Source organism: Mixta hanseatica (genome assembly GCF_023517775.1).
Classification (GTDB): Bacteria; Pseudomonadota; Gammaproteobacteria; order Enterobacterales; family Enterobacteriaceae; genus Mixta; species Mixta hanseatica.
Map to the genome: position 1 here is coordinate 3,661,049 of NZ_CP082904.1, position 461,373 is coordinate 4,122,421.

The 461,373-nt window shown below is 54.3% G+C and carries 388 protein-coding genes, 20 tRNA genes, 9 rRNA genes, 2 other RNA genes, 3 pseudogenes and 4 riboswitches (2 of these 426 only partly in view); of the genes and pseudogenes, 166 read left to right on the plus strand and 256 right to left on the minus strand.

The window, feature by feature from the left end; translation table 11 throughout:
* The 3 genes from tolC to K6958_RS17425 form a co-directional block, all read left to right on the plus strand.
* On the plus strand, positions 1-602 hold the 3' portion of the coding sequence (gene tolC, locus K6958_RS17415) for an outer membrane channel protein TolC (RefSeq protein WP_249892286.1). The gene continues 877 nt to the left of window position 1, outside the view; 602 of the gene's 1,479 nt are visible here — the last part of the coding sequence; the start codon falls outside the window, past its left edge; it ends in the stop codon at positions 600-602.
* A gap of 197 nt (positions 603-799) precedes the next feature.
* Positions 800-1,459, plus strand: a complete 660-nt coding sequence (locus tag K6958_RS17420; RefSeq protein ID WP_249892287.1) for a DUF1190 family protein — start codon at positions 800-802, stop codon at positions 1,457-1,459.
* A gap of 8 nt (positions 1,460-1,467) precedes the next feature.
* Entirely contained in the window at positions 1,468-2,628 is a 1,161-nt protein-coding gene (locus K6958_RS17425; protein WP_249892288.1) for a glutathionylspermidine synthase family protein, read from the plus strand.
* 43 nt (positions 2,629-2,671) lie between these two features.
* Here K6958_RS17425 and ygiD read toward each other — a convergent pair whose 3' ends face one another.
* Positions 2,672-3,457 carry a 4,5-DOPA-extradiol-dioxygenase gene (ygiD, locus tag K6958_RS17430; protein WP_249892289.1) on the minus strand — a complete coding sequence of 262 codons (786 nt, stop codon included), beginning with the start codon at positions 3,455-3,457 and terminating at the stop codon, positions 2,672-2,674.
* Positions 3,458-3,651: 194 nt separating this feature from the next.
* On the opposite strand from ygiD, the gene zupT reads away from it, so the two are divergent.
* Positions 3,652-4,419, plus strand: coding sequence for a zinc transporter ZupT (zupT, locus tag K6958_RS17435; RefSeq protein ID WP_249892290.1), 768 nt, complete (start codon positions 3,652-3,654; stop codon positions 4,417-4,419).
* A gap of 142 nt (positions 4,420-4,561) precedes the next feature.
* Positions 4,562-4,945: a cell wall hydrolase gene (locus K6958_RS17440; RefSeq protein ID WP_249892291.1), complete on the plus strand. Its 384-nt coding sequence runs from the start codon at positions 4,562-4,564 to the stop codon at positions 4,943-4,945.
* A 54-nt stretch (positions 4,946-4,999) separates the two neighbouring features.
* On the opposite strand, the gene ribB is transcribed toward K6958_RS17440, so the two are convergent.
* A complete protein-coding gene (gene ribB / locus K6958_RS17445; protein WP_249892292.1) occupies positions 5,000-5,656 on the minus strand; it encodes a 3,4-dihydroxy-2-butanone-4-phosphate synthase in 657 nt (218 codons plus the stop codon).
* Between the two features lie 96 nt (positions 5,657-5,752).
* Positions 5,753-5,904: riboswitch (FMN riboswitch) on the minus strand.
* A gap of 146 nt (positions 5,905-6,050) precedes the next feature.
* Here ribB and ubiK point away from each other — a divergent pair.
* Positions 6,051-6,479 (plus strand): ubiquinone biosynthesis accessory factor UbiK, encoded by a 429-nt coding sequence (gene ubiK, locus K6958_RS17450; RefSeq protein WP_249892293.1) that lies wholly within the window; start codon positions 6,051-6,053, stop codon positions 6,477-6,479.
* Positions 6,480-6,531: 52 nt separating this feature from the next.
* Here the strand turns inward: ubiK and hldE are convergent, their stop codons facing one another.
* From hldE to K6958_RS17465, 3 genes are all read right to left on the minus strand, one after another.
* Positions 6,532-7,953 (minus strand): bifunctional D-glycero-beta-D-manno-heptose-7-phosphate kinase/D-glycero-beta-D-manno-heptose 1-phosphate adenylyltransferase HldE, encoded by a 1,422-nt coding sequence (hldE, locus tag K6958_RS17455; RefSeq protein WP_249892294.1) that lies wholly within the window; start codon positions 7,951-7,953, stop codon positions 6,532-6,534.
* Positions 7,954-8,039: 86 nt separating this feature from the next.
* On the minus strand, positions 8,040-10,898 hold the full coding sequence (glnE, locus tag K6958_RS17460) for a bifunctional [glutamate--ammonia ligase]-adenylyl-L-tyrosine phosphorylase/[glutamate--ammonia-ligase] adenylyltransferase (protein ID WP_249892295.1): 2,859 nt from the start codon (positions 10,896-10,898) through the stop codon (positions 8,040-8,042).
* Between the two features lie 20 nt (positions 10,899-10,918).
* Positions 10,919-12,223, minus strand: a complete 1,305-nt coding sequence (locus tag K6958_RS17465) for a CYTH domain-containing protein (RefSeq protein ID WP_249892296.1) — start codon at positions 12,221-12,223, stop codon at positions 10,919-10,921.
* Positions 12,224-12,431: 208 nt separating this feature from the next.
* Between K6958_RS17465 and K6958_RS17470 the strand changes: the two genes are divergently transcribed.
* Both K6958_RS17470 and K6958_RS17475 read left to right on the plus strand, forming a co-directional pair.
* Positions 12,432-13,052 carry a TIGR04211 family SH3 domain-containing protein gene (locus K6958_RS17470; protein ID WP_249894726.1) on the plus strand — a complete coding sequence of 207 codons (621 nt, stop codon included), beginning with the start codon at positions 12,432-12,434 and terminating at the stop codon, positions 13,050-13,052.
* A gap of 189 nt (positions 13,053-13,241) precedes the next feature.
* Entirely contained in the window at positions 13,242-14,477 is a 1,236-nt protein-coding gene (locus K6958_RS17475; RefSeq protein ID WP_249892297.1) for a multifunctional CCA addition/repair protein, read from the plus strand.
* A gap of 51 nt (positions 14,478-14,528) precedes the next feature.
* Here the strand turns inward: K6958_RS17475 and bacA are convergent, their stop codons facing one another.
* On the minus strand, positions 14,529-15,347 hold the full coding sequence (gene bacA, locus K6958_RS17480) for an undecaprenyl-diphosphate phosphatase (RefSeq protein ID WP_249892298.1): 819 nt from the start codon (positions 15,345-15,347) through the stop codon (positions 14,529-14,531).
* A 173-nt stretch (positions 15,348-15,520) separates the two neighbouring features.
* On the minus strand, positions 15,521-15,880 hold the full coding sequence (gene folB / locus K6958_RS17485; RefSeq protein WP_249892299.1) for a bifunctional dihydroneopterin aldolase/7,8-dihydroneopterin epimerase: 360 nt from the start codon (positions 15,878-15,880) through the stop codon (positions 15,521-15,523).
* Positions 15,881-15,987: 107 nt separating this feature from the next.
* Between folB and plsY the strand changes: the two genes are divergently transcribed.
* Entirely contained in the window at positions 15,988-16,587 is a 600-nt protein-coding gene (plsY, locus tag K6958_RS17490) for a glycerol-3-phosphate 1-O-acyltransferase PlsY (RefSeq protein ID WP_249892300.1), read from the plus strand.
* A gap of 402 nt (positions 16,588-16,989) precedes the next feature.
* On the plus strand, positions 16,990-17,277 hold the full coding sequence (locus K6958_RS17495; RefSeq protein WP_249892301.1) for a hypothetical protein: 288 nt from the start codon (positions 16,990-16,992) through the stop codon (positions 17,275-17,277).
* A gap of 50 nt (positions 17,278-17,327) precedes the next feature.
* Here K6958_RS17495 and tsaD read toward each other — a convergent pair whose 3' ends face one another.
* Positions 17,328-18,344: a tRNA (adenosine(37)-N6)-threonylcarbamoyltransferase complex transferase subunit TsaD gene (gene tsaD / locus K6958_RS17500; RefSeq protein WP_249892302.1), complete on the minus strand. Its 1,017-nt coding sequence runs from the start codon at positions 18,342-18,344 to the stop codon at positions 17,328-17,330.
* Positions 18,345-18,645: 301 nt separating this feature from the next.
* Here tsaD and rpsU point away from each other — a divergent pair, with 301 nt between their 5' ends.
* The 3 genes from rpsU to rpoD all read left to right on the plus strand — a co-directional run bounded on the left by rpsU (position 18,646) and on the right by rpoD (position 22,853).
* On the plus strand, positions 18,646-18,861 hold the full coding sequence (gene rpsU / locus K6958_RS17505; RefSeq protein WP_001144069.1) for a 30S ribosomal protein S21: 216 nt from the start codon (positions 18,646-18,648) through the stop codon (positions 18,859-18,861).
* A 121-nt stretch (positions 18,862-18,982) separates the two neighbouring features.
* A complete protein-coding gene (dnaG, locus tag K6958_RS17510; protein ID WP_249892303.1) occupies positions 18,983-20,728 on the plus strand; it encodes a DNA primase in 1,746 nt (581 codons plus the stop codon).
* Between the two features lie 280 nt (positions 20,729-21,008).
* The gene (gene rpoD, locus K6958_RS17515; protein WP_249892304.1) at positions 21,009-22,853 is read left to right on the plus strand and encodes an RNA polymerase sigma factor RpoD; all 1,845 of its coding nucleotides are present in this window, start codon (positions 21,009-21,011) and stop codon (positions 22,851-22,853) included.
* Positions 22,854-22,983: 130 nt separating this feature from the next.
* Here the strand turns inward: rpoD and mug are convergent, their stop codons facing one another.
* The gene (gene mug, locus K6958_RS17520) at positions 22,984-23,502 is read right to left on the minus strand and encodes a G/U mismatch-specific DNA glycosylase (RefSeq protein WP_249892305.1); all 519 of its coding nucleotides are present in this window, start codon (positions 23,500-23,502) and stop codon (positions 22,984-22,986) included.
* Positions 23,503-23,715: 213 nt separating this feature from the next.
* Here mug and K6958_RS17525 point away from each other — a divergent pair.
* From K6958_RS17525 to K6958_RS17560, 8 genes and pseudogenes are all read left to right on the plus strand, one after another.
* Positions 23,716-23,791 (plus strand) — tRNA-Ile (locus K6958_RS17525).
* A gap of 533 nt (positions 23,792-24,324) precedes the next feature.
* Positions 24,325-24,813: a hypothetical protein gene (locus tag K6958_RS17530; RefSeq protein WP_249892306.1), complete on the plus strand. Its 489-nt coding sequence runs from the start codon at positions 24,325-24,327 to the stop codon at positions 24,811-24,813.
* Entirely contained in the window at positions 24,810-25,034 is a 225-nt protein-coding gene (locus tag K6958_RS17535) for a hypothetical protein (RefSeq protein WP_249892307.1), read from the plus strand. The genes K6958_RS17530 and K6958_RS17535 overlap by 4 nt, the downstream gene beginning before the upstream one ends.
* A 436-nt stretch (positions 25,035-25,470) precedes the next feature.
* Positions 25,471-25,836, plus strand: a pseudogene (locus K6958_RS17540) (IS3 family transposase); the annotation flags it as partial.
* A gap of 497 nt (positions 25,837-26,333) precedes the next feature.
* Positions 26,334-26,516, plus strand: a complete 183-nt coding sequence (locus tag K6958_RS17545) for a YdcA family protein (protein ID WP_249892308.1) — start codon at positions 26,334-26,336, stop codon at positions 26,514-26,516.
* Between the two features lie 2 nt (positions 26,517-26,518).
* Positions 26,519-27,111, plus strand: a pseudogene (locus K6958_RS17550) (phage integrase).
* A gap of 12 nt (positions 27,112-27,123) precedes the next feature.
* On the plus strand, positions 27,124-27,696 hold the full coding sequence (locus K6958_RS17555) for a hypothetical protein (protein WP_249892309.1): 573 nt from the start codon (positions 27,124-27,126) through the stop codon (positions 27,694-27,696).
* 489 nt (positions 27,697-28,185) lie between these two features.
* A complete protein-coding gene (locus tag K6958_RS17560) occupies positions 28,186-28,506 on the plus strand; it encodes a hypothetical protein (RefSeq protein WP_491562433.1) in 321 nt (106 codons plus the stop codon).
* A 349-nt stretch (positions 28,507-28,855) separates the two neighbouring features.
* On the opposite strand, the gene K6958_RS17565 is transcribed toward K6958_RS17560, so the two are convergent.
* The gene (locus K6958_RS17565; protein ID WP_249892311.1) at positions 28,856-29,671 is read right to left on the minus strand and encodes a LysR family transcriptional regulator; all 816 of its coding nucleotides are present in this window, start codon (positions 29,669-29,671) and stop codon (positions 28,856-28,858) included.
* Positions 29,672-29,767: 96 nt separating this feature from the next.
* Between K6958_RS17565 and K6958_RS17570 the strand changes: the two genes are divergently transcribed.
* Together K6958_RS17570 and K6958_RS17575 are read left to right on the plus strand one after the other, a co-directional pair.
* A complete protein-coding gene (locus K6958_RS17570; protein WP_249892312.1) occupies positions 29,768-30,712 on the plus strand; it encodes a 2-hydroxyacid dehydrogenase in 945 nt (314 codons plus the stop codon).
* 53 nt (positions 30,713-30,765) lie between these two features.
* Positions 30,766-32,118, plus strand: a complete 1,353-nt coding sequence (locus K6958_RS17575) for an MFS transporter (protein WP_249892313.1) — start codon at positions 30,766-30,768, stop codon at positions 32,116-32,118.
* A gap of 2 nt (positions 32,119-32,120) precedes the next feature.
* Here the strand turns inward: K6958_RS17575 and K6958_RS17580 are convergent, their stop codons facing one another.
* Entirely contained in the window at positions 32,121-32,660 is a 540-nt protein-coding gene (locus tag K6958_RS17580) for a GNAT family N-acetyltransferase (RefSeq protein WP_249892314.1), read from the minus strand.
* A gap of 174 nt (positions 32,661-32,834) precedes the next feature.
* Between K6958_RS17580 and K6958_RS17585 the strand changes: the two genes are divergently transcribed.
* Positions 32,835-33,047 carry a hypothetical protein gene (locus tag K6958_RS17585; RefSeq protein WP_249892315.1) on the plus strand — a complete coding sequence of 71 codons (213 nt, stop codon included), beginning with the start codon at positions 32,835-32,837 and terminating at the stop codon, positions 33,045-33,047.
* Positions 33,048-33,117: 70 nt separating this feature from the next.
* Here K6958_RS17585 and K6958_RS17590 read toward each other — a convergent pair whose 3' ends face one another.
* The 3 genes from K6958_RS17590 to K6958_RS17600 all read right to left on the minus strand — a co-directional run bounded on the left by K6958_RS17590 (position 33,118) and on the right by K6958_RS17600 (position 36,969).
* On the minus strand, positions 33,118-34,551 hold the full coding sequence (locus tag K6958_RS17590; protein WP_249892316.1) for a GGDEF domain-containing protein: 1,434 nt from the start codon (positions 34,549-34,551) through the stop codon (positions 33,118-33,120).
* 301 nt (positions 34,552-34,852) lie between these two features.
* Positions 34,853-36,328 (minus strand): SulP family inorganic anion transporter, encoded by a 1,476-nt coding sequence (locus K6958_RS17595; protein WP_249892317.1) that lies wholly within the window; start codon positions 36,326-36,328, stop codon positions 34,853-34,855.
* Complete coding sequence (locus tag K6958_RS17600; protein ID WP_249892318.1) at positions 36,325-36,969, minus strand: carbonic anhydrase; 645 nt, start codon at positions 36,967-36,969, stop codon at positions 36,325-36,327. The genes K6958_RS17595 and K6958_RS17600 overlap by 4 nt, the downstream gene beginning before the upstream one ends.
* Positions 36,970-37,624: 655 nt before the next feature.
* Between K6958_RS17600 and K6958_RS17605 the strand changes: the two genes are divergently transcribed.
* Entirely contained in the window at positions 37,625-38,353 is a 729-nt protein-coding gene (locus K6958_RS17605) for a purine nucleoside phosphorylase YfiH/LACC1 family protein (RefSeq protein ID WP_249892319.1), read from the plus strand.
* 59 nt (positions 38,354-38,412) lie between these two features.
* Here K6958_RS17605 and K6958_RS17610 read toward each other — a convergent pair whose 3' ends face one another.
* On the minus strand, positions 38,413-39,114 hold the full coding sequence (locus K6958_RS17610) for a response regulator transcription factor (RefSeq protein WP_249892320.1): 702 nt from the start codon (positions 39,112-39,114) through the stop codon (positions 38,413-38,415).
* A gap of 617 nt (positions 39,115-39,731) precedes the next feature.
* Between K6958_RS17610 and K6958_RS17615 the strand changes: the two genes are divergently transcribed.
* Together K6958_RS17615 and K6958_RS17620 are read left to right on the plus strand one after the other, a co-directional pair.
* Positions 39,732-43,193, plus strand: a complete 3,462-nt coding sequence (locus K6958_RS17615) for an ATP-binding protein (protein WP_249892321.1) — start codon at positions 39,732-39,734, stop codon at positions 43,191-43,193.
* Between the two features lie 154 nt (positions 43,194-43,347).
* Positions 43,348-45,363 (plus strand): NADPH-dependent 2,4-dienoyl-CoA reductase, encoded by a 2,016-nt coding sequence (locus K6958_RS17620; protein ID WP_249892322.1) that lies wholly within the window; start codon positions 43,348-43,350, stop codon positions 45,361-45,363.
* Between the two features lie 37 nt (positions 45,364-45,400).
* Here the strand turns inward: K6958_RS17620 and rlmG are convergent, their stop codons facing one another.
* On the minus strand, positions 45,401-46,525 hold the full coding sequence (gene rlmG / locus K6958_RS17625) for a 23S rRNA (guanine(1835)-N(2))-methyltransferase RlmG (RefSeq protein WP_249892323.1): 1,125 nt from the start codon (positions 46,523-46,525) through the stop codon (positions 45,401-45,403).
* An 84-nt stretch (positions 46,526-46,609) separates the two neighbouring features.
* Here rlmG and K6958_RS17630 point away from each other — a divergent pair, with 84 nt between their 5' ends.
* The gene (locus tag K6958_RS17630; RefSeq protein ID WP_249892324.1) at positions 46,610-47,113 is read left to right on the plus strand and encodes a M48 metallopeptidase family protein; all 504 of its coding nucleotides are present in this window, start codon (positions 46,610-46,612) and stop codon (positions 47,111-47,113) included.
* Here K6958_RS17630 and K6958_RS17635 read toward each other — a convergent pair.
* Complete coding sequence (locus tag K6958_RS17635) at positions 47,110-48,795, minus strand: chloride channel protein (RefSeq protein WP_249892325.1); 1,686 nt, start codon at positions 48,793-48,795, stop codon at positions 47,110-47,112. The two genes, K6958_RS17630 and K6958_RS17635, sit on opposite strands and share 4 nt — an antisense overlap.
* Positions 48,796-48,953: 158 nt before the next feature.
* Between K6958_RS17635 and K6958_RS17640 the strand changes: the two genes are divergently transcribed.
* The 3 genes from K6958_RS17640 (at position 48,954) to sstT (ending at position 52,665) form a co-directional block, all read left to right on the plus strand.
* Positions 48,954-49,946: a Gfo/Idh/MocA family protein gene (locus K6958_RS17640; protein WP_249892326.1), complete on the plus strand. Its 993-nt coding sequence runs from the start codon at positions 48,954-48,956 to the stop codon at positions 49,944-49,946.
* A 260-nt stretch (positions 49,947-50,206) separates the two neighbouring features.
* Complete coding sequence (locus K6958_RS17645) at positions 50,207-51,184, plus strand: TerC family protein (protein ID WP_249892327.1); 978 nt, start codon at positions 50,207-50,209, stop codon at positions 51,182-51,184.
* Between the two features lie 242 nt (positions 51,185-51,426).
* Positions 51,427-52,665 (plus strand): serine/threonine transporter SstT, encoded by a 1,239-nt coding sequence (sstT, locus tag K6958_RS17650; protein ID WP_249892328.1) that lies wholly within the window; start codon positions 51,427-51,429, stop codon positions 52,663-52,665.
* 164 nt (positions 52,666-52,829) lie between these two features.
* Here sstT and K6958_RS17655 read toward each other — a convergent pair whose 3' ends face one another.
* The 3 genes from K6958_RS17655 to uxaC are packed head-to-tail and all read right to left on the minus strand — an operon-like array spanning position 52,830 to position 57,202.
* A complete protein-coding gene (locus K6958_RS17655) occupies positions 52,830-54,320 on the minus strand; it encodes a UxaA family hydrolase (protein WP_249892329.1) in 1,491 nt (496 codons plus the stop codon).
* Between the two features lie 12 nt (positions 54,321-54,332).
* Positions 54,333-55,778, minus strand: a complete 1,446-nt coding sequence (locus K6958_RS17660) for a tagaturonate reductase (protein ID WP_249892330.1) — start codon at positions 55,776-55,778, stop codon at positions 54,333-54,335.
* A 14-nt stretch (positions 55,779-55,792) separates the two neighbouring features.
* Positions 55,793-57,202 carry a glucuronate isomerase gene (gene uxaC / locus K6958_RS17665; protein ID WP_249892331.1) on the minus strand — a complete coding sequence of 470 codons (1,410 nt, stop codon included), beginning with the start codon at positions 57,200-57,202 and terminating at the stop codon, positions 55,793-55,795.
* Between the two features lie 422 nt (positions 57,203-57,624).
* Here uxaC and K6958_RS17670 point away from each other — a divergent pair, with 422 nt between their 5' ends.
* From K6958_RS17670 to K6958_RS17715, 10 genes are all read left to right on the plus strand, one after another.
* Positions 57,625-58,929, plus strand: coding sequence for an MFS transporter (locus tag K6958_RS17670; protein WP_249892332.1), 1,305 nt, complete (start codon positions 57,625-57,627; stop codon positions 58,927-58,929).
* A gap of 157 nt (positions 58,930-59,086) precedes the next feature.
* Positions 59,087-59,857, plus strand: coding sequence for a transcriptional regulator ExuR (gene exuR / locus K6958_RS17675; RefSeq protein ID WP_249892333.1), 771 nt, complete (start codon positions 59,087-59,089; stop codon positions 59,855-59,857).
* Between the two features lie 335 nt (positions 59,858-60,192).
* Entirely contained in the window at positions 60,193-60,870 is a 678-nt protein-coding gene (locus K6958_RS17680) for a DedA family protein (RefSeq protein WP_249892334.1), read from the plus strand.
* Positions 60,870-61,244 carry an EnvZ/OmpR regulon moderator MzrA gene (gene mzrA / locus K6958_RS17685; RefSeq protein ID WP_249892335.1) on the plus strand — a complete coding sequence of 125 codons (375 nt, stop codon included), beginning with the start codon at positions 60,870-60,872 and terminating at the stop codon, positions 61,242-61,244. Before K6958_RS17680 ends, mzrA begins: the two co-directional genes overlap by 1 nt.
* Positions 61,245-61,426: 182 nt before the next feature.
* Positions 61,427-61,798, plus strand: a complete 372-nt coding sequence (locus K6958_RS17690) for a DUF1090 domain-containing protein (protein WP_249892336.1) — start codon at positions 61,427-61,429, stop codon at positions 61,796-61,798.
* 42 nt (positions 61,799-61,840) lie between these two features.
* Positions 61,841-62,146 (plus strand): ElaB/YgaM/YqjD family protein, encoded by a 306-nt coding sequence (locus K6958_RS17695; RefSeq protein WP_085069951.1) that lies wholly within the window; start codon positions 61,841-61,843, stop codon positions 62,144-62,146.
* 2 nt (positions 62,147-62,148) lie between these two features.
* Positions 62,149-62,547: a phage holin family protein gene (locus tag K6958_RS17700; protein ID WP_249892337.1), complete on the plus strand. Its 399-nt coding sequence runs from the start codon at positions 62,149-62,151 to the stop codon at positions 62,545-62,547.
* The gene (locus tag K6958_RS17705) at positions 62,544-62,831 is read left to right on the plus strand and encodes a YqjK-like family protein (protein WP_249892338.1); all 288 of its coding nucleotides are present in this window, start codon (positions 62,544-62,546) and stop codon (positions 62,829-62,831) included. The genes K6958_RS17700 and K6958_RS17705 overlap by 4 nt, the downstream gene beginning before the upstream one ends.
* A gap of 205 nt (positions 62,832-63,036) precedes the next feature.
* Positions 63,037-63,429, plus strand: a complete 393-nt coding sequence (locus K6958_RS17710; protein ID WP_249892339.1) for a DoxX family protein — start codon at positions 63,037-63,039, stop codon at positions 63,427-63,429.
* A 195-nt stretch (positions 63,430-63,624) separates the two neighbouring features.
* Complete coding sequence (locus K6958_RS17715) at positions 63,625-64,611, plus strand: glutathione S-transferase family protein (protein WP_249892340.1); 987 nt, start codon at positions 63,625-63,627, stop codon at positions 64,609-64,611.
* Between the two features lie 56 nt (positions 64,612-64,667).
* On the opposite strand, the gene K6958_RS17720 is transcribed toward K6958_RS17715, so the two are convergent.
* On the minus strand, positions 64,668-65,567 hold the full coding sequence (locus K6958_RS17720) for a LysR family transcriptional regulator (protein WP_249892341.1): 900 nt from the start codon (positions 65,565-65,567) through the stop codon (positions 64,668-64,670).
* Positions 65,568-65,700: 133 nt separating this feature from the next.
* Here K6958_RS17720 and K6958_RS17725 point away from each other — a divergent pair, with 133 nt between their 5' ends.
* The gene (locus tag K6958_RS17725) at positions 65,701-66,405 is read left to right on the plus strand and encodes a pirin family protein (protein WP_249892342.1); all 705 of its coding nucleotides are present in this window, start codon (positions 65,701-65,703) and stop codon (positions 66,403-66,405) included.
* A 38-nt stretch (positions 66,406-66,443) separates the two neighbouring features.
* Here the strand turns inward: K6958_RS17725 and dolP are convergent, their stop codons facing one another.
* From dolP to K6958_RS17745, 4 genes are read right to left on the minus strand one after another with little or no spacing between them, the layout of a single operon-like run.
* Positions 66,444-67,016 carry a division/outer membrane stress-associated lipid-binding lipoprotein gene (dolP, locus tag K6958_RS17730; RefSeq protein WP_249892343.1) on the minus strand — a complete coding sequence of 191 codons (573 nt, stop codon included), beginning with the start codon at positions 67,014-67,016 and terminating at the stop codon, positions 66,444-66,446.
* A gap of 13 nt (positions 67,017-67,029) precedes the next feature.
* Positions 67,030-67,617, minus strand: a complete 588-nt coding sequence (diaA, locus tag K6958_RS17735; protein WP_085069938.1) for a DnaA initiator-associating protein DiaA — start codon at positions 67,615-67,617, stop codon at positions 67,030-67,032.
* 14 nt (positions 67,618-67,631) lie between these two features.
* Positions 67,632-68,027, minus strand: coding sequence for a YraN family protein (locus K6958_RS17740; RefSeq protein WP_249892344.1), 396 nt, complete (start codon positions 68,025-68,027; stop codon positions 67,632-67,634).
* Positions 67,985-70,069 (minus strand): penicillin-binding protein activator, encoded by a 2,085-nt coding sequence (locus K6958_RS17745; protein ID WP_249892345.1) that lies wholly within the window; start codon positions 70,067-70,069, stop codon positions 67,985-67,987. The genes K6958_RS17740 and K6958_RS17745 overlap by 43 nt, the downstream gene beginning before the upstream one ends.
* A gap of 61 nt (positions 70,070-70,130) precedes the next feature.
* Between K6958_RS17745 and rsmI the strand changes: the two genes are divergently transcribed.
* Together rsmI and rnpB are read left to right on the plus strand one after the other, a co-directional pair.
* A complete protein-coding gene (rsmI, locus tag K6958_RS17750) occupies positions 70,131-70,994 on the plus strand; it encodes a 16S rRNA (cytidine(1402)-2'-O)-methyltransferase (protein ID WP_249892346.1) in 864 nt (287 codons plus the stop codon).
* Between the two features lie 32 nt (positions 70,995-71,026).
* Positions 71,027-71,404: RNase P RNA component class A (rnpB, locus tag K6958_RS17755), an RNA gene on the plus strand.
* Positions 71,405-71,472: 68 nt separating this feature from the next.
* On the opposite strand, the gene K6958_RS17760 is transcribed toward rnpB, so the two are convergent.
* The 11 genes from K6958_RS17760 to pmbA form a co-directional block, all read right to left on the minus strand.
* Positions 71,473-73,383: a BglG family transcription antiterminator gene (locus K6958_RS17760; RefSeq protein ID WP_249892347.1), complete on the minus strand. Its 1,911-nt coding sequence runs from the start codon at positions 73,381-73,383 to the stop codon at positions 71,473-71,475.
* A gap of 47 nt (positions 73,384-73,430) precedes the next feature.
* Positions 73,431-74,570, minus strand: a complete 1,140-nt coding sequence (locus K6958_RS17765; protein ID WP_249892348.1) for a lactonase family protein — start codon at positions 74,568-74,570, stop codon at positions 73,431-73,433.
* 46 nt (positions 74,571-74,616) lie between these two features.
* A complete protein-coding gene (gene dagF / locus K6958_RS17770) occupies positions 74,617-75,357 on the minus strand; it encodes a 2-dehydro-3-deoxy-phosphogluconate aldolase (RefSeq protein ID WP_249892349.1) in 741 nt (246 codons plus the stop codon).
* A complete protein-coding gene (locus tag K6958_RS17775; RefSeq protein ID WP_249892350.1) occupies positions 75,354-76,475 on the minus strand; it encodes a DgaE family pyridoxal phosphate-dependent ammonia lyase in 1,122 nt (373 codons plus the stop codon). Before K6958_RS17775 ends, dagF begins: the two co-directional genes overlap by 4 nt.
* A complete protein-coding gene (locus K6958_RS17780) occupies positions 76,459-77,592 on the minus strand; it encodes an amidohydrolase/deacetylase family metallohydrolase (RefSeq protein ID WP_249892351.1) in 1,134 nt (377 codons plus the stop codon). Before K6958_RS17780 ends, K6958_RS17775 begins: the two co-directional genes overlap by 17 nt.
* A gap of 47 nt (positions 77,593-77,639) precedes the next feature.
* Positions 77,640-78,284: a DUF4310 family protein gene (locus tag K6958_RS17785; RefSeq protein WP_249892352.1), complete on the minus strand. Its 645-nt coding sequence runs from the start codon at positions 78,282-78,284 to the stop codon at positions 77,640-77,642.
* A 13-nt stretch (positions 78,285-78,297) separates the two neighbouring features.
* Entirely contained in the window at positions 78,298-79,074 is a 777-nt protein-coding gene (locus tag K6958_RS17790) for a DUF4311 domain-containing protein (protein WP_249892353.1), read from the minus strand.
* A 33-nt stretch (positions 79,075-79,107) separates the two neighbouring features.
* Entirely contained in the window at positions 79,108-79,407 is a 300-nt protein-coding gene (locus K6958_RS17795) for a DUF4312 family protein (protein ID WP_249892354.1), read from the minus strand.
* Between the two features lie 2 nt (positions 79,408-79,409).
* Positions 79,410-79,766 (minus strand): glycine-rich SFCGS family protein, encoded by a 357-nt coding sequence (locus K6958_RS17800; RefSeq protein WP_249892355.1) that lies wholly within the window; start codon positions 79,764-79,766, stop codon positions 79,410-79,412.
* A gap of 56 nt (positions 79,767-79,822) precedes the next feature.
* A complete protein-coding gene (locus tag K6958_RS17805) occupies positions 79,823-80,152 on the minus strand; it encodes a glycine dehydrogenase (RefSeq protein WP_249892356.1) in 330 nt (109 codons plus the stop codon).
* Between the two features lie 406 nt (positions 80,153-80,558).
* Positions 80,559-81,899, minus strand: a complete 1,341-nt coding sequence (pmbA, locus tag K6958_RS17810) for a metalloprotease PmbA (protein WP_249892357.1) — start codon at positions 81,897-81,899, stop codon at positions 80,559-80,561.
* A 164-nt stretch (positions 81,900-82,063) separates the two neighbouring features.
* Here pmbA and yjgA point away from each other — a divergent pair, with 164 nt between their 5' ends.
* Positions 82,064-82,609, plus strand: a complete 546-nt coding sequence (gene yjgA, locus K6958_RS17815) for a ribosome biogenesis factor YjgA (RefSeq protein WP_249892358.1) — start codon at positions 82,064-82,066, stop codon at positions 82,607-82,609.
* Positions 82,610-82,715: 106 nt separating this feature from the next.
* Here the strand turns inward: yjgA and mpl are convergent, their stop codons facing one another.
* Positions 82,716-84,071 carry a UDP-N-acetylmuramate:L-alanyl-gamma-D-glutamyl-meso-diaminopimelate ligase gene (gene mpl / locus K6958_RS17820; RefSeq protein WP_249892359.1) on the minus strand — a complete coding sequence of 452 codons (1,356 nt, stop codon included), beginning with the start codon at positions 84,069-84,071 and terminating at the stop codon, positions 82,716-82,718.
* 168 nt (positions 84,072-84,239) lie between these two features.
* On the opposite strand from mpl, the gene fbp reads away from it, so the two are divergent.
* Positions 84,240-85,247, plus strand: coding sequence for a class 1 fructose-bisphosphatase (fbp, locus tag K6958_RS17825; protein ID WP_249892360.1), 1,008 nt, complete (start codon positions 84,240-84,242; stop codon positions 85,245-85,247).
* 71 nt (positions 85,248-85,318) lie between these two features.
* On the opposite strand, the gene K6958_RS17830 is transcribed toward fbp, so the two are convergent.
* Positions 85,319-86,884: a methyl-accepting chemotaxis protein gene (locus tag K6958_RS17830; RefSeq protein WP_249892361.1), complete on the minus strand. Its 1,566-nt coding sequence runs from the start codon at positions 86,882-86,884 to the stop codon at positions 85,319-85,321.
* A 238-nt stretch (positions 86,885-87,122) separates the two neighbouring features.
* Here K6958_RS17830 and K6958_RS17835 point away from each other — a divergent pair, with 238 nt between their 5' ends.
* From K6958_RS17835 to K6958_RS17850, 4 genes are all read left to right on the plus strand, one after another.
* A complete protein-coding gene (locus tag K6958_RS17835) occupies positions 87,123-87,572 on the plus strand; it encodes a DUF441 domain-containing protein (RefSeq protein ID WP_249892362.1) in 450 nt (149 codons plus the stop codon).
* A 101-nt stretch (positions 87,573-87,673) separates the two neighbouring features.
* Positions 87,674-88,204, plus strand: coding sequence for an inorganic diphosphatase (gene ppa, locus K6958_RS17840; RefSeq protein ID WP_103059194.1), 531 nt, complete (start codon positions 87,674-87,676; stop codon positions 88,202-88,204).
* A gap of 252 nt (positions 88,205-88,456) precedes the next feature.
* Complete coding sequence (locus K6958_RS17845) at positions 88,457-88,972, plus strand: DUF2778 domain-containing protein (protein ID WP_249892363.1); 516 nt, start codon at positions 88,457-88,459, stop codon at positions 88,970-88,972.
* Complete coding sequence (locus K6958_RS17850) at positions 88,969-89,256, plus strand: hypothetical protein (protein WP_249892364.1); 288 nt, start codon at positions 88,969-88,971, stop codon at positions 89,254-89,256. Before K6958_RS17845 ends, K6958_RS17850 begins: the two co-directional genes overlap by 4 nt.
* 168 nt (positions 89,257-89,424) lie before the next feature.
* Here K6958_RS17850 and K6958_RS17855 read toward each other — a convergent pair whose 3' ends face one another.
* Genes K6958_RS17855 through tamA form a run of 3 tightly spaced genes read right to left on the minus strand, consistent with a single transcriptional unit; the run spans position 89,425 to position 95,290 of the window.
* Complete coding sequence (locus tag K6958_RS17855) at positions 89,425-89,781, minus strand: gamma-glutamylcyclotransferase family protein (protein ID WP_249892365.1); 357 nt, start codon at positions 89,779-89,781, stop codon at positions 89,425-89,427.
* Between the two features lie 2 nt (positions 89,782-89,783).
* Entirely contained in the window at positions 89,784-93,554 is a 3,771-nt protein-coding gene (gene tamB / locus K6958_RS17860; RefSeq protein ID WP_249892366.1) for an autotransporter assembly complex protein TamB, read from the minus strand.
* Entirely contained in the window at positions 93,551-95,290 is a 1,740-nt protein-coding gene (tamA, locus tag K6958_RS17865) for an autotransporter assembly complex protein TamA (RefSeq protein ID WP_249892367.1), read from the minus strand. The genes tamB and tamA overlap by 4 nt, the downstream gene beginning before the upstream one ends.
* Before the next feature lie 508 nt (positions 95,291-95,798).
* Between tamA and paeA the strand changes: the two genes are divergently transcribed.
* Positions 95,799-97,121, plus strand: a complete 1,323-nt coding sequence (gene paeA, locus K6958_RS17870; protein ID WP_249892368.1) for a polyamine export protein PaeA — start codon at positions 95,799-95,801, stop codon at positions 97,119-97,121.
* 83 nt (positions 97,122-97,204) lie between these two features.
* On the opposite strand, the gene K6958_RS17875 is transcribed toward paeA, so the two are convergent.
* Positions 97,205-97,411 carry a DUF1107 domain-containing protein gene (locus K6958_RS17875; RefSeq protein WP_085069893.1) on the minus strand — a complete coding sequence of 69 codons (207 nt, stop codon included), beginning with the start codon at positions 97,409-97,411 and terminating at the stop codon, positions 97,205-97,207.
* 319 nt (positions 97,412-97,730) lie between these two features.
* On the opposite strand from K6958_RS17875, the gene K6958_RS17880 reads away from it, so the two are divergent.
* On the plus strand, positions 97,731-98,285 hold the full coding sequence (locus K6958_RS17880) for a YtfJ family protein (protein WP_249892369.1): 555 nt from the start codon (positions 97,731-97,733) through the stop codon (positions 98,283-98,285).
* Between the two features lie 7 nt (positions 98,286-98,292).
* Here K6958_RS17880 and cysQ read toward each other — a convergent pair whose 3' ends face one another.
* The gene (cysQ, locus tag K6958_RS17885) at positions 98,293-99,036 is read right to left on the minus strand and encodes a 3'(2'),5'-bisphosphate nucleotidase CysQ (RefSeq protein ID WP_249892370.1); all 744 of its coding nucleotides are present in this window, start codon (positions 99,034-99,036) and stop codon (positions 98,293-98,295) included.
* 327 nt (positions 99,037-99,363) lie between these two features.
* On the opposite strand from cysQ, the gene K6958_RS17890 reads away from it, so the two are divergent.
* Positions 99,364-101,304: a bifunctional 2',3'-cyclic-nucleotide 2'-phosphodiesterase/3'-nucleotidase gene (locus K6958_RS17890; protein WP_249892371.1), complete on the plus strand. Its 1,941-nt coding sequence runs from the start codon at positions 99,364-99,366 to the stop codon at positions 101,302-101,304.
* A 137-nt stretch (positions 101,305-101,441) separates the two neighbouring features.
* Here the strand turns inward: K6958_RS17890 and K6958_RS17895 are convergent, their stop codons facing one another.
* Positions 101,442-101,738, minus strand: a complete 297-nt coding sequence (locus tag K6958_RS17895) for a bacteriocin (RefSeq protein ID WP_249892372.1) — start codon at positions 101,736-101,738, stop codon at positions 101,442-101,444.
* A 228-nt stretch (positions 101,739-101,966) separates the two neighbouring features.
* Complete coding sequence (gene bamJ / locus K6958_RS17900) at positions 101,967-102,587, minus strand: BamJ family beta-barrel-assembly machinery protein (protein ID WP_249892373.1); 621 nt, start codon at positions 102,585-102,587, stop codon at positions 101,967-101,969.
* Positions 102,588-102,803: 216 nt separating this feature from the next.
* Here bamJ and K6958_RS17905 point away from each other — a divergent pair, with 216 nt between their 5' ends.
* Positions 102,804-103,343: an OapA family protein gene (locus K6958_RS17905; RefSeq protein ID WP_249892374.1), complete on the plus strand. Its 540-nt coding sequence runs from the start codon at positions 102,804-102,806 to the stop codon at positions 103,341-103,343.
* Positions 103,344-103,428: 85 nt separating this feature from the next.
* On the opposite strand, the gene rplI is transcribed toward K6958_RS17905, so the two are convergent.
* The 5 genes from rplI to yjfP all read right to left on the minus strand — a co-directional run bounded on the left by rplI (position 103,429) and on the right by yjfP (position 105,865).
* Positions 103,429-103,878: a 50S ribosomal protein L9 gene (gene rplI, locus K6958_RS17910; RefSeq protein WP_085069879.1), complete on the minus strand. Its 450-nt coding sequence runs from the start codon at positions 103,876-103,878 to the stop codon at positions 103,429-103,431.
* Positions 103,879-103,918: 40 nt separating this feature from the next.
* Positions 103,919-104,146 carry a 30S ribosomal protein S18 gene (gene rpsR, locus K6958_RS17915; RefSeq protein ID WP_000135199.1) on the minus strand — a complete coding sequence of 76 codons (228 nt, stop codon included), beginning with the start codon at positions 104,144-104,146 and terminating at the stop codon, positions 103,919-103,921.
* A 4-nt stretch (positions 104,147-104,150) separates the two neighbouring features.
* Positions 104,151-104,468, minus strand: coding sequence for a primosomal replication protein N (gene priB / locus K6958_RS17920; protein WP_249892375.1), 318 nt, complete (start codon positions 104,466-104,468; stop codon positions 104,151-104,153).
* Positions 104,469-104,474: 6 nt separating this feature from the next.
* Positions 104,475-104,870 carry a 30S ribosomal protein S6 gene (rpsF, locus tag K6958_RS17925; RefSeq protein ID WP_038623908.1) on the minus strand — a complete coding sequence of 132 codons (396 nt, stop codon included), beginning with the start codon at positions 104,868-104,870 and terminating at the stop codon, positions 104,475-104,477.
* 209 nt (positions 104,871-105,079) lie between these two features.
* The gene (gene yjfP, locus K6958_RS17930) at positions 105,080-105,865 is read right to left on the minus strand and encodes an esterase (protein ID WP_249892376.1); all 786 of its coding nucleotides are present in this window, start codon (positions 105,863-105,865) and stop codon (positions 105,080-105,082) included.
* Between the two features lie 166 nt (positions 105,866-106,031).
* On the opposite strand from yjfP, the gene K6958_RS17935 reads away from it, so the two are divergent.
* Both K6958_RS17935 and bsmA read left to right on the plus strand, forming a co-directional pair.
* Complete coding sequence (locus tag K6958_RS17935; RefSeq protein ID WP_249892377.1) at positions 106,032-107,963, plus strand: methyl-accepting chemotaxis protein; 1,932 nt, start codon at positions 106,032-106,034, stop codon at positions 107,961-107,963.
* Positions 107,964-108,019: 56 nt separating this feature from the next.
* Complete coding sequence (gene bsmA / locus K6958_RS17940) at positions 108,020-108,352, plus strand: biofilm peroxide resistance protein BsmA (protein ID WP_249894727.1); 333 nt, start codon at positions 108,020-108,022, stop codon at positions 108,350-108,352.
* Here the strand turns inward: bsmA and K6958_RS17945 are convergent.
* The 15 genes from K6958_RS17945 to nnr form a co-directional block, all read right to left on the minus strand.
* On the minus strand, positions 108,326-109,951 hold the full coding sequence (locus K6958_RS17945) for an isovaleryl-CoA dehydrogenase (protein WP_249892378.1): 1,626 nt from the start codon (positions 109,949-109,951) through the stop codon (positions 108,326-108,328). The two genes, bsmA and K6958_RS17945, sit on opposite strands and share 27 nt — an antisense overlap.
* A 143-nt stretch (positions 109,952-110,094) precedes the next feature.
* Positions 110,095-110,829, minus strand: a complete 735-nt coding sequence (rlmB, locus tag K6958_RS17950) for a 23S rRNA (guanosine(2251)-2'-O)-methyltransferase RlmB (RefSeq protein ID WP_249892379.1) — start codon at positions 110,827-110,829, stop codon at positions 110,095-110,097.
* Between the two features lie 75 nt (positions 110,830-110,904).
* Entirely contained in the window at positions 110,905-113,337 is a 2,433-nt protein-coding gene (gene rnr, locus K6958_RS17955) for a ribonuclease R (protein ID WP_249892380.1), read from the minus strand.
* Positions 113,338-113,353: 16 nt separating this feature from the next.
* The gene (nsrR, locus tag K6958_RS17960) at positions 113,354-113,800 is read right to left on the minus strand and encodes a nitric oxide-sensing transcriptional repressor NsrR (RefSeq protein WP_249892381.1); all 447 of its coding nucleotides are present in this window, start codon (positions 113,798-113,800) and stop codon (positions 113,354-113,356) included.
* A gap of 208 nt (positions 113,801-114,008) precedes the next feature.
* The gene (locus K6958_RS17965; protein ID WP_249892382.1) at positions 114,009-115,307 is read right to left on the minus strand and encodes an adenylosuccinate synthase; all 1,299 of its coding nucleotides are present in this window, start codon (positions 115,305-115,307) and stop codon (positions 114,009-114,011) included.
* 156 nt (positions 115,308-115,463) lie between these two features.
* Entirely contained in the window at positions 115,464-115,664 is a 201-nt protein-coding gene (locus tag K6958_RS17970; protein ID WP_085069869.1) for a DUF2065 domain-containing protein, read from the minus strand.
* Positions 115,665-115,893: 229 nt separating this feature from the next.
* Positions 115,894-116,901 carry a protease modulator HflC gene (hflC, locus tag K6958_RS17975; RefSeq protein WP_249892383.1) on the minus strand — a complete coding sequence of 336 codons (1,008 nt, stop codon included), beginning with the start codon at positions 116,899-116,901 and terminating at the stop codon, positions 115,894-115,896.
* 3 nt (positions 116,902-116,904) lie between these two features.
* Positions 116,905-118,146 (minus strand): FtsH protease activity modulator HflK, encoded by a 1,242-nt coding sequence (gene hflK / locus K6958_RS17980; RefSeq protein ID WP_249892384.1) that lies wholly within the window; start codon positions 118,144-118,146, stop codon positions 116,905-116,907.
* A gap of 68 nt (positions 118,147-118,214) precedes the next feature.
* Positions 118,215-119,495, minus strand: a complete 1,281-nt coding sequence (hflX, locus tag K6958_RS17985) for a ribosome rescue GTPase HflX (RefSeq protein ID WP_249892385.1) — start codon at positions 119,493-119,495, stop codon at positions 118,215-118,217.
* Between the two features lie 80 nt (positions 119,496-119,575).
* The gene (gene hfq, locus K6958_RS17990) at positions 119,576-119,890 is read right to left on the minus strand and encodes an RNA chaperone Hfq (RefSeq protein ID WP_249892386.1); all 315 of its coding nucleotides are present in this window, start codon (positions 119,888-119,890) and stop codon (positions 119,576-119,578) included.
* A gap of 101 nt (positions 119,891-119,991) precedes the next feature.
* A complete protein-coding gene (gene miaA / locus K6958_RS17995) occupies positions 119,992-120,942 on the minus strand; it encodes a tRNA (adenosine(37)-N6)-dimethylallyltransferase MiaA (protein ID WP_249892387.1) in 951 nt (316 codons plus the stop codon).
* A complete protein-coding gene (gene mutL / locus K6958_RS18000; RefSeq protein WP_249892388.1) occupies positions 120,935-122,851 on the minus strand; it encodes a DNA mismatch repair endonuclease MutL in 1,917 nt (638 codons plus the stop codon). The genes miaA and mutL overlap by 8 nt, the downstream gene beginning before the upstream one ends.
* A 90-nt stretch (positions 122,852-122,941) precedes the next feature.
* Entirely contained in the window at positions 122,942-124,597 is a 1,656-nt protein-coding gene (gene amiB / locus K6958_RS18005; protein WP_434085175.1) for an N-acetylmuramoyl-L-alanine amidase AmiB, read from the minus strand.
* Positions 124,597-125,073, minus strand: coding sequence for a tRNA (adenosine(37)-N6)-threonylcarbamoyltransferase complex ATPase subunit type 1 TsaE (gene tsaE / locus K6958_RS18010; RefSeq protein WP_249892389.1), 477 nt, complete (start codon positions 125,071-125,073; stop codon positions 124,597-124,599). The genes amiB and tsaE overlap by 1 nt, the downstream gene beginning before the upstream one ends.
* Positions 125,070-126,593: a bifunctional ADP-dependent NAD(P)H-hydrate dehydratase/NAD(P)H-hydrate epimerase gene (nnr, locus tag K6958_RS18015; protein WP_249892390.1), complete on the minus strand. Its 1,524-nt coding sequence runs from the start codon at positions 126,591-126,593 to the stop codon at positions 125,070-125,072. The genes tsaE and nnr overlap by 4 nt, the downstream gene beginning before the upstream one ends.
* On the opposite strand from nnr, the gene queG reads away from it, so the two are divergent.
* Positions 126,592-127,731 (plus strand): tRNA epoxyqueuosine(34) reductase QueG, encoded by a 1,140-nt coding sequence (gene queG, locus K6958_RS18020; RefSeq protein ID WP_249892391.1) that lies wholly within the window; start codon positions 126,592-126,594, stop codon positions 127,729-127,731. The two genes, nnr and queG, sit on opposite strands and share 2 nt — an antisense overlap.
* A gap of 596 nt (positions 127,732-128,327) precedes the next feature.
* Here queG and K6958_RS18025 read toward each other — a convergent pair.
* Positions 128,328-132,245, minus strand: a complete 3,918-nt coding sequence (locus K6958_RS18025) for a hemagglutinin repeat-containing protein (protein ID WP_249892392.1) — start codon at positions 132,243-132,245, stop codon at positions 128,328-128,330.
* Between the two features lie 41 nt (positions 132,246-132,286).
* On the opposite strand from K6958_RS18025, the gene K6958_RS18030 reads away from it, so the two are divergent.
* A protein-coding gene (locus K6958_RS18030) for an IS1-like element IS1A family transposase (protein WP_103215986.1) occupies positions 132,287-132,984 on the plus strand; the annotation gives its coding sequence in 2 pieces (ribosomal slippage) (positions 132,287-132,536 and positions 132,536-132,984; 699 coding nt in all).
* Positions 132,985-133,176: 192 nt separating this feature from the next.
* Here K6958_RS18030 and K6958_RS18035 read toward each other — a convergent pair.
* Both K6958_RS18035 and K6958_RS18040 read right to left on the minus strand, forming a co-directional pair.
* Positions 133,177-133,734 carry a type II secretion system protein N gene (locus tag K6958_RS18035; protein ID WP_249892393.1) on the minus strand — a complete coding sequence of 186 codons (558 nt, stop codon included), beginning with the start codon at positions 133,732-133,734 and terminating at the stop codon, positions 133,177-133,179.
* Positions 133,735-133,819: 85 nt separating this feature from the next.
* Positions 133,820-135,613 (minus strand): glycoside hydrolase family 18 protein, encoded by a 1,794-nt coding sequence (locus K6958_RS18040; RefSeq protein ID WP_249892394.1) that lies wholly within the window; start codon positions 135,611-135,613, stop codon positions 133,820-133,822.
* Between the two features lie 816 nt (positions 135,614-136,429).
* On the opposite strand from K6958_RS18040, the gene K6958_RS18045 reads away from it, so the two are divergent.
* Positions 136,430-136,867 (plus strand): winged helix-turn-helix domain-containing protein, encoded by a 438-nt coding sequence (locus K6958_RS18045; RefSeq protein ID WP_249892395.1) that lies wholly within the window; start codon positions 136,430-136,432, stop codon positions 136,865-136,867.
* A 246-nt stretch (positions 136,868-137,113) separates the two neighbouring features.
* Here the strand turns inward: K6958_RS18045 and K6958_RS18050 are convergent.
* From K6958_RS18050 to orn, 5 genes are all read right to left on the minus strand, one after another.
* Positions 137,114-137,189 (minus strand) — tRNA-Gly (locus K6958_RS18050).
* Between the two features lie 157 nt (positions 137,190-137,346).
* Positions 137,347-137,422, minus strand: a tRNA-Gly gene (locus K6958_RS18055).
* A 157-nt stretch (positions 137,423-137,579) separates the two neighbouring features.
* Positions 137,580-137,655, minus strand: a tRNA-Gly gene (locus K6958_RS18060).
* A 157-nt stretch (positions 137,656-137,812) separates the two neighbouring features.
* Positions 137,813-137,888: transfer RNA gene (locus tag K6958_RS18065), tRNA-Gly, on the minus strand.
* A gap of 150 nt (positions 137,889-138,038) precedes the next feature.
* Positions 138,039-138,581, minus strand: a complete 543-nt coding sequence (gene orn / locus K6958_RS18070) for an oligoribonuclease (RefSeq protein ID WP_249892396.1) — start codon at positions 138,579-138,581, stop codon at positions 138,039-138,041.
* A 152-nt stretch (positions 138,582-138,733) separates the two neighbouring features.
* Here orn and rsgA point away from each other — a divergent pair, with 152 nt between their 5' ends.
* The 3 genes from rsgA to mscM all read left to right on the plus strand — a co-directional run bounded on the left by rsgA (position 138,734) and on the right by mscM (position 144,126).
* Entirely contained in the window at positions 138,734-139,789 is a 1,056-nt protein-coding gene (gene rsgA / locus K6958_RS18075) for a small ribosomal subunit biogenesis GTPase RsgA (RefSeq protein WP_249892397.1), read from the plus strand.
* Between the two features lie 104 nt (positions 139,790-139,893).
* Positions 139,894-140,793 carry an archaetidylserine decarboxylase gene (gene asd / locus K6958_RS18080; protein WP_249892398.1) on the plus strand — a complete coding sequence of 300 codons (900 nt, stop codon included), beginning with the start codon at positions 139,894-139,896 and terminating at the stop codon, positions 140,791-140,793.
* 9 nt (positions 140,794-140,802) lie between these two features.
* Positions 140,803-144,126 (plus strand): miniconductance mechanosensitive channel MscM, encoded by a 3,324-nt coding sequence (gene mscM, locus K6958_RS18085; RefSeq protein ID WP_249892399.1) that lies wholly within the window; start codon positions 140,803-140,805, stop codon positions 144,124-144,126.
* A gap of 41 nt (positions 144,127-144,167) precedes the next feature.
* Here the strand turns inward: mscM and epmA are convergent, their stop codons facing one another.
* Positions 144,168-145,145, minus strand: coding sequence for an elongation factor P--(R)-beta-lysine ligase (epmA, locus tag K6958_RS18090; protein ID WP_249892400.1), 978 nt, complete (start codon positions 145,143-145,145; stop codon positions 144,168-144,170).
* Between the two features lie 399 nt (positions 145,146-145,544).
* Between epmA and K6958_RS18095 the strand changes: the two genes are divergently transcribed.
* The 5 genes from K6958_RS18095 (at position 145,545) to frdD (ending at position 150,577) form a co-directional block, all read left to right on the plus strand.
* Positions 145,545-147,104 carry a methyl-accepting chemotaxis protein gene (locus K6958_RS18095; protein ID WP_249892401.1) on the plus strand — a complete coding sequence of 520 codons (1,560 nt, stop codon included), beginning with the start codon at positions 145,545-145,547 and terminating at the stop codon, positions 147,102-147,104.
* A gap of 186 nt (positions 147,105-147,290) precedes the next feature.
* Positions 147,291-149,081, plus strand: a complete 1,791-nt coding sequence (frdA, locus tag K6958_RS18100) for a fumarate reductase (quinol) flavoprotein subunit (protein WP_249892402.1) — start codon at positions 147,291-147,293, stop codon at positions 149,079-149,081.
* The gene (locus K6958_RS18105) at positions 149,074-149,808 is read left to right on the plus strand and encodes a succinate dehydrogenase/fumarate reductase iron-sulfur subunit (RefSeq protein WP_249892403.1); all 735 of its coding nucleotides are present in this window, start codon (positions 149,074-149,076) and stop codon (positions 149,806-149,808) included. Before frdA ends, K6958_RS18105 begins: the two co-directional genes overlap by 8 nt.
* Positions 149,809-149,818: 10 nt before the next feature.
* A complete protein-coding gene (gene frdC, locus K6958_RS18110; protein ID WP_249892404.1) occupies positions 149,819-150,214 on the plus strand; it encodes a fumarate reductase subunit FrdC in 396 nt (131 codons plus the stop codon).
* 9 nt (positions 150,215-150,223) lie between these two features.
* The gene (gene frdD, locus K6958_RS18115; protein ID WP_249892405.1) at positions 150,224-150,577 is read left to right on the plus strand and encodes a fumarate reductase subunit FrdD; all 354 of its coding nucleotides are present in this window, start codon (positions 150,224-150,226) and stop codon (positions 150,575-150,577) included.
* Positions 150,578-150,581: 4 nt separating this feature from the next.
* Here the strand turns inward: frdD and K6958_RS18120 are convergent, their stop codons facing one another.
* The gene (locus tag K6958_RS18120; protein ID WP_249892406.1) at positions 150,582-152,030 is read right to left on the minus strand and encodes a flagellin N-terminal helical domain-containing protein; all 1,449 of its coding nucleotides are present in this window, start codon (positions 152,028-152,030) and stop codon (positions 150,582-150,584) included.
* Positions 152,031-152,227: 197 nt separating this feature from the next.
* Between K6958_RS18120 and blc the strand changes: the two genes are divergently transcribed.
* Positions 152,228-152,779, plus strand: coding sequence for an outer membrane lipoprotein Blc (gene blc, locus K6958_RS18125; protein ID WP_249892407.1), 552 nt, complete (start codon positions 152,228-152,230; stop codon positions 152,777-152,779).
* Positions 152,780-152,829: 50 nt separating this feature from the next.
* Here blc and K6958_RS18130 read toward each other — a convergent pair whose 3' ends face one another.
* The 3 genes from K6958_RS18130 to efp all read right to left on the minus strand — a co-directional run bounded on the left by K6958_RS18130 (position 152,830) and on the right by efp (position 153,830).
* The gene (locus K6958_RS18130; protein WP_038623848.1) at positions 152,830-152,964 is read right to left on the minus strand and encodes an entericidin A/B family lipoprotein; all 135 of its coding nucleotides are present in this window, start codon (positions 152,962-152,964) and stop codon (positions 152,830-152,832) included.
* A 114-nt stretch (positions 152,965-153,078) separates the two neighbouring features.
* On the minus strand, positions 153,079-153,210 hold the full coding sequence (locus K6958_RS18135) for an entericidin A/B family lipoprotein (protein ID WP_249892408.1): 132 nt from the start codon (positions 153,208-153,210) through the stop codon (positions 153,079-153,081).
* 53 nt (positions 153,211-153,263) lie between these two features.
* Positions 153,264-153,830 (minus strand): elongation factor P, encoded by a 567-nt coding sequence (gene efp / locus K6958_RS18140; RefSeq protein WP_249892409.1) that lies wholly within the window; start codon positions 153,828-153,830, stop codon positions 153,264-153,266.
* Positions 153,831-153,870: 40 nt separating this feature from the next.
* Here efp and epmB point away from each other — a divergent pair, with 40 nt between their 5' ends.
* Both epmB and K6958_RS18150 read left to right on the plus strand, forming a co-directional pair.
* Entirely contained in the window at positions 153,871-154,899 is a 1,029-nt protein-coding gene (epmB, locus tag K6958_RS18145; protein WP_249892410.1) for an EF-P beta-lysylation protein EpmB, read from the plus strand.
* Positions 154,900-155,339: 440 nt separating this feature from the next.
* Positions 155,340-155,768 (plus strand): DUF1090 domain-containing protein, encoded by a 429-nt coding sequence (locus K6958_RS18150; protein ID WP_249892411.1) that lies wholly within the window; start codon positions 155,340-155,342, stop codon positions 155,766-155,768.
* Positions 155,769-155,932: 164 nt separating this feature from the next.
* On the opposite strand, the gene K6958_RS18155 is transcribed toward K6958_RS18150, so the two are convergent.
* The 4 genes from K6958_RS18155 to K6958_RS18170 all read right to left on the minus strand — a co-directional run bounded on the left by K6958_RS18155 (position 155,933) and on the right by K6958_RS18170 (position 159,136).
* A complete protein-coding gene (locus tag K6958_RS18155; RefSeq protein ID WP_249892412.1) occupies positions 155,933-156,280 on the minus strand; it encodes a DUF4156 domain-containing protein in 348 nt (115 codons plus the stop codon).
* A gap of 190 nt (positions 156,281-156,470) precedes the next feature.
* The gene (gene groL / locus K6958_RS18160) at positions 156,471-158,117 is read right to left on the minus strand and encodes a chaperonin GroEL (RefSeq protein ID WP_249892413.1); all 1,647 of its coding nucleotides are present in this window, start codon (positions 158,115-158,117) and stop codon (positions 156,471-156,473) included.
* A 46-nt stretch (positions 158,118-158,163) separates the two neighbouring features.
* Positions 158,164-158,457, minus strand: coding sequence for a co-chaperone GroES (locus tag K6958_RS18165; protein ID WP_103059132.1), 294 nt, complete (start codon positions 158,455-158,457; stop codon positions 158,164-158,166).
* 217 nt (positions 158,458-158,674) lie between these two features.
* A complete protein-coding gene (locus K6958_RS18170; RefSeq protein WP_249892414.1) occupies positions 158,675-159,136 on the minus strand; it encodes an FxsA family protein in 462 nt (153 codons plus the stop codon).
* A gap of 258 nt (positions 159,137-159,394) precedes the next feature.
* On the opposite strand from K6958_RS18170, the gene aspA reads away from it, so the two are divergent.
* From aspA to K6958_RS18200, 6 genes are all read left to right on the plus strand, one after another.
* On the plus strand, positions 159,395-160,831 hold the full coding sequence (gene aspA, locus K6958_RS18175) for an aspartate ammonia-lyase (RefSeq protein WP_249892415.1): 1,437 nt from the start codon (positions 159,395-159,397) through the stop codon (positions 160,829-160,831).
* Positions 160,832-160,945: 114 nt separating this feature from the next.
* A complete protein-coding gene (locus tag K6958_RS18180; RefSeq protein WP_249892416.1) occupies positions 160,946-162,247 on the plus strand; it encodes an anaerobic C4-dicarboxylate transporter in 1,302 nt (433 codons plus the stop codon).
* A gap of 106 nt (positions 162,248-162,353) precedes the next feature.
* Positions 162,354-162,677: a divalent cation tolerance protein CutA gene (gene cutA, locus K6958_RS18185; protein WP_249892417.1), complete on the plus strand. Its 324-nt coding sequence runs from the start codon at positions 162,354-162,356 to the stop codon at positions 162,675-162,677.
* Positions 162,653-164,383 carry a protein-disulfide reductase DsbD gene (locus tag K6958_RS18190; RefSeq protein ID WP_249892418.1) on the plus strand — a complete coding sequence of 577 codons (1,731 nt, stop codon included), beginning with the start codon at positions 162,653-162,655 and terminating at the stop codon, positions 164,381-164,383. Before cutA ends, K6958_RS18190 begins: the two co-directional genes overlap by 25 nt.
* A gap of 75 nt (positions 164,384-164,458) precedes the next feature.
* Positions 164,459-165,037: a division control transcriptional repressor DicD gene (dicD, locus tag K6958_RS18195; protein WP_249892419.1), complete on the plus strand. Its 579-nt coding sequence runs from the start codon at positions 164,459-164,461 to the stop codon at positions 165,035-165,037.
* Between the two features lie 109 nt (positions 165,038-165,146).
* Positions 165,147-165,222, plus strand: a tRNA-Phe gene (locus K6958_RS18200).
* 83 nt (positions 165,223-165,305) lie between these two features.
* On the opposite strand, the gene yghX is transcribed toward K6958_RS18200, so the two are convergent.
* Positions 165,306-166,193 (minus strand): YghX family hydrolase, encoded by an 888-nt coding sequence (gene yghX, locus K6958_RS18205; RefSeq protein ID WP_249892420.1) that lies wholly within the window; start codon positions 166,191-166,193, stop codon positions 165,306-165,308.
* A 197-nt stretch (positions 166,194-166,390) separates the two neighbouring features.
* Between yghX and K6958_RS18210 the strand changes: the two genes are divergently transcribed.
* Complete coding sequence (locus tag K6958_RS18210) at positions 166,391-167,281, plus strand: helix-turn-helix domain-containing protein (RefSeq protein WP_249892421.1); 891 nt, start codon at positions 166,391-166,393, stop codon at positions 167,279-167,281.
* A gap of 364 nt (positions 167,282-167,645) precedes the next feature.
* Positions 167,646-170,039 carry a glucose/quinate/shikimate family membrane-bound PQQ-dependent dehydrogenase gene (locus K6958_RS18215; RefSeq protein ID WP_277614710.1) on the plus strand — a complete coding sequence of 798 codons (2,394 nt, stop codon included), beginning with the start codon at positions 167,646-167,648 and terminating at the stop codon, positions 170,037-170,039.
* A 100-nt stretch (positions 170,040-170,139) separates the two neighbouring features.
* Here the strand turns inward: K6958_RS18215 and K6958_RS18220 are convergent, their stop codons facing one another.
* From K6958_RS18220 to K6958_RS18250, 7 genes are all read right to left on the minus strand, one after another.
* Entirely contained in the window at positions 170,140-171,357 is a 1,218-nt protein-coding gene (locus tag K6958_RS18220; RefSeq protein ID WP_249892422.1) for an MFS transporter, read from the minus strand.
* Between the two features lie 92 nt (positions 171,358-171,449).
* Positions 171,450-172,361 carry a LysR family transcriptional regulator gene (locus K6958_RS18225; RefSeq protein ID WP_249892423.1) on the minus strand — a complete coding sequence of 304 codons (912 nt, stop codon included), beginning with the start codon at positions 172,359-172,361 and terminating at the stop codon, positions 171,450-171,452.
* Between the two features lie 107 nt (positions 172,362-172,468).
* Positions 172,469-173,368 (minus strand): manganese catalase family protein, encoded by a 900-nt coding sequence (locus K6958_RS18230; protein ID WP_249892424.1) that lies wholly within the window; start codon positions 173,366-173,368, stop codon positions 172,469-172,471.
* A 71-nt stretch (positions 173,369-173,439) separates the two neighbouring features.
* Entirely contained in the window at positions 173,440-173,946 is a 507-nt protein-coding gene (locus tag K6958_RS18235; RefSeq protein ID WP_249892425.1) for a ferritin-like domain-containing protein, read from the minus strand.
* A 323-nt stretch (positions 173,947-174,269) separates the two neighbouring features.
* Positions 174,270-174,452 carry a con-10 family general stress protein gene (locus tag K6958_RS18240; protein WP_249892426.1) on the minus strand — a complete coding sequence of 61 codons (183 nt, stop codon included), beginning with the start codon at positions 174,450-174,452 and terminating at the stop codon, positions 174,270-174,272.
* A 327-nt stretch (positions 174,453-174,779) separates the two neighbouring features.
* Complete coding sequence (locus tag K6958_RS18245) at positions 174,780-175,136, minus strand: helix-turn-helix transcriptional regulator (protein WP_249892427.1); 357 nt, start codon at positions 175,134-175,136, stop codon at positions 174,780-174,782.
* Between the two features lie 11 nt (positions 175,137-175,147).
* Entirely contained in the window at positions 175,148-175,729 is a 582-nt protein-coding gene (locus K6958_RS18250) for a TetR family transcriptional regulator (protein ID WP_249892428.1), read from the minus strand.
* 443 nt (positions 175,730-176,172) lie between these two features.
* Here K6958_RS18250 and K6958_RS18255 point away from each other — a divergent pair, with 443 nt between their 5' ends.
* The 3 genes from K6958_RS18255 to K6958_RS18265 all read left to right on the plus strand — a co-directional run bounded on the left by K6958_RS18255 (position 176,173) and on the right by K6958_RS18265 (position 179,734).
* On the plus strand, positions 176,173-177,042 hold the full coding sequence (locus K6958_RS18255) for a nucleoside-specific channel-forming protein Tsx (RefSeq protein ID WP_249892429.1): 870 nt from the start codon (positions 176,173-176,175) through the stop codon (positions 177,040-177,042).
* 461 nt (positions 177,043-177,503) lie between these two features.
* Positions 177,504-178,304, plus strand: coding sequence for a histidine phosphatase family protein (locus K6958_RS18260; RefSeq protein ID WP_249892430.1), 801 nt, complete (start codon positions 177,504-177,506; stop codon positions 178,302-178,304).
* 131 nt (positions 178,305-178,435) lie between these two features.
* Positions 178,436-179,734, plus strand: a complete 1,299-nt coding sequence (locus K6958_RS18265) for an OprD family outer membrane porin (RefSeq protein ID WP_249892431.1) — start codon at positions 178,436-178,438, stop codon at positions 179,732-179,734.
* 77 nt (positions 179,735-179,811) lie between these two features.
* Here K6958_RS18265 and K6958_RS18270 read toward each other — a convergent pair whose 3' ends face one another.
* Entirely contained in the window at positions 179,812-180,450 is a 639-nt protein-coding gene (locus K6958_RS18270; RefSeq protein WP_249892432.1) for an RpiB/LacA/LacB family sugar-phosphate isomerase, read from the minus strand.
* A 325-nt stretch (positions 180,451-180,775) separates the two neighbouring features.
* Between K6958_RS18270 and K6958_RS18275 the strand changes: the two genes are divergently transcribed.
* Entirely contained in the window at positions 180,776-181,960 is a 1,185-nt protein-coding gene (locus K6958_RS18275) for an oligogalacturonate lyase family protein (protein ID WP_249892433.1), read from the plus strand.
* A 4-nt stretch (positions 181,961-181,964) separates the two neighbouring features.
* Positions 181,965-182,291 (plus strand): cupin domain-containing protein, encoded by a 327-nt coding sequence (locus K6958_RS18280; RefSeq protein ID WP_249892434.1) that lies wholly within the window; start codon positions 181,965-181,967, stop codon positions 182,289-182,291.
* Between the two features lie 60 nt (positions 182,292-182,351).
* Here the strand turns inward: K6958_RS18280 and K6958_RS18285 are convergent, their stop codons facing one another.
* From K6958_RS18285 to K6958_RS18305, 5 genes are all read right to left on the minus strand, one after another.
* Complete coding sequence (locus K6958_RS18285; protein WP_249892435.1) at positions 182,352-183,677, minus strand: c-type cytochrome; 1,326 nt, start codon at positions 183,675-183,677, stop codon at positions 182,352-182,354.
* A gap of 11 nt (positions 183,678-183,688) precedes the next feature.
* On the minus strand, positions 183,689-185,470 hold the full coding sequence (locus tag K6958_RS18290) for a GMC family oxidoreductase (RefSeq protein ID WP_249892436.1): 1,782 nt from the start codon (positions 185,468-185,470) through the stop codon (positions 183,689-183,691).
* A 2-nt stretch (positions 185,471-185,472) separates the two neighbouring features.
* Positions 185,473-186,213, minus strand: coding sequence for a gluconate 2-dehydrogenase subunit 3 family protein (locus K6958_RS18295; RefSeq protein ID WP_249892437.1), 741 nt, complete (start codon positions 186,211-186,213; stop codon positions 185,473-185,475).
* Positions 186,214-186,905: 692 nt separating this feature from the next.
* Positions 186,906-187,085 (minus strand): hypothetical protein, encoded by a 180-nt coding sequence (locus K6958_RS18300; RefSeq protein ID WP_249892438.1) that lies wholly within the window; start codon positions 187,083-187,085, stop codon positions 186,906-186,908.
* Between the two features lie 227 nt (positions 187,086-187,312).
* A complete protein-coding gene (locus tag K6958_RS18305; protein WP_249892439.1) occupies positions 187,313-187,525 on the minus strand; it encodes a hypothetical protein in 213 nt (70 codons plus the stop codon).
* A gap of 61 nt (positions 187,526-187,586) precedes the next feature.
* Between K6958_RS18305 and sbmA the strand changes: the two genes are divergently transcribed.
* From sbmA to K6958_RS18320, 3 genes are all read left to right on the plus strand, one after another.
* A complete protein-coding gene (gene sbmA, locus K6958_RS18310) occupies positions 187,587-188,813 on the plus strand; it encodes a peptide antibiotic transporter SbmA (protein ID WP_249892440.1) in 1,227 nt (408 codons plus the stop codon).
* A 162-nt stretch (positions 188,814-188,975) separates the two neighbouring features.
* Complete coding sequence (locus tag K6958_RS18315; RefSeq protein WP_249892441.1) at positions 188,976-189,218, plus strand: hypothetical protein; 243 nt, start codon at positions 188,976-188,978, stop codon at positions 189,216-189,218.
* The gene (locus K6958_RS18320) at positions 189,215-189,769 is read left to right on the plus strand and encodes a helix-turn-helix transcriptional regulator (RefSeq protein ID WP_249894730.1); all 555 of its coding nucleotides are present in this window, start codon (positions 189,215-189,217) and stop codon (positions 189,767-189,769) included. The genes K6958_RS18315 and K6958_RS18320 overlap by 4 nt, the downstream gene beginning before the upstream one ends.
* Here the strand turns inward: K6958_RS18320 and K6958_RS18325 are convergent.
* A complete protein-coding gene (locus tag K6958_RS18325) occupies positions 189,762-191,399 on the minus strand; it encodes a dihydroxyacetone kinase subunit DhaK (RefSeq protein ID WP_249892442.1) in 1,638 nt (545 codons plus the stop codon). The two genes, K6958_RS18320 and K6958_RS18325, sit on opposite strands and share 8 nt — an antisense overlap.
* A 155-nt stretch (positions 191,400-191,554) precedes the next feature.
* On the opposite strand from K6958_RS18325, the gene leuA reads away from it, so the two are divergent.
* Positions 191,555-193,246, plus strand: coding sequence for a 2-isopropylmalate synthase (leuA, locus tag K6958_RS18330; protein WP_249892443.1), 1,692 nt, complete (start codon positions 191,555-191,557; stop codon positions 193,244-193,246).
* Here the strand turns inward: leuA and K6958_RS18335 are convergent.
* The 4 genes from K6958_RS18335 to gltP form a co-directional block, all read right to left on the minus strand.
* The gene (locus K6958_RS18335) at positions 193,204-193,992 is read right to left on the minus strand and encodes an AraC family transcriptional regulator (RefSeq protein ID WP_249892444.1); all 789 of its coding nucleotides are present in this window, start codon (positions 193,990-193,992) and stop codon (positions 193,204-193,206) included. The two genes, leuA and K6958_RS18335, sit on opposite strands and share 43 nt — an antisense overlap.
* Before the next feature lie 161 nt (positions 193,993-194,153).
* A complete protein-coding gene (locus K6958_RS18340; RefSeq protein ID WP_249892445.1) occupies positions 194,154-195,698 on the minus strand; it encodes a methyl-accepting chemotaxis protein in 1,545 nt (514 codons plus the stop codon).
* Positions 195,699-195,990: 292 nt separating this feature from the next.
* Positions 195,991-196,908 (minus strand): N-acetylmuramic acid 6-phosphate etherase, encoded by a 918-nt coding sequence (murQ, locus tag K6958_RS18345; protein ID WP_249892446.1) that lies wholly within the window; start codon positions 196,906-196,908, stop codon positions 195,991-195,993.
* Between the two features lie 159 nt (positions 196,909-197,067).
* Positions 197,068-198,369 (minus strand): glutamate/aspartate:proton symporter GltP, encoded by a 1,302-nt coding sequence (gene gltP, locus K6958_RS18350; protein WP_249892447.1) that lies wholly within the window; start codon positions 198,367-198,369, stop codon positions 197,068-197,070.
* A gap of 510 nt (positions 198,370-198,879) precedes the next feature.
* Here gltP and acs point away from each other — a divergent pair.
* From acs to actP, 3 genes are all read left to right on the plus strand, one after another.
* Positions 198,880-200,835 (plus strand): acetate--CoA ligase, encoded by a 1,956-nt coding sequence (gene acs / locus K6958_RS18355; RefSeq protein ID WP_249892448.1) that lies wholly within the window; start codon positions 198,880-198,882, stop codon positions 200,833-200,835.
* A gap of 130 nt (positions 200,836-200,965) precedes the next feature.
* Positions 200,966-201,274 carry a DUF485 domain-containing protein gene (locus K6958_RS18360; RefSeq protein WP_249892449.1) on the plus strand — a complete coding sequence of 103 codons (309 nt, stop codon included), beginning with the start codon at positions 200,966-200,968 and terminating at the stop codon, positions 201,272-201,274.
* Complete coding sequence (gene actP, locus K6958_RS18365) at positions 201,274-202,935, plus strand: cation/acetate symporter ActP (RefSeq protein ID WP_249892450.1); 1,662 nt, start codon at positions 201,274-201,276, stop codon at positions 202,933-202,935. The genes K6958_RS18360 and actP overlap by 1 nt, the downstream gene beginning before the upstream one ends.
* An 85-nt stretch (positions 202,936-203,020) precedes the next feature.
* On the opposite strand, the gene K6958_RS18370 is transcribed toward actP, so the two are convergent.
* Positions 203,021-203,719, minus strand: a complete 699-nt coding sequence (locus K6958_RS18370) for an LrgB family protein (RefSeq protein WP_249892451.1) — start codon at positions 203,717-203,719, stop codon at positions 203,021-203,023.
* Entirely contained in the window at positions 203,712-204,137 is a 426-nt protein-coding gene (locus K6958_RS18375) for a CidA/LrgA family protein (RefSeq protein ID WP_249892452.1), read from the minus strand. The genes K6958_RS18370 and K6958_RS18375 overlap by 8 nt, the downstream gene beginning before the upstream one ends.
* Positions 204,138-204,244: 107 nt before the next feature.
* Between K6958_RS18375 and K6958_RS18380 the strand changes: the two genes are divergently transcribed.
* Entirely contained in the window at positions 204,245-205,147 is a 903-nt protein-coding gene (locus K6958_RS18380) for a LysR family transcriptional regulator (RefSeq protein WP_249892453.1), read from the plus strand.
* A 27-nt stretch (positions 205,148-205,174) separates the two neighbouring features.
* On the opposite strand, the gene K6958_RS18385 is transcribed toward K6958_RS18380, so the two are convergent.
* The 4 genes from K6958_RS18385 to soxR all read right to left on the minus strand — a co-directional run bounded on the left by K6958_RS18385 (position 205,175) and on the right by soxR (position 209,828).
* Positions 205,175-206,824 carry a Na+/H+ antiporter gene (locus K6958_RS18385; protein WP_249892454.1) on the minus strand — a complete coding sequence of 550 codons (1,650 nt, stop codon included), beginning with the start codon at positions 206,822-206,824 and terminating at the stop codon, positions 205,175-205,177.
* Positions 206,825-207,034: 210 nt separating this feature from the next.
* Positions 207,035-208,384, minus strand: a complete 1,350-nt coding sequence (locus K6958_RS18390) for an NCS2 family permease (RefSeq protein WP_249892455.1) — start codon at positions 208,382-208,384, stop codon at positions 207,035-207,037.
* A gap of 266 nt (positions 208,385-208,650) precedes the next feature.
* The gene (locus tag K6958_RS18395; RefSeq protein WP_249892456.1) at positions 208,651-209,319 is read right to left on the minus strand and encodes a glutathione S-transferase family protein; all 669 of its coding nucleotides are present in this window, start codon (positions 209,317-209,319) and stop codon (positions 208,651-208,653) included.
* Positions 209,320-209,360: 41 nt separating this feature from the next.
* The gene (gene soxR, locus K6958_RS18400) at positions 209,361-209,828 is read right to left on the minus strand and encodes a redox-sensitive transcriptional activator SoxR (RefSeq protein WP_249892457.1); all 468 of its coding nucleotides are present in this window, start codon (positions 209,826-209,828) and stop codon (positions 209,361-209,363) included.
* Between the two features lie 88 nt (positions 209,829-209,916).
* Between soxR and soxS the strand changes: the two genes are divergently transcribed.
* Positions 209,917-210,345 (plus strand): superoxide response transcriptional regulator SoxS, encoded by a 429-nt coding sequence (gene soxS, locus K6958_RS18405; RefSeq protein ID WP_249892458.1) that lies wholly within the window; start codon positions 209,917-209,919, stop codon positions 210,343-210,345.
* A 41-nt stretch (positions 210,346-210,386) separates the two neighbouring features.
* On the opposite strand, the gene dgcN is transcribed toward soxS, so the two are convergent.
* Positions 210,387-211,667 (minus strand): diguanylate cyclase DgcN/YfiN, encoded by a 1,281-nt coding sequence (dgcN, locus tag K6958_RS18410; RefSeq protein ID WP_249892459.1) that lies wholly within the window; start codon positions 211,665-211,667, stop codon positions 210,387-210,389.
* A gap of 542 nt (positions 211,668-212,209) precedes the next feature.
* Here dgcN and K6958_RS18415 point away from each other — a divergent pair.
* Entirely contained in the window at positions 212,210-212,491 is a 282-nt protein-coding gene (locus K6958_RS18415) for a YjcB family protein (protein ID WP_249892460.1), read from the plus strand.
* A gap of 66 nt (positions 212,492-212,557) precedes the next feature.
* On the opposite strand, the gene K6958_RS18420 is transcribed toward K6958_RS18415, so the two are convergent.
* Together K6958_RS18420 and K6958_RS18425 are read right to left on the minus strand one after the other, a co-directional pair.
* Positions 212,558-213,520 (minus strand): ATP-grasp fold amidoligase family protein, encoded by a 963-nt coding sequence (locus K6958_RS18420; RefSeq protein WP_249892461.1) that lies wholly within the window; start codon positions 213,518-213,520, stop codon positions 212,558-212,560.
* A 7-nt stretch (positions 213,521-213,527) separates the two neighbouring features.
* Positions 213,528-214,784, minus strand: coding sequence for an oligosaccharide flippase family protein (locus K6958_RS18425; RefSeq protein WP_249892462.1), 1,257 nt, complete (start codon positions 214,782-214,784; stop codon positions 213,528-213,530).
* A 530-nt stretch (positions 214,785-215,314) separates the two neighbouring features.
* On the opposite strand from K6958_RS18425, the gene K6958_RS18430 reads away from it, so the two are divergent.
* The gene (locus K6958_RS18430) at positions 215,315-215,713 is read left to right on the plus strand and encodes a transposase (RefSeq protein ID WP_249892463.1); all 399 of its coding nucleotides are present in this window, start codon (positions 215,315-215,317) and stop codon (positions 215,711-215,713) included.
* A gap of 919 nt (positions 215,714-216,632) precedes the next feature.
* On the opposite strand, the gene K6958_RS18435 is transcribed toward K6958_RS18430, so the two are convergent.
* From K6958_RS18435 to K6958_RS18450, 4 genes are all read right to left on the minus strand, one after another.
* On the minus strand, positions 216,633-217,598 hold the full coding sequence (locus K6958_RS18435) for a DMT family transporter (protein WP_249892464.1): 966 nt from the start codon (positions 217,596-217,598) through the stop codon (positions 216,633-216,635).
* Between the two features lie 110 nt (positions 217,599-217,708).
* On the minus strand, positions 217,709-218,536 hold the full coding sequence (locus tag K6958_RS18440) for an AraC family transcriptional regulator (RefSeq protein WP_249892465.1): 828 nt from the start codon (positions 218,534-218,536) through the stop codon (positions 217,709-217,711).
* 148 nt (positions 218,537-218,684) lie between these two features.
* Positions 218,685-220,232 carry a methyl-accepting chemotaxis protein gene (locus K6958_RS18445; protein ID WP_249892466.1) on the minus strand — a complete coding sequence of 516 codons (1,548 nt, stop codon included), beginning with the start codon at positions 220,230-220,232 and terminating at the stop codon, positions 218,685-218,687.
* Between the two features lie 161 nt (positions 220,233-220,393).
* Positions 220,394-221,221, minus strand: a complete 828-nt coding sequence (locus tag K6958_RS18450; protein WP_249892467.1) for an AraC family transcriptional regulator — start codon at positions 221,219-221,221, stop codon at positions 220,394-220,396.
* A 233-nt stretch (positions 221,222-221,454) separates the two neighbouring features.
* Between K6958_RS18450 and K6958_RS18455 the strand changes: the two genes are divergently transcribed.
* From K6958_RS18455 to K6958_RS18495, 9 genes are all read left to right on the plus strand, one after another.
* Positions 221,455-222,759 carry an alpha-glucosidase/alpha-galactosidase gene (locus tag K6958_RS18455; protein ID WP_249892468.1) on the plus strand — a complete coding sequence of 435 codons (1,305 nt, stop codon included), beginning with the start codon at positions 221,455-221,457 and terminating at the stop codon, positions 222,757-222,759.
* Positions 222,760-222,840: 81 nt separating this feature from the next.
* Positions 222,841-224,253 (plus strand): melibiose:sodium transporter MelB, encoded by a 1,413-nt coding sequence (gene melB / locus K6958_RS18460; protein WP_249892469.1) that lies wholly within the window; start codon positions 222,841-222,843, stop codon positions 224,251-224,253.
* Between the two features lie 145 nt (positions 224,254-224,398).
* Entirely contained in the window at positions 224,399-225,307 is a 909-nt protein-coding gene (cscK, locus tag K6958_RS18465) for a fructokinase (protein ID WP_249892470.1), read from the plus strand.
* Positions 225,308-225,448: 141 nt separating this feature from the next.
* The gene (locus K6958_RS18470) at positions 225,449-227,068 is read left to right on the plus strand and encodes a carbohydrate porin (RefSeq protein WP_434085225.1); all 1,620 of its coding nucleotides are present in this window, start codon (positions 225,449-225,451) and stop codon (positions 227,066-227,068) included.
* Between the two features lie 32 nt (positions 227,069-227,100).
* The gene (locus tag K6958_RS18475) at positions 227,101-228,474 is read left to right on the plus strand and encodes a sucrose-specific PTS transporter subunit IIBC (RefSeq protein ID WP_249892471.1); all 1,374 of its coding nucleotides are present in this window, start codon (positions 227,101-227,103) and stop codon (positions 228,472-228,474) included.
* The gene (locus tag K6958_RS18480; protein ID WP_249892472.1) at positions 228,471-229,880 is read left to right on the plus strand and encodes a sucrose-6-phosphate hydrolase; all 1,410 of its coding nucleotides are present in this window, start codon (positions 228,471-228,473) and stop codon (positions 229,878-229,880) included. Before K6958_RS18475 ends, K6958_RS18480 begins: the two co-directional genes overlap by 4 nt.
* 31 nt (positions 229,881-229,911) lie before the next feature.
* On the plus strand, positions 229,912-230,919 hold the full coding sequence (locus K6958_RS18485; RefSeq protein WP_249892473.1) for a LacI family DNA-binding transcriptional regulator: 1,008 nt from the start codon (positions 229,912-229,914) through the stop codon (positions 230,917-230,919).
* 117 nt (positions 230,920-231,036) lie between these two features.
* The gene (locus K6958_RS18490) at positions 231,037-232,644 is read left to right on the plus strand and encodes an inorganic phosphate transporter (RefSeq protein WP_249892474.1); all 1,608 of its coding nucleotides are present in this window, start codon (positions 231,037-231,039) and stop codon (positions 232,642-232,644) included.
* Between the two features lie 104 nt (positions 232,645-232,748).
* Entirely contained in the window at positions 232,749-233,054 is a 306-nt protein-coding gene (locus tag K6958_RS18495; protein WP_249892475.1) for a hypothetical protein, read from the plus strand.
* A gap of 184 nt (positions 233,055-233,238) precedes the next feature.
* Here the strand turns inward: K6958_RS18495 and K6958_RS18500 are convergent, their stop codons facing one another.
* The 3 genes from K6958_RS18500 to K6958_RS18510 all read right to left on the minus strand — a co-directional run bounded on the left by K6958_RS18500 (position 233,239) and on the right by K6958_RS18510 (position 235,883).
* Entirely contained in the window at positions 233,239-234,132 is an 894-nt protein-coding gene (locus K6958_RS18500) for an ATP-binding domain-containing protein (protein ID WP_249892476.1), read from the minus strand.
* A 60-nt stretch (positions 234,133-234,192) separates the two neighbouring features.
* A complete protein-coding gene (locus tag K6958_RS18505) occupies positions 234,193-235,035 on the minus strand; it encodes a hypothetical protein (protein ID WP_249892477.1) in 843 nt (280 codons plus the stop codon).
* A gap of 299 nt (positions 235,036-235,334) precedes the next feature.
* Positions 235,335-235,883, minus strand: coding sequence for a single-stranded DNA-binding protein (locus tag K6958_RS18510; RefSeq protein WP_249892478.1), 549 nt, complete (start codon positions 235,881-235,883; stop codon positions 235,335-235,337).
* Between the two features lie 224 nt (positions 235,884-236,107).
* On the opposite strand from K6958_RS18510, the gene uvrA reads away from it, so the two are divergent.
* Together uvrA and K6958_RS18520 are read left to right on the plus strand one after the other, a co-directional pair.
* Positions 236,108-238,939, plus strand: coding sequence for an excinuclease ABC subunit UvrA (uvrA, locus tag K6958_RS18515; RefSeq protein ID WP_249892479.1), 2,832 nt, complete (start codon positions 236,108-236,110; stop codon positions 238,937-238,939).
* Positions 238,940-239,176: 237 nt separating this feature from the next.
* A complete protein-coding gene (locus K6958_RS18520; RefSeq protein WP_249892480.1) occupies positions 239,177-240,241 on the plus strand; it encodes an NAD(P)-dependent alcohol dehydrogenase in 1,065 nt (354 codons plus the stop codon).
* Between the two features lie 35 nt (positions 240,242-240,276).
* Here the strand turns inward: K6958_RS18520 and K6958_RS18525 are convergent, their stop codons facing one another.
* The 4 genes from K6958_RS18525 to dnaB all read right to left on the minus strand — a co-directional run bounded on the left by K6958_RS18525 (position 240,277) and on the right by dnaB (position 243,990).
* Positions 240,277-240,615 carry an MmcQ/YjbR family DNA-binding protein gene (locus K6958_RS18525; protein WP_249892481.1) on the minus strand — a complete coding sequence of 113 codons (339 nt, stop codon included), beginning with the start codon at positions 240,613-240,615 and terminating at the stop codon, positions 240,277-240,279.
* A gap of 2 nt (positions 240,616-240,617) precedes the next feature.
* Positions 240,618-241,034 carry a secondary thiamine-phosphate synthase enzyme YjbQ gene (locus K6958_RS18530; RefSeq protein WP_249892482.1) on the minus strand — a complete coding sequence of 139 codons (417 nt, stop codon included), beginning with the start codon at positions 241,032-241,034 and terminating at the stop codon, positions 240,618-240,620.
* 71 nt (positions 241,035-241,105) lie between these two features.
* Positions 241,106-242,305 (minus strand): amino acid aminotransferase, encoded by a 1,200-nt coding sequence (locus K6958_RS18535; RefSeq protein ID WP_249892483.1) that lies wholly within the window; start codon positions 242,303-242,305, stop codon positions 241,106-241,108.
* Positions 242,306-242,583: 278 nt separating this feature from the next.
* The gene (dnaB, locus tag K6958_RS18540) at positions 242,584-243,990 is read right to left on the minus strand and encodes a replicative DNA helicase (protein ID WP_249892484.1); all 1,407 of its coding nucleotides are present in this window, start codon (positions 243,988-243,990) and stop codon (positions 242,584-242,586) included.
* A gap of 97 nt (positions 243,991-244,087) precedes the next feature.
* Between dnaB and K6958_RS18545 the strand changes: the two genes are divergently transcribed.
* Positions 244,088-245,071 (plus strand): quinone oxidoreductase, encoded by a 984-nt coding sequence (locus K6958_RS18545; RefSeq protein WP_249892485.1) that lies wholly within the window; start codon positions 244,088-244,090, stop codon positions 245,069-245,071.
* Between the two features lie 327 nt (positions 245,072-245,398).
* Here K6958_RS18545 and dusA read toward each other — a convergent pair whose 3' ends face one another.
* Both dusA and K6958_RS18555 read right to left on the minus strand, forming a co-directional pair.
* On the minus strand, positions 245,399-246,445 hold the full coding sequence (gene dusA / locus K6958_RS18550; RefSeq protein WP_434085176.1) for a tRNA dihydrouridine(20/20a) synthase DusA: 1,047 nt from the start codon (positions 246,443-246,445) through the stop codon (positions 245,399-245,401).
* Between the two features lie 360 nt (positions 246,446-246,805).
* Positions 246,806-248,080 (minus strand): conjugal transfer protein TraF, encoded by a 1,275-nt coding sequence (locus K6958_RS18555; RefSeq protein ID WP_434085177.1) that lies wholly within the window; start codon positions 248,078-248,080, stop codon positions 246,806-246,808.
* A gap of 501 nt (positions 248,081-248,581) precedes the next feature.
* Between K6958_RS18555 and zur the strand changes: the two genes are divergently transcribed.
* Positions 248,582-249,097: a zinc uptake transcriptional repressor Zur gene (gene zur, locus K6958_RS18560; protein WP_249892486.1), complete on the plus strand. Its 516-nt coding sequence runs from the start codon at positions 248,582-248,584 to the stop codon at positions 249,095-249,097.
* 86 nt (positions 249,098-249,183) lie between these two features.
* Here zur and K6958_RS18565 read toward each other — a convergent pair whose 3' ends face one another.
* The 4 genes from K6958_RS18565 to K6958_RS18580 all read right to left on the minus strand — a co-directional run bounded on the left by K6958_RS18565 (position 249,184) and on the right by K6958_RS18580 (position 252,124).
* A complete protein-coding gene (locus K6958_RS18565) occupies positions 249,184-249,396 on the minus strand; it encodes a CsbD family protein (protein ID WP_249892487.1) in 213 nt (70 codons plus the stop codon).
* 221 nt (positions 249,397-249,617) lie between these two features.
* Entirely contained in the window at positions 249,618-250,940 is a 1,323-nt protein-coding gene (gene dinF / locus K6958_RS18570; protein ID WP_249892488.1) for an MATE family efflux transporter DinF, read from the minus strand.
* 101 nt (positions 250,941-251,041) lie between these two features.
* A complete protein-coding gene (lexA, locus tag K6958_RS18575; protein ID WP_249892489.1) occupies positions 251,042-251,650 on the minus strand; it encodes a transcriptional repressor LexA in 609 nt (202 codons plus the stop codon).
* Between the two features lie 105 nt (positions 251,651-251,755).
* Complete coding sequence (locus K6958_RS18580) at positions 251,756-252,124, minus strand: diacylglycerol kinase (RefSeq protein WP_249892490.1); 369 nt, start codon at positions 252,122-252,124, stop codon at positions 251,756-251,758.
* A 128-nt stretch (positions 252,125-252,252) separates the two neighbouring features.
* Between K6958_RS18580 and plsB the strand changes: the two genes are divergently transcribed.
* Complete coding sequence (gene plsB, locus K6958_RS18585) at positions 252,253-254,676, plus strand: glycerol-3-phosphate 1-O-acyltransferase PlsB (RefSeq protein WP_249894734.1); 2,424 nt, start codon at positions 252,253-252,255, stop codon at positions 254,674-254,676.
* Positions 254,677-254,751: 75 nt separating this feature from the next.
* Here plsB and ubiA read toward each other — a convergent pair whose 3' ends face one another.
* Positions 254,752-255,585, minus strand: coding sequence for a 4-hydroxybenzoate octaprenyltransferase (ubiA, locus tag K6958_RS18590; protein ID WP_249894735.1), 834 nt, complete (start codon positions 255,583-255,585; stop codon positions 254,752-254,754).
* Positions 255,586-255,634: 49 nt separating this feature from the next.
* Positions 255,635-256,162: a chorismate lyase gene (ubiC, locus tag K6958_RS18595; protein WP_249892491.1), complete on the minus strand. Its 528-nt coding sequence runs from the start codon at positions 256,160-256,162 to the stop codon at positions 255,635-255,637.
* Positions 256,163-256,454: 292 nt separating this feature from the next.
* Here ubiC and K6958_RS18600 point away from each other — a divergent pair, with 292 nt between their 5' ends.
* The gene (locus K6958_RS18600; RefSeq protein WP_249892492.1) at positions 256,455-257,459 is read left to right on the plus strand and encodes a hypothetical protein; all 1,005 of its coding nucleotides are present in this window, start codon (positions 256,455-256,457) and stop codon (positions 257,457-257,459) included.
* Between the two features lie 1,180 nt (positions 257,460-258,639).
* Here the strand turns inward: K6958_RS18600 and malM are convergent.
* The 3 genes from malM to malK form a co-directional block, all read right to left on the minus strand.
* A complete protein-coding gene (gene malM / locus K6958_RS18605; RefSeq protein ID WP_249892493.1) occupies positions 258,640-259,593 on the minus strand; it encodes a maltose operon protein MalM in 954 nt (317 codons plus the stop codon).
* Between the two features lie 95 nt (positions 259,594-259,688).
* On the minus strand, positions 259,689-261,014 hold the full coding sequence (locus K6958_RS18610) for a maltoporin (RefSeq protein WP_249892494.1): 1,326 nt from the start codon (positions 261,012-261,014) through the stop codon (positions 259,689-259,691).
* A 13-nt stretch (positions 261,015-261,027) separates the two neighbouring features.
* Entirely contained in the window at positions 261,028-262,161 is a 1,134-nt protein-coding gene (gene malK, locus K6958_RS18615; RefSeq protein WP_249892495.1) for a maltose/maltodextrin ABC transporter ATP-binding protein MalK, read from the minus strand.
* Positions 262,162-262,498: 337 nt separating this feature from the next.
* Between malK and malE the strand changes: the two genes are divergently transcribed.
* The 3 genes from malE (at position 262,499) to malG (ending at position 266,246) form a co-directional block, all read left to right on the plus strand.
* Positions 262,499-263,692 carry a maltose/maltodextrin ABC transporter substrate-binding protein MalE gene (gene malE / locus K6958_RS18620; protein ID WP_350355798.1) on the plus strand — a complete coding sequence of 398 codons (1,194 nt, stop codon included), beginning with the start codon at positions 262,499-262,501 and terminating at the stop codon, positions 263,690-263,692.
* A 108-nt stretch (positions 263,693-263,800) separates the two neighbouring features.
* The gene (gene malF, locus K6958_RS18625; protein ID WP_249892496.1) at positions 263,801-265,345 is read left to right on the plus strand and encodes a maltose ABC transporter permease MalF; all 1,545 of its coding nucleotides are present in this window, start codon (positions 263,801-263,803) and stop codon (positions 265,343-265,345) included.
* Positions 265,346-265,355: 10 nt separating this feature from the next.
* A complete protein-coding gene (gene malG, locus K6958_RS18630; protein WP_249892497.1) occupies positions 265,356-266,246 on the plus strand; it encodes a maltose ABC transporter permease MalG in 891 nt (296 codons plus the stop codon).
* A gap of 90 nt (positions 266,247-266,336) precedes the next feature.
* Here malG and psiE read toward each other — a convergent pair whose 3' ends face one another.
* The 6 genes from psiE to pgi form a co-directional block, all read right to left on the minus strand.
* Positions 266,337-266,735 carry a phosphate-starvation-inducible protein PsiE gene (psiE, locus tag K6958_RS18635; RefSeq protein WP_249892498.1) on the minus strand — a complete coding sequence of 133 codons (399 nt, stop codon included), beginning with the start codon at positions 266,733-266,735 and terminating at the stop codon, positions 266,337-266,339.
* A 146-nt stretch (positions 266,736-266,881) separates the two neighbouring features.
* Positions 266,882-268,975, minus strand: coding sequence for a YjbH domain-containing protein (locus K6958_RS18640; RefSeq protein ID WP_249892499.1), 2,094 nt, complete (start codon positions 268,973-268,975; stop codon positions 266,882-266,884).
* Positions 268,975-269,715, minus strand: coding sequence for a capsule biosynthesis GfcC D2 domain-containing protein (locus K6958_RS18645; protein WP_249892500.1), 741 nt, complete (start codon positions 269,713-269,715; stop codon positions 268,975-268,977). Before K6958_RS18645 ends, K6958_RS18640 begins: the two co-directional genes overlap by 1 nt.
* Positions 269,712-270,359, minus strand: a complete 648-nt coding sequence (locus tag K6958_RS18650) for a YjbF family lipoprotein (RefSeq protein WP_249892501.1) — start codon at positions 270,357-270,359, stop codon at positions 269,712-269,714. Before K6958_RS18650 ends, K6958_RS18645 begins: the two co-directional genes overlap by 4 nt.
* Before the next feature lie 74 nt (positions 270,360-270,433).
* A complete protein-coding gene (yjbE, locus tag K6958_RS18655; protein WP_249892502.1) occupies positions 270,434-270,682 on the minus strand; it encodes an exopolysaccharide production protein YjbE in 249 nt (82 codons plus the stop codon).
* A gap of 559 nt (positions 270,683-271,241) precedes the next feature.
* Positions 271,242-272,888 (minus strand): glucose-6-phosphate isomerase, encoded by a 1,647-nt coding sequence (gene pgi, locus K6958_RS18660; protein WP_249892503.1) that lies wholly within the window; start codon positions 272,886-272,888, stop codon positions 271,242-271,244.
* A 228-nt stretch (positions 272,889-273,116) separates the two neighbouring features.
* Here pgi and K6958_RS18665 point away from each other — a divergent pair, with 228 nt between their 5' ends.
* The 3 genes from K6958_RS18665 to panS all read left to right on the plus strand — a co-directional run bounded on the left by K6958_RS18665 (position 273,117) and on the right by panS (position 277,611).
* Positions 273,117-274,922: a cation:proton antiporter gene (locus K6958_RS18665; protein WP_249892504.1), complete on the plus strand. Its 1,806-nt coding sequence runs from the start codon at positions 273,117-273,119 to the stop codon at positions 274,920-274,922.
* Positions 274,923-274,973: 51 nt separating this feature from the next.
* Positions 274,974-275,167: riboswitch (Lysine riboswitch) on the plus strand.
* An 86-nt stretch (positions 275,168-275,253) separates the two neighbouring features.
* Positions 275,254-276,612, plus strand: a complete 1,359-nt coding sequence (gene lysC, locus K6958_RS18670) for a lysine-sensitive aspartokinase 3 (RefSeq protein WP_434085178.1) — start codon at positions 275,254-275,256, stop codon at positions 276,610-276,612.
* A gap of 81 nt (positions 276,613-276,693) precedes the next feature.
* On the plus strand, positions 276,694-277,611 hold the full coding sequence (panS, locus tag K6958_RS18675; protein ID WP_249892505.1) for a ketopantoate/pantoate/pantothenate transporter PanS: 918 nt from the start codon (positions 276,694-276,696) through the stop codon (positions 277,609-277,611).
* A gap of 39 nt (positions 277,612-277,650) precedes the next feature.
* Here panS and K6958_RS18680 read toward each other — a convergent pair whose 3' ends face one another.
* From K6958_RS18680 to K6958_RS18710, 7 genes are all read right to left on the minus strand, one after another.
* Entirely contained in the window at positions 277,651-279,276 is a 1,626-nt protein-coding gene (locus tag K6958_RS18680; RefSeq protein ID WP_249892506.1) for a Na/Pi cotransporter family protein, read from the minus strand.
* Between the two features lie 276 nt (positions 279,277-279,552).
* Positions 279,553-283,188, minus strand: a complete 3,636-nt coding sequence (gene metH / locus K6958_RS18685) for a methionine synthase (protein WP_434085226.1) — start codon at positions 283,186-283,188, stop codon at positions 279,553-279,555.
* Positions 283,189-283,397: 209 nt separating this feature from the next.
* A complete protein-coding gene (gene metA, locus K6958_RS18690; protein WP_249892508.1) occupies positions 283,398-284,327 on the minus strand; it encodes a homoserine O-acetyltransferase MetA in 930 nt (309 codons plus the stop codon).
* Positions 284,328-284,661: 334 nt separating this feature from the next.
* A 5S ribosomal RNA gene (gene rrf / locus K6958_RS18695) occupies positions 284,662-284,777 on the minus strand.
* Between the two features lie 91 nt (positions 284,778-284,868).
* Positions 284,869-287,771, minus strand: a 23S ribosomal RNA gene (locus tag K6958_RS18700).
* 307 nt (positions 287,772-288,078) lie between these two features.
* Positions 288,079-288,154 (minus strand) — tRNA-Glu (locus K6958_RS18705).
* A 173-nt stretch (positions 288,155-288,327) separates the two neighbouring features.
* Positions 288,328-289,869, minus strand: a 16S ribosomal RNA gene (locus tag K6958_RS18710).
* Together the 16S, 23S and 5S rRNA genes with 1 tRNA gene alongside form the textbook arrangement of a ribosomal RNA operon.
* 579 nt (positions 289,870-290,448) lie before the next feature.
* On the opposite strand from K6958_RS18710, the gene purH reads away from it, so the two are divergent.
* Together purH and purD are read left to right on the plus strand one after the other, a co-directional pair.
* Positions 290,449-292,038 (plus strand): bifunctional phosphoribosylaminoimidazolecarboxamide formyltransferase/IMP cyclohydrolase, encoded by a 1,590-nt coding sequence (purH, locus tag K6958_RS18715; protein WP_249892509.1) that lies wholly within the window; start codon positions 290,449-290,451, stop codon positions 292,036-292,038.
* Positions 292,039-292,056: 18 nt separating this feature from the next.
* Entirely contained in the window at positions 292,057-293,337 is a 1,281-nt protein-coding gene (gene purD / locus K6958_RS18720) for a phosphoribosylamine--glycine ligase (RefSeq protein WP_249892510.1), read from the plus strand.
* Between the two features lie 48 nt (positions 293,338-293,385).
* Here the strand turns inward: purD and K6958_RS18725 are convergent, their stop codons facing one another.
* The 6 genes from K6958_RS18725 to nudC all read right to left on the minus strand — a co-directional run bounded on the left by K6958_RS18725 (position 293,386) and on the right by nudC (position 297,837).
* A complete protein-coding gene (locus K6958_RS18725) occupies positions 293,386-294,030 on the minus strand; it encodes a DUF1481 domain-containing protein (RefSeq protein ID WP_249892511.1) in 645 nt (214 codons plus the stop codon).
* Positions 294,031-294,113: 83 nt separating this feature from the next.
* Positions 294,114-294,386 carry a nucleoid-associated protein HU-alpha gene (gene hupA, locus K6958_RS18730; RefSeq protein ID WP_085069581.1) on the minus strand — a complete coding sequence of 91 codons (273 nt, stop codon included), beginning with the start codon at positions 294,384-294,386 and terminating at the stop codon, positions 294,114-294,116.
* Positions 294,387-294,574: 188 nt separating this feature from the next.
* Positions 294,575-295,165, minus strand: a complete 591-nt coding sequence (locus tag K6958_RS18735) for a YjaG family protein (RefSeq protein ID WP_249892512.1) — start codon at positions 295,163-295,165, stop codon at positions 294,575-294,577.
* 62 nt (positions 295,166-295,227) lie between these two features.
* Positions 295,228-295,893 carry a deoxyribonuclease V gene (nfi, locus tag K6958_RS18740; protein WP_249892513.1) on the minus strand — a complete coding sequence of 222 codons (666 nt, stop codon included), beginning with the start codon at positions 295,891-295,893 and terminating at the stop codon, positions 295,228-295,230.
* A gap of 2 nt (positions 295,894-295,895) precedes the next feature.
* On the minus strand, positions 295,896-296,963 hold the full coding sequence (hemE, locus tag K6958_RS18745; RefSeq protein ID WP_249894737.1) for a uroporphyrinogen decarboxylase: 1,068 nt from the start codon (positions 296,961-296,963) through the stop codon (positions 295,896-295,898).
* Positions 296,964-297,057: 94 nt separating this feature from the next.
* Entirely contained in the window at positions 297,058-297,837 is a 780-nt protein-coding gene (gene nudC / locus K6958_RS18750; protein WP_249892514.1) for an NAD(+) diphosphatase, read from the minus strand.
* A gap of 137 nt (positions 297,838-297,974) precedes the next feature.
* Between nudC and rsd the strand changes: the two genes are divergently transcribed.
* The 7 genes from rsd (at position 297,975) to thiH (ending at position 304,320) form a co-directional block, all read left to right on the plus strand.
* The gene (rsd, locus tag K6958_RS18755; RefSeq protein WP_249892515.1) at positions 297,975-298,481 is read left to right on the plus strand and encodes a sigma D regulator; all 507 of its coding nucleotides are present in this window, start codon (positions 297,975-297,977) and stop codon (positions 298,479-298,481) included.
* A gap of 250 nt (positions 298,482-298,731) precedes the next feature.
* Positions 298,732-298,831: riboswitch (TPP riboswitch) on the plus strand.
* An 84-nt stretch (positions 298,832-298,915) separates the two neighbouring features.
* A complete protein-coding gene (thiC, locus tag K6958_RS18760) occupies positions 298,916-300,838 on the plus strand; it encodes a phosphomethylpyrimidine synthase ThiC (protein WP_249892516.1) in 1,923 nt (640 codons plus the stop codon).
* Complete coding sequence (gene thiE, locus K6958_RS18765; RefSeq protein WP_249892517.1) at positions 300,835-301,476, plus strand: thiamine phosphate synthase; 642 nt, start codon at positions 300,835-300,837, stop codon at positions 301,474-301,476. Before thiC ends, thiE begins: the two co-directional genes overlap by 4 nt.
* Entirely contained in the window at positions 301,469-302,218 is a 750-nt protein-coding gene (locus K6958_RS18770; protein WP_249892518.1) for a HesA/MoeB/ThiF family protein, read from the plus strand. The genes thiE and K6958_RS18770 overlap by 8 nt, the downstream gene beginning before the upstream one ends.
* Positions 302,215-302,415, plus strand: coding sequence for a sulfur carrier protein ThiS (thiS, locus tag K6958_RS18775; RefSeq protein WP_249892519.1), 201 nt, complete (start codon positions 302,215-302,217; stop codon positions 302,413-302,415). The genes K6958_RS18770 and thiS overlap by 4 nt, the downstream gene beginning before the upstream one ends.
* 1 nt (position 302,416) lies before the next feature.
* Positions 302,417-303,193, plus strand: coding sequence for a thiazole synthase (locus K6958_RS18780; protein ID WP_249892520.1), 777 nt, complete (start codon positions 302,417-302,419; stop codon positions 303,191-303,193).
* Entirely contained in the window at positions 303,193-304,320 is a 1,128-nt protein-coding gene (gene thiH / locus K6958_RS18785) for a 2-iminoacetate synthase ThiH (RefSeq protein ID WP_249892521.1), read from the plus strand. The genes K6958_RS18780 and thiH overlap by 1 nt, the downstream gene beginning before the upstream one ends.
* Positions 304,321-304,505: 185 nt before the next feature.
* Here thiH and K6958_RS18790 read toward each other — a convergent pair whose 3' ends face one another.
* The gene (locus tag K6958_RS18790; RefSeq protein ID WP_249892522.1) at positions 304,506-305,594 is read right to left on the minus strand and encodes a DUF1176 domain-containing protein; all 1,089 of its coding nucleotides are present in this window, start codon (positions 305,592-305,594) and stop codon (positions 304,506-304,508) included.
* 417 nt (positions 305,595-306,011) lie between these two features.
* On the opposite strand from K6958_RS18790, the gene K6958_RS18795 reads away from it, so the two are divergent.
* Positions 306,012-307,322: an MFS transporter gene (locus K6958_RS18795; RefSeq protein WP_249892523.1), complete on the plus strand. Its 1,311-nt coding sequence runs from the start codon at positions 306,012-306,014 to the stop codon at positions 307,320-307,322.
* A gap of 10 nt (positions 307,323-307,332) precedes the next feature.
* Positions 307,333-308,136 (plus strand): substrate-binding domain-containing protein, encoded by an 804-nt coding sequence (locus K6958_RS18800; RefSeq protein WP_249892524.1) that lies wholly within the window; start codon positions 307,333-307,335, stop codon positions 308,134-308,136.
* Here the strand turns inward: K6958_RS18800 and psrA are convergent.
* The 15 genes from psrA to K6958_RS18875 all read right to left on the minus strand — a co-directional run bounded on the left by psrA (position 308,108) and on the right by K6958_RS18875 (position 323,522).
* Complete coding sequence (gene psrA, locus K6958_RS18805; RefSeq protein ID WP_249892525.1) at positions 308,108-309,010, minus strand: L-proline-binding transcription factor PsrA; 903 nt, start codon at positions 309,008-309,010, stop codon at positions 308,108-308,110. The genes K6958_RS18800 and psrA overlap by 29 nt on opposite strands.
* 197 nt (positions 309,011-309,207) lie before the next feature.
* Positions 309,208-313,431: a DNA-directed RNA polymerase subunit beta' gene (gene rpoC, locus K6958_RS18810; RefSeq protein ID WP_249892526.1), complete on the minus strand. Its 4,224-nt coding sequence runs from the start codon at positions 313,429-313,431 to the stop codon at positions 309,208-309,210.
* A 96-nt stretch (positions 313,432-313,527) separates the two neighbouring features.
* Complete coding sequence (gene rpoB, locus K6958_RS18815; RefSeq protein WP_249892527.1) at positions 313,528-317,556, minus strand: DNA-directed RNA polymerase subunit beta; 4,029 nt, start codon at positions 317,554-317,556, stop codon at positions 313,528-313,530.
* A 325-nt stretch (positions 317,557-317,881) separates the two neighbouring features.
* The gene (rplL, locus tag K6958_RS18820; protein WP_038629792.1) at positions 317,882-318,247 is read right to left on the minus strand and encodes a 50S ribosomal protein L7/L12; all 366 of its coding nucleotides are present in this window, start codon (positions 318,245-318,247) and stop codon (positions 317,882-317,884) included.
* A gap of 62 nt (positions 318,248-318,309) precedes the next feature.
* A complete protein-coding gene (rplJ, locus tag K6958_RS18825) occupies positions 318,310-318,807 on the minus strand; it encodes a 50S ribosomal protein L10 (RefSeq protein ID WP_011091858.1) in 498 nt (165 codons plus the stop codon).
* A 346-nt stretch (positions 318,808-319,153) separates the two neighbouring features.
* The gene (rplA, locus tag K6958_RS18830) at positions 319,154-319,858 is read right to left on the minus strand and encodes a 50S ribosomal protein L1 (protein WP_249892528.1); all 705 of its coding nucleotides are present in this window, start codon (positions 319,856-319,858) and stop codon (positions 319,154-319,156) included.
* A 3-nt stretch (positions 319,859-319,861) separates the two neighbouring features.
* On the minus strand, positions 319,862-320,290 hold the full coding sequence (rplK, locus tag K6958_RS18835; RefSeq protein WP_249892529.1) for a 50S ribosomal protein L11: 429 nt from the start codon (positions 320,288-320,290) through the stop codon (positions 319,862-319,864).
* A 150-nt stretch (positions 320,291-320,440) separates the two neighbouring features.
* Entirely contained in the window at positions 320,441-320,986 is a 546-nt protein-coding gene (gene nusG / locus K6958_RS18840) for a transcription termination/antitermination protein NusG (protein ID WP_085069543.1), read from the minus strand.
* Position 320,987: 1 nt separating this feature from the next.
* Positions 320,988-321,371 (minus strand): preprotein translocase subunit SecE, encoded by a 384-nt coding sequence (gene secE, locus K6958_RS18845; protein ID WP_249892530.1) that lies wholly within the window; start codon positions 321,369-321,371, stop codon positions 320,988-320,990.
* Between the two features lie 231 nt (positions 321,372-321,602).
* The gene (gene tuf / locus K6958_RS18850) at positions 321,603-322,787 is read right to left on the minus strand and encodes an elongation factor Tu (RefSeq protein WP_249892531.1); all 1,185 of its coding nucleotides are present in this window, start codon (positions 322,785-322,787) and stop codon (positions 321,603-321,605) included.
* A 112-nt stretch (positions 322,788-322,899) separates the two neighbouring features.
* Positions 322,900-322,975 (minus strand) — tRNA-Thr (locus K6958_RS18855).
* Between the two features lie 5 nt (positions 322,976-322,980).
* A tRNA-Gly gene (locus tag K6958_RS18860) sits at positions 322,981-323,055 on the minus strand.
* Between the two features lie 128 nt (positions 323,056-323,183).
* Positions 323,184-323,308, minus strand: a non-coding RNA gene (locus K6958_RS18865) — RtT sRNA.
* A 43-nt stretch (positions 323,309-323,351) separates the two neighbouring features.
* Positions 323,352-323,436: transfer RNA gene (locus K6958_RS18870), tRNA-Tyr, on the minus strand.
* 10 nt (positions 323,437-323,446) lie between these two features.
* Positions 323,447-323,522: transfer RNA gene (locus K6958_RS18875), tRNA-Thr, on the minus strand.
* Between the two features lie 616 nt (positions 323,523-324,138).
* On the opposite strand from K6958_RS18875, the gene coaA reads away from it, so the two are divergent.
* Positions 324,139-325,089 carry a type I pantothenate kinase gene (coaA, locus tag K6958_RS18880; RefSeq protein ID WP_249892532.1) on the plus strand — a complete coding sequence of 317 codons (951 nt, stop codon included), beginning with the start codon at positions 324,139-324,141 and terminating at the stop codon, positions 325,087-325,089.
* Positions 325,090-325,157: 68 nt separating this feature from the next.
* Here the strand turns inward: coaA and birA are convergent, their stop codons facing one another.
* From birA to pepQ, 10 genes are all read right to left on the minus strand, one after another.
* Positions 325,158-326,120: a bifunctional biotin--[acetyl-CoA-carboxylase] ligase/biotin operon repressor BirA gene (birA, locus tag K6958_RS18885; RefSeq protein WP_249892533.1), complete on the minus strand. Its 963-nt coding sequence runs from the start codon at positions 326,118-326,120 to the stop codon at positions 325,158-325,160.
* A complete protein-coding gene (gene murB / locus K6958_RS18890; protein WP_249892534.1) occupies positions 326,117-327,154 on the minus strand; it encodes a UDP-N-acetylmuramate dehydrogenase in 1,038 nt (345 codons plus the stop codon). Before murB ends, birA begins: the two co-directional genes overlap by 4 nt.
* 327 nt (positions 327,155-327,481) lie before the next feature.
* Positions 327,482-327,597: ribosomal RNA gene (gene rrf, locus K6958_RS18895) — 5S ribosomal RNA — on the minus strand.
* A gap of 201 nt (positions 327,598-327,798) precedes the next feature.
* Positions 327,799-330,701, minus strand: a 23S ribosomal RNA gene (locus K6958_RS18900).
* Positions 330,702-331,008: 307 nt separating this feature from the next.
* Positions 331,009-331,084, minus strand: a tRNA-Glu gene (locus K6958_RS18905).
* Positions 331,085-331,257: 173 nt separating this feature from the next.
* A 16S ribosomal RNA gene (locus K6958_RS18910) occupies positions 331,258-332,799 on the minus strand.
* 375 nt (positions 332,800-333,174) lie between these two features.
* Positions 333,175-333,711, minus strand: coding sequence for a menaquinone-dependent protoporphyrinogen IX dehydrogenase (gene hemG, locus K6958_RS18915; protein WP_249892535.1), 537 nt, complete (start codon positions 333,709-333,711; stop codon positions 333,175-333,177).
* Between the two features lie 16 nt (positions 333,712-333,727).
* Positions 333,728-335,179 carry a Trk system potassium transporter TrkH gene (trkH, locus tag K6958_RS18920; protein WP_249892536.1) on the minus strand — a complete coding sequence of 484 codons (1,452 nt, stop codon included), beginning with the start codon at positions 335,177-335,179 and terminating at the stop codon, positions 333,728-333,730.
* A 23-nt stretch (positions 335,180-335,202) separates the two neighbouring features.
* On the minus strand, positions 335,203-335,820 hold the full coding sequence (locus tag K6958_RS18925) for an IMPACT family protein (protein WP_249892537.1): 618 nt from the start codon (positions 335,818-335,820) through the stop codon (positions 335,203-335,205).
* Positions 335,820-337,151 (minus strand): Xaa-Pro dipeptidase, encoded by a 1,332-nt coding sequence (gene pepQ / locus K6958_RS18930; RefSeq protein WP_249892538.1) that lies wholly within the window; start codon positions 337,149-337,151, stop codon positions 335,820-335,822. Before pepQ ends, K6958_RS18925 begins: the two co-directional genes overlap by 1 nt.
* Positions 337,152-337,336: 185 nt before the next feature.
* Between pepQ and fadB the strand changes: the two genes are divergently transcribed.
* Together fadB and fadA are read left to right on the plus strand one after the other, a co-directional pair.
* Positions 337,337-339,523, plus strand: coding sequence for a fatty acid oxidation complex subunit alpha FadB (gene fadB / locus K6958_RS18935; RefSeq protein ID WP_249892539.1), 2,187 nt, complete (start codon positions 337,337-337,339; stop codon positions 339,521-339,523).
* An 11-nt stretch (positions 339,524-339,534) separates the two neighbouring features.
* On the plus strand, positions 339,535-340,698 hold the full coding sequence (gene fadA, locus K6958_RS18940) for an acetyl-CoA C-acyltransferase FadA (RefSeq protein WP_249894738.1): 1,164 nt from the start codon (positions 339,535-339,537) through the stop codon (positions 340,696-340,698).
* Between the two features lie 78 nt (positions 340,699-340,776).
* Here the strand turns inward: fadA and fre are convergent, their stop codons facing one another.
* Positions 340,777-341,478, minus strand: coding sequence for an NAD(P)H-flavin reductase (gene fre / locus K6958_RS18945; protein ID WP_249892540.1), 702 nt, complete (start codon positions 341,476-341,478; stop codon positions 340,777-340,779).
* Between the two features lie 40 nt (positions 341,479-341,518).
* A complete protein-coding gene (gene ubiD / locus K6958_RS18950) occupies positions 341,519-343,003 on the minus strand; it encodes a 4-hydroxy-3-polyprenylbenzoate decarboxylase (RefSeq protein WP_249892541.1) in 1,485 nt (494 codons plus the stop codon).
* Between the two features lie 205 nt (positions 343,004-343,208).
* Between ubiD and K6958_RS18955 the strand changes: the two genes are divergently transcribed.
* Positions 343,209-343,439: a hypothetical protein gene (locus tag K6958_RS18955; RefSeq protein ID WP_249894764.1), complete on the plus strand. Its 231-nt coding sequence runs from the start codon at positions 343,209-343,211 to the stop codon at positions 343,437-343,439.
* Positions 343,361-343,849 carry a transcription/translation regulatory transformer protein RfaH gene (gene rfaH, locus K6958_RS18960; protein WP_249892542.1) on the plus strand — a complete coding sequence of 163 codons (489 nt, stop codon included), beginning with the start codon at positions 343,361-343,363 and terminating at the stop codon, positions 343,847-343,849. Before K6958_RS18955 ends, rfaH begins: the two co-directional genes overlap by 79 nt.
* 33 nt (positions 343,850-343,882) lie before the next feature.
* On the opposite strand, the gene tatD is transcribed toward rfaH, so the two are convergent.
* From tatD to udp, 9 genes are all read right to left on the minus strand, one after another.
* On the minus strand, positions 343,883-344,662 hold the full coding sequence (gene tatD, locus K6958_RS18965; RefSeq protein ID WP_249892543.1) for a 3'-5' ssDNA/RNA exonuclease TatD: 780 nt from the start codon (positions 344,660-344,662) through the stop codon (positions 343,883-343,885).
* A gap of 81 nt (positions 344,663-344,743) precedes the next feature.
* Positions 344,744-345,502, minus strand: a complete 759-nt coding sequence (gene tatC / locus K6958_RS18970) for a Sec-independent protein translocase subunit TatC (protein WP_249892544.1) — start codon at positions 345,500-345,502, stop codon at positions 344,744-344,746.
* On the minus strand, positions 345,492-346,121 hold the full coding sequence (gene tatB, locus K6958_RS18975; protein ID WP_249892545.1) for a Sec-independent protein translocase protein TatB: 630 nt from the start codon (positions 346,119-346,121) through the stop codon (positions 345,492-345,494). The genes tatC and tatB overlap by 11 nt, the downstream gene beginning before the upstream one ends.
* A 3-nt stretch (positions 346,122-346,124) precedes the next feature.
* Positions 346,125-346,376 carry a Sec-independent protein translocase subunit TatA gene (tatA, locus tag K6958_RS18980; RefSeq protein ID WP_249892546.1) on the minus strand — a complete coding sequence of 84 codons (252 nt, stop codon included), beginning with the start codon at positions 346,374-346,376 and terminating at the stop codon, positions 346,125-346,127.
* A 127-nt stretch (positions 346,377-346,503) separates the two neighbouring features.
* Positions 346,504-348,141: a ubiquinone biosynthesis regulatory protein kinase UbiB gene (ubiB, locus tag K6958_RS18985; protein ID WP_249892547.1), complete on the minus strand. Its 1,638-nt coding sequence runs from the start codon at positions 348,139-348,141 to the stop codon at positions 346,504-346,506.
* On the minus strand, positions 348,138-348,743 hold the full coding sequence (ubiJ, locus tag K6958_RS18990) for a ubiquinone biosynthesis protein UbiJ (protein WP_249892548.1): 606 nt from the start codon (positions 348,741-348,743) through the stop codon (positions 348,138-348,140). The genes ubiB and ubiJ overlap by 4 nt, the downstream gene beginning before the upstream one ends.
* Before the next feature lie 12 nt (positions 348,744-348,755).
* The gene (ubiE, locus tag K6958_RS18995; RefSeq protein ID WP_103060905.1) at positions 348,756-349,511 is read right to left on the minus strand and encodes a bifunctional demethylmenaquinone methyltransferase/2-methoxy-6-polyprenyl-1,4-benzoquinol methylase UbiE; all 756 of its coding nucleotides are present in this window, start codon (positions 349,509-349,511) and stop codon (positions 348,756-348,758) included.
* A 79-nt stretch (positions 349,512-349,590) separates the two neighbouring features.
* Positions 349,591-351,132, minus strand: a complete 1,542-nt coding sequence (rmuC, locus tag K6958_RS19000) for a DNA recombination protein RmuC (protein WP_249892549.1) — start codon at positions 351,130-351,132, stop codon at positions 349,591-349,593.
* Between the two features lie 174 nt (positions 351,133-351,306).
* A complete protein-coding gene (gene udp, locus K6958_RS19005; protein ID WP_249892550.1) occupies positions 351,307-352,071 on the minus strand; it encodes a uridine phosphorylase in 765 nt (254 codons plus the stop codon).
* A gap of 278 nt (positions 352,072-352,349) precedes the next feature.
* Here udp and K6958_RS19010 point away from each other — a divergent pair, with 278 nt between their 5' ends.
* On the plus strand, positions 352,350-353,189 hold the full coding sequence (locus K6958_RS19010) for a dienelactone hydrolase family protein (protein ID WP_249892551.1): 840 nt from the start codon (positions 352,350-352,352) through the stop codon (positions 353,187-353,189).
* Positions 353,190-353,232: 43 nt separating this feature from the next.
* Here K6958_RS19010 and metE read toward each other — a convergent pair whose 3' ends face one another.
* Positions 353,233-355,503: a 5-methyltetrahydropteroyltriglutamate--homocysteine S-methyltransferase gene (gene metE, locus K6958_RS19015; RefSeq protein ID WP_249892552.1), complete on the minus strand. Its 2,271-nt coding sequence runs from the start codon at positions 355,501-355,503 to the stop codon at positions 353,233-353,235.
* A 231-nt stretch (positions 355,504-355,734) separates the two neighbouring features.
* Here metE and metR point away from each other — a divergent pair, with 231 nt between their 5' ends.
* Together metR and K6958_RS19025 are read left to right on the plus strand one after the other, a co-directional pair.
* Positions 355,735-356,658 carry an HTH-type transcriptional regulator MetR gene (gene metR / locus K6958_RS19020; RefSeq protein ID WP_249892553.1) on the plus strand — a complete coding sequence of 308 codons (924 nt, stop codon included), beginning with the start codon at positions 355,735-355,737 and terminating at the stop codon, positions 356,656-356,658.
* A gap of 181 nt (positions 356,659-356,839) precedes the next feature.
* Positions 356,840-357,088 (plus strand): hypothetical protein, encoded by a 249-nt coding sequence (locus K6958_RS19025; protein ID WP_249892554.1) that lies wholly within the window; start codon positions 356,840-356,842, stop codon positions 357,086-357,088.
* 43 nt (positions 357,089-357,131) lie between these two features.
* Here K6958_RS19025 and K6958_RS19030 read toward each other — a convergent pair whose 3' ends face one another.
* Complete coding sequence (locus K6958_RS19030; RefSeq protein ID WP_249892555.1) at positions 357,132-357,977, minus strand: carboxylate/amino acid/amine transporter; 846 nt, start codon at positions 357,975-357,977, stop codon at positions 357,132-357,134.
* A 369-nt stretch (positions 357,978-358,346) separates the two neighbouring features.
* Here K6958_RS19030 and glpT point away from each other — a divergent pair, with 369 nt between their 5' ends.
* Both glpT and glpQ read left to right on the plus strand, forming a co-directional pair.
* Positions 358,347-359,702 carry a glycerol-3-phosphate transporter gene (gene glpT, locus K6958_RS19035; RefSeq protein ID WP_249892556.1) on the plus strand — a complete coding sequence of 452 codons (1,356 nt, stop codon included), beginning with the start codon at positions 358,347-358,349 and terminating at the stop codon, positions 359,700-359,702.
* A 26-nt stretch (positions 359,703-359,728) separates the two neighbouring features.
* Positions 359,729-360,751, plus strand: coding sequence for a glycerophosphodiester phosphodiesterase (gene glpQ / locus K6958_RS19040; RefSeq protein WP_434085227.1), 1,023 nt, complete (start codon positions 359,729-359,731; stop codon positions 360,749-360,751).
* A 57-nt stretch (positions 360,752-360,808) separates the two neighbouring features.
* On the opposite strand, the gene yigL is transcribed toward glpQ, so the two are convergent.
* Positions 360,809-361,609 carry a sugar/pyridoxal phosphate phosphatase YigL gene (gene yigL, locus K6958_RS19045; RefSeq protein ID WP_249892558.1) on the minus strand — a complete coding sequence of 267 codons (801 nt, stop codon included), beginning with the start codon at positions 361,607-361,609 and terminating at the stop codon, positions 360,809-360,811.
* A 48-nt stretch (positions 361,610-361,657) separates the two neighbouring features.
* Positions 361,658-362,650: a lysophospholipase L2 gene (pldB, locus tag K6958_RS19050; RefSeq protein ID WP_249892559.1), complete on the minus strand. Its 993-nt coding sequence runs from the start codon at positions 362,648-362,650 to the stop codon at positions 361,658-361,660.
* Positions 362,651-362,750: 100 nt separating this feature from the next.
* Here pldB and rhtB point away from each other — a divergent pair, with 100 nt between their 5' ends.
* Positions 362,751-363,374: a homoserine/homoserine lactone efflux protein gene (gene rhtB / locus K6958_RS19055; protein ID WP_249892560.1), complete on the plus strand. Its 624-nt coding sequence runs from the start codon at positions 362,751-362,753 to the stop codon at positions 363,372-363,374.
* Positions 363,375-363,640: 266 nt separating this feature from the next.
* On the opposite strand, the gene rhtC is transcribed toward rhtB, so the two are convergent.
* The 3 genes from rhtC to pldA form a co-directional block, all read right to left on the minus strand.
* The gene (gene rhtC / locus K6958_RS19060; protein ID WP_249892561.1) at positions 363,641-364,270 is read right to left on the minus strand and encodes a threonine export protein RhtC; all 630 of its coding nucleotides are present in this window, start codon (positions 364,268-364,270) and stop codon (positions 363,641-363,643) included.
* 125 nt (positions 364,271-364,395) lie between these two features.
* On the minus strand, positions 364,396-366,222 hold the full coding sequence (gene recQ, locus K6958_RS19065; RefSeq protein ID WP_249892562.1) for an ATP-dependent DNA helicase RecQ: 1,827 nt from the start codon (positions 366,220-366,222) through the stop codon (positions 364,396-364,398).
* A 97-nt stretch (positions 366,223-366,319) separates the two neighbouring features.
* Positions 366,320-367,198 carry a phospholipase A gene (gene pldA / locus K6958_RS19070; protein WP_249892563.1) on the minus strand — a complete coding sequence of 293 codons (879 nt, stop codon included), beginning with the start codon at positions 367,196-367,198 and terminating at the stop codon, positions 366,320-366,322.
* A gap of 190 nt (positions 367,199-367,388) precedes the next feature.
* On the opposite strand from pldA, the gene K6958_RS19075 reads away from it, so the two are divergent.
* Both K6958_RS19075 and rarD read left to right on the plus strand, forming a co-directional pair.
* Positions 367,389-367,859 (plus strand): thioesterase family protein, encoded by a 471-nt coding sequence (locus K6958_RS19075; RefSeq protein WP_249892564.1) that lies wholly within the window; start codon positions 367,389-367,391, stop codon positions 367,857-367,859.
* Positions 367,860-367,917: 58 nt separating this feature from the next.
* Entirely contained in the window at positions 367,918-368,817 is a 900-nt protein-coding gene (rarD, locus tag K6958_RS19080; RefSeq protein ID WP_249892565.1) for an EamA family transporter RarD, read from the plus strand.
* Here the strand turns inward: rarD and K6958_RS19085 are convergent.
* The 9 genes from K6958_RS19085 to lptM all read right to left on the minus strand — a co-directional run bounded on the left by K6958_RS19085 (position 368,797) and on the right by lptM (position 376,889).
* The gene (locus K6958_RS19085) at positions 368,797-369,843 is read right to left on the minus strand and encodes an AbrB family transcriptional regulator (RefSeq protein WP_249892566.1); all 1,047 of its coding nucleotides are present in this window, start codon (positions 369,841-369,843) and stop codon (positions 368,797-368,799) included. The two genes, rarD and K6958_RS19085, sit on opposite strands and share 21 nt — an antisense overlap.
* A 101-nt stretch (positions 369,844-369,944) precedes the next feature.
* Complete coding sequence (corA, locus tag K6958_RS19090; RefSeq protein WP_249892567.1) at positions 369,945-370,898, minus strand: magnesium/cobalt transporter CorA; 954 nt, start codon at positions 370,896-370,898, stop codon at positions 369,945-369,947.
* A gap of 144 nt (positions 370,899-371,042) precedes the next feature.
* Complete coding sequence (ysgD, locus tag K6958_RS21280) at positions 371,043-371,099, minus strand: YsgD/CorL family protein (RefSeq protein ID WP_350355818.1); 57 nt, start codon at positions 371,097-371,099, stop codon at positions 371,043-371,045.
* 171 nt (positions 371,100-371,270) lie between these two features.
* On the minus strand, positions 371,271-373,433 hold the full coding sequence (gene uvrD, locus K6958_RS19095; protein WP_249892568.1) for a DNA helicase II: 2,163 nt from the start codon (positions 373,431-373,433) through the stop codon (positions 371,271-371,273).
* Positions 373,434-373,491: 58 nt separating this feature from the next.
* Positions 373,492-374,208: a 5-amino-6-(5-phospho-D-ribitylamino)uracil phosphatase YigB gene (gene yigB, locus K6958_RS19100; RefSeq protein WP_249892569.1), complete on the minus strand. Its 717-nt coding sequence runs from the start codon at positions 374,206-374,208 to the stop codon at positions 373,492-373,494.
* Positions 374,208-375,116 carry a tyrosine recombinase XerC gene (gene xerC / locus K6958_RS19105; protein WP_249892570.1) on the minus strand — a complete coding sequence of 303 codons (909 nt, stop codon included), beginning with the start codon at positions 375,114-375,116 and terminating at the stop codon, positions 374,208-374,210. The genes yigB and xerC overlap by 1 nt, the downstream gene beginning before the upstream one ends.
* A complete protein-coding gene (locus K6958_RS19110) occupies positions 375,113-375,814 on the minus strand; it encodes a DUF484 domain-containing protein (protein ID WP_249892571.1) in 702 nt (233 codons plus the stop codon). Before K6958_RS19110 ends, xerC begins: the two co-directional genes overlap by 4 nt.
* On the minus strand, positions 375,811-376,635 hold the full coding sequence (dapF, locus tag K6958_RS19115; RefSeq protein ID WP_249894739.1) for a diaminopimelate epimerase: 825 nt from the start codon (positions 376,633-376,635) through the stop codon (positions 375,811-375,813). The genes K6958_RS19110 and dapF overlap by 4 nt, the downstream gene beginning before the upstream one ends.
* Before the next feature lie 29 nt (positions 376,636-376,664).
* Positions 376,665-376,889, minus strand: coding sequence for an LPS translocon maturation chaperone LptM (gene lptM, locus K6958_RS19120; RefSeq protein ID WP_249892572.1), 225 nt, complete (start codon positions 376,887-376,889; stop codon positions 376,665-376,667).
* A 168-nt stretch (positions 376,890-377,057) separates the two neighbouring features.
* On the opposite strand from lptM, the gene cyaY (K6958_RS19125) reads away from it, so the two are divergent.
* The gene (gene cyaY, locus K6958_RS19125) at positions 377,058-377,378 is read left to right on the plus strand and encodes an iron donor protein CyaY (RefSeq protein WP_249892573.1); all 321 of its coding nucleotides are present in this window, start codon (positions 377,058-377,060) and stop codon (positions 377,376-377,378) included.
* Between the two features lie 50 nt (positions 377,379-377,428).
* Here cyaY (K6958_RS19125) and K6958_RS19130 read toward each other — a convergent pair whose 3' ends face one another.
* Together K6958_RS19130 and K6958_RS19135 are read right to left on the minus strand one after the other, a co-directional pair.
* Positions 377,429-377,833 (minus strand): hypothetical protein, encoded by a 405-nt coding sequence (locus tag K6958_RS19130; RefSeq protein WP_249892574.1) that lies wholly within the window; start codon positions 377,831-377,833, stop codon positions 377,429-377,431.
* A 20-nt stretch (positions 377,834-377,853) separates the two neighbouring features.
* The gene (locus tag K6958_RS19135; protein WP_249892575.1) at positions 377,854-378,546 is read right to left on the minus strand and encodes a hypothetical protein; all 693 of its coding nucleotides are present in this window, start codon (positions 378,544-378,546) and stop codon (positions 377,854-377,856) included.
* 148 nt (positions 378,547-378,694) lie between these two features.
* Between K6958_RS19135 and cyaY (K6958_RS19140) the strand changes: the two genes are divergently transcribed.
* Complete coding sequence (gene cyaY / locus K6958_RS19140; RefSeq protein WP_249892576.1) at positions 378,695-378,976, plus strand: iron donor protein CyaY; 282 nt, start codon at positions 378,695-378,697, stop codon at positions 378,974-378,976.
* Between the two features lie 55 nt (positions 378,977-379,031).
* Here the strand turns inward: cyaY (K6958_RS19140) and K6958_RS19145 are convergent, their stop codons facing one another.
* A complete protein-coding gene (locus tag K6958_RS19145) occupies positions 379,032-379,409 on the minus strand; it encodes a hypothetical protein (RefSeq protein WP_249892577.1) in 378 nt (125 codons plus the stop codon).
* A 35-nt stretch (positions 379,410-379,444) separates the two neighbouring features.
* Positions 379,445-379,840 (minus strand): annotated as a pseudogene (locus tag K6958_RS19150) (hypothetical protein); the annotation flags it as partial.
* A 49-nt stretch (positions 379,841-379,889) separates the two neighbouring features.
* On the opposite strand from K6958_RS19150, the gene K6958_RS19155 reads away from it, so the two are divergent.
* Positions 379,890-380,036: a hypothetical protein gene (locus K6958_RS19155; protein WP_249892578.1), complete on the plus strand. Its 147-nt coding sequence runs from the start codon at positions 379,890-379,892 to the stop codon at positions 380,034-380,036.
* Here K6958_RS19155 and K6958_RS19160 read toward each other — a convergent pair.
* The gene (locus K6958_RS19160; RefSeq protein WP_249892579.1) at positions 380,033-382,585 is read right to left on the minus strand and encodes a class I adenylate cyclase; all 2,553 of its coding nucleotides are present in this window, start codon (positions 382,583-382,585) and stop codon (positions 380,033-380,035) included. The genes K6958_RS19155 and K6958_RS19160 overlap by 4 nt on opposite strands.
* A 290-nt stretch (positions 382,586-382,875) precedes the next feature.
* Between K6958_RS19160 and hemC the strand changes: the two genes are divergently transcribed.
* From hemC to hemY, 4 genes are read left to right on the plus strand one after another with little or no spacing between them, the layout of a single operon-like run.
* On the plus strand, positions 382,876-383,817 hold the full coding sequence (gene hemC / locus K6958_RS19165) for a hydroxymethylbilane synthase (protein WP_249892580.1): 942 nt from the start codon (positions 382,876-382,878) through the stop codon (positions 383,815-383,817).
* Entirely contained in the window at positions 383,814-384,560 is a 747-nt protein-coding gene (gene hemD, locus K6958_RS19170; RefSeq protein ID WP_249892581.1) for a uroporphyrinogen-III synthase, read from the plus strand. The genes hemC and hemD overlap by 4 nt, the downstream gene beginning before the upstream one ends.
* Before the next feature lie 17 nt (positions 384,561-384,577).
* Positions 384,578-385,717: a uroporphyrinogen-III C-methyltransferase gene (gene hemX, locus K6958_RS19175; protein WP_249892582.1), complete on the plus strand. Its 1,140-nt coding sequence runs from the start codon at positions 384,578-384,580 to the stop codon at positions 385,715-385,717.
* Between the two features lie 2 nt (positions 385,718-385,719).
* The gene (gene hemY / locus K6958_RS19180; RefSeq protein WP_249892583.1) at positions 385,720-386,910 is read left to right on the plus strand and encodes a protoheme IX biogenesis protein HemY; all 1,191 of its coding nucleotides are present in this window, start codon (positions 385,720-385,722) and stop codon (positions 386,908-386,910) included.
* Between the two features lie 858 nt (positions 386,911-387,768).
* Here hemY and K6958_RS19185 read toward each other — a convergent pair.
* The 18 genes from K6958_RS19185 to trxA all read right to left on the minus strand — a co-directional run bounded on the left by K6958_RS19185 (position 387,769) and on the right by trxA (position 403,380).
* Positions 387,769-387,845 (minus strand) — tRNA-Pro (locus K6958_RS19185).
* A gap of 31 nt (positions 387,846-387,876) precedes the next feature.
* Positions 387,877-387,963 (minus strand) — tRNA-Leu (locus tag K6958_RS19190).
* A gap of 16 nt (positions 387,964-387,979) precedes the next feature.
* A tRNA-His gene (locus K6958_RS19195) sits at positions 387,980-388,055 on the minus strand.
* A 59-nt stretch (positions 388,056-388,114) separates the two neighbouring features.
* A tRNA-Arg gene (locus K6958_RS19200) sits at positions 388,115-388,191 on the minus strand.
* Positions 388,192-388,369: 178 nt separating this feature from the next.
* The gene (wecG, locus tag K6958_RS19205; protein WP_249892584.1) at positions 388,370-389,110 is read right to left on the minus strand and encodes a lipopolysaccharide N-acetylmannosaminouronosyltransferase; all 741 of its coding nucleotides are present in this window, start codon (positions 389,108-389,110) and stop codon (positions 388,370-388,372) included.
* 1 nt (position 389,111) lies between these two features.
* On the minus strand, positions 389,112-390,485 hold the full coding sequence (gene wzyE / locus K6958_RS19210; protein ID WP_249892585.1) for an ECA oligosaccharide polymerase: 1,374 nt from the start codon (positions 390,483-390,485) through the stop codon (positions 389,112-389,114).
* Entirely contained in the window at positions 390,482-391,555 is a 1,074-nt protein-coding gene (gene wecF, locus K6958_RS19215; RefSeq protein WP_249892586.1) for a TDP-N-acetylfucosamine:lipid II N-acetylfucosaminyltransferase, read from the minus strand. The genes wzyE and wecF overlap by 4 nt, the downstream gene beginning before the upstream one ends.
* Complete coding sequence (gene wzxE / locus K6958_RS19220; protein WP_249892587.1) at positions 391,552-392,802, minus strand: lipid III flippase WzxE; 1,251 nt, start codon at positions 392,800-392,802, stop codon at positions 391,552-391,554. Before wzxE ends, wecF begins: the two co-directional genes overlap by 4 nt.
* 1 nt (position 392,803) lies before the next feature.
* On the minus strand, positions 392,804-393,934 hold the full coding sequence (rffA, locus tag K6958_RS19225) for a dTDP-4-amino-4,6-dideoxygalactose transaminase (protein WP_249892588.1): 1,131 nt from the start codon (positions 393,932-393,934) through the stop codon (positions 392,804-392,806).
* A 4-nt stretch (positions 393,935-393,938) separates the two neighbouring features.
* Positions 393,939-394,631, minus strand: coding sequence for a dTDP-4-amino-4,6-dideoxy-D-galactose acyltransferase (gene rffC, locus K6958_RS19230; RefSeq protein WP_249892589.1), 693 nt, complete (start codon positions 394,629-394,631; stop codon positions 393,939-393,941).
* On the minus strand, positions 394,609-395,490 hold the full coding sequence (rfbA, locus tag K6958_RS19235; RefSeq protein ID WP_249892590.1) for a glucose-1-phosphate thymidylyltransferase RfbA: 882 nt from the start codon (positions 395,488-395,490) through the stop codon (positions 394,609-394,611). The genes rffC and rfbA overlap by 23 nt, the downstream gene beginning before the upstream one ends.
* An 11-nt stretch (positions 395,491-395,501) precedes the next feature.
* On the minus strand, positions 395,502-396,575 hold the full coding sequence (gene rfbB, locus K6958_RS19240) for a dTDP-glucose 4,6-dehydratase (RefSeq protein WP_249892591.1): 1,074 nt from the start codon (positions 396,573-396,575) through the stop codon (positions 395,502-395,504).
* Positions 396,572-397,834, minus strand: a complete 1,263-nt coding sequence (gene wecC, locus K6958_RS19245; RefSeq protein WP_249892592.1) for a UDP-N-acetyl-D-mannosamine dehydrogenase — start codon at positions 397,832-397,834, stop codon at positions 396,572-396,574. Before wecC ends, rfbB begins: the two co-directional genes overlap by 4 nt.
* Positions 397,831-398,961 (minus strand): non-hydrolyzing UDP-N-acetylglucosamine 2-epimerase, encoded by a 1,131-nt coding sequence (gene wecB / locus K6958_RS19250; RefSeq protein ID WP_277614711.1) that lies wholly within the window; start codon positions 398,959-398,961, stop codon positions 397,831-397,833. The genes wecC and wecB overlap by 4 nt, the downstream gene beginning before the upstream one ends.
* A 57-nt stretch (positions 398,962-399,018) precedes the next feature.
* Positions 399,019-400,050: an ECA polysaccharide chain length modulation protein gene (gene wzzE, locus K6958_RS19255; protein ID WP_249892593.1), complete on the minus strand. Its 1,032-nt coding sequence runs from the start codon at positions 400,048-400,050 to the stop codon at positions 399,019-399,021.
* 28 nt (positions 400,051-400,078) lie between these two features.
* Positions 400,079-401,161, minus strand: a complete 1,083-nt coding sequence (gene wecA, locus K6958_RS19260; protein WP_249892594.1) for a UDP-N-acetylglucosamine--undecaprenyl-phosphate N-acetylglucosaminephosphotransferase — start codon at positions 401,159-401,161, stop codon at positions 400,079-400,081.
* A gap of 287 nt (positions 401,162-401,448) precedes the next feature.
* A complete protein-coding gene (gene rho, locus K6958_RS19265) occupies positions 401,449-402,708 on the minus strand; it encodes a transcription termination factor Rho (RefSeq protein WP_038628983.1) in 1,260 nt (419 codons plus the stop codon).
* A gap of 339 nt (positions 402,709-403,047) precedes the next feature.
* Positions 403,048-403,380, minus strand: a complete 333-nt coding sequence (trxA, locus tag K6958_RS19270; RefSeq protein ID WP_038628985.1) for a thioredoxin TrxA — start codon at positions 403,378-403,380, stop codon at positions 403,048-403,050.
* 117 nt (positions 403,381-403,497) lie between these two features.
* Here trxA and rhlB point away from each other — a divergent pair, with 117 nt between their 5' ends.
* Positions 403,498-404,790, plus strand: a complete 1,293-nt coding sequence (gene rhlB / locus K6958_RS19275) for an ATP-dependent RNA helicase RhlB (protein ID WP_249892595.1) — start codon at positions 403,498-403,500, stop codon at positions 404,788-404,790.
* 7 nt (positions 404,791-404,797) lie between these two features.
* Entirely contained in the window at positions 404,798-406,282 is a 1,485-nt protein-coding gene (gene gppA, locus K6958_RS19280) for a guanosine-5'-triphosphate,3'-diphosphate diphosphatase (protein ID WP_249892596.1), read from the plus strand.
* A 39-nt stretch (positions 406,283-406,321) separates the two neighbouring features.
* On the opposite strand, the gene rep is transcribed toward gppA, so the two are convergent.
* Complete coding sequence (gene rep, locus K6958_RS19285) at positions 406,322-408,346, minus strand: DNA helicase Rep (RefSeq protein WP_249892597.1); 2,025 nt, start codon at positions 408,344-408,346, stop codon at positions 406,322-406,324.
* An 83-nt stretch (positions 408,347-408,429) separates the two neighbouring features.
* Here rep and ppiC point away from each other — a divergent pair, with 83 nt between their 5' ends.
* Entirely contained in the window at positions 408,430-408,711 is a 282-nt protein-coding gene (gene ppiC, locus K6958_RS19290) for a peptidylprolyl isomerase PpiC (protein WP_249892598.1), read from the plus strand.
* 196 nt (positions 408,712-408,907) lie between these two features.
* Here ppiC and ilvC read toward each other — a convergent pair whose 3' ends face one another.
* Positions 408,908-410,383, minus strand: coding sequence for a ketol-acid reductoisomerase (gene ilvC, locus K6958_RS19295; RefSeq protein WP_249892599.1), 1,476 nt, complete (start codon positions 410,381-410,383; stop codon positions 408,908-408,910).
* Between the two features lie 165 nt (positions 410,384-410,548).
* Between ilvC and ilvY the strand changes: the two genes are divergently transcribed.
* The gene (gene ilvY, locus K6958_RS19300) at positions 410,549-411,430 is read left to right on the plus strand and encodes an HTH-type transcriptional activator IlvY (RefSeq protein WP_249892600.1); all 882 of its coding nucleotides are present in this window, start codon (positions 410,549-410,551) and stop codon (positions 411,428-411,430) included.
* On the opposite strand, the gene ilvA is transcribed toward ilvY, so the two are convergent.
* From ilvA to ilvL, 6 genes are all read right to left on the minus strand, one after another.
* Positions 411,431-412,975 carry a threonine ammonia-lyase, biosynthetic gene (gene ilvA, locus K6958_RS19305; RefSeq protein ID WP_249892601.1) on the minus strand — a complete coding sequence of 515 codons (1,545 nt, stop codon included), beginning with the start codon at positions 412,973-412,975 and terminating at the stop codon, positions 411,431-411,433.
* A 2-nt stretch (positions 412,976-412,977) separates the two neighbouring features.
* Entirely contained in the window at positions 412,978-414,828 is a 1,851-nt protein-coding gene (ilvD, locus tag K6958_RS19310; protein WP_249892602.1) for a dihydroxy-acid dehydratase, read from the minus strand.
* A 63-nt stretch (positions 414,829-414,891) separates the two neighbouring features.
* Positions 414,892-415,821 (minus strand): branched-chain-amino-acid transaminase, encoded by a 930-nt coding sequence (gene ilvE, locus K6958_RS19315; protein WP_249892603.1) that lies wholly within the window; start codon positions 415,819-415,821, stop codon positions 414,892-414,894.
* A gap of 18 nt (positions 415,822-415,839) precedes the next feature.
* A complete protein-coding gene (gene ilvM / locus K6958_RS19320) occupies positions 415,840-416,097 on the minus strand; it encodes an acetolactate synthase 2 small subunit (RefSeq protein ID WP_249892604.1) in 258 nt (85 codons plus the stop codon).
* A complete protein-coding gene (ilvG, locus tag K6958_RS19325) occupies positions 416,094-417,740 on the minus strand; it encodes an acetolactate synthase 2 catalytic subunit (RefSeq protein ID WP_249892605.1) in 1,647 nt (548 codons plus the stop codon). Before ilvG ends, ilvM begins: the two co-directional genes overlap by 4 nt.
* A 149-nt stretch (positions 417,741-417,889) precedes the next feature.
* Entirely contained in the window at positions 417,890-417,988 is a 99-nt protein-coding gene (ilvL, locus tag K6958_RS19330; RefSeq protein WP_071883719.1) for an ilv operon leader peptide, read from the minus strand.
* Between the two features lie 332 nt (positions 417,989-418,320).
* On the opposite strand from ilvL, the gene K6958_RS19335 reads away from it, so the two are divergent.
* The gene (locus K6958_RS19335) at positions 418,321-419,841 is read left to right on the plus strand and encodes a YifB family Mg chelatase-like AAA ATPase (protein ID WP_249892606.1); all 1,521 of its coding nucleotides are present in this window, start codon (positions 418,321-418,323) and stop codon (positions 419,839-419,841) included.
* A gap of 63 nt (positions 419,842-419,904) precedes the next feature.
* On the opposite strand, the gene K6958_RS19340 is transcribed toward K6958_RS19335, so the two are convergent.
* Positions 419,905-420,243 (minus strand): MaoP family protein, encoded by a 339-nt coding sequence (locus K6958_RS19340; RefSeq protein WP_103060850.1) that lies wholly within the window; start codon positions 420,241-420,243, stop codon positions 419,905-419,907.
* 122 nt (positions 420,244-420,365) lie between these two features.
* Here K6958_RS19340 and hdfR point away from each other — a divergent pair, with 122 nt between their 5' ends.
* Entirely contained in the window at positions 420,366-421,193 is an 828-nt protein-coding gene (hdfR, locus tag K6958_RS19345) for an HTH-type transcriptional regulator HdfR (protein ID WP_249892607.1), read from the plus strand.
* Positions 421,194-421,331: 138 nt separating this feature from the next.
* On the opposite strand, the gene K6958_RS19350 is transcribed toward hdfR, so the two are convergent.
* The 9 genes from K6958_RS19350 to btuB all read right to left on the minus strand — a co-directional run bounded on the left by K6958_RS19350 (position 421,332) and on the right by btuB (position 429,837).
* A tRNA-Trp gene (locus K6958_RS19350) sits at positions 421,332-421,407 on the minus strand.
* 8 nt (positions 421,408-421,415) lie between these two features.
* Positions 421,416-421,492: transfer RNA gene (locus tag K6958_RS19355), tRNA-Asp, on the minus strand.
* A 73-nt stretch (positions 421,493-421,565) separates the two neighbouring features.
* Positions 421,566-421,681: ribosomal RNA gene (gene rrf, locus K6958_RS19360) — 5S ribosomal RNA — on the minus strand.
* A 201-nt stretch (positions 421,682-421,882) separates the two neighbouring features.
* Positions 421,883-424,785, minus strand: a 23S ribosomal RNA gene (locus tag K6958_RS19365).
* A 170-nt stretch (positions 424,786-424,955) separates the two neighbouring features.
* Positions 424,956-425,031, minus strand: a tRNA-Ala gene (locus K6958_RS19370).
* Positions 425,032-425,143: 112 nt separating this feature from the next.
* Positions 425,144-425,220, minus strand: a tRNA-Ile gene (locus K6958_RS19375).
* Positions 425,221-425,292: 72 nt separating this feature from the next.
* Positions 425,293-426,834: ribosomal RNA gene (locus tag K6958_RS19380) — 16S ribosomal RNA — on the minus strand.
* Between the two features lie 326 nt (positions 426,835-427,160).
* Positions 427,161-428,012 (minus strand): glutamate racemase, encoded by an 852-nt coding sequence (gene murI / locus K6958_RS19385; RefSeq protein ID WP_249892608.1) that lies wholly within the window; start codon positions 428,010-428,012, stop codon positions 427,161-427,163.
* Positions 427,957-429,837, minus strand: a complete 1,881-nt coding sequence (btuB, locus tag K6958_RS19390; RefSeq protein WP_249892609.1) for a TonB-dependent vitamin B12 receptor BtuB — start codon at positions 429,835-429,837, stop codon at positions 427,957-427,959. The genes murI and btuB overlap by 56 nt, the downstream gene beginning before the upstream one ends.
* A gap of 70 nt (positions 429,838-429,907) precedes the next feature.
* Positions 429,908-430,088, minus strand: a riboswitch (cobalamin riboswitch).
* A gap of 121 nt (positions 430,089-430,209) precedes the next feature.
* On the opposite strand from btuB, the gene trmA reads away from it, so the two are divergent.
* On the plus strand, positions 430,210-431,310 hold the full coding sequence (trmA, locus tag K6958_RS19395) for a tRNA (uridine(54)-C5)-methyltransferase TrmA (RefSeq protein WP_249892610.1): 1,101 nt from the start codon (positions 430,210-430,212) through the stop codon (positions 431,308-431,310).
* 334 nt (positions 431,311-431,644) lie between these two features.
* On the opposite strand, the gene K6958_RS19400 is transcribed toward trmA, so the two are convergent.
* Positions 431,645-431,992, minus strand: a complete 348-nt coding sequence (locus K6958_RS19400) for a YijD family membrane protein (RefSeq protein WP_249892611.1) — start codon at positions 431,990-431,992, stop codon at positions 431,645-431,647.
* Between the two features lie 17 nt (positions 431,993-432,009).
* Entirely contained in the window at positions 432,010-432,651 is a 642-nt protein-coding gene (fabR, locus tag K6958_RS19405; RefSeq protein ID WP_085069403.1) for an HTH-type transcriptional repressor FabR, read from the minus strand.
* 193 nt (positions 432,652-432,844) lie between these two features.
* Here fabR and sthA point away from each other — a divergent pair, with 193 nt between their 5' ends.
* Positions 432,845-434,245 (plus strand): Si-specific NAD(P)(+) transhydrogenase, encoded by a 1,401-nt coding sequence (gene sthA, locus K6958_RS19410; protein WP_249892612.1) that lies wholly within the window; start codon positions 432,845-432,847, stop codon positions 434,243-434,245.
* Here sthA and oxyR read toward each other — a convergent pair.
* A complete protein-coding gene (gene oxyR, locus K6958_RS19415) occupies positions 434,228-435,145 on the minus strand; it encodes a DNA-binding transcriptional regulator OxyR (protein ID WP_249892613.1) in 918 nt (305 codons plus the stop codon). The genes sthA and oxyR overlap by 18 nt on opposite strands.
* 140 nt (positions 435,146-435,285) lie before the next feature.
* Between oxyR and K6958_RS19420 the strand changes: the two genes are divergently transcribed.
* A complete protein-coding gene (locus tag K6958_RS19420; RefSeq protein WP_249892614.1) occupies positions 435,286-436,020 on the plus strand; it encodes a glutathione peroxidase in 735 nt (244 codons plus the stop codon).
* A gap of 120 nt (positions 436,021-436,140) precedes the next feature.
* Here the strand turns inward: K6958_RS19420 and argH are convergent, their stop codons facing one another.
* The 4 genes from argH to argC all read right to left on the minus strand — a co-directional run bounded on the left by argH (position 436,141) and on the right by argC (position 440,635).
* The gene (gene argH / locus K6958_RS19425) at positions 436,141-437,514 is read right to left on the minus strand and encodes an argininosuccinate lyase (protein WP_249892615.1); all 1,374 of its coding nucleotides are present in this window, start codon (positions 437,512-437,514) and stop codon (positions 436,141-436,143) included.
* A gap of 89 nt (positions 437,515-437,603) precedes the next feature.
* Positions 437,604-438,815 carry an argininosuccinate synthase gene (locus K6958_RS19430; protein ID WP_249892616.1) on the minus strand — a complete coding sequence of 404 codons (1,212 nt, stop codon included), beginning with the start codon at positions 438,813-438,815 and terminating at the stop codon, positions 437,604-437,606.
* Positions 438,816-438,840: 25 nt separating this feature from the next.
* The gene (gene argB / locus K6958_RS19435) at positions 438,841-439,617 is read right to left on the minus strand and encodes an acetylglutamate kinase (protein WP_249892617.1); all 777 of its coding nucleotides are present in this window, start codon (positions 439,615-439,617) and stop codon (positions 438,841-438,843) included.
* A 13-nt stretch (positions 439,618-439,630) separates the two neighbouring features.
* Entirely contained in the window at positions 439,631-440,635 is a 1,005-nt protein-coding gene (gene argC, locus K6958_RS19440) for an N-acetyl-gamma-glutamyl-phosphate reductase (RefSeq protein WP_249892618.1), read from the minus strand.
* 177 nt (positions 440,636-440,812) lie between these two features.
* Between argC and argE the strand changes: the two genes are divergently transcribed.
* Together argE and ppc are read left to right on the plus strand one after the other, a co-directional pair.
* Positions 440,813-441,961 carry an acetylornithine deacetylase gene (gene argE, locus K6958_RS19445; protein WP_249892619.1) on the plus strand — a complete coding sequence of 383 codons (1,149 nt, stop codon included), beginning with the start codon at positions 440,813-440,815 and terminating at the stop codon, positions 441,959-441,961.
* Positions 441,962-442,204: 243 nt separating this feature from the next.
* Positions 442,205-444,856 carry a phosphoenolpyruvate carboxylase gene (gene ppc / locus K6958_RS19450; protein WP_249892620.1) on the plus strand — a complete coding sequence of 884 codons (2,652 nt, stop codon included), beginning with the start codon at positions 442,205-442,207 and terminating at the stop codon, positions 444,854-444,856.
* A 63-nt stretch (positions 444,857-444,919) separates the two neighbouring features.
* Here ppc and metF read toward each other — a convergent pair whose 3' ends face one another.
* Complete coding sequence (gene metF / locus K6958_RS19455; RefSeq protein ID WP_249892621.1) at positions 444,920-445,822, minus strand: methylenetetrahydrofolate reductase; 903 nt, start codon at positions 445,820-445,822, stop codon at positions 444,920-444,922.
* A 483-nt stretch (positions 445,823-446,305) separates the two neighbouring features.
* Here metF and K6958_RS19460 point away from each other — a divergent pair, with 483 nt between their 5' ends.
* The 7 genes from K6958_RS19460 (at position 446,306) to K6958_RS19485 (ending at position 454,610) form a co-directional block, all read left to right on the plus strand.
* Entirely contained in the window at positions 446,306-448,006 is a 1,701-nt protein-coding gene (locus tag K6958_RS19460) for a type I secretion system permease/ATPase (protein ID WP_249892622.1), read from the plus strand.
* A 45-nt stretch (positions 448,007-448,051) separates the two neighbouring features.
* A complete protein-coding gene (locus K6958_RS19465; RefSeq protein ID WP_249892623.1) occupies positions 448,052-449,395 on the plus strand; it encodes an HlyD family type I secretion periplasmic adaptor subunit in 1,344 nt (447 codons plus the stop codon).
* A 2-nt stretch (positions 449,396-449,397) separates the two neighbouring features.
* Positions 449,398-450,510 (plus strand): TolC family outer membrane protein, encoded by a 1,113-nt coding sequence (locus K6958_RS19470; protein WP_491562426.1) that lies wholly within the window; start codon positions 449,398-449,400, stop codon positions 450,508-450,510.
* 3 nt (positions 450,511-450,513) lie between these two features.
* On the plus strand, positions 450,514-450,762 hold the full coding sequence (locus K6958_RS21390) for a hypothetical protein (RefSeq protein ID WP_491562427.1): 249 nt from the start codon (positions 450,514-450,516) through the stop codon (positions 450,760-450,762).
* Between the two features lie 99 nt (positions 450,763-450,861).
* Entirely contained in the window at positions 450,862-452,079 is a 1,218-nt protein-coding gene (locus tag K6958_RS19475; protein ID WP_249892624.1) for a lipase, read from the plus strand.
* 56 nt (positions 452,080-452,135) lie between these two features.
* Positions 452,136-452,603, plus strand: a complete 468-nt coding sequence (locus tag K6958_RS19480) for a hypothetical protein (RefSeq protein WP_249892625.1) — start codon at positions 452,136-452,138, stop codon at positions 452,601-452,603.
* 255 nt (positions 452,604-452,858) lie between these two features.
* Positions 452,859-454,610 carry a polyurethane esterase gene (locus K6958_RS19485; protein WP_249892626.1) on the plus strand — a complete coding sequence of 584 codons (1,752 nt, stop codon included), beginning with the start codon at positions 452,859-452,861 and terminating at the stop codon, positions 454,608-454,610.
* A gap of 34 nt (positions 454,611-454,644) precedes the next feature.
* On the opposite strand, the gene K6958_RS19490 is transcribed toward K6958_RS19485, so the two are convergent.
* Positions 454,645-457,080: a bifunctional aspartate kinase/homoserine dehydrogenase II gene (locus K6958_RS19490; RefSeq protein WP_249892627.1), complete on the minus strand. Its 2,436-nt coding sequence runs from the start codon at positions 457,078-457,080 to the stop codon at positions 454,645-454,647.
* Between the two features lie 3 nt (positions 457,081-457,083).
* The gene (metB, locus tag K6958_RS19495) at positions 457,084-458,244 is read right to left on the minus strand and encodes a cystathionine gamma-synthase (RefSeq protein ID WP_249892628.1); all 1,161 of its coding nucleotides are present in this window, start codon (positions 458,242-458,244) and stop codon (positions 457,084-457,086) included.
* A 280-nt stretch (positions 458,245-458,524) separates the two neighbouring features.
* Here metB and metJ point away from each other — a divergent pair, with 280 nt between their 5' ends.
* Positions 458,525-458,842, plus strand: a complete 318-nt coding sequence (gene metJ / locus K6958_RS19500) for a met regulon transcriptional regulator MetJ (protein ID WP_038629044.1) — start codon at positions 458,525-458,527, stop codon at positions 458,840-458,842.
* Between the two features lie 92 nt (positions 458,843-458,934).
* Here the strand turns inward: metJ and rpmE are convergent, their stop codons facing one another.
* On the minus strand, positions 458,935-459,147 hold the full coding sequence (gene rpmE, locus K6958_RS19505) for a 50S ribosomal protein L31 (RefSeq protein ID WP_249892629.1): 213 nt from the start codon (positions 459,145-459,147) through the stop codon (positions 458,935-458,937).
* A gap of 216 nt (positions 459,148-459,363) precedes the next feature.
* Between rpmE and priA the strand changes: the two genes are divergently transcribed.
* Positions 459,364-461,373, plus strand: partial view of a primosomal protein N' gene (gene priA / locus K6958_RS19510; protein ID WP_249892630.1) — the 5' portion only. Its footprint extends 186 nt past the window's final position; only the first 2,010 of its 2,196 coding nucleotides appear in the window; its start codon is at positions 459,364-459,366; its stop codon lies off the right edge, out of view.

A 461,373-nucleotide genomic window follows, 5' to 3' on the forward strand; every position in this document is an offset into this window, starting at 1 on the left:
GCATTAGCGGAAATAATCAGGTTGGCCTGAGCTTCAACCTGCCGTTGTACAGCGGCGGCGCGGTCACCTCTCAGGTGAAGCAGGCGCAGTACGCGTTTGTCAGCGCCAGCGAGCAGCTGGAAAGCGCGCATCGCTCAGCCGTACAGACCGTGCGTTCCTCCTTTAACAACGTTAACGCCTCTATCAGCAGCATTGAAGCCTACGAGCAGGCCGTGGTTTCTGCTCAGAGCTCTCTGGATGCGATGGAAGCGGGTTATCAGGTGGGTACGCGTACTATCGTTGATGTGCTGGATGCCACCACCACGCTGTACAACGCCAAGCAGCAGCTTTCGGATGCCCGTTACGATTACCTGATTAATCAGTTGAACATCAAATCTGCGCTCGGCACGCTGAACGAAGAGGATCTGACCGCGCTGAACGCCAGCCTGGGCAAAGAAATCCCGACTTCGCCGGAAACGGTAGCGCCAGAAAACCCGCAGCAGGATGCGGCAGCCGATCGGGGCACCAACCTGCAGGCTGCCGCCGGCCCAAACGGCGCTTCAGCGCCAGCGGCGGCACGTCCCGCAGCGGCGCGTCAGAGCGGCAATCCGTTTAGCCACTAAGCCTGAATCCCGGCCACGAAGTCAGTTAATTTCGTGGCCGTATTCCTCACTTTTGCAGCCGTTTCCTCCCTGTTTTAATCCCTTCTCGCATTTGAACGTATAGCTACGTAAAGATACAGGCACAGCGCTGTCTGTTGCTTCATTTTTAAACCGGTTTCACCTATCCTTTGCGCTACCTTTGGGCAGAGGACTATCCCATGAAACGGACAAAAAATATTAATCGCGACGCCTTCCGTAAGAGCTGGCGCGCTCGTCATCTGACGCCAGTGGCGTTGGCCGTTACTGCCGTTTTTATGCTGGCCGGCTGTGAACAGGCAGATGAAACGGTTTCGCTTTATCAAAACGCCGATGACTGTACCAAAGCCAATCCAGGCCAGAGCGAACAGTGCACCACCGCTTACAACAATGCGCTGAAAGAGGCAGAAAAAACCGCGCCGAAATATGCTTCGCGTGAAGAGTGCGTAGCCGAGTTTGGCGAGGCGCAGTGTCAGCAGGCTCCAGCTCAGGCTGGCACCAATGCGGAAGCACATCAGAGCGGCAGTTTCTGGATGCCGTTGATGGCGGGCTATATGATGGGCCGCATGATGGGCGGCGGCGCAGGTTTTGCCGCCCAGCCGCTGTTTAGCTCGAAAAACCCGGCCAGCCCGATGAACGGTAAGTTCGTCGACGCCAGCGGCCGCAACTACGGCGCCGCGACGCCGGGCCGCACCATGACGGTGCCGAAAACCGCGCTGGCGCCGAAACCAGCCACCACCAGCACCGTGACGCGTGGCGGCTTTGGCGAAACCGTGGCGAAACAGTCGAGCATGCAGCGCAGCAGCGCTACCGGCACCAGCAGCCGCTCGCTGGGGGGCTAACCGGCCTTATGAAACGTATTGCTATTGCAGAACGTCCTGACTGGCGCGCCCGCGCGACCGAGTACGGTTTTGGTTTTCATACCATGTATGACGAGCCGTACTGGTGCGAGGAAGCTTATTATCAGTTTACCCTGGCGCAAATTGATTACCTTGAAGAGACCACCGCCGAACTGCACCAGATGTGCTTACAGGTGGTGGATAAGGTGGTCAACAGCGAAGAGCTGCTGGCGAAATTCCGTATCCCTAAACATACGTGGGACTTTGTTCGCACCTCGTGGAAAACCTCGCAGCCCTCGCTCTATTCACGTCTCGATTTAGCCTGGGGCGGCAGCGGCGACGCAAAGCTGCTGGAAAACAATGCCGATACGCCCACCTCATTGTATGAGGCCGCGTTTTTTCAGTGGCTGTGGCTGGAGGATCAGCTTAAAGCGGGCAAACTGCCGGCGGGCAGCGATCAGTTCAACAGTTTGCAGGAAAAATTGATTGAGCGTTTCGCGGTACTGCATCAGCAGCATGGCTTTGGTCTGCTGCACTTTACCTGCTATCGCGATAGCGAAGAAGATCGCGGCACGGTGCAGTATCTGCAGGATTGCGCCAGCGAGGCGGGGCTGCCGAGCGAATTCCTGTTTATTGATGAGATTGGGCTGGGCGAGAAAGGTCAGTTTACCGATCTCAACGATCAGGTAATCGGTAATCTGTTTAAGCTCTATCCGTGGGAATTTATGCTGCGCGAGGTCTTCTCAACCAAGCTCAACGATGCCGGCGTGCGCTGGCTGGAGCCAGCCTGGAAGAGCATTCTCTCTAATAAAGCGCTGCTACCCATGCTCTGGCAGATGTTCCCTAATCACCCGAATCTCCTGCCAGCTTACTTTGCTGAAGATAATGTGCCCGCCATGGATAAATACGTGGTGAAGCCGTTATTTTCCCGCGAAGGCGCCAATATCCGCATCGTGGACAATGGGCAGGAAATCGCCCGCGTTGATGGCCCGTATGGCGAAGAAGGCATGATTGTGCAGCAGTTTCATCCACTGGCGCAGTTCGGCGACAGCTACACGCTGATCGGCAGCTGGCTGGTGAACGATCAGCCTGCCGGTATCGGTCTGCGTGAAGATCGGGCGTTAATCACCCAGGATCTGTCGCGCTTCTACCCGCACGCTTTTATTGAATAACGGAAACGGGCGGCTCGCGGCTGCCCGTTTTATCGTTCCAGCTTTATCCTACCCGCACTGATAACATGCTCAGCGCCGACATCACGACGCCGTCTACCGGCACGGTGACCGCCTCGTCTGGCTGACGCGCGCCTAATATATACAGCAGCGGCAGATAATGTTCCGGCGTTGGATTAGCCAGCGCAGCGCCCGGATGCTGCATAAAATTCACCAGCGGATGTTCTGTCGCCGGGCCCTGCCAGTTTAGATTATCGCGTACATACTGATTAAAAGCGCTGGCCCACGGATACGCTTCACTATCATCCTGCCAGCGTGCCATACGCAGGTTATGCACCACGTTGCCGCTGGCGACCAGCATCACGCCCTGCTCGCGCAGCGCCGCCAGCTTTTGCCCCAGCTGAAAATGCCACGCCGTCGGCTGTGTCCCATCAATACTCAGCTGCACCACCGGAATATCTGCATGGGGGTACATTTTGATTAAAACGCCCCATGCGCCATGATCCAGCCCCCAGCTCTGGTCCAGATGTACCGCTAACGGCGCCAACGCCTCGGCCACCTTCTGCGCCAGCGCAGGTGAGCCGGGCGCGTCATAACGGGTATCAAACAGTGCCTGCGGAAAACCGCCGAAATCATGGATGGTGCGTGGATTGTTCATGGCGGTCACTGCGGTTCCCCGTGTATACCAGTGGGCAGAGATAGCCACGATAGCCTGCGGTTTTGGCAGCGTTGCGCCCAGCTCGCGCCAGGTTCGGGTATAGTTATTTTCTTCCAGCACGTTCATTGGGCTACCGTGTCCCAAAAACAGCGCGGGCATGCGTAAGAGGGTCATCGCATCCTCAACAGGCGGTGATTCGGTTGAAAAATACCTTACGCGTTTTAGCAGCCTAATGCTGGCGGATAAGCATGACGATCATTTTCAAAATTTTTGACGGTTACTCAGACAAAACTTTACCTAATACCCTCTCGCTTTTTGTCAGAATTTAAATAGTCTTGATAAGAATTATTATCATTCGGGAGATTGTAATGTCAGTTCCTTTACTGCTGACGATTTTGGCTGGCGCGGCAACGTTCGTTGGCGCGTTTTTAGGCGTGATAGGCCAGAAACCTTCCAACCGTATGCTGGCGTTTGCGCTGGGATTTGCGGCGGGCATTATGCTGCTCATTTCGCTGATGGAGATGCTGCCTGCTGCGTTACATACGCCGGGTATGTCGCCGTTGTTAGGCTACGGCATGTTTCTGCTGGGTCTGCTCGGTTATTTCGCGCTTGATCGTTTGCTGCCGCATCAGCATCCACAAGATTTGATGGCGCCCAACCAGCCGCCGCGCAGCCTACGGCGTACGGCGATTTTACTGACGCTGGGGATTAGTCTGCATAACTTCCCGGAAGGCATTGCGACTTTTGTTACCGCCAGCAGCGATCTGGAGCTGGGGCTGGGCATCGCCTTAGCGGTTGCGATTCATAATATCCCGGAAGGCCTGGCGGTTGCCGGTCCGATGTATGCCGCAACCGGGTCAAAAGCACGCGCGCTTTTCTGGGCCTGTATTTCCGGTATGGCGGAGATTTTGGGCGGCGTGTTGGCGTTCTGGTTGCTCGGCCCGGCGATTTCACCGGTGCTGATTGCAGCGATTATGGCAGCGGTAGCCGGTATTATGGTGGCGTTGTCCGTTGATGAGCTGATGCCGCTGGCGCGTGATATCGATCCACACAGTAATCCAAGCTATGGCGTTTTATGTGGCATGACGGTGATGGGTTTTAGTCTGACACTGCTACAAACCAGCGGGATAGGCTAATGATCTTAATCTGAAAATAATCACACGGGCAATGATATATCAATAACATAGTTCCTCGGAGGAATTTTCAAGACCTGTCTGCTATGTTTGCTCTCTGCCGCTTCGTAAACTCCCGTCACCTCTGATTAATGACGGAATTACTATGCTGGTTCAAGGTGCCATTCTTTGCCTGGCTATGAATATATATCATGAAGCGCGTGGGGAACCGCTAAAAGGACAGATAGCCGTAGCATCGGTAACAATGAATCGTGCTAACTGGGATGTGACACAAATTTGTCCGGTCGTTTACGCACCAAAACAGTTTTCATGGACTCACTTAAAGAAAAACGCATTCAGCTATCCAGCAAAAAATGATAAAAGCTGGCAGCGGGCACAACAGATAGCTCACCAGATTGTTAACGGCGAGCTTTCTGATGTGACTAATGGCGCAACCTACTATCACAATCAAACGGTCACGCCCGCCTGGCGCAGCGCATTTTCGCAAACCGCAACCATTGGCAACCATATCTTCTATGCAAAGCGATAAAAAAAGCCGGGATAATTATCCCGGCTTTTTTATTGCTGATAGCGGCAGCGCGTTTTAGCTAGCCTGGCGCGTCTCATGGCTGCGACGGTAAGCGATCAGATCTTCAATCGTTACCAGCGGCATATTATGCTGTTTAGCGAAGACGATCGCTTCTGGCGCGTGGGCCATGGTGCCGTCGTCATTGGTCAGCTCACACAGCACGCCAGCCGGTTTAAAACCTGCCAGCGAAACCAGATCAATGGTCGCTTCGGTATGACCGCCACGTGTTAATACGCCGCCGTCACGCGCACGCAGAGGGAAAACGTGGCCCGGGCGATTGAGATCGCTGGGGCGGGCGTTGTCTGCGATGGCGGTACGAATAGTGGTCAGACGATCCTGCGCGGAAACGCCGGTGGTTACGCCCTGCGCAGCCTCAATGGTCACGGTAAAACCGGTGCCGAAAGAGCTGGTATTGTTCTCTACCATCATCGGCAGATCCAGCAGCTGGCGCTGCTGCTCAGTCAGACACAGACAGACGATGCCGCTGCCATGACGAATGGTTAAAGCCATTTGTTCAACGGTCATGGTTTCCGCCGCGAAAATCATATCTGCTTCGTTTTCACGATTTTCGTCATCGAGGACCATTACACCACGACCTTCGCGTAAAGCGGCGATGGCGCGTTCTACACGCTGTTCCGGCGTGCCAAATTCAGAAAGTAGCGTCTGATTCATGGTAAATTAACCTTATCAATATTGTGGTTACCAGAATCAGGGCGTGCTTGAGGAGTGCATAAAAATAACGCGAGGCGAGCCAGGGCTCGACAGAACCGTTATCCTCTCCCATCCGGACTTTAACCGTCGGCCCCGGAATTGCACCGGATCTGCTGACCTTCCAGTTATGAAACCGGAAGCGCTCGCGGGCTTTCAGCTGATGCTGATTTACCGCCGGTGGGGAATTTCGCCCCGCCCTGAGAATAAGCGAATTTACTATAGCGCCAAACATCCTTTGCGGCAACGTGCAATAGCAGCATATGCTTATGCAACACAGGCAACTGCCATTTTAGGTTTATCCTTTTTCAGACAGGCATTACACTTAAGTTAACTTTGTTGCGACCAGGAAACGGCCATGATTGACCCGAAAAAAATTGAACAACTTGCTCGTCAGGTACATGAAGCAATGCCGAAAGGCATTCGCGAATTTGGCGATGATGTTGAGAAGAAAATTCGCCAGGTCCTGCAGGCGCAGCTGACGCGTATGGACCTGGTAAACCGCGAAGAGTTTGATGTGCAGACGCAGGTACTGCTGCGCACCCGTGAAAAGCTCGCGGTGCTGGAACAGCGCCTGGCGGCCCTGGAAAGCCAAAGCGGAAATACGGCGTCCGCCACCGCGTCCAGCACGCCGGTAACCTCTACCATGCAGAGCTCGCAGACTAATACGGTCACCGCACCGCCGACATCGCCTGCTGCCACTCCGGCATCAGCGGCAGCGACTCCGGCCACCCCGGCATCGCCTGCTTCAGATGATGCGGTGAAAACAGAAGACCCTAACCGCTAATGCTATCGGCAGGCTAAAATTACTTTAGCCTGCCGTTGTGGGTTACTCGTGCTTATGAACGAATCCGCTTGATGATATTGGTGGTAGAAATACCGTCCTCAAAATTCAGCACGCGCACTTCTCCGCCGTTAGCCCAGACCTCTTCACTACCGGCAATCTCTTCCGGTTTATAGTCGCCGCCTTTTACCAGCAGATCGGGCAGAACGCCCGCGATCAGTCGTTGCGGGGTATCCTCTTCAAAAGAGACCACCCAGTCGACCGATTCCAGCGCACCCAGCACAATCATACGGTTTTCCAGCGGATTGACCGGACGGCTGTCGCCCTTCAGGCGTCGGGTTGACGCATCGCTGTTAACCGCCACAATCAGGCGATCGCCCAGCTTACGGGCATTTGATAAATAAGAGACATGACCGGCGTGCAGAATGTCAAAAACGCCATTGGTCATCACCACTTTTTCGCCACGCTGACGCGCCAGCGCCACCGCATCCTTCAGCTGCGCTTCATCCATAATGCCGAAGCCGCTTTCCGGACGGGCATGGATAGCGTTTTCCAGTTCAACCGGCGATACGGTTGAGGTGCCCAGTTTGCCGACCACCACGCCTGCCGCCGCATTAGCGAGGAAACAGGCCGCTTCCAGATCGTCGCCAGACGCCAGCGAGGCGGCCAGCACGCCAATTACGGTATCGCCTGCGCCGGTCACGTCATAAACTTCCTGCGCCTGCGTAGGTAAATGCAGCGGAGCCTTGCCCGGTTGCAGCAGCGTCATGCCGTTTTCAGAGCGGGTTACCAGCAGCGCCGAGAGTTCATAGTCCGCCACCAGTTGCATGCCACGCTCAACAATCTGCGCTTCATCCTGACATTTACCTACCACGGCCTCAAACTCAGAGAGATTCGGGGTCAGCAACGTTGCGCCACGGTAGCGTTCAAAATCAGTACCTTTCGGATCCACCAGCACCGGCACGTTCGCCACGCGCGCCAGCTGGATCATCTGCTGTACGCTGGCCAGCGCCCCTTTCGCGTAATCAGAGAGCACCAGCGCGCCGGAGCGCGGCAGCGCGGCGGCGATACGCTGATGAAGCGGCTCAGGATCGATACCGGCAAATCCCTCTTCAAAATCGAGACGGATCAGCTGTTGGTTACGGGAAAGCACGCGCAGTTTGGTGATCGTCGGGTGCGTTGGCAACGCCACAAAATCGCATTTTACATTAACGTTTTGCAGGCTGACGCCCAGCGCGCGGGCGGCGTCATCAATGCCCGTCAGGCCGATAAGACGCGACGATGCGCCCAGCGCAGCGATGTTCATCGCCACGTTAGCCGCGCCGCCAGGACGCTCTTCGACATTGTCCACTTTCACTACCGGCACCGGCGCTTCCGGCGAAATACGGCTGGTAGGGCCATACCAGTAGCGATCCAGCATCACATCGCCGACGACCAGCACTTCTGCACGGTTAAATTCGGGCAGTGTCACTTTCATTACAGAGACTCCAGACTGCAGTAAAAATATTGCGCGCGATAATAACACAGCTGCGTTAAAACGCTGATTCGCCCATTGCGGTTCTTTTAGCGCTCCGCTGGCATAGTTTGCAGCCAGCGCTGCCAGCTCGCCTGCACCTCCTGCCGCTCACGCATAAACAACGCCATCGCCACGTGCCCGGCCTGCTCCTGCAGCGCCAGATGATGCAACTCGTCGCGCAGCGTAACGTAGGCCTGCGTCAAGGCATCCGCTTCCTGTTGGGATATTTTGCGGTGCCGGGCCAGCAGTTCGAGGATGCGTACGTTATCTGACCATGCCGTTAGCTTAGGCTCCTGCGCCGCATAACACAGCAGCAGATATTGAGTAATAAATTCAATATCGGTAATGCCGCCCTCATCCGCTTTAATATCCCAGCGGCCTTTGTGTTTATGGCTCAGATGAGCATACATTTTTTCGCGCATTTCGCGCACTTCGGTTTGCAGCGTTGCGGCATCGCGCGGTAAGCAGAGGATGTGGCGGCGGATCGCGTCAAAGCGCTGGCTGAGCGCCGGCTCGCCATAAACGATTCGCGCCCTGACCAGTGCCTGATGCTCCCAGGTCCAGGCATCGTTACGCTGATACTCCTCAAACGCGTCCAGCGTGCTGACCAGCATTCCGGCCGAGCCGGAAGGCCGCAAGCGCGCATCCACTTCATACAGAATCCCGGATGAGGTACGGGTGCTGAACAGGTGCATCACCCGCTGCGCCAGGCGTAAATAAAACTGGCGGCCGTCGATAGCGCGTTCGCCATCGGTCACCGCATCAGGCGGACAGTTATGCAAAAAAACCAGATCGAGATCGGAGCTGTAACCCAGTTCCCAGCCGCCCAGCTTGCCATAGCCGACTACGGCAAAGCCGCGATCGCCCTGCTGCAGATGCGATGGTCTGCCGTAGCGCTGCGTCATCATATTCCAGGCCTGCTGCACAACAGCCTGAATAATTGCTTCGGCCAGCCAGGTGAGGTGATCGCTTACTTTCATCACCGGCAGCGTGCCCGCGATATCCGCCGCGGCGATACGCAACTGCTGTACCTGCTTAAACTGGCGCAGCGCTTCCAGCTGTTGCTCTTCATCATCTTCAGGGATACGCAGCAGATACTGGCGCAGCTCATCACGGTAGGCATCCGTTGCGGTGGGCTGATACAGCGTGGCGGGATCGAGCAGCTCATCCAGCAACAGCGGATAGCGCGCCAGCTGGCTGGCGATCATCGGCGAGGCGGCGCACAACCGAATAAGCTGCTTCAGCGCGCCGGGGGATTCCGTTAACAGTTCAAGATAGGTGGTGCGCGTTACCACGCCCAGCAGTAAGGGAATCAAACGCTGTAGCGTGATATCCGCATCGGCGCGAATGCAGACTTCATGCAACAAACGCGGCATCAGCTGATCGAGCGCCAGCCGACCGCGCGGACCAATAGTGCGTTTATCCACATCCTGACGAAACGCCTGCAGCGTACGCGCAAGATGCTGACGGGCCGACTCCTCAAGATGCGCCAGCAGAGCCTGCAGATCGCTTTGCTCAAGCTTATCAAGCCACAGCTCGGTCATGCCCTGGTTTTCGTGTTCTTCCGCACTATCCGGCGTATCCTCGCCGATCAGCTCGTTAAAAATCAGCCGCACCTGCGCCATCTGGTTTTCCAGCGCCTGATGTAGCGTCGCCCAGTCGGCAAACCCCATCGCCCAGGCGAGGCGCGCCTGATTTAACGCATCCGTCGGCAGCGTTTGCGTTTGTTCATCGGCGATGCTCTGTAACAGGTTCTCTAAACGGCGCAAAAACAGGTAGGCTTCGCGCAGCGCATTAGCCTGCGGCTGCGTCAATAGATGTAGCTCTTCAATGGCGGAGAGCGTTGGCAATAGCGCGCGCTGTTGAAGCGTGCGCTCGCGCCCGCCGCGAATAAGCTGGAACACCTGCACAATAAACTCGCTTTCACGAATCCCGCCAGCACCCAGTTTGATATTATCTTTCAGGCCGCGTCGTCGAACTTCACGCGCAATCATGCCTTTCATATTGCGCAGCGACTGAATAACGCTGAAATCAATGTAGCGGCGATAAATAAAGGGCCGCAGCATCTGCTGCAGCTCCTGGCTCCAGCGATCGTCGCTGTTGCCCATCAGACGCGCCTTCACCATCGCATAACGCTCCCAGTCGCGTCCCTGCTCCTGATAATAATCTTCCAGCGCCGCAAAGCTCATCACCAGCGGCCCGCTGTCGCCGAAAGGACGCAGCCGCATATCGACGCGATAAACAAAGCCATCCGCCGTCGGCTGGTCGAGCACTTTGATCAACCGTTGCCCCAGCCGGGTGAAAAATTGCGCATTATCCAGCTCGCGTCGTCCGCCGCGGGTCGAGCCGTTTTCCGGCCAAACAAAAATTAGATCGATATCAGAAGAGAAATTCAGCTCGCCGCCGCCTAACTTGCCCATACCGAGAATCAGCAGCGGCTGCGGCTCACCTGCGGCGTTGCACGGGGTACCGAAATCGTTACAACAGGCCTGCCACAGCCAGTCTCGCGCGGCGACAATCAAGGTTTCGGCCAGCACGCTTAGCTGCTGGAGAGTATCCTGGGTAGCGCTTTCCCCCGTGGTCTGCATCCAGGCGATACGTACCATCATCTGCCGCCGGAACAGACGCAGCTGACGCATTAACGCCGTTTCATCCGTTACCGTTTGCAGCTGTTGGTTGAGCCAGTCGGCATAGCATTGCCATTCATCCGGTTGCGGGGTCTGTTCCGTTAGCTGCTGCCACCACTCCGGATGCTGTTGCAGGCTATCGGCAACAAAATCACTGAAGGCCAGCAGGGCCTGCTGCTGCAGGCTTAGTGACGCAAGCGTACAATCCAGCCGCTCCGCCGTTTTCTCTGCCTGTTGCTGCAACAGTTCGGGCAGCGGTGCGGTTAAGGTTGGCAGCATAGCTTCTCCCTGAAATATGATCAGATATTGCCGTTAAGCCAAAATGCCGGCTGCTTAAGCGCCTGGCGGCACAGCATATCCAGCTGGTGATAATGGCCCGCGTGAATGGCCTGCGCCAGTTGCTGCCAGGACAACAGCCAGCTTTCTACATCCTGCTGCGGATAAGCCCCAGCCAGCAGGCGAACGGCCAACAGCTGACGTGACAGACGCGTCAGTTTATCCAGATACTCGTTATGCTGGCGTATCGTCATGAAGGTTTCCTTCAGATCGGCGGCCACGCGCCCCAGCATAATATCAGCGAAGCGCTTAAAAGAACCCTGGAGCCGGTCGGCATTCTTCTGATCGATAAAAGGACGCCAGCCCGCGTTAATCAACCAGCCGGAAAAGGTAAGCTGAGCATCCAGCCAGCGCGGGCTGTAACATAATGCTTGCGCTGTCGGCGACTCATTTTCCAGCGTTTCAATCAGGTCGGTTAACTTTTGCCGTAGCGCGCTGCTGGCTTTACGCGGCACCAGCGCGCCGAACAGGGAAAAGGTCTGGCGTACCGCTTCCAGCGCTTCCAGAATCGCGTCGCGCGCCGCGGGCTCACCGCGCAACCAAAGCTCTTCGTGGTATTGCCATTGCTTAAGCGCCAGGGTTAATGCCGCCTGCATCCCCTCTTCCACGGTGGATTTGGGTTTGAATTGCAGGATCGGCAGCGGGCGCACCGACTGTTGCGGTTTCCCCTGTGCCAGCCAATAACCGCGCGCCGCTTTGCTCAGGCTGCCGAGACGTAACCCTTCTGCTTTGCCTAATTCAGCGGCAAGCGCCAGCACATCAGCCAGCTCGCCCTGCTTCAGCTCCAGTTCGATCTCCTGAAGCGGCTCGCTGAATTCGCCAGCGCTTACCTCCCCGCGATCCAGAGCCACTTCTATCTGACTGTTGCCCCAGGTAACCAGCCAGCGCTCACGATTGAAATGGGTAGTAAACAGCGGCTTAAGCTGTTGCTGTAAGGCGTTCAGATCGCAACCTTCAGGCCAAATCTCGGCAGGAAGACGCGCGATGTCCAGCTCGGGTTGGGTTAACTCAACGTTATATTCCGGGCGCTGATGCAGGCCGCCCATGCTCTGCCCGGCAGCTTTCAGCGTCATTTCCCAGGATGCGCCGATGCCGCGGATGCGCAGGCCCATATCCCAGCGGCGCAGCTGGTTATCCGGCGTCTCATAATAGATGTTAGTCAACGCCAGCGGCGCGCTGTATTGATGGGGAAAGGCCGCCAGTTGGCTACCCAGTCTTTCTGCCGCCTGCGGCGTGGCAATGAACTTTAACTCGATTTCAATGGTCATAATTTTTCATTCAATCTTTCACTGGCACAGATATCAGGAATAAACCGAAGAGTAATGCAGATAACCTGCTGCTGTCTCTGCTTTATTATGCTTTCGCGAGCCTGGCTGCATCAGTCTGAGACCAGGATAGTTCTCATTCAGATTTTTGCGTAGCCTATCCAGACTGTGCCCTAAAATTTTTCCGGAACAGATGAAAAAACAATATCGAATGAAAAAATCACACTTTATTGGCCTGACTTTGCTGGCTTTCAGCGTTACTGTCCCCGCCCACGCCGAAGAGAAACGGTATATCTCCGATGAATTATCCACCTGGGTTCGTAGCGGCCCGGGCGATCAGTATCGCCTGGTCGGCAAACTGAACGCGGGCGAGCAGGTCACGCTGCTGCAAACCAATAATGCTACCCAGTATGGCCAGATCCGCGATGCGGAAGGTAAAACCAACTGGATCCCGCTGGCGCAGCTGAGTATCGAACCCAGCCTGCGTACGCGCGTACCGCAGCTTGAACAGCAGGTGAAAGATCTGACCGATAAGCTGGCTAATATCGACGGTAGCTGGAACCAGCGCACGGCGGATATGCAGAAAAAAGTGGCGGCCAGCGATACCGTGATTAACGGTCTGAAGGATGAAAATCAGCAGCTACGCAACCAGCTGATCGTGGCGCAGAAAAAGGTCAATGCCGCCAATGTGCAGCTTGATGACAAACAGCGCACCATTATTATGCAGTGGTTTATGTATGGCGGCGGCGTCGCGGGCGTGGGCTTACTGTTGGGCCTGTTGCTGCCGCATATGATCCCACGGCGCAAGCAGAATAATCGCTGGATGAACTAACAAGCCGTCACGCTTTTTTGGCTAACGACGACAGCAGCAGGGCTAATAACGCGCCCTGCTGCTGTCGTGCCCGTAATTCTGCTATTGTTGTGTCAGAATATTCCTTCTGGATATCTCTTTTTGCCGGTCTGGAAGGTTGGCGCCGGCACGCCTGATGATTAATTTGCTGAACTCTGGAGAAACCCCGTAGTGAAAACATACCTTGTCGGTGGCGCGGTTCGCGATGGTTTGCTGAAGCTGCCGGTCAAAGACAAAGATTGGGTCGTGGTGGGCGCTACGCCTGAAATGATGCTGGAGCAGGGATATCAGCAGGTAGGGCGCGATTTTCCGGTCTTTCTGCATCCTGACAGCCGGGAAGAATATGCCCTGGCGCGCACCGAACGTAAATCAGGCAGCGGCTATACCGGCTTTGTCACCTGGTTCGCGCCAGATGTTACGTTGGAGCAGGATCTGCAACGGCGCGATCTGACCATTAACGCCATCGCGCAGGATGAAAACGGCCAGTATATCGATCCTTATCAGGGCCGCGCAGACCTGGAAAAACGCCTGCTGCGCCATGTCTCCGCCGCCTTTATTGAAGATCCGCTGCGGGTGTTGCGCGTTGCGCGCTTTGCCGCCCGCTATGCGCACTTAAGCTTTCGTATCGCCGATGAAACCCTGGCCTTGATGCGTGAGATGACCGCCGACGGCGAGCTGACCCATTTAACCGCCGAGCGCGTCTGGAAAGAGACGGAAAATGCCTTATGCACGCCGAATCCGCATGTCTATTTCCAGGTATTACGCGACTGCGGCGCGCTGGCCGTTCTGTTTCCGGAAATCGATCGGCTGTTTGGCGTACCGGCGCCGGCCAAATGGCATCCGGAAATTGATACCGGCATTCATACGCTGATGACCGTCGCTATCGCCGCTCAGCTGACGCCGGAAGTAGATGTGCGCTTCGCTACGCTTTGTCATGATGTTGGCAAAGGACTTACGCCGCCGGAAAAATGGCCCAGCCATCCAGGCCACGGCCTCGCCGGCGTGCCGCTGGTGGAAGATATCTGCCGTCGTCTGCGCGTGCCGAACGCTATCCGCGATCTGTCGATGCTGGTGGCGGAGTTTCACGATGTGGTGCATACCATTGAAAAACAGACCGCAGAGCGGCTGGTGGCTCTGTTCGATCGTATGGATGCCTGGCGTAAGCCGCAGCGCGTTAACCAGCTGGCGCAAACCAGCGAGGCGGATGCGCGTGGACGTGCCGGATGGGAAAACAATGATTATCCACAGGGACGCTATCTGAACGAGGCATTTCGCATTGTTCAGGCGGTTTCGACCAAAGAGGTCGTGGAGGCCGGGTTCCAGGGGCTGCAGGTGCGTGAGGAGTTGACCCGTCGCCGCATCGTGGCGCTGGAGCAGTGGCAAAAAAATCAGCAACGCCCGCTTTAAGCCATAAAAAAGGAGGCGCATACGCCTCCTTTTTTCGTGCTGGCAAGGGCGTTATACAAACACCATATAAACCGCCGCCGCGACGATAAAACGGTAGATGGCGAAAGGCACGAAAGAGATACGTTTGATGATATGCAGGAACAGCTTAATAGCCAGCAGCGCCACGATAAAGGCGGTGACAAAGCCTACTGCGAACATTGGCAGATCGTCCAGCGTCAGGAAACCCATACTTTTATACAGATCCAGCGCGGTAGCGCCCATCATCATCGGAACGGCAAGAATAAAAGAGAACTCAGAAGCCGCATAGCGACTCACGCCCATTAGCATCCCGCCGGAAATAGTCGCGCCCGAACGGGAAAAGCCCGGCCACAGAGCAAGACACTGAAAGCAACCGATCATAAACGCCTGCAGATAAGTAATATCATCGATACCTGCCGCTTTTGGCTGTTTCGGCTTAAAGAACTCCGCCGCCAGCAGCAGCACGCCGCCGACAATTAACGCATACATCACGTTGATCGGGTTAAACAGCGTTTTGATTTGATCGTGAAAGATCAGGCCGATCGCCACTGCCGGCACCATGCCCAGCAGGATATGGATCAGTGTGAGATGCCCGGTTCCCACGCCTTCATGCTTAACTTCGCCGAAATGGATGCCGATTAAGCCGAACAGCCGCCGCCAGAACATAAAGACTACGGCAAGAATGGAGCCAAGCTGAATAACAACCTCAAAGGTTTCTGCTTTATCTCCTTCAAAACCCAGCAGATGTCCAACAATGATCATATGCCCGGTGGATGAAACTGGGAGAAACTCCGTCAATCCTTCAACAATGCCAAGGATTGCAGCCACCCAAAGCTGATGAATATCTGCCATCAAATGTCCTCTACCCTAATGTTTGAACCATTAAAAAAGCGGACGTCAGGAACGTAGCCGCCAGAAAATGCGCCAACTCAGCGTAACGCCGCGTTTTTGACAGCCATAATGTGGTTCGGTTTCATTGTGATAGCAATCACATTGGATCTATTTCAGAATTGTCCCCGCTAACGCTAACGCTGACGCGTTCCGCGTTCGATGATCACGCCAACCTGCGCCGCTTGCGCGACGGCGCCTGGCTTGCTGAGCTTAATGCGCACCCATGGAGAGGCAAAGCGGCTCATCAGCAGCGTAGCCACCTCCTCTGCGACCCGTTCCACCAGGGCAAAACGCCCCTGCCCGACATGCTCGATGATGGCAGAAGCGACATCCGCGTAGCTAAGGCAATCGTTAACATCATCGCTGGCTGCCGCTTTGCGGTTATCCCATGCCAGTTCGACATCGAAAACCAGCTTCTGCTGGATGGTCTGTTCCCAGTCGTAAACGCCAATCGTAGTGATCACCGACAGCTGTTCAATAAATACGATATCCATGATGGCACTCTCTGTTTTTGCGTTAACCGGATACCACTTCCGGCGAATTATGCGTATTATCCACAGATGATGAGAATAAAACGACCCTTACGAAACGGAACGGTGTTATGAGTGCAATCGCGCTTGGTATGATTATTTTCGCGTATCTGTGCGGCTCCATTTCCAGCGCTATTTTAGTTTGCCGGCTCGCAGGCCTTCCCGATCCACGTCATAACGGCTCCGGTAATCCCGGCGCGACCAATGTGCTGAGGATCGGCGGCAAAGGTGCCGCAGCTGCCGTACTGGTGTTTGACGTTCTTAAAGGCATGTTGCCCGTCTGGCTTGCCTGGACGCTGGGCATTTCGCCAATCTATTTGGGCCTGACCGCCATTGCCGCCTGCCTGGGACATATCTATCCGGTGTTCTTCCGCTTTCGCGGCGGTAAAGGCGTGGCGACCGCCTTTGGCGCCATCGCGCCTATCGGCTGGGATTTAACCGGCTTGATGACCGGCACCTGGCTGCTTACCGTGCTGCTCAGCGGTTACTCTTCTTTAGGCGCTATTGTTAGCGCACTTATTGCGCCTTTCTACGTCTGGTGGTTTAAACCCCAGTTCACCTTCCCGGTAGCGATGCTTTCCTGTCTGATCCTGTTACGCCATCACGATAATATTCAGCGTTTATGGCGTGGGCAGGAGACGAAAATCTGGAAAAAAAGAAATAAAAAATAACACAGGGCGTAGCCACGCTCTGTGTCAGCGCTTTCCGCAGGCAAAATCTTATTAACTTCGCGGCCTATTTTTCTGCGGCCTGGGTAAAGGAAAAGAGTCCTGTCTGAGATATTTCTTCGCGCAAACGCATTACTATTACAATTACGCTGCCTGTAACTTTTCCAGGGCAGAACGGCGCGTGAAATAGAATTAATCGTTACTGTCGCGCTTGTAAAAATAATATGCCTTTTCTGGAATAACCCTTATTGCAAACCCATGTTAATAGCGGTTCTCCATGCTTGGTTATATCCGCATCTGTCTGCTGAGCAACGACACGGCTACTATCTCCCTGATTTTATAAAGCATAACAGGTCACCTCATCATGCGATGAGTATTCAACGGAAGAAAAAAGAGGACACAACAATGAGAGAATTAATTCAACCTGAGATTTTAGCCGTCAGCGGCAGCGGTTTTATCAGCCAGATCGGCGGGCTGGTAGGCGATTTTGTGGGCGACACGGTTTATTCCTTTGTGCCCGCCCTGACAATAAAAATCCCGTTTCTGGGCGATTTTGATATCAGAAAAAGCTTTCCAAAACTTGGCTCGGATATTGGTAAAGGCATCGGGGAGCAGATAGGCAATGGAATCGAATTTATTGGCAGTATGATCCCGATATTTGGCGGCCTCATTAATAAAATCATGGGCAACTAAAACGGTAAATTAAAGATGCTGTTGTTAAACAACAGCATCTGTCAGCATGATTATGCGATGGCCGGCAGCTCAGCCAGCGGCCAACGTGGACGGACGCTAACGCCAAGCTCGCCGCGCGTACCGCCTTTCAAACGCACCATGCCGGCATAGGCGATCATCGCGCCATTGTCGGTGCAAAATTCAGGCCGCGCATAAAACACTTCGCCGCCTCGCGCCTGCATCACTTCAGCCAGTTTCGCGCGCAGCGTACGGTTAGCGCTGACGCCGCCAGCCATAACCAGACGTTTAAAGCCGGTTTGATCCAGCGCCCGCTTGCATTTAATCGCCAGCGTATCCACCACCGCATCTTCAAAAGCGCGCGCGATATCCGCCTGCGTTTGCGCATCATTGCTGTTCTCGCGAATGGTATTCGCCGCAAAAGTTTTGAGGCCGGAAAAGCTAAAGTCCAGGCCTGGGCGATCGGTCATTGGGCGTGGGAAGGTAAAGCGCCCCGGCGTGCCCTGCTGCGCCATGCGTGACAGCATCGGTCCGCCTGGGTAATCCAGCCCAAGCAGTTTGGCCGTTTTGTCGAACGCCTCGCCGGCGGCATCATCAATCGACTCACCCAACAGCGTATATTCGCCAATGCCGGTTACGCCGATCAGCTGCGTGTGCCCGCCCGAGACCAGCAGCGCAACAAATGGAAATTCAGGCGGATTATCTTCCAGCATCGGCGCCAGCAGATGCCCTTCCATATGGTGTACCGGCACGGCGGGAACCTGCCAGGCAAACGCCAGCGACCGACCTATGGTCGCGCCGACTAACAGGGCGCCAACCAGCCCAGGACCGGCGGTATAGGCCACCGCATCAATATCTTTGCCCTGCAGACCCGCCTCTTTCAGCGCGGCCTGGATGAGCGGAACCGTTTTACGCACGTGATCGCGCGAAGCCAGTTCCGGCACCACCCCGCCATAATCGGCATGGACTTTCACCTGACTATAGAGTTGATTAGCGAGCAAACCGGCTTCATCGTCATAAATAGCAATACCGGTTTCATCACAGGATGTTTCAATACCCAGAACGCGCATGGTTGCTTTACCTCTCTGTTGCGGCGCGCAGTGTACCACAGCCAGCCAGCACTCCGAGGCGATTTTCTGGAACGTTCGCCTGTTTTGTGAGCGGAAAATGAAAAAATAGTGAACGCAGCTTTGCGCTATACGCTATACTCCTTCGCCTGCAAAAAACCGGCAGCCGCCTGGGGCTCTGTTGGTTTGAAAAGCGCAATGTTGCTTTACAACGCAGCCGCGATTGTTGTAAAATTCCGCACCATTTTGAAATGAGCTGACGCTGACGTCAGCAAAAGACCGAATTTATCGAGGTGAGAGTTACATGCCGGTAATTAAAGTACGTGAAAACGAGCCGTTCGACGTAGCACTGCGTCGCTTCAAGCGTTCCTGCGAGAAAGCAGGCGTTCTGGCTGAAGTTCGTCGTCGTGAGTTTTATGAAAAACCGACTACTGAACGTAAGCGCGCTAAAGCGTCTGCTGTTAAGCGTCATGCCAAGAAACTGGCTCGCGAAAACGCACGCCGCACTCGTCTGTACTAATTTCCTTCGGAGGCTTCGCGCTTCCACCGCGTGTTAAACGCAGACAGAGTCAAGTTAGAGGCCGTGCTTTCCGGAAGGAAGCGCGGCTTATTTTCGTTTATGAGCGAAGAAAACGGGGCTTATGGCCGGACGAATTCCACGCGTTTTTATTAATGACTTACTTGCCCGCACGGACATTGTGGATCTGATTGATGCCCGCGTTAAGTTGAAAAAACAGGGTAAGAATTTCCACGCGTGCTGTCCTTTCCATAACGAGAAAACCCCTTCCTTCACCGTTAACGGTGAGAAACAGTTCTATCACTGCTTTGGCTGTGGCGCTCACGGCAATGCCATCGATTTCCTGATGAATTACGATCGTCTGGAGTTTGTCGAAAGCATTGAAGAGTTGGCGACGCAACACGGACTGGAAGTGCCCTATGAAGCGGGCAGCGGTCCCAGCCAGCTGGAACGCCATCAGCGCCAAAGTTTATATCAGCTGATGACGGGTCTGGCCGAGTTCTATCAACAGGCGCTGACTCAGCCGCAGGCCGCCGCCGCACGCACCTATCTTAACCAACGCGGATTAAGCGATGAGGTTATCGCGCATTTTGCTATCGGCTTCGCGCCGCCCGGTTGGGATAACGCGCTGAAGCGCTTTGGTCGCAATCCTGACGATCGGCAATCGTTAACGGATGCGGGCATGCTGGTCACCAACGATCAGGGCCGCAGTTACGATCGCTTCCGCGACCGCGTGATGTTTCCTATCCGCGATAAGCGTGGCCGCGTTATCGGCTTCGGCGGGCGCGTATTGGGTGACGGCACGCCGAAGTATTTGAACTCGCCGGAAACCGATATTTTCCATAAGGGCCGCCAGCTGTATGGCCTGTATGAAGCGCAAAAGCAGCATCCTGAACCGGCAAAGCTGTTGGTTGTCGAAGGCTATATGGATGTGGTGGCGCTGGCGCAGTTTGGCATTGATTACGCCGTCGCGTCGTTAGGCACCTCAACGACCGCCGACCATATTCAGCTGCTGTTTCGCAGCACCGATACCGTGGTGTGCTGTTATGACGGCGATCGTGCCGGTCGTGAAGCCGCCTGGCGCGCATTAGAAACCGCGCTGCCTTACATGAACGACGGACGTCAGCTACGCTTTATGTTCTTGCCTGACGGGGAAGACCCGGACACGCTGATCCGTAAAGAGGGTAAAGCGGCCTTCGAGGCGCGGATGGAGCAGGCGATGCCGCTCTCCAGCTTTCTGTTTGACACGCTGCTGCCGCAGGTGGATTTGAGTACCCGCGACGGGCGGACGCGTTTAAGCACCCTGGCGCTGCCGTTGATTAGTCAGATCCCAGGCGAAACGTTGCGCATTTATATGCGCCAGGAGTTGGGCAATATGCTCGGCATTCTGGATGATAGCCAGCTGGAAAAGCTGATGCCAAAACAGGCGGAAAGCGGCGTCCAGCCTGCGGCTCCTCAGCTAAAACGCACAACAATGCGTATACTTGTAGGACTGCTGGTGCAGAATCCGCAGCTGGCGACGATGGTGCCTTCGTTGCAGGGGCTGGAACAGTTAAACATGCCGGGATTGCCGCTTTTTATGGAGTTAGTGAAGAGTTGCATCGCAAATCCTGGCCTGACCACTGGCCAGCTACTAGAGTTATATCGCGGCACAAATTTTAGCCAGCACCTTGAAACTCTGGCGACATGGAACCACATGATCGTTGATGAAGAAGTAGAGGCCATGTTCCAGGACTCCCTGGCAAAAATGTATGACTCCGCTTTGGAGCAGCGGCTGGAAGCCCTGATCGCCCGCTCCAGAACGCATGGACTGAGCCCTGAAGAGCGCGAAGAAGTCCGCTCATTAAGTCAGGCGCTGGCAAAAAAATAGTTACGCGATCGCGCCAGTATTAAGAGACGTACTGGCGCCGCCGATGCATTTCATTCTGCCCGCCACGGTGAGAATGTGTTTTCGGGTCGGCGTGCAAAAGGATAAGCATTACAGTCTCAACAGCAAATTTCAGCGGCTTAAGTGCCGATTTATACTCAGGCAGACCCTGACAGCCGCTACGAGGGCAGCGGCAATAATCCAAACGCCCTCACTGTTATTGTTGGCTTCTTACTAGCCGACCCGACACCAATCAAATTAACAGAAGTGTGGATACCGTCTTATGGAGCAAAACCCGCAGTCACAGCTTAAGCTACTTGTCACCCGTGGTAAGGAGCAAGGCTATCTGACCTATGCCGAGGTCAATGACCATCTGCCGGAAGATATCGTCGACTCCGATCAGATCGAAGACATCATCCAGATGATCAACGACATGGGCATTCAGGTGGTAGAAGAAGCGCCTGATGCCGATGATCTGATGCTGAACGAAAACAGCGCCGACACGGACGAAGATGCGGCTGAAGCGGCAGCTCAAGTGTTATCCAGCGTAGAATCTGAAATCGGACGCACCACCGATCCTGTCCGCATGTATATGCGTGAAATGGGTACCGTAGAACTTCTGACGCGCGAAGGCGAAATTGACATCGCCAAACGTATTGAAGACGGTATCAACCAGGTGCAGTGTTCCGTAGCCGAATATCCGGAAGCGATTACCTATCTGCTGGAACAGTACGATCGCGTTGAGGCGGGCGAATCACGCCTTTCCGATCTGATCACCGGCTTTGTCGATCCTAACGCAGAAGAAGATCTGGCGCCGACCGCGACGCATGTCGGCTCTGAGCTGTCTGAAGAAGAGCGTGCCGATGAAGATGACGAAGATGAAGATGATGACAGCGACAGCAGTGACGATGACAACAGCATCGACCCTGAACTGGCGCGTGAAAAATTCATCGAGCTGCGCGATCAGTATGAAGCGACGCGTCTGACGATCAAAGCGAAAGGTCGTAGCCACGCGGATGCGATTGAAGAGATCCAGAAGCTGTCTGAAGTGTTTAAACAGTTCCGTCTGGTGCCGAAGCAGTTTGACTATCTGGTCAACAACATGCGTGAAATGATGGAGCGCGTGCGTACGCAAGAACGCATCATCATGAAGCTGTGTATTGAACTGTGCAAAATGCCGAAGAAAAACTTCATTACCCTGTTTACCGGTAATGAGACCAGCCCAACCTGGTTCCAGGCGGCGCTGGCGATGAACAAGCCCTGGTCTGAAAAACTGCGCGACGTTGAAGAAGATGTGCAGCGCAGCATGCAAAAGCTGATGCAGATTGAGGAAGAGACCGGCCTGACGATTGAACAGGTAAAAGATATCAACCGTCGCATGTCAATCGGTGAAGCGAAAGCGCGCCGTGCGAAGAAAGAGATGGTTGAGGCTAACCTGCGTCTGGTTATCTCCATCGCTAAAAAATATACCAACCGCGGCCTGCAGTTCCTGGATCTGATTCAGGAAGGCAACATCGGCCTGATGAAAGCGGTAGATAAGTTTGAATATCGCCGTGGCTATAAGTTCTCAACTTACGCCACCTGGTGGATCCGTCAGGCGATTACCCGCTCTATCGCGGATCAGGCGCGCACCATCCGTATTCCGGTGCATATGATTGAGACCATTAACAAGCTCAACCGTATTTCACGCCAGATGCTGCAGGAGATGGGACGCGAACCGACGCCGGAAGAACTGGCTGAGCGTATGCTGATGCCGGAAGATAAAATCCGTAAGGTGCTGAAAATCGCTAAAGAGCCGATCTCTATGGAGACGCCGATTGGTGATGATGAAGATTCGCATCTGGGTGATTTTATCGAAGACACCACTCTGGAGCTGCCGCTGGACTCTGCTACGTCAGAGAGCCTGCGTTCAGCAACGCATGACGTTCTGGCTGGCCTGACCGCACGTGAAGCGAAGGTGCTGCGTATGCGTTTTGGTATCGATATGAACACTGACCATACGCTGGAAGAAGTGGGTAAACAGTTTGACGTTACCCGTGAGCGTATTCGTCAGATCGAGGCGAAAGCGCTGCGTAAGCTGCGCCATCCAAGCCGTTCTGAAGTGCTGCGCAGCTTCCTGGACGACTAAGCAAGCTGACGGCAAAAAAGGCCTCCCATCGGGAGGCCTTTTTTATTGGTTACGCGTCAGGCAGCATTTATCTTCAGGCATTAAAAGGAGTCGATGGCGCGTTTACGTTACCTGTTGCACACGGCGACGATTACCGTCCACGCATCGCCAGCGCCTGCTCCAGTTCCTGATACGCTTCCGTCAATTTTTCCTGCGTAGCGCGATTAAGCCCGCTGGGATTCGGCAATACCCATATTTCCGTATCGCCTACGGTTATATTCTGCCTGCCCCACTCTACTTTGCTCTGACGAAACGCTTTTTTAAACGCGTCCTTACCCAGTACCGCCAGCGCCGCAGGCTGGTAGCGCTGGATTTTTTCAATCAACGTCTTGCCGCCTTCGCGCAGCTCACCGGTAGAAAGCTCGCTGGCCTCTTTCGTTGGCCTTTCTACCAGCATGGTGATACCGCAGCCGGTATCCAATAGCTGAAGCTCTTCTTCCGGCTTTAGCTGCTGTCGGGTAAAACCGGCCAGCCAGAGCGTTTTCCAGAAACGGTTGCCGGGGTAAGCAAAGTGATAGCCGGTGTGAGCCGAAGATTTACCTGGATTGATGCCGCAGAACACCACCCGCAGACCGGGCGCGATAATATCGGTAATGGTATGTTCACTCATCCCTGCTCTCCTGTTATTCATTGGTACCCATTTATTGTGGCTTATTATTATCAACCAGGTCGGGAAGAGATGCTTTTTTGCGACCAGGCTTGTTGCCTAACCAACAGAAAAAGAAATGAAGATTTTTCAATCAATTAAATTGCTGCAAAAAGCACCAACCGGTTAGCGATTGCTGGATTGCCCCGCCAAGTTCCTTTATAATCCCGCCTCACAGGCCCCTTAGCTCAGTGGTTAGAGCAGGCGACTCATAATCGCTTGGTCGCTGGTTCAAGTCCAGCAGGGGCCACCAGATTTTAGCTGTTAAATCAGCAGCTTAGAGCCACCCTTAGGAGTGGCTTTTTTGTTGGGCTTTTATACGTGGCGCCAGATTGGCGCCAGAAGCAAAACCACGCCACTCAGGCCAGCAGCATCAGACCAAGGATAGGGAACGCATGCAAGAATATGCATTCTATGCATGTATAGCTTTATGAGAGTTGACCAACACGATTAAAAAGCTTCAATTTCACTTAGGTCGTGATAGCGCTCGATAAATTTTGCCTGTAACAGAAACGGTAATAACGGCCAGAATGATGGAGAAAAGGCCCAGAAAAATAAGCAACGAAAGTAGAGGATTCAATAAACCTCCTAAACTGGTGAAATCGCTAACCCTGGCGAGCTGCCCGGAGGTTAATACTCGGAGAATAATTTCCGGTATAATTAGAAAGAAAATAATCACTGCAGTAACATAAATCAGCGTTTTTTTAGTTTTCCCCATCTTCTTTCTTGCCCTCGTTGGCGAACATGATCAAAAATTGAGTAAATGATACAGCAAGGAGCTGAGGTATGTCACAGACCTATTTGCAATTGAAGATGCAGGCTAATAAGCAATTAGCTATCGCATTAACTCATTCATTGAAAGATATTCATGCAGATCATATATCTACCATTGAAAAGATAAAGTTGGGTGGACAGCGTCTTATCAATTATGGTTCATGTCTTGTCCCAAATGAATATTATCGCAGCTCTTGTCGTGACACATGGAGAGAGGATAAAAGGTTAGTTCTTGCTTTGGGTGAAATTTATAAAAGAAATGATGTAGCCCTGGATATGGTCGAAATTTATTTTCGTAAAACGCTAACAAAGCTTGGCGATCAAAAAAGCAAAAATCTTGTATCTCACATCCAAAAAGTGTTAGGTAAAGCAGCAGAGCACGCTTCGACCAAAGCCAGCAAATTAGCTTTATCAATGACAATTGCTAACTTAGTGCTTAGCAGCGCAGAATTTAAAAAAATCATATTAGACTTGTCAATTCTTTCTCAACATGGTTTGTGAACGGAACTACGCTTTATGCTAAGGCACAAGTAGCCGCATCAGCCGCTAACACACTAAAATTTCTGGATCATTCATATTATCAAGCTTTGTGCAAAGAAAACATCGAAATGCTTTACTTTCTCATTGAGCCTCAAATGTCTGAAATAATTTACCAGGTAAATTCAGGAGATAACAACGAAGAAAAAATTGCAGATGCTTTATATGAGCTTTTACGCAAATGAAGCGCGCAATCTTATGGATTATTCAGTCATTTTTTTATTTAATACCTGCTGTTATTATTTTGGCCGGCGTTTATGTTTTTGTGCATTTTATCCCTGGTTATGCGGCACCTCTTAGTTTTATTTGGATTATTTTGGTTTCTTTTATATATATAAAATACAATAAATGGTATTGATATCTATTGGGCATTTACTAACACAGCCTGAACGTAAGTCTAATGTAGTTGACGGCCGTATAGCCGTCAATTATATGTTTATTATTTAATATGGATTTTTTCCAAATACACCTGCATCGAACTAATTATCCCTTTACCAGACCAAAGCGGTAAGTCTTTATCCCCCTTTCAACATATCAAACACTACGCGTGCAAAGCCTCTGGCAAGCTCCGGGTTCGACAGGTACTGCATCATCATCTCCTGATGCGCATCATTGCTGTCCATGACGGCACAGCCGGCCTGTGATGCGCTACAGATGGCGTTGTGGCGACGTAAGCGCCCGGAAAATGTCATCGTTCACACAGATCGTGGTGGGCAGTACTGCTCAGCGGATTATCAGGCGCTACTGAAGCGGCATAACCTGCGCGGTAGCATGAGTGCAAAGGGTTGTTGTTACGATAATACCTGTGCGGAAAGCTTCTTCCACTCACTGAAAGTCGAATGTATCCACGGTGAACGCTTTATCAGCCGGGAAATGATGCGGACGACGGTGTTTAATTATATCGTGTGTGATTACAATCGGTGGCGCCGCCACAGTGCCTGTGGCGGACTCAGCCCGGAACAATTTGAAAATCTGAATCTCGCTTAGGGCCGTGTCCACATTACGTGGGTAGGATCAGACTGGCTTATTGCATGTCATCTTGATACCAGTGCATCTGTGCTTTGGCTCACTACAGTGCAAGGCACACACTCCACAAAAGTAATCAATGACTGCGGATTGCTTTTGCAATTGAAAGAAATCTCAAACGGGATTTACTCATCCTCTAAACAGGCCTGCTATAATTCCTGCCTTATACCCCAGGATGCCGCAGCCCCGTTCCTTGTGAAGTTTGAAAAAGCTTTCTATCTAGTGGATGAGTTCAAGGGAGAAACCAACGATGGTATCTGGTTGATTAAAATATAATATTTTCTGAACATCAGGCAAGTTTATCGCCTTCCTGGCGGACGCTTAGGTGTAGAGAATGGCCCAGTATCCTTTGAATGCACCCTATCAGATATTGAGCTTAACAGTAGCGTAATCAGCAAAACAGCATTTACAGAATGAACAAATACGACTTTATACAGAAATAAGTTGAGGCTACGAGCATGAAAAAATTAACGGCAATAATAACGTTAGTATTAGTCTTTTTGGCAACACAGCCATCATATGCACGCAATTACCCATGTTCTGGGAAAAAAGGTGGCGTCTCACACTGCACATCTGATGGCAAATTTGTTTGCAATGACGGCACTATCAGTAAATCAAAACGAATTTGCACAAAAAACTGATTATGGCTTTTTCAGAACTCGCTAATGGCAAGTGGCAGGCTCAGGACTTTCCCAATGGTAGAGATGGGCGGCGTATCCGTCGCTAATTCGCCACTAAGGGGGAAGCCATGGCTTTTGAGCGCCACATCAAGGATCAGGCACAGGATAAGCCCTGGTTAGGAGAGAAAGCAGATAAGCAGCGAGTTACTGACCTTGTTGAAACCTGGTTCAATGCCCATGGAGTCACACTCTCTGACGGCCTCAAGCGTAAGGGGGCGATGGAATTTGCCTGCTTTGCCCTGGGCAACCCTCTCGCTACTGAATTTAACGCCAAGCTTTTTGCAACCTACCGCGAACAACGTTTGAGGGAGAAAATCACACGCTCTGATCGGGTAAAAGCCGTAAACGCGCAGGAATTGCACAGCCTGACGGGCAGTTGTCACACCTACTACGGCATACATTTGCAAGCCACTTTATTATGCGCGGGGGTAACATTCTTGTACTGCAGCGTATCTTTGGACACACTGATATCAAGGTGACGATGCGCTATGCTCATTTCGCACCGGACCATCTCAATGATGCTATTTTACTTAACCCACTAACAAATATGGATTAATCGGTATTCAATATGGAAAACCCAGAATACAAATACAGCTTGCAGGAACTGCTTTGCCTGAAAGTATTCAGCAATACATTGGAAGTAATTCAGTCGGACGCGTTCTGTAGAGCTGTCGTTACATGGGCCGAAAGCGAGATTATGTCTGGAACAAACTCTGAAACACTTCTAATACTGGCCTCGCTGGGACTCGACTCTGTACTTGATAATTTTGAGGTGGAGAAATATCTGCTTATTTACCAACTTGAGCAGAACATTCAAAATCCGCCCCCTCATTTCAGTGCTCTTGTCTGGCTTCGTCTGAAGTTGGGTCAGTTGATAGCATCCTCATCCGCATATGAAGTCGAAAGCCGGCTTTCTTTTTTTACACATTACTTTTTAGACTACCCACCAAGAACTTTCGCCCGTATAACAAATGTTTTATCAAGTTTTTATTGGGAGCTCTACGATGAGGCGATTCCGGTGTTTAGTTCTAAAGCTTCGGAAATGAGTGAAGATAAGCTTTTAGAGCAGGTTAAAGATCGCCTGTTTCCCTTCTATCGCATTCTAAACAACCCCGACTGGATGCAGATATTAGCTCGCTGAACCTTTGATAGTGATTGGCAGCAAAATGGCAGCAGGCCTATTCATACAACACCCAGCAATCTCAAGTGCATTAATACAGCATTAACAGCAGGTCCAACTCCAGCGCATTCATTTCATCTACACCGGTGATTCTACCCGTTCGCCAGTTCTCTCTGCGGGTAACCCGTTACCAATTAAATGGCAGGGTAGGCATTCACCTATCTATTCATTTATCTATTCAAAAAGCGATTCAACATTATGCCTACTCGCTCTGATACGATACGCCGGTTGCTTAGCCTGGGGCCGATGCATGCTCGGCAACTGATTGAAGTAATAAGTGTTAGCCAGCCAACGGTGTCACGTGCATTGTGAGAGATCGGCGATGACATTGTTCGAATCGGGGTTGGCCCATCTATTCAATATGCTCTACGCGATGCCTATCGCGGATTCAGATCTGCGCCCATTTACCGCATTACCGATGAAGGATGCGTTAAGCCTTTTGGCGAGCTAATTCCGGTTCGTCCAGAAGGATTTGTCATGGTACAGACTGATAACGTGAGTCTCCATAGCGACGGGCTGCCGTGGTGGCTGTTTGACATGCGACCACAGGGGTATCTCGGGCGAGCCTATGCATCAACGTATGCGGCTGAGCTCGGCCTGTCGGCGAATCCAGAGCAATGGGCAGACGCCGATGTAATCAGGGCGTTGCTTGCACAGGGGCACGATGCTATCGGCAACCTGCTGGTAGGGGAACAAGCACGAGATCGTTTCCTGAAGATGCCGGACCTACTCCAGTTAAGCGCGCTACTGTGTACCCCGCGCTGGCGCTGAGAGTGCTTGGTGTGGAAACAGAGGTATTGGATTTTGATGGTCAACGTTTCCTTGAGATCCCCCGATTCGACCGCGTTGGCCCACTGGGTTGTATCGGCGTCTTCTCGCTGCGGGCGCTTGATGCGGAGGTCGCCCGTATCATCTCGCGCCGGCCTACGATATTCTGCCTATGGGATTCGCTCCATGCCTTGATACATTACGCCGTCACCTTGACGAGGCCAGATCACGTATCGCTCGCCTGGGATAAAAAGCGAGTTCAACCTTACCGATCCCCTCGTTGAACTTTATCTTCCGGGCGGTGCGTTTTGAGCATCTTTGCTATGTAACGGTTGTTTCCTCTCATTAGCAATTATTTTGTAGGAGCTATAGCCCCCTCACCGCTTTCCGCATGCCATTCTGTTATCGCCTTCAAAAAATGCGCTAAAACCGGATTGGGATTATCTTTGGCATACACCAGGAAATTAAGCGCCTGAATATTCACATCTTCAAGGGTCATAAAGGTCACGTTGGCAAAGCCAAGCGTTTTTGAAGAGGCGGGAACAATAGCGCAGCCCAAACCGGCGTTGACCATTCCCAGAATGGTATGGGTTTGCGCCAGCTGATATTTGTAATCCGGCATTATCTGGTGAAAAACAAATAGATCGGTAATGCGATCGTAAAAATAGCGTGCTTCATCTTTCGCATATAAAAAGAAAGGTTCATGGTTAAAAGCCGCCAGCGGAATTTTACGTTTACGAGCTAAAGGATGATCGCTGGGAAAGGCGGCGATCTGCTTATTCGATACCAGTTCATAGAGATCGAACGTCACGCCTGGCAGCCGCACCGCCATCTCTTTAAGCAGGTTGGGAATAAATGCCCACGAGAACACGGCGGTAAAACCCATCGACAAACTGCCCGTCTCGCCGGCCGCGCTTTGCTGCAAAGAGAGCGCCAGCCGATCGCTTAGCTTCAATATCAGCCGCGCCTCTTTTAACAGCTGCGCGCCCATGGCGGTCAGCTGAACGTGACGGTTATTACGATCGAAAAGGATCACGCCCAGGCTTTTTTCCAGCAGTTGGATCTGACGGCTAAGCGGCGGCTGGGTCATATTCAGTCGCGCCGCCGCGCGACTGAAATTAAGCTCTTCGGCAACCGCCAGAAAACAGTTCAGCTGATGCAGTTCCATTATTCAATTCTTATATCAATGCATACCGGGTTTATATTAGACAGGTATTATTAGGCCGTCCATGCTGGGTCTAACCTTATTAAATGGACTACGCCTATGAAAGACTCCTCGCCCGTTCATATCCTGCTAACGCAGCCGCTGCCGGAGGCTATTGATCGGCAGCTGCTGGCCCGCTATCAGCTTCATCGTCTTTATCAGGCCACCGACGCCAGCGCCCTGCTTGATGACATCGGCCCGCTTATTCAGGGCGTGGTCACCGGCGGAGCGAAAGGCCTGGATAACGCCACGATGGATCGGCTGCCCGCGCTTAAAATCATCGCCATCAGCGGTATCGGTACGGATGCGGTGGATTTAAACCATGCCGCGCGTCGCAATATTGCCGTGACGACCACGCCCGGCGTGCTGACCGATGATGTCGCCGATATGGCGTTTGGTCTGTTGATCGCCACTTTACGTCGGATGAGCGAGGCGGAAATGGTGTTGCGCGCCGGCCGCTGGCCGGAAACCCCGCTGCCGCTGGCGTGTAAGGTCACCGGCGCCAGGCTGGGGATCGTCGGCATGGGCCAGGTAGGCACGGCGATCGCCCGCCGCGCCGAGGCTTTTCGGATGGAAGTGCTTTACCACAGCCGAACGCCGCGCCCGGAGCTGCCGTGGCGTTTTATCGACGATCTGCACGCGCTGGCGCGCGAAGTGGACGTGTTGGTGCTTGCCGCCTCGGCGGACAGCGGCAAGGTGATGATCACCGCCTCGGTGTTGGATGCGCTGGGAAGCGACGGCTTCTTTATCAATATTGCCCGCGGGAAGCTGGTGGATGAGGCGGCGCTGCTTGATGCGTTGGTGCATAAGCGCATTGCCGGAGCTGGGCTGGATGTGTTCGCCAATGAGCCACATGTCCCGGAAGCTTTTTTTACGCTGCCGCAGGTCACGCTGCAACCGCACCGCGCCAGTGCTACTCAGCAGACCCGCCTGGAAATGGGCAACATCGTCCTGCGCAATCTGGCCGCCTGTTTTAACGGAGAGACGCCGCCTAATAAAGTCTGACCTGGCGCGGCGCCCCTTTGACCCTGGCTAAAAAATAAGAGAGCGAGGTAGCTATGAGCAGCAAAGAGCTTGATGTATCCGCCGACCATGCGATGCGTATAGGCCATCACCGTTACTGGGTATTAGCGTTAATTTTTATTATTACGGTTATTAACTACGCCGACCGCGCCACCATGTCGATAGCGGGGACGTCAGTGGTGAAAGAGCTGGGCCTCGATCCGCTGATGCTCGGGATGATCTTCTCCGCTTTCGCCTGGGCCTATGCGCTGGGGCAAATTCCCGGCGGCTGGCTGCTCGATCGTTTTGGCGCCCGCCGTGTTTATGGTTGTAGCCTGTTGTTGTGGTCAATCTTCACCGCTCTGCAAGGCACCGTGGGCTGGATAGGCCTCACCGGCTCGCTGGCGGCCATGACGCTATTCCTGATGCGCTTTATGCTGGGGTTGGTGGAATCGCCTGCCTTCCCGGCCAACTCGCGCATCGTCTCTTGCTGGTTTCCCACGCGCGAACGCGGCGTCGCCTCAGCGCTTTTTAACTCCGGACAGTACATGGCTGTCGTGGTATTTACACCGATCATGGCCTGGCTGACGCATTCGCTGGGCTGGGAGCATGTTTTTGTCTGGATGGGGGCGCTGGGTATTGCGTTGTCGTTGGTCTGGTTCGCTTTTTATCGTGAGCCGCACAGCGATCCGCGTCTGAGCGCGGAAGAGAAAGCGCTGATGAAAGAGGGCGGCGCGCTGGTAGATTTAGAGGCCGATCGCAAAAAGAACGCAAAGCCGACATCGCTACGTGAAATGAAATGCCTGTTTAATAACCGCAACCTGTGGGCGATTTATCTCGGTCAATATTGCATTACCGCCCTCACCTATTTCTTTATCACCTGGTTTCCCATCTACCTTATCCAGGGACGCGGCATGACCATTATGCAGGCGGGCTGGGTAGCGGCGTTGCCGGCCATCTGCGGCTTTAGCGGCGGCATTCTTGGCGGCTACCTGTCGGATGCGCTGATCCGTAGGGGCGTACATCCTTCCCGGGCGCGTAAAACGCCTTTTGTGCTTGGGATGGGGTTTTCTACGCTGCTGGTGTTCGCCAACTTTGTGGATAGCAACAGCGCGGTGATCCTGCTGATGGCGATGGCTTTTTTTGGCAAAGGCTTTGCCGCCGTGGGCTGGGCGGTGTTATCAGACGTGGCGCCCAAAAATATGATCGGCTTGTGCGGCGGCGTTTTTAACGGCATCGGCAATATTGCCGGCATCATCACGCCGCTGGTGATTGGCTACGTGGTCTCGGTTACCGGCTCGTTTGCCGATGCGCTGTGGTTTGTCGCCGCGCACGGCGTGCTGGCGGTCATCGCTTATCTGATGATTGCCCAACGCTTTGAACGGGTGGAGGCGTCCCGCCAGGTTTGAATTTAGCCCTCCGTTGCCGCCGGCCCTGCTGGCGGCAACAGCGCGAAAATCCAGTCATCCTGCCAGCGGCCATTAAGGTAGTAGCTTTCTCGCAGTATCTCTTCCTGCATAAAACCGACTTTTTCCAGCACCGCTTTCGATGCCAGATTGCCGGTGGTAACCGTTGCGATAAGTTTACTGAAACCGAACGCAAAAGCGGCCTGGCAGATAGCCCGTAGCGATTCCGTGCCGTAGCCTTTGCCATGAAAGGCGGCGCTCAACAGATATCCCACCTCGGCACTGTTTTGCCCGCGATCGATAAAGCCGCTTACGCCTACCGGCTCGCCCGAGGTTTTATCCCTTAATACCAGACAAAGCCAATGCTTGCTGCCAGGCTGCCAGCGCGGTAAACGCACGTTAAATGCGACACGACGGATCTCATCGACGTCACGCGGATCGGCCACAAACCGCATGACGTTTCGATCCTGATATAGCGCAAGAAAAAACGGCCAGTCGCTTTCCGTGATGGGATGATAAGTCAGGCGCGGAGAATCGATCTGCATGCTTTGTCCTGTTGGGGAAGCCTGACGAAACCTTAGCAAAAAAACGCTTCAGCAGGAAAATCCACTACCGGGCGGCGCAAAATGCCGCCGCTTATTATCTCTGTTTAGCCGATTGAAAAATACGCAACGGCGTATGATGTATCACAGAAAAGAAACGTGTCCGCCGGAGTATATATGTCTGAGAAAGATCCTGTTGTTGAACGCCTGTCGCTGGAGCTAATGGCTCTGCGTCAAATCGTCCAGATGCTGATTACGTTCGGCAATGTCCCGACCGGCGGCAAACTGAACAAATATCTGGAAAACCTGGCCACTGAAGTGGAACACCGCAACGGTCGGGAAGCCAATAAAGCTATCGCCGATGTGATTCGTACCTATATCCGCTCTTAAGCCCCATCCCTAACTTAATTCTGACCCCGTAGCAGTGCTGGTTAGCTGCTGCGGTTTTTTCGACAGAAAGTCATGCCAGCGCGTCCGTTACCGCACTTTCGCCGACCAACGACGACGTTGTCTGGTTACGGCCGTTGCGTTTCGAGATAAACAGCTGCTTATCCGCAGCAGAAACCAGCTGGTTAAACGATTCGCTTACGCTATCGGTTTCAAGATTACCGCTGGCCACGCCAATACTGACGGTCACGGTCACGGCACTCCCACGCAGCACTATTTTCTGCTGCATAACGCGTTGGCGGATAGTTTCCGCGTGTTCCAGCAGCTGGCCATCGTCTAAATCGAACAGCAGTACTAAAAACTCTTCCCCGCCGAAACGGCACACTAAGCCCGCCTGCCCTACCGCCTGCTGCATACGCTGCGCAACTTCAAACAATACCGCATCGCCCGCATCATGCCCGTAGTTATCATTAATGGCTTTAAAGTAATCGATATCGATCAGCAAAACGCCAGTCAAACGCGCGCGCAGTTCACCGTTTTTTTCCAGCTGATGTAAGCGCTCATACAGGCCTGAACGTGATAGCTGGCGAGTAAGGAAATCATGATTGGCACGCAGCGCCAGCTGATGATTGAGCTGCCTGATGGCATCCATACTAACGGCAACAATCAGCGGACTAATGGCTATCGTCGCCACACCCAGCCGCGCAGAGGCCAGATCGCCCAGCGGCAATAGTCTGTCGTCGCCCTGAATATCCATCACGCCATGCACAACCAGGATGATCTCGCTGATGCCGGTTAACAGCGTAAGTCCGCTGGTCAGCCACAGCGGATAGCCGATGGCGCACCAGATAAGCGCCGGAACGGGAAACGAGAGGCTGCCGCCGCCGCCTATCACCACCGCGGCGCCAAGCGACAGCATCAGGGCCACGATCGGTAAGCACTGTTGCCAGCGGCGCAGCGTTGAAAGCAGCGATGGCCGACGCGGCAGCGTCAACAGAAAGGGCAACAGCAGAACGCCGGTAGAGAACTGTTCGCTCAGCCAGTCGCTCCAGGCCTGCAGAAAGCGCTCGCTAATCAGCAGCCCCTGAGCCACAGCGCCCCAGCTGGCGCACACGGCTGAGGCCAGCAGGCAGGCCGGGAAGATGCTTAGCGCGCTTTTTACCCTGCCCGAGGCGTTAATCAGCCCGGGACGCTGGATCAGCATCGAGACGGCCACCAGGATAAACAGAATATTAGCGCCGTTCAGGGTGAAGGCCGGTAGCGCCCAGCCGGAAAAAAGAGTGTCGTTGAATACCATTGCGCCGTAGCACACCAGGTAGTAGCGCAGGCGGTGCAGCCAGGAGAAACGAACAAAGATAGCGGTCAGCAAGGCATTGATCGGCCAGAACAGCGACAGCTCCGCAGGCTGACGTAAGTGGCTGCCAATAAAACAAAAGAACAGAGTAAAGATAAACAGAATAAGCGCGTTTTTAAGGGGTTTATCTTTATTAAGAAATGTGAATCGCATAGCCGAGCGTACCTGTTGCGTTGCTCTTGTCGTCGTCAGATCATCCATCGGCAGATCGATAAAGACGGCAGATTATCCGTAGTGCCAATGTCATTCTGGCGCAGCGGCGCATCTTATCACGGCGTGTGCCGTCGGCAGGATGAATCTTCTTCAGCCGATAAATAAAACAGGTGCCTGGGGAATGTCTGGCCTCCGCGCTCAGCAGGGAGGCCAGGCAGAAGAGTAAAGCGTCCCGCGCCGAATAGCGCGGGACAGCCGTCAGGGATACGGTTTTGGCCTCTTTCTGCGATCGGCAGACGAGCTATTTCACCGCCACCGGCCATTGATTAAGCCGAATGCCGCGCCGCGGCGCTTTTTCACCGAAGTCTTTTAGCACCGCCTTCACGTCGGGATCGAGATAGTCCACGTTATCGTGATCGACAATTACCACGCTATTCTCCGGAATTTCATCCAACAGGTTTTGTAAACGCGGATTGTGCATAAAGGTCAGATTCTGCTGTAGACGCAGCACGTAGTGGTCATCGTAACGGGTAAGATGCATCGCATTACGATGGCTTTTATAGATGCTGTACAGAATCTGCGTGGCAATCCCTAAACCAATACCGGCCAGCATGCCAAAAGCGATAATGCCGACGATGGTAGTAATAAAGGGCACAAACTGCTGGGCGCCCATGCGGATTTGATCGATAAACAGGCGCGGCGTAGCCAGCTTGTAGCCGGTATACAGCAGCACCGCCGCCAGGCTCGCCAGCGGGATCACGTTGAGCAGTTCGCTGAACCACAGGCCGCATATCAGCAACAGTACGCCGTGCAGCAGGATGGATATTTTACTCTGCGCGCCCACACTGACGTTCACCGAACTGCGCACAATAACCGCAGTAATCGGCAAGGCGCCAAGAAAGCCGGCCAGCGTATTACCGATGCCCTGTGCCACCATCTCTTTGTTCGGCGACGGCGACGGATTTTGCGGACGCAGTTTATTCAGCGCCTGCTGACTTAACAACGTTTCCAGGCTGGCGACCAACGCCAGCGTAACGGCGACAACATACACCGAGGGGTTACGCCACGCCTGCCAGTCAGGCCTTTCCAGCTCGGCGGTTAGCGCGCTGAGGCTGTCAAATTTCGGTAGTGAAATACGCGGCAGGTTGGTAATAAATTCCGGCTGGAGCCGCTCGCCGAATACGGTGGCCAGCCCGCCAAACAGCACGGCGATCAGCGGCCCCGGGATCCAGCTTAGCGCCTTCACTTTTTTCACGACGGGGGTCGTCCAAAGCCACAAAATCAGCAGACCGACCGCGGCAACCAGGATCGCCGATGACGAGAAACTAAACTCACCGCTAAACAGCGCACTCAGTTCGCTATCGCCGCCGGCCCCCAATGCAACCGGAATTTGCTGCATAATCAATAAAATACCAATCGCCGCCAGCATACCTTTGATCACGCTGCCGGGCACCAGCGCAATAAAGCGCCCCGCCCGAAATAGCCCCAGCACTATCTGAATCAGGCCCGCCAGCACCAGCGCCAGCAAAAAGGCGGAAAACGATCCTAATGACGCAATGGATGAGACCACGATAGTGACCAGGCCCGCCGCCGGGCCGCTTACCGCAAAGCGCGATGGGCTAAAAGAGGTAACCACCAGCCCGCCAACCACACCCGTCAGCAGACCAACAAACGGTGGCAGGCCACTGGCCTGAGCAATACCCAGACACAGTGGCAACGCCACCAGAAACACGACAAGGCCGGCAGGCAAATCCTGCCGCAGCGTCTTTAAGTTCATGACGATGTTTCCTCTGCAGATTGCTGAATTAACTCGGTTAAGTGTCCTGACTGCAGATCATAAACGCAGCCGAACAGATCCAGTTCTTTACCGCTACGCCAGGCCTGCAGCACCGGAGCGCTGACGGCCAGGGTAGCAAACTGCGCCAGCACATTGGCTTCGACCAGCTGGTTGTGGCGCGCGCTGTCTGTCTCTCCAGCGGCATGAAACGCCGTCAATCCTTCGGCCAGCGCTTTACGCAGGGCGGCAATACGTCGCGACAGCGGGGAATCTTCCTGCGCCAGCGGGCTTTCCGGCAGCGCGACGGCAGCCTGTACGCCGCCACAGCCATAATGTCCGCACAGCACAATGCGTTTTACCTCAAGGTACTCCAGCGCATATTGCAGTACGCTCATAAAATTATCGTCATCGGTTAACACCATATTGGCGATATTACGATGCACAAATAGTTCGCCTGGATCGGCGCCGGTTAACACCTCCGCCGGTACGCGGCTATCAGAACAGCCAATCCACAGTGAGTGTGGCTTTTGCTGATGTAAATAGCGTTCAAAATAGCGAGGGTTACGCTGCGTTTTTTGTAATGCCCAACTACGGTTTTTCGCTAACAGGGGTTTCAGGGTCGTCAAAATCGTCGTCTCCATTCGGATAAATACAGGCAAACCTGGGCGACAGTTAAACTTCATCAGGAATTACCGGAAAGCTTAAATTAAAGCGCCGGTAAAATAAGCAGTACCACTGTTTATAATAATTAACGGATCGCGAAAAAACAATTACAAGGCCAGAAAGCAAAATGTAATTTTATCTAAAGGCAATGTATAATATGGGTAAATGAGATTATTACTCATTGCCAGGTAATCATAAAAAAACCAAATAAAAAACAATAGCATACATTTGAAATCAATATCATTATACATCAAACAGCACTAATTATCTGCTGTTTGAAAGGTTATAAAAAATAGACGCTCATCTCATTAGTAGTATTGCATCTCAATTTTTAATAGCTTTATCTCATCTTATTTGTCATAAGAAAAAACGATGAAAGGATAATAAATGGCGGCCCTGTTGGGCTGCGCAACAGAAAATAATAACGCGCGCAACTACAATGCATTTATTCGCTCAGCTATGTAAGGTCATATTCTCCTTTGCCATAACCCTGGTGGTTGCCTTAAACACTTTGCGTTTATTTACCTAAAGCCGCGCTAAAAATTATCAGCAAGCCCAGGTAGCCATCGCCAGCGGCATCCTGTTTAATGACGGATATCGCTGGTCAGACGCTGTTCCCTGTAAGGATGATCGATGCAAAATGCCAATAATGTTCGTACCTCTGCGTTGCTTGCTTCGCTTGGCTGGCTGGAGCATGCTTTTTTGCCGGCGGGAATGGCGCCGCCCGAGGAGGCTGCCTGTGGACATCAACGACACAGCCCGACAGTAGTGATGTCTGAAGCCGCATTCCCGCGTAAACAGTGCGAAGCGGACGGGGTGATCGCTACGGGTTCGCGCCCGGTCGCCGTTTATACCGCCGATTGTCTGCCGGTATTGATTGCCGATACGCGGCATCATCATGTTGCAGCGGTACATGCAGGGTTAAAGGGCGCGCTGGCTGGCGTGCTGTCGCAGGCGGTGAATCGGTTATGCGCATTAGGCGCTACCCGTGACAGCCTGTTTGTGGCGATTGGCCCGGCAATTGCGCCCTGCTGCTACGAACTTGGTGAGGATATGTTGCGTACCATTACCGCTAATCCGCGTGTTACCGCCCCGCAATGGTCATCTACGCAGCCGGTTAACCCGCATGCGGTTCGCCCACAGGCCCGGGCAACTAATCAGGGGATTTGGTTTGATCTGCCGGCGTTAGGGCAACAAATGCTGTTGGATATGAAAATCCCGGCAGCACAAATAGAAGTGCTGCCGGTGTGTACTTACTGCAGCGCTGAGTCGCAATCCAGCTATCGGCGGAACGGGCATTTTTCTGACGGCTATGCCCTACGTTATTCCTGGATCCAGCGCCGGGCATCATCGCAGCCTTGAAAGCGTAAACGAATATAGCGCCCGGTTCGCTGGGCGGCGTTAGCCCATGCGAAAAGTGGTCAGGATCGTGACAGTAAATCGTTACTGTATTTAAACAGTTCACTATCGGAACGCAGTCCCAGCTTCCTTAATGCCGACTGCTTTTGTCCGCTTACGGTTTTGCGGCTGCGTTTAAATTTAACGGCAATTTGCGAAACGCTCATGCCGTTAAGAAAACAACGGATCACTTCCACTTCGCGCGGACTGAGCAGCTTCACCTTTTCATACAGGGTGCCCTTTTGATGATTTCCTGTCAGCGGGTTTCTCAGTTCTTCATGAATGACATACAAATCTTCAACTTCATAGGCCATATCGCGAGAAAGCCAGTTCCGCCCCTGGCCGACCTGACGAATCGCCTGGATCATTTCGTTCATATCCTGGCTCTTGCCAATAAAACCTTTCACCCCGGCATTGAGCACCATTTTTACTACCGCCGGGCTTTCCATCGCCGAGGAGATAAGGATATTTAAGCGGGGGTAGTGATTACGTAACTGTTTGATTAGTGCCAGGCCGTCCAGCTCTTTTTCGCCTAATAAGAAATCAAGCACTAACACATCAAGCTGTAAATCCGGCAGCTCGGTAAACAGTTGCTGACTGGAGCCAAAAGCCTTAACCAACATCATATCCGGCTCAGCGTTGATACAAATATCAAACGCCGTGCGAATCATAGGATGATCGTCCAGTAGCGCTACCCGTAAAGGCCGGGCGATCGTTTTCGTCATCTCTTCACTCCTTGAATTATTTACCGATGAGTACGCGCATAAATTAATATGTTCCGCGCCGTCAGAAGACGGCATAAAGGCTTGGTCAGATTTTATTAACCTCTGTCGTTATCGTTTTCATTATTTAATGCGCTTTCTATCCTTCCCTGATTGAGTCGACTCGCATAGCCGTAACGTAATAGATTAATTCTGCTCTCTGGTCTCAACTTACCCTGTGGGCGCAACGTCTTAAACAAGGTATGGAAACCTGAGACAATTCCTGATACTTTTAGCATAAAAATAAAGGTTCTGATAGCCTGTTTCACCCGCAGCGCCAGAGGATGCCATGAGAAATAAACATTGCTACTTAATACAAGAAATGTCTCAAAATAAATAACAGATGATAAATGTCCTGTTTTTTAGGTGGAAAAAAACCTATCATCCTCAGTAAAGTCGTAAATAAAAAACTATCCTGTATAAGAAGTTACTTCCCGCCAATTTTATATTTGTCATGTAAAGCATTCAGGACGACGCTAATGATAAAAAGGAATTTATATTTTTACCTTGTATTATTTATTATTAATAGCCCGGCCCTTGCCCAATTACCACAATTAGAACTGCAGGTGCATACGGACATTGTGCTACCGCCCAAAGAAGAGTTAAAACAATTAAACACTATTAATTATCCCCGACGACTGCGCGTCGGCGTGCCGGGCTCTCCACGTCCTCCGGTTTATAACAATATGGACTCCGGGAAGTTAGCCGGCATTGCCGCTGACTATCTTGCCGCTCTGCAAAAGATGCTGGATGTTGAACTGCAGATTATCCCTTACGCTACGCCAGCAGAGGCGATTCAGGCGCTCAGGAAGCAGCAGCTGGAGTTGCTGGCCTTTTATAATCCGCATCTGCATGGTACCAAAGGCATTATTAACACGCCTTCCTGGCTGCTGGACCGTCCCGTTATTGCGCAGAACGACCGCGCGCCGGTAAACATTAACAGCGCCGTACAGCCGATGATCGCCTGGGCCGAAGCGCCAGAATTTGGTCAGCAGCTTCAACGCGACTTTCCCCACGCCCGCCTGAAGCATTATCGCGATGCGGAACTGGCGCTGGCCGCCGTCGCCTATGGCCAGGCCGATGCGATGTGGGGCAGCGCCGCCAGCATTGAGTTTATTCGCCGCTATGGCTACAGCGGACGCATTAACCTGAGCGCCAGCCGTTCCGTGCCTGATATGGACCTCTCTTTTGGCGTCTCCGCGGCGCAACCGCAGCTGGCTGAAGCGATTGATATTGCGCTGCAGCATATTCCGCTGGCGGGCCGTCTGCGCATCGCCACCAACTGGGGACTCGACTCTACCTTTGTCCTGAAGGCCAATCCGCTGCTGCTTAATGCAGAAGATGAAATTTGGCTGCGCCAGCATCCGGTGATCCCCGTGGTGCCAAACTGGCATATCGCTCCGCTTTCAATGATGAATGATGATAATCAGCCAACCGGGATTGAAGCGGAGCTTCTACAGCTAATCAGTGAAAGAACCGGGGTTAAATTCGTTTATCCCGAATCTTTCGCCACCAGAGACAGTAATGTTCTTGCGCTTCAGCTGGGCGAACTGCAGCCGGAACGTCCCGATCCTCATATGATTTATTCGCGCCCCTATATCGTCACGCCGTGGGTGCTGGTGCAGAGAAATAATGATGATCCAGCCTGGACGCTGTCAGCAATGTCGGGTAAAAGCGTGGCCATTGAAAAACGCAGCCCCATGCGCGCATGGATAGAACAACGTTATCCCGGCAATAAAATTCGTTTAACAGAAAGCGCGCAGCAGGCGTTTGAGCTGCTGGCGAAGGGCGAAGTGGATGCCATTATTCAACCCAAGCTGATCGCTGATTATCAACTCAATAATCATTATGCCGGACATCTTAGGATCAGCCGCACCCTGAGCGATAAGCCTGCGCGCTTTGTTATGGCTACCCAGGCTGAAAACCTGGAGCTTATGCATATTATTGACAAGGCGCTGTTGGATATATCGCGCGAGACGCGGGAAAAAATAGTGCTGTACTGGCAAAACGCCCGCCACGTCGACAGCAATAATTACTGGCAATATTACCGCGGCACCATTATTAAAATCACGCTGGGAGCCGGTCTGCTTACGCTATTGGTATTACTGTGGAACCGCCACCTGCAACGCGTTATTCGCGAGCGCACCCGCGCAGAACAGACGTTAAAAAATCAGTTAACCTTTACCAATACGCTGTTTGATGAATCTCCGGTGGTGATGTATGTTCGCGATCGCCAGATGCGTCTGTTGCACTGCAATAAGGCTTACGTCGACTTTCTGGATAGGCCGCGCGAACAGCTGCTGGGCACCACGCTTGAGGCGCTGCCGGCAGGGTTTGTCATCAATCAGCGCTTTCAGGAAATTTACGCACAGACCTTCGTAGAAGGAAAGCCGCTGGTGCAGGATCTACAGCTGCACTATCAGGGACGCGACTATTACACGCTGCACTGGGCGCTGCCCTATCGCGATCATGCGGACAATATTGTCGGCGTGATTGGCGGCTGGCTGGATATTACCGAACGCTATGAGCTGCTTACCGCACTGGAAAAAGCCAAAGAGGAAGCCGATCGCGCTAATGAGTTCAAAAGCCGCTTTCTGGCGCATACCAGTCACGATATACGCACTCAGCTACATGCCATTATTGGCCTGCTGGAGCTGGAGATGCGCGATTCATCACGGCCGCTTGGGCAAAATATTTCCGCCGCCTATGAATCTGCCACCACCCTGCAAAATCTGATCGGCAATGTGCTGGATTTATCGAAAATCGAATCGGGCGTTTTAGAGCCGGAACCGACGCCTACTAACCTGGTAACGGTAGTGGAACAGCTCTTTGCCCTGTTTCACAGCAAGGCCGAGGCGTGCGGCCTGACATTTAACAAGGCTATCAGCGTGGCGCATCCCTGCGTACTGCTTGATGCCACCATGTTTAACCAGATCGTCGCTAATTTACTCAGCAACGCGCTGAAATTTACCCATGCGGGTAAAGTCGAGATCGCCCTCTATCAGCTGCCAGATGCCAGCAAGCTGGCGGATAAGCGCGGCAGCTATATTCTGAAGGTGAGCGATACCGGCTGCGGCATTAGCCCTCACGAACTGCATAAAATCTTCGATCCTTTCGTTCAGGCCGGCGATCGGAAAAGCCAGCAGGTGGGTACCGGCCTCGGCCTGAGCATTTGCCGCCATCTGGCGCATTTGCTGGGTGGTGAGATCAGCGTCGAAAGTGAGTCCGATGCCGGCTCCGTTTTTAGCTTTAGCTTTTGCGCGCCGCTATGCGAGGAGACCGCAAAAGAGGGCCTGCCAGGCGGGCAGCACGGCCACGGCCGCGCTATGTGCATTCTGGTCGTGGAAGATCATGCCCCAAATCGCCTGTTGCTGACGCAGCAGTTGAAATACCTGGGTCACCAGGTGATTGAAACGGAGCGGGCAAGCCAGGCGCTGGCGCTGTGGGAACGGCAGAGAAACGCTATTGATTTAATCATTACCGATTGCAATATTCCTGATATGGATGGTTTTAGCTTTGTCCGCACCCTGCGTCAGCGTGAAGCGGAACAGGGTTTTCCGCCGGTGGCGATTGTCGGCCTGACCGCTGCCGCGGAAAAAACCATCCAGCAGCGCTGCGTCGATGCCGGCATGAATTGCTGTTTGTTTAAACCGGCGAATATCGAAACCCTGAGCAGCGTTATCGCCACCGCCAACCCTGCGAGCGCGCCGTCAGCGAGCGGCAACGGCCTGCTGGAGCAACTGCTTGATGTCGATCCGCAAGCCTGCGCCAGTCTGATCGGCAGCGCGATTGATAGTCATCGTCAACTGGTCGCTCAACTGCAGCAATGCCAACAGCATGCTGAAATCATTACCCTGGCGCATACGCTAAAAGGCGGAGCGCGCCTGCTTAATGCCGATCGGCTGGAAAAGCTATGCCAACAGTTAGAAGACAGCACAAGCGACGATACTCAGCTTGATGAGCTGCGTCAGAATGTGATTAACGAAGTTCAGGTGCTGGAAGCTACCCTGCTCGCCCGGCTGAAATCGTTAAAGCGGTCCTGACGGTATTAGCGCCTGCCCCGCCTGCCGGGCAGGCGGGCTGCTTTTTTGATATACCTCACAGCCTGACCCGCTGCCGCTTTTCTTTCTTCGTCTGAACGCTACAGTCAACTCATCCGACCACACAACAATAATTTAACATTCAGGTGCGCAGTTTATGTCGATCACCCCATCGCTTTTCGATCCGCTCGATCTTGGCTTTACCCAACTAAAAAATCGCGTTTTGATGGGATCGATGCATACCGGTCTCGAAGAGCGGCCGGACGGCGCGCAGCGGCTGGCCGCCTTTTATGCCGAGCGCGCCGCGGGCGGCGTCGCGCTGATGGTGACCGGCGGCATCGCCCCTTCCCCGGAAGGGGTGGTGGTGGCTGGCGGTTCAGTGCTTAATGCGGAAACGCAGCTGGCGCATCACCGCATCATTACCGATGCGGTCCACCAGCACGATGGAAAGATCGCCTTGCAGATCCTGCATGCAGGGCGCTATAGCTATCAGCCTGCGCTGGTTGCGCCCTCGCCGCTACAGGCTCCAATCAACCCTTTTATACCGCAGGCGCTGAGCCATGAGGCTATTTTGCAGCTGATTAAGGCTTTTGCGCGCTGCGCGGCGCTGGCGCAGCAGGCGGGCTATGATGGCGTTGAAATCATGGGTTCGGAAGGCTATTTGATAAACCAATTCCTTACGCTGCGCACCAACCAGCGCAATGACCAATGGGGCGGCGATTTCGCACAACGTATGCAATTTGCGGTACGCATTGTGCAGGCGGTACGCGCCGCTACCGGAGCGAATTTTATTATTATTTACCGGCTGTCGATGCTCGATCTGGTGCCGGAAGGCAATACGCTGGAAGAGACGATCATGCTGGCGCAGGCGATCGAAGCGGCGGGCGCTACGCTGATCAATAGCGGCATCGGCTGGCATGAGGCGCGTATCCCGACCATCGCGACCTCGGTTCCTCGCGCCGCTTTCGGCTGGGTTACCCGCCGTCTGCGGCAGCACGTCACGCTACCGCTTATCGCGACCAACCGCATCAACCAGCCGGAGGTGGCCCAACGGCTGCTGGATGAGGGCTGCGCGGATATGATCTCGATGGCGCGCCCTTTGCTGGCGGACGCCGCCTTTGTGGCAAAGGCGCAGACCAACCGGGCCGATGAAATCAATACCTGCATCGGCTGTAATCAGGCCTGCCTCGATCAAATCTTTGTCGGCAAGGTAACCTCCTGCCTGGTGAATCCGCGCGCCTGTCATGAAACGCTGATGCCGGTGACACCTGCCGGCCGGCAGAAAAGGCTGGCGGTAGTTGGCGCCGGGCCCGCCGGTCTGGCATTTGCGGTCAATGCCGCCATGCGCGGTCATCGCGTCACGCTGTTTGATGCCGCCAGCACCGTTGGCGGCCAGTTTAATGTGGCGCGCCAGATCCCCGGTAAAGAGGAGTTTAATGAGACGCTGCGTTATTACCGTACTCAGCTGTTGCGCTATCAGGTGGAGGTCCGCACCCACTGTCGGGCGGAGGTGGAGATGCTGCGCGAATTCGACGAAGTGATATTGGCCAGCGGCATCGTGCCGCGTACGCCAGCAATCGAGGGCATCACGCACAGCAAGGTATTGAGCTACCTGGAAGTGCTGCGTGATAAAAAGCCGGTCGGAAAGCGCGTCGCGATTATCGGCGCGGGCGGCATCGGCTTCGATACCGCCAGCTATCTTAGCCATGGCGATGGTGCCAGCAGCCTGGATATTGCTGCTTTTTGTCAGGAGTGGGGAATCGATCGGAGCCTGCAGCAGCGCGGCGGGATAACCACGCCGCAGCCTGGCCGTAGTCCACGTCAGATCTGGCTGTTACAACGTAAAGCGGGCAAGCCGGGCGCGGGGCTGGGGAAAACCACCGGCTGGATCCACCGCAGCAGCCTGCTGGCGCGCGGCGTAGAAATGTGGGGAGGCGTGCAGTATCAGCGCATTGATGATGAAGGATTGCATATTCTGCGCGACGGCCAGGCGCTGACGCTGCCGGTAGATAACGTGATTATCTGCGCTGGTCAGGATCCCGACCGGAGTCTGGCTGCGCCGTTACAGGCGACAGGTAAAACCGTGCATCTTATCGGCGGCGCCGATATAGCGCTGGAACTGGACGCGCGCCGCGCCATCGCGCAGGGAACGGCGCTGGCGCTGGCTATTTAACGTCCGCCGCAGAGAGAACGGGCAAGTTCAGCCCCGGTCAGCGCAGCTTCACTGAACGCAGCACGACAAATTTGTTATTTGACGCGACGGTGGTGCAGTTGCCAAACAGCTTTTTCATCTTACGATAATAATCCAGATGGCGATTGCCTACGATGCGCAGCTCGCCGCCATACTGCAGGCAACGGCGCGCGTCGCGAAACATCTGCCAGGCGATGTGATCGGTAATCGCGCTCTGCTGATGGAAAGGCGGATTACAGAGCACCGCATGCAGACGATCCGCCGGGAAGCCGCTCAGCGCGTTATTGACCTGAAAATGGCTGCGCGCCATATCCTGCGGACGGTTAAGCTCGACGTTCATACGGCTGGAGGCGATCGCCATCCAGGACTCATCGATAAAATGCACCTCCGCCTGCGGATTCATCTCCAGCGCCAGCAGACCAATTACGCCGTTGCCGCAGCCAAGATCAACTATCTCGCCGCTGATATTATCCGGCAGATGCTGCATAAAGAAGCGCGCGCCGATATCCAGTCCGCTGCGGGAAAAGACGTTGGCATGGTTATGAATCTGATACGCGGTGCCATCCAGCGGCCAGCTCAGCGTCTCCGCCTGCGACTTCAGTGCCGGTGCGGTAAAGGTGCTGTAAACCAGGCGCGCTTTTTTCCACGCCAGCGAGGTTTTCGTCGGGCCGAGGATACGTTCAAACAGCTGCAGCGTAGAGGTGTGGATCTCTTTCGCGCGCGCGCCGGCAATAATCACCGTTTCCGGCGTAACCACCGTGCGCAGCTGACGCAGCTGATGCTCCAGCAGCGCCAGGGTGCGAGGGATTTTAATCAACACGCAGGCGGGCGCGGCGGGCAGTGGCGCCATACTATCGAGCAGAATAACCTGATCCTCATCCAGCTGGTTATCGCGCAGATTTTGCCGCGTCGCCTGCTGGCTAATCCATGAGTCGTTAATACTGTAGAGCGGGCGATCCAGCGCGCAGGCGAGCGCGCCGAAGCTGTCATTAAACACCAGCAGCGGTCCCTGCTCCGGCGCAGGCAGCGTTTGCTGCAGCAGATACTCATCGGCCGAATCCCACGCCTGCAGTGGGTTTTCTTCCTGCATGCGCGGGAAGCGATGTAAAGTCAGCGTGCGTTCGCTCAGTTCTAATTGGCTCATGGATTCCTCGGCGTGGTACTATTGCGCATCTTTTCGCCCCGAAAGCGGGGGCGCAGTATACTGCCTTTTTATTCGAGCCGCGTCATGTCGTCGTTAATTTATCTGCAGGGCTATCCTGAAACGCTGCTGCGCCAGGTCCAGACTCTTATCGATCAGCAGCGCCTTGGCGAGGTGTTGCAACAACGCTATCCCGCCATGCACAACATCACCAGCGACAAAGCGCTGTATGATTACACGCTGGCGTTAAAAAACCGCTATTTACGCAACGCCGCGCCGCTGAATAAAGTGGTCTACGACAGCAAAATCCGCGTCATCAAACATGCGCTTGGTCTGCATACTGCGGTCTCGCAGGTGCAGGGCGGCAAGCTGAAAGCGCGGGCGGAGATCCGCGTTGCCACGCTGTTCCGCCAGGCGCCGGAAGCCTTCCTGCGCATGATCGTAGTGCATGAGTTGGCGCATATTAAAGAGAAAGAGCACAACAAGGCTTTTTATCAGCTCTGCTGCCATATGGAGCCTGATTACCATCAGCTGGAATTCGATACCCGCCTCTGGCTGACCCATCAGGCGCTGCTGGGCAACGCCGATTAAATAAATTCTTTTGCCTTTCTAATCAGGCTGGTTTTGGTCAGCACGCCCAGATATTTACGATCCTGCGGATTATTCAATACCGGCAGGCGTTCCAGCGTCACCTGCGCAAAAGCTTCCCATCCCTCACGGATGGTCTGATTGCGGAATACGCAGGGAAACTGCGCGTCCATGACCAGGATCACCGGCGAATCCAGCGTGATTTCATGATCGAGAATTTTGCGCGAGATATCATGAATCGAAACCACGCCAAGAAAATGGCCCAGGTCGTTAATCACATAGACATAGCGCTCTTTTTTCAGCGAGCTGACCGCCAGCGCGCGCCCGACCGACTCATGCGGCTGTAACGCGGCGCCAGGCACAATAAGCTGCTCAATGATGCTGTTATCAAACTCAAGCTTGGCGTCGGCGCGATTAAAATGCTGCGTGACCACCGGATAGGTGCTGGTCGCCTGCAGACGCCAGGCGACCAGCGCCGCCAGTACGGTGGCGATCATCACCGGAAACAGCAGACTGCTATTGAGCGTCATTTCCAGCGCCATCAGCATCGCCATCAGTGGCGCCTGGCTGACCGCCGCCAGCACCGCTCCCATACCCACCACCGCAAACAGCAGCGTATTGCTTACCGGCAGCCCGGCCTGTTGCGCCAGCGTGGCGATAATCACGCCCAGCAGCGCACCGACCAACAGTGAAGGGGTAAACAGTCCGCCCACCGCGTTCGAGCCTACCGATAATGCCGTGGCGCTCATTTTTAATACCAGCAGCAACAACAGCGCGGGCAGCAGATAGTCTCCTGCCATAATTTTTACAATCACTTCATAGCCGTTGCCCAGGATATCAGTAGAGACCAGCGCCAGCGTGCCCACCAGCAGGCCGCCTAATCCAAGGCGCAGCGGCAGCGAGGCTATAGCAGAGAAAAGCTGTCTGCTGCGGCCAATCATTTTAATCAGCAGCCAGCCTAGCAGCCCGGACAACAGGCCGATGGAGACCGTCAGCAGCAGCGCCGTTGGCTCCAGCTGAAACTGGACATCGGCAAAGGGATACAGCGCATTGCGCAGGCCCAGCGACCACATGGTCATCACCGCCGTGGCGGCCGCAATAATTAGCGGGATCAGCCGCTGTAGCGCCGTAATGCCAAAGGCGATCTCCGCCACGAAAATCGCCGAGGCCAGCGGCGCATGATAAACCGAGGCCAGCCCGGCGGCGGCGGCCATCGCCACGATTTCACTATTATTAATGGCGACGGATTTAAAGCAAAAGCGCCCCATCAGGCTGCCACACAGCGCGGAAAGCTGCACCATCGGCCCCTCTTTACCAATTGAGGCGCCGCTGCCGATACTGGCGATCGATGAAAGCGCGCGAAACAGTGAGGTTCTGGTGGGCACCGCGTCCAGCCGGGCGTTAATCACGTCCAGATAGTCGGTTTTACTGGTTTGCTGACGCTCCAGGCTAATGGCATAGCGCAGAAAAAAGCCAGCGACCACGCCGCCCAGCCCGACGATCAGCGGCCAGCAATACCAGGGCCAGACGGTCATCGCCACGGTGATATCGCGATCGGTATGAAACAGTAACTGGTTAATCAGCTCAATCAGATGACGGAAGCCCAGCGTTACCAGCGATGCCGCGCAGCCTACCGGGATCGCGACCAAAATAGTGGTCCAGTTAAGAACATGTTTAACGCTCACATCGCATCCTTCTGTTACGGTTCCTGCCTGCGGGAAAAAGGCCATCATATTGGAAGGCGGATCGCAGGATCAAATCAGCGACGGCGCTTTGCCGTGGCGCAATCCCGCGCCCATGTTAATCTGCTGTTCCTTATTCAGGCTCAGGAGCAGGCATTTTTATGATTCGCTTCGCTATTGTAGGCACTAACTGGATTACCCGGCAGTTTGTCGAGGCCGCGCATCAGACCGGCAAAATGCAACTGACCGCTATTTATTCGCGCACGCTGGAGCAGGCGCTGGCTTTCGCTAAAACCTGCCCGGCCGAGCATCTGTTTATCTCCCTGGAGCAGATGGCGGCCTGCGCTGAGATCGATGCGGTTTATATCGCCAGCCCTAACGCTCTGCACTGTGAACAGGCGCTGCTGTTTATGCGTCATCACAAGCATGTAATTTGTGAAAAACCGCTGGCCTCTACCCTGCAGGAAGCGGAACGGATGATCGCCTGCGCCGCTGATCATCAGGTGGTGCTGTTTGAAGCGTTTAAAACCGCCGCCCTGCCGGGTTTCCAGGTAATTCAGCAATTCCTGCCGCAGTTGGGCCGGCTGCGTAAAGCGCTGTTCAATTATTGTCAATACTCTTCCCGCTATCCGCGCTATCTGAACGGCGAACATCCCAATACGTTCGATCCGCGCTGGTCTAACGGCTCGATCATGGATATTGGCTACTACTGCCTGGCCAGCGCGCTGGCGCTGTGGGGAGAGCCGCAGCGGGTGCAGGCGCAGGCCACGCTGCTGGAGAGCGGCGTTGATGCGCATGGTTCGGTAATCATGCACTACGGCGATTTCGACGTCACGCTGCTGCATTCCAAAGTCAGCGACTCGTATATTCCCAGCGAGATCCAGGGCGAAGCGGGATCGCTGGTGATAGAAAAACTGTCTGAAGTGCAACGCGTGACATTGAATCCACGCGGCGGCGCTGCCCAGGATCTGACGCCTGCGCAGCACAGCAACACCATGCGTTATGAAGCGGAGCAGTTCGCCGGGCTGGTCGCCGGACGGCAGGTTGCCCATCCGGGCCTGGCATTGACACGCAGCACGGCGCGCCTGCTAACTGAAATCCGGCGGCAAACCGGCGTGGTTTTTCCGGCAGACGCCGAAAACAGATCCAGCTAGTGTAAATATTTCAAAATATGACGCCAGATACGTTGCTTATTGCCCTGCGCCCTTCTATCTTTCTTTGCAGCAAAGGGGAGTAACTTGTTAGCCGATCGATCGTCATTACGATGCGTTACGCATCCGGTCATCGGGCAATGCGGAATTTTTTCTGTATTGTAAGTGAGACCTTGCCGGAAGGCAGGGCTTTGCTTGCAATAAACAGCACGGCTGATGTCTTCCGACGTTGGCCGTTTTTGTTTACTGACAGGATATTATTTATGCAAACCGTTGGCACACCGTTACTCTGGGGCAGCTTCGCCGTTGTCGTGCTGATCATGCTGGCGATCGATCTCTTTCTACAGGGACGGCGCGGCGCGCAAACCATGACGCTCAAGCAAGCGGCAGTCTGGTCGCTGGTCTGGGTTTCTGTTTCCCTGCTTTTCGCCACCGCATTCTGGTGGTATCTCGATGGTTCTATGGGCCGTGAAGCGGCGAATACGCAAACCATGGCGTTTTTAACTGGCTATGTGCTGGAGAAAGCGCTGGCCGTGGATAACGTCTTTGTCTGGCTGATGCTGTTCGGCTATTTCGCCGTACCGGCGGCTTATCAGCGTCGGGTACTGATTTACGGCGTGCTGGGCGCGATTGTCCTGCGTACCATTATGATTTTTGCCGGTAGCTGGCTGGTCACCCAGTTTAGCTGGATCCTCTACCTGTTCGGTGCTTTCCTGCTGCTTACCGGCATCAAGATGGCGTTCAGCAAAGAGGATGATGAACATTCAGTCGGCGATAAGCCGGTGGTGCGCTGGCTGCGTAGCCATCTACGCATGACGGATAATCTGGAAGGCGAGAAGTTTTTCGTGCGCCGCAACGGCCTGCTGTACGCTACGCCGCTGCTGCTGGTACTGATTATGGTGGAACTGAGCGACGTTATTTTTGCCGTCGACAGTATTCCGGCCATTTTTGCCGTGACCACCGATCCCTTTATCGTGCTGACCTCTAACCTGTTTGCCATCCTCGGCCTGCGCGCCATGTATTTCCTGTTGGCTGGCGTGGCGGAGCGTTTCTCGATGCTGAAATACGGCCTGGCGATTGTGCTGGTGTTTATCGGTATTAAGATGCTGATTGTTGATATCTGGCATATCCCGGTAGCGATTTCCCTCGGCGTGGTGGGTAGCATTCTTGGCCTGACGCTGCTGATTAACGCCTGGGTTAATCACCGCAACGATCGCAATAAAATCAATAACGCAAAGTAACAAAGCAATATGCTACGGGGCGCTTAGCGCCCCGTTGATTATTCTGCTCAAATGAAATGAAGCAATTGCAATCACTGTCACAATTCCAATAAACAGAAATAAAAAAAGTCGATCCCGTCCTGATAGCCATAATTTCTGCTTTTCCTGCCATCGCATTTCCTTATACTTCCCCAGGCAAACACTCATGCCGTACGTGGCCTGCCCGGCCCCGACGTCCACAATAACTATTCTTGGTTCTGACGATGGAAAAAAGTTCTTCCACGCTGATTGCGCGCCTGTTAGGCGGCAGTCTGGTAAAACAAATTATGATTGGCCTGCTGGCCGGTATCGCGCTCGCCTGGTTCTCAAAAGATACGGCGCTGGCGGTCGGCCTGCTCGGCTCGCTGTTCGTTAACGCGCTGAAAGCGGTAGCGCCGCTGCTGGTGCTGGTGCTGGTCATTGCTTCAATTGCCAACCACAAGCATGGGCAAAAAAGTAATATTCGCCCGATTATTCTGCTTTATCTGCTGAGTACCTTTTTTGCAGCGGTGGTTGCCGTGGTTTGCAGTCACCTCTATCCGCAGGTGTTGACCCTGAGCGCAGCGCAAACGGAGATTACCCCGCCATCCGGCATTGTTGAGGTTTTAAACGGCTTGCTGATGAGCATGGTGGCGAATCCGTTTGATGCGCTTATTCACGCTAACTATATCGGCATTCTGGTGTGGGCGATTGGTTTGGGTATCGCTTTCCGCCACAGCAGCGAGAGCACCAAACAGTTGCTGAACGACGCCTCCGACGCCGTGACCTGGATGGTGCGTATCGTGATTCGCTGCGCGCCGCTGGGTATTTTCGGTCTGGTCGCCTCGATTCTGGCCTCTACCGGCTTTTCTGCGCTGTGGAATTATGCCCACCTGCTGACCCTGCTGATTGGCTGTATGCTGCTGATGGCGTTGGTGTTTAACCCGATGCTGGTGTGGTGGAAAATTCGCCGCAATCCTTATCCGCTGGTGTTTACCTGCCTGCGTGAAAGCGGCGTGACCGCTTTCTTTACCCGCAGCTCGGCGGCGAATATTCCGGTGAATATGGCGTTGGCGAAAAGGCTAGGCCTGGATGAAGATACCTGGTCGGTTTCTATCCCGCTGGGCGCCACTATCAGTATGGCGGGCGCATCCATCACCATTACCGTACTGACGCTGGCGGCGGTGAATACGCTGGGCATTCACGTTGACGTGCCGACCGCCGTGCTGCTTAGCCTGGTCGCTTCGCTGTGCGCCTGCGGCGCATCCGGCGTGGCGGGCGGTTCGCTGCTGCTGATCCCGGTGGCCTGTAATATGTTTGGTATTCCTAATGATGTCGCCATGCAGGTGGTCGCGGTAGGTTTTATTATCGGCGTACTGCAGGATTCGGCGGAAACCGCGCTGAACTCCTCTACCGATATTCTGTTTACCGCCGCCGTTTGTCAGGCGGAGGAGCAGCGCGCGGCAGCGAAGAGTCCCAGCTAAGCGCCTGTGGCTATCACGTAAAAAGCACGGTAAAGAGGCGGCCACTGGGCCGCCTCTTTCGTTAGACTACGTTTCTTTAAAGATCGCTGGAGCACTCTGTCGCTGGGCGCCTCTGGTAAGAGTGGCGCCCGCGCCGGAAGGCCATTGCGTCACTTTTCTATGCCTTACAGCGTGACGCCGCTTTTAAAGATCGCCAACTCGCGGAAATCGTTGCGCTCATTGTTGGTTTGCCTGCCGTTCGCGACCTCAACGATATAATCAACAAAGCGATCCAGCAGCGTCTCCATCGGCGTGTCCAGCACCAGCGGACCGGCGTTAAAATCGATCCAGTGCGGCTTACGTTCCGCCAGTTCGCTATTGGTAGCGATTTTTATCGTTGGCACAAACCCGCCGTAAGGGGTGCCGCGTCCGGTAGTAAACAGCACCATATGGCAGCCCGCTCCCGCCAGCGCGCTGGTCGCCACCGCATCGTTGCCCGGCGCGCTAAGCAGATTTAGCCCCGGCTGCCGCAGACGCTCGCCATACTTCAGCACATCCACTACCTGGCTCTGCCCGGCTTTTTGCGTACAGCCCAACGATTTCTCTTCCAGCGTGGTAATGCCGCCCGCCTTGTTTCCCGGCGAGGGATTTTCATAAATCGGCTGCTGATGAGCGATAAAATAGCGTTTGAAATCGTTGATCATTGCTACCGTTTTCTCGAAAGTCGCCTCGTCGCGACAGCGGCTCATCAGGATGCGTTCAGCGCCAAACATCTCCGGCACTTCGGTCAGGACGGTGGTCCCGCCGTTGGCGATCATCCGATCGGAAAAACGTCCCAGCAGCGGATTAGCGGTAATGCCGGAAAAACCATCTGAGCCGCCGCATTCCAGCCCGAATTTTAATTCGCTCAGCTTTCCTGGCTGGCGCCGATCGTGGCGCATGGTTTGATAGAGCTGATGCAGACGTTCCAGCCCCGCCTCTACCTCATCTTCCTGCTGCTGGCAGATCATAAAGCTAACGCGCTCGCTGTCGTAGTCGCCCAGCGTATCGCGGAACACATCAACCTGATTGTTCTCGCAGCCCAGACCAATCACCAGCACCGCGCCGGCATTGGGATGACGCACCATATTTTGCAGCATAGTGCGGGTGTTCTCATGATCCTGCCCCAGCTGTGAGCAGCCAAACGGATGGCTGAAAAGATGCACGCCATCAATGCCGGCGGCATCGTCGGTTTCACGTAAAAAGCGTTGCAGGATCTGACGCGCAATGCCGTTGACGCAGCCGACGGTCGGCAGGATCCACAGTTCATTGCGTATTCCCACTTCGCCGTTAGCGCGGCGGTAAACCTGGACTTCACGGTCGGCGGCCTGCGGCGGCAGCGTGATAAAATCGGGCTGATAGTGATACTCATCCAGATCGCTGAGGTTAGTGCGCGCATTTTGCGCATGAACATGCTCACCCGCCGCGATCGGCTGCGTGGCGTGGCCAATCGGCAAACCATATTTGATCACATGCTCATCAACGGCGATGGGCCGCAGCGCAAACTTATGTCCGCGGGCTACCGGCTGACGCAACGTAACGGTAACCTCATCCAGCGTCAGCACGCTACCTTCGTCCAGATCGCTGAGCGCGACGGCGACGTTATCGCGCGGCGCTATTTTAATCGCTTGTTGCATAGCCGGTATTCCTCATTGTGGTAATGCCGCCCGCATACCGTGAGCGGTGATATTTTGCAGGTGTTGCGTAACGGCATCGACCAGGCCGGGCTGCTGGCTAAGATCGCACTGCCAGTGCTGCTCATCGCTCAGTACCGCCTGTACCAGCTGCTGCAGCGAGATCGCGCCCTGCGCCTGCTGCGGCCACAGCGTGGCAAAGCGATCCAGCCACTGCGCATCATCCTGCAGGGGATAACGCTCGCCGTTGCGCTCGCCGCAGTAGTAAGCGATCAGCGCCGCCAGCGCGAAAGTTATGCGCGTCGGCCAACGGCCGTTCTGCTGATATCCGGTTAGCAACTGCGGCAGCAGACGCGTACGGAATTTGGTCATGCTATTTAACGCAATCGCCGACAGCTGATGGTGAATGAAGGGGTTACGGAAACGGCCCAGCACCGCATCTGCAAAGCGATGTAGATCCTCAGCCGGCAAATCCAGCGTGGGGATTACCTCTTCGCGCAGCATGGCGTCGATAAAATCCGCGATGCGGCTGTCATTCATCGCCTCGCCGACGGTATCCAGCCCGGCGAGCCAGGCTACCGGCACCATCGCCGTATGCGCGCCGTTCAGGATTGCCACCTTTTGCTCTTTCCACGGCTTGATATCTTCCACCAGCCGGACATTAAGCGGCAGTGCCGTTAGACGCAGCTCATCGGCTACCTGCTGCGGCCCCTGAATAACGAACTGGTAAAAAACCTCGCCCGCCACCAGCAACGGATCGCGATAGCCCAGCGAGTTAAACAGCGCTTCGGCCTCCGCCGCCGGATAACCGGGAACAATGCGATCCACCAGCGTGTTGCAGAAAATATTGTGCTGTTTAACCCAGGCGCTAAACGCTGCGGGCAGCTGCCAGCCTTCGGCATAGCGCAGTACCAGCTCACGCAGCGCGTCGCCGTTATGATCGATCAGCTCGCAGGGCAGAATGATCCAGCCTTTATCCGCGGCGCCGGAAAAATGCTGCCAGCGCGCCCACAGTAACTGAGTCACCTTGCCGGGGAACGAGCGGGCCGGCCGATCTTCCAGCCGATCGTCGGCGTTAAAGGCGATGCCCGCCTCGGTGGTGTTGGAAAACATAAAGCGAATCTGCGCGTCCTGCGCCAGCGCGATAAACGCATCAAACTGCCGATATGGCTGAATTTCCTGATTCACCGAACGGATCAGACGCGGCTCGCTCACCACCTCTCCCTGCGCATTCAGCCCACGGATCAGCGCGGTATAGAGCCCATCCTGATGGTTAAGCGTGTAGTCGGCAGGACGATTGGTTGGCCGCACCACCGTAACGCCGGCGTCCAGGTCGCTGTGGGCATTCAGTAAATCGATCTGCCAGTCGATAAACGCGCGTAGAAAATTGCCTTCGCCAAACTGGATGATGCGCGTGGGATACTGCGCGCCGGGAAAGTTTTTGCGATTCAGTGTTTGCATGACATCTCCGTGCCTTAAAGCTCAATGCCGAAATAGTCGCGGGCATTGTTAAAGCAGATGTTTTTCACCATATTGCCCAGCAGATCGATATCCGCAGGCGCTTCGCCGTTTTCCACCCAGCGGCCAATCATCTGGCACAGCAGACGACGGAAATATTCGTGACGCGTATAAGAAAGGAAGCTGCGGCTGTCGGTTAACATGCCGACAAAGCGGCTCAGCAGGCCTATTTGCGCCAGCTGCGTCATCTGCCGTTGCATGCCGTCCAGCTGATCGTTAAACCACCACGCGGAGCCAAACTGCATCTTGCCCGGCTCGCCTTCACCCTGAAAATTCCCAGCCATGGTCGCCAGCACTTCGTTATCACGCGGGTTGAGGCAGTAAAGAATGGTTTTCGGCAGCGCATTATTGCGGTTTTGCGCATCGAGCAGACGCGCCAGCGGCTCAGCCAGCGGACGATCGTTAATCGAGTCAAAGCCGACATCCGGCCCCAGCAGCTGCAGTTGACGACGATTATTATTGCGTAGCGCGCCGATATGATATTGCTGCACCCAGCCGCGGCGGGCGTACTCGGCGCCCAGCCAGACCAGCACTGCGGTTTTAAACTGCGCCATTTCCTGTTCTGAAGGCAGGCTTCCCTGCAGGCGACGCGCCAGGATCTCATCCAGCGTGGCGTCGTCCGCTTCGGCAAACAGCACCACATCCAGCGCATGATCGGAAACTTTACAGCCGTGCGCGGCAAAATGGTCGAGGCGCTTGCTAAGCGCGCGCCGTAAATCATCGAAGCGGCGGATATCGGTATCCGCTACCGCGCCAAGCTTATGCATGTAGTCGGTAAAGCCTTCTGCTTCAATATTGAACGCTTTATCAGGACGCCAGCTCGGCAATACTTTAATGGTAAAGCTCGTATCCTGCGCCAGGCGCTGATGATGCTGTAAATCGTCTACCGGGTCATCGGTCGTGCCCACCATACGTACGTTCATCTGCTGCATGATGCCGCGCGCGCTAAATTCATCCTGCGCCAACAGCGCGTTGCACTCATCCCAGATGCGATCGGCAGTTTTTTCCGATAGCAGCACGTTGGTGATGCCAAACGGGCGACGCAGTTCAAGATGGGTCCAGTGATAAAGCGGATTGCCGATGGTATGCGGAACGGTGCGCGCCCAGGCGTTAAATTTCTCGCGGTCGCTGGCATCGCCGGTACAGAGCGCTTCCGGCACGCCGTTAGCCCGCATGGCGCGCCATTTATAGTGATCGCCCTTCAGCCAGATATCGTACAGATTGTTAAAGCGGTAGTTATCTGCGATCTGCTGCGGCGGCAGGTGGCAATGATAATCAAAGATCGGTTGATCGGCCGCGTAGTCGTGATACAGGCGGCGGGCGAATTCACTATCCAGCAAAAAATCTTCGGTCATAAAACGGGACATTCCGATCTCCTTTTACATGAACGTTAGCGATGCGTTCACCTGATGGCAGGAAAAGTTATCATACCAATTAAAGCGGCCGCAGCGATTATTTTGCGATACAGCTCACATATTAGACAACTTCACGCCGCAGATTTGACGTTCAACTGCCCTGCAAACCAGTAATCACCTGACATTTCTTGGATTTAAGTATCCCATATTACAAAAATGGTTTTTGTGATGGCATTCAACTTTTAAATCTGTATGACAAGTTATCGTCAGCCCGTCAGATTTTGCTGAGCAGGAATTTTTCTCACAGGTAAGGAAAGGTAAGGGCAAAGATGCGCTTTTGCCCACGAATGCTCTCTGTCCGCAGTTGGCTGCGGCGGATCCGCCATAAAAAACAACAGCGGCACGGCCGCAAACAGAACTGGAAGAGGTATGACATGCGTAAAATAAAAGGGCTACGCTGGTATATGATCGGTCTGGTGACCATCGGTACCGTGCTGGGTTACCTGACGCGTAACGCCATTGCCGTAGCCGCGCCAACGCTGGAAGCACAGCTTCACATCACCACCCAGCAATACTCTTATATCGTGGCCGCCTACTCCGCCTGCTATACCGTGATGCAGCCGGTGGCCGGTTACATCCTGGATATCCTCGGCACCAAAGTCGGCTATGCAGTGTTCGCGATTATGTGGGCGATATTCTGCGCCGCCACCGCGCTGGCAAACAGCTGGGGCGGGCTGGCGATAGCACGCGCCGCGGTAGGCGCCGCCGAAGCGGCGATGATCCCCGCTGGCCTGAAAGCCAGCAGCGAATGGTTTCCGGCCAAAGAGCGTTCTATTGCGGTGGGCTATTTCAACGTTGGCTCCTCTATCGGCGCGATGGTCGCGCCGCCGCTGGTGGTGTGGGCTATCGTCGCCCACAGCTGGGAAATGGCCTTTATCATTACCGGCGTACTGAGCATGATCTGGGCGCTATGCTGGCTGCTGTTTTATAAACATCCCAAACAGCAGAAAAAGCTCAGCGATAACGAACGCGACTACATTCTTTCCGGCCAGGAAGCGCAGCACCAGATCGACAATGGCAAGAAAATGAGCGCCGGTCAGATCCTGCGTAACCGCCAATTTTGGGGCATCGCGCTGCCGCGCTTTCTGGCGGAGCCGGCGTGGGGTACGTTTAATGCCTGGATCCCGCTGTTTATGTTTAAAGTTTACGGCTTTAATCTAAAAGAGATCGCCATGTTTGCCTGGATGCCGATGCTGTTCGCCGATTTGGGCTGCATTGTCGGCGGTTACCTGCCGCCGCTGTTTCAACGGCTGTTTGGCGTAAACCTGATCGTTTCACGCAAGCTGGTGGTAACGATGGGCGCGGTATTAATGATTGCGCCCGGCACCATCGGCCTGTTTACCAGCCCCTACGTGGCGATTGGTCTGCTGTGCGTAGGCGGCTTTGCGCATCAGGCGCTCTCCGGCGCGCTGATTACGCTCTCTTCGGATGTCTTTGGCCGTAATGAAGTCGCCACCGCTAACGGGCTGACCGGCATGGCCGCCTGGACCGCCAGCACCATGTTCGCGCTGGTAGTCGGCGCGCTGGCCGATACGCTGGGCTTCAGTCCACTGTTTGCCGCGCTGGCAGTATTCGATCTGCTGGGCGCAGTAGTTATCTGGACGGTATTGAAAAACAAACCGGCCGCCGAACTGGAGCCGACGCCAGCCACGCCTGTTGCCGAACCGGTACGCAGCTAACCTGCCGCAGGGCGCGCATCTGCTGGTGCGCGCCTCGCTCCCCTTCTCTTTTGCTGACGCAGCGCGCATTTCCATCGTCTCACTCTTTGCAGTCATTGGCCTGACGGCCGGTAAGTGGTATAACAACTTACAGAATATCCCTGCAGGAAACAGACCTATGGAAATCAGCGAACCGCGTCGTCTTTATCAACAGCTGGCCTCAGAACTAAAGAATCGCATTGAAGGCGGACAGTATCAGCCAGGCGATAAGCTGCCGGCGGAACGTTTAATCGCTGAAGAGATGCAGGTCAGCCGTACCGTGGTACGTGAGGCGATCATCATGTTGGAGGTGGAAGGCTACGTTGAGGTGCGCAAAGGTTCCGGTATCCATGTGATTTCCAACCAGCAGAACCACCGCGTCATGACTAACAGTCAGCTGGAGTTTGCTAATTTCGGTCCCTTCGAACTGTTACAGGCGCGTCAGCTGATTGAAAGTAACGTGGCGGAATTTGCCGCAACGCGCGTGACCCGCCAGGACATCGTGCAGCTGATGGAGATCCAGCAGGAGGCGCGCAAAGAAGATCGCTTCCGCGATTCTGAATGGGATATGCGTTTTCATGTACAAATTGCCATGGCGACGCAAAACAGCGCGCTGGCGGCTATTGTTGAGAAAATGTGGCTGCATCGCACCCACAATCCCTACTGGCTGAAACTGCATGAACATATTGACGAACGCTCTATCGGCAGCTGGTGCAATGACCACGATCTGATCCTGAAGGCTCTGATGCGCAAAGATCCCGCCGCCGCCAAACTGGCGATGTGGCAGCATCTGGAAAACACCCGACAGATGTTATTTAATGCCACCACTGACGATTTTGAGTTCAACGTCGACCGCTATATGTTTGCTGAAAACCCGGTTATTCTGCCTGATACCTCCTCTTCCCGCTAAAAAAAGACGCTTTGCCTAACAAAGCGTCTAAAGTCAGCTAAGTTACTTTAGTGTCAGCCAGTGTAAAGCTCCTTTCTGCTAATGATTTTCAACGGTAAAACTCTCAGACAGTGGTAACTTTCCCTGTCTCGTAAAGGTGGATTTTGTTACAGTTATCCGCCTTTTCTTACCCTTTCGCAGCGGGAAAGAAGAACGCTTCGTTTTTATCGCCGCTAAAGGCGACAGACGATTACCCGGCCTGAGGTAGCGGCGACTACAATTAACAAAAACTGCCAGCCTGCCCCCGGCCTCTTTATTGATGGGCCAGTGTTAACAATGAAGTTCAGGAATAATGAATGGATATTTTAAAAGCGCTGTTGCAAGCCTTATGGCAACAAGATTTTGAGACCCTGTCCGATCCGACCCTGGTCTGGGCAATTTATGGCGTGCTGTTTATGATTTTGTTTCTGGAGAATGGCCTGCTTCCCGCCGCTTTTCTCCCCGGCGATAGCCTGCTTATTCTGGTTGGCGTACTGATTGCCAAAGGCACAATGAATTTCCCGCTGACCCTGTTTATCCTCACCACTGCGGCCAGCCTCGGATGCTGGGTTAGCTATATTCAGGGCCGCTGGCTGGGCAATACGCCCACCGTGCAAAAATGGCTATCCCATCTGCCCGCGCAGTATCACCAACGCGCCCATCAGATGTTTCATCGCCATGGCCTCTCCGCCCTGTTAATTGGTCGCTTTATCGCTTTCGTACGTACGCTGCTGCCTACCATTGCCGGCCTTTCCGGCCTGAGCAATACCCGCTTTCAGTTCTTTAACTGGGTAAGCGCTTTCCTGTGGGTCTTCATCCTGACGGTGTTGGGCTTTGCGCTGGGCAAAACGCCGCTTTTCCGCCGTTATGAAGATGAGCTGATGTTCTGTCTGATGCTGCTGCCGCTGGTGCTACTGGTGTTCGGTTTGGCGGGGTCGTTGGTGGTGCTGTGGCGTAAACGCAACGGTAACGGCAAGCAAAAAGGTCAACCCTGATGCAATGGTTACAGCCCCTGTTACGTCAGCCGCTGCGCTGGCTGCTGATCGGATTGCTGGCGATTATCGCCTTTGCGCTGGTGCCGGCCCTGTTTCGTCATGAAAACGCCCTGCAAATTCGCGCGGCCGAACAGGGCGTCACCCTGCCGGACGGGTTCTACGTCTGGCAGAGGTTGAATGCGCAGGGCATTCAGGTGAAAAGCATCACGCCCGCCCAGGACTCGCTGGTGTTGCGCTTTGAATCGCAGGAGCAGAGCCAGGCGGCTCAGCGCGCCCTGCTTAAAATTCTGCCGCATGGTTTTGATATCGCCCAGTTAGATAGCCATGGCGGCTGGCTGAATAAAATTTCGCTACGGCCGCAGTTCGTTGGCTGACCCTGCATAGCGCCCTTCCCCTGCCGCAAATCGGCTTTCTTTATTAACACTTTTGAGCTTTCCGCAAAGAGTGTCTATTCTTACAAAAGGTTATGAGGCGGCATGGCGGCCAGCCTTGTAGCTGCTGCATCTTAACCGTTCACAGGGAACGGCTGAATTTAACAATGGAAGGTCAAGATCGGATGAAATTTCGTACCTCGCTTTTTCTGGCTCTGTTTTCCCTTTCCGGCTTTACCCAGGCCGCTGGCGTCCTCTGTATGCAGAAAGAGAAAAATATTGAGCACGAAATCGCAGTTGCTAAACAACATGATAATCAACGTCGGGTGAACGGCCTCGAACGCGCGCTCACGGAAGTACGCGCCAGCTGCACTGATGAAAAGCTTACGGCGGCCCATCAGGAAAACATTAACGCCAAAAAGCGGGAAGTGGCAGAACGAGAACAAGATCTGAAAGATGCCGAAGAAGATGGCGATAAGGAAAAAATCGCTAAACGCCAACGAAAATTACAGGAAGAGCGCGAAGAGCTTAAAGCGCTTCAGGCTGCTCCCTGGTAACCCATTTACAGCGTACATTGCCTGAGAATAAAGGAGTGTTTCATGTCAAAAGATACTACGTCAGAACACCTGCGCGCCGAGCTGAAGAATCTGGCGGATACGCTGGAAGAAGTGCTGAGCCATTCTACCGATAAATCAAAATCAGAAATGGATAAGCTGCGTAGCAAAGCGCGCGCCGCGCTGGATGAGTCACGCCTGCGCTTGGGTGAAACCGGCGATCGTCTGTCGCAGACCACTCGTGAAGCGGTGAGCCACGCCGATGATTATGTGCGTGAAAATCCGTGGCACGGCGTCGGTATCGGCGCAGCCATCGGGCTGGCCATCGGCATGCTGATTTCGCGTCGTTAATTATGGCCGATTCTCAGCAGAGCCACGGCCCAGGCAAAGGGGTCATAAACATCGGACAGCGTCTCGTCACTACGCTGGTTGGCATGGTAGAAACCCGTGTGCGCCTCGCTGTGGTCGAGCTGGAAGAGGAGAAGGCCAATCTGATACAGATGCTGTTGATGATTGGCCTGACTATGCTGTTCACCGCGTTTGGTCTGATGAGCCTGATGGTACTGGTGATCTGGGCGGTTGACGCACAGTATCGCCTGATGACCATTGGCATTACTACCGCCGTGCTATTTGTACTGGCGCTTATTTTCGGCCTGTGGACGCTGCGTAAGTCGCGTAAATCCACGCTGTTGCACCATACGCGGAAAGAGCTTTCCTCTGACCGTAAAATGCTGGAGGACCGCCAACCATGACGCGAGCTGACCGTGAACAACGTAAAGCGGATCTGCTAATAACTATTCACCAGCAGCGCCTCGATCTGAGTATGGCGCGGCGCGAATGGCTGTTGGAAACCGCCCGTTACGATCGCGGTTGGATGACGCTGTTAAGCCTGCGTAGCTATCTGGCTATCGGCAGCAGCGCCCTGGCGATTTGGTCGGTACGCAATCCCAACTTTTTAATGCGTTGGGCGAAGCGCGGCGTGGGTGCATGGAGCACCTGGCGCCTGATCAAATCCAACCTGCCGCGTAAGCACTAGCGCCTCCTCTGATTGCCTGCAAATAGTGCAGGCAATCAATATCAATTTTCTTGAACTTCTTTGACAGTTTAACTCGCTTACAAATCTTCTCCTGCCCACTTATTATCCTCCTCAGTTACCGAGAGCAGCCAGCAATCGCCTGCAATCATACAGTTTAATCGCTCAGGCGCGTGTCGCCTGGGAAAAAACAACACTGGGGAAAACCATGAAAAAATTCGAAGATCTTGGCCTGTTGGCCGCGCGTATTTTGCTGCCGATCCTGTTTATCGTTTCTGGCTGGGGCAAAGTGACCGGCTACGACACCACCGCGCAGTATATGCAGGCGATGGGCGTACCGGCGTTTATTCTACCGCTGGTTATCCTGCTGGAGCTGGGCGGCGGGCTGGCGATCCTGTTTGGTTTCCTGACGCGTTTTACCGCACTGTTTACCGCCGTCTTTACGCTGCTGACCGCCTTCCTGTTCCACAGCAATTTCGCTGAAGGCGTGAACGCGATGACGTTTATGAAAAATCTCTCTATCGCGGGCGGCTTCCTGTTGCTGGGCATCAGCGGCGCTGGCGCTTACAGCATCGATCGCCTGTTAGGGAAAAAGTGGTAAGTGGTAACTATACGCTAAATAATTCAAGTTGCAGGAAGTCGGCGACGCAGGGAATCCCCGGGAGCTTACTCCTGTAAGTGACCGGGGTGAGCGAGGAATGCCAACGCACAGGCAACTTGAAGTATGACGGGTATATACTTAATCATCTACGGGCGAGGATGGCTGCATTCTCGCCCCTTGCATTTTGGAGGCTTTATGGGACAACTGGTTGATGGCGTCTGGCAGGATACCTGGTATGACACTAAATCGAACGGCGGCCGCTTTAAGCGCTCTGATTCCGCGTTTCGTAACTGGGTGACCGCCGACGGCAGTGCGGGCCCAACAGGAAAAGCGGGATTTATCGCCGAACGCGATCGCTATCATCTGTATGTCTCCCTTGCCTGCCCGTGGGCGCATCGCACGTTGATCATGCGTCAGTTGAAAGGGCTGGAGCAGATGATTTCGGTTTCGGTGGTGCATCCGCTGATGCTGGAAAACGGCTGGACCTTCGCAACCGATTTTCCGGCAGCGACCGGCGATACGCTATATCAGCATGATTTTCTGTATCAACTTTATCTGCAGGCCGATGCCAACTATAGCGGCCGGGTGACGGTGCCGGTACTGTGGGATAAGCAGCAGCAAACCATTGTCAGTAATGAGTCCGCCGACATTATCCGGATGTTCAACTCCGCGTTTGACGCCGTCGGCGCACGCGCCGGTGATTATTATCCCACGGCCCTGCGTGAAGAGATCGATGAGCTGAACGGCTGGATCTACGATACGGTGAATAACGGCGTCTATAAATCGGGTTTCGCCACCTCGCAGGCGGCCTACGACGAAGCCGTAGAAGCGCTGTTTCGTTCGCTGAATCGGCTGGAGCAGATCCTCGGCCAGCATCGCTGGCTGACCGGCAATCAGCTTACCGAAGCGGATCTGCGGCTGTGGACCACGCTGGTGCGCTTCGATCCGGTTTATGTCACCCACTTTAAATGCGACCGCCATCGCATCGGCGACTATCTCAATCTGAACGGCTTTTTACGCGATATCTGGCAAATGCCCGGTATCGCTGAGACGGTAAATCTGCAACATATCCGTCATCACTACTATTGCAGTCATAAAACCATTAACCCCAGCGGCGTCATTTCCGTGGGGCCGGCCTTTGACTGGGATGAGCCGCACGGACGAGATGAACGCTTTTCCTGACCCGCGACAGCTTCACCCGCGATGTTTCTCGTAAAATCTGCGGGTTAGCTGATGGGTTAGCCTTTTTTAGCCAGCAGGCGCGGGATCTCACGCAGGCACCAGGCTTTGGCCTCGCCCATGCTGTCGCGCCGCCAGGCCATAATAATATCGATTTCGCGGGTAGTTTCCGGGCTGACCACGCGCAGACGCCCTTCGGCAATATCCTGTTCTACCAGCGGATAAGGCATGCTGGCCACGCCTAACCCCGCCAGCAGAGCACGGCGCTTATCATCCATGCTGCTGAGCGTTAAGCGCTGCTGTTTATCCAGTAGCTGTACCGTTAGCACCGGCCTTTCACGCGCGGTATCCGCCACCGCGATGCCGCGATATTTTACCCGCGTGGTTTCAGAAAGCGGCTCCGGCTCCTGATGGATCGGATGATCCGGGCTGGCGACGATCACGCTCATAATGCTATAGAGTTTACGGGTATTGATCTCGGTAGAGGCGCGAAAGTGCAGATCCGGCGCCACGACGATATCTGCCCGTCCCTGCTCCAGCCGTTCCCATGCTCCTGCCAGCACCTCGGTAATCAAGGAGATTTGCGTGTTGGCTTTTTCCGACAGCTTCTCTACCAGCGGAAACAGCATTTCGGTCGGCACCAGCGCCTCGGCAACGATGGTCAGATGCGTTTCCCAACCGCGCGCCAGCGCTTCCGCATCGGTGGTGAGTTTATCGGCCGCCTCCAGTAGCACCCGGCCGCGCTCCAGCAGCATGCGCCCCACGTTAGTGAATTTGGTGCGGTGACCAGAGCGATCAAACAGCACCACATCCAACTCTTCTTCCAGTTTTTGCATGGTGTAGCTGAGTGCGGAAGGCACGCGGCCCAGTTCGTCAGCGGCCGCAGCAAAACTGCCGCGCCGATCGATAGCATCCATCACGCGTAGTGCTTCCAAAGTCAGGGCCCGATCTTTTGCCATTGCGCGTCTCTGTCAGTAATTTTGAATATGCCTGGCAGATTAACTGGCTAACAATCCGCCGTCCAGATATTTACCATAGAAACCTGACAGGTGACCTGACAGCATAGACAGGCGCAGGAGAGGTAATCTAACCATGATGAGATCACGCACCGCGCAACAGTGCGGTCAGGCCGATTACGGCTGGCTGCAGGCGCGTTATACATTTTCTTTTGGCCACTATTTTGATCCAAAACTTCTGGGCTATGCCTCGCTGCGGGTACTGAATCAGGAAGTGCTCGCGCCCGGCGCCGCTTTCCAGCCGCGTACCTATCCCCGGGTGGATATTCTTAACCTGATCCTGCGCGGCGAGGCGGAATATCGCGACAGCGAAGGCAATTACTGTCGGGCAAGCGATGGCGATATCCTGCTGCTGTCAACGCAGCCGGGCGTGACCTGGAGCGAGCAGAACGTAAACCGTGATGGGCCGCTGACGCGTATCCAGCTGTGGCTGGATGCCTGCCCGCAACGTGAAAACCCGCTGGTGCAGCAACTGACGCTGACGCCGCAGGAGCCGCATCAGCTGATCGCTTCGCCCGATGGCGAAAACAACAGCCTGCAGGTGCGCCAACAGGTCTGGATCCATCACATTTCCCTGGAGCCGGGGCAAGAGTGGCAGCAGCCGTTACAGGGCGCGCGCGCCTGGCTACAGTCGATTCACGGCCAGTTTCAGGCGCTGTCGGCGAACGGCGAACGGGAAACGTTGGGCTGCGGCGACGGCGCGTTTATCCGTGATGAAACCAGCATTCGTCTGCAGGCGAAAACAGCGCTACGCGCGCTGGTGGTTGATTTGATGAGCTAAGTAAAAAAGGGGCGACGCGCAAGCCGCCCCTGGCAGGATTATTTCAGGATAGTAAAGGCGGTCGTAACGTGCTTCACGCCGCTGACCCGGCTGGCGATATCCGCCGCCGCGCTGGCTTCTTTTTGCGTTACCAGCCCCAGCAGGAACACCTCGCCGTTTTCAGTCGTTACCTTCACGTTAGAGGATTTTACCTGATCGCTGCCCAGCAGCTGCGAGCGTACTTTGGTGGTGATCCAGGTATCGGAAGAGGCGGTGCCCAACGTCACTTTCGGCCCCTGACGGATTTCGTTATACACCTCCGTCGCGCCATCCACGCCCATGGTAATTTGTTTCGCGCGATCCGCCACTTCTGCGCTCGGTGCCTGGCCGGTCAGCAGCACTTTGCCCTGATAGGCGGTGGCCACGACATGCGCATCTTTTTTGATTTGCTGATCTTTCGCCAGCGCGTTGCTGACGCGCAGCTCCAGCGTGCCGTCATCCACCTGAGTGCCGACGGTACGCGGATCGGTGGCGCTCTTGGTCGCTACCGCTGCGCTGCCGACCACAACGGCGGCACAGCCCTGTAATAACAGAGCGGCAAAAATCACTGCCAGTGCAGATAGTGCCTTCATTACATCTCCTTGTTTATTCCTGATGAGGAAACAGGGTGTTATCAATCAAATCACACAGGCAGTTCACGGTCAGCATATGCATTTCATGAATTCTGGCGCTTCTGTGTGATGGAATGCGAATCTCCACATCCTGCGGGCCCAGCAATCCAGCCAGCTCGCCGCCATCATAACCGGTCAGGGCAATAATCGTCATATCACGCGTTACCGCCGCTTCTACCGCCTTAACGATATCGCGGCTGTTGCCGCGGGTAGAGATCGCCAACAGCACATCCCCGGTCTGGCCCAGCGCCCGGACCTGTTTGGCATACACCTCAACGTGCAGCCGATCGTCGCCGATGGCGGTCAACAAAATATTGTCCGCGCTTAGCGCCAGCGCCGGCAGGCTGGGGCGTTCCGCTTCATAACGGTTAATCATGCTGGCGGCGAAATGCTGCGCATTCGCCGCCGAGGTGCCGTTGCCGCAGCAAAGGATCTTATTGCCGTTCAGCAGTGATTGCACCATGGTCATCGCCGCGCGGGAAATGGCGTCGGGTAACGCCTCCGCGGCGGCTATCTGCGTCTGTATACTTTCCGTAAAACAGGCTTTTATTCTTTCCAGCACACTACCACCTGGTTCTAAATGTGGGCTTGAAACGCATCGGGCAGCCAGGTTAGCTGCTGCCCGGTAATGGCGACGATGTCGAAACGACAGTCTACCGTATCGAAGCTGGCGTTGCGCGCCGCCAGCCACAGGGCGGCGCTGCGCAACAGTTTCTGCTGTTTGCGCCAGGTCACGCTGACTGCCGCACCGCCAAAATGCGCGTCGCGACGATAGCGTACCTCGACAAACACCCACTGTCGCCCGTCACGCATAATTAAATCCAGCTCGCCAACGCGATAACGCACGTTGGCGGCGACAAACACCAGCCCCGCCTGCTCCAGATGACGACGCGCTATGCGTTCATAGCGCGCGCCCTGTTGCTGACGGTTTAGCCGGCCGGGACCACCTGTCCCTGACGATACTGGCTCCATGTCAACTTCCTGTTGATAACGCACTCATCCGTGGCGCTCAGCTGACCGGTATTACCGTCAATACGGAAACCGGGCATCTGACGCATTTCGCTAAAGTGGTTAGCCAGCGTCCAGGCGTCAATGCCCATCGCATACAGGCGAACCAGCGAGAAATCATTGTTAAAGCTGCGCGACGCCTGCTGCATCAGCCCTGGATTCGCGCCTGACAGCAGCGGGATATCGCTAAACTGCAGCCCTTCCATCTCCAGACGGAAATCAGGACCGGCGCCTGCCTGGAAGCTGCGCGAGCTGGCGTAGAGCGCCACATTGCTGCGGCTGCTGACGCGCATGGCGATCATCGGCTTAATCAGCTGCAGCTCGCTCTGAGTGGCGACGATATATACCGCATCCACTGCGCCGCCACTGGCGGCGGTCTCAGGCGGCGCGCTGCTCTGCGGCGCCGGGATCGTCAGGCCGGCAATGGTAATGCCCTGCGGCTCGCTGACCGCTGGCGTTACCGGCGTGCCGCTCAGGCTGATGCCCGCGCCGCTGTTGATGCCCTGCTTCAATTCTGCGGTAGAGCCGAACCCCTGCTGCAGCACCGTGCTGCCGCCCAGCGTTTGCCACTCTTGCGCGAAGGCTTTGCTGACGCGATCGCCCAGCGAGCTGCGTGGTACCAACAGCAACGGCATGCGTTTGCCCTGCTGCCAGATATGATGCGCAGCATCACGCGCTTCGTCTTCAGGAGAAAGCGCAAAGTAACAAAGATTCGGATGGTTCTGGATTTTTTCCGGCTCATTCAGCGCCAGCACATTCAGCGGCGTGGAAGCGTCCGCCAGCTGCTGCACTTTTTCTTTCAGCAACGGCCCTACCACCAGCGTGGCGCCATCCTGCTGCGCCTGCGCCAGCACCTGCTGAATCGGCTGCGAGCTGGTGTCATACACTTTTATTTCAGCATTGCCAGCCGGCGCCGTGGCGACGCTGGCCGCTGGCTGAGCGGCGGGCGGCGCGGCTTCGGCGCTGGCCGCGTTATCAGTGCTGGCCGCGCTATCGACCTGTGCGGCGGAAGGGCTGACGACCGCATCGGCATTAGCCGGCGCAGCGCTGTTGTCCGTCGGCGCGGCGCTGTTCTGCGCGCCGTCGCCAGGCAAGGCGATCGGATTTTGCGCGCTGCCGACGGCGGGCGCCGGCGCCGCATTCAGCAGGCCGTTTTTGGCATCATTAAAGCCTTTCTGGATCGCGCTGGCAAAGACCTGCGCCTGACCGCTCAACGGCAGCAGCAGCGCAATCTTGTTGGTGGAGGCGGGCTGTAGATTCTGCACCTGCCCAAGCGCCGTCGGCAGCGTTTTTGCCGCCGGGTTTTGCGGATAGCGCATCTGCCAGTCGCCGATCCCCGCTTTCAGCATATCGGGATCGGTACGGTTCGCCTTATAGACGTTGAGCAGATCGAGCCAGCCCTGCAGCGTATTTTCATCCGCATTAATCGCCAGGCTACTCATCTGCTCTGGCGGCAATTGTGTCAGCGTTTGCCAGGTGGCGTCGATATTATCCTGGTGCGCTTTATCGCTTAACAGCGGCTCCTGCGCGATCAGGATGCGCACCAGATCCAGCGACGGCCGCCCCTGATTGGCGGCAATTTTCAGGCCATAGTAGCGCTGCTGCTGATCTTTCGACATGGAGGATACATCCAGCTTCGCCAGAATTCCCTGCGCGCTGGGGATATCCTGGTTGCCAAGACGCAGCTGGGCGGTCAGCAGCTGTAGCTCCTGACGCTGCGTATCGTTCAGCTGCTGCGGCAGCTGGGTGATTTGCTGGTAAGCCTGGGGATACTTCCCTTCGTTAAGCAGTGCACGTATCGCAAGTAATTGCCAGTCAGCCTTGTTATCATCTGGGCTTTGCTGCACCTGCTGCAGGTAATAGCTGGATGTGCCCGTTGCCGGTCCCTGAATATTTACCGCGGGAGCCTGCGGCGTCTGGCCGGTACAGGCTGCCAAAATCAGCCCCGCCAGGAGAACAGGCACGAAGCGTCCTGCTTTTTTTCGAACGACTTTTGAAGGAAGCATACTGTATCCAGTAAGTTTTTTTCAGGATGCTCAATATTAAATCGGCAATTCGGATGAAACAATGAAACAACACGATCGGGCAGAGATTTCTGCCAGCACGCTCTATATTGTCCCCACCCCAATAGGTAACCTGGGCGACATTACCCAGCGGGCGCTGGCGGTGCTGACAAGCGTCGATCTGGTGGCTGCGGAAGATACACGTCATACCGGACTGTTGCTACAACATTTCGCCATCAATGCGCGGCTGTTCGCATTACACGATCATAATGAGCAGCAAAAAGCGGAGCTGCTGCTGACGAAACTGCAGGAAGGCCAGAGCATCGCGTTGGTCTCTGACGCCGGTACGCCCTTAATCAACGATCCTGGCTATCATCTGGTGCGCCGCTGTCGCGAAGCAGGCATCCGCGTCGTGCCGTTGCCCGGCGCCTGCGCCGCGATCGCCGCCCTGAGCGCCGCCGGTTTGCCCTCCGACCGCTTTTGCTACGAAGGGTTTTTACCGGCCAAAAGCAAAGCGCGCTGCGATACGCTGCGCGCGCTGGCGCAGGAGCCGCGCACGCTGATTTTTTATGAATCAACCCATCGTCTGCTGGATAGCCTGCGCGATATAGTCAGCGAACTGGGTGCGGATCGCTATGTGGTGCTGGCGCGTGAAATCACTAAAACCTGGGAATCGATTCACGGCGCGCCGGTCGCGCAGCTACTCGCCTGGATTGAAGAGGATGAGAACCGCCGTAAAGGCGAAATGGTGCTGATTGTCGAAGGCCACCATGCCGATGAAGAGGCGCTGCCGATCGAAGCGCTGCGCACCCTGGCGCTGCTGCAAAAAGAGCTGCCGTTAAAAAAAGCGGCGGCGCTGACGGCGGAAATCCACGGCGTGAAGAAAAACGCGCTGTATAAATACGCGCTCGAACAGCAAGAAGGATGACAAAACGCTCAGAATGCCCTATCATCCGCGCCGAAGCTGACCAGACAGTCGCCGCTTTGTCGCCGTCCCCTTTCGGGGGAGACGGGCAGAGGGGAGGAAAGTCCGGGCTCCATAGGGCAGGGTGCCAGGTAACGCCTGGGGGGCGCAAGCCTACGACCAGTGCAACAGAGAGCAAACCGCCGATGGCTCATGCGTGAGCACAGGTAAGGGTGAAAGGGTGCGGTAAGAGCGCACCGCGCGGCTGGCAACAGTTCGTGGCACGGTAAACTCCACCCGGAGCAAGGCCAAATAGGGGTTCACAAGGTACGGCCCGTACTGAACCCGGGTAGGCTGCTTGAGCCAGTGAGCGATTGCTGGCCTAGATGAATGACTGTCCAAGACAGAACCCGGCTTACCGGTCAGCTTCACTCTTTAAAAAACCCCGCTTCGGCGGGGTTTTTGCTTTTTACAACGGCGAACTCTGTTAAATACGCAGCGCTTACAGCCGACTCAGGCAATCCAGCGCCACGCTTTTAAAGCTGGCGAAGTCGCTGCTGTCGCGCAGGCGCGTCATTGCGCGTTCGCGCATAAAAGTGACAAACAGATCGTAGATCGCCATCGCCTCTTCATAGTCATCCTTGCTGATGGCTAACAGGAAAATGACATAGGCGGTCTCTTCGCCCCAGACAATGCCCTGCGGCGCCAGCACGGTATAGACCACGCTTTTCTTCGCCATCAGCCCCAGCGAGTGCGGCAACGCTATCCCCTCACCCAGCATGGTGCTGAGAATCGCTTCGCGTTCCTCAACCGACGGGTAAAATGTCTCGTCGACAAAGCCTTCCTGTTCCAGCTGCCGGCACAGCAGGCTAAACAGCTGCGCCTGTTCCATCGGCCGATCGATAATGCAAAAATGGCGCGCGTCGAAGAACCGTTCCAGCATGTAAGGCTTGGTGCGATCCACCAGCACCTGTTTGCCCAACTGCTCCAGCTGATAGTCGGTGGGAAAAGGCGACATCACCACGATCGGTTTGCCCTTCTCGCTTAACCGCACGGTGGAGATCACGAAGTCCTCTTCTATATTTTCCTGCATCTCATATTCGCGCAGCGAAATGATGCGCGTGACGACGATCTGCGGATACTTACGCAGCAGCATCGCCTGAATCATGCGCACGGTTGAGTTGTCGGTATCGCACACCAGCACCACCTGCGGATGACGCTGGTAGCCGACGTTATAGTGGCGTTCCAGCCCAACGCCGATATGCAGCACCAGAAAACCGATCTCGTTTTCGCTGATCACATAGGGCGTGTACTTACTCCAGCTGGAGACCGCCGCCAGCGTCACGTCATACGCCATCGGATAGTGCTGTTTGATATTGGTCAGCAGCGGATTCGGAATGGTTATCTGATAGCGCACGCGGGTGATCATGGTTTTGATATGAGTCAGCAGATCGGCGCGCAGCTGCTGGTCGTTTTGCAGGTTGTAGTTGTAGTGGGTGTTGATATAGCTAAGGATGTAATTCACCAGCGAATCGCCATCGTCGGCGCTGATGGCGCTGGGGGCGATCTCCTCAACCCGTCGGGCGGCGATATTCAGCCGCAGCCAGGCCTCTTCCGCCGGGGAGATAACTTTACCGGTAATCGGGCGCATCAGGTTGATGATATGGCGCGCCGCCGCCTGCACATCGCTGTCCACCTCATCGGCGCTGAAGTCAGAAAGCGGATAGCCTTCGCTAATGCGGCGCACCGCAACGGCGCAGTAAAGGCGCAGGTAAAGCTCGCCTTCGTCAGTCATACGAATATTAAAGCGCGCAAAGCATTGCAGCAGCAGCGGCTGAAGCGTCAGCAGCATGCCGCTGTTGAGCGCTTCCATCTGCAACAGCGGATTTTCACTGTTTTCCTGGGCGATCTGATAGAGCAGATCGGTCAGGCAGGTGCGGATCGCCATCTCGCTGCCGAACAGCTTCATGCCATAGCGTGGACGCGCCTCGATGGTCAACTGATAGCGGCTAAGCCACTCCCTGACCTCCGCCATATCGCTTTGCAGCGTGGCGCGGCTGACAAACCACTCTTCCGCCAGGTCCTCCAGCTTGATGGCCCAGGCGGAGGTAAGAAAGCGCGTCAGCAGATAATGAATACGTACCGTCGAGGTGCGGGGAATGCGCAGATGCGCCGGTGACTGCTGCGTCAGGCGCTGATAGCTTGCCGGGTCGTGAATACGCAGCTGATAGCCCTCGCCGCGGCACAGTACAAATAGCGCGCCGTGGTCGGCCAGCATCTCGTTAAGCATATTAATATCGGTGCGCACGGTGCGCGTAGAGACCGCAAAGCGGCGCGCCAGCTCATCCTGCGGCAGCGTCTCTTTTTGTAACGTATCAAATAATTGAGCCAGTCGCTGGTTTGGAAATCTCACGGCAGCTCTCCCCTGTTGGCAGCGCCTCGGCGCGGCAAATTAACTCATCATGGCACCATCACCATCTGGGACGGCGCGCCAATCGCGGTGTAATCATCGCTAAAACTCAACTTCCCGCTGACGCTGTCGATATGAAAACGCGTAATGTTATCGCTGCGCTGATTCAGTACGTAAAGCGTTTTGCCATCCTCAGACAAGCTCAGCGTGCGCGGATAGTCACCGCGCGTCCAGATATGCTCGATCGGCGTCAGCGTTCCGTCTGCGGCAATCTGAAAATGGCCGATACTGTTATGCAGGCGGTTAAGCACATACAGATGCTGGCCGCGCTTATCTATCGCCAGGCCGGAGGCAAAGCTGGTGCCTTTATAGCCCGGCGGCAGAGAAGAGACCGTCGCGCCCTCGGTCAGTGTGCCCTGTCGCGTATCAAACCGATAATAGGTCAGGGTTGAGGCCTCTTCATTGATCAAATAGATCCCGTTGCCATTTGGCGTAAAAACAAAGTGCCGCGGCCCGGCGCCCGCAGAGGAGGCGGCCAGCCACGGCGGCGTATTCGGCGTCAGCTTGCCCTGTTCGCTGAGCCGATACTGATAAATGCGATCTAATCCCAGATCGGTGCTGAACACATAACGCCCCTGCGGATCGCTGGCGATCATATGGGCATGCGGCCCGTCATGATCGCTGCTGGCAAAGCTGCCTTCCACGGCGGCCTGCGGCCGTGCGGCGCCTGGCGCGCCCTGATGCTGGCGCTGGTCGCTGGCCTGCTCCAGCCCGCCGTCCGCGCGTACCGGCAGCACGGCAACAGAGCCGCTAACATAGTTAGCCACCAGCAGATGTCGACCGTCGGGCGTCAGCGAGAGATAAACCGGACCGCTGCCAGCCGAGCTTACCTGATTAATTTCGCTCAGGCTGCCATCCTCCGCCAGGCGGTAAGCGACGATAATTCCAGGATCGCTTTCGCTGGCGACGTACAGGACTTTTTTCTGCGCGTTCGCCGTCAGCTGTGCGGCATTGCGCAACTGGCTGACCAGGGTTTTCTCACGCAGCGCGCCGTCCGGCGCGATGGTAAAGCGATATACCCCTTCGCCGTGCGGCTGATAAGTGCCGACAAACGCATAAGGCGTCGCCGTCGCCAGCGGCGCAACGCTGAGTAAAGCCATAGACAATGCTGCAATCACTCGTTTACGCATAAAGTTATCCTGGATTCGTCTGCTGTTACGCCGCCCGCGTTCCGGGTTAGCTCAGCAGCTTTTTCGTTATCGCCAGTAGCGTTTTGACATCATCAGGCCGCGTATCGCCAGTGGCTTTATCGATAATAGAGCTATAGATATGCGGAATGATTTTGCTGACGCCCGCTTCCAGCGCAATCTGTAAAATCGCCTCGTAGTTCTCCAGATCGATACCGCCGGTCGGCTCCAGCCAGAAATCGTGCTCGGCGCAGGCCTGCGCCACCGCGACATATTCATCTTTCGCCTTCAGGCCGCCCATCGGAAAATATTTAATTGAGCTGCCGCCCATATCCTTCAGCATGGCGATAGCGGTTGCAACCGGCACTATAGCCTCTGCCGCCTGGGCGCTCAGCGGTCCGGTGGAAATTTTCACTTTGCCCGGTGTTCCGGTAGGCGATACCAGACCGTTCACCACGGTTTGCTGCTGTCCCAGCAGGGCGCGGCTGGTGGCGACGCCGGTAAAAACCTGATTGACGTGCTGCGGCTGGACCTCACGGGAAATCTCGCTGACCATCGCCGACTGACGCGGATCGCCCGCGCCCAGCCCCACGGAAAGGGCATTATCAATCAGCACGGCATACTGACGCATATCTTCGACGGCACGCTCCACGCTGGCGTAGTTTTTCGATAATACGCCAACCAGCACGTGTCCTTCCGCCGCCTGCCAGATGGCCTGCGCGTTATCTTTCGATCCTGCCAGCACGTTCAGGCAAACCCGTTGATGATAAAAGTTAGGTGTCAGCGTCATGCTTGTTTCTCTCCTGTGAGTAAAGCCTTAATGCTCAGAAAAATGGTGTTCAGCTGCTCTGGCGTGACGCTGCGCACGTCCGCCTCGACAATGCCTTCATTAGCTTTGTAGCCGCGGAAATAGATGGCAATCGCGCCGTTTTTCAATGCCTTCACCAGCTCGCCGGTGGTCTGTCCGATAGCCGCCTCGTCAAACTGGAGCTCCGCACGAGCGATATCACGCCCGGCTGCATCCCATACCACGCGCGCGCTAACGCCATCCAGTTCGTTCAGGTTATTGATAAAGGGCGTCATTTTTTCCACCATCTGCGCGCCGCTCTCTTTTTCACGCGTCAGATAGTTTTCAATCGCCTGCGTCAGGCCAAGAATGCCCTCTTTTCCCACCTTCATCGCCCGGCCGATGCCCGACGACTGCCGCTTAACCCATTCAACGTATTGATGTTTTCCGACGACCAGGCCGCTGATCGGCCCTTCTATCGCTTTAGCGCCGCTGTAGATCACCAGATCGGCGCCGCACTGATAGTAGCGCTGCAAATCCTCTTCCGCGGCGGCATCCACAATCAGCGGGAGATGATGTTTACGCGCCACCGTGGCCGCCTGCTCAACGCTCAGATGGCTTTTCTGCACGCAGTGGTGCGATTTGATATAGAGAATGGCCGCCGTTTGCGGTGTGATCGCGGCCGCTAGCTGCTCAGCGGAGCATTCATTGGCGTATCCCGCCTCCACCAGCCGACCGCCGCCCAGCGTTACCATGGTGCCTACCGGCGCGCCAAAGTTAACGTTATGCCCTTTCGGCAGCACGATTTCGTGCGGCACCGTCAGCGGCGCGGCGTGTAAATTATCCAGCAGCCAGGCGTTATCTTTAACAATGACCGCCGCCACCGACTGGGCGATGCCAGCGGAGGCGCAGGAGACCACCAGCGCATTTTCCGCGCCGAGCAGCTTAGCGATATAAGCGCCGGTTTTATCCACCAGATCTTTCATTTCAAAATAGTGGTTCAGGCCATATTTCACCGTATCCACTACGTCTGCCGCCGGCGTGGAAACGCCCAGGATGGTCATGCGCCCGGAAGCGTTAATCACCTGCTTCAGGCTATATTTTTCATAAATCGAAGACATTTTTTGCTTTCCCTTCATCGGTAACCGTCCACTGTCCGGCAACGACCGCCGCCAGCGGGGTAAAATGTGTCTGGCCCTCCAGGGTTTCACCTTCTGAATCCAGCAGCGGGCGCGCCTCATTGCTTAACGTAAACAGGGTAAGATCGGCGTCGAATCCCGGCTCCAGCCGCCCTTTGTGCGTCAGGCGCAGGCCCTCCGCCGCTTTCCAGGTAACGCAGTCGATAATCTGCGACAGCGTCATGCCGATGCTGAAGAATTTCGACATCACGTGCGCCAGGCTCTTCACCGGACCATCGATGCGGTTACGGCAATAGATATCGGAGCTGATGGTATCGGGCAGAATGCCCTGCGCGATGGCGCGACGCGCGACCTCAAAGCTGAAGCTGGCGCTGCCGTGGCCGACATCCAGCCGCACGCCGCGCTGCAGCGCTTTTTTTACCGCCTGGCGCAGTTCGCCTTCCGGCGTCAAAATACGGTTCGGCTTGCCGTTATAGCAGTGGGTAATGATGTCGCCTGCGCTCAGCTGTTCGGCAATCTCATCCAGATTCGGCGGATTATTGCCGATGTGCACCATCAGCGGCAGGCCGCCATTCTCCTGCTGGATCTCTTTCGCCAACTGTAGCGGCCGGATGCCGTTTTCCCCCACCACGCTGCTGCTGATGCGCGCCTTAATGCCAATGATGAAACCAGGCAGGCGCTGTAGCGCAGCGCGCACGGCGGATTTATCGATCTGCTTCAGATCGGCCAGCTCATTCTGCGTGACGATACCGGTGCGGGCGATGTTCAGCAGCGCATAGACCTGCGTTTGCGCTTTACGCGTCAGCTGCCAGAGATCGTCGACGTCAGCCGCGCCGGTACTGCCGGCATCCACTACGGTGGTGACGCCAGTAGCGACGCCGATGTTGTCCGCCTCGTCGTGATAAATCGGTGATTTGGGATAGCAGTGGACGTGTGAATCAATCCAGCCTGCGCTGAGGTAAACGGTGCCGTCCAACAGCCGTTCATCTTTTGCTTGTCCTGATACCTGCCCAACGGCGGCGATTTTCCCATCCTGGATGGCGATATCGACCAGCTGTTCATCAACCAGCCGGGCGCGGCGAATAATCAGATCGAACATGACAACTCCTTCTGGCGGACCTGCCTGCCCGGCAAGCCCGCTGTGGTTTACAGCGCGACCGGGAAGATAGCGCCCAGCACCATCGCGCCAAGTATCGCGCCGCCGGTGATCGGTTTATTCCACAGGTAGAACAGCAGCGCGCCGATCAGCGAGCCAAGGCCAATAGGAATAGAAGCGCCCATCGCAGAGAGAATAATCAACGGCCCGAGGAAGCGTCCGGAGGTGTTGCCTGCCCCCATCATTACATCGGCGCCGTAGGTCGAGTCGCTCTGGTTAATGGTGAATTTACGCGCCAGGATAATGATGTAGCCAATCGCCACGCCGATAATCAGGCCGGTCGCCAGCGACGCGGCAAAGTTAGCCACGGGAAAGATAATGCCCGCGCCAAGCAGCAGCGCCGGCACGCCCAGACCGACGCCGGTTTGAATGGCGCCGCCAATATCCAGAATGCCGACCAGCGAGCCTTCGATAATGCGGGCGAACAGGAAGCTGGCGCCAAAGGCGGCTACCGCGCCGTACGCGCCGGTTTCCATTCCGGCACGCAGCATGGAAACAAAGGCCACTTCGTTAAAGGCGCCGATGCCGTACAGGTAATACATATGCGTACCGGCGAACACGCCGGCGGAAAGCAGGCCAACAAAGATCGGGAAGGACCAGTCGGCGTACCAAAATCCACTTTTAGTCTCGTTCATCGTATGCTCCCGGTTATTTTCCGCTCAGGCTGTTATGGATCATGTCAAGCCAGCCCGGCACGCCCATCTGGAACGATTCCAGCAGTTTCATATCGAAGCCGCGGAAGAAACCGCTCAGCACAAACAGCAGCACGATCGAGACCATCATCACTTTGGTGACTTTGTTCCAGCCGCTCTCTTCCACGCCTTTACCAATCAGGATGCCCAACACCAGGCCCGGTACGGCGTTGCCCATAATCAGCTGCGCCAGCCCGCCGAAAATGGTGGCCCAAAAGCCCGATTTTTTACCGGCGTCAATCGCCGCCAGCCAGAAAATCACCGGCATCACGGTATTAACCAGCAGGTTGGCGGCCGGAACCAGGACCTTAACCGCCGTGACCTGTAGCGCTTCCGGCACCGCCGAGGCAGTTGAATTAAGGAAGGCCACGACAAACATGCCGATGATGCCGCAGGCAATCGCCATTTTTTTCGGATCGTGCAGCGTTTCGGCGACGTTGCGGTTTTTGATCATCAGCGCTGCCGCGCCCCAGTTAGGGATAATGCGGTGGTCAACGTCCTGGGTAAAAGAACCGGCCGCCACTGAGGACGCCCACGCGTTAAAAAAGAAGCCAAGGCCAAAAGAGAAGTGAGAAGCGGGATCGCCTTCACAGGAGTTAAGTTCGCCCAGTGTTCGAAATGCGCCCATGCCTTGAGAGGTTGGCGCATGAAACATACGCGCAGCGCCTGCGCCGACGCCTACGCCGACCAGCCCCCCAATCACCAGCGACTTAAGCAAAATAATTAAAAACATCAGTCTTTCCTTATGTCTTATCGCCTAACGTTTTTATTGCGCGATCGTAAATTCCACCTGGTCGGTATCAATCACGGTCACGTTGACGGTAATTTCCAGCTCTACGCGGTAACTCCGTCGCTCACGCGGCAGAAAGAAAAACAGAAACTTCTCTTTTCTGACGCTCTGCTGCGCACGAATAACTTTTACGTCCTGTGGCTCGATGCGCAGCAAAACTTTTTGTGTGGATTGCAGCACCTTGTGCTGCACATGGCTGAGCGCATCAGCAAATGCCCTGCTTTGCGTATCGCCTTTGCCGCTGACCAGAACCGCAGTGGTAAATTGCTGTTTCATGCTTAGCTGCCGTACTTTTTATTCCAGGCCAGCACCAGCTTCTCGCCCAATTCCTCTTTATCCATAAAGCCGAATCCCAGTACGTTGGCGCCTTCATTAATGGCCGTTACGCCTTCATCGATCGAGCGCATGCCGTGCTTAGCTTTATAACCATATTTATTCGATGCGGTGATTGCGCCCGCGCCACCGCTGCCGCAGAAAGAGATGCCGAAGTCGGCGTTTTCCGCTTTCATCACATCGCCCAGTTTCATATCCGCCGCGACGCCAGGCACCACGACCGCACGACCGCCCGCTTTTTCGATCCCGGCCGCAACTTTTTGTCCTTTACCTAAACGATCGCCAATCACTACGGTTACCATATTGCGTTCCTTCTGTTGGGGTTGCTTACTGCTGGCGGGCCTCGGCCTGCCGCTGATTAATTTGATTTCGCCACTTCAAAATGAACGGAAAGCAGCCAGGCCTCTTCACGCGGCAGGTTGCCGAACAGATCGACCACCTGTTGCGCCAGCCGCATTGATTCAGGAGAGATATCCTCAAACAGTTCGGCTTCAACTTCCGGCAGCGGCTCGCCGGTTAATGAGCGCAGCGCCATCGCGCGTACGTGGGAGGCCAGCATTTGTTGCTGTACCGCATTGGGATAAATCGCTTCCGTGGTAAAGAGTTGCTCTATTTGTTTCTTTACCCGCTCAGCCAGCGCATCAATCTCAGTGTCGCTGACCGGCTTTTGTACCGCACTGTTATTCACCTTTCCCACTCCTGATTGCCTGAATATCCGTTTGTTTCGCGTTGAAAACAAAGTAGCGCTATCTCCGGCGGGTTTGTAGCCTAAATTTTTCCGCCACAAAGTGGAAATAACAGCGCGCTCGATGCGCAACGTCGCAAAATAGTTATTCTGGGCGAAATAATGGCGAAAGGAAGCCATCTCATGCGAGGAATAGCGCCCATTTACGTAAAAAGCAGAAATAAACTGTGGAAGCGGCACAGGAAAAAAACGGCGACGCTCTTAATAATAAGAAAAGATTATGAATAACAGCAGCGGATAAGATTAAATAAGAATTAATTATTTATTAGCATAAATAATAATGAGAATACTTATGATAAAAAATAAAAAAACCGGGCGCGCTATTGCACCCGGCATCTCTGTGTAACTATTATTGCCCGGCGATGCTCATTTCCGGCAGCAGCACAGAACCGCACTGAATATTGCTGCGCGTCTCAATATCGTTGCCGACGGTCACCATATTACGCCACATATCCTTCAGGTTACCGGCAATGGTAATTTCACTAACCGGATACTGAATTTCACCATTTTCGACCCAAAATCCCGCCGCGCCGCGTGAATAGTCGCCGGTGATGCCGCTTACGCCCTGGCCCATCAGTTCAGTTACCACCAGACCTTTGCCCATTTGTTTGAGCAGGTCATCAAAGCTGCTGCCCTGACCGGCGATACGCCAGTTATGGATGCCACCGGCATGGCCGGTGCTTTGCAGCCCCAGCTTACGCGCGGCGTAGCTGGTCAGCAGCCAGGTTTGCAGCACGCCATCCTTCACAATTTCACGATCCTGAGTACGCACGCCTTCGCTATCGAACGGCGTGGAGGCCAGCCCTTTTAGCAGATGCGGTTTTTCTTCAATGGTCAGCCATTCCGGCAGAATCTGGGTGCCCAGCGCATCCAGCAGGAAGGTGGATTTGCGATAGACGCTGCTGCCGCTGATAGCGCCGACCAGATGGCCAAACAGGCCGGTAGCCACTTCCGGCGCGAAAATTACCGGCGCCTTCATGGTGGGCAGCTTGCGCGGCGCCAGGCGCGACAGGGTACGCCGCGCGCACTCCTGACCCACCCATTCCGGCGACTGAAGATCGCCTAAGGCGCGACCAATGGTATAGGCATAATCACGTTCCATATCGCCTTCCGCTTCCGCGATCACACAGCTGGAAAGCGAATGACGGCTGGAGCAGTAGCTTTGCAGCATGCCGTGGCTGTTGCCGAACACCTTGATCCCGACGTGGCTGTTAAAGCTGCCGCCTTCGGTATTGGTAATGCGCTTATCCGCCTGCAGCGAAGCCTGTTCCGCACGCGCCGCCATTTCGATCGCTTTGTCAGGATCGATCTCCCACGGATGGAAAAGATCGAGATCCGGCGCGTCAAAGGCCAGCAGCTCGCGATCGGCCATCCCGGCATAGGGATCGGGCGAGGTGTAACGGGCAATATCTACCGCCGCCTGCACGGTGCGCTTGATCGCCTCACTGCTGAGATCGGTAGAAGAGGCGCTGCCCTTACGATTTTGGTAGTAGACCGTAATGCCCAGCGCGCCATCGCTGTTGAACTCAACGTTTTCTACCTCACCATAACGGGTACTGACGCCAATACCCGTGGTTTTACTGACCGCTACCTCAGCGCCGTCGGTACCTGCTTTCGCCAGCTCCAGCGCCTGGGCTACTGCCTGCTCCAGCACTTTACGTTGTTCTGCAACCTGAGTGAGTATTTTCATTGATCTACCATAATATGATGAGTACGGTCTGCCCTTGCTGGCAGCCAGCCATTGCAAGGCAACGCGCGAGTTGTATCCTTATCTGGAGTCTAACAGAGTCAGAGAACAATTTCGCAGTAGCCGCGTAACCTGTTAGCATTAGCCTCTTTTTCAGGAGCCTGATAATGACGAAACACCCCGAAGAGTGGCTCGATGACGTACCGGATAATCAAGAAGAAGAAGATGAAGAGATTATCTGGGTCAGTAAGAGTGAGATTAAACGTGATGCCGAAGAGCTGAAGCGACTCGGCGCGGAGATGGTCGATCTGGGGAAAAACTCTCTCGATCGCCTGCCGCTGGACGAAGAACTGCGCGATGCGATTGAGCTGGCGCAGCGCATTAAGAAAGAGGGCCGCCGCCGTCAGCTACAGCTGATCGGCAAACTGCTGCGCGCGCGCGATCCCGATCCGATCTACCAGGCGCTGGATAAGCTGAAAAACCGGCATAACCAGCAGGTCGCGCTGTTCCATAAGCTGGAAGCAATGCGCGACCGTCTGGTGGAACAGGGCGACGACGCCATGCCTGAGGTGCTGAACCTCTATCCACACGCCGATCGTCAACAGCTGCGCAGCATGATCCGTAACGCGCAAAAAGAAAAGGCCGCCAATAAGCCGCCAAAGTCGTATCGTCAGATCTTCCAGTATCTGCGCGAACTGGCTGAAACCGCTTAAGCTATCGTCCCTGCAGTAACAGCGTTACGCTCTTTTCTTAAGCGTAACGCTGGCTTGCTGCCGCTCTCCCCCGCCACGCTTTCGCGCCCTAACGTCCGGCTAACGGTTATTTGGCTAAGCGTTCCAGCAGTTTCTGATGAATACCGCCAAAGCCGCCGTTGCTCATAACCAAAATGGTATCGCCCGGATGCGCATGTTTAGCGATCGTCTCTACCAGCGCATCGATATCTGCGCTCCAGAAGGCGGGCTGAATACAGGCATCGGCTACTTCCGCCACCTGCCAGGGAATATGGTGCGGTTGGAACAGAAACACCTCATCGGCACGCCCCAGCGCCGGCGCGATATCGTCTTTACTGACGCCCAGCTTCATGGTGTTAGAGCGCGGCTCCAGCACGGCAAGGATACGGGCGGTGCCGCCTACTTTGCTGCGCAGCGCGGCCAGCGTCGCCAGAATCGCGGTAGGATGGTGGGCGAAGTCGTCATACACTTTAATGCCGTTGGCCTCGCCGCGCAGCTCCAGACGACGACGCGCGTTGATAAATTCATCCAGCGCGCGGCCGGCATCTTCCGGCTTCACGCCGACATGACGCGCGGCGGCAATGGCCATCAGACCGTTATGCATGTTGTGCTCGCCCACCAGCGACCAGTTTACTTCCGCTACGCGTTCGCCATCCAGCCAGGCTTCCCAGCGTGAGGCGTCCGGCGTCAGTTTCTTCGCCTGCCAGCGGCCGTTCTCGCCCACCGTTTCCTGCTCGCTCCAGCAGCCCATCGCCATCACCTGCTTCAGGTTGGTATCGTGTTCCGGCAGCAGGATTTTGCCCTGACCCGGCACGATACGCACCAGATGGTGGAACTGCTTCTGGATAGCACGCAGATCGTCAAAAATATCGGCGTGGTCAAATTCGAGGTTATTCAGAATTAACGTGCGTGGGCAATAGTGAACAAACTTGGATCGCTTATCGAAAAAGGCGCAGTCATACTCGTCCGCCTCAATCACGAAGAATGGGCTTTTTCCTAAAGTTGCGGATACCGAGAAATTTCCCGGCACGCCGCCGATCACAAAGCCGGGTTCCAGCCCGCAGGCCTGTAAAATCCACGCTGTCATGCCTGCGGTGGTGGTTTTTCCATGGGTTCCCGCCACGGCGATCACCCAGCGGTCGCGCAAGACGAAATCATGCAGCCACTGCGGCCCAGACATATAGGGAATATTGCGTTCCAGTACCGCTTCAACGCAGGCGTTGCCGCGCGTCATCGCGTTGCCGATAATGACTAAATCGGGCGCGGGATCAAGCTGACTGGCATCGTAACCCTGAATTAAATCAATGCCTTGGTTCTCCAGCAGCACGCTCATTGGCGGATAAACGTTGGCGTCAGAGCCAGTGACTTCATGGCCCATCGCACGCGCCAGCATCGCCAGCCCGCCCATAAAAGTGCCACAGATACCCAGGATATGAATACGCATAAAAGGTCCGTTTTCGAAAAAGTTCGGGGCACAGTGTAGCGCTGAGCGGCGCGGGAAGAAACGGATTTGACCTATGGTCTTTGTGGTTCATTCCGTTAAACTGCGATGGCATACGTTGCAGCTTTGTACCCTATGCTGCTACTCCATCGAAGATTCAGGGATTGTGTTATGAAAACATTAGGCGAATTTATCGTCGAGAAGCAACACGACTTTCCGCATGCCACAGGTGAACTGACGGCGCTGATCTCCGCTATTAAGCTCGGCGCTAAAATTATCCATCGCGATATTAATAAAGCCGGGCTGGTTGATATTCTGGGCGCCAGCGGCGTTGAAAACGTTCAGGGCGAGCAGCAGATGAAACTTGATCTGTTCGCTAACGAAAAACTGAAGGCGGCGTTAAAAGCGCGCGGCATCGTGGCCGGTATCGCATCTGAAGAAGAGGACGAAATCGTTATCTTCGAAGGCGTGGAAAACGGTAAGTATGTCGTGTTAATGGACCCGCTGGATGGCTCGTCGAATATCGATGTCAACGTTTCCGTTGGTACGATTTTCTCTATCTATCGTCGCGTAACGCCGCCCGGTACGCCAGTCACCGAAGCGGACTTTATGCAGCCGGGCAATAAGCAGGTCGCCGCCGGTTATGTGGTTTACGGCTCTTCAACCATGCTGGTTTACACTACCGGTTGCGGCGTACACGCCTTTACTTACGATCCGTCGCTGGGCGTGTTTTGTCTGAGTCAGGAACGTATGACGTTCCCGGAGAAGGGCTACACCTACTCCATTAACGAAGGCAACTATATTCGTTTCCCACAGGGCGTGAAGAAATACCTGAAGTTCTGCCAGGAAGAGGATAAAGCGACTCATCGTCCTTATACCTCGCGTTATATCGGCTCTCTGGTGGCGGATTTCCACCGTAACCTGCTGAAGGGCGGCATCTACCTCTATCCCAGCACTGCCAGCCACCCAAGCGGCAAGCTGCGCCTGCTGTATGAGTGTAACCCGATGGCCTTCCTGGCCGAGCAGGCGGGCGGCAAAGCCAGCGATGGTAAAAATCGTATCCTTGATTTGCAGCCGGAAGCGTTGCATCAGCGTTGCCCCTTCTTTGTCGGCAACGATGCAATGGTAGAGGATGTAGAGCGCTTTATGCGCGAATATCCCGACGAGCATCAGGCTTAAGCGATAAAAAGGCCGCCAGCATCATGCTGGCGGCCTTTTTCATTATGGCCCGACGCGCCTGCCTGCTGCACTTACTTCGTTATATTTACCCGAAACTGCGACATGCTGCTTACCAGCTGACGCGACTGCTCTTCCAGCGATTGCGTGGCCGCTGCGGCCTGCTCGACTAATGCGGCATTTTGCTGCGCCACTTCATCCATCTGACTCACCGCCTGATTGATCTGCTCGATATCGTGGCTTTGCTCCAGCGATGCGTCGGAAATCTCTTTCATCAGGGCGGTAACATCTTTCACTTCGGTAGCGATAGCATTTATGGTTGCGCCGGCGCGCTGCGCCATGTCGCTTCCCTCTTTCACCCGGCCTTGCGATTCGCCAATCAACTGACGGATCTCTTTTGCCGCTCCCGCGCTGCGCTGCGCCAGATTGCGCACTTCACTCGCCACGACGGCGAAGCCGCGCCCCTGCTCCCCGGCACGCGCCGCCTCTACCGAGGCGTTCAATGCCAGAATATTGGTCTGGAAAGCAATACCGTCAATAACGCCCAGAATATCAGCGATATGGTTGGCGCTTTCAGCAATTTCCTGCATCTTGCCGGTAACGCTGCTGACCACTTCAGCACCCGTTGCGGCAGTAGTGGAAACATTGCGCGCCAGCTGATGCGCCTGCTGCGCATTGTCAGCGCTCTGTTTCACCGTCAGGGTTAATTTTTCCATGCTGCCCGCCGTTTGTTCCAGCGAAGTTGCCGACTCTTCCGTGCGCTGTGACAGGTTAAGATTGCCCAACGAGAGTTCACGGCTGCCTACGTCGATCTGTAGCGAGGCTTCCATCACCCGGCTAACGGAATCAAGCAGTCCCTGCTGCATTTTTCTCATCGCTTCAATTAAGCGCCCCAGTTCATTGCGGCCTGCATCCGGTATCGGCTGCGTTAGATCGCCGATGGCGATATGTTCCAGCTGTTCAATCGCCTGATTCAATGGCTTCAGCAGCACCGCTTTTAACGCCATCCATGCGATAACCAGCAGCGTCAGGGTTAACAGGCCGCAGACGATAATACTGATCCGCATTATCTTCTCATTCAGTTTCGCCTGCTCTACACGTATATTGCTGATTTGATTAGTATCCAGCGCAAAGGCTTCAAATGCCTGTTGATAGCCGCCGGTAGAGGAGGTAAGCACATGCCCTACCAGCTGGTAATAAGCATTGGCGTCTTTATTTTCCAGCGCCCGTAATAAAGGGTCGATGCCTTGTTGCCTGTAACGTTGATAGCTGGTTTCAAGCGCCTTAAGTAGCTCTTTGCCTGTTTCTGTCTCAATATGGCTGGCCGCTACTCTGTCCATCGCCTCTTGCGCTTGTCGGACATAATCAATCACGCGGGCAATATTTTTTTCTGCTTCAGCCAGTTGATTGGTGCTGAGTTGATGAAACGCCGTCGCCGCCGTGGCACGGGCACGAAACAAATTACTGTTATTCTGATAAAGCGGGTCGATGACTTCGCTATCGATATAATCGATTTCTTCAAGAAAATTATTTGATTTTTGCACCGCGCCAAGCCCAATAAAGCTGACGATAAGCAACAGCAACGTAACTGATGTCAGCAGGCAAATTAATGCCATACGCACAGATATATTTTTCAACATAAGATATTTTCCCTAAAAATAATAAAGGCTGAGTTCCTTCGCCTGGAGATTATGGTGAATTATTATTGTTCTCTATAAATATCGGCATAATTAACAAACTCTATAACGGACATAACTTACTAATTTGCGTACTAATGATATTTCTGTGCATTAATTTTTCTGGCGTAGCCGCCGCTCGCCTCCGCCGGTATCCGTTGTTATAGTGTTTTTTCTTTCCTGTCGGGTCATGGAGCGCTACATGACGGCCTTTGCCTCAATATTTATTTTGCTGGTTCTCGGTGGTTTGAGTTTGTTGGTTCACAATACCGCCGTGACGCTCTCCGTCGCGGCGCTGTTGGTGATTAAATTAACGCCGCTGTCGCAATTTTTCCCCTATATCGAAAAGCAGGGGCTAACCCTGGGGATCGTTATTCTTACCATCGGCGTGCTGTCTCCGCTGGTCAGCGGGTCTCTGCCGCCCAGCACGTTGATGAAATCGTTTCTCGACTGGAAATCGCTGTTAGCGATTGCGGTAGGGATCCTGGTTTCCTGGCTTGGCGGACGCGGCGTCACGCTGATGAGCAGCCAGCCGACGATTGTCGGCGGCCTGCTGATCGGTACGATTATCGGCGTTTCCCTGTTTCGCGGCGTGCCTGTTGGCCCGCTGATCGCCGCCGGACTGGTTTCGCTGTTTATTTTCAATAAATAACCGCAGCTGGAGCATTCCGAAAGCGGAAAAAGGGGGCATACTTTCACTGCCAGTTGGCTATAATAGCCGTCACTCACTTATGATGAATGAAGGAAAGCGAGATGAGTTTGAACCTGGTTCCTGCCGGTAAAGACCTGCCAGAAGATATCTATGTCATTATCGAGATCCCGGCCAATGCCGATCCGATCAAATATGAAGTAGATAAAGAGTCTGGCGCGCTGTTTGTTGACCGCTTTATGTCAACGGCCATGTTCTATCCGTGCAACTACGGTTATATCAACCACACTCTGTCTCTGGACGGTGATCCGGTTGACGTTCTGGTGCCGACGCCGTATCCGCTGCAGCCGGGTTCCGTAATCCGCTGCCGTCCGGTTGGCGTACTGAAAATGACCGACGAATCGGGTGAAGATGCGAAGCTGGTTGCCGTACCGCACACCAAGCTGTCTAAAGAATACGATCACATTAAAGATGTGAACGATCTGCCGGAACTGCTGCGCGCTCAGATTACCCATTTCTTTGAACACTACAAAGATCTGGAAAAAGGCAAGTGGGTTAAAGTTGACGGTTGGGATAACGCCGAAGCGGCGAAAGAAGAGATCCGTACCTCTTTCGAACGCGCAGCGAAGAAGTAATACCCATCGGGTGAGCGCTTTCTCACCAGAAGATCAAAAAACACCGTCCCAAAAGGGCGGTGTTTTTTTATTGCCAGCTTAAAATTTCCGCCTGCATGCCTGAACCGACCGGGCGGTAGTGCAGCATCATGTATTCGCTTTTATTTGTGGTTAACACGATCAAAAGTTGATTTTTGCCTGGCCCTTTTTCGGCAATCTGGCAACCGACCCGTTGAAATGTTTTAATGATTTTTTTAAAGCAGGGAGGTTTTTATGGCGTTGCAAGGGAAGTTTGTTATCAATGATGCGGATTACTCTCCATTAATGTTCTATGGGGTTGGAACATTCATGGCTTTCTCCGGAGCAGGACCTTACCGTAATCACGGAGCATGCGCAATGATCCCCAAAAAGGGCCCGGTCCCTGATGGTAAATACTGGATTGTCGCGCGTCCTGCCGGCGGCCCAAGATCCAAAGCCATTACCTGGATGAAAGACGCTTTTAATAGCTTGTACAGCGACAATACCGTTCCGCATTCGGAATGGTTTGCTCTGTATCGGGATGATGGCGTAATTGACGATTATACCTGGATCGAAAGCGTACGCCGCGGAGCTTTTAGACTGCATCCCGGAACACTATCTGAGGGCTGCATTACTCTTGCCCATATTACCGATTTTATGACTATTCGTAATGCGCTGTTACGCGCGCATACCGTACCAGTCCACAATACTGGTTTGCAGGCATTCGGCATTATCGACGTGATTCACTCTGGAGCCAAAGACTGCTTATGAAACTGTTGCTACGGATTATATTTAAGGTCGCTCTGTTTCTTGTCGTCTTTATTGCCTGCGCCCTGGCAGTCCCATATGGAGCACTGACCGACCAGCTGACAAAGAACATGAGCCTGGATATGGCGATAAAAATTTCAGAAGTCGTGCTGGGTGAGACCTACCCGGAACCTTATGAATTTGTTGATAGTTTGATAACTACAGTGCTAAATATCCCGGTGAGCATTATTATCTATGCGTTTTTGATAAAAGTGTTCCGCTATTTTAAAAGGCATAAATCTGTCTGATAAGCCTTATCAGCCTGGAAGGTTTTATCGTTCTGCTTTAAACCCGCTGGAAGTTATCAAGAATATGGTTGATGACGTCTTCTTTTCTGGTAAACAGGATAGCCAGCGAAGCTGTTGAAATTCATTTTGGCAGATATAGGTAAGGCCACCTCCGTTGGAGGTGGCCTTTTATTCACCAGATGAAGCCTCGTCCCGCTGCAACCAGTCGCCGCTTGGGATCTGCGTCAAACCTGCTACCGAACGTTGATACACGTACAACCAGGCGCTGCCGTACGGCGTCTGAATCAGCTGGCGTTTATACTCTCCGCCGCGGGTTCGAAGCGCGTCCAGTTCACCTAAGGTACTGGCATCAATCCGGTAGACTTCACCATACACGGTGCCGTCTCCCGGCACGACGCCAGGATAAAGACCAATGTTGTAAAGATCGTAGCCCGCGATCTGATGATCGCCAAGCCACTGCGCGTTGGTCATCCAGTGACTATTTCCCTGTTTGCGCCGTAAACTGCCGTAGACAATTATTCGCATTGCTAAAACTCAAACTGATAGAGCAAATCGAGTGCCTGGTCAACGCCGGACACTGCTTCCAAATAGAGCTTAGGCATCAGACGATAACGCAGCGTTAAAGTCGCCAGTGAATCAAAGATACCCACTCCATATTTTACTTGTAGACCCGGCAGTACATAACCGCTGACCTGCACCTGCTGGCTATCGCCAACGCCGGCCGTATCAAGGGCAAGATTGCTAACGCCGAAGGTCTCGCCGATTTTACCCACAATTTGGCCACTTTGCGCAACCCCTAAACCAACAAGGGCGGAAGTCAGGGCGTTGCTGTCGCCATCCGCATCCAGTCCCTGCCCGCGCAACAGGTAAGAAAGCGCTTCCTGCTGCGACATCGCCGGATCGGAGAAAATCTCCGCTTTCGGCTCATCCGCCAGCCCGGTTACGCGTAAACCGGCGGTCACATCATCCTCGGTGGCCTCTGGATTACGAATTGCTTCCAGATTGATGTAAGGCTGATCCGGCGGGCCAGCAAATTGCAGTTCGCCTTTACGCACCAGCAAATCCTGACCGTAGGCATGGAAACGGCCGGACGGGATATTAATCTGCCCGTTCAGACCCAGCCCACGCTTATCCTGTACCAGCTTCAGATCGCCGTTCAGCTTCGCCTTCAGGCCGAAAGCGCTAAGGCGGACATCATCGCCAACGTGAATAACCAGATTACTGTTAATCGGAATAGCCGCCGTTTGCGGCGCGATCGGCTTCAGGTTTTCATCCAGCAGCACTTCGTCAGAAGAGACGCCGGCGGCGCTCTCCGGCACCTCCTGGACAATGATGCGCGCCCAGGGCACATCCACCTTGCCGTCAAGCGTAAAGGCGATCGGCGAGGCATCGAATGTCAGGTCGGGCGAAACGTCCATACGTACCATCGGCGGGACGGTTACCCGAACGCGATCGCCGCGGGCGGCAATATGCGCGCGCCAGTTATCCAGTTGGCTCCAGTCGGCGTTGCCGTCAAGGTTAATCTGCCCACGCGCGGTCTGGATCAGGCCATCCAGCGTTGAGCTCATGCCGTTAAACGCCATGGTCAGGTCGGCGCTGGTCAGATCAACCGGCATAAAGCTGCCTTCCACGTCGACGTTACGTAAGCCCAGCTGACCATATACCAGCGGTTTTTGCAGATTACCGCCCAGGCGCAGATTGCTGTTGAGCATGCCGGCGACCTGCTCGCCGCGCATCAGCGCCGGATTAAACAGCGCCAGCGACAGGTTATTGATGTTGATGTTACCGGACAGATTGCGGCGATTTTGCGCATCGCTAACCTGCACCTTGCCGTCGAATTGCCCGTTATTAGCAATACGCAGCAGCCAGTCCAGCTGCGCGTTGCCATCGCGCAGAGCGGCGTTGAGATTGAGTGTATCGAAAGCGATCGGCAATGCGTTGCCCTGCACATCCTGGGTAACTTTCACGCCATTGCCCTTCAGCGCCACCCGCCCGGTCGGCAGCGAACCGTCGCTGTGCCAGCTGACATCGGCATCGCCGCTGAAGACGCCCGCCAGTTGCGTCTCTGGCGGCAGGAAAGGCTTAATCATCGCCAGATCAAAGCGGCTGAGCTCCACGCGCGCATGGCCGTCCGGCCCCGCCTCAATCGGCTGCGGCACGCAGAGCTGAGCGTTCGGGTTGCGCCAGCAGTGCGCGCCGATGGTCGCGGTTTGCCGCGCGTTCTGATAATCGATGGCGATGGCACGGGTTAGCCGCCATTCGCCTACCGGCGTATCAAAGAAGGTGTTATTCAATGAGCCCTGCCAGCGCTGCTGCTGACGATCGAAACTGCCGTTCAGCGCCAGCTGGCCGGAAACCGGATCGCCGTTAACGTTAAGCTTCAGCTGATGTTTTTGCTCGTTGCCGTCGGCATGCAATGTCAGCTGATTAATCGCCAACGCCGCCTGCTTCAGCCGCTCAACGCGCAGCTGCAGCTTACCTGCCACCTGGTCGCTTGATTGCACCTCGCCGTCAAGCCGGACGCGGGCGATGGTCAGCTCCTGCCAGCGCAGGCTGGTGGCAGTGACATCTGCCAGCAGCTGCGGCGCCTGTAGCGTTCCGCGCGCTTTGATGGTGCCTTTCGCGACGCCGCCGAGGCCGGGCAGCGCGTTATCCAGATGCGGCGCATCGATATTGGCGTCCAGGTTAAGCGCATCGCCCAGTTCGCCTTTCAGATTGATATTGTTGCGTCCCAACACCAGCTTGATACCGGGGATATTCCACTGGTTATAGCTGTTGCCGTACAGCGAGCCGTCTGCCGACACCGCATTCTGCCTGACCTTGCCGCGCAGTTGCAGCTCCGGCACACGCATCTGCCAGCTACCGCCGTACAGGCTGCCGCGCGTAGTAATTTTGCCATCCAGCGTGGCGGGCCAGTCAGGATACTGCTGCGCGGTGTTGATGCCGCTCAGTGACAGTTCGCTGCGCCAGCTAATGGCTTTGCTCCAGTCCACCAGCCCGCTCAAATCGGCATGGCCTTTGAGCGCTGACAAGCGCAGCTTATCAAGACTGAACTGCTCGACATTGCCTTTACCGTCCAGCGCCAGATCGGCAGGCGGAATGGCTTCGCCCTTCAGTGCGGTACGCAGCGACATCACATAGTCGGTCGCCTTGCCGCTGAAGCTAAAGTCCAGGTTATCCGCCTGATATTGCACTGCACCGCTCAGCGGCCAGCGCAGCTGTGGGCTGGTCAACTTAAGCTGCAGCGGCAGGCCGACGGTGGCCAGCTCGGTTTGCCCGCTGAGCTGCGCATCCAGCGGGCCGGAGAGGTTAACGCCCAGCTTAAGCTGTTGACGCATGGCGCCGCCGAGCGTCATTTTGATCTTCTCGCCCTTCAGCGGTTCGACATTTAACGTGCCGTTCAGATTGAAATCCACCGGCCAGTTATCAGCCAGCTGCGCCTGACCATTGGCCTTCAGCGCGCCCTGCGGCGAATCAATATCCAGGGTTTGCAACTGCAGCAGGCGATCCTGAGTTTTTGCCTTCAGCAGCAAACGGTTTATCGCCAGCGCGGCATCACCGGTGATGCGTAGCTGCTCGCCGACGATCTCCTGCAGGTCAATATCCAGCGGCAGACGAAAATCGGGCATGTTGGGCAGCAGCGGCTGCGCGAACATCGCCTTCAGCGTTTCGCCCAGCGGTTTTTCCTGCGCCTGCGGCTGCTGAATCTTCGGCTGCACTACCTGTTCGTTAGCGACCTGCGCCGCCTTCGGCAGCGCGATAAGCAGGCTTTGAATACGCGTTGGGGTTAAGGTAAGTGCCCGCTCCTGCCAGTGCAGTCCGGTAGAGAAATCGAGCAGAGAAACTGCGGTATCATCAATTTTGACATTGATATTATGCAAGCTGAGATGGCGTAGCGTAATCGGATACGGCGTACTCATCTCACCGCTGGCGCTCTCCTCTTGCGGCGGCGGTTCGCTGGCTGGCGTCATTTTGCTGCTGTCGACCACCACGTTAAGATCTTTCAGCGCAAGATCGTTAATGCAGAACGCGGAATTTTTCAGGCAACCCAGCTGCAGCGCCAGATGAAATTCGCCAGCGTTAACCGTTACGCCCGGCATCTCATACTGCACGCCTTTTAGCGTCAGGTTGCGCCAGCCGCCATCCACCTGCTGGATAGACAAGCCCGGCACCCAACGCGCCGCGCCGTTCAACAACAGGTGCAGGCCGGGCGTAGTGCCCACCAGCAGCAATACGCCGCCTGTCAGCACCGCTAAAACGATCAGCACCCCAATCAGGACCTTCTTCCATAGCTTCATAGTTCAGGCCCCAGTCCGATATAAAACTGCAATCCATGTTCCTCTTTATCACCAATCGGTCGCGCCAGATCGAACTTAATCGGCCCTACCGGCGATGCCCAACGTACGCCGATACCGGCGCCGGTTTTAAAGTTGCTTTGCTTGATATCATTCACCGCTTCGCCAGAATCGACGAATACCGCCCCCCACCATTTGCCGGTGACGTTGTATTGATACTCCAGCGAGCCAGCCGCCAGTTTCGAGGCACCGGTCAGCTTGCCGTCATCATCGCGCGGAGAGATGCCTTTATATTTGTAACCGCGGATGCTGCGGTCGCCGCCGGCGAAGAAGCGCAGGTCTGGCGGCACTTTTTCAAAGTCGTTGGTTTCAATCCAGCCGAGATTGCCGCGCGCCACAAAGCGATGCCGGTCCGCCAGCGTGCGGATCCAGACGTTTTGCGCCTGTAATACCAGGAAATCGACATCGGAGCCCCAGGTGGTATCGGAAATATCCACCGAATAGCGTTGCGAATCGCCCCAGGTCGGCATCAGCCCGCCGCGCGAGCGGGTGCGGTTAACGCTGACGCCAGGATAGATCAGCATGGTGGTATTAGTGACGTTCGCCTGGGTAAAGTGATCCAGGCTCCAGCGCAGGTTGATGGCTTTTTGCCAGCCGGAGCTGTTATCCCAGTAGCGCGACAGCGCCAGGGTGGTGGAATCCGCTTTGGTGTCGTTAAGGTCGGTGCGCTTCAACCCTCCCTGAACCAGGTAATATTGTTCCAGCGGGCTTTTCAGCAGAGGCACTTTGTAGCTGAAATCAAGCTGCTGCTCAGGCGCGGAGAGGTTAGCGCTAGTGGTCAGGCTGTGCCCGCGCGAGTTAATCCACGGCTTACGCCAGGTGGTTTTTAACCGCGGCCCGACATCAGTTGAGTAGCCGATGCCGGTTTCGATGGTGTTTTCAGTACGCGGCGAGACCACGCCGCTGAGTGGTAAAACCTTATCCGCCGTGGTTTTATCAAACTCCGGCGCCACCACCACTGAATTAAACCAGCCGGTGGCCGACAGGCGGCGGTTTAGCTCGGCCAGGTCGCGCGAGCTGTAATAATCGCCTTGGTGAAACGGTACCAGGTTTTGCAGATACTCTTCACGGATCTGAGAACCTTCAAAGCTCACGTCGCCAAAGCGATAGCGCTTGCCGCTGTCATAATCGAGATCCCAGAAGGCTTCGCGGCGTGCTACCGACACCCCCAGCTGGCTTTTTTTAAAGTCGCCATCAAAATAGCCGTTGCGCAGCGCCAGGTTAGTAAAGCCTTTCTTAAAGCTTTCATACTTGCCGTGATTAAGAATGGCGCCGTTTTGGGGGCGTCCTTCTTTTACCCACTGCTGGTATTCCGCATCATTGCGCGCATCGCCGCGCAAAATAATAGTGCTGCCGGCGATTTTTACCGGCTCGCCTGCAAAAACGCGCGCGATCAATACCGGCCTGCCACCGTTTGCCGGGGCGGGGCGGCTTTCAAAATCGATATCGGGTTCATAGTAACCCAGCGCGTGCAGCCCTTCTTCAATGGCTTTTTTAACGCGCGCGCGAAAACGGCCGTCAGCGGTCACTTCATCGGTATCGATAGTGGAAAGCTGCGCCCTGACGTTTTTTTGTAGATCCCCGGTTAACCCTTCAAGCTGTAAGCGAATATTCGCAGCCTGCGCGCCAGGCGCGGCAATCAGCAAACAGGCTATGCAATAGACATGAAATCGTGGCACGCTTACTCCTGTTAATGTTGCCGAATCCCCCTTTTTCCCAGGGGACAAATAACATCGCGAACCAACCAGCGCTAATGTCGACATCGAGTTTGGTTATCAGCATAGCTTTCCTCCTGCCGTTGCGACTATGCGTCTGGCAGATAAAAAAGCGATGTTAAAGCAAATTTTGCCGTTATTGTCGGCAATGCCGCGCTGCGTTACAACCAACAATGCTGTTAATTCGCGCAATAACGGCAAAAATCGCTGTTTTTCCTCGCCGACAATGGCCGCTTATTTATTAAACAAGATAGCGCAGTAACAGCGCTGGCGGGCTAAGCGGAGCTACTGCTATAATCGTCAGCGGCCGCTTATGCGGCTGTTGTCATCCTTTTCTGCCCCGACCTGCGTGTCGAACCGGCGCAGACATTTTTGGCACGGATAGCTCAGCATAACCGGAAAGTCGCAGTGATGCCGCATCGCGCGCTGCCCAGGCCAAAAATGACAAGTATTAAAAACCAACGGAATCTTTATGTTAGATAGCTTGCTTGTCATACTCGTGTTGATTGCGATCAGCGCCTTCTTCTCTCTGTCAGAAATTTCGCTGGCCGCCGCGCGCAAAATTAAACTAAAACTGCTGGCCGACGACGGCAATATCAACGCGCAGCGCGTGTTGAAAATGCAGGAAACGCCGGGGATGTTCTTTACCGTAGTGCAAATCGGCCTGAACGCCGTCGCTATTCTTGGCGGTATCGTCGGCGACTCCGCCTTTTCGCCCTCTTTTAAAACGCTGTTCGATGGTCTGGTGTCGCCAGAACTGGCGGAGCAGCTGAGCTTTATCTGCTCCTTCACCCTGGTGACCAGCCTGTTTATTCTGTTTGCCGATCTGACGCCAAAGCGCATCGGGATGATCTCGCCGGAAGCTATCGCGCTGCGCATTATCAATCCTATGCGTTTCTGTCTGCTGCTGTTCCGTCCGATGGTATGGTTCTTCAACGGCATGGCCAATATGATTTTCCGCCTGTTTAAGATCCCGATGGTGCGCAAAGACGATATCACTTCTGATGATATTTATGCGGTGGTAGAAGCGGGCGCGCTGGCGGGTGTGCTGCGCAAACAGGAACATGAGCTGATCGAAAATGTTTTCGAGCTGGAGTCGCGTACGGTGCCCTCTTCGATGACCTCGCGCGAAAATATTATCTGGTTCGATCTGCATGAAGAAGAGAGCAGCCTGAAAGAGAAAATTGCGCTGCATCCCCACTCGAAGTTTTTAGTTTGCAATGGCGATATCGACCATATCGTCGGCTACGTAGATTCAAAAGAGCTGCTGCTGCGCGTGCTGGGTAATCAGAGCATGGCGCTGAACAGCGGCCTGCAGATCCGCTCTGCGCTGATCGTGCCGGATACTCTGACGCTTTCTGAAGCGCTGGAAAGCTTCAAAACCGCCGGTGAAGATTTCGCGGTGATCATGAACGAATATGCGCTGGTGGTGGGCATCATTACGCTGAACGATGTCATGACGACGCTGATGGGCGACCTGGTTGGCCAGGGACTGGAAGAGCAGATCGTCGCCCGTGATGAAAATTCATGGCTGGTGGAAGGCGGTACGCCGATTGATGATGTGATGCGTGTACTGGATATCAACGAGTTTCCGCAGTCCGGCAACTATGAAACCATCGGCGGCTTTATGATGTATATGCTGCGTAAAATTCCCAAACGTACCGATTTTGTGAAGTTCGCTGGCTATAAGTTTGAAGTGGTTGATATCGATAGTTACCGTATCGATCAGCTGTTGGTAACGCGTATTGACGAGCGCCCGGCCAGCCTGACGATAAGTAAAGAAGTGGAAGAATAAGAAAAACAGGGCTTCTTTCAGACGGCTCATCCGATGGCGGGCCGCCAGACAGCACAAGGGCGCGTTAATGGCGCCCTGTTTTATTACTGATACTCTGCCTGCAGTCGAAGCACCTGACGGTTCACTTCCGACATGACGCTAAAATGTTGCTTGTCTTTAACGCGCGGAACGAGGATTTTGCCTTTATCAAACTCGAACGCGCCTACATCCTTGATGTAAATCCTTCCTTTAAACAATGTTTTAACATATTTAGCGATCTGGAAAGGATTATAACGCTGAAAAATCTTCATCTTGCTTTCAACTCCTGAAAAATTAATACGCTTCGCCGTTGCCAAAATCGGTACGAGCCCTTGAAGCGCAAAGTGCTAGTAACTATAGATCATCGTCCGTTTCCTGTGTTCCTAAAATTAACTTTTTTTACTGATTTGACACATCATTACAGGACACTCTGTTAATAGAGCCATTCAAACCAGTATAAACCCACTGCCTGAGCTAATTTGTGCAGTCGCCCGCAAAGCTGACAGGTCAACGAGACAGCAGCATAATGGCTGCTTATTATTTCAAAAACATGACCAAGTGGTCGGATCACCTGACAATGCGGAGATAATAATGCGACATGCCCCGCTCGCCCTTGTATTAAGCCTGCTGCTGCCTTTTACCAGCTGCGCCCATGACTTTCTCAACGGCCAGCGCGTCGCGCCGGTAGGCATCAGTGATAAAGGGGAACTTAACTATCAACAGGATGAGTTTAGCTATCGCGCGTGGAATAGCGCGCAGCTGATCGGAAAAGTGCGCGTGGTGCAACATATTGCCGGGCGTTCATCAGCAAAAGAGAAAAATGCCGCGCTGGTGGAAGCGATAAAGCAGGCGCATCTGCCACAGGATCGCTATCAAACCACCACCATTATCAACACCCATGACGCCATTCCCGGCACCGGCATGTTTGTACGCAGCAGCATTGAAAGTAATAAGAAGCAGTATCCCTGGTCGCAGTTTATCATTGATAGCAACGGCAACGCGAAAAGAGCCTGGCAGCTGGAAGATGGCGGCTCTGCCGTGGTGGTGTTAGATAATAACGGCCGGGTGCGCTTTGCAAAAGATGGCGCCTTGACGGTGGAAGAAACGCAGCAGGTGGTCGCCCTGCTGCATCAGCTGCTTAAATAGAGCCGCGTTAAAAAATAGAGACGCGAAAGCCAGGATTGAGGAAAGACTCGCGCGGCGTATAGTCCAGAGGGCGCCCTTTCCAGTCATGCACATGGGCGCCGGCCGCCAACGCCACCGCATGGCCAGCTGCGGTATCCCAGCCGTTCGTCGGCCCAAAGCGCGGATAAAGTTGAGCTTTGCCTTCCGCGACCAGGCAGAATTTAAGCGAGGAGCCAATGGCCACCGTCTGATGTTCGCCCAGCTGCTTCAGATACTCCGTTAGCTCATCGCCATCCTGATGGGAACGGCTAACCACCACCAGCGGCGGTCGCGCGTCACGGATTTTAATCTGCGTTTTTTGTCCGCCCTCTTCTTTCCAGGCTTTGCCTTCTGCAGCGGAATACATCACCCCCAGTACCGGCGCATACACTACGCCAAGTACCGGCTTGCCCTGCTCGATCAGGGCGATATTTACGGTAAATTCGCCGTTACGCTTGATAAATTCTTTAGTGCCGTCCAGCGGATCGACCAGCCAGTATCGCTGCCAGTGCTGACGCACTTCAAAGGCAGGCGGATCCTCTTCGGAAACAATCGGTACCTCCGGCGTGAGCTGCTGTAGGCCCCGAATAATCACGCCGTGCGCTGCGATATCGGCAGCGGTCACCGGCGAATCGTCAGATTTGTGAGAAACGTCGAGCGGAGCCTCGCCATCGTAAACATTCATAATGGCGTCGCCCGCTTCGCGCGCCAGCTGGCAGATTTGCTCTAACATTTTTCACCTCTTTATCGCTGACCGAAGTAAGCCTGACGACAGCGCCAGGGCTTACGGTGATTGATCATGCTGTTTAATCATAGCAGCTGGCGCTCAGATGCCACGCCCGGCGACGACCAGCCCATCTCTTTTACAGATTGTTTAGTTATCAATAGCATAATTCACACATCACTGTCATTACTCTTCCCCTATGGCAACGGTCAACCGCCTGTCGCTTATGCCGATAAAGGATTATTTATCTGTTAGCTGTCACAAATTTATGCGATGAAACGTAACGTTTGCAGATTAATTTGAGAAGTTTGTAGGGATGACTTTCAGGAGGAAAAAATGATTAAGGGCGCTACGCTTCTGGTTTTGGCCACGGTTTCGATTCCGCTTTCCGCCGCGACGGTCGATTTTCGCATTATGGAAACCACCGATCTGCACAGCAATATGATGGACTTCGATTATTACAAAGATAAGCCCAGCGACAAATTTGGCCTGACGCGCACCGCTACGCTTATCGCTGCGGCGCGCGCGGAGGTCAAGAATAGCGTGCTGGTAGATAACGGCGACGTTATCCAGGGCAGCCCGCTGGGCGATTACATGGCAGCGAAGGGGTTGAAGCCTGGAGAGACGCATCCGGTCTATCAGGCGATGAATACGCTGGGCTATCGCGTCGGCAATCTGGGCAATCATGAATTTAACTACGGCCTGGACTATCTACACAAGGCGTTGGCGGGCGCGCATTTCCCTTATATCAACGCCAACATTATCGATGTGGCCACCGGCAAACCGCGCTTTACGCCCTGGCTGATCAAAGCAGAAAACGTTACCGGACGGGACGGGAAAATCTACAGGCTCAACGTGGGCTATATCGGCTTTGTTCCCCCACAAATAATGGTGTGGGATCGGGCCAACCTACAGGGCAAAATCACCGTGGATGATATTACCGAAACCGCCCGCCGCTGGGTGCCGGTAATGCGTCAACAGGGTGCGGACATAGTGGTAGCCGTCGCCCACTCTGGCTTATCCAGCGCGCCTTATCAGGCGCTGGCGGAGAATTCCGTGTGGTATCTCAGCAAAGTACCGGGCATTGACGCCATTATGTTTGGCCATGCTCATGCGATATTCCCCAGCGCCGATTTTGCCGCTATCCCCGGCGCCGATATTAAACTGGGTACGCTCAACGGCGTACCGTCAGTAATGCCAGGCATGTGGGGCGATCACCTTGGGGTGGTAGACCTGACGCTGAACAACGATGACGGTCAATGGAAAGTCACGCAGGCTCGCGCCGAAGCGCGTCCGATTTACGATAAAGCGGCGAAGAAGTCGCTGGCGCAGCAGGACAGCGCTCTGGTGCAGGTGTTGGCCGATGCCCATCGCGCCACGCGTGATTTCGTCGCGCAACCGATCGGTAAATCCGCCGATGTAATGTACAGCTATTTGTCGCTGGTGCAGGACGATCCTACGGTACAGATTGTAAATAATGCGCAGCGTGCTTACGTTGAGCATTTTATTCAGGGCGATCCCGATCTGGCTAATCTCCCGGTGCTCTCTGCCGCCGCGCCTTTTAAAGCGGGCGGGCGTAAAAACGACCCTGCCAGCTATGTGGAAGTAGAGAAAGGACAGCTAACGTTGCGCAATGCTGCTGACCTTTACCTGTACCCCAACACACTGGTAGTGATGAAAGTTAACGGTGAGCAGGTCAAGCAGTGGCTTGAATGCTCTGCCGGCCAGTTTAATCAGATTGATCCGCAACAGCGGCAACCGCAGTCGCTGATTAACTGGAACTACCGCACCTATAATTTCGATGTGATTGATGGGATAAACTACCAGATCGATGTTACCCAGCCGGCTCGCTATGATGAAGAGTGCCAGTTAATTCATCCGCAGGCTTCGCGCATTAAACATCTTACCTGGCAGGGTAAGCCGATTGAGGCCAAGACGACGTTCCTGATTGCTACCAATAACTATCGCGCCTGGGGCGGCAAATTCGCTGGAACCGGCGAAAAATATATCGCATTTTCTTCACCCGATGAGAACCGCTCAATTGTCTCGGCCTGGATTAGCGCACAGACTAAGGCGCAGGGTGAAGTGCATCCACAGGCAGATAACAACTGGCGGCTGGCGCCGATTCAAAGCGCTGTCCCGCTGGATATTCGTTTTGAAACTTCCCCCTCGCCTAAAGCCGCGAATTTTATTTCGCGGTATGGTCGTTACCCACTGCGCTATATTAACCAGGACGATAATGGCTTCGCCATTTACAGAATTGACCTACAAAATTAAAATAATAAAGCCAGCGTTTGCTGGCTTTCAATTATCTTCCTGCTGATATTGAGTAGTTCAGAGCCGATAAGCTTCCATTGCAATTGCACAGGACGATTTATTTCTATAATGAACCCACTGGAATACTCATCTGCCAATCAGGCAGATTTATTTCCAAACAGCTGTTTAATGGCGCTGATGCCATTACTTACAATGCTGACGACACCGCTACCGATGTCGGTAATCGCGCCCGTCACGTTTAAATCCAGCAGTTTGCCAATACCCGCGCCCAACAGCGTGCCCGCTTCGGTCGCATTGGTAACCAGTCCGCCCAGCGAAGTTCCTTTATCAATGATTTTACCAATGGCAGAACCAATATTGCCACCGAGCTTATCAAACATGCCAAAAAGCCCACCGGAGACCTGTTCCATTTCCTTATCGTTTAGCTGACGCATAATAATCCTTCTTTGTATGTTTAGAGTGGTATGATAAATCCTTGTCATTAAGGCAACGAGAGTATAATAAAATTTAATTTCACAAAGCAACCGATGGGCTGTCAGAATAAAGAAATATATAAATAAGCAATAATGCAGCGCGTGCGGAAAAGATGTAGTGAAAATATATTAACATAAAAAAGCAGGCGGTTAATTCCGCCTGCCTTGCTATTATTTAAAAGGCGTGCATCAGATAATATCTAATAATTCTACTTCGAATACCAGAGTGCTAAACGGCGGAATAGACGCGCCCGCGCCACGCTCGCCATAGGCCAGGTTATGCGGAATGGTCAGTTCCCATTTTGAACCTACCGGCATCAGCGTTAACGCTTCAATCCAGCCGGCAATCACGCCGCTTACCGGAAACTCCGCCGGCTCGCCACGCGCGACTGAGCTATCGAAGACCGTGCCGTCAATCAGCTTGCCGGTATAGTGAACACGAACATGATCCTGACGAGAAGGGATCGGGCCGGTACCCTGATTGATGACGCGGAACTGCAGCCCGGATTCGGTGCTGCTCACCCCTTCACGCTGGGCATTTTCCTGCAGGTAAGTTTGGCCTTCCGCTGCCATTACCTGCTGACGTTCGCGACGCACGGCATCGGCACGCTCATGCACTTCACGCAGCGCGCGATGCACAACATCAACCGGTACCGCCGGCGCGTTCCCTTCCAGCGCATCACGCAGGCCCGCTACCATCGCTTCCGGCAGTAATCCCTGCAGGCCGGAATCCAGCAGTTGCTGCCCAACCTGCAAACCAATACCGTAACTCGCTTGCGCTTCAAGGCTGTCAAAAGAAGGGGTCGTCATATTTTATCCTTTCATCAATAAATCAAAAGAGGACGCAGCATAACAGCCTGCGTTGCGGGGGTAAAATCTGCATTCTTCCGATGACTTTTTGTAATGAAAAGGAAACAATAACGCTATCGCAATTTTTATAATCCAGACAGGCACTTTGCGTCTTTTTTGCCCATACTCCATCGAGGAAAGCAACTGCGACGCGCACAAGGTGCCGGAGGTAATATTATGCAAAAGGACATCCATTCTGGCATCCGCTTATGGCTGACCCGCCTCTGGCACTTGCCGGATGGCATTAGCTGGATGCGGCCGCTGCCGCCGGCGCATCGGCGCGGCATTATTCTGGCGCTTATCGTTGTGCTACTGGCTTTTCTCTGGCCGGTCTCCGCGCCGCGCGACGGTGGGCCGCAGCCGACGAACAATAACGAAAGCAAAGAAGTGCCGCTGCAGGCGGAAATTTACGATAACCCGCCGGCAACCCAGTCGGCACAGCCAACCCAGGATAAAGATCAATGGCATAGCTACCAGATTGCCTCTGGCCAAACGCTGGCGCAACTCTTTCGCGATAATAATTTACCGGTGAATGATGTGTTCGCGATGGCGCGCGTTGAAGGCGATGATAAGCCGCTAAGCAGCCTGCACAGCGGACAGCAGGTCAAGATTCGCCAGGATAATAGTGGCGTGGTGACAGGGCTTACGGTAGAGAGTGATAACGGGCCGGTGCTGTTTACCCGTCAGCCGGACGGCTCTTTCTTGCGCGCGCAATAACACGCGGCATAACCCGACGGCAAACTATCAGGCGACAAACAAAAATGCCGGCCCAGGGCCGGCATTTTCATGTTACTGAAAAAACTTATTCAGCAACTACGTTCACGTTCAGCTTAGCAAACACTTCGCTGTGAACCTGGAAGCTCACTTCGTGCTCGCCAGTGGTACGCAGAACGCCGTTCGGCAGGCGAACTTCGCTCTTAGCCACTTCAACGCCAGCTGCAGTTACAGCGTCAGCGATGTCGCGGGTACCGATAGAACCGAACAGTTTGCCTTCGTCACCCGCTTTAGAAGCGATGGTTACGGTGCCCAGTGCGTTGATGCTTTCAGCACGAGCGTTGGCTGCTGCCAGAACGTCAGCCAGTTTGGCTTCCAGTTCAGCACGGCGAGTTTCGAAGAACTCAACGTTTTTCTTGGTTGCCGGCACAGCTTTGCCCTGCGGAACCAGGAAGTTACGAGCATAGCCCGCTTTAACGTTAACCTGATCGCCCAGGCCGCCCAGGTTTGCTACTTTATCAAGCAGAATAACTTGCATTACCTTATCCTCTCAAAGTCGATAATTGGACAGTGGCCGATTACTGATGACGATCAGTGTACGGCAGCAAAGACAGGTAGCGCGCGCGCTTGATAGCACGAGCCAGCTGACGCTGGTATTTAGCGCGAGTACCGGTGATACGGCTCGGTACAATCTTACCGCTTTCAGTGATGTAGTTTTTCAGCGTAGCGATATCTTTATAGTCGATCTCTTGAACGCCTTCCGCGGTGAAACGGCAGAACTTGCGACGACGGAAATAACGTGCCATTTGGCTAGTCTCCAGAATCTATCAATTCAATCTGCTCGGCATGCAGCACAATTTTACTGAGGCCATTGCGCCCTTGATGGCTGCAAATAAAGCCTTCAATGGTAAGCTGCGTGCCGACCGTTATATGTTGAGTAATCACCTGATGCGCCTGACCGCTAATAATTACGGGCATACGGCACCAGGCCTGCCGGAAGAATCCGGCCTCTTCCTGCTGCGAGCGATGCTCAAGCACCAGCTGGCAGTGTGGAATCCCTGACGGACTTATTTTTTGCAACGGTGCCCGACACACAGTGCCAGACAAACGCAGCCGGTTCGCCGTCACGGTCGATTACTCTTCAGAATCCCCGGCATCTGCATCGTCAGAGGTTTCGTTAGCGAAATCTTCACGACGCTCACGGCGCTCGTCTTTCGCTTTAACCATCGGAGATGCTTCGGTTACTGCGTTTTTGGTACGCATAACCATGCTGCGGATAACGGCGTCGTTGAAGCGGAAGTTAGTTTCCAGCTCATCGATCACTTCCTGCGGCGCTTCAACGTTCATCAGAACGTAATGCGCTTTGTGCAGTTTGTTGATCGGGTAAGCCAGCTGACGGCGACCCCAGTCTTCCAGACGGTGAATCTTACCTTCTGCACCAGTGATGGCACCAGTGTAGCGCTCGATCATGCCCGGAACCTGTTCGCTCTGGTCAGGATGAACCATAAAGACGATTTCGTAATGACGCATCGAATTTGCTCCTTACGGATTATTCAGCCTCCTGTCAGGGTCAGCCGTGGCCCATGGAAGCAAGGAACGTTTTAAGTGTACGGCTGAAAAATTGACGCGTAATCATACTGGCCCGGCGGGGGAAACTCAAGCGGGAATCACGGAAAAAACGCGTCGCGCCGGGACAATAGCCGATAGTCGCGGCGGGTCTGCGCGTTAAGGCTGTACTATCAATGGGATGCGAAAAAATCCACCAGCGCGCCCAATGCCTGCGGCGTGATTTTATGTCCTACGCCCGGCTCGGTTAGCCAGGTGAGCCGCTGATCAAGCCGCGCGGCGGTCAGCGCCTGAACCAGCCTCTGGGTTTCCGCCGCCGGCACTACCTCATCCGCTTCGCCATGCCACAGCAGCAGCGGCCGATCCGCCAGACGGCTTAAGGTACGGCTGGGATCGTAAGCTTCAAGCGGCGCCAGACGGCGTGTCAGCTCCGCCTGCTCTGCGGGCGTGCTTGCCTGCAGCGGCGGGAACAGCGTCTGGCTGAGCGACATAAAATAACCCGACCCCATCAGGCTGGCGACGCGGTTAATCTGCGGATAACGCGCCATGGCGCCCAGCGCGGTCATGCCGCCCATTGAGGCACCCGCTACACCGAACTGCCCCTCGGCAATCCATCCTCGCTCCCGCAACGCGGCTTCCAGCTGCGGCAGCTCATCAATGTTGCGGCGCAAAATATCCCAGAAATGGGCCAGCCGGTATGCGTTGTCGCCGCAATAGCGTGAGCCGTGCTCCTCAGCGTCCGGCATGATGACGCGAAAACCGGCCTGCGCCAGCCCAACGGCGGCCCAGGCGTAAACCTCTTTCGAAGAGAGATAGCCGTGCCAGAACAGCACGGTGGGCAAGGCGGTCTCGCGTAGCCCGGCAGGCGCCGCGTGCAAACATTCAATACCGCTAAACGATTCAGTCCTGATGTCGATGCTTTTATCTGACGCAACTTTTCGCTGTGCCGTCGCCTTCATCTTTCGCCCGCCATGTTTAAAAAATAGCCTTTGATTATACGGTATTGCAGCCGTCCTTTATTAGCCCTGAGAAAAAAGATCCTTTCCCTTGCGATTTGTAGGGTAAAAATTCGGCATTTTTGGCCGTTTAACGAGATCCCGGAATATTATCAAAAGGTAAATAAACATGAAGCGTCTCTCACTCAGCCGCGCCAGTTTAGGCGTCAAGCTGTCTGTCATGACCTCTTTAAGCGTGGCTGTACTTTTTTTCATCCTCACGCTGGCTTTAAGTAACAATGCAGCCAAACAGCTGCAGGCTTTGACACTGGAAAATATGCAAAATCAGGTGTCAGGTATCGGCGATATGGCCGGGATGTTTAACGCCACGCTGAGCGAAGAGGTCGCGAATTATACCAACCTGTTTCAAAGCTTTTTGCCAAAAGCGTTCAGCCGCGATGAAAGCTCACGCGTCACGGTAGGCAATTTCTCTACTCCCACTTTACGCGCCGGATCCAACACGCTGAACCTGAATGAAAACGTGGTTGATGACTTTTTAACGCGTACCGGCGCCATTTCAACAATTTTCGTGCGCGACGGTGACAACTACGTGCGTATCGCCACCTCACTGCTTAAAGAAGATGGCACCCGCGCCATGGGCACCCAGCTCGATCGCCAAAGTCCGGCCTATGCTCAGGTGAGTAAAGGCGAAGCGTACCGCGGCCTGGCGACCCTGTTTGGCAAACGCTATATCACCCAATATCAACCGGTAAAAGATTCCAGCGGTACAGTGGTTGGCATCCTGTTTGTTGGCGTCGAGATCGGCAAACAGGTCGCGCTGATGCGCGATAAAGTGTTGGATAAATCGTTTAGCGATACTGGTCGCTTTATGGTGATGAACGGCGCGGCAGGCAGTTCGCAAGGGATCTGGCTGTTCCATCCGCAGGAAGAAGGGAAAATGGCGCGCTGGTCGCCGGAAGCGATGCAGCAACTTACCACGCAGCAGAGCGGTACGCTGGAAACCGTGCAGGATGGCGAACCGCGTATCATTGCCTGGCAGCGCCTGCCCGGCTGGAACTGGATAATTCTTGGCGATGTGGATAAGGATAGCCTGCTGGCGCCGATCACCTCCGCCCGCAACACTTTCCTGCTGCTGGGGCTGGGACTGGTCATTCTGTTTGCCGTTGGTTTTGTCTGGATCACTCGCCGCTGGGTCAGCGTCCCGCTACAGCAGGTAATCCATCTGGCTGAACAGTATGCGGATGGCAATCTACAGGCGACCCTGCAAACCGAGCGTCAGGATGAGGTAGGCCAGCTGATTACCGCTATTAACGGCATCGGCGATGGCCTTGAACGCATTGTTTCCCAGGTACGCGCCGCGGCGCAGGATATTAGCCAGGGCACCGATGCCATTGCCCTCAGCAGTGAAAATATCAGCGAGCAGATTACCCGACAGGCCAGCAGCGTGGAAGAAACTTCCGCCAGTATGGAACAGCTGGGCGCAACCGTGGGCCAGAATGCTGAAAACGTGGCGCAGGCACTACAGCTGGTCGCAGAAGCGGCAGGCGCAGTGCAGCAAGGCGGCGAAACGGTGGCGCATTCGGTGAATACCATGTCGGCGATTAAGGTCTCTTCGCAGAGCATCGCGGATATTACGCATGTGATTGAATCTATTGCCTTCCAGACCAACATCCTGGCGCTGAACGCGGCGGTGGAAGCCGCCCGCGCCGGGGAACATGGCAAAGGGTTTGCGGTGGTAGCGGCTGAAGTGCGTGCGCTGGCAAGCCGTAGCGCACAGGCGGCGAAAGAGATCGATGCGCTGATCACCAACTCCATCAGCAACGTAAATCAGGGGCATACGCTTTCTGAAAAGACGCGCAGCGCAATGGAAAATATTGTTACCCGCATTGAGCAGGTAAAGGCGCTGATGGGCGAAATTAATATCGCTTCGCAGGAGCAGTCAGCCGGGATTGGGCAGGTCAATATCGCGATGACGCAGATCGGTCAGGCAACGCATCAAAATACCGAGCTGGTTGCGCAATCGGAAGAGACCGCGCACGAGCTAAGCAAAAAAGGGCATCATCTGACCGAACTGGTCAGCGTTTTTACGCTGAAAGGCTAACGGAACAGCGGGGATCGCATACACTTTAGCCATCCCCCTACCGTGAGGAGTTTATGATGCGTTACTGGCCTTTACTGCTATTAACCCTGACGTTAAGCGCCTGTAGTACGCTGCGATCAACCCCGGAAGCGCCGCCGCCGCCCACCCAGCAGGCGCAGGAGATTAGCCGGGCGCAAACCGCTAACCTGCCGAGGCTGGGCAGCATTACCAGTAGCACGCGCGGTTCACCGGACGATGCCCAGCGCGAGATTGCGAAAAAGGCCAATCAGGCCGGCGCCGCCTATTATCAGATCGTTGCGCTCAGCGAAACGGTCATGCCAGGCATGTGGTATGCCTCGGCGGTGCTGTATGGCCCGCCCGGCTCAACCGCCGCTGGCACGCAGCAGTAAGCGTTCGCCGACCGTGTCAGCAACGGGCAGAGCGCCGCGCGTATCTAAACAGCGCTGGCACCAGGCATCCGCCAGCGGCGGCTCCAGCGTGGTCAGCAGCTGTTGGCCGGTCGCCAGCAGCAGCAGCTGGCTGGCGATCTCACGCGCCTGCGCCTCCTGTGGCTTACGCAGCCGCAGCCTGAGCTGACGCCAACGGCTGTCGAAATGGCGGTTAAGTCCCTTAACGTCCTCAAACTGAGCAGCCAGCATATCGATTATTGCTGGCTGCTTTTTCAACACCCGCAGTACGTCCAGACACATCACATTACCCGCCCCTTCCCAAATACTGTTTACCGGCGCTTCGCGATAGAGGCGCGGCAGCTCGCTCTCTTCGCAGTAGCCGATGCCGCCTAACGTCTCCATCGCCTGGGCGATAAAGGGCGTCGCGTTTTTACAGATTTCAAACTTGGCTGCGGGTGTAAACAGACGCGCATAAGCGCGCTGCTGCTCGTCCATGGGTTGCGACCAGGCCTGCGCGATACGCATCAGCAGGGCGGTTTGCCCTTCCAGCTGAAGCGCTTGTTGGCACAGCAACTGGCGCATCAGCGGCTGCTCAACCAGCGTTTTTCCCATCACCTGGCGCTGATGCGCGTGGTAGAGCGCAACAGAAAAGGCGCGCCGCATCAGGCTATGGCTACCCAGCGCGCAGTCGAAACGGGTATAGCCGCCCATTTTTAAAATCTGCCGGACGCCTTCGCCCTCCTCGCCCAACAGCCAGCCAATCGCGCCGTCGAACTCCACTTCGCTGCTGGCGTTGGAGCGATTGCCCACCTTATCTTTCAGGCGTTCAATGCGTACCGCGTTACGCGTACCGTCCGGCAACAGGCGCGGCAGGAAAAAACAGCTGATGCCGCCCGGCGCCTGCGCCAGTACCAGATGCGCATCGCTCTGCGGTACCGAGAAAAACCATTTATGACCGATAAGGCGATACGCCTCGCCGCTGCCGCGCGCCGCAATCGGCTCGGCGCGCGTGGTATTGCTGAGCACATCGGTACCGCCCTGCTTTTCCGTCATGCCCATACCGATCAGCAGGCCGCGCTTTTGCGACGCGGGCTGTAGGTGCGCATCGTAACGATCGCTCAATAGCGGCGGCAGCCAATCAGTAAACAGCGGTGGCAGACTGGCCTGCAGCAGCGGCGTAGCGCCAAAGGTCATGGTGATGGGACAGAGTGTGCCGGACTCCACCTGCCCATGCAGAATAAAACGCGCAGCGCGGGCAACGAACGCCCCTGAAGGCGCGTCCGCCTGCCAGGGCAGATTATGTACGCGGTTCGCGCACAGTCCCTGCATCAATAAATGCCAGGCCGGATGAAAGCGTACATCGTCCAGCCGCTCGCCGCGGGCGTCGTAACGCAGCAGTTCCGGCGGAAAGGCGTTAGCCAGCCTGCCCAGTTCCAGCGACTCGCTGCTGCCAAGCTGCTGCCCTACCGATGCCAGCAGATCCAGATCCCACGGCGCGCCAAAGCGCGCCACGGCTTCACGCAGGGGCGTATCGGAAAGAAACAGATTGTTGTTGCTGAGGGGGCGAGGCTGATTAAAAACGCTATGGGTAACAGACATAACCGGGATCTCCACGCGGAAAGCCCGATCGGCCGGCGGCCAGGGCTTCTGAATTATCCTGCAGTCAATTCATTATGCAGAAAGCCGCAGAAGATGCCCGCCGTAGAGAGATGTTTCGGGGCGCTCATCACGCCCCGGCGCGATCAGCCGCGACGCTGACGCACCGCTTCGAACAGGCAGATGCCGGTGGCTACCGACACGTTCAGCGAAGAGACGCTGCCCGCCATCGGCAGTTTAATCAGATCGTCGCAGTGCTCACGCGTCAGGCGGCGCATGCCTTCACCTTCCGCGCCCATCACCAGCGCCAGCGGGCCGGTCATTTTGCTTTCCCATATTTCATGGGTTGCTTCGCCTGCGGTGCCGATAATCCAGACATGGTATTCCTGCAGCAGACGCATGGTACGCGCCAGGTTGGTGACCCGAATCAGCGGGACATTTTCCGCCGCGCCGCAGGCCACTTTCTTTGCCGTTGCGTTCAGCGCAGCAGAACGATCCTTCGGCACGATCACCGCATGCACGCCCGCGGCATCCGCGCTGCGCAGGCAGGCGCCAAGGTTATGCGGATCGGTAACGCCATCCAGGATCAGCAGCAGCGGCGATTCAATCGACGCCAACAGATCCGGCAGATCGCCTTCCTGATACTGCCTGCCGGGTTTTACCTGCGCCACGATGCCCTGATGCACGGCGCCTTCGACCTTACTGTCGAGCCACTGGCGCGTAGCAACCTGAACCACAATCCCCTGCGCTTCCAGCGCAGTAATCAGCGGCTGCAGACGGCGATCGTCCCGGCCTTTCAGGATCCAGACCTGTTGGAAACGTTGCGGATCGCGCTCTAAAAGCGCCTGTACGGCGTGAATGCCGAAAACTACTTCACTCATATGTTATCCGATGCTGGTTACGGGCGGCCCTGCCGCCCTTTGGCCTGCGGCGCGACAGGGATCGCCTGTTACCGCTTATGCCTCTTTTTTCTTTGATGCGCGTTTCGCTTTGGTTGCGGCGGCGATTTTACGCGTTTTTTCTGACGGTTTTTTCGCTTTTTTCTCGCCTTTCGGCTTCGCGGTTTTTTTGTCGCCGCGGAATGCCGCATCCGGCTCGAAATTGGCGTTTTTGCGCATTTCGCGGCGGCGCTTGTTATGACTGCCGGAAGCGCCTTTCTTCGCCTTCTCGCGCGCGGTTTTACCTTCGCCGCGCGGGCTGCGCTGGCTGGAAATCAGCGCAAAGTCGATTTTACGCTCGTCCATATGCACCGCCTCTACGCGCACTTCCACGGTATCGCCGAGACGATAGGTGCGACCGCCCGACTCGCCGATCAGTCGCTGTCCGACGGCGTCAAAGCGGTAATAGTCGTTATCCAGCGTAGAGACATGCACCAGCCCATCGATAAACAGATCGTTGAGACGCACAAAGAAACCAAAGCCGGTAACGCTGGCGATCACGCCGGTAAAGGTATTGCCGACCTGATCCTGCATAAAGTCACACTTCAGCCAGTCAGCTACATCACGCGTGGCTTCATCGGCGCGGCGTTCGGTTAATGAACAGTGCAGGCCCAGCTGCAGCATCTGCTGCATTTCATAGTGATAGCCGCCGGTCGGCGTGCTATTGCCCTGTAGCGTGCCTGCCTGTTGCGCCAGCAGATACTTAATCGCGCGGTGCAGCAGCAGATCGGGATAGCGGCGGATCGGTGAAGTAAAGTGGGCATAGGAGGCCAGCGCCAGACCAAAGTGGCCGCGGTTTTCCGGATCGTAAACCGCCTGCTTCATCGAGCGCAGCAGCATGGTTTGCAGCATCTCATGATCGGGACGATCGGCGATGGTTTCCAGCAGTTCGGCATAGTCCAGCGGCTGCGGCTTGTTGCCGCCCGGCAGCGACAGGCCCAGTTCAGCCAGCACCGAACGGAAACTTTTAATGCTTTCATCGCTCGGGCGATCGTGATCGCGGAACAGCGCAGGCTCGTTATGTTTCTCCACAAAACGCGCCGACGCGATGTTAGCGAGGATCATGCACTCTTCGATCAGCTTGTGCGCATCGTTACGCACGGTGCGTTCCACACGTTCAATACGGCGCTCGGCGTTGAAAATAAACTTCGCCTCTTCCGTCTCGAAAGAGATGCCGCCGCGCTGTGCACGCGCTTTTTCCAGCACCTGATACATACGATGCAGCTCTTCGATATGCCTGACCAGCGGCGCATACTGCTCGCGCAGTTCCGGGTTGCCCTGCAAAATCGACCAGACTTTGGTGTAAGTCAGGCGCGCATGGGAATTCATCACCGCTTCGTAATGCTTATAACCGGTCAGCTTGCCGCTGGCGGAGATGGTCATTTCACAGACCATACAGAGGCGATCCACCTGCGGGTTCAGCGAACAGAGGCCGTTAGAGAGCACTTCCGGCAGCATCGGCACCACCTGCGACGGGAAATAAACCGAGGTGCCGCGATTATGCGCTTCGTTGTCCAGCGGCATGCCGGGACGCACGTAATAACTGACGTCGGCGATCGCTACCCATAAGCGCCAGCCGCCGCCGCGTTTTTTCTCGCAGTAAACCGCATCATCAAAGTCGCGGGCATCTTCGCCGTCGATAGTCATCAGCGGCAGCTGGCGAAGATCCACGCGCCCCTGCTTCGCCTCTTCCGGCACCTCTTCGCGCAGTTTCGCTACCTGCTCTTCTACCTCAGCTGGCCAGACGTGCGGAATTTCATGCGTGCGCAGCGCCATATCTACCGCCAGGCCGGTACCCATATTGTCGCCCAGCACTTCGATAATTTTACCAATGGCCTTAGTGCGCCGCGTTGGGCGCTGCATCAGCTCAACCACCACCACGAAGCCCATACGCGCATTCATGATATCTTCTGGCGGGATCAGGATATCGAAGCTCAGACGGCTATCATCCGGCACCACAAAGCCCACGCCGGCTTCGGTAAAGTAGCGTCCGACAATCTGGCTGTTGCGCGGCTCAAGCACACGCACCACGCGCGCCTCACGGCGGCCTTTACGATCGGCGCCCAGCGGCTGCGCCAGGATTACATCACCGTGCATGCAGAACTTCATCTGCTCGGCGGAGAGGTAAAGGTCGTCCTTTTGCCCTTCTACGCGCAGGAAGCCGTAGCCATCGCGATGGCCGATCACTTTACCGCGCAGCAGATCAAGACGTTCAGGCAGGACATAGCATTGACGACGGGTGAACACCAGCTGACCGTCGCGTTCCATGGCGCGCAGACGACGGCGCAGCGCTTCAAGCTGCTCTTCGCCACTAATGTTCATTTCTACCGCCAGCTCTTCACGGCTGGCCGGTTTTTCGCGTTTTTCTAAATGGGCGAGAATAAATTCGCGGCTGGGAATAGGGTTTTCGTATTTTTCAGCTTCTCTTTCCTGAAAAGGATCTTTTGACATAGCGGTTCCTCCGTTGTCAGTAGCCGGTCAGCGTGGGGATCCCAGGCTCCGGCAATAAAATTTTATAAAGCGGATGGTTATCCTTCACCAGATCGGCCAACGTATAGTTGTCCAGTTCACGCAAAAATTGTTCGGTGGCGGCGTTCAGCGCCTGACGCAGACGGCAGGCGGGCGTAATCGCGCAAACATCGCAGTTCACCAGCTGTAGCGGCTCCATCTGCCGAACAACGTGCCCAACAATAATCTCTGAAGCGGGTTTCCCGAGGCGAATACCGCCATTTTTACCACGAACGGCGGCGACATAGCCCAGACGACTCAGTTGGTTAATGATTTTGACCATATGGTTACGTGACACGCCGTAAGTGTCGGTCACCTGAGTAATATTAGTCATCTGCCCGGCCGGTAACGACGCCAGATAAATCAGCGCACGCAGGCCAAAATCGGTAAAACTCGTCAGTTGCACAGTAACCTCGGTGAATTTCCGGTGAATTTCATCCGTTTAGCATAATTATTATCTAATGATGATAAACCAGCCCATCAGATTCAGGGCAATTTTTTAAGCAAGCCGGATTTCAGGAACAAGCGGTAAGCCAAAAGGATGGGAATAAAGCGCGGTGCGTCTGCAGTAAGCCAGAAGACAAAGGCCGGACAGTGTCCGGCCTTGTGCACAATCAGGCGTCAAACGGATGACGCAGGATCATGGTTTCGCTGCGATCCGGGCCGGTAGAGATGATATCAACCGGCACCTCAGTCAGCTCTTCAACACGTTTGATATAGTCGCGTGCCGCCTGCGGCAGCGCGTCAACGGATTTCGCGCCAAACGTGCTTTCGCTCCAGCCCGGCAGGGTTTCATAGATCGGCTCAATGCCTTCCCAGCCTTCGGCTGCCAGCGGCGTGGTAGTGACTTCACGGCCATCCGGCATACGATAGCCGATACAGATTTTAACTTCTTTCAGGCCGTCCAGCACGTCCAGTTTGGTCATGCAGAAGCCGGAAAGCGAGTTAATCTGCACCGCGCGGCGTACGGCAACCACGTCCAGCCAGCCGGTACGACGGCGACGCCCGGTGGTGGCGCCGAACTCGTTGCCTTTTTCACACAGGAATTCGCCGGTCTCATCAAACAGTTCAGTAGGGAACGGGCCTGCGCCAACGCGGGTGGAGTAAGCTTTGATAATGCCCAGCACGTAATCAACGTAGCGCGGACCAATACCGGAACCGGTAGCGACGCCGCCTGCGGTGGTATTGGAAGAGGTCACGTACGGATAGGTGCCGTGATCGATATCCAGCAGCGTACCCTGAGCGCCTTCAAACATAATCAGATCGCCACGCTTACGCGCGTTATCCAGCAGATCGGACACATCCACCACCATGCTGGTCAGGATATCCGCTACGTCCATGACATTTTTCAGTACGGCATCGTAATCCACTGCGTCTGTTTTGTAGTAGTTCACCAGCTGGAAGTTGTAGAAATCCACAATCTCTTTCAGCTTTGTGGCGAAGGTTTCTTTGTTAAACAGATCGCCTACGCGCAGGCCACGACGGGCCACTTTATCTTCATAAGCAGGACCGATGCCGCGACCGGTCGTACCAATCGCCTTCGCGCCGCGCGCTTTTTCACGCGCCAGATCCATCGCTACATGATATTCCAGGATCAGCGGACAGGCTTCAGAAAGTAACAGACGTTCACGTACCGGGACGCCGCGTTCTTCCAACCCTTTCATCTCTTTCATCAGCGCGGCCGGAGACAGCACAACACCGTTGCCGATGATGCTGGTGACGTTTTCACGCAGAATGCCTGAGGGGATTAAGTGGAGAACGGTTTTTTCACCGTTGATGACAAGCGTATGACCCGCATTATGGCCGCCTTGATAGCGCACAACGTATTTAGCGCGCTCTGTCAGAAGGTCAACAATCTTACCTTTGCCTTCGTCACCCCATTGGGTGCCCAGTACGACAACGTTCTTACCCATTTTATTGAAACCACCGATTGCTTAAAAAAGGATTCTACCACCATGATTTTCCTCTTTCAGCACTTTTAGCATACGATTGCGCAGTTTTTTAACCGCGATCTCGCCAGGCGTTCCCTGCCATTTTGGCTCAGTTTGCAGCCTTTCCTGGATATGGCATTAACTGCCGCCGTGAACACTCAACATGTAGTAGACCACCGCACCGGCGACTACAATCCCACCGCCAAAACGATGCAGCAGACGATCCGGCAATTGCGCCATCGCCAGAATCATGCGCCGCCAGACACGCGGCCACAACATCGGCCCCAGGCCTTCTAATACCAGCACTAACGCCAGCGCCATCCATATTGTTGTATTCATTGTTTCTCAGTCGCAAACAGGCAGAAGCAGGCGATTATGCACACTGGCAGATAATCAGTAAATACGGGGTTGGCTGAAGCGCAGGGAAAAAGCGTGACGGAATATAACAGGAATTTAACGGCTGGATTTCAGTCGGTTAGCGTAGCACCGGCCGCCTTAGGTTATGGGTGCCGGTCTCGTCAGCCGGGCAAAAAAAAGAGCCGACTTGCTGTCGGCTCTTTTCGCAGGCTTAGCGGGTGGTCACACCATCAGGCGATTTCATATAGCGGAAGAAATCGCTGTCCGGGCTGAGCACCATCACATCCTGATTGTTACTGAAGCTTTTCTCGTAGGCGCGCAGACTACGGATAAAGGCGTAGAAGCCCGGATCCTGACTAAACGCATCGGCAAACAGCTTAGCGGTTTCGGCATCGCCTTCACCACGTGTAATCAGAGCCTGACGCTGCGCTTCAGCCAGGGTGCGGGTAACCTGGTAATCCGCCTGAGCGCGCAGTTTTTCCGCCTCTTCCTGACCTTGTGAACGCTGACTACGCGCGACCGCTTCACGCTCGGCGCGCATACGGTTGTAAATAGCGTCGGAAACCTCAGTAGGCAGGTTGATCTGCTTGATACGCACATCGACCACCTCAATACCTAATGCAGCCATGCTGTTCGGGTTAATTGACGGCTCGTTGCTGTTGGTTTCACGCTCTACGCGCGCGGCGGCATGGGCGATAGCGTCATCCGCTGCCGGCGTCTGAACTTCATCGTCACGTCCGGCGCTGCCGGTGTTCAGCGCGTCACGCACGTCGGTGGTCAAGCGTCCACGCGAATCGGTGACGATATCTTTCACATCAAGACGGCCCATCTCAGAACGCAGGCGGTCGCTGAATTTACGCTTCAGCAGTACCTCGGCCTGAGAAACGTCACCGCCGCCGGTCGCCAGGTAGTAACGGCTGAAGTCGCTAATGCGCCATTTGATATAAGAATCCACAATCAGATCTTTTTTCTCTTTGGTCACAAAGCGATCCGCCTGGTTATCCATAGTCTGGATACGGGCGTCGAGCGTTTTAACCGATTCCAGGAATGGAATCTTGAAATGCAGGCCCGGCGCAAACACCAGCGGCTTGTTATCATCATCACGCAAAACTTTACCGAAACGCAGCACGATGCCGCGCTGACCTTCCTGTACCACGAACAATGACGCGTAAAGCACCACCAGCACAACGATAATTAATACGATTAATGGCTTACGCATCGCTTACTCTCTCCCTTCGCGCTGGGTGTCATTGCGCTGTGCGTTCGCACGGCGGCTTTGCATAATGTCGTCCTGCGAGAACGACGAACCGCTGCTAACGCGATCATTGCTGTTTCCAGCCGGCGGCAGTCGCATCAGGCTACTGCTCTCCTGGCTACCGCGCGCGGAGTTGGTTGCACCCTCGCCGCGCATCAGCTGATCCAGCGGTAACACCATCAGGTTATTGTTGTTGCTGTTCACCAAAACCTTGCGCGTATTGCTCAGCACGCGCTCCATGGTTTCGATATACAAACGTTCTTTGGTGATTTCCGGCGCGGCTTTATATTCCGGCAGAATCTTGGCAAAACGCGCCACTTCACCCTGCGCCTCTAACACGGTGCGGGATTTATAGGCTCGGGCCTCTTCCAAAATACGCTGCGCCTGACCGTTAGCGCGCGGCTGGACCTCATTCGCATAGGCTTCCGCTTCGCGTACGTACTGCTCGCGGTTTTCACGCGCGGCAATCGCATCATCAAATGCGGCCTTTACTTCTTCTGGCGGACGCGCCGCCTGGAAGTTAACGTCCAGCACGGTGATACCCATGTTGTAAGGACGAATGGTTTCATCGATCTCACGCTGCGTTTCGCTACGCACCACGGTACGTCCTTCAGTCAGGATACGATCCATACTGGAACGGCCGATAACGCCACGCAGCGCGCTGTCGGTTGCCTGACGCAGGCTGTCGTCGGCGCTGGTTACGGCAAACAGATAGCGTTCCGGATCGGTCACGCGATACTGCACGTTCATTTCAACGCGCACCACGTTTTCGTCCGAGGTTAGCATCACGCCGGAAGCCGCCAGTTCACGTACCGCTTCCACGTTCACGGCGCGCACCTGATCGATAAAGGTCGGTTTCCAGTTCAGGCCCGGCTCAACCAGGTGGCTGAACTGACCAAAGCGCGTTACCACGCCACGCTCCGCTTCTTTAATGGTATAGAAGCCGCTGGCGGCCCAAATCACTACGGCTGCTACGGCCACAATGCCCACCAGCTTGCCGCCGTTACCTGAGCTGCGTGAGTGGTCGCCGCCCTTGTTGCCGCCGCCCAGACCGCCGAGCTTTTTGCTCAGCTTACGGAAGATATCGTCGAGATCGGGAGGTCCCTGATCGCGTCCTCCTTTGTTACCCCCAGAGTTGCCGCCTTGATTATTGCTGCTTCCCCACGGGTCGCGGTCTTGTCCGTTATTCCCGGGCTGATTCCACGCCATGTTTATACTCCATTTATTGTGTGTGCGGTGGTATCCCAGTCCGGGATACGCCTCTCAGGCAACATCAGTCAAACAATATAATCCACCAGCGTCGGCTCCTGTTTGCACAGGCGGCGCCAGTCAACAATCGGCATGCGTATCAACAAGCCTACGCTGCCATCCTCTTCATTCCATTCTTTCTCAATCGCCTGCAGCTGATAAAAACGGCTGCGCAGACGGCCCATTTCGGGAGGCAGACGCAATTGCTGCTGTACGATTTCACCCGACAGCCGTTCGGTCAACGCCTGAAACAGCAGCGGCAATCCCGCTCCCGTTTGCGCAGAGAGCCAGACGCGAACCGGTTGGTTTTCATCATTGCGATCGATGCGCGGCTCAAAGCCGTCCAGCATATCGATCTTGTTCATTACCTGTAGCACTGGAATTTCGTCAGCTTCGATCTCTTCCAGCACCGCCTCGACCGCTTCGATATTTTCATCAAGGCGCACATCGGCGGCATCAATGACATGCAGCAGCAGCGTGGCTTCACGCGTTTCCTGCAGCGTGGCTTTAAACGCGGCGACCAGGTCATGCGGCAGATGACGAATAAAGCCTACCGTATCGGCCAATACCACTTCACCCACGTCGGCGACGTCAATACGACGCAGCGTCGGATCGAGAGTAGCGAATAGCTGATCGGCGGCGTAAACATTCGCCGAGGTAACGCTGTTAAACAGCGTGGATTTTCCGGCGTTGGTATAGCCCACTAACGAGACGGTGGGAATATCCGCTTTGGCTCGCGCCTGACGCCCCTGTTCGCGCTGTTTTTCTACGCGCTCCAGGCGCGACAAAATCTGGCTGATGCGATTACGCAGCAACCGACGGTCAGTTTCCAGCTGGGTTTCACCCGGCCCGCGCAAGCCAATCCCGCCTTTTTGGCGCTCAAGGTGGGTCCAGCCGCGCACCAGACGTGTGGCGAGATGGCGAAGCTGAGCCAGCTCTACCTGTAATTTACCTTCGTGAGTACGGGCGCGCTGGGCAAAAATATCCAGGATCAATCCCGTGCGGTCAATCACACGGCATTCGCATAGGCGCTCAAGATTACGTTCCTGAGCGGGTGACAAAGCATGGTCGAACAGTACCACTGAGGCACCGCTAGCTTTCACCGCTTCAGCGATTTCGACAGCTTTACCTTCACCGACAAAATATTTGGGATGTGGCGCTTTGCGGCTACCGGTTATCACGCGCAGCGCTTCGACGCCTGAGGAAGAGACCAGCGTTTCAAATTCTTGCAGGTCTTCCGTCTCTTTGTCTTGCGAGAACCAGATGTGTACCAGTACGGCCTGCTCACCGGCATCATAACGGTCAAACAAGCTTAAACCTCTCTAATAGATTGACCAAAACGGGGAAGGTCATTAATGCTCTCCCCGTTTTGGCAGAACGATGACAGGGCTTACTCAGCGCTGTCACCGTCTTGCTGTTGTGGCTGCGCTTGCGCTGCCTGATTATTGCCGCCGTGATGATAGTTATTGCTGCTGCCACCCGCATTGTTGCTATGGTGGGAGACTGCACGGGACGGGACAACGGTGGAGATAGCGTGCTTATACACCATCTGGCTTACCGTATTTTTCAACAAAATAACAAACTGATCGAAAGACTCAATTTGACCTTGCAGTTTGATACCATTCACCAAATAAATTGAAACCGGAACACGCTCGCGACGCAGTGCGTTCAGGAACGGGTCTTGTAATGATTGCCCCTTAGCCATTCTATCTTTTCCTTATATGCTTGTTGTTTATTACTGAGAACCCTACGGCTCTAAATACTGCGTAAAAAATTTGCGCACGATAACGGTTCAATTGTACACATTCACCCAAGGTTCGCACCAAGAACCTGTAATACCTTGCTCAGGGCCAGCTCTGGATGTTCGCTGTCAAGCCAGTGAACATTCTGCCAGCCTCTAAGCCAGGTAATCTGGCGCTTGGCGAGTTGCCGGGTGGCGCAAATTCCCCGATAAACCATTTCGTCGTAATTAGTTTCGCCTTCAAGGTATGACCACATCTGGCGATAACCAACACAGCGAATGGAAGGCAAATCCGTATGCAAATCTCCTCGTGCAAACAGCGCACGCGCTTCCGCTTCAAAACCTGAAGCCAGCATTTGCTCAAAACGTAACGCAATACGCTGATGCAACAATTCACGGCTCGCCGGAGCGATAGCAAACTGAACCACGTCGTAAGGCAAGGCCTCACCGGCGGTTTTCGTCAGTTCCGTTAAAGTTTTACCCGAAATGAAAAAAACTTCCAGTGCTCGCGAGAGTCTCTGGGGATCATTCGGATGAATACGAGCACCAGCAACGGGATCGATCTCACATAACTGACGGTGCAGTGTCTCCCAACCCTGTTCACGCGCCGTTTGCTCTATACGTTCACGCACTTCCGGATCGGCCGAGGGCAACGGCGACAATCCTTCCAGTAACGCTTTGAAATAGAGCATGGTTCCACCAACAAGCAACGGAATTCGCCCTTTCGCGACGATCTCCGCCATTTCCGCCAGCGCATCGCGACGAAAATCGGCGGCCGAGTAGGCTTCCGACGGATCGCGAATGTCCAGCAGACGATGAGGCGCCAGCGCCAACTCTTCCGCGGTGGGTTTGGCCGTGCCAATATCCATACCACGGTAAATCAGAGCGGAATCCACGCTAATCAGCTCAACCGGCAAGCGTTGACGTAACGCTATCGCTAACGCCGTCTTACCGGAAGCCGTGGGCCCCATCAAAAAAATTGCCTTAGGCCGGCCCGCCATTTCACTTTCACTCATGCTTCAGAGCGCTTAACGCCGTTTCAATGTCGATCGGTTGTAATAAACCCGGAGGCGGCGATTTCAATAATGCCGGACAGAGCCGTTCGACTTCCGCCAGCAGCGCAATCGCCTGCGAGTGATTCCAGGGCGTAAGCGCTACCTCTGCCTGTCGCGCCAGCCATTGTGCAAGCTGGCCCGAAGCAACATCCTGCTGACGGGCGAGATAGCCTAACAGTTCTGGAATCAAGTTTTGTAAATTTTGTTGGCGCAATGGTAAAGGCACCGCGCGCAGGGTCACATGCTGTCCATCGCTTTGCAAATCAATCCCAAACTGCTGCAGCAATTCAGCCTGTTGTTGCATCGCCTGACGCTCTGGCGCAGCCAATTTTAGCCGTACCGGAATCAGTAGCGGCTGCGGCTTCAGGCCTTCCGTGCCCGGCTCCAGCTGCGCCTGGCGCAGCCAGCGCGCCGCGACCGGCAATGCCACCAGCGCCAGAGCGCCCTGCCGCTCCACCACCGCATAACAATCATGCAATACGGTTAATAATCTGCCCAGGCTTTGACTATGAGCGGGCAACGGCGCCTGCGCGGCGGCACGCGGCGTCTCTTCCACCTGGGGCGTTGGCGTTTGCAGCAGCTGCTGATACAGCGCGCCTTCACGCTGTTGATAGCCCGGCTGCTGCTGCGGCCAGCCTGCCGTACGCGCAGCGCCGCCGCTGGCGGCGCGCGCAGAGGCATCGGCGGATGGCCCGGCGTGGCGGGATATCGAGGCGTCAGCCGGGCGCGAAGCCGCAGGCGTCGGCGGACGTACGGCTTCCGGCTCGGCAGTCGGCGGGCTGGAAAAGTGGTTGCCGCCCGCAGCCGGACGGTTTTCCGGCTGCCAGCGTGGCTGCGCCTCCGCTTCCGCCGTTAGCGGCAGGCTTTCTGCCCCGCTTTCCTGTAGAGCGCACATCACACCCTGATAGATAAAATCATGTACCAGCCGCGACTGGTGAAAACGCACTTCATGCTTGGCAGGGTGCACGTTCACATCTACCTGGTGCGGATCGATATGCAGATAAAGTACATAGGCGGGCTGATGCTCGCCGCCAAGCTTTTCCTGGTAGGCCTGACGAATCGCGTGATTGATCAGCTTGTCACGCATCATGCGGCCATTCACATAACAGTATTGCAGCTCGCTGACCTGACGCGCGCCTGCCGGATCGGCGACCCAGCCGCGCAACAGCAAATCGCCATGCTGCCACTCTATTTTTAACGCATGCTCCATAAAGGTTGCGCCGCAAATCGCGCCCAGACGCCGTAGCTGCTGGCTTTCCTGCGTCGCCGCACGGTACTGCCGCACCAGCTTGCCGTTATGGGTCAACGAGATGGCGATATCAAAGCGCGCCAGCGCGATACGGCGCACCACTTCATCAATATGGGTGAATTCGGTTTTCTCAGTGCGCAGAAACTTACGCCGGGCGGGCGTATTGTAAAAGAGATCCAGCACTTCCAGAGTAGTGCCGACCGGATGCGCGGCCGGTTTTACCGTTACCGTCATATCCCGCCCTTCCGCATAGGCCTGCCAGGCTTCGCTGCGATCGGCGGTGCGCGAGGTTAACGTCAGGCGTGACACAGAGCTAATACTCGCCAGCGCCTCGCCGCGAAAGCCGAGGCTCATAATCGCTTCCAGGTCGTCCAGCGAAGTGATTTTACTGGTAGCGTGTCGCGCCAGCGCCATGGCCAGCTCTTCTTTATCAATACCGCAGCCGTTATCACGTATGCGGATCAGCTTCGCGCCGCCTTTTTCTATATCAATATCGATGCGCGTGGCGCCGGCATCAAGGCTGTTTTCCACCAGCTCCTTCACCACCGACGCGGGGCGCTCGACCACTTCGCCGGCGGCAATCTGGTTAGCCAACTGAGGGGGCAGGATCTGAATGGGCATGGCGCAGTATCCTTAATCGGGCGGAAATGGCGCCAGCCTCCGTAGAGGCTGGCGGGAAACAAAGGGCGCAGGGCGTACAGGCTGGCGTTATCAGGAAGCGGGTATTTTAAGCGTTTGCCCCAGCATAACGTTAGTCGACTTCATATTATTGGCCTGCATTATCGCCTGAGCGCTGACGCCATAGTGTACCGCGATGGCGGTCAATGAGTCACCGCGTACCACTTTATGACGTTGCGGGCCATGATTGGACGCTGCGTTTGTCGTGCCGTTGGTCGGTACTTTTAGCCGCTGTCCTACCCAGACGCTCTGCTTTTTCAGCTTGTTCAGCTGCGTTAGCGTTGCCATCGAAACGCCATAGCGCGCCGCGATACCGGACAGCGTCTCGCCACGCTTTACCACATGACGCATCACCGGGCCGGTATAGCTGACTGAAGAGCTGGCGCTGTTCGCTTCGACTTCAACCGCCGTTGAGGATGCCAACGGGCGGTTTTCCTGCTTTGGGACCGATTGTAGCGGATGCGCCAGGAAATAATTACGCAGGCCACGGTAAATCGACCTGGCAATCTTCTCCTGATACGCGCTGCTGCCCAGCAGGCGCTCCTCCGAAGGGTTACTGATAAAGCCAGTTTCCACCAGCAGTGACGGAATATCCGGCGAGCGCAGCACACCGAGGCTGGCATGTTCGGGGCGTCGTTTATGCAGCGAACCTACCTGCTGGAGCTGTTGAATCACTTTGGTCGCCGCATCATAACCCACGCGCTGTGAATGACCGAACTGTAGATCCAGCACCGCCTGGCTCAGATAGGGATCCGCCTGGCTGTTTGCCAGCAGATCGCCAGCGCCGCCCAGCAGCTCCGACTGTTTCTCATGCTGTTCCAGCCAGTTAGCCATTTCACTGTTCGCGCGCCGGTTTGACAACACCCAAACCGAGGCGCCGCGCGCGCTGCGGTTCGGTGCGGCATCGGCGTGAATCGACACCAGCAGATTGGCGTTTTGCTTACGCGCCACGTCGGAACGCCCCATTACCGAGATAAAGTAGTCGCCATCACGGGTTAACACACCCTTAAACATCGGATCGTCGTTAAGCATTGCTTTCAGCTTGCGGGCGATGGCGATGGTGACATTTTTCTCTTTCAGGCCGTTCATGCCGATCGCGCCCGGATCCTGGCCGCCGTGTCCGGCATCAATCGCAACGATGACCGTATCGCTGGAGACGCTATTGCTCTGGCCCGGCGCAACGCGGCTGTTGGTATTGGATACCGAGGTCACTTTATTGCCATCAAAGGGATTATGCGCCGGTTGAGCAGGCTGAGAGCGGGCGCGTGAAGCGGTGCTGACCGGCGCGCGCGACGCGGCGCTCTGCTTACCGGTAATAGTAAACACCACTTTATAACCATTGCCGTTGCGCTCTGTTTTCGCGCGCGTTTTGCCTGACTGCGTCAATTCAAACACCAGCCGAATGCTTTGATTATCTTTCGGCTGGCTGGTACGGATGCGCTTGACCAGATTATCGCCGCTAAAATTAAGCGGTAAGCCAGCGATCACGCCGGACTGGCGAATATCCAGCACCACCCGATCCGGGTTATGCAACGGAAAAAAGCCATAGACCGGCTGACCGTTAAAGCTCAGCGTTACCGTTGCCTGACTGTTGCCGTTCGATACCTGAATATCGGACAGGTTAGCGGCCAGCGCGGTACCGGATAACAGACACAGCAGCATCAACAGCATAACCTTGATGCGTGCCATTATGCGCGGTCCTTATGGTTCTGCACCTGTGAAACCAGCTGTTCTCCCAGCGGGGAGTGCGCCGCCAGCGTCGCCTCGCGCGCCTGATTAACATAGTTTAGGGTCAGCGACAGATCGGGCTCAGGCAATACGCCCGTGCCCTGCTGCGGCCATTCCACCAGACAGATGGCGTCGCCTGCAAAATAGTCGCGAATCCCCATAAACTCCAGCTCTTCCGGATCGGCCAGACGATAGAGATCAAAATGATAAACCGGCCGGGCAAGCTGCTGATAAGGTTCAACCAGCGTATAGGTTGGGCTTTTGACATTGCCCTGGTGTCCTAACGCCTGTAAAAAGCCGCGACTAAAGGTGGTTTTCCCTGCCCCTAAATCGCCATAAAGATAGATGACCGCCGCGCTGTCGCAGGCGCGGGCCAGATGGGCGCCCAGAGCGAGGGTTGCCGCCTCGTCAGGCAATGCGATAACACAGGTATTCATGCTTTATTGTTTAACATCTCTGGATTAACGAATTGATACAGCTCGGAAAACAGGTCAGTGGCCAGCATGCCGCGCGTGCCATAGCGCGCCGCCACCGCGTCTGCCGTTGCTCCATGTACGACACAGCCCGCACAGGCAGCATCATACAGCGTCAAATGCTGGCCGCACAGTGCGCCAATGATGCCTGACAGCACATCGCCCATGCCGCCCGAAGCCATGCCGGCATTGCCAACATCGGCAAACGCCATTTCCCCGCTTTCGCTGGCGATAATGGTGCCCGCGCCTTTCAGCACGACCACGCCGCCGTAGCGTTTTACCAGGCGCTGAGCTGCAAGTAAGCGATCACTTTCAACTTCCGCCGTTTTCAGGTTCAACAAGCGCGCAGCTTCACCGGGATGGGGCGTAATGATGCGATTCTGACGTTTATCGGGATTGAATGCCAGTAGGTTAAGCGCGTCAGCATCCCACAACATCGGTTTCTGAGAGTTTTCTACCCGACTCAGCGCCTTTTTGCCCCACTCTTTCTGTCCGAGCCCTGGTCCGATCACGATTGCATCCGCCCATTCCAGCTGTTGCTGCAGGGCTTCATCGGTTAGCTCATCCACCATAATTTCCGGACGAGCGCTAAGGATGGGGACAATATTATCTTTGTGAGTAAGCACTCGCACCAAGCCTGCGCCGCTGCGTAAAGCAGCTTCGGCGGTCATGCGGATCGCTCCGGCCGTACCGCGGTCGCCACCCACCACCAGCAGACGACCCTGATCGCCTTTATGCGACGTCGGGCGACGCGGCTTTAACCAACGGGTTAAGGCTGGCGCATCATAGCGCGTCATCGGCGCCTGCTGGCCGCTAAGCCAACCTTCCAGCCCCAGCGCGTGATAATGCAGCTGCCCAACGTAATCGCGCGCTTTACCGGTAATCAGTCCAGGTTTAAGCGCCACCAGCGCCAGCGTCGCCGCGGCCTCTATTACCAAGCCAGGCGCGCTGCCATTGGCGGCAACCAAACCGGAAGGCATATCCACAGAGAATATCGGCGCCGGATGCCGGTTCGCCTTTTCAATCAGCCGATCGTAAGGCGCAGCGGGCGCGCGATTCAGGCCGGTGCCGAGCAAAGCATCAATTATGATCTCCACCTGCTCCGGCCAGACGGCGTCCGCCGCATGAATTTCCCCCCCCGCTTCCAGCCAGCCGTCACGCGCGCTTTGCGCCTCTTCCGGTAGCGGATGGTTGCCGTCGCAGGCCAGCAGCGTGACCTGATATCCTGCCGCCTGCGCCAACCGGGCGATAACGTAGCCATCACCGCCGTTATTACCCTGTCCGCAGAGAATTAACCAGTGTCTGGCGTGCGGCCACTGCTGGCGAACGGTATCAAACACGGCGTTGCCGGCACGCAGCATCAATTCATAAAGCGTGATGCCAAGATTATCAGCGCCTTCGGTTTCCAGCTGACGCAGCGCCTGCGCAGGCCAGACGGAGTGTGGTAAACTGTGGGCGTTTTCTTTCTCAGTATGGTCAGTCATGTCACACCCTCTCGATCTTCAACAGCTTGCTCTGGATATAAAACAGTGGGGATTATCGCTCGGCTTTCAGCAGGTCGGCATTTGCGATACCGATCTTAGTCTGGAAGAGCCGCGTCTGCAGGCCTGGCTGGATAAGCAGTATCATGGCGAGATGGAATGGATGGCGCGGCATGGCATGATGCGCGCCCGCCCGCATGAACTGCTGCCTGGCACCCTGCGCGTAATTAGCGTGCGGATGAACTATCTACCGGCGAAAGCCGCGTTTGCCAGCACGCTAAAAAATCCCCGTCTGGGTTATGTCAGCCGCTACGCTTTAGGCCGCGACTATCACAAAGTATTGCGCAATCGACTGAAAAAGCTCGGCGATTTAATTCGTGAGCGCTGCGAGGCGGTTAATTTCCGTCCGTTTGTCGATTCAGCCCCGCTGCTTGAGCGGCCGCTGGCGGCCAAAGCGGGGCTTGGCTGGACAGGTAAGCACTCACTTATTCTCAACCGCGAAGCGGGCTCCTGGTTTTTCCTCGGCGAACTGCTGATCGATTTGCCGTTGCCGGTGGATCGACCGCAGGAAGAACAGTGCGGTCGCTGCGTAGCCTGCATTACCACCTGCCCGACCGGCGCAATCGTTGAACCTTATGTGGTCGATGCGCGTCGCTGTATCTCTTACCTGACGATTGAGCTGGAAGGCGCGATCCCGGAGGCGTTTCGCCCGCTGATCGGCAACCGTATCTACGGCTGCGACGATTGCCAGCTGATCTGCCCCTGGAACCGTTTTGGTCAGTTAAGCGATGAGGATGACTTTAGTCCGCGCGCCGCGCTGCATGCGCCGCCGCTGACCGAACTTTTTGCATGGGACGAGGCAAAATTCCTGCGTATTACCGAAGGCTCGGCGATTCGCCGTATCGGTCATTTACGCTGGCTGCGTAATATTGCGGTCGCGCTGGGCAACGCGCCCTGGGATGCGGAACATGCTGCGGCGCTCTCCAGCCGTCTGGGTGAAAACGCCATGCTGGATGAGCATATTAACTGGGCGCTGGAGCAGCAAAAGATGAAGCGCGCGGAGAATGCTATCGAAGTGCAGCGGCCCCAGCAAAAACGCCTGGTGCGCGCGATTGAAAAGGGCCTGCCGCGAGATGCATGACTGTTTATATAATCACCCACGGTAAGCTCACAGACTTTTCCACATGCTGTGTATAAAAATAAAAAGCTGTTGTCATTCAACTGAAACAGGAAGCGCAAGAGGCCGCAATAACAAATTGAAATATTATCATCTGCATATATTTCAAAAGGTTATCATGACAATGTAAGCAAACAATAACGCCGGGCGCGCATAACAGATAAACCTAACCTGTGGATAAGTCTGTTTAAACACATTTAGCGAAATGCGTTACTCGCTTGGCTGACGCCGCTTACCGCTGTGGATAACATTCGGGCATCGCATCGAAGGGACACTATTTTTTTCAGTAAGGAATAGGCCAGCCCGAAGGCGTTAACCGGGAATAAACTCTCCCAGGAAACATTCGATAAGGCAGCTAAAAATGAATCCGCGCCCTTCGCTGGTACTGAAGAGGGCACGGATTATGGACGTATTGCCGGGCAAATACAAGCCTATTTTCCTGGCAAAAATTTACCCCATTATTTCTCGGTATCGGCAGGTCAAAAGGAGCCTGTTTGATGCCGGACTCCTTATACCTGCCAGCCCGCCGATAGCGGTGCAACGACCTTAGCGTTTAACGATTACTTTTGGTTCTGCGCTGGCACAAATGCTCCCTCTCCTTTTATCCCGGCGTTAGCCGTAGGTTTAGTAGAGCCAGGACCGTTGAAAAGGCCGGGACTGCCTGACGACCCTATACTGGATACAACTGTGGTGTTCGGGTGAACCGTCGGCCATGTTTTTGCCGGTGAATGCGTATTACTTGCCGGATTTGCTTTAAACACGCCAGCAACGCCAGGCATTGTTCCTAATGTGCCCGCGGACTGAGAAGGTGCCGATCGTGCCGCCGCCGGTACTCCTCCCGTTTTGCTCTGCTGGCCTGTCCGGGTGACATCTGAAGGCGTACCGCCGCCCGTTGCATTTGCCGCAGGTTTAACCGTGCCCTGCCCGGTGAATCCCCCCATACCGCTTGAGCCTGCACTAGTAGTAATCGGTTTAGGTGGCTGAACGGTAGGCCATTTTTTTGCAGTCATTGGCGCGGCGTTGCCTGCCGAATTGTGCTGGTCTGTCCGGGTGGCTTCGGTATGTGTGCCGCTGCCCGGCCTATTCGCTGTAGGTTTAACCGAACCCTGACCGGTGAACCCTCCCATACCGCTTGATGAACCCGGGCTGGTAATGACCGGTTTAGGTATCTCAACTGTCGGCCATGTTTTCCCGGGCTGACCCTTCTTAGGCTGCGTTGGCTTAGCGGGTAATGGCCCCGTGCCCATAGGGCCGTTATTGGTCACGTTCTCTGTCTTTGCATGCCCTGATGGTGGTTTAGAGGTCACTACCGTTGGCTGCACCGGTTTAGATGGCGCTGGCTTAGCGGGTAATGGCCCCGTGCCCATAGGGCCGTTATTGGTTACGTTCTCTGTCTTTGCATGCCCTGATGGTGGTTTGGAGGTCACTACCGTTGGCTGCACCGGTTTAGATGGCGCTGGCTTCGTCGTGCTATGGCCACCATCAGTTACGGAGTGTGAATGCCCAGGCTGAACCGGCGCTGGTATCACAGTGCTATGGCCGCCATCAGTCATGGAGGTTGAATCCCCTGGCTTAGACGGCGCTGGTGCCGCGATGCTATGACCGCCATCATCCGTTGCTGCTGGCTTATTCTTTTTCTTCTTCGAACCCGGTTTATTAATCTTACCTACCGTAAAGGAGATATTATTACCCGCCTCTTTTTTATCTTCAGTGACAGTAGAAATCTGGCCAGCATCCGTATTCAGTTTGCCATTCACCTCGCCTTTTTTAATATCCAGATTAATAGTACCGTGCTGAACTTCTTCATGATAAATGGTATCAAGGATATCCACATAGCCATTCGCCATTGGCGTTCCCTTATAGCTCATACCGCCGCCGCCGCCGCCGTAAGTACCACTGGAATCAATAACGTCCGTTATTTCTGTGACATTCACCGCGCCTTCAGCCGTAACGCTGCCCGTCTGACTGTCTGAGATCAGATGACTTCCGGTCAGATTGACGTCGCCGCCAGTTTCAACATTCAGCTCGCCACTGGTATGGATCCCGCTTTGCTGAGCTACCGTATCATTCAGATGAGCTTCGCTACCGCCGCCGCCATGCGCCGATGCGGTAGGCAATACGCCAGAGGTTGAAATAGCGACACCTACCGAAACGCCCCAGTTTTCACTGCTGGCCGTTGATTTACTGCTGTCCTGAACGGATTGTATCGACAGATTGCCCGCGACATTCACATCGGCCTGACCAGCATTGATATTGGCGCCTTTTAACGTCATATCGTTACCGCTATTCACGGTGACGTTGTTCGCCGTAATAGAGGAGTTGGTGTAACTCACTGAGTCACTGTTAGATCGGCTGTTTGATCCTGAATAATCGATAGAAATACCAGCCCCGGCCCCCGTCAAGCCAACACCACCGCCACTAGAAACGCCTGCAGTATGCGTTGAGCTGGTAGTGGCTTCGCTGAAGGTTGATTCGGCTGCGGTTAAAGAAAAATCTCCACCGGTATTCACCGTCATTTCATTAGCGTTGATATCAACGCCCTTCAGCGCAGTATCCTTATTCGAAGATAAATTAATGGTACCGCCGCGGATATGGTTAATGTTCTCTTGGGTAGCGACAGATGATATCTCTTCTTTGGTTTGCGACCAGCCGATACTTACGGAACTCCCCACCGCATCATTAAGAAGCAGGTTAGAGGCATCACCAGCCACCTGCGCAGTGGTAAGCCCTGCATTAACGCTCATATCCTGCTGTTCCGCTTTTTTACCTAGCGCTTCATATTTATTGGCCGCATCCACCACGGAGCTATGCACCTCACCTTTTATACCGACAAAGGTTTCGCTATAGCTTTCATCATGTTTATGTGTATCGTTATATTTAGTCGATACGATATTTTCAGCAGAAAGATCAGCGGTACCGCTTTCACCAACGCTAAGATCCATACCACCAATATCAAGCGTATTTTTCGCTTCGAGCTCAGCATCATTAGTAAAATTAAAGGCAGCGTTTTTATTAGTGGCGACACTGTCTTTCGTAGTACTTGTGGTGGTTTTAAGCCCGGCCTGGAAACTTCCTGCCGCAGCGGTAGGCGCTGCGCCGGCACGTTTACTGCCTTTATTCGTCAGCTCGGAGTGTGACCCTGCGCTTTCATAATCATCACTATTATGCGCAGAAGAGCCATCCAACGTACTATAGCTCACCTGGTTTTTACCCGTACCTGGCGTATTAGAAGAAAAACCGATAACAAATGATGACTCGGTAACGTTTGTTTCCTTCATATGATGATCTTGCGAGGTTGTGGTGATAATATCATTCCCCGCCTTGATACTGCCGCTGCCGCTGTTATATTCACCTCCGTGGAATATCGCATCTTTTTTAGCATCAATAGTTAATTTTCCGCCAGTATTAACGCCTGCGCTTTTCGCTTCCGCATCGACCGTAGTCGTTTCAGTCATTCGGTGAGACAGAAAACCAAGATCTTCTAATGTACTATTATAGGAAGAAGAAACTTCATGCACATCATTAAAGCTGACGTTGCCTTCCGTAGATTTCAGTACGATCTCACTATCAGCAGAGTCGCCTGCGTTTAAATCAACGGCAGTAATATTAATCTCTTTCGCAACGATATTAATATTATTTCCTGCGGTAAGATCATCAGCGTAGCTACCTATTTGCTGTTTACTCTCATTACTGATCCCCACGCTGGCTATAATATCTACATTTCCTTCATCAGCGATAAGCGCGATATCGTTACCGCTGGTCATCTGACTGCCGCTGTTCGCGATATCGCCATGTTTGCTATGCAGAAGAATATCATTACCTGCCATTATGCCGCTGACCATACCGTTGCTAACCGAAGTGATATCATGCTCCGCGGTCAGTGCTACATTATTTCCTGCGCTTATAACAGCATTATTATTATTAATGGTAGTGGCGGCCACATCTACATTGCCTCCGGCATGAATAGCGGCAGCGCCGGTGACGCTGCCCTGCTCAATATCCTTCAGGGAGTTTTGCGCCAGATAAATATGCGGCATTAAAACGTCAATGCCGTCGACCTGTTCGGTAACAAACCAAACGATATCTTTATCCAGCGAGTTGATTTGTTCTTGCGTCAGTTTTTTACCAACCTCTAACGAGCTAAACGCATCCTCATTGATAATGTCACCAACATTATCAAACAGGTTTTTTACCAGCCCTGCGCCTTCGACTTGATATTTAACCTGAAAATAGTTCCCCACAGACTGATTGATCTGACGGCGAATAAGCTCAGAAATAAAGTAGTTATCGCCAATCACAATAACCGGCTGCTCGGGCGCATAACCTATTTTTTCAAAGAAATACTCGGAGCCATAGAAATCATCCTTATTGTTCATCGCAGGGCGAGTTTCATACATAGGAATGAATTTCGGTCCTGGATCGCCGTCTACTTTTGGCTTGTTATTTATTTTATCATAGAAATCCGGTGATGCTGCCAACTTACTGATTTAGTGTATGATGGTGTTTTTGAGGTGCTCCAGTGGCTTCTGTTTCTATCAGCTGTCCCTCCTGTTCAGCTACTGACGGGGTGGTGCGTAACGGCAAAAGCACCGCCGGACATCAGCGCTATCTCTGCTCTCACTGCCGTAAAACATGGCAACTGCAGTTCACTTACACCGCTTCTCAACCCGGTACGCACCAGAAAATCATTGATATGGCCATGAATGGCGTTGGATGCCGGGCAACTGCCCGCATTATGGGCGTTGGCCTCAACACGATTTTACGTCACTTAAAAAACTCAGGCCGCAGTCGGTAACCTCGCGCATACAGCCGGGCAGTGACGTCATCGTCTGCGCGGAAATGGACGAACAGTGGGGCTATGTCGGGGCTAAATCGCGCCAGCGCTGGCTGTTTTACGCGTATGACAGGCTCCGGAAGACGGTTGTTGCGCACGTATTCGGTGAACGCACTATGGCGACGCTGGGGCGTCTTATGAGCCTGCTGTCACCCTTTGACGTGGTGATATGGATGACGGATGGCTGGCCGCTGTATGAATCCCGCCTGAAGGGAAAGCTGCACGTAATCAGCAAGCGATATACGCAGCGAATTGAGCGGCATAACCTGAATCTGAGGCAGCACCTGGCACGGCTGGGACGGAAGTCGCTGTCGTTCTCAAAATCGGTGGAGCTGCATGACAAAGTCATCGGGCATTATCTGAACATAAAACACTATCAATAAGTTGGAGTCATTACCGGATTCTGCGTAAGCTACCTGGCATCCTGCCAACGGCCCCCATAAATAAGCGACAATTTTAAGATATCTGTAAATTTTCAATTGCAATCCCTGCATGTTAATCAATTGTCCCGCTACGATAATATTCGGGATTGTCCCTTTACATTGACACGTTATATGACCGTTGCGCAAGGCTAATTAATTCATCAATAAGGCGGCACAATAGCCATGCTCATTAACTATTACCCTGTCAGGGAAAATTCTTATAAGGGTAACGCCTTCCCCTATTGAATCATTTATACCATAGCTCTCTTCTTTTCCCTGATAATGGATAACGGCTATATTTTTATTGATGTTATCGCCGCTTAACAGGCCAGACACGCGTGCGGAAAGCTTTGCGGACGGGCAAGAGAGGTAAAAAGCTTCGGTTAACTCATTAGCTGACAAGGCATAACGCTGGTTATACTCTGCTGTATTGGTTAGCGTCAGTTGCTGATGCTGGTATTTAAACAGCGCGGAAGCATTTTTCTGCAATAAACTCATCTGCTTATCTACTTGAGACGAGGTACTTAATGCTTCCTCCGCTAACATTTCATTGTTGCTTATTTTACGCAATTGATAATGGTGATCTTTATAGCTGTTCAGCAACACGATTACTATAGCACTAATAAACAATACGCTGGTTAAACCAGGAAGCAGCTCACCAGATGCCGCACGAAATAATGAAGAATATTTCCAGCTTAGCTTTTTGGCCATGCATTTCCTCATTTTTTTATCATGAAGTAAGAGAGTACTCCTGCCGGTTTAAACCGGCAGGAGTGGCATGGTAGCTTAATAACGCTTAGTTACCGGCGGTAGCGTACGCAGTATGAATAACGCTGGTTGAATATCCTTGCACGCCCGGTTTTCCGCTGGCGCGCAACACTTCAATTTTATCGCCAGCTTTGATCCTGGCGCTGGTAGAGAGTTCTACCCCACCAGTAGCCTCCCGATTTACGGAAGCATAATAAGCGTTACCAGCAAAGGATTCCATTAAGTAATTGCCGTTAAGCAGAACAATATAACGGTTCGCTTTGCTATAAAGCGCCTTGTTTAAGGTTACCGTGACCTTTTCGCTATTGGCAAGGGCGCTTACCGCAACAACCGCATCATCATCGCTATAACGCACATCATCACCGATGGTGATGGTTTGCAGGGCATCCGCGTGGCCTTCTTTATGCAGGGTCAATAAGTCTCCCGGTTTAAATTCATCCGGGGTAAACTGATGAATAATGGTGTTTACATTATCATCATTTTCCACTTTGTAAGAGTAGTAAGCTGTGCCGCCATCAACGGAATAAACGTAATTACCATTCAACTTGACGGTATAGTGATCCTGCATATCTTGATCTGTTGTATAAAGTCGGATTTCTCCGCCTTTTTGATAATCCACCCAGGAAAGCACCGGGCCTTGAGTGACATCAGGAACCGTCAACGCAATGGATTCGCTTATATTACCCTCTGTCTCGCCGCCGGGTTTATTTTCCTCCTGCAGTGCCGAGGCCGCCGCATCGGCAAGGCGTCCTACATATTCAGCCTGCGTGGTTAACGGCAAATTCTGCGTTGACTGGCCTAACGCCCAAACAAAGATACCGCCATAGCCATTTTTTGCCTGCCAGGATGCGCGCTCCAGATTATTTTCCTCTGTTTCAACAAATGGACCTTCAGGCCCCCACTGTTGATTAATCGTGGCGCCTACCAGTACTTTACTTTTATCTCCGATGGCCTTCGCATAGTTTTCCATCGCCACCTGATAGCGGAAATTTTTACCTGCGTCGTAGGTCATTACATTAAAGAAATCGAATAACTTGCTGCTTTTTTTCAGTAAGTTAGTTACTTCACCGTGGTGGGAGGAACGGCTTGGTTCAATATATGAACACTGCTCCATAACTGACGGATTAGCACAATTTTCCGGATCGGCGCCGACATGATATGTTGTCAGGCTAAGCAATTTCTTATTGCCGACCAGTTCACGCAGACGACTAACCAGCGCCAGCAGATTTTGGTTTTCTGTTTCGGTTAAACGGTTGGCCTTTTCAAAGTCGAAATCAATCCCATCAAGGTAAACATCACCGGCGTATTGATAGTTGTTTAAATTGCACGAGCTCTCCCACTCCATTTGGTGGCACTCCCCAACCACCTCCGTCAATTTCAGATTCTTTTTATACACGGGGAAAGGTTTTTCCAGCAGCGATGCCAGGCTCTGAGCAATTTTTTCACGCTGTTCTGGATTATCCAGGTGGCTCCAGATGCTTTCATACGTTTGACCGCCAAAAGCGACCATGACTTTTTTATCGGGATGATCATGTTTCAGCGTAGTCCAACTGACATAAGGTGTCGGCAGGTAGTAGGTATCCCATTCCGGCGGCGTTAAAGCATTTTCTGAGAAAGTGACAGAACCATCAGCAGACCATTCGCCAAAAGAGAGCAGGAAAGTATCTGTTTTAGAGACCGGCAGTTTTTCAGAAAGCTCTGTTGCCGAATAAGAGGTCCACATCGTCAGATAACTTACGACACGATTCTCTGCTGCATGCGTCAAACCCGCTTGCGCGGTAAAAAGGCCGCCAAGCAATAGCGCCATTAATTTTTTATTCATTACATATCCTTTTTATTAATATCCATAATGTTTTTTGATATACCACCAGCTTATAATTGCACTAATTAATAGCGGCGCAATGGCATAAAGAATAGTTTCTATTTGCTACATGTCCTAATCCGGAAAGCGTTATGATCGCCTTATGCTGATATGAGGTGCGTCTTCTCTGGCGTATCCGCCATGAATATAAATAACCTATTACTCCCCAGTGACGCTACATAAACAAACTTAAATAAAGTTAAATTAAGACATTTCGTTTACGCTGCTTCGATCCTAACATCTTAAAACGCGCGACAGGGAACTAATGCTGTAGAGGTAAGGCAATAATGTACAGCGTTAACAACCTTAACCCGCTTTAGCACTCTCTTTGAGCGTCGTGGCCTTAATTAAGAATAACGCAGTTATTTGATATCAACTTACTGTCAATATTATGCGCAACAGCCTATATCAGTTTGATGATTAATTGAGCTATCCACACGGTAAAACGGCTATACCATCAAAACATGCCGATAAAAGCCACCCGGCCAGGCTGCCCGATTCCTTTTCTTTGCAAAAAATCATATAGAGAAAAATTAACAGTAAGTAAGAAAAGGCGCGCAAAAAAAGACAAATCCCTATTGTTACGCTGGGAAAAAATGTCAATATAAATAGCGCACACAATATTTTTCTGTCGTCGCGCTGCGTTAATTATAACTTTTGAGAAAAGCCTGGTAAGCTTAAGCACAGCTTAATATTCATGCTGATAAGCCCATCGGGTAATTTATTATAAACACAACATGCTCAATAAAATAATTATTTGGAAGGAACGATTAAATCATGGGAATAAATGGATCTAAAAAATTTATTATAAACGGAACCGCTATTTTTCTTCCTGATCAAAGGAGCATCGCTTCATTAAATAAAGAAAAAAAGCTTATCCTTTATAATACTGCTTCGCGCTGTTTATTAACGCTGATAGAACATGCCGGGCAAACCGTTTCGCACCAGCAGCTCTATCAGGCAGGCTGGGAATATCATGGCAGAGAAGCAACACCGAATACGCTTTATCAAACCATCTCAGAGATACGAAAGAGTCTCCAACAGGTGGGCCTGGAAAATATCATCTCAACTCAGCCTCGTACCGGTTGGATAATCAATAAGAGCATCGTTATTGTGGAAGTGAATGAAAAAGATCCGGTTGAGTTACCGGCACAACCTAAAAAGTCGTCGTTGCCGTTCTGGAAAGGATTTACCCGCAAGTTTTTTTTCCGCTAGTATCACGCTATTTATACTGCAATGCACAGAAAGTCACCGTACCGTTTGCCAATAACATCATTGCGCAAACGGTATTTTGTTATGTGTAGCGGCCAGAATAGCGGATGAACGGACAATGATGTTTCACGCAAAAGCGCTACGCGAGAAAAGGAATAGAGCTGATTTTTTTAAAAGGAAACTATGTCTGGGGCCGACTTTATGAAAAGCCACATGCGTGAGAGTGGGATTTGAGAAAAAAGAAGAAACTGGAGCGGGAAACGAGACTCGAACTCGCGACCCCGACCTTGGCAAGGTCGTGCTCTACCAACTGAGCTATTCCCGCATAATCTGTGTCTTTCAAGCTGCCACTGTGTTAGCTGCCTTCACTCACCTCAGTCGCTTACTTCAGTAAGCTTCTGCGGATTCGTTCCGTTGCCGCGTTGTTGCAACCCGAAAACCCTGATTAGGATATTCTGTGTTTTTTCAACACCGTTCAAATTTGGAGCGGGAAACGAGACTCGAACTCGCGACCCCGACCTTGGCAAGGTCGTGCTCTACCAACTGAGCTATTCCCGCATAATCTGCGTCTTTCAAGCTGCCACTGCGTTAACTGCCTTCACTCACCTCAGCCACTTACTTCAGTAAGCGCCTGCGGATTCGTTCAGTTGCCGCGTTGTTGCAACCCGAAAACCCTGATTAGGATATTCTGTGTTTTTTCAACACCGTTCAAATTTGGAGCGGGAAACGAGACTCGAACTCGCGACCCCGACCTTGGCAAGGTCGTGCTCTACCAACTGAGCTATTCCCGCATAATCTGCGTCTTTCAAGCTGCCACTGCGTTAACTGCCTTCACTCACCTCAGCCACTTACTTCAGTAAGCGCCTGCGGATTCGTTCAGTTGCCGCGTTGTTGCAACCCGAAAACCCTGATTAGGATATTCTGTGTTTTTTCAACACCGTTCAAATTTGGAGCGGGAAACGAGACTCGAACTCGCGACCCCGACCTTGGCAAGGTCGTGCTCTACCAACTGAGCTATTCCCGCAATCGTAGCCGATTAAAATCTTCATCGGTACGGGGAGCGCATTATACGAGAAAACTTTTGCCCTGCAAGCCCTTGAGGGCAAAAATTTGCGCTTTCGATGCATTTGCTGATTTTAGCGGCAAAATGCCGCTTTTTTAGTCACTCGTGCGGCTACAGCTGTAAAAAATGGCGGCGATAGTAAGCCAGCTCCGCCACTGACTCACGGATATCATCCAACGCCTGATGCGTGCCCGCTTTTTTAAAGCCGGTCAGGATTTCAGGCTTCCAGCGCCGCGCCAGCTCTTTCAACGTGCTGACATCCAGATAACGATAGTGGAACCAGGCTTCCAGCTCCGGCATATATTTAAACAGAAAACGGCGATCCTGGCCGATGCTATTGCCGCAAATCGGCGAAGCGTTAGCCGGCACCCACTGACGCAAAAACTCAAGCGTCGCCAGTTCCGCCTCGCGATCGCCGTACTGGCTCGCCTTAACACGCTCCACCAGCCCGCTTTGCGTATGGGTGCGCACGTTCCAGTCGTCCATCAGCGCCAGCTGTTCAGCGCTCTGATGCACTGCCAGCACTGGCCCTTCCGCCAGGATATTTAAATCGGCATCGGTGACCAGCGTCGCAATTTCAATAATGCGATCGCGTTCCGGATCCAGCCCGGTCATTTCCAGGTCGATCCAGATAAGGTTGTTTTCATTTCCCATGTTTTATCCCGCAGTTGGCACTCTGGTTTATCTGGCTGAACGGGAACCGAGCGCGCAAAGCCGCGCCGCGTTACTCGCCGTAATTCAGCCCAGGGTGTATCATAGACGTTTTGCCCAACAAGGCGAAACCGTCGGAATCCCTGTGAGGAAGAGTGAGTAAAAATAAACTGTCTAAAGGCCAGCAGCGTCGCGTTAACGCTAACCATGAACGTCGATTAAAACAGCGTGCGGATAAGCCTGAACCAGATGACAGCCTGTTTGGTGAAGCGCAGGACGGCATCGTCATTAGCCGCTTCGGCATGCATGCGGACGTTGAAAATAGCGCGGGCGATGTTCACCGCTGCAATATTCGCCGTACCATTCGCTCGCTGGTGACTGGCGATCGCGTTCTCTGGCGCCCGGGCGTCGAAGGCGGCGCAACGGTAAAAGGCATCGTCGAAGCGGTGCATGAGCGCCGTACGGTACTGACGCGCCCCGATTTTTATGACGGCATCAAACCTATTGCCGCCAATATTGACCAGATCATCATTGTTTCCGCCATTGTGCCGGAGCTGTCGCTGAATATTATCGATCGTTACCTGGTCGCCAGTGAAACGCTCGGCATTGAACCACTGCTGGTGCTGAATAAAACCGATCTGCTGGATGACGCAGGGCGCGCCTTTGTGGATGAGCAGATGGATATTTATCGTCATATCGGCTATCGCGTGCTGATGGTTTCCAGCTATGAAAAAGCGGGACTTGCCGATCTGGAAGCGGCGCTTACCGGGCGCATCAGTATCTTTGCCGGTCAGTCGGGCGTAGGCAAATCGAGTCTGCTTAATGCGCTGCTGGGCCTGGAACTAAGCGACCAGACCATCCTGACCAATGATGTTTCCGACGTCTCAGGATTAGGCCAGCACACCACCACCGCCGCACGCCTGTACCACTTCCCTCACGGTGGCGATGTAATCGACTCGCCCGGGGTGCGTGAATTCGGCCTCTGGCATCTGGAGCCGGAACAAATCACTCAGGGTTTTGTCGAATTCCGTGGGTTTTTAGGCGGCTGCAAGTTTCGTGACTGCAAGCATGATACCGATCCGGGCTGTGCGATTCGCGAAGCGGTAGAGAACGGGATTATCGATGAATCCCGCTTTGAAAATTACCACCGTATCCTGGAAAGCATGGCGCAGGTAAAAACGCGTAAAAACTTCGGTAACAGCGAAGACTAATGCTGCAGTTGTGGCATCATCGGCGCGTTAGCCTAAACGGGCTGTCGCTGCTACAATTCGCCCCCTTTTTCTTCAACGTCGTGTGATTAAGCCAGGAGGCTAACGTGTTGGATTCAATTAAACTCGGCCTGAATCATCTGCTCCCTAAAAAGTGGCTCACCGAGCTGGCTGGCTGGGCGGCCGGCAAGCGTGCCGGTTGGCTGACCAAAGCGGTGATTGATATTTTTGTCTGGTTCTACCGGGTCGATATGTCCGAAGCGCAAAAGCCGGACACCGCCAGCTACCGTACCTTCAATGACTTTTTTGTTCGTCCGCTGCGCGATGAAGCGCGTCCGATCGATGCCGATCCTAACCTGCTGGTATTGCCGGCCGATGGCGCCATCAGTCAGCTGGGCCATATTGAAGGCGATACGATTTTCCAGGCAAAAGGTCACTACTATTCTCTGGAAGCGCTGCTGGCGGGCGATCGTCAGATGGCGTCGCAGTTCCGCGATGGCGAATTTGCCACCATCTATCTTGCACCGCGTGATTATCACCGCGTGCATATGCCCTGCAACGGTATCCTGCGTGAAATGATTTATGTGCCGGGCGATCTCTATTCGGTGAATCCGCTTACCGCGCGTAATATTCCAAACCTGTTTGCCCGTAATGAACGCGTTATCTGCTATTTCGATACTGAATTTGGCCCGATGGTGCAGATTTTAGTCGGCGCGACCATTGTCGGCAGTATTGAAACCGCGTGGGCCGGCACTATTACGCCGCCGCGTGAAGGGGTGATTAAACGCTGGAGCTGGCCGGGCGCCGAGGCGGAAGGCGCGGTTGTGCTGCTGAAAGGGCAAGAAATGGGCCGCTTTAAGCTGGGCTCTACCGTTATTAATCTGTTCGCACCGGGTCGCATTAAGCTGGCCGAAAGCCTGGAGGCCGAAACCAAAACGCGTCTTGGCCAGCCGATGGCGATGGCGCTGGCGCGTACCGACGCGGAAACCGTTTTACATCACCAATAAGACTCTAGCGTGCGCCTGATCCTCTGCTTTATTTTCTTTTTGTTTACCCTGCCCGCCTTCGCCGCCAGCGCGCCTGATGCGGCGCAGGTGCGCCAGGAGCTGGAGCAGGCGAAATCCGCCAAATCCATGCCGGCCCAGGCTGAACTGATACAAACGCTGGAATCGGCGTTGAGCTTCCTTGACGCGCGCAACGAATCGCTGGAGCGGGCGAAGCAATATCAGCAGGTCATAGATGACTTTCCTAAGCTGGCGCGCGAACTGCGTCAGCAAATTGCTGGTTTGAATGATAGTACATACTCACTACACAGCGGTATGAGCAGCGCTGAGCTGGATCAGGAGATCTTGCAAATCAGCAGCCAGCTATTGGAAGAGGGACGTCAGGCGCAGCAGGAACAGGATCGCGCCAGAGAAATCAGTGATTCACTGGGCCAGCTGCCGCAGCAGCAAACCGAAGCGCGCCGCGCGCTAAGCGAAAGCGAACGTGGGCTGCAGGCGCCGTCTGCTGCCTCAGGCGCCCTCGCTCAGGCGCAGAGCTATGCACGTCAGGCCGAGTCGGCAGCGTTAAAAGCGCGCGTTGATGAGCTGGAGCTGGCGCAGCTGTCGGCGAATAACCGCCAGGAGCTGGCGCGCATGCGCGCCGAAGTGCATCAGAAAAAAGCGGAGCGGCTGGATGATTATCTCCAGGCGCTGCGCAATCAGCTAAACGGCCTGCGCCAGCATGAAGCGGAACTGGCGCTGGCGCGTACGGAACGATTGGCGGAAAGCAGCGGCAATCTGCCCGCCTCGATCACCGAACAGTTTCACGTTAACCGCGAGCTTTCCGCCGCGCTCAATCAGCAGGCTCAGCGCCTTGATCTGATTGGCTCACAGCAGCGGCAGGCCACCAATCAAACCATTCAGGTACGTCAGGCGCTCAGCACCATTCGCGAGCAGTCGCAGTGGTTGGGCTCCTCTAATTTGTTGGGCGAGGCGCTGCGCGCGCAGGTGGCGCGTCTGCCGGAGATGCCCATCTCGCAGCAGTTAGATAGTGAAATGGGGCAGCTGCGCGTGCAGCGCCTGCATTATGAAGATTTGCTCAGCCAACAGCAGCAGCTGCGCCAGCTGAAGCAGGAAAATGGCGAGCCGCTGACCAGCGAGCAAAACCGTATTCTGGATGCGCAGATAAAAACCCAGCGGGAGCTGCTCGGCTCGCTGATTTCCGGCTGTGATACCTTGATTCTGGAAGTCACCAAGCTGAAGGTGGCGAACAGTCAGCTGGAAGATGCGCTGGGTGAAATTAAAGAAGCGACCCATCGTTATCTGTTCTGGACCGCAGACGTCAATCCGCTCAGCCTCAGCTATCCGCTGGAGGTGGCGCGCGACCTGACGCAGCTGCTGTCGTTGAATACGCTGGGCCAGCTGGGCGGCGCGCTGATGATGATGGTCACCAACCGTGAAACCGTGTTGCCGATTTTGGGCGCGGTGCTGCTGGTTGGTTTCAGCATTAGCTCACGTCGCCATTACAATGCCTTTCTGGCGCGCGCCGCCAGCCGCGTCGGCAAAGTGACCCAGGATCATTTTACCCTGACGCTGCGCACCGTTTTTTGGTCGATTCTGGTCGCCCTGCCCTTACCGGTACTGTGGGCTGCCTTCGGCTTTGGTTTACAGCATGCCTGGCCTTATCCCGTGGCGGTCGCGATTGGCGACGGCGTCACCGCCACGCTGCCGCTGCTGTGGGCCTTTATGATTAGCGCCGCCTTTGCGCGATCTAACGGGCTGTTTATTGTACATTTCCGCTGGCCCCAGCTACGGGTCGCACGAGCGATGCGTTACTACTCGCTCTCTATCGGGCTGATTGTTCCGCTGATCATGCTGCTGATTACCTTCGCTAATCTGGAGGATCGTCAGTTCTCCGCCACGCTGGGGCGCCTGTGCTTTATTCTCATCTGCGGTGCGCTGAGTCTGGTTACCGTCAGCCTGAAACGCGCTGGCATCCCGCTTTGGCTGGATAACGAAGGCAGCGGCGATAACGTTATTAACCGCATCTTCTGGAATATCCTGATCTGTATTCCGCTGGCGGCGGCGCTGGCTTCCTGCATTGGCTATCTGGCCACCGCTCAGGCGCTGCTGGCGCGTCTGGAAACCTCGGTGGCCATCTGGTTCCTGCTGCTGGTGATTTACCATATTATTCGGCGCTGGATGCTGATTCAGCGCCGCCGCATCGCCTTCGATCGTGCACGTCAGCGTCGTGCTGAAATGCTGGCGCACCGCGCGCGAGGCGAGGAAGAAACCACCGCCCAAACGGCTGATGCCGTCGAAATCGATGAGCCGGTTATCGACCTTGATGCCATTAGCGCCCAGTCGCTGCGCCTGGTACGTTCGATTCTGACGCTAATCGCTCTGCTTTCAGTGATTGTGCTATGGTCTGAGATCCATTCAGCCTTCGCGTTTTTGGAAAACATCCGGCTGTGGGACGTCAGCAGTACGGTGCAGGGCGTGGAAAGCCTGCATCCAATTACGCTGGGCTCGGTGCTGATCGCTATTCTGATCTTTATTATTACTACCCAGCTGGTGCGTAATATGCCCGCCCTGCTGGAGCTGGCGCTGTTGCAGCACCTTAACCTGACGCCTGGCACCGGCTACGCCATCACCACGCTGACCAAATATCTGCTGTTGTTGATTGGTGGCCTGATGGGCTTCTCGATGATCGGCATTGAGTGGGCAAAATTACAGTGGCTGGTGGCGGCGCTGGGCGTGGGGCTGGGCTTTGGTCTGCAGGAGATCTTCGCTAACTTTATCTCCGGCCTAATCATCCTGTTTGAAAAGCCGATCCGTATTGGCGACACGGTTACCATCCGCGATCTCACCGGCAGCATTACGCGCATTAATACGCGCGCCACCACCATCACCGACTGGGATCGCAAAGAGATCATCGTGCCGAATAAGGCATTTATTACCGAACAGTTCGTTAACTGGTCGCTTTCCGATTCGGTCACGCGCGTGGTGCTTACCGTGCCGGCGCCGGCGGGCGTCGACAGCGAACAGGTGACCACGATTTTACAACGCGCCTGCGAACGCTGTACTTATGTGCTGGATACACCCGCGCCGGAAGTGTTCCTGGTTGATTTGCAACAGGGCATTCAGCTGTTTGAGCTGCGTATCCATGCGGCGGAAATGGGACATCGCATGCCACTGCGCCATGAGCTGCACCAGCTGATCCTACAGGGCTTCCGCGAACATAATATTGAGATGCCGTTCCCGCCGTTCCAGGTCCGTATGGAGACGGCGGCGAAAAGAAAACCAGCCAGCAACGGCGCGCCCGCGTCACATACGTTTAAATCAGGCGGGCTGTAGCGGTATCGGCAGGCCGTTAATCACGCGCCTGCCGCAAGGCTTTAACAGCGGTCAACCGGGAAAGCGATAACTTCGCTCAGGGATTCCGCTTTCAGCGCCAGCATCACCAGGCGATCAACGCCAAGCGCGACGCCGGAGCAGGCAGGCATGCCGTGTTCCAGCGCGGCCAGCAGATTGTTGTCGATCGGCTGCTGCGGCAGGCCGCGTGCGGCGCGACGGCGATTATCCTGTTCAAAGCGTTGGCGCTGCTCGCGCGCGTCGGTCAGCTCGCGGAAACCATTCGCCAGCTCAATCCCTTTGAAATAGACTTCAAACCGCTCCGCGACGCGATGGTCCTCGGTGCTAATTTCCGCCAGTGCGGCCTGGGTCGCCGGGAAGTGATAAATAAAGGTGGGCTTATCCTGGCCAATCTTCGTTTCCACGCCCAGCATAAACAGCAGCTGCAGCAGCGTATCGCGATCTTCTTCGGCATGCGCTAAATCGCCCACGCCCAGCTTCTCGGCCACTTCTCGCAGCTGCGCCTTATCGGCAGAGAGCGGATCGACCTCCAGATGACGAATAAACGCCTGCTGGTAAGAGAGTGATTCCGCCGGCTGGCACTCCAACACCTGTTGCAGCAGATCGTCCACCTCATTCATCAGGCGATACATATCATAATGCGGGCGGTACCATTCCAGCATGGTGAATTCAGGATTATGGTGACGGCCCGCCTCTTCATTACGGAAGCTGCGTCCCATCTGGTAAATCGGTCCGCTGCCTGCGGCCAGCAGGCGCTTCATATGATATTCCGGGCTGGTCATTAACCAGAGATCTAACCCCTGCGAAGCACCAGGACCGACAAAGCGGGTCTGGAAGGTGACCAGATGAATATCGGTTACCGTTGCCTGACTCATCGCCGGGGTTTCCACCTCCAGTACGCCGCGATCGGCGAAGAAACGTCGAATTTCCGCCAGAATTTTCGCCCGTTTCAACAGGTTAGAGATGGGTGCGCTCGGCTGCCAGCTTGCCGTTTCGCTCATGGGGTTTACTCCTCAGTCAAACAAGGGGATGCAGTCTACTCGTAACGCCGTTGGCAGACAAATTTGCGCTAATAAAATCGACTATTTTTCTTTTTTGCCGCAGCGAAAAATAAACGCCGCCGCTGCCTCCCATTATTGGGTGCCGCGGGCATACAGATTTTTAATCAATGCTTTATCAAGTTTTTCCGAATGCTGCCGATGGTGGGGGGACTCGTTGCGCGAAAACTGGGCTCATATTTAATGCCAGCGAAGGCGGTGTCATCAGCCGCTCTGTTGCAAAGAAATAGCATCAGCCGCTAACGAAGAAGTAACAACCCGACATTCCCAGCATATTGCACTGGGATGAGTGATATTTTTAGCTAGTTGTATTGATCTACTCCATGCAAAGGGATACGGACTATGAGATCGGTAAAGAATATGAAAGTTGGCTTTCGCCTCGGCGCGGCATTCAGTTTAGTAATCTTGCTATTAATAACTGTGAGTGCCACAGCAATAATTAAAATAAATAATATTAATACCGCAGTAGAAAATATCGTTAACGATCGCTATATCAAAGTCAGGCTGGCATTTGACGTGCGCGACGGCGTTAACGATCAAATCAAATACTTGCGCGGCATGGTGATTGATACCAACCGTCCCGAGATGAACCAAAAGCGGTTTGGCCAGCTTGAGCTGGCGACACAGCAAACTAATGAGGCTATTGAAAAAATTTCCCGCCTGCAGGTGACGCCTGTTGGCCAGAAAAAAATTAAGGCGGTAAAAGAGGCCGCGCAGAATTTTGCTGAAGCCAGCCAGCAACTGCTTACCCTGATCCGTGGGGGCAACATTGATGCCGCCGCTGATTATGCACTGCGCAAAATGACCCCGGCGCAAAACGCCTTCCTGGATGTCGTAGTGAAATTTGCTGATTCACAATCCCTACAGCTACAGGGAGAAGGCGCACACGCGGTGGCGGACGCCAACACGGCAATCAACATGACGCTTATCTTCTCTGTGCTGGCCATCGTCGCTGCGGTGCTCCTTGGCTATTTTCTGACCCGCTCGATTGTGCAGCCGCTACGCGCCGCCGTCAGCATTGCGGAAAACGTAGCGGCTGGCGATCTGCGCACGGTAATCAAAGCCAGCTCATCGGATGAAACCGGCCAGCTGATGCAGGCGCTGAAAAAGATGAATGATAATCTTCTGAAAATCGTTACTGAAGTGCGGGCCGGTACCGATCTGATCGCTAACGCCTCCAGTGAAATCTCCGCCGGAAATATGGATCTCTCCTCACGCACCGAGCAGCAGGCCAGCTCGCTGGAGGAAACCGCCGCCGCAATGGAACAGATGACCTCCACGGTTAAGCAGAACGCCGATAACGCCCATCAGGCTAACCAACTGGCGACACTGGCGTCAAAAGTTGCCGTGCAGAGCGGCGATGCGGTGAAACAGGTCGTCAATACGATGGAGACCATCAGTAACTCATCACGCAAAATTGTCGATATTATCAGCGTGATCGATGGCATCGCCTTCCAGACCAATATCCTGGCGCTAAACGCTGCGGTAGAGGCGGCGCGTGCCGGTGAACAGGGACGCGGATTCGCAGTGGTCGCGGCTGAAGTGCGCAGCCTGGCCCAGCGCTCTGCTTCCGCAGCCAAAGAGATCGCACAGCTGATTGAAGATTCGGTTAATAAGGTTGATGAAGGCGGCAGGCAGGTGGCTAACGCCGGCAGCACCATGAATGAAGTATTGACCAGCGTAAAAAGCGTGACGGAAATCATGGGGGAAATCTCCATCGCCAGCACCGAGCAGAGCACTGGTATTGATGAGATTAATGCCACCATTACCCAGATGGACCAGGTGACCCAGCAGAATGCCGCACTGGTTAATCAGTCTGCGGCGGCGGCCCAGGCCATGCAGGAGCAGGCCGCTCAGCTGGCGCAAACGATGCGGGTATTTAAGGTAAACGAAGCTGCCTGACCCCTCTTCACCGCGTTCGCCTTCTGCTCTGGTTTTGCCCGGCGGCAGAAGGCGCATTGCCAATAGGTCGGTTAATCGCATCGCTTTTATCCGGTTAAAACATCGAACACATCAAAATCGCCTTACGTACCCTGCCCTACACTGGCTAACCCGAAAGAGTTACTCCGCGTTCGCAGGGAGGTTTAAGTGCAAAGCATTCAGGCCGATTTAATCATTGTCGGCGCGGGCGGCGCAGGTATACGGGCGGCAATTGCCGCCGCCGCCGCGCAACCGCAGTTGTCCATCGCCCTTGTGTCAAAAGTCTATCCCATGCGCAGCCACACTGTGGCTGCCGAAGGCGGAGCCGCCGCCGTTACTCAGCCCCACGACAGTTTCGATGCCCACTTCCATGACACGGTCGCCGGCGGCGACTGGCTGTGTGAGCAGGATGTGGTGGATTATTTTGTGCAGCACTGCCCGCAAGAAATGATCCAGCTGGAGCAGTGGGGCTGTCCGTGGAGCCGTAAAGAAGACGGCACGGTTAATGCGCGCCGCTTTGGCGGCATGAAAATTGAGCGTACCTGGTTTGCCGCTGATAAAACCGGCTTCCATATGCTGCATACGCTGTTTCAAACCTCGCTTAAATATCCGCAGATTCGCCGTTTCGATGAGCATTTTGTTTTGGATCTGCTGGTGGATGACGGGCGCGTCGGCGGCCTGGTGGCGCTGAATATGATGGAAGGCACGCTGGTGACGCTGCGCGCCAACGCCGTGGTGCTGGCCACCGGCGGTGCCGGACGTGTTTACCGCTATAACACCAACGGCAGCATCGTTACCGGCGACGGCATGGGGATGGCGCTGCGTCACGGCGTTCCCCTGCGCGACATGGAGTTTGTGCAGTACCATCCCACCGGCCTACCTGGCTCCGGCATTCTGATGACTGAAGGCTGTCGCGGCGAAGGCGGGATTCTGGTGAATAAGGAGGGCTATCGCTACCTGCAGGATTACGGTTTGGGACCGGAAACACCGCCCGGCGCGCCCAAAAACAAATATATGGAACTGGGACCGCGCGACCGGGTCTCGCAGGCGTTCTGGCATGAGTGGCAGGCGGGCCGCACCATTTCCACCCCGCGCGGCGAGGTCGTTCACCTCGATCTGCGTCACCTCGGCGCCAAAAAGCTGCATGAGCGGCTGCCCTTTATCTGTGAGCTGAGCAAAGCCTACGTCGGCGTCGATCCGGTTACCGCCCCGATTCCGGTACGCCCGACAGCGCATTACACCATGGGCGGCATTGAAACCGACGCGCGCGGCGAAACGCGCATTAAAGGATTATTCGCTGCCGGCGAGTGCGCTGCCGTTGGCCTGCACGGCGCTAACCGGCTTGGATCGAACTCGCTGGCGGAACTGGTAGTGTTTGGCCGTCTGGCGGGCGAACAGGCGGCGGAACGAGCGTTGGAAACGCCGTCAGGTAACGAACGCGCGTTAGCCGCGCAGGCGAAAGATGTGGAACAGCGCCTGCTGGCGCGCATTAATCAGCCGGGCACCGAACGCTGGTCAGCCCTGCGTGACGAGATGGGCCGCAGTATGGAACAGGGCTGCGGTATCTACCGTACCCCGGAGCTGATGCAGCAAACGATCGCGACGCTGGCGGATCTCAAAACGCGTTACCAGCGCCTGCATATCAGCGACAACAGCAGCGTTTTCAATACCGAGCTGCTTTACAGCCTTGAGCTGGAGCATAGTCTGAACGTAGCCGAATGCATGGCGCACGCAGCCCTGCATCGTAAAGAGTCGCGTGGCGCGCACCAGCGGCTGGATGAAGGCTGCCAGCAGCGTGACGATAAAAATTACCTGCACCATACGCTGACTTTCTTCAACGCCGAAGGCGCGCCGCGCATTGAGACCTCGCCGGTCACCATTACCCGCCTGCCGCCAGCCCAGCGGCTCTATGGCGCACAGGCGGATGCCGTGCAGGCTCAGGAGGCGTCCCATGACTAAACAGCCACCCCTGGATGTCATTATCCAGCGCTATAACCCGGAACAGGACGCCGCGCCGCACGATGAGCGCTTTTCGGTGCCGTGGGATGAGCAGACCTCGCTGCTGGATGCGCTGGGTTATATCAAAGATAACCTGGCGCTGGATCTGGCCTGGCGCTGGTCATGCCGTATGGCGATTTGCGGCTCCTGCGGCATGATGGTCAACGGCATCCCTAAACTCGCCTGTAAAATCTTTCTACGTGATTATCCTGACGGTTTGCGCGTCGCGCCGCTGGCTAATTTTCCGGTTGAGCGCGATCTGGTGGTGGATATGAGCCACTTTATCGCCAGCCTTGAGGCGATTAAGCCCTGGATCATCGGCAATCCACGCGTTCCAGCCCAGGGTGCCAACCGGCAAACGCCGGCGCAGATGGCGCGCTACCATCAATTTTCCGGCTGTATTAATTGCGGTCTGTGCTATGCCGCCTGTCCCCAGTTCGCCCTTAATCCGCAGTTTATCGGCCCGGCGGTCATTGCGCTGGCGCATCGTTACAATCTGGACAGCCGCGACCGTGGGAAAGCGGAACGCATGCCGCTATTGAACGGCGATAACGGCGTCTGGCCCTGTACCTTTGTCGGCTTTTGCTCGGAGGTCTGCCCTAAACATGTCGATCCTGCGGCCGCTGTTCAGCAGGGCAAGGTCGAAAGCGCCAAAGATTATCTGATAGCCCGACTGAAACCGCACTAAGGAGCTGTTAATGATAAGCAAACGCAAACCTTATCTTGCGCCGGTAAAGAGTAGCTGGTGGCGACAGCTGGCTTTTTATCGCTTTTATATGCTGCGCGAAGGCACCGCTATTCCTGCGCTGTGGTTTAGTCTGGAGTTGGTTTTTGGTCTGTACGCTCTGAAAGATGGCCCGGACGCCTGGGCGCGCTTTGTCGATTTTCTCCAGCATCCGGCGACGCTGCTATTAAACCTGATAACGCTGGCCGCCGCGCTGCTGCACAGCAAAACCTGGTTTGAACTGGCGCCCAAAGCCACTATTGTTATCGTCAAAGGGGAAAAGCTGAAGCCGCAGCCGATAATTATCGCCCTGTGGATCGTCACGCTGTTGGTAACGCTGGCCGCTTTGTGGCTGGCGCTGGCAATATAGGAGAAGGCAATGCAACAACCACAACGATCGGATGAGCCGCTGTTTTGGGGGCTGTTTGGCGCAGGAGGCATGTGGGCGGCGGTGGTTTCGCCAGCGGTGATCCTGCTGGCTGGCCTGTTGCTGCCACTGGGCTGGTGGCCCGATGACGCGCTAAGCTATCAACGTATTCAGGCGTGCGCCGCCAGCATCCCCGGGCGCGGGTTGATTTTCCTGGCTATTGTCCTGCCGCTATGGTGCGCGCTGCATCGTCTGCATCACGGCGCGCACGATCTTCAGTTGGCTATTCCCGCCAGCAAATGGTGGTTCTACGGGCTGGCGACGATCCTTACGGTGATAACGGCTATCGGCGTGATAACGCTATAAATCATTACTTAAGCAAAGACAACATCATCTGCGGCTGCTGGTTCGCCTGTACCAGCACCGCATTGCTGGCCTGCTGAATGATCTGCGCTTTGGTCAGATTACTGGCTTCCAGCGCATAATCCGCATCCATGATACGGCTACGCGCCGCGGTGGTCGCCTGGGTCTGCGCCGAGAGCGTCGCCTTAGCCGATTCCAGGCTATTTATCGTCGCGCCATATTCTCCCTGATAGCCGCTCACGGTTTGCAGCGCTTTATCCAGCGCGCCCAGCGCTTTTGCTGCCTCCTCTTTTGGATTAAGGCGAGTCGCAGCCAGCCCCAACGATGCGCTATCGGAAGGCGTCGGTTCAATGGTTTTAGTCTGCAACTCGTCGCCAAAATTGGCGCTGGTAACGATTTGCGTCGGGGTGCTGACCTTAACCTGATCCGTCGGTGTATAGGTTGGCGTCGGCATGTTTCCCCAGGTCATTTTCGCGTTAAATGAACCGTTGCCTACCACCATCACCACCAGATCTTCCGTCACGTTATCAATGCGCACGCGCTCATTGGTATTGGTGCTGGAGACGGTGCCGTCGTTAAAGTCGCCGGTGGTGGCGTCTTCATAACGATCGCCGTCGCCGCTGTAGGTCAGGTTCATCCCGTTATAGCTCTGCGAGGCGCTGCCGTTCAGGCTGTAGGCGCTGCCGCCCTGCAACAGCGTGGCATCATCATAGCTGGCGCCCGGTAAAAAGCCGTTCGCTTCGGTAATCACGCTGCTGTTGGCCTGCGCGGCGTTGGTAATGCCTTTACTTATCCAGGTCGGATCGGGATCGCTACCCTGCAGCGGCGTGCCGACCAGATGTTTGCCATCACGGGTAAATATCTGGATGTCATCGTCGTAAGAGAAAGAGTTGATATCCATCACCACGTTCGTCGCGCCCGCTGGAATATAGGCCAGCGAGACTACGCCGGAGGTAAAACCGTAGCTGGTGCCCGGCACCGGAAATTTGCTGGTGGCGGGCGTAACGTTGCCCAGCTTAACCGGCAGGTCCGCCAGTGCCGGAGCCAGTGGATATTTACCGAAGATTTCCGTATTACTGGCGATCTGATCGATGGTTTCACTAATTTGCTGGAATTCATCCTGCAGACTCTGCCGATCGCTATCTGTTAACGCATCGTTTACCGAGCGGATCGCCAGCTCTTTCGCGCGGATCAGTAGCTGAGAAATAGAATCCAGCCCGCCGTCAGCGGTTTCCGACAGGCTAATGCCATCATCCAGTCCGCGCCCAATCACACTGTCAGCGCCAAGGTTAGCCGTCATGCGATTAGCAATAGCCTGGCCGGCAGCATCATCTTTCGCATTGTTGATTCGTAATCCTGATGAAAGTCGCGCAATAGTCTGGCTAAGCTGCGAGGCGTCCTTTGCCTGATTTTTCAGCACATTGGCTGATAACAGATTGGTATTAATGGTCGCCATGATAAGTCATTCTTTATTGACTGTTATTTGAGTAGAAAGGTTATCGGCGAAGAAGCAGTCGGCTTTAGCAGGTTTACATTGGCTTACCACCAGCGCTGGCGCGACTTTTGCCACCTTTGTTGAATTTTTTACAGTTCACAGCAGGTCGCGCGTTGAAGACCTATACTTAAGCCGTTAGAACTTATCAGGAAAGCGTTATGTCATTATGGAAAAGCTTTATTGCCAGCGTTGGCGCCCTGCTCTCTGTCGCCTGCAGCACCACGCCGCCTAAAAATGTCACGGTAGTGGAAAATTTTGCGGCCGATCGTTATCTGGGGCAATGGTATGAAATAGCCCGTCTCAATCACCGCTTTGAACGCGGTCTGGATCATGTTACTGCGACCTACAGTAAGCGCGACGACGGTGGTCTGAAGGTGATTAACCGCGGCTACAGCCCGCAGAAGCAACGCTGGAAAGAGAGCATCGGTAAAGCTTATTTTACCGGCTCGCCGCAGCGTGCGGCACTGAAAGTCTCTTTCTTTGGACCTTTTTACGGCGGCTATAACGTGATTGCGCTTGATAGCGACTACCGCTATGCGCTGGTATGCGGGCCAAACCACAACTATCTGTGGATCCTGTCGCGCACGCCGCAGCTGGATGGGCCGGTTAAACAGCGGCTAACCGAGCAGGCAAGAGCGGCCGGTTTCCCGGTCGATGAGCTGATCTGGGTAAAACAGGATGGCGCCACGCCGCAGCAGGCTGAGAAGTAAAGCGGAAGGGGAAAATATCGGTACGGAACGCAGGTTCCGCACCGTACAGATTATTGCGCGCCGCGCTGAATCGCCTGACCGCCCGCTTCAACGTCCTCGCCTACGCCGCGCGTGGTGTTGCAGGCAGAGAGCAGAGTGGAGAGAATCAAAGCGGAAAAAATTGCGACAATACTTTTCTTTGACATAGCCATTTCCTTTTTGGTTGCAGTTGAAAGTACAGCAACTAAAGCATAGCCCTAAATTAACAGCTTGCCCGACGTAACATCAGGTAATGGCTCTCTTTCAGAAAGGAAGGAAATTCAGTTTGCTGCGCGGGAGATGGCGCCGCCCAGGTGCGAAACATCTTCACCGAAGCCGCGAAAGGTGTTGCAAGCACTGAGCGCCGTCGTCATCAGCAGCGCGACAGCGATGAATTTTACGATGCTCTTCATTATTTCAATGCTCTCAGAAAAAAGCGCACCCAGCGGATGCGCCTGGTTGCTGCTTATTTTACGCGGGATACATATTCGCCAGAGCGGGTGTCGACTTTGATCACTTCGCCGATCTGTACGAATAACGGCACTTTTACTACCGCGCCGGTGGTCAGCGTAGCGGGTTTGCCGCCAGTACCAGCGGTATCGCCTTTCAGGCCCGGATCGGTATCAACAATTTCCAGCTCAACAAAGTTCGGCGGCGTAACGGCAATCGGGCTGCCGTTCCACAGGGTCACGATGCACTCGGCCTGATCCAGCAGCCATTTCGCATTTTCACCTACGGCTTTCGCATCAGCAGCCAGCTGTTCGAAAGTTTCGTTGTTCATGAAATGCCAGAACTCACCGTCGTTATAGAGGTAAGTCAGGGTCATATCTACGACGTCTGCGCCTTCGGCGGAGTCGGTAGATTTAAAGGTTTTTTCGATCAGCTTGCCGGTCAGCAGACGACGCATCTTAACGCGTGCGAACGCCTGGCCTTTGCCCGGTTTAACAAACTCACTGGATTCGATGGCATAAGGCTCGCCTTCGAACATGATTTTGAGACCGTTGCGAAAATCGTTGCTAGAATAAGTCGCCATAAAGGCCCTCTACAATTAATACTGGTACTTAGCCAAAAAAATGGCACACATTGTAACCCTAAATACCCCATCCAGAGAAGATTGGTTGCAACAACTTGCAGACGTCATCACTGAACCCCATGAATTACTACGCTTTTTAGCGTTGGACGATCATCCTCAGCTGGCTTCCGGAGCGGATGCCCGACGGCTTTTTGCCCTGCGCGTGCCGCGCGCGTTCGCGCAACGCATGAAAAAGGGCGATCCGCACGATCCTCTGCTGCTGCAGGTGATCACCGATCGGCAAGAGTTTATTGATGCGCCTGGCTACAGTACCGATCCGCTGGATGAGCAGAGCAGCGTGGTGCCAGGCCTGCTGCATAAATATCGCAACCGGGCGCTGCTGCTGGTTAAAGGCGGCTGTGCGGTTAACTGCCGCTACTGTTTCCGCCGTCATTTCCCCTATCAGGATAACCAGGGCAATAAGCGCAACTGGCAGCGGGCGCTGGACTATATCCGCGATCACCCGGAGTTAGATGAGATCATTTTCTCCGGCGGCGATCCGCTGATGGCGAAGGATCATGAACTGGACTGGCTGATCGGCGAACTGGAAGCGATCCCGCATCTGAAACGCCTGCGTATTCATAGCCGCCTGCCGGTAGTGATCCCCGCGCGCATTACCGAAGGGCTATGCCAGCGGTTGGCCAGTTCACGCCTGCAGGTGCTGATGGTCACCCATATCAATCATGCGCAGGAAATTGATCGGGCGCTGCGCGACGGCATTGCCATGCTGAAGCGTGCCGGCGTCACCCTGCTTAATCAAAGCGTGTTGCTGCGCGGCATTAATGATGACGCGCCCACGCTGGCGGCGCTCAGCAACGCGCTATTTGACGCCGGAATTCTGCCTTATTACCTGCACGTGTTGGATAAGGTTCAGGGCGCGGCGCATTTTTATGTCTCAGACGAGACGGCGCGCGCCATTATGCGGCAGCTGCTGGCGCTGGTCTCTGGCTATCTGGTGCCGAAACTGGCGCGAGAAATCGGCGGCGAGCCGAGCAAAACGCCGCTCGATTTGCAGCTCCGTCAATCCTGACCTGACGTCCGGTAATAACATTTTTACCGGACGCGCTTCCTTTGTCAGATGTTATGTAATTAATCCCATCATCCTTTTTAAAAATAACGCTATCCTGTTCAATTTTATCTTTCTAATTCGTTAAATATACGCCAAAACTATTAACTCCTATAAGAATTATCTTTTCCACAATAGCGCAGCGCGTTGATTAGGTAATTATTAATAAAAATTAAATAGCCTGCGGCGCCGCTTTTAAGCGACAATAGCTCGTAATATCAATCCAATAGATAAATACGGATTGATGTTAATTATTCATTTAAATAGCGTCAGATTTTTCGGTTAATTATGTTATTAGGGATGATAAAACCTTACCGTTTTCCCGCTGCTGTTCTGTTTAATTTTCCGCTTTTATGAATATCCTCTAAAAATCAGGTTATCAACTATTGGTACAAGGAGTTCCGATGAACAAGCTTGCTCTATTTACTGCTATTTTTTTGGCTGGGACGATCCATATTGCCCATGCCGGCAACAGCGATTGCGCGACTAAACGTAGCGTGCTGGAGAAAGAGCTCGACATGGCTCAGCGCTATGGCAACACTCATAAGGTTAACGGTCTGCAACAGGCGCTGGCCGACGTTAAAGCGCACTGTACCCACGACAGGGTTATCGCCAGCGCGCAAAAAGAGGTGGCCAAACTGGAGCAGAAACGCGCTAAAAAACAGGGCGAACTGCGGGAAGTACAGGCGGATTTAGATGAAGCGCAGGCAAGGGGCCGCGAAGATAAGGTAAAAAAATATCAACGTAAGCTAAGGGAAAAACAGACCGACCTGCAGGAAATAGAACATAACCTCGCGCAGGCGCGCGCTGAACTGGCTGCCCTACGTAAATAACCTCAACGCACGCGCTGTGGTTAATTATAGCGGTTTGATGCGCTGGTGAAAGCTAGCTTATTACCAGTGAGAAATGCGAAAGAGGCGCGAGATAACAGCGTTAAGCCGGCGGGGTTACCGCAGGCGCCGGCATAACGCTACAGATTATGGCTGATAAAAAGCGCTTACGGGCACTTATAGACCTGGCCGGTCATTTTGCTGTCGAGCGGCGCGAAGCTGGACCAGATATTTTGCGTTGGGCTGGTCGCGCCGTAAATCACGTTGCCGCCCATCTCTGCCGCCCGGTTGCGTAAATCATTCGCCGCGCCGCGTAGAGAACTGTTTTCACCGCCAGCGCCGCTCAGCCAGTTGCTCTGGCTACCGGTAATTTCACCCAGGAGCTGACAGGTACTGGCCGGTTGCTGATCGGTAAAGGTGACGCGCTGGCCTGCCGCACTTAGATCTTTGGAGGTGCTACAACCCGCCAGCAGCAACGCTGCTGCAGAAAGCCCCAGCAAGACTTTAATCCGCATGTGATTCCTCATTTATTATCGTCAGTATCCGGTCTGAGCGTATCAGAAAAGAGAGCATTGTCTTAAACATCCCTTGCCACAAACGTTCAGTATAAACCTGCGCGTTTACTTATACCTTTTTCAGCGGCAAAAGAAAAACCCCCTGCCATTTCTGACAGGGGGCTTAGCTACCTCAAGCCGTTGGGGACGATTACATCATGCCGCCCATACCGCCCATGCCGCCCATACCGCCAGCAGCACCTAAGTCGCCTTTGTCTTCTTTCGGCAGGTCAGTCACCATACATTCGGTGGTGATCATCAGGCCAGCGACAGAAGCCGCGTACTGCAGCGCAGAGCGGGTTACTTTGGTCGGGTCCAGGATACCGAAGTCGATCATGTTGCCGTACTCTTCGGTCGCTGCGTTGTAACCGTAGTTACCGTCGCCAGCTTTAACCATGTTAGCTACAACGGACGGCTCTTCACCGGCGTTGGAAACGATCTGACGCAGCGGAGCTTCCATTGCGCGCAGCGCAACTTTGATACCTACGTTCTGATCTTCGTTCTGACCAGTCAGTTCAGACAGTTTCGCAGCAACACGTACCAGGGCAACACCACCGCCCGCTACCACGCCTTCTTCCACCGCAGCACGGGTCGCGTGCAGGGCGTCTTCAACGCGCGCTTTTTTCTCTTTCATTTCAACTTCAGTTGCGGCGCCCACTTTCAGTACGGCTACGCCGCCTGCCAGTTTCGCTACGCGCTCCTGCAGTTTTTCTTTATCGTAATCAGAGGTCGCTTCTTCGATCTGCTGACGGATCTGAGATACGCGGCCCTGGATAGCGCCTTCTTCACCCACGCCATCGATGATGGTGGTGGTGTCTTTGTTGATCACTACGCGTTTTGCCTGACCCAGATCTTCCAGGGTAGCTTTTTCCAGCTCCATACCGATCTCTTCAGAGATCACGGTACCGCCGGTCAGGATAGCGATATCCTGCAGCATTGCTTTACGACGGTCGCCGAAGCCCGGCGCTTTCACCGCAGCTACTTTCACGATACCGCGCATGGTGTTAACCACCAGCGTTGCCAGCGCTTCGCCTTCAACATCTTCAGCAACGATCAGCAGCGGCTTGCTTGCTTTCGCAACCGCTTCCAGTACCGGCAGCAGTTCACGGATGTTAGAAACTTTTTTATCAACCAGCAGGATGAACGGGCTGTCCAGCTCTACTGCGCCGGTTTCCGGCTTGTTGATGAAGTAAGGAGAAAGGTAGCCACGGTCAAACTGCATACCTTCAACTACGTCCAGCTCGTCCTGCAGACCGGTGCCTTCTTCAACGGTGATAACGCCTTCTTTACCCACTTTTTCCATTGCCTGAGCAATCAGGGTGCCGACAGACTCATCGGAGTTAGCGGAGATGGTACCTACCTGCGCGATAGCTTTAGAATCAGAGCAAGGTACGGACAGCGCTTTCAGCTCTTCAACGGCGGCGATAACAGCTTTATCGATACCGCGTTTCAGATCCATTGGGTTCATGCCCGCAGCAACGGCTTTCAGACCTTCGTTAACGATAGACTGAGCCAGTACGGTTGCGGTGGTGGTACCGTCGCCTGCGGTGTCATTCGCTTTAGAAGCGACTTCTTTCACCATCTGCGCGCCCATATTTTCGAACTTGTCTTCCAGTTCGATTTCGCGTGCAACGGAGACGCCATCTTTAGTGATGGTCGGCGAACCGAAAGATTTATCCAGCACTACGTTACGGCCTTTCGGGCCCAGAGTCACTTTAACTGCGTCTGCCAGGATGTTCACGCCGCGCAGCATTTTTACGCGCGCGTCATTACCGAATTTTACGTCTTTAGCTGCCATTTGAAATTTCCCTTAAATTCGTATGTTCGATGTGTTTTTTGCCTAATCAGGCTTCAACGATTGCCAGAATGTCGCTTTCAGAGATAATCAGCACGTCTTCGTTGTCGATCTTCTCGGTTTTAGCGCCGTAACCTTCGTTAAAAATCACAACGTCGCCCACTTTCACATCCAGCGGCTTCACGCTGCCGTTTTCCAGGATGCGACCATTGCCCACAGCCAACACTTCGCCGCGGGTAGATTTAGCCGCCGCGGAGCCGGTCAGAACGATGCCGCCAGCAGATTTGGATTCAACTTCTTTACGCTTGACGATAACGCGATCGTGCAATGGACGAATGTTCATTTGATAGCTCTCCTTTGAGAAGTCCAATCAGTCATTTTAGGGATGAATGCCGGGCTTATGGGCTTCCGGCCTCGTGGCTCAAGAGATAGGGACAACTGCGATCGCTTTCAAGGGGGCAAGAGAAAAAAAATTTTTGTTTGGGATCAATTTGCCGACCCGGCTAAGCCGCTGAAGAAAAAAGAATGGCGGCTGATTGCCGCCATTCCACCGTAAAAATTTAGCGATCGTGATGGTCTTTATCGTGGCCAATACGATCGCTCTCTTTGCGCTCGTATTCGCCTTCCATGGTATAGCCGCTGTCAGGGCCTGCGCCCGGCCCGCGCCAGACGCGCAGATGCGGCATCAGCTTCAGCGTTAAATGTTTTTGCACCGGCGGCAGCAGCAGCAGCAGGCCCAGGAAATCAGTAAAGAATCCCGGCAACAGCAGCAGAAAACCGGCGATAATCAGCGAAACGCTTGTAATCATCTCCGCCGCCGGGCTCTCGCCCTGCGCCAGCTTCTGCTGCATCAGCATAAAATTCTTCACGCCCTGATTTTTCACCAGCGACACGCCGATGGCGGAGGTGAAGATCACCAGCAGCATCGTCAGCAAGACGCCCAGCACGTGCGCAACCTGAATAAACAGGCTGATTTCAATCCAGGCGAATAAAAACAGTATTAATAACGGTAACCAGCGCACCGTATTCTCCTTTAGTCGGGGCGCCACGCCTGCGGCGCAGCGGCGATATTCTTCGGTTCAAACGCGCTCAACCCGGGTGGTCGCGTTTACGGCATAGTTAACTATGGCGCAGTTAAGCTACAGAGATGGGTGCGCAAACGTTAATTTTCAACCAGTATGCTGGATTTTTCCCACCTGCGGCGATTTTGGGATTATGATCAGCCCATAAAACAGATCACCTGTAACGATGCAACCGGCAGCTCTAACAAGAAGGTTCCCATGGCAAATAACATTCGTATCGAAGAAGACCTGTTAGGCATGCGTGAAGTTCCGGCGGATGCCTGGTATGGCGTTCATACTCTGCGTGCGATTGAAAATTTCTGTATCAGTAGCCACAAAATCAGTGATATTCCTGAGTTTGTGCGCGGCATGGTAATGGTGAAGAAAGCGGCAGCGCTGGCCAATAAAGAGCTGCAAACCATTCCCCGTAATATCGCCAACATCATTATTCAGGCCTGTGATGAGGTATTGAATAACGGCAAATGCATGGACCAGTTCCCGGTCGATGTTTACCAGGGGGGCGCTGGCACCTCGGTAAATATGAACACTAATGAAGTGCTGGCCAATATCGGGCTTGAACTGATGGGGCATCAGAAAGGGGAATATCAGTATCTGAACCCTAACGACCACCTCAATAAATGCCAGTCCACCAACGATGCCTATCCTACCGGCTTTCGCATCGCGGTTTACGCCTCCATTCTGAAACTGCTGGACGCGATCGCTCAATTGGGCAACGGGTTTGAGCGTAAAGCGGTGGAATTTGAAACGATCCTGAAGATGGGCCGTACGCAGCTACAGGATGCAGTACCGATGACGCTGGGCCAGGAATTTCACGCTTTTAACGTGCTATTGAAAGAAGAGATTAAAAACATTACCCGCACCGCCGAACTGCTGCTGGAGGTTAATCTTGGCGCCACGGCAATCGGTACGCGCCTGAATACTCCAGAGGGCTATCAGCAGCTGGCGGTAGAGAAACTGGCGGAGGTCAGCAACCTGCCGGTCACCCCGGCGGAAGATCTGATTGAAGCGACCTCCGACTGCGGCGCCTATGTTATGGTGCACTCCGCGCTAAAACGTCTGGCGGTCAAGCTCTCGAAAATCTGTAACGACCTGCGCCTGCTCTCTTCCGGCCCGCGCGCCGGCCTGAATGAGATCAACCTGCCGGAGCTGCAGGCGGGCTCTTCTATTATGCCAGCTAAGGTGAACCCGGTAGTGCCGGAAGTAGTGAACCAGGTTTGCTTTAAAGTGATCGGCAACGACACCACCGTGACCATGGCCTCCGAGGCAGGACAGCTACAGCTTAACGTTATGGAACCGGTGATCGGCCAGGCGATGTTTGAATCTATTCAGATCCTGACCAACGCCTGCTATAACCTGCTGGAAAAATGCGTGGACGGCATTACCGCCAATAAAGCGGTTTGCGAAGCCTATGTGTTTAACTCTATCGGCATCGTTACCTATCTGAACCCTTATATCGGTCACCATAACGGTGATATCGTCGGGAAAATTTGTGCGGAAACCGGTAAAAGCGTCAGGGAGGTGGTGCTGGAGCGCGGTCTGCTGACCGAAGCCGAGCTGGACGATATTTTTTCCGTCCCTAACCTGATGCGCCCGGCCTATAAAGCCAAACGCTATACCGATGAAAATGAAAACTAAACCCGATTGGTAATCCTTTGCAGGCACGTCTGTTCTCTGAACAACGTGCCTTTTTTATTGCCGCAGCATACAAATTATTAACTGCTTTTTATCATTCTTGTAAGGAGTCATATTATGGTGGGATTAGAGCTGATTATCGTCCTGCTGGCGATCTATCTGGGCGCCAGGCTGGGCGGTATCGGCATTGGCTTTGCGGGCGGGTTGGGCGTGCTGGCATTGACGCTGCTCTGCCAGATGAAGCCGGGTGCCATTCCTTTCGACGTCATCGAAATTATTATGGCCGTAATTTCCGCCATTGCCGCCATGCAGGTGGCGGGCGGGATGGATTATCTGGTCAGTCTTGCTGAGCGACTGCTGCGTAAGCATCCGCGCTACGTGACTTTCCTCGCGCCGCTGGTGACCTATTGTATGACGTTGCTGGCAGGTACCGGTCATACCGCCTTTTCTACCCTGCCGGTGATCGCCGAAGTGGCCAAAGAGCAAGGCGTGCGTCCGTCGCGACCGCTCTCGATTGCCGTGGTCGCGTCACAGATTGCGATTACCGCCTCGCCGATTTCCGCCGCCGTAGTCTATTTCGCCGGCATCCTGGAACCACGCGGCATCGGTTATCTGGCGCTGCTGGGCGTCGCCATCCCTTCTACCATGGCGGCGATTTTCGTCGCGGCGCTGGTAACCAACTTTCTGGGTAAAGAGCTGCAGGACGACCCGATCTATCAGGCGAAGCTGGCAAAAGGCGAAGTCACGCTGCGCTGCTCTCAGATATTTGAAGAGAAGCCCGGCGCAAAACGTTCGGTGCTGCTGTTTCTGATCGGTATTGTGGCGGTGATGCTTTATGCTACCGCGATCAGCGAAAATGTCGGCCTGATCCAGAATCCGCTGCTGCCGCGCAACGAAGCGATTGTGGTGTTTATGCTGACCATCGCCACGCTGATCTGCCTGAGCTGTAAAGTGGATACCAGCGCTATCCTCAGCGCCAGCACCTTTAAATCGGGCATGAGCGCCTGTATCTGCGTGATGGGCGTCGCCTGGCTGGGCGATACCTTTGTGAAAGGCCATATCAGTGATATTCAACACCTGGCCGGCGAGCTGTTGAACAACTATCCGTGGATGCTGGCGCTGGTGCTGTTTTTTGCCTCTACCTTGCTCTATTCCCAGGCGGCGACCACCAAAGCCCTGATGCCCGCCGCACTGATGCTGGGCGTTTCGCCGGTCACCGCCGTGGCCTCTTTTGCCGCCGTTTCCGCGCTGTTTGTGTTGCCGACCTATCCAACCCTGCTGGCGGCGGTTGAGATGGATGACACCGGCTCGACGCGCATCGGCAAATTCGTGTTCAACCATTCATTCCTGATCCCCGGCACGCTGGCGATTGTACTGTCAGTAGCGTTTGGTTTCCTGTTCGGGCATCTGTTTTTATAGATCCTGTTGGTAGCCCGGCATCGGCCGGGCTACCTCTGCTTACCGCCTGTCAAAATATCCGCATCGTCCCATGCTATGATTGCTGTTTTATCCTCAGGAGCGAGCCATGACTTTATCTACTGCCGTCATTGTTCTTTGTACCGCGCCCGATAGCGCCACGGCTGGACAGCTGGCCGATAAAGCACTTGCGGCCCGGCTGGCTGGCTGCGTGACTGTCTTGCCAGGCGCGACCTCATATTATGTCTGGCAAGGTCAGCGTGAAAGCGCCAGCGAAGTGCAGATGCTGCTTAAAAGCGATGTGACCCACCAACAGGCATTGATCGATCTGCTGAAAGCGGAACATCCCTACGATACGCCCGAACTGCTGGTGCTGCCGGTACAACATGGAGAGAGTGATTACCTGTCATGGCTCAGCGCATCGCTTCGTTAATCGTTTTATTCGTTAGCGCCTTTCTTTGCCTGTCCGCCCAGGCCGGGCTGTTTGATAACCAAACATCAAGCGGGTTTGTGCCGGTTAATCAGGCTTTCTCTTTTGATTTCAGTCAGCAGGGCGATCGGTTAACGCTGCGCTGGCAGATTAAACCAGGCTATTACCTCTATCGTCAGCAAATCAGCCTGACGGCGAAGCAGGCGAAACTGGCGCCGCTGCAATTGCCGACAGGCCAGCCGCATGAAGATGAGTTTTACGGCAAAAGCGAAATCTATCCGCAAGATCTGACCCTGCCGGTAACCATTGCTGAAGCGGGCGATAACGCCAGCGTTACGCTGCGCTATCAGGGCTGCGCCGCGGCAGGGTTTTGCTATCCACCAGAAACGCGTGAGATCCCGCTGGCGGCGGTCACGGCGGCATCCACGCCGCCGGGCGCTTCTGTCGACGCCGCTATAAAACCCACGGCGGAGAACAGCGCGGCATCCGCCAGCCCGCTGCCCTTCGCGCCGCTGTGGGCGTTGCTGATTGGGATCGGCGTCGCTTTTACGCCTTGCGTATTGCCGATGTATCCGCTGATTTCCGGCATCATCCTCGGTGGCAACCGTCAGCTATCGAGCGGTCGCCTGCTGGCGCTGTCGATGGTTTACGTGCAGGGCATGGCGCTGACCTATACGCTGCTGGGCGTGGTGGTCGCCGCCACAGGCTTACGTTTTCAGGCGGCACTGCAGCATCCATATGTGCTGATCGTGCTTTCGGCAGTGTTTGCGCTGCTGGCGCTGTCGATGTTCGGCTTGTTTAGCCTACAGCTGCCTGCCAGCCTGCAAACGCGCCTGACGCTGTGGAGCAACCGCCAACGCGGCGGATCTCTGCCCGGCGTATTTTTAATGGGCGCGCTGGCCGGCTTAATCTGCTCGCCCTGCACCACTGCCCCGCTCAGCGCGATTCTGCTTTATATCGCGCAAAGCGGTAATTTGCTGGCGGGTGCGGGCACGCTATGGCTGTACGCCCTGGGGATGGGCCTGCCGCTGATTGCCGTTACGCTGTTTGGTAATCGCCTGCTGCCGAAAAGCGGCCCGTGGATGCAGACGGTCAAAGAAGGATTCGGTTTTGTGATCCTCGCGCTGCCGGTGTTTTTGCTGGAGCGTATCATTGGCGATAGCTGGGGGCTGCGTCTCTGGAGCCTGCTGGCCGTTAGCTTTTTCGCCTGGGCATTTATTGTCAGCCTGCAGGCGCGACGCGGCTGGCTGCGCGTGGCGCAGGTTTTGCTGCTGCTGGCGGCGCTGGTCAGCGCCCAGCCTTTACAACAATGGGCTTTCGGCACGCAGGTGCCTGCCACGGCGCATGCCGGCCTGAACTTCACCCGCATCAGCAGCGTCGCGCAGCTGGATACGCAACTACAGCAGGCGCAGGGCAAAATAACCATGTTAGATCTGTACGCCGACTGGTGCGTCGCCTGCAAAGAATTCAGCAAATATACCTTCAGCGATGCCGGCGTGCAGCGGGCGCTAACGTCGATACAGCTGCTGCAGGCGGACGTCACTGATAACAGCCGGCAGGATAGCGCGCTGTTGCAGCATCTACAGGTGTTGGGGCTGCCCACTATTCTGTTTTTTGACGCGCAGGGCAAAGAGATCCCCGGGTCGCGCGTAACGGGCTATCTGGATGCCGCGGCTTTTCAGGCGCATTTGCAGAAACTGGCGCGGTAAACGACACTGGAGTCTGGTTCAATAAACGTGACTGCCGATTTAGCGGCAGAGAAACGCTTACAGGAGAGGTCTTACGTGCAACGTGAACAGGTACTCGACCACGCACTAAATGTACTGGAACATAATGGTCTGGCGGGCACCGTCTCGCTGGAAGAGCTGGCTGGTCAGGTCGCTGTCCCTTATGAGCAACTGCAACGTTTTTGGCCTAATCGCGATGCGTTGCTGTATGACGCCCTGCGCTATCATGGTCAACAGATCGATAACTGGCGGCGGCAGTTGCTGCTGGATGAGAGCCTCAGCGCCGAGGAAAAACTGCTGGCCCGCTATAAGGTGCTGGAAGAGTCGGTCGGCAACGGCCGCTTTCCGGGCTGTTTATTTATTGCCGCCTGTAGTTTTTACCCGCAGCCGGATCATCCGGTGCATCAGCTGGCTGAACAGCAAAAACGCGCCTCCTGGCAATATACCCATGAACTGTTGACGCTGCTGGGCACCGATAATCCGACGCTGGTGGCCGATCAAATGGAGCTGGTGCTGGAAGGCTGTTTGAGCAAACTGCTGGTGAAACGGAACCAACAGGATGTGGCTATCGCCCGTCGTCTGGCGGAAGATGTGCTGCATATCGCGCTTTGTCGTCGTAATGGCGCATTAACTTAACAAGTTTTCACCATAGTGAGTAAAAAGCAGGCGATCGGCCGCATTTCCGTAACTTTTTCACAGAAAGCCGTTGACGCTTATCAGCCTTTACGGTTTAATGCGCCCCGTTGCCCGGATAGCTCAGTCGGTAGAGCAGGGGATTGAAAATCCCCGTGTCCTTGGTTCGATTCCGAGTCCGGGCACCACTATTTAAAGAACCCGCCCTTGTGGCGGGTTTTTGCTTTCCAGCTTCCCTCTCTGTCGCCGTCTGACAATAACGCCCACTCTTCTACGCCAGATAACGGCGAAACCAGGCGATGGTGCGCTCCCAGGCCAGCTCAGCCGCTTTGCGGTCGTAACGTGGCGTAGAATCGTTATGAAAGCCGTGATTTACGCCAGGGTAGATCCAGGCTTCATATTTCTTGCCAGCTGCTTTTAACGCCGCCTCATACGCCGGCCAGCCTTCGTTAATGCGGGTATCCAGCTCTGCATAGTGCAGCAGCAGCGGCGCCTGAATACGATTCACCTCTTCCGCAGGCGGTTGACGACCATAAAAAGGCACCGCGGCCGCCAGTTCGGGCCAGGCCACCGCAGCGGCATTCGCCACGCCGCCGCCATAGCAGAATCCAGTGATGCCGACCTTACCGTTGCTTTGCGGATGCTGCATCAAAAACTCAACGGCAGCAAAGAAATCGTTCATCAGCTTAGTCTGATCGACCTGCTGCTGTAGCTCCCGTCCTTTATCATCATTGCCCGGATAGCCGCCCAGCGAGCTTAATCCATCCGGCGCCAGCGCTATAAAACCCGCTTTCGCCACGCGTCGCGCCACATCTTCGATATAAGGATTCAACCCCCGGTTTTCATGCACCACCACCACTGCCGCAGTTTTCTCCTGAATGGCAGCCGGGCGCACAAAATAGCCTCTGACGGATTGATGCCCATTGGGCGAAGGATAGGTAAGATATTCTGCATGAATATCGGGATCGGTAAATTCTACCTGCTCCGCCAGCGCGTAGTTTGGGCTAAGCATCGAAAGCAGGCTGACAGCCGTCAGGCCGCCGATGGCATATTTTGCCGCCTGCGCAAGAAACTCACGCTTGCTAAGCATGCCATGTGCATAGTGATCGTAAAGCTCCAGCAACTCCTGCGGAAAATCTTCTGCGGTCAGACGTGCCATCACTATCTCCTTGCGTCGGGTTTTGCTCACAATGTAAACAGCGGCCCATAAAAAAAGAAGCGTTATTTATATTAAGGGCGTTTCGCAGACTTTGCTTACAGTGAGCTACATTTTGTTACGCTGAAAATTGCTAAATTAATACCCCTGAAAACTGTATCTAACAAAACTATAACTATCGTTACTTTCTGGGTAAGCAAATGGGCGAGACGCAAAAAACGCAATACATCGCAGATCTTATTGCGTGGATCGAAGATAACCTGACGGAAGAGCTTAATATCGATACCATCGCGCAAAAGTCAGGCTATTCAAAATGGCATATGCAGCGGCTGTTTAAAGAGATGACCGGCCAAACCGTCGCCGCCTACGCGCGTAAAAGACGCCTGACCAAATCAGCCATGGCGCTGCGCTTAACGCGCCTCTCCCTGATCGATATCGCTGTGCGTTACGGCTTCGATACTCAGCAAAATTTTACTCGCGCCTTTCGTCATCACTTTGCCCTGACGCCGCACGCTTATCGTTACGCTGATGAGCTAAATACCGCCGCCTTTCACAGCCGTTTTAATCCGCTCAGAAAGGAAGAACGCCAGCCAGAATTGGTGACGCTGCCTGAGCGCGTAATATATGGCGAAAGCCAGCAGTATCAATGTTTATATGGCGACTTTATCGAGGATAAACAGCAAATCCTGATGCATTATCTGCGTGATTTTATCCGGGAGAATAAGGGAAGCCGGGCGCGAGGTTATATCACGTTACAGTTTACGCCCTGCGCACAGCGCAAAGAATATCATACGGTTAGCCTGATGCGCGGGCTGGAACAGCGAGAGGGCGAATATTCTTTACAGGCGCAGCGAGATATTTTGCCGGGCGGTTTATGGCTGAAACTCGCCTTTCAGGCACACCCGCGTAATTTCAGTGGTTTTATTATTGAAGCCTATTATCGTCACCTGGCGCAACCCGGCCTGACGCGCCGCCCTGGCCAGGATTTTCTCACCCTCGATCTGGCCCGCTGCACCACCGAGCAGTTGGAAGGATATTTCTTTATCCCGGTTAACTACCAACTGCCTAATACGGCTCCGCTGGCTTCTTAAGAAAGGCCTGAGCAATTAACTCTGCCGCCAGGCTTTATTTATCTCTGATTAATCATCGGATATAGCACGCAAAGCATAATATTCAAGCGGAATACGTTCACTTTTTCTACGCAGGGATTGTCAATACAGGACTATTTTTGCCCAAAAATCAGCAACAGCTGCTATATAAAATGCAGTGGATGATAATTCCTGCCAAAAAAGTCCAAACTTGTAACGCTTATTCATATAAAATTTAACGCATCAGGAACATTTGGCTCACAGAAGAGCGCTATCAGGAACACTGAACACCCGTACTTTATCTGCTGGTATACAACCAGACTGGTTGTTTACTTCGGTTTATGGCAACACTCAAGAGGACTAAATTATGGGGAAAGACTCCTCATCTTCACGTGTGATACGGCTTCTCACCGTATTATTCGCTCTGCTTTGCGGCGCGTATTTACTGATTGGCGGCCTTTGGCTCTCAACAATAGGCGGCAGCTGGTACTACGTTATCAGTGGTATCGCGATGCTGGTCACCGCGTTTCTGTTATATCGTCGTCACAGCGCCGCGCTGGTGGTGTACGCCCTGCTGCTGCTGGGTACAGTTGCCTGGTCAGTATGGGAAGCCGGCTTCGACTTCTGGGCGCTGGCACCGCGTACCGACGTATGGGTAATTTTTGGTATCTGGCTGCTGCTGCCGTTCGTCTATCGTGGAATTACGCCAACGCATAGCGGCAAAGCGGGCGCTTCCCTGATGGGTTTGAGCCTGGTTGTCAGCGTTCTGGTGCTGGCGTGGGCGGTATTTAACGATCCGCAGGAAATCAACGGCACGCTGCCAACCGCAGAACAAACTGCGCCAGCTGCGGCGGACACCACTATCCCACCGGGCGACTGGCCGGCCTATGGTCGCGATCAGGCAGGTACCCGTTATTCTCCGCTGAATCAAATCAACGAGAATAATGTAAAAGATCTGCAGGTAGCCTGGACCTTCCGTACCGGCGATCTGAAAACGCCGAACGATCCGGGTGAAATCACTAATGAAGTGACGCCAATTAAAGTTCGTGACACGCTTTACCTGTGTACTGCGCACCAGATCCTGTTTGCGTTGGATGCAACAACCGGTAAAGAGAAGTGGAAGTTTGATCCAGGCTTGAAGCCGAACCCGACTTTCCAGCACATTACCTGCCGTGGCGTTTCTTATCATGAAATCCCTGCCGCTGCCGATGCTGGTACTGCCGCCCCGGCGCTGTGCGCACGTCGTATTATCCTGCCGGTGAACGATGGCCGCCTGTTTGCGCTGGATGCTGAAACCGGTAAGCGCTGCCCGGACTTTGCTAATAACGGCGAGCTGGATCTGCAGCACAAACAACCGGTAACCACCCCGGGTGCCTATGAGCCAACTTCCCCGCCGGTTATCACCGATAAAGTGATCGTTGTAGCGGGCGCGGTAACCGATAACTACTCCACACATGAAGCGTCAGGCGTTATCCGCGGCTTTGATGTCAATACCGGCGCGCTGCTGTGGGTATTCGATCCGGGCGCGAAAGATCCAAATGCCATCCCGGCAGACGGTGAAAGCTTCGTACCAAACTCACCTAACTCCTGGGCGCCGGCAGTTTATGATGCCAAACTGGATATGGTTTACCTGCCGATGGGCGTCTCCACGCCGGATATCTGGGGTGGTCACCGTACGCCGGAGCAGGAGCGTTTCGCCAACACCGTACTGGCGCTGAACGCGACTACCGGTAAGCTGGTATGGTCTTATCAGACTGTCCACCACGACCTGTGGGATATGGATCTGCCGTCCCAGCCGACGCTGGCTGACATTACCGATAAAGATGGCAACACCGTCCCGGTCATCTATGCCCCGGCGAAAACGGGTAACATTTTTGTTCTCGATCGCCGCAACGGCAAACTGGTCGTGCCGGCACCGGAAACTCCGGTTCCGCAAGGTCCGGCAAAAGGCGATCGCCTGTCGCCGACCCAGCCTTACTCTGAGCTGACGTTCCGTCCGAAAGAGCACCTGACGGGTAAAGATATGTGGGGCGCCACCATGTTCGATCAGCTGGTGTGCCGCGTTATCTTCCATCGTCTGCGCTATGAAGGTCCGTTCACGCCGCCGTCTGAGCAGGGCACCCTGGTATTCCCGGGCAACCTCGGCATGTTTGAATGGGGCGGTATCGCCGTTGATACTCACCGTCAGATCGCGATTGCTAACCCGATGGCGCTGCCGTTCGTCTCTAAGCTGATTCCGCGTGGTCCGGGTAACCCGATGGAGCCGCCGAAAGACGCTGCGGGCGGTTCCGGTACTGAAACCGGTATTCAGCCGCAGTATGGCGTACCGTTCGGTGTGGAACTGAACCCGTTCCTTTCTCCGATTGGCCTGCCGTGCAAACAGCCAGCCTGGGGCTATATCTCCGCGCTGGATCTGAAAACCAACGAAGTGGTATGGAAAAAACGTATTGGTACCGTTCGCGATAGCGCGCCGGTTCCTCTGCCGTTCAAAATGGGTATGCCGATGTTGGGCGGCCCGGTAACGACGGCAGGTCACGTATTCTTTATCGCAGCGACGGCGGATAACTACCTGCGCGCTTTCAGCACCAATACTGGTGAGAAGCTGTGGGAAGGCCGTCTGCCAGCGGGTGGTCAGGCAACGCCGATGACCTATGAAGCAAACGGTAAGCAGTATGTGGTAATTGCTGCCGGTGGTCACGGTTCTTTCGGCACCAAACTGGGCGATTACATCATTGCCTATGCGTTGCCGGATCAGAAATAATCTGACCCGCAACGCTGACAAAACCCCGGCCTGGCGCCGGGGTTTTTTTATGTCTGACAGAAAACTTCGGGCATCACCGTAAGATAACGCCGCGACGGGCTCAGGCTTTTCTTCCTGCCCTGCGCAGACGATAAAGGTTATACAGCGCGCCTGCCGCCATCATCGCAGCGGTAGCAAGAAATACCACTCGCATACCCAGCCAGCCGCCGACGATGCCGCCAAACAGCGGCCCGCAGACCTGCCCGACATACTGCGCGGAGGTGGACCAACCCAACGCCCTACCCACCTGCTCATGAGCGACATGATGCCGTATCAAGCTGCCGATACAGGGCAACAGGCCGCCCAACGCTATCCCCATCAAAAAACGCAGCGCCACCAGCTGCCAGGCGCTGTTTATAAACGCCTGCGGGATCAGTAATAACGCGGCGGCGGAGAGACCGCCAATTAATACCGTCCAGTGGCCTATTCGATCGGCCAGCCGCCCTAACCAGGCCGCTGAGATAATGCTGCCCAACGCCGCCGCCGACATCACTATGCCCGCCACCAGCGTGATACGCTGCGCCTGATGAACAAACTGCGCGACATAAAGCGTGACGATTGGCTCTACGGACATATTGGCGAAGATCAGCAGCATACCGGTCAGCAGCATCAGCGGCAGGATCCCTCTACGCAGGTTTAGCCCGCCAGAAGAGGGCGATCGTGACGCCATAGCCGGTCGCGGCGCCTCTTTCAGCAACAGGCTGGTAGCGATAAACGCTAAAAATATCACCGCGCCTGCCAGCCAAAAGGTGGCGCGGATGCCAATCAGCGGTGGTAAAAACCCACCGATTAACGGTCCAGCGACATTGCCCGCCATAATGCCTGAGGAAAGCATGCCTAACGCCCAGCCGGTATGGGCTTTCGGCGTTTGTGAAGCGATAAGAATCGTCGAACCAGAGGCATAACCGCCCAGCAGCCCCGCCAGCAGACGCAGCGCCACCAGTTGCCAGGGTGCATGCGCCATGCCGATCAAGGCCATCGCTACCGCCATGCCTAAGCTGGCGCGGATCAGCATCAGTTTGCGCCCGTAACGATCGGCCAGCCGGCCCCACAGCGGCGCAGTCAGCGCGGCGGTAAAAAAGGTTGCGCCGTAGGCTAAACCCGACCAGCGGGCAATCGCCGCTGGATCGCTGACGCCCAGTTCCGCTACATACAGGGGTAGAAAAGGCAGCAGCAGCGTCATCGCCACCAGCGTAGTAAAAGAACCCGCCATGCATACCCATAAATTGCGTCGCCAGTATTGCGCCGGATCTGTCTCACTGCGTTGAGAACCGCTCATTTTTTTCTCCTTATCGTCAGGCAGCTATGCTAGCAAGCCGCTGGCCTTATCCCGACGATGGCGCAGAAAGTTCTCCAGTTCTCCGCTATTGTTTACGGTAAGAAACAATGCTCAGGCGTTAGCGCCGCCTGAAGTTGCTGACAAAACATGGCTACCAGCGCACGCGGGCGTTCAGGCTGACGTACCACCAGATAGCTAAAGTATTCATCCATCCGCCAGTCAGGCAGCAGGCGCACCAGCCGCTGTTGCTGTTGAGCGGCGCGGGTAATGTAGCAAGGAAGATAAGCGATGCCGGCGCCAGCGATGGCCGCGCTCAGCAGCGCCTCGCTGTTATTGATACGGAAGCGGCTGTGAACATCAATATTGAATTTTTGTTTGCCCTGGCGAAACGGCAAAGAGAGGGTATGCGCCGGGCCGCGAAACAGTAGATAGTCATGGCGCGGCAGCTGCTGTGGATGGGCAATCGGCTTTTGCGCCGCCGGGTAAACCGGGGCGGCGAAAAGTCCCCATTCAATGGGCGCAAGCGGATGAAAAGCGGTTACTGGCGGTGGCGTCTGGCCGACCACAATCGCTAAATCGTAGCGGTCCTGTTGTAAATCAACCGGTCGATCGGTCAGATCAAGATCGACCTGTACATGGATATGCCGGGCAACGAAGGCGTTGAGCGTCGGTACGATACACTGACGGCCAAAATTAACCGGCGCAATGATACTGAGATTACCGGCGGGCTGCTGATGATAGTCTCGGATAAATGCATCGGCGCCCTGCACCTCCTGCAAGGCGCGGGCGCAAAACTGATACCAGGCGCGTCCTACTTCGGTCACCACAATACGTCGGGTGGTCCGCTCCAGCAGCTTAACGCCTAGCCGGATCTCCAGCTGCGTAATCTCTTTACTGATAAAGGATTTTGACAGGCCGAGGCTGTTAGCCGCTTCAGTAAAACTTAAGGTTTCAACGACGCGGGCAAACACCATCATTGCGGTAATATTTTCAAGCGGTTGCATAAGGATCCCCGGCAGCAAGTGACGGATAGCCTGACAAAAAGAGCGGGGAAATACCAGCGGGAGGAGCAGAGAAAAAGCGAGCCGCCCGCAGGCGGCTCAGCAAAGGCTTATTTTTTCGGTGCGAGGTTTTGCGCGTCGTCAGCTAACTGCTGCGAGCCCAGCTCAGCCCCGGTAGTTGGATCGATATCGGGGTTAGAACGGGTACGCAACGCCATGCTTTCAAGAACGGCTTTTTCCTGCTCCGATAGCATCACCGATGCCAGACCGTCGCCGCCGTCAACCGCCGGTTGAGGATTCGCAACGTAATCGAAGTTTTCATCCGAGTTCCAGCTACCGCGTACTTCACCGCCTTCAGACATATTGAAGTAGGTGTTGGCGTACTTCTCAATCGGCGGCAGTTTACCCGGCGGGAAGTTATTACGAATCGAATAGAGCGCTTTCTCGAACGAGATTTGGTGCGCGACTTCGCGCGTCATCAGGAAGCCCAGCGCATCTTTCACGCCTGGATCGTCCGTCATATTGATCAGTCGCTCGTAAATGATTTTGGCACGGGCTTCGGCAGCGATGTTAGAACGCAGATCGGCAGTAACTTCGCCGATGGTATCAATATAGGCTGCGGTCCAGGGTACGCCGGCAGAGTTGGTCAGCGGCGGCCCGCCACCGTACAGCAGCGCGGTGATATGGCTATCGTTACCGTTGCCGGTCAATGAACGATAAAGCTCAGCTTCCTGTTCGGTTCCTTCAGCCAGCGCGCCTTTCGCGCCTTTATTTAGCATCCCTACCAGAGAACCGATAATTTCAAGATGGCTCAGCTCTTCCGTTGCGATATCCAACAGCATATCTTTACGTCCGGCATCGTCATCGCCAAGACCCTGGGTGAAGTAACGGCAGGCGGCGGCAAGTTCCCCCTGCGGTCCGCCAAACTGCTCAAGCAGCAGATTTGCCAGCCCAGGGTTCGGTTCGGCCACACGTACCGTGTACTGTAACTGTTTTACATGTCTAAACATTGCTCACTCCTCTATAGAGGTTGCCAGTACTGGCAACCCCGATGCAGTGAAATGCCATTGCTGGCTTTATATTATTTTTTTGCTTCGGTATCTGGCTGTGCAGAACGCACCATAAACTGCTCGGTAACATCAGGCAGATGGTTCAGAGCCCAGTCAGCCATTGCTTTTTCCTGCTCGCGGATTTGTTCAAATACGCGTGCGCCTTCGCTGTCGCCAGCCAGTTCAGCGGCGGCAATCAGTGAGGTGTAGCAGGCAATTTCAAACTGTTCGAAGACGTAGCCGCTGATCGCGCCTTTTACCACTTCATCGGAGGCGAACATACCGCCCATTGCCTGGCCCATCGCCGCGACTTTCCCCATCATGTCTTTCATGGTGGAGTTAGACGTATCCTGGCGATCGATAACCTGTTGCAGCATCTGCTGTTGCTGGCGGGTTTCTTCGATATGTTGCTGCAGACGCGCTTTGAGATCGGGATAATGCTCCAGACGAGAAGACATTTTTTCCAGCATTTCTTCTGCTTGTTTTTCCATTGCATGCGCGTCACGCAACCAGCTGAGATAGTTTTCCTGATAAGTCATACTTTCACCTCGTGATAAGTGAGTCAGAAAATAAGCCCAACGTAATCAACAAACGCAACGTCAGAATTATCTCTATAAGATTGTTCACTGATAAAAAGTCCAGAGAACTTTAAAATCGATACATAAAAAGCGTAGGCAGCGAAACAGCAATTAACAACCCTAACGCAAAAAAATTTGCGTTATGTTTTTGTTAATGCGATATAAAGCAGAGACTGGAGATATTCAGATTAGTGCCAAAGACAAGAGCCAGAAAATAATAAACCCCCGACGCACTTTGCCAAGCGCATCGGAGGCGATAAATGACGGATTAACCCGCTAACCTGTTAGCTGCCGGAAGGACGACCGCCGCCGTGGCTGTTTTGGCCGCCTTTTTTGCCTGCTTCAGAGGCTTTTTCACGGTCATTCTTGAAATTACCGCCGCTATGCTGACCGCCTTTTTTACCGGCTTCAGAAGCCTTCTCACGGTCTTCGGCGAAATTACCCGGATTGCCACGATGCTGAGTCATAGTATATCTCCTCGTTATTCCGTAAATAATATCCTTGTCCAGTACTTCAGTAATGGAAAAGAATATTCGCGACTACGGGTATAAATCTAGTTGACCAGCGAAAAAACGCAAACGGCAAGCGCAGCGGCAATAAGTTAATGAAATTAAAAAGAAGAACAAGAAAAATCGTCAAACTTGAAAAACTTAATTACAATCCGATGCAAATATTAAATATGCGCGCTTTTGATAACAAACGAAGCGGTAATATGCACCAGGCAGGGATATTTTATGGCAAGGAAATAAGGATGAATTTTATTTTTTATCAGGCCAGCCATTACTAGCCATCAATTATTCACGGCACTTCTGGCGGAATTCGCCGGGCGTCATGCCGTAATGACGCACAAACGTCTTATGAAAAGTATCATGGGAGGAAAAACCATGCTGTACCGCGACATATTCAATCGTGACATTGTCTTCCACCAGCATACGCGCTGAGGCGACCAGGCGCTTTTCGCGGCAGTAAGCCGCCAGCGTTTTCCCGGTAACCGCGTGAAAATAACGCTGAAGATACCATTTCGAATAGCCGGTTTTTTCTGCGCAGTCATCGACGGTGATACGACGATGCGGATTGCTTTCAATCCAGCGCATCAGTTCACGGATCACACCGTAGGTAAACATCTTTTCGCTTGCCGCGCTTACGCTCATGATGTTCTTCCTTATGTTGCAGAGGTATCGGGCTGTAATTCCAGCCGGATAAGATGAAGTAAATTAGAGCGCAGCACGCTTTCATCACTGTCGATCACGCGGTGCATAGCCAGCAAATCCTGTCCCAGCACCAGCGCAATCAAACGCCAGGTGGTGGCCGGTGCGGTATCATGGCAACGCAGTTGATTTTTCTTGATGACGTCGTTGAGCATGCCGTGCCAGAGATTAAGCGCGTACTTAAAAATTTCATGCAGCGCACGATCCTGATGGGCCAGTACCGAAACCTCACGCCAAATTTCAATATCGCGCGTTTTTTTATTGCAGCCGCCCAGCAACGCCAGCACGGCTTCTGTGCCGCTTAATGCTTCGCTGGCCGCTTTATGCTCCGCCGATTTCTCATGAACGATAGCGAGAAAAGCCTGGCATTTTAATTCACTTAAAGAGGCGAAATGGCGGTTGATGTGCCCAACCGCCGCCCCGCTCTCCTGAGCAACCTTACGTGCGGTAACCGCAGCGTATCCTTCGCTTTGCATCACTTTGATTGCGGCATTCAATAATAGCTCTGCCCGCACATCCGCTTTTAAGTAGCCCATTCCTTTGTCCTGTAATTGTTGAACGGCTGCCAGTTTGCATGGTTTTGAACGCACGTTCAATATTTTTTCTGAACATCCGTTCAAAATAGTCTGACACATTCACTTGATCCTTTTATTACCATCGCTTACGAGGATAATCGTTTGCCTTCATGACGGAAGCGATTGCCTGCCAGCAAAAACGCGCTATATGACGGTTTTTTTAAACATACAACGTTTGATCGTGATCTGCATCACAAAACGATTGAATCAAAATGAAACAAACTTTGACAAACGTGAGCAATATCTATTTTCTATCCGCAGGATACAGGCAACCTATGCGGGCTGCCGCGACGTACCCGTACGTCTTCCCCGGAATGGCATATAACAACATACCGTCCAGCAGTGGACACTGATTCTCGGCCTTCTCTGACTCAGCAGAGAGGCCTTTAAGCATGTGGTAACCAATGAAAAATAAAATGTTGATGGCAGGCGCGCTGTTGGCAGCGTCATACAGCGTCACTTCTCAGGCGCAAAGCAACGATGCGACCTATGTATCCGACTGGTGGCATCAGAGCGTTAATGTGGTAGGCAGCAACCATACCCGCTTCGGACCGCATCTGAACAATGACGTTTATCTGGAATATGAAGCCTTTGCCCATAAAGACTGGTTTGATTTTTACGGCTACCTGGATATTCCTAATTTCTTCGGCGCGGCAAACAGCTATCAGCAGGGTATCTGGGATAATGGTTCTCCGCTGTTTTTGGAAATTGAACCACGCTTCTCCATCGATAAACTGACCGGCACCGATCTGAGCTTCGGCCCATTCAAAGAGTGGTATTTTGCCAACAACTACGTTTACGACATGGGCCGCGACAGCAACAACCGTCAAAATACCTGGTATATGGGTCTCGGCACCGATATCGATACCCATACCAAACTGGGACTATCGCTTAACGTCTACGCCAAATATCAGTGGGAAAACTATGGCGCAGCGAATGAAAACAGCTGGGATGGCTATCGCTTTAAGGTGAAATACTTCCTGCCGATTACCACCCTGTGGGGCGGCAACCTGAGCTATATCGGTTTCACCAACTTTGACTGGGGTTCCGATCTGGCGGATAAAACGCCAGGCGCATCTCGTGCCAGCAACTCTATCGCTTCCAGCCATATTCTGGCGCTGGGCTACGACCACTGGCACTACTCGGTGGTGGCGCGATACTTCCATAACGGCGGACAGTGGGCGGATGGCGCTAACCTGAACTTTGGCGACGGTCCGTTTGAAGTGAAATCGACCGGCTGGGGTTACTACCTGGTGGTAGGTTACAACTTCTAATCATGCCGGGGCAGAAGCCGCTGACTTCTGCCCCGCGTTCATTGTATTAGCGCATGCTTATCTTCTCCTGCTTATCATCGCCCATTTCCCTCTGCTGTCGCCATAGCCATCGCTTAATACGCCACGTTGCCGCGAACGGACGTGATTAACTCAGCGCAATACAAACGCATCAATTAGCAAATTTAAAAACGTTTCCATCAAGTAACACCGCTAATTAAAAGTGCATTTTGTTCAGCGCTTTAAATATGAAGCAAGTCACATTGTCGACCATAATAAAATTATTGCCCTTTCGCTTTCCAAATAAGCTGTGTTAGCGTAGCGGCAATATGGATTGTCACTGTTTTCAACAGGCAAAACCTACCTTTATTTCGCGCAGCGTTTAATACGTCTTTTAGCGCGGCATACAAGGTGGGTTTTTTTATGTGTATTGCATAACGACAGACGTTAATCAGGAAGATAAAATGATAAAGTTAATTTTTGCTTCATTATTAATATTAAGCAGCGCCACGGTTTTCAGTGCGGAAAAGGTGCCAGCGCCTGAAAAGAGCAATGAAGAACCTGTCACTATTTGGTTCGTTCGTCATGGCAAAACATTATTAAACACGCTGGATCGCGTGCAGGGATGGGCTGATTCTCCGTTAACCTCCGACGGTAAACGCGTAGCGGAATACCTTGGCGCCGGGCTAAAAGGCGTCACGTTTGACGCCTTTTATTCCAGCGATGCCGGACGACAGCGTGAGACGATGGGAATTATCGTGCGACAACTGGGCGTTAAACATTATCAACTGAACGAGTTAAGCGGCCTGCGTGAAGCCTGCTTCGGCAGCTTCGAGGGCGGTTTTAACCGGGACATGGCCGCCGCTGGCGCCCGTCAGCTAGGATTTAGCGGCCCTGATGTACTGTTCTCGCGCATGAAGGCTGGCACGTTAACAGTAGAAGCGTCAATGAACGCCCTGGCCAGCGCCGATCCCTCCGGGATGACGGAAAGCTATCAGCAGATAAAGCAGAGGACCCAGGCCGCGCTGCATACCATTATTAATAACGCGCTTATGTCACATCAAAAAAATATATTGGCTATTTCATCCGGCACGGCCCTGCAAATTATGATTTCCGATCTGACCGATAATCCACAAAAGAATAAGCCGTTGCCCAACTCGGCGGTGGTGAAGGTGGTTTATCATCAAGGAAAAATCGAAGTTACTGAAATCGGCACTATGAAATATATTGAAGCAGGTAAAAAAACATTACTGCCAACGCGTTAAGACTTCGCATTAACGGCTCTGCCTGACGTAATAATAAAAATTTCAATTATCGCTATTTTATCAGGGCTGATACGCCCTTGCCTTTTATTAAGACTATCGAGGGGAATATGAAAATAAAAAACATGGCTGTTATGGCATTAATATTTCCTGCGCTTAGCCTGGCGCAGGATAACAATAACGCATTATCGCATCCATTATTAAGCGATCCCTTTTTTAGCGACAGTTCACTGACGCTTTCGCTACGTAATTACTGGAAATACCTGAAAGAGGACGCCGCCAATCCTAAAACCGTACATGCCGCCTGGGGACAGGGTTTGACGCTGGACTATAAGTCAGGCTACTTTGCCGATCTTATCGGTTTCGATCTCTCTTACTATGGTGCGGTTAAACTGGGTGCCAGCGATTTTTTTGATACGCGCGGCATCCTGTATAAGGCGGGCCAGGAGAACAAAAAAGGCAACGCGCAGGGCTTTAGCAAATTCGGCCAGCGCTACGTTAAGCTGAAGTTGGGCGACGATAAGCTGAAAAGCGAAATGCATGGCGGTTGGGAAAGCCTGCCCAATTTTGGCGTGATTAACACATCCCTGCGTCTCTCTCCCATCACCTACCTTGGCTGGAATGGTGTTGCCGACCTCGGCGATATGCGGTTGCGCGCCGCATACGTCAGCCGTTCTATCGATCGCAGCTCGCCGCAACAGGTGCATTTTAAAACCAATAACGGTAAGGATATCGATCATATCGCCACCGGTGAAATCATTTATAGCGGCGACGGCCTAACGCTGAAGTACGGCATAGGCGAGAGTGATGGTTATCTGCGTCGGCAGCAGCTTTTTCTCAGCGGTGACGTTACGCCACATCTCTCCGTGGCTAGTCAGCTTTATCTGACCCGTGCGCTTGAGACTTATCGTGCGATGCCCGCGCAGCGGCGCGATTTTGATCGCGGCGCCAATCATTACGCGCTGGAAATGAGCTGGAAGCAGAATAAGTTCCGTTCCCGCTGGGGGCTGGGCTATACCCAGGCAGAGAAAAAAGATGCGGTGGGCTTCTATCCACGTCATATGAGTCGCCACTCCTTCGGCAACTTTATCTCTATGGCCAGCGCCGGCGACGATTACATGCGTGATAAAGAACTGATGGTCGCCACTATGACCGATTATCAGTTCACGCCAGAACTGCTGGCCGGCGTAGCGGCTAATGCCGGCAATATTCGTTACCAGGGATTAAATATACTGAGCGGAGAGATCAGTCTTTACAGCCGTTGGTCGCCATCACATCCGGCGCTGAAAGACCTTAGCGTATGGGTGATGTTTGGTCCGGGCTGGTCTTACAAGAATACAGGCCGCACGCCGCTGCTGCATAACGGCGACTACAGCCGTTCGCATACGCTGTCAGGCGAATTGATTATTGATTACCGCTTTAAGCTGCTGTAAAGCGTGGCGGAAGAGAATAATGAAGGGTTTATAATCAACTATCAGGCCAGCACGTGCTGGCCTGATGCGCGCGGGTATTAGCCCAGCACTTCACGAACAAAGTTTTCGATCTCTTTGTCCTGGCAGTTTTCAAAGAAACACTGCTGGAAGCGTTGGCCGCTGACCGCCGTTTTCACCAGTTCAGGATCAATAGCGCGCAGCGTATCAAGGTAGTTATCTTTTACCACCGCCGCTTTAACCTGGTTCAGAATACCGGCATTACGCACCTGTGGCTCTTTACGCTCCGGCGGATAGCCCTGGCCTTTTTCACCGCTAAAGGCTTTTTCAAAGATAAAGCGCAGGTTCAGCTCGGCACCCCAGCCAAAGCCCTTAGCGAAAGGCAGCGCCAGCGCGTTACCGTTATTGATCTGGGCGAACAGATAGGCATCCGCCGGATCGATGCAGTAACCACAGGCGACGCCCGGATGGATATTCAGCGACATCAGCGCGCCCTGCCCGGTGCCGCAGCCGGCGATAATAAAATCTACCGCTTTTGAATTCAGCAGAATGCTGGCCATAATGCCCAAATGAATATAGGTCAGATGATGATCCTGCTCATCGCTCATGCCCACGTTAAATACCGGATAATCCAGACCGTTAGCGACCTGCTGCAGTTCTTTTAGCACCACGGCGTTTTTTGCCGCCTGGCTGTTCTCCATCATCAGAGCAATTTTCATCGTTTGTCCTCTTGTTACTAGCGCGTTTCGGGCCGGTAGTCTGCTTTCAAAATTATGAAACAGCGTTTCATAATTTAATCTTAGCTGTTCCTTATAAAGATCGCTCTAACTTTTTGCTGTGACTATCTTCACATTCCTTCAGGGCCGCTGCTTTTCGTCCGTGCCTTTTGCGATCTAGTACACATTTTTGTACGGTCAGAAAAATAGTGTGATCCTTCTTACATTTTCTTCAGGCGACACTCGGCAAGCGCCACGAACCGGGTATGCTTTCAAAAATGTGAAACACCGTTTCATTTTCTATTAACCCCTCGCGGGAGGAAAAGCTATGGCCAAGGGGAGTCGTCTGCATCTGCCCTTCTATCGTTTTCAGGATGAGAAGACCGGTGCGGAAATGGTGCGCTTAACGCCGCCGGAAGTGTTATGCCACCGCAACTATTTTTATCAAAAGTGCTTCTTCAATGATGGCAGTAAACTGCTGTTTGCCGGTGAGTTTGATGGCAATCGCAACTACTATCTGCTTGATTTAAAACAGCAGCAGGCCACCCAGCTAACGGAAGGCGCCGGTGATAATACCTTTGGCGGCTTTCTTTCGCCGGACGATCGTTATCTGTTTTATGTTAAAAATGAACGCCAGCTGCGCCGTGTCGATCTGCAAACATTCGAAGAGGTAACGATTTATACCGTGCCGCAGGCATGGGTGGGCTATGGCACCTGGGTGGCGAATAGCAACTGTACCAGCCTGGTCGGTATTGAAATCGATCGCGAAGACTGGGAGCCACTCAGCGACTGGCAGGTTTTTAAAACCTTCTTTGAAAAGAATCCGCACTGCCGTCTGCTGCGCGTCAATTTACGCAGCGGGGAAGCGGAAACCATTCTCGAACAGCGGCTATGGCTGGGCCATCCTATTTATCGGCCTTTCGATGACCATACCGTCGCTTTCTGTCATGAAGGCCCGCACGATCGGGTTGATGCGCGCATGTGGCTGATTGATGAAAACGGCGACAATATGCGTAAGGTAAAAGATCATGCGCCAGGCGAAAGCTGCACTCACGAGTTCTGGGTGCCTGACGGATCGGCGCTGATCTACGTCTCTTATCATAAAGATCGTTCCGATCGCGAGATCTGCCGCTACGATCCGGTCACGCAGCATAATGAAGTGTTGATGACTATGCCCGCCTGCTCGCATCTGATGAGCAATCAGAACGGCACGCTGCTGGTAGGCGATGGCGCCGGTACGCCGGTGGACGTGCAGGATACTAAAGGCTACACCATTGAGAACGACCCAATGCTGTGGCTGTTTGATGTTGCGACACGTCGTCATCGCCCGCTGGCGGCGCATAACAGCTCATGGCGCGTGCTGGACGGCGATCGGCAGGTCACCCATCCGCATCCTTCGTTTACCCCGGACGACCGTCAGGTGTTGTTCACCTCGGATTATGAAGGGCAGCCCGCGCTTTACCTGGCCGCCATCCGCGCTGATTTTTTCAACCAAGCCGCAGATAAGGGATAAAGGTATGTTTACTTTCAGAGAACAAACCCAGGTTGACGATCTGGGCAACGGCGTGACGCGGCGTATCCTGGCGCACGGCGGCGGCATGATGGCGGTAGAAGTCACATTTGAAAAAGATGCGGTGGGTCCGTTGCATCACCATCCGCACGAGCAGCTCACCTACGTCCTGTCGGGGCGCTTCGCGTTTACTATTGATGGCGAAACGCACGAGGTCAGCGCGGGCGATACGCTGTACAAAAAGCCCGATGTAGTTCATGGCTGCGTTTGTCTGGAGCCGGGCGTGCTGCTGGATACCTTTACGCCACAGCGGGAAGATTTTATTAATCCCTGATAAAAAATAACGGCGGCGGCTCCTTGCAGAGATACGCCGCCGTGTCGCTACGGTTCAGCCTTAATGTTCAGCCTGCGGCAGCTTTTCAATATCGACATTGCCCTGCTGTTCGGTGACGAACGATTCTTTACGCACATCGGCTACATCATCGGCGGTAACCGGTTTCGCGGCCTGGTTGCCCCAGCTGGTGCGAATAAAGTTCACCACGTCAGCCACCTGCTTATCGTTCAGACGCCAGCCAAAGCCCGGCATCACGACGGTACTGGGTGCGCCCTGTACGCCCGGCAATGTGCTGCCGGTCAGTACGATATGGATCAGCGAGGTCGGATCGTCCGCCAGCACTACCGGGTTGCCGCGCAGCGCCGGGAAGAAACGCTTATAGCCACGCCCATCGGTACGGTGACAGGCGGCGCAGCTGTCAACATACTCCGCCGCGCCCGCTTTGCTGTCATCGCCTTTCCATAGCGCCTGCGCCACCGCATCATCCGGCTGGAAACCGGTCTGCGACGGATCTTTCGCGCCCAGCGATTTCAGGTAGCGTGCTATCGCCTTAATATCCTCATCGCTCAGATGCTGCAGACTGTGCTCTACCACTTCCGTCATGCCGCCGAAGGCGGCCGTGTCGTCGTTGCGTCCGGTACGCAGGAACTGCGCCAGATCATCCTCGCTCCAGCGCCCTAAGCCGTCACGGTTATCGCCGCGCAGGTTGCTGGCGGTCCAGCCATCAATCGGCGCATTGCTGCCGGCAAGATAATCACTGCCTTTCGCGTCGTTCAGCGCTTTTTCCTGCATGGTAATGCTGCGAGGCGTGTGGCAGGCGCCACAGTGACCCAAGCCTTCCACCAGATAACGCCCGCGCGCCAGTTCGGCATCCTCGCCCGCTTTCGGCTGAAACGCCTTCACATCCGGCGCGAAAATGCCACGCCAGATAGAGAGCGGCCAGCGCATCGACAGTGGCCAGGGAATATCGCTCTCTTTATTCTGCTGCGCGACCGGGGCCACGCCGTGCATAAAGTAAGCGTACAGCGCCTGCATATCCTCGTCGCTTACCACCGCGTAAGAGGGATAAGGCATTGCCGGATAAAGCGTATCGCCATTTTTTGCGATGCCGTGACGTACTGCTTTCTGGAAATCGTCATAGCTGTAGTCGCCGATACCGGTTTTTTTATCGGGCGTGATATTGGTGGAATAGATCGTGCCGATCGGCGTCGCCATCGGCAGACCGCCGGCAAACGGCTGGCCTCCTTTGCTGCTGTGACAGGCGACGCAGTCACCCGCGCGCGCCAGGTACTCGCCGCGCTTAATTAAATCGCCGCCCTGGTTATCAGCCGCCAGCGCGCCAGAGGCGGACGCCATCAGGCACAGCGCCAGTAATACCTTTTTCATCGCCATCATCCTTATGCCTGCACCAGCGGTCCGGGGTTTTTCAGATACTGTTCACGAATCGCCTTCGCCGACCAGTAAGTCAGCGCGGCGACCATACCGGTTGGGTTATAGCCCAGCCCCTGCGGGAAAGCAGATGCGCCCGGTACAAAAACATTCGGCACATCCCAGCTTTGCAAATAGCGGTTCACCGCGCTGGTTTGCGGGTCCTCGCCCATGATCGCACCGCCGTTCATATGCGTGGTTTGATAAACCGTGGTGTCGAAATGGGTGCCCTGCACTTTCGGCGCGCCGATAATCTCTTTCGGGTTCATCGCTTCGGCAATTTTGCGCATTTTGCCGTGCATAAACTGCGACATTTTGATGTCGTTGTCCTGCCAGTCGAAAGTCATGCGCAGCAGCGGCTGACCGAAGGCATCTTTATAGTTCGGATCCAGGTCAAGATAGTTGGTGCGGTAAGACTGGTGTGCACCATGCGCATCCATAGAAACGTGGTGCGTATAGTGATCGGCCACCGCCGCTTTCCACTTGCTGCCCCAGCCTGGCGTGCCCTGCGGCACCGGTAGGCCGGAAATCGGCTTTACGCCCGCCTGGTTCACCCAGAAAGGCGAACCGCCGACAAAGCCGTATTTGCCGTGGTCGAAGTTATCGGCGTTGAAATCATCCACGCCGACGCCAGCGCCGCCCGCGCCGATAAAGTTGTTGGTATGCACATCTTTACCGAAGAACGCCTTAATGGTGGAGATGTTCTGATAGGCAAAGTTACGGCCCACCACGCCTTCGTTGGTAATGGGGTTGTAAGGCTTACCGATGCCGGAAAGCAGCATCAAATGCACGTTATGGAACTGGAAGGCGGAAAGGATGACCAGGTCCGCCGGCTGCTCAACCTGACGGCCCTGCGCATCCACATAGGTGACGCCAGTGGCGCGCTTTTTATCGTCGGTGAGGTTAACGCGCAGCACATGCGAGTTATCACGCAGTTCAAACTTTGGTTCCTGACGCAGCGCAGGCCAGATATTGACGTTCGGCGACGCCTTGGAATACATGTAGCAGGCATAGCCACTGCAGTAGCCACAGAAATTGCACGGCCCCATCTGCGCACCGTAGGTATTGGTGTAAGGCCCGGAAGTATTTGCCGAAGGCAGATCGTAAGGGTGATAACCCACCGATTCCGCCGCTTTGGCAAACAGCTGGGCGGAATAAGTCCGCTTCTGCGGCGGCAGTGGGAAATCATCCGAACGATCGGGCGCAAACGGGTTGCCGCGCCCCTGGCCGACGACTTTGCCTTTGATGCTCCAGGCCGAGCCGGAGGTGCCGAATACCTTTTCCGCCTTGTCGAAAAACGGTTCCAGTTCGTCGTAGCTTACGCCAAAGTCCTGAATCGTCATCCCTTCCGGAATAAAGTTTTTGCCGTAACGCTCTTCGTAATGGCTGCGCATTCGCAGCTCAATCGGATCGACGCGGAAATGCACGCCTGACCAGTGCAGGCCCGCGCCGCCAGTACCGGTGCCGGGCAGAAAGGCCGCCAGCTGACGATAGGGCTGCGCGGTCTGAGAGGGGTTATGCCGAATGGTCACGGTGCTTTTCGACAGATCCTGGAACAGCTTTTTGCGTACGTTATAGGTGAGCTCATCAATCACCTGCGGGTAAGCGCCGTCCGGCCAGGTATCGCGATGCGGGCCGCGCTCCAGCGCCACCACATGCAGTCCCGCTTCCGTCAGTTCTTTTGCCATAATCGACCCGGCCCAGCCGAAGCCGACAATCACCGCGTCTACTTTTTTCATCTGGTTTGCCATGCTTATGCTCTTTCTCCACGAATCGATACCGCCGGGAAGGGATAACGCTCGCCGCGCTCCACCCAGTCCATAAAATCAGCGCGCGCGCCCGGGAAGCCGATTAGCTTCCAGCCCACCATGTGCTGATTGCCGCCGTGCAGCGGATCGCAGAAAAAGCCTTCGCGGGTATTTTGCAGCAGATAAGCAAAGAAAACTTTTGCCGGCAGCTGTTTAAAGCTCGCCTTGTTACTTTCAAAGTCGCCCAGCAGCGCGTCCTGCTGCTCTGGTGTCAGCGCGGCAAAGGCTTTGCCATGCTGCTGTTTCGCCCAGCCATCCGCTTCCGCAATGCCAAGACGATAAATCTGCTGCGGTACCAGCGGCAGTTGATAGCCCAGCTCTTTCGGCGCATCAGGATCGAACGGTCCCTGCATATACCAGTTGTTGCCGATGGCATACGGCGTATTCATCTGACGATCGATAAATTCAGGCACGCCCGCTTCCAGCGCGCCGGGCCCACGTTCGTCAGCCGGAATTAACCGGGCGACGGCCGCTTTGATAAAGGCGAATTCCTCAGCGGAAAACCAGACGGGCTGGTAATCGCGAGCGGTTTGCGGGCCGGCAGGCGGTGCGCTATCGGCAGCCTGTGCCTTATTGCTGAGCCCCAGTGCCCCAATTCCGGTGGTGCCCATCGCCACAGCAGGTGCCAGGGTGATGGTTTTCAGGAGAAAGTCTCTCCTGGAAGTGCTTGTTTTATTTTGCGACATGACATTGCCTTAGCGCTCGTGGGTAACGGCGCAACGATTAATCCTGGTTGTTATTTTAATCATCAGTAATTGAAGGATTTTTCCGGCAGCAAACCATTTGTTACCGGTAACAATGGCGCGCATTGTAACAGCTATTTGGTAAAATATTTAGCTTCGACAAACAAAAAATCTCAACTTTTTTAACATTAAGCTGACATCCTGGGAGCTGAAGCCCACCCGTACGAAAACGTACGCTACGTGTTTTTTGTACAACCAGCTATGGCCGTCGCGTAGTTCATCCGTGCAAAGGCAAACATGTGCAGCCCTGTTAACTTCAGGCGTTCCAGTAACGAACCAAAGCGTACTACTGCTGGCTGACCGGAATAGGCGTGAGCGCGCTGCCAGGGAAAGATTATGTTAATAGCGTCGAATATGCCAAAATTGCGCGACAGAGCGAAAACTGACGAAGGTGAATGGTCAGATAGAGGCGTGGAGTAGCGAGAATCGTTAAATTTAAACATGTTATATATAATATCACCTCTTTTCCGTTTAAAGGAAAAAGAGGTGATATTTAAAAGTTGTTAATATTGCTATATTTTAACGTTTAAAAGCGAGGGTAAAAGGCTGGCCCTGTCGGCTTATACCACGGCAGTACATTATTTATCGGATCAATCACAACATTAGGAGGTATGGTAATAGTTTTTCTACCATTATCATATGCGAGCCCCCCCCAAATAACTACCGACAGCGGAACCAACAGCCTGACCTCCTGGTATTTTAGTGACATGGCCGATCCCGCCCCCGATCAGCGTTCCTGTCAACTGCGCTATATCCCTGTCATTTTGAGATGCCCCAGTCACAATCTCAAGATCATTTTTATTTAACTTTTTCATTTTTATCTCCTCTATAAGATTTATACACAGCGGGCACTACGTTGAATATTATTGTTGCAATTAATGCAAACAATAATTTTATGAAGATATCGTCTATCTCCCGTAGTTTCTTATAAGAGGAAGGATCGGTTAGTAACATTACAAACAGAAAAAATAAATAATTAAAAAAAATCTCCCTCACCATTTTTCTCATCATCCATCCCTCTTTTTCATAAAAAATAACTTTATTAATTTTTATAGTCAATTTTTTTGATTTTTAATTTCGCAATTAATTGTTGATAATATATTATTTTATATCTTTTATAATTAAACGAATTATCGGGCTCTGATGCAGGAGGAAAGCTGGCCATACGCATTGTGTCACCCCAGTATTGTTCTATCTTCCACCTATTAGCTGCGCTGCGAGCAAGAGCATTCAGCGCGCTGTAACGGCTGCTCACAACCCTCCACAGACTGTTAACACCGCCCAGGCTATAACAGAGCTCTTTTCGTGGAGGGCTTATGTTTAGTTGTTTTTTCCCCAGGCCTGGGCTGTTTTTCAGTACGGCGGCACTGTTCAGCCTGGCCGCGATCGTTTGTTGGTTTACCGAAGCGAGCCAGCTGGTGTTTCATCTGGCGGCCTTCTCCGCCTGGGCCGGGCAGTCGCTACCCGATAATGCCTGGCGCTTTGTACAGCCCGGCGAGCTGTGGTTTTATCTCTATTTCGCCCTGATGACGGCGCTGTTCGCCACAGCCTGGTTTATCTTTAGCCCGCATCCGTGGCAGCGCTGGTCGGTGCTGGGCTCGGCGCTGATTCTGTTTATGACCTGGTTTGACGTGCAGGTTGGCGTGGCGATTAACGCCTGGTATGGGCCGTTTTACGACCTGGTTCAGCGTGCCCTAAGTCAAGCGGGCTCGGTCGCACTGGCGGCTTTTTATCAGCAGATCGGCGCTTTTCTCAGTATTGCGCTGATCGCAGTGGTGATCGGCGTGCTTAACGCCTTTTTTATCAGCCATTGGGTGTTTCGCTGGCGTACGGCAATGAACGATCGCTATATGGCGCACTGGCCGCAGCTACGTCACGTTGAAGGCGCTGCACAACGCGTTCAGGATGACACCATGCGTTTTTCCAGCACGCTGGAGGATTGGGGCGTGGGCCTGATCCAGGCAATTATGACGCTGGTGGCATTTTTACCGGTGTTGGTCACGCTATCGAAGCATGTCAAAAGCGTTTCCCTGCTGGGCGATATGCCATATGGGCTGGTAGTAGCGGCTCTGCTGTGGTCGCTGTTTGGCACCACGCTGCTGGCGCTGGTCGGCATTAAGCTGCCGGGACTGGAATTCCGTAACCAACGGGTAGAGGCCGCCTGGCGTAAAGAGCTGGTGTATGGCGAAGATGATCCTCAGCGTGCCGCGCCAGCCACGGTGAAAAAGCTGTTTAGCCGGGTGCGCTATAACTATTTTCGTCTGTGGTTTCACTACCTTTATTTCAACGTTACCCGCATTCTTTATCTGCAGGTTGATAATGTTTTTGGGGTGTTCATCCTGTTTCCGGCGATTATTGCCGGTACCCTAACGCTGGGGTTGCTTCAGCAGATCACCAATGTTTTCGACCAGGTGCGCGCCTCCTTCCAGTATTTAATTATGTCCTGGTCAACGCTGGTATCCCTGATGTCCATTTACAAACGCCTGCGCAGTTTCGAGCGCGTTATAGACGGTAAAGCCGACTCTGCCACGCTGGCTGAATAAGACAATAGAATTACGAGCCGCTACGCAGAATCGATAACTTATTCATTATCCACAGTCGTTTTGCTGTTACTGCCTCAGCAACTGTTCAAAAATAGCTCAGGAGCCGCCGATGTTGACAACCGTCAACATCGGCGGTAAATTAGCCTTTGTCCAGGATGGATAATGAAAAAGCATCCCAATAAACATGTTCAGGCCGCAATTGAGTATGCCTTGCTGTATGGCTGGCATTTTCGCCCCTCGAAAGGGCATGCATTTGGTCGACTGATCTGTGCGATACCCGAGCATAGCGAGCATCAAATCAGCATTTGGTCTACGCCGCGCGTGCCTGAACATCATGCGGAGCAAATCCGCCGCAAGGTAAATAGCTGTGCGGTTGATGTTGCGCCTCACATCAGGAGGAACTGATGGTTTATCACTTTACCCTCACGCTTGCCGGCGTGACTGCCCACACGCCAGGGCTGGAAGATGCGCTTTTTGAATGCGGCTGCGATGATGCCCTGCTCTGTTTTTACGGAAATACGGTTTACCTGGAATTCGATCGTGAAAGCAGCAGCTTTGAACAGGCGTTGCTGAGCGCTATCGCTGATATTGAAAACAGCGCGTTATCGGTACGCGTGGCGTCCGTTGATGCCACGCTGCTGGGCTTGAGCGATATTGCTCAACGCAGCCAGCTGTCACGTCAGGCGATTGCGATGTTAAAAGATGGCACGCGCGGGCCAGGTACGTTCCCGGCGCCGGTCCAGCGGCTTACCGGCTCTTCACCCCTGTGGCGCTGGGCCAGCGTCGCGCGCTGGCTGTATGAAAACGGCAAGCTCAGCGCTGAACTGGCGGAAAATGCCCAGATAATGGAAAACATTAATCTGGCGCTGACGCTACGAGCAACGCCGCAGCGCCAGTATGTGACGCAGCTGGCGGCACGCCTGGCAGAGCGCACCGAACCACGTGGCGTTATTTAAGCGCGGCGAACACCCGCTCAACGGCGTAAGCGCCCGGGTCCTTAACGCCGTTCAGGCTATCCTGATTCAGATAAGAAGAGCGGCCGGCCCTGGCGGCGCTCATGCTGGCCGTCGACTCGGCGCCCTGATGAGCGGCGGCGGCGGCCTCGTTTAACCCTTTCCCCTCGACCAGCGCCTGCAAAGCCGGCTCCAGCGCATCAACCAGCGTTCTATCGCCAATGCGCGCGCCACCGTAGTGTTTCATCCGATCCAGCCCGGCCATCAGCGCCTGCGGCAGAGGTTTGCCCTGTTCCAGCTGCTGTCCGGCCGCGGTAAACATAATCGACATTAATACGCCGCTGGAACCCCCCATTACCACCGCTAACTGTTCGCCCACCAGCGTTAACAAACGCGCTGGCTCATTGAAAGGCAACGCTTGTTGCTGGCTACCCTGTAAAATCTTGCGCGCGCCGGCGGCAAAGGTAGAGCCGGTATCGCCATCGCCCACTTTGGCATCCAGCTTATTCAGCTCGCTTTCAAGATCCACCAGCGTTTGACATACCTTATCCACCACACGCTGTACGGCGGCGTTGGCGGAAGGCTGCGCCTGCGGCGGACGCTTAATCTCTTCGCCTTTTATCGTTGAGGGCGCAACCAGCTGCTCTACGGTCTGCCAGCCGCTGGCCTCTACCGGCGCCTGCAGCGCACGCAGCCGTTCTTCATCCAGCAGTAGCGTCGTTAAAGAAAAACCTTTCATGTCCAGCGAGCTGACCAGCGTCGCCGGACCAATCAGATGGCTCAGTTGCTTTGCCAGGGGTGAACGCAATGCTTCCCGTGCCAGCACGCTCAGTTCCAGCATAGAGAAGCCGCCGAGGTTATTGATCAGTAGCAGCGCCTGTTTATCTTCCGGCACCTTTTCCGCCAGTTTTTCCGCCATGATCTGCACAATTTCCCGACTGTTCTGCGTTTTTAGCGTCGTCACGCCCGGCTCGCCGTGAATGCCCATTCCCAGCTCGCTTTCCCCTTCCGCCACACGATTATCCTGTGGCTCGCCGGGGATATGGCAGGTGGCAAACGCCAGACCGATACTGGCGGTATCCGCGATGGCCTGCTGGGCGCGCTGCGTGACCTCCTCCAGCGAAGCGCCCTGTTCGGCGTAGTAACCGGCCAGCTTATGAATCAATACGGTGCCGGCCAGGCCGCGCGGCTGCGGATTATCCGGCAGCGCAATATCATCTTTTACGATCGCCAATTCGACTTTGTAGCCCAGCGCGCGCGCCTTCTCCGCCGCCAGGCCGAAATTTAGCCGGTCGCCGGTATAGTTTTTCACGATCAGCAAACAGCCTGCTTCGCCGGTGACATTGATAATGGCGCTAAGCACCGCATCCACGCTGGGCGAGGCGAAAACATCGCCGCACACGGCAGCGGTGAGCATGCCTTTGCCTACAAAGCCCACATGCGCTGGCTCATGGCCGGATCCGCCGCCGGAAATCAGCGCTACCTTGCGCTTATCCCAGTCGTTACGCACCACTACGCGAATCCCCTCTCCAGCATCAAGCCGGCTCAGGTTATGGAAAGGCGTGGTCATTAACGCGCCTTCAATCGCTTCGTTCACCAGTTCGCTTTTTTCGTTCATGAAAAACTGACTCATGGTTTCCTCTCTGTGTTGACTCGCCCAGGCACAGCGGCGCAAAACGTTAACTGTAGTTGAAGCTGTCAGGGATTCGACAGCGAATGTCAGTTATGCAGGCGCATGCAGCGGTTAATTGCTGAAAAATGAACAGACCAATTACCAGGGAGGCCTGTATGCTGCAATATCCAAACGAAAAGTATCGCCCTTTCACTCCAATATCGCTGCGCGATCGCCGCTGGCCGGAACACGTTCTGCAACAGGCGCCGCGTTGGTTATCTACCGATTTACGCGACGGTAATCAGGCGCTGGCGGAGCCGATGGACAGTGAACGTAAGCTGCGTTTCTGGGAGCTGTTGTTGCAGTGCGGCTTTCGTGAAATAGAAGTGGCGTTTCCATCCGCGTCACAAACGGACTTTGATTTTGTGCGCCAACTGATTGAAGAGGAACGTATTCCCGAACAGGTCACGATTCAGGTACTTACTCAGGCGCGTGAGGATCTGATTGATCGTACGTTCGATGCGTTACGCGGCGCAAAGCGCGCCACCATACATCTGTATAACGCCACAGCGCCACTGTTTCGCCGCGTGGTTTTCAGACAGAGCCAGGAGGAGATTATTCATCTGGCTGTGAGGGCGACGCAGCGTATTCGGCAACATTGCGAAGCACACCCCGAAACCAGCTGGAGCTTTGAGTATTCGCCAGAGACCTTCTGTTTTACCGAAGCGGAGTTTGCGCTACAGATTTGCGAAGCGGTCGCAGATGTCTGGCAACCCTGCGCCGAGCGCCCCATGATCGTTAACCTGCCTGCTACCGTTGAAGTCAGTACGCCTAATGTTTATGCCGATCAGATTGAACATTTCTGCCGTCACTTTACCTGGCGTCAGGCGGTATGCATTAGCGTTCATCCTCATAACGATCGGGGAACCGGCATCGCCTGCGCGGAGCTGGCACTGCTGGCCGGAGCGGATCGTATTGAAGGCTGTCTGTTCGGTAACGGTGAACGTACCGGAAACGTCGATCTGATTACGCTGGCATTGAATCTTTATACTCAGGGCATCGCGCCGGAACTGAACTTTAGCCAGATGGATCAGATTATTGAGGTGGTCACAGAGTGCAATCAGCTGCCGGTCCATCCACGACATCCCTATGCGGGAGAACTGGTGTTTACTGCTTTTTCCGGTTCGCATCAGGATGCCATTAAAAAAGGTTTTGCCGCGCGGCAGCCTGGCAGTGCCTGGGAAATACCCTATCTGCCACTCGATCCGGCAGATATTGGACGCAACTATGCGGCGATTATTCGCGTTAATAGTCAGTCCGGCAAAAGTGGGGCCGCCTGGATGATTGAACAAAACCATGGTTTGGCGTTACCACGCGCGCTTCAGCAGGATTTTAGCCAGCGCGTACAGTACGAGAGCGATCGCAGCGGCAAAGAGATGACCTTATCGTCGCTGTGGCAGCTATTCCGCCATGCCTATGGTTTACACGATACAATGCCACTACTCTTACACAGTTATAGCACACAAAGCGCCGCCAGCGGTGAGCTGTTGCTTAGCGCCGATCTAATGGTAAAAGGTAAATTAATTGCGGTGACAGGACACGGTAATGGCCTGCTCTCTAGCGCCGTCGATGCGCTACGCAGTGCATTCCATCAAGAGTTAACCATCCTGGACTATCATGAACATACTCTGGGCCAACATAGCGATAGCCGTTCTGCCGCTTATCTGTGCTGTACACTGGCTGACGGCAGCGTAACCTGGGGCGTAGGGATCGATCAGGATGTGGCTCGCGCATCGCTTCAGGCGTTACTCCATGCCTCGGCGGCTCAGCTTTTCTCTGCGTCGCAGCCTGAGTCTGAAAGAAAATAATCACTGGGCGTGCTGCCCATAATACGGCGGAACATAGCGCTGAAAGCACTGGGGCTGTCATAGCCTAGCTCCAGTGCCACGGTCGTTACCGGGTCGCCTTGCGCCAGACGGATCAACGCGGCCATTAATCTTGCCCTTCTAACCCACTCGCTAAAATTCAGGCTGGTTTGCTGGTAGAAACGGCGTGACAGCGTGCGTTCGCTCACACTCAACTGTTGCGCTGCTTTTTTTACCGTCCAATTCTCGCCTGGCTGCGCCTGTATTTGCTGACAAAAAGTTATTAACGCGCCGCTCTGCGGCTGCGGCAAATAAAATGGCAAAGCGGGCAAAACACGAATTTCATCAAGAATTAATTCATAGATACGCTCAGTACGACTGCCAGGGAGACAGGACTCTGGCAGCGATAGTGCGCTGACAATTAGCTCACGAAGCAGCGGAGAAATCTGTACTACCTGACAGCTGGCCGGCAGATCGGCACGGGCTAAGGGATCGATAAACAGCGTGCGCGCCGCCACTTGCCCTGTAATATCAAGAGCGTGTTGCGTACCTGCGGGTAGCCAGACGCCACGGCTGGGCGGCACTACCCAGTTGCCAAACCGGGTATGTACCCGAATCACGCCGCTTAACGTATGGATAAGCTGGGCACAGCTGTGATAGTGGAGAGGCTCTCTGTCGCCGTGTTGGTAGTCGTGCGCCAGCGGCACTAACGGACGGGAAGCGAAAGAGAAATCGATCTGTTTAGTCATTATGTCATGCAAGATTGCAGGAAAACATTACCTTAGCATTTCCTTCTACGTAGATGCATCAGGCTGACGGCATAACCGGAATTCAACCAAATGCCGCTGCCCGGATCACGGACAGATAAAAAGAACGCCCAAAACGCCGGGCAGCGCGCCCGGCGCAGGGATTAACGGAAAACGCTAATCGCTTCGACCAGACGCGTGGCCTGGCGCGTCATACGCCCTGAGGCTTCAGCCCCTTCCAGTACGCGCGCCGCGTTTTGATGGGTGATATCGTCTAGATTTTCTACCGCCAGGCTGACCTCACTCAGGGCGGTCGCCTGCTCTGCCGTGGCGGCGCTAATCTGACCAATCAGCGTGGAAACATCCTGTACCCGTTCTACAATCTCCTGCATGGTACTGCCGGTCTGATTAACCTGCCCGGTGCCGGTTTCCACCCGCAGCACGCTGGTTTCCACCAGCGTTTTGATTTCGCTGGCCGCTTTGGCGCTACGGCTTGCCAGGTTACGCACCTCGCCAGCCACGACTGCGAACCCTTTGCCCTGCTCGCCGGCCCGCGCCGCCTCAACCGCCGCATTCAATGCCAGAATGTTGGTCTGAAAGGCGATGCTGTCGATCACGCTGATAATACTGGCGATCTTTTTCGAGCTTTCCGCAATCTCGCTCATGGTATTAACCATTTCGCGCATCGACGCACCGCCTTTTTTCGCCGCCTCGCTGGTGGTGATGGAAAGCTGATTGACCTCTGATGCGCTCTCTGTATTGCTTTTTACCGTGGCGGTCATTTCGTTCATGGTCGCTGCGGTTTGCTGAACGTTGGCGGCCGCCTGCTCGGTACGCTGACTCAGCTCATCGTTACTGCGCGCCATCGCATCGCTGGCGCTCATCACATTAATCGCCTGTCCGCTGACATCATCCACCAGCCAGCGAAACATCAGGCCAAGCTGGCCGATGGCGCGCAGCGTGGTGCCGACCTCATCTACCCGATCCATCAAATCAACTTTATGGCTATTGCCGGTGGCAACGTTAAGCGCCTGCTGACAAACCCGCTCAAGCGGTCGGGAGATCTGCTGCTCCAGCCAGGCGCTGGCCAGCAATAACAGCAGAGCCATGCCAACGCTGAACATGCCCAGCACGCCCGCCGTCACACCCAATGCCCAGACGCCAGCAATCGTTAACGGCAGCAGCGCCAGCAGCGTAGAGCGAATGCGCCAGCGTAGCGGCATGGTCTTGAAAACAGAACGCCAGCGTCGCCAGCCGCTGTAAACCAGCAGACCCTGATGCAGTCTGCGGCCTTTATGACGCCCGGCACGAAAATCACCGTACAGCGCTTCCGCCTCATCAATTTCCGCTTTGGTCGGTTTGGTTCGTACCGACATATAGCCATGCGCGGCGCCGTTACGCATCACCGGAATAGCATTCGCCCGAACCCAATAGTGGTCGCCATTCTTACGCCGGTTCTTTACCAGCGCCGTCCAGGGCAGGCCCTGCTTCAGCGTGGTCCACATATCGGCGAAGGCTTCAGGCGGCATATCCGGATGCCGCACCATATTATGCGGCTGGCCGTTGATCTCATCTGGGGTAAAGCCGCTCACATCAATAAACGCATCGTTGGCATAGGTTATGTAACTGTTAAGGTCAGTAGTCGACATCAGCGTCGCGTCATCGCTAAACGCAAACTCCTGATGTGTGACGGGTTGATTGTTACGCATGAAATAATTCCTTGAACGAGGCACAAAGCCAGATGCGGTGAATAGATTATATTTTTTATAATTACGGCATTTCACAGGCAGATCTTTAGCGGGGAAAAAGCGGTTTATTTCAATGCAGGTCGCGTTTTAAGCATTACGCCTGGGGCATGCTGAAAAAAGCAGCATAAAAAACCCGGTTAATCAAAACCATAAATTTTTATTTAGAGTAAAAAAATAAATGTTTAAAAGATTAAAAAGCGAGGGATCGGGCAGCTAACCTTTTGGGCCTGTCGGCTAGCCGCCTGGTGGGGAATTACGGTTGTTGAGCCAACGCTTGCTGCAGCGCCTGACGAATGAAGCCCTGATTCTGCGCCAGCAAACGGATAGCCTCGGGCGCTGATAACTGCCCCATCACCATCAGGATGGCGGTTTTGCAATGGCCGTCGCAGGCCGCCAGCGCCGCCCGTGCCGTGTCCGCGTTACAGTCGGTCGCCTGCCTGACGATGTTAATCTGACGCTGCACCAGTTTCTGATTGGTGGCTTCCACATCCACCATCAGATTACCGAACACTTTTCCGCTGCGGATCATCGCGCCGGTGGTCAGCATATTTAACACCAGCTTTTGCGCCGTTCCGGCCTTCATGCGCGAAGAGCCGGTAACCACTTCCGGCCCGACAACCGGCGTTAAAGCAATCTGCGCCACGCGCGCCATCTCGCTGTCAGGGTTACAGGTCAGCGCAACGGTCATAGCTCCCTGACGTTGGGCATAGGCCAACGCGCCCAGCACATAGGGCGTACGTCCGCTGGCGGCAATGCCGACCAGTACATCTCGCTCGGTAAACTGAAGAGCCTGTAAATCCGCCGCGCCCATTTCCGCCTTATCTTCCGCGTTTTCCACCGCCTGTAAAATGGCCTGATGTCCGCCGGCTATTAACCCGACTACTTGCTCACGCGGTGTGCCGAAGGTTGGCGGGCATTCACTGGCATCCAGAATACCCAACCGTCCGGAGGTGCCTGCGCCGCTGTAAATCAGGCGGCCTCCGCGTTGAAACGCGGCGGTAATCGCATCGACCGCCTGCGCTATCTGCGGCACGATAGCCTCGACGGCCAGCGCGACCTTTTTATCTTCATTATTGATAACGCGCAGCATCGCCTCCGTCGTCAGTTCATCAATGTTTTCACTGGCCGGATTGCGGCTTTCAGTGATCATACGTGACAGATCGAGACTCATAGCAACTCCCTTTTAAACCTGATGCAGGAAACCGATTTTAACGCCCTATAATGAGCAACCTACCGCTGGAATGGAACAGTGCATGCCATAACGCTTTGCGGCAGGCAAAAAAAAGCCGCCCGGGCATGATGCCAGGGCGGCGTTAAAGCTAATAGCAACTTAGCGCGCGGTTTGTATCCGCAGCTGCTGCTCATATTCTTCCGCCTGAGCGTTATCGAACTGGTTTTCCCACTTGGCAATAACCAGCACCGCCAGCGCGTTGCCCACCACGTTCAGCGCGGTACGCGCCATATCCATGATGCGGTCGACGCCAGCGATAAACGCCAGACCTTCCAGCGGGATGCCAACGCTGCCCAGCGTTGCTAACAGTACCACAAACGAAACGCCCGGCACGCCGGCAATACCTTTTGAGGTCACCATCAGCGTCAGCACCAGCACAATTTCATCCATCAGCGACAGGTCGATGCCGTACAGCTGAGCGATAAAAATTGCTGCGATGCTTTGGTACAGGGTGGAACCGTCCAGATTGAATGAGTAACCGGTCGGCACCACAAAGCTGGTGATGGCTTTCGGCGCGCCGTAGGCCTCCATCTTCTCCATGATGCGCGGCAGCACCGTTTCGGAACTGGAAGTAGAGTAAGAGAGGATCAGCTCATCCTTCAGAATGCGCATCAGCGTGGTAATTTTCAGCTTACAGAGACGCGCCACCGCGCCCAGCACCACAAAGGCGAAGAACAGGATAGCGGCGTACACCAGCAGCACCAGCTTCGCCAGCGGCCACAGCGAGGAGAAACCGAAGTTGGCGATAGTCACAGCGATCAGAGCAAACACGCCTACCGGCGCATAGCGCATGATCATATGCGTCACTTTAAACATGGTTTCCGACACGGAGCGGAACACTTTCACCAGCGGATCACGATGTTCTGACGGCAGCGATGAAAGCCCCAGACCAAACAGCACTGAGAAGAAGATAATCGGCAACATATCGCCCTTGGCGATCGCCGCGAAAATATTCTGCGGGATCAGCGACAGTATGGTAACAACCAGGCTGTGCGCCCCACTCTGTACCTGTTCAGTCGTCGCTTCATATTTAGAGATATCCACCGTTGCCAGCGTCGACATATCAATGCCGGTGCCAGGCTGGAAAACATTCGCCAGGGTAATCCCTACCACGATGGCAATGGTGGTAATCACTTCAAAGTAAACAATTGTTTTAACGCCGATACGTCCCAGTTTCTTTGCGTCGCCTACACCAGCAATACCCACCACTAAGGTAGAGATAACAATAGGCACAACAATCATCTTGATCAGATGAATAAAGATATCACCGGCGGGCGAGAGGATATTGGTGATTAACCATTCACGATCCTCAGGCTGATTATGCAAAATCGCACCAACGATGACACCCAGCACCAATGCAATCAGTATTTGCCAGGCAAGGCTGATTTTAAAACCTTTCATAGTGTTTCATTTCCTTAACAAACCCTGATTCCGCCTGAGAAGCGCGGACGCTGACACATATAAGGGAAATGGACAAAGTCCGGTAAAATCGAGGGTCATTGATGGTATTACCCGGAAAAGGGCCGTTGATAAGTACCATTATCGACGGGCGAAAAGCAACCTTTGCGACTCTCCGTTTCGTCTGATTGCGTTATCGCACGATAAATGCCTTTAGGTTATCGATTCACTAACTCTATGTTCTAAAAAGTAATATAGGGTATATTTTTAGCATAGCTATGCATTAACGGGCCGATATCGTTTGCTGATTTTTTCAACAATTCATCGCGCTATTACCTACACTTAATCAGACAATAAGAGATTATTTTTTGCCATCTGGCTGATAAAAACCCTGCACTTTTCATCGCGTTTACTATTCCCGTGATCTGTCGCGCAAAAAAGAAACAAAGCGCTGCTCCTCGCTGTCTTTAACCTTTGATTGACATATCATTAACAACTTCAAGGAGATCAGCCATGAGCCAAATAATTAAGCATCCCGTTCCCGCCAGTATTGCGGAAAATACCCTGATTAATGCAGAACAGTACCAGGCAATGTACCAGCAATCGGTACAGGACCCCGATGCGTTCTGGGGCGAGCAGGGCAAGATACTGGACTGGATTAAGCCCTACAGCAAAATAAAAAACACCTCTTTTGCCCCCGGAAATATCAGTATTCGCTGGTATGAAGACGGCACGCTGAATTTGGCCGCTAACTGCCTTGACCGGCATCTGCACGAGCGTGGCGATCATCCGGCGATTATCTGGGAAGGCGATGACGCCAGTGAAAGTAAAACCCTGACTTATCGCGACCTGCATCGCGAGGTTTGCCGCTTCTCTAACGTCCTTAAAGAACTGGAAATCAAAAAAGGCGATGTGGTGGCGATCTATATGCCGATGGTGCCGGAAGCGGCTATCGCCATGCTGGCCTGCGCACGTATCGGCGCGGTGCATTCGGTGATCTTCGGCGGCTTCTCGCCAGAGGCGGTGGCCGGACGTATTATCGATTCCAGCGCGAAGCTGGTGATCACTGCGGATGAAGGCATCCGTGCCGGCCGCACCATTCCGCTGAAGAAAAACGTCGATGACGCGCTAAAAAATCCGGGTGTGACTACCATTAATCATGTGGTGGTACTGAAGCGTACCGGTAATGAGATTAACTGGCAAAATGGACGCGACCGCTGGTGGCACGAGCAGATGAACAGCGCCTGCGCGCATCATCAGCCGGAAGAGATGAACGCCGAAGATCCGCTATTTATCCTTTATACCTCCGGCTCCACCGGCAAGCCGAAAGGCGTGCTGCACACCACCGGCGGCTACCTGGTCTACGCCGCCACCACCTTTAAATATGTGTTTGATCATCACCCCGGCGACGTGTACTGGTGTACCGCCGACGTCGGCTGGATTACCGGTCACAGCTATCTGGTCTACGGACCGCTGGCCTGCGGCGCAACCACGCTGATGTTTGAAGGCGTCCCCAACTGGCCGCAGCCAAGCCGCATGGCGGAAGTGATCGATAAACATAAGGTCACGCTGCTGTATACCGCGCCTACCGCGATTCGTGCTTTGATGGCCGAAGGTGATAAGGCGATTACCGGCACCAGCCGCGCTTCGCTGCGTATTATGGGCTCGGTCGGCGAGCCGATTAACCCGGAAGCCTGGGAGTGGTATTACAAAAAAATTGGCGACAGTCGCTGTCCCATTGTTGATACCTGGTGGCAAACCGAAACCGGCGGTTTCATGATTACGCCTCTGCCCGGCGCCACCGAACTGAAGCCGGGGTCGGCTACCCGTCCTTTCTTCGGCGTTCAGCCCGCACTGGTGGATAACGAAGGGCATTCGCAGGAAGGCGCCTGCGAAGGCAACCTGGTGATCGTCGATTCCTGGCCGGGCCAGGCGCGCACCCTGTTTGGCGATCATGAGCGCTTTGAACAGACCTATTTCTCCACCTTTAAAAATATGTACTTCAGCGGCGACGGCGCGCGACGTGATGAGGATGGCTATTACTGGATCACCGGCCGCGTGGATGATGTATTGAACGTCTCCGGCCATCGCCTGGGTACCGCTGAAATCGAATCTGCGCTGGTTTCCCACGCCAAGATCGCCGAAGCGGCCGTGGTCGGCATCCCTCACTCAATTAAAGGCCAGGCGATCTATGCCTATATCACCCTGAATCACGGCGAGGAACCCTCTCCCGAGCTGTATACGGAAGTGCGCAACTGGGTGCGTAAAGAGATCGGGCCCATCGCCACGCCGGACGTGCTGCACTGGACCGATTCACTGCCTAAAACCCGCTCCGGTAAGATTATGCGGCGTATTTTGCGCAAAATCGCCACGGGCGATACCAGCAATCTGGGCGATACCTCTACGCTGGCCGATCCTGGCGTGGTGGAAAAACTGCTCGAGGAAAAACAGGGGATTACCATGCCATAGCCGACGGGCGGCTCACGGCTGCCCGGCGTAGTCAGCAAGCGATACGGCTAGATCTTCCAGCCGCTAAAAAACAGACGTCATAACACGATAAAAAATCCTGTGAGCTTTTCTTACCTCTGGAGACGCTGTAATGAACGACGCTATCTATGCCCGAATAGAGAACAGCGCGCGCTTTAAACTGCTGGTGCAAAAGCGCCAGCGTTTCGCGCTGATCCTCACCCTCATTATGCTTATTCTGTATGTCGGCTTTATTCTGCTTATCGCCTTCGCACCCAACTGGTTGGGAACCCCGCTACACGAAGGCACCAACGTGACGCGCGGTATCCCTCTTGGCGTCGGCCTGATTGTGATCTCCTTCCTGCTTACCGGCGTATACGTCTGGCGCGCTAACGGCGAGTTCGATCGTCTGACCAAACAGATCCTGAATGAGGTGAAATAATGAACGGGCTGAAACGCTTTGCCGCGGGGCTCGCTCTGCTGTTCCCTCTGCCGCTGCTGGCCGCCGATGCGCTGACCGGCGCGGTGCAAAAACAGGGAACCAACTACCAGGCCATTATTATGTTTCTGGCCTTTGTCGCTTTCACGCTGGGGATTACCTGGTGGGCCTCTAAACGTACCCGCTCGCGCAGTGATTATTATACCGCCGGCGGCAATATCACCGGCTTCCAAAATGGCCTGGCGATCGCTGGCGACTTTATGTCCGCCGCCTCGTTCCTTGGTATTTCCGCGCTGGTTTACACCTCCGGCTACGACGGCCTGATCTACTCGCTGGGCTTCCTGGTCGGCTGGCCGATTATTCTGTTTCTGATTGCCGAGCGGCTGCGTAATCTGGGGCGCTATACCTTTGCCGATGTCGCCTCTTACCGCTTACAGCAGAAGCCGATCCGCACGCTCTCCGCCTGTGGTTCGCTGGTGGTGGTGGCGCTTTACCTGATTGCGCAGATGGTGGGCGCGGGCAAATTGATTCAGCTACTGTTTGGCCTGGATTATCACGTCGCCGTGGTGCTGGTAGGCATTCTGATGGTGCTGTATGTGCTGTTCGGCGGCATGCTGGCCACCACATGGGTGCAGATTATCAAGGCGGTGCTGCTGCTGTTCGGTGCCTCGTTTATGGCGATTATGGTAATGAAATCAGTCGGCTTCAGCTTTAATACGCTGTTTACCGAGGCGATGGCGGTGCATCCCAAAGGCCAGGCGATTATGCGCCCCGGCGGACTGGTTAACGACCCGATTTCGGCGCTGTCGCTGGGGCTGGGGCTGATGTTCGGTACTGCCGGGCTGCCGCATATTTTGATGCGCTTCTTTACCGTCAGCGACGCCCGCGAAGCGCGTAAAAGCGTGTTCTGGGCCACCGGCTTTATGGGGTACTTCTATTTCCTGACCTTCATTATCGGCTTTGGCGCGATCCTGCTGGTAGGCGCCAACCCGATGTTTAAGGATGCTACCGGCGCGCTGATCGGCGGCAATAACATGGCGGCGGTGCATCTGGCGAACGCGGTAGGCGGCAGCACCTTCCTCGGCTTTATTTCAGCGGTGGCGTTCGCTACCATCCTGGCGGTGGTTGCCGGACTGACGCTGGCAGGCGCCTCCGCTGTTTCGCATGACCTGTACGCCAGCGTGCTGCGCAAGGGCCAGGCCAACGAACGCGAGGAGCTGCGTGTATCGAAAATCACCGTGCTGGTGCTGGGCGTGGTAGCTATCGCGCTGGGCATTTTGTTTGAGAAGCAGAACATCGCCTTTATGGTGGGGCTGGCCTTCTCAATCGCCGCCAGCTGTAACTTCCCGATTATCCTACTGTCGATGTACTGGTCAAGGCTCACCACACGCGGCGCGATGGTGGGCGGCTGGCTGGGTCTGTTAACCGCGGTGATATTAATGATCCTCGGCCCGACCGTATGGGTTCAGGTGCTGGGCAATGCCGCTCCGGTGTTCCCATACGAGTATCCGGCACTGTTCTCCATGCTGGTGGCGTTTATCGGCACCTGGCTGTTCTCTGTTACTGACCATTCGGCTCAGGGCGCCCAGGAGCGTCAGCTGTTCCGCGCGCAGTTTGTGCGTTCGCAAACCGGGCTGGGCATCGATCAGGGCAAGGCGCACTGATCGGCTGCTCATCACCTGATTCACTTCGTTACCAACAGGGCCGCTACGGCCCTGTTTTTTTAGCCGTGGGCCATGCGGCCGCGGCCTACTGCGCCGCCCACATTATTTGGCTAATCAGCGGGGCGATAATGACGGTTACCACGCCAGATAGCATCATTACCAGGCTGGAGACCACCCCTTCCTGCTGTCCCAGTTCATACGCGCGTGCGGTACCGGCGCCGTGCGATGCCGCGCCAAAACCGGCGCCTTTCGCCATCCCCTGTTTTACCGCCAGACGCAGAAACAGCACGTCACCGACCGCCATGCCGAATACGCCGGTGATCACTACGAACAACGCCACCAGATCGGGCTGACCACCCACCTGCTTTGCCGCCGCCAGCGCAAAGGGCGTGGTAATGGAGCGTATCGCCAGGCTGCGCTGAATAATCTCCGGTAGCGCCAGCAGGCGCGCCAGCCAGACCGAGCTGCATACCGCGACCAGCGTGGCGGTGAACACGCCTACCGTCAGCGATAGCCAGTGCCGCCGGATAATCGTCTGGTTTTCATAAACCGGTACCGCAAACGCCAGGGTCGCCGGGCCGAGCAGCCACAGCAGCCAGCGGCTCTCGCTGATATAGCTCTGCCAGGAGATATGCATGATTAGCAACATGCCCACCAGCAGCAGCGGCGTCAGCACCAGCGGCATCAGCAGCAACCTGCGCCAGCGGCGATAGAGCCGTTTATTAAGGAAGTAGATGCACAGCGTAGCGATAAAACAGAGCAGGCTAATAATGAGGTTATTCATGGCGCGCCTGCTTACGTTGCGCCAGCCAGATTTCCAGCCGGTAAACCCTGTCGACCACCAGCGCCGTCGCCGCCAGCACCATCATGGTACTTAGCGCGATGACCACGCAGATACGCCAGCCTTCGGTTTTTAGCAGATCGCCATAATTGACTACCGCCACCACTGCCGGGACAAAGAACAGTAGCATTTCCGCCAGTAGCCAGTTGCCGCCCGCCTTCACCCATTTCAGCGGCATAACGCGCAGCGCCAACAGCGCCAGCAGTAGTAGCATGCCAACAATATTGGCTGGCAACGGCAGATGTAGCCAGCTTACCAATTGTTGCGCGCAGATAAACAGACCGATATAGATAGCGACCTGTAACGGCACCTGCAGACGTTGCACCCATGCCGTTTTTTGCGGGCTTAAGGCCACGGCCATAGATCTTCTCTCCTTCTGTTACTGTGATGGCTGTCAGTATACGGCGCTGGCAAAGGGTGAAAAAAATGAATTAAAATTATCCAAACTATGCACAAAAGGAATAGTTCATGGATGTGCGGGCGTTGCGTTATTTTATTGAGGTGGTACGTCAGCAAAGCTTTACCCGGGCGGCTGAAGCGCTATTCGTTACGCAGCCGACCATCAGCAAAATGCTACGCCAGCTGGAAGATGAGCTGAATTGCACGCTGTTGCTACGTGAAGGCCGTCGGTTGCACCTGACCGACAGCGGCCAGGTGGTTTATCAGCGCGGGCTGATGATCCTGCAGGAATTCAAGCAGCTGGAGCTGGAAATTGGCGATATCAACCAGCTAAAAACCGGTGAGCTGCGCCTGGGCGTGCCGCCGATGGTCGGCATGCAAATAGCCGGCTCCGTCTCTGCCTTTCGCCAGCGCTATCCCGGCATCACGCTAAAAATCGTCGAGTCTGGCGGACTGACGGTGCAGGAAGCGGTGCTTTCCGGCAGCCTTGATTTAGCGCTCACCGCCCTGCCGATAGATGAACAGCTGCCGCTGAATACGCTTACGCTGATGCATCATCCGCTCTGCGTGCTGGTGCCGCGCGCCGCACCCTGGCTGGATCGTAACAGCGTCTCCCTGGCGGAAGTTACCCAGCATCCACTGCTGATTTTTAATGAAGAGTTTTCGCTTAATCGCCAGCTAAAGCAGGCTTTTCAGCGCGAAGAGCTGACGCCGCAAATAGCAGTACGCAGCGGACAGTGGGATTTCCTGGCGGCAATGGTGCAGGCGGGAATGGGCGTGGCGATTTTACCGGAACCAATCTGTCAGCGGCTGGACAGGCAATCACTGTTGTGGTTACCGCTGGAATCGGAGCTGGCCTGGACGCTGGGATTACTCTGGCGAGAGGGCAGCTATCTTTCCCGCAGCGCGCAGGCGTGGATTGATTGCTGCCGTGAGTACTGGCCGGGCGACGCGCCCACCCTATCGGTCTAGGCGGACAGGGCTGCCCGCCTGATGTGCTTAATGATCTTTCTCTACCAGTAACGCTTCCAGCAGGTCGAGATCGCGCAGCAATTTCTGCATGGTTTCATTGCTGATTTTCTGCGTGGCGCGCAGATGGTACAACTCGGCGCGCTCGGCGCGTAGCGCGGTAAGACGGAAGCGGCGTTCCAGATCCTCGACGATATGCGCGTTATCCAGATCGCTCTGTCCGTCGGCGCGGCGACGCAGGTTGCCGATAACGCGCGAGCTTACCTCTTTAAGCAGCTCGTTATCCACGTTCTCTTCCGTATCATGCGCCAGACGCTCTTCCATCTTGTACAGGCTTTCGATCGCTACGCCCGCCATGATCGCCCGCGCCTGCTGTAGCTCGCGACGATGCACCGCCTTATCAACACCATCAATGCCGCGCAGCAGCAAAGGCAAAACAATCACGCCGATAAACAGCGAGAACAGAATGACGCCGGTGGCGAGGAAGACCAGTTCATAACGCCCTGGAAACGCATCGCCGTTAGGCAGGAATAAAGGAATCGACAGCACACCGGCCAGCGTAATCGCACCGCGCACCCCTGCCACGGAGGCGATCAATAGCTCACGTGAGCTGTAGCTGCTGAACTCCATCGGCTTTTTGCTCAGGAAACGTTTACTGATCCGCTGCATGGTCCACAGCCAGCTAAAGCGTACCAGCATCAGCGCGGCGTAAATCAGCAGAATGTCGGTAAACAGCATCCACAGCTCAACATTAGGATCGGCGTTGGCTTCGGTAATGGAGGTTTCCAGAATCCCCGGCAGCTGCAGGCCCAGCATCAGGAACACCATGCCGTTAAACACGAACTCCAGCATCTGCCAGACGCTGTTAGCACGCAGACGCATTGCCAGCGGCGCACGGCGCATAATGCCGGAGCGGGTGATCATCATGCCGGCCGCTACTGCCGCCAGGATGCCCGATACGCCCAGGTGTTCCGCAATCAGATAGGAAGCGAACGGCAGCAGCAGCAGCAGTACGGTTTGCGTGGCGGGATCGTCACCGCTCAGACGACTGAACAGACGCAGCGACTTACCAAACAGCCAGCAGACCGCAGCACCTGCCAGCAGACCGCCAATCGCTACTTTCAAAAATTCCACCGTTGCGCCGGAAACGGTAAAGACCATCGTTCCCATCGCCACCGCGACGGCAAACTTCAGCGAAACCAGGCCGGATGCGTCATTCATCAACGCTTCGCCCTGTAGTATCGACATAATCTTTTTGGGAATACGCCCTTCGCCCACAATGCCGGAGAGTGCGACGGCATCGGTAGGCGACAGCACCGCCGCCAGCGCAAAGGCCGGCACCAGCGGAATGCCCGGCACCATCCAGTAGATCAGATAGCCAATACCCACTACCGTAATCAGTACCAGCACTAAGGCCAGTCCCATGATTTCCCGGCCATGATGCAGAAATTCATTAACCGGTGTTTTCCAGCCGTCGGCAAACAGCAACGGCGGAATAAACAGCACCAGAAACAGTTCCGGATCGAAATCCACATGCAGGCCAAAGGTTGGCCATGCCAACAGCGCACCGGCGGCGATTTGCACCAGCGGCAGAGGGATCTGGAACGGAATAATACGGGCAGCGACGCCGGAGAGCGACACCACCAGAGTCATAATGAGAATAGTAAAAAAGATTTCCATGCTTTCCTTATAGCCTCTTCCAACAGGCGTATGTGAATCGATTACCCTGAGGGGGTTCCCCTGTAGCAGTGTAAAACAAAACGTTAAACCTGTTAAAAACAAGGCGTGCGATCGCTACGCTTCAGGATATTTCTCTGTAGATGAAATAAATCAGAGGGAGTTTGATGGAAAGGTAGAGAAAAGCGCGGCCCTGGGGCCGCGCCAGAATCATCAGAGCGCCCAGCCTCCGGCATAGAACGCCACCAGAGCGATAGCGATAATCACGGTGCCGATATTCAGCCGACGCCATTCGCCAGCGAACACTCGGCCAATCACCAGCGAACCGAAGCCCAGCATAATGCCGGTGACGATATTGCAGGTCAGTACGATAAAGACCGCCGTCAGCAGACCGGACATCGCATCGACAAAGTCATTAAAGTCGATTTTCGCCACGTTGCTTAACATCAGCAGGCCAACATACATCAGCGCCGGTGCCGTGGCGTAGGCGGGAACCAGATAAGCCAGCGGCGACATAAACAGGATCAACAGAAACAGCAGACCGACCACGATTGCCGTCAGGCCGGTCTTGCCGCCTGCCGCCGTTCCCGTCGCCGATTCGATATAAACCGCTGCGGGCGATGCGCCGACTAAACCGGCAAAAATGCTGCTGACCGAGTCGGTGGTTAACGCTTTACCGCCGCTGATAATCTGACCCTCTTTATCCAGCAGGTTAGCCTGCCCGGCCACGGCGCGGATAGTACCGGTCGCGTCGAATACTGCCGTCATCACCAGCGCCAGCACGCTCGGCAGCACCGCCGCCTGCAGCGCGCCGCCGATATCCAGGCTGAACAGCAGCGACTCGCCGTTGGCATCGCGCAGGCTGGGCATGGCAAATAAACCTTTAAAGCTAACGGCCGGATCCACCGCCAGGCCGATCAGGGAAATAGCAATAATCGTTAGCAAGATGCCGCCCGGCACGCGACGTTTTTCCAGACCAAAAATGGCTGCCAGGCCGATCAGCGACATGATAACCGGGAAAGAGGTAAAGTGGCCCAACGCCACCGGCAGGCCAGGAGCCGGGTTTTTCACCACCAGGCCGACACCATCCGCGGCGATGAGCAGTAAAAACAGGCCAATGCCGACGCCGGTGCCGTGCGCCACGCCCATCGGCAGATTACGCAGGATCCAGGCGCGAATGCCGGTGGCGGAGATCAGGGTAAACAGCACGCCCATCAGGAAAACCGCGCCCAGCGCAACCGGAATGCTGATTTGCTGTCCCAGCACCAGGCTAAAGGCGGTAAAAGCAGTCAGGGAGATAGCGCAGCCGATAGCCATCGGCAGGTTTGCCCACAGCCCCATAATAATGGAACCGAAGCTGGCGACCAGACAGGTGGAAACAAAAACCGCCGCGGGAGGAAAGCCCGCCTTGCCCAGCATTCCCGGCACCACGATCACGGAATAGACCATCGCCAGGAAGGTGGTTAAACCCGCCAGGATCTCCTGACGCACACTGCTGCCACGCGCAGAAATTTGGAACCAGCCGTCAAGCGAGCGACGCGCGGGTTGTGTTGGAGTCGACATGAAAACCTCATTATTTTTGGATAACAGCCTGCGCGGCGAGCAGAGCGCACCGTTTTTTAATGTCCCTGGATAAATGCTGGCGTTGAAATGAACAGCCGACGCCAGTTAAAAAAGCAAACGATTACTTCGCCGCGCAAATGAGGCCGCAACAGCGGCCTGTAAAAAGGCAAACGATTATCCTGCCTTTGCAGGCATATTTTCAACTGCTATATCTACCCGAACCAGGATAATTCGCAGGAAGAGAGTTTCACGCCGCGTGCAGGCGGCTATTCCGCCGCCAGGTTGAGCTCGCCGCCCTGCTGAATGGCGCGCTGCCAGGCGGGACGACGCATAATATTATCCAGCCAGGCCTGCGTGGCTGGCATATTATCCAACCCGCCACGCGCCGCCAGGCCCTGAATGGGAAAGCTCATTTGAAAATCAGCCAGCGTAAGCCGCTGACCGGCAAACCAGGGATGGCCGGTTAAATGCTGCTCGATAAACTGACGATGCGTGGCCAGTTGCTTATCAATAAAGCCCTTACGCACGCCGTTGCCGAACGCCGCGCCGACGGGACGCAACAGCCAGGGCACCGGCGGCTTGCCCATCCGGCTAAAGATCAGGCGCATCACTACCAGCGGCATCAGCGAGCCTTCCGCATAGTGCAGCCAGTAACGGCTCTGTAGCTTTTCCTCTTCAGTCTGCGGCGTCAACAGCTGCTGGCTATCGTAGCGCTCAGCCAGATATTCCAGAATCGCGCCCGATTCCGCCACCACGCGGTCGCCGTCGCTAATCACCGGCGCTTTTCCCAAGGGGTGCACCTTTTTCAGCGCCTCCGGGGCCAGCATCGTCGCCTGACGCTGATAGCGGCGAATTTCATAGGGCAGTTCCAGCTCTTCAAGTAGCCAAAGGATCCGCTGCGAACGGGAGTTATTCAGATGATGGACAACGATCATGACGGATTCCTGTGGTTAAGCGCCAGCCTCCAGTATAGCGGCTACTCTTCCTCGCGCTGCGGATCGAGCAGGATCGCGCCGGTGCCTTTTTCCGCCAACCGGTCGCCGGGGTTACGCAACGGGCAGTCACGCATCGATAAACAGCCGCAGCCGATGCAGCCGTCCAGATCGTCACGCAGATGCGTTAAGGTTTCGATCCGTTTTGTTAGCTCGGTGCGCCATTGATCGGTCAACTCCTGCCACGCTTTAGGCGAAATACGCTTATCGGTCGGCATATGCGACAGGCTTTCGCTGACCGTCGCCAGCGGAATACCGATGCGCTGAGCAATTTTAATAATCGCCACGCGGCGCAGCACATCACGACTGTAGCGCCGCTGGTTGCCGCCATTGCGCGTGCTGGCGATCAGCCCTTTCGCTTCATAAAAATGCAGCGCGGAAACCGCTACCCCGCTACGTTTCGCCACTTCGCCTGGCGTCAGCACCGGTTTTGGATAACTGTTTTTTTTCATTTTGCGCTTTACCTCAAGTTAACTTGAGGAATTATACTCCCACCTCATTAACCCGCAACGCGTAAAATCTCATCAGAAGGACTTAGTCATGATGCATAACGACATTATTCATTCTCTGACTGACTGGATTGATCAGAACTTAGATAAAAATTTGTCCATCGATGAAGTCGCTGCCAAAGCAGGCTACTCTAAATGGCATCTGCAACGTATGTTCCGTACCGTCACGAAACAGACGTTGGGTAGCTATATTCGTGAACGTCGGCTAACGCTGGCGGCGGAAGCCCTCACTCTGACCCAGCGTCCAGTGTTTGATATTGCGATGCAGTATGGTTTTGACTCGCAGCAGACTTTTTCTCGTGTATTCCGCCGTCAGTTTTCACAAACGCCCACGGCCTATCGCCACAGTATGCGCCGCCAGAGCGCGCTGCGTCAGCGTTCCGCTAATTATGCTCGTAACGACGTTATCGGCAGCTATGCCCAGCGTACTACCGGCATTTGCTGCCCGGTCAGCGGTTAAAGCCTTGTCAGACATGGCCCGACGCGCCTGCCGGGCCAGCGTTACGCTAAGTCAACCTGCGGATGGCTTTGCAGCAACGGCGACAGATACCATCCGCCGCCCAGCGCTTTGATGTGATACATGGCGGCATCCGCCTGCGCCAGCAAGCCTTCCGCCGATCGCGCATTTTTCCCCATGGCGGCGCCAATACTCAACGACCAAACAATCGGCTCGCCTTCTGGCAAGATCAACGGGTTTTCCATGCTGGCCATCAGATGCTGCACGACGCTGGCTATCTGTTTTGGCTCCGTAATATTACGTAGCAGGATAGCAAATTCATCGCCGCCGAGACGCGCCACCATATCCGTTTTTCTTACCTGCGCGCGCAGCCGCTGGGCAGTGGCGGTAATAATGGCGTCACCTGCCGCGTGGCCCCAGGTATCATTGATCTGTTTAAAGCGATCGCCATCAATAAACAGCAGCGCCAGCCCCTGCCGCTGGGCCGTATCAGCAAAAGCCTGAGTGAGCGCCTCTTCAAAGGCGATACGGTTCGGTAAGCCGGTCAGGCTGTCATGACTGGCCTGGTGCGCCAGATTATCATGTTCACGTTTCATATGACTTTGCCATTCATCCAGTTCGGCCAGCAAACAATTAAAGTCATGGCTGAGCGCATGCAGCTCGGCGATTTCCGCAGCGGGAACCCGCTGACCAAAGGCGCGACGCTGCCGTACATCCTGCGTGACCGCGGTAATACTTTGCAGCGCCTGAATCACACCGGCATGCATCCGCCGCGACAACAAGGAAGCCAGCGTAGCCGTCGTCAGCAGGCTGGCCGCCAGCCAGGCGAGGGTTTTGTAGATATACTGGGTTACCTGACTCACGCTACCGATAAGCCAGATCTGCCCTACTTCTTTCCCGTCGTGGGTGACCGGCATACTTATCGGCTGCGGGAAAAACCAGCGCGCAATCAGGCGATCCAGGCTGCTTTGCCGCGCACGTGAGGCGGTATGCCAACTGGCCAATAACCTTCCCTCTCCGTCATACACCCGTCCGTTGGCTAAACAGCCACGTTCGCCAATTTCCGCTAACGCGGCGCGAACAATTTCGCCATCGCCTTTAATCACCGCCGACTCCACCGTATAGCTTAACGTCGAAGCCAGCAGCGCCAGGTTATTTTCCGCGTAGTTACGTAGCGCGATTAACGAGAGCGTGGATAGCGAGATCCCGGAAATCGACATTGAAATGACAATAATAATCAGATGGATACGCTGCAGCGATTGACGCAGCGTAGGACGCACGGTTAACGCGTCAGCATCGGTAAGATCAAGATGAGGTTTAATCACATCATCCTCCGAAACCGAGGGCGTTTAACCATGCGCAGGACTGCAGACGATGCCTGAGACAGAGGTCAGCAGCAGAGAGCAACCGGATCATAAATAAAGTCCTGAATAGTAGGGGCAGACGCAGCGCTGGCTACATGCGTATCACGGGCGCAGTAAGCGCTAACACCCATGCGCCGGAAAATCCTGACTCAATGTCGCCGGCGGCACAATGTCGCTAACGGTCAGATTCATCCCAAAGCCCACGCATAATCAAAATAAAACATAATAATCAATGATTTACTTTAAGTTTCATCCTGTTATTACTTGTCTGATTAGGACTCATCCTGGCGCGGCGTTTGATACAAATCTGCGGTTAATTTTTCACAGCTAAAGGCGTTTTCACTGGTGTAAATTTTGTTCAAATTTTAAAAACCAGTGATATAATGTGACCCAAGTCACACTTTAGTGCTGCACATTAATGACCGGTAAAGGCTCCCTGACATCTTTATCGCCGTCTTTTTCTTCCAGGCGTCAGGGTTGATAAGAAACAGAGGTTGCATGTTATGGCTACGCTTACCGCCAGCCTTGTTGTAATGCGTTGGGAATTGCTGAGCGCCGTACTGATGTTTTTCGCCAGCACGTTTAAAACAAAATGTCGTCAAACCAGCCATCCGGTAATGGCCTTTGTTTTTAGCGGAATTGGTGTCGGCCTGACCTGCTGGTTTGTCGCCGGGCTGTTAGGCATGTCGTTCAGTATGGAAAATATCAATAACTTCCTGAACATCACCAAAGACGCATTTATTAATATCATGAGCCAGACGCCGCCAGAATGGCCGATGCCCTGATGCTTGTCTGTTAAAAAAGCGAGCTGCCCGGCTCGCTTTTTTTATTATTAACCCAACCGAATGCCGTTATACTTTTTTCAGCATCACCGGCAGCGTGACGTCGGTGACATCGACATCTGACGAACCAACAGGCGTCGGCGGCGTGATATGATCCTGCAGCCACATTTCACCCATCATACGATTCAGACCACGATCGAGACCGGTCACCAGCCCAGCGCCTGGGGTAAAGGTTAATTCGCCGAAAAATACCTGCTCTTCATGGATATACCAGTCGACACGAACGTAATCGAAATCTTTCGCCAGCGTCTTACTCAACGCTAATACGTGCTCCAATTTCGGCATCACCGCATTAAGATCGAGACCGGTATCGCGAATTTTGTACCAGGCTTCGTTCAGGTTATTAACATAGAAGTTCATTGATAACGCAGGATTGCTGCGGTTATAAATGACCTGCAACACATATTCAAATGTCCCGTCCTTTTTATTGAACATGTGGAACTTATAATCGATCGGCGCGCTTTTCCCATCGCCAATATATTTTTCTACCAGAATGCGCGGTTTAATGTAGCGGTAATGAATTTCACGCGCTTCTTCGGAAAAGTCTTTACGCAGCCATTCCTGGCAGCGATTAATAATCAGCTGCTTTTGCAGGCTGTCCGGCTCTTCTAGCAGAATCTCTACCATGTTAGAGCCATGATTAGGCTTCACTACCGTGTTCTTCAGGCCTGGCAAGCTCAACAGCGTCGTCGGATCGCTGGTCTCATGTACCAACGGAATCAGATACTCTTCGCCAATCGCATCAGCAATATAGTCGCGTACCGTGAACTTATCGGAAAGCCTGCCGTAACGGGCGTAGTCGCCGTTAACGAACTTACGATACAGAACCTTCTCATTAAACAGTTTAGGTTCACGGATATTGGGTAGTCTTTTAAATTTACGAAAATAGTGAATGCGGTCCTGGTATGCCCACGGCATTTTCTTAACAAAATAGAGAACGCTTCTTCTTAATTCATCTTTAAACTTAGACATTTTAACCTCATTTGTAAGTTTTGTAGTTGAGTGAGGAAACGTGGATCTTGTGTATGACGCCATGTTTGAAGAAGTAATTCATTACGGTCAGGGACAGAACTTCCGTGATTAAAACGCTCCAGGCTGCGCCAACCAGGCCGAAGCTGGTAATTAATAACCAAGCTAAGGGCACACTGATTAACATCAGACAGAGGATTTTCTTCAACAGATAATTAAAACCTCCTTCTTTGACCATATAACGATATGCGACCGTCCCCATTGACGAAAAGCAGGTTGCTAACGACAACAACGTAATGAGACTTCCCGATTGTGTGTAATCTTCCCCATACAGGGTAATAATGATCTTCTCACCGTAGAGGGATACGATAAGCAGCATCAATAGCGATATAACCATCACATAACCATTCAGACGCGCCGTCAGCTTTAACGCTTTTTCTGACTGCTCTCTGAATATTTCAGTAAAACTTGAGGTAATAATTGCCGCAGGAATAAATATCCATGATGCTGAGATAATATTCGCTGCGTTAAATAACCCAACATCCTTTGCAGTCCCTACGCTGACCAGGAAAAATTGCGCCATTTTTATCTGAATTGAGATAAATATGCTGGAAATAGCTAAAGGCAGTCCGGCATAAATTAAATAACGCAGATAATTGCCGCTTTTGCCGCGCGGCGGTTCTTCATCACTGTAACGCTGATAAAAGCTGTACCGCTTAATCAGATACGGCACCAGCGTAACGGCCACTATTGATAGCGTTAACCACACCGGGCTCAGCTTCAACCAGGCGATGCTAAAGCTGATAGCAAAGCTCAGCAGCATACCTATCGTATTAGCGATGGTATTAAAGCGCGACGCCAGTTGGGCATTGTTAAAAACGCTAAAGGTGTCCTGTGTAACAAACAGCGCCGCCAGAAACGAAGCCAGCGCAAAGGCGAGATAGTTCTCGCGCATGTGGTAGTACATCCATACCAAAAGCGGCAAGGAGAGCAGCAGTAATAAAGCCAAACGCAGCTTTTTGGCGATGGTCATCAGACGCATCCCTTTCTGCGCGCTTTTGCTGATGCGCTTAAACAGAAGGGTTTCAGTGCCAAAAATTGCAATAGTTTGCACCACTGAGAACAGCGATGTTGAAAACGACATCTGACCAAATACCGTGGGTCCAAAAGACTTTGCTACATAAGACGTGACAAAAATTACGCCAAATATGGAAACAAATTTTTCAGATATCATCCAGGCGGCGTTGGACATCACACTGTATTTCATCGACGCATCCTTTGTATTTCTAACTACTCACATATGAAAACGACATCCGTGTTTAAAACGTACAATTACGCACAGTGACTCTGGCGACACAAGATTAAAAACCACATCTCATTAACGGTTATTTTTAATAACCTGTCCTTGCCTATTCCTGAGATTTTTCTCATAGGCTATCTGATAAAAAATGGCCTTTTCAATTTTGTGTAAACGATTTCATAAAAATTATTTTTGATGACAACCCTGGCACAACTTTACCGTTACGCAAGTTCATTTGAACGCGTCAGCATTGTCAAAATCGTTCACCTGACGGGGAAAGAATTTATAACAAAACTGGGTGCTGAGAAAGGTATGGGGGTAAGCCAAAGATAAAATAAGAGAAATCCCATGATGATATTTCTACAGGATAACTTAACTTATTGCTTGCCATTCAAATCGCGCACTTTAAAACGCTGCTTTAATATTCCAGGGGATTAGATCCATTTATTATTGCAGCCGCTCTCATCCATTAATTGATTAGAAAGGTAACAGCATTTATGAGAAAGTCACGATACACCGAAGAGCAAATCACCAATGCGATTAAAGCTTCTGAGTGTGGCGTTAAGGTCAAAGAGATCTGTGAAGATTTGGGGATTTCTGAAGCGACCTTTTATAGCTGGAAGAAAAAGTATGCCGGACTCTCATCTGAAGAAGGAAGAAAAATCAAAGAGTTAGAAGAAAAACTACAGGCCCTTAGCCGGGAACTGCAAATGCTAAGCTCGGATAAAGCAATGCTGCAAAGCGTGGTAAAAAACTTCTTTACGACTAATGATAAGCGGCAAGCAGTTAATTATTTACAGGATACCTTCGAGATCGGTACGCGCCGCAGCTGTCGCCTGCTTGATATTAGCCGTAGCGTTTATCACTATCCTTCCGGGCAGTGTGATAATCACTGAGCAAATATTAACGTATATGCGCAGGATAAGTCTGATAAGCAAAGATGTGTGAAATTAACTAGAATTTTAAGAACCAGCCATTCGTACCATTTTTTCCTGAACTATTTCAGTTTGGGCGCGATCGTTTTTTAGGCTTTCTTTTATCACACTCACATTAAAACCCTTTATTTCAGGTATTTCCCGGCTTACTTTTCTTTACTTATGTAGGAAAAGCAGCCGGGAAGCACTTCAACTCTACTAATCATCTCCCCTTTAACGGACCGTTTTCCTACAATCCAGCTTATCCTTTCCAGATAAATCTGTATCCATGCTCAGGCAAATTTTAACGAATATCAGGGACTATTCACCCTACCCGATCGGCGTCTCATGCAGCAGGCCCATCGCGGCCTTATTAAGCATGGTTAATGATTAAAGCCTTGTAGAGCGCTCAAAAGATCATCTACAGCGATTTTACTTTCATATGACTAATGATTTTTATGGGCGTTTTTTCGCCATCCGCTTCGCTTGTTTGAGCTAACTCAAGCTAACGCTGGCTCGCACTTTGTGTACAAATGTGATGTAGAACACATTAGCGATACAGTAGTAAACATTGACATTCTTACGGCGGGGTTGAAACGTTTTAGCGAAAAATCCGATAGCACTAGTAGGGGGATTTATGGCAAGACAATCAGTTAGTTAGTTGATAAATCACCACAATAACTCGCTTTGCTGGCTTAAGCATAATCTTAATATCAGGGCCAATTTTTATCTACTTCAATATTAGCTCTATTTCAGTGAAAAATTTATTACCTTCGCGGCCTTTTTTCACGTAAACGTTGCCACTTAACGCAAATCTAATCAAAAACAGCCAAAAGCCGCTAAGGGTTTTCTTAAAAAAGCGCAGCCAGCAATATAAACAGGCTGCTTTTCTTCGGGAAAATTAAGAGGAAATATCCAGCGATTTCACTATCGGTTGCGGCTTAATGCGAATAGCAATCAATACGCCAATTATTAAACAGGCAATTCCTGCCAGCGTAAGCAGCGGCGGCCAGCTTTGACGCAGCATAAAAGTATAGGCCAGCCCCGCCAGGGTTTCGAAAACAATCAACGGACCCACCAACACTGTTGGCAGTCGCTGACAGGCTTCATTCCAGCACAATGTTCCCAGCCATGAGCAAAACAACCCAATCGCCAGCATTAAGGGAATAAAGACCTCTGGCCGGGGGCCAAAAGGCAAAGCAAACGTCGGCTGGGTCCAGTTCAGCATCAGGGCCACCAGCAGCCAGCCAAGCAGCGCCAGCGGCAGCGTAGCCACGCCCTGCGCCGTTGCCCAGGTGCCCGGCTTTTTATGAGGATTGGCGCGTAGCCAACGCGCATTGCGCAACGGATACCACGTCCAACAGATCACCGCCATGATCGCTAATAAGATGCCACTCAGATAGCGACTCAGCTCAAGATGATGTGCCGCGCTCTGTAACTCGGCCAGGTTAACGCAGCCTAAACCGATAACGATCAGCAACAGCGCGGGCATTAGCTTGCCCCACGCCAGTCGTCCTTCATGACGGCCGTAAAGCAGATTCGAGGTAATGGTTATCACTACCGGCAGCGTACCGATCAGCATGGTCGATACCGGTGCGCCGGTACGCTGGATAGCGGCGGCCAGGCAGGTGTAATAAAGCAGGTTGCCTATCAGCGTCAGGCGAAAAGCTTCCATCCAGTCGCGTCTTGATAACTGTTTCAGACGGTGGCGATCGTGCCACGCCAGCGCCACGGCAATGATCCCAAAAGCCAGATAGCGTCCGACGGAAAGCAACGTGGCCGGATATTCCGGCACCAGCAACGGACCAATGAAAATCAGTCCCCACATCAGGCCAGCGGCCAGCGCAAAAAGTACTCCTGCAAGCATAGCGGTCTCATTAAAAATTGGATGAGCGGCTATTGTGTCGTAGCTGACGCGAGAAATATTGTAGGAGATTGCGGTCACGGCAGGCGACCCGCCGCGTTGCCGACCGCCGTTTAGCGGCCAGCTATCTGCTTTTGATAGCGAACGGGCGTAATGCCGTAGCGTTGAGCGAAGGCACGCGTAAGATGCGCCTGATCGGTTAGCCCTACGCTCAGCGCAACATCGGCGGCGCATTTTCCCTGCGCCAGCAGGCGCTTGGCCTCAAACAGGCGAAAAGCCATCAGCATTTGGTGCGGCGTAACGTGAAACTGGCGTTTAAACTGGCGCAAAAAGTGAAAAGGACTAAGCGACACCAGCCCGGCCAGCTCCGCCAGCGAGACCGGCTGGGCATAGCTGGCGCGCAAATAGTCGCGCACGATATCGAAACGGTGCCCCTTCTCCTGTACCGTTTTATCGGCAATACGCGCCCAGGGCCGGAACAGATCAACCAGCTGCAGTATCTGTCCATGTGCCGTCAGCGAATCGGGCGCCTGCCACAGCGCGGCGATCGCCTGTGAAAGCCGATAAGCGTTTAACGGATCCGCTTTCACCACCTCGGTAAACCACCAGCCGCGATCCCCCGTTAGCGCCTCCAGCGTCGCAGGATCGATATAGATCATCCGGTAGCGCCAGCCCTCTTCTCCCAGTGATTCGCCGGTATGCAGCTCATCCGGATTCATCATCACCAGCGATTGCGCCGCCGCAATATGGTTGGCGCCACGGTAACGGAAGCGCTCCGCACCAAAATCAATCGCGCCAATGCCAAAAGCCTCATGAGTATGAGGTTCAAAGGCATAACGTGAAATATGAGCCTGATAAAGTTCAACGCCGGGCAGCTCGCTAAGCTGACGAAACTGAGCGCGATCTTTTTCACTGGGAAACTGTTCCGGCACACCCTGCACGCTGGGCTCCTGACAAAAAGAGAAAGAAAGCAGAGCATGGCAGCTGCGCGCGTATAAGGCAAAAGGAGGCTGATGCCAAAGCGCGTTTTTTGCGAAAAGGATCGAAAAGAGAAAGGGCGACGCGCTCCCGCCGCCCTTGTTGATCTGATTAATGCGCCGGCAGCTGGAAGGCCGAAACGGTATTTTTCAGGTAGTTGACCTGTTCTTCCAACGAAGAGGCGGCAGAAGCAGATTCCTGTACTAACGCGGCGTTCTGCTGAGTAACGCCATCCATCTCCGTTACCGCCTGTTCAATCTGCAGAATACCGCGACTCTGCTCGTCGGAAGCGGTAGACACTTCCTGCATCAGCGCGTTTACGCGCGTAACGGAATCGATAATATTGGCGATCGCTTCGCCGGTTTTACTGACCTGCTGCGAGCCCTGGCTAATGCCGGTAACGGAATCTTTGATCAACCCTTCGATTTCGCGCGCGGCGGCAGCGCTGCGCTGCGCCAGGTTGCGCACTTCACCGGCCACCACCGCGAAGCCGCGTCCTTCTTCCCCGGCGCGCGCCGCTTCTACCGCGGCGTTCAGCGCCAGGATATTAGTCTGGAAGGCAATGCTGTTAATCACGGTGGTGATCTCTTCGATTTTACGCGAGCTCTGCGTAATGCCGCTCATGGTGGTAATCACCTGTTTTGAGACTTCATCACCGCTCTGCGCGGCTTTAACCGCCTCTTGCGTCAGGCGCGTCGCCTGATAGACGTTCTCAGTATTCTGTTTCACCGTCGCGCTCAGCTCTTCCATGCTGGCCGCGGTTTGCGTCAGCGCGGAAGCCTGCTGTTCGGTACGTGAAGAGAGATCGATATTACCAGCGGCAATTTCCTGCGATGCATTGGCAACGGAGTGACAGGAATCACGTACCTGACTAATGATCTGGATCAGCGCCAGGCGCATCTGCTCAATGGAGCGCATAACTTCAGAAATTTCAGTACGAGAGGTGGCGCCAACCGGCACGCTATGCTGCAGCTGCCCCTGGGCGATTTTACTGCACTGCTCTTTCGCCGCCAGCAGCGAATCAAGCAGGTACTTTTTCAGCAGGAAATAGATCAGGCCAATAATGAAAATAAACACTACGGCAAACAGTACCAGCATGATCACTGAGAAGTTAAAGTTCTGCTGAGCAGTCGAATTCAGCTGCTTCGCGTAGGCTTCATGGAGCGCCAGTACTTTATCCAGTGCAATTTCATACTGACGATCCAGTTTTGCAACCGTGGTGATTTGGTGGGTGAAACCTGCCTGATCGCCGTTGTTTGCCGCCGCCATCAGCGGTTCAATACCCTGCTGCTTATAGGCCTGCCAGGCACGCTGATATTCCGCCAGCAATGGGGCTTCATTTTCCAGTCGGGGCGCTTTTACGTAGGCAGCGAAGGCGTCATCCATTTTCTGCACCAGCGCTTCTACACCCGCTAGCCTGGCGTTGGCGCTCTCAACGTCGCCTTTCTCCAGCTGCTTCATATATTCCATCAGATGCACACGCAGGTTACGGCTGTGGTTAATCGGATCGATAATTGACAACACCACGCGAATTTCTTTGTTTACGCTGTCGAGTGAGTTGTTGCTGCGTACAAACAGCCAGGCGTTGGTCAGGGAGCTAATTAAAAAAATCGCCAGTAAAGCGATAAGGATGAGTAGGGAAGAGCGTTTGATGGTCATTCAAGGGATCTCTAAATTAAACCGATGCACTCTTTATCGGCTATTGTCAGATTTTTTTTATCTGTTTCCTCACCGATAGCCGCCATTTTCCCGCCATATCGAGCATTTCATTGATCCTTCACAACAAATAATTAAGTGTTGCTTATAACATACCCGCAACTTTAGTCGACTCGCGCCCATTCACGCTGACGCCACTCGCTGGGCGTCTGCTGATAGACTTTGCGAAACAGACGAGAAAACTGCATCTGATCGTTATAGCCCACCGAACAGGCCACCACTTTTACCGGCAGCTTTTTATCCTGTAGCAGCGAGGCGGCCTGCGACATGCGCAGCAGCAACAGATAATGCTTGGGCCCATAGCCAAACTGCTGATGAAACAGGCGGCTCAGATAGCTCCGATCGATACGGCAATAGCGCGCTACATCGACAATATCAAAACGCTTCTGGTAATTGCGCTCCATCCAGCCGATCGCCTTGTCGAGGTGGCGGTTTTCACTGACCGCCGGACGGCAACCGTTCTGCGCATGGTTTACCAGCGCATCCAGCAGCAAGAAGGTTTGTCCGGCGATGCGTAGTACCTGATGCGTCTCCAGCTGAATAAGCTGCCGCATAAGCTGGCACGCTTCCGCCTCATCCGTCTGCGGCCGCGCGCGATAGACCGGCATCGCGCGTCTTAACCCGCAGGACTCAAAGGCGCGGCTGGCAATCAAGCCATCCAGCTCTATCCACATATATTCCCACGGATGATTTTTATCTGCGGTATAGGTGGTGATTTCATGGGGATAGATCAGGAAGGCCTCGCCGGTCTTCACCTGCCAGCTACCGGTTTCGGTAAATAGCGTGCCACCGCCCTGAATCACGTAATGCAGTAAATAGTGCTGACGAACGGCGGGGCCATAGCTGTGTTGGCTCACGCAGGCTTCATGCCCGAACTGGTAAACATTTAATCCCAGATGCGTCATCTCTTCCGGCCGTAAATCTTTCTGCATTTTCGCCTCCGCTATCGGGGTTCACAAATCGACAATTCGGCCTGGCCGCCTGCGGGCAGTATAGGCCAGCGCCGCAGCGCCATAACCTCCGGGTTTCCGCAGTGAGAAGAGGATCACATTTCATTTACAGCTTCGTTTTTTGCCATATGGAAGTCACAAATCAACATATGATGCGCCCGTTTCCTCGCCTACAGTCTGCTCGAACACTTCATTAAAACAGCGCAGGGTGAGTTATGAAAATTACGTTCATTGGAGCGGGGAGTACCGTTTTTGCGAAAAACGTGCTGGGCGATATTCTGGCCACGCAGGCCATATCGGATGTGGATATTGCACTTTACGATGTTGACGAGCGTCGCCTGACCGAATCCTGGAATATGTTGAACAATATCAATCGCAATATTAATCAGGGACGGGCCAGAATAGAGAAATATGTTGGCGTGGATCAACGACGCGCGGCGCTGGCTGGCGCCAGCTACGTGATTAACGCCATTCAGGTCGGCGGCTATCAGCCCTGTACCCTGACCGATTTTGATATCCCCAAAAAATATGGCCTGCGGCAGACCATTGCCGATACGCTGGGCATCGGCGGGATCTTCCGCGCGCTGCGTACGCTGCCGGTAATGTTCGATCTGGCGCGCGATATTGAAGCCTGCTGCCCGGGCGCCTGGCTACTGAACTATACCAACCCGATGGCGTCGCTGACCGGGGCGATGCTGCGCCATACCGGCGTCAAAACGGTTGGGCTGTGTCACAGCGTACAGGTTTGCGCCGAGACGCTGCTGAAATCGGTGGATATGCCCACCGACGGCGTGAAATACCATATCGCCGGCATCAACCATATGGCCTGGCTGCTGAATATTACCCGTCACGGCGAAGATATCTATCCGGAGATCCGCCGTCGTTCCGCTGCCCTGACGCACAAGCATGACGATATGGTGCGCCACGAAATCATGCGCGTCTTCGGCTATTACGTGACGGAATCTTCCGAGCACAACGCCGAATATATGCCCTACTGGATCAAAGGGCGCTACCCGGAACTGATCGATCGCTTCAATATTCCGCTGGATGAATATCCGCGCCGCTGCGTCGAACAGATTGAACAGTGGCGCGAGGTGGGCGAGCGCTTAACGCAAAACCAGTCCCTTACGCATACCCGCACCCACGAATATGCCTCGTGGATTATTGAAGCGATCGAAACCGACCGCCCATATAAAATCGGCGGCAACGTGCTGAATACTGGCTTAATCACCAATTTGCCCGCCGAGGCGTGCGTCGAGGTGCCGTGTCTGGTGGACGGCCAGGGAATTACGCCCTGTTACGTGGGCGATCTGCCGCCGCAGTTGGCCGCGCTTAACCGCACCAATATCAATACCCAGCTGCTGACGATTGAGGCAGCGGTCAGCGGCAAAAAAGAGCATATCTACCACGCGGCACTGCTCGATCCGCATACCTCGGCCGAGCTGTCGATCGATGACACCATCCGGCTGTGCGACGATCTGATCGCCGCTCACGGCGACTGGCTGCCCGCTTACCGCTAATTTCCCCACCTCAACCCTACTCTGCGGCAGAAGTCGATTCATGGCTGTGGCTTCTGCCGCTTAAAAAATGAGGAAAGCAGAATGAGCGTTTCCCTGAAAACAAAAATCAGCTATGGCTTTGGTGCCTTTGGCAAGGATTTCGCCATCGGCATTATCTATATGTATCTGATGTACTACTACACCGACGTAGTAGGCATTTCGGTGAGCATGGTGGCCACGCTGTTTCTGGTGGCGCGTATTCTCGATGCGCTGGCAGACCCGCTAATGGGCTGGATAGTAGAACGCACCCGCTCGCGCTGGGGCAAATTTAAACCCTGGATATTGATCGGCACATTATTGAATGCGGCGGTGCTGGTCAGCGTATTTTGCGCCCATCACTTCTCCGGTACCGGGCTAATCGTCTATATCTGGGTTACCTATCTGCTGTGGGGCTTTACCTATACGATTATGGATGTGCCCTTCTGGTCGCTGGTGCCCTGCATTACCATCGATAAGCGCGAGCGCGAAGCGCTCACGCCCTGGCCGCGCTTTTTTGCCAGCAGCGCCGGTTACCTGACTGGCGTAATCGGTCTGCCGCTGGTGCACTGGCTCGGCGCGGGCGATGAAGGTCAGGGATTTATGCGTTTCACCTTTATTCTGGTGTTCTTTTTTATCCTTTCCACGCTAGTGACGCTACGCAACGTGAAAGAGCGCTACTCGTCATCACACAGCGCGCAGCAGGTCGCACACCGCCTGAGCGATGTGCTGATGCTGATCTACCGTAATAAGCCATTGTTCGCCCTGCTGATTATGGCGCTCTCCTGGAACCTGGCGCATAACATCATTACCTCTTTCGCTATCTATTACTTTAAGTATGTGGTGGGCCGCGCCGATCTTTTTCCGTGGTACATGATGTTCGCCGGCGTGGCTAACCTGCTGACCATTGTGCTGTTTCCGAAGCTGGCGCGGCGCTTCTCGCGGCGCAAACTCTGGATCGCCGCTTCGCTGCTGCCGGTAATGAGCTGTTTCCTGCTGCTGGGCGTCGCGCTATTCGCGCCCCAGAGCGCCAGTCTGATTGCGCTCTCAGGCATGCTGGTCAACGCGGGCGGCGCCTTCTTCTGGGTAATGTTGGTAATTATGGTGGCCGATACCGTCGACTACGGTGACTATGCGCTGGGGGTGCGTATTGAAAGCATCGCCTATGCGGTGCAAACCATGGTGGTAAAAGCGGGGTCCGCCTTTGCCGGGCTGGTTATCGGCGTGATGCTGAGCCTGGTAGGCTACGTCCCCGGCGTGGTCCAGAGCAGCGGCACCGTTGCCGGTATGCAGGTCATAATGGTGGGCGCGCCGCTACTGTTTTTCATAGTGACGCTGTGGGTTTATCGTCGCTATTACCATCTGGACGGTGCGCTGTTGCATCAGGTACAGATTCATCTGCAACAGAAATATGGCGCCGGTAAAGAGCATGAGCCGTCCGCCGCGCCTGGGCGTCTGCCGTTAGGGGCCGCAGAGTAACGTCCTGCCTGCCGGGACCGCCCCGCTGCGGCCCGGTATTATCTCCTCTCACTTAAACGTCAGCTTACAATGGCGCTATCACCCGCCTTAAAAAATGTGCCATGATTAGCTAAATCGGTTTAGCATGATTAGCTAAGAGGAACGCATGACAAAACGTATCTGGGTATTAGGTGACGCCGTGGTGGATCTGCTGCCTGAAGGCGAACAGCGTTTGGTGATCTGTCCGGGCGGCGCGCCGGCAAATGTGGCGGTCGGCATCGCCCGGCTGGGCGGCAATAGCGCCTTTATCGGCTGCGTTGGTCAGGATCCCTTTGGCCAGCTGCTGCGAAAAACGCTGCAACAGGAAAAGGTGGATACCGGCTATCTGCGCACGTCGCCGGAACATCGCACCTCAACAGTGCTGGTTGGCCTGGATGACGAAGGCGAACGTACTTTTACCTTTATGGTGCGGCCCAGCGCCGATCTGTTTCTTACCACAGCGGATTTACCAGTATTTCAGCCGGGCGAGTGCCTGCATCTTTGCTCAATTGCGCTCAGCGCCGAACCTTCACGCAGCGCAGCCTTCACCGCAATCGATCGCATCCACCAGGTGAATGGTTGGGTCAGTTTCGACCCCAACCTGCGCGAAGATCTCTGGCCGGATCCGCAGGAAATGCGCCGCGTGGTCGAGCTGGCGTTACAGAAGGCTGATGTGATTAAGCTTTCGCTGGAAGAGCTCTGGTTCTTCACCGACAGCAGCGATCTGCAGGATGGCATCGCGCGCTTTAGCCAACGCTATCAACCTGCGCTGCTGCTGATTACCCAGGGCAAAGCGGGCGTGACGCTCTGGCAGAACGGCGAGCTCAGCCACTATCCGGCGCCAGAGGTAAAGGTGGTCGATACCACCGGCGCGGGCGACGCCTTCGTCGCTGGCTTACTGGCTTCGCTGATCCGCGATCCTGTTCCGCTCTCCCCGCTTAATCTTCAGCAGGCGATTGCCAGCGCGCAACGCTGCGGCGCGCTGGCAACCACCGCGCGTGGCGCGATGACCGCCCTGCCTTATCAGGATCGTTGATAAAAATAGAAAATTGCTGGCCCGGTCACATTTACTAAACCGGGTTAGCAAGTTTTGTTGATCTACCGGATCCAATTTCAATATTCTCCTGTCGAACCGGTTTAGCAAAAGTTAACCCTCTGGAGAATCCTCTCATTGAACATGTTGCCCCCTTTGGCTGGCGTTGCCGCTTTCACTCTGCTCAACACGCCCTTAGCCTTTGCCGACACCAGCATAGATCAGCTTGCCAATCGCCTTGCCGCTATGGAGGCGCGCCTGCAGGCTGCGGAACAGCGCGCGGCCGATGCGGAAAAACGCGCCCGACAGGCAGAGCTGCGCGTGGCTGATATTGAACGGCAGGCAAGCTCTCAGCCGGGGGCGTTGGCTAACAACGTACGACACGCCGCCGCGAAACCTGGTGCGTCAGCCTCGTCAGTCCCTACGCTAGCGTCTTCAACCGCCGCGTCGGCCTCTTCATCGCCGATGACCACCGACTCGGTGCCCGGTGCACCGGTCAGCACCCCGGCGCAAAGCCTGGAAATCACCGAAGGCTTTGAGTTTCACGGCTATGCACGTTCTGGCCTAATCATGAACGATGCCGCCACCAGTACGCAAAGCGGCCCCTGGCTGACGCCAGCGGGAGAAACCGGCGGCGCGGTAGGACGTCTCGGCAATGAAAACAACACCTACGTTGAACTTAACCTTGAACATAAAACCCGTCTGGCTAACGGCGCCACTACCCGTTTTAAAGCGATGCTGGCTGATGGCCAGCAAAGCTATAACGACTGGACAGCCGATACCAGTAGCCTGAATCTGCGTCAGGCGTTCGTGGAGTTAGGCAGCCTGCCGACATTTACCGGCGCGTTTCATAACAGCACACTGTGGGCCGGGAAACGCTTCGATCGTGATAATTTCGATATTCACTGGCTGGATTCGGACGTGGTATTTCTTGCCGGAACCGGCGGCGGGATTTATGACATACGCTGGAACGATCGCATCCGCAGTAACTTTTCTATTTATGGACGCAACTTCGGCGATATTGAGACGGTAGATAACAATATTGAAAACTATATCGTAACCGCCAATAACTTTGTCGGCCCGTTCCAGTTTATGCTCAGCGGGCTACGCGCCAAAGATAATGAAGAACGCGTGAATAACGGTGATCGCAACGATAACGCCGGCGATACCGGTTTCCATGCGATGGCGGCATTGCATAATGAGAGTTTTTACGGGCTGCGCGCCGGTCAGGCGAAAAGCGCTCTACTGTACGGCCACGGCCTTGGCGCCGAAGTGAAAGGTATCGGCTCGGATGGCAATCTGACGCAAAACGCCAATACCTGGCGTCTGGCCAGTTACGGCACCACCGCTATCAATAACACCTGGAGCTTCGCCCCGGCGCTGCTGGCTCAGCAAAGCCGCGACCGCTATGTGCAGGGTGACGACTATCGCTGGCTAACGTTAAATGCCCGTTTTATACAAGAAATTAACCAGAACTTCGCGCTGGCCTGGGAAGGCAGCTATCAGTATATGGATCTGGATCCGCGAGGCTTTAAAAGCCGTCAGAGCGTTAACGGCAGTTTTTATAAGCTGACGCTGGCACCCACCTTTAAAGTCGGCGATATCGGTGACTTTTTTACCCGCCCGGAGATTCGATTTTTCGCCAGCTGGATGAACTGGGATAGCTCGCTGGATAACTATGCCAGCGACGATGCCTTTGGCAGCAGCAGCTTTAGCTCAGGCGGCGAATGGAACATTGGCGTGCAGATGGAAACCTGGTTCTGATACCGGATAAAAATAACCTGACAGGGGGTAGTATGGATTTCAACAAGGTTGCGCAGCAGCTTTTACCGTTATTAGGCGGCAGGGAAAATATTGCATCAGCCGCGCACTGCGCCACGCGTCTGCGTCTGGTACTGGTGGATGATGCCAGGGCCGATAAAGAGGCGATCGATAAGCTGGAGGGCGTTAAGGGCTGTTTTCGTAATGCCGGACAGATGCAGATTATTTTCGGCACCGGCGTAGTGAATAAGGTCTATGCGGCCTTTATCCAGGCGGCAGGCATCAGCGAAGCGACGAAAGGCGAAACGGCGCAGGCCGCGACGCAGAAGCTGAATCCGGCTCAGCGCATCGCCCGGCTGCTGTCGAATATTTTCGTGCCAATTATCCCGGCGATTGTCGCGTCTGGCGTCCTGATGGGCCTGCTCGGCATGATGAAGACCTATGGCTGGGTTAATGCCGATAGCGCGCTGTTTGTCATGCTGGATATGTTCAGTTCGGCGGCCTTTATTATTTTACCTATTTTGATCGGCTTTACCGCCGCCCGCGAATTTGGCGGCAACCCCTATCTTGGCGCCACGCTGGGCGGCATTCTGACTCATCCGGCATTGACCAACGCCTGGGGTGTCGCGGACGGCTTTAAGACCATGAATTTTTTCGGCCTGGACGTGGCGATGATTGGCTATCAGGGCACGGTATTTCCGGTGCTGCTGGCGGTCTGGTTTATGAGCCTGCTGGAAAAACGGCTGCGCCGGATTATCCCGGACGCGCTGGATATTATCCTGACGCCGTTTCTGACGGTGATCGTCTCCGGTTTCGTCGCCATGCTGATTATCGGTCCGGTGGGACGGGGGCTGGGCGACGGCATTTCGCTGGTGCTCAGCACGCTGATTGCGCATGCGGGCTGGCTGGCGGGGCTGCTGTTTGGCGGGCTCTATTCGGTGATTGTGGTCACTGGTATTCATCACAGTTTTCACGCCATCGAAGCAGGACTGTTGGGCAATCCTGCTATCGGCGTTAACTTTCTGCTGCCGATCTGGTCGATGGCGAACGTAGCGCAGGCGGGCGCCTGTCTGGCGGTTTGGTTTAAAACACGCGATATCAAAGTGCGCAGCATTGTTCTGCCTTCCGCCTTTTCCGGTATGCTCGGCATTACCGAAGCGGCCATTTTCGGCGTGAACCTGCGTTATATGAAACCCTTTATTGCCGGGATCGTCGGCGGCGCAGCGGCGGGCGCCTGGGTGGTAATTAGTCACGTCAATATGACCGCGGTTGGGCTGACGGCGCTGCCGGGCATGGCTATTGTGCAGACCAGCTCACTGGTGAACTACATTATCGGAATGGCTATGGCCTTTGGCATCGGCTTCCTGCTTTCACTGATGCTGAAATATAAAGTAGAGGCCAGCGCATGAAAGAGATCTCTCTGTTAAAACAAACCCTCAAGGCGTTGATGCAGGGACAGCTACGCGCCGCTCAGGATCCTCATCGTCCGGCCTGGCACCTGGCGGCGCCGGTGGGGCTACTGAATGACCCGAACGGTTTTATTCAGTTCGATGGACATTTTCATCTGTTTTATCAATGGAATCCGCTGGCCTGCGCGCACGGCGCCAAGTTTTGGGGCCACTGGCGTTCTGACGATCTGATTCACTGGCAACATGAGCCGATTGCGCTGGTACCGTCGGAGGAGTATGAAAGCCACGGCTGTTACTCTGGATCTGCGGTAGATAATAATGGCGTGCTGACACTGATCTATACCGGCAACGTGAAGTTCCCGGAAGGCCGCACCGCCTGGCAGTGTCTGGCGACGCTGGAAGAAGATGGCAGCTGCCGCAAGCTGGGGCCGGTTATAGCGTTGCCTGACGGCTATAGCGGCCACGTGCGCGATCCAAAGGTATGGCGTCACGACGATGGGCAGTGGTATATGGTGCTGGGCGCGCAAAATCTGGCGGGCGAAGGCAAAGTACTGCTGCTACGCAGCGCAGATCTGCATAACTGGCAGCTGTTGGGCGAAATCGCCGGTAGCCAGCTTAACGGGCTGGGCGAGTTTGGCTATATGTGGGAGTGTCCGGATCTGTTCCGGCTTGGCGACCGCGACATCCTGATTGCCTGCCCGCAGGGGCTGGCCCCTCAGCAGACGCGCTGGCTCAATACCTTTCAGAGTGGCTATTTTATTGGCGAGCTGGATTATCAGCAGGCTCGTTTTGCGCACGGCGAATTTCATGAGCTGGATTTAGGCTTTGAGTTCTATGCGCCGCAAACCACCGCCAGCAGCGACGGCCGACGCCTGCTGTTTGGCTGGATGGGCATTCCCGATGGCGACGAGTTTTACCAGCCCACCCTCGCTTACGGCTGGATCCATCAGATGACCTGCCCGCGCGAGCTCTCACTGGAAGAGGGGCGTCTGCATCAGCGTCCGGCCCGTGAGCTACAGCAGCTGCGCCGTTCACCGCAGACGTGGCAAGGCGCGGCGCATCAGCTGGCACCGCTCGATATCAGCAGCGCCGAGCTGTTGATCCAACCTGAGGGCGCGCTGACGTTGCACTTTGCCGATGCGCTCTGCTTAAGCTGGAATGGCGAGCAACTTCGGCTGTCGCGGCGCAATCCGCGTAGCGGCCTCGAAGAGCATCGCTACTGGCACGGCAGCCTTGCCCAGCTGCATATTTTTTGCGATCGCTCCAGCGTGGAGATTTTTATTAACGATGGCGAAGCGGTGATGTCCAGCCGCTATTTCCCGTCCGCTGCGCCGCAGCTGCGGCTGACAGACGAAACACAGGTCAATTTGCATTACTGGCGGCTGGAAGATGGCGTGATAGTATAATCCCTATCAAGCCATCCTGATGTAGCCAACAGTGAATAAACCAAAACGCGTCACGATCAAAGATATAGCCCAGCTGGCGGGCGTCTCTAAGTCTACCGCCAGCCTGGTTCTCAGTGGACGAGGTAAGGAGCTGCGCGTTTCGGAAGCGACGCGCGAGCGGGTAATGGATATTGCCCGTCAGGCGCACTATCAACCCAGCATTCATGCGCGCGCATTGAACTCCTCCCGAAGTCATACCGTCGGTCTGGTGGTGCCAGAGATGACCAATCAGGGCTTCGCCACCTTTTCCCATGCGCTGGAAACCCTGTGCCGCGACGCCGGGCTACAGCTGTTGATCGCCTGTACGGATGAAAATGCCAGCCAGGAGACGTTAGCGGTGAATAACCTGATCCAGCGCCAGGTTGATGGTTTGATCGTCGCCTCCAGCATGCTGAATGACGCGGAATACCAGAAGATTAATCAGCAGATCCCGGTAGTGCTGTTTGACCGCCATTTAGGCGAATCCACGCTGCCTTTAGTGATCACCGAGGCGGTGGAACCGACCGCCAGCCTGGTGGAAATCGTGGCGCGAGAGGGCTTTGACGAATTCTATTTCTTCGGTGGCCAGCCGCGCATTTCGCCTACCCGCGATCGGCTGGAGGGTTTCCGTCAGGGGCTGGCGCGAGCGGAAATGCCGCTAAAACCGGAGTGGATTATTCATGGCCATTACCACGCCAGCTCCGGTTATGAAATGTTCGCCGAGCTTTATATGCGCCTGGGCCGCGTGCCGCAGGCATTGTTTTGTGCCGCCTGCGGATTGCAGGAAGGCGTACTGCGCTACCTGAGCCAGCATGGCCTGTTGGATCAGCCGATCCGCCTGTGCAGTTTTGACGATCACTATCTGTATGATGCGCTGTCGATAAAAATCGATACGGTGGTACAAGATGAGCGCATGCTGGCCTGGAACTGTTTTGAGATCGTTTCGGGATTAATGGAAGGCGAAACACCGGAAAACCTGCAACGTCATCTGCCGGCGCGACTGAAGTGGCGTAGCGCCTGACTACGTGCGCCCGGTATTATCTGTAATTCGCTCATTTTACCGTTAGGGTCATCGCTCTGTCATATTGCGCACGTAACACTCCAGTGCTGCGATATCACTTCTTTTGCGAGGCCCATCATGAGCGAGAACCAAACCTGGCACGCCGCGTCATCGCCTGCGCCTGCGCGTCCTGATCTGAGCAGTAAGCACAGTAAAAAAACCGCGTTGGCCGTGATCGTCCTGATGGTTGGCGGACTGATTTTTGCCGGCGTGAACCTGTTTGCCGATGTGGAAGAATCGGGGCAAGTGGTGACCAGTTACTTCCCCTTTGTGCTGTTAGGCCTGGCGCTGGTGATTGCGCTGGCGTTCGGATTTGTCAACGGCTTTCATGACACCGCCAATGCGGTAGCCACGGTGATTTACACCCATTCTCTGCCGCCCGGCGCGGCGATCCTCTGGTCCGGCTTATGCAACTTCAGCGGTGTGCTGCTGTCCAGCGGCGCGGTGGCCTTCGGCATTATTTCGCTGCTGCCGATGGAGCTGATGCTGCAGGCAAGCAGCGGCAACGGCTTTGCCATGATTTATGCCCTGCTCTTTTCCGCAATCGCCTGGAACCTCGGCACCTGGTATCTGGGACTGCCCTCTTCTTCATCCCATACGCTGATTGGCTCAATTATCGGCGTCGGCGTGGCGAACGCGATTAATAACGGCCGCAGCGGCATGGAAGGAGTTAACTGGGATCAGGCGTTGAATGTCGCTTATGCGCTGCTGTTTTCACCGCTTATCGGCTTTGCCAGCGCCGCGTTGCTGCTGTTAGCAATGAAAAAATGGCTGCGCAATCGCCAACTCTATAGCGCGCCGGAAGGAAAGCAGCCGCCGCCGGGCTGGATCCGGGCGCTGTTGATCCTCACCTGTACCGGCGTTTCTTTTGCTCATGGCTCTAACGACGGACAGAAAGGCATGGGACTAATTATGCTGATTCTGGTCGGCGCAATGCCGATTGCCTATGCCCTTAACCGCTCGGTGCCGCCTGAACAGATCCCACGTGTCGCGGCACTGGCGCAGATCACCAGCCAGCAGCTGGTTGGGCAACATGCGCAGCCGCCGCAGGATGCGCCGCGCGATGTGCTGATGCAGTTTATGCGCAGCGGCGATAACACCCCACAGGTAGCGCCAGCGCTGGGCGCGATGCTGGATAAGATTGGCCGACAGATTAAGCAATACGGTTCGATGGAGAATATCCCGGCGCAGCTGGTGGCCAATACCCGTAATGATATGTATCTGGCGGCGGAAAGCATTAAACAGCTAAAGGCGGCGAAAGCGCAGTTTCCCGCGGATACGCAAAATAATCTTGATGCGATGAAAAGCGAGCTGGATAACGCCACTCGCTTTATTCCACTTTGGGTGAAAGTAGTGGTGGCACTGGCGCTCGGCCTGGGCACTATGGTGGGCTGGCGGCGTATTGTGATTACCGTTGGCGAGCGGATCGGCAAGACCCATCTGAGCTATGCGCAGGGCGCCAGCGCGGAACTGGTCACGGTGGCCACCATCGGCGCCGCTGACGCCTTTGGCCTGCCGGTTTCCACCACGCATGTTTTGTCATCTGGCGTCGCAGGCACCATGGCGGCTAACCGCTCCGGCCTGCAGATGGCGACGCTGCGCAATCTGCTGATCGCCTGGGTATTGACGCTGCCGGTATCTATTCTGATTTCCGCCCTGCTGTTTATGCTGTTTATTCATCTTTAAAAGAAGAAGGCGCAGCGGAGGCGCTTTTTTCACGCATCAACATGCCTTTCCTTCAGGTAACGATTAATTATCTATACTTTACTTTTAGTTAACAGGAGGCACTGATGGCGGACTTACAACTGATTGATACACTGGAATTAAACGATGATGGCGCGGCAGCCTATAAATATGAAATTTATGGCGCTGATGAATCGACGCCGGAATATGCGCTGATATTTACTCGTCAGAGCGAAGGCGGTGAGTGGCAGCAGCAGGACGGCAAACTTGAGTTTGCCGCGGCGGAAGAAAAACAGGAAGCCAAAAGCGGCACGATGGATTATGGCTCTGGCGACAGCATGCCGGATCTACGTGATTTACGTCAGGAAGCCAAAGAACGCTGCGAACAACACTATCAGGAAAATCAGTCATAGTGGCAAGCAAAACAGGGCGGCCTGAAGTCGCCCTGCTGTATTGCCGAATCGCCGCGATGGATTTCACCAGCTGCGCTTCCAGCACCAATTTAAAGCAACTTATATTGAAAGCCCGCTACGTACATGCAGGACGCTATAATTAAGAAAGGATTTGACCACATCTGAGTTAAGCCTTTGCCAAAAACTAAAAGTAGTTTTTTAAACTTTCAGGTATAAACACTTTATGTTTTGCTCGGGTGATAGCAACATAAAGTACCGAAAGCTCACTATCTATATCTGCGTTAGGGTTATCAAGCACGACAGCATAGTCGGGGGCAATAACAATATTATCCCATTCCTGCCCTTTAATAGCATGGGTGGTTGATATTACCTTAACCGCCTGTTCCACCGGGTAATTATTTTCTGCAATTTTATCAATGAGATCAGTGGTGTAAAAGCCATATTTTTTAAACAATTTCCATGCAAAATAGACGTCTGGCTCTGGATTATCTATCAGGTCGCTTTCCAGAAAAGCAACGTTTGGGCACTTTAAAATATAGGGGTGCGTTATTTTATCCAACTCGCCCTGAGATAAATAAATGATATTATTAATAATAAACTTTAAAGAATTTATTTCAGTTTTGATATGTATTTTATGCCCGGCACGTAGCTCATTATCGGCAATAAAAATTATCTGGCTTCGGGTTCTGGTTAAAATCGCACCGGCCATATTCGGCAGGTTTTGAGACTCATCATAAAAAATTACCTGCGAGCGTAGATTTTGCTGACCACACACTAGATACTGCGGCGGTTGGCTGTGTTTGGCAAGCACCCGATTTGAACAATCGGCGATCGCTTCACCGAAACGGTAACTGGTGGTTAAGGGAAAACGCGGTTTATCGAACAGTCCCATGGAGTTAACTGCGCCGCGCCATTTGAATAACTGCTGGTAGGTATCCCCTACAATGACAATATTACGATCGGTATGATTACGTAATACATTAAAAAACGCGCCGCTTATATCCTGAGCCTCATCGACGATAATATTTTCATAGTCGTCAGGTAAAGTGATAGATGCCGTTAACGACCAATATTTCATAAGGTGCTCATAGGTAGCGCCCTGCTCCAGAGTTGCGCGTCCTGAAGTAAGGTAATCCCATTAGGTTGTCGCCCAGGCTAAAACCTTTTTCCGGGCGGCAGAAGAAAGTATCGCAACGGGTAGATGCACTTCAGCTAGTTGCAGATCCGTTGAGGTACAGAATCGACTTACCGTTTGGGTAATCAAGCGTGCAACAGTATGACGCTTGACCTTATTGCGTCCCAAATCCAGCGAAGCATCAAACCCCACAATATGTTGTAGAGAATAGGGATGCGGAGCATGCTTATTATTAAAAATGGATTTAAAAGGGGCGTACTCTAAAGCATATCGATGGGCTAATGCATCCTGTGTATAGGCTTGTTCAGTAATCTTTAGTTTCGCCTCGGTGATATTCTCACGCAAAAAAGCGGTATAGAGCGTTTTATTATTGCCTAGCTCATCAATCATCAACTTTGAAACGGTAGATTTACCCGCACCAGCAAAAGCATCAACCTGAATGCCTTGATGACAGTGGTTAATAATTTCCGTTTGTTGATTATCAGGCGTAATAGCAAGAGCAGGTATTTTGGAGCGCGCTTTCCTGTTTGCCTTTTGTCTGATTTTAGTTTGAGATTGCGATATTACCGCGCTGAGACTATTTTCTTCAGGTACTTTACCTACTATAAATCGCTCGAGAATTTGTTCTGAAAGTGCATCATCTGAAGAACAGATAAAGGAGATGTAGGATAAAAGTTCTTGTACGTTATCATAGCCGTACGCTTTTTTACTTAGCGATTCATCATGCTGAACAAGCTCTATCCCCAGCTCAAGTAATTTCTGTTGTTCATGCTGGCTAAGCTTATTAACTATCTTTTCCTGAAACCGGCTATTTATTAGAAAAAAGTAAGGGTGTACTTTATGCATAATCGTCCTTAATGAAACACCTTGTGCTTAATTAAACGGCGCCCAGACTTATCTTTTATCGAATGTTTTTCTATTGATATGGACTTTTCTTCAGTCAGCTAGTGTAACGTTAATCACTACAATATAAAGCATAAATTCATCCATAATATCACTGGCAGGACACATAGCTTGCTCGGATTATAAGATTAATGCCATCGCGCCTTCCACGCTGTAAAGGGGTTGCAGGTCAAACTCAAACCATAAAAAACCCCGCTGACGCGGGGCTTAGTGTTACTGCTGACAGCAAACGCACTATAGACTCAGAACGGAATGTCGTCGTCAAAATCCATTGGCGGTTCGTTATTTGCCGGCGCGCTCTGCTGCTGCGGACGAGCAGGTGCCTGGCCGCCGCCGCTGAACTGGCTGCCGCCCTGCGGCTGCTGAGGCTGACCCCAGCCGTTATTATTGCTGTTGCTGCCGCCCATACCGCCGCCTGCCGGCGCGCCTGCGCCGCCGCCCTGACGGCCGCCCAGCATCTGCATGGTGCCGCCAACGTTAACGACCACTTCCGTGGTGTAACGTTCCTGGCCGCTCTGATCCTGCCATTTGCGCGTTTGCAGAGAGCCTTCGATATAAACCTGAGAACCTTTACGCAGGTATTCACCTGCTACTTCCGCCAGTTTGCCGAACAGCACAACGCGGTGCCATTCCGTTTTCTCTTTGGTCTCTCCGGTCTGCTTGTCACGCCAGCTTTCGGAGGTAGCCAGCGTAATATTCGCTACGGCTCCACCATTAGGCATATAACGCACTTCCGGATCCTGACCCAGATTCCCGACAAGAATCACTTTGTTAACGCCTCTGCTGGCCATGTTCGCATCTCCCGATGAGTATTCATTAAGTCTAAACGGTAAATTCTATCACGCTAGCCTGCCCGATCATACTTCCGAGCAAGCTTCCAATAATGAAGATCTTTTTGCACGGTTGCAACAGACTACTGGATATACATTCAGTTATTTTTTGTGCCATAATGACCTGTTTAGTCCTGCCGTATCGTTACGGGCATGGTGAGTCTGCGCTAATCCGGGAAATGTGAATGGATAAGATTGAAGTCCGGGGTGCTCGCACCCACAACCTGAAAAACATCAACCTGATCATCCCTCGCGACAAACTGATCGTTGTCACCGGCCTGTCAGGTTCCGGTAAATCCTCGCTGGCGTTCGATACGCTGTATGCTGAGGGACAACGCCGCTACGTGGAATCGCTTTCCGCCTATGCGCGTCAGTTTCTTTCGCTGATGGAAAAACCGGATGTCGATCATATCGAAGGCCTGTCGCCGGCGATTTCGATCGAGCAGAAATCAACGTCCCATAACCCGCGATCGACCGTGGGCACCATCACCGAAATTCACGACTACCTGCGCCTGCTGTTCGCTCGCGTCGGCGAGCCGCGCTGCCCCGATCACGGCGTACCGCTGGCGGCGCAAACCGTCAGCCAGATGGTGGATAACGTGCTGGCCCAGCCGGAAGGCGCACGCCTGATGCTGCTGGCACCGGTAGTGAAAGATCGTAAAGGCGAACATACCAAAACGCTGGAGAATCTGGCGACGCAGGGTTATATCCGCGCGCGCATCGATGGCGAAGTGTGCGATCTTTCCGATCCGCCGAAGCTGGAACTGCAAAAGAAACACACCATCGAAGTCGTTATCGATCGCTTTAAGGTCCGCGAAGATCTGGCGACGCGACTGGCGGAATCGTTTGAAACCGCGCTGGAGCTTTCCGGCGGTACGGCGATCGTCGCCGATATGGATGACGCCGATGCGGATGAACTGCTGTTCTCCGCTAACTTCGCCTGTCCGATTTGCGGCTACAGCATGAGCGAGCTGGAGCCGCGCCTGTTCTCGTTTAACAACCCGGCAGGCGCCTGCCCGACCTGCGACGGCCTTGGCGTACAGCAATATTTCGATCCTGAGCGCGTGGTGCAAAATGCCGAGCTATCGCTGGCCGGCGGCGCGATCCGCGGCTGGGATCGCCGTAATTTCTACTATTTCCAGATGTTGCGTTCGCTGGCAGAACATCTGAAGTTTGATGTGGAAGCGCCGTTCAATACCCTGAGCGAGAAAGCGCAGCAGGTGATCCTGTATGGATCAGGCAAGGAAAGCATCGAATTTAAATATATTAACGATCGCGGCGATACCTCGGTGCGCCGTCATCCGTTCGAAGGCGTTCTGCATAATATGGAACGCCGCTATAAAGAGACGGAGTCCAGCGCGGTACGCGAGGATCTGGCGAAGTTTATTAGCAACCGCGCCTGCGCCACCTGCGAGGGGACGCGTCTGCGTCGCGAAGCGCGTCATGTTTACGTGGAAGACACTACGCTGCCGACCATCTCAGATATGAGCATCGGTCATGCGATGGACTTTTTCCGCAACCTGAAGCTGAGCGGCCAGCGTGCGAAAATCGCCGAGAAAGTGCTGAAAGAGATTGGCGACCGCCTGAGTTTCCTGGTGAATGTCGGTCTGAACTATCTCTCTATGTCGCGTTCGGCGGAGACGCTCTCCGGCGGCGAGGCGCAGCGTATTCGTCTGGCCAGCCAGATCGGCGCTGGCCTGGTCGGCGTAATGTACGTGCTGGATGAGCCCTCTATCGGTCTGCATCAGCGTGATAACGAACGCCTGCTGGAAACGCTGATTCATCTGCGCAACCTCGGCAATACGGTAATTGTGGTCGAGCACGATGAGGACGCCATTCGCGCCGCTGACCATATTATCGATATCGGGCCGGGCGCCGGCGTGCACGGCGGTCAGGTAGTGGCGGAAGGCACCGCTGAAGAGATTATGCAGGTAGAAGAGTCGCTTACCGGCCAGTATCTGAGCGGCAAGCGGAAAATCGCCGTACCGGAGCAGCGTGTTCCCGCCGATCCCACGAAGGTGCTGAAGCTGAGCGGCGCGCGCGGCAACAACCTGAAAGACGTTACGCTAACGCTGCCGGTTGGACTGTTTACCTGTATTACCGGCGTTTCCGGCTCCGGTAAATCGACGCTGATTAACGATACGCTGTTCCCTATCGCCCAGCGTCAGCTGAACGGGGCGACCATTGCCGAACCGGCGCCTTACCGCGAAGTAACCGGTATGGAGAACTTCGATAAGGTTATCGATATCGATCAAAGCCCGATTGGCCGTACGCCGCGTTCAAACCCGGCGACCTATACCGGCATCTTTACGCCGATTCGCGAACTGTTTGCGGGCGTGCCGGAGTCGCGCTCACGCGGCTATAACCCGGGACGCTTTAGTTTTAACGTGCGCGGCGGGCGCTGCGAAGCCTGTCAGGGCGACGGCGTACTGCGCGTAGAGATGCACTTCCTGCCGGACATTTATGTGCCGTGCGATCAGTGTAAAGGCAAGCGTTATAACCGTGAGACGCTGGAGATTAAATATAAAGGCAAAAGCATTCATGAAGTGCTGGATATGACCATCGAAGAAGCGCGCGAGTTCTTTGATGCCGTGCCTGCGCTGGCGCGTAAGCTGCAAACGCTGATGGATGTGGGCCTTTCCTATATTCGCCTTGGTCAGTCGGCAACCACGCTGTCGGGCGGCGAGGCGCAGCGCGTGAAGCTGGCGCGTGAGCTGTCGAAGCGCGGCACCGGCCAGACGCTCTATATCCTTGATGAGCCGACCACCGGCCTGCACTTTGCCGATATTCAGCTGTTGCTGACGGTGCTGCATCAGCTCCGCGATCAGGGCAATACCATCGTGGTGATTGAGCATAACCTCGACGTGGTGAAAACCGCTGACTGGATTGTCGATCTCGGTCCGGAAGGCGGCAGCGGAGGCGGACAGATATTGGTCGCCGGTACGCCGGAAACCGTCGCCAAATGTGAAGAATCCCATACGGCCCGCTTCCTGAAGCCGCTGCTGGAACAACGTTAATCGACTATACCTCCGCCCCTGCCGCGCTCCGCGTCAGGGGCTTTTTAATCATCTTGCCTCTTTCCAGGGCATTCATGCAGAATCAGGCAAGATTTAGACACTTTCAGGTCTGGTTGCTCTTCCACACGCTGTTATGCTTATTAGCTCTTACTCGCACTCAGGTGCTGAGCGCCCGGTTTAACCGGAGCGGAATGCTTTTCCTCTCGCTTCACAACGGCTTCAATCACAGGAGACACCATGAATATTACGCACGCTTATGCTGCCCAGGATGCGAAATCCAAACTCGCGCCTTTTGACTATAAGCCGCGTGAATTGCGCGCACATGATGTACAAATTGAAGTGTTATTTTGCGGCGTTTGCCATTCCGACCTGCATCAGGCTCGCGATGAATGGAATAACACCCTGTTCCCGGTGGTACCCGGCCATGAAATTGTCGGACGCGTAACCGCCGTCGGCGGCCATACGCAAAAATATAAAGTAGGCGCTCTGGTAGGCGTTGGCTGTATGGTCGATTCCTGTCGCACCTGCCCCAGCTGCCAGGAAGGCCTGGAGCAGTATTGCGAAAACGGTATGGTGCCGACCTATAACGGTCAGGATCGCGAAACGCAGGAAGTGACCTACGGCGGCTACTCCACCAGCATTGTGGTGCATGAAGATTTTGTGCTGCGCGTACCGGAAAACCTCGACCCGGCAGGCGTGGCGCCGCTGCTGTGCGCAGGTATTACCACTTACTCGCCGCTGCGTCACTGGAACGTCGGCCCGGGCAAAAAAGTGGGTATCGTTGGCCTGGGCGGCCTGGGTCATATGGGCGTGAAACTGGCGCATGCCATGGGCGCGCATGTGGTACTGTTTACCACTTCCCCTTCGAAAATTGAAGATGGCAAACGCCTGGGCGCCGATGAAGTGGTGGTTTCTAAAGATCCGCAGCAGATGGCGCAGCACACCAACAGCTTTGACTTTATCCTGAATACCGTCGCGGCTCAGCACGATCTCAACCCGTTTATCAACCTGCTGAAGCGCGATGGTAACATGACGCTGGTCGGCGCCCCGGAAAACGATCATCCGTCGCCGCACGTATTCGATCTGATTTTCAAACGTCGCAGCGTGGCCGGTTCGCTGATCGGCGGCATTGCCGAAACCCAGGAGATGCTCGACTTCTGCGGTAAGCACAATATCACTTCCGATATTGAGCTGATCGCCATGAATCAGATTAACGAAGCCTATGAACGCATGCTGAAAAGCGATGTGAAATATCGCTTTGTTATCGATATTGATACGCTGCGTCAGGAATCTGCCGCATAACAGCCCTGTCGCTGCGGCTTGTCCGCAGCGACAGTTTAGTGATGACCCGCCGCTTTGGTCGCCAGCGCCTGCTGTAGCGACGCATCGACCAGATAGTAAATCTGCGAATCTTTCAGGCCGCCATCCAGATAAAGCGTGCTCCAGTGGGATTTATTTAAATGAGCGCTGGGAAAAACGTCGGCATGCTGTTGGCGCAGCAAATCAGCCAGCGCCGGAGAGGTTTTCAACGATACGGCTGGCCGCCCTTCTGACTCATGCACCATGGCGAATAGCACGCCGTCCGACTGAATTTGCGTTGCCTTCCAGTCATTGTGAACGCGCTGTTCCGCCCCTTCTTTACTCATGCAGTATGACAACAGATCTGAAGTATTCATTGTTACTCTCCTTGCAGCGTGGCGATAATGCGGCGTGAACCGCCGTGTATGCGATGCTCTCCCAGCCAGATCCCCTGCCATGTGCCTAACACCAGACGCCCGCGGTTAACCGGCAGCAGTAGCGAAACGCCAAGCAATGAAGATTTAATATGCGCCGGCATATCATCCGCGCCTTCGTAGTCATGCTGATAAGGCGCGCTTTCCGGCACGTGACGCATAAAGTGCTGCTCCATATCGCTGCGCACCGTGGGATCGCAATTCTCATTTAACGTCAGAGACGCGGAGGTATGCTGTAGCAACAGATGCAGCAGCCCGGTATTAATTTCACGTAGCACCGGCAATTGCTCAACAATTTCATCGGTAACCAGGTGAAAGCCGCGCGCTTTCGCGCCCAGCGCCAGGGTCTGTTGATGCCACATAACGCCACACTCCTTTTTTAAAAGACTTCGTTAAGTGTGCAGCATGTGGCGCAAAGGTAAACCTGCAAAGATTAAAAATTATTTACTGCCGCGAAGGCTTCCGCGACCTGATGAACGTTGTTGCCATTCAGGCCCGCTACGCACATACGTCCGCTGTGAATCAGGTAAATACCAAATTCTTCACGCAGGCGATCGACCTGTTGGGCGCTCAGTCCGGTGTAGCTGAACATACCGCGCTGTTTCAGCAGGTAGTCAAAATTCTTGCCCGGCAGCGCGGCGCTGAGGGCGGTAACCAGTGCCTGGCGCATATCCAGAATCCGCAGGCGCATCGCCTCCACTTCTGCCAGCCAGTTGGCCTTCAGCGCATCATCATTCAGTACGCAGGCCACAACCTGAGCGCCAAAGTTTGGCGGTGAAGAGTAGTTACGACGCACCGTGGCTTTCAGTTGCCCCTGAACGCGCGCCGCCTCTTCCGCATCCGCACAGACGACCGATAGCCCACCGACGCGCTCGCCATACAGCGAGAAGATTTTTGAAAAAGAGTTGCTGACAAGCGCAGAAATACCGGCGGCGGCGATGGCGCGGATAGCGTACGCATCCTCTTCCATACCGGCACCGAAGCCCTGATAGGCAATATCAAGGAAAGGAATGAGCTGCTGCGCCTGCAGCACTTCCACTACGCGATCCCACTGCGCGTCCGTCAGATCGGCGCCGGTTGGGTTATGGCAGCAGGGATGCAGCAGTACTACGCTCTGAGCAGGAAGCGTCTTCAGCGTGGCCAGGAAATCATCGAACTTAACCCCATGCGTTTGCGCGTCATACCAGGGATAGGTATGTACCTCAAAACCGGCACCCGCAAAGATCGCCACATGGTTTTCCCAGGTCGGATCGCTTACCCACACCTGTGACTGCGGAAAATAGCGCTTCAGGAAATCAGCCCCGACTTTCAGCGCGCCGGAGCCGCCCACGGTTTGAATCGTCGCGATGCGTTTTGCCTGCAGCGCCGCGTGCTGCGCGCCAAACAGCAGAGGGGCAATCGCCTGGCGGTAGCTGACCAGCCCGTCCATCGGCAGATAGAGTGATGCCTGCTGCGGCTGGGCATTCAGGCGCGCTTCCGCTTCGGCTACCGCCTGCAGCTGCGGGATAATGCCCTGCTCGTTGTAATAGAGGCCAATGCTCAGGTTAACCTTATGCGGGCGCGGATCCTGCCTGAAGGTCTCCATTAATGTAAGAATCGGATCGCCAGCGTAGGCATCAACTTTCTGAAACACGGTAAATCTCCATAGTGATAGTGTCGTTTATCAGATCAAATCTCATAACGCCGGGACCGGGATTTATCATAATAATCGGTCGTCTTTAGCGTTACCTACAATGTCATATAAAACAGATTCAATAAGTAGGCCTGACGTCGGCGGGCGACATGCCTGTCTGGAATAGCGGGGAAGGTTTGCCGCTCTTAATGCATTAATCGTTACAGATAAGCGCAGTTAAGCGGCAAATGTCCAACAGAATTTTTCAATCTCTGGCGGGGATGCGCAAAAGACGCGCGTTATTCGTCGTCGTATTGCGGCCCGGCATAATTGTCGAAACGCGACCACTGACCGTTAAAGGTCAAACGCACCGTACCGATTGGGCCATTACGCTGCTTACCGATGATGATCTCGGCGATCCCTTTCAGATCGCTGTTTTCGTGATACACCTCGTCACGATAAATAAACATGATCAGGTCGGCATCCTGCTCGATCGAGCCGGATTCACGCAGATCGGAGTTTACCGGACGTTTATCGGCACGCTGCTCCAGCGAGCGGTTAAGCTGCGACAGCGCCACCACCGGCACATTCAGTTCTTTTGCCAGCGCCTTCAGCGAGCGGGAAATCTCAGCGATCTCCAGCGTACGGTTATCGGAAAGCGACGGTACGCGCATCAGCTGCAGGTAGTCGATCATGATAAGGCTTAATCCGTTATTTTCACGGAAAATGCGCCGCGCGCGTGAGCGCACTTCCGTCGGCGTCAGGCCGGAAGAGTCATCGATATAGATGTTCTTTTTCTCCAGCAGCACGCCCATGGTGCCGGAAATCCGCGCCCAGTCTTCATCATCCAGCTGACCAGTACGAATACGCGTCTGATCCACGCGTGACAGCGACGCCAGCATACGCATCATAATCTGCTCGCTAGGCATCTCCAGACTAAAAATCAGGACCGGTTTTTCATGCAGCATCGCGGCATTTTCGCACAGGTTCATCGCGAAAGTGGTTTTACCCATCGACGGACGCGCCGCCACGATAATCAAGTCCGAACCCTGTAGGCCGGCGGTTTTTTTATTGAGATCCTGATAGCCGGTATCAACGCCGGTTACGCCGTCATGCGGCTTCTGATAAAGCGACTCGATACGTGAAACCGTCGCTTCAAGGATTTGCTCAATGTTTTTCGGGCCTTCATCTTTATTGGCGCGCTGCTCGGCGATTTTAAAGACGTTTGATTCGGCAAAATCCAGCAGATCTTCGCTACTGCGTCCTTGCGGATCGTAACCGGCATCGGCGATCTGGTTCGCTACCGCGATCATCTCGCGTACCACCGCGCGCTCGCGCACGATATCGGCGTAGGCGTTGATGTTCGCCGCGCTGGGGGTATTTTTTGACAGCTCGGCCAGGTAGGCAAAGCCGCCTACCATATCCAGCTCGCCGCGCTGTTCCAGCGAATCGGAAAGCGTAATCAGGTCGATGGGCTGGCTGGCTTCCAGCAGACGCTGCATTTCACTGAATATCAGACGATGAGGGCGACTGTAGAAGTCTTCGGCCACCACGCGCTCTGAGACGTTATCCCAGCGCTCGTTGTCCAGCATCAACCCGCCCAGCACCGACTGTTCCGCTTCCAGCGAATGGGGCGGTAATTTCAACCCTTCTACCTGGCGATCGCGAACCTCGTTGGATTTGTTGGTGGGTTTATTTCCTGCCATAGTGAATGCAATACCGAATATGTGAGTGACGCGCAAGTATACCCGTTTTTCGCCTGCTTGACGTCATGTCGTAACTGGAAAACCGACAGGAGTGGTAATGGCAAAACGTATTCAAATCGCCGAATATGGCGGCCCGGAAACGCTGCAATGGGTTGACTTTAACCCCTCCGATCCCGCGGAAAACGAGGTACAGGTAGAAAACAAAGCTATCGGCATCAACTATATCGATACTTACGTGCGCTCCGGGCTGTATCCCGTGCCTGAACTGCCTTCCGGAATCGGCACCGAGGCCGCCGGCGTGGTGGTCAAGGTCGGCAGCAAGGTGACGGCGATAAAACCCGGCGATCGCGTGGTGTATGCACAATCCCCGCTGGGCGCCTACAGTGAAATCCATCATGTGCATCAGGATAAGGTCGCGCTGCTGCCTGATGCCATCTCTTTTGAACAGGCGGCCGCCTCGTTTTTGAAAGGGCTTACCGTGCATTACCTGCTGCGCCAAACTTATGAAGTGCAGCCGGATGAGATCTTTTTATTTCACGCCGCAGCGGGCGGCGTAGGCCTGATCGCCTGTCAGTGGGCGAAGGCGCTCGGCGCGCATTTAATCGGCACGGTAGGCTCGGCGGAAAAAGCGCAGCTGGCCAAAGATCGCGGCGCCTGGGCGACCATCAACTATCGTGAAGAGGATATTGCGCAGCGCGTCAGCGAGCTGACCGACGGGAAGAAAGTCCGCGTGGTGTATGATTCGGTGGGCAAGGCGACCTGGGAAGCCTCGCTTGAGTGCTTACAACGGCGCGGCCTGATGGTGAGCTTCGGCAACGCCTCCGGCCCGGTGACCGGGGTTAATCTGGCGATTCTTAACCAGAAAGGCTCGCTTTACCTGACACGCCCTTCGCTCAATGGCTATATCACGACGCGGGATGAACTGCAGCGCGCCAGTAACGATCTCTTTTCAATGATTGCCAGCGGTGCGATTAAGGTGGAAGTCCCGGAGAACCAACGTTTTCCGTTACGCGAGGCGCAGCGCGCCCATACGCAGCTGGAAAGCCGCGCAACGCATGGGTCCAGCCTGTTGATCCCCTGAGGCCGCCGCCGTACAAAACAATAAGGGCTTCCCGCAGGAAGCCCTTTTGCTTTTTTTAGTTCGCGCTGTTGTAGGGTACAGCGGCGATAAATTATTTCGACTCAACGAGAAAGAGTCTCGCAGAATTCATAAGTAAAAAATATGTTTAATTGCGAAAAATGGCAAAGCAAAACTTTACTCTGTGATCCATGCCTCATCTTGACTGAATTTGTCTACCTAACTCCTTGATAAATATCCTGAGAAGGTTTTCTTATCGCGGCTTAACGTTAACAGGCAATAAAAAAACCCGTACGGCAGCCGTACGGGTTTTAACATAATCGAAACAAATCAAGCGCCTGTCGTCATCTTATCTGCGACCAACGATAGCGCTTTTTCTACCACCTCAATTCCGGCGCCCGGCTTATGCGCGTTTTCGCTTAAATAACGACGCCACTGCCGCGCTCCGGGAATGCCCTGGAACAGACCCAGCATATGACGCGTGACATGGCCGAGGTAAGTTCCCTGCGCCAGTTCTTGCTCGATATACGGGTACATGGCACGCACCACGGCAACCGGATCGGCATCTGGCGCGGCGCTGCCAAACAGCACGCGATCCACCTGCGCCAGCAGGCCAGGGTTCTGGTAGGCCTCTCGCCCCATCATAACGCCGTCCAGATGACGAAGGTGTTCCTGCGCCTCCTCCAGCGTTTTTACTCCGCCGTTGATCGCCATCGTCAACTGGGGAAAATCACGCTTCAACTGATAAACGCGCGGGTAGTCCAGCGGCGGGATCTCACGGTTTTCCTTCGGGCTAAGGCCGGAAAGCCAGGCTTTACGCGCATGAATAATAAAGGTATCGCAGCCGCCCTGCTGAGCTACCGTACCGATAAAATCACACAGGAATTCATAGCTGTCTTGATCGTCGATACCGATGCGCGTTTTCACCGTGACCGGGATAGAAACCACATCGCGCATCGCCTTGATGCAATCCGCCACCAGCGCCGCTTCGCCCATCAGGCAGGCGCCGAAACGCCCATTCTGTACGCGGTCGGACGGGCAGCCGACATTCAGGTTGATCTCATCGTAGCCACGCGCCTGCGCCAGCTGCGCGCACTGCGCCAGTGCCACCGGATCGCTGCCGCCCAGCTGCAGGGCAACCGGATGTTCCGCCTCGTTATAGGCCAGATAATCGCCTTTGCCATGAATAATGGCACCGGTAGTGACCATTTCGGTATAAAGCAGTGTATTGCGCGTTAGCTGACGATGAAAATAGCGGCAGTGGCGATCGGTCCAGTCGAGCATAGGCGCGATGGAAAAGCGCTGAGAAGAAAAAGTCGCGCTATTTTTAGCGGCGCCGTCGTGCTGGGCCGTTGATAATTCTGAGTTTTGAGACATTTTTTAACTTTTGATGTTTCGGTTCTCTGCCAGCCTGCGGCAGGAACGGAGGAAAGAGCAGCATAAAAGATGGCCTATTATAACATAGCGCTGGGCCAGGCGCGTAGAGGACGTATAGCGCTATCGCTGTACTGAGGGCGTCAGGGAACGTCGCACAGGAAAGCCGCGCCGGACGCCGGGCAGCCTGAAAGTAGTATTGATCTGATACCCTGGCAGTTCGATGAATCGGGCTGTTTCACTGCGTGCTGAAGTACTCTGCCCCGGCCTCATAACATCAGCCAGGCGGAAGCAGGACCGCAGTAAAAGAACGGTGGTCCCGCCAGGTAAAGCGTGCCGTTTCCGGCGCAGCTTGTGGTTTTATCAGAAAGAGAAGCCCAGCTGCGCCATCGCGCCCCAGGTTTCGTCTTCCCCGACTGAGCCCGCCAGATCAAGATGAACACGGTTGTTAAACGGTGAAATGCCAAAACCGGCGCTAACAACGTTGCTATCGTTAGATTTCATATCAGCGTGATAGCCGCCGCGCAGCTGCAACCAGTCAAGAACGCGATATTCCACACCGACGCCCGCGTACTGGCTATCATCCTGCGATTTAAAGCGTTTAGTACGGGTGGCATCCACATCCAGGCTGGCAGTCAGCTTTTCGGTGTGCCAGGCCGCGCCAGCAGTCACCAGCGGACGAATCTGGTAAGTATCGCGATAGCCATTCACCTCTTTCGTTTCAATATCGCGTGAGATCAGGTTTTGCGCGCTCAGACCAAAGGTCCAGTTCTCACCCACGTCGGTAGAGAGGCCCGCATCAAGGTTAAAGCCGGTATCGTTGGTGCGATACTCGCTGTCGGTGACCTTATCTTTATCGAAGTTATAAACCGAGGCGCGATAGTTATACAGGCGAGTCTGCTGCAGCTTTGGCGTAATACCTACCGAGACCGCCTGTTCACCAATCTTAAACTCATGCGCGACCGCAATACCGTAATCGGCCACAATCGCCGCCACGCCGGTAGCGCTGGAGCGCAACCGATACTGATCGCCCGGCACAGGAAGGAGCGGCCCCCTGGCTACGGCATCAAGATAATCGATATCGCTTTGCGCCACGTCGGTTTGCAGATGCGCCGTACCGTAGGCTTTTGCCACAAACGCAAACGGCAGTGTTTCATTCGGCACCGCAACGACAATTGCAGCGCCAGCAGAACCATTGGCCTTGTTACCGCGCAGATCGCGCAGCTGATTAGCTAAATCGCCGGCGGCGGAGCGTACGTTGCCAATCATATCAAGCGCACCGGCAGGATTGGTCAACAAATCCTGTGGGTCGAAGTTATTGAAGACATCCTGATAACGATCGACGGTATCAGTCACATCATCGATCTTATCAACCATATTGTCTTTATCGCTGAGCTGTACGCCGACAGAGGGCAGGATCACGCTGACATTATCTTCCGCACGGCCTTTGGTCAGCAGCGCCGGGTTAGATAATGGCGCGGTAGTATAGTTGGATGAGGCTACGCCTGTGCCGCCCATCGCATCATTACGTGCATCAAAGTAGCTGCCGGCCGCCAGGGAAGAAAAAGAAGTAAAGATTAACGGCATTAACGCTGCCGCAGGAGAAAGCTTCAAAAAATGAATGTTTTTCTTTGCCATTATCAGACGCCATCCAAATAAGCTGAAAGTAAGAAGGAAATCACTGAGTGAATGATGACCAGTAATTGCCTGTTTTATTAACCTGAACTCAGGCCTTTTTCCCCGGCTTATCAGCGGATTGCTGCTTTTATAAGCAACCCGCAGCTTAACGTTTTTTATGATTTTTGGCAGTTTAGCTTTTCTGCGGTTATTAAGCCTGATTGAACATTAGCTGGATCTTTTTTTTACTGCAAACAGGAACCGTGCTTATTTATGGGCCTAAACGATTTAGTGACGCTATCGGCATGATAATAAAAAGGCCATTAAGTTTCAGGGCCGATGGAAATTTGCCGTTTTTCGGTAATTTAACGCACGTTAGGCGACTTTTTTCAGCGGCATTGGGAAAAAATCTGTATTTAGCGGTGATAGAGCGGGTTACTCAGCATAGTGGCGATTTAGCAATCATTTTGTCTGATAACGGGCGTGTGATAACATAACATTTCAATCGCCCGGAGAAAGATTATGAGCGTATCGCCTTCACAACAGATTTTGTCGCAGGCTGAAAAAATCTGTCTGCAACGCAACGTGCGCCTGACGCCACAGCGTCTGGAGGTGCTGCGTCTGATGGCTGAACAGAATACAGCAATTAGCGCTTATGACCTGCTCGATCTGTTACGCGTCTCTGAGCCGCAGGCCAAACCGCCGACCATTTATCGCGCGCTCGATTTTTTGCTGGAGCAGGGTTTTATTCATCGCGTTGAATCGAATAACAGCTACGTAGTATGTCATCATTTCGAAGAGCCGCAGCATACTTCGGCGATGTTGATTTGCGATCGATGCGGCACCGTCAGTGAAGAGCATGCGCAGGGTGTGGAAACCGTTCTCCAGCTGCTTTCTCAGCAGAGCGGATTCTCATTGCGTAATAGCGTGATAGAGGCGCATGGGCTGTGTGCTGGCTGTAAAGATGTGGAAAACTGTCAGCATCCGGAAAACTGTACGCACGATCACAGCATCATGGATAAAAAACGTGGGCGATAGCGAATCGGGGAAAAAAGTCAGGCGGGAGAAATAAATGAGCGGCACGTTCCTTGTGCCTGGGCAGGAGCCTTACCCTGAAAATGCGCTTACCAGCGATAATCGCGGTTATTCGTTTCCCAATCGCTCACTTCTTTTTCCGCTTCATCTTTGGCATAGCCGTAGCGTTCCTGAATTTTACCGACCAGCTGATCGCGTTTACCTTCAATGACGGTCATATCGTCATCGGTCAGCTTGCCCCATTTTTCCTTCATTTTACCTTTAAACTGTTTCCAGTTACCGCCGGCTTCGTCTCTGTTCATAATTTTGTCCTCTACCTTAGGTGTTAACAGCTTTTGGCTAACAGCGAAATTGCGTTACCGTAAGAACGCTGTTTCCCTGTGTCTTACACTTTTAATAATAGTAGAAACCGGTGGTTTTGCTTAAAAACATAGAGATATGAACTAATAAAGCGGCGTAAAAAGTGTCGGCTATGCTGAAAAACCAGCGAATTCAGTGAATAAGCGTAGCCGTATAAAATGTGTCAAAGCGTGAACCAATCGCCACGCCGCTGATAACGATGCCATACCCATCCCAGTGTCAATCCACGCAGCAGTAAGAAAACGCTGATAGCCAGCCATAGCCCGTGATTGCCCAATAGCGGCACGGTTAATAACGTCAGGCCGAAGCCCAGCGCCGCCAATGCCATACTGTTGCGCATTTCACGTCCGCGCGTGGCGCCAATAAACATGCCATCCAGTAAATAACACCAAACGCCCACCACGGGTAACAGCATCTGCCACGGCAGGTAGTGATTCGCCAGCGCCTGCAGCTGCGGCAAAGAGGTCAACATAGCGACAATCTCCCTTCCCCACTGCGCATATCCTAAGGCAAACAGCAGCGCGACCAGCCCCGCCTGGCGGCAGGCGGCAAGCCATACACGCCGTAGCTTGCTGTTATCGCGTGCGCCGAAGGCTTCGCCCGAAACCGCCTCAACCGCATAGGCAAAGCCATCCAGCGCATAGGCGGTAAAGGTAAGAAACATCAGCAGCACGGCATTTACCGCCACAATCTCGCTGCCCATGCGCGCCCCTAAAATCGTGATCGAGGCAAAGCACAGCTGCAACAGCAGCGAACGTAGCATGATATCGCGGTTTAAACGCAGCAACCGCCGCACATCGCCCTTCAATCCCTCTTTAAGGTGCGCAAAGCTGATCTGCCGCAGGCGCAGCACATGCCAGACTAAAACCAGCCCCACCAGCAACGAAACCGTCCCAGCGATGGCGGTCGCCGCCGCCGCGCCAGTCACGCCCCAGCCAAGGCCAATAACAAACCATAAATCGAGCAGGATATTGACCAGATTACCGACAATCAGCAGGATAACCGGCGCCCGCGCATACTGCACGCCCAACAGCCAGCCGAGGATGACCAGATTAGCCAGCGAGGCAGGCGCGCTGAGCCAGCGTATAGCAATAAAACGCTGCGCCTGCTCCAGCACTGCCGGACTGCCGCCGACAACCTGCGCAGCCAAAGCGCTTAACGGCCCCCGCAACAGAATAAAGGCGATACCGGCGATAACCGCAATCGCTAAAGGTTGCATCAACGCGCGAGCCAGCGCTGGTTTATCTCCCGCGCCGAACGCCTGTGCGGTCAGCCCGGTAGTGCTCATGCGCAAGAAAAGCAGCAGCATAAAAAGAAAGCTGGTCGCGGTGGTGCCTACGGCTACGCCGCCAAGATAGACAGGGCTATCAAGATGGCCAATAACGGCAGTATCTACCAGGCCCAGCAGCGGTACGGTAATGTTTGAGAGGATCATAGGCAGCGCCAGCCGCCAGAGGTGTTTATCGGTCGCAGAGAAGAAGTGCATGGCAATCCGCAGAAAAAATATGGCGACAGGCCACAGCGGTTATCGCCGGAACAAAAGCTAAAGGGGAAGCGAGCGGCGGCCAGCAGGCCGCCACAGAGTCATTACAGCCAGTCGCCGTTACGAATAACGCCAACGGCCAGACCTTCGATAGTCAGCGTCTGCTGCTGCAGATCGACGACAATCGGCTGGAAATCATGGTTTTCCGGCAGCAGCTGCACGGTATTGCCCTGACGCTTCAGGCGTTTAACAGTGACTTCATCATCAATGCGTGCTACGACCACCTGGCCGTTACGCACATCCTGCGTTTTATGCACCGCCAGCAGGTCGCCATCTACAATGCCGATATCTTTCATCGACATACCGCTAACGCGCAGCAGAAAGTCAGCGTGGGGTTTGAACAGGTTAGGGTCGACCTGGAAACGGCTTTCAATATGCTCCTGCGCCAGCAACGGTTCGCCGGCGGCGACACGACCAATCAACGGCAGACCGTTTTCTTCTTCCGCCATCAGGCGGATACCGCGTGAAGCGCCGGACACCATTTCAATGACGCCTTTACGCGCCAGGGCTTTCAGGTGTTCCTCTGCGGCGTTAGGGGAGCGAAAGCCTAACTGGGCGGCGATTTCCGCGCGCGTTGGCGGCATACCTGTCTGATTAATGTGATCGCGAATCAGGTCATAAACCTGCTGCTGCCGAGCCGTTAAGGTTTTCATCCCGCCCCCTGGTTGTTTATACAGTCGCTGTGAGTATATACAGGTATTAGTGGAATGGAAACCGGAAGCTGTGTAAAAAACAACTCTTTATCTATTATGGAAACTTTATCGTAAATAAGGCCATAACAGGGTTACCCAAACAAAAAGGGCCAGTATGATGCTGAGCAGCACCGCCGCAGAACCCATATCTTTGGCACGGCCGGCCAGCGGATGAAACTCGCTGCCGATGCGGTCCACCACCGCTTCGATAGCGCTGTTAAGGATCTCGACGATAATAATGAGAAACACGGAGCCAATAAGCAAAACGCGCGTTATGGCATCGACGTCAAGCCAGCAGGCGATAATCACCGCTGCCAGCGTCAGTATCGCTTCCTGGCGAAATGCCGCTTCATGTTGCCAGGCTGCCCGCAGGCCTTTCCACGAATATCCGGCTGCTTTAATGATGCGGATCAGGCCCGTTACGTTATTTGCCATCTACAGGGAACCCTTTGCAATGTTTAACGTCAATGTCAGGGTGCAGCACTAAATGCAACACCACAGATCTTCAATGCGCTTTCTGGTATGCTTGCGGCGCTTTGCTAACAAGAGGCTTCATGTTGTCTATGTCAGGTTGGCGTAAACTTTATTATAAGTTACTGAATTTACCACTTACATTTTTAGTTAAGAGTAAGGCGATTCCGGGCGATCCGGTAGCGGAACTGGGACTCGATACCTCGCGCCCCATTATGTATGTATTGCCTTATGATTCAAAGGCCGATCTCCTTGCGCTGCGCACCCAGTGCCGTCTGCACGATCTGCCCGATCCACTGGAGCCGCTGGAGATAGACGGCGCCCTGCTGCCGCGTCACGTCTTTATTCATGACGGGCCGCGCGTTTTCCCCTATTTCGTGCCGAATCAGGAATCCGTGAAGCTGTTCCACGACTACCTCGATTTGCACCGTAACAACCCCGATCTCGATGTACAGATGGTACCGGTTTCGGTGATGTTCGGCCGTGCGCCGGGGCGTGAGGTGCAGGGCGAACAAACCCCTCATCTACGCGAACTGAACGGCGTACAGAAGTTTTTTGCCGTACTGTGGCTGGGGCGCGATAGCTTTGTGCGTTTCTCGCCGATGGTTTCTCTGCGTCGTATGGCGACGGAGCACGGCACGGATAAAACCATTGCGCAGAAGCTGGCGCGTGTGGCGCGTATTCATTTTGCCCGTCAGCGTCTGGCCGCGGTAGGCCCGCGTCTGCCGGTGCGCCACGATCTGTTTAATAAACTGCTGCAGTCGAAAGCGATCGCCAAAGCGGTAGAAGACGAGGCGCGCAGCAAGAAAATCTCTCAGGAGAAAGCGCAGCAGAACGCCATCGAGCTGATGGAAGAGATCGCCGCAGATTTTTCCTATGAGATGATTCGTCTTACCGACCGCGTGATCGGCTGGACATGGAGCAAAATCTATCAGGGCATTAACGTCAGCGGCGGCGAACGCATTCGTCAGTTGGCGCTGGATGGCCACGGGCTGGTTTACGTGCCCTGCCATCGCAGCCATATGGATTACCTGCTGCTCTCCTACGTACTTTATCATCAGGGTCTGGTGCCGCCGCATATCGCGGCGGGCATCAACCTTAACTTCTGGCCGGCCGGACCGATTTTCCGTCGTCTCGGCGCGTTCTTTATTCGCCGTACCTTTAAGGGCAACAAGCTTTACTCTACGGTATTCCGCGAATATCTCGGCGAGCTGTTCAGCCGTGGATACTCGGTTGAATATTTTGTTGAAGGCGGGCGATCACGCACCGGTCGTCTGCTCGATCCGAAAACCGGTACGCTGGCGATGACGATTCAGGCGATGCTGCGCGGCGGCAACCGTCCGATTACTGTGGTGCCGGTTTATATCGGCTATGAACACGTGATGGAAGTAGGCACCTACGCGAAAGAGCTGCGCGGCGCGGCTAAAGAGAAAGAAGGCTTTATGCAAATGCTGCGTGGCCTGAGCAAGCTGCGCAACCTTGGTCAGGGCTACGTAAACTTTGGCGAGCCGCTGCCGCTGGTTAACTACCTGAACAAGCAAGTGCCGGAGTGGCGTGATTCGATCGATCCGATCGTGGCGCAGCGTCCGCAATGGCTGACGCCAGCGGTGAACGATATCGCTCAGCAGATTATGGTGCGCATTAATAACGCCGGGGCCGCCAACGCCATGAACCTGTGCGTTACCGCGCTGCTTGCTTCACGTCAGCGTTCCCTGACCCGTGAACAGCTGATCGAGCAGCTGGAGTGCTATCTCGATCTGCTGCGGCATGTGCCCTATTCGCCAGATGCGACCGTGCCGGATATGACGGCGGAAGCGCTGCTGGAACACGCGCTGAACATGAACAAGTTCGAGACGGAAAAAGACAACATTGGCGATATCATTATCCTGCCGCGCGAACAGGCGGTGCTGATGACTTACTATCGCAATAATGTGCATCACATGCTGGTGATGCCGTCGCTGATTGCCGCTATTGTGCAGCAGCATCGCGAAATCTCCGCCGCCGAGCTGCTGCGTCAGGTCTCTGTGCTTTACCCACTGCTGAAAAGCGAGCTGTTCCTGCGTTGGGAGAAAGAAGAACTGCCGCAGCTGCTGCAACAGCTGGTGGCCGAGCTGGCGCGTCAGCAGCTGATCGTCATCGAAAATGATGTGATGCGCCTGAATGCGGTACGTTTCCGTACGTTGCAACTGCTGGCTGCGGGTATGCGTGAAACGCTGCAGCGCTATGCCATCACCTTCTCTATTCTTAGCGCTAATCCTGCGATTAACCGCGGTTCGCTGGAGAAAGAGAGCCGCACGCTGGCTCAGCGTCTGTCGGTGCTGCACGGCATTAACGCGCCGGAGTTTTTCGACAAGGCGGTGTTCTCCACGCTGGTGCTGACGCTACGCGATGAAGGCTATATCAGCGATACCGGCGATGCTGCGCTGGAACAGACGCAGAATACCTATCATATGCTGGCAGAGTTGATTACCAGCGATGTGCGCCAGACCATTGAAAATGCCGTTACGCCTGCTTAAAACGGGCTGACGCATAAAACAGAGCGGGCGCCAGTGGCGCCCGCTTTTTATTAGTGCTGTTTGCAGCCAGGTTGGCTACCACTGGCTGAACGGCGGCATATTCAGAACGATACCGATAAAGATCACCAGTCCCACATAGTTATTATTGAGGAAGGCCTGAAAACAGCGTTCGCGCTGGCGTTCAGCGATCAGTTTCTGCTGATGTACAAACAGCGCGGCGGCCAGCAGCAGCGACCAGTAAAACGCACCGTCCAGGTTCATGCGCTGACCTACGATCACCAGCAGCAGCAGCGTAGAGAGCTGCAACAGACCAATAATCAACTTATCAAAGCGCCCAAACAGAATAGCCGTCGACTTTACGCCAATCTTGAGATCGTCATCCCGATCCACCATCGCATACTGCGTATCGTAGGCCACGGTCCAGCAAATATTGGCGAGAAACAGCAGCCAGCCGTTTAGCGGCACGTGGCCGCTTACCGCCGCCCAGCCCATCGGGATAGCCCAGCCGAAAGCGGCGCCCAGCACCACCTGCGGCAGATGGGTATAGCGCTTCATAAAAGGGTAGATCCAGGCCAGCGCCAGCCCGGCGAACGACAGCCAAATGGTGATGGCATTCATCGTCAGCACCAGCGCGAACGAAATCAGCGCCAGCGCCACAAACAGCACTTTCGCCTCTTTTTCACTTACCTCACCGCTGGCCAGAGGACGCATCTGCGTGCGCTTGACGTGCCCATCAATTTTACGATCGGCAAAATCATTCACCACGCATCCCGCCGCGCGCATAAAAAAGACGCCCAGCACAAACACCATCAGCACCTGCAACGGCGGCACGGCTTCGCCCGCCAGCCACAGCGCCCATAATGTCGGCCACAGTAGCAGCAGCGATCCGATCGGCTTATCAATGCGCATTAAACGGCTGTAAGCCTGTAGCTTACTGCGCGTCAGCCCTTTTTCTCTATTACTCACATGATTCTCCAGACAAGCTTTGATAAAGCGGCGCAGCGGGTAAAAACAGTTCGGTCAATAACAGCGGCTTGCCTGATAAGCGCAGGCGTGAGCGACGACCCCACAGCGCGTCAGAGATACCCGGATCGATAAAGTCGCGCGTGAGCGTGGAAGAGGAGAAGAGATAACGTCCCAGCGGGCGGCTGCCCAACTGGCTGAGCATCATTTCCGGTCCCTCCAGCGTCGATTCCGGCACTACCGTGCGACCAGCCAGCCAGGGAACGCCGTCACCCGATAAGATGATTTCGCGCAGCCAGTAACGCGGTTCCAGCGGCAAAAACGGCAGCTCTTCAGCGATATCGTCAGCGGTAACGAAACCTTCAAACTGAGGCTGTACGGTAACTTTCCGGCAGTGGCGCTCAAAGCGCTTCGTCATTGAGTCTTCTTCCAGCAGCCAGTCAAGCAGAGGCGCCGACAGTGCAGGCGATGAAGTGGGAAGCCAGGCAATGGCGCGCAGCAGGGAAAGCGCGTTATCGGACATACGGCATCTCCGGTAAAAAACAGGTGCCATAGTGTAGCGCAGAGCCTTGCGCAGAACACGCAATGCAGCAGAAAAACAGCATGGAAAACAGAGGGCAATGCATCTTTTACCGCATCATTTTCCTCGCTTTAAGTCTGGCTTAAGGTCTGGTTTTCATAGGAGGATATTCATGGCAAAATCGATAATATGCTTGCAACGTTAGCCATAATTATCAGGATATTGTTTTATATTCTTTTTGTTATACCTATTATTAAGGCGATAAAACTACATAACATCAACGGAGGATGGAGGCATGAAGCATCATGTTGCGCCAGGATATTGTGTCGTTGAACAACCCGGTACGCTGGATTTTCAGGCCCGGCAACTTTTTAGAAATACCCGCTCTCCGGCAGCCAGTATGTTTATGAAGCTCAACGCTGATACGCAGTGGCTAAAACCCGGACAGATACTGATTGTTGCCGATCCAGATACGCCTGCAACAATGCAGATGTTACAGGCGCTGAGGCAGGCAAAGCAGCGAACAAATATGGCCTTTACCAGCGTCAGCGCTGAGGAAGCTAATTTTTTTCATAAGCATTACGGTATGATTGCCGGGTTAACCAAAACGGGAGATCAAATATTCAGTACGGCGGGTGACCTGGGAGAAAAGTATTTTCTGGCCATAGAAAGCACGTTGAGGAAAATTGAGGAAACCTACCAGAACCAATACCGGACTCAGGGCTCGCTTATTAGTCAACAGTTCTTTGCTGAACGCAACCAGCTATTCAATCAGTTAAAAACATTGGTTAATAAACCTTTGGTTAAATCTCTTGCTCGCCATACGGTAAAATTCAGGCCCTATGAAGATATGCGCAGGGCGTTGAATCTCTCCAGCCGCTCAATCGTTCACGAATGGTCAACGGCTGGCGTCGTGGGCATTCCGGGTTATTCAACCTATGTCGGGAATGCAGCTAAAGCCGCGAAGTTCCTTAAATATGGCGGCTATATCGGCATCGGCTTTTCTTTTGCTGGCACGACCAATGATGTAATGAAAGCGTGCTCGACAGGAAGAGAAAACGAGTGCGGAAGGAGTGCTTTTAAAGAATATACGAAATTTACCGCAGGTACGTTATTAGGCGTCTCTGGCGGTGCTATTGGAGCAACAGCAGGAGGAGCCATCTGCATTGGGCTTGGGATTATAACAGCGCCCGCAGGCGGAGCGGTAGGACTGGCATGTGCGGTTATCGGTTCGGTTGCTGGAGGATATGCTGCCAGTACTACCGGTGAAACATTTATAGATTATTTTTTCAGAGATTAATGTGTGAGTAATTTATTTTCTTATTTAGGGATAGCAGGCATATGGGTAGGTTTCTTATCGCTTACCCTCCTGTTTTTTTATTATTGCGTAAACAGGAAAAGATATGAAAAAATCATCAGATTTTACTATGATAAGGGTTTTTTATTTCCCGTCCCTTACCATTTTCATTCATTAATGGGGTTCTTTGGTTCTTTTACGCTGGTCTACTACTTTACATGCATCAAAAGAAAGAAGAAGCCTTTGCTTATGTTTTATAAAAACCGTGAGGTTTATAATTTTTTTGACACCGTCCCTGATAATCTCTCCAAATGGATGAAGGTTTATTACAGAATCACTTTATTCACTCTGGCTTGTATTGCCTTTACTTTCCTGATGGTGTCAATAAAATATATTTATTTAAACCTTGCAAATTAACCCTATGATAAGGCTAATTATTCTATGGCTTTCAGTGAAATTAAAGCAGCTGAACCTGGTGTAGAGATGCTATATCAATATGCGGAAAAACAGGATACTTTCTAATTGTTGGCCATTAATTATGGTTGCTGGTGCAGTCTTCTTTACTTTATCTGTATTACTGTATGCAATAAACCGTTCAAAATATTATCAATTGATATCTTTATTTAAAGAAAACCACGCTTTCCCGGCCGCCTACTCATTTCACTGCCTTACTGGCTTTTTTGGGGCTGATCCCATTACCTACTTTTTTCTTGGGTTAAAAAGGAAAAAGAAAATTTTGTTCGTTAAAAAGGAGAGTGAACTGTATGAATTTTTGATGATAAGAAAGAAAACTTAACGAATTGGATGCTGCCATTTTATTACTTGTGGAACGTGACAATGCTGTGCTGTGCCTTTGTCATCATTTTCGTGATAGTTATGCATATTAAGCTAAAATACTTTTCATAAAGTGCTTATTTAAAACAAATCATTACCTTAAGGAACTTAATAGTTCAGTAAAATTTAAAATATCAGCATTAATATGTAGCGAATAAACAAGTCGATACTGATATCATTATTTGACACAAAGCTAAAGCCGGCCTCACACAAAACAGCGGAGAAACAGAGTCATTAATAAACCGCTCTTAGCAACGCGGAGGTGTAGCTGAGTTAAACAGGAAAGCTGGCGAAAAAGGGTGCGCCGGCGGCGCACCAATCGTCCAGCAAGATCAGCAATATGGGGATGTTATCCCTTGCCTTTCACACTGCTGATAAATGTTGCGCGTGCCGATGTAGAACCAAGACGTTCCGCCTCGTTCATCAGCTTCAGCGCTTTATCGATATCCCCCGCTTTCGCAGCCTTACGGATGCCGTCGTTAAAATATTTTTCGGTGTCGTTCAGCATCGGTTCAGACTTCACAGCCGACGTTGCTGGCGCAGGCGCAGCCATTGGCGCCGGGCTGCTGATATTCGGCTGTGCCGACGCCGTGGCGGCGCGGGTGCTGCCTACCACCACCGGCTTCGAATCGCCGGAGCCGAACAGCTTGCCGATCATAATGTTGCCGCTGTTCTGCTCGCTCTTCACTTTCAGCGACAGCGTGCCGGTATTGATATGCTGTACCACCGGATCCGGCACGTCAGGAATCGCATTGCTGGCCCCTTCCGCATAGAGTTTTGCCGGGTTGATCATGGTGGAGGTTTGCGCCAGATCGCGCGTCGTGGTGTAAATCAGCAGGTAAATCTGTTTTTGTCCCAGCACCGGCGTCAGCTTCATGGTGCCTTCCAGCCGGTTAGTGGCAACGATGCCCGGCTTTTGATAGGTGAAATAGCTGCTGGGGAAAAAGGCCGCAGGCTGCAGCTGGCTGTCCAGCACCAGTACGTTCGGCGCATAGACGCGCTGATCTTTCATGATGCTGGCCAGTGTGACTTCCAGCGATCCCTGATCGGCGGGCAGCGCAACGGCGGCAACCGGCCCGCTGATATCGCCTTCATTCAGGCTGGCCGAGGCGGTATTCAGCGCAATATCCTGGCTCACCGGCGGCGCCAGCGGCAGCCAGGAGAGGCGCTGCAGCTTTTCCGGGGCGATCGATGGCGCGGTAGCCACATTCTGTGGATTAAGGCTGGTGCTGGCGGCAAAGGCGGGCAGCACGGTAAAGCTCAGGGCCGGAAACAGGCAGAGCGCGAGTAGATGTTTTTTCATTTTTTTATCCTCAAGAGAAACCCGCCTCTCTCAGGCAATAGAGAGACGGGCTAAGGCAGGACTCAGGGCTGGCTATGCCCTGTCAGGTTGTCTTATTACCACCAGGCTTCCATCTGAATACCGAAGGAAACTTCGTCATTGTCGCCACGGCTGAAGGTGTGCGCGGCGTTATCGCTATAGGCAACGCCCGCAGTGGTGCCCGGCAGGTTACCAACATAGTTTTGATTGTTTGTCTCAGAGGAAGCATAGCCCCACTTCTCATCCCACTTGGCGTAGGTGGCGAACACGCGAATGGCCGGACGCGACCAAATGCTGTTGCCTGCCTGCCACTGCTGGGCCAGCGTCACTTTATACTGGCTGTTGCGGTCACCGGTGCGCTGCGACTTCACGTTGTCGTAGCCGGCTTCCAGCAGGGTGCTCATGATCGGCGTCCATTTGTACATCGGGCGTACGCCCACGGTGTACCAGGTGGTGCCGTTATCGTTATCGCGATCCACGTCCTGATACATACCCACATACATCAGGCTCCAGGTATCGTTGAAGTCGATCGCGCCGTGGTCGATGACGCGGATCATCGAGCCGTTGTTGTTTTCTGCGGTGCCCGGGCGCCCGTTGCGGTTTTGCGTCATCGCATCGGTGGCGTACTGCACGACAAATTTGTTCAGGCTGGTGCCGTAGAAGGTCTGGGTATGCTCAAGGGTAGCCATCCAGCCATCATCGGAAGCGTCTTCCACATTCGGGCTGTAACCGTCGGTATCGTTCGCGCTGCCGTAGTCAAAGCCCAGCTCCAGCGAGCCGCCCGGGTTCACTTCCATGCCGCCTAAGCGCACGTCGAAAATATCGTTGGCGCGATCTTTCGCCGTGCCGCGCGTATTGCCGGTCACGAAGGCCGAAGAGCCGCCTGCTTCGCTGCTGCGGGTCGCTGCCAGCGACAGCTTACCGAAGCCGAGATCGATATCTTCAATACCGCCGCCAGGACCAGAAATATCCCAGTAGTAGAAATCGATCATGTGCACGTCATGGCGTTTGTAGTAACGCTTACCGGCCCAGATATTAGCGCCCGGCAGCGCATCAAACAGGTTTTTACCCACCACGTTCATCTGACGTACCGCAGGGGAGTCTTCTTCATAGTCGTTCTGCTGCGATACGCTGTAGCCGATCATGGTATCGACATAGAAGCTTTTCTCGCCCTCTTTCCACACTTCCTGACCCAGCTCAACTTCCGCATAGGTGTCACATTCGTTGCCAAGACGATACTTAGAGTTGGCGCCGGTTGCTGTAAAACATTGCTGCTCACCGCCGCTGCCGGTCCAGCCGATGCCGGAACGGGCGTAACCTTTGAAATCCACCGCGCTGGCGTGCGGTGCCACAACTGCGAGGGCCACTGCCACGGCCAGAGGGTACTTAGAGCGCGTTAACATCGCTGTTCTCCTGTTATGATTTTACTGTTATGTGTGCTTCTACGCCGGGTTCGCTGTGTAACCGACGGCAGGCGCGTCCATCTTCACGAAACAGATGGCAGCGCTGTGGCGGCAGTCCGATGGCGTATTGGGCACCTTCTTCAACCAGCACCACGTCGTTCTGGCGGTAAACCAGGTTCTGACGCAGCGCAGGGATTTGGATATGGATTTGCGTTTCCTGGCCGAGCTGCTCGACCACCTGCACCGTGCCCTGCAGAGTGACATCGGCCACTTCGCTGGGCAGCAAGTGTTCCGGACGAATGCCCAGCGACATATTGGCGCCGACCGGGACATCGGTGCTGTCCACCGGCAGCCAGATTTGCTGATGGTTAGGCAGCTCTACCTGCACCTGATCGATGGCGGTGGCGGTAACCTTCACTGGCAGGAAGTTCATTTTCGGCGAGCCGATAAAACCGGCGACAAAGCGGTTGGCTGGATAGTGATACAGCTCCAGCGGTTTGCCGACCTGGGCGATACGTCCGCCTTCCAGCACCACGATTTTATCCGCCAGCGTCATCGCTTCGACCTGATCATGGGTGACGTAAATCATGGTGCGCTTCAGGCGCTTATGCAGGCGGGAGATCTCAATGCGCATCTGCACGCGCAGCGCGGCGTCAAGGTTAGAGAGCGGCTCATCCAGCAGAAATACCTGCGGTTCCGCTACCAGCGTACGGCCGATCGCCACGCGCTGACGCTGGCCGCCGGAAAGCGCCTTCGGCTGACGATCCAGCAGATGCGCCAACTGCAGCACTTCCGCCACCTGCGACACGCGCTGCTGAATCTCTTTTTTGTTGGTTCCGGCCAGCTTAAGGCCGAATGACATGTTATCCGCCACCGTCAGATGGGGATAAAGCGCATAAGACTGAAAGACCATTCCCACGCCGCGTTCGGCTGGCGGCACCTCGTTCATGCGTTTACCGCCGATGGTTAGCTCGCCGGAGGTAATCTCTTCCAGCCCGGCAATCATACGCAGCAGCGTGGACTTGCCGCAGCCGGACGGCCCGACAAACACTACGAACTCCCCTTCGGCAATGGACAGGTTGATATCTTTCGATACCACCACATCGCCCCAGGATTTGGTGACTTCTTTCAGCACCACATTCGTCATTGTCCTCTCCCATCTTCATGGCTTCCTTTGAATGGCAGGAGTGTGCGCGAAGACGGGGGAGGAAAAATCCTCCACCATCCGCTTTTTTACGGGGGAGGAGGCAGGAGGATGAGTCAGTAGCCGAAAGGGGGCTCAGAACGGGCTGTCAGGCTTTTTCGTGATCGAAACGGCAGGAAAAGGGGCTATTTTTTGTGTGCTGGCACGCAGAAACCAATAAAAAAGCTATAGGGATCACACTTCTGGCCGGTGGGGCGTAGAAACAGGGAGGATGAGTCAGCCGTCGCTTATCAGCAGACTCCTGCCTAACGACAACCACTCACGTTTAGAGGTAAGGGAAATGTCAAAGTTCAAACTGAATGGCAAAACGCTGTTGTTATGCGCCATAACCGTCGCGCTATTACCGGGCGCCGCGCTGGCGAAGATCGAAGAAGGCAAGCTGGTCATCTGGATTAATGGCGACAAGGGCTACAACGGCCTGGCAGAAGTGGGCAAGAAGTTTGAGCAGGATACCGGCATTAAAGTTACCGTTGAGCATCCTGATAAGCTGGAAGAAAAATATCCGCAAGTTGCCGCAACCGGCGACGGCCCGGACATTATTTTCTGGGCGCACGATCGCTTTGGCGGCTATGCGCAATCCGGCCTGCTGGCGGAAGTCTCGCCGGATAAGGCGCTACAGGACAAAATTTATCCTTTTACCTGGGATGCGGTGCGCTTCAACGGCAAGCTGATCGGTTATCCGGTGGCGGTGGAGTCGTTATCGCTGATTTATAACAAAGACCTGCTGCCTAATCCGCCAAAAAGCTGGGAAGAGATCCCGGCACTGGATAAACAGCTGCGCGCTAAAGGTAAAAGCGCGCTGATGTTTAACCTGCAGGAACCCTATTTCACCTGGCCGCTGCTGGCAGCGAACGGCGGCTACGCCTTTAAGAAAGAGAACGGCAGCTATAACGTGAAAAGCGTCGGCGTCAACAATCAGGGCGCGCAAGAAGGCCTGCAATTCCTGATCGACCTGATAAAGAATAAACATCTGAATGCGGATACCGATTACGCCATCGCCGAAGCGGCTTTCAATAAAGGCGAAACCGCGATGACGATTAACGGTCCCTGGGCATGGAATAATATCGAAAGCGCCAAAATCAATTATGGCGTGACCCTGCTCCCCACCTTTAAAGGCCAGCCTTCGAAGCCGTTTGTCGGCGTGCTGAGCGCCGGTATCAACGCCGCCAGCCCAAATAAAGAGCTGGCGAAAGAGTTCCTGGAAAACTATCTGCTGACCGATGACGGCCTGGCCAAAGTCAATGCGGACAAGCCGCTGGGCGCCGTGGCGCTGAAATCGTATCAGGAGAAGCTGGCGAAGGATGAAAAGATTGCCGCCACCATGGAGAACTCGCAGAAAGGCGAGATCATGCCGAACGTACCGCAAATGGCCGCTTTCTGGTACGCCGAGCGTAACGCGGTGCTGAACGCGATCAACGGTCGTCAGACGGTGGACGCCGCGCTGAAAGATGCGGAAAACCGTTTAACTAAGTAAGGGCTTGCTATCGCATTGTTACCGGCCGCCTGCGGATTTTACCGTCAGGTGGCCCGGTGCTGCGGCCGGCCCGCCTCCCTCTTTTCATCTGTGCAGAAGGATCCTGAAATGGCAAAATCCGCATTGTGGTGGCAGCGTGACGCCCTGAAGTGGCTGGTTCTTGCCCTGTGTGTGATGATCACCGGCTATCTGGTTGTTCTGATGTATGCCCAGGGCGAATACCTGTTCGCTATCGTCACGCTAATACTGCTCAGCAGCGGCCTGATTATCTTTTTCCGCCGTCGTGCGCAGGCGTGGCGTTATGTCTGGCCCGGTCTGGCAGGCATGGTGCTGTTTGTTCTGTTTCCGCTGGCCTGTACCATTGCTATCGCTTTTACCAACTACAGCAGTACCAACCAGCTCTCTTTTGAGCGGGCGCGCCAGGTGCTAATGGATCGCCAGTTTCAGGCGGGCGACAGCTACGCTTTTTCCCTCTGGTCAACCGCGGATAAACAGTGGCGCCTGCTGCTGAAAAGCCCGGGAGATAAACAGTTTATTACCCCGCCCTTTGCGCTCGTCGGAAAAGGTGAGCAAACGCTTACTCTTACAGAAACTCAGCAAGAGCCTGCAGGCGAACGCGCCATGCTGCGTGACATCACCAAAAATCGTCAGGCGCTTGCACAGCTTACGGCACGCTTGCCGGACGGTACCCAACTGCGCATGAGTTCGCTGCGCCAGTTCTCCGGCACCCAACCGCTCTATCGTCTCGGTGAGGATAATTCATTAACCGACAAACAGACCGGTAAAGTCTGGTATGCCAATGACGATACCGGTTTCTGGCAAACCAAAGATGCCAACCAGCAATGGACCAGTGAAAAGCTCAGCCCCGGCTATACGGTGGCCGTCGGCTGGGATAACTTCCTGCGCGTATTAACCGATAAGGGCATTCAGCAGCCTTTTATCGCCATTTTTATCTGGACGGTAATTTTCGCCGCGCTCACGGTATTGCTGACCGTGGCGGTAGGTATGGTGCTGGCCTGTCTGATGCAGTGGGAAGCGTTAAAAGGGCGCGCGGTCTATCGCCTGCTGCTGATTCTGCCCTATGCGGTTCCGGCCTTTATTTCCATCCTGATTTTCAAAGGGCTGTTTAACCAGAGCTTTGGCGAGATCAATATGATGCTTGATGGCCTGTTCGGCATCAAACCCGCCTGGTTCAGCGATCCAGCGATGGCGCGCACCATGCTGGTTATCGTAAATACCTGGCTTGGCTATCCCTACATGATGATTCTCTGCATGGGCCTGCTGAAAGCGATTCCCGACGACCTGTATGAAGCCTCGGCGCTGGACGGCGCGACGCCGCTGCAAAACTTCTTCCGCATTACGCTGCCGCTGCTGATTAAGCCGTTAACGCCGCTGATGATCGCCAGCTTTGCCTTTAACTTTAATAACTTTGTACTGATCTTGCTGCTTACCGATGGCGGCCCGGACCGGCTGGGCACCACCACGCCGGCAGGCTATACCGACCTGCTGGTGAGTTACACCTGGCGCATCGCCTTCGAGGGCGGCGGCGGCCAGAACTTTGGCCTGGCGGCGGCCATCGCCACGCTGATTTTCCTGCTGGTCGGCGCGCTGGCGCTGTTTAACCTGCGATTCACGCGCATTAAAACGGATTAAGGAGCGAAACATGGCGATGGTTCAACCCAAATCACAGAAGCTGCGGCTGGCGCTGACGCACTTGCTGCTGCTCGGCTTTATTGTGCTGATTATGTATCCGTTGCTGATGGTACTGGCGATTTCGCTACGCCCCGGCAACTATGCCATTGGCAACCTACTGCCAGAGCATATTTCCTGGGATCACTGGAAGCTGGCGCTGGGATTCACGGTAACCCACGAAAACGGCAGCGTTACGCCGCCGCCGTTTCCGGTGCTGCTTTGGCTGTGGAACTCGGTAAAAGTCGCCGCCATCACTGCCGTTGGGATTGTTGCGCTTTCCACAACCTGTGCCTATGCTTTTGCTCGTATGCGATTTCGCGGCAAGGCGACATTGCTGAAAGGAATGCTTATATTTCAGATGTTTCCCGCTGTACTTTCGCTGGTAGCGCTTTATGCTCTGTTCGACCGTTTAGGGCAGTACATTCCCTTTATCGGCCTGAATACTCATGCCGGGCTGATCTTTGCCTACCTCGGCGGTATCGCATTACACGTCTGGACGATTAAAGGCTATTTTGAAACCATTGACGGTTCACTGGAAGAAGCAGCGGCGCTGGACGGCGCGACGCCATGGCAGGCTTTCCGCTTGATTTTACTGCCGCTTTCCGTGCCCATTCTCGCCGTGGTTTTTATTCTGTCTTTTATCGCTGCCGTGACGGAAGTGCCCGTCGCCTCGCTGCTGTTGCGTGACGTGAACAGCTATACGCTGGCGGTGGGAATGCAGCAGTACCTGAATCCGCAGAACTATCTGTGGGGAGATTTCGCCGCGGCTGCGGTGCTCTCTGCGCTGCCGATTACGCTGGTGTTCCTGCTGGCGCAGCGCTGGCTGGTTAGCGGCCTGACCGCTGGCGGCGTGAAGGGTTAAGGTTTTTTATTGCCGTTGTTGCCTTTGTTGTTATTGCCACTGCTAAGTTGTGTCCTGTGTATATTCAGGCGGCCGATTGGCCGCCTTTTTTTATTCGCGCTTTAGGCGGTTGCTGTTGGCCAGCCACAGCGTAATGACCAGGATCAAAATAGCGGCGGAATAACAGAGCGTGTCGAACGGATTTTTATGGTCGACCACAATCAGCCGGATAATGGCCGTAATGCCGATATAGATAAAATAGCGCAGCGGGAAGTGGTAGCCCGACTGGAAATATTTCACGATTAGGGCAATAAACTCGAAATAGAGAAACCAGATGACAATGCCTTCCACCAGCAAATAAGCCGAGGCGGCTTCGCCGGTATTCAGTAATACATTGGCGAGGTGGATAGTCTCTTTGCCCAAAAAGACGATCAAAATTATGCCTAAAAACAGCAGGCCCACGTTTAATATCCATTGCAGGATAGTGGCTATCATTTTCTCACTACTCATTGTTTGTCCTTGTTGCGTGCGAGGTAACCGGCATCTGCCGAACTGACATCATGACAGAATGTGACAAACATCACATTATAGCGCGCATAAAAAAACGCCCTGACCAGAGCCGGGGCGTTTTTGCGCAAGCGGAACCGCTGAGCCAATTAGCGGAAGTGAATATCCCGGTCGCTGGTCATGTCATACAGCTGATATTTACGGCCAAGCATCTGCCCGCCATCACGCGTCAGCGGCGTCCAGTTAACCTGAGCGCGGCCGCGGTTATGGGTAACGGTAAACAGATCCATCGGCACGGAGATATAGAATCCTTTAGTGAAGTCGCCCTCGCCATATTCATCGCCGGAGACATTGGTTAAGGTGGCGTATGCGCCCACTGTCACGCCGCTGTCGAAGCGTTTTGAGACGTCAATCGTGCCGCCTTTATCCTTCGCCAGGTATTCGCCCACGCTCATTTTCACCAGCACATTATTCATAAACCACGGCTGCCAGTAGGCGGTCAGATGACCGGTCGGCGCTTTGTAGTTGGTGAATTTCATCATGTTGTCCCAGTCGCGCTGTTTAACATAGTTCGCGTCTACGCCAACGGCCCAGCTGGAATCCAGCGGACGATAAAGCACCTCGGCGCCGACGCCGCCATACATGGTTTCCAGATAGCCGCCGTACATCTGGCCATAAAAACCGTTGCCCAGATAATGGAACCAGTTCGCCTGCAGGTTATTAACGTAAACGTTATTTTCTACATAGTCGCGAATATGGGTACGCACACGCGGCAGCGAGGAATCGATCGGCCGTCCATCATAGTTGAATTTGTCGTAGTTATTGGCCAGGTTGGCAAAGACGCCGCCGCCCACCAGCAGATGCTGAGTCAGCCAGTAATCGGCGTTGGCGTTGATGCCCGCCTGGTACATATAAAAGCTTTCCGGTCCGCCAACCGACTGATTCAGTACCGGCGAGATGCCGTAACTAAAGCGCCCTTTCTCAATATAGTACCCCTGCTCGGTTTTACCCGGATCGACAGGATTTATGCGGCGCTGCGCCAGCGGCTGCTCATGCCCGAGCGGATAACCTTCCAGCTGCTGACGCAGGCTGCTGACTTTGGTTTCAGTGGTCACCTGCGGCAGGTTATAACGCGTTTGCGTCACACGCAGCGTATCGATATTTTCCGGCAGGTCATTCATCAGAATAACGTTGGCGCGATCGACGCCTTCCTGCGTATCGCGATATTTCACCTGCTCGCCCGTCACATAGAGAGTACGCCCTTTCACCTGCAGATTCGGCGCATCCAGCCCGGCGTTATATTTCAGCTGCGTTAGCTGATTGGCTACCGCCGTATGCTGCAACGTTTCCGGCTGCGGCTGCGGGTGATAGCCCGGCCTGCTGCTGTCGAGATGATGCGTGCTTAACGCGTTGAAGTTGCTGCGCAGGGTAAAGCCGAAGGTAAAGGTGTTGCCACGCTCGTAGCTGGCGTTAATATCGGCCCAGTCGGTCAGACGATAGATGGCGCCGACGTTGACCTTGCTGCGCTGCTCCAGCTTACCGGCGTAATCGCCCTGATAGTCATTGCCCTCATACTCCAGCTTCAGGCGCAGCGGCTGCCACGGCGTCTGATATTCAATACCGCCGAAGATCGAGGCCGGTCCTTTAAACAGCTCGTCGCCGTTTACCGATCCGGCTGAGCCAAAGCCGCTACGACGGTGACAGAATTTATCGTCATAGCTGCAGAAAGGGTTGTTGATGTTGCCGCTGTTGCCGAGATAGCCCCAGCCGATGCCCAGCGTAAAGTCGAGCGGTCCCCAGGCCTTGGTCGCTACCAGATATTCACTGTCAAATAGCCCGGTGCCACCCAAATCGCGCGTGCCCACCGCTACTTCCGGCAGCCAGTAGCCTTCCTGCCATAGCCGCAGTTTAAGATCGAAAGCTTTATCTTTATAACTCTGGTCGCCGCTAAAGCCCTCTACCCGACTGTAAAGCCGCGTACGAACATCGGTATAGCGTACGGTGGTTTCCAGCCAGGGAAACAGCATCAGCGACGCGGAGTAAAAACGGTACTGATCGTTATTGCGATAGTTAAGGCTGAATTCGCCCTCTTTCGCCATTCGCGCCGTGGGCACCTGCATCAGTCCCACGCCGCCGAAATCTGACTGTGAGGGGCCAATGGGTTCGCCCCACGTCGCCGCCTGCGCCTGGCAGGCAGACGCTACGCAAACAGCGAGCAGGCTGAGAAGCATGTTTGTTTTCATCAGTCAGGGATCCGGTGCGTCAAAACAGAAATAATGTGCTGGTTAAGGTCGCGATATTCGGCCGGCAGCGCCCAGGAGGAGAAACCGAGATAGATGATGCTGCCCGGCGCCACTTCAACATGGCGATGATTCCAGTAAGCCACCGGCGCTTCTTGCGTGGAGCCGTCTGGCGCGATCACCGTTACCACATTGCGTTCCGCGCCGCTCAGGCGCGCATGTCCGGCGAGATAGTCCCGCGTATCGCGGCCCGGCTGCCATACCACTTTGCCGCTGCCGGCGATAGCGCCCGCCAGCGTTACGCTGGTGGGCCGTCGCAGGGTATACAGGCTATACTCTCCCTCCAGACGGCGGTTGGCTTCCGGACGTAGCCGTATCCAGTCAGGATCGAGCGAGACGAACTGTCGCCCGGTAACCCGCACCGCTTTTAGCTGTTGCAGCACGCTGTTGATCGCCGCGGCGCGTTCACCCTCTTCGCTTGCCGCCCAGCTTTGCAGCCGCGCCAGCGTCTGCTGGTAATGCTGCTGCGCCGCTGCGGTCGCCAGCGGCTCGGCAATCACCGTACCGGGCCACCAGCTGCGATCTTTCAGCGCCGGGCTGGCAAGCAGCTGAGAGAGCGTTTGCGCATGGCTGACCACAGCGGTTTGCGATCCATCGGGGGCATAAAGGATGACCTGGCTATCCGCCTGCGCGTTAAATGACAGGCCGGCAAGCAGGCCGGCTAAAGCAAGAATGTTTTTCATGATTTTGCTGGCTTCAGAATGGTGATCTCGACCGGCAGCGTATCCGCTCCCACCTGCTGTGCGCTCTGGCGCACTTCGCCGCTGCTGGCATCAATCCAGAAGGTGTTTTGCCATTCTGTCCCGCTCGCCGCGAGGGTCACCTCTTCATGCCAGACACGGCAGGGAATGTGATGGCCAGCCAGCGTCAGGACTTCATCCTGACCCCGGCTGAACCGTGAAACCGCGCTACTCGCTCGTAGCGAGCCGTTCTCTGTCCAGCTCATGATGCGCGTCCAGCTTTCGCCTTCACGCAGGGTTAGCGGATGCGCCAGAGGATCCTGTTGCAGGTTATCCACCTCCAGCAGGTTGTCGCTCAGGCCAAGGGTTTTTACCAGTCGGCCCTGTTGGGTAACCAGCATCGCCCGATCCTGCGTGACCCATTTTTGCTGGCCCTGTTCGGCGTAGCCCAGCACCAGGAAAATGCGCTGACCACCGTTGATGCGCAAATACATGCTGGCGTAAGGCAATGATTCTATTTTTTCATCCGATACGGTGACATCGTCCGGGCCCATTACCGCCAGCTTCGCGGTATCAACCAGCCCCTGTTGCGTTTGTGTACACGCTTGTAACAACAGACAAAGAAACAGCAATGGAATATGGCGCACCTGTCTATCCCTGTGTGAGTTCGGCAAAGTCAGAAAATAACCACACGGACGTGTGGTTATGATTAAAAACCGCGTTAACGGGTCGTGCTGGTCGTAGTTGTGGTGGTGGTTCCGGTGTTGGTTCCATCCCCGCCGCCGGATGCCGCCAGGCCAACGCCTAACAGCGCGCCAACGGCACCGATGCCGACTGCAGTGGTACTGCCTGCGGAAATGGCTCCCGCTTCAGCGCCCGCTGCCGCACCAGCTTCAACCGGAGCGGCAAAAGCAGCCGAACCGGATGCCAGATACAGCGCAACCGCTGTGGCACATAGCATTTTTTTCATACTGAATTTCCCTTCATGAAATGAATGGATTACCTGCCTGGGTAGTTTCAGGCGGGTCCAGTATAGGGCAACAAATTACCAGAAATTAGAGCATGGCGGCGATGAGAAGAGGGTGATGGCGAATGGTGATTAATAGCAGAAATATGCAAAATGATTTTATTTTTATTTCGCATAGCGGGATAGATTTAGCATTTATCGCTTAATTTATTCTACATAGCAGAGCAATCTAATAAACACATCTTTTGGGCTAATTATTAGACAACTATACTAATTTATTGCCACTCTATTGTTACTTTTTAACTAAATTTCAAAGATTTAATTATTAAATACCACCATTTTAGCACCATTTTTAACCATAGAGGTTTAGGACTAATCCTGCGTTAATTTTCGGCGCTAACCACCATTTTAAGAAAATGCTTAGAGCAAAATAATGAATTTTGCCACTTTCACTGGAGAAAAATTACGAACGGATCGCAAAAAATCGTCTTCTCACGCTGCAAAGGGCGCTAAATAATAAAAAAGGCGCCGCTCAGGGCGCCTTGTCGATATCAGCCAGCGATTAACGCCAGGCTTTATACAGGTTGATCAAACCATTGGTAGAGCTGTCATGGCTGTTCACTTCTTCACTGTTTTCCAGCTCAGGCAGAATACGGTTAGCCAGCTGTTTGCCCAGCTCTACGCCCCACTGATCGAAAGTGAAGATATTAAGAATAGCGCCCTGGGTGAAGATTTTGTGTTCATACAGCGCAATCAACGCGCCCAGGCTGTATGGCGTAATCTCGCGCAGCAGAATAGAGTTCGTCGGACGGTTGCCCTCAAACACTTTAAACGGCGCCACATGCTCAACGGATTTCGCATCTTTACCCGCATCAGCAAACTCTTTTTCCACCACCTCGCGTGATTTACCAAAGGCCAGCGCTTCGGTCTGCGCAAAGAAGTTAGAAAGCAGTTTCGCGTGATGATCGCCCAGCGGGTTATGGGTGATGGCCGGCGCGATAAAGTCGCACGGAACCAGCTTGGTGCCCTGATGGATCAACTGATAGAAAGCGTGCTGACCGTTGGTGCCCGGCTCGCCCCAGATAATGGGGCCAGTTTGATAAGAAACCGGATTACCGTTGCGGTCAACATACTTACCGTTGGACTCCATATTGCCCTGCTGGAAGTAAGCTGCAAAGCGATGCATATACTGGTCGTACGGCAGGATAGCTTCAGTTTCAGCGCCAAAGAAGTTGTTGTACCAGATGCCGATCAGTGCCAGCAGCACCGGCAGGTTTTGCTCCGCCGGGGTTTCCGCGAAGTGTTTATCCATCGCATGTGCGCCGCTCAGCAGCTGCTCAAAGTTATCAAAGCCGACGGAAAGGATAATAGAGAGGCCAATCGCTGACCACAGGGAGTAGCGTCCGCCTACCCAGTCCCAGAACTCAAACATATTCGCGGTATCAATACCGAACTTAGCCACCTCTTTGGCGTTGGTAGAGAGCGCGGCGAAGTGTTTCGCTACCTGCTGCTCATCACCCGCCGCCTTCAGGAACCAGTCACGCGCGCTGTGGGCGTTGGTCATGGTTTCCTGAGTAGTGAAGGTTTTGGACGCCACGAGGAACAGCGTGGTTTCCGGGCTGACTTTTTTCAGCGTTTCGGCGATATGGGTGCCGTCCACGTTAGAAACAAAGTGCATGTTCAGATGATTTTTGTAAGGGCGCAGCGCCTCGGTCACCATGTAAGGGCCAAGGTCAGAGCCGCCGATACCGATGTTCACCACATCAGTAATCGCCTTACCGGTATAGCCCTTCCACTCGCCGCTGATGATGCGCTCAGAGAAGGATTTCATCTTCTCCAGCACCGCGTTCACTTCCGGCATCACATCTTTGCCATCAACCAGGATCGGCGTATTGCTGCGGTTACGCAACGCAACGTGCAGTACCGCGCGATCTTCAGTGCGGTTGATCTTCTCGCCGGAGAACATCGATTTAATCGCACCCGCGAGGTCGGTCTCTTTTGCCAGCGCCTGTAATTTTTCCAGGGTTTCCGTGGTGATACGGTTTTTTGAGAAATCCACCAGCATCTGATCATCAAACGAGGCGGAGAATTTCGCAAAACGATCGCTCTCCTGGGCAAACAGGTCGGCAATGCGTACGTTTTTCATCTGTTCGTAATGCTGCTGCAGGGCCTGCCAGGCAGCGGTTTGCGTCGGATTGATATTTTTCATGGCAACACTCTTATGTTTTAACAACCGTAATTCTGACCGGACGTCATCTTACCTGTTGACCGTGACTCACTTTCCTTTTCCTGCAACAGGTTACGACTATTGTAGCGGTGAGCGCCCGCTGGCTTTTTCTCACCCTTTGCCCGGGACTCATTATAATTCAGGCTGCGGCGAAGATAGCCGCAAGGTATTTCAGTATGACGATTCTTACCGTTGAAAGGAAAAATTTTTATGCCGCTCTCTGCTCCATTACTGCTGGTGATCATTGGCTTCAGTTCGCTGATGGCCCAGTGGATCGCCTGGTTACTGCGGCTTCCAGCGATTTTACCGCTGTTGGTTTTCGGAATCGTACTGGGTCCGATAACGCATATCCTGACGCCTGATGCGCTGTTTGGCGACTTGCTGTTCCCCCTGGTTTCGCTTTCGGTGGCGATCATTCTTTTCGAAGGCGCGCTGACGCTGCGCGTCGATGAAATTCGCGGCCTCGGCGGCGTGGTGCGTAACCTGATCGTTATCGGGATGCCGGTTACCTTTATCATTATTAGCCTCGCCTGCTGGCTGCTGCTGCACTTTCCGCCTGAGCTGGCGGCGCTGGTCGGTGCGGTCACGGTGGTGACTGGACCGACGGTCATTGCGCCGCTGATGCGCGTAGTGCGTCCCAACGCGGCGATTAATCAGGTGCTGCGCTGGGAAGGCATTGTGATCGATCCGGTGGGCGCTATTTTTACCCTGCTGGTGTTTGAATTCATTGTGCTGCGTCAGCATGCTGAATCGTTATCGCATCTGTTCTGGACGCTGGGCGTGACGGCGGCGGTGGGCCTGAGCGTCGGCGCGCTGGCCGGCTGGCTGCTGGGTATCGCCCTTAAGCGCGTCTGGCTGCCCGGTTATCTGCAAAACTTCGGCGTACTGGCGATTGTGTTAACTACGTTCGGCGTCTCCAACGCGCTGGCCGATGAGTCGGGCCTGCTGACCGTGACCGTGATGGGCATCTGGCTGGCCAATATGCGCGACGTCGATTTGCGCGACATCATCGCCTTTAAAGAGGAGCTGTCGGCGCTGCTGATCTCCGGCCTGTTTATTATCCTTGCCGCTCGTCTGGATATCGGCGCACTGCTGTCGCTGGGCTGGCCGCTGATCGCGGTGCTGCTGGTGGTGCAGTTTATCGCCCGCCCGCTCTGTATCGCGCTCTCCACCTGGGGTTCGTCGTTGCACTGGCGCGACCGTCTGCTACTGAGCTGGATCGCGCCGCGCGGTATTGTAGCGGCGGCGGTAAGCTCGCTGTTCGCCCTGACGCTGGCGCGCAGCGGCTATGCGCAGGCCGATCGGCTGGTGACGGTGGTGTTTGCAGTGATTATCGGCACCGTGGTATTGCAGAGCCTGACCAGCGCCCCGCTGGCGCGCTGGCTGCGCGTTCAGCAGCAGCGCCCGCGCGGCGTATTGATTATCGGCGCCAACGCCGTGGCACGCGCGTTGGCGCTGGCGCTACAGCGATTGAATATCCCGGTCATGCTTACCGACAGCAGCTGGGAGTATTATCGTCAGGCCAGAATGGAAGGGATTCCCGCCTGGTATGGCAATGCCTGGTCTGAACATGCAGAGAACTACCTCGATCTTAGCGATATCGCGCAGGTGCTGGCACTGTCGCCGAACCGGCATCAGAACGCGCTGGCGGTTTACCATTTCAGCCATATTTTCGGCGCGGCGAAAGTCGCTTCCGTGCGCTCCGGATCGTCGCTGACCGGTCGTCGTGATAGCGAAAGCCCGCGCTTCCGCCGCCATGAGACACTGTTTGGCGCGGAGCAGACCTATGGCAATCTGAGCGTTCTGCTGGCCAAAGGCGCCACCATCAAGGCTACACAGCTGACAGAAAATTTTGGCTGGCAGGACTATCTGCAAACTCACCCGGGCGTTATCCCGCTGTTTGCGCTAAAAGAGAATGGACAGCTGACCCTTATGGGTAACGCGCCGCCGCCAGAGGTGCCCTGTACGCTGATTGCGTTGGTACAAGTTGAGAATTCTTCAAATGCCAATCATTGACAGCGGCGGCAGAACCCGATATTTGTAAGCGGTTACTTGCGCAGCGATGCGTAAGCCAGAAGAGGCGCGTCGCCCAGGTAGTGTGTCAGAGGAGCCGTATCCGGTGAAGACACATCAGGGGGAGCGACGCCGAGGCAATCTTTCCACGGCGGGGAGCTTGTCGGCTGCAGAGGCTGAATCCTCTGGGTTGTCACCAGGCGCGTGCGACAGTCGGACGCGCTACAAGGTGGAGCGCTTCTGGGTGCTCGTAGTTGTTCCCCTCTACGTCTGCCCCGTTTCTGCTCTTCCCTTGTGCCAAGGCTGATGGAATTGAACCTGACACGGGGTATCTATGTTGCAATCTCAATTAATCGTCGCCAAGTTTGGCGGCACCAGCGTCGCGGATTTTACCGCAATGAACCGCAGCGTCGATGTGGTGCTGGGTAACGCGAATGTCCGGCTGGTAGTGCTTTCCGCTTCCGCCGGGATCACCAATCTGTTGGTGGCGCTGGCCGAAGGCCACGAACCGTCGCAGCGCTATGCGCTGCTGGATGAAATCCGTCGTATTCAATATGCCATTGTCGATCGGCTGCAGCAGCCGGAAGTGATCCGTGAGGAGATCGACCGCATGTTGGATAATATCGCCATGTTGGCTGAGACGGCGTCGCTGGCTTCTTCAGCCGCGCTGACCGATGAGCTGGTCAGCCACGGCGAGCTGATGTCTTCTCTGCTGTTTGTGGAAATCCTGCGCGAGCGCAGCGTGGCCGCCGAGTGGTTCGACGTGCGCAAAATCATGCGCACCAACGATCGTTTCGGCCGCGCCGAGCCGGACGTGAGCGCGCTGGCGGAGTTAAGCCACCAGCAGCTGCGTCCAAGGCTGGAACAGGCGCTGGTGATCACCCAGGGCTTTATTGGCAGCGACGCGCAAGGCCGCACCACTACTCTGGGCCGTGGCGGCAGCGATTATACCGCCGCCCTGTTAGGCGAGGCGTTGCAGGCGCAGCGCATCGATATCTGGACCGACGTTCCCGGCATCTATACCACCGATCCGCGCGTCGTTCCGGCCGCGCAGCGTATCGATAAAATCACTTTTGAAGAAGCCGCTGAGATGGCGACCTTCGGCGCGAAAGTGCTGCACCCGGCGACGCTGCTGCCCGCAGTCCGCAACGATATTCCGGTATTTGTCGGTTCCAGCAAAGATCCTGCCGCTGGCGGCACGCTGGTGTGCAATGAGACGGAAAACCCGCCGCTATTCCGCGCGCTGGCGCTGCGCCGTAAGCAAACGCTGTTAACGCTGCACAGCCTGAATATGCTGCACGCGCGCGGCTTCCTCGCTGAGGTATTTGCAATTCTGGCGCGTCACCATATTTCCGTCGATCTGATTACCACCTCCGAAGTGAGTGTGGCGCTGACGCTGGATACTACCGGCTCGACCTCTACCGGCGACAGCCTGTTAACCCAGGCGTTGCTGACCGAGCTTTCGTCGCTGTGTCGGGTTGAGGTGGAGGAGAATCTGGCGCTGGTGGCGCTGATTGGCAATAAGCTGTCGCAGGCGTGCGGCGTGGGCAAAGAGGTCTTCGGCGTACTGGAGCCCTTTAACCTGCGCATGATCTGCTACGGCGCCAGCAGCTATAACCTCTGTTTCCTGGTGCCGGGCAATGATGCAGAGCAGGTAGTGCGTACTCTGCATCACAATTTGTTTAAGTGCTAATGTTTAACCCTGGCGGTGCGGGCTTAAGACAAACATTGTCTGGCGGCAATCCCCTGCCATCTTTATAAGGAAGTTTGGCTTATGCTCGCCAGAATCACCCGTTTGTTTCCGCTGTGGGCTGTTTTGCTCTCGGCGGCCGCCTATTATTCGCCCGGCACCTTTACCGGCATCGGCCCCTGGGTTTCTTATTTGCTGATGCTGATTATGTTCGGTATGGGCGTAACTTTGCATATCGATGATTTTAAACGCGTGCTGGTGCGTCCGGCGCCGGTTATCGCCGGCACCTTTTTGCACTATCTGGTTATGCCGCTGGCTGCCTGGCTGTTGGCTAAACTGTTTCAGATGCCGCCTGACCTGGCCGCAGGTATGATTCTGGTGGGCAGCGTCGCCAGCGGCACGGCCTCTAACGTTATGATCTATCTGGCGAAAGGCGATGTCGCCTTGTCGGTAACCATCTCTTCGGTTTCCGCACTGGTCGGGGTCTTTGCTACGCCGTTGCTAACGCGCTTCTATGTGGATACCCATGTTGAGGTGGATGTGGTCGGCATGTTGCTAAGCATTATTAAAATCGTGGTGATCCCTATTGGCCTCGGCCTGATTGTTCATCACAGCATGAATCGCGTGGTGAAGCGTGTCGAGCCGTGGCTGCCAGCGTTTTCTATGATCTGTATTCTGCTGATCATTAGCGCGGTGGTGGCCGGTAGCCAGGGCTTTATCGGGTCGGTTGGCCTGGTGGTGATTGCAGCGGTGGTATTGCATAACGCCATCGGACTATTAGGCGGCTACTGGGGCGGCAAACTGTTTGGCTTTGATGAGTCCACCTGCCGCACGCTGGCGCTGGAGGTCGGCATGCAGAACTCCGGGCTGGCGGCTACGCTGGGCAAGCTCTATTTCTCGCCGCTGGCGGCGCTGCCCGGCGCGCTGTTTTCCGTCTGGCACAACCTTTCCGGTTCGCTGCTGGCGGGTTACTGGTCCGGCAAGCCGGTTAACAAAAAATAAACCTGCAGACGTTTGCTAGCGATTCACGCTGGCAAACGCTTACTCCTCATCCCGCTCATCGTCCGGCTGTTCCAGCACACTGTAGGCCACCGCGCAAAATAGCGAGTTAAGCCGCTTCATATCGCCCAGCAGCCCCAAATGCAGCGAACTGGTTTCGATGCTCTGCACATTTTTTTGATGCAGACGATCCACATGCTCATGTGAAAAGCGCCGGTTCATAATGCGGAAACGGTGTTTGGCTCGGCGCAGCCGCTTCGCGCTGGCGATATCGCGCGATAAAAACACCGACAGCGCCAGCCGCAGATTATTCAGCAGCTGTTCATGCAGCTGTTCCAGCTCCCTTAAGCCCTCCGGCGAAAAAGCGCGCCGCGCGGCCAGCGACTTATCCGCCACATCACCGCTCATACGTTCGATAATATCGCCCGCCTGCTCCAGGTTAAGCGCCGTTTCAATAATTTCGGCCCAGCGGCGTGAATCAGCCTCTGGCAGATCCTCTTTCGGCATCCGCGCCAGATAGAGTTTGATCGCGGTATACAGCACATCCACGTCATCATCCAGCCGCCGCACTTCGCGCTCCTGCCTCGGTTCGCCGTGCATCACCTTATAGAAGTTCTCCATCATCATTTCCAGCACGTCGCCGATACGCAGAGTTTCACGCGCGGCATTAGCCAACGCCAGCGCCGGCGTATCCAGCGCGCTGCGATCGAGATGTTTGGGCTTCAGACGCGCATCGTTTTCCTGATCGTCACGGATCAGCCGCTGGCACAGGCGCGCCATAGGATCGGCAAAAGGCACCATCACCAGGCAGCGGATCAGGTTATAGAAAACATGGAAGAAGATAACCAGCTCTTCATCAGGCACCGGCAATGTATCCAGCCACGGCGACAGTACATGGATAAAAGGCAGCACCAGCACGCAGCCAATCGCCTTAAACAGCAGGCTGCCGAGCGCCACCCGTTTGCCGGCGGCGTTAGAGCCGCTGTTGTTCAGCATCGCCAGTAGCCCGCTGCCGAGGTTGGCGCCGATAACCAGGCAAAGGGCGACCTGAAACGAGATCACGCCAGCGGCCGTCAGCGTGGCGGTGAGCAGTACCGCCGCCAGGCTGGAATAACTGATAATGGCGAACACCGCGCCGATGAGCGCATCCAGCATAATATCGCCGGTCAGCGAAGAGAAGATGACCTGCACGCCTGAAGCCTGAGTGATCGGTTTGGCCGCCTCAACCACCAGCTGCAGCGCCAGCAAAATTAAGCCGAGACCGATACTGGCGCGTCCCAGCTGCCCTGCCCGCGTCTGTTTACGGCCGAGGAAAAAAACCACGCCGAAAAAGATAAACAGCGGCGACAGCCAGGAGAGGTCGAAGGTCAGCACGCGCGCCATAATCGCCGTACCGACATCGGCACCAAGAATGATCACCAGCGCCGGCGTCAGGCCAACCAGATTTTGCGCCACAAACGAGGTCACCAGTAACGTGGTGGCATTGCTGCTCTGCACCAGCGCCGTGACGCCGATACCGGCCATAAAAGCCATCGGTTTCTTTTCTACGCTACGGCTGAGCACGCGCCGCAAATCGGCGCCATAAACGCGCATAATACCGGTGCGCACAATATGGGTTCCCCATACCAGCAGCGCCACCGCAGAAAGTAAATTAAGCAGGGTTAACACGACTATCAAACTCCTTCATGCCAGACGACAACAGCATTTACATCCCGCCCGGCGGGGAATGCAGCAAATGAAAAAACGCTTCTCTTTACACGCTCCGCAGGATCCTGTTTTTAAGTGGTTTTTCAGGTAGGTTAACGCGGGGATGATTCTATTAAATGTAGACTACCCGAGGCGGGCGAGAGGGAAAGTTAGTGACCGCGGTGCCAGGGCAACGGCGCGCAGGTGGGACAACGCCACAGCACGGCGCCGACCCTTTCCGGGCCAGCGCCAGGGAGATTAATCGGCATCGTAGCCGAGATGAGGCGCCAGCCAGCGTTCCACCTCGCTTACCGTCATTCCTTTACGCGCCGCGTAGTCCTCGATTTGATCGCGCTGCAGCTGCGCCACGGCGAAGTAACGGCTGTCAGGATGGCTAAAGTACCAGCCGGAAACCGACGCGCCAGGCCACATGGCAAAGGATTCGGTCAGCTTCATTCCGGTATGGCGTTCTACGTCCAGCAGTTGCCAGATAGTGGCCTTTTCAGTATGTTCCGGACAGGCCGGATAACCCGGCGCAGGACGGATGCCCTGATAATTTTCACGAATAAGCTCCTCATTGCTGAGGTTCTCATTGGCTGCATAGCCCCAAATGACCTTACGTACCCGCTCGTGCAGGTATTCGGCAAAGGCTTCCGCCAGTCGATCGGCCAGCGCTTTGACCATAATTTTATTGTAATCATCATGCTGACGGTCCCAGGCGTCGGCCAGCGCATCCTCCTCCAGCCCGCCAGTGACGGCAAAAGCGCCGAGGTAATCCGCTTTTCCGCTCGCCTTCGGCGCCACAAAATCCGCCAGGCAGTAGTTTGCAAAACCCACCTTTTCCGTTTGCTGGCGTAAATGATGACTCACGGCAATGACCTGCGAGCGTGATTCGTCCTGGTAGATTTCAATATCATCGCCAACGCGGTTTGCCGGAAAGAGGCCAACTACGCCGCGCGGCGTCAGGCTGCCTTCAGCGCTTAGCCGATCGAGCATAGCATTCGCATCGGCAAACAGGCGCTGCGCCTCTTCGCCCACCACGTCGTCCTCAAGGATGCGCGGATATTTACCCGCCAGTGACCAGGTCATAAAGAACGGCGTCCAGTCAATATAGTGACGCAGAGTCTCAATCGAGGCCTTTACTTCACTGACACCTAACCGGTGAGCCGTGGGCGGCGTGTATTGCGCCCAGTCAAAAGCAAAATCATTTTCACGCGCGGCCTGCAGCGTGACCGGCGGGGTGCGCGGCTTTTTGCGCCCGTGCTGAATGCGCACTGTTTCATACTCTTTGCGCGTACGGGCGACAAAATTATCGTGTTGCTCAGGTGACAGCAGCGCGGAGACCACACCAACGGTACGCGAGGCGTTCTGTACGTAAACCGTGGGGCCGCTGTAGTTCTGCTCAATTTTCACTGCGGTATGCGCTTTAGAGGTGGTCGCGCCGCCAATCAACAACGGCAGAGTAAAGCCCTGACGCTCCATCTCTTTCGCCACGTTGACCATTTCATCCAACGAAGGCGTAATCAGCCCTGACAGGCCGATAATATCAGCCCGCTCTTCACGCGCGGTTTTAAGGATTTTCTCCGTCGGCACCATCACGCCAAGATCGATAATTTCATAGTTATTGCACTGCAGCACCACGCCAACGATATTTTTGCCGATGTCATGAACATCGCCTTTTACCGTGGCCAGCACGATTTTGCCGTTAGTGCTGCCCACCGCTTTGCTGGCCTGAATGTAAGGTTCCAGCCAGGCGACCGCCTGCTTCATTACGCGTGCTGATTTAACCACCTGCGGCAGGAACATCTTTCCTTCGCCAAACAGATCGCCGACTACGTTCATCCCAGCCATCAACGGCCCTTCAATCACTTCAATAGGACGATCGGCCTGTAGACGCGCCTCTTCGGTATCTTCTTCGATAAATTCAGTAATGCCTTTAACCAGCGAATATTCCAGCCGCTTCGCCACGTCCCAGCTACGCCATTCCGCCTGCGGTTTGGTGCTGTCATCCTCCGCCTTGCTGCCGCGATATTTTTCCGCCAGCTCCAGCAGACGCTCGGTACCATCGTCGCGGCGGTTTAAAATCACATCCTCTACCGCATCACGCAATTCAGCGGGCAGATCGTCATAAATCGCCAGCTGACCGGCGTTAACAATCCCCATATCCATGCCGTTACGGATCGCGTAATAGAGGAATACTGCATGAATCGCTTCACGGACCGGATCGTTACCGCGAAAAGAGAAAGAGACATTAGAAACGCCGCCGGAAATCAGCGCGTAAGGTAACTCACGCTTGATATCTTCGCAGGCACCGATAAAGTCCATCGCATAGTTGTTGTGCTCGTCGATCCCGGTCGCGACGGCGAATATGTTGGGATCAAAAATAATATCTTCCGGCGGGAAACCGACCTCTTCCGTCAGAATGCGATAAGCGCGCCGACAGATCTCGATTTTACGCGCCCGCGTATCTGCCTGCCCAATCTCATCAAAGGCCATCACCACCATCGCCGCGCCATAACGGCGTACCAGTCGCGCATGGTGGATAAACGCTTCCACGCCCTCTTTCATCGATACAGAGTTAACGATGCCTTTGCCCTGAATGCACTGCAGCCCCTTTTCAATCACCTCCCATTTTGAGGAGTCGATCATGATCGGTACGCGCGCAATATCGGGTTCACCAGCAATCAGGTTAAGAAAACGCACCATCGCCGCTTCCGCGTCGAGCATGCCTTCATCCATATTGATATCAATGATTTGCGCACCGCTCTCTACCTGCTGACGCGCGACATCCAGCGCTTCGCTGTATTTCTCTTCTTTGATGAGCCGCTTAAATTTTGCTGAGCCGGTAACATTGGTTCGTTCACCAACGTTAACAAACAGCGAATCCGCGCCAATATTTAACGGCTCCAGCCCGGAGAGACGACAGGCAACTGGCACCTCCGGCAGCTTGCGCGGCGCAACGCCGTCGATCGCCTGCGCCATTGCGGCGATATGCGCCGGCGTGGTTCCGCAGCAGCCGCCAACGATATTTAAAAACCCGGCGTGCGCCCACTCGGCAATCTGCTCTGCCATTATCTGCGCATCCAAATCGTATTCGCCGAAGGCGTTAGGCAGACCGGCATTGGGATGAGCAGTGACGTAACATTCGGCAAGGCGCGACATTTCCGCCACGTACTGACGCAGCTCATCTGGCCCCAGCGCGCAGTTCAGACCAAAGGAGAGCGGCTCGGCATGGCGCAGCGAGTTATAAAACGCTTCGGTTGTTTGACCCGAAAGGGTTCGGCCCGAGGCATCGGTAATGGTACCGGAGAGCATCAGCGGCAGCGAAACGCCCAGCGCTTCAAACTCGCTTTGAATAGCGAATACGGCGGCTTTTGCGTTCAACGTGTCGAAAATGGTTTCGATCATGATGATATCCACGCCGCCTTCGATCAGCGCGCGCGTCGATTCACGATAAGCCGTGACCAGCTCATTAAAGGTGACGTTGCGGTAAGCAGGATCGTTAACATCGGGCGAAATCGAGCAGGTCCGGTTAGTCGGCCCCAGTACTCCGGCAACATAGCGCGGGCGCTGTGGCGTTTTCACACTCCATTCATCAGCGCAGGCGCGAGCCAGACGGGCCGCTTCATAGTTAATCTCTGCCGACAACGATTCCATGTGGTAATCCGCCATCGCAATGGTGGTGGCATTGAATGTGTTGGTTTCCAGAATGTCGGCGCCCGCTTCCAGATAGGCGTTGTGGATGGCGCGAATAATTTCCGGCTGCGTCAGCACCAACAGATCGTTGTTGCCTTTCAGATCGCTGGTCCACCTGGCGAAGCGCTCGCCCCGGTAATCCTGTTCTTCCAGTCGATAGCTCTGGATCATGGTGCCCATACCGCCGTCCAACACCATGATACGTTGCGCCAGCTGTTGATGCAGTGCGTCGATTCTGTCAGTCACTCTTGCGTCACCCATTTCGATTATAATTAGCCCCGTCTGTGGCTCAGTCTGGCATATTTTTTGTACGGCTCAAAGCCGCCTCTGGAGCGGAACCAGGTTCCAGAGCTCGCCTTTTTAATAACCGGAAGCGGCCTTTAACCTGCTGGAGTTATGCCGGGATGTTATTCCAACGTTGGATTCATATGACGTAAGTCGTAAGGCGTTATTTGGTAAACGTAATAGTTGAGCCAGTTGGAAAACAGCAGATTGCCATGACTGCGCCAGCTGGCGCGCGGCGTGAGTGCCGGATTGTCCTGCGGAAAGTAGTTGTGAGGGATAACCGGGTGTAACCCCGCTTCGCTATCGCGCTGGAATTCCCCTGCCAGCGTTAGCGCATCATATTCAGGGTGGCCGGTAACAAAAGCCAACCGCTTATCTTTGCTACCCAGCAGGTAAGGCCCGGCCAGTTCAGACTCCGCAAAGATCTCCAGATCGGTATAGTCGCGGATCAGCTGAGCAGGGAAGTCTGCATAGCGTGAGTGCGGCGCAAGGAACGTATCGTCGAATCCGCGCGTTAACAAAGCGTGCGGATGCAGGGTTTGGTGTTCATATACGCCTGACAGCTTAGTGGAGCGCGTCTGTTTCGGAATACCATATAAAATATTAAGCGCCGCCTGCACTGCCCAGCAGACGAACAGGGTTGAGGTGACATGCTCTTTCGCCCAGTGCAGTACGCGCTGTATCTGCGGCCAGTAAGCTACATCATTAAAATCGACCAGACCCAGCGGCGCGCCGGTAACAATCAGACCATCGTAGTTATCATGCTCAATATCTTCAAAGTTGCAGTAAAAATTATTGAGGTGCTCCATCGGCGTGTTGCGTGATTCACGGCTATCAATGCGTAACAGTTGAATGTCTATCTGCAGTGGAGAGTTAGAAAGCAGACGTAAAAACTGGTTTTCCGTCTCGATCTTCTTTGGCATCAGATTTAATACCAGCACTTTCAACGGTCGGATTTCCTGAACGCTGGCGCGAGAATGGGTCATAACAAAGACATTCTCCTGGCGTAAACAGTTTACGGCTGGTAATTCATCGGGTACCCGAATTGGCATAGCCTCTATTCCTCACTACATACGTTTATACGTTTAGACATCCAGATGCCCGAAGATAGCTTGCCAGAGACCGAATGTCGAGGCTTCAACCAGTAATTGAAAATGTTTCATTCAGGAAAGTAAAAAGGCTATGAGAAGGAGTAAAAACCGTAGAAAAGGTTATAAAGCAAAGAGGAGCTTGCAGCTTAAAAGGCGGGTAATCAAAGATAAAGCCTCAGGGAGAGGCGGCTGTCTGCAGAATACAGCGCACCGGGGATAAAAAAACACCGGTTTTCTGCCGGTTGCAGATACGAAAAAGCCCCAGCTTTCGCTGAGGCTCTGTCGTTGTTTTGATGCCTGGCAGTTCCCTACTCTCGCATGGGGAAGCCCCACACTACCATCGGCGCTACGGCGTTTCACTTCTGAGTTCGGCATGGGGTCAGGTGGGACCACCGCGCTCTTGCCGCCAGGCAAATCTGTTTCCGTCCGCCGCCCTCACGGCCGCGCACGTTTATCCGTCAACAAGCCAAAATCTCTCAACTCAAAACGCCTGTGGCGTTGTAAGGTTAAGCCTCACGGGTCATTAGTACCGGTTAGCTCAACGCATCGCTGCGCTTACACACCCGGCCTATCAACGTCGTCGTCTTCAACGTCCCTTCAGGGGGCTCAGGGTCCCAGGGAAGACTCATCTCGAGGCAAGTTTCGTGCTTAGATGCTTTCAGCACTTATCTCTTCCGCACTTAGCTACCGGGCAGTGCCATTGGCATGACAACCCGAACACCAGCGGTGCGTTCACTCCGGTCCTCTCGTACTAGGAGCAACCCCTCTCAGTCTTCCAGCGCCCACGGCAGATAGGGACCGAACTGTCTCACGACGTTCTAAACCCAGCTCGCGTACCACTTTAAATGGCGAACAGCCATACCCTTGGGACCTACTTCAGCCCCAGGATGTGATGAGCCGACATCGAGGTGCCAAACACCGCCGTCGATATGAACTCTTGGGCGGTATCAGCCTGTTATCCCCGGAGTACCTTTTATCCGTTGAGCGATGGCCCTTCCATTCAGAACCACCGGATCACTATGACCTGCTTTCGCACCTGCTCGAACCGTCACTCTCGCAGTCAAGCCAGCTTATGCCATTGCACTAACCTCACGATGTCCGACCGTGATTAGCTGACCTTCGTACTCCTCCGTTACACTTTGGGAGGAGACCGCCCCAGTCAAACTACCCACCAGACACTGTCCCCACGCCGGTTCACGGCGCCAGGTTAGAACATCAAACATTAAAGGGTGGTATTTCAAGGATGGCTCCGTGCGAACTGGCGTCCGCACTTCACAGCCTCCCACCTATCCTGCACATCAAGGCTCAATGTTCAGTGTCAAGCTGTAGTAAAGGTTCACGGGGTCTTTCCGTCTTGCCGCGGGTACACTGCATCTTCACAGCGAGTTCAATTTCACTGAGTCTCGGGTGGAGACAGCCTGGCCATCATTACGCCATTCGTGCAGGTCGGAACTTACCCGACAAGGAATTTCGCTACCTTAGGACCGTTATAGTTACGGCCGCCGTTTACCGGGGCTTCGATCAGGAGCTTCTCTTGCGATAACCCCATCAATTAACCTTCCGGCACCGGGCAGGCGTCACACCGTATACGTCCACTTTCGTGTTTGCACAGTGCTGTGTTTTTAATAAACAGTTGCAGCCAGCTGGTATCTTCGACTGGCTTCGGCTCGGGGAGCAAGTCCCTCCACCTACATGCCAGCGTGCCTTCTCCCGAAGTTACGGCACCATTTTGCCTAGTTCCTTCACCCGAGTTCTCTCAAGCGCCTTGGTATTCTCTACCTGACCACCTGTGTCGGTTTGGGGTACGATTCGTTGTTACCTGATGCTTAGAGGCTTTTCCTGGAAGCAGGGCATTTGTTGCTTCAGCACCGTGGTGCCTCGTCGTCACGCCTCAGCCTTGACCCTCCGGATTTGCCTGGAAAGTCAGCCTACACGCTTAAACCGGGACAACCGTCGCCCGGCCAACATAGCCTTCTCCGTCCCCCCTTCGCAGTAACACCGAGTACGGGAATATTAACCCGTTTCCCATCGACTACGCCTTTCGGCCTCGCCTTAGGGGTCGACTCACCCTGCCCCGATTAACGTTGGACAGGAACCCTTGGTCTTCCGGCGAGCGGGCTTTTCACCCGCTTTATCGTTACTTATGTCAGCATTCGCACTTCTGATACCTCCAGCATGCCTCACAGCACACCTTCGACGGCTTACAGAACGCTCCCCTACCCAACAACACACAGTGTCGCTGCCGCAGCTTCGGTGCATGGTTTAGCCCCGTTACATCTTCCGCGCAGGCCGACTCGACCAGTGAGCTATTACGCTTTCTTTAAATGATGGCTGCTTCTAAGCCAACATCCTGGCTGTCTGGGCCTTCCCACATCGTTTCCCACTTAACCATGACTTTGGGACCTTAGCTGGCGGTCTGGGTTGTTTCCCTCTTCACGACGGACGTTAGCACCCGCCGTGTGTCTCCCGTGATAACATTCTCCGGTATTCGCAGTTTGCATCGGGTTGGTAAGCCGGGATGGCCCCCTAGCCGAAACAGTGCTCTACCCCCGGAGATGAATTCACGAGGCGCTACCTAAATAGCTTTCGGGGAGAACCAGCTATCTCCCGGTTTGATTGGCCTTTCACCCCCAGCCACAGGTCATCCGCTAATTTTTCAACATTAGTCGGTTCGGTCCTCCAGTTAGTGTTACCCAACCTTCAACCTGCCCATGGCTAGATCACCGGGTTTCGGGTCTATACCCTGCAACTTAGCGCCCGGTTAAGACTCGGTTTCCCTGCGGCTCCCCTATACGGTTAACCTTGCTACAGAATATAAGTCGCTGACCCATTATACAAAAGGTACGCAGTCACCCCATAAAGAGGCTCCCACTGCTTGTACGTACACGGTTTCAGGTTCTTTTTCACTCCCCTCGCCGGGGTTCTTTTCGCCTTTCCCTCACGGTACTGGTTCACTATCGGTCAGTCAGGAGTATTTAGCCTTGGAGGATGGTCCCCCCATATTCAGACAGGATACCACGTGTCCCGCCCTACTCATCGAGCTCACAGCACATGCATCTTCGTGTACGGGACTGTCACCCTGTACCGTGCGCCTTTCCAGACGCTTCCACTGACACACATGCTGATTCAGGCTCTGGGCTGTTCCCCGTTCGCTCGCCGCTACTCAGGGAATCTCGGTTGATTTCTTTTCCTCGGGGTACTTAGATGTTTCAGTTCCCCCGGTTCGCCTCATGTCACTATGTATTCATGACATGATAGTGCAACGGATTGCACTGGGTTTCCCCATTCGGGTATCGCCGGTTGATAGCGGTTCATATCACCTTACCGGCGCTTATCGCAGATTAGCACGCCCTTCATCGCCTCTGACTGCCAGGGCATCCACCGTGTACGCTTATTCGCTTAACCTCACAACCCACAGACGTCTCGTGACGGCTGCGCATCACGTCAGCTTCGTTGTGCAGTGCTCGCCATGCTCATGGACAATAAGTCCACTCCGCCTGCTGCGCGCTGTACGCCTTGCTGTCGTTTTGCTCGCTCGTCCCGGTGTACTGATTCGGGATGTAAGTATTGAGAGAATCGTGAACAACATAACGTTGTTCCGTTTTCAATTTTCAGCTTGTTTCCGGATTGTTAAAGAGCAATATCTTAAAGCCGACTTCTCAGTCAGTTTTAAGATATTTTGGCAGGTGACTTTCACTCACAGACCAGCAAGTGGCGTCCCCTAGGGGATTCGAACCCCTGTTACCGCCGTGAAAGGGCGGTGTCCTGGGCCTCTAGACGAAGGGGACACGAAATTTGCTGTGCGAATCACCGATTCGCTAATTTCGTGTAAGGGCGAGATTTTCTTAAGAAAATCGAGCGACAATATCTTTTGTCACTGTACCCCCTACGCGTAAACGCCTTGCTCGTTACTTCTATCAGACAATCTGTGTGAGCACTTCACGGGCGGGATTCAGCATGGTAAGGAGGTGATCCAACCGCAGGTTCCCCTACGGTTACCTTGTTACGACTTCACCCCAGTCATGAATCACAAAGTGGTAAGCGCCCTCCCGAAGGTTAAGCTACCTACTTCTTTTGCAACCCACTCCCATGGTGTGACGGGCGGTGTGTACAAGGCCCGGGAACGTATTCACCGTGGCATTCTGATCCACGATTACTAGCGATTCCGACTTCACGGAGTCGAGTTGCAGACTCCGATCCGGACTACGACGCACTTTATGAGGTCCGCTTGCTCTCGCGAGGTCGCTTCTCTTTGTATGCGCCATTGTAGCACGTGTGTAGCCCTGGCCGTAAGGGCCATGATGACTTGACGTCATCCCCACCTTCCTCCGGTTTATCACCGGCAGTCTCCTTTGAGTTCCCGGCCGAACCGCTGGCAACAAAGGATAAGGGTTGCGCTCGTTGCGGGACTTAACCCAACATTTCACAACACGAGCTGACGACAGCCATGCAGCACCTGTCTCACGGTTCCCGAAGGCACTTCCGCATCTCTGCAGAATTCCGTGGATGTCAAGGCCAGGTAAGGTTCTTCGCGTTGCATCGAATTAAACCACATGCTCCACCGCTTGTGCGGGCCCCCGTCAATTCATTTGAGTTTTAACCTTGCGGCCGTACTCCCCAGGCGGTCGACTTAACGCGTTAGCTCCGGAAGCCACGAGTCAAGCTCACAGCCTCCAAGTCGACATCGTTTACGGCGTGGACTACCAGGGTATCTAATCCTGTTTGCTCCCCACGCTTTCGCACCTGAGCGTCAGTCTTCGTCCAGGGGGCCGCCTTCGCCACCGGTATTCCTCCAGATCTCTACGCATTTCACCGCTACACCTGGAATTCTACCCCCCTCTACGAGACTCTAGCCTGCCAGTTTCGAATGCAGTTCCCGGGTTGAGCCCGGGGATTTCACATCCGACTTGACAGACCGCCTGCGTGCGCTTTACGCCCAGTAATTCCGATTAACGCTTGCACCCTCCGTATTACCGCGGCTGCTGGCACGGAGTTAGCCGGTGCTTCTTCTGCGGGTAACGTCAATGAATAAGGTTATTAACCTCACTCCCTTCCTCCCCGCTGAAAGTACTTTACAACCCGAAGGCCTTCTTCATACACGCGGCATGGCTGCATCAGGCTTGCGCCCATTGTGCAATATTCCCCACTGCTGCCTCCCGTAGGAGTCTGGACCGTGTCTCAGTTCCAGTGTGGCTGGTCATCCTCTCAGACCAGCTAGGGATCGTCGCCTAGGTGAGCCGTTACCCCACCTACTAGCTAATCCCATCTGGGTTCATCCGATGGTGTGAGGCCCGAAGGTCCCCCACTTTGGTCTTGCGACGTTATGCGGTATTAGCCACCGTTTCCAGTGGTTATCCCCCTCCATCGGGCAGATCCCCAGACATTACTCACCCGTCCGCCACTCGTCAGCAGAGCAGCAAGCTGCTCTCTGTTACCGTTCGACTTGCATGTGTTAGGCCTGCCGCCAGCGTTCAATCTGAGCCATGATCAAACTCTTCAATTAAAAGTCTGATGCTCGAGAAAAACGTCGTAATGAATTACGTGTTCACTCTGAGACTTGATACTGCAATTATTTTTGCGATATCCCGTCCGTGAGTGCCCACACAGATTGTCTGATAAATTGTTAAAGAGCGGTGCGACCGGCGTTTCGTGCCGTTGTCGCGAGGTGGCGTATATTACGCTTTCCTCTTTCAGAGTCAACCCCTTTTTCAGAAGTTTTTCTCCGGCGATTCAGACTTCGCTGAACCGCTCAACACCGCGTGGCGTAAGCCGTTGTGCCGTGTCGATGGAGGCGCATTATAGGGAGTTCTCGGCGGCCTGCAACCGCTAAATTGCAAAAAAATGACTGTTTGCTGCAATCCCCAGCAAAACCGCTATTTATACGCAGTTATCCACAGAATTATGCACCTGCCGCCGGGATTCTAATTTAGGCGAGCATCACGCAAACGTTTTCGCTACAATGCCAGCCGACGTTAATAATGCCCCTGATGGGGCGTTACCTGAAGCTTACCTTTATAGAAGGCCTGTTAAGCTTGATGTAACGCTCTTTACTTGCGAACTAAAGCCAAGGGATAAAACCACCATGCAACAACGTCGTCCTGTACGCCGCGCTCTGCTCAGCGTGTCTGATAAAGCCGGTATCGTCGAATTCGCTCAGGCTCTTTCCCAAAGAGGCGTTGAGCTACTCTCCACTGGCGGCACGGCTCGCCTGCTGGCTGATGCTGGCCTGCCGGTAACAGAAGTCTCTGATTACACCGGCTTCCCGGAAATGATGGATGGACGCGTTAAAACTTTGCATCCGAAGGTACACGGCGGCATTCTCGGACGTCGCGGTCAGGATGATGAGATCATGAGCCAGCATCACATCGATCCGATCGATATGGTTGTCGTTAACCTTTATCCCTTTGCTCAGACCGTCGCGCGCGAAGGCTGCACACTGGAAGACGCGGTAGAAAATATAGATATTGGCGGGCCGACCATGGTGCGCTCGGCAGCGAAGAACCATAAAGACGTGGCGATTGTGGTTAAGAGCAGCGATTATCAGGCGATCATTGCCGAGCTGGACGCTAACGATAACGCCCTCTCCTTTGATACCCGCTTCGATCTCGCAATCAAAGCATTTGAACATACCGCTGCCTATGACAGCATGATCGCTAACTACTTCGGCAGCCTGGTGCCGGCCTATCATGGCGAGACCAATACGCCTTCAGGCCGTTTCCCGCGCACCTTAAATCTGAACTTCATTAAAAAGCAGGATATGCGCTACGGCGAAAACAGCCACCAGCAGGCTGCTTTCTATATTGAAGAAGAGATTAAAGAGGCGTCCGTCGCCACGGCCCGCCAGCTACAGGGCAAAGCGCTCTCTTATAATAATATTGCCGATACTGATGCCGCGCTGGAGTGCGTAAAAGAATTCAACGAGCCCGCCTGCGTGATCGTTAAGCATGCCAACCCTTGCGGCGTGGCGGTCGGCAGTTCTCTGCTGGACGCCTACGAGCGCGCCTTTAAAACCGACCCTACCTCAGCCTTTGGCGGCATTATCGCTTTTAACCGCGAGCTGGACGAAGCCACCGCGCAGGCGATCATTAGCCGACAGTTCGTTGAAGTGATCATTGCGCCATCCGCCAGCGACGCCGCCCTGCAGATCACTGCGGCAAAACAGAACGTTCGCGTCCTGACCTGCGGCGATTGGCAGCAGCGCATCGGCGGTTTAGATTTCAAACGCGTTAATGGCGGCCTGCTGGTACAGGATCGCGATTTAGGCATGGTCGACCGCAGCCAGCTGCGCGTGGTGTCGAAGCGCCAGCCTACCGAGCAGGAGCTGCGTGATGCGCTGTTCTGTTGGAAAGTCGCCAAGTTCGTGAAATCCAATGCCATCGTTTATGCGCGCGATAATATGACCATCGGCATTGGCGCCGGTCAGATGAGCCGTGTCTACTCCGCTAAAATCGCCGGTATCAAAGCGGGTGATGAAGGGCTAGAGGTAAAAGGTTCGGCGATGGCTTCCGATGCGTTTTTCCCGTTCCGTGATGGCATTGATGCCGCGGCCGCCGTTGGCGTCAGCTGCGTGATTCAGCCGGGCGGTTCCATTCGCGATGATGAAGTGATTGCCGCCGCAGACGAGCATGGCATTGCGATGATCTTTACCGATATGCGTCATTTCCGTCATTAATCGCCTGGAGAGTCAAAGATGAACATTTTAATCATTGGTAACGGCGGCCGCGAACATGCGCTGGCATGGAAAGCGGCCCAGTCTCCCCTGGCGGACCGCGTTTTTGTCGCGCCGGGCAATGCCGGCACCGCGCTGGAGCCTGCGCTGCAAAACGTGAATATCGCAGCTAGCGATATTCCGGCGCTGCTGGCCTTCGCGCAGAGCGAAAAAATCGATCTTACTATCGTCGGTCCTGAAGCACCGCTGGTAAAAGGTGTGGTTGACGCTTTCCGTAAAGCGGGCCTGAAAATCTTTGGCCCCAGCAAAGCGGCCGCACAGCTGGAAGGCTCGAAGGCTTTTACCAAAGACTTCCTGGCGCGCCATCGGATCCCCACGGCGGAATATCACAACTTTACCGACGTTGAGCTGGCGCTGCAGTATGTGCATGCCAAAGGCGCGCCAATCGTGATTAAAGCGGACGGGCTGGCGGCCGGTAAAGGCGTTATCGTCGCCATGACGCTGGCAGAAGCCGAAGCCGCAGTACGGGATATGCTGGCGGGCAATGCCTTTGGCGATGCCGGACACCGTATCGTTGTGGAAGAGTTTCTTGATGGCGAAGAAGCCAGCTTTATCGTGATGGTGGATGGCGAGCATGTCTTGCCGATGGCGACCAGCCAGGATCATAAACGCGTAGGCGATGGCGATACCGGCCCGAATACCGGTGGTATGGGCGCTTATTCCCCTGCCCCGGTGGTAACTGCGGAAATCCACCAGCGCGTTATGGATGAGGTTATCTGGCCAACGGTGCGTGGCATGGCGGCCGAAGGCAATATCTATACCGGTTTCCTGTATGCCGGGTTGATGATTGGCCAGGATGGTCAGCCAAAAGTGATCGAATTTAACTGTCGCTTTGGCGATCCGGAAACGCAGCCGATCATGCTACGTCTGCAGTCAGACCTGGTTGAGCTCTGTCTGGCGGCCTGCGAAGGCAAGTTGGATGAAAAAGAGTCGCAGTGGGATGAGCGGCCGGCATTAGGCGTGGTGTTGGCGGCTGGCGGCTACCCTGGCGACTATCGCACCGGCGATGTGATTCATGGCCTGCCGCTGGAAGAGGTCGCAGATGGTAAAATCTTCCATGCCGGCACCCGTCTGGAGGATGACCTGGTGATGACGAACGGCGGACGCGTACTTTGCGTAACGGCGCTGGGCGCCGATGTCGCTGCGGCACAGCGCCGCGCCTATGAACTGGCGACGCCGGTTTCCTGGGAGGGTAGCTTCTGCCGTCGTGATATCGGCTATCGCGCTATCGGACGCAAATAATCTCCGTAGCGGTTCCGCCCTTCCGGCGGGACCGTTTCTCACGCTACGTTACAAATCCGCTTCCTGCGGCGCCCACTGACAATCATCTTCCGTTGAAACAGCCAGTAGCTGGGTGCCCGCCGGCGCTTCCAGCCAGGCGACGCTAACCGCCGATCCCGCCTGATGCTGGAGTTGTTCTACTCTTTGCCACTCACTTTCATCCAGCGCCGGTTTGATCTGCTCGCCCTGACAAGTCTGCAGTTTGTCGCTGCCCTGCCAGCGCCCCTGTTTCAGCAGTACGCGCCCGGCCAGCAGCGCATCGCTGATTTTTAACATGCGCTGCGCATCAAACTTATACAGTTCAATCGTGTCCTCGCTGACCGCCTCACGTTGTCCCGCCAGCTGCCGTTGCATAAAGCTCAGGCTGCCATCGCCGTCAAAACGCAACGTCACATCATCCGGCTGCGCGTCCTTAAGGTGGCGCTCGATACTGGTAAGATTGCCATCCTGCCAGCTATAACGCGTAAAGACGGCCGCGCCCTCCTGAAACGGCTTAAACACCGTCAGCATATGCACGCTGTGCTGATGATTCTTACGCCAGATGCGTACTACGCCGCGATCGGCCAGATAGCCGCTGGCGGTAAAATCAGGCAGCGACGGCTGTGAACTACATCCTGCCAGCAGTAACGTCAGAAGTACGGCCAGGCGCTTCATGATGCTCCGTGATTACAAGACGATACAAAAACAAAAGGGCGACAATAATTGCCGCCCTCGTTAAACCTTTCACTGCAACGCGATTACTTAACGGCGTCTTTCAGTGCTTTACCAGATACGAATGCCGGTACGTTAGCAGCAGCAATTTTGATTTCATTGCCTGTCTGCGGGTTGCGGCCAGTGCGCTCAGCACGGTGGTTAACTTTAAAAGTACCAAAACCAACCAGTTGTACAGCATCACCATCTTTCAGAGACTCGGTAATTGCAGCCAGGGTGGATTCCAGCGCAGCTTTAGCCTGGGACTTGGAGAGATCCGCTTTCTCTGCAATTACATCAATCAGTTGAGTCTTGTTCATAAGTTATCCTTACAGTGTATTTATCGCTTGCTAAGCATCGAGTGCGAGGGAATAGCCAGATTCTGACACCCTTCAGCCTGCACGCACCGATAGCCACATTTTTCAGCCCCCCAAATGTAGACCAGACAGGGGGCGGATGTGAAGCCTTTAGGCATGACAATTCAGGCGTGAAGTCACGTTTTATCGCGTTATTGCTCTATTTTTATACCAATGTTACTTATCGCGGCTTCGCGCAGGTCAGAACGCAGTCCTTTTATCAGATCCAGGTCCCGCTCTTCACAGGCTGCCAGCAGGCGAAAAATCTCCCACTGTGCGTCCCATTCTTCTTCAATCGCCGGTAGCGCGCCCAGCTCCTCATCGGTCATTTCGCGACCAGCCTGAGTCATTTCCAGCATCGCGACCGTGGTGATCGAGGTCTCGCTCACTTCGATAGCATGCTCCAGCGTTTCCCCACTTAGACGCGAATGCACCAGCTCGCTTAACGCAACGCAGGCATCAATCGCCGGATAAACGCCGTAGACGTCAAAATCGTCCGCTAGCGGAATCGCTTCTTCCAGCTTTTCCAGCTGACTGTCGAAATTGATTTTCGCATCCTTTACCGTCAGGGATTCCCAAATCAGATCGAGAATACGGCGATAAAGCTGCGCATCAGCAAACTGCGTCTGCTGACAAAAAGCCCAGTAGTTGGGATAGAGGCGCTCGCACAGGCAGGCCATAAAAGTAACATGCTGCCAGCTTTCCAGCTTCTCGAGGCGCAGATGGATGGGGTTACGTAACATGATAAGGTCTCTTTAGCATCATTCTGGCGGCAGTGTAACGCAAAAGAAACCTTCCGGCACGGCTAACCCTCCTGCCAGCGGAGAAAGGCTGTACGCTCTGATGCCACGGCGTCAGCCCAGCGCGTTGGCTCGGGCAGGCGGTAGCCAGCCATACAGTTTTGCACCCATTGCAGGGCGGTATCGATACTGACGCGATGACCGGTAGAGACAAACAGCGGATTACAGCGTTTTTTGCTGCGCCAGACCCAGCCAATCTTCTCGCCTTTATCCATCAGCGGCTGCTGCGCGCCCGGCTCTTCATCCAGCGGCTCAAAACGCCCGCACAGACGGCGTTTCGCCACGCCGATAGTAGGTACATCCACCAGCATGCCAAAGTGGCTGGCGACGCCAAGCCGCCGTGGATGCGAAATGCCATGACCATCCACAAACAGCAGATCGGGTTTCTGCTCCAGCAGTTCCCAGGCGGCCAGCAGCGCTGGATATTCACGGAAAGAGAGAAAACCGGGGATATAAGGCATGATGGTGGCGATACGCGCCACCTTATATTCGATAAGCTTTAGCGAAGGATATTCCAGGATGACCATGGCGGCACGCGTTACGTCGCCGCCCTGTTCGAAACCGACATCCGCACCGCCAATCAGGCGCGGCGGCATCACATCGAAATCATCATGGCGCACCACTTCCGCGGCGCGCTGTAGCTGTTCGGCTCGTAATGCCTGTATATCCATATCTACTCCTTGTGATAAGGACGTGACAGCCGATGTACCGCCTCCACAAATGCGCCTGCATGCTCAGGCGGCACATCCTGATGGATGCCATGTCCTAAATTAAATACGTGCCCGTTACCCTCGCCAAAGCTGGCAAGGATGGTCGCCACTTCCTGCTCAATACGCGCAGGCGATGCATAAAGCATAGACGGATCCATATTGCCCTGCAGGGCGACTTTGTCTCCGACGCGACGGCGCGCATCGGCAATATCAATGGTCCAGTCCAGTCCCAGTGCGTCACAGCCGGTAGCAGCCATCGCTTCCAGCCATTGACCGCCGCCTTTGGTAAACAGCGTGACCGGCACGCGACGCCCGTCGTTTTCACGGATCAGGCCATCAACAATTTTATGCATATAGCGCAGCGAGAATGCCTGATAATCAGCGCCGGTCAGCACGCCGCCCCAGGAATCAAAAATCATAACCGACTGCGCGCCCGCGCGGATCTGCGCATTCAGGTAAAGGATGACACTGTCCGCCAGCTTATCCAGCATGGCATGTAGCGTTGCCGGCTCGGCATACATCATTTTTTTGATTTTAGTAAAGGCTTTGCTGCTACCGCCTTCCACCATATAGGTCGCCAGCGTCCATGGGCTGCCGGAGAAGCCGATCAGCGGCACTGCGCCCTGCAGGTTTTTGCGGATGGTGCGTACCGCATTCATCACATAGCCCAGTTCCTGTTCCGGGTCAGGCACCGGCAGTTTATCCACATCGGCACGACAGGTAATCGGGGATGCAAAGCGCGGGCCTTCGCCAGCTTCAAAATACAGCCCTAATCCCATCGCATCCGGAATGGTTAAGATATCAGAAAAGAGAATCGCCGCATCCAGAGGATAGCGACGCAGCGGCTGCAGAGTCACTTCACAGGCCAGCTCGGCATTCTTGCACAGCGACATAAAATCGCCAGCCTGCGCGCGCGTGGCCTTGTATTCCGGCAGATAGCGTCCAGCCTGACGCATCATCCATACCGGCGTCACATCTACCGGCTGGCGTAACAGGGCACGCAGGTAACGATCGTTCTTTAATTCGCTCATCATAAGGCTCTCTCAAATACAGGCGCCTAGTGTAGCAGTTATTATCGCCGGTTAAGCAAGTTTGCCGCCGCGCGGCAAACCAGACTTAGCAGCGCTAGTCCTGCCCGTCCGCCGCGCGGCAAAGCGCCACCGTATCCTCAATCAGCCGGCGAGCAACGGTGCCGGCCGGCGGTAACTGCGGTAATGCGTCGTAACGAAACCAGTCAGCATCGATCAGCTCGTTATTATCGATTTGCAGTTCGCCGTCATCATATTCCGCCATAAACGCCATCATCAGCGAATGGGGAAAAGGCCAGGGTTGCGAGGTGACATAGCGCAGATTTTTTACCCGTACGCTGCTCTCTTCCATCACTTCGCGCGCGACCGCCTGCTCCAGCGTTTCGCCCACCTCCACGAATCCCGCCAGCACGGTATAAATGCTGTTGCGATGACGAGCATGCTGCGCCAGCAAAATTTTGTCGTCGCGACGGATGGCGACAATAATGCAGGGCGCGATCTGCGGATAGTAACGCTGGCGGCAGTGGCCGCAGAGACAGGCGTTTTCGCGCTTGCTGAGATGCATTTCATGTCCGCAATAGCCGCAATAGCGATGCGAGCGGATAAACTCAGCCAGCTGTACGCCACGGCCCGCCAGCTGAAACAGCCCGCTATCGATATCAATGATTTGCCGCACCGATCCCATATGATCGTTGCGGTTCTCGCGGATCAGCCAGACCGGTTCGCCCTGCCATTCGCCGATAACTGCGCCCTGCGATCCGATCAGGCCAATTTTTTCTGCCGTACCGCGCGGTAATTCGCCATTCGGCAACCAAATTTTCTGTTCATAGCTGACAACCCACCAACCAGCGTCTACGCTTTTGATCTCACGTTCCATACAACAGTTACCCTTTGCTTCAGCACTTTTGTGACTGGGGCCGTAATTATTCTTAAAAGTGGAACGGATACGGGACACAGCCTCTGTACTGATGTTAAGTATAAGTAGCGGTAAGACTATAACTCACGGAGACAAACATGCTTAACCAGTTAAACGTTCTGACCGAGCGCGTAGGTGGCAGTAATGAACTGGTAGACTTTTGGCTTAATGCGCGCAGGCAGCTGTTGGTTGCTTATTATCAGGTTGTTGGTATCAAACCGAATAAAGAGTCTTTGACCGCCCTTGATGAAAAGGCGCTCGACAATTTTTGTCAGAACCTGGTGGATTATCTTTCTACCGGCCATTTCAACGTTTATGAACGCATCATTGAAGAGATGACCGGCGACAGCCCGTTGCTGGCGGCGGCACAAATTTATCCTGCGCTGCAGGGCAATACCGAACAAATCATGCAGCTGTATGATACCCATCTGGAAGCGGCTATCGATCACGATAACTGTCTGGAATTCCAGCAGGCGCTCTCTGAAGTGGGCGAAGCGCTGGAAGCACGCTTCACGCTGGAAGATAAACTGATCCAGCTGGCCTTTGAGAACAATTTAGCGACGCTGGCCGCCGCTAACGATCAAGCGATGGCGCGTCCGGCGTAACCGTTAATAGTTTTTTATACCCTAAATAATTCGCGTTGCGGGCAGGCGGCGACGCAGTGAGTCCCCAGGAGCTTACACCGGTAAGTGACTGGGGCGAGCGAGGAAAGCCAACGCACCAGCAACGTGAAGTATGACGGGTATACCTCTTGTAGTTTTGCCAACGCCCCTTTATGCTAAAGGGGCTTTTTTATAACCTTGCCGCAGCGTAGCGCGTGTAAGGTAGCGCTTGCAGCCTGTCTGCAGCGCGATTTTCTTCTTGTCGGAGTGCCTTTTAGGCTGAGACCGTTAATTCGGGATCCGCGGAACCTGATCAGGTTAGTACCTGCGAAGGGAACAAGAGTACAGATCCTTTCACGTCGTCAATCCGTATTGACGCCGTGTCGTTACTCCTTCCGAGCTCCGGACAAGCAACGTTCCTTTATCTGGAGTTTGCTATGTCTGCTAAACCAACTCGTCGTGAACAGCGCGCCCAGGCGCAAGAATTTATCGCCTCCCTACAGGGAACCGCGTTTCCCAACTCAAAGCGTATCTGGATTGAGGGCAGCCGCCCCGATATTCGCGTGCCAATGCGCGAGATTCAGCTTAGCCCGACGCTAACCGGCGGAGATAAAGCCGCGCCGGTTTATGAACCTAACGAGCCGGTTCCGGTTTACGATACGGCGGGCGCGTACGGCGATCCCGCGGCGGCTATCGATGTGCATCAGGGGCTGCCGCGTCTGCGCAGTATCTGGATTGAGCAACGCGCGGATACTGAGCAAACCGATCTTAGCTCCAGCTACAGCCAGCTGCGTCTGAAAGATGAAGGGCTGGATCACTTGCGCTTTGATAACCTGCCGCGCCCGCGTCGCGCGCAAACGGGCCGTCGCGTTACCCAGCTGCACTATGCTCGTCAGGGGATCGTCACGCCGGAGATGGAGTTTATTGCGCTACGGGAAAATATGGGCCGTGAGCGTATTCGCAGCGAAGTTCTTTTGCAGCAGCATCCTGGCCACGGTTTCGGCGCTCAGCTGCCAGAAAATATCACGCCGGAATTTGTACGTCAGGAAGTGGCTGCTGGCCGCGCCATCATCCCGGCGAATATCAACCATCCCGAAGCGGAGCCGATGATCATCGGCCGTAACTTTCTGGTGAAGGTGAATGCCAACATCGGCAACTCCGCCGTCAGCTCCTCGATTGAAGAAGAGGTGGAAAAGCTGGTATGGGCCACCCGTTGGGGCGCTGATACCGTGATGGATCTCTCTACCGGCCGCTATATTCATGAAACGCGCGAGTGGATCTTACGTAACAGCCCGGTGCCGATTGGTACGGTTCCTATTTACCAGGCGCTGGAAAAGGTTAATGGCATTGCGGAAAACCTCACCTGGGAGCTGTTCCGCGATACGCTGCTGGAGCAGGCGGAACAGGGCGTAGACTATTTTACTATCCACGCCGGGGTACTATTGCGTTACGTACCGATGACGGCTAAACGTCTGACCGGCATTGTTTCCCGCGGCGGCTCGATTATGGCCAAGTGGTGTCTCTCTCATCATCAGGAAAGTTTCCTCTATCAACATTTCCGTGAAATTTGCGAAATCTGCGCCGCCTATGATGTTTCTCTGTCACTGGGTGATGGACTCCGTCCCGGCTCGATTCAGGATGCCAATGACGAAGCGCAGTTTGCTGAACTGCATACGCTGGGAGAACTGACTAAAATCGCCTGGGAGTATGACGTTCAGGTGATGATCGAAGGACCTGGGCATGTACCGATGCAGATGATTCGACGCAACATGACCGAACAGCTGGAGCACTGCCACGAAGCGCCTTTCTATACGCTTGGGCCGTTGACGACGGATATCGCTCCCGGCTATGACCATTTCACCTCCGGCATCGGCGCGGCCATGATTGGCTGGTTCGGCTGCGCCATGCTGTGCTACGTCACGCCGAAAGAGCATCTGGGCCTGCCAAATAAAGAGGATGTGAAACAGGGTCTGATTACTTATAAAATCGCCGCGCACGCCGCCGATCTGGCGAAAGGCCATCCTGGCGCGCAAATCCGCGATAACGCTATGTCAAAAGCGCGCTTCGAATTCCGCTGGGAAGATCAATTCAATCTCGCGCTTGATCCGCATACCGCCCGCGCTTACCACGATGAAACGCTGCCGCAGGAGTCAGGCAAAGTTGCGCACTTTTGTTCCATGTGCGGCCCCAAATTTTGCTCAATGAAAATCACTCAGGAAGTGCGCGACTACGCCGCGAAACAGCAGGCGGAGGCGCAGCCGATTGAGATTGGCATGGCTGAAATGTCGCAGGCATTCCGTCAGCGCGGCGGCGAGCTTTATCATCCCGCCGATGCGTTAAATGCGGAGGAAAAAGCATGAGCCAGCGTTTTCCCGCGACTCCGCACAGGATGGGCCTCTATCCGATTGTCGATAGCCTGGAATGGATCTCGCGCCTGCTGGATGTGGGCGTACGTACTTTGCAGCTACGCATCAAAGATCGGCCCGCCGCCGAAGTAGAGCCGACTATTCAACAAGCTATCGTGCTGGGCAATGCCTGTCAGGCACGCCTGTTTATCAATGATTACTGGCAACTGGCGATCAAGCATCAGGCTTACGGCGTTCATCTTGGGCAGGAAGATCTGGAAGTGGCCGATTTAGAGGCTATCCGCCGCGCTGGCCTGCGTCTGGGTATCTCTACCCATGATGATGATGAAATCAACCGGGCGCTGGCGGTGTATCCTTCTTATATCGCGCTGGGCCATATTTTTCCGACGCAAACTAAATTAATGCCCTCTTCCCCTCAGGGTCTGGAACAGCTGAAACGTCATCTGGCTCGGCTGGAAAATATCCCTACCGTCGCCATTGGCGGCATCAGCATTGAACGCGCGCCGGCTGTGCTGGCCTGCGGCGTGGGCAGCATCGCGGTGGTGAGCGCCATTACGCAAGCCGCCGACTGGCGCGACGCAACGCAGCAATTGCTGGCGCTGGCCGGTACGGGAGATGAGGATCATGCTTAACGATCGCGACTTTCTGCGTTACAGCCGCCAGCTGCTGCTGGAAGAGTTCGGCGTCGAGGGGCAGCAGAAGCTACAGCGCGCCAGCGTATTGATTGTCGGCCTCGGCGGCCTCGGCGCGCCCGCCGCGCTGTGGCTGGCGGCGGCGGGCGTCGGCAAGCTGCTGCTGGCTGATGATGATGAAGTGCATATTAGCAATCTGCAGCGCCAGATCCTCTATCGCAGCGCCGACTGCGGTAAAGCGAAAGCGCTGCTGGCTCAGCACCAGTTGCAATCCCTTAATCCGCAGGTGGAAGCCATTGCTCTACAGGAAAGAATGGATGCGGAACAGCTAATGCACTGGGTGCCGCAGGTCAATCTGGTGCTGGACTGTAGCGATAATATGACCACCCGCCATGCGGTCAATGCCGCCTGCGTCGCGAGCGAGACGCCACTGATTAGCGGAAGCGCCGTTGGCTTTAGCGGACAGCTGCTGGTTATCTCTCCGCCCTGGCGACAGGGTTGCTACCGCTGCCTTTGGCCAGATAACAGCGAACCTCAGCGTAACTGCCGCACCGCTGGCGTGCTTGGCCCGGTTGTCGGCACTATCGGCACCTTGCAGGCGCTTGAGGCGCTGAAAATGCTGGCTGGCCTGCCCTCCGCGCTTGATGGGCAGTTGCGCCTGTTTGATGGCCGTCAGCAAACCTGGCGCACTTTGAATCTGACGCCCGATGCGCATTGCCCGGTCTGCGGAGGCGGTAAATGAACATCCAGGTTAATGATGAAACGCTGACGCTGGACGCCCCGCTCACGCTGGATCGGCTGCTGGATAAGCTGGAGTGCCAGCCCACCGGAACGGCGCTGGCGGTTAATCAGCAGATTATACCGCGTGGCAGCTGGTCTCAGCATGCGTTATGTGAAGGGGATGTGGTGGTAATTTTTCAGGCAATAGCCGGAGGCTGATATGTTACAGATAGCAGATAAACACTTTTCTTCTCGCCTGTTTACCGGCACCGGCAAGTTCGCTACCTCCGCGCTGATGCTGGAAGCGATTCGCGCTTCTGGTTCGCAGTTGGTGACGATGGCGATGAAGCGCCTCGACTTACGCGGCGGCGATGATGGCATTCTGGCGCCGTTGCAGGCGCTGGGCGTACAGCTGCTGCCCAATACCTCAGGCGCCAAAACGGCGGAGGAAGCGATATTCGCCGCCCGTCTGGCGCGTGAGGCGCTTGGCACTCACTGGCTGAAGCTGGAGATTCATCCCGATGCGCGTTATCTGCTGCCGGATGCGGTTGAAACGTTAAAGGCGGCAGAGCAGCTGGTCAAAGAGGGCTTTACCGTGCTGCCCTATTGCAGCGCCGATCCGGTGTTATGCAAAAGGCTGGAAGAGGCGGGATGTGCCGCCGTGATGCCGCTTGGCGCGCCTATCGGCAGTAATCAGGGGCTGAAAACGCGCGATCTGCTGGCGATTATCATTGAGCAGGCCAAGGTGCCGGTGGTTATTGACGCCGGTATCGGCGCGCCCAGCCATGCCAGCGAAGCGCTGGAGATGGGCGCGGACGCGGTGCTGGTGAATACGGCGATTGCCGTTGCCCGTCGTCCGGTAGAGATGGCGCAAGCGTTCCGTCTTGCGGTTGAAGCCGGGCATATCGCTTATCACAGCGGCCTCGGCGCCAGTCAACTCCAGGCGGCGCCTTCCAGCCCGCTCACCGCGTTTCTCAGCCAGCCGGAGAATGCCTGATGAAAGATTTTATCGACCGCTGGCGGCAACTGGACTGGGACGATATCCGCCTGCGTATCCACAGCAAAACCGCCGCCGACGTGCTGCAGGCGCTTAATGCGGCGCGTCTTGATCGGGAAGATCTAATGGCTTTGCTCTCACCAGCGGCGGCGCCCTTTCTGGAGCCGATGGCGCAGAAGGCCCAGCGCCTGACACGCCAGCGCTTCGGCAATACGGTAAGTTTGTATGTGCCGCTTTACCTTTCAAATCTCTGCGCTAACGACTGTACCTACTGTGGTTTTTCAATGAGTAACCGTATTAAGCGTAAAACGCTTGATGCAGATGAGATCGAGCGCGAATGTCAGGCGATCCGCGCGCTGGGTTTTGATCACTTGCTGCTGGTCACCGGCGAGCATCAAACAAAAGTGGGCATCGACTACTTCCACCAGCACCTGCCGCAGATCCGGCGCCACTTTAGTTCGCTAATGATGGAGGTGCAGCCGCTGTCGGAGGCGGAATATGCTGGCTTAAAACGCATCGGACTGGACGGCGTGCTGGTTTATCAGGAGACCTGGCATCCTAAAATTTATCAGCAGCATCATCTCAAAGGGAATAAGCAGGACTTTTTCTTTCGGCTGGAAACGCCGGATCGCCTGGGGCGTGCCGGGATCGATAAGATCGGTCTCGGCGCGCTAATCGGCCTCTCCGACAGCTGGCGTACTGACTGTTTTATGATGGCGGAGCATCTGCTGTGGTTGCAGCAAACTTACTGGCAGAGCCGTTACTCTATCTCTTTTCCGCGCCTGCGGCCCTGCGCCGGCGGCATCGAACCGGCATCATTCATGAGCGAAGCCCAGCTGGTGCAAACCATTTGCGCTTTCCGTCTGTTCGCGCCGGAAGTCGAACTTTCGCTATCAACCCGCGAATCGCCTGCTTTCCGCGATCGTGTTGTGCCGCTGGCGATCAATAGCGTCAGCGCATTTTCCAAAACGCAGCCCGGCGGCTATGCCGATAACGATCCGCAGCTGGAGCAGTTTTCGCCGGACGATCATCGCCATCCACAGGACGTGGCGGCGGCGCTCACGCAGGCGGGATTACAGCCGGTATGGAAAGACTGGGACAGCTGGCTGGGACGCACGTCGCAATAAAGAGTAACGGGTGATGCGTTGCCGATCTTTTTTGGAGGATGTTATCCAGCGCTGAACAGGCGCGCTTTGCCTTACCAGCGCCGCGATTTACAGTGATCACGTCAGGCAATAACGCACTGACCAGGGCCGGCTCTTTATTCACTCTGCTGGCCCTGCCCTTCCTAATCTGGCAATGAACAGGGGAGTTACCGGCTGTTTTCATTATCCGAGTAGCCTGGCGTCGCCCAAACTGAAGGCCAGTCTCCCGGTTCACCGCCATCACAGCCGGGCTGGCTGTTGTAGCTCATCAAATGAAAGATGCGGCCATCATAGCGCCAGGTTGCGCTTTCACCACAATCGGCGATGCCACGGCCACGCGCAGCATGAAACAGTTGACCGCTGTGCGGATCGTAGCTGGCTTCGGTAAACCAGCTTACGCTATTGGGCTTGCCTTCTGCACTGTGCAGCGGTAACGGCAGGACCAGCTGTTGCGCCTTTTCAGGCGCGCTGCGCGGTGTAATAAACAGCAGGCTGGAAGACTGATAAGCCCCCATACCGCAGTTGATCATCACTAAAGCGTGCTGTTGATCCAGCGGTTGCGCCTCGCTACGGGCGATATCTTCTTCGGCCGGTTCACACTCTTCCTGACTCAGGACCGACTGCTGGCTACTGATGACTTTTCTAAGCAGCGTCTGGGCATTGTCCAGCGGCACAATGGACGGTACCGGCGACAGTGACGGCGCAACAGAGGGGCGCGGCGGGACGTTGGCTGCGGGCTCAGTACCGGTTTTAAGCAGCGCGGTTTGGTTATTCAGGCGCCCCTGCCGTTCATCCACATACAGCAGTGCGGCGTTCAGGCCGCTTAACGAGCCGGTTATTTCATTATCCGCGGTCAAAGAAATAGTCATGGCATTTTTAGCTGCCGCCACCAGCGCCTGAATGTCACTTAAGTTGTCGCTGTGGGCACTGGCATAATCATTATTCGCGTCAGCCTCTGAAAGGCTTATGGCGTGATCCCAGCGTTTCCCATCCAGCCAGACGCCCTTCGCTTTCTCGGCATCGAAACTCATAATATCCAACGCGGCTTTGCCTTGCGGCCCCGCCTGATGACGAATCACGATGCGCATATTTTCATCCGCATTACGAACATCGCAATCGTTAAGGTTGTTACAGGTGACCTGCCACTGTTTAAAAAAGCGCTGTACCGGCTCCCCCGCTGGTTCGGCGGCGGCCACCGCAGCACTCAAACAGCCAGATAGCGCTAACAGCAGCAAAGTTTTGCCAGACAAGGCCATACGAACGCTTCCTCTATATAGTGATAAAATGTGGCTCGCTCTTAATGCCAGGCGTCAAATGTCATCAACGCGCGTCATTTTTGCTGCGCAATCATATCCCATCGAATAACAACTATTCATGACAATTCTTGTAGTCAGAGGCACCGCAATACCTGACTTCCCCTGAAATAATCAACAAAACAATTTTACAGGAACTACTTCACACTTTAATAAGCCAGTTACAGCCGCGACCTTAATCCTTTGTTATTACATGGTTATTTAATTCAATGTTATTACAACAGTTTTATTAAACTAACTTAGAGCAATGCATAATAAGCATCAACTCATCCGCTTTTTGCACTTATCCAGTTGCTCTGGCTGATTCATTCTTCAGCAACAGACGCAGTAATAAGCGTCAACAATAAACTGGAGATAACAATGCAGACCTCTTTACCTCATGCCCTCACATCCCGCGAACGATTCGGCGCTATTTTTCGTGTTACCTCAGGCAATTTTCTCGAACAATTTGATTTTTTTCTGTTCGGGTTTTATGCCACTTATATTGCTCATACTTTTTTCCCTGCCAGTAGTGAGTTCGCTTCCCTAATGATGACCTTTGCTGTCTTCGGCGCGGGCTTTCTGATGCGACCTGTGGGAGCGATAGTATTGGGCGCTTACATTGATAAAGTAGGAAGGCGTAAAGGACTGATCGTCACCCTTTCGATTATGGCCACCGGAACTTTCCTGATTGTGCTTATCCCTTCCTGGCAGAGCATCGGTCTCTGGGCCCCGCTTATGGTACTTATTGGCCGCTTGTTGCAAGGGTTTTCTGCCGGTGCGGAACTGGGAGGCGTCTCAGTATATCTGGCCGAGATAGCTACGCCGGGGCGTAAAGGCTTTTATACCAGCTGGCAATCGGGTAGCCAGCAAATCGCTATTATGGTAGCTGCCGGTATGGGATTCGCACTTAATGCCATGCTTGAGGAAACGGCAATCCGTGAATGGGGCTGGCGTATTCCTTTTCTTTTCGGCTGCCTGATTGTTCCTTTCATTTTTATTCTGCGCCGCAGGCTGGAAGAGACGGAAGAATTTAAATCCCGACGCAATCATCCTGATATGAGCCACGTTTTTAAAACGCTGTTGAATAACTGGCCGGTTGTGCTTGCAGGAATGTTAATGGTTTCAATGACCACTACGGCCTTTTACCTAATCACCGTTTATGCTCCTACGTTCGGGAAAAAAGTCCTGATGCTCAGCGCATCGGACAGTCTGCTTGTCACCTTATTCGTGGCCATTTCGAATTTTTTCTGGCTGCCCATAGGAGGAGCATTGTCCGATCGATTTGGTCGTAAACCAGTTTTAGTCGCTATGGCTCTTCTGGCACTGACCACGTCCTGGCCCGTACTGCACCTGTTGGCCAGCGCACCGGGATTTTCTATGATGCTGGGCGTGTTGTTATGGTTGTCGTTCATTTATGGTCTTTATAACGGGGCAATGATCCCTGCGTTAACAGAAATTATGCCTGGTGAGGTCAGAGTCGCCGGGTTCTCTTTAGCTTATAGCCTCGCTACTGCCGTCTTTGGCGGCTTCACACCTATTATGTCTACCGGTTTAATTGAGCTGACAGGGGATAAAGCGTCACCCGGTTACTGGATGAGCTTCGCGGCTATCTGCGCCTTACTGGCAACGCTCTTCCTTTATCGTCGCAGCGCCATACGCTTTCAGCACGTCCGCAAGTCATTAAGCTAAGGAGAAATGAATGAAGTTATACCGAATCATATTCGCCATTATTTTTTCGCTTACCTGCAGCACAGTTGTTCAGGCAAAAGAATTGACCGTCATGATATCCGGAGGATTCATGGCAGCATGGGAGACGCTGGCGCCTCAATTTGAAGCGCAGAAAGGATACAAGATTCACACAATTTCTGGTCCCTCCATGGGAAATACCCCTCAGGCGATTCCTGCTCGCCTGGCTCGTGGGGAAAAGGCGGATGTCGTTATCATGGTCGGCGATGCGTTGAAGGATCTTGAGAAACGGGGCTGGATTCAATCCGGTTCGCGTGTGGAACTGGCCGATTCTGTTATCGGCGCGGTTATCAAAAAAGGCGTGCCTACTGTCAGCATTAAAAATGATGATGAATTACGTACCGTATTGCTGGATGCCCCTTCCATTGCCTATTCTGACAGCGCAAGCGGCAGATATATCAGCAGCCAGTTATTCAGGAAGCTAGGCATTGAACAACAAGTTAAGAGTAAAGCTTATAAGGTTGAACGGATACCTGTAGCTTCTTTGGTTGCAAAGGGAAAATATTCGATCGGTTTTCAACAGGTCAGCGAACTACTGCCGGTTAAGGGCGTTACGTTTATTGGTGAGTTACCTGACAATATGCAATATACCACCCGCTTCGCTGGCGCGGTTGTTAGCCACTCTGCATACAATGATGGGGCAACCCAATTATTGGCCTATCTTTCTTCGCCAGATGTGCAGCCAGTGGTCCGATCTACGGGATTGCATTCGGTGACGATGCAGCACGCTAATATAATGAGCGATACTGTTCAATGAGGGTGTTTTCAAGTTCTCCGGCAATGTGGGATAGCGTTCTACCGCTTTTTCTCAGCAGGCCAACTGTTCGTTTTACCACAGGGTCGGTTAAAGGCACCTGTGTAAGGGAGGTATGACCTGACGCAGGCATAGACATAGCGGGGACGGCAGCAATGCCGAGCCCTGCTTCAACCATACCAAGCATCGTCGTCACGTGTCGGGTCTCACAAATGCTGGGGTTTGCGGGTATGATATGTTCAAGCGCCTGATCGAGTAAATTTCTGTTACCTGAAGTCTTGTCCAGCCCTACCCAAGTATGCTGATAAAAATCATGCCAGCTGATCGCTTGTTTACCGGCGATGACATGTTCATGACGACAAGCAGCCACATAGACATCTTCAAGTAGTGGTAAAAATTCAATATCCGGCAATGAGCGACCGGAGAAACTGATACCAAAATCTGCCTGTCCGCTTATTACTGCGTCATAAACATTGCTTGCACTGCTGTCGATAAGTTTGACGCGTACACGAGGATATCGGGTCTGGAAGCGGCTAATGACATCTGGCATAAAATAATAAGCCGCGGAAGGTACGCAGGCTACGGTAATCAGGCCAGTACGAGCCAGACTGACCTCGCTTAAATCCGCCATTATCTTTTCTAAATCCGCGAGCAATTGCACTGACCTTTCGGCAAAGGCCTGGCCTTTAAGCGTAAGGGCCACTCGCCGGGTTGTTCGTTCAAATAGCTTTATGCCCAGCGCATTTTCCAGCTTATCTATTCTACGGCTCAAGGCCGGTTGTGAAAGGCAGATTGATTCAGCGGCAATGCGGAAATTTCCATACTCAATAAGCGCCCGAAATGCATATAAATCGCTTAAGTCAAAATTAACAGGCATCTCTTTTTTGCATCCTCGAAAATTTCGGTAAGTACAAACAATCTTAATGTTCGATGCTACATCAACTGATGATTAACTTTTTTATTACCTGACCCATTTTTACAACGAGGATCACAGGGTATAGCACTAGCTTGATTTATAACCATAAAAAAACCCTGCCGAAGCAGGGTTTTTATTTATGGCGCTACACCTGACGATTACTCGTCGTCGCTACCACCGAGGCCAGCGTTCAGCAGCTCGGCCAGGCTGGCCGTTGCTTCTTCTGCGCTAACCTGAGGCGCCACGGTCGGCTCGCCAGACTGGCGGCGACGCATACGATCCTGATGGTAAGCATAACCGGTACCAGCCGGGATCAGACGACCCACGATAACGTTCTCTTTCAGGCCGCGCAGTTCGTCGCGTTTGCCTGCTACTGCCGCTTCGGTCAGGACACGGGTGGTTTCCTGGAACGATGCTGCAGAGATGAACGATTCGGTTGCCAGTGACGCTTTGGTAATACCCAACAGATCGCGAGCGTAAGTTGCGCCCACTTTGCCGTTGGCTTCCAGATCGCGGTTGGCAATCTTCACGCGTGAGTATTCTACCTGCTCGCCTTCCAGGAACTCGGAGCTGCCCGCGTTGGCGATGGTTGCTTTACGCAGCATCTGACGCACAATAACTTCGATGTGTTTATCGTTAATCTTAACGCCCTGCAGACGGTATACGTCCTGCACTTCGTTAACGATGTAACGGGTCACAGCCTGAACGCCACGCAGACGCAGAATGTCATGCGGTGATTCTGGACCATCGGAGATCACGTCACCACGTTCTACGCGCTCACCTTCGAATACGTTGAGCTGACGCCATTTCGGAATCATCTCTTCGTATGGATCGCTACCATCGATCGGCGTGATCACCAGGCGACGCTTGCCTTTGGTCTCTTTACCGAAGGAAACGATACCGCTGATTTCAGCCAGGATCGCAGGTTCTTTCGGACGACGCGCTTCGAACAGGTCAGCAACGCGCGGCAGACCACCGGTAATATCTTTAGTACCGCCAGATTCCTGCGGCACACGCGCCAGCGTGTCACCAGAACTGATTTTCACACCGTCTTCCAACTGGACAATCGCTTTGCCCGGCAGGAAGTACTGTGCCGGCATATCGGTGCCCGGGATCAGTACGTCGTTACCGTTAGCATCAACGATTTTCAGTGCCGGACGCAGATCTTTACCACCAGAGGTACGTTCTGCGGTATCCAGTACCACCAGCGAAGAGAGACCGGTCAGTTCGTCAGTTTGACGAGTAATGGTCTGGCCGTCGATCATGTCGGTAAAGCGAATAAAGCCGCTCACTTCGGTGATAACCGGCATGGTGTGTGGATCCCAGTTCGCTACCGTTTCACCGGCATTGACCTGCTCACCATCACCTTTCGCCATGGTTGCGCCGTAAGGCACTTTATAGCTTTCTTTGGTGCGCCCGAATTCGTCGATCATTTTCAGTTCAACGTTACGGGAGGTAATTACCAACTTACCAGCGGAGTTGGTTACCGACTTAGCGTTGGTCAGCTTGATAGTACCTTTGTTTTTCACCTGGATGCTGGATTCAGCAGCCGCACGCGATGCCGCACCACCGATGTGGAAGGTACGCATCGTCAGCTGTGTACCCGGCTCACCGATTGACTGCGCCGCGATAACGCCGATAGCCTCACCGTTGTTGATGATGTGGCCACGCGCCAGGTCACGACCGTAGCAGTGCGCGCACACACCAAAGTCGGTTTCACAGGCAACAACAGAACGGACTTTAACGCTGTCGACAGAGTTCTGTTCCAGTACGTCACACCAGTGCTCATCAAGCAGGGTGTTACGTGATACCAGAATGTCAGCGGTGCCCGGCTTCAGTACGTCTTCCGCCGTTACACGGCCGAGAACGCGCTCACGCAGCGGCTCTTTAACGTCGCCACCTTCGATAACCGGCGTCATCATGATGCCTTCATGCGTACCACAGTCATCTTCGGTAACCACCAGATCCTGCGCCACGTCAACCAGACGACGGGTCAGATAACCGGAGTTTGCCGTTTTCAGTGCGGTATCCGCCAGACCTTTACGCGCACCGTGCGTGGAGATGAAGTACTGGAGTACGTTCAGACCTTCACGGAAGTTCGCGGTGATCGGCGTTTCGATGATGGAGCCATCCGGCTTCGCCATCAGACCACGCATACCAGCCAGCTGACGAATCTGAGCGGCGGAACCACGCGCACCAGAGTCGGCCATCATAAAGATGCTGTTAAAGGAAACCTGTTTTTCCTCTTCGCCGTCACGGTTGATCACCGTTTCGGTAGAGAGGTTTTCCATCATCGCCTTAGCAACACGTTCGTTCGCCGCGGCCCAGATATCGATAACCTTGTTATAGCGCTCGCCAGCGGTTACCAGACCAGACTGGAACTGCTCCTGAATCTCAGCCACTTCCGCTTCCGCTTCGGTGATGATTTCCACTTTCTTCGCCGGGATAACCATATCATCGATACCTACGGAAGCGCCTGAACGGGCTGCGTAGGCAAAACCGGTGTACATGGTCTGGTCAGCAAAGATAACGGTCGGCTTCAGGCCCAGAATGCGGTAACAGGTGTTCAGCATTTTGGAGATCGCCTTTTTACCCAGCGCCTGGTTGACGATGGAGTAAGGCAGACCCTGCGGCACGATCATCCACAGAATGGCGCGACCGATAGTCGTATCGATCAGGCTGGTTTTCGGGATGAAATCGCCCTGCTCATTTTTTTCATATTCAGTGATACGCACTTTAACGCGCGCATGCAGCTCGGCCAGGCCAGCGCGGTAAACACGCTCAGCTTCTTTCGGGCCAGTCAGCACCATGCCTTCGCCTTTGGCGTTCACTTTGTCGCGGGTCATGTAGTACAGACCCAGTACAACGTCCTGAGACGGAACGATGATAGGTTCGCCGTTCGCCGGAGACAGAATGTTGTTGGTCGACATCATCAGCGCACGCGCTTCCAGCTGGGCTTCCAGCGTCAGCGGTACGTGCACAGCCATCTGGTCACCATCGAAGTCGGCGTTATAAGCCGCACAAACCAGCGGGTGCAGCTGAATCGCTTTACCTTCGATCAGAACCGGTTCAAAGGCCTGGATACCCAGACGGTGCAGTGTCGGCGCACGGTTCAGTAGAACCGGGTGCTCACGGATAACCTCATCCAGGATATCCCATACCACCGCTTCTTCACGCTCAACCATTTTCTTGGCGGCTTTGATGGTGGTAGCAAGACCACGCAGCTCCAGCTTGCCGTAGATAAACGGTTTGAATAGCTCCAGCGCCATTTTCTTCGGCAGACCGCACTGATGCAGACGCAGGTAAGGACCTACGGTAATAACGGAACGACCAGAGTAGTCGACACGTTTACCCAGCAGGTTCTGACGGAAACGACCCTGCTTACCTTTGATCATGTCAGCCAGCGATTTCAGCGGACGCTTGTTAGAGCCAGTAATGGCGCGACCACGACGGCCGTTATCCAGCAGCGCATCTACCGCTTCCTGCAGCATACGTTTTTCGTTACGTACGATGATGTCCGGCGCAGCCAGATCCAACAGACGTTTCAGACGGTTGTTACGGTTAATGACGCGACGATAGAGATCGTTCAGGTCAGACGTCGCGAAACGACCGCCGTCCAGCGGAACCAGCGGACGCAGGTCCGGCGGCAGTACCGGCAGCACGGTCAGGATCATCCACTCCGGCTTGTTGCCAGACTGAACGAACGCTTCCAGCAGCTTGATACGCTTGGTCAGCTTTTTACGTTTGGTCTCGGAGTTGGTTTCGTTCAGCTCTTCACGCAGCTGCTCGCATTCCTGCTCCAGATCCATATTTTTCAGTAGCGCCTGGATCGCTTCCGCGCCCATTTTCGCATCGAATTCGTCGCCAAACTCTTCCAGCGCATCCAGATACTGCTCTTCAGTCAGGATCTGGCGCTTCTCAAGGTTGGTCATGCCGCCTTCAACCACGACATAAGATTCGAAGTAGAGTACGCGTTCGATATCGCGCAGCGGCATATCCAGCAGCAGACCGATACGGGACGGCAGAGACTTCAGGAACCAGATATGCGCAGTCGGGGAAGCCAGCTCGATGTGGCCCATACGCTCACGGCGCACTTTAGTCTGGGTCACTTCAACGCCGCACTTCTCACAGATAACACCGCGGTGTTTCAGGCGCTTGTACTTACCGCACAGGCATTCATAGTCTTTTACCGGCCCGAAGATACGGGCGCAGAACAGACCATCACGCTCTGGCTTGAAGGTACGGTAGTTAATGGTTTCCGGCTTTTTCACTTCACCGAAAGACCAGGAACGGATCATGTCTGGCGAGGCCAGAGCAATTTTGATCGCATCAAACTCTTCGGTTTTAGTTTGCGCTTTCAGAAACTTAAGTAAGTCTTTCACGGATTAGCTCCCGTCGGAGTGAGACTTCTCAAGAAAGCCCGGGCAAGCCCGGACTCTCTTGTAACCAGTACGACTGCGAGTGCTACCTTGCGGTAATTACTCGTCTTCCAGCTCGATGTTGATACCCAGCGAGCGGATCTCTTTCAACAGTACGTTGAAAGATTCCGGCATGCCCGGTTCCATCTGATGGTTGCCGTCCACGATGTTCTTGTACATCTTGGTACGACCGTTAACGTCATCAGACTTAACGGTAAGCATTTCCTGCAGCGTGTAGGCCGCGCCGTATGCTTCCAGCGCCCACACTTCCATCTCACCGAAGCGCTGACCACCGAACTGCGCCTTACCACCCAGCGGCTGCTGAGTAACCAGGCTGTAAGAGCCGGTAGAACGTGCATGCATTTTGTCATCAACCAGGTGGTTGAGTTTCAGCATGTACATGTAGCCAACGGTAACCGGACGCTCGAACTGCTCGCCAGTACGGCCATCAAACAGGGTGATCTGGCCAGAAGTCGGCAGATCGCCAAGCTGCAGCAGCTCTTTGATTTCGCTTTCTTTCGCGCCATCAAACACCGGCGTTGCGATCGGCATACCTTTTTTCAGGTTCTCAGCCAGGCGCAGCACTTCATCGTCAGAGAAGGTATTCAGATCAACACGCTGACGTACGTCGGCGCCCAGATCGTAAGCACGCTGGATAAACTCACGCAGTTTGGCCACTTCTTCCTGCTTCTTCAGCATCGCATTGATCTTGTCACCAATGCCTTTGGCCGCCATGCCCAGGTGCGTTTCCAGAATCTGACCGATGTTCATACGTGACGGTACGCCCAGCGGGTTCAGTACGATGTCGACCGGCGTGCCGTTCTCATCGTAAGGCATATCTTCGATCGGGTTGATCTTGGAGATAACACCTTTGTTCCCGTGACGACCTGCCATCTTGTCACCAGGCTGGATCTGACGTTTAACGGCCAGATACACTTTAACGATTTTCAGCACGCCCGGTGCCAGGTCATCGCCCTGAGTGATTTTGCGGCGCTTAGCTTCAAGTTTCTTCTCGAACTCGTGCTTCAGCTCATCGTACTGCTCAGCCAGCTGCTCCAGCTGATTCTGTTTCTGCTCGTCGGTCAGGCCCAGCTCCAGCCAACGCTCACGCGGCAGCTTGTCCAGTTTTTCCGCTTCCACGCCGCCGGAAACCAGCACTGAGTGGATACGGGCAAACAGGCCGGCTTCGAGGATCTGCAGTTCTTCAGTCAGGTCTTTTTTCGCCTGCTTCAGCTGCATCTCTTCGATTTCCAACGCGCGCTTGTCTTTTTCCACGCCATCGCGGGTAAAGACCTGCACGTCGATAACGGTACCTGAAACGCCGTTCGGTACGCGCAGAGAAGAGTCTTTAACGTCAGACGCTTTCTCACCGAAGATCGCACGCAGCAGTTTCTCTTCTGGCGTCAGCTGGGTTTCACCTTTCGGCGTTACCTTACCAACCAGAATATCGCCGCCGGTCACTTCCGCACCGATATAAACGATACCGGATTCATCCAGTTTGGAGAGCGCAGCTTCACCCACGTTCGGGATATCAGCGGTGATCTCTTCTGGCCCCAGCTTGGTGTCACGCGACACGCAGGCCAGTTCCTGAATGTGAATCGTAGTAAAGCGATCTTCCTGTACTACACGCTCGGAGACCAAAATGGAGTCTTCGAAGTTGTAGCCGTTCCACGGCATGAACGCTACGCGCATGTTCTGACCCAACGCCAGTTCACCCAGATCGGTGGACGGACCATCAGCCAGCACGTCACCGCGCTCAACCGGCTCACCCAGAGAAACACACGGCATCTGGTTGATGCAGGTGTTCTGGTTAGAACGGGTGTATTTAGTCAGGTTGTAGATGTCGATGCCGGCTTCGCCCGGGTACATCTCTTCTTCGTTAACTTTGATAACGATACGAGAAGCATCAACATACTGTACGGTACCACCACGTTTCGCTACGGCAGTCACACCGGAGTCAACCGCTACCGCTCGTTCCATACCGGTACCTACCAGCGGCTTATCAGCACGCAGAGTCGGAACCGCCTGACGTTGCATGTTCGCACCCATCAAGGCGCGGTTAGCATCATCGTGCTCCAGGAACGGGATCAGGGACGCACCGACAGAAACCACCTGCTGGGTGGAAACGTCCATGTAGTCAACCTGGTCGCGGCTGAACAGGCTCGATTCGCCTTTGCTACGGCATGTCACCAGGTCATCTACGAAGTGACCTTCTTCGTCGAGGTTGGTGTTCGCCTGAGCGATAACGTAGTTACCCTCTTCAATAGCAGAGAGGTAATGAATTTCATCGGTGACCACGCCATCGATAACGCGACGGTACGGCGTTTCAAGGAAGCCGTATTCGTTAGTCTGCGCATAAACCGACAGGGAGTTGATCAAACCGATGTTCGGACCTTCCGGCGTTTCGATTGGGCAGACGCGACCGTAGTGAGTCGGGTGTACGTCTCGCACTTCGAAGCCTGCGCGCTCACGCGTCAAGCCGCCTGGGCCGAGAGCAGAGATACGACGCTTGTGCGTGATCTCAGACAGCGGGTTGTTCTGGTCCATAAACTGAGACAGCTGGCTGGAACCAAAGAACTCTTTCACTGCCGCGGAGATCGGCTTAGCGTTAATCATATCCTGCGGCATCAGGGTATCGAGATCGCCCAGTGACAGACGCTCTTTCACCGCACGCTCAACACGCACCAGACCTACACGGAACTGGTTTTCCGCCATTTCGCCTACGGAACGGATGCGACGGTTACCGAGGTGGTCGATATCATCCACTTCGCCTTTACCGTTACGGATACCGATGAGCTTCTTCATCACTTCGATGATGTCTTCTTTGCTCAGGATACCGGAGCCTTCGATTTCATCACGGCCGAGAGATCGGTTGAACTTCATGCGGCCTACCGCAGAAAGATCGTAACGGTCTTCGGAGAAGAACAGATTCTCAAACAGGTTTTCCGCCGCTTCACGCGTCGGCGGCTCGCCAGGACGCATCATGCGATAGATCTCAACCAGCGCGCTCAGGCGATCGTTGGTTGGGTCAACACGCAGCGTTTCGGAGATATAAGCGCCGTGATCCAGGTCGTTGGTAAACAGCGTTTCGATACGCTTATGACCCGCCTGGCTCAGTTTAGCCAGCAGATCCAGCGACAGCTCCATGTTAGCGGCTACGATCAGCTCGCCGGTGCTTTCGTCAACGTAATCTTTAGCAACCACTTTGCCTGCGATATATTCCACCGGCACTTCGATATGCTGGATACCATCTTTTTCCAGCTGACGAATGTGACGCGCGGTAATACGACGGCCTTTTTCAACGTAGACCGTGCCGTTCGATTCGATATCGAAGGAGGCGGTTTCGCCACGCAGACGCTCAGGCACCAGTTCCATCTGCAGCTTGTTGTCACGGATCTCAAACACCACTTTTTCGAAGAACAGATCAAGAATCTGCTCCGTGGTGAAGCTCAGCGCACGCAGAATGATACTGGCCGGCAGTTTACGACGACGGTCAATACGGACGAACAGGTTGTCTTTCGGGTCAAACTCAAAGTCAAGCCATGAACCGCGGTAAGGGATGATACGTGCGTTATACAGCACTTTACCCGATGAGTGGGTTTTACCCTTATCGCTGTCAAAGAATACGCCAGGACTACGATGCAGCTGAGAAACGATAACCCTTTCAGTACCGTTGATGACAAAGGTACCGTTTTCGGTCATGAGCGGAATTTCGCCCATGTATACTTCTTGTTCTTTGATGTCTTTAACGGTGCCTTCCGGCGCTTCGCGCTCGTAGATCACCAGGCGCAGCTTAACGCGCAGCGGAGCAGAATATGTCACGCCACGGATCTGACACTCTTTCACATCAAATACTGGTTCGCCTAAGCGGTAGCTGACGTACTGCAGCTCAGAGTTGCCGCTATAGCTCTGGATTGGGAATACGGAACGGAATGCAGCTTCCAGACCGTATTGGCCTTCCGGATCTTGCTCGATAAACTTCTGGAACGAGTCAAGCTGGATAGAAAGGAGATAGGGTACGTCCAGAACCTGTGGACGTTTGCCAAAATCCTTACGAATGCGTTTTTTCTCGGTATAGGAGTAAACCATAGGGTTCCTCAGCTAGCTGACAAGTCGACCCACTCTGTCCGTCCTGAAGGACAGTTCATGCAACACTATTTTGTTTGCCGGAAAGTGCGAGACACCTTCCGCAATACGTCTTTCTATCACTCTTAAATCATTTCATTGCTGTTGCATGGGCAGGGAACCCTGCAGGGAAGCAGTATATTAAGGCGTCGATAGAAAAAGATATTGAAGACGCTCAATGGACAAACAGTGCGAAACCCCATTGAGGCCCTGTAGCGCAAAAAGGCTGGTGACCAAAAAGTCACCAGCCATCAGCCTAAAAAGTCAGGCTGCAACCTGGAGGGTTGGCTTATTTAACTTCAACTTCAGCGCCAGCTTCTTCCAGGGATTTTTTCAGAGCTTCAGCGTCATCTTTGCTGATGCCTTCTTTCAGCGCAGCCGGTGCAGATTCAACCAGATCTTTCGCTTCTTTCAGGCCCAGGCCAGTTGCGCCACGTACTGCTTTGATCACAGCAACTTTGTTAGCGCCAACAGCTTTCAGGACTACGTCGAACTCAGTTTTTTCTTCAACAGCTTCAGCCGGGCCAGCAGCAACAGCTACAGCGGCAGCAGCAGAAACGCCGAATTTTTCTTCCATAGCGGAAACCAGCTCAACCACTTCCATTACGGACATAGCGGCTACTGCTTCCAGAATTTGATCTTTAGTGATAGACATGACAATTGTTCCTAAGAATCAGAAAATAGTGTGTACGTAAAAGTGCGTAGTAAAAGAAGGCCTTAAGCGGCTTCTTTTGCATCGCGTACGGCAGCCAGGGTGCGGACCAGTTTGCCTGCAGCGGCTTCTTTCATGGTCGACATCAGACGTGCCAGTGCTTCTTCGTAGGTCGGCAGCGTTGCCAGACGGTCAATTTGTGCCGCCGGGATCAGCTCACCTTCAAAGGCTGCAGCTTTGACCTCAAATTTTGCATTCGCTTTCGCGAAATCTTTGAACAAACGAGCAGCAGCGCCCGGATGTTCCATAGAATATGCAATCAGGGTCGGACCAACAAACGTGTCTTTCAGGCACTCGAACTGAGTACCTTCTACGACGCGGCGCAGCAGGGTGTTACGAACAACACGCATGTAAACGCCAGCTTCACGACCTGCTTTACGCAGTTCAGTCATTTTATCTACGGTCACGCCACGGGAATCCGCAACTACCGCAGACAGCGCGCCTTTGGCTACTTCGCTGACTTCAGCAACAATCGCTTGTTTGTCTTGAAGATTTAATGCCATTAGCTTTTGCTCCTGGATTTTAGCCGGGGGAAAAATTCCACCGGAACTCACTTCACCTGGCGACCGAAAGGAAGCCAGGCGCTAAAACACGGTGAGCAGAATCCAGAAAATAAAAATATTCTTCAGGCTCTGTCACCGTCTACGCAGGACGATTAAGTTTCTTACGAAACACCTGCGGTCTTGGACGGAGGCCTGGATAAGGCCAGGCTCCAACCGAAAATCTGTTGCCTCTCTTTTCTTTAACGGCTTTACAGACGCTAAATAATCAGGTTCAGGCAGGCGTTCTGTTTAACAGAACAACGGGCGTAAGATTCTAGTAGAAACTTTCGCCCGCGTAAAGCGATTATTAATTCGCCACTGCAGTCAGACCAGCCTGGTCGATGGCAACGCCAGCGCCCATGGTGGTAGACAGGCTAACTTTCTTGATGTACACGCCTTTCGCCTGAGACGGTTTTGCTTTTTTCAGCGCAACCAGCAGAGCTTCCAGGTTTTCTTTCAGTTTGTCAGCATCGAAATCAACCTTACCGATAGTGGTATGGATGATGCCGTTTTTGTCATTGCGGTAGCGAACCTGGCCAGCTTTAGCATTTTTAACTGCTTCAGCAACGTTCGGCGTAACCGTACCCACTTTCGGGTTCGGCATCAGACCGCGCGGGCCCAGAACCTGGCCCAGCTGGCCAACAACGCGCATTGCATCCGGAGATGCGATAACAACGTCAAAGTTCATTTCGCCTTTTTTGATCTGTTCTGCCAGATCTTCCATACCTACCAGCTCAGCGCCAGCTGCTTTAGCAGCTTCAGCGTTCGCGCCCTGGGTAAACACAGCAACGCGTACAGAGCGGCCGGTACCGTGCGGCAGTACGGTTGCGCCACGCACGTTCTGGTCAGATTTACGAGCGTCGATGCCGAGGTTTACAGCAACGTCAACGCTTTCAACGAATTTAGCGGTAGCCAGTTCTTTCAGCAGAGCAACAGCTTCGTTGATGTCATACTGTTTGGTAGAATCAACTTTGTCACGGATCACGCGCATGCGCTTGGTCAGCTTAGCCATTTCTTAGTCCTCCACTACCAGGCCCATGGAACGAGCAGTACCTTCGATAGAGCGAGTCATCGCTTCTACGTCAGCACCAGTCATGTCCGCAGCTTTGGTTTCTGCGATTTCACGTACCTGAGCACGGGTTACTTTACCGACTTTGTCTTTGTTCGGCTTGCCGGAACCAGACTTAATACCCGCCGCTTTTTTCAGCAGCACAGCTGCCGGAGGCGTTTTGGTAACGAAGGTGAAAGAACGGTCAGAATAAACGGTAATAACAACCGGGATCGGCAGACCTTTTTCCAGGCTTTCTGTTTTGGCGTTAAACGCTTTACAGAATTCCATGATGTTAACGCCCTGCTGACCCAGAGCCGGACCTACTGGCGGACTCGGGTTAGCCATACCAGCTGCAACCTGCAGCTTAACGTAGGCTTGTACTTTCTTAGCCATGATATTTCCTCTTTTGGGTATAACGCCGTTTAAGGCTTCCCGTGATTAATCTTTCACATGGCGCTGGCGCCACATAAAAACAAAAGGCGCGAAATTGTAGGGCAATTTCGCGCCTTCTGCAACCCTTAATCGAAAATTTCGATTGGGGAATTAGCCTTTTTCGACCTGGCCGAAATCCAGCTCAACCGGGGTGGCACGACCGAAGATAGAGACAGAGACCTTCAGACGGCTCTTCTCATAATCAACCTCTTCCACCACGCCGTTAAAGTCAGCAAACGGACCATCGTTAACGCGAACCATTTCACCCGGTTCGAACAGCGTTTTCGGACGGGGTTTGTCGCCAACCTGTTGCAGACGGTTCATGATCGCATCGACTTCTTTATCGCTAATCGGTGCCGGACGATCGGAAGTACCGCCGATGAATCCCATAACGCGCGGAACGCTGCGCACCAGGTGCCAGCTCGCGTCATTCATAACCATTTGCACCAGGACGTAGCCCGGGAAGAATTTGCGCTCGCTTTTGCGACGCTGGCCGCCACGGATTTCAACCACTTCTTCCGTGGGCACCATGACTTCGCCAAACAATTCTTCCATATTGTGCAATTTGATATGCTCACGCAGCGACTGTGCTACGCGCGCTTCAAAACCGGAAAACGCCTGAACGACGTACCAGCGCTTTTTTGGAGCTTCAGACATCTCAGAACCTCAGGCCAGTGATAAACGATACCAGACGGACCAGAATACCATCCAGCCCCCACAAAATCAGTGACATCACGGCGGTAACCGCGGCAACGATTAACGTGGTATGCAGCGTTTCTTGACGCGTAGGCCAAATGACTTTGCGCACTTCGGTTCTGGCTTCACGAGCGAAAGCCAGCGTTGCTTTACCCTTCGTCGTCAGCAATGCGATGCCGCCTGCCGCCGCGATGAGAACAACAACAGCCAATGCGCGCAGCGGTAAGGTCACTTCGCGATAATAGAAGTTACCCACGATTGCTGCGATCAGCAAAATGGCGACGACTACCCACTTTATCGCTTCCAGGCCGCGCCCGCTTCCTTGAGCTTCGGTATTAGCACTCATAAACCAACCTGCCACATAAATCAGAAACAATTTTGCCCCGCGCATGCGAGGCAGCCAAACCGAATGCAGCTGTTGAGGCGTAACTCGGTCGATCACGCCGTGCTACAGAGCCTGTCTCAGCAATGATTATGAGCAGAAAATCACTGATGAGCCAGGTTCTATGTTACAGCGTATAAAAAGGGCATCAAATGATGCCCTCTTCTTGTACGTTGCGTCAAATGTTATCGGCGATTAGCCCAGAACTTTAGCAACAACGCCCGCGCCTACGGTACGGCCGCCTTCACGGATGGCGAAACGCAGACCGTCGTCCATCGCGATCGGGTGAATCAGGGTAACAACCATTTTGATGTTGTCGCCCGGCATCACCATCTCAACGCCTTCCGGCAGTTCGATGGTGCCAGTCACGTCAGTAGTACGGAAGTAGAACTGCGGACGGTAGCCTTTGAAGAACGGAGTGTGACGGCCGCCTTCGTCTTTGGACAGAATATAAACTTCTGATTCGAACTGGGTGTGCGGCTTGATGGAGCCCGGCTTAGCCAGAACCTGGCCACGCTCGATCTCTTCACGTTTGATACCACGCAGCAGAACGCCAACGTTCTCACCAGCACGGCCTTCATCCAGCAGTTTGCGGAACATTTCAACGCCGGTACAGGTAGATTTCGCAGTATCTTTGATACCCACGATTTCAACTTCTTCACCCACTTTGATCACGCCACGCTCAACACGACCGGTAACAACGGTACCACGGCCAGAGATAGAGAATACGTCTTCGATCGGCAGCAGGAACGGCTTATCAATTGCACGCTCAGGTTCCGGGATGTAAGAATCCAGGTGACCAGCCAGCTCGATGATTTTCTCTTCCCACTCAGCTTCGCCTTCCAGCGCTTTCAGCGCTGAACCGCGAACGATCGGGGTGTCGTCGCCCGGGAAGTCGTACTGTGACAGCAGGTCACGTACTTCCATTTCAACCAGTTCCAGCAGCTCTTCGTCATCAACCATGTCACATTTGTTCAGGAACACGATGATGTAAGGAACGCCAACCTGACGACCCAGCAGGATGTGCTCACGGGTCTGCGGCATCGGGCCGTCAGTCGCAGCAACAACCAGGATAGCGCCGTCCATCTGAGCAGCGCCGGTGATCATGTTTTTCACATAGTCGGCGTGGCCCGGGCAGTCAACGTGCGCGTAGTGGCGAGTCGGGGTGTCATATTCAACGTGAGAGGTGTTGATGGTGATACCACGCGCTTTTTCTTCCGGCGCGTTATCGATCTGATCGAATGCGCGCGCTGCGCCACCGTAGGTTTTCGCCAGAACGGTAGTGATAGCTGCAGTCAGGGTAGTTTTACCGTGGTCAACGTGGCCGATAGTACCGACGTTGACGTGCGGTTTTGAACGTTCAAATTTTTCTTTAGACATCGATTGTCCCTCTAAGACACGGTTAAATCGGTGATATCACCACATCAACCAGGCATCGCCTGTGCTGTTGAATTTTTTTGTACAGGAAGAATCAGGGAGGGAGATAAAGAAGTGGTGCTGATACCCAGAGTCGAACTGGGGACCTCACCCTTACCAAGGGTGCGCTCTACCAACTGAGCCATATCAGCACATCTGGAGCGGGCAGCGGGAATCGAACCCGCATCATCAGCTTGGAAGGCTGAGGTAATAGCCATTATACGATGCCCGCAACCTGGAACTCGGCTACCTGTTCTTTCTGTAGCAAATGAATAATAAGTTAAGGAGGCTTATTATTCGAGCTTCGAGCCAACTTGCGTTGCTTGCTGACTCTGACTGTGCTTGAGCTCAGTCTGAATATGGTGGTGGGAGAAGGATTATTCGTCGCTTTGCTCCTCACCCTTCGGGCCGCGCGGTGCGCGTTGTCTCGCGCTGCTCGACTCGAACCTTAACGAAGGTTCTCACCTTCTCCAAACTGAAAACCATTGGCGTTTCAATTTGGTTTAGCTTCGTTGCCAAAGCTTAATATGGTGGTGGGAGAAGGATTCGAACCTTCGAAGTCTGTGACGGCAGATTTACAGTCTGCTCCCTTTGGCCGCTCGGGAATCCCACCTGATACTTGATGGTGCCGGCTACCGGAATCGAACTGGTGACCTACTGATTACAAGTCAGTTGCTCTACCTACTGAGCTAAGCCGGCATCAAGTGAGGCGCATTCTAGGAAGACCGGCTGGCGTATGCAACAAAAAAATTGCGATAAATGTTCTATCGGTCACTATTTGTGCAATTCTTCGCAAATTTGTCATTTTTTGAAGAAAAAACAACCGTTCCGGCTGGTATCACAACGGCGTAAGGGCGTGGAGCTTTCTTCTTCCGCTCACTTTTAATCGGCTCAAAGGCCTCTTCGCCACGTCATTTTTTATCATCGCGCGGTTATATTGCTCGATTACATTGCGGCATTGTGCGTCTGAGGTTTATCCAGCAGGAAGAGAAAAGCCAGTAAAACTGTTTTATGTGATAAGCATCACATTTTATTTCTCGCTGTTTAAAACTGGATGCCTTATTCATCCTCCTTTATCGACTGAGCAAACCGCCAGCGTTTAGCGCATGGTCTCCTGCGTTCTATTGCATAGCAATAACAAAAACTGCGGGGATCGTTCCGATTGCATTTAACGATGCATTTTTTTCCTTCTTTTTCTCCTGTTACTGGTGTTAACCTCCTGCGCATTGTTTTCTGAAATTACCCTCAGGGCACAGGAAGAACGCTATGCTTACCTGTTGCCATTCGGTAAATATCTGCTGGCAGAAGCATGCTTATGAGTAATAAAGAGCCCTCGTTTACCACCCCGTATCTGTCATTCAGTCGCCAACAATGGGCTGCGTTACGTGATTCTGTCCCGATGACATTATCAGAGGATGAGATCGCTCGTCTGAAAGGGATTAATGAAGATCTTTCGCTGGAAGAAGTGGCTGAAATCTATTTGCCGCTGTCCCGTTTGCTGAATTTTTATATTAATTCGAACCTACGTCGCCAGGCAGTGCTGGAACAGTTTTTAGGTACTAACGGGCAAAAGATCCCTTATATCATTAGCATTGCAGGCAGCGTGGCGGTAGGGAAAAGCACCACTGCGCGCGTTTTACAGGCTTTGCTAAGCCGCTGGCCAGAACATCGTCGCGTTGAATTAATTACTACCGATGGTTTTCTTCATCCGAACGCCGTATTAAAAGAACGCGACCTGATGAAGAAGAAAGGGTTTCCCCAATCCTATGATATGCATCGGTTAGTCAATTTCGTCGCCGACCTGAAATCAGGGGCAAGCGAAGTGACCGCCCCAGTTTATTCACATCTGATTTATGATGTCATTCCTGATGGGGATAAAGTGGTGCAGCAGCCGGATATTTTAATCCTTGAAGGCTTAAACGTCCTGCAAAGCGGGATGGATTATCCTCACGATCCCCATCACGTATTCGTCTCTGATTTCGTTGATTTTTCTATTTACGTCGATGCGCCTGAAGATTTACTGGAAGACTGGTATATCAAACGCTTCCTGAAGTTCAGAAAAGGGGCTTTCACCGATCCCGACTCCTATTTTCATCATTACGCTCAGCTTTCAGAAGAGGAAGCGGTGAAAATTGCCACCCAGCTATGGAAAGAGATCAACTGGCGTAACCTGAAGGAAAATATTTTACCCACGCGCGAACGTGCCAGCCTGATTCTCAGCAAAAGCGCTAATCATGCCGTGGAAAAGGTGCGGTTACGTAAATAAGGTGGGATGCGGCTTCTGGCAGAAGAGAGATGCTCCGCCAGAAGCGCTCTGACTAACGCGATAAGCAATTAATTTTGCGGACGCAGGGATATTTCGCCGCCTACCCAGGGCTTCGTTACGCCATCTTGTTCAAGCAGTAATCCGCCTTGCTGATCAATACCACGAGCGATACCTAATACTTCCCGCTCGCCAATCAGTAACTTCACCGGCCGGTTGATAAAGTTATCCAGCCGCTGCCAGCGAGGCAGGAAAGGCGCTAATCCCTCGCGTTCAAAATCACGCAGGCTATGGCGTAATTGGTTTACCAACAGGCTGACCAGTTCGTTACGGTTGATAGTGATGCCTGCTTCTTGCAGGTTAATCCAGCCCTGATTGACTACGCTGGCATCAGGTGTACGCATTTTCAGGTTAATTCCCGCGCCAAAAACGATTTGCGCCGCATCGCCTGTTTTTCCGATCATTTCAACCAGGATGCCCGCCAGTTTACGATCGTTCAAATAAAGATCGTTCGGCCATTTTACCCTTACGCCTTCTGCACCCAGCTGCTGCAATACTTCAGCAATAACGATACCGATAACTAAGCTTAAGCCCATCGCTGCGGCAGGCCCTTGTTCAAGACGCCAATACATCGAGAGATAGAGATTAGCGCCGAAAGGAGAAAACCACTGGCGCCCACGGCGTCCACGGCCTGCCTGTTGGTATTCAGCTACGCAAGCGTCACCGGTTTTTAGCGACCCCATGCGTTCTAACAGGTATTGGTTAGTTGAGTCTATAACGGGTATAACTGCCACCCCCTGCTGATCCAGGCGCTGATTGATTTCCGCTTCATCCAGCAACTGAACAGGCTCAGGCAGACAATAACCCTTGCCCGTAACCGTAAAGACATCCAACCCCCATTCTTTCAGCGTCTGGATATGTTTATTTATCGCGGCACGACTCATTCCTAGCTTTTCGCCAATTTGCTCGCCCGAATGGAATTCTCCATCAGCTAAAATAGCCACCAACTTTAACGGTACGCTGTTATCTTTCATGAAATGACCTCAACGGCATTCTTCTCTCCGTCAGCACCAATAAACCGCACTTCAGGTTCCAGCCAGACGTTAAATTTTTCGCCTACGCGCTGCCTGATTTCACGCGCTAATGCGACCACATCCTGCGCGGTTGCTTCTTCAGCATTAATTAATACCAGAGCTTGTTGCTGATGTACCGCCGCCCCGCCAATGCGATAGCCCTTAAGCTGGCAGTGATCAATAAGCCAGCCCGCTGCCAGCTTAACGTTGCCATTACTTTGCGGGTAGTGTGGAGCATGCGGCCAGGCGGTCAGCAGCGACGCGGCCTGTTCTGCATCAATAACAGGGTTTTTGAAAAAGCTGCCGGCATTGCCGGTTATGGCAGGATCGGGCAACTTGCTACGACGCATATGGCAAACGGCATCAAAAATTTGCTGCGGCGTTACGGTTGCCGCATCCATCTTAGCCAGATCGCCATAGCTCATTACAGGTTGCCAGCGTTTAGGTAAGCTAAACCCGACGTTGATGATCGCATAACCGTGCTGCAGATGATGCTTGAAGACGCTGTCGCGATAACCAAACTGACATTCTGCTGCCGTCATTCGATGAATCTGACCGCTTTCCAGTTCAAGGACTTCAACCCATTCACAGACATCTTTTAACTCTACGCCATAAGCACCGATATTCTGGATTGGCGAAGAGCCAACGCAGCCTGGAATTAAAGCGAGGTTTTCCAGTCCAGCGATACCTTGCTGTAGCGTATAGGTTACCAGGTGATGCCAGTTTTCACCGGCCCCTACCTGCACATGCCAGCGATCTGCACTTTCGGTGATAGCGATCCCTTTGATGCGATTTATGACGACTATGCCGCTAAAAGGCTGCAGGAAAAGGACGTTACTGCCCTCGCCTAACAACAGGAAGGGCAAATTATGCTGATAGCATTCACGCCAGGCTGCAAGAATAGCTTGCGGCGTTGCTGCGTATACAATTTTTTCGGCGCCCGTTTCAATGGCGAAGGTATGTAATTTTTTAAGTGAAAATGCAGGAGTGGACATGAAGCGGCCTTTTCCGATTAACTGCGCTCAGTTTACCCGATCGCTGGAGCGGGAAGAAAATTTTATCCTGGCTGGCGGGAGAAGATTTCTAAAAATAAAACGTAGGCGGATAACAGAGAAGCGGCCAGTCAGGTAAAGGCGCAGTTCAGCGAGATAGAAGAGGCAAAAAAGCGAATTGATAATCTCCAGCAGGCTTCGGGTACAAAGAGCCGGCCAGCCGGGACTTCTGAAGATCACGGACGTAAGTAGAGAAAAGAGGGGGTTATCCAGCAGGCCGCAGACACGAAAAAGCCCCAGCTTTCGCTGAGGCTCTGTCGTTGTTTTGATGCCTGGCAGTTCCCTACTCTCGCATGGGGAAGCCCCACACTACCATCGGCGCTACGGCGTTTCACTTCTGAGTTCGGCATGGGGTCAGGTGGGACCACCGCGCTCTTGCCGCCAGGCAAATTCTTTGTGCACGGAACGGCTCTTTTGCGCTGCTGCTGCGTTGGCTGCTCTCGCATAACTCAGTTACATACTTCTGTATGCGCCTTCGTTATGTCTCGCTGGCCGCCTGGCTTCAGCACAAAATCTTCCGTTCCCGCAAATATCTATCCGGTGAACAAAGCTGAAAATCTCTCAACTCAAAACGCCTGTGGCGTTGTAAGGTTAAGCCTCACGGGTCATTAGTACCGGTTAGCTCAACGCATCGCTGCGCTTACACACCCGGCCTATCAACGTCGTCGTCTTCAACGTCCCTTCAGGAGACTCAGGGTCTCAGGGAAGACTCATCTCGAGGCAAGTTTCGTGCTTAGATGCTTTCAGCACTTATCTCTTCCGCACTTAGCTACCGGGCAGTGCCATTGGCATGACAACCCGAACACCAGCGGTGCGTTCACTCCGGTCCTCTCGTACTAGGAGCAACCCCTCTCAGTCTTCCAGCGCCCACGGCAGATAGGGACCGAACTGTCTCACGACGTTCTAAACCCAGCTCGCGTACCACTTTAAATGGCGAACAGCCATACCCTTGGGACCTACTTCAGCCCCAGGATGTGATGAGCCGACATCGAGGTGCCAAACACCGCCGTCGATATGAACTCTTGGGCGGTATCAGCCTGTTATCCCCGGAGTACCTTTTATCCGTTGAGCGATGGCCCTTCCATTCAGAACCACCGGATCACTATGACCTGCTTTCGCACCTGCTCGAACCGTCACTCTCGCAGTCAAGCCAGCTTATGCCATTGCACTAACCTCACGATGTCCGACCGTGATTAGCTGACCTTCGTACTCCTCCGTTACACTTTGGGAGGAGACCGCCCCAGTCAAACTACCCACCAGACACTGTCCCCACGCCGGTTCACGGCGCCAGGTTAGAACATCAAACATTAAAGGGTGGTATTTCAAGGATGGCTCCGTGCGAACTGGCGTCCGCACTTCACAGCCTCCCACCTATCCTGCACATCAAGGCTCAATGTTCAGTGTCAAGCTGTAGTAAAGGTTCACGGGGTCTTTCCGTCTTGCCGCGGGTACACTGCATCTTCACAGCGAGTTCAATTTCACTGAGTCTCGGGTGGAGACAGCCTGGCCATCATTACGCCATTCGTGCAGGTCGGAACTTACCCGACAAGGAATTTCGCTACCTTAGGACCGTTATAGTTACGGCCGCCGTTTACCGGGGCTTCGATCAGGAGCTTCTCTTGCGATAACCCCATCAATTAACCTTCCGGCACCGGGCAGGCGTCACACCGTATACGTCCACTTTCGTGTTTGCACAGTGCTGTGTTTTTAATAAACAGTTGCAGCCAGCTGGTATCTTCGACTGGCTTCGGCTCGGGGAGCAAGTCCCTCCACCTACATGCCAGCGTGCCTTCTCCCGAAGTTACGGCACCATTTTGCCTAGTTCCTTCACCCGAGTTCTCTCAAGCGCCTTGGTATTCTCTACCTGACCACCTGTGTCGGTTTGGGGTACGATTCGTTGTTACCTGATGCTTAGAGGCTTTTCCTGGAAGCAGGGCATTTGTTGCTTCAGCACCGTGGTGCCTCGTCGTCACGCCTCAGCCTTGACCCTCCGGATTTGCCTGGAAAGTCAGCCTACACGCTTAAACCGGGACAACCGTCGCCCGGCCAACATAGCCTTCTCCGTCCCCCCTTCGCAGTAACACCGAGTACGGGAATATTAACCCGTTTCCCATCGACTACGCCTTTCGGCCTCGCCTTAGGGGTCGACTCACCCTGCCCCGATTAACGTTGGACAGGAACCCTTGGTCTTCCGGCGAGCGGGCTTTTCACCCGCTTTATCGTTACTTATGTCAGCATTCGCACTTCTGATACCTCCAGCATGCCTCACAGCACACCTTCGACGGCTTACAGAACGCTCCCCTACCCAACAACACACAGTGTCGCTGCCGCAGCTTCGGTGCATGGTTTAGCCCCGTTACATCTTCCGCGCAGGCCGACTCGACCAGTGAGCTATTACGCTTTCTTTAAATGATGGCTGCTTCTAAGCCAACATCCTGGCTGTCTGGGCCTTCCCACATCGTTTCCCACTTAACCATGACTTTGGGACCTTAGCTGGCGGTCTGGGTTGTTTCCCTCTTCACGACGGACGTTAGCACCCGCCGTGTGTCTCCCGTGATAACATTCTCCGGTATTCGCAGTTTGCATCGGGTTGGTAAGCCGGGATGGCCCCCTAGCCGAAACAGTGCTCTACCCCCGGAGATGAATTCACGAGGCGCTACCTAAATAGCTTTCGGGGAGAACCAGCTATCTCCCGGTTTGATTGGCCTTTCACCCCCAGCCACAGGTCATCCGCTAATTTTTCAACATTAGTCGGTTCGGTCCTCCAGTTAGTGTTACCCAACCTTCAACCTGCCCATGGCTAGATCACCGGGTTTCGGGTCTATACCCTGCAACTTAGCGCCCGGTTAAGACTCGGTTTCCCTGCGGCTCCCCTATACGGTTAACCTTGCTACAGAATATAAGTCGCTGACCCATTATACAAAAGGTACGCAGTCACCCCATAAAGAGGCTCCCACTGCTTGTACGTACACGGTTTCAGGTTCTTTTTCACTCCCCTCGCCGGGGTTCTTTTCGCCTTTCCCTCACGGTACTGGTTCACTATCGGTCAGTCAGGAGTATTTAGCCTTGGAGGATGGTCCCCCCATATTCAGACAGGATACCACGTGTCCCGCCCTACTCATCGAGCTCACAGCACATGCATCTTCGTGTACGGGACTGTCACCCTGTACCGTGCGCCTTTCCAGACGCTTCCACTGACACACATGCTGATTCAGGCTCTGGGCTGTTCCCCGTTCGCTCGCCGCTACTCAGGGAATCTCGGTTGATTTCTTTTCCTCGGGGTACTTAGATGTTTCAGTTCCCCCGGTTCGCCTCATGCCACTATGTATTCATGACATGATAGTGCAACGGATTGCACTGGGTTTCCCCATTCGGGTATCGCCGGTTAATAGCGGTTCATATCACCTTACCGGCGCTTATCGCAGATTAGCACGCCCTTCATCGCCTCTGACTGCCAGGGCATCCACCGTGTACGCTTATTCGCTTAACCTCACAACCCACAGACGTCTCGTGACGGCTGCGCATCACGTCAGCTTCGTTGTGCAGTGCTCGCCATGCTCATGGACAATAAGTCCACTCCGCCTGCTGCGCGCTGTACGCCTTGCTGTCGTTTTGCTCGCTCGTCCCGGTGTACTGATTCGGGATGTAAGTATTGAGAGAATCGTGAACAACATAACGTTGTTCCGTTTTCAATTTTCAGCTTGTTTCCGGATTGTTAAAGAGCAATATCTTAAAGCCGACTTCTCAGTCAGTTTTAAGATATTTTGGCAGGTGACTTTCACTCACAGACCAGCAAGTGGCGTCCCCTAGGGGATTCGAACCCCTGTTACCGCCGTGAAAGGGCGGTGTCCTGGGCCTCTAGACGAAGGGGACACGAAATTTGCTGTGCGAATCACCGATTCGCTAATTTCGTGTAAGGGCGAGATTTTCTTAAGAAAATCGAGCGACAATATCTTTTGTCACTGTACCCCCTACGCGTAAACGCCTTGCTCGTTACTTCTATCAGACAATCTGTGTGAGCACTTCACGGGCGGGATTCAGCATGGTAAGGAGGTGATCCAACCGCAGGTTCCCCTACGGTTACCTTGTTACGACTTCACCCCAGTCATGAATCACAAAGTGGTAAGCGCCCTCCCGAAGGTTAAGCTACCTACTTCTTTTGCAACCCACTCCCATGGTGTGACGGGCGGTGTGTACAAGGCCCGGGAACGTATTCACCGTGGCATTCTGATCCACGATTACTAGCGATTCCGACTTCACGGAGTCGAGTTGCAGACTCCGATCCGGACTACGACGCACTTTATGAGGTCCGCTTGCTCTCGCGAGGTCGCTTCTCTTTGTATGCGCCATTGTAGCACGTGTGTAGCCCTGGCCGTAAGGGCCATGATGACTTGACGTCATCCCCACCTTCCTCCGGTTTATCACCGGCAGTCTCCTTTGAGTTCCCGGCCGAACCGCTGGCAACAAAGGATAAGGGTTGCGCTCGTTGCGGGACTTAACCCAACATTTCACAACACGAGCTGACGACAGCCATGCAGCACCTGTCTCACGGTTCCCGAAGGCACTTCCGCATCTCTGCAGAATTCCGTGGATGTCAAGGCCAGGTAAGGTTCTTCGCGTTGCATCGAATTAAACCACATGCTCCACCGCTTGTGCGGGCCCCCGTCAATTCATTTGAGTTTTAACCTTGCGGCCGTACTCCCCAGGCGGTCGACTTAACGCGTTAGCTCCGGAAGCCACGAGTCAAGCTCACAGCCTCCAAGTCGACATCGTTTACGGCGTGGACTACCAGGGTATCTAATCCTGTTTGCTCCCCACGCTTTCGCACCTGAGCGTCAGTCTTCGTCCAGGGGGCCGCCTTCGCCACCGGTATTCCTCCAGATCTCTACGCATTTCACCGCTACACCTGGAATTCTACCCCCCTCTACGAGACTCTAGCCTGCCAGTTTCGAATGCAGTTCCCGGGTTGAGCCCGGGGATTTCACATCCGACTTGACAGACCGCCTGCGTGCGCTTTACGCCCAGTAATTCCGATTAACGCTTGCACCCTCCGTATTACCGCGGCTGCTGGCACGGAGTTAGCCGGTGCTTCTTCTGCGGGTAACGTCAATGAATAAGGTTATTAACCTCACTCCCTTCCTCCCCGCTGAAAGTACTTTACAACCCGAAGGCCTTCTTCATACACGCGGCATGGCTGCATCAGGCTTGCGCCCATTGTGCAATATTCCCCACTGCTGCCTCCCGTAGGAGTCTGGACCGTGTCTCAGTTCCAGTGTGGCTGGTCATCCTCTCAGACCAGCTAGGGATCGTCGCCTAGGTGAGCCGTTACCCCACCTACTAGCTAATCCCATCTGGGTTCATCCGATGGTGTGAGGCCCGAAGGTCCCCCACTTTGGTCTTGCGACGTTATGCGGTATTAGCCACCGTTTCCAGTGGTTATCCCCCTCCATCGGGCAGATCCCCAGACATTACTCACCCGTCCGCCACTCGTCAGCAGAGCAGCAAGCTGCTCTCTGTTACCGTTCGACTTGCATGTGTTAGGCCTGCCGCCAGCGTTCAATCTGAGCCATGATCAAACTCTTCAATTAAAAGTCTGATGCTCGAGAAAAACGTCGTAATGAATTACGTGTTCACTCTGAGACTTGATACTGCAATTATTTTTGCGATATCCCGTCCGTGAGTGCCCACACAGATTGTCTGATAAATTGTTAAAGAGCAGTGCGACCGGCGTTTCGTGCCGTTGTCGCGAGGTGGCGTATATTACGCTTTCCTCTTTCAGAGTCAACCCCTTTTTCAGAAGTTTTTCTCCGGCGATTCAGACTTCGCTGAACCGCTCAACACCGCGTGGCGTAAGCCGTTGTGCCGTGTCGATGGAGGCGCATTATAGGGAGTTCTCGACCCCTGACAAGTGTTTATTTCAAAAAAATGATTGTTAGGTTTATTTTTCAGCAATCCGTTTCTTTTTAGCGCGATTTGCTGCTCATTTGGACAAATTCTTTAGCGAAACGCTCTACCTGTTGCCAGTCGGTATACTCTACTTCTTTACGCGGATCGGTCTCGCCGCCGGTCATACGCATAATAAATTGGATCATCACACGGTCGAACCAGCCGTAGCGCGGATACCGCAGCGCCCCGGCAAACACGGCGCAGCTATCCGGCTGCCATGGCGACTGTAGTAAAAACTTACGCGTATAAGCATTGGTTTGCGGCGTACGCTTTTCCGGCTTACGTGCCGTCAGGTTAACGGAAAAGAATCCGCTTACGCGCTGCTGCAGCTCGGCCAGATGCTTTTTCACAAAACGCGCCACCGCCGGCTGGAAATGTCCATAGCGAATGGATGCGCCTATCAGTACCCGATCGTATTGCGTCCAGTCGATCTGTTGCGCGTGCAGGATATTGATGACGTCGCACTCCTGATGCGCTTTCAACGTATTCGCTATATAAGACGCAATTTCCCGCGTTTGTCCGTCACGGCTGGAAAACAGGATCAACGCTTTCATTATTCTCTCCTTGGGTTTACTCACGCCAGAAGGTAGGCGTGAACAATACCAATAACGTAAAGACTTCCAGACGACCAAAAAGCATGGTCGATATTAAAATCCATTTAGCGACGTCATTCATGGAAGTGAAATTATCTGCCACGACGCCTAATCCGGGACCAAGGTTATTCAGCGTAGCGGCTACGGCGGCAAACGCTGAAAAATCGTCAACGCCGGTGGCGATAATCGCCAGCATACTCAGCAAGAAAACCAGCGCATAAGCGGAGAAGAAACCCCATACCGCTTCGAGGATGCGTTCCGGCAACGCACGATTCCCCAGCTTGATGGTATAGACCGCATTGGGGTGGACCAGCCGTTTCAGCTCGCGCGACCCCTGCTTAAACAGCAACAGAATACGAATGACCTTCAGGCCACCCCCGGTTGAGCCGGCGCAGCCGCCGATAAAAGCGGAACAAAGCAGCAGGACCGGTAAGAAAAGCGGCCAGCGCGCAATACTGTCGGTAGTAAAGCCCGCCGTGGTCGCCATCGATACCACCTGAAAAAAGGCCTGATTTAGCGTTTGCAGCCCACTGGCATACACATTATGGAACCACAGCACCAGAGTACATATCACCACCAGCGTCATCTGCACGCCGATAAACATGCGAAACTCCGGATCGCGCCAGTAGACGCGTAGATTACGCCCACTCAATAGCGAAAAATGCAGGCCATAGTTACAGCCCGATATCAGCAGGAAAACGGCAATGATGGTATTAATGGTGGGACTATTAAAATAGCCGACGCTGGCATCATGGGTAGAAAAGCCGCCGATGGCAATCGTTGAGAAGCTATGACCGATGGCGTCGAACAACGGCATGCCCGCCATCCACAGCGCCACAGCACAGGCTACCGTCAGCAAAACGTAGATTAACCACAGCGTTTTGGCCGTTTCAGCAATACGGGGACGCATCTTGTTATCTTTTAGCGGACCCGGCATTTCCGCCCGATACAGCTGCATTCCCCCAACGCCCAGAATTGGCAAAATAGCCACGGCCAGGACGATAATCCCCATCCCGCCAAGCCATTGCAGCATTTGACGGTAAAACAGGATCGCTTTCGGCAATGCGTCCAGCCCCACCAGCGTCGTGGCGCCAGTGGTGGTTAAACCAGAAAAGGATTCAAAAAAAGCATCGGTAACTGAGAGGTTAGGATGTTCGGCAAAAATAAAGGGCATAGCCCCGACGCTGCCCAGTACCGTCCAGAACAGCACCACAATCAAAAACCCTTCGCGCGGCTTCAGATCATGCTTCTGTTTGCGGTTAGGCCACCAGAGGATGGCGCCAATTAACAGCGCCATGATAAATGTCTGACTGAATGCGCGCCCGGCGCCATCGCGATAAATTAACGCTACTAAACCAGGCACGATCATTGTTCCGGAGAACAGAATGACCAATAGCCCAACGATGCGGGTAATGGCACGAAAATGCATTCTGCCGTTTCCTTAAGATAAAATTAGGGGGTTACCGGCACGAGCGCTAAGGCTCCGCGGCTAATGTCCGTTAAATTTTGGCTAAACCCATCGACTTGCGCATGGGGTAACGCCAACGTTAGCGAGACAACATCCAGAAATTCCGTCTTAAGCAGTTCTCCTTCAAAACGCTGAACCAGGCGCTCTACATCACTAAGCTGAGCATAATCGCAGCGTAGCTGAAAACGGCGCATCGGCACCTTTTGTTTACGGGCCAGCTGTTTTAGCGCCTGCTGCACTCCACCGCCGTACGCCTTTACCAGCCCACCGGTGCCGAGCATGATCCCGCCATAATAGCGCACTACTACGGCGGTAATCTCGCCAACCTGACTGCCCATCAGCTGCGCCAGCATCGGCTTGCCTGCCGTTCCTGACGGTTCGCCGTCATCAGAAAAACCCAGCTGCTGTGAATCATCAGGCGCTCCGGCGACGTACGCCCAACAGTGATGGCGAGCAGTGGGATGCTCCGCTTTACTCTGCTGGACGAACGCCTTCGCCGCTTCAACGCCTTCGGTATGCGCCAGCAGCGTAATAAAGCGGCTTTTTTTGATGGTTTCTTCACTGATGCTCAATGGCTCAGCGGGAATATCATAAGCGTCCATTATTCCAAATGCAGATCGCGCGTCATGTTCTCAACGCGGTTAGCATAAATCACCACGTTATCCTCAATGCGAATACCGCCATAAGGCTGTAACTCATCGATCGCCTGCCAGTTAAAGTACTGGCTATGTTTTCCATCTCGCCATGGGGCCAGCAGCGACTCGATAATATAAAAGCCCGGCTCGATGGTGAGCACCATGCGCGGTTCCAGCACGCGTGTACAACGCAGGAAAGGATACTGCTGCGGCGCCGCCAAATGCGTGCCCTTATCGTCCTGCATAAAGCCAGCGACATCATGCACCTGCAGCCCAAGCGGATGACCTAAACCGTGCGGCATAAACGGCCCGGTCAGGTTTTCCGCCACCATTGCCTCTTCGCTGATGCCGCGCACCAGATCGAACTTCAGCAACATAGCGGCGATACGCTGATGCATCTGAAGATGGTAGTCGCTATAGCGGACGCCCGCTTTTAACGTATCGATCAACGCCAGTTCGTGTTGGTTCATCTCCCGGACGATACGGGCAAACAGCGAATCGCTCTGCGCGGCATAGGTGCGCGTCAGATCGGCAGCGTAGCCGTTATATTCCGCCCCGGCATCGATTAAAAAGCTGCGGCGCTGCGGCGGCGTTTGGTGATCGAGTTTGGTGTAGTGCAGCACGGCCGCATGTTCATTCAGAGCGATAATGTTGCCATAAGGCGCGTCGGTATCGCGATGTCCCGTCGCCGTCAGATAGGCGAGATTAATATCAAACTCGCTCATGCCGGAAAGAAAGGCCTCTTTCGCCGCCCGATGGCCCGCGACGGCCAGCTTTTGCGCTTCCCGCATACAGGCCAGCTCATAGTCGGTTTTATAAGAGCGGTGATAGTGCAGGAAATCGATCACGCCCTGCGGATTGATATGGTCGGCGCTAATATCCAGCTGCATGGCGCGCTGCGACACCGGACCGATATAAGCGACGTTCTGACGCGCCCGCGGCAACAGCGCGCCGATATCCTCAGCGTTTCTCAACGCCACAACTTCTATTTCATCAGTCCAGAAGCTATGCGGTAAAGGCTCAACGCTATGCCAGTAATCAACGGGCGACCAGAACCACAGCTTCGGCTTATTGATGCCATCCACCCACAGCCAGCAATTTGGCAGCTGCGTTACCGGCACCCAGGCTTTGAAATGAGGATTGACCTTAAACGGGTAGTCATGATCGTCAAGAAACACCGTCAGCAGCTCGCCAGAATGAATCAGCATGCCATCGAGTTTGAAGCGCGCCAGCACCTGCTGCGCACGCTGCTGTAAGGTAGCAATGTGTTCTTTATACAAGGTAACCAGGGTATCCATTTCCGTACTCCGCGTCAGAGAATTGACCGCATCTTACCACAGCAGGTGAGCGGATGCCGTGTCGTCGCCGCCTGTGATCTTGTTTGCAAATGGGCAATGTTTTGTTTGCAAATAGTTAACATCAATCTCACACTCCGATCATCTGGTACGACCAGATCCCCTAAATGCGGTTTCAGGAGACGGACATGCTCTACCAAGGCGACACACTATCCCTGAACTGGCTGGACGATGGCATCGCCGAGCTCAGGTTCGATGCCCCCGGTTCGGTCAATAAGCTGGATACGCAAACCGTAGCCAGCCTGGGCGAAGCCATTGCCGTACTGGAAAAACAGACGGCGCTGAAAGGCGTACTACTCAGCTCATCGAAGCCAGCCTTTATCGTTGGCGCGGATATTACTGAATTTCTGTCGTTGTTTAATGCGCCAGCGGACAAGCTGGCGCAATGGCTAACGTTTGCTAATAGTATCTTTAACCGTCTGGAAGATTTGCCGGTTCCGACTCTTTCCGCCATTCAGGGCTATGCGCTTGGCGGCGGCTGCGAATGCGTTCTGGCCACCGATTTTCGTATCGCTACGCCGGATGCGCGCATTGGATTGCCGGAGACCAAACTGGGCATTATGCCGGGCTTTGGCGGCTCGGTACGTCTGCCCAGGCTGTTAGGCGCCGACAGCGCGCTGGAAATCATCGCCGCCGGGAAAGATGTGGACGCGAAAAGCGCGCTGGCGTTAGGCCTGGTGGATGCCATCGTACCGGCGGAAAAACTTCGCGCCGGCGCTATCGCGATGTTACGGATGGCGATGGACGATGCCTCTTTCTGGCAACAGCGCCGACAGCCGAAACTACAGCCGCTCAAGCTCAGCGCTATTGAAGCGGCGATGAGCTTTACCATCGCGAAAAGCATGGTGCAGCAAACCGCCGGGAAACATTACCCGGCGCCGATGAAAGCGGTAAAAACCATTGAAGCGGCTGCCGGTTTGGGTCGCGATGAGGCGTTAAAGCTGGAAACCAATGCTTTTGTTCCGCTGGCGCAGTCAAAGGAAGCGCGGGCGCTGGTCGGTATCTTCCTGAACGATCAATACATCAAAGGTAAAGCGAAAAAACTGGCGCAGGGTCAGCCGCTACCAAAGCAGGCGGCGGTACTGGGCGCCGGGATTATGGGCGGCGGCATTGCTTATCAATCCGCCTCAAAAGGCGTGCCGGTAATCATGAAAGATATCAGCGAGAAGTCTCTGACGCTGGGCATGAGTGAAGCCGGGAAACTGTTAAATAAACAGTTGGAGCGCGGCAAGATCAATGCGCTCCAGCTGACCAGCATCATCTCTACTATTCAGCCTACCCTCTCTTTTAGCGGTTTTGAGCGTGCCGATATCGTGGTTGAAGCTGTCGTCGAAAACCCGCAGGTGAAAGCCAAAGTGCTGGCGGAAACCGAAGCGCAGGTAGGAGAAAATAGTGTTCTGGCCACCAATACCTCCACTATCCCGGTCAGTCAGCTGGCGCGGGCATTAAAACGACCGGAAAATTTCTGCGGTATGCACTTTTTTAATCCAGTGCATCGAATGCCGCTGGTAGAGGTGATCCGCGGCGAACAAACCTCAGAGGCCACGCTGGCGAAGGTGGTGGCCTGGGCCAGCAAAATGGGCAAAACACCTATTATCGTTAATGACTGTCCCGGTTTCTTCGTCAACCGCGTGCTGTTCCCCTATTTCGCTGGTTTTAGCCTGCTGCTGCGCGACGGCGCTGATTTCCGCCAAATCGATAAGGTCATGGAAAAGCAGTTCGGCTGGCCAATGGGGCCGGCGACGCTGTTGGATGTGGTCGGACTGGACACCGCGCATCATGCGCAAAGCGTAATGGCCGATGGCTTTCCAACGCGAATGAAAAAAGATTACCGCGACGCTATCGATGCGCTATTTGAGGCGCAGCGTTTTGGTCAGAAAAATCAGCGCGGTTTTTACGCCTGGGAAAGCGATAAAAAAGGCAAAACCAGTAAAGTGGCCGATGCGGAGACCGATGCGCTATTGCAAAGCGTCAGCGCGCCAAAACGTGAATTCAGCGATGAAGAGATCATTGCGCGCATGATGATCCCGATGATTAACGAAGTGGTGCGCTGCCTGGAAGAACAGGTGATCGCCAGCCCGGCGGAAGCGGATATGGCGCTGATCTACGGTCTGGGATTCCCGCCGTTCCACGGCGGCGCCTTCCGCTATCTCGATACGCTGGGCAGCGCCGCCTTTATCGCCCAGGCGCAGCAATTTGCGAATCTTGGCCCGCTCTATGCCCTGCCGCAGCTGCTGACAGATAAAGCGCAACGTAACGAGAGCTGGTATCCCCCGGCCGAACCCATTAATGAAGCCGCGCTGGCAACGGCGTGAGGAGCAAAATGATGGAAAATGTAGTTATTGTTGATGCCATCCGTACGCCGATGGGCCGTTCCAAAGGAGGAGCATTCCGTCAGGTTCGCGCTGAAGATCTTTCCGCTCACCTGATGCGCAGCCTGCTTAGCCGCAATCCGGCGCTGGAAGCCGCGGCGCTGGATGATATTTACTGGGGCTGCGTACAGCAGACGCTGGAACAAGGTTTTAATATTGCGCGTAACGCCGCGCTGCTGGCGGAAATCCCGCACAGCGTGCCGGCCGCCACCGTTAACCGCCTGTGCGGTTCCTCTATGCAGGCATTGCACGATGCCGCGCGCGCGATTATGGTCGGCGATGCGCACGCCTGTCTTATTGGCGGCGTGGAGCATATGGGCCACGTGCCGATGAATCATGGCGTCGATTTTCATCCCGGCTTAAGCCGCACCGTGGCGAAAGCTGCGGGCATGATGGGCCTGACGGCGGAAATGCTGGCGCGTATGCACCACATTAGCCGTGAAATGCAGGACAGCTTTGCGGCGCGTTCGCATCAGCGCGCCTGGGCCGCAACTCAGGCGGGGCATTTCCATAATGAAATTGTCGCCACCGGCGGTCACGATACCGACGGCGTATTGAAACGCTACGATTTTGATGAGGTGATCCGCCGCGAGACCACGACTGAATCTCTGGCGGCGTTGAAACCCGCCTTCGATCCGATCAACGGCACGGTCACCGCGGGCAGTTCATCCGCGCTATCAGACGGCGCGGCAGCGATGCTGGTCATGAGCGAATCACGCGCCCACGCGCTGGGGCTGAAACCACGCGCGCGCATTAAAGCGATGGCGGTGGTCGGCTGCGATCCTTCTATTATGGGTTACGGCCCGGTGCCGGCTTCAAAGCTGGCGCTGAAGCGTGCCGGCCTGAGCGTTAGCGATATCGATTTGTTTGAGTTAAACGAGGCATTCGCGGCGCAAACCCTGCCCTGCATCAAAGATTTAGGTTTACTGGATCAGATGGATGAGAAGGTTAATCTGAACGGCGGCGCCATTGCGCTGGGGCATCCGCTGGGCTGTTCCGGCGCGCGCATCAGCACGACCCTGCTCAACCTGATGGAGCGGCGCGATGCGCAGTTTGGCCTCGCCACCATGTGTATCGGTCTCGGTCAGGGCATCGCCACTATCTTTGAGCGCGTTTAAGCGTTGTGGCTTCCCCGCCTGTCAGAGGCGGGCTTTTGCGGATTCCAGGGCGACAGGTTTGCCGCCCTGGAGTCAGGCTTAGATAAAGGCAAAGGCATCGCCATAGATTTGCGCTTCCTGCGCGCCGCGCTCAGCGCAAAAACGTTCGCGCGCGATTTTCGCCATCTCAAAACGACCGGCAATATAAATATCATGCTCGGCAAGCGTGCCGAAATCCTGCATAACTGCGGTAAGCACCGTACCGCTGCGCCCCTGCCATGAAGCATCCGTCTGTTCGACAACCGGTACCACCTTCAGATTGGCATGACGCACCGCCAACGCGTTCAGCTCTTCCAGGTCATACAGATGATGGCTTTCACGGCCGCCCCAGTAGATAGCGATATCGCGCTCCGGCTGCTGCGCCAGCGCCGTCAGCAGGATAGAACGGGCATAGGAAAAACCAGTACCGCCAGCAATCAAAATCATGGGGCGCTGACTCTCTTCACGCAGCCAGGCGTCGCCGTGCGGAATATCTACCACCACTTCGCGTTGCTGCTGGATGCGCTCCATCACTGCCATCGCATACAGGTTCAGTTCCGAGGCCCCGATATGCAGTTCGATAATATCTTTTTCCATCGGCGTCGACGCCAGAGAGAACGGACGCTTATCGCGTTCATCCATCACCACCATCAAATACTGTCCGGCGCGGAAGCTAAAATCCGCCTCCGGCACCAGTCGTACCCGATAAACAGTATCGGTAATCGCCTCTACCGAGGTCACTTTACAGCTTAACGTTGTCATGCGTTCCCTCTGTCGGGTCGTCAATGCGTAATTTGCGTCATTAGCGTGACGGCAAATCGTTAAAAATTCCCAACCGATCCCAGATGGCATCGACGCGCGCCGTCACCGCCGGATCCTTCACAATCGGACGGCCCCACTCACGCTGGGTTTCACCCGGCCACTTATTGGTGGCATCCAGGCCCATTTTCGATCCCAGACCCGAAACCGGAGAGGCGAAATCAAGATAGTCGATCGGCGTGTTTTCGATTAGCACCGTATCACGCGCCGGATCCATACGCGTAGTGATCGCCCAGATTACATCATTCCAGTCACGCGCATTGACATCATCATCGCAAACGATAACGAACTTGGTATACATAAACTGTCGCAGGAATGACCAAACGCCCATCATCACGCGCTTCGCATGTCCGGCATACTGTTTCTTCATGGTTACCACGGCCAGGCGATAGGAACAGCCTTCCGGCGGCAGGTAGAAATCAACAATTTCCGGGAACTGTTTGATCAGAATCGGCACCAGGACTTCATTCAGCGCCACGCCCAGTACCGCTGGCTCATCTGGCGGACGACCGGTATAGGTTGAATGATAGATGGCATTACGACGTTGTGTAATATGCGTCACGGTAAATACCGGGAAGTTATCCACCTCATTGTAATAGCCGGTGTGATCGCCATATGGCCCTTCCGGCGCCATGTCGCCAGGCTCGATATAGCCTTCCAGCACGATTTCCGCGCTGGCCGGTACTTCCAGATCGTTGGAGAGACACTTCACCACTTCTGATTTCGTGCCGCGCAGCAGACCGGCAAACGCATATTCCGATAAGGTATCCGGTACCGGCGTGACAGCGCCAAGAATGGTCGCGGGATCGGCGCCCAGCGCTACTGAAACCGGGAAGCGTTCGCCGGGATGGGCTTTGCACCATTCCTGAAAATCCAGCGCGCCGCCGCGATGGGAGAGCCAGCGCATAATCAGGCGATTTTTGCCAATCACCTGCTGACGATAGATACCCAGATTCTGTCGCTCTTTGTGCGGCCCACGCGTGACCGTTAACCCCCAGGTAATCAGTGGCGCGGCATCATCTGGCCAGCACTGCATTACCGGAATGCGCGATAAATCCACCTCGTCGCCCTGCCATACCTGCTCCTGGCAGGGTGCGCTACGCAGCCGTTTGGTGGGCATATTCAGCACCTGCTTAAACTGCGGCATTTTATCGAACAGATCGCGGAACCCTTTTGGCGGCTCCGGCTCTTTCAGAAACGCCAACAATTTGCCTACCTCACGCAGGGCGCTGACCTCTTCCTGCCCCATCCCTAGCGCCACGCGCTTCGGCGTGCCGAAGAGATTGCACAGCACCGGCATGTCATAGCCTTTGGGGTTTTCAAACAGCAGGGCCGGGCCGCCGGCGCGCAAAGTGCGATCGGCGATTTCGGTCATCTCCAGAATGGGATCGACCTCCAGCGTTATACGTTTTAACTCGCCACGCTGTTCAAGCAGCGCAAGGAACTCGCGTAAGTCGTGGTATTTCATCAGATTCATTATTCAGGCCGCAGAATCGGCCATTATAAGGAGGATTCAACGGCTATGCTGAGGTTTGTGTGTACGCGCCCGACGCGGCAACGACACCTGTAGCGCAGAACCTGTTTAATCAATGACATTTCATTAACAGGTTGCGCTGCGAGTCTGAACCACGGACGCCGCCTTCGTCAATTTTCAATTCTACAATTTGTGCCAAATGATCGCCGATAGCGGCTATTTTTACTTTTTTACGCAGGCGATTTGGGCCAATAAACCAGGCGTGGCGCTGGCCCTGATGCGGCGTGATGTCGCTATCGCTCTGAAAGCAGTTTTGCTATTCTTAGCCTTCAATAATTGGAAAGTGACATTATGGAATCCTGGTACCTTCTTTACTGTAAACGTGGTCAGTTATTACGCGCCAAAGAGCATCTGGAGCGGCAGGCGGTAAATTGCCTTAGCCCGATGATCGCTATGGAAAAAATTGTGCGCGGCAAACGAACCACGGTAGAAGAACCGCTGTTTCCCAATTATCTTTTTATTGAATTCGATCCGGAAGCGATTCACACCACCACCATCAGTGCCACACGCGGCGTAAGTCACTTCGTGCGTTTTGGTACGCAGCCGGCAAACGTACCGCTCGACGTTATTGATGCGCTACGCACCGAGACGCCGGAAAAGATGGTCGATCCCGATACGCCCTGCCCAGGCGACAAGGTGGTGATCGTTAAGGGCGCTCTGGAGGGACTGGAGGCGATTTTTACCGAGCCAGACGGCGAGGCGCGCTCTATGCTGCTGCTTAACCTGCTCAATAAGCAGGTTAAGCAAAGCGTGGAAAACAGCGTTTTCCGGAAAGCCTGAGACGTTTATCGCCTCGCATTGCAGCCCTGTCGCTTACAGGCGAAACAGACGGCGACTGTTGGCGTCGGTTTGCTGCGCCAGCCAGTCGGCCTCTTCTGCGCGCCACAGCGCGACCTGCTGCACGATATGCGGCAGGAAGCAGGGCTCATTACGACGCGACGTCGGCCTTGGGCGCATATCGCGCGGCAACAGATAAGGCGCATCCGTTTCCAGCAGCAACCGCTCTGCCGGGATCTGCGGCAACATCTCGCGTAGCGCCATACCGCGGCGCTCATCGCATACCCAGCCGGTAATGCCGACCGACAGCCCCGACGCCAGACATTCCGCCAGCTCCGCAGCCGTACCGGTAAAGCAGTGCACCACCGCGCCGGGCAGATGCGGTAGCCACGGCTTGAGCACCGCCATAAACCGCTCATGCGCGTCACGGCAGTGCAGGAATACCGGCATTTGCAGTTCGGCAGCCAACGCCAGCTGCGCATCAAAAGCGTATTCCTGCTGATTATGCGCGGAGAAATTACGGTTAAAATCAAGCCCGCATTCGCCGATGGCCACGACCTGCGGGCTTTCCGCCAGCCGCCGCAGCGTTGCTGCGGTATCCGCCGACCATTCGCTGGCGTGATGGGGATGAATGCCTGCCGTTGACCAGCAGAAATCGGGATGGCGCTGCGCCAGGCTTTGCGCCTGCTGGCTTTCCAGCGCGTTAGTGCCGGTAATCAGCATGCCGGTGAGGCCTGCTTCGCGCGCGCGCGTCACAACCTGTTCACGATCTTTCGCAAACTGCGTGCTGGTCAGGTTTACACCGATATCAAACATGGTATGTCCTGAAAATATTAACCGCCCAGGTGGGCGGTTAGCGATGAATTTTCCCCGCCTTAGCGGGCCCTGCACTGAGCGTCAGGATTCGGTTTCGTGCTCTTCTTCACGCGCCTGACGCCCTTTGCCAACATAGAAGCGCGAACAGAATACGCCAACCTCAAACAGGCAGTACATCGGAATAGCGAGCAAAGTTTGGGAAAAAACATCCGGTGGGGTTAACAGCATGCCGACGACAAAAGCGCCGACCAGCATGTAAGGACGCTTCTGACGCAACATCTCCGGCGTGGTCACGCCCGTCCAGCACAACAGTACAATCGCTACCGGCACTTCAAAAGCGACGCCAAAGGCCATAAACAGCGTCATCACGAAGTCGAGATAGCTGGCGATATCGGTCGCCATGGTGACGCCCTGCGGCGCAGTTTTGGCAAAAAAGCCAAACGCCATCGGGAATACCACAAAATAGGCGAAGGCCACGCCGATATAAAACAGCATGGTGCTGGAGAACAGCAGCGGCATAACCAGACGGCGTTCATGACGATAGAGCGCCGGCGCCACAAAAGCCCAAATCTGATAGAGAATGACCGGAACCGCAAGGAAAATGGAAACGATGATGGTGAGCTTAATCGGCGTCAGAAACGGCGAGGCCACATCGGTGGCAATCATGCTGGCGCCCACCGGCAACTGCTTGATCAGCGGCTCTGCAACCATCTGATAAATATCGTTAGAGAAGTAGACCAGCGCCAGAAAAATGACCAGCACGGCAATAATGCAGTTCAGCAGCCGCTTGCGTAGCTCAATCAGGTGGCTAATCAGCGGTTGGGTATCTTCAACGGCCATGTTTATCATTCATTGTTGGTTGAGAAGAAGCCACAGACGTTTCTGGTGAAACGTTTAACAAAGGCGCAGCGGCAGAAGCGGCCGCCTGACCGGCAGGCGATGCGGGGGTTGAAGCCGCGTTATCCGTACCGGCAGCAGGCGCATCAGCCGTTGTTGCTGGCTTCGCGGCGGAACGCGTTTCTGCGCTTTCTACCATGGGCTTTTGCTCCGGCGCGCTGGCCTGATGATCGGCTGTGGCTGGCGTTGCGCCGTTATGTTCATCCTGCGGACGCTTAATCAGCGGATTATGAATGGTATAAGCTTCGTCATCGGCCTGTTCATTTTCGCCCAGATAAGAGCGACGCATAGAGTCTGCCGATTTACGCAGCTCTTCCATCGACTCTTTCAGTTCCGGGGAGAGGGTATTCTTGCTGGCCTGCTCTACTTTTTTCAGGCTGTCCTGCAGCTCCTGTAGTTTCAGCTCCTGCGCCAGCTCGTTTTGCACGTTCGCCGCCAGAGAACGCATGGCGCGGATCCAGCCGACCACCGTTTTTACCGCCACCGGCAAACGTTGCGGTCCAAGCACTACCAGCCCAATGACGAACACCAAAACCAGTTCGCTAAAACCTATGTCGAACACGTTTTATACCTGCTCTTTATCTTTTTTTGCCTCTTCTTTGCTTGCCGTGGTCGCCTGCTTATCCGTTAGCGGCCGGGCATCAAATTCGGCATCCTGCTGTTTAGACGCGTCTTTATCTTCATCGCCCATCGCTTTTTTAAAGCCTTTGATGGATGAACCTAAATCGGAGCCAAGGGTACGTAATTTATTGGTGCCGAAAAGAAGAACCACGATCACGGCAATGATGAGTAACTGCCAAATGCTGATACCGCCCATGAGTATGCCTCTGATGAAAAGTCTAAAACATGTGAAAAGGCAGTATACCCCAGCTTATGGTCCGGTGACGATGCGTAAGCCCATCGCCCCGGCCACAAAAGGGAATTTTACCTTTCCTGACAATCAATCAGGCTGAACGTCGCCAGCCAATAATCCACGACAACAGACCGGCGATAATCATTACCGTCGGCAGCACTTCCATGCCGGGACGGGTGATCAGCAGCGCTGTACCGCTCAGTAGCAGCGTGGCGCCGATACCGAACAGATAGCGCGACTGGTGCTGCCTTTCACGCTGTACGCTCAGCTCATTCGCCAGCCGATCGACGCTAAACTGCAAACGCTTATGCTGGCGCATGCTGTCATAGAAAAGATCCGGCAGTTCCGGCAGGCGCTCGGCCCAGAACGGCGCTTTTTCTTTAACCGAACGGATAATCGCCGGCAGCCCAACCTGGTCTTTAATCCACTCTTCAAGGAACGGCTTCGCGGTTTTCCACAAATCCAGCTGCGGGTAAAGCTGACGGCCGACGCCCTCGATATAGAGCAGCGTTTTCTGCAGCAGCACCAGCTGCGGCTGCACTTCCATATTAAAGCGGCGCGCAGTATTGAACAGGTTCAGCAGAACGTGACCAAACGAGATTTCCGCCAGCGGTTTTTCAAAAATGGGTTCGCAAACGGTACGAATCGCAAATTCGAAATCTTCCACGTTGGTATTCGCCGGCACCCAGCCGGAATCAACATGCAGCTCGGCGACTTTACGGTAATCGCGGTTAAAAAACGCAATAAAGTTTTCCGCAAGGTAGCGCTTATCCGCTTTGTTCAACGAGCCGACAATGCCGCAGTCGATTCCGATATAGAGCGGATCATGCGGGTGTTCATAGCTAACGAAAATATTACCCGGATGCATATCCGCATGGAAAAAGCTGTCGCGGAAGACCTGAGTAAAAAAGACCTGCACGCCGCGCTCCGCCAGCAGGCGCATATTCACGCCATGCTGCTCCAGCGCTGCCACATCATTGATGGGAATGCCGTAGATACGCTCCATCACCAGCATCGTTTCGCTGCAGTAGTCGGAATAGACTTCCGGCACATACAGCATATCGCTGTTTTCAAAGTTGCGGCGCAGCTGGATAGAGTTTGCCGCTTCACGCAGCAGGTTCAGCTCATCAATCAGGGTCTTTTCGTAATCCGCCACCACTTCCACCGGGCGCAGACGACGGCTTTCCGGCATCAGACGCGGCAGCCAGCGCGCCAGACGGTAGATCAGGCGCATATCCGCTTTGATTACCGGCAAAATATCCGGGCGGATCACTTTGATCACCACCGCTTTGCCGTTTTCCTTTAGCGTCGCGGTATGCACCTGAGCGATAGAGGCGGAGGCCAGCGGCGTAATATCAAAATCATCAAACCAGGCTTCAAGCGGGCCGCCCAGCGATTTTTCAATCTGCTCTTTCGCCAGCCTGCCATCAAAAGGCGCAACGCGATCCTGTAAGATCGCCAGCTGATCGGCAATCAGCGGCGGGAACAGATCGCGGCGGGTAGACATCATCTGACCAAATTTGATCCAGACCGGGCCCAGCTCCTCCAGCGCCATACGCAGGCGCACGCCCAACGCCAGATCTTTATGGCGGTTAGGCAGCCAGAAGATACCGCGGCGCCACAGGCGAATCGGTAACGTAATACGCAGGCGGGGGATCAGTTCATCCAGGCCGTAGCTCAGGAAGACTTTGATAATGAAATAGAGGCGGCGCAGTTCTCCGGGCGTCATTTAGCCTCCAGCTGTAGCAGACGTTGTTCCAGTTGACTGGCCTGGCGCTCCAGCGCATCGACTTCTTCGCCATACCAGGCCATTTCCAGCCGACCAGGCGCGACGCGCCACTCTTCGGTCAGGGTTTCCGTCAGGTAGCGCTGTTTACGCTGAACATCGCCGCGTAGCAACTGCAGCCCGCGGCGGGCGACGTTACTGATCCCCTGGGCGACGATATCGCCGGTCCAGGGCGCCAGATATTCAGCCGGATCGAGCTCGGCCATATCGATCAGCGCGGAAAACTGCTGCACTACCTGAAGATCGCCCTCCACTTCCAGCTCGCCGCTGCGGATCATCCCGGTCAGCTGCTGGCGGTCGCGCAATTTCGGCAGCAGCGACAGACGGGTACTCACCGTACAGTCGCAGCGATCTTGCCATTCGCCCAGTACGTCCACCTGATGCTCGCTGAACACCAACGTCACCGGCTGCGACAGCTCCTGTAACCGGAGCTGTAAAACCTTACCATTCAAACGCTGCCGGGCCGCTTTCAGGCCGCGATCGCGATAAAGAATTCGATTTAGTGCGGTCTCCAGACCGGCGGTTAACAGCGGGGTTAACGTCATTCGCTTTCCTGCTTAAAACTTGAACCCACGGTGCAGAGCGACAATTCCGCCCGTCAGGTTGTGATACGAAGTGTTTTCAAAACCGGCATCCATCATCATCGACTTTAACGTCTCCTGATCGGGATGCATGCGGATCGATTCAGCCAGATAACGATAGCTTTCAGCATCTTTCGCTACCAGCTCGCCGATACGCGGCAGCACATGGAATGAATAAGCGTCGTACACTTTGCTCAGAGGTTCCAGTACCGGTTTAGAAAACTCCAGAACCAGCAGACGTCCGCCCGGCTTCAGCACGCGGAACATCGAAGCCAGCGCCTTCTCTTTTTCCGTCACGTTACGCAGACCGAAAGAGATAGTGATGCAATCGAAATAGTTATCCGGGAAAGGCAGCGCTTCCGCATTCGCCTGCACATAATTGACGTTGCCGATGATGCCGCTATTGCGCAGCTTTTCACGGCCCATCTTCAGCATCGAGCTGTTAATATCCGCCAGCACCACCTGACCGGTATCGCCGACCAGACGCGAGAATTTCGCTGTTAAATCGCCAGTGCCGCCGGCCAAATCCAACACGCGCTGCCCACGACGCACGCCGCTGCAGTCAATGGTGAAACGCTTCCAGATACGATGGATACCCATCGACATCAAATCGTTCATCAGATCATATTTGGCGGCAACGGAATGAAATACGCCCGCTACCATGTCCGCTTTTTCGTCTTTTGCTACGGTACGAAAACCGAAATGTGTCGTGTCCCTGGATTCATCTGCCATCTGCTTCACCTGCTCCACAATCAAATATCTTTGCAGTGTAACAGAGTACCCGTAGTCAGGCACGTTAGCCCGGCGTTATTCATCGTTGCCGAATGCTGTCGTGCCACGCCACAGCGCCCTGTTCCGGCGCGCTTTCCGCCCTGTCGCTCTCTGACTCGTCGTTGTCAAGGAGTCCGGCTTCCGGCATCGCCTGTTCCACCAACCCTGGATTAATACTGCGCTTTATTTCCACGCCCAAATGCCGAAAACTTTCGCTTTGGGCAATCAGGTTGCCCCGCCCTTCGGCGAGCTTTTTCATCGCCTGATTATAGCTTTCCTGGGCTCTGTCGAGATGCTGACCCATGCTGGTCATATCATCGACAAACAGCCGCATTTTATCGTATAGCCGCGCCGCGCGATCGGCGATACGCTGCGCGTTGCGGCTCTGATGCTCATAGCGCCAGAGATTATTAATGGTACGCAGCGCCACCAGCAGCGTGGTGGGGCTGACCAGCATAATATTGTGCTTCAATGCCTCGCTAATTAGCTCCGGCTGCCGATCTATCGCCAGTAAAAAGGCCGGTTCGATCGGGATAAACATCAACACATAATCCAGCGATCGTAAACCGGGCAATTGTTGATAATCTTTGCGGCTAAGCAAACGGATGTGGCCGCGAATGGCGGAGATATGTTCGCCGATCGCTTGCTCCCGCGTAACCCCATCGTCGGCGTTAAAGTAGCGCTCATAGGCGACCAGCGTCATTTTAGCGTCGATTACCACATCTTTGCCCTGCGGCAGACGAACAATCACATCCGGCTGCATCCGGCTTTGCGCATCAACCTGAATATTCACCTGCGTTTCATATTCATGTCCGGCGCGCAGGCCAGAGGCTTCCAGCACGCGGCTCAGCACCACCTCGCCCCAGTTACCCTGAGTTTTATTGTCGCCTTTCAGCGCTTTAGTCAGGTTGATCGCTTCCTGCGCCATCTGCGCATTCAGCTGCTGTAAATTACGAATTTCGTGAGCCAGCGTGTGGCGTTCACGCGCTTCCTGACCAAAGCTTTCCTGCACCTGGCGACGAAAACCATCCAGCTGCTCACGCAGCGGCGTAATTAAGCCGTTCAGGCTCTGACGATTCTGCTCATCGACACGACGGCCGCTCTGTTCAAAAATACGGTTGGCGAGGTTTTCAAACTGGGCGCTCAGGCGCTGTTCGCTATTGGCCAGCAGGCGCTGTTTCTCTTCAGCGGCAAGGCGGGTCTCTTCAAGGCGGATAGTCACTTCACGCAGCTCCGCTTCCTGCGCGCTGTTCACTTCCAGCTGATTACGCAGTTCACGGCTAAGCTGTTCACACTCATTACGCCAGTAGTCGAAGTGCTGTAGCTTTTCCTGCGCGGCGGTCAGCGCGCCATGCAGCTGGCGCAGCTCTTTTTCACGCAGCTGCTGTTGCTGTTGCTCTGCCAGACGCTGCTGTTGCTGCTGCGCTGCCTGCTGCTGCGCCTGTTCCAACGCCTGCTCCAGCAGACGGCGATCCGTTTCCTGCGCGGCCAGCTGCCCGGCGAGGCGAAAATGAGCAAACAGCCAGCCTGCCAGCACACCGGCCAACGTAAAAACGATCCCAACGATAAGCGGATTATCCACCGCATCCTCTCCTTCCTGCTACAAACAGAGCAAAGGTAGAGGCGCACTGTATGAATGTCCAGACAAAAAAATGGGCTGGCGACAAGCCAGCCCTGAACGCGATAATCAACCGTCCGCGCAGGCGCCAAAACCGTTAGTCAGGATACGCAAACCATCAGGCCCGGCGCTAAGAAATTACGCCAGCAGACGGCGCGCCGCATCAACCACAATCGCAACCGCATTGCTTTCCGTCTGCTTCATGGTTGCCGCATCCGGGATCTCTTTTTGCGTACGGTTAACGATCACCCCGGCGACCATCCCGGCACGCAAACCCTGGCTGGCGCACATGGTCAACAGCGTCGCGGATTCCATCTCATAGTTCAGTACGCCCATCTGCTGCCACTCCTTCATCGAGCCCTGGAAGCGGTTGACCACCCGACCAGAGAAAGTGTCGTAGCGTTCCTGTCCTGGATAAAAGGTATCTGAAGAGGCGGTAATGCCGATGTGCGGCGTGCTGCCGGCGGCTTTTGCAGCCTCAACCAGCGCGGTGGTGCAGGCGAAATCGGCGACGGCCGGAAATTCCATGGGCGCAAAATGTAAGCTTGCGCCATCCAGGCGTACCGCTGCGGTGGTCACCAGCACATCGCCAACATGAATGTCAGGCTGGATAGCGCCGGTGGTGCCCACACGCAGAAAAGTGCGGATGCCCAGTTGGGCCAGCTCTTCCACCGCGATAGAGGTAGAAGGACCGCCAATACCGGTAGAGCAGACAATTACCGCTTTACCCTCCAGTTCAGCGCGCCAGCTGGTGAACTCACGATGCGAGGCCAGCGGCTGGGGATTATCCATCAGCGCCGCAATTTTTTTTACGCGCTCAGGATCGCCCGGCACAATCGCCAGCGTTGCGCCCTGCAGGTCCGCTTTAGTAAGTCCTAAATGAAACACATCTGACTGGGCCATAACCCCTCCTGAGAAAATTCGTTTAATGGCGCTACTCTACGGCAAGCAAGGCGATAAATATGTGAGATCAATCACCAGAGAAAATGAAAATTACATTTATCTGCAAAATTATCGTGATTAACATCACATTAAATTATTCTGATTCACCGGTTTGCTACAAGTTGCTGTGTGTATTTATCCAGCACAATGTTAAAGAGAAGACGGACATGCAGGCCGGAGCCTTTGGCTGATTTTGGCTATAGTTACCGGATTGCGCTAATAGCAGCACGGAGATAACAATGAAAACCGAAAACGATCTGGGCCCAAAAGAAGGCAATAACGGGTTCGCCCCGGCGGTATCGCCTACGGCCGACAGCACAATTATCACCCATAACGACGCCATTCAGGGCGGCGAAACGACTATTAACACCCAGGGCGAAAATATGCCCGCCTGGTATGCGCGTCCCAAAGAAGCCAACGGCCCGCTGCCGGTGGTACTGGTGGTGCAGGAAATCTTTGGCGTTCATGAACATATCCGTGATATCTGCCGCCGCCTGGCGGCGGAAGGTTATCTGGCGGTGGCTCCGGAGCTCTATTTCCGTCAGGGCGATCCCAGCGACTATAGCGACATCAAGCAGCTGCTGGAAAACCTGGTCAGTAAAGTGCCTGATGCGCAGGTGTTGGCGGATCTCGATCATGTCGCCAACTGGGCGGCGAAACATGGCGGCGATATGCGCAATATGGCGATTACCGGCTTTTGCTGGGGCGGCCGTATTGTCTGGCTGTATGCGGCGCATAATCCGCAGCTGAAAGCGGGGGTCGCCTGGTATGGCCGTCTGGTTGGCGAAAAAACCATGAAACAACCGAAGCATCCAATCGATATTGCCGTTGATCTGAATGCGCCGGTACTGGGTCTGTACGGGGCGAAAGATGACGGTATCCCGCTGGAAAGCGTTGATTCGATGCGGCAGGCGCTGCATGCGGCTAACGCCACGGCGGAAATTATCGTGTATCCGGAAGCGGGACATGCGTTTAACGCCGATTATCGTCCAGGCTATCACGAAGAGTCCGCCAAAGATGGCTGGCAACGGATGCTGGCCTGGTTCCATCAGTATGGCGTGAAGCCTGCCGGCGAATAAAAAAAGGGGCGCGCAGCGCCCCTTTCATCAGGTTCAGGCGAAATCAGAGGCTTTCCGCACGCAGTTTCTGTGCCGCCTGCACCATGTTCGCCAGCGCCAGGCGCGTTTCGGTCCAGCCGCGTGTTTTCAGGCCGCAGTCCGGGTTCACCCACAAACGCTCTACCGGAATACGCTTCGCGGCTTTACGCAACAGCGCTTCCATCCATTCCACATCAGGCACGTTTGGCGAGTGAATGTCATACACGCCCGGGCCGATTTCATTTGGATATTCAAACTCCTCAAAAGATTCCAGCAGTTCCATATCGGAGCGTGACGTTTCGATGGTTATCACATCGGCATCCAGCGCGGCGATAGAATCCATGATGTCGTTAAACTCGCAGTAACACATATGGGTATGGATCTGGGTATCGTCCCGCGCAATCGCGGCGTTAAGACGGAACGCATCCACCGCCCAGGTCAGATAGGCGGCCCAGTCCGATTTACGCAGCGGCAACCCTTCACGCAGTGCCGGCTCATCAATCTGGATGATGCCAATACCTGCTTTTTCCAGATCCTCCACTTCGTCACGCAGCGCCAGGGCGATCTGTTTGGCGATGGTTTCACGTGAAACATCTTCACGTGGGAAGGACCAGCAGAGAATCGTCACCGGGCCGGTCAGCATGCCTTTTACCGGCTTGCTGGTCAGCGACTGCGCATACTTCGCCCACTCAACGGTGATCGGTTGCGGGCGGCTGACATCGCCGATAATGACCGGCGGCTTCACGCAGCGAGAACCGTAGCTCTGTACCCAGCCGTTTTGGGTAAAGACAAAGCCATCCAGATGCTCGCCGAAATATTCCACCATGTCGTTACGCTCGGCTTCGCCGTGCACCAGTACATCCAGGCCCAGACGCTCCTGCTCTGCGATGGCCTGCTTAATATGTTCAGCAATGCCGGTACGGTAGTGATTACCGTCGAGGCGGCCCTGTTTGAAATCAAGGCGCAGACCACGAATCTCGGTGGTTTGCGGGAAAGAGCCGATGGTGGTAGTTGGCCACGCCGGCAGCTGAAAACGCTGGCGCTGTGCTTTAGCGCGCTCGGCGTAGCTGCTTTTACGTTCGCTATCCTGCGCGTTAATCGCCGCCAGTCGCTGCGCTACCGCCGCGTTATGTACCCGGGAAGAGTTACGACGCGCGCGGATCGGGGCGCTCCAGGCCTCCAGCGAAGCAGCATCATTGTTGTTCAGCGCCTGAGCCAGCAGTGCCAGCTCACCGCATTTCTGTAGCGCAAAAGAGAACCAGCTTTTCACTTCCTCATCCAGGCGGGTTTCGCTATTGAGATCGATCGGGCTGTGCAGCAGCGAGCAGGAAGAGCCAATCCACAACTGCTGACGTTGACTGACCAGTGGCTGCAGGCGTTCGAACCAGCTGCTCAGATCGGCGCGCCAGACGTTACGACCGTTAATCACGCCCACAGAAAGCAGCCATGAGGCTGGGATTTGCTGGTTCAGGCTGGCGATATCATCTTTGCCATGAACCAGATCAACATGCAGGCCCTGCACCGGCAGTTCACGAATGGTATTGATGTTCTGACCAATGCTGTCAAAGTAGGTCGTTAACAGCAGCTTGCTGTGCCCTTGCAGCGCCTCGTAGGCCGGTTTAAACGCATCCAGCCACGCCTGCGGCAGCTCCAGCACCAGCGCCGGCTCATCAATCTGTACCCATTCGATGTCGCGCTTCGCCAGCTCAGCCAATACTTGCTGATACACCGGCAGGATATCGTTCAGCAACGTCAGGCGATCGAACTGCTCGCCTTTCACTTTACCCAGCCACAGGTAAGTGACTGGGCCCAGCAGAACCGGCTTCACTTTATGGCCCAGCGCCAGCGCCTCGTCCACTTCATCCAGCAGCTGCGTCCAGCTCAGGCGGAACTGCTGCCCTTTGCTGAATTCCGGCACCATGTAGTGATAATTGGTGTTAAACCATTTGGTCATTTCAGCGGCGGCGGCAGGTTCGCCGGTCGGCGCGCGGCCACGGCCGATACGGAACAGCGTATCCAGATCCACTGAGCCGTCGCTATTCTGATGGCGCGCCGGCACATTGCCCAGCAGCAGGCTGGTGGTCAGAACGTGATCGTACCAGGCGAAATCGCCTACCGGCACCCGATCCACGCCCGCTTCTTTTTGCTGCTGCCAGTGTCGGGCGCGCAGCTCGCGGCCTACTTCCAGCAGATCTTGCTGGCTGCTGTTGCCGGCCCAGTAGCTTTCCTGCGCTTTTTTCAGTTCACGGCGCAGGCCGACACGAGGAAAGCCGAGCGTATGATTCAAAATGGTCATGCTGTTTCTCCATTAAAGCTTAATGAGTGGCGGTATCGGCACAGTCAGTTTAGGTACGACCAGCGCAACAACCGGGGCGCGGTGCCGTTTCTCGGGTTATAAACCCTGCCCGAACGTAAAATGACGGGCCGATCGGGATGTTTAGCCGTCCAGATGTTTACACCGCTATAATCTGCAGGTACTGTATATTCCTCAAGCGCAAATTGTTCATTGTCGTTATGAAGGACTCTCATGATCGAAATCAGGCACCTGCGAACGCTGCAGGCTCTCAGGAATAGCGGCTCTCTGGCCGCGGCGGCGGCGCAGCTTCATCAGACGCAGTCGGCGTTATCTCATCAATTCAGCGATCTGGAGCAGCGCCTCGGTTTCCGCCTGTTTGTGCGAAAAAGTCAGCCGCTGCGCTTTACGCCGCAGGGTGAGATTCTGTTGCAGCTGGCGGAACAGGTGCTGCCGCAGATCCAGCAGGCGCTGCAGGCCTGCCATGAGCCGCATCAGGCCACGTTGCGTATCGCCATTGAATGCCACAGCTGTATTCAGTGGCTGACGCCGGCGCTGGATACCTTCCGGCAGAGCTGGCCGCAGGTGATAATGGACTTTAAATCGGGCGTTACCTTTGATCCGCAGCCTGCCCTGCAGCAGGGCGAACTGGACGTGGTACTGACGTCAGATATCCTGCCGCGCAGCGGGCTACACTATTCGCCCATGTTTGATTTTGAGGTTCGTCTGGTACTGGCGCCGGATCATCCGCTGGCGAAGGTCACCACTATTACGCCGGAAGATTTAGCCCATGAAGTGTTGATGATTTATCCGGTACAGCGTCAGCGGCTGGATATCTGGCGTCATTTTTTACAGCCTGCAGGCGTTAGCCCAGCGCTGAAAAGCGTGGATAACACGCTGCTGCTGGTACAGATGGTGGCGGCGCATATGGGCATTGCCGCCCTGCCGCACTGGGTGGTGGAAAATTTTGAACGTCAGGGATTAATTACCACGAAAACGCTGGGCGCCGGTTTATGGAGCCGCCTCTACGCAGCGGTCAGGGATGGTGAACAGCGGCAGCCGGTAATTGACGGCTTTATTCGCTCAGCGCGTCAGCACGCCTGCCAGCATCTGCCGTTTGTGCGGGATGCCTCGCGCAACGCGTTGCCAACAGGATAAATTTTCATTCCGGCGGGTCGTTTATTTTGCCCGCCTTCCCTGAATATTGTGTCATTTTTAGGCGGCAGATTAATTAAAAACTGACGCTTAGTGAATTGACCCTCCCTCCTCAGAAGCATAATTTTCCCCCGGGGAGAAGCCAATTCCCCTATACGGAAATAGCAACCAAGAGGGATTTATAATGAGAGAATTATCAATCACAGAAGTGCAGGCCGTCAGCGGCGCGGGCCGGGTGCAGGATAAGTTAACCGAGGCTTATGGCTGGTTCTTTTCGCATGCGGCTAATACGCTGAACAACCTGTTTGATCTGGGTTATGACAAGGAAGCTGCTCAGAAAAAAGGCGAGGAATTTGGTAGCCAACTGGGTAAAGCCATTGAGGTTAAATTCGCTAACTTCCTTGAACGCATCCAGAATTACGTTACGGGTTGATAAAAAGAATACCGGCGTGAAAGCGCACGCCGGTATTGTTAAATTAGCGCACCCAGCGCCGATGAATCCACAAAGAGGCGACAATTAATCCGCCGCCGATAATAAAGGGCGGCCAGTCTGGCTGCTCCTGCCAGATAGCCAGGTTAACCAATAGCCCCGCCGGAACATGCATATTATTCATAATGCCCAGCGTGCCGGCATCGACCTGCGTCGCGCCGTAATTCCACATAAAATAACCCAGCCCGGATGCAGCGATACCCAGCCAGATCAGAATGCCCCACTGCAGATGCGTGGTAGGTAATTTTTGCGGATTGCCCCAGAGAAACCATGCAATTATCGCTATCAGCACGGCGCCCATATAGAACCAGGAGAAAGCGGTATGCTGCGGCATCGGGCGCGTTTCCTGCAGGCGCTTATAGCCCACCATCCCGATGGCAAAACAGATATTCGCCAGCTGTACCAGAATCAATCCCGTCCAGAAATGATCGCTCAGTTGGTCATAGCGGATGATTGCGGCGCCCAGCACCGCTAACAGCGCGCTAAACAGGTAGCCCATACGCACGCCTCGTCCGCTGAGCAGATCGTAGATCAAGGTGACATAGAGCGGTGTCATGACGGTGAACAGCAGGAATTCCGGCACGGTCAAATAGAGATAAGCTTCAAAGCTCAACAGATACATGACGCCCAGTTGCATCATGCCGACCAGCATATAAAGCAGCAGCGTGGAAGCACGGTAACCGCGCCAGCGCAGGAAAGGCAGAAATACCAGCGCCGCCAGCACCAGACGTACCAGCACGGAAAATACGCTGTCTACCTGCCCCGCCAGATAAACCCCAATCAGGCTGAACGAAAAGGCCCACAGAATGGTGGTGATTATGAGTAACGCCACATTACGCATCCAATAGTTAAACAGAGCGCTATTGTAACGGAATGCGCCCGCCTGGTAGCGACTATCTGGTTGACATCTGGTGGATTTGTCAGCACCTTGTCGTTTCCGTGTTACAGGATGCGCGAAAGCGAAAAGCCGTCCCGATCAATTTAATGGCGTTTTTTAACCATCCGGCGCGGGTAAAAACACGGTTTTGTGACGAGCTTTGCAACGCTTTGTCATAAAACTGTAACATTTGCGCTCTGCTTCACAGACCCTCTTTGCACCAGCCCCTATTCTTTGCGCGAAATGGAACATCCGTTAGTCAAAAATCGCTTTTCGCTCATTCTGTGGGCGCTTTAAACCATTTTGTGTCTCTGGAGACCTTTTATGCTTAGCATTTTTAAGCCAGCACCTCACCAAGCTCCTGTCGCTGCGGATCGCACCGATCCGCTTTATCGCCGTCTGCGCTGGCAGATTTTTATCGGCATCTTTTTTGGTTATGCCGCTTATTACCTGGTGCGTAAGAACTTTGCGCTGGCGATGCCTTATCTGGTGGAACAGGGATTTTCACGCGGCGATCTCGGCTTTGCCCTGTCCGGTATTTCTATCGCCTATGGCTTTTCAAAATTTATTATGGGCTCGATATCCGATCGCTCCAATCCACGCTTTTTCCTGCCTGCCGGGCTGATTTTAGCCGCGCTGGTGATGTTGGTTATGGGGTTCGTTCCCTGGGCGACCTCCAGCATTCTGGTGATGTTCGCGCTGCTGTTTCTCTGCGGCTGGTTTCAGGGCATGGGCTGGCCGCCGTGCGGACGGACAATGGTGCACTGGTGGTCGCAAAAAGAGCGCGGCGGCATCGTTTCCGTCTGGAACTGCGCGCATAACGTTGGCGGCGGCATCCCTCCTCTGCTGTTTTTGCTGGGTATGGCATGGTTTAACAACTGGAAAGCGGCGCTTTATATGCCCGCCTTTGCCGCCATCATTGTTGCGCTGATCGCGTTTGCTCTGATGCGCGACACGCCGCAGTCGTGTGGTTTGCCACCGATTGAAGCGTACAAAAATGATTATCCGCCTGACTACAGCGAACAGCACGAACAGGAGCTAACAGCCAAACAGATATTTATGCAGTACATTCTGCCGAACAAACTGCTGTGGTATATCGCACTGGCCAACGTTTTTGTTTACCTGCTGCGCTACGGCATTCTCGACTGGTCACCGACTTATCTGAAAGAGGTGAAGCACTTCGCGCTGGATAAATCGTCCTGGACCTACTTTCTGTATGAATATGCCGGTATCCCCGGCACCCTGCTGTGCGGCTGGATGTCGGATAAAGTGTTTAAAGGCAACCGCGGCGCAACCGGCGTATTCTTTATGGTGCTGGTGACCATCGCCACGGTGGTTTACTGGCTTAACCCGGTCGGCAATCCCGGTATTGATATGGCCTGTATGATCGTCATCGGCTTTTTGATCTATGGTCCGGTGATGCTGATTGGGCTACACGCGCTGGAGCTGGCGCCGAAGAAAGCCGCCGGCACCGCAGCGGGTTTTACCGGCCTGTTTGGTTATCTTGGCGGTTCGGTCGCGGCCAGCGCTATCGTTGGCTATACCGTTGACTTTTTCGGTTGGGACGGCGGCTTCCTGATTATGATCGGCGGCTGTGTGCTGGCGGTAATCCTGCTGCTGCTCACCATGTTCAGTGAAAACAAGCACAAGCAACAGCTGCAACAAGAGGGCAACCGATGAAAATAAAACTGTTGCTGGCAGCGCTGATGCTGACCGGGGCCTGCGGCGCTGGCGCGCAAAACCATGACAAGCTGGTTATCGCGCATCGCGGCGCCAGCGGCTACCTTCCTGAACATACGCTGCCCGCCAAGGCGATGGCTTATGCGCAGGGCGCGGATTTTCTTGAGCAGGATCTGGTGCTCACCAAAGACGATCGGCTGGTGGTACTGCACGATCACTATCTCGATCGCGTGACCGATGTCGCCGATCGTTTCCCGCAGCGCGCGCGTAAAGATGGCCGCTTCTACGCGATCGATTTCACGCTGGCGGAGATTCGCAGCCTGAATTTTACCGAAGGCTTTACGCTAAAAGGTGGCAAAAAGGTGCAAACCTGGCCGAACCGTTTTCCCGGCGGGAAATCCACCTTCCGCATTCATACTTTTGAAGAGGAAATCGAGTTTATTCAGGGCCTGAACCAGTCGACCGGTAAAAATATTGGCATTTACACTGAGATCAAAGCGCCCTGGTTTCATCATCAGGAAGGCAAAGATATCGCCACGCAGGTTTTGCAGGTGCTAAAGCAGTATGGTTACCGCAGTAAACAGGACAATGTCTGGCTGCAGTGTTTCGATTTTAATGAGTTAAAGCGCATTAAGAATGAGCTGGAGCCGAAAATGGAGATGGATCTGCGGCTGGTGCAGCTGATTACCGAAACCGATTCGCATGAGACAGAAGCGTTACAACAGGGAAAATGGGTCAACTACAGCTACGACTGGATGTTTAAGCCAGGCGCGATGAAAGAGCTGGCGAAGTATGTTGATGGCATCGGCCCGGATTACCATGAATTGTTCAGCGCCGATTCCAAACCGGGCGATATTCGTTTGACGCCGTTAGCGCAAGAGGCGCACGCCAGCCATTTGCAAATTCATCCTTACACGGTACGGGCCGATCAATTGCCGCCTTACGCAACGGATGTTAATCAGCTGTTCGACGCGTTGTATAACCAGGCGCAGGTTGACGGACTGTTTACCGATTTCCCGGATAAAGCCGTGCGGTTTTTAAATCGTTAATAAAAAAGCCAGGGCGTGAGAAAACGCTCTGGCTTTACTGTCGGTACGTTATGGCGTTCAGCTCAGGAAGAGTTCGCGCAGCTTACGCGGCACCGCGTCTTCCGCATTGGTGCCTATCACTTCCATTTCCGGCAGCAGATCTTTCAGACGCTGATGCGCATTACGCATAATGTAGCCTTTCTGCGCCATGATCAGCATCTCTTTATCGTTCATCCCGTCGCCGAAGGAGATACAGGATGCCAGCGAGTAACCCAGCAGTTTAGAAACTTCTTCCAGCGCGTGGCCTTTTGACACGCCGCCTGCCATTACCTCCAGGCAGGTCGGGAAAGAGAAGCTGACGTTGACCCGATCGCCCCAGCGCGCCAGGATGGCTTCTTCTAACGGCACCAACTTTTCCGCGTCGTCACAGATAAAAAAGACTTTGCTGATGCCGTCGGTTGGTAGCAGGCCGGGCTCATAGACCTGGTAGGTAAAGATGGATTCGCGGAAGTAGCGCTCTTCTTCCGGACGATGGCGGTTAAGGAACCATTCATCATCACGGTAGACGTTAGTGAGAATGTCGGGATCGTCATACTTAAGCGCATAGAGCTCGCGCGCGATATCTTCATCAAGGTTATGGCTGAAAATCAGTTCACCGGCGGTATTGTGTACACGCGCGCCGTTGGAGGTGATCATATAGGCTTCGATTTCCAGGTTATCACGCATTTGTGATACATCAACATGATGACGACCCGTGGCGAAAACAAAATGTACGCCGCGCGCGGTTAGCAGGCGGAGCGTCTCTTTTGTGTAAGGCGTTAAGCGATGATCGGGAGAAAGCAGGGTGCCATCCAGATCGGAAGCGACTACGTGGTACATGAAAACCTCTGGTTTCGAAGAGAGTGATAAGGTTCTGAGTAGTGCAATTTATTCATGCCGGGCGAAAAAATCGACGATGGCATGTAAAGCCTCGGCGCGCATATCGTCTTTTTCAAACAGGATCTCATGACGCGCGCCTTTAATAACATAGGGTTTGCCGCCTTCGCAGGGGCGACCGGCGGCCTGCATCACCGCACAGAACAGATCCTGCGAACGGTTATCCACCACTTTTTCGTCCCCGGCCTGTAGCAGCAGCAGCGGCGTGCTGATGGCCGCCGCCTTGCTAAGAATATTTTGCCCCGCCTGAATACCTTCGCGCACCCAATGGTAAGTTGGCCCGCCGACCCGAATCGCGGGATCGTCCGCATAGAAGCGCAGGCTACGCTTGTAGCGTTCGCGGCTGTGCGTTAGCACATTCAGGCTAAAAGGGCGCACCCGCCATTTACCGGTTCCCAGCGCATAGCCATCGCGCATGGCCGGGCGCTTTTCCGTCCAGTCAAGAATGCGGTGCGCCATCCAGGCAGGCATCGGCAGATAGATGCCGAACATCGGTGAAGCCAGTACCGCGGCGCTAAAGGCAGCAGGATTGCGCGCCAGCAGCAGCGTCAGGATTGCGCCGCCCATGGAGTGCGCCAGCGCATAGCGCTGCCGATAGTGTCCGGCGATTAATTCTTTCAGGTAGAGCGTTTCTAAATCATCGACATAATGATCGAAGTGAACAACATGACCACGGTGCGCATCTTTCAGCAGCCGCCCCGATCGCCCTTGCCCCCGATGATCGACAATGATGACATCATAGCCGCAGTGCCAGAGATCGTAAGCCAGCTCCGGATATTTGACGTAGCTTTCAATGCGCCCCGGCACGATCAGTATCACTTTATCGTGTTGCGGCGAGGTGAAGCGCACATAGCGAATCGGCACATTTTCCACACCGATAAATTCGCACTCTTCACGCTGACGCCAGAAATCAAGCAGCGGTCCGGTGGCAAACGCTGCAAACGCCTGCTCGCGTGTTGGCCAGTGTTTTTTATGACTGGTCATAGCTCGACTCCCTTGAAGCTTCCGGCCTGTTGCCGCCGTAGCGCAACCGCTGGCAATGGCGTATTGTGGCACAATTCTGCGCAATCAGGGAGCCTTACCCATGACTATCGAATGGTGGATGACGTATCTGTTAACCACAATAATTCTTAGCCTGTCGCCCGGTTCGGGGGCGATAAATACCATGAGTACCAGTATTGGCCACGGCTATCGCGGCGCCGCGGCGTCGATTGCCGGTCTTCAGGTAGGGCTGGGCGCGCATATACTGTTGGTAGGCATTGGGCTGGGGGCGTTGTTTTCCCGCTCGCTATTGGCCTTTGAGGTTTTAAAGTGGGCGGGCGCAGGTTATTTGGTTTGGTTGGGCATTCAGCAGTGGCGCGCGGCCGGCGCGATCAACCTGGATGCGGTGGCGAGCGTTATGCCGCGCCGCCGTCTGTTTCAGCGCGCGGTGCTGGTGAATCTGACCAATCCCAAGAGTATTGTTTTTCTCGCCGCGCTGTTTCCGCAGTTTATTATTCCGCATCATCCCCAGGCGATGCAGTATCTGGTGTTAGGCGTGACTACCATCGTGGTGGATGTGGTGGTGATGATCGGTTACGCCGCATTGGCGCGACGCATTGGCGTCTGGATTAAAGGACCGCATCAGATGAAGCTGTTGAACCGGGTGTTTGGCGGACTGTTTATGGCCGTGGGTGCGCTGTTGGCTTCCGCCCGGCGTATGGCTTAAAGTGGCTGAGTTTGGTGTTCTGGTTCCGGTCAGCGGGGGCAGGCAGCTACGTAAAGACGCCGTGAATCCATCCCTGGAGGCTCCGCCGCGTCATCTATGACGCGGAGGCTTTACTCCGTAGACTGCCCCCGCTTCCCTGCGATTAGAGGCCGTCGGTGTCGCAGCCAGTTGCTGGACGGCCAGCACGCAGCGATCCGAGCGTACCGTCAGTACGTGAGGAAGCGAGTACTGCCCGGACGGCAAATCGCCAGTAAGCCAGGCCGCCCTCAGCGGGAGAGGATCAGATGGATGCCGAACCCGGCGAATAATACCCCTGCCATTCCGTCGATCCATTTCGCCATGCGCTGATACTGGCGGCGCATCCAGGGCATAGCGAACACCGCGGCCACCAGCGTAAACCAGGCGAAGGTTTCGCTGATAATCAGAACAAACAGGCCCCAACGCGCGCCCGCAGAGACGTCATCGCCCACAAACAGGGAAAAGACGCTGCCGAAATAGATTACCGCTTTAGGATTAGAGAGGTTGGTCAGAAAACCTTTCAGGAAACTGTGGCCTTTTTTAGCCAACTCAACCTGCACTTCCGCACTTTCCGCCGCCGGCTGCAGATGCTGACGACGCGCCGAGCGCATCAGTTGCCAACCCAGCCAGGTCAAATAGAGTCCGCCGCACACCATAATCACTTCATGCAGCCAGGCCATTTTTTGCAGGATAAGATGTAATCCCATTAAGGCGACGCCAGCCCAGACAACAATGCCCAACGAGATGCCCAGCACGCCCATCATCGCCTCTTTACGGGAGCGACTGGCAGCGGTTTGCGAAACAAAAAAGAAGTCTGGTCCGGGGCTCATCAGTGCGACTAAATGCACTGCGGCGACGGTAAGAAAAAGCGCGAGCATAACAGTTTCCTTGCCGATAAATGAAACGGGATGGCCGTCTGGCTATCCCGAGGTGCCTGTAATTATTACGCCAAAGGCTTTTCTGTTCATCTGTTATCTGCGTACGGACGATTTTTGCGGCGGGTTTACTCTTCGCCATCCACATGTTCGCGGATCATTACCAGGAAGGGTTTACCAAAACGCTCCAGCTTACGGTGGCCGACACCATTGACGCTGAGCATTTCCGAAGCGGTAATCGGCATCTGTTCCGCCATCTCAATCAGCGTCGCGTCGTTAAACACCACGTAAGGCGGAATATTCTCTTCATCGGCAATCGCTTTACGCAGCTTGCGCAGTTTGGCAAACAGCTTGCGATCGTAGTTGCCGCCGTAGCTTTTCTGGTTGTTGTATTTCGGCTTAACGGTAACCAGACGCGGCACCGCCAGCATTAGCGGCGCTTCGCCGCGTAAAATTGGTCTTGCCGCCTCGGTAAGCTGCAACGCCGAATGCAGAGTGATGTTCTGCGCCACCAGACCCAGATGAATCAGTTGACGCAGTACGCTGACCCAATGCTCGTGGCTTTGCTCGCGGCCGATGCCATACACCGGCAGCTTATCGTGCCCCTGATCGCGAATACGCTGGTTGCTGGCGCCGCGCAAGACTTCCACCACGTAGCCCATACCAAAGCGCTGACCCACGCGGTAAATGGTAGAGAGCGCTTTTTGCGCTTCCACCAGGCCATCGTAGCGCCGTGGCGGATCAAGACAAATATCGCAGTTTCCGCACGACTGCTGGCGGCCTTCGCCAAAATAATTCAGCAGCACCAGGCGGCGGCAAGTTTGCGCCTCGGCGAATGCGCCCATCGCATTGAGCTTATGACGCTCAATATCCTGTAATGGGCCCGGCGCTTTTTCTTCCAGGCAGCGACGCAGCCAGGCCATATCCGCCGGATCGTACAGCAGCATCGCTTCGGCCGGCAGGCCGTCACGTCCGGCGCGTCCGGTTTCCTGATAGTAGGATTCTATATTGCGCGGGATATCGAAATGCACCACAAAGCGCACGTTGGGCTTGTTGATGCCCATGCCGAAGGCGACGGTCGCCACGACGATTTGTAAATCGTCGCGCTGGAAAGCCTCCTGCACCTGGGCGCGATGGGCGTTATCCATTCCAGCATGGTAGGCCCCAACGCTCAGGCCGCGGCTTTGCAGACGGGCGGCGGTGTCTTCCACCTTGGCCCGGCTGTTGCAATAAATGATGCCGCTTTTGCCGCGCTGATCCTGTACGTAACGCAGCAGCTGCTCGGTGGGCTTAAACTTCTCCACCAGCATGTAACGAATATTAGGCCGGTCGAAGCTGCTGATTTGAATCAGCGGATCGTCCAGCTGTAGCAGCCGGACAATATCATTACGGGTGGTTTCGTCTGCGGTTGCCGTCAAGGCCATAACCGGTAGCGCCGGGAAACGCTGACGCAGCTGGCCCAACGCGCCATATTCAGGGCGGAAGTCATGGCCCCACTGGGAAATACAGTGCGCTTCATCCACCGCCAGCATCGCCGGATTCCAGTACGTCAGGCTATCAAGGAAGTTATCCATCATCAGGCGTTCCGGCGCGATATACAGCAGGCGCACCTCGCCGCTGCGGCATCCCGCCATTACCTTCTGCTGCTCTTCTCGCGTTTGCGACGAGTTAAGGCACGCCGCCGCCACGCCGTTCGCCAGCAACTGATCGACCTGATCTTTCATCAGCGAGATAAGCGGTGAGACAACCAACGTCAGGCCGTCACGCAGCAAGGCCGGAATTTGATAACAGAGCGATTTCCCGCCGCCGGTGGGCATCACCACCAGACAATCCCGGCCGCTCAGCGACGCCTGAATGATGGTTTGCTGCCCGGGGCGAAACTGCTGATAGCCGAAGGTATCGCGTAATACCTGCTCAGCCAGCGCTTCATGATTGATTACTGCCGCCGTAGACACGTCTTCCCCGTATTGCACTACATAATGATGACTTGACGGGCGGCATGCCGCCCGAAGAGAGAATAGCTATGTGACAGGCCCGTCGGGCAGGCCTAGATCAGAACAGATCGTTTAAGGTTACGCCCACGCCCACGCGAGTCTGGCGGTGATTATAATCGATTAACGATTCGCCGTAGCCACTAAATACCTGGGTATAAAAACGCACATGCTCGCTAATCGGATAGCTCCAGCCCAGCTCCGCGCCGCCGTAACCGGTATTCCAGTTATAGTTGCCCTGAATACTGAAAATGCTGTCGCCCATCTGGTACCCCAATTTGGCGCGATAGTAACCCATGTATTTAGCAATGTCAGGGTTATCGTCGCTGCTGGTGCCTTCCGGCAGACGATACCAGGGCTTAATTTCCGCCAGGAAATTGCCGTTCTGCGCCATCAGACGCGCATAAACCCGGTTCCAGCTACGGGAAGTGGGATCGGAACGCCCGTTCGACTGGTGGTTAAAGCCCAGTTCCACATCACGCAGCGTCCAGCCGGCAAAGGAGTAATCGGTCGCCCATCCGAGAAAAATTTGTGGTTCGTAGTTGGTTTCACGGAAAGGTGAAGATTCGCCACGATTGGAAAGCTGCCAAAAGGAGCGTTGAGTGTAAGACGCCGCCAGCACCGAATTGTCGCCCAGAATACCGCGCCATAAAGGAAACGCCAGGCTAATCTGGAATTCTACCTCATCCTTTTTCGCATTGTCAGCCCAGTCATAAGATTGAATCGCCTCTTTATTGAGGTCGCTGGTCCATGTATAGAGCAGATAGTTGCGTTCATAAGGATAAAGCACAAAAGGATTATCATGCTTTTCCAGCAGGTTAGCGATGATACTGCCGCGTACCGCTGGGGCATCATGTACTTCCTTGACGGTGGCTTCTTTAGCCTGCGCCAATGCGGGCAGTACTAAAGCCGCCGCAACTAATCCTCTTAGCATCCGCATAGTGTTCTCCGGTGAAGCGCTGTGTGCCATTCATAAGGTTATTATGTAAAAAAGCAGGCCATTCTACACACAATTCCACTCTGAAATCAGCGCTGATTTCTGAAAGTGGAAAGCACATTCCTGACTGCATACAATACACAATTTGTTAACATAAGCGCATATTAAGATCGGGCTTCAGGAAAATCCTTTTATGTCAGAGACTCAGTTGAATACGGTGGCGGCGCGTCAGCTTATTGGCGAGATTTTTGTTTATCATATGCCCTTTAATCAGGCGCTGGGCCTGGAGCTAAAACGCCTTGATTGTGATTACGCTGAGCTGAGCGTTGCCAATAAAACGATGCTGGTTGGCAACGCGGCTCAGCAAATTTTGCACGGCGGCGTGATCGCCTCGGTGTTGGATGTGGCGGCCGGTCTGGTGTGCGTTACCAGTTCACTGACGCGGCAGGAGCATATTAGCGAGCAGGAATTACGCCAGCGCCTGGCGCGTATGGGCACCATCGATCTACGCGTGGATTATCTACGACCCGGACGCGGCGAGCATTTTATTGCCGCCAGTAGCCTGCTGCGCGCCGGCAATAAAATATCCGTGGCGCGCGTAGAAATGCATAACGATGCGGGCGTACATATCGCCAGCGCTACCGCAACCTATCTGGTCGGCTAAATTTAACCGCTGCGTCAGTTTTTATTTTACACTGACGCCTTTACCCCCGAGAACCGTGATGGATACACAACAAACGCGCCAGGGCATTCTCTGCGCGCTGTGCGCTTATTTTATCTGGGGCGTAGCGCCCGCCTATTTCAAACTGCTTCAACAAGTTGCCCCTGGCGAGATTATGACGCATCGCGTGATCTGGTCGGCCCTGTTTATGCTGGGGCTTATTTCGCTTACCCGCAGCTGGCGGCGCGTAAAAACGGTGATTCGGCAGCCTAAAAAGGTGCTGCTGCTGGCGGTCTCCGCCACTCTGGTCGGCGGCAACTGGCTGCTTTTTATCTGGGCGGTGAATAATCATCACATGCTGGAAGCCAGCCTGGGATATTTCATTAATCCCCTGCTTAACGTGGTGATTGGCATGCTGTTTCTTGGCGAACGCTTTCGGCGTATGCAGTGGATCGCGGTCGCGCTGGCGACCTGCGGCGTGCTGGTGCAGCTGTGGAAGTTTGGCTCGCTGCCGATCATCGCACTGGGGCTGGCGTTGAGCTTTTCGCTGTACGGTCTGGTACGCAAGAAGATTGCGGTGGATGCCCAGAGCGGCATGCTGATTGAAACGTTGTGGCTGTTTCCGCTGGCGGCGATTTATCTGTTTGGCATTGCCGACAGCGCCACCAGCCATCTTGGCAATAATAGCGCCTCGCTAAACCTGCTGCTGATTGCCGCCGGGGTAGTGACCACCATTCCACTGATGTTGTTTACCGCCGCCGCCACGCGCCTGCGCCTCTCAACGCTGGGCTTTTTCCAGTATCTGGGCCCGACGCTGATGTTCCTGCTGGCGGTGCTGTTTTATGGCGAAATCATGACGCCAGATAAAGCAGTGACCTTTGGCTTTATCTGGCTGGCGTTAGCGCTGTTTATTATCGATGCGCTCTATACGCTGCGCCGATCAGGCGCGCGCAAAGCGTGAAATAAAGCGCGCCAGCGCGGGACCGGTAAGCAGGATGGTAAACAGCCTGAGAGTTTGCAGCGCCATCACAAAAGCGATATCGACGCGGCTTCCCGCCGCGATAATCGCCACGGTATCCAGCCCGCCAGGGCTGGTTGCCAGATAAGCGGTCAGCAGATCGACATCCAGCAATTTTGTCAGCATCCAGGCCATCGCGCCGCATAACAGCATCAGACCAATAATCGAGGCGAGCATCTGCGGTAACGTGCGCAGCGCCAGTCGAAAGATCGGCCGCGTAAAGCGTAACCCAACCGTCCAGCCGATTAAGGCGTAGGCGGTTGCCAACAGCCACTCCGGCACCTGTAGCTCTACCGTTCCGCTGCTTTGCAAAGCCGCGCCCGCCAGCGCCGGCAGCAGCAGCGCGCCGGAAGGAATACGAAAGCGCTGTCCGAGGAAAGCGCCCAGCAGCATAATGCCGATGGTCATGACAAAACGCATATCCAGCGGCGGAAACCAGACTTGCGGCGCGGCGTGCTGCGCCTCATCGCCAAGGCCGATACGCGCCACTACTGCCGCGGCGGTGGCGACAAACAGCACGCGCAGATACTGCATAAATGCCACCAGCCGCGCATCGGCGCCGTAGTCGGCGGCCATCGCCACCATTGCCGACGCCCCACCAGGTGACGATCCCCAGGCTCCGGTCGGGCCCGGCAACTCGCTGTAGCGGGCCAGTAAAAAGCCGAATAGCCCGCTGGCCGCCAGCGTCAGCAGCAGTACCGCCAGCACGATCGGCCAGTCGGCAATCAACGGATCGATAACCGAGGGCGACAGGCTTTGCGCGATCATGCAGCCCAGCACCGCCTGGCAGAGAATAAACAACCGTTTATCAATACGCAGCGTTGCGCCCAATAGCCCCATCACCACGCCAACGATCATTGGCCCCAGCAACAGCGCAGCCGGCACATGAAAATATTGCAGTATAAAACCCAGCAGCAGCGAAACGCCGATAAGCGTTATCCACTGCTGAAGACGTGAGAGTTTTTCCATAGAAGGAAGCGACCACAGAGGCTTGAAAAGCTTAAGGTTACGTCCAACCCGTCGGGAATACCAGCGGCAACCGGCCGGAAAAGCTTTCCGGCCCGGTAGCGTTACAGCCAGTTTTTACGCTTGAAGTAGAGATAGGGCGCCAGTCCGGCGAGGATCATCAGGCCGATAGCGCCAGGATAGCCAAAGCTCCATTTCAGCTCCGGCATAAACTCAAAGTTCATGCCATAGCTTGAGGCCACCAGCGTCGGCGGCAGGAAGACGACTGAGACTACTGAGAAGATTTTAATAATGCGGTTCTGCTCGATATTGATAAAGCCCATCGCCGCCTGCATCAGGAAGTTAACCTTCTGGAACAGGGATTCGTTATGCGGCAACAGCGATTCAATATCGCGCAGGATTTCCCGCGCCTGCTCCAGCTGGTTATTCGGCAGACGCGCCTTGCGTACCAGGAAATTCAGCGCGCGCTGGGTATCCATCAAACAAAGACGTACTTTCCAGCCAATATCTTCCAGCTCCGCCAGCGTTGACAGCGCCTGATCGAACTCGTCGCCCTGCTGCCCTTCCATAATCACCCGGCTTAGCTTTTCCAGATCGCTGTAGATATTTTCAATCTCATCCGCCAGCTGTTCAATTTTGGTTTCAAACAGGTCCAGCAGCAATTCATAGGCGTTGCCGTCAATCAGCGTCTGGCTGCGGGCGCGCATACGATAGAGACGAAACGCCGGCAGCTCACGCTCACGCAGCGTATAAAGGCGGCCTTCGCGGATGGTAAAGGCGACGGTGGCATTGCCCGCGTGATCTTTGGCATCTTCATAGAAAAAGAAAGAGTGAATATGTAGGCCGTCTTCGTCTTCAAAAAAGCGCGCGGAGGCTTCGATATCTTCCAGTTCAGGACGGGTCGCCAGGCTCTGGCCCAGTTCATTTTGCACGCGCTCGCGTTCTGCTTCTTCAGGCTCGATCAAATCGACCCAAACCGAAGAAACCAGATCTTCCGGCGTATCTTCCAGCTCCAGGCGTGTCAGGCGGCTGTGATCCAGTTTAAAAGCGCTCAGCATAGCAGTACTCCCAATGGGTCATTCAAATGGGACAATACGCCAGAACACAGAAACCTGAGTTTCAGTCAGTGGTAAACGCTAACTCGTGCGACGGGAAATGCGGTCGCTGACAACCACAAAGGCTATCAGCATAAGAGGATGGCCTTAGGGGTTGTACCTGTTGATAAGGTGGGTGAGCCAGCATCGACTGGGAGTGTCCAAGGCGAAAGTCCTCTTAGGGTGATGGTGCGCGCATGTTACGCTGAGACGAAAAAGGCGTCAAGCGAAGCAGGACGCCGCTTATTACCGCGTCCGGACTTTTCATCAATGACGGGAAAACCTTGCCTGGCGCGCAGGCGGCCAGACAAGAGCAGGCCGCCGCCATGACGCCGGTTATACCGCTTCAAGCCGCGCGTAAGCGGCAACCAGCCATTTAATTCCCTGGCCCTGAAAAGCCACCTGCAGGCGACTGTGATCGCCGCTGCCTTCCAGATTAATGATGGTGCCTTCACCAAACTTGGCGTGACGTACGCGTTGACCCAGCGTAAAGCCGCTATCGTTTTGCGCCACCGGCGTGCCCATTCGTTGATGATTGACCGGGCGACTGATGCTGGCGCGTAGACGCACTTCATCCACGCACTCTTCCGGCAGCTCGCCGATAAAGCGTGACGGGCGGTGATAAACTTCCTTACCGTACAGCCGACGCGTTTCCGCATAGGTGAGCGTTAGCTTTTTCATCGCGCGGGTGACGCCCACGTAGGCGAGACGGCGCTCCTCTTCCAGCCTGCCGCCTTCATCCAGCGCCATCTGGCTGGGGAACATCCCTTCTTCCATGCCGACAATAAATACCTGGCTGAACTCCAGCCCTTTGGCCGCGTGCATGGTCATCAGCTGCGCCGCATCCTGCCATTTATCCGCCTGACCTTCGCCCGCTTCCAGCGCCGCGTGCGACAGGAATGCCTGTAGCGGCATGAGATCTTCATCTTCATCCTGATAACTGTACTGACGCGTGGCGTTCACCAGCTCTTCTAAGTTTTCGATGCGCGCCTGGCCTTTCTCGCCTTTTTCCTGTTCATACATCAGCCACAGGCCGGAATCTTTAATCACCCGATCGGTTTGAACATGCAGCGGCAGCTCTGCAGTTTCCTGCGCCAGTGAATCCACCAGCTCGGTAAAACGCTGCAGCGCCGAGGCGGCGCGTCCGGCCAGCGCTTTCTCCTGCAACAGTTCGCGGCTCGCCTGCCACAGCGTCAGCTGACGATCGCGCGACGCCTGACGCACTACATCCAGCGTGCGATCGCCGATGCCGCGCGTTGGCGTATTAACTACGCGTTCAAAGGCGGCGTCGTCGTTACGGTTGGCAATCAGACGCAGGTAGGCCAGCGCATCTTTAATTTCCTGACGCTCGAAGAAGCGCATGCCGCCATAAATGCGATACGGCATGCTGGCCTGCAGCAGCGCCTCTTCCAGCACGCGTGACTGGGCGTTGCTGCGATAAAGGATCGCGCAGTCGCTGAGCGCGCCGCCGTTCTCCTGCCACACTTTAATGCGGTTCACGACAAACCGCGCTTCATCCAGCTCGTTAAACGCGCAATAGAGGGAGATCGGCTCGCCGTCGCTGCCGTCGGTCCACAGCTCTTTCCCCAGTCGGCCATTGTTATTGGCGATTAGGGCGTTAGCTGCCTTCAGGATGTTATTGGTAGAGCGGTAATTCTGCTCCAGACGGATGGTTTCTGCGCCGCGAAAATCGTTCAGAAAGCGCTGGATGTTTTCCACCTGCGCGCCGCGCCAGCCGTAGATCGACTGGTCGTCATCGCCCACGATCATCACCCGGCTGCTGTCGCCGGCCAGCATGCGGATCCAGGCGTACTGGATATTGTTAGTATCCTGGAACTCATCCACCATGATGTTGGTAAAACGTTCGCGATAGTGGTTGAGGATATGCGGTTTATTCAGCCACAGCTCATGGGCGCGCAGCAGCAGCTCGGCAAAATCGACCAGCCCGGCGCGATCGCACGATTCCTGATAGGCCTGGTAAATGCGTAGCCAGGTTTGTTCAACCGGATTGCCATAGCTTTCAATATTCTGCGGACGCAGACCCTCATCTTTTTTACCGTTGATGTACCACATCGCCTGACGCGGCGGCCACTGTTTCTCATCCAGATTCATCGCCTTAATCAGGCGCTTCAGCAGGCGCAGCTGATCTTCGCTGTCGAGGATTTGAAAGTCCTGCGGCAGGCGGGCGTCAAGGTGATGCGCGCGCAACAGGCGATGCGCCAGCCCGTGGAACGTGCCGATCCACATGCCGCCCTGACTGGTGCCGATCAGCTGCTCAATACGATGGCGCATCTCTGCGGCGGCTTTATTGGTAAAGGTCACCGCCATAATCGAATATGGCGAGCAGTTTTCTACCGTCAGCAGCCAGGCGATGCGATGCACCAGCACGCGTGTCTTGCCGCTGCCCGCGCCTGCCAGCACCAGCAGGTTATTGCGCGGAGCCGCCACGGCTTCACGCTGTTTATCATTCAGGCTGTTTAGCAGGTCAGAAACGTCCATAAGCACCGTCAGTCAGGAAAAACGCGCCAGCAAAGTCACTGGTTATTTGTACAGAAGATTATATCAGCGCAGTCAGCGATGCCAACTGCGTAATTTCTACATGCGGTAATAGCCGCGCATCGGCAATCTGCATCAGATTGCCTTCTCGCAGATTGATCCAGCAGGCCTGCATACCGCAGCGCACTGCGCCAGCCACGTCGGTGGTGAGATCGTCGCCAACGTGCAGGATATTTTCCGGCGCGAGATTTAACCGCTGCGCCGCCAGGTGATACATATCCTGATACGGTTTCGCCCTTCCGTGCGGACCGGCCCGTAACACAAACTGAAAATAACGATCGAGACCGAACAGATGCGGCTCGGCGTTGCCGTTAGTGATCGCCACCAGTGGAACCTTCTCGGCCAGTGCCGCCAGCGCCACATGCGTTTCCGGCGGCACGTCAACCTGGCTGCGCCAGTGAGCAAACACCGCCATTACCTTATTCGCACCTTCTTGCGCCTCGGCAGGCGTCAGGCCGATGTTCAGCATCGCCAGTTCCACGGTGCGACGCCGCCATTCCGTCACGTCATGATAAATATCGGGTTCCTGCGTCAACAGCTGGTCGCGCAGCTGCTGATAAGCCTCCACTGAAAAATCATGCAGGTCGGGATGCCAGGACTGTAAAAAACGGTGTGATTCCGCGGTAGTTTTCAGGATTACTGGATGGTTGTCATACAGCGTGTCATCCAGATCGAAGGTGATCGCTTTGATCGGCTGTAGTCGACGGTAAAAATGCATCAGGATTTTCCTCGTTTGGCGCGCGGATGCGCCTCATCATACACCGACGCCAGGTGCTGGAAGTCGAGATGGGTATAGATTTGCGTCGTGGAGAGGCTGGCATGGCCCAGCAGCTCCTGCACCGCGCGAAGATCGCCGCTGGACTCCAGCATATGCGTGGCGAAAGAGTGGCGCAGCTTATGCGGATGAACGTGGCTACTGACGCCCTGCTTCACGCCCCACTCGGCAAAACGTTTCTGCACGTTGCGTACCGAGATGCGCTTGCCTTCCTTCGATATGAACAACGCCTCGCTATTCGGCGCGAAGCCTTCACGCAGCGTCAGCCACTTTTCGATCCACTCAACCGCCGTGCGGCCAATCGGCAGGCGTCGCTCTTTGCTGCCTTTACCGGTAACCCACACTTCGCCCGCGTCCAGATCAAGATGGCGCAGATCGATGCCGACCAGTTCGGAAAGACGCAGCCCCGCGCCGTACATCGCTTCCATCATGGCGCGATCGCGCACCGCCAGCGGGTCGTTGAGGTCAATGCTCAGCAGCTGATTAACCTCATCGACATCAATATTTTTCGGCAGATGGCGCGGCGCGCGCGGCGTGGCGATGCCTTTAGCCGGATTGGCCCGCAGCACGCCCTGACTGACCAGCCAGTCTAAAAAACTGCGCAGCGCGGAGATCCGCAGCGCCAGGCTTGCCGGCTGTAAACCGGCACGACGCCCTTTGGCCGCCAGCGATCGCACATGCGCTGGCTCCAGCTGCGTCCAGTCGGTGATGTTCATTTCGCTGGCGTGTTCCGCCAGCACGGCAAGCTGGCGCGCATAATTTTCATGCGTTAGCGGGCTGAGCTGACGTTCTACCTGCAGATAACGCAGAAAGCCCGCAACGGCAACCTGCAGCGGCACGATTTCACTCATGCGCGCGCCACCCAGCGGTTTAGCAGCTCCGGCAGCATCAGCGCCAGATAATGCAGCAATAGCGTGCCCTGACCGGGTTGATAATGATGCATATCGCGGCTGCTAAAGATCAGCACGCCCAGGTCGCCGCGTTCGCCGAACAGCGACATCGACACCGAACCGACCGAACGCGCCTGCGGCAGCAGCAATAGCAGCTCCGGTCCGTTCAGACTGCCCAGATAATGCTGCTCTTTGCCCAGTAGCTGAATGCGTACCGGTTCAAACGCCTGGCGCGATAACGCCAGCTGGGTAAAGCTCGACGGCGCGCCCAGCTGCCAGCGATCGCTGAACAGCCGGATATCGGCGCCGGCCAGGCCCAAATCACGCGCCCAGCGTTGCAGACGGTTCAGCATATCCTGTAACGAAGGCGCCGAGGCCAGATGGCTTTGCAGGTTTAACAAGCGATCAAACAGCTGATGGTTGGCGGAAGCCTGTTCCATCAGCTGAGTAATTTCTTCTTCCAGCTGCTGAATATGATTACGCTGGCGCGCCATATGCCACTCTACCAGCGATACCGTGCCGCGTACCGGATGCGGCACGGCCATTTGTTCAACCTGGCGCGCGTTGCGAATAAAAAAATCTGGATTTTGTCGCAGGTAGTCGCCTACGGCTTCGTCGTTTAGCATCAGCGCGGAGGCTGTCTCTTCGACATTTTTCATAAATGAATAAACCCATCGTAAACATGCGTGGCCGGTCCGGTCATATAGAGCGGATTTCCCGGCCCTTTCCAGGCGATATGCAGCGTGCCGCCAGGCAGATCGACGCGCACTTTTTCCGCCAGTAATCCCTGTTGTATGCCGCTGGCGACCGCCGCACAGGCTCCGCTGCCGCAGGCCTGCGTCTCTCCCGCGCCACGCTCATAAACACGCAGACGAATATGGTCCGGGTTCACCACTTCCATAAAGCCGACGTTTACCCGCTCCGGGAAGCGTTCATGGCTTTCCAGCACCGGCCCCAGGGTTTCTACCGCCGCCGTTTTGACGTTCGCGACCTGAATGACGCAGTGCGGATTGCCCATCGAGACCACACCAAACATCAGCGTTTGCTCAGCGACGCGCAGCAGATAGAGATTTTCCGCCTTATTAGCGCGAAACGGCACCTGCTGCGGTTCAAAGTTGGGCTCGCCCATGTTCACGCGTACCTGCTCGTCGCTGGTGACGCTCAGCACCATCCGTCCGGTTTGGGTGCTGACCCGAATATCGCTTTTATTGGTCAGCCCCTTCAGGCGTACAAAACGAGCGAAGCAGCGCGCACCGTTGCCGCACTGCGCTACTTCGCTGCCGTCGGCGTTAAAAATACGGTAATGAAAATCGAGGTCGGGATCGTACGGCGGCTCTACGATCAGTAACTGATCGAAGCCTACGCCCAGATGACGATCCGCAAGGCGGCGGATCAGCTCCGGCGAGAAATAGACATTTTGCGTGACGGCGTCAACGACCATAAAGTCATTACCAAGACCGTGCATTTTCGAGAACTGCATTTTCTGCTCCGCCGGCTGGGCCATCATGATTACTGCGTCGCTTGCATATCCGCATCCGGGCTGGTCAGGTTATTATCCTGTTGGCCATCCGGCTGGGTCGCCGTTGAAGAAGATGTAGGCTGCTCTGTAGAGGTCTGCGGTGAACTCTGTTTCGGCTTATCCTGCGGCGGAAAATAGAGCGGCCCTTTCAGTCCGCAGCCGGCCAGGCTGGTTAACGCCAGCGCCATTGCCAGCCGACAAAGGATTTTCTTCATGGTATTCCTGCTTATGATTGATGCGTATTCCTGGTTGCTTATCATCGCAGCTGACTTCGGAAAAGCAACAGGAAAAGGTGACGTGATGTGCTGCATCTCACTCTTATCAGACGATGTTGCACCGGCCCCCGGCGCGTTATACTCGACCAAAACGTAAAGGAAACAACGATGCAAGACAGTGAATTTCACCAGCTAGTCGATGACCTGATGTTAACGCTGGAAGAGCAGCTTGACGCTTACGAGGGCGACAGCGATATCGATTATGAACTCCATGCCGGAATTATGACGCTCACTTTTGAGAACGGCAGCAAAATTATTATCAATAAACAGGAGCCGCTGCATCAGGTGTGGCTGGCAACCAAAGGCGGCGGCTACCATTTCGATTATCAAAACGGCAGCTGGATTTGCAACCGCAGCGGCGCAGAGTTCTGGCAGCTGCTGTCCGAAGCCTGTAGCGCACAGTCGGGCGAGCAGGTTGCTTTGCGCTAACTGACTGAATTCTGGACGGTTTAAATGACAAAGCCCCGGCGGGCTTTGTTTTACAGTGAGTATTTGGTCAACGAGATCTCCTTGCTCGCGGTGTTGCGCCATATATAAATATTGGGATTGGGACGGTCGCCCTTTTCCCAGCGTTGACCAAACTCATCATCAGAGACGTGCCGGTATCCCAAAGCCGTCAGATACTTTTCTAATGCCGCCGTTTCCGTTGCGCCCTTAAAGACAATCCCGCTGATTTCAGCAGAAGGGCCGTCCATCCGGCGAAAGCGAAAGTAATAATCATCCGTAATACGCGGCACATTTTTAATATCTTCATCGACGAAAAGGCGATAAAGCCTCCGCTCGCTCTGTTTGAAGCCGGGATTCCGCTCTGCCTTATTTATCAGGCTGGTATTGATGTAAAAAAAGTCGACAACGTTAATTACCAGCACCGCCAGCAGTAGCATCAGCGCCCACTTAAGCCATTTCATTTTTTCTTAACGTCCCATCCGACGGTGACCTGCGCTCCGGCATCGATACGACGAACGATATCAGAATCAAACTGGGTAAACGGCCTAATCGACATCATAAAATTCGGCAGCCTGCCTTTATAAGGAATATGAGGAATGCGTGTATCAGCGGGATCCGGGAACAGCAGCGGGTTAAATCCTCGGTTTTTAAAACTGCCCAGCGCGCCATAGTAATCCCAGCGCCGGAGCGCCGCCTCTTTACTGACAATTTTTAGCCACGGCCAGTAATTTTGCGGCCGCACAGCTTTATAAAAGCCCAACAGATCGGAAACCAAATCTTCTGCGCTAAAGCCGCTGTCGGTGTACCAGCTAAAAAACGGCATCGTCTGCCAGTTTTCAAATGCTATCGCCGTTTCCATCATCAGCGCCAGCGTAATGCTGTGCCTTTCGCCAAGCGTTCGCCCGCGTTTGATATTCCAGCGCGAACAGCGGCCAGTACTAAACGATTCTAACGACATCGTTTGCCGATACTCAACCAGATAATAGGGCTGCCCGCTGGCCTCGCCCCTCTCCATTTGCCCAAGGCAATCTGTTATATCGCTCCCACGTGCATGCCCTAAATCTATCCAGCCTAAAACCTCTGAATAAACCAACCCGGTATCTTTTTCCCCTGGTGCCCACGGATCAATCACATCTTTACGTTTGCTCATAGCCATCCCTGCACGGTAAACAAGAAGGTACTGGCGAAAAAACAATCTTTTCGCTATGAGCAAAATAAGGGAGAAGCGCAGCCACACACTTAAGACCTGTCTCGAAAACGGGAAGATAGAGCGGATTTCCCGGCCCTTTCCAGACGATATGCAGCGTGACACCGGGCAGCTTGACGCATACGAGAGCGACAGCGATATCGATTATGAACTCCGTGCCGGAATTATGACGCTCACTTTTGAGAACGGCAGCAAAATTATTATCAATAAACAGGAGCCGCTGCATCAGGTGTGGCTGGCAACCAAAGGTGGCGGCTACCATTTCGATTATCAAAACGGCAGCTGGATTTGCAACCGCAGCGGCGCAGAGTTCTGGCAGCTGCTGTCCGAAGCCTGTAGCGCACAGTCGGGCGAGCGGATTACGCTGCGTTGATTACCTGCCTGAATGCTGGATGGTTTGCATCACAAGGCCCCGTCGGGGCTTTGTTTTAGAAGCTGTATTTGGTTAAGCAGATGGTCTGCAGCTCTTTATTTTGCTCTAAAGAAAATTCCGTTTTCCGCTGGCCTTCTCTTTCCCAGTGCCCGCCCCCCTCATCGTCAGGGACATAGTGATATCCTAAAGCCACCAGATAGTTTTCTAACGCAGCGGTATCCGTTGCACCATTAAAAACAATCCTGCTCATTTCTGGCGAGGGGCCGTCCATCATTCCAAAGAGAAAGTAATAATCATCCGAAATACGCGGCGCATTTTTGATATCTTCATCAACGAAAGAATAATAAAGCCACCAGTCGCTCTGTTTAAAACCAGGACTCTTGTCTGCTACGCTCATCATTTTACAATCAGCTAAAACCAAGGCGATAGCCATCACCACCGTTAGCCCTAGCGTGCGCGTTAGACATTTCATTTTTTCTTAACGTCCCATCCGACGGTGACCTGCGCTCCGGCATCGATACGACGAACGATATCAGAATCAAACTGGGTAAACGGCCTAATCGACATCATAAAATTCGGCAGCCTGCCTTTATAAGGAATATGAGGAATGCGTGTATCAGCGGGATCCGGGAACAGCAGCGGGTTAAATCCTCGGTTTTTAAAACTGCCCAGCGCGCCATAGTAATCCCAGCGCCGGAGCGCCGCCTCTTTACTGACAATTTTCAGCCACGGCCAGTAATTTTGCGGCCGCACAGCTTTATAAAAGCCCAACAGATCGGAAACCAAATCCTCTGCGCTGAAGCCGCTGTCGGTGTACCAGCTAAAAAAGGGCATTGTCTGCCAGTTTTCAAATGCGATCGCCGTCCCCGCATAGTTAACAAGAAGATACTGGCGAAAAAACAATCTGTTCGCTATGAGCAAAATAAGGGAGAAGCGTAGCCGCGCACTTAAGACCTGTCTCGAAAACGTGCCGGGGAAAGAGGGTAATCAGGGATCACAGTATCGTCTGGCGATCGCCAGTAGCCTGAGTAACCGGAACGGCGTGATACTACTGGCTTAGTAAACCTGGAAACGCTGCGGATAGTCGTTGCTGTCCGGCTGGTTAGCGCACAGCTGGGTCAGAGTCTGACTGCGAAAGGGAATGACCTGGGTGCGATTATCTACGCTGACAATTTGATAAAATTGCGGCAGATTGAAATTAACGAAGCTGGAGCCGTAGGTGAAGCGATCGTGCGAAGAGGAGTAGAAGCGGCTTACGTCGCGCACCAGCTCCTCTTTACTGCCTTCACAGTGGTGATACACCTCGATGCGGTTCGCTTCATCCAGAATATAGATATTGAAGCCGCTGTCGTTATTGGTGTCCTCAAAAAAGAACTGAATGATCCCTTCGCTGGCATAGCCATTGACCACCGGCGGCAACTGTACCTGCTCAGTCTCGACTTTAATCGACAGGCCGTGCAGCTTGTTATTAGAGATAGCGCCGTAAAACTCCACCGCGTTTTCCAGCTTCTGTACCGAAACGCCCAGACGTTCAAAGAACAGCCCCCAGGTTTGCCCGGCCACGCGCAGCGCCTTAAACCGACCCGGATCCTGGCGCGTACTGGAAAGACGCAGCTCAATACATTCCGAAACCAGCTGCTGTACGCGCGTCCGTATCAGGCCGCGCAGATGCTGGCTATAACAGAACACTTCCACCGCATCGGGTGGCGATGCATCCTGATGCATCTTGCCAAGAATAGTTTTTAACGCGTCCAGCATCGCCTGCTCGCCGCTGAAGTGCAGCGTACGTACTTCATTCCATGAGTTGCGATACAGGAGATCAATGCTGCCGATCAGGCACTGCTGCTGTTGCCCAAAGCTGAATACGTCCAGCTTGCGGAAATCAAAGTGCACCACCTGGTTACGGAAAGCGGCAGTCGGGTCATACTCCAGATTAACGATCAGCGCCAGATGACGAATTTCACATGGGCTGTAGAGCGCTTTTGCCGTAGGGGCCGGCAGCCGCAGCGGAAAATGATGCGAAACATCCGCTACCAGCTCCTGCAAACGCGCCAGGTCGCATGTCTCATTGCCTTTAATATGCAGGCGGGTTCTTTCGGTTAGCAGGCCGTTAAACCAGGCCCAGGCCACCAGCTTATTCAGGTAACGGTTATATTCCAGCGGCTGATGGCTGATAATTGAGTCCATATCCGGCGCCTGGTTATACAGATACCAGCCAGACCGGTTCGCGCGCCCTGCGGGAACATGAATAAAGGTTAAATGCGTTTCCGAGAGATCGGGTGAAATCTGCGGGTTAACCAGCGTCACCTTGCCCGGCAGCGCTTCAAAGGCGGCATACAGCTTACGCGTCAGCACGCCAATATCCTGCGGGCTGGCGCTGACGCTTAAGTTGTTACGGCGCGCAAAACGAATCAGGTTGCGATAGCTCTGCATCATCGCGTCCAGTAATTCATTATGCGCTTCGCGCACGCGCTCGATTTTCCAGTCGGCACGGCTGTCGAGTATCGCAAGACGCGCCTCGTCCCAGCCCCATTCGCTAACCAGCTGCGCCAGAATCTCACGTCGCCAGCCGGAACGATGCGCGTTGCCATCCTGCGACAGCTTTTCACACACCTTCAGGTAAAAACAGCGACGAACCAGATCGAGCCGGGCGTGATCGTCGATACTGGTCAGGTAGTGCGTGACGCGTTCCAGCATCATGCAGTAAGGATCAAGACCGAACGACACGATTTCACCATCGTGCAGGCGCTGTTTAATATCCATCGCCAGCAGGCGCGTTTGCGGATACTCCCAGGAATAGGCTTCCAGCAGTAGGGTTTTCAATACCGCTTTATAGGGTGAATCTATGCTTTTATAAAGCTGCCACAGGCTGGCGCCAAAATACTCTTCGGCGGAAAGCGTACTCAGCCCGCCCAGATCGAGCCATTCATTCGGCGTCAGTACCCCTTGCGCATAGAGCGACATCACATAGTCGTCGTAATGCTCTTCTTCTTCACCCGGCACCATATTCCACAGGATGCGCTTGCCCGCCATACGCACGGCGGTACGGTAAAACTCATCCAGCAGTAAGATATGCTGCGTTGATCCACAATCTTCGCCGCCCAGGCTGCCGCTTTCATTGTGACGGAAGCGATTCTCGTCGATCAGGAAGAAACTGACCTCAACGCCCATCGCCGCGCACCACTTCTGCAACAGCTGGCATTTTTTCTGCAGCGCCAGACGTTCTTCGCTGTCCAGCCATGATTGATGGCAAACCCAAATATCCAGGTCGGAGGTGCTGTTCTGCCCTACGGAGGAGGTACTGCCCATAGAATAGAGGCCGGTGATCGGCATCTCTCCTTTAGGCGGTATGGCGACCGACTGCTGCGATTTACGCTCGATATCCTGCAGGTAGTGCAGTTGGCTTTCATCAGACGTGTAGAAGCTGATGCCGTAGGGAACGTTACCTTCAAGGTAGCCCGGCATCAAAGGATGATGATGATGTAATAAGGTTGGCAGCAGACCGTATACCTGCTGAAAAGCAGGGCCCATCGCAGCCAGCGCGCGATCGACGCGCAGTTGGTTGATGGCATCCAGTCTCTGTTTCAGTGTCTCAATGTAGAGGTACAAGACGTCTCGCCTGATTGTCCCAGTGCTTATAAATAACCCTGTTTCCCTGACCTACCGCTTCATTAAAAAAATTTTCGGGTAGATTATTGCTGGAAACGTGATCAATCTAACACCTGGCAGATTGACCGTAAAGAAAGTTGCGCTACTTAACAGTTTAGCACGCTTTATCCACCGATCGATCTGTCCTGTCCCTTTTACGCTTTCCTTTATTCGTCTAAAAATCGTGGAAACTGACAGCCTTCCTGTATCAATGATAGGATAATCAGTGAACGATCAAAACGGTATCAAGCATGTTAGATAAAATTTTAAGAATTGCCACCAGACAAAGTCCGCTGGCGTTATGGCAGGCACAATATGTTCAGCAGCGTCTGATGGCCTCTCACCCGGGGTTGCGGGTAGAGCTGGTGCCGATGGTCACGCGCGGCGACATTATTCTCGATACGCCGCTGGCAAAAGTGGGCGGCAAGGGGCTATTCGTCAAAGAGCTTGAGCTGGCGATGCTTGAAAACCGTGCCGATATCGCGGTGCACTCCATGAAAGATGTGCCGGTAGAATTCCCGCAAGGTTTGGGCCTGGTCACTATTTGCGAGCGTGAAGACCCGCTGGATGCCTTCGTCTCGAATCAATATGCCACGCTGGATGATTTACCGCAGGGCGCTATCATCGGCACATCCAGCCTGCGGCGTCAGTGCCAGCTGGCTGAATTACGGCCCGATCTGACGATTCGCTCGCTGCGCGGCAATGTCGGTACGCGGCTGTCAAAACTGGATGCTGGTGAATATGACGCCATTATTCTGGCTGCCGCCGGCCTGAAACGCCTCGGCCTGGAGGATCGCATTCGTTATGCCATTCCCGCCGAGGTCTCGCTGCCTGCCGTCGGCCAGGGCGCGGTTGGCATCGAATGTCGCCTTGATGATGAGCAGACCATTATGCTGCTGGCGGCGTTAAATGATGACGATACCGCCACGCGGGTCAAAGCGGAGCGCGCCATGAATACGCGGCTGGAAGGCGGCTGTCAGGTGCCTATTGGTAGCTATGCCGTGCTTGAAGGCGATAATATCTGGCTGCGCGGCCTGGTCGGTTCGCCAGACGGTACGGCGATGATTCGCGGTGAACGTCGCGGCCCGCGCAGTCAGGCGGAGCAGCTGGGCATTTCATTGGCGGATGAGCTGCTGCAAAACGGCGCACGAGAAATTTTGCGCGAAGTTTATCAGGGGAACCCACCGGCATGAACATCCTTGTCACCCGCCCTTCTCCTTCAGGCGATGAGCTGGTGACGCGCCTGTGTGCGCTGGGTTATACGGCCTGGGGCTTTCCATTAATTGAGTTTTCCCCCGGTCACGAGCTGGCGCAGCTTCCCCAGCAGCTTGCGGCTCTGTCGCCTGGCGACCTGGTTTTTGTCCTTTCTCAGCATGTTATGCATTACGCGCAGCCCTGTATGCAGCGGGCAGGTCTAACATGGCCCGCTTCGCTGGACTATTATGCTATAGGACGCAGCACCGCGCTGGCGTTGCACCGTGCCAGCGGGCAGAACGTTGTCTGGCCGCCGGAGCGTGAAACCAGCGAGACGCTGCTGCAATTGCCGACGCTGCGACGGCTAAAGGGAAAAAAAGCGTTGATCCTCCGTGGCAACGGCGGCCGCGAACTGCTTGGTGCCACGCTGGCGCAGCGCGGGGCCGACGTCCGCTTCCTGGAATGCTATCAGCGCTGTGAAAAGTTTTATCACGGCCCCAGTGAAGGAAAACGCTGGCGCGACCGCGGCATTGATACGCTGGTGGTCACCAGCGGCGAGATGCTGCAACAACTTCATCGGCTATTCCCCGCGATCGATCGTGAGGAATGGCTGCTGGGCTGTCGGCTACTGGTCGTCAGCGAACGTTTGGCTACCCTGGCCCAGGAACTTGGCTGGAGTGATATCAAGGTAGCTGATGGTGCTGATAACGACGCGCTGATGCGCGCGTTACAAACAACTTGAAAATGGGATGTGCCACAATGACGGAACAAAAAGATTCCTCCGCCATGGTTGAAGAGACTACGCCTGCGGTAGAAACCACGACTCCGCCTGCCAAAAAGCCGACGCGTAAATCAGGCCAAACCGGCACCGCGCTGGGCGCGCTGGCGATTGTGATTGCGCTGGCGATTGGCGCCGGGCTATGGGTCAATGCGCGTCATCAGGCGCAGCAGCAGGCGCAAGTCAGCCAGACGCTAAGCGAACAGCTCTCTGCGCTAACGCAGCAAAGCGAACGCGAGAAAGCGCAGCTAAAACAGCAGTTAAGCGCACAGAGCAGCGACTTACAGACCGCGCACGCCCAACAGGCCGCCCTGAGCCAGCAATTGGATGAGTTAAAGGAAAAAGTAGCCACCATTTCAGGTAATGATTCACGCACCTGGCTACTGGCGCAGGCGGATTATCTGGTGAAGCTGGCAGGCCGTAAGCTGTGGAGCGATCAGGATGTCACCACCGCAGCGGCACTGTTAAAAAGCGCGGACGCCAGCCTGGCGGATATGAACGATCCCAGCCTGGTGCCGGTGCGTCGGGCGATTACGCAGGATATCAGTAACCTTTCGGCGGTAAGCCAGGTAGACTACGACGGCATTATTTTAAAGCTGAACCAGCTTTCTAACGGCGTTGATAATCTGCGTTTGGCGGATAACGACAGCGACGAAGCGCCCATGGATGCCGACAGTAATGAGCTCAGCTCTTCGCTGCGCGAATGGCGGCAAAACCTGGTGAAAAGCTGGCACAAGTTTATGGATGATTTTATTACCATCCGCCGTCGCGATAATACTGCAGAACCGCTTTTAGCGCCGAATCAGGATGTTTACCTACGGGAAAATATCCGTTCGCGCCTGCTGATTGCCGCCCAGGCCGTGCCGCGTCATCAGGATGAAATCTATCGCCAGTCGGTGGATACCGTATCGACTTGGGTGCGCGCCTGGTTTGATACCAGCGACGCCAGTACTAAATCTTTCCTGGCGCAGCTTGATGATTTGAGCCAGCAGAATGTCTCTATGGATATTCCGGAATCGCTGGAAAGCCAACCGTTGCTGGACAAGCTGATGCAAACGCGAGTGCGTAACCTGCTGGCGCAGCCCGCTGAGCCGGCAGCACAGCCGCAGCAGGGAGAGTAACGATGCTTAAAGTTTTTATTCTGTTTCTCCTGCTGATCGCCGGCGTGGTCATTGGCCCCATGATTGCGGGCCATCAAGGCTATGTGCTGATCCAGACCGATAACTGGAATATTGAAACCAGCGTCACCGGTCTGGCTATCATATTGATTATCGCGCTGCTGGTGATTCTGGGCGTGGAATGGCTGCTGCGCCGCCTGTTTCGTACCGGCGCGAAAACTCGCGGCTGGTTCATGGGACGCAAGCGCAACCGCGCCCGTCGTCAGACGCATGAAGCGCTGATTAAGCTGGCGGAAGGCGATTATCATCAGGTGGAAAAACTGCTGTCGCGCAATGCCGATCATGCGGAACAGCCGGTGGTCAATTATCTGTTAGCGGCCGAAGCGGCACAGCAGCGCGGCGATGAAATGCGCGCTAATCAGCATCTGGAAAGGGCCGCCGATCTGGCGCATAACGATCCTATTCCAGTGGAAATTACCCGCGTTCGTCTTCAGCTGGCGCGTAATGAAGATCACGCCGCGCGTCATGGCGTCGATCGGTTGCTGGACGTAGCGCCGCGTCATCCGGAAGTGTTGCGTTTGGCGGAGCAGGCTTATGTTCGCACCGGCGGCTGGAGCGCGCTGATCGATATTCTGCCGACCATGGAAAAAACGCAGGTGGCGGACGAAGAACATATTAAAGCGCTGCGTCAACAAGCCTGGCTGGGTCTGATGAGTCAGGCGATGGCGGAACAGGGCAGCGAAGGCCTGAAGCGCTGGTGGCAGAGCCTGAGTCGCAAAACGCGCCATGAAACGGCTCTGCAGGTGGCGATGGCGGATCATTTAATCGCCTGTGACGATCATGATACCGCCCAACAGATCGTGCTGGATGGACTGAAGCGCCATTATGATGAGCGCTTAATCCTGCTGATGCCTCGCCTGAAAACCGGCAATCCGGAACAGCTGGAAAAAGCGCTGCGCCAGCAGATTAAGCAGCACGGCGCGACGCCTTTGCTGTACAGCACGTTAGGGCAGCTATTGATGAAACATGGCGAATGGCAGCAGGCCAGCGAAGCGTTCCGGGAAGCGCTGAAGCAGCGTCCGGATGGGTTTGATTACGCCTGGCTGGCCGATACGCTGGATAAGCTGCATCATCCGGAAGAGGCCGCGCAAATGCGCCGGGAAGGTTTATTGCTGACGTTAAAAAATAACCGCTAAGCACAGTGCGGAAAAAAGCCGGGATAATCTCCCGGCTTTTTTTATGGAGCCAGCCTGGGCTGATCCAGCCAATAGTGAAACCGTTTTCCCCGCCGCGCCAGATAAAAAAACACCTGCCTAAAACAGGCAGGTGTAAAAATCAGGTCGGTAAGACAACCGGATTGGTACCCGACTCAACGTAGTGCCCTTAAAATCCAATAAGGCGAACGATATTGGCTGGCTGGACAACGGGTACCCTAATTTGGCTCTGCATCATTCCTGAGTTTATGAAGCCGAAGCGAACATAAGAGGTGGAATGAGCATCTACGCTGATATTATTGCACAAGCTGTGCCACTCTGCGCTTATGTTGCGTTTAATTTTCTATCCCTTTGAACAATAAAGTAAAATATTGCTATTTTGCGCCACTGTTTTTGTTATCTGTTATTAGCTGACGACAGCTCAGAAATAAGCGTCTCTATCTTGAGACACTCCACCAGCCATAAAGGTAAGGCCAATCAAATCAAAGAATTATATGTCTCCAGCCAGAGACACAGGCGGTAAAAACAACGACATCCGCACATGGGCGAATAACGTGCCATAACTTAGAGACAATCAGGTTCCTTTGCTGTCGACGCTATAATTAAAAATCATCAGGAAGGTATAGCTGGTTAAGCAGAGATAGTGGGAAGCGATAAAGGGTAGGTTACGATTTTTTTAGGGTATCTGACGTTGGTTTCGCTTTGTGCAGAAAGTGGATAGCATGGCCTTTAAGGCAGCCTTAACGTGACCCATAACATCATTATCGGGGACAGTGAGGATAAATAAAGCAGAAGCAGAATATCAGATACAAAAAAACTTGCATAAGCAGGTTAATAAGATGGTCGGCGAGAGAGGATTCGAACCTCCGACCCACTGGTCCCAAACCAGTTGCGCTACCAAGCTGCGCTACTCGCCGACATAATGCTCTTATCTTACTTTCTTTTGCCTGGTGCGAAGAGAGGGACTTGAACCCTCACGTCCGTTAAGACACTAACACCTGAAGCTAGCGCGTCTACCAATTCCGCCACCTTCGCATGTTCCAGCAAAAGTTGGGGTGGCTAATGGGACTCGAACCCACGACAACTGGAATCACAATCCAGGGCTCTACCAACTGAGCTATAGCCACCATTACTTCTTACTACTAACGCGGTAAATGTTACCACCGCAGCTCTTGCGCCCGATTAATGGCGCGCCCGACAGGATTCGAACCTGAGACCTCTGCCTCCGGAGGGCAGCGCTCTATCCAGCTGAGCTACGGGCGCGTAGCGCCGTTGCGGATGGGGATACTACGGATTTGCACCCAACCTGTCCAGTGCTTTTTTAAGAAAAAAACGCGTTTGCTTACGCTTTGTGCATTCCGTCTAAACAAACGCCACTTCAGGGCGGCAAGCGAATAAAAATCCGCCATTTAGCCGTTTACCGCCCTGAAACAGTCTGGCTTTAGAGTTGACCGCGGTAGTAATAACCGAGGAATTTTATCAGCCGCAGCTGACGGCGCAGGCGGCTCGGCTGGCTTAACAGGCGGTAAAGCCACTCCAGCCCCAGCCGTTGCCAGATAACCGGCGCACGCTTAACGTGTCCGGTGAACACATCATAGGTGCCGCCAACGCCCATATAGAGCGCCTGCGGCCAAACCATCCGGCACGCCTGCATCAGCAGTTCCTGCTTTGGCGACCCCATCGCCACCGTCACGATCTGCGCCCCGCTCTGCGCGACACGCTGGAATAACGCTTCACTGTCGTCGGCGCTGAAATAGCCGTGCTGCGCGCCAACAATATTAACCTGCCACTGCTGGCGTAGCTTCGCTACCGTCTCTTCCATCACCTGCGGCTTGCCGCCGATCAGAAATACTGGAATACCCTGCTGACCGGCGCGCGCCATTAACGCTTCCCATAAATCAGCGCCGGCGATACGCGTCACCTGCGCCTGCGGATACTTTTTATGGATAGCGCGTACGATACTGATACCGTCCGGGTATTTGATTTCCGCTGCGTCGATCAACTGATGCAGCGCCGGGTTTTCCTCATAGGCTAATACTTTTTCTGCGTTAATGGCCACCAGGGTGCCGCTACGCGCGGTGCCGCCTGGACAGAGATAATCCAGGCACTCAGCCATGCCGGAAAAACCGTGTAGCCTGATGCCACGAATCTGGTATGGGGGCGCCTTCGGCGTGACATCCATCTTAATAATCCTCACATCTTTCCGCCGCCGGGCGCGCTTCCGTTATTACGGCTGCGCGGCGATGCGGGCGAATCAAACCAGCGCTATCCAGCAGCCAGAACAGTAGCTTAGCGATCATGACGCAGGCGGCAAAAATCAAACAGAAAAAAACCACTCGGCTGACAAAGGCATCTAACCCCTCGCGCGCCAGCACAATGATGTTGAACACCGCGCCGAAACAGAAGCTCTGCAAGATAGCTGACTTATAGCGATTCGAATGCTGTTTACCGCGCTCATAAAGCCAGTCGAACCATTTGATAATCAGGCCCACCGCAACCGCACCGACCGGGATAAAGGCCGCGCCGCCCATGACCACCAGCGACCCCAGCAACGTCGGTGAGATCGCCAGGCCCGAGTGGTTGTTCAGCACTTCCCAGGTAAAATAGTTGGCGCTATTCAGCACCAGCGAAGGCCGATTCGGCCACAGCCAGCCGGGAATATAGACATAAAAATCGCGAACAATCGGCGCCAGCCCCTGGAAATGGATATTGTCATAGTTCTGCAACAGCAGCGCCAGGTTCTCCCACGGCGAGAAAGTGTCGCGCGTCAGATAAAGAAAGGTGTACAGCGCCTCTGCGCCGCTGACGTCAAGGTTATAGCGCCGCAGCGCCAGCCAGAACATTCCCACAATACCGAACGCACCGGCGGCAGCCAGCATCCACAGCGTGATCCAGCCGCGGATAATGCCGATAAAAAGAAACAGGGCGAAAGCGATAATAATGTTGGCGCGCGTGCCGCCAACAATGGCGTAGGTCAGCAGGCCAAAGGCAACGGTGCTGACAAGAAAGAACAGCCAGGCACGTCGTCCCGGTTTCAGGAAGTAAACCACCAGCATTGCCGGAATAAAGAAATAGAAGAAGCGTTTAAGCGCAACGCCAGAGACTTCGCTGGAGAATATCTCGCTGTAGGCATGCAGTCGGAACAGCAGGAAACCGTTACGCATAAAGAAGATCGCCACGGTAATCAGCGCCAGCAGCGCCAGAATGCCCCAAATCAAATGCGCCTCTACCCGGTTCACGCTAAACAGACTGCGTCCGCTATCGACCCGCCGCGCCCGCAGACGCGTTTTGTAACTGACATAATAGATGGCGTAAAAGCTGCCGGCCGCCAGCAGCGCCTGTAATAAAAACGCTGGCGGCACCACCGCGACATCAAAACGGAACACCAGCAGGCTGGTTAAGGGAAAACCGAAATAAAAGGTCAGCAAAAACAATAGCGAAAAAAAGACGTTAAAGTTAAAGCGCACCCGACGGAACTCGCGCCACGTTAGGGTCAGAATAAAGCCCAGCGAAACCAGCCAGACCAGCAACAGGCCACCAAACTGCGCGAGACTCATTGCGATTCTCCTTCTGCCAGCGTTAGCGCCTGCTGCCAGCCGGCAACAAAGGCCGGATCGAAGAAGGCGATACTGCTTTTATCAATTCCGGACAGTTGCTGACGAGCCTGAGCGACAATTTCCGGGCTCAGCGTATCATTATCAAACAGTACGGGAAGCTGCTGCTCTACCATATCCTGCCAGAACGGATTTTTCCGGTTCAATACCACCGGTACATTAGCCTGCATCAGCAGGCAAAGCGTGCCGATGCCCTGCTGTCGTTCAAAAACAAAATAGCCCAAATCGCAGTCGGCGATCAGCTGCAGATAGTCATCAAACGCCATTTTATCGGTGAGCAGCGCGACCTGGCCCTGGGGAAATAGCGCCTTCGCCGCAGCGCTCACCTGGCTGATATAGGCCTGGTTATTTGGCGGATAACCGAGCGGTACTATCACCCTGAGCTGCTCGCCAAACTGCTGGCGAATAGCCTGCAGCGCCGGTATATGGCGGTTGCTGGCATCGCCAGAATTCCCTAACAGCAACGTAAAGGTTTTATCCTGACGCTGACGGGCCGGCATCGTTTGATGCATCCGCGTAGGGAAATAGAGTAACGAAGCCGGTACGTGCCGATGGCGCTGTTGATAATGGCTGATATCGCCACGGGTAGCGAACAGGTGCGCTATCCGTCCCTGCGCCAGACGACGCAGCTGATAAAACAGACGGTATTTCAGGCTGCGTGACTCTTCATACAGGTCTGCGCCCCAGACGTGCCAGTAAACCTGCCTGCGGCGCAAACCACCGTTGAGTAACGCCAGCCACAGCCAGGGGTTAAACTGCCCGTGCAGGAAAAAGCGGGTTTGTCGATCGCGCGCACGCTGCAATACCGCCTGCGCCAGCGCTTTTTTACTGGCAAAAATGTGCACCTGTAATGCCGGCCAGGCCGCGGCAAGCGCATCATCCTGGCTGACGACCATAAACGTGCGCGGCGTGCGGCACGGCTGCGCTTGCGCCATTACATCATTAAAAAAGCGCAGGATAGTCTGGTTATGATGCGGAATATCCGAACCCAGTACATGAATCAATGTCGTCATACTCTTCGGCGATAAATCAAAAAGGCGCATAAACAGAGCGCGAAATAGACAATATAGGTAGCCATATACGCCTGAGCGGCGCCAATCGCGCCGTAAGACGGAATCAACCAGCGTGAAAATGCGGTCAGCAATATAAACTGGCTAAGCTCGGCGGCAATATAAAAACGCAGCGAGGCTTTCGCAATTACCAAATAGCCGAAAACATAGGCTCCGACCTTAAGCACATCGCCAACCAACTGCCAGATAAAGAGATCGCGCATGCCGACAAACTGACTGGAAAACAGCAGCCAGATCGCCACATCACGCAGCAGCCAGACACAAAAGCCTACGGCGGCCACCGCCGGCAGCACAAAGCGCAGCGTACGGAAAATTTCACGTGAGATCTCGACCTTTGAATTCAGGCGTGAGAGGGTCGGCAGCAGCCAGACGCTAAAAGTAGCGGTAATAAACTGCAGCCAGGCATCGGAAATCGTAGTAACGCCCTGCCACAGCCCCACCTCTTCCCAGCTATAGCGCGCCGCCAGCAGGTTACGCATCATCATCCAGGCGATGGGCAGCGTGGCGGAGGTGATCAGCGCCATCAACGTAAACTTAGCCAGTTGACGCGCCAGCTCCCCTTGCCAGCGCGGCGCCAGCGCCCGCAGCGGTAGATGATCGCGCTTTATCAGCAGCAGCAAAGCCGGAATCACGATCAGCGCCGGCACCAGCGCCAATCCGACCAGCGCGCCGCTATAGCCGCCGAGCCAGTAACAGATAACATAGCCGATCACGCCAATCACGCTGCCCGCCATCAGCGAAAGCGCATTACCCATCGCATCGCGGAACCCTTTCATGATCGCCAGCGCCAGGTTGGCCCAGGCGATCCCCATCTGTAAAAAGGCCACGATGCGGATCACCTGTTGGTAGCGATCGTGGCCAAACAGCAATTCACTAATGGGCGCAGCGGCCAGCAAAAAAACCACCGCCAGCAGCGTGGAGAAACCGAGCACCATGGTGGCGGCGGTGCCGGTAACGGCGGCCAGCTGCGGCGGCTGCTGTTGGTACTGCGCAACATATTTGGTAACGCCGTTAAAAATACCGGCTCCCGCCAGCACGCCCAGCACGGTAATCAGCTGGCGGAAGTTACCCGCCTGGCCCACGCCTTCCGGCCCAAAGCTAACCGCAAGCAGCTTTACCACCAGCAAACCGGCAGCAATTTTTACCAGCGTGGACGCTGCCGTCCACACCGAGGCTTTTGCAAGTGACATATCAGGAGAAGAAGCTCAGCAGAGAATTAATAACGGTGCTTTGATTGTTCTCGGACAAGTTATAGAACAGCGGCAGACGCAGCAGGCGTTCGCTTTCGATGGTGGTATAGCGATCTTCGTCCGCAAAGCGGCCAAACTGCGCTCCCGCCGGCGAGCTATGCAGCGGAATATAATGAAATACCGCCAGTATCTCGGCCTCTTTTAACCAGTTGATCAGTGCCACCCGATCGTCCGCATCGCGCAGTTTAATGTAAAACATATGCGCGTTATGTTCGCAGTGCGACGGGATGACCGGCAGTTCAATACGGCCACGGGCAGCAACCGGCTTCAGGGCGTCATAATAACGCTGCCAAAGATACAGCCGCTGCTGATTAATGCGTGTTGCCGCTTCCAGCTGCGCCCAGAGGTAGGCCGCCTGCAAATCAGACATCAGATAGCTAGAACCAATATCGCGCCAGGTATATTTATCTACCTGACCACGGAAAAACTGGCTGCGGTTAGTGCCTTTCTCGCGGATAATTTCCGCACGCTCCACCAACGCGCTATCGTTAATCAGCGTGGCGCCGCCTTCACCGCCTGCGGTGTAGTTTTTCGTTTCGTGAAAGCTGAAACAGCCAATATGGCCGATGCTGCCCAGCGCGCGTCCTTTATATGTGGACATCACGCCCTGCGCCGCATCTTCAATCACATACAGCTGATACTTTTGCGCCAGCGCCATAATCGCGTCCATTTCGCAGGCCACGCCCGCATAGTGCACCGGCACGATAGCGCGCGTTTTTTCAGTGATGGCCGCCTCAATACGGGTTTCATCAATATTCATCGTCTCAGGATGCACATCAACAAAGACAATTTTCGCGCCGCGCAGGACAAACGCATTGGCAGTAGAAACAAAAGTGTAGCTCGGCATGATCACTTCATCACCGGGCTGGATATTGATCAGCAGCGCGGCCATTTCCAGCGACGCGGTGCAGGAAGGCGTCAGCAAAACCTTTTTACTGGCGAAACGCTGCTCCATCCACTGCTGGCAGCGACGCGTAAAGCCGCCGTCGCCGCACAGCTTGCCGCTGCCTATGGCGGATTGCATATATTCAACTTCGGTTCCCACCACCGGTGGCGCATTAAATGGAATCATGACGTTACCTGTATAACCAGTAGGCGGTGCTCTCAAGGGTGGCACCGCAACGAAGATAGAGCCGCATTGCGGCCAGATTGCTAAGCTGCGTCGCAACGCGCAGTCTGCTGCGCCGCCGCGCCCGGCACCAGTCAAGCGCCGCCAACATCAGCCGCGTGCCGACGCCCTGTCCCTGAGCCGTCGGCAGCGTGGCCAGCAGGCCGATACGCGCCTCATCAGCGCCCAGCTCGCGCAGCGAAACGAATCCCTGCAGCTTGCCCTGATCATCATGCGCAATCAGACACTGATTATCGAAAGTGCCGCGCACCGCGTTTTCGATCCATTGCGCATAAAAGCGCGCACTGTCGTGCGGTTGATACCAGGGCGCGCGGAAACGGCTGTAAGCGAAGGCGGCGCCAGCGGCGGTACGCAGCGCCGGGATATGCTCCGGACGCGCAATACGAATTCCGGACTGCCGCTCACCGGCAGCCACCGTCAGTTGTAGATCCGCTTCCCCTTCCACCAGGCGAAACCCCAGCTGTTGCAGCGTATCCAGCTGCGCTGTTTGTTGGCTATCGACTTTTGCCTGCACCAGATCAAATGCGTCAAGCTGCGCCAGATCGAGCGTAGCCGCGGCATCCCAGACCAGCTGAGCGCCGTTGCGCTGAAAGAAGGCATTTTCCCAGTCGAGGGGTTTAATACTGGCGTGGACGCGCATGTAAAATATCCAGCAGGTACTGGCCGTAGCCGGTTTTATGCAGAGCCTGAGCCGCACGGCGCAGACTATCATCGTCCAGCCAGCCGTTGCGCCAGGCGATCTCTTCCAGACAGGCGATTTTAAAGCCCTGCCGTTTCTCCACCGTTTGCACAAAGGTGCTGGCTTCAATCAGGCTGTCATGCGTACCGGTATCCAGCCAGGCAAAGCCGCGGCCCAACAGTTCCACGCTTAGCTCGCCCTGCTCCAGATAGCGCTGGTTAATCGACGTAATTTCCAGCTCGCCGCGCTCCGAAGGCTTAACCTGACGAGCGAAGTCCACGACCTGGCTATCGTAAAAGTAGAGCCCGGTGATCGCCCAGTTAGATTTGGGTTTGGTCGGCTTCTCTTCCAGTGAAATCGCCCGGAAATCATCATCAAATTCCACGACGCCAAAGCGCTCCGGATCCATAACCTGATAGCCAAATACCGTAGCGCCCTGACTGCGCGCCGCCACCTTTTTCAGCTTGGGACTGAAACCCTGGCCGAACCAGATGTTATCGCCCAACGCCAGGCAGCTCGGCTCGCCGTTAAGAAATGTTTCGCCAATGATAAAGGCCTGCGCCAGCCCATCCGGACTGGGCTGGGCCGCATACTCCAGCCGGATGCCGAATTCGCTGCCGTTACCCAACAATCGTTGAAAGTGCGGCATATCATCCGGCGTGGTGATAATCAGAATTTCACGAATGCCTGCCAGCATTAATACCGACAGGGGATAGTAGATCATCGGCTTGTCATAGATGGGCAACAGCTGTTTCGATATCCCACGGGTAATGGGATGCAGCCGCGTGCCGGATCCACCGGCCAGAATAATGCCTTTCATTGTGATTCGCCTCAGTGAGAGGAAGAAAGCCCGAGCCGCTCGCCCTGATAGCTGCCATCAAGAATGCTGCGCCACCAGCTCTCATGACTTAAATACCACTGCACCGTTTTACGCAGGCCGCTTGCAAATGTCTCCTGCGGGCGCCAGCCCAGCTCGCGCTCGATTTTACCGGCATCGATGGCATAGCGCTGATCGTGGCCAGGACGATCGGTGACAAAGGTAATCAAATCGCGGAAGTGGGCAATGCCCGCCGGTTTGGCCGGCGCCAGTTCTTCCAGCAGATCGCACAGCGTCTCTACCACGTCGATATTGCGCTGTTCGTTATGACCGCCAATGTTATAGGTCTCTCCGGCTTTGCCCTTGCTCACCACGGTGACCAGCGCCCGCGCATGATCTTCCACATACAGCCAGTCGCGGATCTGTCCGCCGTCGCCATACACCGGCAGCGGTTTGCCTGCCAGCGCGTTGATAATCATCAGCGGAATCAGCTTTTCGGGAAAATGATACGGCCCGTAGTTGTTGGAGCAGTTGGTGACAATAACCGGCAGACCGTAGGTGCGCATCCAGGCGCGTACCAGATGATCGCTGCTGGCTTTGCTGGCAGAGTAAGGGCTGCTGGGCGCGTAAGGGGTGGTTTCGGTAAAGAAATCATCGCTGCCGTGCAGATCGCCAAACACTTCATCCGTAGAGATATGGTGGAAAATAAACGCCGCCTGTTTTTCAGCGGGCAGGCTGCGCCAGTAATGACGCGCCGCTTCCAGCATCTGCCAGGTGCCGATAATATTAGTTTCCATAAACGGCCAGGAGCTGTCGATTGAACGGTCGACGTGGCTTTCCGCCGCCAGGTGCATAATGCAGTCCGGCTGATAGTGCGCCATCAGGCGATCCAGTTCGGCGCGATCGCAGATATCTACCTTCTCAAAGGCGAAGCGATCGCTCTCGGCAACCGGCGCCAGTGACGAAAGATTACCGGCATAGGTCAGCTTATCGACCACCACCACCCGGTGTTCCGTCTGTTGAATAAGATGGCGTACCACCGCCGAACCGATAAAACCCGCGCCGCCGGTAACCAGAAATTGTTTCATCGCCATACTCCTTTGGTATCCACGACCCAACGCTGGGCGACCTGCTCGCCGCTCACCGCTTTAAAGGCGTGATGATCGACCAGCATCACCAATACGTCAGCGCCGACAAGCGCCTGCTCCAGCGAGACCAGCGTCGCCTCGTCAGACAGCGCCGCCGGGATCTGCTGCACATTAGGCTCCACCACCCAGGTGGTGCCGCTATGCCAGGAAGCGACCAGATGCGCCACTTCCATTGCCGGGCTTTCACGCAGATCGTCGATATTAGGTTTAAACGCCAGGCCAAAGCAGGCGATGGTTAATTCACTGGCGCGCTTACCGCTCTCGCTCAGGCAGTCAGCCACCGCTGCTTTAACCTGATCCAGCACCCAGTGCGGCTTGGCGTCATTCACTTCACGTGCGGTGCGGATAAGACGCGCCAGCTCAGGGTTTTGCGCCACAATAAACCAGGGATCGACCGCAATGCAGTGACCGCCGACGCCCGGCCCCGGTTGCAGAATATTGACGCGCGGATGGCGGTTAGCCAACGCGATCAGTTCCCACACGTTGATGCCCTGCTGCGCGCAAATCAGCGACAGTTCGTTCGCAAAGGCAATATTGACGTCACGGAAGCTATTTTCCGTTAGCTTACACATTTCAGCGGTGCGGGCATGGGTTACCACGCATTCGCCTTCCAGAAAAATGCGGTACAGCTCGCTGGCGCGCTCAGAACAGGCTGGCGTCATACCACCAATAACGCGATCATTTTTAATCAGCTCAACCATCACCTGGCCGGGCAATACCCTTTCAGGGCAGTAGGCGATATGAATATCAGGGCGCTCCGGCTGCTGTTGCGGGAACGTCAAATCCGGGCGCGCTTCGGCCAGCCAATGCGCCATCTGTTCCGTTGCGCCAACCGGCGATGTTGATTCCAGAATGACTAAATCGCCCGGCTTCAATACCGGCGCCAGCGACAGCGCCGCCGCCTGCACATAGCGCATATCAGGTTGATGATCGCCTTTAAACGGCGTAGGAACGGCGATCAGAAACGCATCGGCCGCCTCCGGCTGCGTGGCGGCGCGAAGAAAGCCATCCTGTACCGCCTGCCTGACCACCGTATCCAGATCGGGCTCGACGATATGAATTTCGCCACGGTTAATGGTTTCGACCGCCCGCGCATTAATATCAATTCCCACGACATGCTGCTGGCGCGATGCAAACGCGGCGGCGGTAGGCAGCCCGATATAGCCGAGTCCAATAACCGAAATTGTTTTAAAACTCATAATGTTACTCTGTGATTTTTTAGCGCCTGCAGAATGCGGGCGCAGGCATGACCATCGCCATACGGATTATGCGCATGGCTCATTGCCTGCCAGGCGTCTTCATGGGTGAGCAGACGGGTAACCTCTGCCACAATTTTTTCTTCGCTGGTTCCCACCAGGCGCACCGTTCCGGCGTCAATCGCCTCCGGGCGCTCTGTGGTTTCACGCATTACCAGCACGGGTTTACCCAGCGATGGCGCTTCTTCCTGAATACCGCCGGAATCGGTCAGAATTAACCACGCGCGATTCATCAACCAGACAAAGGGCAAATATTCTTGCGGCTCAATAAGGATAATATTGTCGATGCCGCTCAGGATACGTTTAACCGGCTCGCTAACATTAGGATTCAGGTGTACCGGATAAACAATCTGAATATCAGGATGCTGCCGCGCCAGCGTCGCCAGCGCGCTGCAGATACGCTCAAAGCCATCGCCAAAACTTTCACGGCGATGTCCGGTGACCAGAATCAACTTTTTCGTCGCATCCAGAAAAGGGTAACGCGCCGCCAGGCTCGCATCGTGCTGGCGATCGGAAAGAATGCGATCGCGCACCCAGAACAGCGCATCGATCACCGTGTTGCCGGTGACGAATATCTGGCTATCCGGCAAGTTTTCGCGCAGCAGGTTCCGTCGGGAGTATTCGGTTGGTGTAAAGTGCCACGTAGCCAGATGCCCGGTCAGCTTGCGATTCGCTTCCTCCGGCCAGGGAGAATAGAGATTGCCGGTACGCAAACCCGCCTCAACGTGTCCCACCGGGATGCGATGATAAAACGCCGCCAGGCTGGCTGCCAACGTCGTGGTAGTATCACCATGAACCAGTACCACATCTGGACGGAACGAGGAAAATACACCTTTCAGCCCTTCCAGTATGCGGCTGGTAATTTCCGTCAACCCCTGCTCCGGGCGCATAATATCCAGATCGTAGTCCGGCGTAAGCGCAAAAAGGTGCAGAACCTGATCGAGCATCTCACGATGCTGGGCCGTTACACACAGGCGGGCATCAAAGGCGTCATCATGCGCCAGCGCATGCACCAGCGGCGCCATTTTAATAGCTTCCGGCCTCGTGCCAAAAACGGTAAGTACTTTCACTGTTTTTCTCTTCGTTCGTTAGCCGTGTCAGTCACAGCGACACCTGTAACGCGCGTATCAGGCACGAGGACGGCGGGTAAGGGCAACGCCTGCACCGACCAACGCACCCATTGCGCCCCATATGATCATGACAAGTGTCCGGCGTGGACTGTCACGCTTCACCGGCTCTTCCGGCGTGCGCAAATAGCGGTAAGTCTGGAATTTCTGGTCAAGCGTAGGCCCGACGTTCAACGTATCGAGCATTGCCCGATTTTGATCATAGTCCAGATCGTAGGTTGGCCCATTTGCCTGCAGGTTTTCCAGGCGCGCCTGCAGCATTGGCCTGCCCAATAAAAAGAGTTCTGAATCGGGCAGTTGCTCTGACGGCGTACTGGTTTTCGCCTGGTCGATCCCCTGCTGCTGCGCAATCCTGAGTGCCTGTTCGACGCTGTGGAGCTGCCGCTGATAAACGGCATTCGCAACCTTTTCCTGCCGTTGAACCTGCGCTTTCAGCTGAACGGTGCGCGCCGCCCAGGCCGCCGTCAGTTCCTGATTTAAATGACGCGCCGCTCGCTCGCTGGCAAAGGCGACATACTGACGCAGCAGGTTGTTAGCATCCACTGCGGTTTCCGCCACCAACCGGACGCTATCGCTCAGGTTTTTCGCGCTGTCCGCCGGGCTAAATTGAATATTGCTGACCATCTCGTCCAGCAGCGCGGCATCTTTATGGACATTGCCGACTTTGCGGTGCTTATAGTAATCGGTTTGCAACCAGAATTCGCGACGCGTGTCCCATGAAGAGAGTTGCATAATAAATTCCTGGTAGGCATTGTCCATCACCGAAGGCTGCGGCACCGCCAGCGCGGCAGCGCCGTTACGGATATCCAGGTTGCGCAAGAATTGCTGCTGCGAGTAGTAGCCGCCAATCATATTCACCGTGGGACGATCGGTTATCGCCGTGGTGCTCCACTCCTGTTTAACCAGCAGCGACCAGATCCAGGCCAGCAGCATGCCCAGCAGCGCCATTCCGATAATCCAGCGTTTACCGCGCCACAGCGCGCAAAACAGGCCACGAATATCCAATTCGTTATCCACGAAGTCAGAGGTCATATGCAGGTTATCCTTGTCCAAAGGGCGCTTAGCCCAATTGCTTATTTTTATTTGCGCGACGCAGGCGGCGCTTGAGGCGTTTGATCATGCGGGCAACGCGCCAGGCGCGCTTGATGCAGTAGCCGTAGAGGATGAAAGCCAGCAGAAACAGCAGCAGCATTACCCATTCGGGAATAAAAGCCAGATATTCACCCAATACGCCGACGCCAGCCAGCAGCGCAGCGGCCAGCGTAATCAGCACAAACGCCTGTCGTGAAGTAAAACCGGCGCGCATGATCAAATGATGAATATGCTGACGATCGGCAGAGAAAGGGCTCATTCCCTTACGCAGGCGACGATACATAATCGCCACCATATCCATCAGCGGAATGGCAATAAGCCACAGCGCCGTAACCGGCGTAATGGGATGCGTCACCCCCTGGGTGGTTTCCAGCAGGATCCAGATAATGGAAAAGCCGATGAGCGTACTGCCCGCATCGCCCATAAAGACTTTGTAGCGTTTACCGAAAACGCCGAGGTTAAGCAGGATATAGGGAAGCGTGGCGGCAATCATGGCAAAGCACCACATCGCCAGGCTGTGCTGCCCGTCGAAAAAGAGGATGATGCCCATCGCGCCAAAGGTCACACAGGACAAACCACCCAACAGGCCATCAATGCCGTCCACCATATTGAAGGCGTTAATCGCCGCCCAAACGGCAAACAGCGTCAGCACGTAGCCAAACGGTCCGACAACCAGCTCCATCGGCCCGATAATATAGCCCAGGCTCAGCAAATAGAGTTTGCCCACCACCATCATGACTATCGCGATCGCCGCCTGCACTACCGCACGAATTTTAACGCTAATATCAAAGCGGTCATCCAGCGCGCCGACCAATACCAATACGCCAGCGCAGAGCAGATAAAGAATCGCGTGCGGCAAATAATAGTTGGTAATAAAGAAAGTGAAGCAGATGCCCGCATAAACGGAGATACCGCCGACCAGCGGTATCAACCCCTGATGACGCTTACGGTAGTTTGGCCGGTCGACCAGGCCGACTTTTTTCGCTGCTTTCCGGGCAAAAAACAGAAATGCCAGTGAAAACAAAAAAATTAGACCAAGCTCGGTACTCATGGTGAGTAAATTCACATTAACAGCTCTCAGCTAAGACACCGGGTAAATATAAGCAATAATTATGCCTGCCACCCTGACTGACGTCTTAATAACGCGATTTGGCCGCACGACCGCTGGTTATTTAAGCAAAAAGGCCTGCCTTTATTACACTTAGCGACCGGTGACGTCCGACAGTCGCTTTATCCTATAGCCCAAAAATAAAAAACGCCACGTCTGAGCGTGGCGTTACCCGAGTTTTCTTAGCGCGGTAAAGGGCCCTTAACTAACTCAGGCCCGAGGCTCAGAAATTATGAACGTTTCATCATGTCGAAGAATTCATCGTTGGTCTTGGTCATCGCCAACTTATTAATGAGGAATTCCATAGCGTCGATTTCACCCATCGGGTGAATAATTTTGCGCAGGATCCACATTTTCTGCAGCTCTTCCTGAGATGTGAGCAGTTCTTCTTTACGCGTACCCGAACGGTTATAGTCGATCGCCGGGAAGACGCGTTTTTCAGCAATTTTACGCGCGAGATGCAGCTCCATGTTACCGGTGCCTTTAAACTCTTCGTAAATCACTTCGTCCATTTTCGAACCGGTATCTACCAGCGCGGTGGCGATAATGGTCAGGCTGCCGCCCTCTTCCACGTTACGTGCCGCACCAAAGAAGCGTTTCGGACGATGCAGGGCGTTGGCATCCACACCACCGGTCAGAACTTTACCTGAAGCCGGCACCACGGTGTTGTAAGCACGCGCCAGACGAGTGATGGAGTCGAGCAGGATAATAACGTCTTTTTTATGCTCAACCAGACGCTTGGCCTTTTCGATCACCATTTCCGCAACCTGAACGTGACGGGATGCCGGCTCATCAAAGGTAGAAGCGACGACTTCACCTTTAACCAGACGCTGCATCTCGGTAACTTCTTCCGGACGTTCGTCAATCAGCAGCACCATCAGCACGCAATCAGGATGGTTGTAGGCGATGCTCTGCGCGATATTCTGCAGCAGCATGGTTTTACCCGCTTTCGGCGGAGCCACAATCAAACCACGTTGGCCGCGGCCAATCGGTGAGGCGAGATCCAGCACGCGTGCGGTCAGGTCTTCTGTTGAGCCGTTACCGCGCTCCATGCGTAAACGTGAGTTCGCATGCAGCGGCGTCAGGTTTTCAAACAGAATCTTACTGCGCGCGTTTTCCGGTTTATCGTAGTTGACCTCATTAACCTTCAGCAGCGCAAAGTAACGTTCGCCCTCTTTCGGCGGACGAATTTTGCCTGAAATGGTATCACCAGTGCGAAGGTTAAAGCGGCGAATTTGGCTGGGGGAAACATAGATGTCGTCGGGACCGGCGAGGTAGGAGCTGTCTGCGGAGCGGAGGAAACCAAATCCGTCCTGCAGTATCTCCAGTACGCCATCACCGAAGATATCCTCACCGCTTTTCGCGTGTTGTTTGAGGATAGCAAAAATGATGTCCTGTTTGCGCATGCGCGCCAGGTTTTCCAGCCCCATGTTCTCGCCGAGAGTAATCAGCTCTGAAACCGGCGTATTTTTTAGTTCGGTAAGATTCATAATGGTGGGTTCTTAAACTCGGGGTATATCTCGAAAAGGTTGTCGTGAATGGTATGGCAAAAGAAGGTCCATGCCCGTTAATGGCTCCGTTTCCGTGTCTGCTCGATGATCTTATGCGTGAATGCCGATCTGAAAACGAGGAGACGGTTGAAAACAGATACCGGAAATTGTGATGCTAACCGTCAGATTGTTGAGGCACTGCGAAGGTAACGCCAGCGTTCAACAAGGGAAACAAACTACAGGTAAGTTCGTAATGCAGTAGATTTAACTTAGCACGCTTCATGCCGGGCGTCTAGCGGTCTGGCAAAAATTACTCTGACCGCCAGCGCCGGCAATGAATCAGCTCAGGTTCGCGTTCAGGAACTCTTTGAGCTGGCCTTTAGACAGCGCGCCAACTTTGGTCGCTGCAACCTCACCATTTTTAAACAGCAGCAGCGTTGGGATGCCGCGAATACCGTATTTCGGCGCCGTTTCCGGGTTCTCATCGATATTCAGTTTGGCAATGGTCAACTTACCGTCATACTCTTCTGCTACTTCGTCGAGGATCGGGGCGATCATTTTGCATGGACCACACCATTCTGCCCAGAAGTCCACCAGCGTTAAACCTTCGGCTTTCAGCACGTCGGTTTCAAAGCTTTTGTCGGTTAGATGAACGATTTTATCGCTGCTCATGTCTTACTCCACAAGATTATGCCTGGCTGGTTGGCGTAAAATCTGCCAACGTAGGTTGACTTTATTTCACCGGATACGCTTTCGTAAAGCAATAGTAAGCTGATATTCTACCACACTATGAGCAAAACACACTTAACCGAACAGAAGTTTTCCGACTTCGCCCTGCACCCTCAGGTTATCGAAGCCCTTGAAAAGAAAGGCTTCCATAATTGTACGCCCATCCAGGCGTTAGCATTGCCCCTTACACTTGAAGGGCGCGATGTCGCGGGCCAGGCGCAAACCGGAACCGGCAAAACGATGGCGTTTTTAACGTCAACGTTCCATTACCTGCTTTCTCACCCTGCCGCCGAAGGCCGTCAGATTAATCAGCCGCGCGCGCTGATTATGGCGCCGACTCGCGAACTGGCCGTACAGATTCATGCCGATGCTGAACCGCTGGCGCAGTCAACCGGCCTTAAAATGGGTCTCGCTTATGGCGGCGACGGCTACGACAAACAACTGAAAGTACTGGAAAAAGGCGTCGACATTCTGGTTGGCACCACCGGCCGCCTGATCGATTACGTCAAACAGAACCATATTAACCTCGGCGCGATCCAGGTCGTCGTGCTGGATGAAGCCGATCGCATGTTCGATCTTGGCTTTATTAAAGATATTCGCTGGCTATTCCGCCGTATGCCTGCTGCGAACCAGCGCCTGAGCATGCTGTTCTCCGCTACGCTCTCTTATCGCGTTCGCGAGCTGGCGTTTGAGCATATGAACAACGTCGAGCACATTGAAATCGAGCCAGATCAGAAAACGGGCCACCGCATTCAGGAGGAGCTGTTCTATCCCTCTAATGAAGAAAAGATGCGCCTGCTGCAAACGCTGATTGAAGAAGAATGGCCGGATCGCGCCATCATTTTCGCCAATACCAAGCATCGTTGCGAAGATATCTGGGGCCACCTGGCGGCGGATGGACACCGTGTAGGTTTGCTGACCGGCGACGTAGCGCAGAAAAAACGCCTGCGTATTCTGGAAGATTTTACCCGCGGCGACGTAGATATTCTGGTAGCGACCGATGTCGCCGCGCGCGGCCTGCATATTCCGGCGGTAACGCACGTTTTTAACTACGATCTGCCTGACGATTGTGAAGATTACGTTCACCGTATCGGTCGTACTGGACGCGCCGGCGCCAGCGGCCACTCTATCAGCCTCGCCTGTGAAGAGTACGCGCTGAATCTGCCCGCTATCGAAGAGTATATCGGTCACGGTATTCCGGTCAGTAAATATAACAGCGACGCGTTGATGACCGATCTTCCACCGCCGAAACGCCTGACGCGTAACCGTCCGGGTAGCGGTCCGCGCCGTGCAGCGGGCAACAACCGTCGCAGCGGTGCGCCGCGTAACAATAACCGTAAACGTTCAGGCTAATCACACCATGTTCAGCGCGTCGTCACTTTATGCTGCGATTGATTTAGGCTCTAACAGCTTTCATATGTTAGTGGTGCGCGAGGTGGCGGGAAATATTCAGACCGTAGCCCGCATCAAGCGTAAAGTGCGCCTCGCCGCCGGCCTTAACGGCGACGGAGCGCTTTCTGACGAAGCGATGGAGCGAGGCTTGCAGTGTCTGAGGCTGTTTTCAGAACAGCTGCAGGATATTCCTGCCGATCAGATTCGTGTAGTGGCAACCGCAACGTTGCGTCTGGCGACAAACGCGAAACATTTCCTCACGCAGGCGGAAGCGATCCTTGGCTGTTTAGTCAACGTGATTAGCGGAGAAGAGGAAGCGCGGCTGATTTATCAGGGCGTGGCGCATACTACCGGCGGCTCTGATGAACGCCTGGTCGTGGATATCGGCGGCGGCAGCACCGAACTGGTGACCGGCACCGGCGCGCAAACCACGGCGTTGTTTAGTTTGTCGATGGGCTGCGTCACCTGGCTGGAGCGTTATTTCGCTGACCGCTATTTAGGTAGGGCGAACTTTGAGCAGGCGGAACAGGCCGCTCGCGCCATTATTCAGCCGGTTGCCGGACGATTGCGCGAGCAGGGCTGGAAAATTTGTGTGGGCGCTTCCGGCACCGTACAGGCGCTGCAGGAAATTATGGTGGCGCAGGGCATGGACGAGCGCATTACGCTGGATAAGCTACAGCAGCTTAAGCAGCGCGCGATTAAGTGCGGTAAGCTTGAAGAGTTGGAGATCGAAGGCCTGACGCTGGAGCGAGCGCTGGTTTTCCCCAGCGGGCTTTCTATTCTGATCGCCATCTTTGAAGAATTAAATATTGAAAGCATGACGTTAGCGGGCGGCGCTCTGCGTGAAGGCCTGCTGTACGGTATGCTGCACTATCCGGTCGATCGCGATATTCGCAGCCGAACCATCCACAATATCCAGCGTCGTTTTATCATTGACGTTGAGCAGGCGGAGCGCGTACGTCAGCTGGCAGCGGACTTTGTGCAACAGGTTAGCCCGCACTGGAAACTGGATGCGTATTGCCGCGAACTGCTGGAAAGCGCCTGCCTGATCCATGAAATCGGCCTCAGCGTTGATTTCCGTCTCGCCTCTCAGCATGCCGCTTACCTGGTGCGCCATCTTGATCTGCCTGGCTTTACGCCTGCCCAGAAAAAACTGCTGGCCACGCTGTTGCAGAATCAAAGCAACGGCATCGACCTGACGCTGCTCAATCAGCAGAACGCCGTGCCGCCGCGCGTGGCAGAACAGATGTGTCGGCTGCTGCGTCTGGCAGTCATTTTCGCCAGCCGTCGTCGTGACGGCAGCTTGCCGGCGGTGCGTTTGCAGAGCGACGATGAGGCGCTGCAGGTGCTGTTGCCGCCAGGCTGGCTACAGAATCACCCGCTCGGCGCGGAAATGTTAGAGCAGGAAAGCCGCTGGCAATCTTATGTCCACTGGCCACTAACGGTGATTTAGCCTGTTGGGTTGCGCACTTTCAGGCGCAGCCCGGCTTTATCAAGCCCCTTTTTTCGCTTTATCCAGCATCGCTCGCAAACCGGCAACCCGACTCTGCCCGGTTTTCATCCGCTCTTCCGCACTGACAACTTTACGCTCGGTTTCCCAGCGTAGATCGTCCTGCGGCAGCTCCAGTAAAAAACGGCTCGGCTCCGGGCGTACCAGCTCGCCATATTGCCGACGCTCACGGCACAGCGTGAAGGTCAATTCTTTCTGCGCGCGGGTGATGCCAACGTAGGCCAACCGTCGCTCTTCCTCAATGTTATCTTCATCGATGCTGCTCTGATGCGGCAGCAGACCCTCTTCCATGCCGACCAGATAAACATAAGGGAACTCCAGACCTTTCGACGCATGTAGCGTCATTAGCTGAACCTGATCCAGTTCTTCATCGCTTTCGCCGCGCTCCATCATATCGCGCAGCGTAAAGCGGGTTACCACCTGGGTTAGCGTCATCGGCTCATCCAGCTCGCTGCCTTCCAGCATCTCCGTCATCCACTGGAAAAGCGTATTGACGTTTTTCATGCGCATTTCAGCTGCTTTCGGGCTGGCGGAGGTTTCAAACAGCCAGCTTTCATAGTCGATGCCGCGGATTAAATCACGCACCGCATTGATCGGCTCCCGCTCCGCCAGCCGGGCAATTTCCTGTAGCCAGCCGGTAAAGCGCTGGAGATTCTCCAGGCTGCGGCCGGTCAGCGTTTGGCCCAGCCCTAAATCGAAGCTGGCGCTGAACAGGCTTTTATTACGCTGGTTAGCCCATTCCCCCAGCTTTTGCAGCGTTGCCGGGCCGATTTCACGACGCGGCGTGTTGATAATACGCAGGAAAGCGCTGTCATCGTCAGGATTGGTCAACACCCGCAGATAGGCCAGCAGATCTTTGATCTCCGGCCGTGAAAAGAAGGAAGTTCCGCCCGAGATCCGGTAGGGAATACGGTTTTGCATCAGCATCTTTTCAAATACGCGCGACTGATGATTACCGCGATAAAGGATGGCGTAATCTTTGTACTGCGTTTTATTAATAAAATGATGCGCAATAAGCTCGCCGGTTACGCGCTCTGCCTCATGATCTTCATGATTAGCACTCAGCACTTTTAGCTCAGCGCCATAACCCAGCTGGGAAAACAGCCGCTTTTCAAACACGTGCGGATTATTGGCAATCAAAATATTTGCCGCCTTCAGAATACGCTCGGTTGAACGGTAGTTTTGCTCCAGCTTAATGACCTGCAGCGCCGGGAAATCCTCTTTTAACAGCACCAGGTTTTGCGGCCGCGCGCCGCGCCAGGAGTAGATAGACTGATCGTCGTCACCCACCACCGTAAAGCGCGCCCGGGCGCCGACCAACAGTTTTACCAGCTCGTACTGGCTGGTATTAGTGTCCTGGTATTCATCCACCAGCAGATAACGAATGCGCTGCTGCCAGCGTTCGCGTACCTCCTGGTTACGCTGCAGCAAGAGCGTCGGCAACAGGATAAGATCGTCGAAGTCCAGCACATTACAGGATTTAAGATGGCGATCGTACAATTCATAGCAGTGGGCGAAGATACGATCCCGCTCCGACTGCGCGCGCGCCTGAGCATGCGCGGGATCGACCAGATCGTTTTTCCAGTTAGAAATGGTAGAAATCAGCTGTTGCAGCAGATTTTTATCATTTTCCAGCCACTGTTCGGTTAAATCTTTTAACAGCGCCAGCTGATCCTGATCGTCAAACAGGGAGAAGTTAGATTTCATCCCCAGCGCGGCATATTCACGTTTGATAATTTCCAGCCCCAGCGTATGGAAGGTGGAGATCATCAGTCCGCGCGCTTCCTTACGGCCCAGGGTTTGCGCCACACGCTCTTTCATCTCGCGTGAGGCTTTATTGGTAAAAGTGACCGCCGCGATATGGCGAGCCTGATAGCCGCACTCGCGAATCAGATGGGCAATTTTATTGGTAATGACGCGCGTCTTGCCGGAACCCGCGCCCGCCAGCACCAGGCACGGGCCGGTGACAAATTCGACGGCTTGTTGTTGGCTGGGATTCAGACGCATAGAAGTACTCAGTGAAAAAAAGGAGGGTTAACTAACAGCGTGGTAGTATATCCAGCAGTATCCATACGACTCAAGGCACGATCATGGCAAAAACCGCAGCGGCAATGCATATCCTTGTAAAGGAAGAGAAACTGGCTCAGGAGCTGTTGACGCAGCTGGAAAAGGGCGCGGACTTTGAAAAACTGGCGAAAAAACACTCGACCTGTCCAAGCGGCCGTAAAGGCGGTCATCTGGGCGAGTTTAAAAAAGGGGCGATGGTGCCGGCTTTCGATAAAGTCGTTTTTTCCTGCCCTTTGCTGACGCCTTACGGACCTCTGCATACCCAATTCGGCTATCATATTATCAAGGTTCTGTACCGCAACTAATAAAAAACCGGTGTTGAATACACCGGTTTTTTTCTGTTGCCGCTTCGCTTATCGAACCAGGCCTGAAGAAATTCCTCTATGAGTTTCGTTTTACAGCAAGGCGGCAAATAAGTGCCGCCCCAGCAGCATAGTTATCCATGTCACTGGGGCGTGCGCACGCGGCTAGCGCATCGGCAAGCCGAAAGAGCATGAGGAATCAGCCTGCGACGCTGATACGTTTCATATCGGTCATATAACCACGCAGCTTGCGGCCTACCGCCTCAATCGGATGGTTACGCACCGCTTCGTTAACATCACGCAACTGGGCGTTATCTACTGCGGCCGACGCTACTTCTTTGCCTAAGTCGCCTGCCTGCAGCGTGGTCATAAACTCTTTCAGCAGCGGCACGGCGGCATTGGCAAACAGATAGTTGCCATATTCGGCGGTATCAGAAATCACCACGTTCATTTCATACAGGCGCTTACGGGCAATGGTATTGGCGATCAGCGGCAACTCATGCAGTGATTCGTAATAGGCGGATTCTTCGATAATGCCGGAATCAACCATGGTTTCGAAGGCCAGCTCAACGCCCGCTTTCACCATCGCAACCATAATGACGCCGCGATCGTAATACTCCTGCTCAGAGATTTTGCCTTCATACTGCGGTGAATTTTCAAATGCGGTCTGGCCTGTCTCTTCACGCCAGGCCAGCAGTTTTTTATCGTCATTCGCCCAATCCGCCATCATGCCGGAAGAGAACTCACCGGAAATGATGTCATCCATATGCTTTTGGAACAGCGGCGCCATAATGGTTTTCAGCTGCTCAGAAAGGGCAAAGGCACGCAGCTTAGCGGTGTTGGAGAGACGATCCATCATCAGTGTGATACCGCCATGTTTCAGCGATTCCGTGATGGTCTCCCAGCCGTACTGCAGCAGCTTGCCAGCGTAAGCCGGATCGGTACCGTCGGCCACCAGCTTGTCGTAGCACAACAGCGAACCGGCCTGCAGCATACCGCAGAGAATGGTCTGTTCGCCCATCAGGTCAGATTTTACTTCGGCAACGAAGGAAGATTCCAGCACGCCTGCGCGATGACCGCCGGTCGCCGCCGCCCACGCTTTAGCAATCGCCATACCTTCGCCTTTCGGATCGTTTTCCGGGTGCACCGCAATCAGCGTCGGCACGCCAAAGCCGCGCTTATATTCTTCACGCACTTCGGTACCCGGGCACTTGGGCGCAACCATCACCACGGTAATATCTTTACGGATCTCTTCGCCTACCTCAACGATGTTAAAACCGTGGGAATATCCCAGCGCCGCGCCATCTTTCATCAGCGGCTGTACGGCCTGTACCACCGCCGAGTGCTGTTTGTCCGGCGTCAGGTTAACCACCAGATCGGCCTGCGGGATCAGATCCTCATAAGTGCCGACTTTAAAGCCGTTTTCGGTCGCCTTGCGCCAGGAAGCGCGCTTTTCAGCAATCGCTTCGGCACGCAGCGCGTAAGAGACATCAAGACCAGAATCGCGCATATTAAGGCCCTGATTTAGGCCCTGGGCGCCACAGCCAACAATGACGACTTTTTTCCCTTTCAGGTAACTTGCTTCATCAGCAAACTCATCGCGCGTCATAAAGCGGCATTTACCTAATTGCGCCAGCTGCTGACGCAGGTTCAAAGTGTTGAAATAGTTAGCCATGGGCACTCCATTTTGAGGTTGTGTTTACCGTTATTTTTTACGCAAGGCCGGTTAAAGCCTCGCCTTCTATAGCCCCATCATATGACAGGAAATCTGTTGCTTAAATTGATATATTAACAACGTCGCATTGCAATAACTGCAACGTTGAAATGAGGCCTGAATCGCATGGATTTACGAGACCTGAAGCTTTTTTTACATCTGGCGGAGAGCCGCCATTTTGGCCGTACCGCCCGTGCGATGCATGTATCGCCTTCTACCCTTTCGCGCCAGATACAGCGCCTGGAAGAGGATGTTGGTCAAAGCCTGTTTCTGCGCGATAACCGTACCGTTACGCTGACCGAAGCCGGCGAGCAACTGCGCCAGTTCGCCCAGCAAACCCTGCTGCAATATCAGCAGATGCGTCATGCCATGGATCAACATGGCCCTTCCTTGAGCGGCGAGCTGAAACTCTTCTGTTCCGTTACCGCCGCCTACAGTCACCTGCCTCCGATACTTGACCGCTTTCGCGCTGAACATCCGCAGGTAGAAATTAAACTCACCACCGGCGATGCCGCCGACGCGGTGGAGAAAGTTCACACCGGCGAAGCCGATCTGGCGATTGCCGGTCGTCCTGAAACGCTACCTGCCAGTATCGGTTTCACTCCGCTGGGCCATATTCCGCTGGTATTGATTGCGCCAGCATTACCCTGCCCGGTACGCAGTCAGGCGACGCAGCCCGAGCCAGACTGGGCGCAGATCCCCTTTATCCTGCCGGAACAGGGCCCGGCTCGCCGGCGGATCGATCTCTGGTTTCGCCGTCTGCGCATTGCCAATCCGCTTATTTACGCGACCGTTTCCGGTCATGAAGCCATTGTTTCTATGGTGGCGCTGGGCTGTGGCATCGCCCTGTTGCCGGATGTGGTGCTGGAAAATAGCCCGGAGCCGGTACGCAACCGTGTTCTGGTGCTGGAAGATATTGATTCTGTCGCGCCTTTTGAACTGGGCGTCTGCGTTCAGAAGAAGCGGCTCGGCGAGCCGCTGATGAAAGCGTTTTGGCAGCTACTGTAACTAGCCCGCCAGGAAAAAACGAAACGCCGGATTCTGGCTTTCATCGTGAAAGTCGTAGCCCAACGCGGTGAGATGCTCCTCGAAACGCGGCTCATTCTCACCCAGCTCAAACGCGGCCAGCACCCGACCATAGTCGGTGCCGTGGCTACGATAGTGAAACAGGGAAATGTTCCAGTAAGTACCCAGCGTTTGCAGAAACTTCAACAGTGCCCCAGGCGCCTCCGGGAATTCAAAGCTGAACAGGCGCTCGCGCAACGGCTTAGAGGGACGGCCGCCCACCATATAACGCACGTGCAGCTTGGCCATTTCGTCATCGGAGAGATCAACCACCTGGTAGCCGCCCGCGCTTAACTCAGCGATAATTTCCCGACGCTCTTCCTGGCCGCGCGTCAAGCGCACCCCAACAAAGATGCAGGCGTCATTGGCATCGGCGTAGCGATAGTTAAATTCAGTTACTGCGCGTCCGCCCAGCGTCTGACAGAACTTCAGGAAACTGCCCTGCTGCTCTGGGATGGTGACGGCCAACAGCGCCTCGCGTTGTTCGCCAAGCTCGCAGCGCTCTGAGACGTAGCGCAGCCCATGGAAGTTAACGTTAGCGCCGGAAAGAATATGCGCCAGCCGCTCGCCCTGCAGATTATGCTGCTGGATATACTTTTTCATGCCGGCCAGCGCCAGGGCGCCGGAAGGTTCCGCCACGGCGCGCACATCTTCAAACAGATCTTTCATCGCCGCGCAGATCGCGTCGCTGTCTACGGTGATGATATCATCAAGATATTCCTGGCAGAGGCGAAAGGTCTCGTTGCCGATGCGCCTTACCGCCACGCCTTCGGCAAACAGCCCGACACGCGGGAGATCGACCGGCTCGCCCGCCTGCAGCGCGGCCTGTAAACAGGCTGACTCGGCGGCCTCAACCGCGATCACTTTGATCTGCGGCATCAGCTGCTTAATTAATACCGCCACGCCCGCCGCCAGCCCGCCGCCGCCGACCGGAACAAAGATGCGATCGAGATGCGCATCCTGTTGCAGCAGCTCCATCGCCAGCGTTCCCTGGCCGGCGATGACCGCCGGATGATCGAATGGCGGCACAAAGGTATAACCCTGCCGCTCCGACAGTTCGATCGCTTTCGCTTTCGCCTCGTCGAAGTTTGCTCCGAACAGGTAAGCCTCACCGCCAAACGCGCGTACCGCCTCGACTTTAATGTCCGCTGTGGTAACCGGCATCACAATCAGTGACTTAATTCCCAGCCTGCTGGCGGAAAGCGCAACGCCCTGCGCGTGATTCCCCGCAGAAGCGGTGACCACGCCGCGCGTTTTTTGCTCTTCATTCAGACCGGCAATCATCGCGTAAGCGCCGCGCAGTTTAAAACTGTGTACCGGCTGACGATCTTCACGCTTAACCAACACCGTGTTGCCAAGACGGGCAGACAGCTTCTCCATCTTTTGCAGCGGCGTTACCTGCGCCACTTCGTAAACGGGCGATCGCAGGACGGCGCGTAGATATTCGGCGCCGCAGGGCGCGTCGGGTAACGGTTGAGACTCAGCCATCCTTAGCCTCCCAGCTTCGATTTATCACGTACCGCGCCTTTATCCGCGCTGGTTGCCAGCGAAGCGTAGGCGCGTAGCGCAAAGGATACCTGACGCTGACGCGCATGCGGCGTATATGCGGCATCGCCACGCGCTTCTTCCTGTTCACGGCGCGCATGCAGCTCATTGTCCGGTACATCAAGCTTGATGCCGCGATTCGGAATATCGATATCGATCATGTCGCCATCGCGCACCAGAGCGATGGTGCCGCCGCTGGCCGCTTCCGGCGAGGCGTGACCGATAGAGAGACCGGAAGTGCCGCCAGAGAAACGTCCGTCGGTGATCAGGGCGCAGCTTTTACCCAGGCCCATCGATTTCAGGTAGGTGGTCGGATAGAGCATCTCCTGCATGCCCGGCCCGCCTTTCGGCCCTTCGTAGCGAATCACCACTACGTCTCCGGCCACGACTTTGCCGCCCAGGATCGCCTCGACCGCATCCTCCTGGCTTTCATATACTTTCGCCGGGCCGCGGAAGGTCAGGATTTCTTTATCTACGCCGGCGGTTTTCACGATACAGCCATCTTCGGCCATATTGCCGTACAGCACCGCCAAACCGCCGTCCTGACTGTAGGCATATTCGCGTGAACGGATACAGCCTTCCTGACGATCGTCATCCAGCGTGTCCCAACGGCACTCCTGAGAGAATGCCTGGGTGGTGCGGATGCCAGCCGGTCCGGCGCGGAACATTTTCTTCACCGCTTCATCCTGCGTCAGCATGATGTCGTAGTTATCCAGCGCATCGCGCAGCGTAGTGCCTAACACGTTATAAACGTTGGTATTCAGCAGCCCGGCGCGATCCAGCTCGCCCAGGATACCAATAACGCCGCCTGCACGGTGAACATCTTCCATATGGTATTTCTGCGTACTCGGCGCCACTTTACATAAATGCGGTACCTTGCGTGACAGGCGGTCGATATCGGAGATGTTAAAATCGATCTCGCCCTCCTGCGCCGCCGCCAGCAGGTGCAGAACGGTATTGGTAGAGCCGCCCATAGCGATATCCAGCGTCATCGCGTTTTCAAACGCGGCTTTATTGGCGATATTCCGCGGCAGCGCGGTTTCATCATCTTGTTCGTAGTAGCGTTTCGCCAGGCTTACGATACGTTTACCGGCATTAACGAACAGCTCTTTACGATCGGCATGGGTCGCCAGCAGCGAGCCGTTGCCTGGCTGAGACAGCCCCAGCGCTTCGGTCAGGCAGTTCATCGAGTTAGCGGTAAACATCCCTGAGCAGGAGCCGCAGGTAGGACAGGCGGAGCGTTCGATCTGATCGCTCTCCGCATCACTGACGTTAGGGTTCGCGCCCTGGATCATCGCGTCAACCAGATCCAGCTTGATGATTTTGTCAGACAGTTTGGTTTTGCCCGCTTCCATCGGCCCGCCAGAGACGAAAATGGCCGGTATGTTCAGGCGCAACGCCGCCATCATCATACCCGGCGTGATTTTATCGCAGTTGGAAATACACACCATCGCGTCGGCGCAGTGCGCATTGACCATATACTCTACCGAATCGGCAATCAGTTCGCGCGACGGCAGAGAATAGAGCATGCCGCCATGACCCATAGCAATACCGTCATCTACCGCAATGGTATTGAATTCTTTCGCCACGCCGCCAGCGGCTTCAATCTGCTCGGCGACCAGTTTACCCAGGTCGCGCAGATGAACGTGGCCCGGCACGAATTGAGTGAAGGAGTTAACGACAGCGATAATCGGTTTGCCGAAATCGGCGTCGGTCATTCCTGTGGCGCGCCACAGGGCACGGGCACCAGCCATATTACGGCCGTGGGTGGTAGTGGCGGAACGGTACTTAGGCATGCTCTGTTTACTCCAGTCTGGATAAATAAGCGGGCCGGTAACAGCGCCCGCAAAGTCATGATGTTATGGGTTTACCGGATCCAGCCAGCCCCATTTATCTTCAGTTTCGCCGGTGAACAGGCCAAAGAATGCCTGCTGGATACGTTTCGTCACTGGACCGCATTTGCCTTCACCCACTTTGATGCCGTCAACGCTACGCACCGGCGTAATTTCAGCCGCGGTGCCGGACATAAAGACTTCATCGGCCAGGTAGAGGGATTCACGCGACAATACCTGCTCACGCACTTCAATGCCGGCATCTTTCGCCAGTTTGATAATCGCATCACGGGTAATGCCCGGCAGCGCAGATGAGGTAAACGGCGGGGTAAACAGGATACCGTCTTTTACTTCAAACAGGTTTTCGCCTGCGCCTTCAGAGATATAGCCGTTGGTATCCAGTGCGATACCTTCCTGATAGCCATGGCGGCGGGCTTCGCTGCCGACCAGCAGAGAGGAAAGGTAGTTGCCGCCCGCTTTAGCGGCGGTAGGAATGGTATTAGGCGCAACGCGATTCCATGAGGAAACCATCGCATCAATGCCCTGCTCCAGCGCTTCTGCGCCCAGGTAAGCGCCCCACGGGAAGGCGGCGATAATGACATCAGTGCTGTAGCCATCCGGCGGATTAACGCCCAGACCTACATCACCGACAAATGCCAAAGGACGAATATAAGCACTCTGCAGTTTATTCACGCGCAGAACTTCACGGCAGGCTTCCATCAGCTCTTCCACGCTATGTTTCAGCGGGAAACGATAAATTTTGGCAGAGTCATGCAGGCGCTGCATATGTTCACGGTGGCGGAAGACGACAGGTCCTTTATGCGAATCGTAGCAGCGTACGCCTTCAAAAACAGACGTGCCGTAATGCAGGGCGTGAGACATCACGCTAACTTTTGCCTCTTCCCATTTCACCATCTCGCCGTTGAACCAGATAAAGTCTGCTTTCTTCGTACTCATTCTTATTTCCTTTCGCGACTATGCGCGGATTTGTTGTGTTGTCTGTTGTTGAATCTGGACGCAAGCGACATCCATCAGTTTGCTCAGCTGTGTTGACAGTAAATCGACTGAGCGCTGACTGGCAACGGTCATTTCAATATTAATATTCTCAGCGTTGGCCACGCTGGCCATATTCATCGCGCAAACCTGAAAACCGCGGTGACGGATGACGCGCAAAATGCGCTCCAGAACTTCAGGTCGGAAACGTGCTTCGATAGACAACTGGTGCTGGTTCATACGGTTTTCTCCATCATGTTTGCGTTGCTGGCGCCAGGCGGCACCAGAGGCCAGACGTTTTCAAGCTCATCAATAGCCACATGCAACAGATAAGGGCCTTCACTGTTCAGCAGCGCGTCTAATGCGTCTTCGACCTGATCTTTACGCGTAATATGCTGGCCAGGAATTTCAAAAGCACGCGCCAGCATCAGAAAATCGGGGTTATCGGACAGGTTGGTTTCACTGTAGCGTTCGGAAAAAAACAGCTGCTGCCACTGGCGCACCATGCCTAAGCGCTGGTTATCCATCAGCACGATTTTTATCGGTAGTTTTTTACGTTTGATGGTGCCCAACTCCTGTACGTTCATCATGAAGGAGCCATCGCCGGACACGCAGATAACGCAGTCGTCAGGACGAGCGACCTGCGCGCCAACCGCCGCCGGCAGCCCAAAGCCCATCGTGCCCAGCCCGCTGGAAGTGATAAAATTCTCCGGCGCGCTGAATGACATATGCTGTGCCGTCCACATTTGATGCTGGCCGACATCGGTGGTCACGATGGCGCTTTTCGCTTTGCGATCTGATAGCTGACGCAAAAACAGAGGCGCGTAGATCGCTTCGCCCGGATGATCGTAACGCCAGCTATGTTTGGTTTTCAGGGCCATGACCTCGGCGCGCCACTCATCGATCTGACACGGCTGCGCCAGCTCGGGCAGCAGCGTATTAAAATCCCCCTGCAAACCAACATGCGCCCGGCGCAGCTTATTCAACTCAGCCGGATCGATATCCATATGGATAACGCTGGCGTGCGGAGCGAAGGTATCAAGCTTGCCGGTCACCCGATCGTCAAAACGGGCACCAACAGCAATCAGTAAGTCGCACTGCTGAACGGCCAGGTTCGCCGCCTTGGTGCCATGCATGCCTAACATACCAAGATAACCGGGGTCGCTGGCGTCCGGCGCGCCCAGACCTTTTAGGGTCGCTACGGTTGGAATACCGGTCTGCTTAACAAATGCCCGCAGCGCCGGGACAGCCTGCGCGATACCCACGCCGCCGCCAACATACAGCACTGGTTTTTTTGCCTGCACCATCAATGCGCGCGCCTGCTGTAATTCCTGATGGGGATAATCAACCGTCTCGGCGACAGGCAGCAGATGCGGCGCTAAATCGCCGCTGGCTACCTGGATATTTTTAGGGATATCAACCAGTACCGGGCCTGGACGACCAGACTGCGCGATAGCGAAGGCCTCAGCCATCACTTCAGGCAGCGTCTCTAAGGACTCAACCAGAAAGCTGTGTTTAGTACAGGCCAGCGATAAACCCAGCACGTCAATTTCCTGGAAGGCATCGGTGCCAATCAACGGGGCGGCAACCTGACCGGTGATGGCGACAACCGGTACCGAATCCATCATCGCATCGGCCAGGCCGGTGATCAGGTTGGTAGCGCCAGGCCCGGAAGTAGCGATGCAGACGCCCACCTTACCGGTTGCACGAGCATAGCCAATCGCGGCCATCGCGGCGCCCTGTTCGTGACGGCACAGTAGGTGTTCAACGCCTCCGTCATACAGCGCATCGTAAACCGGCATAATCGCGCCACCCGGATAACCGAATACGGTTTTAACCCCTTGCGCACGCAACGCTTGAACCACCCACTGAGCACCTGTCATCGTTATTCCCCTGCCTGATCCCGGGAACAACAGTATTTTATGCTACTGTACATTGTTTGTTCCTCTTACATTGACTATCCCGATGCCTGACCATAAAAAAACCCCCGGACCTTTCGGTGCGGGGGTTCTTTTGGATTTAGGCTTGATTTTTAAGCCTTTCTTCCTCCGAGCGCAGCCCCGCACGGTGTGATAATAATCACCACCACGCTAATCACGACTAGGCTAATCACTCGTAGAAGGGCTTTCATATGCTGTTCAAAATTTCACTTTATCGAAGTAATGCCTAAAGAGGTACCACAGACAGACGTATTGCCACAACCTTTTTCATCATAAAATTTTATAGCTGCTGAGCCGCTGTTCAAAAAAAGCTTTTAATTACAATAAATAATGCTTATTGAAAGTTATTCATTACGTACCTTTCGTAATGAATTATTCGGCCATCCTGTTTTCTCATGGCGGCTTTTTTAAGGTTGGAATCGTTAAGAGAGTTTTTCGGGAAAGCGCGCAACTCTCTTCACAGGGCATCGCGTTATGGTTGAACCCCGCGCATACTGCCGTCGACTTGATACAAGGAGCGAGTATGTCTTTATCCCGCGTGACGACACGTGCTGCCCTGGGCGTAGAAGCGCCGCTGGTGACGGTAGAAGTGCATATCAGCAGGGGTTTGCCCGGTCTGTCTTTAGTTGGTTTACCTGAAAAAACGGTGAAGGAAGCACGTGACAGAGTACGTAGCGCCATTATTAATAGCGGCTTCACTTTCCCGGCAAAGCGCGTCACGGTCAACCTCGCCCCGGCTGATTTGCCTAAGGAGGGCGGCCGCTTCGATCTTCCCATCGCTATCGCTATCCTTGCCGCAGCAGAACAACTTCCGGGTGTAAAACTCGCTCAGTTTGAATTCCTGGGAGAGCTGGCGCTTAGCGGCGCGCTCAGAGGCGTACAGGGTGCCATCCCCGCAGCGATGGCGGCGAAAGAGGCAGGCAGAAGATTAATTTTACCCGCTGAAAATGCGGCAGATGTGGGTTTAGTGCAACAGGGGGAATCACTGGTTGCAGACAGCCTGATGGAGATCTGTGCTTTTCTTTTACAGCAGCGCTCGCTTTCCCCCGGGCAGGTAGAGGAGCCCATATGTGAAGAGAAAAACGAAGATCTACAGGATATCATCGGGCAACAGCAGGGAAAGCGCGCGCTGGAAATTGCCGCAGCCGGAGGACATAACCTGCTGCTTATTGGCCCGCCGGGAACAGGAAAAACTATGCTGGCGATGCGACTGACAGGGCTGCTGCCGCCACTCACCGATAAGGAAGCTCTGGAGTGCGCCATTATTGCCAGCATCGTAAAAAGCGGTGATGTGCATAAGCAATGGCGAAAGCGGCCATTTCGCCTCCCCCATCATAGCGCAACGCTCTATGCACTGACTGGCGGAGGAAGCATTCCACAGCCGGGCGAAATTACGCTGGCGCATAATGGGGTACTGTTTCTGGATGAACTACCCGAGTTCAATCGTAAAACCCTGGATGCTTTGCGTGAGCCATTAGAAACCGGTGAGATTACGATTTCCCGCGCCCGGGCTAAAGTGACCTGGCCGGCACGTTTTCAACTGGTTGCCGCAATGAATCCCAGCCCAACGGGACATTATCAGGGTACACATAACCGTAGCACGCCGCAGCAAACGCTGCGCTATCTCAGCCGTTTATCCGGCCCTTTTCTCGATCGCTTTGACCTTTCGTTGGAAATACCGCTGTTACCGGCAGGAATGTTAAGCCAGCCGCAAAAGAATATTGAAGGCAGCCATGAGGTACGTTTACGGGTGCTGGAGGCGCGTCAACGCCAACTGGCGCGACAAGGCAAGGTAAATGCATTAATGAGCAACGCAGAAGTGCAGCAGTGGTGTGGATTACAAAAAGGCGATGCAGAATGGCTGGAGTCGGTTTTGGTTAAGCTGGGGCTTTCCGTCAGGGCGTGGCAACGCCTGCTGAAAGTATCTCGTACGATAGCTGATTTAGCTGCGGAAGAAGTGCTTAACCGCACTCACCTGCTGGAGGCGTTAAGCTATCGCGGCATGGATCGTATGATGGCGCATTTGCATAACAGCATGGAATAGAAATGGGGCCATAGCCCCATTTCTAACATCAGATGACATCATCCTCTTGAAAGAAGATTTTGCTTAATCATCAGAATCGCTATAGTCTTCAACGCCTTCCATCTGTGGTTTACCACCAGAAAGAGTATGAAAGCGCTTTGGACGCTTGATACGCGTCATATACTTACTCCAGACGCGCTCAGCTTCAGTTTGTGGTTCACGTAAACCACGACATACTTCTATAAACTGACGCTCTTCTTCTGTCACAGGCTCGCGTCTGGACAGATCAAGCTCATTAAATGCGTAACCGTGCCTTTCGAGAAGCTGAGCTTCTTTAATTGTGAAGTCACCATGACGCGAAAACCCACGCGGGTAGTGTTTGTTATCAAAAAAACGATTATTTGTTGCGAAGCTATCCGCCATTTTACACGCTCCTAACTCTTCTATGGCCGTGCGATTTATGGCGCGGAGTATTAGTTAGGCTTGACAGAGTGTAAAACAAAACATTTAAATCATTACGACAAACAAATTTTTGGGAGTGGGCAGTGGATACGGAATTATTAAAGACCTTTCTTGAAGTGAGCAGAACGCGCCATTTTGGACGCGCAGCAGAAGCCCTCTACCTTACGCAGTCTGCAGTCAGTTTTCGCATCAGACAGCTGGAAAATCAGCTGGGCGTCAATCTTTTTACCCGTCATCGTAACAACATCCGGCTCACCGCTGCCGGCGAGCGTCTGCTCCCTTATGCGGAAAGCCTGATGAGTACCTGGATGATGGCGAAAAAGGAGGTAGCGCATACTCAGCAGCATCATGAGCTATCAATCGGCGCCAGCGCATCCCTGTGGGAAGCCTACCTTACGCCATGGCTGCAAACGCTGTATGAAAACCGTGAAAGCCTGCATCTGGAAGCTCGCGTCGCACAGCGTCATCTGTTGGTTAAACAGCTGCATGAGCGTCAGCTTGATCTATTGATTACTACCGAAGCACCAAAAATGGATGAGCTAACCAGCCAGCAGATCGGCCATATATCATTAACGCTGTTTCGCTCGCGCCAAAGCGAGAAGCGAGATAAATATGACTATATCAAGCTGGAATGGGGGGCTGATTTCCATCAGCATGAAAGTTATCTGGCCGGTGCGGATGATGTACCCGTACTGACAACGACCTCGGCACATTTAACCAGGCAGTTGTTACATACTACTGGCGCCTGTGCCTTCTTACCGGATAACTGGATACAGCTCTATCCTGATTTAACGGTTATACCTGATACGCCTGTTGCCGTCAGGCCATTGTATGCCGTTTGGCTACAAAATAGCGACCAGCAGTCGCATATCCGCCAGTTACTGAAATTTCCGGTCCTGGTACCGTCATAAGATTTTTGAAAATAAGAGATGGGGTTTTATAACAGAAGAGGGGTGAGGGGAATTTTCCGTTCATCCTGCCATTATTAAAGCGCTGGCTGGCTTACAGAAAGCAAAAAAAATCCTTTGCGTTAGCAAAGGATCTTTATCTGGCAGGGGCGGAGGGACTCGAACCCCCAACACCCGGTTTTGGAGACCGGTGCTCTACCAATTGAACTACGCCCCTAAATAGGGTGGCGGTGCGGACGGGACTCGAACCCGCGACCCCCGGCGTGACAGGCCGGTATTCTAACCGACTGAACTACCGCACCACCGAATACTGCATTACCAGCGGGGTCTCGCTGATAACCGGTGTTACCTTTTCAGGTATAACCTTAATTTGATGCCTGGCAGTTCCCTACTCTCGCATGGGGAAGCCCCACACTACCATCGGCGCTACGGCGTTTCACTTCTGAGTTCGGCATGGGGTCAGGTGGGACCACCGCGCTCTTGCCGCCAGGCAAATTCTTTGTGCACGGAACGGCTCTTTTGCGCTGCTGCTGCGTTGGCTGCTCTCGCATAACTCAGTTACATACTTCTGTATGCGCCTTCGTTATGTCTCGCTGGCCGCCTGGCTTCAGCACAAAATCTTCCGTTCCCGCAAATATCTATCCGGTGAACAAAGCTGAAAATCTCTCAACTCAAAACGCCTGTGGCGTTGTAAGGTTAAGCCTCACGGGTCATTAGTACCGGTTAGCTCAACGCATCGCTGCGCTTACACACCCGGCCTATCAACGTCGTCGTCTTCAACGTCCCTTCAGGAGACTCAGGGTCTCAGGGAAGACTCATCTCGAGGCAAGTTTCGTGCTTAGATGCTTTCAGCACTTATCTCTTCCGCACTTAGCTACCGGGCAGTGCCATTGGCATGACAACCCGAACACCAGCGGTGCGTTCACTCCGGTCCTCTCGTACTAGGAGCAACCCCTCTCAGTCTTCCAGCGCCCACGGCAGATAGGGACCGAACTGTCTCACGACGTTCTAAACCCAGCTCGCGTACCACTTTAAATGGCGAACAGCCATACCCTTGGGACCTACTTCAGCCCCAGGATGTGATGAGCCGACATCGAGGTGCCAAACACCGCCGTCGATATGAACTCTTGGGCGGTATCAGCCTGTTATCCCCGGAGTACCTTTTATCCGTTGAGCGATGGCCCTTCCATTCAGAACCACCGGATCACTATGACCTGCTTTCGCACCTGCTCGAACCGTCACTCTCGCAGTCAAGCCAGCTTATGCCATTGCACTAACCTCACGATGTCCGACCGTGATTAGCTGACCTTCGTACTCCTCCGTTACACTTTGGGAGGAGACCGCCCCAGTCAAACTACCCACCAGACACTGTCCCCACGCCGGTTCACGGCGCCAGGTTAGAACATCAAACATTAAAGGGTGGTATTTCAAGGATGGCTCCGTGCGAACTGGCGTCCGCACTTCACAGCCTCCCACCTATCCTGCACATCAAGGCTCAATGTTCAGTGTCAAGCTGTAGTAAAGGTTCACGGGGTCTTTCCGTCTTGCCGCGGGTACACTGCATCTTCACAGCGAGTTCAATTTCACTGAGTCTCGGGTGGAGACAGCCTGGCCATCATTACGCCATTCGTGCAGGTCGGAACTTACCCGACAAGGAATTTCGCTACCTTAGGACCGTTATAGTTACGGCCGCCGTTTACCGGGGCTTCGATCAGGAGCTTCTCTTGCGATAACCCCATCAATTAACCTTCCGGCACCGGGCAGGCGTCACACCGTATACGTCCACTTTCGTGTTTGCACAGTGCTGTGTTTTTAATAAACAGTTGCAGCCAGCTGGTATCTTCGACTGGCTTCGGCTCGGGGAGCAAGTCCCTCCACCTACATGCCAGCGTGCCTTCTCCCGAAGTTACGGCACCATTTTGCCTAGTTCCTTCACCCGAGTTCTCTCAAGCGCCTTGGTATTCTCTACCTGACCACCTGTGTCGGTTTGGGGTACGATTCGTTGTTACCTGATGCTTAGAGGCTTTTCCTGGAAGCAGGGCATTTGTTGCTTCAGCACCGTGGTGCCTCGTCGTCACGCCTCAGCCTTGACTTTCCGGATTTGCCTGGAAAGTCAGCCTACACGCTTAAACCGGGACAACCGTCGCCCGGCCAACATAGCCTTCTCCGTCCCCCCTTCGCAGTAACACCGAGTACGGGAATATTAACCCGTTTCCCATCGACTACGCCTTTCGGCCTCGCCTTAGGGGTCGACTCACCCTGCCCCGATTAACGTTGGACAGGAACCCTTGGTCTTCCGGCGAGCGGGCTTTTCACCCGCTTTATCGTTACTTATGTCAGCATTCGCACTTCTGATACCTCCAGCATGCCTCACAGCACACCTTCGACGGCTTACAGAACGCTCCCCTACCCAACAACACACAGTGTCGCTGCCGCAGCTTCGGTGCATGGTTTAGCCCCGTTACATCTTCCGCGCAGGCCGACTCGACCAGTGAGCTATTACGCTTTCTTTAAATGATGGCTGCTTCTAAGCCAACATCCTGGCTGTCTGGGCCTTCCCACATCGTTTCCCACTTAACCATGACTTTGGGACCTTAGCTGGCGGTCTGGGTTGTTTCCCTCTTCACGACGGACGTTAGCACCCGCCGTGTGTCTCCCGTGATAACATTCTCCGGTATTCGCAGTTTGCATCGGGTTGGTAAGCCGGGATGGCCCCCTAGCCGAAACAGTGCTCTACCCCCGGAGATGAATTCACGAGGCGCTACCTAAATAGCTTTCGGGGAGAACCAGCTATCTCCCGGTTTGATTGGCCTTTCACCCCCAGCCACAGGTCATCCGCTAATTTTTCAACATTAGTCGGTTCGGTCCTCCAGTTAGTGTTACCCAACCTTCAACCTGCCCATGGCTAGATCACCGGGTTTCGGGTCTATACCCTGCAACTTAGCGCCCGGTTAAGACTCGGTTTCCCTGCGGCTCCCCTATACGGTTAACCTTGCTACAGAATATAAGTCGCTGACCCATTATACAAAAGGTACGCAGTCACCCCATAAAGAGGCTCCCACTGCTTGTACGTACACGGTTTCAGGTTCTTTTTCACTCCCCTCGCCGGGGTTCTTTTCGCCTTTCCCTCACGGTACTGGTTCACTATCGGTCAGTCAGGAGTATTTAGCCTTGGAGGATGGTCCCCCCATATTCAGACAGGATACCACGTGTCCCGCCCTACTCATCGAGCTCACAGCACATGCATCTTCGTGTACGGGACTGTCACCCTGTACCGTGCGCCTTTCCAGACGCTTCCACTGACACACATGCTGATTCAGGCTCTGGGCTGTTCCCCGTTCGCTCGCCGCTACTCAGGGAATCTCGGTTGATTTCTTTTCCTCGGGGTACTTAGATGTTTCAGTTCCCCCGGTTCGCCTCATGTCACTATGTATTCATGACATGATAGTGCAACGGATTGCACTGGGTTTCCCCATTCGGGTATCGCCGGTTGATAGCGGTTCATATCACCTTACCGGCGCTTATCGCAGATTAGCACGCCCTTCATCGCCTCTGACTGCCAGGGCATCCACCGTGTACGCTTATTCGCTTAACCTCACAACCCACAGACGTCTTCCGACACCTGAGGTGTGAGCATTGAGAGAATCGTGAACAACATAACGTTGTTCCGTTTTCAATTTTCAGCTTGTTTCCGGATTGTTAAAGAGCAAAACTACACAGTACATTCGCAAATGCACTCTGGAGTGTTCATCAACCACAGGTTGATGGTGGAGCTAAGCGGGATCGAACCGCTGACCTCCTGCGTGCAAGGCAGGCGCTCTCCCAGCTGAGCTATAGCCCCAGATGTGTTCGTAAAACCGCCGGTTACCTTCATTCCTTTCAGAACAAGGCATGGTTTTGCGACGCATAGTCAACTATGCGAGCCGAAACCATAACGCAGTGCTGGAAGGAATTGGTAGGCCTGAGTGGACTTGAACCACCGACCTCACCCTTATCAGGGGTGCGCTCTAACCACCTGAGCTACAAGCCTGCCGGGGTTTTACTGCTCGTTACTTCTATCAGACAATCTGTGTGAGCACTTCACGGGCGGGATTCAGCATGGTAAGGAGGTGATCCAACCGCAGGTTCCCCTACGGTTACCTTGTTACGACTTCACCCCAGTCATGAATCACAAAGTGGTAAGCGCCCTCCCGAAGGTTAAGCTACCTACTTCTTTTGCAACCCACTCCCATGGTGTGACGGGCGGTGTGTACAAGGCCCGGGAACGTATTCACCGTGGCATTCTGATCCACGATTACTAGCGATTCCGACTTCACGGAGTCGAGTTGCAGACTCCGATCCGGACTACGACGCACTTTATGAGGTCCGCTTGCTCTCGCGAGGTCGCTTCTCTTTGTATGCGCCATTGTAGCACGTGTGTAGCCCTGGCCGTAAGGGCCATGATGACTTGACGTCATCCCCACCTTCCTCCGGTTTATCACCGGCAGTCTCCTTTGAGTTCCCGGCCGAACCGCTGGCAACAAAGGATAAGGGTTGCGCTCGTTGCGGGACTTAACCCAACATTTCACAACACGAGCTGACGACAGCCATGCAGCACCTGTCTCACGGTTCCCGAAGGCACTTCCGCATCTCTGCAGAATTCCGTGGATGTCAAGGCCAGGTAAGGTTCTTCGCGTTGCATCGAATTAAACCACATGCTCCACCGCTTGTGCGGGCCCCCGTCAATTCATTTGAGTTTTAACCTTGCGGCCGTACTCCCCAGGCGGTCGACTTAACGCGTTAGCTCCGGAAGCCACGAGTCAAGCTCACAGCCTCCAAGTCGACATCGTTTACGGCGTGGACTACCAGGGTATCTAATCCTGTTTGCTCCCCACGCTTTCGCACCTGAGCGTCAGTCTTCGTCCAGGGGGCCGCCTTCGCCACCGGTATTCCTCCAGATCTCTACGCATTTCACCGCTACACCTGGAATTCTACCCCCCTCTACGAGACTCTAGCCTGCCAGTTTCGAATGCAGTTCCCGGGTTGAGCCCGGGGATTTCACATCCGACTTGACAGACCGCCTGCGTGCGCTTTACGCCCAGTAATTCCGATTAACGCTTGCACCCTCCGTATTACCGCGGCTGCTGGCACGGAGTTAGCCGGTGCTTCTTCTGCGGGTAACGTCAATGAATAAGGTTATTAACCTCACTCCCTTCCTCCCCGCTGAAAGTACTTTACAACCCGAAGGCCTTCTTCATACACGCGGCATGGCTGCATCAGGCTTGCGCCCATTGTGCAATATTCCCCACTGCTGCCTCCCGTAGGAGTCTGGACCGTGTCTCAGTTCCAGTGTGGCTGGTCATCCTCTCAGACCAGCTAGGGATCGTCGCCTAGGTGAGCCGTTACCCCACCTACTAGCTAATCCCATCTGGGTTCATCCGATGGTGTGAGGCCCGAAGGTCCCCCACTTTGGTCTTGCGACGTTATGCGGTATTAGCCACCGTTTCCAGTGGTTATCCCCCTCCATCGGGCAGATCCCCAGACATTACTCACCCGTCCGCCACTCGTCAGCAGAGCAGCAAGCTGCTCTCTGTTACCGTTCGACTTGCATGTGTTAGGCCTGCCGCCAGCGTTCAATCTGAGCCATGATCAAACTCTTCAATTAAAAGTCTGATGCTCGAGAAAAACGTCGTAATGAATTACGTGTTCACTCTGAGACTTGATACTGCAATTATTTTTGCGATATCCCGTCCGTGAGTGCCCACACAGATTGTCTGATAAATTGTTAAAGAGCAGCGCCACATTCTTCAGTGGCGCGGGCTGCGTATACTACGCTTTCCCGCTGAAGAGTCAAGAGTTTATTTTCTTTTCCCTTCCTGACATGGCCGACTAAGAAGTCGTTGTTCCGTGTCAGTGGAGGCGCATTATAGGGAGTTCTTTTTGCCTGACAAGTACTAATTTCAAAAATAAATTCAGATGTTGTTTTTTTCATCAAAGTGCGAGTTTTTCCAGCTTTTCGAAACCATAACGCTGTAAAACGGGCATTAATTGTACTGTTTCCGGCGTTATTTCCATGCACAAAGCCAAATTGGCATGGGTAGAACAGGCTTTCGGCGCTTCATGTTCCAGCAGCCATACGGTACGTCGTGCAATCGCGGCGCCTGAATCAATAAGACGGGTCCCTTCAGGCAGCACTGCCTGTAGTTCTTCTGCTAATAAAGGGAAATGGGTACACCCCAGTACAACGGTATCGGGAGGCTCAGACATACGCAGCCAGGGCTGCAAAACTCGACGTACGGTTTCAAGCGGGATGGTTTGACCATGGAGTTTCATTTCCGCCAGCTCCACCAGCTCTGCTGAACCTAACATTTCCGTCTTACATTCGCTGGCGAACTGCGCCACCAGATCGCGTGTATAAGGACGACGTACCGTTGCCCGCGTAGCCAACAGCCCGACAATGCCGTTGCGGGTCAGCCTGGCGGCAGGTTTGATGGCAGGCACCACCCCAACCACCGGAAAAGCGAAACGCGCACGCAATGCAGGCAGGGAAACGGTGCTGGCGGTATTACAGGCGATAATCACCATAGATAGCGGATAACGCTTTGCTACCGCATCGACGATATCCACCACGCGGGTAACGATAAACTCCTCGCTCTTTTCCCCATAGGGAAAAGCGACGTTATCAAAAGCGTAAATGTAATGGAGGTTCGGCAGTAACTGCCGAACCTCATTATAGACAGAGAGGCCGCCCACGCCGGAATCAAACACCAGCACGGTAGGCCGTAATTCAGAAGCTGTAGATTCCGCTGAGGTAGTACTCTCTTCCTGCAGTTGGATAGCCATACGCTGTCTCGTAATCTTTATCGAACAGGTTGGCAATTCTACCACGAACCGTCAGGTGAGAGGTGATTGGGTACGACACCGCAACATCCCACAAATTGACACCGCCCATTTTTATTCGACGGGTAGGGTAACTGTTAAAATCTTGATCGTACCGTTGACCTAAATAGTGCCAGGTTAGGGACCAGTCAAACTGGTATAGTGTCCAGTCCAGCTGATATTTAACCTGCTGTTTCGCACGACGCAGCAGCACTTGATCGGTTTCGCTATCGCGCGGATCAACATAATCATATGAAACCTGATGATTGAGCGGGCCAGTAACAAACTGCGCGGTGGCCTCTACGCCTTTGATACGGGCTTTTCCAATATTGTAATAACGGAACGTCGTCGGATCGCTGCTAATCAGATTATCGACATCATTACGATACGCGGAGACACGCCAGTTCACCGGACCAGTCAATCCCTCTACGCCCCCTTCCCACTGTTTACTCTCCTCTGGATTAAGCTCACGGTTGCCATAATTTTGGCTATAAACCTGCCCCAGACTGGGAGCCTTAAACGCCGTACCGTAGGAAGCGAACAGGCGGTATCCTTCAACAAATTCCCATGCTGCAGCCGTCTGCCATGTACTGTGCCAGCCAAACTGATTGTTATCATCACCACGCAATGCGCCTTCCAGCGCCACGCTTCCTAATTGCTGCTGAGCGGTAAGGTAGATGCCAGTGTTACGCTGCTCATAGCCCTCATCCAGATAGTTAGTGCCAGGCTCAGTCGTCTCTTTTTGCCAGTCGACGCCGGCGCTTACCGTCCCGTTGCCAACCTGAAAAGTGTTGCCCCACTGCAAGTTGTATTGCTCGAGATCATCCAGCGTGCCATAAGCGCTATAGCGGCCAACATGGGGGTCATAATAATAATCTTTACTGTGACTGTAGCTGGCTATCAACTGGGTAGAATAGATACCATCCTGAAAACGCAGGCCGCCGTCCCAGGTTCGGCTATAGAGCTGACGCGTATCCTGTAATACGTCGGGAACCACTTGAAAATTGGAGTCATAAATATATGACGCATCAAAATCAGTACGATTATCAAAACCATATCCACGAATAAAACCGCTAAAGCGCTCGTCGAACTGATGTTCCAGCGAGCCATAAAGCGTTTTGCTCATAAAACCGTCACGGTCTGGTTGCGCTGGCCCGCTGCTGTTTGGAAAGCCCGCCTTAACATCATATCCTTTTGTATAGGTGTAATTGCCTGCCAGCGTTAGTTTGGTAGTCTCGCCCAGCATCTGCTGTGTTGCAGCATCATAAGATTGATATCCATTCGATCCTAAACCTGCGGTTAGCGTTGTCCCCGGCTGCTCACGTCCAGTAATAATATTGATAACGCCGCCAATAGCATCAGAACCATATACTGCCGAACGCGCGCCACGGATATATTCGATACGCTGTACCAGTGAAATCGGAATTTGGCTTAAATCAGAAGAACCACTAATACCAGCCTGATTTAGCCGAATGCCATCAATCAGAATCAGGACATGTCTGGACTCGGTGCCGCGAATAAATAGCGAGCTTTGCTGCCCCATACCGCCGCTTACGGAAGTATCGACGCCAGGCAAACGCCGCATAACATCTACCAGGCTTTTCGCCTGCCAGCGATCGATGTCTTCGCGAGTGACGACAGTTGTCGGGGCCAGCACGGAAGAAACGGGCTGGGCATAGCGGTTTGCAGTCACCGTTATTGCGTCATCTTTTGCCGCAACGGCGGATTGCGCCCAGAGGGAAATCGCCGCGATAGCCAGTGCCAACGGCGTTTTTTTCATTATGATCATCGTATTTCAAGCATCCAAAAGACACAGCAGGATGCCGCAGGCATACGGCCAATAGTACGCGATAGCCGTAAAGTGCGACGTATTGCCGGCAGGTCTTCGGGCTTGGAATCGGTTAAATGGCGAAGACTTCCCATCAAATGACAGTGTCTGCGTTATCAATCGCCACGACATTCCTTACCGCTGCGCGTCAGCCCCAGAATTTCACTGGATTCCCTATTAACTCAGCAGGAGGCCGGCTCGCGCAGTCTACAATTGAGGTTTCTGGAAGTCCAGACTTCTGGCCAGCCAGACGCGAGTCGATCACAGGACTGGACATCACCAGGTGAATCCCTACAATCGCCCGGCAAGTTTGCCATTCAATCAGGAAAAGCCATGACGCCCGAAAAACTGCCTGTCGAACAGTATGAAACCCAGCTCGCGGAGAAAACGACGCGCCTACAAAACATGATGGCACCGTTTTCTGCGCCTGCCGTTGAGGTCTATCGCTCGCCGGTCAGCCATTATCGGATGCGAGCCGAATTTCGCATCTGGCACGAGGGCGACGATCTTTATCATATTATTTTTGATCAGCAGACACGCGATCGTATCCGTGTCGATCGGTTCCCGGCCGCCAGCGAACTGATTAATCAACTTATGCCGTTGATGATCGCCGCGATCCGCGGTAACGATGCGCTACGCCGTAAACTTTTCCAAATCGATTATCTGTCGACCATGAGCGGACAGGTGGTGATATCACTGCTTTACCATCGCAAACTGGATGAGGCCTGGCAGCAGGCGGCGCAAACGCTACGTGATGGACTGCGGGCGCAGGGCTTTGATCTACAACTGATTGGCCGGGCGACAAAAACCAAAATCTGTCTTGACCGTGATTATGTCGATGAACGTCTGCCGGTGGCGGGTCGCGAAATGATTTACCGCCAGATTGAGAACAGCTTTACCCAGCCGAATGCGGCCATGAATATCCAGATGCTGGAATGGGCGCTGGATGTGACAAAAGAGTCCTCGGGCGATCTGCTTGAACTTTATTGCGGCAACGGTAACTTTTCCCTGGCGCTGGCGCGTAATTTTCGCCGCGTACTGGCAACGGAAATCGCGAAGCCCTCGGTAGCAGCGGCCCAATATAATATTGCGGCGAACCAGATCGATAATGTGCAGATTATCCGTATGGCGGCCGAAGAATTTACCCAGGCGATGAATGGCGTTCGCACCTTTAATCGACTGCAGGGCATCGAGCTTCAGGATTATCAGTGCGAAACCATTTTTGTCGATCCGCCGCGTAGCGGCCTGGATGAGGAGACGGTAAAACTGGTGCAGGGTTATCCGCAGATTCTTTATATTTCCTGTAATCCAGAAACGCTGTGCGCCAATCTGGAAACGCTCGCGCAAACGCACAGTATTACCCGTCTGGCGCTGTTCGATCAGTTCCCGTATACCCATCATATGGAATGCGGCGTATTGTTGACCCGTCGTTAAAACCGTAGCGGGACGGAGATACCGACATAGTCAGGGTCGGGGCGCAGCGAACGATCTGCACAGCGGCTGCGTTCGGCCTTACTGAGCGGATGGCGGCTGGCAGCAAGACAATTACGGTATCTTTGTGACTGGCTACGCTCATCGCCATGAATCCGGCCCTGGGATGAATTTGGGTAAACAGGCTGGCCTGGAAACCAGCCATTATCGCGATAATCGCTGCAGCTGACGCACAATAAAAGCGCCGCCGCTACTGACAAACTATGCCTGTTCATTATTTACCTCCCTGTAATTTACTTATTGCAGACAACCTTCCATGGTTGCTCGTCAAACGAATTTAACGTCTACGGCGCAGTTTGGTGCCAATCCAGAAGATCAGCGCCACCATTAACACCACCGGCAGGAAATTAGAGCCGATTTCCGGATAGTCGGCGCGCACAATCGCGCTATACAACAGGATACCTAACAGGAAAAAAGCCGCCGCCAGCGAAGGCATCCCATCCGGCATGGCGCGATTAAGATAGCGCTGGTGTAAACACCAGGCCGCGAGGCCCAGCGCAATAAGCGGGAAAATCGAAAACGGCACAAAAGAGTTGAACAACACCGAAAAAGAACCATTTATCGCCAGGCCGGTAATAAATGCCAGCAGTAACGTTCCTTTATCGCGTGGATTCTTGTCTGTCATGTCATCTCCTTTTTCATTTAATTATGATTATCAAGCGTAACGGCCATGCGTTCTTGTTCACGACGATACCAGTAGTAAGCGCCTTTAGAAATCATACGTAACTGTAAAACCAGGCGTTCTTCCAGCTTACGCCGTTGTTCCACGTCAATATCCAGCGCCTCGGCGCCTGCGTTAAAGACGATAATAACCATCGCTTCCGCCTGCGCTTCGGTAAAGCTACGCGGCATGCGATTTTCTAATTCAAGGTAATCAGCCAGTTCGGCGATAAAGTGTTGAATTTCACGGGCAACGGCGGCACGGAAGGCGGCGGAGGTGCCAGAACGTTCCCGCAGCAGCAGGCGGAACGCATTAGGATTACTGTCGATAAATTCCATAAAGGTGGCGACGGAGGTTTTAATCACGCTACCGCCTTTAGCAATACGCTGGCGCGCCTGACGCATTAGCTGCCTTAACATCAGGCCGCTTTCATCCACCATGGTCAATCCCAACTCATCGACATCGCGAAAATGGCGATAAAAGGAGGTTGGAGCAATTCCGGCTTCACGAGCAACTTCCCGCAGACTCAGGCTGGCAAAACTACGCTCGGCACTTAATTGACTGAATGCCGCTTCAATTAGCGAACGTCGTGTACGTTCTTTTTGCTGTGCTCTAACGCCCATTTTTCTGCCTGTTAGCCTGCCGAATGTTCACTATATCAAATAACTCAGCGTACAGTCCGGCAAAGTTTGTGACCGACTGTTAACCTCCTCCTTTAGCTAATTGAGGCTAAAATCACTCGAGGAATTGGGATGTCGGCGTCGGGATGTTAGAATCTCGTTGCTAAAATGTATATAAAATAAAGGAAGTGCCGGTATGCAACATGCTTACGATTACGATGTTATTGTGATTGGCTCCGGTCCGGGCGGTGAAGGCGCCGCAATGGGCCTGGTAAAACAAGGAGCCCATATCGCGGTAATTGAACGCTATCACAACATAGGCGGCGGCTGCACACATTGGGGGACGATACCGTCTAAAGCATTACGACATGCAGTAAGCCGTACCATCGAGTTTAACCAAAACCCTTTATACAGCGATCATTCCCGCCATCTCCGCTCTTCATTCGCCGATATCCTGAACCATACAGAAAACGTGATCAGTCAACAGACGCGGATGCGTCAGGGCTTTTATGAACGTAACCGCTGTGAGCTTCATCAGGGCGACGCACGTTTTATTGATATGAACACTATTGCATTAACCCGCCCTGATGGTTCCGTTGAGCGGATGACGGCAGAGAAATTCGTTATCGCCTGCGGCTCGCGTCCTTATCATCCGGTTGACGTTGATTTTACTCATCCACGCATTTATGACTCTGACTCCATCCTTAACCTTCATCACGAGCCAGGGCACGTCATTATCTATGGCGCCGGGGTAATTGGCTGTGAATACGCCTCTATTTTCCGTGGCCTGAACGTAAAAGTGGATTTGATCAATACGCGTGATCGTCTGTTGGCCTTCCTCGATCAGGAGATGTCGGATGCGCTTTCCTATCATTTCTGGAACAGCGGCGTTGTCATTCGCCATAACGAAGAGTTTGAGAAAATCGAAGGCCTTAATGACGGCGTGGTGATTCACCTGAAGTCCGGCAAAAAAGTCAAAGCGGACTGCCTGCTCTACGCCAACGGCCGCACCGGTAATACCGACTCTTTATCGCTGGAGAACGTTGGGCTGGAAGCCGACGGTCGCGGCCTGCTGAAAGTGAATAGCATGTATCAAACGGCGCAACCGCATATCTATGCCGTCGGCGATGTGATCGGTTATCCGAGCCTGGCCTCCGCCGCGTACGACCAGGGGCGCATTGCCGCTCAGGCGGTGATCAAAGGCGAAGCAACGGCACACCTGATTGAAGATATTCCAACCGGTATCTATACCATTCCGGAAATCAGCTCGGTAGGGAAAACCGAACAGCAGCTGACGGCAATGAAAGTGCCTTATGAAGTGGGCCGGGCGCAGTTTAAGCATCTGGCGCGCGCGCAGATTGTCGGGATGAACGTCGGTAGCCTGAAAATTCTGTTCCACCGCGATACCAAAGAGATTCTGGGCATTCACTGCTTTGGCGAACGCGCGGCCGAGATTATTCACATTGGCCAGGCGATCATGGAGCAAAAAAATGGTGGCAACACGATCGAGTATTTCGTGAATACCACCTTTAACTACCCCACGATGGCGGAAGCGTACCGCGTTGCCGCGCTGAACGGCTTAAACCGCCTGTTTTAACGTGGTTTCCATATAGCCCTGCATTTGGGTGCGGATAGCCTCAGCCAGTTGCTCATAGCGGCTGCGCAGAGGCGATCCTGGCCGGTAAACCAGAGCGATAGTACGCTGCGGCACCGGCTTATAGCAGGAAACATACGTAATGCCGTCGCGGGTGCGCTCCTGAGGAACCGCCAGCGCAGGCAGCAGAGTAATGCCGCTGCCTGCCGCAACCATATTGCGCAGCGTTTCAAGACTGGTGGCACGGAAGTGCGTATCTTCATCAGCGCCGGCCTGAAAACAGAAGCCCATCGCCTGATCGCGCAGGCAGTGGCCATCCTCCAGCATCAGTAACTTCTCACCTGAAAGATCGGACATCGGCACACGATCGCGATCTTTCCACGGGTGATCCTGCCAGATCGCCAGTTTCATCGGTTCGTCAAACAGCGGCACTTCGATGAACGCTTCGCTCTCTTTGACCAGTGCGATAATTGCGCAGTCGAGCTTTCCGCTATCCAGCTGGCTTAACAGCTGCTGCGTTTGCGCCTCATGCAGATACATCTCCAGCTTAGGGAAACTTTGATGCAGCTGCGGAATAATATGCGGCAGCAGATAAGGTCCGACCGTTGGGATCAGTCCGATATGCAAGGGACCAGACATTGCTTCGCCCTGCTGGCTGGCCATCTCCTTTAGCACTTTCACTTCACGCAGAACGGTGCGCGCCTGATCCACCAGCAGCATGCCCGCCTGGGTAAACAGCACCTTACGGCTGGTGCGCTCCAGCAGCATTACGCCCAGTTCATCTTCCAGCTTACGGATCTGTCCGCTTAAGGTAGGCTGGCTAACGTGACAGGCGTCGGCTGCGCGACGGAAATGGCGATGTTCCGCTAAAGAAACCAGGTATTCAAGATCACGAATATTCATTTTATCCTCCGAGCCACGATAGCCCGTGGCAATGAATAGAATAGCAATGAACGATTAGCCCTATCAAGCGGCGATGGGAATAATGCACACCAGAAGTTAATCACATCAAACGCAACGTTAATTAAGAGGTATTGATTCTTATGTTTGCAAGTCAGGAAGGTAAACGCGTCCCGCAGGTAACTTTTCATACGCGTCAGGGCGATAGCTGGGTCGATGTTACAACTGACGAGCTGTTTAAGGGCAAAACCGTTATTGTATTTTCGCTGCCGGGCGCTTTTACGCCCACCTGCTCTTCCAGCCATCTGCCGCGCTACAACGAGTTGGCCAGCGTTTTTGCCCAGCACGGCGTTGACAGCATTCTGTGCGTTTCCGTTAATGACACCTTTGTTATGAACGCCTGGAAAGCCGATCAGCATGCGGAAAACATTACCTTTATTCCAGATGGCAACGGTGATTTCACCCGTGGGATGGAGATGCTGGTAGAGAAAGCTGATTTAGGTTTTGGCCCGCGTTCATGGCGTTATTCCATGCTGGTTCGTGACGGCGTCGTTGCAAAAATGTTTGTTGAGCCGAACAAGCCGGGCGACCCGTTTGAAGTATCCGATGCCGATACGATGCTGCGTTACCTGGCGCCGGAATTTAAAGTGCAGGAATCTGTTTCGCTGTTTACCAAGCCAGGCTGTCCATTCTGCACCAAAGCGAAACAGATGTTGATCGATCGCGGCATTCAGTTTGAAGAAATCGTTCTGGGTCAGGATGCTACCACCGTTAGCCTGCGCGCGATGACCGGTCGTGCGACCGTACCGCAGGTCTTTATCGGTGGACGTCATATCGGCGGCAGCGACGATCTGGAAAAATATTTTAATCTTGTCTAAGAATCCGGGAACCGGCCCCGTTACCCTGGCCGGTTTTCAGATGTGCCTATAAAAAAAATATCTGAAGTCAGAGGTTGGCGGGCTAGTATGCCCGCCTTTTTTTTGCCGTTCGGCCTCAGGCTATTGCAGACGCTGCTTTGCTTGCGCAATGGCGTTGGCAACCTGCTGCGGCGCGACGCCGCCTTTGGCGTTACGTTTATCCAGGCAGGACTGCAGCGACAGAACAGGATAAACATCCTGTTCGATATGCGGGCTGAACTGTTGCAGCTGCGCCAGCGTCAACGCCTCCAGCGCTACGCCCTGACCGATTGCCGCCACTACCGCTTCCCCTACGATATGATGCGCCTCACGGAACGGGACGCCTTTCGCCACCAGATAATCCGCCAGTTCGGTCGCATTGGCATAGCCTTGCTCCGCCGCTTCCTGACAACGCGGGCGTTTTACCTGGATGCCATCCAGCACCAGCACCGACATGTGTAAACAGTCGAGCCAGGTATCAAGCGCATCAAACAGCCCTTCTTTGTCTTCCTGCATATCTTTGTTGTAGGCCAGCGGCAACCCTTTCAGGGTCATCATCATGCCGGTCAGCGCGCCCTGCACCCGACCGCACTTGCCGCGAATCAGCTCCAACGCATCAGGATTTTTCTTTTGCGGCATCAGCGATGAGCCAGATGTGACCCGATCGGATAACTCAACAAAGTTGGCTTCACCGGTATTAAAAAAGATCAGATCTTCAGCAAAACGCGACAGATGCACCATCCCGATCGCCGCATCGGAAAGCAGCTCCAGCGCATGATCGCGATCGGAGACGCTATCCAGGCTGTTGCGCGTGGCGCTGGCAAAGCCCAGCCATTCCGCCAGCTGCTCGCGATCGATTTCATAAGCGGTTCCCGCCAGCGCGCCGCTGCCCAGCGGGCTTACATCCAGACGCTTCAACGTATCCTGTAAACGGCTTTCATCGCGCGCCAGCATCTCAACGTAGGCCAGGCACCAATGAGCAAAGGTTACCGGCTGCGCACGTTGCAAATGCGTATAGCCCGGCATAACCGCATCCTGGTTGGCTTCGGCAGTGACGACTAACGCCTGCTGCAGTTCACGCACCGCGCTCAGCAGCAGCAAGACCTGCTCTTTGCACCAGAGCTTTAAATCGGTGGCAACCTGATCGTTACGGCTACGTCCGGTATGCAGCTTTTTGCCCAGCGCGCCCACTTTTTCAATCAGTCGGCCTTCAACCCAGCTATGGATATCCTCAGCATCACTTTGCAGGATTTGCTGCGGATTGGCGCGCACCTCTTCCAGCAACGTATTCAGCGCAACTTCCAGCTGCTGCTGCTCATCCTGAGTTAATACGTTAACGGTCACCAGTGCTTTCGACCAGGCCACAGAGCCGATAATATCCTGCTCGGCCAGGCGATAATCAAAGCGCAGCGAATCGTTGAACTGTTTAAACCGTCCATCAGCCGCCTGTGTAAACCGTCCACCCCATAGTGCCATCTTGAATGCTCCTGAAATCTGTTGCGCGCAAGGCTCAGCCTGGCTTGTTATCAGGGCGGCCTACCGCTCGCCGCCCGTTGCCATCCCGGTTATTTCTTCTCGTTCAGCGCCCGAATGCGTGAAGAGAGGGAGAACAGACGGATAAAGCCGCCCGCATGGCTGTGATCGTAAACTTCATCTTCACCGAAGGTGGCAAACTCTTCAGAATACAGGCTGTTCGCTGATTTCTTCTGAATCGCCGTCACCTGGCCTTTATACAGCTGCAGCACCACTTCGCCGTTCACTTCGGTCGCCAGCGACTCAGCGGCAGCCTGTAGCGATTTACGCAGCGGAGCGAACCAGCGTCCGTCATACACCACGTATGACATCTCCAGACCTAGCTGCTCGCGCCATTTAAAGCTATCGCGATCCAGCACCAGCTGTTCTACCGCGCGCAGCGCGTTAACCATAATGGTGCCGCCGGGGGTTTCATAGCAGCCACGTGATTTAATACCGACCAGACGGTTTTCTACGATATCGATACGGCCCACGCCATGTTTCGCGCCCAGCGCATTCAGTTTATCCAGGCACTGGAACGGGCTCAGCTGCTCGCCGTTAACCGCAACCACGCGTCCTTTCTCTACCGTTACCGTCACCTGTTCCGGCTGATCCGGCGCTTCCTGCGGATCGACAGTCCAGACCCAGCAATCTTTATTCGGTGCGTTCCACGGGCTTTCCAGCACGCCGCCTTCGGTAGAAATATGCCAGGCGTTTTCATCACGGCTGTAGATTTTTTCCAGCGAGGCGGTGGTTGGGATATCACGTGCTTTCAGGTAATCAAGCAGCGCTTCACGTGAACGCAGATTCCACTCACGCCACGGCGCGACCACTTTCAGCTGCGGCGCCAACGCGGTATAAGTGGTTTCGAAACGGACCTGGTCGTTACCTTTGCCGGTTGCACCGTGACACAGCGCATCCGCGCCCACTTTCAGCGCCAGCTCAACCTGCGCTTTAGCTATAATCGGACGCGCCATGGAGGTGCCCAGCAGGTAGCTGCCTTCATACAGCGCGCCGGTTTGCAGCACCGGATAAACGTAGTCACGGATAAACTCTTCACGCAGATCGGCAACATGACATTCTGACGCGCCGGACTGCAGCGCTTTCTTCTCTACGCCGACTAAATCTTCGCGGTCCTGGCCAATATCCGCCACAAAAGCGACCACTTCACAGCCGTAGTTCTCTTTCAGCCACGGAATAATGGCGGACGTATCCAGACCACCCGAGTAAGCCAGAACGATTTTCTTGATGCCTTGATTTTGCATGTCTTAATCCTTGAATGTTTATGCTTTATGCGTAGATCCGGGTGCCAATAGACACGCCGTTAAACAGTGAGGGCAGTTGCTCTGCATGACGCCAGCTGGCGATATCGACCGGACGGCCCAGCGTACGCGCCGCATCAAGAGCTGCATGGACTTTAACAATCATGCCGTCGGTAATAATGCCCTGCGCGATCAGCTGCTCCGCTTTCGCCGTCGTCATTTCAGCAATCCGCTGGCCTTTGCCATCAAGAATGCCGCTAACGTCAGAGAGTAAAACCAGGTCTGCGCCCAGCGTCGCCGCCAGCGCCGTGGCCGCCTGATCGGCGTTAACGTTCATTAGCTGGCCCGCTTCGGTAATGCCGATAGAGCTGATAACCGGCATATAGCCCGCCTGCAGCAGCGTATTCAGCAGCGCCGGCGAACCAGGCAGTGCATTGCCGACATGGCCCAGCTCTTCATCAAACTGAGCAACGTTCGCCATGCCGCCGTCGCCCAGGCAAAGGCCAACCGCCTGAATATGATGTTTCTTTGCCCAGGCAAGCAGGGTTTTGTTCGCCGTGCCCGCCAGCGCGCCGGTGATGATGTCGATCTGATCGGCGGGCGTCACGCGCAGGCCGTTTTTCTTTTGTACCGGCAGCGCCAGCTTTTTCATTAGTTCGTCAACCAGACAGCCGCCGCCGTGAACGATCAGCAGAGGACGCTGATGCGCTTCCCGGTACGTCACCAGTGCTGTAAACAGACGCGTCAGCGCTTCTTCGCTATCCAGCAGCACGCCGCCCAGTTTGATAATTAATGGAGTGGTCATAGTAAGTATCCGCTTAAATAAGTGACTGGGTTTCCGGGAAACCAAAACGAATATTAAGGCACTGCACCGCCTGCGAGGCCGCGCCCTTCAACAGATTATCTTCCGCCGCCACCACGATCAGATGCTCGTCCTGCACGGCGAAGCCGATATCGCAGAACGGCAGGCCAACCACCGATTTCAGCGCCGGTACGCCCTGCTCATAGATGCGTACCAGTGGTTTATCCTGATAGGCGTTGTGGAACGCTTCGGCGACATCGTCGCGGCTAACGCCCGGCTGCAGGCGACAGGTAATCGTGGCCAGAATACCGCGCGGGAAATTGCCCAAATGCGGCGTAAAAATAACCGGCACGCCAAGGTGTGCAACGATTTCAGGATGATGACGATGATTGAAAATGCCGTAAGGCTGCAGGCTGACTTCACAGAAGCTGTTATTCAGGCTGGCTTTGCGTCCGGCGCCGCTCACGCCGCTGGTGGCGTTAATCACTGGCCACTGCGCATCATTCAACAATCCCGCCTCGATTAACGGCTTTAGCGCCAGCTGCGCGGCGGTTGGATAACAGCCAGGCACCGCTATCAACTGCGCCTCTTTCACCGCATCGTGCTGCCATTCCGCCAGGCCATAAACCGCTTTTTCCAGCCACGCGCTATGCTGATGAGTAAAACCGTAGTAGCGCGTATAAAAATCCGCATCGTTAACGCGGAATGCGCCGGAGAGATCGAAGACGACGCAGCCCGCCGCCAGAAACTGTGGGGCGAGATCGTGGCTAACTTCATGGGCGGTGGCGAGGAAAACCACATCCACCTTGTCGGCCCAGAGGGAGACATCGCTCAGCGGTTCCAGCGGCAGATCCAGAATCCCTTTTAGCTGCGGATGCAAATCGGAAAGACGTTTTCCGGCATCCGGACTTTGCGCTGAAACCGCTAAAGCGGTTATGTTCATATGCGGATGACGATTCAGGAAGGTCGCCAGCTCAACGCCAGCATAACCACTGGCACCTACAATCAGCGTATTCAACATCAGGCTGTATACCTTTTACAGTCATTCAGATCCGGTGTGCAGCCGTGTCGCCGCGCGCCCATAAAGTTTAACGTCAGTCAGCGGGTAAATTCGTTTCCCATCCCGCGCACGTTATTGTATTTTTATTCACTATTAATGCATGAATATTGATACATCCTAACTCAAGGACCGTCAACAGTGAAGACAAAATTACCGCCTTTTATCGAACTTTACCGCCAGCTAATAGCCACGCCATCCATCAGCGCCACCGATAGCGCGCTCGATCAGAGCAATGAAAGTTTAATCACTCTGCTGGCCGGCTGGTTCCGTGATTTAGGGTTCAGTGTGGAAGTGCAGCCGGTACCGGGAACGCGGCATAAATTCAATATGCTGGCTAAAAGCGGCGCAGGCGCAGGCGGCCTGTTACTGGCGGGACATACCGATACGGTTCCCTTTGATGATGGGCGCTGGACACGCGATCCTTTTACCCTCGCCGAGCATGACAACAAGCTGTACGGCCTCGGCACCGCAGATATGAAAGGGTTTTTCGCCTTTATTCTTGATGCGCTGCGGGATGTCGATATCAGCGCCTTCAAAAAACCGCTCTATATTCTCGCTACGGCGGATGAAGAAACCACGATGGCGGGCGCCAAATACTTTGCGGAATCCACCAGGCTGCGTCCGGACTGCGCAATTATTGGCGAACCGACATCGCTGAAGCCGGTGCGGGCGCATAAGGGTCATCTCTCTAACGCGATTCGCGTAGAGGGACAATCGGGCCACTCCAGCGATCCGGCGCGCGGCGTCAATGCTATCGAACTGATGCATGAAGCTATCGGTCATCTGATGCAGTTGCGTAATACGCTAAAAGAGCGTTATCACCATGACGGCTTTGCTATTCCTTATCCCACAATGAATTTCGGTCATATCCACGGCGGCGATGCGGCGAACCGCATTTGCGCCTGCTGTGAGTTGCATATGGATATTCGTCCGCTGCCGGGCCTGACGCTGAGCGATCTGGACGAACTGCTGAATGAGGCGCTGGCGCCGGTTAGCGTACGCTGGCCGGGCCGTTTGACGGTGGCCGAACTCCATCCTCCCATTCCAGGCTACGAATGCCCGCGTGAGCATCAGCTGGTTCAGGTGGTAGAAAAGCTGCTGGGTACGCCAACGGAAGTGGTGAATTATTGCACCGAAGCGCCCTTTATTCAGCAGCTGTGTCCCACGCTGGTATTAGGGCCGGGCTCCATTAATCAGGCGCATCAGCCAGACGAATTTATTGATATGGCATTTATTAAGCCGACGCGTGAGTTGATTGGACAGATGGTTAACCATTTTTGTCACTGATTGGCATCATTTGGGGCAATTCACTGCTAAAACGGTAAATTGCTCCTGCAAAATTTCAACTTTGCCGATAAGAATAACTTATCCCACTCCGCCCTTATGAAATTTCTTAAATTACCGGCAGTTACCCGCATGATGCGGCACGTTTTACGCAATTGACGAATGGTCAGTTACATGGCTAGATAAAAGGCGGCGTTATGCCCGCAAGGGTAAAAATTAAAAGACAAGAAGGGTGTCAGGGGTCATATGAACGAACAATATTCCGCAATGCGAAGTAATGTCAGTATGCTCGGCAAACTGCTCGGGGATACGATTAAGGATGCGCTGGGAGAAAACATCCTTGATCGGGTGGAAACCATCCGCAAACTCTCCAAGTCATCCCGCGCGGGAAATGACACTCATCGTCAGGAGCTGTTAACCACTTTACAGAATCTCTCCAATGACGAGTTATTACCGGTAGCACGCGCTTTCAGCCAGTTCCTCAACCTGACCAACGTGGCTGAACAATACCAGACCATTTCACCGAATGATGAAGGCGCTAACCATCCGGAACTGATGAAAAAAGCGTTCGAGCGTCTGAAGCAGCAGCCTGACCTGAACGAGACGGATATCCGTGAAGCGATTGAATCGCTTTCGCTGGAATTGGTCCTCACCGCCCATCCTACCGAAATTACACGCCGTACCCTGATTCATAAGCTGGTTGAGGTAAATACCTGTTTAAAACAGCTCGATCATAATGATATTTCTGACTATGACCGCAACCAGATTATGCGCCGCCTGCGTCAGCTGGTCGCGCAGGCATGGCATACCGATGAAATCCGTAAATATCGCCCTTCTCCTGTCGATGAAGCTAAATGGGGCTTTGCGGTGGTGGAAAACAGCCTGTGGGATGGCGTACCCAATTTTCTGCGCGAGCTGAATGAACAGGTCGAAGAAACCTTTGGTTATACCTTGCCGGTGGACTTTGTGCCGGTGCAGTTTACCTCATGGATGGGCGGCGACCGCGACGGCAACCCCAACGTCACCGCCAGCATCACCCATCATGTTCTGCAACTGAGCCGCTGGAAAGCCGCCGACCTTTTCCTGCGCGATATCGGCGTGCTGATATCCGAACTGTCGATGTCGGAATGTACCGACGAACTGCGCAAACTGTGTGGCGATCCGCAGGCACTGGAACCCTACCGCGAAATTTTAAAACGTCTGCGTACGCAGCTGATGACCACTCAGGCTTACCTGGAACGCCGTCTGAAAGGCGACCGCCTGCCGCGCCCCGAAGGGCTGCTGATTTCCAACGATCAGCTGTGGGAGCCGCTGTACGCCTGCTATCAATCGCTACAGGCGTGCGGCATGGGCATTATCGCCAACGGGCAACTGCTTGATACGCTGCGCCGGGTAAAATGCTTTGGCGTCCCGCTGGTACGTATCGATCTGCGTCAGGAAAGCACGCGTCATACCGAAGCGCTGGCGGAAGTCACGCGTTACCTTGGCCTGGGGGATTACGAAAGCTGGTCCGAAGCGGATAAGCAGGCGTTCCTGATCCGTGAACTGAATTCAAAACGTCCGCTACTGCCGCGTCAGTGGGAGCCGAGCGATGAGACGCGCGAAGTGCTGGATACCTGTCGCGTAGCGGCGGAAGCGCCGCGGGGTTCAATTGCCGCCTATGTCATTTCTATGGCGAAAACGCCTTCCGACGTGCTGGCGGTTCATCTGCTGCTGAAAGAGGCAGGCATTCCCTTTGCGCTGCCGGTAGCGCCGCTGTTTGAAACGCTGGACGATCTGAATAACGCCAATGATGTGATGTCGCAGCTGCTTAGCATCGACTGGTACCGCGGCTTTATTCAGGGCAAGCAGATGGTCATGATCGGCTATTCCGACTCGGCTAAAGATGCTGGCGTAATGGCCGCTTCCTGGGCGCAATACCAGGCGCAGGACGCGCTGATTAAAACCTGCGAAAAAGCGGGTATCGCCCTGACGCTGTTTCATGGCCGCGGCGGCACCATTGGACGCGGCGGCGCACCGGCGCAGGCGGCACTGCTTTCCCAGCCGCCCGGCAGCCTGAAGGGCGGCCTGCGCGTAACCGAACAGGGTGAAATGATCCGCTTTAAATACGGTCTGCCGGAAGTTGCCGTAGCCAGCCTGTCGCTCTATACCAGCGCCATTCTTGAAGCTAACCTGTTGCCGCCGCCGGAGCCGAAAAGCGAATGGCGCGACATTATGAATCAGCTCTCGGAAACCTCTTGCGCCATCTATCGCGGTTACGTACGCGAAAATCCGGATTTTGTGCCCTATTTCCGATCTGCCACGCCGGAGCTGGAATTAGGCAAACTGCCGCTGGGCTCGCGTCCCGCCAAACGTCGCCCTACCGGTGGGGTGGAATCCCTGCGCGCGATTCCGTGGATTTTCGCCTGGACACAAAACCGATTAATGCTGCCCGCCTGGCTGGGCGCGGGCGCCGCGCTACAGCAGGCGATGGATGAAGGGCATCAGGATCAGTTGGAAGCGATGTGCCACGACTGGCCTTTCTTCTCTACCCGTCTCGGCATGCTGGAAATGGTATTCTCGAAGGCCGACCTGTGGCTGGCGGAATATTACGATCAGCGTCTGGTAGATCCTTCCCTGTGGCCGCTGGGCCAACAGCTGCGCGATCGGCTGGAGGCGGATATTAAAGCGGTACTCACCATCGCCAATGATGCCCATCTAATGGCCGATGAGCCCTGGATCGCGGAATCTATCGCCCTGCGCAATGTTTATACTGACCCGCTTAATGTGTTGCAGGCGGAACTGCTGCACCGTTCGCGTGCGCAGGAAGCGAAAGGAGAAGAGCCAGATCCCTGTGTTGAGCAGGCGCTAATGGTTACCATTGCGGGCGTGGCGGCAGGTATGCGTAACACCGGTTAACGGCGACAAAAAAAGGCGCATCTCCTGAAGATGCGCCCTCTTAAACTTTCGTTTCGTAATTAATCAGGCAACCAGCTGCGCCGCCGGACGTACACCCAGCGTATGGCAAATGGCGTAGCTCATTTCAGCGCGGTTCAGCGTATAAAAGTGGAAGTCCTTCACGCCTTCCCGGCTGAGAATTTTCACCATATCCATCGCCACGTTGGCACCGACCATTTTGCGCGTTTCCGGATCGTCATCCAGCCCGGCGAACATGCTATTCATCCAGCCCGGCACCCGAACGTTGGTCATGGCGGCAAAGCGCTGCAGCTGCTTAAAGTTAGAAACCGGTAAAATCCCCGGCACGATTTCGACATCAATGCCGGTTGCTACGCAGCGGTCGCGAAAACGCAGATAGCTTTCCACATCGAAGAAAAACTGCGTAATGGCACGGTTTGCACCCGCATCAATTTTACGTTTCAGGTTAATCAAATCCGCCTGCGCGCTTTTCGCTTCCGGGTGGACTTCAGGATAAGCGGCAACGGAGATATCAAAGTCGCCTACCTCTTTCAGCAGCGCCACCAGATCGGTGGCGTACAGCTCCGGCTTACCGCCGCCCGGCGGCAGATCGCCGCGCAGCGCAACGATATGACGAATGCCGTTATTCCAGTAATCTTTAGCGATAGCGCGCAGCTCATCACGCGAGGCGTCAACGCAGGTCAGGTGCGGTGCCGCCTCAAGGCCGGTACGCTCTTTAATGCCTTTAATAATAGAGTGGGTGCGATCGCGTTCCCCTGAATTCGCGCCGTAGGTAACGGAAACGAACTTTGGCTTCAGGCTACTGAGCCGATCGATAGAACTCCACAGCGTCTCTTCCATTTCACTGGTACGCGGCGGAAAAAACTCAAATGACACATTAATCCGCCCGTTCAGTTCTGCCAGGCTCTGGTTCAGCGCTTCGCGCTGGTTGGCGTGAAAGAAACTCATATCCGCTTACCTTATCAATCGCTTAGGGGATGATGCGAGAGCACCGCTCCAAACATCTATACGTTTAGACGTCTATAGATCCATAAGATGCTATCCGGCTGGCTATTTGTCAATCAAAAAGCGGCTTAGCCGTCTTGAATTTCCTTCAGCGAGACATGAAAAAATGACAACTTCTTTTATCAGCCTGGCAGGAAAAGGAAAAACCAGGCGTTTTCTTTAGTAGAAAACTCTTAAAAACCCGGGTATTTCTGCAATGTAATCGGTTTACCTTAATTAAGTGTAAGTTCGCGTATTTAAATTCAAAGCATGATTGACGCTCCTTATCAATTAACTTAGATTTAAAATCAAGTAATCAAAGACAATTCGCATTGGGAAAAAATTATTTTGTAGTAATTTTCCTTATTTATTAAATATAACCAACCCAACTTTTTGAAAACAATGTCACTCTAGCCAGAGCATTTACTGCTTTAGGGAAAAAGCTCTATGCCCATATCTGCAACAACATTTATCAAATTTATATTTCAAAATCATAAAAAAGCCTTATGGTGTATTGCGCTGTTCTCCGCCATTATTAACCTGCTGGTATTAACCCCGTCTGTTTATATGTTACAGGTTTATGATCGCGTGCTACCATCACGTAATGAGATAACGCTGGTGATGTTAAGCATTATTGTTATTGGAGTGTTCGGCATTATTGCGCTGCTGGAATATTGTCGCAGTATGATTGCCATTTATATCAGTAAAAAAGTTGATCGCGAACTCAGCAACGCCGTCTATCAGGCCGCTTTTTACGCTAATCTTGGCCACCAAAAAAAGGACGCGGCGAATTACCTGAATGATGTCACCACGGTACGTCAGTTTTTTACCGGTAATGCTATCTTTGCTTTTATTGATGCGCCCTGGTTTCCCTTTTTTATTCTAATGATCTTCCTTTTTAATCCCTGGCTCGGCGCCTTTGCGCTTTTCGGCGCGGGGCTATTAATTATACTGGCTATCGTTAACCAGAGAATAACGCAGAAGCCGTTGGCCGAGGCGGGTAAAACCGCGCACCAGTCAGCTAATATCGCCGGGGCAAATTTACGTTATGCCAGCACTATCGAGGCAATGGGCATGCTGCCTGATTTTCAGCAGCGCTGGTGGAAGCTGCACAAAAAGTTTATCCAATTGCAGCAGCAGGCCAGTGAATATAATGGCAGCGTTACCGCTGTAACCCGCTTTGTGCGCATGTCTCTGCAGTCTCTGATTCTGGGTCTCGGCGGCTGGCTGGCTATCCGTGGCCAACTAACACCCGGCATGATGATTGCGGGTTCGATATTGCTGGGACGCGCTCTGGCACCAATTGAGCAACTGATTACCGCCTGGAAGCAGTGGGGCAATACGCAAAGCGCTCTGCTCAGGCTGGAGCAGTTGCTTACTGAATATCCTCCTCAGCCGGAAAAAATGGCCTTGCCTGCGCCAAAAGGCGCGATCTCGGTAGAAAAAGCGTCTCTTTACGCTGAGCAGGATGAGCAAAGCGCCATTCTCAGCCAAATCGACTTTCAGCTTGAGCCCGGCGATATCCTCGGCGTGATTGGCTCCAGCGCATCAGGTAAAAGTACCCTGGCCCGGCTGCTGGTCGGCATACAGCCCGCAAGCAGCGGCATCATTCGCTTCGACGGCGCTGATATTAATTACTGGAACAGAGCGCAACTGGGACCCGCCATCGGCTACCTTTCGCAGGAGGTGGAAATTTTTGCCGGCACTATTGCTGAAAATATCGCCCGCTTTGCCGAAGTCGATGCCGATCGTGTCATTGAAGCGGCCAAAAATGCCGGTGTGCATGAAATGATCCTGCGTTTGCCGGCCGGCTATGACACACCCGTTGGCAACGGCGGCATCGGTTTATCGGGCGGCCAGAAACAGCGTGTTGCGCTTGCCCGTGCGCTTTATGGCTCGCCTAAACTGCTGGTGCTTGATGAGCCTGATGCCAGTCTGGACGATCCCGGACTGATTGCGCTGGCGCAAGCGCTGGCCACCATGCAAAAGAAAAAAGCGACCATCGTACTGATTACCCACCGCATGCAGTTGCTGGCGCTGACCAGTAAAGTGCTGGTCATGCACGCCGGACAGGTACAACATTTTGGCGATACCCGTAGCGTGTTAAATAAATTAATGAAGCAGCCGGAAATAAAGCGCCCTGAATAAACGCAGGCATCTCAAATTATTCAGCTAAAGGATTAGCCTTTACCTATGGAAAAGAAAATTCCCCACAGCGGACTACCCTCGCCCGCCGATAAGCAACACGTCGCGCAAAAAAGCGAGCGTTATTTTCAACGTCTGGGCGTGCTTACTATTGTTATCGGCGTATTCGGCTTTTTGACCTGGGCGGCGCTCGCGCCGCTGGACAAAGGTGTTACCGCATCAGGCACGGTGATGGTTAACGGCAATCGTAAAACAGTGCAGTCGCCTGGCAACGGCATCGTGGCAAACGTTCTGGTCAGAGAGGGCGATATTGTCCAGGCGGGCGTGCCGCTGGTGGAATTAAGCCCAACCCAGGCCCGCGCGCGTTACGAGCAGTTCCGCGATAAATACCTGACCGCGCTGGCTACTCACGCCAGGTTAAAAGCGGAGCAGGCGGGCGTTAGCCGGCCCGTATTTCCCGATCTGTTACGTGATGAGGCCTGGCGCGTGCAGGGCGAATCGCTGATGACATTGCAGCAGGCTCTGCTTACTGCGCGCGTGCAGGCGTTGGCCAGTGAAATCAACAGTAACCGCCATAATCTGGCAGGACTGCAGTATCAAATACAAAGTATGGAGAGATCGCTGGCCTTAAAGCACAAACTCAATCATAGCCTGCGTCAACAGCTTAACGATATGCGCGCGCTGGCAAATGAAAACGTCCTGCCGCGTAACCGCTACCGGGAACTGGAGCGACAGCAGCATGACGTCCAAAGCCAAATCGAAGAGTTGAGCGGGCAAATTAATATCAACCAAGAGAAACGGCAGGAAAGCGAACAGCGTATCAAACAGATCGAGGCGGAATACTATAAAGACGTAAATAGCCAGCTGGCCAAAACCAGAATGGAAATAGACGATTTTGAAAAGAATATGCAAATCGCTCGCTACGATTTAGATAACACCCATATCACTGCCCCGGTTTCCGGCACCGTTATGGCGCTTAACGTACTCACGCCGGGCAGTGTACTTTCTGCTGGCGAAGCGCTGATGGATATAGTGCCGCGCGATACGCCGCTGGTTATTAAGGCGCAGGTCAGCGCGACGTTAATCGATAAAGTGTATCCACAGCTGACGGTAAATATGATGTTTATTGCGCTGAACCAAAATAAAACGCCGGTTATACCCGGTTACGTCACGCAGGTATCGCCCGACAGGCTGGAAGATCAAAAAAGCGGTGAAAGCTATTACGAAATTCAGGTTGCCGTCACGGATGAAGGCAGACAGCTGCTGAAAAACGCAGATATCCGCCCAGGGATGCCGGTAAGCGTGTTGATTAAAACTGGATCGCGTTCGCTGTTGAGCTATCTGTTTAAACCGGTTCTGGATCGTGCCCAAACCGCATTCACGGAGGAATAAACATGCGGCATAAGATTATGGCTTCGCTATTCTGCTCTTCGCTGCTGTGCCTGCCGGCATACGCGGTAGGTATTTGGGATGTTTATCTGCTCGCGCAGCAAAAAGATCCGGTATTGCAGTCGGCATGGCAGGAAAAACTGGCGGGACAGGAGGATGAAAAGCTGGGCCAGGCGGGTTTGCTGCCTTCACTTTCGCTGACCTGGCAGAGCGGCTTAAAAAACTGGCAAACCAGCCAGTCACGCCAAAGCAAAGGATTGTTTAGCCGCGAAACCCATATGGTTACCACTCATCGGCAATATCAATCGCAAAGCGGCACCCTGAGGCTGACGCAGCCGTTGTTCGATTATAGCGCCTGGGCGCGTTATCAGATGGGCATTGCGCAAAGTCTGATGGCGGATGCGAACTGGCGCGCAAAATTTTCTGAACTCGCCGTCAGGGTGGTTAATAGTTATCTGGACCTGATGACCGCGCAGGATAAAGTGACGCTGGTTAATGAACAGCTGGCGGCCTGGCGTCAGCAGCTCACACACAACCAACGGATGCTGCGCACCGGCGAAGGCACCATTACCGAGGTGGCGGAAACCGAATCTCAGCTGGCGTTATCGGAAACCGAACAGATCGCGGCGCTGGATGAGCAAGCTCATGCCCGGCGCATGCTGGAAAGCCTGACGGGACAGCGCATCACCTCCCTCTCTCAGCTGGATAAACTCACGGCAGGAGCTTTCAAGCCCGTCGAGCTGGTGCCGACGCGCTTCGAGCAATGGCAGCAGATGGCGCTGCGGGACAACGCCGAGCTGGCCGCTTCCCAACAGCAGATACAGGTCAACCATTATCAAACTGAACAGCAACGCGCCGCTTTTTTTCCACAGATACAGCTATATGCTTCCCATGGGTTGAACAAATCCTCTACCGACAGCACTATCGATCAACGCTCTGAAACCAGCAGCATCGGCATTCAGCTAAATTATTCTGTTTATAGCGGTGGATACAGCAGCGCGGCGGTGAGACAGGCCAGCGCTTTATATAACAAAAGCAAATATGATTTAGAAAGCAATACCTGGAACACGCTGAATAATCTGCATAGCGCCTTTAATCAATGCCGCAGTGCGGAATAGCGGTTGGCGGCCTACGAAAAAGCGGTTCAGAGCGCCGTATTGCAGGTTAAGACCATACGACAGGGTATTATCGCCGGGCAACGTTCTAATCTCGACTTGCTTAACGCCGAGCGTCAACGCTACAAGGCACGCCTTGAACTGAGCGAAGAAAAATATCGCTATATTCGTGCCTGGATAACATTGCTCTATCATTCCGGCCAGCTTAACCCGGCTAAAATACACGAAATATCCCAATACTTCATTGCCGCCTGATAGCAAGAATAACCCAAATGATACTCACTTAAGGAGGAAAAAAACCGAGCACTGCATTTAATTACCGCTAATTTAATTCTATTTTTATAAGGGATATTTATGAGTATATTTTCATACCGGGACTTTGACGAAAAAACATTAATGGAAGACACACTGGTAATGTTGAAATATATCAACGAAACCTGCGGCGGCGTCGAATCCGGTTTTCAACAGGCTGCGGAAGAAAGCGGCTGGAAAGTCCTCAACGGCAATGATATCGGCTTCTCCGGTCTTTCCGGCTCGCATGATGAATTTTACGGCGAAGTGCTGGCGCTGCTTACCTCGCAGGTCAATATTATGGGGAAATATGATGAGGGCGGTAAGCTGACCGGCGTCGGGATTTATTTCTGGGGTACCGGCGCCGCTGCCGATGACGAGTTCGGCTGGTTGCATATGATAGGCGACGGCCTGGCTGATATTGCTGTCGCCCTGGGCGAATCGGGCATTTCTAACGGCTATATCCTCACTGCCTTTGACAACCTGCTGACCCGCGTAGCGGAATTTGCTCAGGAAAACGGCCTGACCGGACGCGATGTGCTGATTTCCGGCCATAGTATGGGCGGCATGGGCGTCAACAGCATGGCGTCCGCCTCCAGCCAGGGCGCCTGGGGCGGCTTTTACGAGGACTCCGCCTACATCGCCACCGCTTCGCCGACACAAAACCAGCTGGATGATAAAGTTTTGAATCTGGGGCTGGAAAACGATCCGGTTTATCGTGTTCTGGAAGGGGATAACATCACTAATGATACGCTCATTGCGCATGACAAACCGCTGGACACCTGCGCCAATAATCTGGTGGCTTTCAATGATTTTTATACCAGTAACCCTTTGCTCTCTTTATTAAACATAGCAAGCTGGGCCAACGGTCACGGTATGGATTGGTATATTAACGCCTTTGAGAAGCTGCTGAATTCCGCTTTCTATGAAATGACCAACCTGAACTCCACTATTATTACGGCGCAACTTTCCGATGAAATGCGGGAAACCACCTGGGTAGAAGATCTGAACTACAACGCGCTTGCCCATACCGGCCCCACCTTTATCCTCGGCAGCGATAAGGCGGATCTGATTGCCGGCGGCAGGGGTATTGACTACCTGGAAGGGTTCGGCGGCGACGATATCTTCCGCGACGCGGGCGGTTTTAACATCATCAGGGGCGGTGAAGGTCAGGATCAGTTCGATCTGCAGGGCGAGATCAGTAAAACCTCTATCGCCAGGCGGGCGGCATTACCTTTATTAAAGGAGCCGACGGCGGCATCACGCTGCTGCAGGATGTAGAAACTATCAAGGAGACTTACTTTAGCTGGTTTGAATTTAAAGATATCACCTATTCCGTGACCAGCAACGGGCTGGAAGTAGACGGCAAAGTCGCGCTGGGCTACGCCAATGCCGTACATGCTGATGCCACCGGCAACAGCGAAATCTTCGCCCCGGAGAACGGCGGCTTTTATCACAATGCCACCAGCTGGCTGTTCAGCTATGCGGGCGACGCCGTGATGCACGGCTCTCACAGCGATGACGTGTTTGTCAGCGGCATCGGCGATGATGTCATGTACGCCAACGGCGGTCAGGATATTTTCCTGTTCGCCAGCGAGCACTTCGGCGATAACACCATCTATCAGTTTGGTCATGACGATAAGCTGGCGATCCTGGGCAATAAAACCATCAATGCCAACGGCAATTACCTGGATTATCTGTCGGAATGCGATGAGGGTTTGCTGTTCACCTGCGGCGACAGCACTATTACGCTGGTGGGTTTAACGCTTGATCAGGTGCATGAAAGCCAGTTCGTGCTGGCATAAATATAAATCCGTTTCAACAGTAAAAGGTTTTATTCTACCCACGGGAACCCTCTGCCGCGGTTAGCTATTTTTTTGCTTTTTTTGCTGAATGCCTGATAAAGGGTCGTCAAATAACCCTCCTTTAATCGCCAGGATACATCAGCCATTTTTTATTTTTATTACCCGGAGGAAGCCATCTTTAAACCAATAAAAAGCGAATAACAATATCAGCCATAAATAACATGCATTCATTAAACTTTAGAAAAGGATATTCAAGTGGGTATATTTGACTATAAGCAACAAGAAAATAAATCATTAATTAACGACGCGCTGATTCTCAATGCTTATAGCACTGAGCTTTCTGGTTTTAGCCTGGGCGAGTCATATGAGGAAATGGCAGGGAAAGCGGGCTGGAAGCTGCTTAATGCCGAGACGCTGGGCTATAGCGGCAGCTGCGATCAGCACGATATATTTAACGGTGAAAATCCCTTTTACTGGTCTTCGCAGGTTAATGTATTCGGTAAATATGACGCAACTGGCGCGCTGGTTTCGATTGGCGTCTGCTACTGGGGAACCGGTGATGTTATTGACTCGCCCACCGCGAGTGAAAACACGCTGACGGACACTATCCATGACTTATTAATAGTCGTAGACGGCTTTGCCGAAAACTATGTGAAGAACGCGTTTGGCGATCTATTAAGCCGCATTGCTGACTTTGCTACGGAAAATGGTTTAGCCGGTGAAGATGTGCTGTTTAGCGGAATGAGTCTCGGCGGTATGGCGGTGAACAGCACCGCGATGGCATCGGCTAACAATGCCTGGGATGGTTTTTATGAGGATGCCAACTATATCGCTATCTCTTTTCCGGTTCAGAATACCTATGATGATAAAGTATTAAATATTGGCTGCGAAAACGATCCGGTTTATCGCGCGCTGGAAGGCATATCGATTAATTTCCCTGACTCCTTCCTCGCTCATGATAAGCCTCTTGAGACCTGCGTGAATAATCTGGTGATGTTTAATGACTTTTACGCCGCCAATGATTTTACCCTGTTCTCAATTGCCGGGCAGATGTGGGGAACCTGGGCGGGCCATGATGCAGCAGACTATGTAGAAGGATTGCGTATCGCCCTCAATTCAAGCTTTTATGATACAACGCATAAAGATTCTACGGTTATCGTTTCCCGCATGTCCGATGAAATGCGGGAAACCACCTGGGTAGAAGATCTGAACCGTTTTGCCCAACCGCACGAAGGTCCTACCTTTATCCTCGGCAGCGAAAAGGCGGACCTGATTGCTGGCGGCAGCGGTATTGACTACCTGGAAGGGTTCGGCGGCGACGATATCTTCCGCGACGCGGGCGGCTTTAACATCATTATGGGCGGTGAAGGTTATGATCGATTAGAACTGGGCGGTGAGATCAGTAAAACCTCTATCGCCCAGGCGGGCGGCATTACCTTTATTAAAGGGGCCGACGGCGGCATCACGCTGCTGCAGGATGTAGAGGTCATTCAGGAAACCTACTGGAACTGGTTTGAATTTAAAAATATTAACTATTCCGTGACCAGCAACGGGCTGGAAGTAGACGGCAAAGTCGCGCTGGGCTACGCCAATGCCGTACATGCTGATGCCACCGGCAACAGCGAAATCTTCGCCCCGGAGAACGGCGGCTTTTATCACAATGCCACCAGCTGGCTGTTCAGCTATGCGGGCGACGCCGTGATGCACGGCTCTCACAGCGATGACGTGTTTGTCAGCGGCATCGGCGATGATGTCATGTACGCCAACGGCGGTCAGGATATTTTCCTGTTCGCCAGCGAGCACTTCGGCGATAACACCATCTATCAGTTTGGTCATGACGATAAGCTGGCGATCCTGGGCAATAAAACCATCAATGCCAACGGCAATTACCTGGATTATCTGTCGGAATGCGATGAGGGTTTGCTGTTCACCTGCGGCGACAGCAGTATTACGCTGGTGGGTTTAACGCTTGATCAAGTGCATGAAAGCCAGTTCGTACTGGCATAAAAACAACGGGTGGCTCAGGCCACCCGTTTTAGCATTACAGCAACTGCGCCAGCCGATTAATATCAGACTGAATCGCGCCAGCCGTGACGTCGCGTCCGGCACCCGGCCCGCGGATAACCAGCGGATTATCACGATACCAGCGGCTTTCGATGGCAAAAACATTATCGCACGGCAGCAGAGCCGCCAGCGGATGTTCAGGCCGCACCGCCTCGATGCCGACACGCGCTTTGCCGTTAGCATCAAAACGCGCGACGTAGCGCAACACCAATCCCATCTCTTGCGCGGCTTCCAGACGCTGGAGCATCTGCTCGTTTAACGCATCGCTGTTTTCGAAGAAGTGATCCACAGAGCCTTGCTCACAGTCCGCTGGCACCAGCGACTCGACGCGTACCTGATCCGGCTCGATATCGTAACCCGCCTCACGCGCCAGGATCACCAGCTTACGCATCACATCTTGCCCGGAGAGATCGACGCGCGGGTCCGGCTCGGTTAAGCCCTGCTGCCACGCCTGATCCACCAGCTCGCTAAACGGCACCGTGCCGTCAAACTGCAGGAAAAGCCAGGAGAGCGTGCCGGAGAAAATCCCGCTGATGGAAAGAATGCTGTCGCCGCTTTCCCGCAGATCGCGCACCGTATGGTTGACCGGCAGACCGGCGCCCACCGTGGCGTTATATAGCCAATGGCGTCCGGTTTTGGCAAACGCGTCGCGGATCTGACGCCACTGATAGCTGCCTGAGGCGCCGGCGACTTTATTGGCGCTAATCACATGAAAACCGTGGCTGGCGAAATCCAGGTACTGCCCAGCCAGCGCTTCGCTGGCGGTAACGTCCAACACCACAAGGTCATCATAAGGGTGCGCCCGCATCCACAGAAAGAGAGACTCTTCATCCTGCGCGACCGCTTCATCTTCAAAGAAGGCCAGCGCACGGCTGGCATCCACTCCTTCATAGCTCAGCAGGCTGCGACGGCTGTCCACCACGCCCGCCAGGACAAACTCGAAGCCGGTACGGGCCGACAGATTTTTTTGCTCGCGGGCAAACAGCTCCAGCCAGCGTGAACCGATATTTCCTTTACCAAACAGCATCAGGCCGATGCGTTTTTCTGCACGGAACAGCGACTGGTGCAGACCCTGCACCAAATGCTCCGTTGGACCCACACGCAGTACCGCCACCAGGCTGATCTTATCTTCCGACTGCCAGATAAACTCTACCGGCTGATCGTTGATTTGTTGCCAAAAGCGGTGGCTGTGCAGCGGATTGCGGCCGACACCCGCCCCTACCAGCGCCACCAGCGCCAGCCCTTCGCGCAGCTGCAGATGGCCCGGCAGGCCGGCATCCTGCAACAGATCAAAAACGCTGTTGACGACTTCGGAGGTATAACAGAGTTGCAGCAGGTTGCGATCGCTATGAACGCCCATCGCCAGCGGGCGAAGCTGCGCGCGCTTCAGCAGATGATCGACCTCTTTATGCAGCGCCGTGAAATCGTGCTGCGCAGAAACTTCAATATCAATCAGGCATACATCATCATGGCTGGTGACGATACGTGCACCGGTGCCGGAAGCCAGCACGCGCTCAATGCGCGTCGATCCCTGCTCTGGCTGATAGCTGCAGCGCAGCTGCAAATCGATATCGCTGTTGGAAACCGGCTGCAGCGTGCGGGCATGTAACACCGGCGCCGCCAGACGCGCCAGCTCGCTGGCTTCGTCCAGGCGCAGCAGCGGCAACAGGCAGGCATCTTTAACTTTACGCGGGTCGGCGCTGTACACCCCGGCGACATCGCTCCAGATGGTGACGCGGCTTACGCCCGCCAGCGCACCGATTTGCGTGGCGGAATAGTCGGAACCATTACGTCCCAACAGCACGGTTTCACCGGCGTCATTACGGCAGATAAAACCGGTAACCACCAGGCGTTGATGTCCATGTTGCGCCATCAGCTGCTGTAACAGCGGCCAGGATTTGCCTTCATCCACCTGCGGCTGCGCCGCGCGCTCGGCGCGTAAAAACTCACGGGCATCCAGCCAGCAGGCTTCCAAATCGCGCTGCTGTAGCACCGCCGCCATCAGCCGCGCCGACCAGATTTCGCCGTGCCCCACCACCTCAGCGTAAACGGCATCGGTGATTTTTCCATCCAGCAACGCCGCCAGGCGCTCCAGATCCTGAATAAAACGGCTCAGCAACGGCTGAGCTAACGCCGGCGACAACAGGCCGTTGATCAGGTCGGACTGATAACGACGCAGGCTCTGCTGCACCTGATGGGCCGACAGGCGATCGTTCTGGCTCAGCTTCAGCCAGCTAATCAGTTGGTTCGTGGTGCTGCCCGCGGCGGAAACCACCATTACATCACCCGGCTGACTGTAATCGGCCATAATGCCCGCGACACGCTGATAACAGCTAACATCGGCGAGACTGCTGCCGCCAAATTTATGCAGCTGTCTGCTGTGCGGCGCGCCCGCTGCGGCTGAAATACTCATCTTTTAATCCTCGGCTGCGATCCGGAATGCATTATCCAGATCGGCGATTAAATCTTCATGATCCTCTATCCCAACCGACACGCGCAGTAAGGTATCGGAAATCCCCGCCGCCGCACGCGCTTCCGCCGACATCCCGGCATGAGTCATAGTGGCGGTATGGGAAATCAAGCTTTCTACTCCTCCCAGCGATTCCGCGAGGGTAAATAATTCCAGCGCTTTCAGGAAACGGCGCAGACGCTGTTCGTCGCCGTCGAGCTCAAAACTTAACATGGCGCCAAAGCCGCGCTGTTGACGTACCGCATGCTGATGGCCCGGGTTTTGCGGCAAAGAAGGATGATACAGTTTTTTCACCAGCGGCTGCTGCTGCAAATAGTCCACAATCGCCAGCGCATTACGCTGCGCCGCTGCCATCCGCGGGCCCAGAGTTCGCATTCCGCGCAGCAGTAGATAGCTGTCGAAAGCAGAACCGGTTACGCCAATATTGTTCGCCCACCAGGCGAGTTCGGTCGCTACCGCCGCATCTTTAGCGATCACTGCACCGGCGACCACATCAGAGTGGCCATTAAGGTATTTAGTGCAGGAATGCACCACCAAATCGGCCCCCAGCGCCAGCGGGTTTTGCAGCGCCGGGCTTAAAAAGGTGTTATCCACCACGCTCACTGCGCCGGCGGCACGCGCAGCCTGACAAATCGCGGCGATATCCACCACGCGCAGCAGCGGATTGCTGGGGCTTTCCACCAGCACCAGCTTCGGCTGTTCAGCCAGCGCCGCCTGCAACGCCTCGGCATCGCCCTGATCGACAAACTTCACGCGATAGGCGCCGCGCTTGCTTTGGCTGTCGAACAGACGATAGCTGCCGCCGTAACAGTCATGGGGCGCGACCAACAGATCGCCAGGCTTCAGAAACAGCGTACAGACCAGATGAATAGCGGACATACCGGTGTTGGTCATGACTGCGCCGGCACCGCCTTCCAGTTCGGCCAGCGCCCGCTGCACCACGTCACGCGTAGGATTACCACGACGCGAATAGTCATGGGCGCGAGGCTGATTGAAATCAGTGAAGTTATAGGTGCTGGAAAGGTGAATCGGAGGGACAACGCAGCCATACTGCTGATCATCATTCAAACCGCTGCGCACTGCGATGGTTGCCTGTTTACGCGTCATAGTGCTTACTGTTCCTGAAAGGCCCTGAAAGAAGGCTAACAGGATAACATTAGTCCAGTAGACGTCAATACATCTGGACATCTAAATGTCTTTGCGTATAGATTGAGCAAATGTGCAATAACCGCTAAAATTGCAGTGAATTGCCTTCTGCTGCCAACGCAAGCCACGAAAAATCAGCGAAGTTACGTATTAAATGCTGACATTGATTAGTGAGGCGTGGAAATATCGGGCATAATTGGCTGATTTTCGACAATTTAACTTTTAAAAATTAAGGTAACTCATGGCTGAATGGAATGGCGAATATATCAGCCCTTATGCTGAGCACGGTAAGAAGAGCGAGCAGGTCAAAAAAATTACCGTGTCTATTCCGCTGAAAGTACTGAAAATCCTGACAGATGAACGTACGCGCCGCCAGGTAAACAATCTGCGTCATGCCACTAACAGCGAGCTGTTATGCGAAGCATTTCTGCATGCCTTTACCGGCCAGCCGCTGCCGGACGACGTTGATCTGCGCAAAGAGCGCAGCGATGAAATTCCGGAAGAGGCGAAGAAGATTATGCGTGAGCTGGGTAAAGATCCCGATACCTGGGAATATTGATACGCTGTTTTTTGCGCATAAAAAAACCCAGCCGAAGCTGGGTTTTTTCTTGCATCCGCTCCGTCGAATAACGGTAGCGTCTGCCGGGAAACTTATTTGCTGCCCGGAATGCTGAAGCGTTTGTTGAAGCGCTCAACACGACCACCGGTATCAACAACACGCTGTTTGCCGGTGTAGAACGGGTGGCACTGGCCGCACACGTCCAGGTTCAGATCGTGACCCACGGTTGAGCGAGTTTTGATCACATTACCGCAAGAACAAGTTGCAGTAATTTCAACATACTTAGGATGAATACCTTCTTTCATGGGGTAACCTCAGTAAAGGCCGTGTCGCTCTCCCGCGCCAGGAAAAACCTGCGCCGGCACCACACGTGGATTGAACATTCTGGTGATTTTTGATGCCATATTTCGCACCAAAGGCGGCGAACTATACAGAAAATAACCGCCCAATGCAATCGAATCCGCACATTTATGGCTACACAGTGTACACTACGCCGTTCAACTCTTTTTACGGATAACGTCATGCCCGTTGCTCAGGTCGCGCTGCCCGTTCCGCTCGCACGCCAGTTTGATTACCTGCTTCCCGCTCATCTGCACCCAGTGCCTGGCGGGCGCGTTCGCGTGCCCTTTGGCAACCGCAAGGCGATCGGCATCGTTGTCGGCATCAGCGAGCAAAGCGATCTGCCAACCGAACAGTTGAAAAGCGTGCTGGACTCGCTCGACAGCGAATCGCTGTTTCCCCCTTCGCTATGGCGCATTCTGCACTGGGCCGCCGACTATTATCACTATCCGCTGGGCGAGGTGCTGTTCCATGCGCTGCCGGTACTGCTGCGCCAGGGGAAACCGGCGCAGGAAACGCCGCTCTGGCAGTGGTTTATTACCGAGCAGGGGCGAGAAACCGCGCCGGAAAGCCTGAAACGGGCGCCGAAACAGCAGCAGGCGCTGGCCGCGTTACGCCAGCAGCCGCTTTATCGCCATGAAATTGCCCAGCATGATCTGGCCGACGCGGCGTTGCAGGCGCTACGCGCTAAAGGCTTGTGCGACCTGCGCGAGCATTTGCCTGCCCGCCAGGACTGGCGCGACAGCTTCGCCGTTAACGGCGAACGGCTGCGACTGAATACAGAGCAGGCCTTAGCGGTGGGGGCGATCCGCAGCGAAGATGAGCAGTTTGCGCCCTGGCTGCTGGCCGGGATCACCGGCTCAGGCAAAACGGAAGTCTACCTTAGCGTACTGGAAAATGTACTGGCCCGTGGACGGCAGGCGCTGGTGCTGGTGCCGGAAATCGGCCTGACGCCGCAAACTATCGCCCGCTTTCAGGCGCGCTTTAACGCCCCGATCGACGTCCTGCACTCCGGCCTGAACGACAGCGAACGTATGGCCGTCTGGCTACGCGCGCGTCAGGGCGATAATGCCATTGTGATCGGCACCCGCTCCGCGCTGTTTACGCCCTTCGCTCGCCTGGGCGTGATCATTATTGATGAAGAGCATGACAGCTCTTACAAGCAGCAAGAGGGATGGCGCTATCATGCGCGCGACCTGGCGGTTTTCCGCGCGCGTGAGGAAAATATCCCTATCGTGATGGGTTCGGCGACGCCTGCGCTGGAAACATTGCATAACGTGCAGAGCGGAAAGTATCGTCAGCTCAATTTGAGTAAACGCGCCGGTAATGCGCGCCAGGCGACGCAGCAGCTGATCGATTTAAAAGGCGTTCAGCTGCAGGGCGGCCTGTCGCCTGCGCTGATTCAGCGTATGCGCCTGCATTTACAGGCGGACAACCAGGTGCTGCTGTTTCTTAACCGTCGGGGTTTCTCACCGGCACTGTTATGCCATGACTGCGGCTGGATTGCCGAATGCCAGCGTTGCGATCACTATTACACACTGCATCAACAACAGCGCCAGCTGCGCTGCCATCATTGCGATAGCCAGCGTCCGGTGCCGCGCCAGTGCCCGCAGTGCGGCTCGACGCATCTGGTGCCGGTGGGCCTTGGTACCGAGCAGTTGGAGCATAATCTCCAGAGTTTATTCCCCGGCATACCGCTCTCGCGCATCGATCGTGACACCACCAGCCGCAAAGGGGCGCTGGAGCAACATTTGGCCGACGTGTTTCGCGGCGGCGCGCGGATCCTGATTGGTACGCAGATGTTAGCGAAAGGGCACCATTTTCCCGATGTGACGCTGGTATCGTTACTGGATGTTGATGGCGCGCTCTTCTCGGCGGACTTTCGCGCCGCGGAGCGCTTTGCTCAGCTCTATATTCAGGTCGCCGGCCGTGCCGGCCGTGCTGGCAAACAGGGCGAAGTGCTGCTGCAAACCCATCATCCTGAACATCCGCTACTGCAGATCTTATTGCATCAGGGCTACGATGCATTTGCCAGCCAGACCTTAAGCGAGCGGCGGAGCGTGCAGCTGCCGCCGTTTACCAGCCATGCGCTATTTCGTGCCGACGATCACGATAACCAACAGGCGGCGGCATTTTTACATCAGCTGCGCAACCTGCTGGAGGCGAGCCCGTTCCGTGATGAGCCGTTGTGG

Bases quoted from the DNA above. Each gene is read 5' to 3' on its own strand.
- K6958_RS18725 (WP_249892511.1), bottom strand. From the start codon at position 294,030: ATGAAGCGCCTGGCCGTACTTCTGACGTTACTGCTGGCAGGATGTAGT.
- corA (WP_249892567.1), bottom strand. From the start codon at position 370,898: ATGCTGAGCGCTTTTAAACTGGATCACAGCCGCCTGACACGCCTGGAG.
- K6958_RS18770 (WP_249892518.1), top strand. From the start codon at position 301,469: ATGCTTAACGATCGCGACTTTCTGCGTTACAGCCGCCAGCTGCTGCTG.
- K6958_RS17795 (WP_249892354.1), bottom strand. From the start codon at position 79,407: ATGAAACAGCAATTTACCACTGCGGTTCTGGTCAGCGGCAAAGGCGAT.
- aspA (WP_249892415.1), top strand. From the start codon at position 159,395: ATGGCAAATAACATTCGTATCGAAGAAGACCTGTTAGGCATGCGTGAA.
- K6958_RS17545 (WP_249892308.1), top strand. From the start codon at position 26,334: ATGAAAAAATTAACGGCAATAATAACGTTAGTATTAGTCTTTTTGGCA.
- K6958_RS17935 (WP_249892377.1), top strand. From the start codon at position 106,032: ATGAAGCGTCTCTCACTCAGCCGCGCCAGTTTAGGCGTCAAGCTGTCT.
- K6958_RS17610 (WP_249892320.1), bottom strand. From the start codon at position 39,114: ATGACGAAAACGATCGCCCGGCCTTTACGGGTAGCGCTACTGGACGAT.
- K6958_RS18040 (WP_249892394.1), bottom strand. From the start codon at position 135,613: ATGAATAAAAAATTAATGGCGCTATTGCTTGGCGGCCTTTTTACCGCG.
- dapF (WP_249894739.1), bottom strand. From the start codon at position 376,635: ATGCAGTTCTCGAAAATGCACGGTCTTGGTAATGACTTTATGGTCGTT.
- K6958_RS17555 (WP_249892309.1), top strand. From the start codon at position 27,124: ATGGAAAACCCAGAATACAAATACAGCTTGCAGGAACTGCTTTGCCTG.
- K6958_RS17695 (WP_085069951.1), top strand. From the start codon at position 61,841: ATGTCAAAAGATACTACGTCAGAACACCTGCGCGCCGAGCTGAAGAAT.
- yjbE (WP_249892502.1), bottom strand. From the start codon at position 270,682: ATGAAAAAAATGCTATGTGCCACAGCGGTTGCGCTGTATCTGGCATCC.
- rarD (WP_249892565.1), top strand. From the start codon at position 367,918: ATGGATACACAACAAACGCGCCAGGGCATTCTCTGCGCGCTGTGCGCT.
- K6958_RS19075 (WP_249892564.1), top strand. From the start codon at position 367,389: ATGTCAGAGACTCAGTTGAATACGGTGGCGGCGCGTCAGCTTATTGGC.
- exuR (WP_249892333.1), top strand. From the start codon at position 59,087: ATGGAAATCAGCGAACCGCGTCGTCTTTATCAACAGCTGGCCTCAGAA.
- epmB (WP_249892410.1), top strand. From the start codon at position 153,871: ATGGCACACATTGTAACCCTAAATACCCCATCCAGAGAAGATTGGTTG.
- dolP (WP_249892343.1), bottom strand. From the start codon at position 67,016: ATGAAGGCACTATCTGCACTGGCAGTGATTTTTGCCGCTCTGTTATTA.
- K6958_RS17845 (WP_249892363.1), top strand. From the start codon at position 88,457: ATGGCGTTGCAAGGGAAGTTTGTTATCAATGATGCGGATTACTCTCCA.
- hemD (WP_249892581.1), top strand. From the start codon at position 383,814: ATGAACATCCTTGTCACCCGCCCTTCTCCTTCAGGCGATGAGCTGGTG.
- K6958_RS18285 (WP_249892435.1), bottom strand. From the start codon at position 183,677: ATGAAAAAGGTATTACTGGCGCTGTGCCTGATGGCGTCCGCCTCTGGC.
- hemC (WP_249892580.1), top strand. From the start codon at position 382,876: ATGTTAGATAAAATTTTAAGAATTGCCACCAGACAAAGTCCGCTGGCG.
- K6958_RS17585 (WP_249892315.1), top strand. From the start codon at position 32,835: ATGTCTGAGAAAGATCCTGTTGTTGAACGCCTGTCGCTGGAGCTAATG.
- lptM (WP_249892572.1), bottom strand. From the start codon at position 376,889: ATGAAGAAAATCCTTTGTCGGCTGGCAATGGCGCTGGCGTTAACCAGC.
- K6958_RS17425 (WP_249892288.1), top strand. From the start codon at position 1,468: ATGAAACGTATTGCTATTGCAGAACGTCCTGACTGGCGCGCCCGCGCG.
- rpsU (WP_001144069.1), top strand. From the start codon at position 18,646: ATGCCGGTAATTAAAGTACGTGAAAACGAGCCGTTCGACGTAGCACTG.
- dagF (WP_249892349.1), bottom strand. From the start codon at position 75,357: ATGACGCTGACACCTAACTTTTATCATCAACGGGTTTGCCTGAACGTG.
- malK (WP_249892495.1), bottom strand. From the start codon at position 262,161: ATGACGAATGTGGTGCTGAAAGAAGTCACCAAATCCTGGGGCGATGTG.
- K6958_RS17855 (WP_249892365.1), bottom strand. From the start codon at position 89,781: ATGCGAATAATTGTCTACGGCAGTTTACGGCGCAAACAGGGAAATAGT.
- malF (WP_249892496.1), top strand. From the start codon at position 263,801: ATGGCAAAATCCGCATTGTGGTGGCAGCGTGACGCCCTGAAGTGGCTG.
- K6958_RS18470 (WP_434085225.1), top strand. From the start codon at position 225,449: ATGTTGCCCCCTTTGGCTGGCGTTGCCGCTTTCACTCTGCTCAACACG.
- K6958_RS19085 (WP_249892566.1), bottom strand. From the start codon at position 369,843: ATGGAAAAACTCTCACGTCTTCAGCAGTGGATAACGCTTATCGGCGTT.
- ilvY (WP_249892600.1), top strand. From the start codon at position 410,549: ATGGATTTACGAGACCTGAAGCTTTTTTTACATCTGGCGGAGAGCCGC.
- K6958_RS18275 (WP_249892433.1), top strand. From the start codon at position 180,776: ATGGCCAAGGGGAGTCGTCTGCATCTGCCCTTCTATCGTTTTCAGGAT.
- K6958_RS18430 (WP_249892463.1), top strand. From the start codon at position 215,315: ATGAGAAAGTCACGATACACCGAAGAGCAAATCACCAATGCGATTAAA.
- btuB (WP_249892609.1), bottom strand. From the start codon at position 429,837: ATGATCATAATGAAAAAAACGCCGTTGGCACTGGCTATCGCGGCGATT.
- K6958_RS18420 (WP_249892461.1), bottom strand. From the start codon at position 213,520: ATGTCTAAGTTTAAAGATGAATTAAGAAGAAGCGTTCTCTATTTTGTT.
- wzzE (WP_249892593.1), bottom strand. From the start codon at position 400,050: ATGACCTCTGACTTCGTGGATAACGAATTGGATATTCGTGGCCTGTTT.
- K6958_RS17700 (WP_249892337.1), top strand. From the start codon at position 62,149: ATGGCCGATTCTCAGCAGAGCCACGGCCCAGGCAAAGGGGTCATAAAC.
- K6958_RS17800 (WP_249892355.1), bottom strand. From the start codon at position 79,766: ATGGTAACCGTAGTGATTGGCGATCGTTTAGGTAAAGGACAAAAAGTT.
- pmbA (WP_249892357.1), bottom strand. From the start codon at position 81,899: ATGAAAATACTCACTCAGGTTGCAGAACAACGTAAAGTGCTGGAGCAG.
- ribB (WP_249892292.1), bottom strand. From the start codon at position 5,656: ATGAATCAGACGCTACTTTCTGAATTTGGCACGCCGGAACAGCGTGTA.
- zur (WP_249892486.1), top strand. From the start codon at position 248,582: ATGAGCGTATCGCCTTCACAACAGATTTTGTCGCAGGCTGAAAAAATC.
- wecG (WP_249892584.1), bottom strand. From the start codon at position 389,110: ATGGATGTCACGCCGAAGGCGCCCCCATACCAGATTCGTGGCATCAGG.
- K6958_RS17660 (WP_249892330.1), bottom strand. From the start codon at position 55,778: ATGCAAACACTGAATCGCAAAAACTTTCCCGGCGCGCAGTATCCCACG.
- sthA (WP_249892612.1), top strand. From the start codon at position 432,845: ATGCAACATGCTTACGATTACGATGTTATTGTGATTGGCTCCGGTCCG.
- secE (WP_249892530.1), bottom strand. From the start codon at position 321,371: ATGAGTGCTAATACCGAAGCTCAAGGAAGCGGGCGCGGCCTGGAAGCG.
- K6958_RS18190 (WP_249892418.1), top strand. From the start codon at position 162,653: ATGGCTCAGCGCATCGCTTCGTTAATCGTTTTATTCGTTAGCGCCTTT.
- thiE (WP_249892517.1), top strand. From the start codon at position 300,835: ATGAGCCAGCGTTTTCCCGCGACTCCGCACAGGATGGGCCTCTATCCG.
- rpoD (WP_249892304.1), top strand. From the start codon at position 21,009: ATGGAGCAAAACCCGCAGTCACAGCTTAAGCTACTTGTCACCCGTGGT.
- thiH (WP_249892521.1), top strand. From the start codon at position 303,193: ATGAAAGATTTTATCGACCGCTGGCGGCAACTGGACTGGGACGATATC.
- K6958_RS18135 (WP_249892408.1), bottom strand. From the start codon at position 153,210: ATGAAGAGCATCGTAAAATTCATCGCTGTCGCGCTGCTGATGACGACG.
- trkH (WP_249892536.1), bottom strand. From the start codon at position 335,179: ATGCATTTTCGTGCCATTACCCGCATCGTTGGGCTATTGGTCATTCTG.
- K6958_RS19490 (WP_249892627.1), bottom strand. From the start codon at position 457,080: ATGAGTATTTCAGCCGCAGCGGGCGCGCCGCACAGCAGACAGCTGCAT.
- K6958_RS18180 (WP_249892416.1), top strand. From the start codon at position 160,946: ATGGTGGGATTAGAGCTGATTATCGTCCTGCTGGCGATCTATCTGGGC.
- hldE (WP_249892294.1), bottom strand. From the start codon at position 7,953: ATGAAAGTGACACTGCCCGAATTTAACCGTGCAGAAGTGCTGGTCGTC.
- K6958_RS17565 (WP_249892311.1), bottom strand. From the start codon at position 29,671: ATGGAACTGCATCAGCTGAACTGTTTTCTGGCGGTTGCCGAAGAGCTT.
- K6958_RS17970 (WP_085069869.1), bottom strand. From the start codon at position 115,664: ATGAATACAACAATATGGATGGCGCTGGCGTTAGTGCTGGTATTAGAA.
- argC (WP_249892618.1), bottom strand. From the start codon at position 440,635: ATGTTGAATACGCTGATTGTAGGTGCCAGTGGTTATGCTGGCGTTGAG.
- blc (WP_249892407.1), top strand. From the start codon at position 152,228: ATGTCATTATGGAAAAGCTTTATTGCCAGCGTTGGCGCCCTGCTCTCT.
- tatC (WP_249892544.1), bottom strand. From the start codon at position 345,502: ATGGCCGTTGAAGATACCCAACCGCTGATTAGCCACCTGATTGAGCTA.
- hfq (WP_249892386.1), bottom strand. From the start codon at position 119,890: ATGGCTAAGGGGCAATCATTACAAGACCCGTTCCTGAACGCACTGCGT.
- wzxE (WP_249892587.1), bottom strand. From the start codon at position 392,802: ATGTCACTTGCAAAAGCCTCGGTGTGGACGGCAGCGTCCACGCTGGTA.
- soxS (WP_249892458.1), top strand. From the start codon at position 209,917: ATGATGCATAACGACATTATTCATTCTCTGACTGACTGGATTGATCAG.
- K6958_RS18795 (WP_249892523.1), top strand. From the start codon at position 306,012: ATGCAGACCTCTTTACCTCATGCCCTCACATCCCGCGAACGATTCGGC.
- K6958_RS18250 (WP_249892428.1), bottom strand. From the start codon at position 175,729: ATGGGCTACTTAAAAGCGGATGTGCGGGCAGAGCTATTATTGAATGCC.
- rplI (WP_085069879.1), bottom strand. From the start codon at position 103,878: ATGCAAGTTATTCTGCTTGATAAAGTAGCAAACCTGGGCGGCCTGGGC.
- yjgA (WP_249892358.1), top strand. From the start codon at position 82,064: ATGACGAAACACCCCGAAGAGTGGCTCGATGACGTACCGGATAATCAA.
- K6958_RS18255 (WP_249892429.1), top strand. From the start codon at position 176,173: ATGAAAAATAAAATGTTGATGGCAGGCGCGCTGTTGGCAGCGTCATAC.
- ilvM (WP_249892604.1), bottom strand. From the start codon at position 416,097: ATGAACCAGCACCAGTTGTCTATCGAAGCACGTTTCCGACCTGAAGTT.
- ygiD (WP_249892289.1), bottom strand. From the start codon at position 3,457: ATGACCCTCTTACGCATGCCCGCGCTGTTTTTGGGACACGGTAGCCCA.
- K6958_RS18340 (WP_249892445.1), bottom strand. From the start codon at position 195,698: ATGCGTAACAATCAACCCGTCACACATCAGGAGTTTGCGTTTAGCGAT.
- fadB (WP_249892539.1), top strand. From the start codon at position 337,337: ATGCTCTACCAAGGCGACACACTATCCCTGAACTGGCTGGACGATGGC.
- K6958_RS18645 (WP_249892500.1), bottom strand. From the start codon at position 269,715: ATGAAAAACATTCTTGCTTTAGCCGGCCTGCTTGCCGGCCTGTCATTT.
- K6958_RS18035 (WP_249892393.1), bottom strand. From the start codon at position 133,734: ATGGCCAAAAAGCTAAGCTGGAAATATTCTTCATTATTTCGTGCGGCA.
- K6958_RS17440 (WP_249892291.1), top strand. From the start codon at position 4,562: ATGCTGGTTCAAGGTGCCATTCTTTGCCTGGCTATGAATATATATCAT.
- K6958_RS18270 (WP_249892432.1), bottom strand. From the start codon at position 180,450: ATGAAAATTGCTCTGATGATGGAGAACAGCCAGGCGGCAAAAAACGCC.
- K6958_RS17705 (WP_249892338.1), top strand. From the start codon at position 62,544: ATGACGCGAGCTGACCGTGAACAACGTAAAGCGGATCTGCTAATAACT.
- frdD (WP_249892405.1), top strand. From the start codon at position 150,224: ATGCAACAACCACAACGATCGGATGAGCCGCTGTTTTGGGGGCTGTTT.
- K6958_RS17580 (WP_249892314.1), bottom strand. From the start codon at position 32,660: ATGCAGATCGATTCTCCGCGCCTGACTTATCATCCCATCACGGAAAGC.
- plsB (WP_249894734.1), top strand. From the start codon at position 252,253: ATGTCAGGTTGGCGTAAACTTTATTATAAGTTACTGAATTTACCACTT.
- purH (WP_249892509.1), top strand. From the start codon at position 290,449: ATGCAACAACGTCGTCCTGTACGCCGCGCTCTGCTCAGCGTGTCTGAT.
- K6958_RS18220 (WP_249892422.1), bottom strand. From the start codon at position 171,357: ATGAGCGGTTCTCAACGCAGTGAGACAGATCCGGCGCAATACTGGCGA.
- K6958_RS17570 (WP_249892312.1), top strand. From the start codon at position 29,768: ATGAAAGACTCCTCGCCCGTTCATATCCTGCTAACGCAGCCGCTGCCG.
- K6958_RS18300 (WP_249892438.1), bottom strand. From the start codon at position 187,085: ATGAAAAAGTTAAATAAAAATGATCTTGAGATTGTGACTGGGGCATCT.
- rfbA (WP_249892590.1), bottom strand. From the start codon at position 395,490: ATGAAAGGCATTATTCTGGCCGGTGGATCCGGCACGCGGCTGCATCCC.
- yjfP (WP_249892376.1), bottom strand. From the start codon at position 105,865: ATGAAGGCGACGGCACAGCGAAAAGTTGCGTCAGATAAAAGCATCGAC.
- yigB (WP_249892569.1), bottom strand. From the start codon at position 374,208: ATGCATTTTTACCGTCGACTACAGCCGATCAAAGCGATCACCTTCGAT.
- glpT (WP_249892556.1), top strand. From the start codon at position 358,347: ATGCTTAGCATTTTTAAGCCAGCACCTCACCAAGCTCCTGTCGCTGCG.
- yghX (WP_249892420.1), bottom strand. From the start codon at position 166,193: ATGGCACGTCTGACCGCAGAAGATTTTCCGCAGGAGTTGCTGGAGCTT.
- psiE (WP_249892498.1), bottom strand. From the start codon at position 266,735: ATGAGTAGTGAGAAAATGATAGCCACTATCCTGCAATGGATATTAAAC.
- K6958_RS17745 (WP_249892345.1), bottom strand. From the start codon at position 70,069: ATGCTTCCTTCAAAAGTCGTTCGAAAAAAAGCAGGACGCTTCGTGCCT.
- K6958_RS18415 (WP_249892460.1), top strand. From the start codon at position 212,210: ATGGCTACGCTTACCGCCAGCCTTGTTGTAATGCGTTGGGAATTGCTG.
- K6958_RS17790 (WP_249892353.1), bottom strand. From the start codon at position 79,074: ATGTTTTTAATTATTTTGCTTAAGTCGCTGGTGATTGGGGGGCTGGTC.
- K6958_RS17530 (WP_249892306.1), top strand. From the start codon at position 24,325: ATGTCACAGACCTATTTGCAATTGAAGATGCAGGCTAATAAGCAATTA.
- plsY (WP_249892300.1), top strand. From the start codon at position 15,988: ATGAGTGCAATCGCGCTTGGTATGATTATTTTCGCGTATCTGTGCGGC.
- zupT (WP_249892290.1), top strand. From the start codon at position 3,652: ATGTCAGTTCCTTTACTGCTGACGATTTTGGCTGGCGCGGCAACGTTC.
- ilvE (WP_249892603.1), bottom strand. From the start codon at position 415,821: ATGAGTACGAAGAAAGCAGACTTTATCTGGTTCAACGGCGAGATGGTG.
- K6958_RS18155 (WP_249892412.1), bottom strand. From the start codon at position 156,280: ATGCGGATTAAAGTCTTGCTGGGGCTTTCTGCAGCAGCGTTGCTGCTG.
- panS (WP_249892505.1), top strand. From the start codon at position 276,694: ATGCTCGCCAGAATCACCCGTTTGTTTCCGCTGTGGGCTGTTTTGCTC.
- K6958_RS17945 (WP_249892378.1), bottom strand. From the start codon at position 109,951: ATGTCTGTTACCCATAGCGTTTTTAATCAGCCTCGCCCCCTCAGCAAC.
- rplL (WP_038629792.1), bottom strand. From the start codon at position 318,247: ATGTCTATCACTAAAGATCAAATTCTGGAAGCAGTAGCCGCTATGTCC.
- tsaD (WP_249892302.1), bottom strand. From the start codon at position 18,344: ATGCGCGTTCTGGGTATTGAAACATCCTGTGATGAAACCGGTATTGCT.
- thiC (WP_249892516.1), top strand. From the start codon at position 298,916: ATGTCTGCTAAACCAACTCGTCGTGAACAGCGCGCCCAGGCGCAAGAA.
- hemX (WP_249892582.1), top strand. From the start codon at position 384,578: ATGACGGAACAAAAAGATTCCTCCGCCATGGTTGAAGAGACTACGCCT.
- hemY (WP_249892583.1), top strand. From the start codon at position 385,720: ATGCTTAAAGTTTTTATTCTGTTTCTCCTGCTGATCGCCGGCGTGGTC.
- K6958_RS18530 (WP_249892482.1), bottom strand. From the start codon at position 241,034: ATGTGGCATCAACAGACCCTGGCGCTGGGCGCGAAAGCGCGCGGCTTT.
- K6958_RS18370 (WP_249892451.1), bottom strand. From the start codon at position 203,719: ATGAATAACCTCATTATTAGCCTGCTCTGTTTTATCGCTACGCTGTGC.
- ppc (WP_249892620.1), top strand. From the start codon at position 442,205: ATGAACGAACAATATTCCGCAATGCGAAGTAATGTCAGTATGCTCGGC.
- rsd (WP_249892515.1), top strand. From the start codon at position 297,975: ATGCTTAACCAGTTAAACGTTCTGACCGAGCGCGTAGGTGGCAGTAAT.
- wzyE (WP_249892585.1), bottom strand. From the start codon at position 390,485: ATGAGTCTCGCGCAGTTTGGTGGCCTGTTGCTGGTCTGGCTGGTTTCG.
- K6958_RS17670 (WP_249892332.1), top strand. From the start codon at position 57,625: ATGCGTAAAATAAAAGGGCTACGCTGGTATATGATCGGTCTGGTGACC.
- K6958_RS17495 (WP_249892301.1), top strand. From the start codon at position 16,990: ATGAGAGAATTAATTCAACCTGAGATTTTAGCCGTCAGCGGCAGCGGT.
- K6958_RS17775 (WP_249892350.1), bottom strand. From the start codon at position 76,475: ATGTCTTCGATTTATGAAAAATATAGCCTGAAGCAGGTGATTAACGCT.
- yigL (WP_249892558.1), bottom strand. From the start codon at position 361,609: ATGTACCACGTAGTCGCTTCCGATCTGGATGGCACCCTGCTTTCTCCC.
- K6958_RS17965 (WP_249892382.1), bottom strand. From the start codon at position 115,307: ATGGGTAAGAACGTTGTCGTACTGGGCACCCAATGGGGTGACGAAGGC.
- nusG (WP_085069543.1), bottom strand. From the start codon at position 320,986: ATGTCTGAAGCTCCAAAAAAGCGCTGGTACGTCGTTCAGGCGTTTTCC.
- K6958_RS18545 (WP_249892485.1), top strand. From the start codon at position 244,088: ATGGCAAAACGTATTCAAATCGCCGAATATGGCGGCCCGGAAACGCTG.
- K6958_RS18520 (WP_249892480.1), top strand. From the start codon at position 239,177: ATGAATATTACGCACGCTTATGCTGCCCAGGATGCGAAATCCAAACTC.
- rfaH (WP_249892542.1), top strand. From the start codon at position 343,361: ATGGAATCCTGGTACCTTCTTTACTGTAAACGTGGTCAGTTATTACGC.
- K6958_RS18505 (WP_249892477.1), bottom strand. From the start codon at position 235,035: ATGCATAAAGTACACCCTTACTTTTTTCTAATAAATAGCCGGTTTCAG.
- K6958_RS17605 (WP_249892319.1), top strand. From the start codon at position 37,625: ATGCAAAATGCCAATAATGTTCGTACCTCTGCGTTGCTTGCTTCGCTT.
- tatD (WP_249892543.1), bottom strand. From the start codon at position 344,662: ATGTTTGATATCGGTGTAAACCTGACCAGCACGCAGTTTGCGAAAGAT.
- K6958_RS17880 (WP_249892369.1), top strand. From the start codon at position 97,731: ATGCGACATGCCCCGCTCGCCCTTGTATTAAGCCTGCTGCTGCCTTTT.
- coaA (WP_249892532.1), top strand. From the start codon at position 324,139: ATGAGTAATAAAGAGCCCTCGTTTACCACCCCGTATCTGTCATTCAGT.
- mpl (WP_249892359.1), bottom strand. From the start codon at position 84,071: ATGCGTATTCATATCCTGGGTATCTGTGGCACTTTTATGGGCGGGCTG.
- K6958_RS17620 (WP_249892322.1), top strand. From the start codon at position 43,348: ATGTCGATCACCCCATCGCTTTTCGATCCGCTCGATCTTGGCTTTACC.
- K6958_RS19470 (WP_491562426.1), top strand. From the start codon at position 449,398: ATGCGGCATAAGATTATGGCTTCGCTATTCTGCTCTTCGCTGCTGTGC.
- K6958_RS19340 (WP_103060850.1), bottom strand. From the start codon at position 420,243: ATGGCGGATAGCTTCGCAACAAATAATCGTTTTTTTGATAACAAACAC.
- tamB (WP_249892366.1), bottom strand. From the start codon at position 93,554: ATGAAGCTATGGAAGAAGGTCCTGATTGGGGTGCTGATCGTTTTAGCG.
- malE (WP_350355798.1), top strand. From the start codon at position 262,499: ATGTCAAAGTTCAAACTGAATGGCAAAACGCTGTTGTTATGCGCCATA.
- rho (WP_038628983.1), bottom strand. From the start codon at position 402,708: ATGAATCTTACCGAACTAAAAAATACGCCGGTTTCAGAGCTGATTACT.
- purD (WP_249892510.1), top strand. From the start codon at position 292,057: ATGAACATTTTAATCATTGGTAACGGCGGCCGCGAACATGCGCTGGCA.
- metE (WP_249892552.1), bottom strand. From the start codon at position 355,503: ATGACCATTTTGAATCATACGCTCGGCTTTCCTCGTGTCGGCCTGCGC.
- rplJ (WP_011091858.1), bottom strand. From the start codon at position 318,807: ATGGCATTAAATCTTCAAGACAAACAAGCGATTGTTGCTGAAGTCAGC.
- K6958_RS19145 (WP_249892577.1), bottom strand. From the start codon at position 379,409: ATGGCTATCGCCTTGGTTTTAGCTGATTGTAAAATGATGAGCGTAGCA.
- K6958_RS18165 (WP_103059132.1), bottom strand. From the start codon at position 158,457: ATGAACATTCGTCCATTGCACGATCGCGTTATCGTCAAGCGTAAAGAA.
- K6958_RS18245 (WP_249892427.1), bottom strand. From the start codon at position 175,136: ATGAGCGTAAGCGCGGCAAGCGAAAAGATGTTTACCTACGGTGTGATC.
- tsaE (WP_249892389.1), bottom strand. From the start codon at position 125,073: ATGAATACCTGTGTTATCGCATTGCCTGACGAGGCGGCAACCCTCGCT.
- rffA (WP_249892588.1), bottom strand. From the start codon at position 393,934: ATGATTCCATTTAATGCGCCACCGGTGGTGGGAACCGAAGTTGAATAT.
- dnaB (WP_249892484.1), bottom strand. From the start codon at position 243,990: ATGGCAGGAAATAAACCCACCAACAAATCCAACGAGGTTCGCGATCGC.
- K6958_RS18335 (WP_249892444.1), bottom strand. From the start codon at position 193,992: ATGACTAAACAGATCGATTTCTCTTTCGCTTCCCGTCCGTTAGTGCCG.
- K6958_RS17680 (WP_249892334.1), top strand. From the start codon at position 60,193: ATGGATATTTTAAAAGCGCTGTTGCAAGCCTTATGGCAACAAGATTTT.
- K6958_RS19420 (WP_249892614.1), top strand. From the start codon at position 435,286: ATGTTTGCAAGTCAGGAAGGTAAACGCGTCCCGCAGGTAACTTTTCAT.
- K6958_RS17740 (WP_249892344.1), bottom strand. From the start codon at position 68,027: ATGGAGCCAGTATCGTCAGGGACAGGTGGTCCCGGCCGGCTAAACCGT.
- ilvL (WP_071883719.1), bottom strand. From the start codon at position 417,988: ATGAAAGCCCTTCTACGAGTGATTAGCCTAGTCGTGATTAGCGTGGTG.
- K6958_RS18280 (WP_249892434.1), top strand. From the start codon at position 181,965: ATGTTTACTTTCAGAGAACAAACCCAGGTTGACGATCTGGGCAACGGC.
- K6958_RS18525 (WP_249892481.1), bottom strand. From the start codon at position 240,615: ATGAATACTTCAGATCTGTTGTCATACTGCATGAGTAAAGAAGGGGCG.
- efp (WP_249892409.1), bottom strand. From the start codon at position 153,830: ATGGCGACTTATTCTAGCAACGATTTTCGCAACGGTCTCAAAATCATG.
- fadA (WP_249894738.1), top strand. From the start codon at position 339,535: ATGGAAAATGTAGTTATTGTTGATGCCATCCGTACGCCGATGGGCCGT.
- K6958_RS18800 (WP_249892524.1), top strand. From the start codon at position 307,333: ATGAAGTTATACCGAATCATATTCGCCATTATTTTTTCGCTTACCTGC.
- rhlB (WP_249892595.1), top strand. From the start codon at position 403,498: ATGAGCAAAACACACTTAACCGAACAGAAGTTTTCCGACTTCGCCCTG.
- K6958_RS17905 (WP_249892374.1), top strand. From the start codon at position 102,804: ATGCAAAAGGACATCCATTCTGGCATCCGCTTATGGCTGACCCGCCTC.
- K6958_RS18225 (WP_249892423.1), bottom strand. From the start codon at position 172,361: ATGCAACCGCTTGAAAATATTACCGCAATGATGGTGTTTGCCCGCGTC.
- frdC (WP_249892404.1), top strand. From the start codon at position 149,819: ATGATAAGCAAACGCAAACCTTATCTTGCGCCGGTAAAGAGTAGCTGG.
- K6958_RS18265 (WP_249892431.1), top strand. From the start codon at position 178,436: ATGGCATTAATATTTCCTGCGCTTAGCCTGGCGCAGGATAACAATAAC.
- rpoB (WP_249892527.1), bottom strand. From the start codon at position 317,556: ATGGTTTACTCCTATACCGAGAAAAAACGCATTCGTAAGGATTTTGGC.
- murI (WP_249892608.1), bottom strand. From the start codon at position 428,012: ATGGCTATCCAACTGCAGGAAGAGAGTACTACCTCAGCGGAATCTACA.
- K6958_RS18045 (WP_249892395.1), top strand. From the start codon at position 136,430: ATGGGAATAAATGGATCTAAAAAATTTATTATAAACGGAACCGCTATT.
- K6958_RS18665 (WP_249892504.1), top strand. From the start codon at position 273,117: ATGCCGCTCTCTGCTCCATTACTGCTGGTGATCATTGGCTTCAGTTCG.
- K6958_RS18480 (WP_249892472.1), top strand. From the start codon at position 228,471: ATGAAAGAGATCTCTCTGTTAAAACAAACCCTCAAGGCGTTGATGCAG.
- ilvA (WP_249892601.1), bottom strand. From the start codon at position 412,975: ATGGCTGAGTCTCAACCGTTACCCGACGCGCCCTGCGGCGCCGAATAT.
- K6958_RS18495 (WP_249892475.1), top strand. From the start codon at position 232,749: ATGGCGGACTTACAACTGATTGATACACTGGAATTAAACGATGATGGC.
- metH (WP_434085226.1), bottom strand. From the start codon at position 283,188: ATGGTGTTGGACGGCGGTATGGGCACCATGATCCAGAGCTATCGACTG.
- K6958_RS19010 (WP_249892551.1), top strand. From the start codon at position 352,350: ATGAAAACCGAAAACGATCTGGGCCCAAAAGAAGGCAATAACGGGTTC.
- K6958_RS18210 (WP_249892421.1), top strand. From the start codon at position 166,391: ATGGGCGAGACGCAAAAAACGCAATACATCGCAGATCTTATTGCGTGG.
- K6958_RS17630 (WP_249892324.1), top strand. From the start codon at position 46,610: ATGTCGTCGTTAATTTATCTGCAGGGCTATCCTGAAACGCTGCTGCGC.
- actP (WP_249892450.1), top strand. From the start codon at position 201,274: ATGAACGGGCTGAAACGCTTTGCCGCGGGGCTCGCTCTGCTGTTCCCT.
- K6958_RS18375 (WP_249892452.1), bottom strand. From the start codon at position 204,137: ATGGCCGTGGCCTTAAGCCCGCAAAAAACGGCATGGGTGCAACGTCTG.
- ubiA (WP_249894735.1), bottom strand. From the start codon at position 255,585: ATGCGCATTGATAAGCCGATCGGATCGCTGCTGCTACTGTGGCCGACA.
- nfi (WP_249892513.1), bottom strand. From the start codon at position 295,893: ATGGATATACAGGCATTACGAGCCGAACAGCTACAGCGCGCCGCGGAA.
- K6958_RS18445 (WP_249892466.1), bottom strand. From the start codon at position 220,232: ATGACCATCAAACGCTCTTCCCTACTCATCCTTATCGCTTTACTGGCG.
- gppA (WP_249892596.1), top strand. From the start codon at position 404,798: ATGTTCAGCGCGTCGTCACTTTATGCTGCGATTGATTTAGGCTCTAAC.
- metB (WP_249892628.1), bottom strand. From the start codon at position 458,244: ATGACGCGTAAACAGGCAACCATCGCAGTGCGCAGCGGTTTGAATGAT.
- bacA (WP_249892298.1), bottom strand. From the start codon at position 15,347: ATGGCAGATATTCATCAGCTTTGGGTGGCTGCAATCCTTGGCATTGTT.
- folB (WP_249892299.1), bottom strand. From the start codon at position 15,880: ATGGATATCGTATTTATTGAACAGCTGTCGGTGATCACTACGATTGGC.
- hupA (WP_085069581.1), bottom strand. From the start codon at position 294,386: ATGAACAAGACTCAACTGATTGATGTAATTGCAGAGAAAGCGGATCTC.
- K6958_RS18395 (WP_249892456.1), bottom strand. From the start codon at position 209,319: ATGATCGTTGTCCATCATCTGAATAACTCCCGTTCGCAGCGGATCCTT.
- queG (WP_249892391.1), top strand. From the start codon at position 126,592: ATGTCACACCCTCTCGATCTTCAACAGCTTGCTCTGGATATAAAACAG.
- K6958_RS17470 (WP_249894726.1), top strand. From the start codon at position 12,432: ATGAAAAAATCACACTTTATTGGCCTGACTTTGCTGGCTTTCAGCGTT.
- K6958_RS17655 (WP_249892329.1), bottom strand. From the start codon at position 54,320: ATGCAACAAGCGATTAAAATAGCGCCGCGCGATAACGTCGCCGTCGCG.
- udp (WP_249892550.1), bottom strand. From the start codon at position 352,071: ATGGCCCAGTCAGATGTGTTTCATTTAGGACTTACTAAAGCGGACCTG.
- bsmA (WP_249894727.1), top strand. From the start codon at position 108,020: ATGCGTTACTGGCCTTTACTGCTATTAACCCTGACGTTAAGCGCCTGT.
- K6958_RS19465 (WP_249892623.1), top strand. From the start codon at position 448,052: ATGGAAAAGAAAATTCCCCACAGCGGACTACCCTCGCCCGCCGATAAG.
- ubiJ (WP_249892548.1), bottom strand. From the start codon at position 348,743: ATGACGTTAACCCCGCTGTTAACCGCCGGTCTGGAGACCGCACTAAAT.
- K6958_RS19430 (WP_249892616.1), bottom strand. From the start codon at position 438,815: ATGCAAAATCAAGGCATCAAGAAAATCGTTCTGGCTTACTCGGGTGGT.
- hemG (WP_249892535.1), bottom strand. From the start codon at position 333,711: ATGAAAGCGTTGATCCTGTTTTCCAGCCGTGACGGACAAACGCGGGAA.
- ubiE (WP_103060905.1), bottom strand. From the start codon at position 349,511: ATGGCAGATGAATCCAGGGACACGACACATTTCGGTTTTCGTACCGTA.
- K6958_RS17850 (WP_249892364.1), top strand. From the start codon at position 88,969: ATGAAACTGTTGCTACGGATTATATTTAAGGTCGCTCTGTTTCTTGTC.
- ilvG (WP_249892605.1), bottom strand. From the start codon at position 417,740: ATGACAGGTGCTCAGTGGGTGGTTCAAGCGTTGCGTGCGCAAGGGGTT.
- bamJ (WP_249892373.1), bottom strand. From the start codon at position 102,587: ATGACGACCCCTTCTTTTGACAGCCTTGAAGCGCAAGCGAGTTACGGT.
- mug (WP_249892305.1), bottom strand. From the start codon at position 23,502: ATGAGTGAACATACCATTACCGATATTATCGCGCCCGGTCTGCGGGTG.
- fbp (WP_249892360.1), top strand. From the start codon at position 84,240: ATGAAAACATTAGGCGAATTTATCGTCGAGAAGCAACACGACTTTCCG.
- rplK (WP_249892529.1), bottom strand. From the start codon at position 320,290: ATGGCTAAGAAAGTACAAGCCTACGTTAAGCTGCAGGTTGCAGCTGGT.
- K6958_RS17765 (WP_249892348.1), bottom strand. From the start codon at position 74,570: ATGCGTAAACGAGTGATTGCAGCATTGTCTATGGCTTTACTCAGCGTT.
- rlmB (WP_249892379.1), bottom strand. From the start codon at position 110,829: ATGAGTGAAGTAGTTTTCGGCATTCACGCCGTACAGGCGCTTTTAGAG.
- K6958_RS18360 (WP_249892449.1), top strand. From the start codon at position 200,966: ATGAACGACGCTATCTATGCCCGAATAGAGAACAGCGCGCGCTTTAAA.
- K6958_RS17710 (WP_249892339.1), top strand. From the start codon at position 63,037: ATGAAAAAATTCGAAGATCTTGGCCTGTTGGCCGCGCGTATTTTGCTG.
- K6958_RS18500 (WP_249892476.1), bottom strand. From the start codon at position 234,132: ATGAAATATTGGTCGTTAACGGCATCTATCACTTTACCTGACGACTAT.
- K6958_RS18095 (WP_249892401.1), top strand. From the start codon at position 145,545: ATGAGATCGGTAAAGAATATGAAAGTTGGCTTTCGCCTCGGCGCGGCA.
- leuA (WP_249892443.1), top strand. From the start codon at position 191,555: ATGCTGCAATATCCAAACGAAAAGTATCGCCCTTTCACTCCAATATCG.
- rnr (WP_249892380.1), bottom strand. From the start codon at position 113,337: ATGTCAAAAGATCCTTTTCAGGAAAGAGAAGCTGAAAAATACGAAAAC.
- K6958_RS18435 (WP_249892464.1), bottom strand. From the start codon at position 217,598: ATGCTTGCAGGAGTACTTTTTGCGCTGGCCGCTGGCCTGATGTGGGGA.
- K6958_RS17720 (WP_249892341.1), bottom strand. From the start codon at position 65,567: ATGGCAAAAGATCGGGCCCTGACTTTGGAAGCACTACGCGTGATGGAT.
- K6958_RS17690 (WP_249892336.1), top strand. From the start codon at position 61,427: ATGAAATTTCGTACCTCGCTTTTTCTGGCTCTGTTTTCCCTTTCCGGC.
- rplA (WP_249892528.1), bottom strand. From the start codon at position 319,858: ATGGCTAAGCTGACCAAGCGCATGCGCGTGATCCGTGACAAAGTTGAT.
- rpmE (WP_249892629.1), bottom strand. From the start codon at position 459,147: ATGAAAGAAGGTATTCATCCTAAGTATGTTGAAATTACTGCAACTTGT.
- oxyR (WP_249892613.1), bottom strand. From the start codon at position 435,145: ATGAATATTCGTGATCTTGAATACCTGGTTTCTTTAGCGGAACATCGC.
- cyaY (WP_249892576.1), top strand. From the start codon at position 378,695: ATGCAGCGTGACACCGGGCAGCTTGACGCATACGAGAGCGACAGCGAT.
- glnE (WP_249892295.1), bottom strand. From the start codon at position 10,898: ATGCTGCCAACCTTAACCGCACCGCTGCCCGAACTGTTGCAGCAACAG.
- mzrA (WP_249892335.1), top strand. From the start codon at position 60,870: ATGCAATGGTTACAGCCCCTGTTACGTCAGCCGCTGCGCTGGCTGCTG.
- sbmA (WP_249892440.1), top strand. From the start codon at position 187,587: ATGTTTAGTTGTTTTTTCCCCAGGCCTGGGCTGTTTTTCAGTACGGCG.
- K6958_RS18295 (WP_249892437.1), bottom strand. From the start codon at position 186,213: ATGTCGCAAAATAAAACAAGCACTTCCAGGAGAGACTTTCTCCTGAAA.
- trmA (WP_249892610.1), top strand. From the start codon at position 430,210: ATGACGCCCGAAAAACTGCCTGTCGAACAGTATGAAACCCAGCTCGCG.
- lysC (WP_434085178.1), top strand. From the start codon at position 275,254: ATGTTGCAATCTCAATTAATCGTCGCCAAGTTTGGCGGCACCAGCGTC.
- argH (WP_249892615.1), bottom strand. From the start codon at position 437,514: ATGGCACTATGGGGTGGACGGTTTACACAGGCGGCTGATGGACGGTTT.
- K6958_RS18240 (WP_249892426.1), bottom strand. From the start codon at position 174,452: ATGACTCAGCATCGTGGCAATCCGGGTAATTTCGCCGAAGACCGTGAG.
- ilvC (WP_249892599.1), bottom strand. From the start codon at position 410,383: ATGGCTAACTATTTCAACACTTTGAACCTGCGTCAGCAGCTGGCGCAA.
- K6958_RS17725 (WP_249892342.1), top strand. From the start codon at position 65,701: ATGATGAGATCACGCACCGCGCAACAGTGCGGTCAGGCCGATTACGGC.
- lexA (WP_249892489.1), bottom strand. From the start codon at position 251,650: ATGAAAACCTTAACGGCTCGGCAGCAGCAGGTTTATGACCTGATTCGC.
- K6958_RS18130 (WP_038623848.1), bottom strand. From the start codon at position 152,964: ATGTCAAAGAAAAGTATTGTCGCAATTTTTTCCGCTTTGATTCTCTCC.
- K6958_RS18555 (WP_434085177.1), bottom strand. From the start codon at position 248,080: ATGGCAAAGAAAAACATTCATTTTTTGAAGCTTTCTCCTGCGGCAGCG.
- K6958_RS18790 (WP_249892522.1), bottom strand. From the start codon at position 305,594: ATGGCCTTGTCTGGCAAAACTTTGCTGCTGTTAGCGCTATCTGGCTGT.
- K6958_RS18580 (WP_249892490.1), bottom strand. From the start codon at position 252,124: ATGGCAAATAACGTAACGGGCCTGATCCGCATCATTAAAGCAGCCGGA.
- metA (WP_249892508.1), bottom strand. From the start codon at position 284,327: ATGCCAATTCGGGTACCCGATGAATTACCAGCCGTAAACTGTTTACGC.
- rpsR (WP_000135199.1), bottom strand. From the start codon at position 104,146: ATGGCACGTTATTTCCGTCGTCGCAAGTTCTGCCGTTTCACCGCGGAA.
- K6958_RS18390 (WP_249892455.1), bottom strand. From the start codon at position 208,384: ATGTCGACTCCAACACAACCCGCGCGTCGCTCGCTTGACGGCTGGTTC.
- K6958_RS18735 (WP_249892512.1), bottom strand. From the start codon at position 295,165: ATGTTACGTAACCCCATCCATCTGCGCCTCGAGAAGCTGGAAAGCTGG.
- K6958_RS17780 (WP_249892351.1), bottom strand. From the start codon at position 77,592: ATGTTCGATCTGATTATTCGCCGCGCCCGGCTGGTTGATGAACAGCTG.
- uvrA (WP_249892479.1), top strand. From the start codon at position 236,108: ATGGATAAGATTGAAGTCCGGGGTGCTCGCACCCACAACCTGAAAAAC.
- ppa (WP_103059194.1), top strand. From the start codon at position 87,674: ATGAGTTTGAACCTGGTTCCTGCCGGTAAAGACCTGCCAGAAGATATC.
- fabR (WP_085069403.1), bottom strand. From the start codon at position 432,651: ATGGGCGTTAGAGCACAGCAAAAAGAACGTACACGACGTTCGCTAATT.
- K6958_RS18230 (WP_249892424.1), bottom strand. From the start codon at position 173,368: ATGTTTAGACATGTAAAACAGTTACAGTACACGGTACGTGTGGCCGAA.
- gltP (WP_249892447.1), bottom strand. From the start codon at position 198,369: ATGAAAGGTTTTAAAATCAGCCTTGCCTGGCAAATACTGATTGCATTG.
- rffC (WP_249892589.1), bottom strand. From the start codon at position 394,631: ATGCGCGTCCACGCCAGTATTAAACCCCTCGACTGGGAAAATGCCTTC.
- K6958_RS18120 (WP_249892406.1), bottom strand. From the start codon at position 152,030: ATGGCGACCATTAATACCAATCTGTTATCAGCCAATGTGCTGAAAAAT.
- fre (WP_249892540.1), bottom strand. From the start codon at position 341,478: ATGACAACGTTAAGCTGTAAAGTGACCTCGGTAGAGGCGATTACCGAT.
- K6958_RS18215 (WP_277614710.1), top strand. From the start codon at position 167,646: ATGGGGAAAGACTCCTCATCTTCACGTGTGATACGGCTTCTCACCGTA.
- K6958_RS18955 (WP_249894764.1), top strand. From the start codon at position 343,209: ATGATCGCCGATAGCGGCTATTTTTACTTTTTTACGCAGGCGATTTGG.
- K6958_RS19335 (WP_249892606.1), top strand. From the start codon at position 418,321: ATGTCTTTATCCCGCGTGACGACACGTGCTGCCCTGGGCGTAGAAGCG.
- sstT (WP_249892328.1), top strand. From the start codon at position 51,427: ATGGAAAAAAGTTCTTCCACGCTGATTGCGCGCCTGTTAGGCGGCAGT.
- pldA (WP_249892563.1), bottom strand. From the start codon at position 367,198: ATGCGGATGCTAAGAGGATTAGTTGCGGCGGCTTTAGTACTGCCCGCA.
- K6958_RS18780 (WP_249892520.1), top strand. From the start codon at position 302,417: ATGTTACAGATAGCAGATAAACACTTTTCTTCTCGCCTGTTTACCGGC.
- hflK (WP_249892384.1), bottom strand. From the start codon at position 118,146: ATGGCGTGGAATCAGCCCGGGAATAACGGACAAGACCGCGACCCGTGG.
- malG (WP_249892497.1), top strand. From the start codon at position 265,356: ATGGCGATGGTTCAACCCAAATCACAGAAGCTGCGGCTGGCGCTGACG.
- psrA (WP_249892525.1), bottom strand. From the start codon at position 309,010: ATGCCTGTTAATTTTGACTTAAGCGATTTATATGCATTTCGGGCGCTT.
- amiB (WP_434085175.1), bottom strand. From the start codon at position 124,597: ATGGCACGCATCAAGGTTATGCTGTTGATGCTGCTGTGTCTGTTATCC.
- K6958_RS18150 (WP_249892411.1), top strand. From the start codon at position 155,340: ATGAACAAGCTTGCTCTATTTACTGCTATTTTTTTGGCTGGGACGATC.
- K6958_RS18610 (WP_249892494.1), bottom strand. From the start codon at position 261,014: ATGTTAACGCGCTCTAAGTACCCTCTGGCCGTGGCAGTGGCCCTCGCA.
- birA (WP_249892533.1), bottom strand. From the start codon at position 326,120: ATGAAAGATAACAGCGTACCGTTAAAGTTGGTGGCTATTTTAGCTGAT.
- dinF (WP_249892488.1), bottom strand. From the start codon at position 250,940: ATGCACTTCTTCTCTGCGACCGATAAACACCTCTGGCGGCTGGCGCTG.
- pldB (WP_249892559.1), bottom strand. From the start codon at position 362,650: ATGACCAGTCATAAAAAACACTGGCCAACACGCGAGCAGGCGTTTGCA.
- rhtC (WP_249892561.1), bottom strand. From the start codon at position 364,270: ATGCTCGCGCTTTTTCTTACCGTCGCCGCAGTGCATTTAGTCGCACTG.
- trxA (WP_038628985.1), bottom strand. From the start codon at position 403,380: ATGAGCAGCGATAAAATCGTTCATCTAACCGACAAAAGCTTTGAAACC.
- K6958_RS19155 (WP_249892578.1), top strand. From the start codon at position 379,890: ATGAGCAAAATAAGGGAGAAGCGTAGCCGCGCACTTAAGACCTGTCTC.
- K6958_RS18425 (WP_249892462.1), bottom strand. From the start codon at position 214,784: ATGAAATACAGTGTGATGTCCAACGCCGCCTGGATGATATCTGAAAAA.
- hemE (WP_249894737.1), bottom strand. From the start codon at position 296,963: ATGAGCGAATTAAAGAACGATCGTTACCTGCGTGCCCTGTTACGCCAG.
- epmA (WP_249892400.1), bottom strand. From the start codon at position 145,145: ATGAGCGAAACGGCAAGCTGGCAGCCGAGCGCACCCATCTCTAACCTG.
- K6958_RS17830 (WP_249892361.1), bottom strand. From the start codon at position 86,884: ATGTTGAAAAATATATCTGTGCGTATGGCATTAATTTGCCTGCTGACA.
- cyaY (WP_249892573.1), top strand. From the start codon at position 377,058: ATGCAAGACAGTGAATTTCACCAGCTAGTCGATGACCTGATGTTAACG.
- K6958_RS19025 (WP_249892554.1), top strand. From the start codon at position 356,840: ATGAGAGAATTATCAATCACAGAAGTGCAGGCCGTCAGCGGCGCGGGC.
- pepQ (WP_249892538.1), bottom strand. From the start codon at position 337,151: ATGGATACCCTGGTTACCTTGTATAAAGAACACATTGCTACCTTACAG.
- cscK (WP_249892470.1), top strand. From the start codon at position 224,399: ATGACAAAACGTATCTGGGTATTAGGTGACGCCGTGGTGGATCTGCTG.
- K6958_RS18235 (WP_249892425.1), bottom strand. From the start codon at position 173,946: ATGACTTATCAGGAAAACTATCTCAGCTGGTTGCGTGACGCGCATGCA.
- K6958_RS17465 (WP_249892296.1), bottom strand. From the start codon at position 12,223: ATGACCATTGAAATCGAGTTAAAGTTCATTGCCACGCCGCAGGCGGCA.
- K6958_RS19475 (WP_249892624.1), top strand. From the start codon at position 450,862: ATGAGTATATTTTCATACCGGGACTTTGACGAAAAAACATTAATGGAA.
- K6958_RS18490 (WP_249892474.1), top strand. From the start codon at position 231,037: ATGAGCGAGAACCAAACCTGGCACGCCGCGTCATCGCCTGCGCCTGCG.
- wecC (WP_249892592.1), bottom strand. From the start codon at position 397,834: ATGAGTTTTAAAACAATTTCGGTTATTGGACTCGGCTATATCGGGCTG.
- ubiB (WP_249892547.1), bottom strand. From the start codon at position 348,141: ATGACGCCCGGAGAACTGCGCCGCCTCTATTTCATTATCAAAGTCTTC.
- uxaC (WP_249892331.1), bottom strand. From the start codon at position 57,202: ATGTCCCGTTTTATGACCGAAGATTTTTTGCTGGATAGTGAATTCGCC.
- K6958_RS17835 (WP_249892362.1), top strand. From the start codon at position 87,123: ATGACGGCCTTTGCCTCAATATTTATTTTGCTGGTTCTCGGTGGTTTG.
- xerC (WP_249892570.1), bottom strand. From the start codon at position 375,116: ATGAGTGAAATCGTGCCGCTGCAGGTTGCCGTTGCGGGCTTTCTGCGT.
- rep (WP_249892597.1), bottom strand. From the start codon at position 408,346: ATGCGTCTGAATCCCAGCCAACAACAAGCCGTCGAATTTGTCACCGGC.
- K6958_RS18640 (WP_249892499.1), bottom strand. From the start codon at position 268,975: ATGAAAACAAACATGCTTCTCAGCCTGCTCGCTGTTTGCGTAGCGTCT.
- K6958_RS17640 (WP_249892326.1), top strand. From the start codon at position 48,954: ATGATTCGCTTCGCTATTGTAGGCACTAACTGGATTACCCGGCAGTTT.
- K6958_RS19130 (WP_249892574.1), bottom strand. From the start codon at position 377,833: ATGCTACTGCTGGCGGTGCTGGTAATTAACGTTGTCGACTTTTTTTAC.
- wecA (WP_249892594.1), bottom strand. From the start codon at position 401,161: ATGAGTACCGAGCTTGGTCTAATTTTTTTGTTTTCACTGGCATTTCTG.
- ubiK (WP_249892293.1), top strand. From the start codon at position 6,051: ATGATTGACCCGAAAAAAATTGAACAACTTGCTCGTCAGGTACATGAA.
- ppiC (WP_249892598.1), top strand. From the start codon at position 408,430: ATGGCAAAAACCGCAGCGGCAATGCATATCCTTGTAAAGGAAGAGAAA.
- K6958_RS17875 (WP_085069893.1), bottom strand. From the start codon at position 97,411: ATGAAGATTTTTCAGCGTTATAATCCTTTCCAGATCGCTAAATATGTT.
- K6958_RS17890 (WP_249892371.1), top strand. From the start codon at position 99,364: ATGATTAAGGGCGCTACGCTTCTGGTTTTGGCCACGGTTTCGATTCCG.
- rpsF (WP_038623908.1), bottom strand. From the start codon at position 104,870: ATGCGTCATTACGAAATCGTCTTTATGGTTCATCCTGACCAGAGCGAA.
- uvrD (WP_249892568.1), bottom strand. From the start codon at position 373,433: ATGGACGTTTCTGACCTGCTAAACAGCCTGAATGATAAACAGCGTGAA.
- glpQ (WP_434085227.1), top strand. From the start codon at position 359,729: ATGCTGACCGGGGCCTGCGGCGCTGGCGCGCAAAACCATGACAAGCTG.
- orn (WP_249892396.1), bottom strand. From the start codon at position 138,581: ATGGGAAATGAAAACAACCTTATCTGGATCGACCTGGAAATGACCGGG.
- nnr (WP_249892390.1), bottom strand. From the start codon at position 126,593: ATGACTGACCATACTGAGAAAGAAAACGCCCACAGTTTACCACACTCC.
- murQ (WP_249892446.1), bottom strand. From the start codon at position 196,908: ATGAGTCTCGATCTGTCACGTATGATCACTGAAAGCCGCAATCCGGCC.
- pgi (WP_249892503.1), bottom strand. From the start codon at position 272,888: ATGAAAAATATCAATCCGACGCAAACCGCTGCCTGGCAGGCCCTGCAG.
- K6958_RS17595 (WP_249892317.1), bottom strand. From the start codon at position 36,328: ATGAACTTAAAGACGCTGCGGCAGGATTTGCCTGCCGGCCTTGTCGTG.
- groL (WP_249892413.1), bottom strand. From the start codon at position 158,117: ATGGCAGCTAAAGACGTAAAATTCGGTAATGACGCGCGCGTAAAAATG.
- K6958_RS17645 (WP_249892327.1), top strand. From the start codon at position 50,207: ATGCAAACCGTTGGCACACCGTTACTCTGGGGCAGCTTCGCCGTTGTC.
- K6958_RS17590 (WP_249892316.1), bottom strand. From the start codon at position 34,551: ATGCGATTCACATTTCTTAATAAAGATAAACCCCTTAAAAACGCGCTT.
- K6958_RS18325 (WP_249892442.1), bottom strand. From the start codon at position 191,399: ATGAGTCAGTTTTTCATGAACGAAAAAAGCGAACTGGTGAACGAAGCG.
- K6958_RS19110 (WP_249892571.1), bottom strand. From the start codon at position 375,814: ATGAAAAATGTCGAAGAGACAGCCTCCGCGCTGATGCTAAACGACGAA.
- nudC (WP_249892514.1), bottom strand. From the start codon at position 297,837: ATGGAACGTGAGATCAAAAGCGTAGACGCTGGTTGGTGGGTTGTCAGC.
- soxR (WP_249892457.1), bottom strand. From the start codon at position 209,828: ATGAAAAAAAACAGTTATCCAAAACCGGTGCTGACGCCAGGCGAAGTG.
- hflC (WP_249892383.1), bottom strand. From the start codon at position 116,901: ATGCGTAAGCCATTAATCGTATTAATTATCGTTGTGCTGGTGGTGCTT.
- K6958_RS17575 (WP_249892313.1), top strand. From the start codon at position 30,766: ATGAGCAGCAAAGAGCTTGATGTATCCGCCGACCATGCGATGCGTATA.
- K6958_RS18600 (WP_249892492.1), top strand. From the start codon at position 256,455: ATGAAGCATCATGTTGCGCCAGGATATTGTGTCGTTGAACAACCCGGT.
- cysQ (WP_249892370.1), bottom strand. From the start codon at position 99,036: ATGTTAGAGCAAATCTGCCAGCTGGCGCGCGAAGCGGGCGACGCCATT.
- K6958_RS18385 (WP_249892454.1), bottom strand. From the start codon at position 206,824: ATGGAAATCTTTTTTACTATTCTCATTATGACTCTGGTGGTGTCGCTC.
- rlmG (WP_249892323.1), bottom strand. From the start codon at position 46,525: ATGAGCCAATTAGAACTGAGCGAACGCACGCTGACTTTACATCGCTTC.
- K6958_RS18925 (WP_249892537.1), bottom strand. From the start codon at position 335,820: ATGGACGCTTATGATATTCCCGCTGAGCCATTGAGCATCAGTGAAGAA.
- tuf (WP_249892531.1), bottom strand. From the start codon at position 322,787: ATGTCTAAAGAAAAATTTGAACGTTCAAAACCGCACGTCAACGTCGGT.
- rhtB (WP_249892560.1), top strand. From the start codon at position 362,751: ATGACTATCGAATGGTGGATGACGTATCTGTTAACCACAATAATTCTT.
- rfbB (WP_249892591.1), bottom strand. From the start codon at position 396,575: ATGAAACAATTTCTGGTTACCGGCGGCGCGGGTTTTATCGGTTCGGCG.
- K6958_RS18455 (WP_249892468.1), top strand. From the start codon at position 221,455: ATGAAAATTACGTTCATTGGAGCGGGGAGTACCGTTTTTGCGAAAAAC.
- metJ (WP_038629044.1), top strand. From the start codon at position 458,525: ATGGCTGAATGGAATGGCGAATATATCAGCCCTTATGCTGAGCACGGT.
- K6958_RS18315 (WP_249892441.1), top strand. From the start codon at position 188,976: ATGAAAAAGCATCCCAATAAACATGTTCAGGCCGCAATTGAGTATGCC.
- melB (WP_249892469.1), top strand. From the start codon at position 222,841: ATGAGCGTTTCCCTGAAAACAAAAATCAGCTATGGCTTTGGTGCCTTT.
- K6958_RS18450 (WP_249892467.1), bottom strand. From the start codon at position 221,221: ATGCAGAAAGATTTACGGCCGGAAGAGATGACGCATCTGGGATTAAAT.
- K6958_RS17785 (WP_249892352.1), bottom strand. From the start codon at position 78,284: ATGAACGAGACTAAAAGTGGATTTTGGTACGCCGACTGGTCCTTCCCG.
- K6958_RS19400 (WP_249892611.1), bottom strand. From the start codon at position 431,992: ATGACAGACAAGAATCCACGCGATAAAGGAACGTTACTGCTGGCATTT.
- paeA (WP_249892368.1), top strand. From the start codon at position 95,799: ATGTTAGATAGCTTGCTTGTCATACTCGTGTTGATTGCGATCAGCGCC.
- dnaG (WP_249892303.1), top strand. From the start codon at position 18,983: ATGGCCGGACGAATTCCACGCGTTTTTATTAATGACTTACTTGCCCGC.
- K6958_RS18290 (WP_249892436.1), bottom strand. From the start codon at position 185,470: ATGGCAAACCAGATGAAAAAAGTAGACGCGGTGATTGTCGGCTTCGGC.
- K6958_RS18565 (WP_249892487.1), bottom strand. From the start codon at position 249,396: ATGAACAGAGACGAAGCCGGCGGTAACTGGAAACAGTTTAAAGGTAAA.
- K6958_RS18105 (WP_249892403.1), top strand. From the start codon at position 149,074: ATGACTAAACAGCCACCCCTGGATGTCATTATCCAGCGCTATAACCCG.
- K6958_RS19135 (WP_249892575.1), bottom strand. From the start codon at position 378,546: ATGAGCAAACGTAAAGATGTGATTGATCCGTGGGCACCAGGGGAAAAA.
- metR (WP_249892553.1), top strand. From the start codon at position 355,735: ATGATCGAAATCAGGCACCTGCGAACGCTGCAGGCTCTCAGGAATAGC.
- miaA (WP_249892387.1), bottom strand. From the start codon at position 120,942: ATGAGTGAAAGTGAAATGGCGGGCCGGCCTAAGGCAATTTTTTTGATG.
- rsmI (WP_249892346.1), top strand. From the start codon at position 70,131: ATGAAACAACACGATCGGGCAGAGATTTCTGCCAGCACGCTCTATATT.
- ubiC (WP_249892491.1), bottom strand. From the start codon at position 256,162: ATGTCCGATAACGCGCTTTCCCTGCTGCGCGCCATTGCCTGGCTTCCC.
- K6958_RS18260 (WP_249892430.1), top strand. From the start codon at position 177,504: ATGATAAAGTTAATTTTTGCTTCATTATTAATATTAAGCAGCGCCACG.
- K6958_RS17600 (WP_249892318.1), bottom strand. From the start codon at position 36,969: ATGGAGACGACGATTTTGACGACCCTGAAACCCCTGTTAGCGAAAAAC.
- ubiD (WP_249892541.1), bottom strand. From the start codon at position 343,003: ATGAAATACCACGACTTACGCGAGTTCCTTGCGCTGCTTGAACAGCGT.
- argB (WP_249892617.1), bottom strand. From the start codon at position 439,617: ATGACCACTCCATTAATTATCAAACTGGGCGGCGTGCTGCTGGATAGC.
- mutL (WP_249892388.1), bottom strand. From the start codon at position 122,851: ATGCCCATTCAGATCCTGCCCCCTCAGTTGGCTAACCAGATTGCCGCC.
- wecF (WP_249892586.1), bottom strand. From the start codon at position 391,555: ATGACGACATTGATTCATGTACTGGGTTCGGATATTCCGCATCATAAC.
- K6958_RS18475 (WP_249892471.1), top strand. From the start codon at position 227,101: ATGGATTTCAACAAGGTTGCGCAGCAGCTTTTACCGTTATTAGGCGGC.
- K6958_RS17715 (WP_249892340.1), top strand. From the start codon at position 63,625: ATGGGACAACTGGTTGATGGCGTCTGGCAGGATACCTGGTATGACACT.
- K6958_RS17895 (WP_249892372.1), bottom strand. From the start codon at position 101,738: ATGCGTCAGCTAAACGATAAGGAAATGGAACAGGTCTCCGGTGGGCTT.
- acs (WP_249892448.1), top strand. From the start codon at position 198,880: ATGAGCCAAATAATTAAGCATCCCGTTCCCGCCAGTATTGCGGAAAAT.
- K6958_RS17420 (WP_249892287.1), top strand. From the start codon at position 800: ATGAAACGGACAAAAAATATTAATCGCGACGCCTTCCGTAAGAGCTGG.
- thiS (WP_249892519.1), top strand. From the start codon at position 302,215: ATGAACATCCAGGTTAATGATGAAACGCTGACGCTGGACGCCCCGCTC.
- K6958_RS18380 (WP_249892453.1), top strand. From the start codon at position 204,245: ATGGATGTGCGGGCGTTGCGTTATTTTATTGAGGTGGTACGTCAGCAA.
- ilvD (WP_249892602.1), bottom strand. From the start codon at position 414,828: ATGCCTAAGTACCGTTCCGCCACTACCACCCACGGCCGTAATATGGCT.
- dusA (WP_434085176.1), bottom strand. From the start codon at position 246,445: ATGTCTCAAAACTCAGAATTATCAACGGCCCAGCACGACGGCGCCGCT.
- K6958_RS19460 (WP_249892622.1), top strand. From the start codon at position 446,306: ATGCCCATATCTGCAACAACATTTATCAAATTTATATTTCAAAATCAT.
- K6958_RS18510 (WP_249892478.1), bottom strand. From the start codon at position 235,883: ATGGCCAGCAGAGGCGTTAACAAAGTGATTCTTGTCGGGAATCTGGGT.
- metF (WP_249892621.1), bottom strand. From the start codon at position 445,822: ATGAGTTTCTTTCACGCCAACCAGCGCGAAGCGCTGAACCAGAGCCTG.
- malM (WP_249892493.1), bottom strand. From the start codon at position 259,593: ATGAAAAAACATCTACTCGCGCTCTGCCTGTTTCCGGCCCTGAGCTTT.
- tatA (WP_249892546.1), bottom strand. From the start codon at position 346,376: ATGGGCGGTATCAGCATTTGGCAGTTACTCATCATTGCCGTGATCGTG.
- murB (WP_249892534.1), bottom strand. From the start codon at position 327,154: ATGTCCACTCCTGCATTTTCACTTAAAAAATTACATACCTTCGCCATT.
- cutA (WP_249892417.1), top strand. From the start codon at position 162,354: ATGACTTTATCTACTGCCGTCATTGTTCTTTGTACCGCGCCCGATAGC.